General features: G+C 65.4%; 414 protein-coding genes, 2 tRNA genes, 6 pseudogenes and 1 riboswitch (2 of these 423 cut by a window edge). Of the genes and pseudogenes, 252 read left to right on the top strand and 170 right to left on the bottom strand.

Features of this window, described 5'->3' with window-relative positions:
- From J9314_RS15900 to J9314_RS15890, 3 genes are all read left to right on the top strand, one after another.
- A protein-coding gene (locus J9314_RS15900; protein ID WP_210603287.1) for a type 1 glutamine amidotransferase crosses the window boundary here: on the top strand, nt 1–348 show its end. Its footprint begins 354 nt before the window's first position; 348 of the gene's 702 nt are visible here — the last part of the coding sequence; its start codon lies off the left edge, out of view; its stop codon occupies nt 346–348.
- Nucleotides 349–507: 159 nt separating this feature from the next.
- A complete protein-coding gene (locus J9314_RS15895) occupies nt 508–1,938 on the top strand; it encodes an APC family permease (RefSeq protein WP_210603286.1) in 1,431 nt (476 codons plus the stop codon).
- 137 nt (nt 1,939–2,075) lie between these two features.
- Nucleotides 2,076–2,471 (top strand): universal stress protein, encoded by a 396-nt coding sequence (locus J9314_RS15890; protein WP_210603285.1) that lies wholly within the window; start codon nt 2,076–2,078, stop codon nt 2,469–2,471.
- Nucleotides 2,472–2,601: 130 nt separating this feature from the next.
- Here J9314_RS15890 and J9314_RS15885 read toward each other — a convergent pair whose 3' ends face one another.
- The gene (locus J9314_RS15885) at nt 2,602–3,639 is read right to left on the bottom strand and encodes an NAD(P)/FAD-dependent oxidoreductase (protein ID WP_210603284.1); all 1,038 of its coding nucleotides are present in this window, start codon (nt 3,637–3,639) and stop codon (nt 2,602–2,604) included.
- A gap of 608 nt (nt 3,640–4,247) precedes the next feature.
- Between J9314_RS15885 and J9314_RS15880 the strand changes: the two genes are divergently transcribed.
- The 3 genes from J9314_RS15880 (at nt 4,248) to J9314_RS15870 (ending at nt 9,216) form a co-directional block, all read left to right on the top strand.
- Nucleotides 4,248–6,506, top strand: coding sequence for an HNH endonuclease signature motif containing protein (locus J9314_RS15880; RefSeq protein ID WP_210603283.1), 2,259 nt, complete (start codon nt 4,248–4,250; stop codon nt 6,504–6,506).
- Between the two features lie 183 nt (nt 6,507–6,689).
- Nucleotides 6,690–7,766, top strand: coding sequence for an LLM class flavin-dependent oxidoreductase (locus J9314_RS15875; protein WP_210603282.1), 1,077 nt, complete (start codon nt 6,690–6,692; stop codon nt 7,764–7,766).
- 361 nt (nt 7,767–8,127) lie between these two features.
- Nucleotides 8,128–9,216: a C40 family peptidase gene (locus J9314_RS15870; protein WP_210603281.1), complete on the top strand. Its 1,089-nt coding sequence runs from the start codon at nt 8,128–8,130 to the stop codon at nt 9,214–9,216.
- Between the two features lie 223 nt (nt 9,217–9,439).
- On the opposite strand, the gene pepN is transcribed toward J9314_RS15870, so the two are convergent.
- On the bottom strand, nt 9,440–12,541 hold the full coding sequence (gene pepN / locus J9314_RS19240; RefSeq protein ID WP_246490437.1) for an aminopeptidase N: 3,102 nt from the start codon (nt 12,539–12,541) through the stop codon (nt 9,440–9,442).
- Nucleotides 12,542–12,626: 85 nt separating this feature from the next.
- Between pepN and J9314_RS15860 the strand changes: the two genes are divergently transcribed.
- Complete coding sequence (locus J9314_RS15860; protein WP_210603280.1) at nt 12,627–13,775, top strand: FUSC family protein; 1,149 nt, start codon at nt 12,627–12,629, stop codon at nt 13,773–13,775.
- Nucleotides 13,776–13,865: 90 nt separating this feature from the next.
- On the opposite strand, the gene J9314_RS15855 is transcribed toward J9314_RS15860, so the two are convergent.
- Nucleotides 13,866–14,561, bottom strand: a complete 696-nt coding sequence (locus J9314_RS15855) for a helix-turn-helix domain-containing protein (RefSeq protein ID WP_210603279.1) — start codon at nt 14,559–14,561, stop codon at nt 13,866–13,868.
- 66 nt (nt 14,562–14,627) lie between these two features.
- Here J9314_RS15855 and J9314_RS15850 point away from each other — a divergent pair, with 66 nt between their 5' ends.
- The 6 genes from J9314_RS15850 to J9314_RS15825 all read left to right on the top strand — a co-directional run bounded on the left by J9314_RS15850 (nt 14,628) and on the right by J9314_RS15825 (nt 19,698).
- Nucleotides 14,628–15,635, top strand: a complete 1,008-nt coding sequence (locus J9314_RS15850) for an AzlC family ABC transporter permease (protein WP_210603278.1) — start codon at nt 14,628–14,630, stop codon at nt 15,633–15,635.
- Complete coding sequence (locus tag J9314_RS15845; protein WP_210603277.1) at nt 15,632–16,180, top strand: AzlD domain-containing protein; 549 nt, start codon at nt 15,632–15,634, stop codon at nt 16,178–16,180. The genes J9314_RS15850 and J9314_RS15845 overlap by 4 nt, the downstream gene beginning before the upstream one ends.
- A 133-nt stretch (nt 16,181–16,313) precedes the next feature.
- The gene (locus J9314_RS15840) at nt 16,314–16,625 is read left to right on the top strand and encodes a DUF2516 family protein (RefSeq protein ID WP_210603276.1); all 312 of its coding nucleotides are present in this window, start codon (nt 16,314–16,316) and stop codon (nt 16,623–16,625) included.
- Between the two features lie 57 nt (nt 16,626–16,682).
- Nucleotides 16,683–17,492, top strand: a complete 810-nt coding sequence (locus tag J9314_RS15835) for an alpha/beta fold hydrolase (protein ID WP_210603275.1) — start codon at nt 16,683–16,685, stop codon at nt 17,490–17,492.
- Nucleotides 17,493–17,512: 20 nt separating this feature from the next.
- On the top strand, nt 17,513–19,015 hold the full coding sequence (locus J9314_RS15830; RefSeq protein WP_210603274.1) for a glycosyltransferase: 1,503 nt from the start codon (nt 17,513–17,515) through the stop codon (nt 19,013–19,015).
- A 110-nt stretch (nt 19,016–19,125) separates the two neighbouring features.
- Nucleotides 19,126–19,698 carry a YbjN domain-containing protein gene (locus J9314_RS15825; protein ID WP_210603273.1) on the top strand — a complete coding sequence of 191 codons (573 nt, stop codon included), beginning with the start codon at nt 19,126–19,128 and terminating at the stop codon, nt 19,696–19,698.
- Here the strand turns inward: J9314_RS15825 and J9314_RS15820 are convergent.
- Entirely contained in the window at nt 19,679–20,290 is a 612-nt protein-coding gene (locus J9314_RS15820; protein WP_210603272.1) for a GNAT family N-acetyltransferase, read from the bottom strand. The genes J9314_RS15825 and J9314_RS15820 overlap by 20 nt on opposite strands.
- Nucleotides 20,291–20,356: 66 nt before the next feature.
- Nucleotides 20,357–21,400, bottom strand: coding sequence for a bile acid:sodium symporter family protein (locus tag J9314_RS15815; protein WP_246490436.1), 1,044 nt, complete (start codon nt 21,398–21,400; stop codon nt 20,357–20,359).
- Nucleotides 21,401–21,583: 183 nt separating this feature from the next.
- On the opposite strand from J9314_RS15815, the gene J9314_RS15810 reads away from it, so the two are divergent.
- Entirely contained in the window at nt 21,584–22,327 is a 744-nt protein-coding gene (locus J9314_RS15810) for a phosphoglyceromutase (protein WP_210603271.1), read from the top strand.
- A gap of 84 nt (nt 22,328–22,411) precedes the next feature.
- Here the strand turns inward: J9314_RS15810 and J9314_RS15805 are convergent, their stop codons facing one another.
- On the bottom strand, nt 22,412–23,335 hold the full coding sequence (locus J9314_RS15805) for a LysR family transcriptional regulator (protein ID WP_210603270.1): 924 nt from the start codon (nt 23,333–23,335) through the stop codon (nt 22,412–22,414).
- Between the two features lie 71 nt (nt 23,336–23,406).
- On the opposite strand from J9314_RS15805, the gene J9314_RS15800 reads away from it, so the two are divergent.
- On the top strand, nt 23,407–24,474 hold the full coding sequence (locus J9314_RS15800; RefSeq protein ID WP_210603269.1) for an EamA family transporter: 1,068 nt from the start codon (nt 23,407–23,409) through the stop codon (nt 24,472–24,474).
- A gap of 33 nt (nt 24,475–24,507) precedes the next feature.
- Here the strand turns inward: J9314_RS15800 and phoU are convergent, their stop codons facing one another.
- Entirely contained in the window at nt 24,508–25,170 is a 663-nt protein-coding gene (gene phoU / locus J9314_RS15795) for a phosphate signaling complex protein PhoU (protein ID WP_210603268.1), read from the bottom strand.
- Between the two features lie 293 nt (nt 25,171–25,463).
- On the opposite strand from phoU, the gene J9314_RS15790 reads away from it, so the two are divergent.
- Together J9314_RS15790 and J9314_RS15785 are read left to right on the top strand one after the other, a co-directional pair.
- Complete coding sequence (locus tag J9314_RS15790; RefSeq protein ID WP_246490435.1) at nt 25,464–26,903, top strand: sensor histidine kinase; 1,440 nt, start codon at nt 25,464–25,466, stop codon at nt 26,901–26,903.
- Nucleotides 26,900–27,583, top strand: a complete 684-nt coding sequence (locus J9314_RS15785) for a response regulator transcription factor (protein ID WP_166973834.1) — start codon at nt 26,900–26,902, stop codon at nt 27,581–27,583. Before J9314_RS15790 ends, J9314_RS15785 begins: the two co-directional genes overlap by 4 nt.
- Nucleotides 27,584–27,823: 240 nt before the next feature.
- Here the strand turns inward: J9314_RS15785 and J9314_RS15780 are convergent, their stop codons facing one another.
- On the bottom strand, nt 27,824–28,426 hold the full coding sequence (locus J9314_RS15780) for a hypothetical protein (protein WP_210603267.1): 603 nt from the start codon (nt 28,424–28,426) through the stop codon (nt 27,824–27,826).
- A gap of 407 nt (nt 28,427–28,833) precedes the next feature.
- On the opposite strand from J9314_RS15780, the gene J9314_RS15775 reads away from it, so the two are divergent.
- The 4 genes from J9314_RS15775 to J9314_RS15760 are packed head-to-tail and all read left to right on the top strand — an operon-like array spanning nt 28,834 to nt 32,007.
- Nucleotides 28,834–29,316, top strand: coding sequence for a CarD family transcriptional regulator (locus J9314_RS15775; protein WP_135539215.1), 483 nt, complete (start codon nt 28,834–28,836; stop codon nt 29,314–29,316).
- Nucleotides 29,310–30,332, top strand: coding sequence for an IspD/TarI family cytidylyltransferase (locus J9314_RS15770; RefSeq protein ID WP_343207058.1), 1,023 nt, complete (start codon nt 29,310–29,312; stop codon nt 30,330–30,332). Before J9314_RS15775 ends, J9314_RS15770 begins: the two co-directional genes overlap by 7 nt.
- Nucleotides 30,329–30,814 carry a 2-C-methyl-D-erythritol 2,4-cyclodiphosphate synthase gene (gene ispF / locus J9314_RS15765; protein WP_210603266.1) on the top strand — a complete coding sequence of 162 codons (486 nt, stop codon included), beginning with the start codon at nt 30,329–30,331 and terminating at the stop codon, nt 30,812–30,814. Before J9314_RS15770 ends, ispF begins: the two co-directional genes overlap by 4 nt.
- Nucleotides 30,815–30,870: 56 nt before the next feature.
- Nucleotides 30,871–32,007, top strand: a complete 1,137-nt coding sequence (locus J9314_RS15760) for a hypothetical protein (RefSeq protein ID WP_210603265.1) — start codon at nt 30,871–30,873, stop codon at nt 32,005–32,007.
- Between the two features lie 209 nt (nt 32,008–32,216).
- Here the strand turns inward: J9314_RS15760 and J9314_RS15755 are convergent, their stop codons facing one another.
- The 3 genes from J9314_RS15755 to J9314_RS15745 all read right to left on the bottom strand — a co-directional run bounded on the left by J9314_RS15755 (nt 32,217) and on the right by J9314_RS15745 (nt 35,550).
- Entirely contained in the window at nt 32,217–33,632 is a 1,416-nt protein-coding gene (locus tag J9314_RS15755) for an amino acid permease (protein WP_343207027.1), read from the bottom strand.
- 155 nt (nt 33,633–33,787) lie between these two features.
- Nucleotides 33,788–34,459 (bottom strand): MBL fold metallo-hydrolase, encoded by a 672-nt coding sequence (locus J9314_RS15750; protein ID WP_210603264.1) that lies wholly within the window; start codon nt 34,457–34,459, stop codon nt 33,788–33,790.
- Entirely contained in the window at nt 34,459–35,550 is a 1,092-nt protein-coding gene (locus J9314_RS15745; RefSeq protein ID WP_210603263.1) for an S-(hydroxymethyl)mycothiol dehydrogenase, read from the bottom strand. The genes J9314_RS15750 and J9314_RS15745 overlap by 1 nt, the downstream gene beginning before the upstream one ends.
- Nucleotides 35,551–35,698: 148 nt before the next feature.
- On the opposite strand from J9314_RS15745, the gene J9314_RS15740 reads away from it, so the two are divergent.
- Nucleotides 35,699–35,854, top strand: coding sequence for a hypothetical protein (locus J9314_RS15740; protein ID WP_210603262.1), 156 nt, complete (start codon nt 35,699–35,701; stop codon nt 35,852–35,854).
- Here J9314_RS15740 and J9314_RS15735 read toward each other — a convergent pair whose 3' ends face one another.
- Nucleotides 35,855–35,968, bottom strand: coding sequence for a methionine/alanine import family NSS transporter small subunit (locus J9314_RS15735; RefSeq protein WP_152346846.1), 114 nt, complete (start codon nt 35,966–35,968; stop codon nt 35,855–35,857).
- Nucleotide 35,969: 1 nt separating this feature from the next.
- Nucleotides 35,970–37,529 (bottom strand): sodium-dependent transporter, encoded by a 1,560-nt coding sequence (locus J9314_RS15730; protein ID WP_210603261.1) that lies wholly within the window; start codon nt 37,527–37,529, stop codon nt 35,970–35,972.
- Nucleotides 37,530–37,777: 248 nt separating this feature from the next.
- Between J9314_RS15730 and cysS the strand changes: the two genes are divergently transcribed.
- Nucleotides 37,778–39,229, top strand: coding sequence for a cysteine--tRNA ligase (gene cysS / locus J9314_RS15725; RefSeq protein ID WP_210603260.1), 1,452 nt, complete (start codon nt 37,778–37,780; stop codon nt 39,227–39,229).
- 61 nt (nt 39,230–39,290) lie between these two features.
- A complete protein-coding gene (gene rlmB / locus J9314_RS15720) occupies nt 39,291–40,229 on the top strand; it encodes a 23S rRNA (guanosine(2251)-2'-O)-methyltransferase RlmB (RefSeq protein ID WP_210603259.1) in 939 nt (312 codons plus the stop codon).
- A 69-nt stretch (nt 40,230–40,298) separates the two neighbouring features.
- Here the strand turns inward: rlmB and J9314_RS15715 are convergent, their stop codons facing one another.
- The 4 genes from J9314_RS15715 to J9314_RS15700 all read right to left on the bottom strand — a co-directional run bounded on the left by J9314_RS15715 (nt 40,299) and on the right by J9314_RS15700 (nt 45,196).
- Nucleotides 40,299–41,855: an amino acid permease gene (locus J9314_RS15715; protein WP_246490434.1), complete on the bottom strand. Its 1,557-nt coding sequence runs from the start codon at nt 41,853–41,855 to the stop codon at nt 40,299–40,301.
- 205 nt (nt 41,856–42,060) lie between these two features.
- Nucleotides 42,061–42,882, bottom strand: coding sequence for an SDR family NAD(P)-dependent oxidoreductase (locus tag J9314_RS15710; protein ID WP_246490433.1), 822 nt, complete (start codon nt 42,880–42,882; stop codon nt 42,061–42,063).
- Nucleotides 42,883–43,129: 247 nt separating this feature from the next.
- Nucleotides 43,130–44,452, bottom strand: coding sequence for a DUF4032 domain-containing protein (locus tag J9314_RS15705; RefSeq protein ID WP_343207026.1), 1,323 nt, complete (start codon nt 44,450–44,452; stop codon nt 43,130–43,132).
- A 3-nt stretch (nt 44,453–44,455) separates the two neighbouring features.
- The gene (locus J9314_RS15700) at nt 44,456–45,196 is read right to left on the bottom strand and encodes an ABC transporter ATP-binding protein (protein WP_246490432.1); all 741 of its coding nucleotides are present in this window, start codon (nt 45,194–45,196) and stop codon (nt 44,456–44,458) included.
- Between the two features lie 183 nt (nt 45,197–45,379).
- Between J9314_RS15700 and J9314_RS15695 the strand changes: the two genes are divergently transcribed.
- Nucleotides 45,380–46,363, top strand: coding sequence for a LacI family DNA-binding transcriptional regulator (locus tag J9314_RS15695; RefSeq protein WP_210603257.1), 984 nt, complete (start codon nt 45,380–45,382; stop codon nt 46,361–46,363).
- The gene (locus tag J9314_RS15690; protein WP_210603256.1) at nt 46,360–47,457 is read left to right on the top strand and encodes a LacI family DNA-binding transcriptional regulator; all 1,098 of its coding nucleotides are present in this window, start codon (nt 46,360–46,362) and stop codon (nt 47,455–47,457) included. Before J9314_RS15695 ends, J9314_RS15690 begins: the two co-directional genes overlap by 4 nt.
- A gap of 8 nt (nt 47,458–47,465) precedes the next feature.
- Here J9314_RS15690 and J9314_RS15685 read toward each other — a convergent pair whose 3' ends face one another.
- Together J9314_RS15685 and J9314_RS15680 are read right to left on the bottom strand one after the other, a co-directional pair.
- The gene (locus J9314_RS15685) at nt 47,466–48,491 is read right to left on the bottom strand and encodes a trehalose-phosphatase (protein ID WP_210603255.1); all 1,026 of its coding nucleotides are present in this window, start codon (nt 48,489–48,491) and stop codon (nt 47,466–47,468) included.
- Nucleotides 48,492–48,501: 10 nt separating this feature from the next.
- A complete protein-coding gene (locus J9314_RS15680) occupies nt 48,502–50,091 on the bottom strand; it encodes an alpha,alpha-trehalose-phosphate synthase (UDP-forming) (protein ID WP_210603254.1) in 1,590 nt (529 codons plus the stop codon).
- Between the two features lie 65 nt (nt 50,092–50,156).
- Here J9314_RS15680 and J9314_RS15675 point away from each other — a divergent pair, with 65 nt between their 5' ends.
- Both J9314_RS15675 and J9314_RS15670 read left to right on the top strand, forming a co-directional pair.
- Nucleotides 50,157–52,316, top strand: coding sequence for a serine/threonine-protein kinase (locus J9314_RS15675; RefSeq protein WP_210603253.1), 2,160 nt, complete (start codon nt 50,157–50,159; stop codon nt 52,314–52,316).
- Nucleotides 52,317–52,583: 267 nt separating this feature from the next.
- Nucleotides 52,584–53,444, top strand: a complete 861-nt coding sequence (locus J9314_RS15670) for a DsbA family protein (RefSeq protein WP_210603252.1) — start codon at nt 52,584–52,586, stop codon at nt 53,442–53,444.
- 13 nt (nt 53,445–53,457) lie between these two features.
- On the opposite strand, the gene J9314_RS15665 is transcribed toward J9314_RS15670, so the two are convergent.
- Nucleotides 53,458–53,610, bottom strand: a complete 153-nt coding sequence (locus tag J9314_RS15665; RefSeq protein ID WP_210603251.1) for a hypothetical protein — start codon at nt 53,608–53,610, stop codon at nt 53,458–53,460.
- Nucleotides 53,611–53,651: 41 nt separating this feature from the next.
- On the opposite strand from J9314_RS15665, the gene J9314_RS15660 reads away from it, so the two are divergent.
- Nucleotides 53,652–53,727: transfer RNA gene (locus J9314_RS15660), tRNA-Thr, on the top strand.
- A 392-nt stretch (nt 53,728–54,119) separates the two neighbouring features.
- Here J9314_RS15660 and J9314_RS15655 read toward each other — a convergent pair.
- From J9314_RS15655 to J9314_RS15640, 4 genes are all read right to left on the bottom strand, one after another.
- Nucleotides 54,120–56,132: an ABC1 kinase family protein gene (locus tag J9314_RS15655; RefSeq protein WP_246490431.1), complete on the bottom strand. Its 2,013-nt coding sequence runs from the start codon at nt 56,130–56,132 to the stop codon at nt 54,120–54,122.
- 372 nt (nt 56,133–56,504) lie between these two features.
- The gene (locus J9314_RS15650; RefSeq protein WP_246490430.1) at nt 56,505–57,851 is read right to left on the bottom strand and encodes an MFS transporter; all 1,347 of its coding nucleotides are present in this window, start codon (nt 57,849–57,851) and stop codon (nt 56,505–56,507) included.
- A gap of 93 nt (nt 57,852–57,944) precedes the next feature.
- Nucleotides 57,945–59,111 (bottom strand): sensor histidine kinase, encoded by a 1,167-nt coding sequence (locus J9314_RS15645; protein ID WP_210603250.1) that lies wholly within the window; start codon nt 59,109–59,111, stop codon nt 57,945–57,947.
- Nucleotides 59,111–59,857: a response regulator transcription factor gene (locus tag J9314_RS15640; protein ID WP_210603249.1), complete on the bottom strand. Its 747-nt coding sequence runs from the start codon at nt 59,855–59,857 to the stop codon at nt 59,111–59,113. Before J9314_RS15640 ends, J9314_RS15645 begins: the two co-directional genes overlap by 1 nt.
- Nucleotides 59,858–59,979: 122 nt before the next feature.
- On the opposite strand from J9314_RS15640, the gene J9314_RS15635 reads away from it, so the two are divergent.
- Genes J9314_RS15635 through J9314_RS15625 form a run of 3 tightly spaced genes read left to right on the top strand, consistent with a single transcriptional unit; the run spans nt 59,980 to nt 62,143 of the window.
- Nucleotides 59,980–60,768, top strand: a complete 789-nt coding sequence (locus tag J9314_RS15635) for a glycosyltransferase family 2 protein (protein ID WP_210603248.1) — start codon at nt 59,980–59,982, stop codon at nt 60,766–60,768.
- On the top strand, nt 60,765–61,466 hold the full coding sequence (locus J9314_RS15630; protein ID WP_210603247.1) for a TIGR04282 family arsenosugar biosynthesis glycosyltransferase: 702 nt from the start codon (nt 60,765–60,767) through the stop codon (nt 61,464–61,466). The genes J9314_RS15635 and J9314_RS15630 overlap by 4 nt, the downstream gene beginning before the upstream one ends.
- Nucleotides 61,463–62,143, top strand: coding sequence for a methyltransferase domain-containing protein (locus J9314_RS15625; RefSeq protein WP_210603246.1), 681 nt, complete (start codon nt 61,463–61,465; stop codon nt 62,141–62,143). The genes J9314_RS15630 and J9314_RS15625 overlap by 4 nt, the downstream gene beginning before the upstream one ends.
- On the opposite strand, the gene J9314_RS15620 is transcribed toward J9314_RS15625, so the two are convergent.
- Nucleotides 62,118–62,681 carry a hypothetical protein gene (locus J9314_RS15620; RefSeq protein ID WP_210603245.1) on the bottom strand — a complete coding sequence of 188 codons (564 nt, stop codon included), beginning with the start codon at nt 62,679–62,681 and terminating at the stop codon, nt 62,118–62,120. The genes J9314_RS15625 and J9314_RS15620 overlap by 26 nt on opposite strands.
- Nucleotides 62,678–64,042, bottom strand: coding sequence for a molybdopterin-dependent oxidoreductase (locus tag J9314_RS15615; protein ID WP_210603244.1), 1,365 nt, complete (start codon nt 64,040–64,042; stop codon nt 62,678–62,680). Before J9314_RS15615 ends, J9314_RS15620 begins: the two co-directional genes overlap by 4 nt.
- A gap of 269 nt (nt 64,043–64,311) precedes the next feature.
- Here J9314_RS15615 and J9314_RS15610 point away from each other — a divergent pair, with 269 nt between their 5' ends.
- From J9314_RS15610 to J9314_RS15580, 7 genes are all read left to right on the top strand, one after another.
- Nucleotides 64,312–65,295, top strand: coding sequence for an MTAP family purine nucleoside phosphorylase (locus J9314_RS15610; protein WP_246490429.1), 984 nt, complete (start codon nt 64,312–64,314; stop codon nt 65,293–65,295).
- Nucleotides 65,292–66,521, top strand: a complete 1,230-nt coding sequence (locus J9314_RS15605; RefSeq protein ID WP_210603243.1) for an NAD-dependent epimerase/dehydratase family protein — start codon at nt 65,292–65,294, stop codon at nt 66,519–66,521. The genes J9314_RS15610 and J9314_RS15605 overlap by 4 nt, the downstream gene beginning before the upstream one ends.
- On the top strand, nt 66,518–68,107 hold the full coding sequence (locus J9314_RS15600) for a hypothetical protein (RefSeq protein WP_210603242.1): 1,590 nt from the start codon (nt 66,518–66,520) through the stop codon (nt 68,105–68,107). Before J9314_RS15605 ends, J9314_RS15600 begins: the two co-directional genes overlap by 4 nt.
- A 63-nt stretch (nt 68,108–68,170) precedes the next feature.
- On the top strand, nt 68,171–69,367 hold the full coding sequence (locus tag J9314_RS15595; protein ID WP_210603241.1) for a low temperature requirement protein A: 1,197 nt from the start codon (nt 68,171–68,173) through the stop codon (nt 69,365–69,367).
- A 159-nt stretch (nt 69,368–69,526) separates the two neighbouring features.
- On the top strand, nt 69,527–70,729 hold the full coding sequence (locus J9314_RS15590; protein WP_246490428.1) for a M4 family metallopeptidase: 1,203 nt from the start codon (nt 69,527–69,529) through the stop codon (nt 70,727–70,729).
- Entirely contained in the window at nt 70,726–71,145 is a 420-nt protein-coding gene (locus J9314_RS15585; protein ID WP_210603240.1) for a protealysin inhibitor emfourin, read from the top strand. The genes J9314_RS15590 and J9314_RS15585 overlap by 4 nt, the downstream gene beginning before the upstream one ends.
- 16 nt (nt 71,146–71,161) lie before the next feature.
- Complete coding sequence (locus J9314_RS15580; RefSeq protein ID WP_210603239.1) at nt 71,162–72,121, top strand: tryptophan 2,3-dioxygenase; 960 nt, start codon at nt 71,162–71,164, stop codon at nt 72,119–72,121.
- 32 nt (nt 72,122–72,153) lie between these two features.
- Here J9314_RS15580 and J9314_RS15575 read toward each other — a convergent pair whose 3' ends face one another.
- Together J9314_RS15575 and J9314_RS15570 are read right to left on the bottom strand one after the other, a co-directional pair.
- On the bottom strand, nt 72,154–72,966 hold the full coding sequence (locus tag J9314_RS15575) for an alpha/beta hydrolase (RefSeq protein WP_246490427.1): 813 nt from the start codon (nt 72,964–72,966) through the stop codon (nt 72,154–72,156).
- Nucleotides 72,967–72,976: 10 nt separating this feature from the next.
- Nucleotides 72,977–73,795, bottom strand: a complete 819-nt coding sequence (locus J9314_RS15570; protein ID WP_210603238.1) for an SGNH/GDSL hydrolase family protein — start codon at nt 73,793–73,795, stop codon at nt 72,977–72,979.
- A 167-nt stretch (nt 73,796–73,962) separates the two neighbouring features.
- On the opposite strand from J9314_RS15570, the gene J9314_RS15565 reads away from it, so the two are divergent.
- On the top strand, nt 73,963–75,243 hold the full coding sequence (locus tag J9314_RS15565; RefSeq protein WP_210603237.1) for an amidohydrolase: 1,281 nt from the start codon (nt 73,963–73,965) through the stop codon (nt 75,241–75,243).
- On the top strand, nt 75,240–77,054 hold the full coding sequence (locus tag J9314_RS15560; RefSeq protein ID WP_210603236.1) for a threonine/serine exporter family protein: 1,815 nt from the start codon (nt 75,240–75,242) through the stop codon (nt 77,052–77,054). The genes J9314_RS15565 and J9314_RS15560 overlap by 4 nt, the downstream gene beginning before the upstream one ends.
- Nucleotides 77,055–77,132: 78 nt before the next feature.
- On the opposite strand, the gene J9314_RS15555 is transcribed toward J9314_RS15560, so the two are convergent.
- Nucleotides 77,133–77,834 (bottom strand): uracil-DNA glycosylase, encoded by a 702-nt coding sequence (locus J9314_RS15555; protein WP_210603235.1) that lies wholly within the window; start codon nt 77,832–77,834, stop codon nt 77,133–77,135.
- A 286-nt stretch (nt 77,835–78,120) separates the two neighbouring features.
- Between J9314_RS15555 and J9314_RS15550 the strand changes: the two genes are divergently transcribed.
- The 6 genes from J9314_RS15550 to J9314_RS15525 all read left to right on the top strand — a co-directional run bounded on the left by J9314_RS15550 (nt 78,121) and on the right by J9314_RS15525 (nt 84,274).
- Nucleotides 78,121–79,587 (top strand): aldehyde dehydrogenase family protein, encoded by a 1,467-nt coding sequence (locus tag J9314_RS15550; protein WP_210603234.1) that lies wholly within the window; start codon nt 78,121–78,123, stop codon nt 79,585–79,587.
- 308 nt (nt 79,588–79,895) lie between these two features.
- Nucleotides 79,896–80,162: a DUF3263 domain-containing protein gene (locus tag J9314_RS15545; protein WP_166973719.1), complete on the top strand. Its 267-nt coding sequence runs from the start codon at nt 79,896–79,898 to the stop codon at nt 80,160–80,162.
- Nucleotides 80,163–80,164: 2 nt separating this feature from the next.
- The gene (locus J9314_RS15540; RefSeq protein WP_210603233.1) at nt 80,165–80,746 is read left to right on the top strand and encodes a LytR C-terminal domain-containing protein; all 582 of its coding nucleotides are present in this window, start codon (nt 80,165–80,167) and stop codon (nt 80,744–80,746) included.
- A 284-nt stretch (nt 80,747–81,030) separates the two neighbouring features.
- Nucleotides 81,031–81,234, top strand: coding sequence for a cold-shock protein (locus J9314_RS15535; protein WP_025780447.1), 204 nt, complete (start codon nt 81,031–81,033; stop codon nt 81,232–81,234).
- A 787-nt stretch (nt 81,235–82,021) separates the two neighbouring features.
- Nucleotides 82,022–83,665: a chaperonin GroEL gene (gene groL, locus J9314_RS15530; protein WP_166973712.1), complete on the top strand. Its 1,644-nt coding sequence runs from the start codon at nt 82,022–82,024 to the stop codon at nt 83,663–83,665.
- Nucleotides 83,666–83,890: 225 nt separating this feature from the next.
- Nucleotides 83,891–84,274 (top strand): hypothetical protein, encoded by a 384-nt coding sequence (locus tag J9314_RS15525; protein ID WP_210603232.1) that lies wholly within the window; start codon nt 83,891–83,893, stop codon nt 84,272–84,274.
- 58 nt (nt 84,275–84,332) lie between these two features.
- Here J9314_RS15525 and J9314_RS15520 read toward each other — a convergent pair whose 3' ends face one another.
- Nucleotides 84,333–85,100 carry a DUF1707 SHOCT-like domain-containing protein gene (locus J9314_RS15520; RefSeq protein ID WP_210603231.1) on the bottom strand — a complete coding sequence of 256 codons (768 nt, stop codon included), beginning with the start codon at nt 85,098–85,100 and terminating at the stop codon, nt 84,333–84,335.
- A 122-nt stretch (nt 85,101–85,222) separates the two neighbouring features.
- On the opposite strand from J9314_RS15520, the gene J9314_RS15515 reads away from it, so the two are divergent.
- From J9314_RS15515 to J9314_RS15505, 3 genes are all read left to right on the top strand, one after another.
- Complete coding sequence (locus tag J9314_RS15515; RefSeq protein WP_210603230.1) at nt 85,223–85,972, top strand: TSUP family transporter; 750 nt, start codon at nt 85,223–85,225, stop codon at nt 85,970–85,972.
- 101 nt (nt 85,973–86,073) lie between these two features.
- A complete protein-coding gene (locus tag J9314_RS15510; protein WP_210603229.1) occupies nt 86,074–86,913 on the top strand; it encodes a hypothetical protein in 840 nt (279 codons plus the stop codon).
- Nucleotides 86,913–87,131 carry an RNA-binding S4 domain-containing protein gene (locus J9314_RS15505; protein WP_210603228.1) on the top strand — a complete coding sequence of 73 codons (219 nt, stop codon included), beginning with the start codon at nt 86,913–86,915 and terminating at the stop codon, nt 87,129–87,131. The genes J9314_RS15510 and J9314_RS15505 overlap by 1 nt, the downstream gene beginning before the upstream one ends.
- A gap of 92 nt (nt 87,132–87,223) precedes the next feature.
- Here J9314_RS15505 and pspAB read toward each other — a convergent pair whose 3' ends face one another.
- The 10 genes from pspAB to J9314_RS15455 form a co-directional block, all read right to left on the bottom strand.
- On the bottom strand, nt 87,224–87,823 hold the full coding sequence (gene pspAB, locus J9314_RS15500) for a PspA-associated protein PspAB (protein WP_210603227.1): 600 nt from the start codon (nt 87,821–87,823) through the stop codon (nt 87,224–87,226).
- Nucleotides 87,824–87,904: 81 nt separating this feature from the next.
- Nucleotides 87,905–88,816: a zinc metalloprotease HtpX gene (gene htpX, locus J9314_RS15495; protein WP_210603226.1), complete on the bottom strand. Its 912-nt coding sequence runs from the start codon at nt 88,814–88,816 to the stop codon at nt 87,905–87,907.
- Between the two features lie 85 nt (nt 88,817–88,901).
- Complete coding sequence (gene pspAA, locus J9314_RS15490; RefSeq protein WP_181272872.1) at nt 88,902–89,186, bottom strand: PspA-associated protein PspAA; 285 nt, start codon at nt 89,184–89,186, stop codon at nt 88,902–88,904.
- Nucleotides 89,183–89,932 carry a PspA/IM30 family protein gene (locus tag J9314_RS15485; RefSeq protein ID WP_210603225.1) on the bottom strand — a complete coding sequence of 250 codons (750 nt, stop codon included), beginning with the start codon at nt 89,930–89,932 and terminating at the stop codon, nt 89,183–89,185. The genes pspAA and J9314_RS15485 overlap by 4 nt, the downstream gene beginning before the upstream one ends.
- Before the next feature lie 168 nt (nt 89,933–90,100).
- The gene (locus tag J9314_RS15480; protein WP_181272874.1) at nt 90,101–90,388 is read right to left on the bottom strand and encodes a WXG100 family type VII secretion target; all 288 of its coding nucleotides are present in this window, start codon (nt 90,386–90,388) and stop codon (nt 90,101–90,103) included.
- Nucleotides 90,389–90,572: 184 nt separating this feature from the next.
- Entirely contained in the window at nt 90,573–92,777 is a 2,205-nt protein-coding gene (locus J9314_RS15475; protein ID WP_210603224.1) for a S1C family serine protease, read from the bottom strand.
- Nucleotides 92,774–94,600, bottom strand: coding sequence for a sensor histidine kinase (locus tag J9314_RS15470; RefSeq protein ID WP_210603223.1), 1,827 nt, complete (start codon nt 94,598–94,600; stop codon nt 92,774–92,776). The genes J9314_RS15475 and J9314_RS15470 overlap by 4 nt, the downstream gene beginning before the upstream one ends.
- Nucleotides 94,601–94,630: 30 nt before the next feature.
- The gene (locus J9314_RS15465; RefSeq protein WP_166973672.1) at nt 94,631–95,389 is read right to left on the bottom strand and encodes a response regulator transcription factor; all 759 of its coding nucleotides are present in this window, start codon (nt 95,387–95,389) and stop codon (nt 94,631–94,633) included.
- Nucleotides 95,390–95,605: 216 nt separating this feature from the next.
- On the bottom strand, nt 95,606–96,310 hold the full coding sequence (locus J9314_RS15460) for a hypothetical protein (RefSeq protein ID WP_210603222.1): 705 nt from the start codon (nt 96,308–96,310) through the stop codon (nt 95,606–95,608).
- Nucleotides 96,311–96,322: 12 nt separating this feature from the next.
- Nucleotides 96,323–96,913: a CGNR zinc finger domain-containing protein gene (locus J9314_RS15455; protein WP_210603221.1), complete on the bottom strand. Its 591-nt coding sequence runs from the start codon at nt 96,911–96,913 to the stop codon at nt 96,323–96,325.
- Between the two features lie 206 nt (nt 96,914–97,119).
- Between J9314_RS15455 and J9314_RS15450 the strand changes: the two genes are divergently transcribed.
- Nucleotides 97,120–98,088: an EamA family transporter gene (locus tag J9314_RS15450; protein WP_210603220.1), complete on the top strand. Its 969-nt coding sequence runs from the start codon at nt 97,120–97,122 to the stop codon at nt 98,086–98,088.
- 58 nt (nt 98,089–98,146) lie between these two features.
- Here J9314_RS15450 and J9314_RS15445 read toward each other — a convergent pair whose 3' ends face one another.
- Both J9314_RS15445 and J9314_RS15440 read right to left on the bottom strand, forming a co-directional pair.
- On the bottom strand, nt 98,147–99,781 hold the full coding sequence (locus tag J9314_RS15445) for a DNA repair helicase XPB (RefSeq protein WP_210603219.1): 1,635 nt from the start codon (nt 99,779–99,781) through the stop codon (nt 98,147–98,149).
- Between the two features lie 147 nt (nt 99,782–99,928).
- Nucleotides 99,929–102,070 (bottom strand): helicase-associated domain-containing protein, encoded by a 2,142-nt coding sequence (locus J9314_RS15440; RefSeq protein WP_246490426.1) that lies wholly within the window; start codon nt 102,068–102,070, stop codon nt 99,929–99,931.
- A 76-nt stretch (nt 102,071–102,146) separates the two neighbouring features.
- On the opposite strand from J9314_RS15440, the gene J9314_RS15435 reads away from it, so the two are divergent.
- From J9314_RS15435 to J9314_RS15415, 5 genes are all read left to right on the top strand, one after another.
- Complete coding sequence (locus tag J9314_RS15435; protein ID WP_210603218.1) at nt 102,147–102,377, top strand: hypothetical protein; 231 nt, start codon at nt 102,147–102,149, stop codon at nt 102,375–102,377.
- Nucleotides 102,378–102,910: 533 nt separating this feature from the next.
- Entirely contained in the window at nt 102,911–103,291 is a 381-nt protein-coding gene (locus tag J9314_RS15430) for a cold-shock protein (protein ID WP_181272883.1), read from the top strand.
- A complete protein-coding gene (locus tag J9314_RS15425; RefSeq protein ID WP_210603217.1) occupies nt 103,291–104,265 on the top strand; it encodes a DUF3027 domain-containing protein in 975 nt (324 codons plus the stop codon). Before J9314_RS15430 ends, J9314_RS15425 begins: the two co-directional genes overlap by 1 nt.
- 8 nt (nt 104,266–104,273) lie before the next feature.
- On the top strand, nt 104,274–105,533 hold the full coding sequence (locus J9314_RS15420) for an MFS transporter (protein WP_210603216.1): 1,260 nt from the start codon (nt 104,274–104,276) through the stop codon (nt 105,531–105,533).
- Between the two features lie 122 nt (nt 105,534–105,655).
- On the top strand, nt 105,656–106,153 hold the full coding sequence (locus J9314_RS15415; protein ID WP_210603215.1) for a DUF456 domain-containing protein: 498 nt from the start codon (nt 105,656–105,658) through the stop codon (nt 106,151–106,153).
- A 252-nt stretch (nt 106,154–106,405) separates the two neighbouring features.
- On the opposite strand, the gene J9314_RS15410 is transcribed toward J9314_RS15415, so the two are convergent.
- Together J9314_RS15410 and serC are read right to left on the bottom strand one after the other, a co-directional pair.
- Nucleotides 106,406–107,572 (bottom strand): NAD(P)/FAD-dependent oxidoreductase, encoded by a 1,167-nt coding sequence (locus tag J9314_RS15410; protein WP_210603214.1) that lies wholly within the window; start codon nt 107,570–107,572, stop codon nt 106,406–106,408.
- Between the two features lie 16 nt (nt 107,573–107,588).
- Nucleotides 107,589–108,770, bottom strand: a complete 1,182-nt coding sequence (gene serC, locus J9314_RS15405) for a phosphoserine transaminase (RefSeq protein WP_210603213.1) — start codon at nt 108,768–108,770, stop codon at nt 107,589–107,591.
- Between the two features lie 176 nt (nt 108,771–108,946).
- Here serC and pdxH point away from each other — a divergent pair, with 176 nt between their 5' ends.
- From pdxH to J9314_RS15380, 5 genes are all read left to right on the top strand, one after another.
- On the top strand, nt 108,947–109,618 hold the full coding sequence (gene pdxH, locus J9314_RS15400) for a pyridoxamine 5'-phosphate oxidase (protein WP_210603212.1): 672 nt from the start codon (nt 108,947–108,949) through the stop codon (nt 109,616–109,618).
- Nucleotides 109,619–110,022: 404 nt separating this feature from the next.
- Nucleotides 110,023–110,709, top strand: coding sequence for an iron-dependent transcriptional repressor DtxR (locus tag J9314_RS15395; protein ID WP_181272891.1), 687 nt, complete (start codon nt 110,023–110,025; stop codon nt 110,707–110,709).
- A gap of 475 nt (nt 110,710–111,184) precedes the next feature.
- Nucleotides 111,185–112,003 carry a C40 family peptidase gene (locus J9314_RS15390; RefSeq protein WP_210603211.1) on the top strand — a complete coding sequence of 273 codons (819 nt, stop codon included), beginning with the start codon at nt 111,185–111,187 and terminating at the stop codon, nt 112,001–112,003.
- Between the two features lie 510 nt (nt 112,004–112,513).
- Complete coding sequence (locus J9314_RS15385) at nt 112,514–113,014, top strand: HNH endonuclease (protein ID WP_166973627.1); 501 nt, start codon at nt 112,514–112,516, stop codon at nt 113,012–113,014.
- Nucleotides 113,015–113,230: 216 nt separating this feature from the next.
- Nucleotides 113,231–114,295 (top strand): universal stress protein, encoded by a 1,065-nt coding sequence (locus J9314_RS15380; RefSeq protein WP_210603210.1) that lies wholly within the window; start codon nt 113,231–113,233, stop codon nt 114,293–114,295.
- Nucleotides 114,296–114,450: 155 nt separating this feature from the next.
- Here the strand turns inward: J9314_RS15380 and J9314_RS15375 are convergent, their stop codons facing one another.
- The gene (locus J9314_RS15375) at nt 114,451–115,593 is read right to left on the bottom strand and encodes a glycerol dehydrogenase (protein WP_281412339.1); all 1,143 of its coding nucleotides are present in this window, start codon (nt 115,591–115,593) and stop codon (nt 114,451–114,453) included.
- A 740-nt stretch (nt 115,594–116,333) separates the two neighbouring features.
- A tRNA-Arg gene (locus J9314_RS15370) sits at nt 116,334–116,406 on the bottom strand.
- 107 nt (nt 116,407–116,513) lie between these two features.
- Here J9314_RS15370 and J9314_RS19350 point away from each other — a divergent pair.
- On the top strand, nt 116,514–121,496 hold the full coding sequence (locus tag J9314_RS19350; protein ID WP_210603209.1) for a DUF4011 domain-containing protein: 4,983 nt from the start codon (nt 116,514–116,516) through the stop codon (nt 121,494–121,496).
- Nucleotides 121,489–121,818: a hypothetical protein gene (locus tag J9314_RS15360; protein WP_210603208.1), complete on the top strand. Its 330-nt coding sequence runs from the start codon at nt 121,489–121,491 to the stop codon at nt 121,816–121,818. Before J9314_RS19350 ends, J9314_RS15360 begins: the two co-directional genes overlap by 8 nt.
- Before the next feature lie 387 nt (nt 121,819–122,205).
- Here J9314_RS15360 and mscL read toward each other — a convergent pair whose 3' ends face one another.
- Nucleotides 122,206–122,667 carry a large conductance mechanosensitive channel protein MscL gene (gene mscL, locus J9314_RS15355; protein ID WP_210603207.1) on the bottom strand — a complete coding sequence of 154 codons (462 nt, stop codon included), beginning with the start codon at nt 122,665–122,667 and terminating at the stop codon, nt 122,206–122,208.
- A gap of 260 nt (nt 122,668–122,927) precedes the next feature.
- Nucleotides 122,928–123,557 (bottom strand): SAF domain-containing protein, encoded by a 630-nt coding sequence (locus tag J9314_RS15350; RefSeq protein WP_210603206.1) that lies wholly within the window; start codon nt 123,555–123,557, stop codon nt 122,928–122,930.
- A 120-nt stretch (nt 123,558–123,677) separates the two neighbouring features.
- On the opposite strand from J9314_RS15350, the gene J9314_RS19385 reads away from it, so the two are divergent.
- On the top strand, nt 123,678–123,848 hold the full coding sequence (locus J9314_RS19385) for a hypothetical protein (RefSeq protein WP_343207059.1): 171 nt from the start codon (nt 123,678–123,680) through the stop codon (nt 123,846–123,848).
- A gap of 14 nt (nt 123,849–123,862) precedes the next feature.
- Here J9314_RS19385 and J9314_RS19380 read toward each other — a convergent pair.
- Together J9314_RS19380 and J9314_RS15340 are read right to left on the bottom strand one after the other, a co-directional pair.
- Nucleotides 123,863–124,003 (bottom strand): annotated as a pseudogene (locus J9314_RS19380) (FmdB family zinc ribbon protein); the annotation flags it as partial.
- A 185-nt stretch (nt 124,004–124,188) separates the two neighbouring features.
- Entirely contained in the window at nt 124,189–124,944 is a 756-nt protein-coding gene (locus tag J9314_RS15340) for a 5-formyltetrahydrofolate cyclo-ligase (protein ID WP_246490425.1), read from the bottom strand.
- Between the two features lie 45 nt (nt 124,945–124,989).
- Here J9314_RS15340 and galU point away from each other — a divergent pair, with 45 nt between their 5' ends.
- From galU to J9314_RS15325, 3 genes are all read left to right on the top strand, one after another.
- Entirely contained in the window at nt 124,990–125,892 is a 903-nt protein-coding gene (gene galU / locus J9314_RS15335) for a UTP--glucose-1-phosphate uridylyltransferase GalU (RefSeq protein WP_181272900.1), read from the top strand.
- Nucleotides 125,893–125,905: 13 nt separating this feature from the next.
- The gene (locus tag J9314_RS15330) at nt 125,906–126,511 is read left to right on the top strand and encodes a GNAT family N-acetyltransferase (RefSeq protein WP_246490424.1); all 606 of its coding nucleotides are present in this window, start codon (nt 125,906–125,908) and stop codon (nt 126,509–126,511) included.
- Between the two features lie 147 nt (nt 126,512–126,658).
- Complete coding sequence (locus J9314_RS15325; RefSeq protein ID WP_210603203.1) at nt 126,659–128,758, top strand: hypothetical protein; 2,100 nt, start codon at nt 126,659–126,661, stop codon at nt 128,756–128,758.
- A gap of 184 nt (nt 128,759–128,942) precedes the next feature.
- Here J9314_RS15325 and J9314_RS15320 read toward each other — a convergent pair whose 3' ends face one another.
- Nucleotides 128,943–129,452 (bottom strand): putative immunity protein, encoded by a 510-nt coding sequence (locus tag J9314_RS15320; RefSeq protein WP_210603202.1) that lies wholly within the window; start codon nt 129,450–129,452, stop codon nt 128,943–128,945.
- A 216-nt stretch (nt 129,453–129,668) separates the two neighbouring features.
- Between J9314_RS15320 and shiA the strand changes: the two genes are divergently transcribed.
- The gene (shiA, locus tag J9314_RS15315; protein WP_210603201.1) at nt 129,669–131,045 is read left to right on the top strand and encodes a shikimate transporter; all 1,377 of its coding nucleotides are present in this window, start codon (nt 129,669–129,671) and stop codon (nt 131,043–131,045) included.
- 169 nt (nt 131,046–131,214) lie between these two features.
- On the opposite strand, the gene J9314_RS15310 is transcribed toward shiA, so the two are convergent.
- Together J9314_RS15310 and J9314_RS15305 are read right to left on the bottom strand one after the other, a co-directional pair.
- Complete coding sequence (locus J9314_RS15310; RefSeq protein ID WP_210603200.1) at nt 131,215–132,672, bottom strand: NAD-dependent succinate-semialdehyde dehydrogenase; 1,458 nt, start codon at nt 132,670–132,672, stop codon at nt 131,215–131,217.
- 183 nt (nt 132,673–132,855) lie between these two features.
- Complete coding sequence (locus J9314_RS15305) at nt 132,856–133,563, bottom strand: MerR family transcriptional regulator (RefSeq protein ID WP_210603199.1); 708 nt, start codon at nt 133,561–133,563, stop codon at nt 132,856–132,858.
- 88 nt (nt 133,564–133,651) lie between these two features.
- Between J9314_RS15305 and J9314_RS15300 the strand changes: the two genes are divergently transcribed.
- Nucleotides 133,652–134,194, top strand: coding sequence for a DUF2306 domain-containing protein (locus tag J9314_RS15300; protein WP_210603198.1), 543 nt, complete (start codon nt 133,652–133,654; stop codon nt 134,192–134,194).
- Nucleotides 134,195–134,302: 108 nt separating this feature from the next.
- Here the strand turns inward: J9314_RS15300 and J9314_RS15295 are convergent, their stop codons facing one another.
- On the bottom strand, nt 134,303–134,629 hold the full coding sequence (locus tag J9314_RS15295) for a GNAT family N-acetyltransferase (protein ID WP_181272908.1): 327 nt from the start codon (nt 134,627–134,629) through the stop codon (nt 134,303–134,305).
- Nucleotides 134,630–134,865: 236 nt separating this feature from the next.
- Here J9314_RS15295 and J9314_RS15290 point away from each other — a divergent pair, with 236 nt between their 5' ends.
- Complete coding sequence (locus tag J9314_RS15290) at nt 134,866–135,453, top strand: GNAT family N-acetyltransferase (protein ID WP_210603197.1); 588 nt, start codon at nt 134,866–134,868, stop codon at nt 135,451–135,453.
- A 180-nt stretch (nt 135,454–135,633) separates the two neighbouring features.
- Here the strand turns inward: J9314_RS15290 and J9314_RS15285 are convergent, their stop codons facing one another.
- Together J9314_RS15285 and J9314_RS15280 are read right to left on the bottom strand one after the other, a co-directional pair.
- Nucleotides 135,634–137,085, bottom strand: a complete 1,452-nt coding sequence (locus J9314_RS15285; protein WP_210603196.1) for an SLC13 family permease — start codon at nt 137,083–137,085, stop codon at nt 135,634–135,636.
- A 223-nt stretch (nt 137,086–137,308) separates the two neighbouring features.
- The gene (locus J9314_RS15280; protein WP_210603195.1) at nt 137,309–138,514 is read right to left on the bottom strand and encodes a YeiH family protein; all 1,206 of its coding nucleotides are present in this window, start codon (nt 138,512–138,514) and stop codon (nt 137,309–137,311) included.
- 86 nt (nt 138,515–138,600) lie between these two features.
- Between J9314_RS15280 and J9314_RS15275 the strand changes: the two genes are divergently transcribed.
- The 5 genes from J9314_RS15275 (at nt 138,601) to J9314_RS15255 (ending at nt 144,512) form a co-directional block, all read left to right on the top strand.
- The gene (locus tag J9314_RS15275; protein WP_210603194.1) at nt 138,601–139,518 is read left to right on the top strand and encodes a LysR family transcriptional regulator; all 918 of its coding nucleotides are present in this window, start codon (nt 138,601–138,603) and stop codon (nt 139,516–139,518) included.
- A 199-nt stretch (nt 139,519–139,717) separates the two neighbouring features.
- On the top strand, nt 139,718–140,956 hold the full coding sequence (locus tag J9314_RS15270; RefSeq protein WP_210603193.1) for a trans-sulfuration enzyme family protein: 1,239 nt from the start codon (nt 139,718–139,720) through the stop codon (nt 140,954–140,956).
- A gap of 59 nt (nt 140,957–141,015) precedes the next feature.
- Nucleotides 141,016–141,609 (top strand): GNAT family N-acetyltransferase, encoded by a 594-nt coding sequence (locus tag J9314_RS15265; RefSeq protein ID WP_246490423.1) that lies wholly within the window; start codon nt 141,016–141,018, stop codon nt 141,607–141,609.
- A 337-nt stretch (nt 141,610–141,946) separates the two neighbouring features.
- On the top strand, nt 141,947–142,708 hold the full coding sequence (locus J9314_RS15260) for an enoyl-CoA hydratase-related protein (RefSeq protein WP_210603191.1): 762 nt from the start codon (nt 141,947–141,949) through the stop codon (nt 142,706–142,708).
- 172 nt (nt 142,709–142,880) lie between these two features.
- Nucleotides 142,881–144,512, top strand: coding sequence for a long-chain-fatty-acid--CoA ligase (locus tag J9314_RS15255; protein ID WP_210603190.1), 1,632 nt, complete (start codon nt 142,881–142,883; stop codon nt 144,510–144,512).
- Nucleotides 144,513–144,726: 214 nt separating this feature from the next.
- On the opposite strand, the gene J9314_RS15250 is transcribed toward J9314_RS15255, so the two are convergent.
- Nucleotides 144,727–145,590, bottom strand: a complete 864-nt coding sequence (locus J9314_RS15250; protein WP_210603189.1) for a hypothetical protein — start codon at nt 145,588–145,590, stop codon at nt 144,727–144,729.
- 109 nt (nt 145,591–145,699) lie between these two features.
- Here J9314_RS15250 and J9314_RS15245 point away from each other — a divergent pair, with 109 nt between their 5' ends.
- Nucleotides 145,700–146,620, top strand: a complete 921-nt coding sequence (locus tag J9314_RS15245) for a 3-hydroxyacyl-CoA dehydrogenase NAD-binding domain-containing protein (protein WP_210603188.1) — start codon at nt 145,700–145,702, stop codon at nt 146,618–146,620.
- A gap of 90 nt (nt 146,621–146,710) precedes the next feature.
- Here the strand turns inward: J9314_RS15245 and J9314_RS15240 are convergent, their stop codons facing one another.
- Entirely contained in the window at nt 146,711–147,064 is a 354-nt protein-coding gene (locus tag J9314_RS15240) for a nuclear transport factor 2 family protein (protein ID WP_181272919.1), read from the bottom strand.
- Nucleotides 147,065–147,343: 279 nt separating this feature from the next.
- Here J9314_RS15240 and aztD point away from each other — a divergent pair, with 279 nt between their 5' ends.
- The 6 genes from aztD to J9314_RS15210 all read left to right on the top strand — a co-directional run bounded on the left by aztD (nt 147,344) and on the right by J9314_RS15210 (nt 155,153).
- Nucleotides 147,344–148,624, top strand: a complete 1,281-nt coding sequence (gene aztD / locus J9314_RS15235) for a zinc metallochaperone AztD (protein WP_210603187.1) — start codon at nt 147,344–147,346, stop codon at nt 148,622–148,624.
- Nucleotides 148,625–148,852: 228 nt separating this feature from the next.
- Complete coding sequence (locus J9314_RS15230; RefSeq protein WP_210603186.1) at nt 148,853–150,235, top strand: NAD-dependent succinate-semialdehyde dehydrogenase; 1,383 nt, start codon at nt 148,853–148,855, stop codon at nt 150,233–150,235.
- A 110-nt stretch (nt 150,236–150,345) separates the two neighbouring features.
- On the top strand, nt 150,346–151,725 hold the full coding sequence (locus J9314_RS15225) for a short-chain fatty acid transporter (RefSeq protein ID WP_210603185.1): 1,380 nt from the start codon (nt 150,346–150,348) through the stop codon (nt 151,723–151,725).
- Between the two features lie 294 nt (nt 151,726–152,019).
- Nucleotides 152,020–154,092, top strand: a complete 2,073-nt coding sequence (betT, locus tag J9314_RS15220) for a choline BCCT transporter BetT (protein WP_210603184.1) — start codon at nt 152,020–152,022, stop codon at nt 154,090–154,092.
- Nucleotides 154,093–154,713, top strand: coding sequence for a DNA-3-methyladenine glycosylase I (locus J9314_RS15215; protein ID WP_210603183.1), 621 nt, complete (start codon nt 154,093–154,095; stop codon nt 154,711–154,713). It abuts the gene before it with no gap.
- Nucleotides 154,710–155,153, top strand: a complete 444-nt coding sequence (locus J9314_RS15210) for an NUDIX hydrolase (protein ID WP_210603182.1) — start codon at nt 154,710–154,712, stop codon at nt 155,151–155,153. The genes J9314_RS15215 and J9314_RS15210 overlap by 4 nt, the downstream gene beginning before the upstream one ends.
- Before the next feature lie 50 nt (nt 155,154–155,203).
- Here the strand turns inward: J9314_RS15210 and J9314_RS15205 are convergent, their stop codons facing one another.
- Entirely contained in the window at nt 155,204–155,755 is a 552-nt protein-coding gene (locus J9314_RS15205) for a hypothetical protein (RefSeq protein ID WP_210603181.1), read from the bottom strand.
- A gap of 111 nt (nt 155,756–155,866) precedes the next feature.
- Here J9314_RS15205 and J9314_RS15200 point away from each other — a divergent pair, with 111 nt between their 5' ends.
- Nucleotides 155,867–157,096: an MFS transporter gene (locus tag J9314_RS15200; RefSeq protein ID WP_210603180.1), complete on the top strand. Its 1,230-nt coding sequence runs from the start codon at nt 155,867–155,869 to the stop codon at nt 157,094–157,096.
- 17 nt (nt 157,097–157,113) lie between these two features.
- Here J9314_RS15200 and J9314_RS15195 read toward each other — a convergent pair whose 3' ends face one another.
- Complete coding sequence (locus J9314_RS15195) at nt 157,114–157,440, bottom strand: ArsR/SmtB family transcription factor (protein WP_246490422.1); 327 nt, start codon at nt 157,438–157,440, stop codon at nt 157,114–157,116.
- A 46-nt stretch (nt 157,441–157,486) separates the two neighbouring features.
- Here J9314_RS15195 and J9314_RS15190 point away from each other — a divergent pair, with 46 nt between their 5' ends.
- A complete protein-coding gene (locus J9314_RS15190) occupies nt 157,487–157,975 on the top strand; it encodes an SRPBCC domain-containing protein (protein WP_210603178.1) in 489 nt (162 codons plus the stop codon).
- A gap of 88 nt (nt 157,976–158,063) precedes the next feature.
- On the opposite strand, the gene J9314_RS15185 is transcribed toward J9314_RS15190, so the two are convergent.
- Nucleotides 158,064–158,663: a histidine phosphatase family protein gene (locus J9314_RS15185; protein WP_246490421.1), complete on the bottom strand. Its 600-nt coding sequence runs from the start codon at nt 158,661–158,663 to the stop codon at nt 158,064–158,066.
- A gap of 276 nt (nt 158,664–158,939) precedes the next feature.
- On the opposite strand from J9314_RS15185, the gene J9314_RS15180 reads away from it, so the two are divergent.
- The 3 genes from J9314_RS15180 (at nt 158,940) to J9314_RS15170 (ending at nt 163,093) form a co-directional block, all read left to right on the top strand.
- Entirely contained in the window at nt 158,940–160,217 is a 1,278-nt protein-coding gene (locus J9314_RS15180; protein ID WP_210603177.1) for an MFS transporter, read from the top strand.
- Nucleotides 160,210–161,871 (top strand): TIGR03767 family metallophosphoesterase, encoded by a 1,662-nt coding sequence (locus tag J9314_RS15175; RefSeq protein ID WP_210603176.1) that lies wholly within the window; start codon nt 160,210–160,212, stop codon nt 161,869–161,871. Before J9314_RS15180 ends, J9314_RS15175 begins: the two co-directional genes overlap by 8 nt.
- 193 nt (nt 161,872–162,064) lie before the next feature.
- Nucleotides 162,065–163,093 carry a LacI family DNA-binding transcriptional regulator gene (locus tag J9314_RS15170; RefSeq protein ID WP_281412338.1) on the top strand — a complete coding sequence of 343 codons (1,029 nt, stop codon included), beginning with the start codon at nt 162,065–162,067 and terminating at the stop codon, nt 163,091–163,093.
- A gap of 25 nt (nt 163,094–163,118) precedes the next feature.
- On the opposite strand, the gene J9314_RS15165 is transcribed toward J9314_RS15170, so the two are convergent.
- The 6 genes from J9314_RS15165 to J9314_RS15140 form a co-directional block, all read right to left on the bottom strand.
- Entirely contained in the window at nt 163,119–164,561 is a 1,443-nt protein-coding gene (locus J9314_RS15165) for an MDR family MFS transporter (RefSeq protein WP_210603174.1), read from the bottom strand.
- Between the two features lie 440 nt (nt 164,562–165,001).
- A complete protein-coding gene (locus J9314_RS15160) occupies nt 165,002–166,012 on the bottom strand; it encodes an aldo/keto reductase family protein (protein ID WP_210603173.1) in 1,011 nt (336 codons plus the stop codon).
- A gap of 310 nt (nt 166,013–166,322) precedes the next feature.
- Nucleotides 166,323–166,958 (bottom strand): GntR family transcriptional regulator, encoded by a 636-nt coding sequence (locus tag J9314_RS15155; RefSeq protein ID WP_210603172.1) that lies wholly within the window; start codon nt 166,956–166,958, stop codon nt 166,323–166,325.
- Nucleotides 166,959–167,028: 70 nt separating this feature from the next.
- Nucleotides 167,029–168,396, bottom strand: a complete 1,368-nt coding sequence (locus J9314_RS15150) for an MFS transporter (RefSeq protein WP_246490419.1) — start codon at nt 168,394–168,396, stop codon at nt 167,029–167,031.
- A 1-nt stretch (nt 168,397) separates the two neighbouring features.
- Nucleotides 168,398–169,090, bottom strand: coding sequence for an MFS transporter (locus J9314_RS15145; protein WP_210603171.1), 693 nt, complete (start codon nt 169,088–169,090; stop codon nt 168,398–168,400).
- Between the two features lie 94 nt (nt 169,091–169,184).
- Nucleotides 169,185–169,940, bottom strand: coding sequence for an AraC family transcriptional regulator (locus J9314_RS15140; RefSeq protein ID WP_210603170.1), 756 nt, complete (start codon nt 169,938–169,940; stop codon nt 169,185–169,187).
- A gap of 84 nt (nt 169,941–170,024) precedes the next feature.
- On the opposite strand from J9314_RS15140, the gene J9314_RS15135 reads away from it, so the two are divergent.
- Entirely contained in the window at nt 170,025–170,816 is a 792-nt protein-coding gene (locus J9314_RS15135; protein WP_210603169.1) for a sulfite exporter TauE/SafE family protein, read from the top strand.
- Nucleotides 170,817–170,821: 5 nt separating this feature from the next.
- Here the strand turns inward: J9314_RS15135 and J9314_RS15130 are convergent, their stop codons facing one another.
- Nucleotides 170,822–171,364: a DUF5134 domain-containing protein gene (locus J9314_RS15130; protein WP_210603168.1), complete on the bottom strand. Its 543-nt coding sequence runs from the start codon at nt 171,362–171,364 to the stop codon at nt 170,822–170,824.
- A 215-nt stretch (nt 171,365–171,579) separates the two neighbouring features.
- Here J9314_RS15130 and J9314_RS15125 point away from each other — a divergent pair, with 215 nt between their 5' ends.
- From J9314_RS15125 to J9314_RS15105, 5 genes and pseudogenes are all read left to right on the top strand, one after another.
- Nucleotides 171,580–171,930, top strand: coding sequence for a BlaI/MecI/CopY family transcriptional regulator (locus J9314_RS15125; RefSeq protein WP_210603167.1), 351 nt, complete (start codon nt 171,580–171,582; stop codon nt 171,928–171,930).
- 11 nt (nt 171,931–171,941) lie between these two features.
- Nucleotides 171,942–172,718, top strand: coding sequence for a M56 family metallopeptidase (locus J9314_RS15120; protein ID WP_210603166.1), 777 nt, complete (start codon nt 171,942–171,944; stop codon nt 172,716–172,718).
- A gap of 50 nt (nt 172,719–172,768) precedes the next feature.
- A complete protein-coding gene (locus J9314_RS15115) occupies nt 172,769–174,886 on the top strand; it encodes a cytochrome c oxidase assembly protein (RefSeq protein ID WP_210603165.1) in 2,118 nt (705 codons plus the stop codon).
- Nucleotides 174,876–177,155, top strand: coding sequence for a heavy metal translocating P-type ATPase (locus J9314_RS15110; protein ID WP_343207023.1), 2,280 nt, complete (start codon nt 174,876–174,878; stop codon nt 177,153–177,155). Before J9314_RS15115 ends, J9314_RS15110 begins: the two co-directional genes overlap by 11 nt.
- Before the next feature lie 103 nt (nt 177,156–177,258).
- Nucleotides 177,259–177,866, top strand: a pseudogene (locus J9314_RS15105) (enoyl-CoA hydratase/isomerase family protein).
- Nucleotides 177,867–177,915: 49 nt separating this feature from the next.
- Here the strand turns inward: J9314_RS15105 and J9314_RS15100 are convergent.
- Together J9314_RS15100 and J9314_RS19225 are read right to left on the bottom strand one after the other, a co-directional pair.
- On the bottom strand, nt 177,916–178,620 hold the full coding sequence (locus tag J9314_RS15100) for a hypothetical protein (protein WP_210603164.1): 705 nt from the start codon (nt 178,618–178,620) through the stop codon (nt 177,916–177,918).
- A gap of 116 nt (nt 178,621–178,736) precedes the next feature.
- Nucleotides 178,737–178,847 (bottom strand): DUF5808 domain-containing protein, encoded by a 111-nt coding sequence (locus J9314_RS19225; protein WP_246490759.1) that lies wholly within the window; start codon nt 178,845–178,847, stop codon nt 178,737–178,739.
- Between the two features lie 355 nt (nt 178,848–179,202).
- Here J9314_RS19225 and J9314_RS15095 point away from each other — a divergent pair, with 355 nt between their 5' ends.
- The 3 genes from J9314_RS15095 to J9314_RS15085 all read left to right on the top strand — a co-directional run bounded on the left by J9314_RS15095 (nt 179,203) and on the right by J9314_RS15085 (nt 183,503).
- Nucleotides 179,203–180,279, top strand: a complete 1,077-nt coding sequence (locus J9314_RS15095; protein ID WP_210603163.1) for a GmrSD restriction endonuclease domain-containing protein — start codon at nt 179,203–179,205, stop codon at nt 180,277–180,279.
- Between the two features lie 180 nt (nt 180,280–180,459).
- Complete coding sequence (locus tag J9314_RS15090) at nt 180,460–181,737, top strand: ATP-binding protein (protein WP_210603162.1); 1,278 nt, start codon at nt 180,460–180,462, stop codon at nt 181,735–181,737.
- A 164-nt stretch (nt 181,738–181,901) separates the two neighbouring features.
- On the top strand, nt 181,902–183,503 hold the full coding sequence (locus J9314_RS15085) for an AMP-binding protein (protein ID WP_210603161.1): 1,602 nt from the start codon (nt 181,902–181,904) through the stop codon (nt 183,501–183,503).
- Between the two features lie 64 nt (nt 183,504–183,567).
- Here the strand turns inward: J9314_RS15085 and J9314_RS15080 are convergent, their stop codons facing one another.
- Both J9314_RS15080 and J9314_RS15075 read right to left on the bottom strand, forming a co-directional pair.
- On the bottom strand, nt 183,568–184,002 hold the full coding sequence (locus tag J9314_RS15080; protein WP_210603160.1) for a PaaI family thioesterase: 435 nt from the start codon (nt 184,000–184,002) through the stop codon (nt 183,568–183,570).
- Between the two features lie 68 nt (nt 184,003–184,070).
- A complete protein-coding gene (locus tag J9314_RS15075) occupies nt 184,071–185,003 on the bottom strand; it encodes an NAD-dependent epimerase/dehydratase family protein (protein WP_210603159.1) in 933 nt (310 codons plus the stop codon).
- 141 nt (nt 185,004–185,144) lie between these two features.
- Here J9314_RS15075 and J9314_RS15070 point away from each other — a divergent pair, with 141 nt between their 5' ends.
- A complete protein-coding gene (locus tag J9314_RS15070) occupies nt 185,145–185,846 on the top strand; it encodes a type 1 glutamine amidotransferase domain-containing protein (RefSeq protein ID WP_210603158.1) in 702 nt (233 codons plus the stop codon).
- Nucleotides 185,847–185,958: 112 nt separating this feature from the next.
- Here J9314_RS15070 and J9314_RS15065 read toward each other — a convergent pair whose 3' ends face one another.
- Together J9314_RS15065 and J9314_RS15060 are read right to left on the bottom strand one after the other, a co-directional pair.
- Nucleotides 185,959–187,185, bottom strand: coding sequence for a calcium:cation antiporter (locus J9314_RS15065; RefSeq protein WP_210603157.1), 1,227 nt, complete (start codon nt 187,183–187,185; stop codon nt 185,959–185,961).
- Nucleotides 187,186–187,375: 190 nt separating this feature from the next.
- Nucleotides 187,376–187,906, bottom strand: coding sequence for a hypothetical protein (locus J9314_RS15060; RefSeq protein WP_210603156.1), 531 nt, complete (start codon nt 187,904–187,906; stop codon nt 187,376–187,378).
- Nucleotides 187,907–187,985: 79 nt separating this feature from the next.
- Here J9314_RS15060 and J9314_RS15055 point away from each other — a divergent pair, with 79 nt between their 5' ends.
- The gene (locus tag J9314_RS15055; RefSeq protein ID WP_210603155.1) at nt 187,986–188,612 is read left to right on the top strand and encodes a TetR/AcrR family transcriptional regulator; all 627 of its coding nucleotides are present in this window, start codon (nt 187,986–187,988) and stop codon (nt 188,610–188,612) included.
- A gap of 143 nt (nt 188,613–188,755) precedes the next feature.
- On the opposite strand, the gene J9314_RS15050 is transcribed toward J9314_RS15055, so the two are convergent.
- From J9314_RS15050 to J9314_RS15035, 4 genes are all read right to left on the bottom strand, one after another.
- Nucleotides 188,756–189,235, bottom strand: coding sequence for a DoxX family protein (locus J9314_RS15050; protein WP_210603154.1), 480 nt, complete (start codon nt 189,233–189,235; stop codon nt 188,756–188,758).
- A gap of 325 nt (nt 189,236–189,560) precedes the next feature.
- Nucleotides 189,561–190,127, bottom strand: coding sequence for an NADPH-dependent FMN reductase (locus J9314_RS15045; protein ID WP_210603153.1), 567 nt, complete (start codon nt 190,125–190,127; stop codon nt 189,561–189,563).
- Nucleotides 190,127–191,299, bottom strand: coding sequence for an LLM class flavin-dependent oxidoreductase (locus tag J9314_RS15040; protein WP_246490418.1), 1,173 nt, complete (start codon nt 191,297–191,299; stop codon nt 190,127–190,129). Before J9314_RS15040 ends, J9314_RS15045 begins: the two co-directional genes overlap by 1 nt.
- 153 nt (nt 191,300–191,452) lie before the next feature.
- Nucleotides 191,453–191,905: a MarR family winged helix-turn-helix transcriptional regulator gene (locus J9314_RS15035; RefSeq protein WP_210603151.1), complete on the bottom strand. Its 453-nt coding sequence runs from the start codon at nt 191,903–191,905 to the stop codon at nt 191,453–191,455.
- 413 nt (nt 191,906–192,318) lie between these two features.
- On the opposite strand from J9314_RS15035, the gene J9314_RS15030 reads away from it, so the two are divergent.
- The 3 genes from J9314_RS15030 (at nt 192,319) to fdhD (ending at nt 195,221) form a co-directional block, all read left to right on the top strand.
- The gene (locus J9314_RS15030; protein ID WP_210603150.1) at nt 192,319–193,575 is read left to right on the top strand and encodes a DUF3500 domain-containing protein; all 1,257 of its coding nucleotides are present in this window, start codon (nt 192,319–192,321) and stop codon (nt 193,573–193,575) included.
- A 226-nt stretch (nt 193,576–193,801) separates the two neighbouring features.
- On the top strand, nt 193,802–194,335 hold the full coding sequence (locus tag J9314_RS15025) for a MogA/MoaB family molybdenum cofactor biosynthesis protein (protein WP_246490417.1): 534 nt from the start codon (nt 193,802–193,804) through the stop codon (nt 194,333–194,335).
- A 4-nt stretch (nt 194,336–194,339) separates the two neighbouring features.
- Complete coding sequence (gene fdhD / locus J9314_RS15020) at nt 194,340–195,221, top strand: formate dehydrogenase accessory sulfurtransferase FdhD (protein WP_210603148.1); 882 nt, start codon at nt 194,340–194,342, stop codon at nt 195,219–195,221.
- Between the two features lie 21 nt (nt 195,222–195,242).
- Here the strand turns inward: fdhD and J9314_RS15015 are convergent, their stop codons facing one another.
- On the bottom strand, nt 195,243–195,611 hold the full coding sequence (locus tag J9314_RS15015) for a MerR family transcriptional regulator (protein WP_210603147.1): 369 nt from the start codon (nt 195,609–195,611) through the stop codon (nt 195,243–195,245).
- A 158-nt stretch (nt 195,612–195,769) separates the two neighbouring features.
- Between J9314_RS15015 and J9314_RS15010 the strand changes: the two genes are divergently transcribed.
- Both J9314_RS15010 and J9314_RS15005 read left to right on the top strand, forming a co-directional pair.
- The gene (locus J9314_RS15010) at nt 195,770–196,486 is read left to right on the top strand and encodes an SDR family oxidoreductase (protein WP_210603146.1); all 717 of its coding nucleotides are present in this window, start codon (nt 195,770–195,772) and stop codon (nt 196,484–196,486) included.
- A 54-nt stretch (nt 196,487–196,540) separates the two neighbouring features.
- Complete coding sequence (locus J9314_RS15005; RefSeq protein ID WP_210603145.1) at nt 196,541–197,644, top strand: aminotransferase class V-fold PLP-dependent enzyme; 1,104 nt, start codon at nt 196,541–196,543, stop codon at nt 197,642–197,644.
- Nucleotides 197,645–197,681: 37 nt separating this feature from the next.
- On the opposite strand, the gene J9314_RS15000 is transcribed toward J9314_RS15005, so the two are convergent.
- Nucleotides 197,682–198,341, bottom strand: a complete 660-nt coding sequence (locus J9314_RS15000; protein WP_210603144.1) for a helix-turn-helix domain-containing protein — start codon at nt 198,339–198,341, stop codon at nt 197,682–197,684.
- 171 nt (nt 198,342–198,512) lie between these two features.
- Here J9314_RS15000 and J9314_RS14995 point away from each other — a divergent pair, with 171 nt between their 5' ends.
- The 11 genes and pseudogenes from J9314_RS14995 to J9314_RS14945 all read left to right on the top strand — a co-directional run bounded on the left by J9314_RS14995 (nt 198,513) and on the right by J9314_RS14945 (nt 209,102).
- Nucleotides 198,513–199,247, top strand: coding sequence for an SAM-dependent methyltransferase (locus J9314_RS14995; RefSeq protein ID WP_210603143.1), 735 nt, complete (start codon nt 198,513–198,515; stop codon nt 199,245–199,247).
- A gap of 136 nt (nt 199,248–199,383) precedes the next feature.
- Nucleotides 199,384–199,959, top strand: a pseudogene (locus J9314_RS19345) (MFS transporter); the annotation flags it as partial.
- Nucleotides 199,875–200,726, top strand: coding sequence for an MFS transporter (locus J9314_RS19340; RefSeq protein WP_281412337.1), 852 nt, complete (start codon nt 199,875–199,877; stop codon nt 200,724–200,726). The pseudogene J9314_RS19345 and the gene J9314_RS19340, both read left to right, overlap by 85 nt.
- 514 nt (nt 200,727–201,240) lie before the next feature.
- Entirely contained in the window at nt 201,241–201,645 is a 405-nt protein-coding gene (locus J9314_RS14980) for a MarR family winged helix-turn-helix transcriptional regulator (protein ID WP_210603142.1), read from the top strand.
- A gap of 139 nt (nt 201,646–201,784) precedes the next feature.
- Nucleotides 201,785–202,450, top strand: coding sequence for a PepSY domain-containing protein (locus tag J9314_RS14975; protein WP_210603141.1), 666 nt, complete (start codon nt 201,785–201,787; stop codon nt 202,448–202,450).
- A 93-nt stretch (nt 202,451–202,543) separates the two neighbouring features.
- Entirely contained in the window at nt 202,544–202,924 is a 381-nt protein-coding gene (locus J9314_RS14970) for a hypothetical protein (RefSeq protein WP_210603140.1), read from the top strand.
- 207 nt (nt 202,925–203,131) lie between these two features.
- Nucleotides 203,132–203,533 carry a general stress protein gene (locus tag J9314_RS14965; protein WP_210603139.1) on the top strand — a complete coding sequence of 134 codons (402 nt, stop codon included), beginning with the start codon at nt 203,132–203,134 and terminating at the stop codon, nt 203,531–203,533.
- A gap of 119 nt (nt 203,534–203,652) precedes the next feature.
- Nucleotides 203,653–205,026, top strand: coding sequence for an NAD-dependent succinate-semialdehyde dehydrogenase (locus tag J9314_RS14960; protein WP_210603138.1), 1,374 nt, complete (start codon nt 203,653–203,655; stop codon nt 205,024–205,026).
- Between the two features lie 41 nt (nt 205,027–205,067).
- Complete coding sequence (locus tag J9314_RS14955; RefSeq protein ID WP_210603137.1) at nt 205,068–205,868, top strand: SDR family NAD(P)-dependent oxidoreductase; 801 nt, start codon at nt 205,068–205,070, stop codon at nt 205,866–205,868.
- 66 nt (nt 205,869–205,934) lie between these two features.
- The gene (locus J9314_RS14950; protein ID WP_210603136.1) at nt 205,935–207,116 is read left to right on the top strand and encodes an NAD(P)/FAD-dependent oxidoreductase; all 1,182 of its coding nucleotides are present in this window, start codon (nt 205,935–205,937) and stop codon (nt 207,114–207,116) included.
- Nucleotides 207,117–207,260: 144 nt separating this feature from the next.
- Nucleotides 207,261–209,102, top strand: a complete 1,842-nt coding sequence (locus J9314_RS14945) for an MFS transporter (RefSeq protein ID WP_210603135.1) — start codon at nt 207,261–207,263, stop codon at nt 209,100–209,102.
- On the opposite strand, the gene J9314_RS14940 is transcribed toward J9314_RS14945, so the two are convergent.
- Nucleotides 209,097–209,405: a hypothetical protein gene (locus J9314_RS14940; RefSeq protein ID WP_210603134.1), complete on the bottom strand. Its 309-nt coding sequence runs from the start codon at nt 209,403–209,405 to the stop codon at nt 209,097–209,099. The two genes, J9314_RS14945 and J9314_RS14940, sit on opposite strands and share 6 nt — an antisense overlap.
- Nucleotides 209,406–209,723: 318 nt before the next feature.
- Between J9314_RS14940 and J9314_RS19510 the strand changes: the two are divergent.
- The 12 genes and pseudogenes from J9314_RS19510 (at nt 209,724) to J9314_RS14875 (ending at nt 219,143) form a co-directional block, all read left to right on the top strand.
- A pseudogene (locus tag J9314_RS19510) lies at nt 209,724–210,841 on the top strand (carboxylate-amine ligase).
- Between the two features lie 291 nt (nt 210,842–211,132).
- Complete coding sequence (locus J9314_RS14925) at nt 211,133–211,813, top strand: hypothetical protein (RefSeq protein WP_210603131.1); 681 nt, start codon at nt 211,133–211,135, stop codon at nt 211,811–211,813.
- Nucleotides 211,806–212,894, top strand: a complete 1,089-nt coding sequence (locus J9314_RS14920) for an SRPBCC family protein (RefSeq protein WP_210603130.1) — start codon at nt 211,806–211,808, stop codon at nt 212,892–212,894. Before J9314_RS14925 ends, J9314_RS14920 begins: the two co-directional genes overlap by 8 nt.
- 31 nt (nt 212,895–212,925) lie before the next feature.
- A complete protein-coding gene (gene gvpJ, locus J9314_RS14915; RefSeq protein WP_210603129.1) occupies nt 212,926–213,360 on the top strand; it encodes a gas vesicle protein GvpJ in 435 nt (144 codons plus the stop codon).
- Nucleotides 213,357–214,109 carry a GvpL/GvpF family gas vesicle protein gene (locus J9314_RS14910; protein WP_210603128.1) on the top strand — a complete coding sequence of 251 codons (753 nt, stop codon included), beginning with the start codon at nt 213,357–213,359 and terminating at the stop codon, nt 214,107–214,109. Before gvpJ ends, J9314_RS14910 begins: the two co-directional genes overlap by 4 nt.
- 8 nt (nt 214,110–214,117) lie before the next feature.
- Nucleotides 214,118–214,369 (top strand): gas vesicle protein GvpG, encoded by a 252-nt coding sequence (locus J9314_RS14905; protein WP_166822426.1) that lies wholly within the window; start codon nt 214,118–214,120, stop codon nt 214,367–214,369.
- On the top strand, nt 214,366–214,860 hold the full coding sequence (locus tag J9314_RS14900; RefSeq protein WP_210603127.1) for a gas vesicle protein GvpO: 495 nt from the start codon (nt 214,366–214,368) through the stop codon (nt 214,858–214,860). Before J9314_RS14905 ends, J9314_RS14900 begins: the two co-directional genes overlap by 4 nt.
- Before the next feature lie 13 nt (nt 214,861–214,873).
- Nucleotides 214,874–215,326 carry a gas vesicle protein gene (locus J9314_RS19335; protein ID WP_281412336.1) on the top strand — a complete coding sequence of 151 codons (453 nt, stop codon included), beginning with the start codon at nt 214,874–214,876 and terminating at the stop codon, nt 215,324–215,326.
- Between the two features lie 7 nt (nt 215,327–215,333).
- Nucleotides 215,334–216,335, top strand: coding sequence for a gas vesicle protein (locus tag J9314_RS14890; protein ID WP_210603126.1), 1,002 nt, complete (start codon nt 215,334–215,336; stop codon nt 216,333–216,335).
- Nucleotides 216,332–216,655: a gas vesicle protein K gene (locus J9314_RS14885; protein ID WP_167198780.1), complete on the top strand. Its 324-nt coding sequence runs from the start codon at nt 216,332–216,334 to the stop codon at nt 216,653–216,655. Before J9314_RS14890 ends, J9314_RS14885 begins: the two co-directional genes overlap by 4 nt.
- Nucleotides 216,652–217,500 carry a GvpL/GvpF family gas vesicle protein gene (locus tag J9314_RS14880; RefSeq protein WP_210603125.1) on the top strand — a complete coding sequence of 283 codons (849 nt, stop codon included), beginning with the start codon at nt 216,652–216,654 and terminating at the stop codon, nt 217,498–217,500. The genes J9314_RS14885 and J9314_RS14880 overlap by 4 nt, the downstream gene beginning before the upstream one ends.
- Nucleotides 217,497–219,143 carry an NAD-dependent epimerase/dehydratase family protein gene (locus J9314_RS14875; RefSeq protein ID WP_210603124.1) on the top strand — a complete coding sequence of 549 codons (1,647 nt, stop codon included), beginning with the start codon at nt 217,497–217,499 and terminating at the stop codon, nt 219,141–219,143. Before J9314_RS14880 ends, J9314_RS14875 begins: the two co-directional genes overlap by 4 nt.
- Before the next feature lie 34 nt (nt 219,144–219,177).
- Here J9314_RS14875 and J9314_RS14870 read toward each other — a convergent pair whose 3' ends face one another.
- From J9314_RS14870 to J9314_RS14860, 3 genes are all read right to left on the bottom strand, one after another.
- Complete coding sequence (locus J9314_RS14870) at nt 219,178–219,705, bottom strand: CinA family protein (protein ID WP_210603123.1); 528 nt, start codon at nt 219,703–219,705, stop codon at nt 219,178–219,180.
- A gap of 131 nt (nt 219,706–219,836) precedes the next feature.
- Nucleotides 219,837–221,990, bottom strand: a complete 2,154-nt coding sequence (locus J9314_RS14865) for a catalase (protein ID WP_210603122.1) — start codon at nt 221,988–221,990, stop codon at nt 219,837–219,839.
- Nucleotides 221,991–222,097: 107 nt separating this feature from the next.
- Nucleotides 222,098–223,282 (bottom strand): alcohol dehydrogenase catalytic domain-containing protein, encoded by a 1,185-nt coding sequence (locus J9314_RS14860; protein ID WP_210603121.1) that lies wholly within the window; start codon nt 223,280–223,282, stop codon nt 222,098–222,100.
- A 349-nt stretch (nt 223,283–223,631) separates the two neighbouring features.
- Between J9314_RS14860 and J9314_RS14855 the strand changes: the two genes are divergently transcribed.
- Nucleotides 223,632–224,045 carry a CBS domain-containing protein gene (locus J9314_RS14855; RefSeq protein ID WP_210603120.1) on the top strand — a complete coding sequence of 138 codons (414 nt, stop codon included), beginning with the start codon at nt 223,632–223,634 and terminating at the stop codon, nt 224,043–224,045.
- A gap of 49 nt (nt 224,046–224,094) precedes the next feature.
- Here the strand turns inward: J9314_RS14855 and J9314_RS14850 are convergent, their stop codons facing one another.
- From J9314_RS14850 to J9314_RS14840, 3 genes are all read right to left on the bottom strand, one after another.
- The gene (locus J9314_RS14850; protein ID WP_210603119.1) at nt 224,095–224,415 is read right to left on the bottom strand and encodes a hypothetical protein; all 321 of its coding nucleotides are present in this window, start codon (nt 224,413–224,415) and stop codon (nt 224,095–224,097) included.
- Between the two features lie 118 nt (nt 224,416–224,533).
- Entirely contained in the window at nt 224,534–225,313 is a 780-nt protein-coding gene (locus J9314_RS14845; RefSeq protein WP_210603118.1) for a GAF and ANTAR domain-containing protein, read from the bottom strand.
- 140 nt (nt 225,314–225,453) lie between these two features.
- Nucleotides 225,454–226,590, bottom strand: coding sequence for a hypothetical protein (locus J9314_RS14840; RefSeq protein ID WP_210603117.1), 1,137 nt, complete (start codon nt 226,588–226,590; stop codon nt 225,454–225,456).
- A 448-nt stretch (nt 226,591–227,038) separates the two neighbouring features.
- Between J9314_RS14840 and J9314_RS14835 the strand changes: the two genes are divergently transcribed.
- Complete coding sequence (locus tag J9314_RS14835; protein ID WP_210603116.1) at nt 227,039–227,404, top strand: VOC family protein; 366 nt, start codon at nt 227,039–227,041, stop codon at nt 227,402–227,404.
- Nucleotides 227,405–227,528: 124 nt separating this feature from the next.
- Here J9314_RS14835 and J9314_RS14830 read toward each other — a convergent pair whose 3' ends face one another.
- The 5 genes from J9314_RS14830 to ku all read right to left on the bottom strand — a co-directional run bounded on the left by J9314_RS14830 (nt 227,529) and on the right by ku (nt 231,565).
- Nucleotides 227,529–227,810: a DUF6480 family protein gene (locus J9314_RS14830; RefSeq protein WP_210603115.1), complete on the bottom strand. Its 282-nt coding sequence runs from the start codon at nt 227,808–227,810 to the stop codon at nt 227,529–227,531.
- Between the two features lie 51 nt (nt 227,811–227,861).
- Nucleotides 227,862–228,755, bottom strand: coding sequence for an SDR family oxidoreductase (locus tag J9314_RS14825; protein ID WP_181272972.1), 894 nt, complete (start codon nt 228,753–228,755; stop codon nt 227,862–227,864).
- A 128-nt stretch (nt 228,756–228,883) separates the two neighbouring features.
- Complete coding sequence (locus J9314_RS14820; RefSeq protein WP_210603114.1) at nt 228,884–229,300, bottom strand: ChaB family protein; 417 nt, start codon at nt 229,298–229,300, stop codon at nt 228,884–228,886.
- A gap of 104 nt (nt 229,301–229,404) precedes the next feature.
- Complete coding sequence (locus tag J9314_RS14815) at nt 229,405–230,652, bottom strand: cytochrome P450 (RefSeq protein ID WP_246490416.1); 1,248 nt, start codon at nt 230,650–230,652, stop codon at nt 229,405–229,407.
- A 22-nt stretch (nt 230,653–230,674) separates the two neighbouring features.
- Entirely contained in the window at nt 230,675–231,565 is an 891-nt protein-coding gene (gene ku, locus J9314_RS14810) for a non-homologous end joining protein Ku (protein WP_210603113.1), read from the bottom strand.
- Between the two features lie 133 nt (nt 231,566–231,698).
- Between ku and J9314_RS14805 the strand changes: the two genes are divergently transcribed.
- The 5 genes from J9314_RS14805 (at nt 231,699) to J9314_RS14785 (ending at nt 235,327) form a co-directional block, all read left to right on the top strand.
- Nucleotides 231,699–232,328 carry a LysE family translocator gene (locus tag J9314_RS14805; protein ID WP_210603112.1) on the top strand — a complete coding sequence of 210 codons (630 nt, stop codon included), beginning with the start codon at nt 231,699–231,701 and terminating at the stop codon, nt 232,326–232,328.
- Nucleotides 232,329–232,459: 131 nt separating this feature from the next.
- Complete coding sequence (locus tag J9314_RS14800; protein WP_210603111.1) at nt 232,460–233,557, top strand: hypothetical protein; 1,098 nt, start codon at nt 232,460–232,462, stop codon at nt 233,555–233,557.
- A gap of 157 nt (nt 233,558–233,714) precedes the next feature.
- Nucleotides 233,715–233,858: a GPGG-motif small membrane protein gene (locus J9314_RS14795; RefSeq protein WP_167198715.1), complete on the top strand. Its 144-nt coding sequence runs from the start codon at nt 233,715–233,717 to the stop codon at nt 233,856–233,858.
- Nucleotides 233,859–233,893: 35 nt separating this feature from the next.
- Nucleotides 233,894–235,144 carry a phospholipase D-like domain-containing protein gene (locus J9314_RS14790; protein ID WP_210603110.1) on the top strand — a complete coding sequence of 417 codons (1,251 nt, stop codon included), beginning with the start codon at nt 233,894–233,896 and terminating at the stop codon, nt 235,142–235,144.
- Nucleotides 235,145–235,165: 21 nt separating this feature from the next.
- Nucleotides 235,166–235,327, top strand: coding sequence for a hypothetical protein (locus J9314_RS14785; protein WP_210603109.1), 162 nt, complete (start codon nt 235,166–235,168; stop codon nt 235,325–235,327).
- Nucleotides 235,328–235,430: 103 nt separating this feature from the next.
- Here J9314_RS14785 and J9314_RS14780 read toward each other — a convergent pair whose 3' ends face one another.
- Both J9314_RS14780 and J9314_RS14775 read right to left on the bottom strand, forming a co-directional pair.
- Nucleotides 235,431–236,375: an SDR family oxidoreductase gene (locus tag J9314_RS14780; protein ID WP_210603108.1), complete on the bottom strand. Its 945-nt coding sequence runs from the start codon at nt 236,373–236,375 to the stop codon at nt 235,431–235,433.
- Between the two features lie 40 nt (nt 236,376–236,415).
- On the bottom strand, nt 236,416–237,171 hold the full coding sequence (locus tag J9314_RS14775; protein ID WP_210603107.1) for an SDR family oxidoreductase: 756 nt from the start codon (nt 237,169–237,171) through the stop codon (nt 236,416–236,418).
- 112 nt (nt 237,172–237,283) lie between these two features.
- Between J9314_RS14775 and J9314_RS14770 the strand changes: the two genes are divergently transcribed.
- Entirely contained in the window at nt 237,284–237,916 is a 633-nt protein-coding gene (locus J9314_RS14770; RefSeq protein ID WP_210603106.1) for a TetR/AcrR family transcriptional regulator, read from the top strand.
- Between the two features lie 87 nt (nt 237,917–238,003).
- Nucleotides 238,004–239,125 (top strand): XdhC family protein, encoded by a 1,122-nt coding sequence (locus J9314_RS14765; protein WP_210603105.1) that lies wholly within the window; start codon nt 238,004–238,006, stop codon nt 239,123–239,125.
- Here J9314_RS14765 and J9314_RS14760 read toward each other — a convergent pair.
- From J9314_RS14760 to J9314_RS14745, 4 genes are read right to left on the bottom strand one after another with little or no spacing between them, the layout of a single operon-like run.
- Nucleotides 239,109–239,774, bottom strand: coding sequence for a nucleotidyltransferase family protein (locus tag J9314_RS14760; RefSeq protein ID WP_210603104.1), 666 nt, complete (start codon nt 239,772–239,774; stop codon nt 239,109–239,111). The two genes, J9314_RS14765 and J9314_RS14760, sit on opposite strands and share 17 nt — an antisense overlap.
- On the bottom strand, nt 239,771–241,843 hold the full coding sequence (locus tag J9314_RS14755; protein ID WP_210603103.1) for a xanthine dehydrogenase family protein molybdopterin-binding subunit: 2,073 nt from the start codon (nt 241,841–241,843) through the stop codon (nt 239,771–239,773). Before J9314_RS14755 ends, J9314_RS14760 begins: the two co-directional genes overlap by 4 nt.
- Nucleotides 241,836–242,870: an FAD binding domain-containing protein gene (locus tag J9314_RS14750; protein ID WP_210603102.1), complete on the bottom strand. Its 1,035-nt coding sequence runs from the start codon at nt 242,868–242,870 to the stop codon at nt 241,836–241,838. The genes J9314_RS14755 and J9314_RS14750 overlap by 8 nt, the downstream gene beginning before the upstream one ends.
- Complete coding sequence (locus J9314_RS14745; RefSeq protein WP_210603101.1) at nt 242,867–243,379, bottom strand: (2Fe-2S)-binding protein; 513 nt, start codon at nt 243,377–243,379, stop codon at nt 242,867–242,869. The genes J9314_RS14750 and J9314_RS14745 overlap by 4 nt, the downstream gene beginning before the upstream one ends.
- 210 nt (nt 243,380–243,589) lie before the next feature.
- Between J9314_RS14745 and J9314_RS14740 the strand changes: the two genes are divergently transcribed.
- Nucleotides 243,590–246,088, top strand: a complete 2,499-nt coding sequence (locus tag J9314_RS14740) for an ATP-dependent DNA ligase (RefSeq protein WP_210603100.1) — start codon at nt 243,590–243,592, stop codon at nt 246,086–246,088.
- 25 nt (nt 246,089–246,113) lie between these two features.
- On the opposite strand, the gene J9314_RS14735 is transcribed toward J9314_RS14740, so the two are convergent.
- Both J9314_RS14735 and J9314_RS14730 read right to left on the bottom strand, forming a co-directional pair.
- On the bottom strand, nt 246,114–247,700 hold the full coding sequence (locus tag J9314_RS14735; RefSeq protein ID WP_210603099.1) for an FMN-binding glutamate synthase family protein: 1,587 nt from the start codon (nt 247,698–247,700) through the stop codon (nt 246,114–246,116).
- 101 nt (nt 247,701–247,801) lie between these two features.
- A complete protein-coding gene (locus J9314_RS14730; protein WP_246490415.1) occupies nt 247,802–249,235 on the bottom strand; it encodes an MFS transporter in 1,434 nt (477 codons plus the stop codon).
- A 161-nt stretch (nt 249,236–249,396) separates the two neighbouring features.
- Between J9314_RS14730 and J9314_RS14725 the strand changes: the two genes are divergently transcribed.
- Nucleotides 249,397–249,819, top strand: a complete 423-nt coding sequence (locus tag J9314_RS14725; protein WP_139908814.1) for an organic hydroperoxide resistance protein — start codon at nt 249,397–249,399, stop codon at nt 249,817–249,819.
- Between the two features lie 15 nt (nt 249,820–249,834).
- Here the strand turns inward: J9314_RS14725 and J9314_RS14720 are convergent, their stop codons facing one another.
- The 5 genes from J9314_RS14720 to J9314_RS14700 all read right to left on the bottom strand — a co-directional run bounded on the left by J9314_RS14720 (nt 249,835) and on the right by J9314_RS14700 (nt 254,234).
- Nucleotides 249,835–250,575 carry a potassium channel family protein gene (locus J9314_RS14720; RefSeq protein WP_181272978.1) on the bottom strand — a complete coding sequence of 247 codons (741 nt, stop codon included), beginning with the start codon at nt 250,573–250,575 and terminating at the stop codon, nt 249,835–249,837.
- A 64-nt stretch (nt 250,576–250,639) separates the two neighbouring features.
- On the bottom strand, nt 250,640–251,974 hold the full coding sequence (locus tag J9314_RS14715; RefSeq protein ID WP_425514165.1) for a TrkH family potassium uptake protein: 1,335 nt from the start codon (nt 251,972–251,974) through the stop codon (nt 250,640–250,642).
- Nucleotides 251,975–252,077: 103 nt separating this feature from the next.
- On the bottom strand, nt 252,078–252,584 hold the full coding sequence (locus tag J9314_RS14710) for a flavin reductase family protein (protein ID WP_246490414.1): 507 nt from the start codon (nt 252,582–252,584) through the stop codon (nt 252,078–252,080).
- Entirely contained in the window at nt 252,584–253,342 is a 759-nt protein-coding gene (locus J9314_RS14705) for a dihydrofolate reductase family protein (protein ID WP_210603097.1), read from the bottom strand. Before J9314_RS14705 ends, J9314_RS14710 begins: the two co-directional genes overlap by 1 nt.
- A gap of 13 nt (nt 253,343–253,355) precedes the next feature.
- Nucleotides 253,356–254,234, bottom strand: a complete 879-nt coding sequence (locus tag J9314_RS14700) for a glycerophosphodiester phosphodiesterase (RefSeq protein ID WP_210603096.1) — start codon at nt 254,232–254,234, stop codon at nt 253,356–253,358.
- Between the two features lie 254 nt (nt 254,235–254,488).
- Here J9314_RS14700 and J9314_RS14695 point away from each other — a divergent pair, with 254 nt between their 5' ends.
- Nucleotides 254,489–255,562 carry an aldo/keto reductase gene (locus tag J9314_RS14695; RefSeq protein ID WP_210603095.1) on the top strand — a complete coding sequence of 358 codons (1,074 nt, stop codon included), beginning with the start codon at nt 254,489–254,491 and terminating at the stop codon, nt 255,560–255,562.
- Between the two features lie 50 nt (nt 255,563–255,612).
- On the top strand, nt 255,613–255,996 hold the full coding sequence (locus J9314_RS14690; protein WP_210603094.1) for a DUF2267 domain-containing protein: 384 nt from the start codon (nt 255,613–255,615) through the stop codon (nt 255,994–255,996).
- A 57-nt stretch (nt 255,997–256,053) separates the two neighbouring features.
- Here the strand turns inward: J9314_RS14690 and J9314_RS14685 are convergent, their stop codons facing one another.
- Entirely contained in the window at nt 256,054–257,184 is a 1,131-nt protein-coding gene (locus J9314_RS14685) for a magnesium and cobalt transport protein CorA (protein WP_210603093.1), read from the bottom strand.
- A gap of 134 nt (nt 257,185–257,318) precedes the next feature.
- Here J9314_RS14685 and J9314_RS14680 point away from each other — a divergent pair, with 134 nt between their 5' ends.
- The 7 genes from J9314_RS14680 (at nt 257,319) to J9314_RS14650 (ending at nt 267,828) form a co-directional block, all read left to right on the top strand.
- Entirely contained in the window at nt 257,319–258,587 is a 1,269-nt protein-coding gene (locus J9314_RS14680; RefSeq protein WP_210603092.1) for a CDP-glycerol glycerophosphotransferase family protein, read from the top strand.
- A 103-nt stretch (nt 258,588–258,690) separates the two neighbouring features.
- Entirely contained in the window at nt 258,691–259,080 is a 390-nt protein-coding gene (tagD, locus tag J9314_RS14675) for a glycerol-3-phosphate cytidylyltransferase (protein ID WP_127364802.1), read from the top strand.
- A gap of 44 nt (nt 259,081–259,124) precedes the next feature.
- A complete protein-coding gene (locus J9314_RS14670; protein ID WP_210603091.1) occupies nt 259,125–259,976 on the top strand; it encodes a CDP-alcohol phosphatidyltransferase family protein in 852 nt (283 codons plus the stop codon).
- Nucleotides 259,973–260,896: a glycosyltransferase family 2 protein gene (locus J9314_RS14665; protein ID WP_210603090.1), complete on the top strand. Its 924-nt coding sequence runs from the start codon at nt 259,973–259,975 to the stop codon at nt 260,894–260,896. The genes J9314_RS14670 and J9314_RS14665 overlap by 4 nt, the downstream gene beginning before the upstream one ends.
- Nucleotides 260,897–261,000: 104 nt before the next feature.
- Nucleotides 261,001–263,121 (top strand): acyltransferase family protein, encoded by a 2,121-nt coding sequence (locus J9314_RS14660; RefSeq protein ID WP_210603089.1) that lies wholly within the window; start codon nt 261,001–261,003, stop codon nt 263,119–263,121.
- Nucleotides 263,122–263,231: 110 nt separating this feature from the next.
- Nucleotides 263,232–265,886: a glycosyltransferase family protein gene (locus J9314_RS14655; protein WP_210603088.1), complete on the top strand. Its 2,655-nt coding sequence runs from the start codon at nt 263,232–263,234 to the stop codon at nt 265,884–265,886.
- Between the two features lie 139 nt (nt 265,887–266,025).
- Nucleotides 266,026–267,828, top strand: coding sequence for a glycosyltransferase (locus tag J9314_RS14650; RefSeq protein WP_210603087.1), 1,803 nt, complete (start codon nt 266,026–266,028; stop codon nt 267,826–267,828).
- 15 nt (nt 267,829–267,843) lie between these two features.
- Here J9314_RS14650 and J9314_RS14645 read toward each other — a convergent pair whose 3' ends face one another.
- Complete coding sequence (locus tag J9314_RS14645; RefSeq protein WP_246490413.1) at nt 267,844–269,124, bottom strand: CDP-glycerol glycerophosphotransferase family protein; 1,281 nt, start codon at nt 269,122–269,124, stop codon at nt 267,844–267,846.
- 206 nt (nt 269,125–269,330) lie between these two features.
- On the opposite strand from J9314_RS14645, the gene J9314_RS14640 reads away from it, so the two are divergent.
- The 6 genes from J9314_RS14640 (at nt 269,331) to J9314_RS14615 (ending at nt 276,549) form a co-directional block, all read left to right on the top strand.
- Complete coding sequence (locus tag J9314_RS14640; protein WP_210603086.1) at nt 269,331–270,350, top strand: acyltransferase family protein; 1,020 nt, start codon at nt 269,331–269,333, stop codon at nt 270,348–270,350.
- Nucleotides 270,351–270,457: 107 nt separating this feature from the next.
- A complete protein-coding gene (locus J9314_RS14635; protein WP_210603085.1) occupies nt 270,458–272,203 on the top strand; it encodes a CDP-glycerol glycerophosphotransferase family protein in 1,746 nt (581 codons plus the stop codon).
- 16 nt (nt 272,204–272,219) lie between these two features.
- Entirely contained in the window at nt 272,220–272,942 is a 723-nt protein-coding gene (locus J9314_RS14630; protein ID WP_210603084.1) for an IspD/TarI family cytidylyltransferase, read from the top strand.
- Nucleotides 272,935–274,002 (top strand): NAD-dependent epimerase/dehydratase family protein, encoded by a 1,068-nt coding sequence (locus J9314_RS14625; protein ID WP_210603083.1) that lies wholly within the window; start codon nt 272,935–272,937, stop codon nt 274,000–274,002. The genes J9314_RS14630 and J9314_RS14625 overlap by 8 nt, the downstream gene beginning before the upstream one ends.
- Nucleotides 274,003–274,093: 91 nt before the next feature.
- Nucleotides 274,094–275,476, top strand: a complete 1,383-nt coding sequence (locus tag J9314_RS14620) for a polysaccharide pyruvyl transferase family protein (protein ID WP_210603082.1) — start codon at nt 274,094–274,096, stop codon at nt 275,474–275,476.
- Nucleotides 275,477–275,607: 131 nt separating this feature from the next.
- Complete coding sequence (locus J9314_RS14615; RefSeq protein ID WP_210603081.1) at nt 275,608–276,549, top strand: polysaccharide pyruvyl transferase family protein; 942 nt, start codon at nt 275,608–275,610, stop codon at nt 276,547–276,549.
- 146 nt (nt 276,550–276,695) lie between these two features.
- On the opposite strand, the gene J9314_RS14610 is transcribed toward J9314_RS14615, so the two are convergent.
- The 4 genes from J9314_RS14610 to J9314_RS14595 all read right to left on the bottom strand — a co-directional run bounded on the left by J9314_RS14610 (nt 276,696) and on the right by J9314_RS14595 (nt 281,769).
- On the bottom strand, nt 276,696–278,621 hold the full coding sequence (locus J9314_RS14610) for a CDP-glycerol glycerophosphotransferase family protein (RefSeq protein WP_210603080.1): 1,926 nt from the start codon (nt 278,619–278,621) through the stop codon (nt 276,696–276,698).
- A 461-nt stretch (nt 278,622–279,082) separates the two neighbouring features.
- On the bottom strand, nt 279,083–279,484 hold the full coding sequence (locus tag J9314_RS14605) for a stealth conserved region 3 domain-containing protein (RefSeq protein ID WP_281412384.1): 402 nt from the start codon (nt 279,482–279,484) through the stop codon (nt 279,083–279,085).
- 78 nt (nt 279,485–279,562) lie between these two features.
- Nucleotides 279,563–280,483: a stealth family protein gene (locus tag J9314_RS14600; RefSeq protein ID WP_210603078.1), complete on the bottom strand. Its 921-nt coding sequence runs from the start codon at nt 280,481–280,483 to the stop codon at nt 279,563–279,565.
- Between the two features lie 32 nt (nt 280,484–280,515).
- Entirely contained in the window at nt 280,516–281,769 is a 1,254-nt protein-coding gene (locus J9314_RS14595) for a stealth family protein (RefSeq protein ID WP_210603077.1), read from the bottom strand.
- 805 nt (nt 281,770–282,574) lie between these two features.
- On the opposite strand from J9314_RS14595, the gene J9314_RS14590 reads away from it, so the two are divergent.
- From J9314_RS14590 to J9314_RS14570, 5 genes are read left to right on the top strand one after another with little or no spacing between them, the layout of a single operon-like run.
- Nucleotides 282,575–283,612, top strand: a complete 1,038-nt coding sequence (locus tag J9314_RS14590) for a TetR/AcrR family transcriptional regulator (protein WP_246490412.1) — start codon at nt 282,575–282,577, stop codon at nt 283,610–283,612.
- An 11-nt stretch (nt 283,613–283,623) separates the two neighbouring features.
- Entirely contained in the window at nt 283,624–285,168 is a 1,545-nt protein-coding gene (locus J9314_RS14585) for an ABC transporter substrate-binding protein (protein ID WP_210603075.1), read from the top strand.
- Between the two features lies 1 nt (nt 285,169).
- Entirely contained in the window at nt 285,170–286,123 is a 954-nt protein-coding gene (locus J9314_RS14580; protein ID WP_210603074.1) for an ABC transporter permease, read from the top strand.
- On the top strand, nt 286,120–287,037 hold the full coding sequence (locus J9314_RS14575) for an ABC transporter permease (RefSeq protein ID WP_210603073.1): 918 nt from the start codon (nt 286,120–286,122) through the stop codon (nt 287,035–287,037). The genes J9314_RS14580 and J9314_RS14575 overlap by 4 nt, the downstream gene beginning before the upstream one ends.
- On the top strand, nt 287,037–288,851 hold the full coding sequence (locus tag J9314_RS14570) for an ABC transporter ATP-binding protein (protein WP_210603072.1): 1,815 nt from the start codon (nt 287,037–287,039) through the stop codon (nt 288,849–288,851). Before J9314_RS14575 ends, J9314_RS14570 begins: the two co-directional genes overlap by 1 nt.
- A gap of 184 nt (nt 288,852–289,035) precedes the next feature.
- Here the strand turns inward: J9314_RS14570 and J9314_RS14565 are convergent, their stop codons facing one another.
- Nucleotides 289,036–290,418: a polysaccharide pyruvyl transferase family protein gene (locus J9314_RS14565; protein ID WP_210603071.1), complete on the bottom strand. Its 1,383-nt coding sequence runs from the start codon at nt 290,416–290,418 to the stop codon at nt 289,036–289,038.
- Nucleotides 290,419–290,984: 566 nt separating this feature from the next.
- Between J9314_RS14565 and J9314_RS14560 the strand changes: the two genes are divergently transcribed.
- A complete protein-coding gene (locus J9314_RS14560; protein WP_210603070.1) occupies nt 290,985–291,392 on the top strand; it encodes a helix-turn-helix domain-containing protein in 408 nt (135 codons plus the stop codon).
- 6 nt (nt 291,393–291,398) lie between these two features.
- Complete coding sequence (locus J9314_RS14555) at nt 291,399–291,854, top strand: hypothetical protein (protein ID WP_210603069.1); 456 nt, start codon at nt 291,399–291,401, stop codon at nt 291,852–291,854.
- Nucleotides 291,855–291,939: 85 nt separating this feature from the next.
- On the opposite strand, the gene J9314_RS14550 is transcribed toward J9314_RS14555, so the two are convergent.
- Nucleotides 291,940–292,596 (bottom strand): helix-turn-helix transcriptional regulator, encoded by a 657-nt coding sequence (locus J9314_RS14550; protein WP_210603068.1) that lies wholly within the window; start codon nt 292,594–292,596, stop codon nt 291,940–291,942.
- Between the two features lie 219 nt (nt 292,597–292,815).
- On the opposite strand from J9314_RS14550, the gene J9314_RS14545 reads away from it, so the two are divergent.
- The gene (locus tag J9314_RS14545) at nt 292,816–293,817 is read left to right on the top strand and encodes an ABC transporter substrate-binding protein (protein ID WP_210603067.1); all 1,002 of its coding nucleotides are present in this window, start codon (nt 292,816–292,818) and stop codon (nt 293,815–293,817) included.
- 12 nt (nt 293,818–293,829) lie between these two features.
- Here J9314_RS14545 and J9314_RS14540 read toward each other — a convergent pair whose 3' ends face one another.
- The gene (locus tag J9314_RS14540) at nt 293,830–294,057 is read right to left on the bottom strand and encodes a hypothetical protein (RefSeq protein WP_210603066.1); all 228 of its coding nucleotides are present in this window, start codon (nt 294,055–294,057) and stop codon (nt 293,830–293,832) included.
- A 135-nt stretch (nt 294,058–294,192) separates the two neighbouring features.
- Between J9314_RS14540 and J9314_RS14535 the strand changes: the two genes are divergently transcribed.
- Nucleotides 294,193–294,366 carry a hypothetical protein gene (locus J9314_RS14535; RefSeq protein WP_210603065.1) on the top strand — a complete coding sequence of 58 codons (174 nt, stop codon included), beginning with the start codon at nt 294,193–294,195 and terminating at the stop codon, nt 294,364–294,366.
- Nucleotides 294,367–294,432: 66 nt separating this feature from the next.
- Here the strand turns inward: J9314_RS14535 and J9314_RS14530 are convergent, their stop codons facing one another.
- Both J9314_RS14530 and J9314_RS14525 read right to left on the bottom strand, forming a co-directional pair.
- A complete protein-coding gene (locus J9314_RS14530; protein ID WP_210603064.1) occupies nt 294,433–294,855 on the bottom strand; it encodes a DUF6098 family protein in 423 nt (140 codons plus the stop codon).
- Nucleotides 294,852–295,196 (bottom strand): hypothetical protein, encoded by a 345-nt coding sequence (locus tag J9314_RS14525; protein ID WP_210603063.1) that lies wholly within the window; start codon nt 295,194–295,196, stop codon nt 294,852–294,854. The genes J9314_RS14530 and J9314_RS14525 overlap by 4 nt, the downstream gene beginning before the upstream one ends.
- 259 nt (nt 295,197–295,455) lie before the next feature.
- Here J9314_RS14525 and J9314_RS14520 point away from each other — a divergent pair, with 259 nt between their 5' ends.
- The gene (locus J9314_RS14520; protein WP_210603062.1) at nt 295,456–296,022 is read left to right on the top strand and encodes a hemerythrin domain-containing protein; all 567 of its coding nucleotides are present in this window, start codon (nt 295,456–295,458) and stop codon (nt 296,020–296,022) included.
- Nucleotides 296,023–296,032: 10 nt separating this feature from the next.
- Here J9314_RS14520 and J9314_RS14515 read toward each other — a convergent pair.
- The 4 genes and pseudogenes from J9314_RS14515 to J9314_RS14500 all read right to left on the bottom strand — a co-directional run bounded on the left by J9314_RS14515 (nt 296,033) and on the right by J9314_RS14500 (nt 299,151).
- Nucleotides 296,033–296,773: pseudogene (locus J9314_RS14515) on the bottom strand (MBL fold metallo-hydrolase).
- Nucleotide 296,774: 1 nt separating this feature from the next.
- Nucleotides 296,775–297,236 carry a DUF4383 domain-containing protein gene (locus tag J9314_RS14510; protein WP_210603061.1) on the bottom strand — a complete coding sequence of 154 codons (462 nt, stop codon included), beginning with the start codon at nt 297,234–297,236 and terminating at the stop codon, nt 296,775–296,777.
- 160 nt (nt 297,237–297,396) lie between these two features.
- The gene (locus J9314_RS14505) at nt 297,397–298,350 is read right to left on the bottom strand and encodes an NADP-dependent oxidoreductase (protein WP_210603060.1); all 954 of its coding nucleotides are present in this window, start codon (nt 298,348–298,350) and stop codon (nt 297,397–297,399) included.
- 54 nt (nt 298,351–298,404) lie between these two features.
- Nucleotides 298,405–299,151: a GAF and ANTAR domain-containing protein gene (locus tag J9314_RS14500; protein ID WP_210603059.1), complete on the bottom strand. Its 747-nt coding sequence runs from the start codon at nt 299,149–299,151 to the stop codon at nt 298,405–298,407.
- Between the two features lie 364 nt (nt 299,152–299,515).
- Between J9314_RS14500 and J9314_RS14495 the strand changes: the two genes are divergently transcribed.
- Both J9314_RS14495 and J9314_RS14490 read left to right on the top strand, forming a co-directional pair.
- On the top strand, nt 299,516–300,556 hold the full coding sequence (locus J9314_RS14495) for a baeRF2 domain-containing protein (protein ID WP_210603058.1): 1,041 nt from the start codon (nt 299,516–299,518) through the stop codon (nt 300,554–300,556).
- A 189-nt stretch (nt 300,557–300,745) separates the two neighbouring features.
- On the top strand, nt 300,746–302,347 hold the full coding sequence (locus tag J9314_RS14490; protein ID WP_210603057.1) for an SDR family oxidoreductase: 1,602 nt from the start codon (nt 300,746–300,748) through the stop codon (nt 302,345–302,347).
- Here the strand turns inward: J9314_RS14490 and J9314_RS14485 are convergent.
- The 6 genes from J9314_RS14485 to J9314_RS14465 are packed head-to-tail and all read right to left on the bottom strand — an operon-like array spanning nt 302,317 to nt 308,209.
- Nucleotides 302,317–303,855 carry a cryptochrome/photolyase family protein gene (locus J9314_RS14485; RefSeq protein WP_210603056.1) on the bottom strand — a complete coding sequence of 513 codons (1,539 nt, stop codon included), beginning with the start codon at nt 303,853–303,855 and terminating at the stop codon, nt 302,317–302,319. The genes J9314_RS14490 and J9314_RS14485 overlap by 31 nt on opposite strands.
- Complete coding sequence (locus J9314_RS14480) at nt 303,852–305,534, bottom strand: FAD-dependent oxidoreductase (RefSeq protein WP_246490411.1); 1,683 nt, start codon at nt 305,532–305,534, stop codon at nt 303,852–303,854. Before J9314_RS14480 ends, J9314_RS14485 begins: the two co-directional genes overlap by 4 nt.
- Nucleotides 305,531–305,854 (bottom strand): lycopene cyclase domain-containing protein, encoded by a 324-nt coding sequence (locus tag J9314_RS19210; protein ID WP_246490410.1) that lies wholly within the window; start codon nt 305,852–305,854, stop codon nt 305,531–305,533. The genes J9314_RS14480 and J9314_RS19210 overlap by 4 nt, the downstream gene beginning before the upstream one ends.
- Entirely contained in the window at nt 305,851–306,300 is a 450-nt protein-coding gene (locus J9314_RS14475; RefSeq protein WP_210603054.1) for a lycopene cyclase domain-containing protein, read from the bottom strand. Before J9314_RS14475 ends, J9314_RS19210 begins: the two co-directional genes overlap by 4 nt.
- Nucleotides 306,297–307,616, bottom strand: coding sequence for a cytochrome P450 (locus J9314_RS14470; RefSeq protein ID WP_246490409.1), 1,320 nt, complete (start codon nt 307,614–307,616; stop codon nt 306,297–306,299). The genes J9314_RS14475 and J9314_RS14470 overlap by 4 nt, the downstream gene beginning before the upstream one ends.
- A gap of 14 nt (nt 307,617–307,630) precedes the next feature.
- Nucleotides 307,631–308,209 (bottom strand): MarR family winged helix-turn-helix transcriptional regulator, encoded by a 579-nt coding sequence (locus J9314_RS14465; protein WP_210603053.1) that lies wholly within the window; start codon nt 308,207–308,209, stop codon nt 307,631–307,633.
- Nucleotides 308,210–308,324: 115 nt separating this feature from the next.
- On the opposite strand from J9314_RS14465, the gene J9314_RS14460 reads away from it, so the two are divergent.
- The 3 genes from J9314_RS14460 to crtI are packed head-to-tail and all read left to right on the top strand — an operon-like array spanning nt 308,325 to nt 312,006.
- On the top strand, nt 308,325–309,479 hold the full coding sequence (locus J9314_RS14460; RefSeq protein ID WP_210603052.1) for a polyprenyl synthetase family protein: 1,155 nt from the start codon (nt 308,325–308,327) through the stop codon (nt 309,477–309,479).
- Complete coding sequence (locus tag J9314_RS14455; RefSeq protein ID WP_210603051.1) at nt 309,476–310,402, top strand: phytoene/squalene synthase family protein; 927 nt, start codon at nt 309,476–309,478, stop codon at nt 310,400–310,402. Before J9314_RS14460 ends, J9314_RS14455 begins: the two co-directional genes overlap by 4 nt.
- Nucleotides 310,399–312,006: a phytoene desaturase family protein gene (crtI, locus tag J9314_RS14450; RefSeq protein ID WP_210603050.1), complete on the top strand. Its 1,608-nt coding sequence runs from the start codon at nt 310,399–310,401 to the stop codon at nt 312,004–312,006. The genes J9314_RS14455 and crtI overlap by 4 nt, the downstream gene beginning before the upstream one ends.
- A gap of 24 nt (nt 312,007–312,030) precedes the next feature.
- Here the strand turns inward: crtI and J9314_RS14445 are convergent, their stop codons facing one another.
- Nucleotides 312,031–312,594 (bottom strand): type II toxin-antitoxin system RelE family toxin, encoded by a 564-nt coding sequence (locus tag J9314_RS14445; RefSeq protein ID WP_210603049.1) that lies wholly within the window; start codon nt 312,592–312,594, stop codon nt 312,031–312,033.
- Between the two features lie 9 nt (nt 312,595–312,603).
- Nucleotides 312,604–312,906: a type II toxin-antitoxin system Phd/YefM family antitoxin gene (locus tag J9314_RS14440; RefSeq protein WP_210603048.1), complete on the bottom strand. Its 303-nt coding sequence runs from the start codon at nt 312,904–312,906 to the stop codon at nt 312,604–312,606.
- A 194-nt stretch (nt 312,907–313,100) separates the two neighbouring features.
- Here J9314_RS14440 and J9314_RS14435 point away from each other — a divergent pair, with 194 nt between their 5' ends.
- Nucleotides 313,101–313,586: a hypothetical protein gene (locus tag J9314_RS14435; RefSeq protein WP_210603047.1), complete on the top strand. Its 486-nt coding sequence runs from the start codon at nt 313,101–313,103 to the stop codon at nt 313,584–313,586.
- A gap of 161 nt (nt 313,587–313,747) precedes the next feature.
- Here J9314_RS14435 and J9314_RS14430 read toward each other — a convergent pair whose 3' ends face one another.
- The 3 genes from J9314_RS14430 to J9314_RS14420 all read right to left on the bottom strand — a co-directional run bounded on the left by J9314_RS14430 (nt 313,748) and on the right by J9314_RS14420 (nt 317,196).
- Nucleotides 313,748–315,529, bottom strand: a complete 1,782-nt coding sequence (locus J9314_RS14430; RefSeq protein WP_210603046.1) for a DEAD/DEAH box helicase — start codon at nt 315,527–315,529, stop codon at nt 313,748–313,750.
- A 217-nt stretch (nt 315,530–315,746) separates the two neighbouring features.
- Nucleotides 315,747–316,469, bottom strand: a complete 723-nt coding sequence (locus tag J9314_RS14425; protein ID WP_210603045.1) for a cache domain-containing protein — start codon at nt 316,467–316,469, stop codon at nt 315,747–315,749.
- Nucleotides 316,435–317,196, bottom strand: a complete 762-nt coding sequence (locus J9314_RS14420; RefSeq protein WP_181273020.1) for a GntR family transcriptional regulator — start codon at nt 317,194–317,196, stop codon at nt 316,435–316,437. Before J9314_RS14420 ends, J9314_RS14425 begins: the two co-directional genes overlap by 35 nt.
- A gap of 97 nt (nt 317,197–317,293) precedes the next feature.
- Between J9314_RS14420 and J9314_RS14415 the strand changes: the two genes are divergently transcribed.
- The 4 genes from J9314_RS14415 to J9314_RS14400 are packed head-to-tail and all read left to right on the top strand — an operon-like array spanning nt 317,294 to nt 321,257.
- Entirely contained in the window at nt 317,294–318,322 is a 1,029-nt protein-coding gene (locus tag J9314_RS14415; protein WP_210603044.1) for an ABC transporter ATP-binding protein, read from the top strand.
- Nucleotides 318,323–318,354: 32 nt separating this feature from the next.
- Nucleotides 318,355–319,539: an ABC transporter substrate-binding protein gene (locus J9314_RS14410; protein ID WP_246490408.1), complete on the top strand. Its 1,185-nt coding sequence runs from the start codon at nt 318,355–318,357 to the stop codon at nt 319,537–319,539.
- Nucleotides 319,540–319,590: 51 nt separating this feature from the next.
- Nucleotides 319,591–320,445 carry an ABC transporter permease gene (locus J9314_RS14405; protein ID WP_210603042.1) on the top strand — a complete coding sequence of 285 codons (855 nt, stop codon included), beginning with the start codon at nt 319,591–319,593 and terminating at the stop codon, nt 320,443–320,445.
- Nucleotides 320,446–320,453: 8 nt separating this feature from the next.
- The gene (locus J9314_RS14400; RefSeq protein ID WP_210603041.1) at nt 320,454–321,257 is read left to right on the top strand and encodes an ABC transporter permease; all 804 of its coding nucleotides are present in this window, start codon (nt 320,454–320,456) and stop codon (nt 321,255–321,257) included.
- A gap of 178 nt (nt 321,258–321,435) precedes the next feature.
- On the opposite strand, the gene J9314_RS14395 is transcribed toward J9314_RS14400, so the two are convergent.
- Nucleotides 321,436–322,614 (bottom strand): phosphatase PAP2 family protein, encoded by a 1,179-nt coding sequence (locus tag J9314_RS14395; RefSeq protein ID WP_246490407.1) that lies wholly within the window; start codon nt 322,612–322,614, stop codon nt 321,436–321,438.
- A gap of 136 nt (nt 322,615–322,750) precedes the next feature.
- On the opposite strand from J9314_RS14395, the gene J9314_RS14390 reads away from it, so the two are divergent.
- Entirely contained in the window at nt 322,751–323,833 is a 1,083-nt protein-coding gene (locus tag J9314_RS14390; RefSeq protein WP_210603040.1) for an AI-2E family transporter, read from the top strand.
- On the top strand, nt 323,833–324,813 hold the full coding sequence (locus J9314_RS14385) for a YihY/virulence factor BrkB family protein (protein ID WP_210603039.1): 981 nt from the start codon (nt 323,833–323,835) through the stop codon (nt 324,811–324,813). Before J9314_RS14390 ends, J9314_RS14385 begins: the two co-directional genes overlap by 1 nt.
- Nucleotides 324,814–324,823: 10 nt before the next feature.
- Here the strand turns inward: J9314_RS14385 and J9314_RS14380 are convergent, their stop codons facing one another.
- On the bottom strand, nt 324,824–325,936 hold the full coding sequence (locus J9314_RS14380; protein WP_246490406.1) for an alpha/beta hydrolase fold domain-containing protein: 1,113 nt from the start codon (nt 325,934–325,936) through the stop codon (nt 324,824–324,826).
- Nucleotides 325,937–326,085: 149 nt separating this feature from the next.
- Between J9314_RS14380 and J9314_RS14375 the strand changes: the two genes are divergently transcribed.
- The 4 genes and pseudogenes from J9314_RS14375 to J9314_RS14360 all read left to right on the top strand — a co-directional run bounded on the left by J9314_RS14375 (nt 326,086) and on the right by J9314_RS14360 (nt 329,249).
- A complete protein-coding gene (locus tag J9314_RS14375; protein WP_210603038.1) occupies nt 326,086–326,391 on the top strand; it encodes a helix-turn-helix domain-containing protein in 306 nt (101 codons plus the stop codon).
- A 116-nt stretch (nt 326,392–326,507) separates the two neighbouring features.
- Nucleotides 326,508–327,227 carry a peptidyl-tRNA hydrolase gene (locus J9314_RS14370; protein WP_343207022.1) on the top strand — a complete coding sequence of 240 codons (720 nt, stop codon included), beginning with the start codon at nt 326,508–326,510 and terminating at the stop codon, nt 327,225–327,227.
- Nucleotides 327,228–327,446: 219 nt separating this feature from the next.
- Nucleotides 327,447–328,424: pseudogene (locus J9314_RS14365) on the top strand (thiamine pyrophosphate-binding protein); the annotation flags it as partial.
- Nucleotides 328,401–329,249 carry a thiamine pyrophosphate-dependent enzyme gene (locus tag J9314_RS14360; RefSeq protein ID WP_343207056.1) on the top strand — a complete coding sequence of 283 codons (849 nt, stop codon included), beginning with the start codon at nt 328,401–328,403 and terminating at the stop codon, nt 329,247–329,249. The pseudogene J9314_RS14365 and the gene J9314_RS14360, both read left to right, overlap by 24 nt.
- Before the next feature lie 117 nt (nt 329,250–329,366).
- On the opposite strand, the gene J9314_RS14355 is transcribed toward J9314_RS14360, so the two are convergent.
- The gene (locus tag J9314_RS14355; protein ID WP_210603035.1) at nt 329,367–329,555 is read right to left on the bottom strand and encodes a hypothetical protein; all 189 of its coding nucleotides are present in this window, start codon (nt 329,553–329,555) and stop codon (nt 329,367–329,369) included.
- 165 nt (nt 329,556–329,720) lie between these two features.
- Here J9314_RS14355 and J9314_RS14350 point away from each other — a divergent pair, with 165 nt between their 5' ends.
- On the top strand, nt 329,721–331,250 hold the full coding sequence (locus tag J9314_RS14350) for a deoxyguanosinetriphosphate triphosphohydrolase family protein (protein ID WP_210603034.1): 1,530 nt from the start codon (nt 329,721–329,723) through the stop codon (nt 331,248–331,250).
- Nucleotides 331,251–331,395: 145 nt separating this feature from the next.
- On the opposite strand, the gene J9314_RS14345 is transcribed toward J9314_RS14350, so the two are convergent.
- Nucleotides 331,396–334,692, bottom strand: a complete 3,297-nt coding sequence (locus tag J9314_RS14345) for a choice-of-anchor G family protein (protein ID WP_210603033.1) — start codon at nt 334,690–334,692, stop codon at nt 331,396–331,398.
- Between the two features lie 477 nt (nt 334,693–335,169).
- On the opposite strand from J9314_RS14345, the gene lhgO reads away from it, so the two are divergent.
- Nucleotides 335,170–336,387, top strand: a complete 1,218-nt coding sequence (lhgO, locus tag J9314_RS14340; protein ID WP_210603032.1) for an L-2-hydroxyglutarate oxidase — start codon at nt 335,170–335,172, stop codon at nt 336,385–336,387.
- Nucleotides 336,388–336,480: 93 nt separating this feature from the next.
- Here lhgO and J9314_RS14335 read toward each other — a convergent pair whose 3' ends face one another.
- Together J9314_RS14335 and J9314_RS14330 are read right to left on the bottom strand one after the other, a co-directional pair.
- The gene (locus J9314_RS14335) at nt 336,481–337,005 is read right to left on the bottom strand and encodes a Dps family protein (RefSeq protein WP_210603031.1); all 525 of its coding nucleotides are present in this window, start codon (nt 337,003–337,005) and stop codon (nt 336,481–336,483) included.
- Nucleotides 337,006–337,090: 85 nt separating this feature from the next.
- Entirely contained in the window at nt 337,091–338,146 is a 1,056-nt protein-coding gene (locus J9314_RS14330; RefSeq protein ID WP_210603030.1) for a hypothetical protein, read from the bottom strand.
- Nucleotides 338,147–338,335: 189 nt separating this feature from the next.
- Here J9314_RS14330 and galE point away from each other — a divergent pair, with 189 nt between their 5' ends.
- Both galE and J9314_RS14320 read left to right on the top strand, forming a co-directional pair.
- A complete protein-coding gene (gene galE, locus J9314_RS14325) occupies nt 338,336–339,328 on the top strand; it encodes a UDP-glucose 4-epimerase GalE (RefSeq protein WP_210603029.1) in 993 nt (330 codons plus the stop codon).
- A 24-nt stretch (nt 339,329–339,352) separates the two neighbouring features.
- Nucleotides 339,353–340,237 (top strand): DUF3626 domain-containing protein, encoded by an 885-nt coding sequence (locus tag J9314_RS14320; RefSeq protein ID WP_210603028.1) that lies wholly within the window; start codon nt 339,353–339,355, stop codon nt 340,235–340,237.
- A 10-nt stretch (nt 340,238–340,247) separates the two neighbouring features.
- Here J9314_RS14320 and J9314_RS14315 read toward each other — a convergent pair whose 3' ends face one another.
- Complete coding sequence (locus tag J9314_RS14315) at nt 340,248–340,880, bottom strand: YdhK family protein (RefSeq protein ID WP_210603027.1); 633 nt, start codon at nt 340,878–340,880, stop codon at nt 340,248–340,250.
- Nucleotides 340,881–341,208: 328 nt separating this feature from the next.
- Here J9314_RS14315 and J9314_RS14310 point away from each other — a divergent pair, with 328 nt between their 5' ends.
- From J9314_RS14310 to J9314_RS14300, 3 genes are read left to right on the top strand one after another with little or no spacing between them, the layout of a single operon-like run.
- Entirely contained in the window at nt 341,209–342,105 is an 897-nt protein-coding gene (locus J9314_RS14310; protein ID WP_210603026.1) for a LysR family transcriptional regulator, read from the top strand.
- A gap of 51 nt (nt 342,106–342,156) precedes the next feature.
- On the top strand, nt 342,157–343,509 hold the full coding sequence (locus tag J9314_RS14305) for a sodium/glutamate symporter (RefSeq protein WP_210603025.1): 1,353 nt from the start codon (nt 342,157–342,159) through the stop codon (nt 343,507–343,509).
- 51 nt (nt 343,510–343,560) lie between these two features.
- Nucleotides 343,561–344,706 carry an FAD-dependent oxidoreductase gene (locus J9314_RS14300; RefSeq protein ID WP_210603024.1) on the top strand — a complete coding sequence of 382 codons (1,146 nt, stop codon included), beginning with the start codon at nt 343,561–343,563 and terminating at the stop codon, nt 344,704–344,706.
- A 20-nt stretch (nt 344,707–344,726) separates the two neighbouring features.
- Here J9314_RS14300 and J9314_RS14295 read toward each other — a convergent pair whose 3' ends face one another.
- Complete coding sequence (locus tag J9314_RS14295) at nt 344,727–345,476, bottom strand: class I SAM-dependent methyltransferase (protein WP_210603023.1); 750 nt, start codon at nt 345,474–345,476, stop codon at nt 344,727–344,729.
- Nucleotides 345,477–345,746: 270 nt separating this feature from the next.
- On the opposite strand from J9314_RS14295, the gene J9314_RS14290 reads away from it, so the two are divergent.
- Complete coding sequence (locus J9314_RS14290; protein ID WP_210603022.1) at nt 345,747–347,465, top strand: formate--tetrahydrofolate ligase; 1,719 nt, start codon at nt 345,747–345,749, stop codon at nt 347,463–347,465.
- Nucleotides 347,466–347,541: 76 nt separating this feature from the next.
- Here J9314_RS14290 and J9314_RS14285 read toward each other — a convergent pair whose 3' ends face one another.
- The 6 genes from J9314_RS14285 to J9314_RS14260 form a co-directional block, all read right to left on the bottom strand.
- Nucleotides 347,542–348,339: an NAD(P)-binding domain-containing protein gene (locus tag J9314_RS14285; RefSeq protein WP_210603021.1), complete on the bottom strand. Its 798-nt coding sequence runs from the start codon at nt 348,337–348,339 to the stop codon at nt 347,542–347,544.
- Between the two features lie 123 nt (nt 348,340–348,462).
- Complete coding sequence (gene bla / locus J9314_RS14280; protein ID WP_210603020.1) at nt 348,463–349,347, bottom strand: class A beta-lactamase; 885 nt, start codon at nt 349,345–349,347, stop codon at nt 348,463–348,465.
- A 159-nt stretch (nt 349,348–349,506) separates the two neighbouring features.
- A complete protein-coding gene (locus tag J9314_RS14275; RefSeq protein ID WP_210603019.1) occupies nt 349,507–349,974 on the bottom strand; it encodes an SRPBCC family protein in 468 nt (155 codons plus the stop codon).
- Nucleotides 349,975–350,202: 228 nt separating this feature from the next.
- On the bottom strand, nt 350,203–351,039 hold the full coding sequence (locus tag J9314_RS14270; RefSeq protein ID WP_210603018.1) for a MetQ/NlpA family ABC transporter substrate-binding protein: 837 nt from the start codon (nt 351,037–351,039) through the stop codon (nt 350,203–350,205).
- Between the two features lie 140 nt (nt 351,040–351,179).
- Nucleotides 351,180–351,854, bottom strand: a complete 675-nt coding sequence (locus J9314_RS14265; protein ID WP_210603017.1) for a methionine ABC transporter permease — start codon at nt 351,852–351,854, stop codon at nt 351,180–351,182.
- Nucleotides 351,854–352,822, bottom strand: a complete 969-nt coding sequence (locus tag J9314_RS14260; protein WP_210603016.1) for a methionine ABC transporter ATP-binding protein — start codon at nt 352,820–352,822, stop codon at nt 351,854–351,856. The genes J9314_RS14265 and J9314_RS14260 overlap by 1 nt, the downstream gene beginning before the upstream one ends.
- Nucleotides 352,823–353,289: 467 nt before the next feature.
- Here J9314_RS14260 and J9314_RS14255 point away from each other — a divergent pair, with 467 nt between their 5' ends.
- Genes J9314_RS14255 through J9314_RS14245 form a run of 3 tightly spaced genes read left to right on the top strand, consistent with a single transcriptional unit; the run spans nt 353,290 to nt 356,516 of the window.
- Complete coding sequence (locus tag J9314_RS14255; RefSeq protein WP_210603015.1) at nt 353,290–354,324, top strand: glycosyltransferase; 1,035 nt, start codon at nt 353,290–353,292, stop codon at nt 354,322–354,324.
- Nucleotides 354,321–355,982 carry a hypothetical protein gene (locus tag J9314_RS14250; protein ID WP_210603014.1) on the top strand — a complete coding sequence of 554 codons (1,662 nt, stop codon included), beginning with the start codon at nt 354,321–354,323 and terminating at the stop codon, nt 355,980–355,982. Before J9314_RS14255 ends, J9314_RS14250 begins: the two co-directional genes overlap by 4 nt.
- Nucleotides 355,983–356,003: 21 nt before the next feature.
- Entirely contained in the window at nt 356,004–356,516 is a 513-nt protein-coding gene (locus tag J9314_RS14245) for a GtrA family protein (protein ID WP_181273058.1), read from the top strand.
- A 53-nt stretch (nt 356,517–356,569) separates the two neighbouring features.
- On the opposite strand, the gene J9314_RS14240 is transcribed toward J9314_RS14245, so the two are convergent.
- From J9314_RS14240 to J9314_RS14210, 7 genes are all read right to left on the bottom strand, one after another.
- On the bottom strand, nt 356,570–357,988 hold the full coding sequence (locus tag J9314_RS14240) for a DUF6716 putative glycosyltransferase (RefSeq protein ID WP_246490404.1): 1,419 nt from the start codon (nt 357,986–357,988) through the stop codon (nt 356,570–356,572).
- Nucleotides 357,975–358,967 carry a hypothetical protein gene (locus tag J9314_RS14235; RefSeq protein ID WP_210603013.1) on the bottom strand — a complete coding sequence of 331 codons (993 nt, stop codon included), beginning with the start codon at nt 358,965–358,967 and terminating at the stop codon, nt 357,975–357,977. Before J9314_RS14235 ends, J9314_RS14240 begins: the two co-directional genes overlap by 14 nt.
- A 5-nt stretch (nt 358,968–358,972) precedes the next feature.
- Complete coding sequence (locus J9314_RS14230) at nt 358,973–360,505, bottom strand: polysialyltransferase family glycosyltransferase (RefSeq protein ID WP_210603012.1); 1,533 nt, start codon at nt 360,503–360,505, stop codon at nt 358,973–358,975.
- Nucleotides 360,502–361,497, bottom strand: a complete 996-nt coding sequence (locus J9314_RS14225) for a glycosyltransferase family 2 protein (RefSeq protein ID WP_210603011.1) — start codon at nt 361,495–361,497, stop codon at nt 360,502–360,504. Before J9314_RS14225 ends, J9314_RS14230 begins: the two co-directional genes overlap by 4 nt.
- Before the next feature lie 115 nt (nt 361,498–361,612).
- Complete coding sequence (locus J9314_RS14220; RefSeq protein ID WP_181273062.1) at nt 361,613–362,500, bottom strand: N-acetylneuraminate synthase family protein; 888 nt, start codon at nt 362,498–362,500, stop codon at nt 361,613–361,615.
- A complete protein-coding gene (locus tag J9314_RS14215) occupies nt 362,497–363,777 on the bottom strand; it encodes an acylneuraminate cytidylyltransferase (RefSeq protein ID WP_246490758.1) in 1,281 nt (426 codons plus the stop codon). The genes J9314_RS14220 and J9314_RS14215 overlap by 4 nt, the downstream gene beginning before the upstream one ends.
- Nucleotides 363,778–363,996: 219 nt before the next feature.
- Complete coding sequence (locus tag J9314_RS14210) at nt 363,997–365,850, bottom strand: dolichyl-phosphate-mannose--protein mannosyltransferase (protein ID WP_210603010.1); 1,854 nt, start codon at nt 365,848–365,850, stop codon at nt 363,997–363,999.
- 205 nt (nt 365,851–366,055) lie between these two features.
- On the opposite strand from J9314_RS14210, the gene J9314_RS14205 reads away from it, so the two are divergent.
- From J9314_RS14205 to J9314_RS14145, 13 genes are all read left to right on the top strand, one after another.
- Nucleotides 366,056–366,862, top strand: coding sequence for a DUF4190 domain-containing protein (locus J9314_RS14205; RefSeq protein ID WP_210603009.1), 807 nt, complete (start codon nt 366,056–366,058; stop codon nt 366,860–366,862).
- Nucleotides 366,863–367,124: 262 nt separating this feature from the next.
- The gene (locus tag J9314_RS14200) at nt 367,125–367,592 is read left to right on the top strand and encodes a DUF4190 domain-containing protein (RefSeq protein ID WP_210603008.1); all 468 of its coding nucleotides are present in this window, start codon (nt 367,125–367,127) and stop codon (nt 367,590–367,592) included.
- A 145-nt stretch (nt 367,593–367,737) separates the two neighbouring features.
- Entirely contained in the window at nt 367,738–368,169 is a 432-nt protein-coding gene (locus J9314_RS14195) for a DUF4190 domain-containing protein (protein ID WP_210603007.1), read from the top strand.
- Nucleotides 368,166–369,035 carry a 16S rRNA (cytidine(1402)-2'-O)-methyltransferase gene (gene rsmI / locus J9314_RS14190; protein WP_210603006.1) on the top strand — a complete coding sequence of 290 codons (870 nt, stop codon included), beginning with the start codon at nt 368,166–368,168 and terminating at the stop codon, nt 369,033–369,035. The genes J9314_RS14195 and rsmI overlap by 4 nt, the downstream gene beginning before the upstream one ends.
- Before the next feature lie 267 nt (nt 369,036–369,302).
- Complete coding sequence (locus J9314_RS14185) at nt 369,303–370,442, top strand: PDDEXK family nuclease (RefSeq protein WP_210603005.1); 1,140 nt, start codon at nt 369,303–369,305, stop codon at nt 370,440–370,442.
- A gap of 192 nt (nt 370,443–370,634) precedes the next feature.
- Entirely contained in the window at nt 370,635–372,350 is a 1,716-nt protein-coding gene (gene metG, locus J9314_RS14180; protein WP_210603004.1) for a methionine--tRNA ligase, read from the top strand.
- Nucleotides 372,350–373,327, top strand: a complete 978-nt coding sequence (locus tag J9314_RS14175; protein WP_210603003.1) for a TatD family hydrolase — start codon at nt 372,350–372,352, stop codon at nt 373,325–373,327. The genes metG and J9314_RS14175 overlap by 1 nt, the downstream gene beginning before the upstream one ends.
- Before the next feature lie 296 nt (nt 373,328–373,623).
- Nucleotides 373,624–374,820 (top strand): resuscitation-promoting factor, encoded by a 1,197-nt coding sequence (locus tag J9314_RS14170; protein WP_210603002.1) that lies wholly within the window; start codon nt 373,624–373,626, stop codon nt 374,818–374,820.
- A 798-nt stretch (nt 374,821–375,618) separates the two neighbouring features.
- Nucleotides 375,619–375,912 carry a co-chaperone GroES gene (groES, locus tag J9314_RS14165; RefSeq protein ID WP_166973277.1) on the top strand — a complete coding sequence of 98 codons (294 nt, stop codon included), beginning with the start codon at nt 375,619–375,621 and terminating at the stop codon, nt 375,910–375,912.
- Between the two features lie 36 nt (nt 375,913–375,948).
- On the top strand, nt 375,949–377,541 hold the full coding sequence (gene groL, locus J9314_RS14160; protein WP_210603001.1) for a chaperonin GroEL: 1,593 nt from the start codon (nt 375,949–375,951) through the stop codon (nt 377,539–377,541).
- Between the two features lie 309 nt (nt 377,542–377,850).
- Entirely contained in the window at nt 377,851–379,419 is a 1,569-nt protein-coding gene (locus J9314_RS14155) for a polysaccharide pyruvyl transferase family protein (RefSeq protein ID WP_210603000.1), read from the top strand.
- Nucleotides 379,420–379,563: 144 nt separating this feature from the next.
- On the top strand, nt 379,564–380,367 hold the full coding sequence (locus tag J9314_RS14150) for an ABC transporter ATP-binding protein (protein ID WP_210602999.1): 804 nt from the start codon (nt 379,564–379,566) through the stop codon (nt 380,365–380,367).
- Nucleotides 380,364–381,785 carry an FtsX-like permease family protein gene (locus J9314_RS14145; protein WP_210602998.1) on the top strand — a complete coding sequence of 474 codons (1,422 nt, stop codon included), beginning with the start codon at nt 380,364–380,366 and terminating at the stop codon, nt 381,783–381,785. Before J9314_RS14150 ends, J9314_RS14145 begins: the two co-directional genes overlap by 4 nt.
- A 149-nt stretch (nt 381,786–381,934) precedes the next feature.
- On the opposite strand, the gene J9314_RS14140 is transcribed toward J9314_RS14145, so the two are convergent.
- Both J9314_RS14140 and J9314_RS14135 read right to left on the bottom strand, forming a co-directional pair.
- A complete protein-coding gene (locus J9314_RS14140; protein ID WP_210602997.1) occupies nt 381,935–384,610 on the bottom strand; it encodes a PEP/pyruvate-binding domain-containing protein in 2,676 nt (891 codons plus the stop codon).
- Nucleotides 384,611–384,662: 52 nt separating this feature from the next.
- A complete protein-coding gene (locus J9314_RS14135; RefSeq protein WP_210602996.1) occupies nt 384,663–385,805 on the bottom strand; it encodes a lysophospholipid acyltransferase family protein in 1,143 nt (380 codons plus the stop codon).
- Between the two features lie 104 nt (nt 385,806–385,909).
- On the opposite strand from J9314_RS14135, the gene J9314_RS14130 reads away from it, so the two are divergent.
- Nucleotides 385,910–386,116 carry a hypothetical protein gene (locus J9314_RS14130; protein ID WP_210602995.1) on the top strand — a complete coding sequence of 69 codons (207 nt, stop codon included), beginning with the start codon at nt 385,910–385,912 and terminating at the stop codon, nt 386,114–386,116.
- Between the two features lie 106 nt (nt 386,117–386,222).
- On the opposite strand, the gene J9314_RS14125 is transcribed toward J9314_RS14130, so the two are convergent.
- Nucleotides 386,223–386,753 carry a hypothetical protein gene (locus tag J9314_RS14125; RefSeq protein WP_210602994.1) on the bottom strand — a complete coding sequence of 177 codons (531 nt, stop codon included), beginning with the start codon at nt 386,751–386,753 and terminating at the stop codon, nt 386,223–386,225.
- Between the two features lie 216 nt (nt 386,754–386,969).
- Here J9314_RS14125 and J9314_RS14120 point away from each other — a divergent pair, with 216 nt between their 5' ends.
- From J9314_RS14120 to J9314_RS14050, 15 genes are all read left to right on the top strand, one after another.
- On the top strand, nt 386,970–388,157 hold the full coding sequence (locus J9314_RS14120; protein WP_210602993.1) for an ATP-binding protein: 1,188 nt from the start codon (nt 386,970–386,972) through the stop codon (nt 388,155–388,157).
- Nucleotides 388,158–388,214: 57 nt separating this feature from the next.
- A complete protein-coding gene (locus tag J9314_RS14115) occupies nt 388,215–389,285 on the top strand; it encodes a pseudouridine synthase (RefSeq protein WP_210602992.1) in 1,071 nt (356 codons plus the stop codon).
- A 69-nt stretch (nt 389,286–389,354) separates the two neighbouring features.
- On the top strand, nt 389,355–390,017 hold the full coding sequence (locus J9314_RS14110; RefSeq protein WP_181273082.1) for a GntR family transcriptional regulator: 663 nt from the start codon (nt 389,355–389,357) through the stop codon (nt 390,015–390,017).
- A 107-nt stretch (nt 390,018–390,124) separates the two neighbouring features.
- Nucleotides 390,125–391,651 carry an IMP dehydrogenase gene (guaB, locus tag J9314_RS14105; RefSeq protein WP_210602991.1) on the top strand — a complete coding sequence of 509 codons (1,527 nt, stop codon included), beginning with the start codon at nt 390,125–390,127 and terminating at the stop codon, nt 391,649–391,651.
- Nucleotides 391,652–392,557: 906 nt separating this feature from the next.
- A complete protein-coding gene (locus J9314_RS14100; RefSeq protein ID WP_210605691.1) occupies nt 392,558–394,021 on the top strand; it encodes a pyridoxal phosphate-dependent decarboxylase family protein in 1,464 nt (487 codons plus the stop codon).
- A complete protein-coding gene (locus J9314_RS14095; protein ID WP_210602990.1) occupies nt 394,018–395,469 on the top strand; it encodes a lysine N(6)-hydroxylase/L-ornithine N(5)-oxygenase family protein in 1,452 nt (483 codons plus the stop codon). The genes J9314_RS14100 and J9314_RS14095 overlap by 4 nt, the downstream gene beginning before the upstream one ends.
- On the top strand, nt 395,466–398,021 hold the full coding sequence (locus J9314_RS14090) for a GNAT family N-acetyltransferase (RefSeq protein ID WP_210602989.1): 2,556 nt from the start codon (nt 395,466–395,468) through the stop codon (nt 398,019–398,021). Before J9314_RS14095 ends, J9314_RS14090 begins: the two co-directional genes overlap by 4 nt.
- Before the next feature lie 308 nt (nt 398,022–398,329).
- Nucleotides 398,330–399,424, top strand: a complete 1,095-nt coding sequence (locus tag J9314_RS14085) for a LacI family DNA-binding transcriptional regulator (protein WP_210602988.1) — start codon at nt 398,330–398,332, stop codon at nt 399,422–399,424.
- Nucleotides 399,425–399,494: 70 nt separating this feature from the next.
- Nucleotides 399,495–400,589 carry a substrate-binding domain-containing protein gene (locus tag J9314_RS14080; RefSeq protein WP_210602987.1) on the top strand — a complete coding sequence of 365 codons (1,095 nt, stop codon included), beginning with the start codon at nt 399,495–399,497 and terminating at the stop codon, nt 400,587–400,589.
- Nucleotides 400,590–400,739: 150 nt separating this feature from the next.
- Nucleotides 400,740–401,564, top strand: a complete 825-nt coding sequence (locus J9314_RS14075; protein ID WP_210602986.1) for an ATP-binding cassette domain-containing protein — start codon at nt 400,740–400,742, stop codon at nt 401,562–401,564.
- Entirely contained in the window at nt 401,561–402,772 is a 1,212-nt protein-coding gene (locus tag J9314_RS14070) for a sugar ABC transporter permease (protein ID WP_210602985.1), read from the top strand. The genes J9314_RS14075 and J9314_RS14070 overlap by 4 nt, the downstream gene beginning before the upstream one ends.
- A 179-nt stretch (nt 402,773–402,951) precedes the next feature.
- Nucleotides 402,952–403,085, top strand: a riboswitch (TPP riboswitch).
- Nucleotides 403,073–403,987 (top strand): hydroxyethylthiazole kinase, encoded by a 915-nt coding sequence (gene thiM, locus J9314_RS14065; protein WP_210602984.1) that lies wholly within the window; start codon nt 403,073–403,075, stop codon nt 403,985–403,987. (Overlaps the previous riboswitch by 13 nt.)
- Nucleotides 403,984–404,784 carry a thiamine phosphate synthase gene (thiE, locus tag J9314_RS14060; protein ID WP_210602983.1) on the top strand — a complete coding sequence of 267 codons (801 nt, stop codon included), beginning with the start codon at nt 403,984–403,986 and terminating at the stop codon, nt 404,782–404,784. Before thiM ends, thiE begins: the two co-directional genes overlap by 4 nt.
- A complete protein-coding gene (thiD, locus tag J9314_RS14055; RefSeq protein ID WP_210602982.1) occupies nt 404,781–405,650 on the top strand; it encodes a bifunctional hydroxymethylpyrimidine kinase/phosphomethylpyrimidine kinase in 870 nt (289 codons plus the stop codon). Before thiE ends, thiD begins: the two co-directional genes overlap by 4 nt.
- 138 nt (nt 405,651–405,788) lie before the next feature.
- Nucleotides 405,789–406,529 (top strand): TenA family protein, encoded by a 741-nt coding sequence (locus tag J9314_RS14050; protein ID WP_210602981.1) that lies wholly within the window; start codon nt 405,789–405,791, stop codon nt 406,527–406,529.
- A gap of 18 nt (nt 406,530–406,547) precedes the next feature.
- Here J9314_RS14050 and J9314_RS14045 read toward each other — a convergent pair whose 3' ends face one another.
- From J9314_RS14045 to nadA, 6 genes are all read right to left on the bottom strand, one after another.
- Nucleotides 406,548–407,072, bottom strand: a complete 525-nt coding sequence (locus tag J9314_RS14045) for a DUF1648 domain-containing protein (RefSeq protein WP_210602980.1) — start codon at nt 407,070–407,072, stop codon at nt 406,548–406,550.
- A 112-nt stretch (nt 407,073–407,184) separates the two neighbouring features.
- Nucleotides 407,185–407,400 (bottom strand): hypothetical protein, encoded by a 216-nt coding sequence (locus J9314_RS14040; RefSeq protein ID WP_210602979.1) that lies wholly within the window; start codon nt 407,398–407,400, stop codon nt 407,185–407,187.
- A 125-nt stretch (nt 407,401–407,525) separates the two neighbouring features.
- Complete coding sequence (locus J9314_RS14035) at nt 407,526–408,686, bottom strand: cysteine desulfurase family protein (protein WP_210602978.1); 1,161 nt, start codon at nt 408,684–408,686, stop codon at nt 407,526–407,528.
- A 1-nt stretch (nt 408,687) separates the two neighbouring features.
- Nucleotides 408,688–409,581, bottom strand: coding sequence for a carboxylating nicotinate-nucleotide diphosphorylase (gene nadC, locus J9314_RS14030; RefSeq protein WP_210602977.1), 894 nt, complete (start codon nt 409,579–409,581; stop codon nt 408,688–408,690).
- The gene (gene nadB, locus J9314_RS14025) at nt 409,575–411,449 is read right to left on the bottom strand and encodes an L-aspartate oxidase (protein WP_210602976.1); all 1,875 of its coding nucleotides are present in this window, start codon (nt 411,447–411,449) and stop codon (nt 409,575–409,577) included. Before nadB ends, nadC begins: the two co-directional genes overlap by 7 nt.
- Nucleotides 411,449–412,732 (bottom strand): quinolinate synthase NadA, encoded by a 1,284-nt coding sequence (gene nadA, locus J9314_RS14020; protein ID WP_210602975.1) that lies wholly within the window; start codon nt 412,730–412,732, stop codon nt 411,449–411,451. Before nadA ends, nadB begins: the two co-directional genes overlap by 1 nt.
- A 341-nt stretch (nt 412,733–413,073) precedes the next feature.
- Here nadA and panB point away from each other — a divergent pair, with 341 nt between their 5' ends.
- The 3 genes from panB to J9314_RS14005 all read left to right on the top strand — a co-directional run bounded on the left by panB (nt 413,074) and on the right by J9314_RS14005 (nt 416,588).
- Nucleotides 413,074–414,012 (top strand): 3-methyl-2-oxobutanoate hydroxymethyltransferase, encoded by a 939-nt coding sequence (gene panB, locus J9314_RS14015; RefSeq protein WP_210602974.1) that lies wholly within the window; start codon nt 413,074–413,076, stop codon nt 414,010–414,012.
- On the top strand, nt 414,012–414,875 hold the full coding sequence (gene panC, locus J9314_RS14010; RefSeq protein ID WP_210602973.1) for a pantoate--beta-alanine ligase: 864 nt from the start codon (nt 414,012–414,014) through the stop codon (nt 414,873–414,875). Before panB ends, panC begins: the two co-directional genes overlap by 1 nt.
- Before the next feature lie 282 nt (nt 414,876–415,157).
- Complete coding sequence (locus J9314_RS14005; protein WP_210602972.1) at nt 415,158–416,588, top strand: mechanosensitive ion channel; 1,431 nt, start codon at nt 415,158–415,160, stop codon at nt 416,586–416,588.
- A gap of 249 nt (nt 416,589–416,837) precedes the next feature.
- Here J9314_RS14005 and J9314_RS14000 read toward each other — a convergent pair whose 3' ends face one another.
- Entirely contained in the window at nt 416,838–417,527 is a 690-nt protein-coding gene (locus tag J9314_RS14000; protein ID WP_210602971.1) for a LysE family translocator, read from the bottom strand.
- A 254-nt stretch (nt 417,528–417,781) separates the two neighbouring features.
- On the opposite strand from J9314_RS14000, the gene J9314_RS13995 reads away from it, so the two are divergent.
- The 10 genes from J9314_RS13995 to J9314_RS13950 all read left to right on the top strand — a co-directional run bounded on the left by J9314_RS13995 (nt 417,782) and on the right by J9314_RS13950 (nt 427,566).
- On the top strand, nt 417,782–418,693 hold the full coding sequence (locus J9314_RS13995; RefSeq protein ID WP_210602970.1) for a LysR family transcriptional regulator: 912 nt from the start codon (nt 417,782–417,784) through the stop codon (nt 418,691–418,693).
- 124 nt (nt 418,694–418,817) lie between these two features.
- Nucleotides 418,818–419,951 (top strand): GuaB3 family IMP dehydrogenase-related protein, encoded by a 1,134-nt coding sequence (locus J9314_RS13990; protein WP_181273109.1) that lies wholly within the window; start codon nt 418,818–418,820, stop codon nt 419,949–419,951.
- A gap of 31 nt (nt 419,952–419,982) precedes the next feature.
- The gene (locus J9314_RS13985; RefSeq protein ID WP_210602969.1) at nt 419,983–421,002 is read left to right on the top strand and encodes an SURF1 family protein; all 1,020 of its coding nucleotides are present in this window, start codon (nt 419,983–419,985) and stop codon (nt 421,000–421,002) included.
- Between the two features lie 2 nt (nt 421,003–421,004).
- Entirely contained in the window at nt 421,005–421,442 is a 438-nt protein-coding gene (locus J9314_RS13980) for a DUF3817 domain-containing protein (protein ID WP_210602968.1), read from the top strand.
- A gap of 156 nt (nt 421,443–421,598) precedes the next feature.
- Nucleotides 421,599–423,182, top strand: coding sequence for a glutamine-hydrolyzing GMP synthase (gene guaA / locus J9314_RS13975; RefSeq protein WP_210602967.1), 1,584 nt, complete (start codon nt 421,599–421,601; stop codon nt 423,180–423,182).
- A 205-nt stretch (nt 423,183–423,387) separates the two neighbouring features.
- The gene (locus J9314_RS13970) at nt 423,388–424,152 is read left to right on the top strand and encodes a biotin transporter BioY (protein ID WP_210602966.1); all 765 of its coding nucleotides are present in this window, start codon (nt 423,388–423,390) and stop codon (nt 424,150–424,152) included.
- Nucleotides 424,149–424,877, top strand: a complete 729-nt coding sequence (locus J9314_RS13965) for an energy-coupling factor ABC transporter ATP-binding protein (protein ID WP_246490403.1) — start codon at nt 424,149–424,151, stop codon at nt 424,875–424,877. The genes J9314_RS13970 and J9314_RS13965 overlap by 4 nt, the downstream gene beginning before the upstream one ends.
- Nucleotides 424,874–425,608: a CbiQ family ECF transporter T component gene (locus J9314_RS13960; RefSeq protein ID WP_246490402.1), complete on the top strand. Its 735-nt coding sequence runs from the start codon at nt 424,874–424,876 to the stop codon at nt 425,606–425,608. Before J9314_RS13965 ends, J9314_RS13960 begins: the two co-directional genes overlap by 4 nt.
- A 116-nt stretch (nt 425,609–425,724) precedes the next feature.
- Nucleotides 425,725–426,705 (top strand): hypothetical protein, encoded by a 981-nt coding sequence (locus tag J9314_RS13955; RefSeq protein WP_210602965.1) that lies wholly within the window; start codon nt 425,725–425,727, stop codon nt 426,703–426,705.
- 294 nt (nt 426,706–426,999) lie between these two features.
- Complete coding sequence (locus J9314_RS13950; protein ID WP_210602964.1) at nt 427,000–427,566, top strand: cysteine hydrolase family protein; 567 nt, start codon at nt 427,000–427,002, stop codon at nt 427,564–427,566.
- 200 nt (nt 427,567–427,766) lie between these two features.
- On the opposite strand, the gene J9314_RS13945 is transcribed toward J9314_RS13950, so the two are convergent.
- The gene (locus J9314_RS13945; protein WP_210602963.1) at nt 427,767–428,948 is read right to left on the bottom strand and encodes a glycosyltransferase family 4 protein; all 1,182 of its coding nucleotides are present in this window, start codon (nt 428,946–428,948) and stop codon (nt 427,767–427,769) included.
- Nucleotides 428,949–429,191: 243 nt separating this feature from the next.
- Here J9314_RS13945 and J9314_RS13940 point away from each other — a divergent pair, with 243 nt between their 5' ends.
- The 3 genes from J9314_RS13940 (at nt 429,192) to J9314_RS13930 (ending at nt 433,436) form a co-directional block, all read left to right on the top strand.
- Nucleotides 429,192–429,797 carry a LemA family protein gene (locus J9314_RS13940; RefSeq protein WP_210602962.1) on the top strand — a complete coding sequence of 202 codons (606 nt, stop codon included), beginning with the start codon at nt 429,192–429,194 and terminating at the stop codon, nt 429,795–429,797.
- Complete coding sequence (gene truA, locus J9314_RS13935; RefSeq protein WP_210602961.1) at nt 429,794–430,648, top strand: tRNA pseudouridine(38-40) synthase TruA; 855 nt, start codon at nt 429,794–429,796, stop codon at nt 430,646–430,648. Before J9314_RS13940 ends, truA begins: the two co-directional genes overlap by 4 nt.
- A 196-nt stretch (nt 430,649–430,844) precedes the next feature.
- On the top strand, nt 430,845–433,436 hold the full coding sequence (locus J9314_RS13930) for a bifunctional metallophosphatase/5'-nucleotidase (protein WP_210602960.1): 2,592 nt from the start codon (nt 430,845–430,847) through the stop codon (nt 433,434–433,436).
- Nucleotides 433,437–433,709: 273 nt separating this feature from the next.
- On the opposite strand, the gene J9314_RS13925 is transcribed toward J9314_RS13930, so the two are convergent.
- Together J9314_RS13925 and J9314_RS13920 are read right to left on the bottom strand one after the other, a co-directional pair.
- Nucleotides 433,710–435,938: an alkaline phosphatase family protein gene (locus tag J9314_RS13925; protein WP_246490401.1), complete on the bottom strand. Its 2,229-nt coding sequence runs from the start codon at nt 435,936–435,938 to the stop codon at nt 433,710–433,712.
- The gene (locus J9314_RS13920) at nt 435,935–438,538 is read right to left on the bottom strand and encodes a hypothetical protein (RefSeq protein WP_210602959.1); all 2,604 of its coding nucleotides are present in this window, start codon (nt 438,536–438,538) and stop codon (nt 435,935–435,937) included. Before J9314_RS13920 ends, J9314_RS13925 begins: the two co-directional genes overlap by 4 nt.
- Before the next feature lie 319 nt (nt 438,539–438,857).
- On the opposite strand from J9314_RS13920, the gene rplM reads away from it, so the two are divergent.
- The 4 genes from rplM (at nt 438,858) to J9314_RS13900 (ending at nt 442,920) form a co-directional block, all read left to right on the top strand.
- The gene (rplM, locus tag J9314_RS13915) at nt 438,858–439,301 is read left to right on the top strand and encodes a 50S ribosomal protein L13 (protein ID WP_181273122.1); all 444 of its coding nucleotides are present in this window, start codon (nt 438,858–438,860) and stop codon (nt 439,299–439,301) included.
- Nucleotides 439,302–439,333: 32 nt separating this feature from the next.
- A complete protein-coding gene (gene rpsI / locus J9314_RS13910) occupies nt 439,334–439,843 on the top strand; it encodes a 30S ribosomal protein S9 (protein ID WP_181273124.1) in 510 nt (169 codons plus the stop codon).
- 571 nt (nt 439,844–440,414) lie between these two features.
- Nucleotides 440,415–441,767 carry a phosphoglucosamine mutase gene (glmM, locus tag J9314_RS13905; RefSeq protein WP_210602958.1) on the top strand — a complete coding sequence of 451 codons (1,353 nt, stop codon included), beginning with the start codon at nt 440,415–440,417 and terminating at the stop codon, nt 441,765–441,767.
- Between the two features lie 517 nt (nt 441,768–442,284).
- Nucleotides 442,285–442,920, top strand: coding sequence for a PDDEXK family nuclease (locus tag J9314_RS13900; protein ID WP_210602957.1), 636 nt, complete (start codon nt 442,285–442,287; stop codon nt 442,918–442,920).
- A gap of 182 nt (nt 442,921–443,102) precedes the next feature.
- Here J9314_RS13900 and J9314_RS13895 read toward each other — a convergent pair whose 3' ends face one another.
- Both J9314_RS13895 and coaA read right to left on the bottom strand, forming a co-directional pair.
- On the bottom strand, nt 443,103–444,965 hold the full coding sequence (locus tag J9314_RS13895; protein WP_210602956.1) for an ABC transporter ATP-binding protein: 1,863 nt from the start codon (nt 444,963–444,965) through the stop codon (nt 443,103–443,105).
- A gap of 248 nt (nt 444,966–445,213) precedes the next feature.
- Nucleotides 445,214–446,251 (bottom strand): type I pantothenate kinase, encoded by a 1,038-nt coding sequence (gene coaA, locus J9314_RS13890; RefSeq protein ID WP_210602955.1) that lies wholly within the window; start codon nt 446,249–446,251, stop codon nt 445,214–445,216.
- Between the two features lie 242 nt (nt 446,252–446,493).
- On the opposite strand from coaA, the gene glmS reads away from it, so the two are divergent.
- The 6 genes from glmS (at nt 446,494) to J9314_RS13860 (ending at nt 453,049) form a co-directional block, all read left to right on the top strand.
- Nucleotides 446,494–448,368, top strand: a complete 1,875-nt coding sequence (gene glmS, locus J9314_RS13885; RefSeq protein WP_210602954.1) for a glutamine--fructose-6-phosphate transaminase (isomerizing) — start codon at nt 446,494–446,496, stop codon at nt 448,366–448,368.
- 86 nt (nt 448,369–448,454) lie between these two features.
- On the top strand, nt 448,455–448,913 hold the full coding sequence (locus tag J9314_RS13880; RefSeq protein WP_210602953.1) for a holo-ACP synthase: 459 nt from the start codon (nt 448,455–448,457) through the stop codon (nt 448,911–448,913).
- 87 nt (nt 448,914–449,000) lie between these two features.
- Nucleotides 449,001–449,621: a DJ-1/PfpI family protein gene (locus J9314_RS13875; protein WP_210602952.1), complete on the top strand. Its 621-nt coding sequence runs from the start codon at nt 449,001–449,003 to the stop codon at nt 449,619–449,621.
- Nucleotides 449,622–449,751: 130 nt separating this feature from the next.
- On the top strand, nt 449,752–449,940 hold the full coding sequence (locus J9314_RS19330; protein ID WP_210602951.1) for an antitoxin VbhA family protein: 189 nt from the start codon (nt 449,752–449,754) through the stop codon (nt 449,938–449,940).
- 93 nt (nt 449,941–450,033) lie between these two features.
- Nucleotides 450,034–451,338: a M20 metallopeptidase family protein gene (locus J9314_RS13865; protein ID WP_210602950.1), complete on the top strand. Its 1,305-nt coding sequence runs from the start codon at nt 450,034–450,036 to the stop codon at nt 451,336–451,338.
- An 85-nt stretch (nt 451,339–451,423) separates the two neighbouring features.
- Complete coding sequence (locus tag J9314_RS13860; RefSeq protein ID WP_210602949.1) at nt 451,424–453,049, top strand: bifunctional ADP-dependent NAD(P)H-hydrate dehydratase/NAD(P)H-hydrate epimerase; 1,626 nt, start codon at nt 451,424–451,426, stop codon at nt 453,047–453,049.
- A 15-nt stretch (nt 453,050–453,064) separates the two neighbouring features.
- Here the strand turns inward: J9314_RS13860 and J9314_RS13855 are convergent, their stop codons facing one another.
- Nucleotides 453,065–453,745: a hypothetical protein gene (locus J9314_RS13855; RefSeq protein ID WP_210602948.1), complete on the bottom strand. Its 681-nt coding sequence runs from the start codon at nt 453,743–453,745 to the stop codon at nt 453,065–453,067.
- Between the two features lie 118 nt (nt 453,746–453,863).
- Here J9314_RS13855 and alr point away from each other — a divergent pair, with 118 nt between their 5' ends.
- Genes alr through J9314_RS13835 form a run of 4 tightly spaced genes read left to right on the top strand, consistent with a single transcriptional unit; the run spans nt 453,864 to nt 457,001 of the window.
- Nucleotides 453,864–455,177 carry an alanine racemase gene (gene alr, locus J9314_RS13850; protein ID WP_210602947.1) on the top strand — a complete coding sequence of 438 codons (1,314 nt, stop codon included), beginning with the start codon at nt 453,864–453,866 and terminating at the stop codon, nt 455,175–455,177.
- A gap of 26 nt (nt 455,178–455,203) precedes the next feature.
- Nucleotides 455,204–455,728 (top strand): tRNA (adenosine(37)-N6)-threonylcarbamoyltransferase complex ATPase subunit type 1 TsaE, encoded by a 525-nt coding sequence (gene tsaE, locus J9314_RS13845; RefSeq protein WP_246490400.1) that lies wholly within the window; start codon nt 455,204–455,206, stop codon nt 455,726–455,728.
- The gene (gene tsaB, locus J9314_RS13840) at nt 455,725–456,486 is read left to right on the top strand and encodes a tRNA (adenosine(37)-N6)-threonylcarbamoyltransferase complex dimerization subunit type 1 TsaB (protein ID WP_210602945.1); all 762 of its coding nucleotides are present in this window, start codon (nt 455,725–455,727) and stop codon (nt 456,484–456,486) included. The genes tsaE and tsaB overlap by 4 nt, the downstream gene beginning before the upstream one ends.
- Nucleotides 456,483–457,001: a GNAT family N-acetyltransferase gene (locus tag J9314_RS13835; RefSeq protein ID WP_210602944.1), complete on the top strand. Its 519-nt coding sequence runs from the start codon at nt 456,483–456,485 to the stop codon at nt 456,999–457,001. Before tsaB ends, J9314_RS13835 begins: the two co-directional genes overlap by 4 nt.
- Here the strand turns inward: J9314_RS13835 and J9314_RS13830 are convergent.
- Entirely contained in the window at nt 456,998–457,636 is a 639-nt protein-coding gene (locus J9314_RS13830) for a biliverdin-producing heme oxygenase (RefSeq protein ID WP_210602943.1), read from the bottom strand. The two genes, J9314_RS13835 and J9314_RS13830, sit on opposite strands and share 4 nt — an antisense overlap.
- Nucleotides 457,637–457,799: 163 nt before the next feature.
- Here J9314_RS13830 and J9314_RS13825 point away from each other — a divergent pair, with 163 nt between their 5' ends.
- The 4 genes from J9314_RS13825 to J9314_RS13810 are packed head-to-tail and all read left to right on the top strand — an operon-like array spanning nt 457,800 to nt 460,990.
- A complete protein-coding gene (locus J9314_RS13825; RefSeq protein WP_210602942.1) occupies nt 457,800–458,747 on the top strand; it encodes an aldo/keto reductase in 948 nt (315 codons plus the stop codon).
- A complete protein-coding gene (locus tag J9314_RS13820; protein WP_210602941.1) occupies nt 458,744–459,334 on the top strand; it encodes an SRPBCC family protein in 591 nt (196 codons plus the stop codon). The genes J9314_RS13825 and J9314_RS13820 overlap by 4 nt, the downstream gene beginning before the upstream one ends.
- Nucleotides 459,331–460,410, top strand: coding sequence for a tRNA (adenosine(37)-N6)-threonylcarbamoyltransferase complex transferase subunit TsaD (gene tsaD, locus J9314_RS13815; protein ID WP_210602940.1), 1,080 nt, complete (start codon nt 459,331–459,333; stop codon nt 460,408–460,410). The genes J9314_RS13820 and tsaD overlap by 4 nt, the downstream gene beginning before the upstream one ends.
- The gene (locus J9314_RS13810) at nt 460,388–460,990 is read left to right on the top strand and encodes an NUDIX domain-containing protein (protein WP_246490399.1); all 603 of its coding nucleotides are present in this window, start codon (nt 460,388–460,390) and stop codon (nt 460,988–460,990) included. The genes tsaD and J9314_RS13810 overlap by 23 nt, the downstream gene beginning before the upstream one ends.
- Nucleotides 460,991–461,157: 167 nt before the next feature.
- Here the strand turns inward: J9314_RS13810 and J9314_RS19470 are convergent, their stop codons facing one another.
- Nucleotides 461,158–461,373 carry the 3' portion of a GNAT family N-acetyltransferase gene (locus tag J9314_RS19470; protein WP_210602939.1) on the bottom strand. It continues 9 nt past the right edge of the window, so the window shows 216 of its 225 coding nt (coding positions 10–225); its start codon lies beyond the right edge, outside the window; it ends in the stop codon at nt 461,158–461,160.

The following is a 461,373-nucleotide window of genomic DNA, read 5'->3' as shown; positions in this document are numbered from 1 at the left end:
GACACCACCGCCGAGGCGGTCGACGACCCCGTGTTCTCCGCGATCCGATCGCAGACGTCGTTCGTCGAAAGCCACGTCGATCGCATCGTCTCACTGCCGGGGGAGGCGACGCTGCTGGCCCGTAGTGAGGTCTGCGAGTTCCAGGCGTTCCGGGTCGGCCGGGCCTGGGGGACGCAGTTCCATCCGGAGTCGACGCGAGAGAACATTCTGCGATGGGATTCGGAGAAACTGCGGACACTCGGGTTCGATAAAGCTACGCTGTTGGATGAAGCGAAGGAGCTTGGGCCTGAGAGCGAACGTGATGCGAAGGCGCTGTTCACTGCGTTTCTCGATGTTGTGCGGAGCTGAGGCATACTGGGTCAGGCTCTGACCACCGTCGGAGTTGCCAGGACTGCCAAGGCTGCGGGAACTGCCAAGGCTGCGCCGGTTGCAGGGCTGCCAGGACTGCGGCGGCTGCAGGAACTGCCAGGACGGCGGCGAACCGGCCGCTGACGACACGGAGGAATCATGAGCGACAAGGGACCGACGACCACGGTCGAATCAGGTGATGGGCAGCAGCCCGAGACCCTCAAGCGGGTCATGGGGCCGAAGCTTCTGCTCCTGTTCATCGTCGGCGACATCCTCGGAACGGGCGTCTACGCGCTCACCGGCCAGGTGGCGGGGCAGGTCGGCGGTGCCGGCTGGGCACCGGTCATCCTCGCCTTCGCAATCGCCCTGATCACGGCCTTCTCCTACATGGAGCTCGTCACGAAGTACCCGGAGGCCGCGGGCGCCGCCCTGTATACGCACAAGGCGTTCGGGATCCACTTCGTCACCTTCCTCGTCGCATTCGCCGTCCTCAGCTCGGGCATCACCTCGGCGTCGACGGCCTCGAACGTGTTCGCGGCGAATATGGTCGCCGGCTTCGGCTGGGACATCTCGGGCACCGGCGTGATGTGGATTGCACTCGGATTCCTCACCCTCGTCGCTGCGATCAACCTCCGCGGGGTCGGCGAGAGCGTCTGGTTCAACGTCGTCCTCACTCTCATCGAACTGACCGGTCTGCTGCTCGTCATCGTCGTCGGATTCTTCGCCCTGGGGTCCGGCAGCGCCGACTTCTCGCGGGTGATGATCTTCGAGACCGCCGATGACAAGAGCGTCTTCCTCGCGATCACGGGTGCTACGTCGCTCGCCTTCTTCTCGATGGTCGGGTTCGAGGATTCGGTGAATATGGTCGAGGAGACGAAGGACCCGCGGATCTTCCCGAAGATCATGCTCTCGGGGCTCTCGATCACCGGTGTGATCTACGTGCTCGTGTCCATCGTCGCGGTCGCGGCGGTTCCGATCGGTCAGCTCTCCGAAAGCGAGACCCCGCTCCTCGACGTCGTCCGGGCCGGTGCGCCCGGGATTCCGATCGACGCGATCTTCCCGTTCATGACGATGTTCGCCGTCGCGAACTCCGCGCTCATCAACATGCTCATGGCCAGCCGCCTGCTCTATGGAATGGCGAAGCAGAACGTGCTCCCGCCGGTGTTCGCGAAGGTGCTGGCCGGCCGCCGATCGCCGTGGGTGTCGATCATCTTCACGACGCTCATCGCCTACGCGCTCATCATCTCGGTGACCACGATCCTGCCCGAATCGGTGACCGCATCGCTGGGCGGCACCACCTCGCTGCTGCTGCTCGCGGTCTTCGCCGTCGTCAACGTCGCCGTGCTCATCCTGCGCAGGCAGCCGGCGAAACACGAGCACTTCAAAGCACCGACGTTCCTGCCGTGGATCGGCGTATTCAGCTGCGCATTCCTCGTCGGCCCGTGGGCCCGCCTCGACGACCTCATCCAGTATCAGATCGCCGTCGCGCTCGTCGGAATCGGCGTCGTCCTGTGGGCCATCACCTGGCTGTGGAACCGTTCGACGAAGGGCACGAGCACCCGCTTCCGCAATCCCGAGGAGCTGACGTGAGGAACCCCCTCGCCGAGGTGGGGCACCGTTATCCTGGGAAGCAGGGCCACCGCGAGGTGGGGCCACCGTCCCGCCCGCTCAGTTCTGTTTCGTTTCAGCCAGCTTCTATCAGCGCTCAGATCAGCGAAGGTGAATAAATGAGCATTCTCGTCGGTTACGTCAACAATCCTGCCGGTCATGCCGCGCTCGACTCCGGAATCGCGCAGGCGAAGAAGGACGGCAAGGAGCTCGTCGTCGTCAACGCCTCCCGGTCGGCTCAGCGCAACGATTCGTACCGCCTCGGCGAGGGTGAGCTGAAGTCCGTGAAGGACTATCTGTCACGGTCAGAGGTCGAATACCGGGTGCTGACCATGGGCAGCGAATACGATCCGGCCGAGCAGATCCTCGACACCGCCGCCGAGGTGGGTGCCGAGCTCATCGTGCTCGGCACCCGGAAGCGCACCCCGGTCGGGAAGTTCCTCCTCGGCTCGACGATCCAGAAGGTCATCCTCGACGCCGAGGTTCCGGTGCTGTGCGTGAAGGCCGCACACTGAGGCTGATTGTGCGCTGACGGGGACTGTGCCCGATGCCTCGCGCACTGAGGGTGATTTTGCACTGACGGGGACCGTGCCCGATGCCTCGCGCACTGAGGGTGATTTTGCACTGAGGCCATCGTCCGGCTGATCAGCCGACCGAGCTGATGATGAGATCGGCGTTGACGTGTGCACCGGCGAGGACGCCGCTCGCGGCGCTCGCCACGACCATGGCCGACATGTCGGCGCTGTTGCCGATCGCCCACACGCCGGGCACCGCGGTCTGGCCGGCCATCTGCGTGGGTATGTAGGTTCCCATTCCGCTCGGGTGCTCGTCGACTTCGCCGCCGAGCTGGCCGAACAGCTCGGAGTTCGCGCGTGCGTAGCCGCCGACGGCGAGGGCATCGAAGGTGAGGGTTTCGACGACAGCCACGGCATCCACTGTCCGTCGCTTCAGGGATAGGACGGTGCCGGCGTCGGTGCGGTCCACCTCGGGGATGTGGGCGTCGATGTACTCGATGCCGAGCGAATCGAGCATCCTGACCTGGTCGTCATCGGGCTCGGGAGCGTTGTGTCGGATGAGGGTGACGTCGTTGCTGAGCTGGGAGAACAGCATCGCCTGATGGTAGGACATCGCGGTGGTCCCGATGATGCCGAGGCGTTGCCCGCGGACCTCGTATCCGTGGCAGTACGGACAGTGCAGGACGGTCTCGCCCCAGCCCTCGGCGAGGCCGGGGATGTCCGGCAGTTCGTCGGTCAGTCCGGTGGCGATGATGATCCGCTGGGCGCGGACGACGATCCCCGCCGAGGTGGTCAGTTCGAACCGATGCCCCGGGCCCGCCTCGGGGGAGTGGGTTGTGCGGGCTTCCGTGACAGTTGCGTCGAGGAAGGCCACTCCGTAGTCCTCCGCCTCGGCACGGCCCTTCGCGACGAGTTCGAGAGGATTGATGCCCTCGTTGCCGAGGACGTTGTGCGCATGCGCGCTCGGCGCATTGCGGGGCTGACCAGCGTCGATGACGACGACCGAGCGCAAGGATCGGGCGAGTGCCACCGAGGCTGCCAAACCGGCAACACCGCCGCCGACGATGGCCACCTCGACGGTCTGAGTGTCGTGGGCGGACGAGTGGGCGTCGGTGGGTGATCCGGGGGCGGTCGGTGCTGTGGGGTTTGCGGGCGCTGTGGTGGCCATAGTTCTCCTCAGGTGTCATTCGTGGCTGCCGTGGATCGGTCGTTGCGATGAATCCGTGGCTGCCGTGGATCGCTGTATGGACAGTCTGTGATGCGACTCCACGAATCGGCAATATTATTTGCGGAAATAGCAAAACATTCTCTGCTGCCGGTGTCGTCCGCTGGTGTGGACCGGCTTCGTGCGCGCCGGTCACTGCTGCTTCCTGTAAGACCCCGAAGTGGTGTCAGTGCCGAAATGTAGTCTGAATGCAGGTATTGGAGACCAGGCCTCCTCAGTTCTTCTCTTCCGGGATTCGCTGTGTCTTCCCTCTTCTTCCGCCCGGCGGGGAAGCCTTCTTCTGCCCGGCGGGAAAGGCATCTTCCGCCTGGCCGGGAAGTGCGATGCATGACGGCTTTATCGGCTTTGCGGTCCGACACTTCGAGCATTGCCCGATGACGATCCACTCCTTGCCGGGCCTCAGTCTCATAATGACGTCAAGGAATAGAAGAATTTCGAAGAGGGAAAAGAGAAAGGAATACAAATAGTACAGAACTATAGACAGCGTTCTAATCCTGATTTAGAATATAGGTAGCCGAAGACATCAACGATGATGAACGGACACAGAGAACATGGCTCTCATCCCCGACCGTAGGCACGACAAACAGAACGACGAATCCGACTCGGCTTCGTCGACCCCGCTTCGACCCGACACCCCGATGCCGACCCCTTCCGAAGGGCCGGAGACCGCCGCGCCGTCCTATCGGGAGCTTCTCGAACGGGCCGGCCTCGATCTCACCGGTCATCCCCTGGCTGACCGCTTCGACGGTATCGCCGACGACGCGACCGACGACGAAGACTTCGCTGCCACCCCGTCGACTCTGCAGGGAAGCGACCTGCGAGACGCAGAAGGGCTGTGGTCGCGCAAGCCCGTTCAGCCAAGCACCGAAGACGATGTCAAGGCGTATATCGCGGAGGCCGAAGCGCGCCAGGCTGCGTGGATGAAGAAGAAGCGCGAAGAGAGCGAGACACCGGAACAGCGCGAAGAGCGTAAGGCGCGTGAAGCGCGCGACGAACGCGAAGCGCAGCAGTTCCGTGAGGACTGCGAACGCGAAAGCGCCGAACTGGACGCACGGTTCGACCAGTACGAAGAGGAGAAGCAGAAGGCGCAGGAGGCGGCACGCGAGGCCGAGCTCGAGCGCGCCGAGCGCCATAGAGTCGTGGCCGAGAACGCCACGCCGACGGCGGGTGGTCACCCCCTGCTCGACGAGTATCGCTGGTCAGACCTCGAGCACATCGCGCCGGAGGTCACCGACAGCGTCGAACAGCTCCAGCGCCTGCTGGGCGAACTCCGCGACTTCGCGCGGCCCATGGGGCCTGATGACGCCGTGACGGTGCTCGACGGGCTCGAAACGCTCGACCGACTGACCGAGTCGTTGTCAGTCGTCACCCTTTCGGTCTTCGACCGGGTCGGAACGCCACGCGACTACGGGGCGAAGACGACTAAAGCGCTGGTTCAGAATCGTTTGAACCTGTCTTCTCAGGAGGCCTACCGCAGGACGCAGCTCGCCGAGCATCTGGGCAAGCGAACCGCTATGAGCGGGGAATCGATCGAACCGCAGTTCGCGACACTGTCGGCAGCCCTGCGCGACGGCATCCTGTCGTCGAACCAGGCGTCGACCATCATCAAGTGCCTGAAGAGTCTTCCGCCGACGGTCTCCGACGACGACAAGCTCATGGCCGAACGGCTGCTCGTCGACAAGGCGCCAGCCGTTCGCGTGCGAGACATTCACGCCCTCTTCGAGGAGATCTGCGGCTGGATCGACCCGGACGGGCGGGAGCCGAAAGAAGCGGCCGATCGCGATGACTTCAACGTCAACTTGCGCCAGCTCAAGGACGGCACCTGGACCCTCAAGGGCCGACTCGACGCAGAGACGGGAGGAGTCCTCAACGGACTGCTCACCTCCCGGATCAAGGCCGACAACGCATCGGACGAGGAAGCCGACGCGCCGTGTGCGGAAGGCAGCGCCGACGGTACTGCCAGTGCCGGCACGGAAGGCGCTGCGGGTTCCGAGTCCCAAGCCGGGACGCTCGCCGACAGCGCTGCTGAGGCCGCCTCCGGCGCCGCGGAGGCAGACAGCGATCAGGCCATCGTCGACACCTTCACCGAAGTTCTGCGCGGGGATCGCTCCGACTGCCTCGACCCCTCACTCGACTTCTCACAGCCCCAGGTCGGCGACAACGGCGAGATCCCGCAGGGCGCGGGCGTCAGGGAAGACGGCACTCTGGTCGCGATGGCTGCACAGCAGCCGAGCGTTCGCCGCCGGATCTACGAACGGTTCTCCAGCCTCGTCGGTGGTATCGAGATGAACCGCATCAAGGCGGGCGCCGCCTACGCCCTGGTCGTCACGGCCAAGGCCGAGGACCTCGCGACGCAGACCGGCAAAGCCGCCACCGGGGTCGAGGCACCATTCCCGATCACCTCGGCCGCTCTGGAAGGACTCAACGGATCGGTGTTCTTCCACCTGATGGGCAAGAAGACCAAGTCGTTGGCGCTCGCGACCGAACGGCGACTGGCGACCGAGAAGCAGCTGGCGATCCTCGCCAGCCGCGACCAGGGATGCTCATTCCCCGGTTGTGACACCCCTCCCGGATGGTGCGAAGCACACCACATCGTCGCTTGGGCAGAAGAAGGCGAGACCGACGTCAACAACTTGACGTTGGCGTGTTCGGCCCACCACCACCTGATCGACAAGTCCGATTGGTACTGCATCATGCTCAAGGACGGTCGCCCGGCATGGGTGCCTCCGACATCGGTCGACGCGGCTCGGACACCGATCCTGCATGCGCGGTTCATCGCGCGGGAGATCGGAGAGACCCTCTTCGGCTGACCGACCTCGGGACTGCGGACGACCGCAGCCCCGACACCGGATCGAGGCTCAACCCAGTGCCCGCATTGGCACCGGGCTGACAGTCGACCCGCCGGCCGAACCTACAACCGACCGTGCCAACCGGCTCGGCTGTACTTCCGGCCATAACCGGAATGATCCCGTCGCGCGCACTGTTGCTCGGATATGAAGCTTTCCATTCTCGACCTCGTCCCCGTCCGGACGGGACAGACCACGTCAGACTCGTTCGCTGCGTCCAAGCAGATCATCGACACCGCCGACAGGCTCGGGTTCACTCGCTACTGGGTGGCCGAACACCACAACATGCCCTCGATCGCCTCGACGATGCCAGGGCCGGAACTCATGCACCTCGGTCAGGGAACTGAACGCATTCGGCTCGGCTCCGGCGGTGTCATGCTTCCCAACCACGCGCCCTTGGCCGTTGCCGAACTCTTCGCGCTGCTCTCCGCGGTCTACGGCGATCGCATCGACCTGGGCATCGGACGTGCACCCGGTACGGACCCGATCACCTCTGCGGCTATGAGGGGCCACCTCGGCGAAGGTCGGATGGTCGATCGCGAAGGTCAGACCATCGACCCAGTCGAACAGTTCCCGCAGCATGTGATCGATACCCTCAGCCTGATGCGGCCGGAGGGTCTGCGCGTGCCTTTGCACGGTGGCCGCGAGCACGTACTCAAGGCGACACCGGACCCGGTGCCGGGCACTCAACCGCTGCCATGGCTGCTCGGGTCCTCCGGCTACTCTGCTCGATTGGCCGCAGAATTGGGCATGCCCTACGTCTTCGCGAACCACTTCGCGGCAGGGGCCACGACCGGAATGAAGATCTATCGCGACAATTTCACACCCGGAGCCTACGGCGACAAGCCACAGACCTTCGTCACGGCCAACGTCGTCGTCGCGCCCACCGCCGAGGAGGCGCAGCTGCGCTCTGAACCCTTCATGCTGCAGATGTCTCGACTGCGCACGGGTGGTCCGATGGAGAAGCTGCGCCTCGCCGGTGATGACGTCCGATCCGTCATGACCGATCAGCAGCGCATGGTCGGCGAAGAACTGTCGGCCAACTGGATCGTCGGTGATACGGAATCCGCTGCCTCGCAGCTGGAAGAGCTCGCGGCACGATTCGACGTCGACGAGATCATGATCCAGCCGGTCGCAGGTGCGATGGAAGGTGAAGATCTGCGTGAGGATCCCGGGCGGATTCAGACGCTCGAACTGCTCGCCGGAGAATTCCTCAAGGGCTGACGGCCTGGCGTTCGCTGACAGCACGGTGAATCAATACTCTGCGGCTGATTCCGCCTGTCCACAGTCACGGTCGGGAGGCTGACGACTGTTCAATAGGTTCCCTGCTGAGGTCTCAGCTCAGCATCGAATCGGGCAAGTGGACTTCAAACCTTCGACAGAGCACGCTATCCTGTCACAGTGTCATGAATGCTGCCAGTCGTTCGACAGCCAGCAGGATCGACACCGTGCACCGTCTCGGCACCAACGAGGTTCCCCATCAGGGAATCCCTGTCGGTGACGAGGCAAGTACGCCGAATGCGTTCGCGCATCTTCGGAGACTTCCCCCACGCGGGCCTGCCGCCCGCAGACCGAAAGAGAAATAATGCGTACCAAAATTGCTGTTTCGGCAGCACTTGGGGTCGGATTGGTTTTCGGCTCCGGTGCTCCCGCACTCGCGAGCAGTCTGACCTCGACCGATGCCGCAAAGTCAGCCGAGATCTCAGCCGATGTCGTCCCCGGTCAGGAACTCGAACGAATCAGTGACGGAGAGGTCGAAAAGGGCGAAACCGCCTACGTCGACGTCACCGTGGCCACCCTGTGGACCGACACAGACGCACCACGCAAGGCCGACAAACCTGCCCTCGGACACCCCGTCGACCTCGCCAAGTGGAACAAGAACCTCAAGAGCACCGAGGTCCGGCGCGGTCTGACCAGCAAGACCGAAACACAGGCCACCTACGGTTCGGAAGTCACCGTCCTCGACACCAAGGGCAAATGGTCCTACGTCAGCGTCAAGGACCAGAAGACCCCGAAGAACAAGAAGGGCTACCCCGGTTGGCTGCCGACGAAGCAGCTCGTCGAGAACGACCGCTTCACCAAGCTCCGTGACGAGCAGCCCCGCGCCGTCGTGACGAAGCCCAAGAGCGAACTCGAAGGCATCGAGTTCACCAAGGACACTGGAGCCGACGTCAGCTTCAACGTCGATCTGCCCCTCATCGCCCAGGACGTCGATGATGTTCGGGTCGCGCTCCCTGGCGGCGGTGCCGCGTGGATCGATGCCGACGACGTCGACGTCTACGATGTCGGCGAGAAGCCGGCGAAGCCCAGCGGCAAGGACCTCGTGAAGACCGCAAAGCAGTTCGACGGACTGCGCTACCTGTGGGCCGGCGTCTCCGCATACGGATTCGACTGCTCCGGCTTCACCTACAGCATCTACCGAGCACATGGCATCGACCTCCCGCGTGACTCGGGGGAGCAGGCGAAGGTCGGCAAGGCCGTGTCCTCGAAGAACCTCAAGGCCGGCGATCTGCTGTTCTTCTCCACCAGCTCAGGAACCGTCCACCACGTCGGCATGTACATCGGAGACGGCAAGATGATCCACTCGCCGAACGCGTCGAAGGACGTCTACGTCACCGATTGGAAGAAGTGGGATACGGGCAACGAATTCTCAGGAGCCCGCCGCATTCTCTGATCACGCAGCGAGCGAACTCGAAGGCCGGCACCCGACGTACGGATGCCGGCCTTTGGTGTCGGCTGTGGAGCTGCAGCCTCTCGGCGCACGTAAGTCGAAACGAGTGTCCCAATGGTGCCCGACACTACGTCAATGGCGCGCGAGTTCTGTGAAGTCAGTCGCACGACTTCTGCGACTTCGGTGTCGCAGCTTCTGTGACGTCAGTGGCACGCCTCCTGTGACGTCAGTGGCGCGAGCTCTGTGTCGACTTGAGGAAGATCGCGCGGGCCAGATCGTCCCGACGCTCGATGACCAACCGACGCAGAGCCGCTGGAGCCTCAGCATTGGCAGCCAGCCAGGCATCGGTCTTCTCGACGACAGCATCCTCATCGACCGACCACCGCGGGTAGAGACCAAGCACCAGACGGCGAGCGATCTCGATCGAATTGCTCGTCCAGAACCCCAGCAGCCCGTCGAAGTACTCGTCGACATAGTCCTCGATGAGCGGAAGCGCACTCGGTGCGATGAACCCGGAGATGATCGCCGAGAGTACATCATTGCTCAGCGCGCTCGCCTCGCGGATGGCCTCCCACGCCCGAATCTTGACGATGGGCAACGGCAGGGCAGCGCTCGCCGTCTCCGCATGGAGCCGACCCGACGAACTCGGATCCGACTGATTCTCCCGCGCGATGTCCGTCTGGTCCGCCCAACCGAGGCACACAAGTGCCGTCAGCGCGTTCCACCGCAGCGCATGGTCATTGACGAGTCCGCGGAAAGGCAGCGCCGCCGCCGAATGCTCGGCACGACCGACACCGGCTGTCCCGCTCACATCGGCAACACCGTCTGAGTCCGAACCTTCGCCGAGGACCTCCGGATACATCCGGTCGATCTCCTCACCAACCGGCACCGCGAGGATCTGCGTGGCGAAGCTGCGGCCCATCGCCACAGCCGAGCTCCCGGCCGCACACCGCGCCGTCCGCGACGTCAGCGCAAGCACGAGATTCGCCAGATTCAGCTGTGCATCGGAGCCGGACTTCGCCGCTGCCAGAGCATCGAGCGCCGCCCCGAGCAGACCACTGATCGCAGCATCGAAATTCCGATCCGCCACCCACTGATCGATACAGGTCAGCGCGGTCTGGCTGAGGCCGGCCATGATCCCCGCATGGCTCTCCTTGCCGAGGCTGCGCGCATACGCCGTGAGGTACTTCTGCACCGGCATGAGACCATCGCGAACCGCGTTGTCCAACGCCGACCACACCAGCGCCCGCGACAGCGGGTCGGCGATCCGAGACGCCGAGGTGACCGCCGCCTCGATCGAGGCAGGATCGAGCCGCACCCGCGCATAGTCGAGATCGTTGTAGTTGAGCAGCGTGATGACCCCGGCGCTGCGGCCGACGAGCTGCTCCACCTCGGCGGATTCGGTCGCGAAATCGAACCGGAACGTGTCCAAGGGGACGATCGCGCGACCGGACCTGCCGAGCGTGGCGATCTCGATGGTGTGCGGACGCAACAGCGCGGCACCTGCGGCCGAATCGGCCTGCGTGATGGTCGCACGCGTGATCGATTCGGACCCCGTCCGTCGCCGAGGCGGCTGAACCTGAGCGCCGGCATCGGCGCTCGAGGCGAAGTTCGACCCACCGCTCGAGTCGGAAGGCCGGCCCGCCACCGAGCCCACAATCGAGCCCGCACCACCGCCATCGCCGCCGTCGGCAGTGGCTCGCAGCCGTGCACCCGCGCTCGAGGAGATGCGAACACCGTTCCCGGTCCCGGATGCTCCACCCGCCCTCGCAGCGGTACCCGACGCGGTGCTCGGGACCGCGGCCGCCACGGACGCGCCGCCTGCGCCACTGGCGCCACCTGCGCCGCCTGCGCCACCCGACCCCGCAGCCGACGCGTCAGCGTCGGTCGTCAGATCCAAGGTCAGCTCGGATACACCCGAGGTGCCCAGCCATGCGCCCGCCCAGTTCGCGATGTCGCGGTCGGGAGCCGCCTCGGCGAGGCATTCGAGGAAGTCCGCGAGTTCGGTATTGCCGTATTCGAAGCGCTTGAAATACAGCCGGGACCCGGCGAAGAACGCCTCCCGGCCGACGAACGCGACGAGCTGCTTGAGCACGGACGCGCCCTTGGCATACGTGATGCCGTCGAAGTTGAGCTTCGCGGCCTCGACATCGGGGATGTCGGCGACGATCGGATGCGTCGTCGGATACAGATCCTGCGTGTACGCCCACGCCTTGCGCCGCAGTGCGAACGTCACCCAGCCGTCGGTGAACCGGGTCGCCTCGGCCAGCGCGAGCCCACCCATATAGTCGGCGAAGGACTCCTTGAGCCACAGGTCATCCCACCACTTCATCGTCACGAGATCGCCGAACCACATGTGCGCCATCTCGTGGAGGATGACATTCGCGCGCGACTCGTACTGCGCATCCGTGACCTTGTCACGGAAGATGAGCGAATCCGTGAACGTCACCAGCCCCGGATTCTCCATCGCGCCGAGGTTGTACTCCGGAACGAAGATCTGATCGTACTTGCCCCACGGGTAGGGGTAGTCGAACTCCGCGGTGAAGAAATCGAGCCCGGCCTTCGTGACGCTGAAGATGTCATCCGCATCGAGATGATCGACGAGGCTGGCCCGCGTCCACGCGCCCAACCGGACGACCTCGCCGGTGTTAGGATCCGTCCACGTCTCCGTCGCCCCCTCGTAGGGCCCGGCGGTGATGCAGGTGATGTAGCTCGACTGCTTGAGCGTCGGAGCGAAATGGTGGGTGACGGCGGCGGCACCAGCCGCAGACGATGCACCAGCACCGAGCGCCGCCGGACCCGCGGTGGCGACTGCCGGCTCCTGACCCGTCTCCTCCCGGTTCGACAGCACCTGGAAGTGCGCAGGAGCCGTGACGGAGAAGATGAACTTCGCCTTGAGGTCGGGCTGATCGAAGTTCGCGAACACTCGCCTGGCATCGGTGGGTTCGTACTGCGTGTAGAGGTAGACCTTGCCGTCGGCCGGATCGGCGAACCGGTGCAGGCCCTCACCCGAGGTCGAATAGCGGGCACGCGCCTCGATCGTGAGGGTGTTCTTCCCGTCGCGGACGGGGAAACTGACACGGGCACCGTCGAACACCTCGGCGGGGTTGAGGCTCTCACCATTGATCTCAACCAGGCTGACGGAATCCGCAATGAGGTCGATGAACGTCGAACCTGCCGAACGAGCCTTGAAATCGACGACAGTGCGGGAGAAGTAGGTCTCGTCCTCGGTCTCGGCGTTGCTGACGTCGATATGGACGGTGTAGGTCTTCACCTTGAGCAGCTGTGTGCGACTCTGCGCTTCGTTCCGGGTGAGATTCGTTGTCATTCAATAGCCTCCTCGGCGCACCGACTTTAGCATGCCACATTTCCGGTACTCTGAGTACAGCAACAGTGAGCGGCAGAGGGGACTGATGGCGGAGAATCGAGTCGGCGAACTGCCACGGCGGGCGGTCCATGTCGCCGGTCACCGCCTCCGCCTCGGGCTCAAGCGACTCTGGGCGAACTCCGGCCAGCTGATCCAGATCCCCATCGCCGCCACCGCCGCCTACGCGTTCTGCGTCTACGTCCTCGGCCATCCCTACCCGTTCCTCGCCGCCGTCGCCTCGGCGGTGGGAATCGGCCCCGTCGCCGATCGCCGCCTCCGTCGGGCACTCGAGATCGGCATCGGCGCGACGTTCGGGGTGCTCGTCGGCGAGCTGCTCGTCAATGTCTACGGCTCCGGCATCTGGCAGCTCGCCGTCACCCTCATCATCGGTCTGATCATCGGCACGATCCTCAACTCCGGCGGCATCTTCATCACCCAGATCGCCGTCCAATCCGTCTATGTCGTCGTGGTTCCGGCGACCGCGTCGAGCTCGCCGTTCCCACGCACCCTTGACGCCCTGGCCGGCTCCGTATGCGCGATCCTCCTGGCCTTCCTCATCCCGCGAGACGCCCGCAAAGCGCCCCGCCGGCTGGCCGCGGACATGCTCGAGGAGATCGATGTCGTCCTCAAGATGATGCGGCGGGCACTTCAGGACTCCGATTCCGCGCTGGCCAATCGTGCCCTCGAGCGCGCCCGCGAGACCCAGGACATCATCGACTCGTGGGGCTCATCGCTGCGGATCTCCCGGGAGGCGGCGAAGATCAACGCCCGGGCCCGTCGTCACGCCGCCGAGGTGACCCGCCTCTCCCGAGCTCACAAGTTCTCCGACCGGGCGATGCGCACCATCCGCGTGATCGCCCGCCGGGTCGTGGGCATCACCGAGCTCGACGTCGACAAGCCCGTCATCGCTGATTACGTCGGATCATTGGCCGACGGTGCGAAGAAGCTCGAGATCGCCCTGCGCAGAGGAACCGACCGATCCCTCGCCGAGGCGGCGCTGTCCGAGGCCGCGAGCACGCTGGATCCGCGGGCGAAGCCCGATTGGGACATCCACGACGAATCCCTCGTCCTGCTGCTCCGCACCGTCGCCGTCGACCTCCTCCAGGCTGCGGGCCTGACGAGGGAGGAAGCCCAGTCACGGATGCCGCCGCTGGACGGCGGCGCGGGCAGCGGCGACGGGCCGGTCGCAGAATAGGGGTCCGGCTGCTCGGCTGCTTCGGACGATTCGTGAGCTGCACGCGACCACGCGGCTGCACTCGACCACGCGGCTGCGCTCGGCTGGGCCTCAGCTGCTTTCGACGACGAAGACGGCGTTCGTGCTCGGTTTCAGCGCCGTGAAGCGATGCGGCTGGTCGCCGGGATGCGTGAGGTAGTCGCCGACGCCGAGTTCGAAGGACTGCCCGAGGACGTCGATGCGCGCCGCCCCGTTGCCGAGGATGACATGTTCGATCGTCCCCTGCGGATGCGGTTGCGACATCCGCGGCTCACCCGGTTCTGCCTGGATGAAGTAGATGTCACGTCGGGCGTTCGTCGGCGAAGGCGAGAGCAGGGTGGCCACATAGTTCGCCGTCGTCGAGGGCAGACTCGGCATGTCGCCGACATGCTGGAGGGCCACCTCGTGGGGCGGAGGGTCGAGCAGGCGCGCCAGCGGGATGTCGAGAGCGGCGGCAAGCGCCCACATCGTCTCGAGGCTGGGATTGCCGCTTCCCGTCTCGAGCCCGGACATCGTCGACTTGCCGATGCCTGCCCGTCGGGCGACCTCGGACAGGGACAGGCCCGCACGCAGCCGCTCGCGCTTGAGCGCTGCGGCGATCTGCTCGCTGGGGGACAGGGCAGAGCCGGATGTGGCGGCGGAGTCCGGATCGGAGCTGGAGTCCGGTCCGGCACTGGAGTCCGGTTCGGCACTGGAGTCCGCGCTCGGATCTGCCTGGGTATCGGCCAACGGATCGGCCTGTGAATCGGGCTGAGGTTGAGAACTCATGTGTTCAGCATACCGGCAATGTCGTTCGGGTTGACGAACGATTACGCGAGGTGCAGTGTATAGAACATGAGTTCACTATTTCGCACGGTTGGGAAGGTGCTGCCCGGTCGCCGGCGGTCGCAGGAGGGTAAGCGCCCGACCGAGCGCGTGCTTCCCAGGTCGACCTACCGTGCCATCGCCATCGTGACCGTGACGATCATTGCGGTCGCGCTGTCCTATGGTGCGATCTCGGCGGTCTCGGGCTTCGCCTGGTGGCAGACGCTGCTGCTGGCGATGTTCGCCCTCGGCGGTGCCGCCGAGTTCACCTTCGTCGGCGTCATCGCCGCCGGCGGTGCTCCGATCCTCGCGGTGCTCGCCGGGCTGCTCGTCAACTCCCGGAACTTCGCCTTCGGCGTCGCCGTCGGCCCCTTCTTCCCCCGGGACTGGCGAGCGCTCATCGCCGCCCACTGGATCAACGATGAATCCACCGCGCTCTCACGCACCGGGCACAACGACCGCGCGCGCTGGCACGCCTTCCTCCTCATGGGTGCGGCCATCGCCATCATGTGGCCCAGCGGTTCCATGCTCGGCCAATGGCTGGGCAACGTCATCGACGCCGATCTCCTCGGCCTCGACGCCGCCTTCCCGATCATCCTCTTCTGCCTCATCAGAGGCGACCTGAAGAACCGTGCCACCTTGTCGCTGACCCTCGTCGGCGTCCTCATCGCCGTGCTCCTCACCCCTGTGCTGCCGCTGGGGTTGGGTGCGGTGACCTCGCTGTCCGTGTTCGTCTTCGTCGCGGCAGGCTGGGCGGTACGCTCGCTGATCCGCCTGCGCCGAACCGCAGACCATCGCCGAGGCGGGGGTGCGGCCACAGCCGAGAACGAAGGCGCGGCCACAGCCGAGAGCGAAGGCGCCGACCCCGTCGCAAGCGGAGGCAGCGCCGAAAGCGGAGGCGGCGCCGAAAGCGGAGGTTCCGACCCCGCCGAGAGCGAAAGTGTCGACGTCTCGAGGGCCGGAACCTCACATCCACAGAAATCGGACCGTACACGGAACTCGGACCGACCCATCAACGCAGGAGAGGGGCGACGATGAGCGCCGGGAGCTTCCTCATCGCCCTCGTGGCGCAGAGCATCGGAACCTACCTCATGCGCTTCGCCGGAGTGAAGCTCGGCGGCGCCATCGCCACGAAGGGCCGGCGCCGTCAGCCGGTGACCAGCGGTTCCGCGGGTGCCACCTCGGCGGGAGCCGGCACTGTAGGCACCACCTCGGCGGGAGCCGGCGATGCAGGCATCACCTCGGCGGTGGCGACCGAATCAGGCACCTCCCCGGCGGTGGCGACCGAATCAAGCGCCACCTCGGCGACCGACGGCTCCGCCGGCGCCACCTCGGCGGGGGAGGGCGATTCGGGTGCCTCGACCGAGCGCGTGACGATGTGGATGGATCGTGCGACGGTCGTGCTCATCGGCGCCGTGTTCGCCACGACGGCGATCTTCGACGGCCAGGACCTCGCCGATCCGGCCCGCCTCATCGGCGTCGGGGTCGGGGTGCTCGCTGCGATCGTCCGCGTCCCGATGCTCCTCGCCGTGGTCATCGGCATGGGCGTGTGCGCGCTCATCCGCACGACCGGCATCCTCTGAGGGACCGCACGACGGCGTCCGCTGAGTGCCACGACGGGCATCCTCTGAGAGCGCGGTGAGTCGAGGGTGGGCAAATGCCCAGGATCAGTCGTGCGAACCTGACCGAGCGGTCGGTGCTTGCTAGGCTGGGGGAATGGAATACATTGCGGGCTTTCAGAGTCTCGTCTTTCTCGCGCTGACGGTGGCCGCCTTCGTCGTGCAGCTGTGGGCGTTCATCGACTGTCTCCGCTTCAAAGACGAGAACTACCGTGCCGTGGACAAGCAGAGCAAGAAGTTCTGGGTCATCCTCCTCGGCGTCGGACTCGCGCTCGCGCTCATCGCACTCCCGCCGATGGGAATGCGCATGATCTTCCTCAACATCATCGCCCTCGTCGCCGGCATCGTCTACCTCACCGACGTCCGCCCGAAGGTCAGGGCCGTCGACCCGCGCTACCGCAACCGCTGAGGCCCGTCACCTGATGAGCACACCCCGCACCACGTCCGCGCTGCACTCCAGCACCGCATGAGCGACGACCTCAACCTTCCCGGTCCCGATACCGGCTACGTCGCGACCTTCGGCTCCGGCCGACCGCACACCCTCTTCAGCCACGGCTTCGCCGGCGCTGTCCGCGACACCCGCCCCTTCAGCACCGGCGTCTCCGGCGCCCGCCATTTCCTTCACCTGCCCGGCCACGGAGGCCGGCCCTCACCCGGCCCCGGATGGACCTACCCGCAGATCGCCGAGGCGCTCGCCGAGGCCCTGCGCACCACCTCGGCGACGCGGGCCCTCGGGGTATCGATGTCCGCCGGCGGTCTGCTCCACCTGCTCAGCACAGCCCACCCGGCGATCGCGAATCTCGAGAAGCTCGCCCTCGTCCTTCCCGCCTCCTTCACCGGATTCCCCGCCGAGGTGACCGCCGCCAACCGCTCCTACCTCGAGCGACTGCGCCGACTGGTTGCCGATGAGGACGTCGACGGCATCGTCGATCTCATGCTCTCCCGCGAACCCGCCGAGGTGGCCGAGATGCTCCCAGCGCGAGCATGGACGAAGGCGAAGGCGGAAAACCTCGTCCACACGGACATGTCCGACGGGCTCGGCCTCGCCCTCGAGATCGCCGTCGACGACACAGCCGAAGCCGCAGAGAACCTGCGGACCTTCCCCGGCGAGGTCCTCATCCTCACCCACGAGGACGACCCGGCCCATCCCGTCCCCATCGCCGAGGCGATCCACCGAGCCATCCCGAACTCTCGCCTCGAGGTGCTCCCGGCCGGGTCGATCCTGTGGCGCGGACGCCACGAGGTGCGCCGCATCCTCGGCGAATTCTTCGCCTAGGCGTTGGCTAGACTGTCCCCGTGCGCATCTCCGTCCTCTCCCTCCACACCTCACCCGCCGCTCAACCCGGCCAGGGCGACGCCGGAGGAATGAACGTCTACGTCGATCAGTCGGTGCGCGCCCTCGCCGAGGCGGGGCACAGGGTCGACGTCTTCACCGCCGATCCCGGCGGGCTGGATGGAACCGGGCATGCTGGGAGCAATGCGGGAACCGGGGACGATCACGGCACCGGTGGTCACGACGGCTCCCGGATGGAGATCACCGAGTCCATCACCCTCCACCACTTGCCGACCGCGGCGACGACGAAGGACGAACTCGCCGACGCCATCGACGAACTCGCGCGCCTGCTCAATGACCACCCGGACTTCCGCGCCGCCGAGTTCATCTGGGCCCATTATTGGATCTCCGCCGAGGCGGCCCTGCGCGCCCGTGAGATCACCGGGGACACTCGCGGCACAGTTCCCAGTGCCGGCCCCGAATCCACGTCCGTCGCCGGGATCACATCCGGCGCCGGGATCGCGTCCGCGTCCGGGGACGTGCCCATCGCCGTGAGCATGCACACGATCGGCGCGGTGAAGAACCGCGACTCGGAGAGCAGCCACGAACGACCCCAGCGCCTGCAGGCCGAGGAGCGGATCGCCGCAGAGGCCGACCTCGTCGTCGCCGGCACCCCGGTCGAGCGGCGCGACCTCATCAGCGAAGTCGGTGCCCAACCGGAATCTGTCATCATCGCCCGACCCGGCGTCGACCACACCCTCTACCGGCCCGGCGAGAAGGCGGCCGCCCGGGGCCGACTCGGCTTCGACACCGATGAAGCGATCGTCCTCTACGTCGGGCGCATGCAGTTCATCAAGGGCACCGACGTCGCCGTCGACGCCCTGGCCGAACTTCGCGAGCGCGACCCGCACCTGGCTTCCCGAACCCGAGGAATCCTCCTCGGCGCAGCCTCCGGTGTCGACCCGAAAGCGACGGGCGGCGGTGACGTGCCCGCGACGATCTCCTCGTCGTACCTGCGCGATCTCACCTCCGCCATCGCCGCGGAACCCAGCGTCGAGGTGCGGCTGCCCGTGCCCGCGCACGTCCTCGTCGACTACTACCGTGCCGCCGATGTGCTCATCGTGCCCTCCCGCAGCGAATCCTTCGGCCTCGTCGCCGCCGAGGCCGCCGCCTCAGGACTGCCCGCGATCGCCTCGGCGGTGGGCGGACTGCCGGAGATCGTCGAACACGGCCATTCGGGACTGCTCATCGCCGACCACAATCCGCGCCACTGGGCGACGGCGATCGAGACTCTGCTGCGTGACAGCGAGCTGCGTCGCGAACTCGGCGTCCACGCTGCCGACAGAGCTGAACGCTTCGACTGGGGACGCACCGTCGCCGCCGTCCTCGATGCCCTCCCGGACTCTGACTCCGCGGCATCCGACTCTGCGGTTGCCGACTCGGCGGTTGCCGACTCGGCGGTTGCCGACGAAGCGCAAGCAGGTGCGGGAGTACGCTCGCGATCCGCGGCGCTCGGAGCGTGCTGAAGGACTTCGATACGACCTGAAGGACTTCGCCGCCTGCTGAAGGACTTCGCCGCCTGCTGAAGGACTAGAGTCGGCGGTGAGCACGAGAGTCGAACGAAAGGCGTGAGACCATGAGCACCGACACCGAGGCGATCCTCACCGGCGTGCGCACGTGGGCCGAGAGCAACGACGTGCCCGTCGACTCCGTCGAGGACTCCGAGATCGTCGTCACCCTGCCGGGCGAGAAGAAGCTGAAGACGAACGTCGCCATCAGCGTCTTCGCGCGCACCGCCCACCTGCAGGCCTTCGTCATCCGCCACCCCGACGAGAATACGGCCGAGTTCAATAGGTGGCTGCTGCAGAAGAATCTCAAGCCCGGGCCCGTCGCGTTCGCGATCGACAGCCTCGGCGATGTCTATCTGCGCGCCAGCGTGCCCAGGGAGCACCTGCTCGCCGAGCTCGACGGGCTGCTCGGAGCCATGCTCCAGGCTGCCGATTCCTCGTTCAACGAACTCCTCCTCATCGGATTCCTCACCGGAATGAAGCGGGAATGGGCCTGGCGCGTCAGCCGCGGAGAATCGACGCGCAACCTCGCCGCGTTCGAGAAGGAACTCAGCGGTGATGACAACGAATTCCTCGGCACCTTCACCGAAGGTGAGAAGGTCGGTGAGGGGAGCCCACCGCTCAGCCAAGACGGAGTTTGAGACCCTCGTGGCTGGCGACATAGCCGAGGCGAGCGTAGAAGCGCTGCGCATCGGCGCGTGACTTGTCGGTCGTCAGCTGCGCGAGTCCGGCTCCGAAGCGACGACCGCAGTCATGCGCCCATTCGAAGACCGCGGTGCCGAGGCCGTTCCCCTGTGCGGCGGCACCGATCCGCACCGCCTCGATCTGCAGGCGCACAGTCCCGCGGCGCGACAGGCTCGGCACGAGGCTGAGCTGAAGGGTGCCGACGATACGGCCGTCCGCATCGGGTGCGTCTGTGGTGTGCTCGTCGGCAGCACTGCCTTCGACGACGGAGACGAGCAGCTGATTCGGGTCGTCCGCGATGAGCGCGAACGCCTCGGCGTAGGCAGTCGAATCGTCAGCGACGGACGCGGCTGACGGATCGCCGGCTGTGTTGCCGGCATCGGCGCTGCCCTCGCGGGCGGCACCGAGCACATCATCACGTAGCAGCGCGACGAGGGCGGGCAGATCGGATCCGACCGCGCGGCGGATCGTGAAGCGTCGTCGCTTCACTTCGATCGATTCGCCGGTGAAGGACTCGAATCCTCTGCCCGGAGCCGCCTCGGCGCTCATCGGTCTGTCATCATCGGTTGGTGCTCAACGGCCTGTGATGATCGGTCAGTGCCCAACGTTCGGTGCTCAACGGTCCGCACCGCCGTCAGCGGAACCGGATGCGCCCACGGAGACGCGCTCGGGCGCATCGACCGGAGGCTTGCCGTACGGGCGCCGAGCGAAGACCGAGGCGAGCAGTGCACCGGAGACGTTGTGCCACACACTGAAGACCGCACCCGGCAGAGCAGCCAGCGGCGAGAAGTACGTAGTCGCCAGGGTCGAGGCCAGCCCGGAGTTCTGGAGGCCGACCTCGAAGGACAGGGCCCTGCGCGTCGGAGTATCGAGGCGACAGGCCGTCGCCACTCCGTAGCCGACTGCCAGTCCGAGCACATTGTGAGTGACGACGGCCAGCAGCACGAGCACACCGGCCGTGGCGATGGACCCGGCCGAACCGGCCACGACGATCGAGACGATGTAGGCGATGGCGATCGACGCCAGCCACGGCAGCACCGGGGCGATCGCATCGACGACCTTGGAGGCGAAGACGCGGACGAGGACTCCGACGATGACAGGCACGAGCACCGTCTGGCAGATCGAGATGAACATCGACCCGAACGGCACATCCATGTACGAACCGGCCAGCCACAGGGTCAGCAGCGGGGTGAGCACAGGAGCGAGCAGCGTCGACAGGGTGGTGATCGACACCGACAGCGCCGTGTCGCCCTTGGCCAGATAGGTGACCACGTTCGACGCGGTGCCCCCGGGAGCACAGCCGACGAGGATGACGCCGACGGCGATCTCGGCGGGCAGGCCGTACACAGTGACGACGAGGAGGCCGAGCAGCGGCATCGCGACGAACTGGGTGACGACGCCGAGCACGGCGACCCAGGGGCGTTTGGCGATGCGTGCAAAGTCCGGAAGCGTCAGCGTCAGCCCCATGAAGAACATGACCACACCGAGAGCCCATGTGATCGTCGGGGCCAGAGGGGTGAAGGCATCGGGGAGGAGCAACCCCAGCACGCCGGCGATGACGACGAGCACGGGCAGGGCCGTGACGGCGATGATCGAACTGCGGTCGGCAGTGGGAGCGTCTGCGCTCGCGGATCTTGGAGGCGTCGGTGTGTCTGACATGAGGTCAGACTACTCCGCTTGTATTGCGATGCGAGACATTCTGTCGAATATTGAGATTTCGGACGGTGGCGACCGAAGAGCGAATCTGGCGCCCCACTTGTCACCGGGCTGGACGACTGCTTCCGTCTCACTCAGATGGCGGTCGCGAGAGACCGCCCGGACCGGTCGTGCAAAAATGGTGCCATGACGTATAACCTCATCCTGCTGCGCCACGGCGAGAGCGAATGGAACCAGAAGAATCTGTTCACCGGGTGGGTCGACGTGCCCCTCACCGACAAGGGCCGCGCCGAGGGCCAGCGCGCCGGAGAGCTGCTGCGCGAGAGGGACCTCATCCCCGACGTTGTGCACACCTCCCGTCTCAAGCGAGCGATCCTCACCGCGAACATCGCCCTCGAGGCCGCCGACCTCTCCTGGCTCGACGTCCACCGCAGCTGGCGGCTCAATGAGCGCCACTACGGCGCTCTGCAGGGCAAGAACAAGAAGGAGATCCGCGAGGAGTTCGGCGAAGAGCAGTTCATGACGTGGCGCCGGTCCTTCGACACCCCGCCGCCGGCGCTGGCCGACAGCTCCGAGTTCTCGCAGGCCGGTGAGGCACGGTACGCCAACCTCGGCGATTCGCTGCCCCGCACCGAATGCCTCGCCGACGTCATCGACCGCCTCCTGCCCTACTGGTACGACGTCCTCGTTCCCGAGCTCACCGTCGGCAAGACCGTGCTCGTCGCCGCCCACGGCAACTCGCTGCGCGCACTGGTCAAGCACCTCGACGGCATCTCCGACGCCGACATCACGGGACTGAACATTCCCACCGGCATCCCGCTGCACTACGAGCTGACCGAGGACTTCACCCCGGTCAAGCCCGGAGGCACCTACCTCGACCCCGACGCCGCCGCCGACGCGATCGGCCAGGTCGCAAACCAGGGGCGCTGAGCCTCACCCGAACAGAATGACGTCACGGCCCGGTCGCTCGGTGATCGACCGGGCCGTGATGCTTCCGGGCCGTGATGCTTCCGTTCACCCTTGGATGCTGGCCGGGGACAGCTCGCCGGCGATCTCCGACATCTCAGCAAGCAGGTGGGCGATCGCCGGAGAGTTCGTCATCGACTGCCGCCACACGAGGTAGATCGTCCGCGCGATCGCGTGATCATCGAGCGGGACGGCGACGACGTCGTCGGGCAGATGCGGCCGTCCGAGGCGGGGCACGAGCGCGAGGGCGCCGACCGCACGGGTGAACTCGACCTGAGTGTCGTATTCGATCGCCCAGTATCCGATCTGCGGTTGGGCCCCGACGTCGTCGAACAGCGCGGTCAGCCAGCGGTGGCAGACCGCCCCTCGCGGAGCCGAGACGAATTCCTCGCCGACGAGGTCTGCCCGGGTCACCTCGGCGCGCGATGCGAGAGGGTGGTCGCGATTCATCACGATGTCGGCCCGGTCGACCGTGATGAGCTGGGAGGTCAATGTCGACGGCAGATAAGGCCCCGCATCCGACCAGTCGAAGATCAGCGAGGCGTCGATCCTCCCTGCCGCGACCATCTCGAGGAGTTCATCGGGCTCCTCCTCGATGTTCGTCACCGTCAGCTCCGGCGCCGAGCGGCGCAGCCGCGGCAGCGTCGGCACGAGCAGCCCGCGGATGCCGGTCGAGAACCCTCCGACGGTGATCCTCCCGCGCGGCACACCCGAGCGGGCGCGCGCATCGGTCTCGAGGCTCTCGATGTCAGCGAGGATCTGGGCACCTCGACTGCTCAGTTCCCTTCCCATCGGAGTCAGCGAGATTCCTCGCCCCGTCCGCTCCGTGACGGGAGCGCCAAGGTGACGGGAGAGCTTCTGCAGCTGATGACTCACGGCCGCCGGGGTGTAGCCGAGCGACTCGGCCGTGACGGTGACCGAGCCGATCGTGTCGAGGGCGACGAGGGTGCGCAGCGCGACGATATCAATCATCAAAAAATTTTAAACGAATCATGGACTAGTCTTCAATGGATATTTGATCGGTTGGCTGAAATGCTGGTGACATGCGCCCGATTCATCAGATGCTCGCCCTCCTCGTGGTCCTCCTGTGGGGCGTCAACTTCATCTTCATCGATCTCGGCCTCCGCGACTGGCCCCCACTCCTGCTGGTCGCCGCCCGCTTCACCTTCGTCGTCCTCCCGGCGATCTTCTTCGTCCGCTTCCCGCGGGGGAACTTCCGTCGCGTCCTCCTCATCGGCGTCTTCATGTCCGCGGGCCAGTTCGGCCTCCTCTACACAGCGCTGTTCCTCGGACTCCCGGTGGGGCTGACCTCGATCGTCATTCAGATCCAGGCCGCGTTCACCGTCCTCGTGGCCGCGCTCGTCCTCCGCGAGATCCCGAACCGCAGGCAGACGATCGGCGTGCTCGTCGGCCTGTCCGGCCTCGCCCTCATCGGGGTCAGTCTGCAGGCGGACGTGCCCGTTCTCGCATTCGTCGTCGCGCTCGGTGCGGCTCTGTCCTGGGCGATCGGCAACGTCATCGCCCGCGGCGTCAAGGAGGGGACCAACGGCGTGCAGATGACGGTGTGGTCGGCGATCGTCGTCCCGCTTCCGCTGTTCGCACTCTCGTTCGTCATCGACGGTCCCGCCGAGGTCACACGGGCCCTGTCCCATCCGACCTGGGGCGTCGTCGCATCGGTCGTCTACACCACCGGACTGGCCTCACTCGTCGGCTACGTCATCTGGAACTCGCTGCTCGCCCGTTTCCCCGCCTCTCAGGTGGCGCCGTTCTCACTGCTCGTCCCCCTCGTCGGTGTCGTCGCGGCATGGCTCGCACTCGGCGACCGGCCGACCCCGGCCGAACTCGCCGGCGGGGTCCTCCTGCTCCTCGGCGTCGCGGTGACGACGGGAGTGCTGCGGACGATCGCCCGCGGCCTCACGGGAGGTGTCCGCCGAGGCGTCGGCCGGCGCCATCGGGTCGTGGTCTCGACGACCTCGCCCGAAGAGGTGAACTCGCAGGACGAGGCGACCTCGCAGGACGAGACGACCTCGGCGGAGGAGATGACCTCGCCGGACGAGGCGACCGCGTCGAATGAAACGGCGAAGGGCGCGGTCTCAGCGAGATCGCGCTGAGACCGCGCCCTTGCCCGGTGGCGGGCGGTCCGCTCACTTCTTCGACAGGTACGGCTCCCAGTTGCCGGTGAGCAGGTATTCGACCTTCTGCGAGACCGAGACCGCGTGGTCGCCGAAGCGCTCGTAGTAGCGCGAGAGCAGGGTGACGTCGGCGATGTGGCGTGGGGCCAGCGATCCTGCGGGCGCCTCGGCGAGCTTCGCGAAGACGCTGAGGTGGAGCTCATCGAGCTCCTCATCGATCGCGTTGATCGTGGGCACATCGGACAGGCCGGGATTCGACAACAGCCGCTGCGTCGCCTCGGCGATCTTCTCTCCGGACTCACCCATGCGGGCGAAGGTCGACTCGAAGGTCTCGGGAATCGCCGACTCGGGGTAGCGGATGCGCACCTGCTGGGCGATGTGACGGGCGAGGTCGCCCATCCGCTCGAGAGAGGCGGACATCCGCAGCGAACCGATCACGGCGCGCAGGTCGGCGGCGACGGGAGCCTGCAGGGCGAGCATCTCCGCGGCCTGCTGATCGAGGGTGAACTGCATGTTGTCGATTACAGCGTCGGCCTCGATGACCTGTTCGGCCAGTTCGAGGTCATTGGACCGCAGCGCCTGATTCGCCAGCCGAATCGCTTCGAGCGCCTTGGTGGACATGCCGACCAGCTGGGTGGCCAGATCGTCCAGTTCGTTCTTGAAGACTTCGCGCATTGACGGCTCTTCCTTACTCTCGATCGTGCGAGGGGGTTCATCGGGGTGACTGCTGGTGCGCGCATCCGGTCCTCGGCCGTTCATGGACCGGAAGTCCGTTCATGGACAGGCAATCCGGTCACGGACCGGTGAACCGGTCAGCGGCCGAGGGCGGGGGAGCGCAGGCACACAGACGTCAGCTTCGCACGGACGGATGAACGTCGCCTGTCGGGAAGGTGAATTCCTCGGCAAATGGGCCCATGCAAGGTGAATTCGGTGCGCCGGGACGGTGGAGTGCACCTAAGCTTGAGGTTGTGGATCTCTTGGTAGTGGCGGTCCTGACCGGCGTCGTCGGCCTGGGCCTCGGCATAGCGGGCATTCTGGCGTTCCGATTCAGCGAACGCTCCCGCGATGCTGCCGATCTGCATTCCGAGGACGACCTTCCCGAAGGCATCGCCGAGGTGCTCGCCGTCCTCTCGTCGGCCGCGATCGTCATCGACGCCGGCGACGATGTCGTCAAAGCCTCCCCGGCCGCGTATACGTTCGGCCTGGTCAGAGGCCATTCGCTCGCCTCACCCGAGATGCTGCGCGTCGTCGGCCGAGTGCGCGCCCGAGGTCTCATCGAGGAGATCGACCTCGAACAGAAGCGCGAGAACTCCGATTCCGTGCTCCGCTTCCTCCACTCCCGCGTCGCACCGCTGGGCACCTCCTTCGTCCTCGTCCTCTGCGACGACCAGACCGAATCCAAGCGCGTCGACGCCGTCCGCCGCGATTTCGTCGCCAACGTCTCCCACGAGCTCAAGACCCCGATCGGAGCGATGGCCCTCCTCGCCGAGGCGGTCACCGACTTCGCCGACGATCCCGCCGCGGTCGAACGCTTCGGCGGACGCATGCAGCGTGAGTCGAAGCGACTGACCCAGCTCGTCCAGGAGATCATCGACCTCTCCCGCGTCCAGGATCACGCCGCCCCCGCGACCACGGAGAAGATCTCCGCGGCCGAGGTGGTCGACGATGCCGCCGACCGTGCACGCACGCGCGCCGAAGGCAAGAACATCCACATCGAGATCTCCCCGCCGTCGGATCTGCTCATCGAGGGCAACTACGAGCTCCTCGTCAATGCGGTGCGCAATCTCATCGACAATGCCATCAACTACTCACCCGACGGCACCCGCGTCGGCGTCGGCGTCGATCTCGTCGACGAACGCGTCGAGATCGCCGTCACCGACCAGGGCATCGGCATGTCCGCCCAGGACACCGAGCGGGTCTTCGAACGCTTCTACCGCGTCGACCCGGCGCGGTCGAGGATCACCGGCGGCACAGGCCTGGGCCTGAGCATCGTCAAGCACATCATCGCCACCCACGGCGGTGAGGTCCGCGTCTGGAGTCAGCTCGGCAAGGGATCGACCTTCACGATCGTGCTGCCCCTGGCAGGCACTGCCCCCGACCACGCCGCCAGCGATTCGGCCCCCGACGGGGTGCTCATCGAGCACTCCGCAGACCCGGCACCGGCAGCGGTCGCGACCGGGGAACCTGAGGAGGGCGCGGATTCGATCGGCGTTGCAGACTCGGCGGGCGCCGCCTCGGCGAGTGAGAACGACGTCGACGATGACGGTGCAGACGTCGACGATGACGGTGCAGAGGACAACGCGCCTTCCGCCGGTGATAATGGAGACGGCGACGTCGCCCGGGCCGACCGTGACGGCTCGACTGATGAACTGACCGATGAAAGCGAACAAAGGAAGCTCACAACGTGACTCGTATTCTGCTTGTCGAGGATGAGGATTCGTTCTCGGACCCGCTGTCGTACCTGCTCGGGAAGGAAGGATACGAGGTGACGGTCGCCGATGACGGGCTGAAGGCTCTCGCGGAATTCGACCGCAGCGGCGCCGACCTGGTCCTCCTCGATCTCATGCTGCCCGGCGTCTCCGGCACCGAGGTGTGCCGTGAGCTGCGGGCGAAGTCGAACGTGCCGATCATCATGCTCACGGCCAAGGACTCGGAGATCGACAAGGTCGTGGGGCTCGAACTCGGCGCCGACGACTACGTGACGAAGCCCTACTCCTCACGTGAGCTGCTCGCTCGGGTGCGTGCGGTGCTGCGGCGCAACGTCGAATCCGACGGATTCGAGGACGAGTCCGTGCTCGAGGCCGGGGGAGTGCGCATAGACGTCGAACGCCACGTCGTGTCCGTGCGCGGCGAAGAGCTGTCCATGCCGCTCAAGGAGTTCGAACTGCTCGAGATTCTGGTGCGCAACTCGGGGCGTGTGATGACCCGCGGTCAGCTCATCGACCGCATCTGGGGCGAGGACTACGTTGGTGACACGAAGACCCTCGACGTCCACGTCAAGCGCCTGCGCGCGAAGGTCGAGGAGAACCCTTCGGAGCCGCGACTGCTCACGACCGTCCGCGGGCTCGGATACAAGTTCGAAGCCTGAGGTCCTCTCTCCATTGCAGGAGGTTCGGGGTTCGGGGCCGGTCTGCAGGGCAGGAGGTTCGGGGTCCCGGGCCGGTCTGCAGGGCCGAACCCATGGACCGGCCGCGGCTCGCGGGCGCGGTCTCGCGGCCGCGGTCGGCCCGGAACGGCAGTGAATGCGAAAGGAGCCGCTCACATCATGTGAGCGGCTCCTTTCGTCTGGTTCGCCTGAGTCGCCTGCTTCGGCAGGCGGTCGGGCAGATCAGCCGTTGGCCGTTGCGCCTTCGGTCGCGGTGCCCTCATCGGAGGACGTCGCCTCGTCGGATGACGCGGCACCTTCGGATGAGGTGGCATCGTCGCTGGGCACGCTCGACGGCGACTCGGTTGGCACGTACTCCTCGTAGTAGGGCAGGGAATCCGAGAGCACCTGGGTGCGGATCGTCTTCTCTTCGCCGCCGACCGTGACGGTGATGTCGACGAGGTCGCCGGGCTGAGCGTCGAGCTTGTCGACCGTGACGACGTCCTTGGACGTGGTCTCGGGACTCTTCGGATCCTGGACGAAGGTCTCGCCGGCCTTGACGGATTCGTCCACGGTGGTGCCAGAGGCCTCGATCGTCACATCGGCGGTGGAGTCGCCCTTGTTGAGGAGGGTGAAGAACAGCTGCGCCGGGCCTTCGCCCTTCTCATCCATAATGAGCATCAGTCCGCGGACCTCGACGTCACCGACCGTGCCAGAGGCGCCGTCGCCGCCGTTGTAGTGGTATTCCGCGGTCTGGTGGGGAGACAGCAGGCTTGCACATCCGCTGACGGGGATAACGAGAGCGAGTGCGGCAACGGCGAGGGCCGCGCGGTTGTGCCGTTTCATTATGCTCCTTGAAGTGGCAATACAAGATCAGTCTGTATACTACCCGGTTTTTGACCTGCTGTAGAACCGGGCCCGATCCGCAGGTGAAGTCCGCGACCGGTCGCCATGGGCGGGGCGTGGCCGGTGGCACTCGAGAGGTTCGGGGTGTCGCTCGGGAGGTTCTGCAGGTTCGCGCGTGTCGTGAGTTCATACGAAGTTCATTCCTCGTCGCAGGCGGGGAAATCGTCGGCGAATCCCGCAGGTGCGACAGGACAACCGATGCCGACGTCCCCGCTGGCGAGGCGGTTGAGCGGCCCCTCGGTCGAGGATGAGGGGCGGAGCCTAGCATGAAGAATCATTACCCTGAGCGATTTCTGTGGCGCGCCTCATGGTAAACTGGGATTCCGCGAAAGGGGTTTGAAGAGAATATGAGTTTCCAGGTCGGCGACACTGTTGTCTATCCACATCACGGTGCAGCGACAATCCAAGAAATCAAGAAGCGATCCATCAAGGGTGAGGAGAAACTGTATCTCAAGCTCCAGGTTGCCCACGGCGACCTAGTGATCGAGGTGCCGGCCGAGAACTGCGACCTCGTCGGTGTGCGAGACGTCGTCGGTGAGGAAGGCGTGGAAAAGGTCTTCAACGTCCTCCGCGCGGAATTCGTCGAGGAGCCCGCCAACTGGTCCCGCCGCTACAAGGCGAATCTTGAGAAGCTGCAGTCCGGCGATGTCATCAAGGTCGCCGAGGTCGTTCGTGACCTCTGGCGTCGCGAGCAGGATCGCGGCCTGTCGACCGGCGAGAAGCGCATGCTCTCCAAGGCACGTCAGATCCTCGTCTCCGAACTCGCCCTGGCCGAGAAGAAGGAAGAGTCCGAGGCAGAGGCCCTGCTGGACGAAGTGCTCGCATCCTGAGCACCTGTGTCATCATCCCGGCCGCGGGGTCGGGATCTCGTCTGGGCGGCGGAGAGCCGAAGGCCTTCGCCCATATCCACGGGCGGAGCCTTCTGGCTCGCAGCCTCGAGACGATCATCTCCTCGGGAGTCGCCACCACAGTCGTGGTGGCCGCTCCCGAGGATTTTCTTTTGCGTGCACGTGAGGAAATCGACTCGGTAACCGAGCGCATGAATACCTCTATTCCAATCACAGCCGTAGCAGGTGGAAAAGACCGCACTGCTTCGGTGCAAATCGCCTTGAAACATGTCAGCAATGCTGAGGTCGTGCTCGTCCATGACGCGGCGAGGTGCCTGACCCCGCCCGATGTGTTCCGTCGCGTGCATGCCGCGGTGCTCTCCGGCGCCGAGGCTGTCGTCCCCGTTCTGCCCATGATCGATTCCGTCCGGCGGGCAGTTGTTCACCCCGCGACGGGATCGAGCACGACCGCCGGCGATGACACGGGTGTGGATCGCACTTCCGACGGCATTGTTCGGTCGATCCGCCGCGATTCTGTCGCCGAAACCACGGTGGATCGACCAAACAATTCTGATCCGGCAGCGGTTGTGGGAACCGCCGGGTCCTACGCCGTGGTGCGCGGAGATCTCGATCGGGCACACCTGCGACGGGTCCAGACCCCGCAGGGATTCCGCGCCGAGACTCTGCTGCGCGCTTACGACCATCACGTGACCGACGATGTTGTGACTGCCGAGGGCGACGTATCGGGCGAGGACCTCGACGCGGTGCGCGCGGCCGTCCCCACCGACGATGCCGGCCTCGTTGAGCGTCTGGGAGTCGAGGTCGTCGCCGTCGCCGGTGACGAAGAGGCACTGAAGATCACTTATCCGCTCGACCGCATCCTCGGCGAACACCTTGCACGATTGAGAGACGCAGACACTGACTCTGGGCGTTCTGGAGGCTCTGGGAGTTCCGAAAGCAGTGGAACCTCGAGGAACGGTGAGACCTCGGGGAGCGGGACAGAAGGAGATCCACGATGAGCACGATGATTCCGCGCACCGGCATCGGTGTCGACGTCCACGCGTTCTCCGTCGATGCCGAGCGCGAGCTGTGGGTTGCGGGTCTGCTGTGGCCGGGAGAACGCGGACTCGAGGGGCATTCGGATTCCGACGTGGCGGTCCACGCCTGCTGCGATGCGCTGTTCTCCGCTGCCGGCCTCGGTGACCTCGGTGAGCACTTCGGGGTGGATCGTCCGGAGCTCGCCGGTGCCTCGGGTGCCGACCTCCTCAGCGAGGCGGCCCGCATCGTCCGCGACCACGGCTTCGAGGTCGGCAACATCGCGGTCCAAGTCATCGGCAACCGGCCGAAGATCGGCTCCCACCGCGCAGAAGCCGAGCAGATCCTCTCCGCCTCCGCAGGCGCCCCGGTCTCGGTGTCGGGGACGACGGCCGACGGACTCGGGCTGACCGGGCGAGGCGAGGGGGTCGCTGCCATCGCCTCTGCACTTGTGTACGAGAACTGAGACACGAGAACTGAGACACGAGCCGTGAGAGATCCGAACAGAGAGGCAGGCGCACGATGAGAATCCTCTTTCAAGGAGCCGGAGCCATCGGCCTCGCCGGAGCCGCGCTGTTCACCGACGCTCACGAGGTTGCGGTCGTGTCTCGTAGGCCGGCCCCGTGGCCGCGAGCGGCCTATCCGCGTCGAGTGAGTGTCATCGATCCGAGCGGTGATCAGCGCCCGGTCGGACCCGGCAACGGCGGTTCAGGGGACGGCGGACCCATTGACCGCGGTTCAGGCGAAGGCGTGCCCGGCAGCGGCCGTTCAGGCGACGGCAGGCCCGGCGACAGCGGGCCCGTCAACGACAGGTCCGGTGCGCAGCTCCGTGCACATGCGGATGGCGACACCTCTGCCGAGGCTGCACCCGGATGGTCGGTGACGCGGGTGGCGGCGACGAGGCGGGTGACGATCACCGATTGGGACCGGGCGCGGGAAGCCGGTCCGTGGGACCTCACCGTCCTCTCCACCCGTCCGTGCGACCTCGACCCGACGGTCGCCTCGGCGATTCGTCAGATCTCCGCCCCCGTCATTGCGATCACCAGCCAGGTCGATGGGGACCTGGACCGGGCGCGGACGCAGTTTCCCGACGCCGAGGTGGTCGTCTTCGGTCCTGCGTTCGTGTCCGAACGCGTCGCCGACGGCGACGCCGCGACCGGGCATGAGGTGCGCTATTGGGCCCCGCCAGCCGCGCCGAGGTTCCTCGTCAGCGGGCGGCGCGAGACAGTGAAGCGACTGGTCCGTGAGCTCGGCCGACTCGTCATGCCGGTGCCGCCCTCCGCGATCGCGCTGCCGCCGACAGTGTTCATCCCCTACGTCGCGGAACTGAGCATCCGCGGCGGCTCCTGGGTTCAGCTGAAGTCGCACCTGAATCGTCCGGCGAGGGCCGCCGCCGAGGCAGTGCGGGCACGCAGCGGACTGCCCCTTCCCCTGTCTGCATCGGTCGCGAAGGCCGTATCGGCGCCGGTCGCTCGAGCCGTGCTCGAGACGATGGAGGCGGTGCTTCCCATCGACGTCACCATCTACGCCGGTCGGCACTTCGGCCGTCACGTCGGGCAGACTCGGGACATGCTCACCGGGTGGGCGACACGTGCCTCGGCAACGACGGCTCTGCGGGAGCAGATCGCCGCGCTCGACGCCGCGGTTGCTGTCGACTGAGCCTGTGGCTGAGCCTGGTCGGATTCGGTCTGACTCGGCTCTGCCAGGTCCAACTCAGTCTGACTCAACCCAGTCTGAACCAGCTCGGCTCAACCCATTCTGGCCGGGCCCAGTCTGACTCGGCCCAGTCTGACTCAGCCGGGTTCAGGCCAGCCCGGCAGGATTCAGGCCAGCCCAGCACGGCCCGGTCGGCTTCAGCCCAGCCCGGCTCAGGCCCTCGCAGCGGGTCGGCGTTTGGTGACGATGAGGCCGACGAGGTAGAGCGCGACGACGAAGACGAGCGTCCCGATGATCTGGAAGCGCACGGACGCGACGGTGAGACCGAGGCCGATGATCACGGCGATGCCGGCGAGCGTGACATACGACAGCCACGGGTAGCCCCACATCCGCAGCGGCAGGGGGTCCCCGGCCGCCTCGGCGCGGCGACGCAGCACGATCTGCGAGACCAACGTCGCGACCCAGGTGACGATGAGCGTGGAGCCGACGATGTTGAGCAGGACTCCGAGCACCTCGGCGGCCCAGAAGTAATTGAGCGCCACAGCCACGAAGCCGAACGCCGAGGTTGCGAGCACGGCTGGAACGGGCACGCCGCGACGGGTCGTGCGACCGAGCCCGCGGGGCAGCATGGACCGCTGCGACATCGAGAACGCCATCCGGGAGGCACCGTAGATGTTCGCGTTCATCGATGACAGCAGGGCGATGACGATGACGGCGGCGAGCAGGGAGGCGACGAACGGCAGGCCCGCCGTCTGCAGGACAGCGACGAAGGGGGACTCGCCGAGGCGGTCGTCCGTCCACGGCAGAACGAGGACGATGATCGCCACCGAACCGATGTAGAGGAACAGGATGCGCCACACGATGGTCTTGATCGCCTGGCTCACGCTGCGCTCGGGGTTCGCGGTCTCGGCGGCGGCGACCGCAACGATCTCGATGCCGCCGAAGGCGAAAGCGACGACGAGCAGTCCGGCTGCGATGCCCGAGATCCCGGTGGGCATGAACCCGTCTGAGAAGATCTGCGCGGGCGGTTCGGCCGGAGTCCAGCCGAGGAGGTAGGCGATTCCGAGGACGAGGAAGAGCACGACGAAGGCGACCTTGAGCAGTGAGAACCAGAACTCGAACTCACCGAAGCTGCCTGAAGTGGTGAGGTTGATGGCCGTGAAGACGAGCATGATCGCCAGGGCGATGACCCACTGTGGGACCGCGGGAACGTAGGAGGCGGCGATCTGCGCGGCGGCGGTGGCCTCGGCGGCGACGACGAGGCACAGCTGCACCCACCACAGGGCGCCGACGGCGAACGCGGCGGCAGGCCCCATCGCCTTGCCCGCGTAGTGGGAGAACGCTCCGGGATTCGGATCCGCGGCGACGAGTTCGCCGAGGGCGCGCATAACGAAGATGACGATGAGGCCGGCGACGACATAGGACACGAGGACCGCTGGGCCGGCCGCCTGCACGCCGGCACCGGAACCGACGAAGAGGCCGGCGCCGATCGCCGAGCCGAGGCTCATCATCACCAGGTGGCGGGGCTTCATCCCCACCTTGAGGCCGGTGGCGTTTGCGGAGGTGTCGGAGCCGCGAGCCGAGGCGGATGACGCGTCGGAGGGCTGTTGTGAGAGTGAATCGGGCACCCGTCGAGTGTAGCCGTCGGCAGTGCAGAAGATGCATGCTGGGTGCTCTTGAAAGGGAGGTCAGCGGCCGCCGCAACTCCACCGAAAACGACGCGGCCCCCGGATCGCTATGAACCGGGGGCCGCGAGTCGGGTGGAGATGTTCAGGCAGGACGATCAGTGCCCACGCTTGATCCACTCCTCGAGGCTCGGACGCTCGGCCCCGATCGAGGTCGCATCGCCGTGCCCGGTGAGCACGACAGTCGCCTCGGGGAGTTCGAAGAGCACGTCGCGGATCGACTCGATGATCGTCTCGAAGCTCGAGTACGACCGACCGGTCGCGCCGGGACCGCCGTTGAACAGCGTGTCACCGGAGAACAGCACCGGACCGACCGCGCGACCGGCACCGGCCGTGGCTGGTGCGGGCAGGCCGGTCTCGACGAAGAAGCACGTCGAACCGGGGGAGTGGCCCGGAGTGTGCAGCGCCTTGAGTCGGATACCGCCGACGGTCCAGGTATCGCCGTCGGCGATCTGACCGTCGGGGCGGTAGCTGTCATAGGTCATGTCCCACAGGACGTAGTCATCGGGATTGAGGTAGACGGTGGGATTGCCCACTCGCTGCGCGAAGTCGCGGACGACTCCCACATGGTCATCGTGACCGTGCGTGAGCAGAACGGCCTTGACCTCTCTCGATCCGACCGCCTCGGCGATGGCATCGATGTCGTGGGCGGGATCGATGACGATGACCTCGGAATCGTCGCCGATGATCCACACATTGTTGTCCACGTTGTGGGTCTCCCCGTCGAGGGAGAACGTCCCGGAGGTGACGAGATGGTCGATGGCCGTCATCAGAGTTCCACCACCGATCGCAGGACCTTGCCCTGGCCCATCTTCTCGAACGCCGCCTCGACGTCGCCGAGTCCGATGCGTTCGGTGACGAACTTCTCCAGCGGGAATCGTCCCTGCTGGTAGAGGTCGACGAGCATCGGGAAGTCCCGGTCGGGCAGGCAGTCGCCGTACCACGAGGACTTCAGCTTGCCGCCGCGGCCGAACACGTCCAGCAGCGGAACGGTCAGCTCCATCTCCGGGGTGGGCACGCCGACGAGGACGACGGTGCCGGCGAGGTCGCGGCCGTAGAAGGCCTGCCGCCAGGTGGCGGGAAGTCCGACGGCGTCGATGACGACATCGGCGCCGAATCCGCCCGTGCGCTCCTGGATCGCGGCGACGACCTCGTCCTCGCTCATGCCCTTGGTGCTCACGGTGTCAGTGGCGCCGAGGTCCTTCGCCCATTCGAGCTTCTTCTCATCGATGTCGAGTGCAATGATCGTCCCCGCCCCGGCCAGAGCCGAACCGGCGATCGCCGCGCAGCCGACGCCGCCGGCGCCGATGACCGCCACGGACTTGCCGCGGGTGACCTCACCGGTGTTGATGGCGGCGCCGATGCCGGCCATCATTCCGCAGCCGAGCAGGCCGACGACGGCCGGATCGGATTCGGGGACCTTCGTGCACTGGCCGGCGGCGACGAGGGTCTTCTCGGCGAAGGAGCCGATGCCGAGCGCGGCCTCGAGCTCGGTGCCGTCGGGCAGGGTCATCTTCTGTGAGGCATTGTGCGTGGCGAAGCAGTACCAGGGCTCTCCGCGCTTGCACGCGCGGCATTCGCCGCAGATGGCACGCCAGTTGAGGATGACGAAGTCTCCGACCTCGACGTTGGTCACACCCTCACCGATCTCAGAGACGACTCCGGCGGATTCGTGGCCGAGGAGGAATGGGTAGTCGTCGCTGATGCCGCCTTCGCGGTAGTGGAAATCGGTGTGGCAGACGCCGCACGACTTCACATCGACGATGACTTCGCCCGGTCCCGGATCCGGGATGACGATGTCGGTGAGTTCGACCGGGGCTCCCTTGCTGCGGGAGATGACGCCCTTGACAGTCTGTGGCATTGCGTCTCCTTTGTGTCTCCGGCGACGGGCCTCCGAGGCACTCGGTGCCTGATGGGGCCGCGCTCGGTGTCAGAAGTGGAACAGAGACACCCCGGGTCGGGGTGTCCTCAGCCCCCACCCTAACCAAGCGGGCTGACGTGGACCAGTGGTGACCCGGTGGCGAGACGGTGCGCTCGGCATGGCCGGGGTGAGGGTGGAACGACGGAGGCGGCCCGATGCTTCGGATGCATCGGGCCGCCTCGGTGAGGGTGAGCCGTTCCACGTCGCCGAGGCGGCGCTGCGGATCCGGCTCGACCGGACGTGATCAGTCGGCGACGTCCTCGTCGGGGTGCTTGCGCAGATGCAGCATGGCTGCGATCAGGCCGCCCCAGACGGTGACCATTGCGATGACCATCATGACGATTGCTGAAGTGCCCATGTCAGGCTCCCTTGGTTTCGTTGCGGACGTTCTCTTCGGCGACGGAATCGGCGATCGCCGATTCCATCTCATCGATGGTCTCCTTGGGCCATCTGATGAGGGTGAGGACGATCGAACCGACGATGAGCAGTCCGATCATGCCCCAGCCGTAGACGCCGGTGATGAGCGGCGGGTAGCCCTCATAGCCGTCGGAGATGAATGTGATGATCTGCGTGATGAGCATGTAGACGAGCACCACGCCGGTGATCGAGATGAGCGTCATCCAGATCGGACCGAGCTTGAAGCTCGAGACCGCGTTGAGGTGACGGCTGAAGACCGGCAGCTTCCGCATGGCCCAGCCGACGACCACGATCGACATGATGGCCGAACCGACGATGCCGACGTTGTTCGCGAACGCATCCATCGTATCCAGCGCATACAGGCCGGTGACGGTGGGCATGAGCAGAATGGACACGACGCCCATTCCTCCGACGATCCATGCTGTCGAGGCCTTGTTGCCGACGCGGAACTTATCCCGCAGCGCCTGGATGGGCACCTGGATGATCGAGATCAGCGAAGTCAGGCCCGCGAAGACGAGGCAGGCGAAGAAGACGAATCCGAAGATCGCGCCTCCCGGCATCTCCGAGATCAGCGTCGGGAAGCCGACGAAGGCCAGGCCGATGCCCGAGGATGCGACATCGGCGACCTCGACCCCCTGAGCGGTGGCCATGAAGCCCAGTGCCGCGAAGATGCCGATGCCGGCGAGGATCTCGAACGCGGAGTTCGAGAAGCCGACGACGAGGCCGGCGCCGGTGAGGTTCGTCTTCTTCTTCAGGTACGAGGCGTAGGTGATCATGATGCCGAAGGCGATCGACAGAGAGAAGAAGATCTGGCCATAGGCCGCGATCCAGACCTTGTGATCGGCCAGCGCCTTGAAGTCCGGAGTGAACAGCGCATTGAGTCCCTCAGCGGCACCGGGCAGGAACAGAGACCGGACGACGAGTGCGAGGAAGAGGACGATGAGCAGCGGGATGAAGATCTTCGAGAAGTTCGCGATGCCGTTCTGGACACCCATGAGCAGGATGATGAGGACAACCGCCCAGACGAGGATGACCGGGATGAGCACACCGGGAACGAAGTCGAGCGAGATTCCGGGATCACCCATCTTGAGATACTCGCCGAAGAAGAATCCCTCCGCGTCGTCGCCCCACGCCTCTTTGAGCGAGAAGAACATATAGGAGCCGGCCCAGCCGATGATCGCGGCGTAGTAGATGCCGATGACGATCGCGACACCGGTGGCGAACCAGCCGATGGGCTCTGCACCCTTGTGGGCCATTCGGTGGGCCAGCGGTGCCGAACCGCGCGAACGGTGACCCATCGCGTAGTAGAAGAACAGCAGCGGGATGCCCGCTGTCAGCAGTGCGACCAGATAGGGGATGATGAAGGCGCCGCCACCGTTCTCATAAGTGATATACGGGAAGCGCCAGATGTTGCCGAGGCCGACTGCCGAACCGATGGCCGCGAAGATGAACGCGCCGCGGGAGACGAAGACCTCCCTCTGGGGTGATGACTTGGGTGACATGATGTCCTTTCTTGGCCGGTCGCGGATCTGCGCGACCGAGATTGGCCCCCGCAGTCTCTTCTGTGAGACGGAGGGGCGCGGCTGAGGTCCGAAACGCGAGAAAGCCGCTCACGTCGAACATTATTGCTTGCCTCCACTTTACTGGGAATCACCTGTGCGGTGTGCCGTAAGTCACGTGAGGTGCGTAACAGTCGTGCATCGAATCCGGGGAAACGGTGAATCCGGTGCGGGCCGGTAGACTTGATGGCGTGACTATCTCCCTCTACAACACCGCCAGCCGCACGACGGAAGAACTGCGCCCCGTCACCGACGGACACGTGGGGATCTACGTCTGTGGCGCCACGGTGCAGGGCGAACCCCACATCGGTCATCTGCGTTCGGCCTCGGTCTTCGACACCCTGCGCCGATGGCTGCTCTACAGCGGCTTTTCGGTGACAATGGTCCGCAACGTCACCGACATCGACGACAAGATCCTGTCGAAGTCCGTCGAAGAGGGCCGAGAGTGGTTCGCTCACGCCTATAAGTACGAGCGGGCCTTCACCGACGCCTACGACGCACTCGACGTGCTCCCTCCGAGCAGCGAACCTCGCGCGACCGGCCACATCACCGAGATGATCGAACTCATCTCCCGCCTGATCGAGGCAGGCCATGCCTATCCCGCTCTCGACGGCAGTGCCGATGTCTACTTCGACGCCGCCTCGTGGGCCGATTACGGTGAGCTGACGAATCAGAGGCTCGAGGACATGGAGTTGGCCGAGGGCACCGAGCTGCGCGGGAAGAAGGACGCCCGCGACTTCGCGCTGTGGAAGGCCCACAAGGAGTCCGAACCCATCACCGCGTCCTGGCCTTCCCCCTGGGGACGCGGTCGTCCGGGCTGGCACATCGAATGCTCGGCGATGTCGACGAAGTACCTGCGGTCGAACTTCGACATCCACGGCGGCGGACTCGACCTGCGCTTCCCGCACCATGAGAACGAACTCGCCCAGTCACGGGCCGCCGGCGACCGGTTCGCGAACATCTGGATGCACTCCGGACTGCTCAACGTCGGCGGGGACAAGATGTCGAAGTCGCTCGGCAACTCGGTCTTCGCCTCCGACCTGTTCGAGTCCTTCAGCCCGTTGGCCCTGCGCTACTTCCTCACCGGAGCGAGCTACCGGTCGGTCCTCGACTTCTCGCCGACGGCGATGGAACGCTCAGCAGCCTCGCTCGAGCGGCTGTCGAACTTCCTCCAGCGGGCCAGGCAGTCCCTCGGCGCTCAGGCCCCGTCTCTGCCGGATGTCAGCGACGGATATGCGACTCGCACGCTCGATGTTCCCGTCGAATTCGCTGCCGCCCTCGACGACGATCTCGGCATCCCGCGGGCCCTGTCCGTAGTCTTCGCCCAGGTGACCGAGGGAGCGAAGCTCCTCGATGCGGGAAGCGACCCGGAGGGTCTGGCGAGAATCGTCGCCGAGGTCGAGCTCATGCTCGACATCCTCGGCGTCAACCCCAGCGCTGCGGTCTGGGCCGGTTCGGCCACCGACGCGAAGGCGGAATCGGCACTCGATTCCCTCGTCGCCGCCCAGGCGAACAAGCGTGCCGAGGCCAAGCGGAACAAGGACTACGCGACCGCGGATGCGATCCGCGACGAACTCGCGGCGGCCGGCGTCATCATCGAGGACACGGCCGACGGATACCGCTACCACCTCGGCGAAGGCTGAGGACCACGAACATCGGCCACGGGCACATGCTCGCGGCCTCCACGCACCCGATAGGAATCACATGGCTTCCACTCCCCGCTCCGGCGGTTCGAAGAAGGGCCCGACCAAGGGGTCGGGCGGTAAGAACAAGCGCGGACTGCGCGGCAAGGGCCCGACGCCCAAGGCCGAGGACCGCGTCTACCACAAGGCGCACAAGGCCGCGCAGAACCGCAAGACCTCCAATGCCTCGGCGCAGGCGAAGCGGAAGAAGAGGGAACTCGGGCCGAATATGGTCGCCGGGCGCAATTCGGTGCTCGAGGCGCTGCGCGAGGGAGTGCCGGCGACCGCGATGTACGTCTCCGGTCGCATCGACTCCGACGATCGTGTCCGCGAGTCGATCACCCTGGCCACGCAGCGCGGCATCTCGATGCTCGAGGCGAGCAAGCCCGACCTCGACCGACTCACCGACGACGCGATCCACCAGGGCATCGCCCTGCAGGTTCCGCCGTACGAATACGCCGACCCCTCCGATCTGCTCGAATTCGCTGCCGACCGGGCCGAGACCCCGCTCCTCGTGGCCCTCGACGGGATCACGGATCCGCGCAACCTCGGCGCGATCGTGCGTTCGACCGCGGCCTTCGGCGGTCACGGGGTGATCATCCCCGAACGGCGCGCCGCCTCGATGACGGCCGCCGCGTGGAAGACCTCGGCCGGGGCCGCCTCGCGGATCCGCGTCGCCCAGGTGGTCAACCTGGCGCGGGCGATCGACGAGCTGAAGAAACAGAACGTCTTCGTCGTCGGCCTCGACATGGACGGAGACGTAGAGCTGCCCGAACTGAGCTTCACCCGCGACCCGCTGTGCATCGTCGTCGGCTCCGAGGGCAAGGGACTGTCCCGACTGATCGCGGAGAAGTGCGACCAGATCGTGTCGATCCCGATCGCCGCGACGACCGAATCGCTCAACGCCGGCATCGCCGCGGCCGTCTCTCTCTACGAGGTGGCCCGAGCCCGCCGAACATAAACCCCTTTTACTACCCGACGGCGGCCCAGCAACCTCGCGCAAGGTTGCTGGGCCGCCGCCACGTAGCAATTAGGGGGTGAGGGTGGTGCGGTAGGTCGCTTCGTCCATCGCGCCGACGACCGAGTGACGGCGGCTGTAGGTGAAGTAGACGAGCGCGCCGACGGCCATCCACACACCGAAGACGGCCCAGGTCCGCCCGCCGAGGTTGAGCATGAGGAACGCGCACGCGAGCGCGCCGAGGGCCGGGATGACCGGGCCGAAGGGCACCGTGAACGACCGCTCGAGGTCGGGACGCTTCACCCGCAGGTAGATGACGGCGAGGTTGACGAGGAAGAACGCGAAGAGCGTGCCGATGCTCGTGGCGTCGGCCAGCTCGCCCAGCGGGATCAGCGCCGCCGTGATCGCGACGAGCCCGCCGACGATGAGGGTGCCGGCCACAGGAGTGCCGGTGCGCCGGGAGACGACGCCGAAGATCTTCGGCACCATGCCGTCGCGCGCCATCGTCAGCAGGATTCGCGACTGCCCGTAGAGGACGGTGATGACGACGGAGAAGATCGCGAGCACCGCGGCGACGGCGAAGAGGAGGACGGCGAGGTTCGAACCCGTGAGCTGTTCGACGATCTGGACGAGCGGGGCCTGGGCTCCTGCGAACCACTGCCACTGCCGGGCCCCGATCGCGGCCACCGCCACGAGCACGTACATGGCGGTGACGATGAGCATCGAGAGGATGATCGCCCGCGGCAGGTCGCGGCGGGGGTTCTTCGCCTCTTCACCGGCCGTCGAGGCTGCGTCGAAGCCGATGTAGGAGAAGAACACGCTCGAGGCGGCCGCAGTGACACCGGCGGCGCCCATCGGCAGCATCGGCGCGAAGTTTCCGGCCTTGAACGCGGTGAATGCGACGATCGCGAAGAACACGAGGATCCCGAGCTTGACGAACACGAGGATCGTGTTGACGATGCCGGATTCCTTGGCCCCGCGCATGAGCAGCACCGTCGCCAGCGCCACGACGACGAGTGCCGAGACGTTGATGACCCCTCCGGGATTGTCCGCAACCCCCGGCCCGGTGGTCAGAGCGCCGGGCAGCTCGAGCCCGAACACCCGCAGGGTCTCATTGACATAGTCGGCGGCACCGACGGCGACAGCGGCGACCGAAACCGCATATTCGAGAACTAGGCACCAGCCGCAGATCCAGGCCACACCCTCCCCGAGGGTCGCGTACGAGTACGAATAGCTCGACCCCGACACCGGCACCATGCCCGCCATCTCGGCATAGCTGACCGCCGAGAGCAGCGCAGTGACGCCGGCGAGGACGAACGCCAGCCACACCGCGGGACCCGCGACGGGAACGGCCTCGCCGAGGATGACGAGGATTCCCGTGCCCAAGGTGGCCCCGACGCTGATCATCGTCAGCTGGAAGACGCCGAACGTCCGACGCAGCCGCCCCGAACCCTCGGTGTTGCCATCGACCCGTGCGCCGTCGTCGATCTGTGCAGAGCCATCGACCCGTACGTCGTCGATCCGTGCGTCGGTGACCATCGAGCCGATCGATTTGCGCCGTCCCAGTTGGCGCAGCACCCCCGCCGAGGTGGCTGTCGGGTGTGTGGAGGGCGTGTCAGAATCGGTCATATGAATATTCTTGCATAATGATGCATATCTTCTCGGCTGGGTTCCCCGCGATCACGGGGAACGATCGACCGCCGCGTCGCCGATCTCACACGAGCCACGTCGCCGGGCAGTCTCCGAGCCGCACCCATCCACGCCGCCCGGCAGGCGGCGGGGCCGCACCCAACCGCGCTGAAACACCCGCCGGACGGGTCCCGACTCACCCGCATCACACGTCGGGGGTGAACCGTCCGTCCTGGGCCATCCATCCGCCGTCGACGAGCTGCGAATGCCCGGTGATGTAGCTCGATGCGTCGGAGGCGAGGAAGAGGACGGGCCCGGCGATCTCGTGCAGACGACCCCAGCGGCCCAGGGCGGTTTTGTCGGCGTACGCGTTCCACCACGTCTCGTCGGCCTTGATCTGCTGCGTCAGCGGAGTGTCGAAGGGTCCGGGCAGGATCGCATTGACCCGCACGCCGTGCCCGCCGAGCTCGCTGGCGAGTGTCTTCGTCAGTTGCACGACCCCGGCTTTGGCCGCCGCGTACAGGCCCTGACCCGGTTCGATGGCCAGCGCCCTGAACGACGCGTAGGTGACGATGGAGCCGCGACCCCGAGCTGCCATCTCCCGGCCGAAGCCGCGCATCAGCCGGTAGGTGCCCTTGAGGTTGATGTCGATAACCCGGTCGAAATCGTCATCGGTCGTCGCGGTCAGCCGCTTGCGCACGTTCGCACCGGGGGTGACGACGAGGACCTGCGCATCGGCCCGGGCCGCGACGAGGGCGTCGACGGAGTCTGTGTCGGTGATGTCGACAGCGACGGCCTCGGCGGATCCGGCCCCGCGGTCGGCGATGAGCGCGGCGGTCGCTTCGGCCCCGGCGAGGTTGAGGTCGGCGGCGACGACGTGGGCTCCCGCGTCGGCGAGACCGATCGCGCTGGCCTGGCCGAGGCCCGAGCCCGCGCCGACGACGACCGCGGTGCGACCGGTCAGCTCGAACAGGCCCGGGATCGACGGATTGTTCTCGTTCGTAGGCATCGGCTCGGTGGTGGTCATCAGGGATCCTTCCGTGGGGTTTCGGCCGGGAGGGACGACATCGTCCCTCCTTCACGATCAAAGCTATGCCCGCCGAGGCGGCTCCACCGTTGTCGTTTCACCCTGTGGAACATCGGTGGGGGAGATTTCCACGTCCCACTGCGGGAGCTGCCGATTTCGGTGGGGCCTCCCATCTGCGCTGCCTCCCACCGGCGGGGCCGTGCAGTGGGGCGGGCCGTGCGGTCGGGTGACTCCGCCTCGGCGAGGGTCAGAACTTCTCGCTGTCGACGTAGCGGATCTCATCGGGGAGGTTCGCCAGGTAGTCGACGATGAAGTAGGCGATGGCCTCCATGGTCGGGATGTCGCGCTGTCGGGCGCGGGCCATCGTCCGCCGATGCTCGGCGAATTCGTAGAAGATCTGTCCCGGCTCGAGCTTGCGGGTGAGGTTCTCCGGGATCGCCTGGATGAGGGGTTTGTAGACCTCGTCGAGCCAGCGTCGGGCGGCCTCGGATTCGTCGAGTTCGTCGACCTCGGCGATCTCCGGGGCGGAGCGGAACGAGTCGAGGTCGTTGAGCATCGCCCGTGCCTGGTTCTCGTTCGCCCCGATCCCGGTCAGGCGCAGCAGACGCCGGGAATGGTGATTGGGTTCGACGACCTTCGGTTCGACGAGCAGGCTGATGCCGTCGAGGTCGGTCGTCACGGTCACCTCGCCGAGGTCGAAGCCGAGATCGTTGAGGCGGCGGATGCGTTCGTCGATGCGCCAGCGTTCGTTGACGCTGAACTCCTCGACCCGGGTCAGCTCCGTCCACAGCCCCTGATACGACTCGCACAGCCGCTGCCCGGCGGCCATCGGATCGGTCTCGGGATCGACGAGACCTGCGGCCTGCAGGTCGAGGAAGTCCCCGGCGATGTTCATCCGCGCGATCCGCAGGTCCATGTTCCGCTGCCCGTCGGAGAGCTGGTCGTGCAGTTCCCCGGTCTCCGCGTCGACGACGTACGCGGCGTAGGCGTCGGCGTCACGGCGGAAGAGGGTGTTCGACAGTGACACGTCGCCCCAGTAGAACCCGACGAGGTGGAGCCGGGCGAGCAGCACAGCCAGAGCATCGACGAGGCGGCCCCCGGTGTCCGAGGCGAGATCCCGGGAGAACAGCGCCCGGTAGGGAAGGGAGAATTCGAGGTAGGCGGTGATGAGTGCGCCGTTGAGCCTCTGCCCGTCTGCGGTGGTCCGGCCGCTGACGACGGCACGCGGTTCGACCAGCGGCACGTCGAGGTTGCCCAGTGCCCCGAGGATGTCGAACTCCCGCATCGCCTGCTTGTCCTCGGTCTCCTTGATCGCGAGGACTTCGTCGCCGATCTCGACATAGCGCACCACATGGCGGGAGATGCCGCGGGGGAGTCCGCCGAGGAGCTTCTCCGGCCACTGTGCCAGCGGCAGATGCCACGGCAGTTCGGCGAGGGCGGTGCGATCGGCGTGGCGGACCGTGTGGATCTCGGGCGCCGTGCCGGGCTCCGATGCTGAACCCGGCTCGGGCGTCGTGCCGGGCGCGCCCGCTGTGCCCGCGGACGAAGGCTGGGACGGGATGCCCGGCACGGGTTACTCGTCCGGGGTCGAGGCCGGGTCGGTGTGTGAGACCGAGTCCGGGTCGGTGGAGGACACGAGCGCCTCGGCGAGTTCGGGCTTCTCCACTCCGATGAGCCTGCCGCGGTCGAGGAAGGCGATCCGGTCGCCGAGGACCTTCGCATCGGCGAGGTCGGAGGTCGCATAGATGGTGGTCAGCTCGAACTCCTGCTGGAGCTCCTTGATCAGCGACAGGGTTTCGGCCTGCTGCTCGGGGACGAGGTTGACCACGGGCTCGTCCATGATGAGCACCTTGGGCCGGCGGACGACGGCACGTGCCAGCGCGACGGTCTGGCGCTGCAGCTGGGTGAGGTCGCCGGGAACGGAGTCGAGGATGTCGGTGAGCCCGATCGTCTCCATCACGGATTCGACGCGGTCGGTGATCTCCTCGACGGGCAGGCCGTCGACGCGCAGCGCGAAGCCGAGGTTGTCGCGCACGCTCATGTGCGGGTAGAGGGCGTAGCTCTCGAGCGCGAGGGTGACGTCGCGGTCGTTGACTGCGGTGTGGGTGATGTCGACGCCATCGATGAGGATGGTCCCGGTCTTCGGGGTCTCGAGCCCGTGGAGCATCCTCAGGATCGTCGATTTGCCGGACCCGGACGGGCCGTAGAGGACGAGGAATTCGCCTGTGTCGACGAAGAGGTTGAAAGGATGCACGGACTCGGACGTCGTGTTCTCGTAGACATGACTGAGGCCATTCAACGACACCGTTGACATAAGTCCTCCTCTAAGTAACTCGGTGAGCAGCTGGTCGTCGGTGACCTGGCGGGGATGCTCAGTCCCTCTCATCCTACGGGGTGGATCGGGCGGGTGCTCAGTCTATTCGACAAAGCGTAGAGTGATTCTCAGCACGATGGCTCTGCGCCGACGCACACAACAGCCGAAAGTAGACTGGCACGCATGAAGGTCACGCTCGACGAGGTCGCCGCCCGGGCCGGAGTGTCCCTGGCCACGGTCTCCCGCGTCCTCGGCCGGCGCGGTGCCGTTGCTGAGACGACGCGGGCCAAGGTCTTCGAGGCGATGAATGAGCTCGGCTATTCGCGTTCGACGCTGCTCCATGATGCGCCGAGGCGGCTGGTGGCCGTCAGTGCCCCCGGCAACCCCGAATACTGGCAGGTCCAGGTGTGCACCCGTGTGGCCCAGGCTCTGCAGGAGCACGATCTGCTCGTCACCCGCCCCCTGGTGGAGACCGATCCCGAACCGCTGCAGGTCGCGATCGACGCCGGGGCCGTGGCCCTGGTGACGCCGACGCTGACGAGCCTGCACACCGAGATCCCCTGTATCCGCGTCGACGAGCAGTCCGCCAGCGACGGTGAGGACCTCGGCGGCTCCGACCTCATCGCCGCTCGGCTCGACCTCGGCGGCGGAATGACCACCGCGTTCGAACATCTGCGTGCGATCGGTCACCGGCGGATCGGTCTGATCTGCAACGACAGCGGCGAACTCGCCGTCCAGCTGATCCGCCGCTTCCTCGCCGAACACCCCGCACGGAATCTCGGACTCGACCTCGAGGACTGGATCGCACGGGTGCCGAAGTCGTTCTCCGGCGGCTCGCGAGCGGTGCTTGAGCTCAAGGACGCGACCTGCACCGCGGTCATCGTGCAGTCGGCGCTGCAGCTGCACGGCGCCCTCTACGGACTGCGCAACCGGCACCTGCAGGTGCCTCGCGACATGTCGATCGTCGGCTTCGGCGACTCCCCGACGATGAAGTTCACCGGTCCGCCGGCCACGGTCCTCGGCCTCGACATCGAGGGCCTGTCGAACGCGCTGGTCGCGGCGACTCTCAACACTCTGCGGATCTCGACGACAGGGGTGCCGACGGTGCCGCCGGTGTTCCGGCCCCGCCTCATCGCCCGCACCTCGACGACGGCGGCCCGGCAGTGAGCGAACAGAACAGCGCCGGGCAGGCTCTCACGCCCGAGCACCGGCACGTCCGCCTCGCCGAGATCGCGGGCACGGCCGGGGTCTCGAAGGCCACGGCCTCCCGTGCCCTGCGCGATCCCGATTCGGTCTCGGCTGCCTCGAGGCAGAAGGTGCAGCAGGCCCTGGCCATCCTCGGCGCGGCCGGTCACGGTCCCGAGCAGCAGGCCCCCGGGCAGTCGCGCACCGGCGGCGCCGGAGGCGGGGAACCGCTCATCGCACTCATCAAACCGGCTGTGTCCGCGGGCAATGTCGACCCCTATTCGCGGCTGGCCGAGATCCTCACGAACCGGATGTACGGGCTGCGCGTCGCCGTCGTCCATATCGAGGCCGTCGCTGAACACAACGAGTCGCTCGCAGAGACGATCCTCGACGACGCACGCGGCGGCCCCCGGGTCTCCGGGGCCATCGTCGTCGGCGGCGGTGCCGCCGGAGTGCTCGCGGGGATGCTCGCCCAGCGCGGGCTGCCGCTCATCCGCATCTCGAACGCCCGTCACGACGACGGGATCTCGCGCATCTACCTCGACGCGACCGGAGGCATCGATACTGCTGTGGCCCACCTCGTCCACCTCGGACACCGTCGGATCGGACTCGCGGTGCTGCGCGATTCCGCGGCACCGGCCCGGATCGCCGGGTTCCGCCGGTCGATGGCCGGCATCCTCCACATTCCCGCCACCCGCGATCAGGCCCCCGTCGTCGAGGCCGCAGGAGGGGCGATGGCCGGAGTCGCCGCCGCTGACGAACTCATCGATCTGCGGTGCACTGCGGTCATCGCGTGCGCCCCGTCACTGTCCTTCGGCCTGCTCGAGGCCGCCCAGCGTCTGCGCCTCGACGTACCCCGCGACCTGTCCGTGCTCACGGTCGGCGACGTGCCCGATGCCGATGTCATCGAACCCCCGCTCTCGCAGGTCGTCTATGACTGGGCGACCGTCGCACAGTCCGCGATCGACGAGATCCGCGGAATGATCGCCGCCGGTGAGGACCGTGTCCATGTCGACTACACCGTCAACCCCGATCTCGTGCTGCGCGCCAGCGCGGTACCCCCGCAGCGCCGCTGAGCGGCGGTTCAGCCGCGCTCGGCGCCGAGGTGGTCCGCACGTTCGGCTGCGAGTCGGCCGAGGAGATCGGCCACGGCATCGGGCCCGGTGATCCGCCACCTCGCCTGAGTCGGAGCGGTGCCGACCTTGACGGTCAGGCCGGCTTCGAGAGTCGGGCCGGCTTCGTCAGGCAGACCGGTTCTGTCAGGCAGACCGGTTTTGTCAGTCTGGCCGGTTTTGTCAGTCGGGCCGGAATCGAGAGTCTGGTCGGCTGACAGATCGTGCAGGGCGGCGAAAGCATCCTCATCGGTGACGTCGTCGCCGAGATAAGCCATCGCCGTCGGCGCTCCCGCGCGGGCCAGGAGCCGCAGGCCGTCGCCCTTCGTCGCCTGCTTGACCGCGAGCTCGGTGATGTCGTGGCCCTCGATGACCCGGATGTCGGGGAACTCCTCGGCGACCTGCATGGCGTGCTCGTGCAGGGCAGCGGCGACCTCGGGGTCGAAGCCGCGGGTGTGCACGGTCCGCGAATAGGGTTTGAGCTCGACGAGCAGGTCCGTCAGCATCTCCGATGCGGTCGGCGGAAGAGCGTCTTCGAAGGCCTCGATGTGTGCATCGATGGCCGTGAGCCTCTCCTGCTCGGCCGCGGTGAGCTCGGGGGAGTGCGAGGCCCCGGTGCCGTGTGCGAGGTCCGCGCCGTCGCGTCCGACAGGGGCGATTCCGGCACGGTCACTCTCGATGCCCGAGCCGAGCGCCGCCTCGGCGCCGTGGGAGCCGATCATCCACACCGACTCCGGTGTCTCGGTCAGCCGTGACAGGGTCGCGATGTCACGGCCGGAGACCAACGCCACCCGGGTGTGCGGCAGCCTGGCCAGGGCAGCGATCGCCGCGGCCGATCCCGCGGTCATCTGCGAGGTCTCGGGATCGTCCTGCAGGGGTGCGAGCACCCCATCGAAATCAAGAGCAACCAGCAGGGAATCGGCGGTGGCGAGCTCACGCAGGTCCACCTCGGCGGGGGTCGACAGGGCAGGGACGAGCACGGTCGGCTTCGATGTCACTCGGCGCCTCCTAGCGGGCGGTGGAGATGTCGTCTGTCCACTCGGCATCATCGGGTCGGTCGGCGCGATCGGAGGGGGCGGCCGGCACATCCGGTGGCGGTGCGGTCCGGTTCTTCTGCACCACGGGCCCATCGGGGACGATGACCTCGGGATTGTGCTTGATGTGCTCGAGCTCGGCGAGGAAGTTCTGCGACCACCGGCTCACGGTGTCCGTGGCGACCCGCTTGCGCATCTGCTTCATCCGACGGGAGCGGGTCTTCTCGTCCATCTGCACGGCCTCGAGGATGCCCGCCTTGAGGTCGGCGATGTCATGGGGATTGACCATCACCGCGCCCTTGAGCTGTTCGGCCGCCCCGGTGAACTCGGAGAGCACGAGGGATCCGTCGTCTCGCCTGCGGCAGGCCACATACTCCTTGGCCACGAGGTTCATTCCGTCGCGCAGAGCGGTGACCAACATGACGTCGGCGGCGAGGAAGAACGCCGTCATCTCATCGCGCGGGTAGGAGTGGTGGAGGTAGCGCACGGGGATCGAGCCCACGTCGACCTGTTCGCCGTTGATCCGACCGACGGCGAGTTCGACGTCGTGGCGGATGATCTTGTACTGCTCGAGCCGCTCGCGCGAAGGCGTGGCGATCTGGATGAGCACGACGTCCTCGACATCGAGGCGGCCCTCGGCGAGCAGCTCCCCGAACGCCTTGAGCCGGTGTCGGATGCCCTTCGTGTAGTCCATGCGATCGACGCCGAGCATGACCACCCGCGGATTGCCGACCTCCTCGCGGATCTGCTTCGCCCGCTCGAGGATCTTCGGATCGCGAGCGAGCTCCTCGAGGTAGGGGGTGTCGATCGAGATCGGGAACGACTCGGCGCGGACGAGGTGGGCGGGGAGGAAGTCACCCGGCGGGACCGAGACCGTCGACCCCTTCGTCGAATATCCCAGTCGCCCGCGCACGGCGCGACGGAAGTTCGCCGCGTCCGCCGGCCGTTGGAACCCGATGAGGTCGGCGCCGAGGAGGCCGCGGAGGATCTCATCGCGCCAGGGCAGCTGGGCGAAGAGCTCATAGGGAGGGAACGGGATGTGGTTGAAGAAGCCGATCGCGAGGTCGGGGCGCAGCCGCCGCACCATCTGCGGAACCAACTGGAGCTGATAATCATGGACCCACACGGTCGCGCACTGCGCGGCCACCTCGGCGACCTTGGCCGCGAAGCGCTCATTCACCCGCACATACGCGTCCCACCATGTGCGGTGGTACTCGGGCGGAACGATGACATCGTGGTAGAGCGGCCACAGTGTGGCGTTGGAGAACCCTTCGTAATACCTGAGGACATCCTCACTCGTCAGGGTCACCGGGGTCAGGTGCATGCCGTCGATCGTGAAGGGTTCGAACTCCTCATCGGGCACCCCCGTCCACCCGATCCACGCGCCCTCCTGGGACTTCATCACCGGAGCCACCGCTGTGACCAAACCCCCAGGTGAGGTGCGCCATTGCGCGTTCTGATCATCGGGGTCGCGGTCGACGGGAAGACGGTTGGCCACGACGACGAAATCGCTTCCGCCGGTGGGGATCTCGGTGCTCGGCTCGGCAGAGTCGACGGTGCTCATCTGCGCCTCCTCCTGTGTCGGTCCTTGGAATGAACTGTACCCGCTCGACTAGGCTTGGCCAGGTGATGGTTCAGGAACTGGGGGGCTACCGCCTCATCGAGGAGCTCGGCTCGGGCGGCATGGGTGTCGTCTACCTCGGTGTCGACGGCGGAAACAACCCGGTCGCCGTCAAGGTCCTCCACCCCCACATCGCCAATGACGAGACTGCGCGCAAGCGTCTGGCCAGGGAGACACGGACCCTGCGGCGCATCCGCCACCCCCGCATCGCCGAGGTGCTCGATGCCGAACTCGACTCCGCGCAGCCGTTCATCATCACCGAATTCGTCGACGGGCAGACGCTGTCCGATGACGTCCGCGACAACGGCCCCTTCGCCGAGGACGAACTCGTCCACTTCGGGCATGCGCTGCTGGACTCCCTCAACGCCGTCCATGACGCCGGTGTCATCCACCGCGACCTCAAACCCGCGAACGTGATGATCATGGACGGAGAGCCCATGGTCATCGACTTCGGCATCGCCCAGGTCGCCGACGAGGTGCGGGTGACCGCGACCGGACTCGTCATGGGCACGCCCGGCTACCTGTCGCCGGAGATCGCCGATGGGAAGGCCTCGAGCGAGAAGACCGACTGGTGGGGGTGGGCCGCGACGATGGCCTTCGCCGCGACCGGTCGCAATCCCTACGGTTCCGGACCGCTCGAGGCGGTGCTCGGACGAGTCGCCATGGGCAAGTTCGATCTCGATGGGGCGCCGAAGAACTTCGTGCCCCTCATCGCCGCCTGCCTTGACTCGAAGCCCGAACGTCGCCCCTCAGGGCAGATGATCCTTGACGCCCTCGTCGACATCGAGTCCGGACGGATGCCGCAGCTCGGCTCCGGGCCCAGCGGAGGATCCGGTGCCGGGCCCGGTGGCGGCATCAATCGTTCCCCGAGCGGAACCGCGGTCATGCCTGCCGTGGATGACGGCGGAGCCGGCGGCGGTGGCCTCGGGGCCGGCGCTCTCGGCGCTGCCGGTGGTGCGCTGGCCGGGGGAGTGGCCGGCGGCGCTGCCGGCTACGGTGCGGCCGGGCCCGGGGGAGCCGGATCCGGAGCGGCCGACGGGCGCGGCGGAGTGCGCGGGGACTACGCAGGATCGGGGTATCCGGGCTCGGGGTATTCGGGAACAGGCTACCCGGGAGCCGCTGACGGCCGTCCCGGTGTCGGCGGGCCCGGTGTCGGCGGGCCGGGCCATGCCGGACAGCCGCAGTACCCGGGCTCCAGTCGTCCGACGAATCATGGAGGTTCCGGCCACCTCGGCGGCTCGGGGTACGGACCCGGGCAGATGCCCGATCCGACGCGGCAGGGCACGGCGCCGCCGGTCGGCAATCCGAACGGCAGCATCCAGGCCGCTCCGGGATCTCGGATGGCCGGCGCCGACCTCGGCCGGGCAGGATTCGTCCAGTCCGGCAACGGGCAGGGGTCATGGTCCGGTCAGAGCGGTCCCGATGCCGGAGGCCATGGCGCGGGCAATCAGGGTGCCGGTGGTCAGATCATGCAGCCCGGAGGTCCGGGCGGGCAGATCGGCCAGCCCGGCGGACCGGACGGTCAGCCCATGCAGCCGGGTGGGCCAGGCGGATATCCGTGGGCTCCGATGACCTACCGGCGGGTGCGCAGCGGCGGATGGGTCGTCTTCGGTCTCATCGTCCTCGCCGTGGCCGTCATGCCGCTGAGTCCGCTGGTCATCTGTGTCGTGGCGCTGCTCTGGTCGGTGCTCGCACGCACGGGCACGCGTCTGGACCGGAAGGTCCAGCGGTACCGGTTCGAACGCGGAATGGAATCGGGCGGATTCGGGCGGGCGCTCGCCTCGGCGCCGGGGGCGGTGCTGGCATCGGTCCTGACATCGATCGCCTCGTTCATCCTGCCGGCGATCGCGGCCGTCGCCATGCTCGTGCTCACGCGACTCGACATCGCGGGCATCGTGCCCAGCGGCGATTCCGAACAGTGGTCGGTGTGGGCCGCTGGGGCCGCGGGGTCGCTGGTGCTGTGGGTCGGTCCGGGAGCGTCGAGCCTGCGCTACGGCTCCAGGGCGGTCGTCTCGGGCGCAACGCGGAACCACCTGGGGCGGCTCATCGCGCTGGCGGTGACGGCACTGCTCGTAGTGCTCGCGGTCATGGTCATCCAGTCGGGAGCGGCCATGTCCTGGTGGCCGCTGCCGATCAATCCCTTCGACTACCTGCCGGGGCCGGTGTAAGCGATTGGACACCTTGCCAGGGAAGCCTGCCGGGCGTGCCCGAGACGTGGGGACTCTCGGGCGGGTTCGGTCTGGGCGGCGGGGGACTCTCGGTCGGGTTCGGTCTGGGCAGCGCAGCCGGTGACGGGCTCTAGTTGAACCTTGAATATTTCTGGGAGCCGGTGCGGAGACAGTTTCGGTACAGTGGTGCCGTCGGGTCGCCACAGCCGCCCCGCACGCTTCGGGCCGCAGGCCGCACCGATGTCAGACGATCCAACGTGAGGAACAATGGCGAAGAACAGCTCCGGAGACGACAAGCGCAAAAAGGCGCGTGAGAACGCCCGCCAGATCGCAGCGAATCAGGCGAAGAAGGAGAAGACCGCCAAGACGATTCTGTACGTCGGCATCGGTGTCGTCATCGTCGCAGTCCTGGCCGTGGTCGGTGTGCTCATCTTCCAGCAGAACAAGCCGGCGGTGAATCCCGAGAACTACGTCTCCGAGGGCATCACGGTTTCCAAGGACAACGCTCTCGTCCAGCCGTTGAAGATGCCGGAAGGTGAGAAGACCGACCTTCCCGCCGCGACCGACGCCGGCGCGAAGAAGGACGCTGCCACGGTCACGGTCTACCTCGACTTCCAGTGCCCGGGCTGCAAGGCCTTCGAAGACTCGAACTCCGGCATGCTGAAGAAGCTCGCCAATGAGGGAACGATCGTCATCAACTACAAGCCCGTGTCGTTCCTCGACCGCATGTCCAGCGGCAACGAGTACTCGACCCGTTCGGCCAACCTCGCCGCCTGCGTCGTCGACAGCCAGCCGGACAAGGCCATCGACCTCTTCGATGCGCTCTACGCCCAGCAGCCCGAAGAGGGCTCCGAGGGGCGCTCCGACGACGAGCTGCTCAAGGTGGCCAAGGATGCCGGAATCGACACTTCGGCGAAGCTCAAGGCCGATCCCGAGCAGACCGTGGAGTCCTGCGTCACCGACCAGACGTTCAAGAAGTTCGTCGAGCAGTCGAGCCAGAGCGCCCTGGACGACAAGGTCGAGGCCACCCCGTGGGTGCTCATCAACGGCAAGCACACCGAGAACACCAGTGACCCGCAGGCGCTCGCCACCGAGATCCTCAAGGCCACCGGAGAAGTCAAGGGCTGATCGCCGAGGCGCTTCAGCTGAGCGCATCGCTTGCGAAGACCGGTTCCCGCCGAGGTGGGGGCCGGCCTTCGTCATCCCCGCCGAGGTGGGGCTGGCCTTCGTCGTCCCCGCCGAGGTGGGCGTCAGCTTCCGTCGTCCCCGCAGTTTTGTGGCGGGCACGGGCCATGGACTACTATCGTGTAGGCGCAGACGCTCGGTCTGCACCACGCCTCCTTAGCTCAGTTGGTAGAGCACCGCTCTTGTAAAGCGAAGGTCGTCAGTTCGAGTCTGACAGGGGGCTCCATCTGGGAAGGCCCCGCGATCCGCTAGAACTAGCGGAACGCGGGGCCTCTTCTATGCCCCGTTGTAGCAGCGTGCCCACACTTTGCCCACACTTCATATCGCCTCGGTCCTCGCTCGGTCCAGACTCGACGCCACGGTATCGATGTCGTCGTGCCGCTGGACGCATTTGCGAGGGGGCGGTTTCGCAACTGTAGGTCGGATGTGCACACGTACTGCATAAAATCAGTACGTACACACTTCCGATGTACAGTCACGCAACGGAACGGGGCGGAACGGGGCGGGGTGCGAGAAGTTCGAGCGCACCACGTGCTGAGTTCGGCGCAGGCGCCAGCGAGCCGTCCGTGAGGCAGCGCCGACGCCGCTGCCCGCCGACGCCGCTGCCCGCCGACGCCCCTAGCCGCCGCCGTCGCGTCTGAACACGAGCATGAGCGAACGCATGCTTAAGACGAAGCCGCCGAAGAGCAGCACGAAGCCGAAGAATGAGTACAGGTTGATGTCCTTCGTCAGCAGCGGTCCCTCATCGCTGGTGATGAGCATGATCGCACCGACAACGGCGGCCCCGGCGAGGACGGCGACGATGAGCTGCTGGAACAGACTGGTGAGGAAGCTGCGGTCGGAGGGATTCTCGAGCACACGCATGTTCATCGAGAACCGGCCCTGCTCGAGGTCTTCGGTGATCTTGTTGATGCGCCGGGGCATCCGATCGATCATCGGCATCAGCTGCAGCGCCCGACGCTGCAGCTCATCGGTGATCTTCGTGCCCTTGAGCTTCGACCGCACGAGTCTGTTGCCCTCTCGCCTGGACACGGCGACGACGTCGAAGCTCGGATCGATCGTCAGCAGCGCACCCTCGACAGAGGCCATCGCCCGGAAGGCGGCGCTGATCGGTGCCGGCACGGAGAACCGATGCGCGAGCACGAGATTGAACAGGTCGTCGAAGAGCTTCTGCCCCTGTGACGCGCGGGTGCCGCCGCCGTAGCGCAGCAGGAGTTCGCCGACGGCACGTTCGACCTCGCGGTCATCGAGACCGTCGGGCCGACCGAGCAGTTCGATGAGGGCGTCGGTGGCCCCGGCACTGTCGTTCTGATCGATCGAATAGAGCATGAGCCCCAGCGACGTCTGCGTGCCCGGATCGAGGCGACCGACCGCACCGAAGTCGAGCAGACCCAGCTTTCCGTCGGGCGTGATGAAGATATTGCCGGCGTGCAGATCGGCGTGGAAGATCCCGTCGCCGATGATCTGTTCGAGTGTGGCACCCAGCAGCGTGGTCGCCAAGCGTGAGCGTTCGGCATCACTGAGCTCGGTCAGCAGCGCCCCCGCCCGCGACACCGGCTTGCCGGGCAGTCGATCCATGACCAGCAGCCGTTCGCCGCTGAGCTCGGGATAGCCGTGGGGTACGGTGACGTCGAACTTCCCCGAACGCCGCAGAGAAGACTCGATGCTGGCCATGTTGTCGAGTTCGATCCGGTAGTCGAGCTCCTCCTCGAGCGTGGTGGCGAATCCGGCGGCCAGCGACCGTACGCCCAGGTCCCTGCCCCATGACGTGGTCTTGTTCAGCCACGACGCCAGCCGCAGGATGATGTCGAGGTCCTGGGTCACCTGGTTGAGGGCCTTCGGCCGCTGCACCTTGACGATGACCTCCGTGCCGTCGAGCAGCGTCGCCTCATGCACCTGCGCCACCGAGGCGGCCGCCAGCGGGGTGGAGCCGATCCGTGCGAAGACGTCGCCGATGGGTCGCCCGAGACGTTCGGAGATGGCGGGTTCGATGACCGACCAGGGTTCGGGCGTGACCTCGGTCTGGAGGGTCTCGAGTTCACGGACGAAGACGGGAGGGAGGACGTCTCGGCGGGTCGAGAGCATCTGTCCGAGCTTGACGAAGGTCACCCCCGCCTCGGCGAGGGATTCCTTGAGGGCCCGCGCGGTTTTGACCTCGCGGCCGGGCGAGTCTCCGCCGAATCCGCGCAGCTGGGAACCGAGGCCGTGCCGGACCGCGATGGACACGACCTGGGCGTAGCGGCGGGCGCGGCGCCGGCGGGACTTCCACCCGAAGAACAGCGACTGCGGGCTCGGCAGGGATCCGGTGGGAAAGGCCGCTTCGAGCATGACGAGGGCACCGACGCCGAGGGCGAAGATCCACCCGAGGGCGAGCACCGTGAACAGCACCGCCACTCCGGGCGAGACGTCGAGGCCGGTGGAATTCTGCCCGGTGCCGGCCCGGTAGAGGTACTGCACGGTCACGGCCACGACGGCGCTCATCACGAGGCCGACGGCGAGCGTGCGCGGCCAGCCGGTGGGAACACCGACGACGCGGCGGACCACGGTGGCGGCGAACCACGACTGGAGGAAGAGGAAGACGAGCGCGGCCAGGCTGACCAGCACGTATCCGCCGACGTCCAGGGCTTCCATCGATGACTCTCCTGATCCTGATCGGGCCGGCAGCTTCGGACGCTCGGCCGAACCTCGTCGAAACGGTCACCACCAGCCTAGTCCGTCGGTGCGGACCTGCGAGCGGGCGTGGTGCAGGGGTTCGGGTCCATGGCAGACGACAGCCTCCGGAGCCGGGAGCGGCGACAGCGCTGGAGTCAGGTACGGCACCGGAGCCGGATCCGTCGCCGGTCAGACCCGACGCTCAGACCCGACGGTCAGACCCGACGGTCAGACCCGACGGTCAGACCCGACGGTCAGACCCGACGGTCAGACCCGCCGACGCTCGGGCCCGACGCTCAGACCCGACGTTCAGACCCGCCGACGCTCGGGCCCGACGCTCAGACCCGCCGGTCAGACCCGGCGTCGCCGACCGGGCAGTCCGATCTGTCGTGCCCAGACGAGCACCCAGACCGCGCCGAGGAGGGCGAAGAGTCCCGGAAAGAGCACACCGAATCTCAGCGTGGTCAGGGTGATGATGAGGGAGAGCAGGCTCGGTCCGCCGAGTTTGCCGCCGTTGTTGAAGATCGCCCAGATGCCGAGGAAGCGGGGGCGACCGACTGCGGGGGACAGGTCCGCCCCGATCGTCATGTTCACTCCCGCGCCGAGGCCGTTGCCGAAGGCCATGACGGCCGCGGCGATGACCATTCCCGACAGATCGGGAAGGACGACCATGATGATGAATCCGGCCCCGAAGATGCTCAGGCACCCCACGAGGGTGGCGATCCGTCCGAGGTGGTCCTTGATGTAGGCGCCGAGGAACATGACGATGAGTTCGAGGCCCGCCCCGAAGGCGATGATGAGCGAGATCGAGGACTCGTGCAGGCCGATCTCCACGCCCCACAGCTGAATGACCACCGGCTGTGCGGCGCGTGCGGCCGAGAGCGTGATGATGGTGATGCCGACGAGCACGACGGACTTCCACCGCACATCCAAGGGCGGGCGGCGCTCCCGCTTCTTCCTGCGCTCGCCCCGGGCCGCCTCGGCGGAGGAATGCTCACCGAGGGGGCCCTCACCCGCGGAGTGCCGGCCGGGGTCGGTCGGACCGGTCGACGGCTGGCCGAGGGCCGCCTCGGTGTCGGTGCCTGTGCCGGAATCCTCCGCCGAGGCGGGACTCGGGTGATCGTCGAAGCCGGGGATCCGGGCGATCGGCAGCGCCATGATGACGATCGCGGCGACGGCGGTGATGCCGGAGAAGACGAACACCGACCAGATCGGCATGAACAGCATGAGTCCGGCGCCGACCATCGGGCCGACGAGGTTGCCCACCCGCTGGGTGCCGCCGAGCGCGGTCATCGCCTTGGCCAGGTCGGCCGCGGGCATGACCTCGGCGACGACGGCCTGCCGGGCGAGACTCCACACGTCGGAGACCGGGGCGAAGAGCATGAGCGCGATCGTGTAGATCAGCAGCGAATACGGGGAGTCCCACACGAAGGCCGCGACGACGGCGGTGAGGACGACGACGGCGGCGAGCGTGGCCACGAGCATCGCCCGGAAATCGCCGAGGCGGTCGATCAGTATTCCCGCCGGGACCGTGGCCGCCAGCGACACGGCCCCCATGATGCCGACGATCGCGGCGGCGAACGATGCGGTCGAACCCAAGGTGAGCGCGCCGAGGACGAGGATCGGCATGATCGCACCCAGCCCGACGGCAAAGAGCAGAGACGGCGCGAGGACCGGCCACAGGATGGGTTTGAGCACCGGTTCAGTCTAGTTCGTCACCGCGCCGAGCCTGACCGGCCCCAGCGGGGCTGACTCATCCCACCGGGGCTGACTTACCGCGGAGGCACTGACTCACCCCAGCGGAGCAGCCGCCGGCAGCCGCACCTCGAAGCAGGCCCCCACGCGTGTGTTCGTCACGCCGACGGTGCCGGCATGGGCCTCGACGATCCCGCGCACGATCGCCAGCCCGAGCCCCGCACCGCTGGTGAGCACGTCGTGGTCCCCGGAAGTGTCGTCGGGGGTCCGCGATGGGGTCCCGCGCCACCCGGTCGTGAAGATCTCGGTGAGTGCCTCGGCGGGGATGCCCCCGCCGGTGTCGGAGACCGTGAGCACGGCGTGACCGTCGCTGTGACGGCTCGTCTCGAGGACCACCTCGGCGCGGTCGGGGGAGTGCTGCAGGGCATTCATCAGCAGATTCTCGACGACGCGGGTCAGCTCCTTGGGATCGCCCGTGACGGTGAGGTCCGTGAGCCCGCGCGCCTCGACGGTGATCTGCTTCGACGCGGCCACGGGACGCAGGTCGGCCACGGCATCGGAGACGAGATCGTAGAGACCGACCTCGACGGATTCGAGTTCGAGGCTGCCCGACTGGATCCGCGACAGGGCGAAGAGGTCATCGACCATGCGGGAGAGCCGGTCGACCTGGACCCGCATGTTCGCGTAGTAGCGCTGGGGATCGTCGACCATGCCGTCCTCGAGGGCCTCGGCCATCGCCTTGAGGCCGGCCATCGGCGTGCGCAGATCGTGGGCGATCCACGCGATGAGCTCGCGTCGCGAGCGATCGAGCGCGGCCGCCTCGTCGCGGGCATCGGCCAACCGGTTGCTCATGGCCACGAGCTCGGCTCGCAGCCGCGCGGTCTCCGAGGCATCCTTCGCGTCGGGGGTCGCGCTGAGTCGGCGGCCCTGACCCACCTCGGTGGTCAGCGCCCGCAGGTCCCGGTGCTCCCTGGCGACGACGCGGCCGAGGACCAGCGTGACGACGGCCGTCGAGACGAGTGAGGCGGCGGCCACGGTGAGGAAGACGAAGAGGTCGTGTTCGGACAGGTACATCGCCGAGGCGATCGCGACCATTCCCGCGAGCACGGAGCACAGCGTCGTGGCCACGATGATGGCCAGGCGCATGGTCAGGGTGCGGCGCCGAGCCAGCCACAGGGCGAGGAGCCCGAGCGCACCGACGATGCCGGAGCAGCCGAACGCGACGACGAAGATCGTCGCCGAGTCGGGCAGAGGCAGCAGCATCAGCGCACTCCCTCGGCAGCGGATTCGGCGTCGGCACCATCGACGTCGAAGCGGTACCCGGCGCCCCAGACCGTGGTGAGGAAGGTGGCGTGTGAGGGATCGTCCTCGATCTTCTCTCGCAGGCGGCGGACCGTGACGGTGATCGTCGACAGGTCACCGACCTCCCAGCCCCACACCGACCGCAGCAGCGTCTCCCGGTCGAAGACCTGATTCGGATGCTTGAGGAAGAAGGCGAGGAGGTCGAACTCCCGGGCGGAGAGCTCGAGCGGATCGCCTCCTCGGCTGACCTTCCTCGCCGAGGCGTCGAGACGGAAGGGCCCGAGCGCGAACGGTGCCTCAGGGGTGGATTCGTCGACGGTGCGCTTGAGGATCGAACGGACCCGGAGGACGAGTTCGCGCGGGGAGAAGGGCTTCGTGAGGTAGTCATCGGCCCCGGACTCGAGCCCGTCGATGCGATCCTCCGTGGCCGAGAGCGCCGTGAGCATGAGCACCGGAACGTCGGTGAACGTGCGCAGACGGCGGCACACCTCGGTGCCGTCGATGCCCGGCAGCTTTCGGTCAAGGACGACGAGGTCGGGCCGGACCGCGGTCACCGAATCGATGGCCTGGAAGCCGTCGGTGACCTCGTCGACGAGGAATCCCGCGCTGCGCAGGTAGTTGCGGGCCACCTCGGCGACGGTGGGATCATCCTCGACGAGGAGGATCCGCCGATCGCGCAGGGCGGAGTCGGGCGGGGGTTGCGTCATGGTTCCAGTGTAGGAAGCGCGGCGGTCTGCGGCCGACGAAAACCGTCCGCATGCCCGCTTTGTCTGCGTTTCGTAAGGATTCGACCGGTCTCGGGCGGCACCGTCGTCCCTAGTCTCGGACCATGCCGACATCACCTCCGCACCAGGCTCTGCCGAACAGTGCTGACCCGAATAGTGCTGACCCGAACAGTGCCGATACGAACCGTGCCGATACGAACCGTGCCGATACACACAGCGCCGATACGAACCGTGCCCGCATCGACCTGATCCTCCCGTGCCTCGACGAGGCGGCCGCCCTGCCCGGGGTGCTTGCGGGCCTGCCGGACGGGATCAGGGCCATCGTCGTCGACAACGGCTCGACCGATGCCTCCGCCGAGGTGGCCCGCGCCCACGGTGCCCACGTGGTCGTCGAACCCCGGCGCGGTTTCGGGTCCGCCGTGCACGCCGGGGTGCGTGCCGCCACCGCCGAGGTGGTCGCGATCTGTGACGGGGACGGATCCTTCGATCTCGGCGAACTCGACCGGGTGACCGGTCCCGTCCTCGCGGGCCGAGCCGACCTCGTCCTGGGTCGGAGGCGAGCCGTGAGCCCGCGCGCCTGGCCGTTGCACGCCCGGTTGGCCAACCGTGCGCTCGCCGGACTCATCAGGCTGCGCGCCGGCATCGTTCTCCGCGACCTCGGACCGATGCGGGCGATGCGCCGGCACGATCTGCTCGCCCTCGACCTCACCGACCGGCGCAGCGGCTATCCGCTCGAAATGGTGCTCCGCGCTCGAACTGCGGGCCTGCGCATCCGCGAAGTCCCGGTCACCTACCGGCCGCGGGTGGGTCGATCGAAGGTCACCGGCACCCTGCGCGGCACCCTCACCGCGATCACCGACATGTCCCGCCTGATCAGAGAGGAGACACGATGACCACGCTCATCATGCTCGCCAAGGAATGCGTGCCGGGAAAGGTGAAGACCCGCCTCAGTCCTCCGCTGACCCTCACCGCCGCCGCCGAGGTGGCCGCCGCCTGCATCGACATCACCGCCGCCGCCGTCGACCGATTCGACTGGACCCGGAAGGTCCTCTGCCTCGACGGGACACGGCTGCCGAGGGACTTCACCGGGTGGGACATCGTTGCCCAGTCAGACGGTGACCTCGACGAGCGGATCGCCGCCGTGCTCGACGCCTGTGCGGGCCCGACCGTGCTCATCGGCATGGACTCACCACAGCTCGACCGCGGTGTGCTCAATCTGTTGAGCACCGAGTGGCCGGATGACTGCGACGCCTGGTTCGGCCCGGCCGCGGACGGCGGGTTCTGGGCGCTCGGCCTGCGCGAACCCGTTGGTGACCTGGTCAGAGGGGTGCCGATGTCCCGAGCGGACACGGGCGCGATCCAACTCGAGCGGCTGCGCGCAGCCGGACTGAGGACGACGCTGCTGCCGGTCCTGCGTGACATCGACACGGTCGCTGACCTCGACGCCGCCTCCCAGCTGCTGCCCGGCACGCTGCTCGCTGAGTTCGCTGATCGGGCGGGCGCTGCCGTCCGCGCGGGCGTCACCACCGGTGACGTTGTCGCAGACTTCGCCGACTGCGCAAGCCTTGCTGACCGCGCGGAGGCATCATGAGTGTGAGTGCGGCGCCCGTGGGTTTCGGCCACGGCGGAGCCCGCCCGTATGATCGGGCGCTGGTGATGGGTGGCGCCCTCTACCTCCACGGGATCGGCGACGATCGTGCGCCGACGCTCATGGATGTCGACCGGTATGCCGCCGAGGCCGACGCCGCCGATCTCACAGCCATCGGCCGAGCCGCGGGTGCCGTCATCGACCTCGGCTGCGGGCCGGGGCGGATGGTGCGGGCAGCGATCGCCTCCGGTCACTTCGCACTCGGAATCGACGTGTCCCCGACGGCCGTGGCCATCGCTCAGGACGCCGGTCTGCCGGTGCTGTGCCGCGACATCGATGCCGTCCTGCCGCTCGAAGGTCGGTGGGGGACGGCACTGCTCATCGACGGCAACATCGGCATCGGCGGAGATCCGGCGCGGCTGCTCGACCGTGTGCGAGCACTCCTCGACCCTCGCGGTCGCATCATCGTCGAGACCTCCGCGGGCCCGGACGAGGCGCGATCGTTCCTCGCCGAGGTCCGTGACCGGTGCGGCCGCACGAGTGCCGCGTTCCCTTGGGCACAGATCGGCAGCACGGCCCTCGCTCGCACCGCCGCCGAGGTGGGACTGCGCGTCGAGGAGACGTGGAGTCATCAGGCTCGCACATTCCTCGCCCTCACCGGCGTCGACGGGCGGCGATGAGGCCGATCGTGAGCACGATGGCCGTGGCCGCCACGACCACGCCCCAGAGCACCAGCAGATTGTCGGCGTAATCACCGGGCAGGATGGTCGGGTTCGCGACCCCGCGGCCCTGTGCCCAGATCTCTGGAACGACGACAGCAGAGACGAGACTCGCGGCCACCAACAGTGCCCGGGTCACTGCGAGGGCGCGGTGACCGAAGAGCGCAGTTCGGATAGAGAGCGCAGTTCGGACAGGCGGAGGACGGTGCGCGGCGAGGATGCGGTGGCCACGAGCATGTTCCGCCGACTCCGACGTCATTGCGGAGTCCGGCTCGGGGGTGGTTCGGGGTCCGAAGAGTATGCGCCCGAGCACGGTGACGACGGGGACGAGGACGCCGTCGTGGACGATGACAGCGGCGGCCAGCCAGAGGCCGAGCCCGATGATGCTTGCTCTCCCCACGGTCGTGAGCACGAGGAACGCGCCGTAGGCGACGAATCCGATTCCGGCGATGACGAGCGCCGTGCGGGTGATGTCGCGTGAGCGCAGCGGGGGCCTCATCCGATCACCTCGATCGTGCTGATCCATTTCGTCTGCAGCACTCCGGGGCGTCCGGGCGCGATGATGCGGGCCGGATATCCGTGATCGAGGTCGAGGGGTTCTCCGTTGAGCCCGAGGGCGATGAGGGTGAGTTCGTCGGCGGCGAACTCGGGGCCCATCTCGCTGACTGCGTAGCCCCCGCGGGTCTGCAGGCTCGTGACCCGCAATCGTGAGTGCGGGTCGATTCCCGACCGCGTCAGGACATCGCGGACGCGGACTCCCGTCCACCTCGCCGCGGTCGACCAGCCCTCGACGCACGCGATCGGAATGTCTTCGGTCGACTGGTCCATCGCCTCGAGCTGGGATCGGCTGAAGCCGTGGACGATGCCGTTGCCCCTCACCTCGAGCGTCCAGGCAGGATCGGCGGCAGTGGTGAGGACATCGGCGGCCGCGGCGGTGCGGTTGACCGGCAGTCCCTGCGGGCCGTCCCCGTAGCGGCGGGGACCGAAGAGGTTGAATGCGGAGAGGAACCTCGTCGACTGACCGGCGGTGAAGCCGACGACGGCGACGGTCGCCGCGGCCACCGAGGCGAGGAACGCCCGACGATCGGACCCTGCCGTGCGCACATGGTCAGCCGGCACACGGTCGGCCTGCACATGGTCAGTCTGCACGCGGTCAATCGGTGCGGGGTCCGTGTCCACTTCGCCGACGTCCACGGCTGCGTCGCCCCGCCTCGGCGAGGGTCGGGACCTCCAATGTTCGCGGATCGTCGGCAGCTGGAAGGCGATGTGGGCGAGGAGTGAGCCGACGATGACCCAGGCGAGGGCGTAATGGACGGTGCGGAAGGAGAACGGCCACGCATACCAGTGGTAGATGTTCATCACGCCGATCGTCAGCTCGAGCAGACTCGAGGCGACGAGGACGCCGATGAGGCCGCGTTCGAGCGCATGGATCGCCGAGGTGATCGGCGGCCACGTGAACAGGCGCGGGTAGACGGTCCACAGCTTCGCGAGGAGCAGCGGGACCGAGGCGAGTCCCGCAGCCACATGCACCCCCTGGGTGACCTGGTAGAGCACGGCCGGGCGGGTGGGGAACCGCATCCACGGCAGCGGGTCCTGCAGGTAGTGACTCCAGATCCCGGTGGCGAAGCAGAGCACGAACGTGAGGCCGAGCAGCCTGCCGATGACGACGGCCGTGCGCGGGCCGCGCACCGAGTCGTGGGTCTGCTTCTGCGCGGAGTCTGTCGTCTGCTCGTGCGTTGAGTCGGGCGTGTGTTCGTGTACGGATTGCCGCCTCGGCGCGCCCAGGCGCTCGCGCACCGAGGAACGGAGCTCGGTGAGACGGTCGTTCGGCAGATGGCCGGGGGTGTGTCGTCGCGGCATGATTCGACCGTAGGGATCCGGCGCCGGTGATGTGCCCCGATTTCCTTACGGTCCGAAGACAGCGGGCACGAGACACCGCCTCTGTCGACTCGGCCCGGTCGCCTCGGCTCAGGCATCGACGCTCCACCTCTGTCATCGTCTCGTAAGCAAATCGCACGGTCCTCGGGCAGGTGGTCACGACACAATGGCGAGACAGCAGCGACTGCAGAGACGACAGCGACAGCAGACACGACCACGGCCGAGCGGCAGCCTCGGCAGAGGGAGCACACATGGACGACACCGCGCGATCGATGAGCACCGGCCCCCACCTCGACGAGGGACCCCACCTCGGCGAACGGTCCGAGGCGAACGAGCCACCACGGATCGCCGTCATCGGCGGCTCCGGCCTCTACGACCTCCTCGACGAGGACTCGCGCACCGAACTCGATGTGTCGACTCCCTACGGCCCGCCCTCGGGCACGGTCACGGTGGGAGATTTCGGCGGTCGACGGATCGCGTTTCTCACCCGGCACGGCGCCGGACATACGCTCGCTCCGCACGAGATCAACTATCGGGCGAACATGTGGGCGCTCGCCTCCCTCGGGGTGCGCGCGGTCGTGAGTTCGAGCGCGGTCGGCGGCATCAGCCCCGACATGCCCGTGGGGTCCTTCGTCATTCCCGATCAGATGCTCGACCGGACCGTGCAGCGGACCGCGACGTACTCCGGTGACGGTATGCTCATCCACCTTCCCTTCTCCGATCCGTTCACCCCCGTACTCGTCAACGTTGCACGCGCAGCCGTCCGCAGCCTCGGCGAGGACGTTCCCGCCTGCGGCACCACCGCAGTGATCGAAGGCCCACGGTTCTCCACCCGCGCCGAGTCCCGCCTGCTGCGCGAATCCGGCGCCCACATCGTCAACATGACCCAGTATCCGGAGGCCGCGCTCGCCCAGGAGTTGGGAATGGGCATTGTCAACCTCTCCTTCGTCACCGATTCCGATGCCGGGGCCACCAGCGCCGAGGCGGTCGATGCGGACACGGTCCTCCACCGGCTCGCAGCCGCCCGACCGAGGATCCTCGCGGCGTTGTCTGCGATCGTCACCGCGATCGGATCCGATTTCGCGCCGCCGAGGCTCGTGCCCGACGCAGTGGTGCGTCGGATCCTCGCCCTCCCGGTCGCTGACAGGCCGGTCGCTGGGGATCCCGTCGCCGACAGGCCGGTCGCCGGAGACCCCGTCGCTGACGGATCCTTCGCCGAGGTGGTCCGCCCGTGACCGCGTCCCGTCCACACCTGCTCGTCACCGGGGGCGCCGGGTTCATCGGCGCCGAGGTGGTCGCCGCGGCCCTACGCGAGGGCTGGAAGGTCACTGTGCTCGACAGCTTCCGCTCCGACGTCCACGCCGGAGCGGTGGATGCCGCCGAGCTGCTCGGACGCTTCGGCGAGGAATTCACCGGCCCTGGACTCGGCGCGCCCGCGTCCGCCGACCTGCGCATCGTCGGCGGTGACGTCGCCGATCCGCAGGTTCTCGACCAGGTGCTGCCGGGAATCGACGCCGTCAGTCACCAGGCGGCGAAGGTCGGATTGGGCGTCGACTTCGCAGACAGTCCCGACTACGTCGCCAGCAACGAACTGGCGACGTCGATCCTCCTCGCCGCGATGGCCCGGCATGGTGTGAGGGATCTCGTCCTCGCGTCCTCGATGGTCGTCTACGGCGAGGGCGCCTACCGTGACGAACAGGGTCCCATCGACGCCGGTCCACGGACCATCGCCGATCTCGAAGCGGGACGATTCGACCCCGTCTCTCCGCGCACGAATACCCCGCTGACCCCGGAGCTGATCAGCGAGGACGCCACACCCGACCCCCGCAATGTCTACGCCGTGACGAAACTCGGCCAAGAGATGCTCGCCGCCGCCTGGGCGCGGGCGACGGGCGGCCGCGCCGTCTTCCTGCGCTATCACAACGTCTACGGACCCCATATGCCGCAGGGGACTCCCTACGCCGGAATCGCCTCGATCTTCCGCTCGGTGCTGCAGGCGGGAGGCCGACCGCGCGTCTTCGAAGACGGTGCACAGCGTCGTGACTTCATCCATGTCAGCGACGTCGCTTCCGCGAACATCGCCGGCCTCGACTTCGCTCGCACCCAGGGGCCGGGCACGGTGCGGGCCTTCAACGTCGCCAGCGGTGATGTCACCACCATCGGTCAGATGGCCGAAGCCCTGTCCTCGGCCCTCGGCGGACCCGAACCGGTCATCACGGGGGAGTACCGCCTCGGCGACGTCCGCCACATCACCGCCTCGGCACAGCGAATCCGCACCGAGCTGGGCTGGCGACCTCGGATCGGTTTCGCCGAAGGGATGGCCGAGTTCGCCCGCGCTCCGATGCGCGAACCGGTCGGCAGCAGCGCTCGCCCGCCTGCCGGCAACAGTGCTGGCCCGTCCGCCGAAGACAGCGCCCGCCCGCCTAACGGAAGCTCAACTGAACCGACTGGCTGGCCGTGATCGACGAAGACCCGACCCCGTCGGCCGGAGACGCGGCCCTACCGACCGGAGACTCGACCTCACCGACCGGGGATTCCGCCACGTGGACAGGTGCCAGCAGGGCGCGGGCACGCTCGGGCAGGGGCAGTCTCATCGGCGTCCTCGCCGCGCTCATCCTCATCGTCGTCGCGATCATCGTGCCGCCGAGCACCGGCTGGGACGTCAAGGCGCTGTCAGCTGCGCCGCTGTTCGCCGAACTCCGGCCGCGGATCGGCCCCGGGAGTGCCATCGCCCTCGTCATCGCCGCAGTCGTGCTCGTCTGGGGCCCTCGCCTCACCGGCCGTCTGCGCTGGTGGCCCCTGCTGTCATGGACGACCCTCGTGTCCGCGGCGTGGATGCTCGCCCTGGATGCGGTCGACGGGTTCGACCACCTCGGCGGGATCCTCAACAGCGCGGAGGAGTATCTGCCCACCGCCCGGGCGCTCGCAGACGTAGGCCTGCCCTCGGCGATCCCCGACCTGCTGTCCGGGTATGTCGCGCGCATCCCGCTCGCGGCAGCGGACAATCTTCCGGTCCACCTCGCCGGGCATCCGCCGGGGGCCGTGCTGTTCTTCGCACTCCTCGTCGCCGTCGGGGTGCGATCGGCGTGGGGGATCGGCCTCGTCATCACCGTCCTTGCCGCGACGATTCCCGCCGCGGTGATGTGGACCCTGCGCAGCCTCGGCGCCGAGGCTGGGGCGCGCAGTCTCGCGCCGTTCCTGGCCAGCGCTCCCGCAGCGATCTGGCTCGCGGTCTCCGCCGATGCCGTCTTCGCGAGCACGGGAGCGTGGGCGATTGCGGTCCTCGCCTGGTCGACGATGCGGTCCGAGTCGGGATCGAACCGACCGCGAACAGTCGTCGGCGGACTCGCCGCCGGTGTGCTCCTCGGTCTCGGGGCGTATTCGAGCTACGGGTTTCCGCTGCTCGGCCTCGTCGTCCTCGCGGTGTTCGCCGCTGCCCGCACCCTGCGCCCCTTGTCGTGGCTGATCGTCGGAGGGCTGGCCGTCGTCGCCCTCTTCACAGCCGGAGGCTTCTTCTGGTGGGAGGCCTATCCGGTGCTGCGCGAGAGGTACTGGGACGGATTCGCCGCGAGTCGGCCGGCAGGCTACTGGCTGTGGGCGAACCTCGCGGCACTTCTGTGCGCAACCGGTCCCGCACTCGGTGCCGGCCTGACCGCGGTTGTGCCCGCACTGCGATCCCGCCTCGTCGCAATATGGAACGGGTCACTGCGATCCCTTCCCGCCGCAGGACGGAAAGGAACGCTGCGCACCGATGCGACCGATGCGACCGATGGGGCCGGTGGGACCGATGGGGCCGGTGGGGCCGGTGGGACCGGTGAGGACGGCCGATGGACCATCGGCATCCTCTCCGCCGCCGCAGTGGGAATGGTGATCGCCGCAGACCTGTCGAGCATGAGCCGCGCCGAGGTGGAGCGGATCTGGCTGTTCATGGTGCCGTGGCTGCTCGTCTCTCTGGCCGCGGTCCCGGTGCGGGCCCGATCGTGGCTGCTGTCGACGCAGCTCGTCTTCGCCCTCGTCCTTGCCCATCTCGTGCACAGCTCATGGTGAAACGGCTCCGTTCGTCCTAGGCTGTCCACAGACCTGACGAACCACACCGCGAAAGCACCTGACATGACCTCGACGACCTCCGCACGCTTCCGCCTCGTCCCCATGCGCCCTCGCGATCCGGGGGAGGCGGGCCGGGCGGCCAGCACGCTCGAGCTCTTCTTCGACCTCGTCTTCGTCATCGCCGTGTCCATCGCGTCCTCGCACTTGCATGACACGGTCACTGACGGCCGCCTCGGTGAGGGGGTGACGAACTATCTGCTCGTGTTCTTCGGGATCTGGTGGGCGTGGATGAACTTCACCTGGTTCGCCACCTCGTTCGACACCGATGATTGGCTCTACCGGGTGCTCACGATCGTGCAGATGGGCGGGGTGCTCATCCTCGCCGCCGGCATCGGGCCGGTCTTCTCCGACGGGGACTTCCGGCTCCTCATCGGCGGCTACGTCCTCATGCGCGTCATCATGATCTCCCAATGGCTGCGCGCGGCCCGCGGCGCCGGGCCCGCGCGGTGGACGACGATCGTCTACGCCTGTGGGATCGGGATCGCGCAGGTCCTGTGGGTGGCCTGGCTGGCCATCGACGACCCCGTCATGCGCGCGGCCGGCCTCGGGCTGCTCATCCTCGCCGAGGTGGCGGTGCCGGTCATCGCCGAGACCCGCGGCACGACCCCGTGGCATCCGCACCACATCACCGAACGCTACGGCTGCTTCACCATCATCGTGCTCGGCGAGAGCCTGCTGGCCTCGGCGGACACGATCTTCGACGCCCTCGCCGAGGTCGCCGACATCGTCCCGCTCATCTCACTCGGCGTCCTCAGCCTCATCGTCACCGCCGCGATGTGGTGGATCTACTTCTGGCCGCCGCACCACCGGGCGATCGGCAGCCTCGGCGGATCATTGAGATACGGATACGGCCATTACTTCATCTTCGCCGCCGCCGGCGCGTTCTCTGCCGGAGTCGGAATCGAAGCCGATTCCCAGCTCGGCGACAGCGCTCTCGATCCGGTGCTGGCGACGTTCACGGTCTCGGTGCCCATCGCCGTGTTCGTGCTCGGCGTGTGGCTGCTCGCAATCCGCGCGAACGCGAACGGCATCGTCAACACCGTCGTCCCGGTCTGCGCGCTCCTCGTCCTCCTCGACCCGATCATCCCGATCCCCACGTTCCTCACGACGTTCTTCATGATCATCATCGTCATCACCCTCATCGTCATCCCGCCGAAGGGCGGAGGCTCGGAGTACGACGCCGAGGTGGTCGCCGGGTGACGTGCAGGACCGGGCACTCCTTCGCCGAGGTGGGAGAGACCCTCGCCGAGGTGGCCGCCGGGTGAGCGCGGCCGCAGGCGAGTCGGCCGCTGGGTCAGCGACACAGTCGCCCGCCCTCGTGACCTACCGATGCGTGGACGAACGTGGGACGCTGGAGGCATGAACATCCACAGTGTCGTCCCGCCCTACCTCCTCGATGCCATCGCCGAGCGCGGTCCCGAGAAGTTCCCCCGCGCCGCAGCGGCCGCTGCCAGCTGTCGGATGTCCGACGAGTCCTGCCGCAGCCTCCGCCTGACCGGCCTGCGCTACACCCCGCCGGCCGACCTCGAGCAGACGGAGACCCTCGACCAGGCTGAGACCCTCGAGACCGGCGACCTCGCGAACCGGACCTCGACCTCGGGCGACGTAGGCAGTGAAGGGGCGAGCGGCCGAGCGGCCACGGCCGGCAGGCCCAGAAGCGCCGGACTGCAGCGCCTCATCCACGACGCCCAGGGCAAGGAGGTGCTGCCCGGTGTGCTCGTGCGCAGCGAAGGCGAAGACCCTGTCCCCGATGAGGCGGTCAACGAGGCCTTCGACGGTCTCGGCGCCGCGTACTCGCTGTTCTCCGAGGTCTTCGACCGCAATTCGCTCGACGGAAATGGGATGCCGCTGCTGGCCAGCGTCCACTACGGCCAGGACTACGACAACGCGTTCTTCGACGGCCGCCTCATGGTCTTCGGCGACGGCGATGCCGAGGTGTTCACCGGCTTCACCGGGTCGCTGTCGATCATCGGACACGAACTCTCCCACGGCGTCATCAGCCACACCGCCGATCTTGAGTACTCCGGGCAGCCGGGAGCGCTCAACGAACACTGCGCCGATGTCTTCGGGGCGCTGACCGACCAGCACGACAACAGCCAGAACGCCGAGGACGCCGACTGGCTCATCGGGGCCGGCATCTTCACCCCCGAGGTCACCGGGCGTGCGCTGCGCTCGATGATCGAACCCGGCACCGCCTACGACGACGATGTGCTCGGCAAGGATCCGCAGCCGGGCCACATGGACGACTTCGTCACCACGGATTCGGACAACGGCGGCGTCCACCTCAACTCGGGCATCCCCAACCGGGCGTTCGCGCTCGCCGCCGTCAGCGTCGGCGGTCCGGCCTGGGAGAGCGTCGGGCAGGTCTGGTACGGGGTGCTCACTGGCGACGAGATCACGAAGCAGACCGATTTCGTCGGCTTCGCAGAGCTGACCATCGCCGAGGCGGCCGAGCAGTTCGGACCCGGATCCGACGTTCACGATGCGGTCGTGACCGGGTGGGAAGCCGTGGGCATCTCCCATGCCGGTTCGGCGCGCGGGAATGAAGGGAGCAGCTGGTGAGCGAGGAGCCTGCCGGTGCCGCAGGCGCCGCAGGCGCCGCCGACAGCGGCGCTGAGGGGTTCGGCCGATTGGTCGTCGAGCGCTCGGGCGGGATCGGCGGAATGCTGGTCGTCTGGGAGGTCGACATCGACACGAGCTCCCGTCGCGACGATCTCGGCCGCAGGGTGACCGAACTGCCCTGGTCCGATCGCTCCACCGCCGATCCGGCTTCGACCAGCTCAGCCTCGACCAGCTCAGCCTCGACCAGCTCAGCCTCGGCCGGCTCAGCCTCGGCCGGTGCCGACCGCTTCGACTACCTCATCGAGAGCCGGTTCGGCCGGGTGCGTTTCGGCGAGGGACAGATGCCCCAGGAGTGGCGGCGCCTGGTCGACGAGGTCCGCGAGGTCGCCGAACCGCAGAGGCGCCGACCTGACTGACCCTATGCTGGAGAGCATGACCGACGAGAAACCGACTCCGACCACTGACGCTCGGACGACCGCAGAGCAGAACGTCCGCGACCTCGAATCCGGGATCCATACGGATCTGAAAGAGACGATGACCTACGGGTCCTATCTCGACCTCGACCGACTGCTCGGCGCCCAGCACCCCGTCAGCAGCCCCGAACACCACGACGAGATGCTCTTCATCATCCAGCACCAGACCACCGAACTGTGGTTCCGCCTCGTCATCCACGAACTCCTCGACGCCCGCCGACTCATCGCCGCTGATGAACTGCAGACCGCGCTCAAACGCATCGCCCGCGTCAAGCACATCCAGAAGACCCTGACCGAACAGTGGTCAGTCCTCGCCACGCTCACCCCGAGCGAATACGTGGGCTTCCGCGACCAGCTCGGCCGCGCCTCGGGATTCCAGTCCTGGCAGTACCGGGCGGTGGAATTCCTGCTCGGGAACAAGAATCGCGGCATGCTCCAGGTCTTCGACGGTGAGCCCGAGGCCCGCGCCGCACTCGAGCAGTACCTGAACGAGCCGAGCATCTACGACGAATTCCTCGCCTGCCTCTCCCGTCGCGGACTCCCGGTGCCCAGGCGCCTGCTCGACCGTGACAAGTCCGAGGCCCACACCTTCGACGAGGAACTGTTGGAGACCTTCCGCATCATCTACGAGAATCCCGATGACTACTGGCTGGAGTACGAAAGCTGCGAAGAGCTCGTCGACCTCGAGGAGAACTTCCAGCTCTGGCGCTACCGGCACATGCGCACGGTGCTGCGGATCATCGGCATGAAGCGCGGCACGGGCGGTTCGAGCGGGGTCGGTTTCCTCCAGAAGGCACTCGACCTCACGTTCTTCCCCGAACTGTTCGACATCCGCACCGGCATTGAGAACGGCCCCGGCACGCGGACGGATTCCCCTGATGCCTCGTTCCAGCCGCCACACCCCCGCGCGGATGCGTAAGGAGCACCTCGACTAACCGAGCAGCACCTCGGCTAACCGAGCAGCAGCTCGCTGACCTGCGGGAAGTACGGCGACTCGGGGTCGATGACATCGGCATGATTCGCCCCCGCCAGCTCCGTGCGGACGGCCGGGAAGACACGTGAGAATTCGACATTCACGATCCCGTCGGCATCCCCGTGGATCGCATGCACGTCGACGCGTTCCGGGATGAGCGCGACGCGCGAACGCGGATCGTGGCGCAGATAGGCGGCGAGGTCCTCCTCAGGGCGCAGACCCATATAGTCGAGCACCGCACCGTCGCCGAGGTGTCCCTCGACCTCACGGAGCAGGTCCGTCACCGGCGCCAGCGGCCGCAATCGGATCCGCGGTCCCTCGGCCGGCAGATGCGAAGCCCACGCGAGGACCAGGCAGCCGCCGGCCGAATGACCGGAGACGATGAGGTTCTCCCGTGCCGCAGCACTGACACCCCAACCGGGCAGTTCGGCACAGATCGAGTCGATGGCCGCGGTGACATCGTCGAGCAGGTGCGGCTGTCCCCCGACCCGCCGGTATTCGACGAGCGCGACGAGCACCCCGGACGACGCCAGCGCCCGAGCCAAGGGGCGAGCATGGCCGAGATCCGTACGAGGTCGGAAGTATCCGCCGTGGACGAAGATCACCGTCGCCGAGGCGGCCGCCGGGTCGCCGTAGACCTCGACGAACTGCTCGGGGGCGTCCCCGTACACGTGCCGGAATCCCGGCACCGCGTCGGACCCGCGGCCGATTTCGCCGAAGGCTGCGGTCGGACCACCGAGGTCCGCACCGGTCTCGGCGAGTTCGACGATGCGCGCACTCTCGTCGCTCACCTCTCTGCCCTCATTCGGCCGCCCCTTCAGCGCGCTCGACGAGGTCGCGGACGCGGGTGAGTTCGGGCAGCTTCGGATCGAGTCTGTCCCCGGAGGACTCGCCGCGCAGGCGCCGGCCGACCCACGGGCCCAGGTACTGCTTGGCCCACCGGGACTCCTCGCTCATCACCTCGCGGATCGCCCGCGTCGGTCGGGCGGGGATGCCGAAGCCCTCGACCGGCAGCGAGTGGCCGGATTCGAGGGTGGCCAGAGCCTGTTCGGCGACGAGGTGGTGGCCCTTGGGGGAGAGGTGGATGCGGTCATCGGCCCACATCTCCGCAGCATAGAGCGAACGCAGCCCCCAGACATCGATCATGTGGCAGCCGTGACGCTGCGCGATCGACCACAGGTGCGCATTGTAGACACCCACGCGCGGGCGCACCGCCCGGATGAGCGGAGTGCTGAACTCGGTGTCGAAGCCGTTGCACATGAGCACCTCGATGCCGGCCTCTCGCAGCGCGACGACGGCGCGTTCGAACTTCGCGGCCAGGGTGTCGATATCCGCTTTGGGCCGCAGACAGTCGTTGCCGCCGGCGCACAGGCTCACGAGGTCCGGCTTCAGCTCCAGGGCACGAGGCACCTGTTCGTCGATGATGCGGTCGAGGAGACGGCCGCGGATCGCGAGGTTGGCGTACGACACGTCCGGGCTGCCCACGGAGGATTCGGTGAGCATGAGTGCCAGACGGTCGGCCCACCCGCGGAAACGGTCGTCGGCTCGGGGATCGGGATCCATCAGTCCTTCGCTGAACGAGTCTCCGACAGCCACGTATGAGGTGATGGTCTTGAGCATCAGGGATCCTTCTCTCGTCGTTCTCCCATCCAGACTATACGCACGCCCTGACGCGGCGTCCGTCCGGGGACGCCACGACGGTGCGGGGTGCCTCGGTCGAAACGGGATGTGGCGTAGACTCGACACCGCATCCAGACGTCGCCGCCGACCCCTTCGCAAGGAGCACAATGTACCGTTCGGTTCCGGTCCCCGCCCCCACAGATCTCGTCATCACGAACGCACGGATCGTACCCGTGGCCGACGAGCGCGGAAACCGTGCCGAACCCCTCGAATCGGGCACGCTGACCATCTCGAACGGCCGCATCGCCGAGGTGGCCGACGGGTCCGTCGACACCTCCGCGCTGCCCGCCGGAACCGAGGTCATCGATGCCGGCGGACGCTGGGTCCTGCCCGGTTTCATCGAAGCTCACGGCCACCTCGGCGTGCATGAGGACGGGGAGGGCTGGTCCGGTGACGATACGAACGAGATGACCGATCCCAACGGGGCGGGCCTGCGCGCGCTCGACGGCATCGACCCCACCGATCTCGGCTTCAAGGATGCGCTGCGCGGAGGAGTCACCTCGGCGCTCATCAAACCCGGTTCCGGCAACCCCATCGGCGGGCGCACCGCGTTCGTGAAGACCTGGGGTCGGATCGTCGACGAAATGCTCGTCACCGAGGATCTGTCGGTGAAGTCCGCCCTCGGCGAGAACCCGAAGCGCGTCTACGGGGAGAAGAAGGTCACCCCCTCGACGAGGATGGGCACCGCGAAGATCATCCGCGACGCCTTCGTCGACGCCCGGAACTACCAGGCCAAACGTGCCCACGCCGAGGCCGAGGGCACGCCGTTCGACCGTGACCTGGTCAAGGAGACTCTCGCCGACGTCCTCGACGGCAAGCTCGCATGGGACCAGCACTGCCACCGCGCCGACGACATCGCCACGGCCATCCGCCTGTCCGAGGAATTCGGCTACCGCCTGGTCATCAACCACGGCACCGAAGGCCACAAGATCGCCGACTACATCGCCGACAAGGGCATCGACGTCATCCTCGGCCCCCTGATGACCAGCCGGTCGAAGGTCGAGCTGCGCGACCGCACGCTGGCCACCGCGGCGGCCCTGGCCAAGGCGGGCGTGCGCATCGCCCTGACCACCGACCATCCGGTCATCCCGATCAACTTCCTCATCCACGAGGCCTCGCTGGCCGTGAAGGAAGGACTCGACCCGGTCGTGGCCATCGAAGCGCTGACGATCAACCCCGCCGCGATCTTCGGCCTCGAGGACCGCTTGGGCTCCCTGTCCGTCGGCCGCGACGCCGACGTCGTCATCTGGTCCGGTGACCCGCTCGACCTCGACTCCCGAGCAGAGCAGGTCTTCGTCTCCGGACGCCGGGTCTTCGAATTCGACGCGCAGACGGGAACCGCGAACATCGCCGACCCACACGGCCCAACTCTCATCAGCGAGCCGTGAGCGACGAGGATCTCGAAGACGCCACCACCGCCGAGGTGCGGGTCGATCCCCCGACCGCGCCCGGTCCCGTCCGCGGATCGACTCCGGCCACGGGCGCCAACGGCAATCCCGAGGCCGGATCCCAGGCCCTGCGGGAGCTGCTCGAACGCACCCGCCTGCAGCGCCTGGCCGAGCTGCGGGAGCCCCCGACCGGAACCCAGCCGGACGATGTCGCCAAGGCCGCGGCCGCGAAGGCGGCGAAACCGAGCCGGAGCGGGGGACGGGCGAAGCCCCGGACCGACCACCTCGGCGCCTCTCAGCGGATAGCGCAGAAGGTCGCCCGACGCACCGTCGGCAAACTCGTCTCGGGCACCACCACGACGAACACCCAGCCGGTGCCGATCGTCACCGCGCTCAGGGGCACTCCGTACCAGGCGCCGGTGCAGGCGACCGAGCCGAGCGAAGACGAGGCGCGGATGATCCTCGACCTCGCCGCGGACATCGCGGCGATGATGATGCGCGCCGGTGCCGGCACCAGCGATGTCGAGGTCTCGGTCATCGCCGCATGCACCGCGTGCGGTCTCGCCACGGTCGAGGTGGACCTGACCTCGAACACCCTCGTCGTGCACTACTCGACCTCCGACGGTCGTCTGCTGACGGTGATGCGGGTCAACCGCGGCGAATCCACGCACTATGCGAAGCTCGCCTCGGTGCACAAGCTGGTGACCGACCTCGTCGACGGTCGACTCGAATTCAACGAGGCACGCAACCGCCTCGACGCGATCCGCTCCCAGCGCCGGCCGTTCCCGCAGTGGTTCACCACCGGCGCGTGGGGAATGATGGTCGGTGCGCTGGTTCTCCTCCTCGGGGGAGGGCCGGTCGCGGTTCCTCTGGGCATCGCCATGGCGATCCTCATCTTCCAGGTCGGCAAGTGGATCGGCCGGACGCACCTGCCGTCGTTCTTCATCACGGCGCTCCAGGCCGCCGCGGCGACGCTCATCGCCACGATCGCCGGTGACCTCGGGCTCATCGCCTCACCGCAGTACCTCGTGGCCGCCGGCATCGTTCTGCTGCTGCCGACGCAGTCGCTCTATTCGGCCGTGCAGGACGCGTTGACGAACTTCCCGCTCACCGCGGCCGGACGCGTGGTCGGGGTGTTCATGACCCTGGCGGGCATCGTCTCCGGCATCGCCTTGGGCGTCGTGTGCGGGCAGGCGATCGGGCTGAGCCATATCGAGGTGCTCGTGCCGAAGACGAGCCCGCATGTGGTCACCGCCATCCTGTCGATGTTCGCGGCCGTCGTGGTCTCGATGTCCGGTGCCGTGGCGATGTCGGCCAGGCGGCGGTTCATCCTGCCTGCGGCTCTGGTCGGGCTCGCTTCGCACATCACCATGATGTCGCTGACCCTGCTGCACATCGACAATGTGCTCGCCAGCCTGCTCGCGGCCACCGTCACCGGGTTCCTTTCGAGGCCGTTGGCGCTGCGGCTGGGAGCACCGGCGATCGTGCTCATGATCCCCGGCATCTACACCCTGCTGCAGGGACTGTCGATCTTCACCGCCGTCTACCAGATCGCCTCGGACTCGGAGAACGTCTCGTTCGCCGTCGGCCTGTCCTCGCTGTTCACCGCGATCCTGGCGAATGCTGCCCTGGCCGTCGGCGCGGTGTTCGGCAGCTATCTGGCACTGCCGCTGAAGAACCTCAAGAGCCGCAGCTCGGCCGAGGAGAAGGTCGAGTCGGTTCGCAGCGGAGAGCCGGTGACCGCGGTCGTCGACACCGTCCAGACCGGCGGGACGAAGACGCAGACGGGGTCGGCGCCGACCGAGTCGTGAGGGTTCAGTCGGAGCGGTCAGGCTCTGAGGCGGCAGCGCCCAGTTGTGAGGGCTCAGCCCTGAGGCGGCAGCGCCCGCTCAGCCCTGAGGCGGCAGCGCCCAGTCGATGGGCGCGATACCCTTCTGCCCGAGCAGCTCGTTGACCCGTGAGAACGGGCGGGAGCCGAAGAATCCGCGGCTGGCCGACAACGGCGACGGGTGCGGGGATTCGATGATGGCCACCTCGGCGGTGCCCGACGTCAGCAGGGGTGCGAGATTGCGGGCATCCCTGCCCCAGAGGATCGCGACGAGAGGCTGATCGCGTTCGGTCAGCGCGGCGATCGCACGTTCGGTGATCTCCTCCCAGCCTTTGCCCCGGTGGGAGGCAGGCTGTCCCGGGGCGACGGTCAGCGCCCGGTTGAGCAGCATCACGCCCTGCCGTGACCACGCACGCAGATCTCCATGGGCGGCCGGTGATATCCCGAGATCGGCCTCGAGCTCCTTGTAGATGTTGCCCAGCGACCGGGGGAGGGGGCGCACCTCGGGGTCGACGGCGAACGACAGGCCGATCGGATGCCCCGGCGTCGGGTAGGGATCCTGACCGACGATGAGGACCTTCACCTCGGCGAGCGGTTCGGCGAAGGCACGGAACACGTTCGATCCGGTGGGAAGGTACTCGCGCCCGGCGGCGAGTTCGGCGCGGAGGAAATCGCCCATCGCGTGGATGCGGTCCTCGACATCGGCGAGGGCCTCGGCCCAATCGGGGGACATGATCTCGGTCATCGGAGGCGTCGACGTCATGGGCACGAGTGTAGCGAGGCCGAGTCGGCGTGACACATCAACGGTTACCCAGGAGTGTTTGGTCGATCCGCGGTGATTTCCTTGATGAAATCGCCGCGGATCGACCAAACAACGATGTGCGGCAGGCGTGAGGTGCGCGCACCCGTGCACGTGTTTCGGTCGCCGTGCACGTGTGCACGTGCCGCAGACCGGGTGTGCGTGATCGCGTATCGATCGGGAGTATTGCCGTTCAACGCCACACGTTATGCTCGGCCTAAGGAGTTCATCGTTGAACGAAAGGACGAGAATGTCGGATTTCCCCGAGGCCAAGAACTGGAAGATGCTCATCGGCGGCGAGTGGGTCGATGCCGCTGACGGCGACACCACCGATGTCATCACCCCGATCGACCGCAACGTCGTCATCGCGAAGGTGCCCAACGGCAAGGAGGCCGACGCCGATCGTGCCGTCAAGGCCGCGCGGAAGGCCTTCCCCGAGTGGGCGGCCGTGCCGTTCAAGGAACGCCAGAAGAAGCTGCTGGCCTGCGCCGATGCGCTCGAAGCCGCCTCTGAGGAGCTGGCCCAGCTGACCGCGATCGACACCGGAAACGCGATCCGCACGCAGGCCCGCCCGGAGACCATCACCCTGGCCGACCTGTTCCGTTACATGGGCGGAGTCGCCGGAGAGGTCAAGGGCAACACCCTGCCCGCCGGTGACGGACAGCTCCAGTACACCAAGCGTGTGCCGCTGGGCGTCGTCGCGGGCATCCTGCCCTGGAACTCCCCGCTGATGATCGCGGCCTTCAAGACCCCTGCCGCGCTCGCCGCCGGCAACACGATCGTCCTCAAGTGCGCCGAGGATGCGCCGCTGACGATCCTCAAGATGGCCGAGATCATCGCCGACATCCTCCCCGCGGGTGTGCTCAACGTCGTCACCGGCAAGGGCTCGGTCATCGGTGAGGCCCTCAACGTCCACCCCGACGTCGACAAGGTCTCGTTCACCGGTTCGACGAGCGTCGGCCGTCACGTCGCCGAGGTGGCCGGTGGCCGTCTCGCGCATTCGTCGATGGAGCTCGGCGGCAAGTCCCCGAACATCATCTTCCCGGACTCGAACGACGACGACACCCTCCAGCAGGTGCTGCTGTCGACTCGCTTCGCCCGCCAGGGACAGTCCTGCACGATGGGCTCGCGCCTCTTCCTCCACGAAGACATCTACGATGACTTCCTCGCCAAGCTCGTCGATGCCGTGTCGAAGATGAAGGTCGGCGACCCTCGCGATGAGGACTCCGACATCGGCTGCATCATCAACCAGAAGCAGTACGACCAGGTCGCTTCCTACATCGAGATGGGCAAGTCGATGGACGGCGTCGAGATCGCCTACGACGGCTCCGATTCGCTCGAAGTCGGCGAGCCCGGCTTCTACCATGCACCCGTGATCTTCTCGAAGGCCAAGAACGACTGGCAGACCAGCCGCGAAGAGATCTTCGGTCCCGTCCTCTCGGTCATTCCGTGGAAGGACATCGACGAGGTCATCGAGATGGCCAATGATTCCGACTTCGGTCTCGCGGCCTTCGTCTTCACGAAGAACGTCGACGCGGCGTTGACCATGGCCAACCGCATCGAGTCCGGCTGGGTCCAGGTCAACCAGGGCGGCGGCCAGCTGGCCGGCCAGTCCTACGGCGGCATGAAGACCTCCGGCTTCGGTCGCGAAGCCTCGCTCGAAGGCATGCTCGAGGGCTTCACCCAGATCAAACAGGTCAACATCCGCATCCGCTGAGCGGATACGCTCGCCGAGGTGGGGCATCCTCGCCGAGGTGGCCCGCCTTCCCCGAGGTGGCCAGCCCGGCCGGGACCGGACCCCGAGTCCGGGGATGGGCCCCCCTGAGGCGGGGCCGCCTCGGCGAATGACCCCGTCACTCACCCCGTCTCAGCGCACAACAATCAGGTGTGCTGCGGCGGGGTGGTGCGGTTCTCGACGGGCGTCGCGAGGGACCTCACAGCTTCGGCGGCGCGCCGAAAATTTCGGTCCCGTCGATCGGGCGATAATATAGAAGCACAGTCACCTCTCGAAGGAGCACATCCCCTATGCCGCCGAACAACGACACCTCAGAACTGAGCGAGCTCGAGGTGGCCGTTCTCGAATTCGAGCGGCGGTGGTGGAAATACGGTGGAGCCAAGGATCACGCGATCCGTGAGCGATTCGACATGTCGGCCACCAGCTACTTCCAGATACTGAACTCGCTTCTGGACAACCCTGCCGCTCTGGCCAGCGATCCGATGCTGGTCAAGCGCCTTCGCCGGATCCGCACCACGCGGCAGAGCGAGCGCGCCCAAGCCCGCGTCTCGAGGTAGATATGACCGACGAATTCGACGAGATCGAGCCCGGCCGGCGCAGCGGCGCCCATCGACAGGAATCCGCAGCGTCGTCGAACATCGGTGCCATCTCTCTGGTCATCGTGCTCGCGCTCGTCGCGGTCCTGCTCGTCGTGGCCGCCATCAACATCATCTTCTCCTCGATGGGCAATCCCGAGTCGAAGATCGCCGACCCGCCGGCCTCGGAGTCCGCCTCGTCCGAGCCCTCGCCGAGCGAGAGCGAAGTCAACGTCGCCGACGATTCGATCACCGTCGACGTCCTCAACGGCTCCGGCGTCTCCGGCGCCGCGAAGAAGTTCTCCGAAGCAGTCGAAGACAAGGGCTGGAAGCTCGGCCAGGTCGGCAACTATTCGACGAACCTCACCGACTCGACCGTGTACTACAACGGCGAGGACAACGCGTCGCAGGCCAAGCTCGTCGCGAAGTCGCTGGGCATCTCGGCCACAGAGGCCTCCTCGGACTTCGATGCCGACGTCACCGTGGTCATCTGCTCGGACATCGCCGACCGTGGGCCCGAATCGGGTGGAGAGAGCACAGAGGGCGCCGACTCCTCCGACGGCTGATGACTGCCGCGTTCCCCACGTGAACAGGGCGAAAAGCCTAAGGTAACGAATCTATAACAGTGTTGAGCGACCCCGGGTGGGGTGCGCGGCTGCGGTAGAGTGGCACCAGCTAGGCAAGCACAGCACCTTGTGTTCTATTCGTGCTTCACCGAGATTATTCTCCCGAGGTCAATGAGAGAAGTCGCGGGGTCGGTTGAGTTTTACTAGCTTCCGCAGCTCGATGCGGTCGCCCGATCGCGGCTGATCTGCGGGATTTCAATGGCACTGCACTGTATGGAGAAGTAATGGCACAAGGTACCGTCAAGTGGTTCAACGCTGAAAAGGGCTATGGATTCATCACCCTCGAAGGCGACAACCAGGACGTGTTCGTTCACTGGAGCGCAATCCAGATGGACGGCTACCGCTCTCTCGAAGAGGGCCAGCAGGTTCAGTTCGAAGTTGGAGAAGGACAAAAGGGTCCTCAGGCGGAGTCCGTCACCCTCCTCTGAGACTGGCTGCTGATAAGCACAGTTTTCTGATCCGCTGTACGGCGAGGCCCGAACGACCATGTGGTCGACCGGACTGACCGTGCGCGGGGAGAGCGCCGATCAGGCAACTGCTCGGCGCTTTTCAGCGCCCGGACTCAGTGGTGCTATTGGAGGCCGTGGGTTGCGCGGAATGAGGCACTCCGAATAGCCGAGGGTGCGGGCGACGACTATAGATGCGAACAGGCACACTTTACGCCGAGTAGCCCAAGGCCGAACTTGAGCTATTCGGCGTAAGTTGTGCCGATTCGTCGTTTGCGCGTGTAGGGCGCGTGGATCGCAAGGCGGCGGTACTCGGTGTGTGCGGTCGTGAGGTGGCGAAGCAGCGCGGCAGCGTGGCAGAGGCGCTGGGCCAGTGGCTGTTTCGCGCTGGGCCGAACCGCCTCGGCGATGGTTGAGTACTAGCCCTGAAAGCGGTTGCCGCGACGCTCAGGACGGCCGCTCGGGCGCCCGCAGGCCCCGAGAATCCGCGGATGAGGACCGTGATCCTGCTCGGTCAGCTCGCGAACGTGCGACGACATGACCGCGATCGCCTGCCTGCCTCCACTGTGACGACAGACGACGAATATTTGCACTCGCATAGTGAGAGTGCTAAATCTAGTACTGGTGAAAACCGATGGGTTCCCACCAGTCGTCTCGAGAGCGTGGTCCTTATGTGGAATGGAACATGCGGACACACTCTCTGCCGTCGCGGGCGCTGATGACTGCTCTGGATTCCCACTCCACTCCATCAGGGAGGATCTAAGCCACTATGGCAAAGATGATTGCATTCGACGAAGAAGCTCGTCGGGGACTTGAAGCTGGCCTCAACCAGCTCGCGGACGCGGTCAAGGTGACCCTTGGACCCCGCGGTCGCAATGTCGTGCTCGAAAAGCAGTGGGGCGCACCGACCATCACCAACGATGGCGTCTCCATTGCCAAGGAGATCGAACTCGAGGACCCCTACGAGAAGATCGGCGCCGAACTCGTCAAGGAAGTCGCCAAGAAGACTGACGACGTCGCAGGCGACGGAACCACCACCGCTACCGTGCTCGCTCAGGCTCTCGTCCGCGAAGGCCTGCGCAACGTGGCAGCCGGTGCTGATCCGCTCAGCCTCAAGCGCGGCATCGAGAAGGCAGTGGAAGCTGTCACCGGTGTCCTGCTGAACAACGCCATCGACATCGAGACCAAGGAACAGATCGCCGCCACCGCAGGCATCTCCGCTGGAGATCCCGCCATCGGTGAACTGATCGCCGAGGCCATCGACAAGGTCGGCAAGGAAGGCGTCGTCACCGTCGAGGAGTCCAACACCTTCGGACTCGAACTCGAACTGACCGAGGGTATGCGCTTCGACAAGGGCTACATCTCCGGTTACTTCGTCACCGACACCGATCGCCAGGAAGCTGTCCTTGAGGATCCCTACATCCTCATCGTCAACTCCAAGATCTCGAACGTGAAGGACCTGCTGCCCGTCCTCGAGAAGGTCCAGCAGTCCAACAAGCCGCTGTTCATCATCGCCGAAGACGTCGAGGGCGAAGCCCTGGCCGTCCTGGTGCTCAACAAGCTCAAGGGCACCTTCAAGTCCGTCGCCGTCAAGGCTCCGGGCTTCGGCGACCGCCGTAAGGCGCAGCTGGCCGACATCGCCATCCTCACCGGTGGACAGGTCGTGTCCGAGGAGGTCGGGCTCAAGCTCGACAGCGTGACCACCGATCTGCTGGGCACCGCCCGCAAGGTCGTCATCACCAAGGACGAGACCACCATCGTCGAGGGCGCAGGAGACGCCGAGGAGATCGCCGGACGGGTCGCTCAGATCCGCGCCGAGATCGAGAACTCGGACTCCGACTACGACCGTGAGAAGCTGCAGGAGCGCCTGGCCAAGCTGGCCGGCGGTGTCGCAGTCATCAAGGCCGGAGCCGCCACCGAGGTTGAGCTCAAGGAAACCAAGCACCGCATCGAAGATGCTGTGCGCAACGCCAAGGCTGCTGTGGAAGAGGGAATCGTCGCCGGTGGCGGCGTCGCCCTGATCCAGGCGGGCAAGGCTGCCTTCGGAGACCTCGCACTCGAGGGAGACGAAGCAACCGGTGCGAACATCGTCAAGGTCGCCATCGAAGCCCCGCTCAAGCAGATCGCCACGAACGCCGGCCTCGAAGCCGGTGTGGTCGCCGACAAGGTCGCGAACCTCGAGCCCGGATTCGGCCTCAACGCCGCAACCGGTGACTACGAGGATCTGCTGGCCGCCGGCATCAACGACCCGGTCAAGGTGACCCGCTCGGCCCTGCAGAACGCCGCCTCGATCGCCGGTCTGTTCCTCACCACCGAGTCGGTCGTCGCCGACAAGCCCGAAAAGGCCGCCGCAGGTGCAGACGCAGCTGCCGGCATGGACGGCATGGGTGGAATGGGCGGCATGGGCTTCTGATCTGACCTCACCGTCAGATCAGCCCCGCTGTTCGATCGGCCGTGCCGGTATCCGCAAGGGTGCCGGCACGGCCGTTTTCATACCCGGTTCACAGGCGCCATGCGCGATTCCGCGGGTGCCATGGTCCCCGACGAGGAGGCGCCGAGGGTGCCCGGCGTCGGGCGATTCGCTTCAGCAGTGCCCTCGGCTATTGTCCGCGCGGATGCCCCCGCATAGGCTGGGCGCATGACTTTCACCGGCACCGATGCCTGCGGAAACAGCCCGAAGAACGTCTTCGTCGCCGAGTTCGAAGAGAACCTCTTCAATGGAGTCAGCGATTCTCTCGCCGAGTCGGTCGCTGAGGACTGCGTGCTCCAGATCGTCCGGACCGAGGGAGTCCGGACCGCCACCGGCCGTGACGAAGTCGTCGACGCGCTGCTGGAGCTCTCGGCGCATTCGCCCGAGGTCGGCCACCTCGAAGCCGCGATCACCCACGGCAAGGCCGCGGCCGCCTGGGGCTATTGGCAGGCCGAATCAGACAGCGATGACCTCAGGCACTTCTCCCACACGATGTGGTTCACCACGCACAAGGCGCAGGACTTCGGACAGATCAGGGTCTTCCAGGCCTGAGGAGCCGATCGGGATGGCCGGCTACCGGCAACAGTCGGCTCAGCAGCGACGACCCGCGTCAGTCCCAGGGGTTGTCGCGGTGAGCGCGCCGCCCTTCGCGGCGCCGGCGCCGCTCATCCCGGCGGGCGATCTGTCCGGGCGAATACGGCGGGTGGGACGGGTGCGGCGGCTGCAGTCCTCTGCCGAACTCGGATTCGTAGTCATCTGCCGACTGCTCACCCTTCTCGAGTTCGCGTTTGGCCTCCGCATCGCCGAGGTGGGCCCGCGCCCTGCGCGTGAGTTCCCGCTTGCGCTCGCGGATCGTATCCTCCTTGTGACCGACTCGGGAGAAGAATCCCAGGAGCATCGGGATGATGGCGAAGATCGGCCAGAAGAAGATGAACTCCCCACGCGCGATCGACGTGAACGCCCAGATGGCCAAAGTGATTCCGCCGGGGCCGGCGATGAGGCCGAGCGCTGCCCGGCGCACTCGATCCCGGTAGTACTGCTGCGCCGCGACGTCGATCTGCTCGGGCGTGATCGGAACCCGGTCGGCCTCGAGTCGGGCCAGAGCCTGCGCGCGGCCGGCATCATCGAGCTTGTCCGGTTCGACCTCGGACGGATCGGCGAGGACGAGGTCCTCGATCAGCGCTGGGACCTCACCGAGAGTCTTGACCTTCGCGGCCGCCTCGGTGCGTTCGTCGAATTCCTCCACGTCGAGCTGACCGAGCGCATACGCCTCCGAGAGCACATCGGAGACGACCGCACGGTCGGCGTCGGAGGCACGGACCTGTCCGTGTGATCGCGGATCGGCGCTGAATCGCGACCAGAGGGGACGAGCGTTCATGATGAATACTGTAACCCCGCTCCAGCCCTTCAGCCTCGGTCGCGGCAGGGAAGTGCGCTGCATGCAGGCCGGGAGACGCACTGCATGCAGTCAGGGAAGGGTACTGCACTAGACTCGACCGGGTGGAACCCGTCGTCGTGCTCATCCTCTTCGCCGTGTTCCTCGGGGCGCTGTCCCAACGCGTCACCGGGATGGGATTCGGCCTGGTCAGCGGCCCCTTCCTCGTCCTCCTCCTCGACCCGTACAGCGGGATCATCCTCGTCAACATCTGCGGGATCGTCGCCTCGGCCTCCGTCTTCGCCCGCACCTTCGCCGAGGTGGAATGGCCGTCGTTCCGCCACCTGGCCCTGGGCGCGGTGATCGGAACGATCCCCGGTGCCCTTCTCGCCTCCGCGCTGCCGACCGCGCCGCTGCAGATCCTCATCGGACTGCTCATCATCGTCTCGCTCATCAGCTCACTGACCCTCGGTCGCCTCGGTCGCAGGATGCCGGCGAACCTCGGCACGCGATTCGGGGCCGGCACGCTCTCCGGGGCCATGTCGGCGGCAGCGGGAGCCGGGGGACCAGCCGTCAGCGCCTACGCGGTGCTCACGGACTGGGAACAGCGGTCCTTCGCGGCCACCCTGCAGCCGTTCCTCGTCGTGGGGACCGCCTCGGCGGTGGTGGCGAAGGTGATCGTCCACGGCGGGGTGTGGCCCGCCCTGCCGATCGGCACGTGGATCGGTCTGGGCCTCGTCCTCGTGGCGGGACTGATCGGCGGGGACTGGCTGTCCCGACGCATCGACGCTGCGATCGCACGGATCGGGATGCTCGTCCTCGCCTTCGGCGGGGGAGCCGCGGCACTCGTCAAGGGGGCTGCGGCGCTGCTGTGAAGCGCTCGAGAACTGAGCGGATGTGGGGGACGGGTTCAGTCGTCTGTCAGTTTCGTCGGGCATACTGTTCGAGGACGCAGATAGCCGGGGAGGCATAGATCGTGACTGAAGTATTTCTGCTGCTGCTCGTTGTTCTCGGAGCCGTATTCTTCATCGGCCACCGTAAAGAGAAGCGACGTCAGCGCGAAATCCACGCCGCCGAACTCCAGCAGGTGAAGAAGACCGCCGAGGAGGATGTCACATCGTTCGGCGAAGAAGTCGCCGAACTCGACATCATCACATCAGGTGTGGATCTCGACACCGGTGGAGCGCAGGACTACAAGCAGGCGCTGGACTCCTACGACATCGCCAAGGAGACTCTTGAGAAGGTCTCCGAACCCGCTGACATCCGTCACGTCACCGAGGCGCTCGAAGACGGGCGCTACGCCGCGAAGTGCGTGCGCGCCCGCGTCGAAGGCAAGCCGCTTCCCGTGCGCCGTCCGCCCTGCTTCTTCAACCCGCAGCACGGACCCTCGGTCGAGGACATCGACTGGGCCCCTGCCGGCGGTCAGCTGCGCCCCGTACCCGTGTGCGCTGCCGATGCCGAACGCGTGGCCGTCGGCGCCGATCCCATGGTGCGCAAGGTCGTCACGGCTGACGGACACACGCGTCGTGCCTATTGGGAGGCCGGCCCTGCCTACGCCGAGTACAACCGCGGCTACTTCAACTCCTACGCCGGCTCCGGCCTGCTTCCCGGCGTCCTCATGGGTGCCATGATGTTCGGCGGGATGGGCGGCGGCTGGGACGGTGCCTACGGCGGTGACATGGGCGATGCTGGCGGCGGAGACGCCGGTGGCGACATGGGTGGCGACGGCGGCTTCTTCGGCGGCGACGGAGGAGACGGCGGCGGACTCTTCGGCGGCGGCGACGGCGGCGGATTCGACCTCGGAGACCTCTTCTGATGGAGACGATCGAGATCCGCGGCGAGTCGATCAAGCTCGGTCAGCTGCTCAAACTCCACGGTGTGGCCGAACACGGTGCCATGGCCAAGGACATGATCGCCGACGGTGAAGTCACCGTCAACGGGGAAGTCGAAACCCGCCGAGGTGCGACGATCCGTCCCGGCGACCGCATCGAAGCTCTCGGCGAAGCCTTCGAAGTGGGCGCCGAACAGGACTGAGAGCTGAGAGCAACAACAAGGAGGGTGTCCCCGCGGGGGGGGGGACACCCTCCACTGTTTTGGTTCGGCTTGCCGTGTGTGTTCTCGGCCGCTTAACGGAGTTCGGACGCTCCCGGGGTGTCGTTCATACCCGGAGCATCCCACAGGGCCGACCAGTTCGACGTGTCTTCTTCGAACGGCAACTCACCGGAGAGGACGCCCTTGACCTGGATCTCGAGCGGATTGTCCCGCTGCTTCGGGCCGGACTGTACGAACGGGTAGAAGGTGCCGCGCTTGTACTGGTAGACCAGTGCCATGCGCCGACCGTCGGGGTGGACGAAGTACACGGTGGTGCACAGCAGCATCGTGTCGAAGCCCTGGTTGACCAGCGCCGAGTTCACGGCGTGGATGTTCGTGACGAGGTTGACCACCTCGGCGTCCGCATCGGCGACGACCTGCCAGGTGAATCCGTAGCCGTCGTTCTCCTGCCGCACCGAGGCGGACGGGTCGGAGCTGATGAGGGCGACACTCTCGGACTCGGCCGACTGAAAGGCGGCCCCTTCGACCTGGCGGAAGGCGACGGCGCCGACTCCGGTCGGGGTGAAGCCGGTGGCCGCCTGCAGGGTCAGTGCGGCGGGCGGCAGGGCGAAGAGGTCGTCGAGGTTGGCCCGCTTCGGTTTGGTGCGGCCGAGCAGTGCGTCGAAGAAACCCATGGAACTCCTAGTCAGGTGGTGCTGTGGGGTGAGCGGGGGCAGACAGCGGCGCGTTCTCGAGTGCGCTGCGACCGTGACCGGTCACTCGGGGCGTGAGAGCTGGGCGGAGATCTTCGCCAGCTGATCCAGCCGCTTCTCGAGCGAGGGGTGGGTGGAGAAGAGCTGACCGAAGGCGGCCTTGCCGCTGATGGCCGGGATGAGGGCCAGATGGTTCGCCGAGGCGGATGAGCGCAGATCCTTCTCCGGGATCTTGCTCATGTCCCCGCTGAGCTTCGTCAGCGCCGAGGCCAGCGTCGAGGGTGCACCGGTGAGGATCGCTGCGGCACGGTCGGCGGCGAGCTCACGATACCGTGACAGTGCTCGGATGAGGACGAATGACAGCCCGTAGACGACGGCTCCGACGAGGATGAACAGCAGCTGGATCGGGATGCCGTTGTTATTGTTGTTCGACCGCCCGAAGCTCATGTAGTAGCCGGCGCGCATCATCAAAGCAGCGACCACACCGGTGACTCCGGCGACAGTCATCACGGTCACGTCGCGGTGCGCGACGTGGGAGAGTTCGTGAGCGAGGACGACCTCGACCTCGTCACGATCGAGCTTTTCGAGCAGACCGCGGGTCACGCACACCACCGAGCGTTCGGGGGAGCGGCCGGTGGCGAAGGCGTTGGGGATCGAGGAATTCGACACCGCTACACGCGGCTTCGTCGAGTCGGCCAGCTGGCAGAGGCGGTCGACGATCGTGTGCAGCTCCGGTGCCTCCTCGGGTGACACCTCACGACCGCCCATGGCCCGCATGGCGATCTTGTCGGAGAAGTACCACTGGAAGAAGAACGCACCGGCACTGACGACGACGGCGAAGATCACGCCGGGGATGTTCTGACCGAAGATCCACCAGATCGCGAGGATGAGGATGACGTAGATGAGCCCGTTGAGGAAGATCGTCCATCCCATCCGCATGGTCAGTCCGTTGTCTTTGACGAAGCGATTCTTCATCGTCGTTCCTCTCTGGGTATGGCAGAACCGGCCCACCGTCTCAAGCGAAGACAATGGGCCGGGTTGATCATTGCGGTATTCGGTTTCAGGCCGGGTCCGGGATGAAGCCCTCGCCCGTGAGCAGCTCGGCGATCTCGGCCAAGGTGGCATCGACGAACGGGATGACCACATCGGAGGAACCGAGGTAATCGTCGGCGACCGGCTGGCCATTGGCCGTGACGTAGTCGTGCAGCGCATTGAGCGCGGTGCGGGCGGCTTCTTCGTTCCCGGCGTTCACGGCATCCTCGACCTGATTGTCGTACTTCTGCAGCAGGTCCTGGTCGACGTGGGCGACGTCGAACTGTCCTTCGCCCATGATGCGGATGATCATTGCTGATCCTCACCTTCGAGCGACTTCTGATCCTGCTTCTCGGAGCCGACCGGCAGGGACTCACGCATCCGCTGCAGTTCCATCTCCACGTCGTTGTCGCTGGAGAGAGAATCGAGCTGTGCGGTGATGTCGTCCTTCTGGGTGCCCGTGACATCGTCGAGGGCACCGGAGGCGAGCAGTTCGTCGACAGCGCCGGCACGTGCCTGCAGAGACGCGGTCTTGTCCTCGGCACGCTGGACGGCCATTCCGACATCGCCGAGCTCTTCGGAGATACCCGAGAACGCTTCGCCGATCTTGGTCTGTGCGTCAGCAGCGTTGTAGGTGGCCTTGAGGGTCTCCTTCTTCGTGCGGAAGGCGTCGACCTTGGCCTGCAGGCGCTGCGATGCGAGGGTGAGCTTCTGCTCTTCGCCCTGCAGGCCCTCGTGCTGGCTCTGGAGATCGGTGATCTGCTGGGTGAGCCCGGACTTGCGCGTCAGTGCTTCGCGAGCGAGGTCCTCACGGCCGATCTCCATGGCCTTCTGCGCCTGACCGGACAGCTTGTTCTGTTGCTGTTCGAGCTGGTTGATCTGCAGCTCGAGACGCTTGCGACTGGTGGCGACATCGGCAACACCGCGGCGGACCTTCTGCAGCAGCTCGAGCTGCTTCTGGTACGAATAGTCAAGGGTTTCGTTGGGGTTCTCGGCCTTGTCCAGAGCCTTGTTGGCCTTGGCACCGAAGATCGTCGCGATCCGTTGGAAGATACTCATCCGTAGTCGACTCCTGCATTGGTTTGACCCGACGCTGCCAACCCGATCCACTCCGGTCCGGAGATTCTCGGCCAACACCGCCGCGAACTATCGCTCTTCAGTCTACTGAGAAAGGCTGATAGTTTGCCAGACGCCGGGTACGAGAACGAAGAGATCGACGATTGCCCGTCAGGGTGCGAAGAGACGCGAGTTCGCGGTTTCGACCTCGGTGTACTGACGGGCCGCGGTCGTCAGTGCTCCGTGGACCGAGTCGAGGGATTCGATGAGCTGCTTCTGCGCATCCTTCCACTGGTTGATCACGGCCTGGAAGTTCTGTGCTGCGGCTCCGCGCCAGCATTCCTGCAGTGCCAGCAGGTTGCGCATCATCGTGTCGGACTCGGAGACGAGATTGCGTGATGTTCCGGCTGCGGTGCTGGCGGCGGACTGGACGCGTTCGGCGTCGACTTCGAAACTCATGATCACTCCTGTTCGTCGGAAACCTCCCGCCGCGGTCGGGTGGGATGGCACCAGTCTCGGAGTCTGCACGGAATCGACACAAGGGCAGAGAAAAAGGGTGTGGACAGCGTTCGGCTGTCCACACCCTCTGTGCGTTCGAGTCAAGGCTGCGTCCCCAGGCTCGAACGTTCGAGTCACCGCGTGCCTATTTCAGCACGAGCGTGACGTCGACCTTCTGCTCCTGTCCGCCGCGCACCACGGTGACCTCGACGGGTTTGTTCACCGGCTGAGCCCGGACGAGGGCGCGCAGCGCAATTGCGTTGTTCACCTTGGTCCCACCCACGGCGACGATGTCATCGCCGTCCTTGATGCCGGCCTTGGCGGCAGGCGAACCGCCCTGGACCGACTGCACTTTCGCGCTGCCCTGGCTGATGCCCCCGTTGTTGATGTGCCCGTCCGTGAGCGTGATGCCGAGGAACGGGTGCAGGGCCTTGCCGTTGGCGATGAGCTGATCGGCGATCATCACTGCTTGGTTGGCAGGTATCGCGAAGCCGATGCCGATCGAGCCGGACTGTTCGCCCTCTCCGGCCTGGCTGAGCGAGGCGGCGGCCGAGTTGACGCCGATGAACTCGCCGTTGCCGTTGACGAGCGGGCCACCGGAGTTGCCCGGATTGATCGCCGCATCGGTCTGGATGGCGTTCGTGATCGTCAGCTCCTTCTCCTGTGAGCTCGCGTCCTCGCCGATGTTCTCCGTGGACACCGGCCGGTCGAGTGCGGAGACGATGCCCGTGGTCACGGAGTCGGCCAGTCCCAGCGGGTTGCCCAATGCCATCACCGGGTCGCCCACCGTGAGCTTCTTCGAATCGCCCACGGTCAGCGGCTTGACCTCGTCGGGGACCTGCTCGATCTTGATGATGGCGATGTCCGTGGACGGGTCGCGGCCGACGATCTCGGCCTTCGTCGTCTCGCCGTTCTTCATGGTCACGGAGATCTCACCGCCGGGAGTGTCAGCGGGTGCGACGACGTGGTTGTTCGTGATGACGTGGCCCTGATCGTCATAGAGAGCACCCGAGCCCAGGCCCTGGACCTGGCCGTTGGTGCCGACCTGGATCGACATCACACTCCCCGAGGTGTTCTTCGCGACCTGAGTCCAGTCCGGAGTCTCGATCGTCTGCTCGGCGACCTTGCGCGGCTCTTCGCCCTGCAGCGCCGACATCGCATAGTTCCCGCCGAAGGCGAGCCCACCGCCGAGGAGGGCGGCAATGGCCGCGATCGCAATCGTCGCTCCCCAGCCGGGGCCCTTCTTCCCCCGCCGAGGCGGCTGTTCGGATCCGTAGGGACCGTAACCCGGTGCGCCGAAGGTCCCCGGTTCTCCGGGAACGCCCGGGCCGCCGAGTGCTCCGGAACCGCCGGGACCTGTCTGGGATCCCACTGCAGTGGGCTGCGAGCCGATGCCCGAAGGAGAGGAGCCAGTGGCGTACATCTGCTGAGAGCCGGGGCCAGGCTGCTGAACACTCGGCTGCTGAGTACCAGGCTGCTGAGTGCCAGCTTGTTGGGCACCCGGTGAGGCATAGGACGAATTCGCGTAGCCGTATCCGGCTCCCGCTCCTGCAGCGCCTGCTGCTCCGGCGGCACCAGCGCTCGCGGCGGTGTGGGACTGCGAACCACCGGGCTGCTGTGCTGCTCCGGGGTACTGTGAACCGCCGGCATAAGGAGAAGCGGCGGATTGGGCGTCTCTCTGCTGACCACTCGACTGATACGGCGAGGGCTGCTGCGGCTGACCCTGCTGCGGCTGACCCTGCTGCGACTGGCGCTCTCGAGTTCCGCCCGCCTGCGACTGTGCCTGCTGCGGTTGCGTCTGCTGCTGCCCAGGCCAACCCGGCTGCTGGCTGACCGGCTGCTGGCCGCTCGGCTGATTTGGCTGACCGGTCTGACCCGACTGATTCGGTTGACCCTGATGACTGAACTGACCCTGCTGACCGCCGGGTCGGGCGGAACCGTCCACAGGGTTCTGTGCCCGAGTGGGCTGTCCGGAGGCGGACTGGCTCTCCTGGCGCGGGTATCCGTACTGCGCCGACGAGGCGGCGTCGGGACGTCGTTCTGGTGGTGCGACAGGCGGGCTGACGCGAGCCGGCCCGTTCGACTGCGGACGTGAGGCGGTGGGGAAGGTGCGCGGAACCTCCGGGGATTGGCTGCGATAGCCCCCGCCCGTCGGACCGCGACGACCCGCGGTCGAGGAGTCGCGGCCCTCAGCCGAGGAATCGCGGCCCTCGTCAGACGAACCAGAGCCCGTCGCCGAGGCGTCTCGGCCGTCCTCCTGATTCGGGAACGTGCGGTGGTCGTCGTCTCCGTGCCGTCCTCGACCGCGGGACGTCTCACCCGGGTCCTGGGGGTTGCTGTTGTCGCTCATCGCTCGTCCTTTCGTGTGTCCGCAGCGGTCTCGGCGGTTTCGGAGATGGGCAGATCGATGCGGAACGTCGCACCGCCGCCCTCGGTTTCGTGTACGGAGATCGCGCCGTGGTGATTCTCCACGATCGCCTTGACGATCGACAGACCCAGCCCGGATCCGCCGGTATCCCTGGTCCGGGAGACATCGAGACGGTAGAAGCGCTCGAAGATCCGCGGCACCACCTCGGGGTCGATGCCGTCGCCGTGGTCCCTGACCTCGAAACGGACACGACCATTGGGGAACCCGCGCAGGGAATCATCGACCGTGATCGAACCTGCCGCGGTCACGTCGGGGACGATGCCGGCCGGCTCCTGAGCGTCGGCCTGATCGTTCCCGGCGGAGTCACCTCGGCGGAAGATGCGGACGCCACCGGTGACGAAACCGCGCTCACGGCTCTTCTCCTTCGCGCCGTTCTTCGCTCCGCTGCGCCCGTTCTGCCCCTTCGCTTGAGGATCGCTGCCCTCACCGGAGTCCGCGGAATCGGCACCAGGATTCTCGGGCACTCCGACGACGCCGACGGCGAATTCGATCGCCGTGTTCTCGGGGGTGTGGCGCACGGCGTTGCCGGCGAGGTTGACGATGACTTGGCGGATCTTCGATTCGGATCCGCGGATCATCGGCACCGGCGCGGCGTCCTCGCCGTCGAGCCCGATGAAGCTGATGTCGCGATCAGGGGCCTGAGCCGCAGCATCGGCGGCGGCATCGCGGACGACCTTGTGCAGGTCGATCGGGCCGATCTCGGCGGGACGCTGTTCGTCGAGTCGGGCGAGCACGACGAGGTCGTCGACGAGTACCCCCATGCGCTTGGCCTCGGACTCCATCCGCTCCATGGCGTTGCCGATATCCGCTTCCTTCGTGATCGCACCCTGCCGGTAGAGCTCGGCATAGCCGCGGATCGTCACCAGCGGGGTGCGCAGCTCGTGCGAGGCGTCGGAGACGAACTGGCGGATGCGCTTCTCCGACCTCGTCTGACCGTCGAAGGAGTCCTCGATGCGTCCGAGCATGGTGTTCAGAGCCGCCGACAGCCGCCCGAGTTCGGTGTTGCGCGGATAGCTGGGTACGCGTTGGGACAGGTCGCCGGCGGCGATCCGGGAGGCAGTCTTCTCAATGTCGCGCAGGGGCCTGAAAGTGTTGTTGATCGCCCAGTAGCCGACGCCCGCGACCATCGCCAGGGCCAGCAGGCCGATGCCGATCATCGTGTTGCGGGCGCGTTCGTTGATGTTGTCGACCTCGCGGTCGAAGGGCACCGCAATGGACACGAGTACGTCGGTGTTCTTCACCTTCATCGCCCGGGCACGCCACTGGGAGCTCGTGCCGGCTACGGTGAAGGGTTCGCCGCCGCGGGCATAGACTTCCTTCTCATCGACCTTCGGCAGGATCGGTTGGTTCTCCGGCTCCGGGGCGACGGGGTCGCGGATCGGTTCCCCGTCGGTGTTGTAGAACTGCACATAGAAGCCCCCGGGCAGCAGGCTCTTGAGCTGGTCCCAGGAATTCGAATCGATCGTCGTCGACGACGGAGCATCCTCGGCGTCGGAATCGTCCCCGGACTGGAGCTCGGCGGGCTGGAACACATCACGGTAGGCCTGCTTGGCCAAGGTCTCGGACGCACTGATGAGGCGCTCATCGGTGCGTTGGACGAGACTGTCGCGAAGGTTCTCCAACACCCATGCGCTCGTCCCCGTGAGGACGAGCAGCATGAGGAGCATCATGATGGCCAGCAACTTGGTGGTCAGTGACCATTCTTCCCAGAAGCCGGGGCGGGAGGGACGGGATTCTTTTGCCACGTAGGTAATCTATCGCCCTTGCTTGGACGACTACTTGGATTCCGGTGTGCGCAGCATGTAGCCGACCCCGCGCTTGGTCTGGATCATCGGAGTCCACTCCATCTCGACGGGGTGGCCGGCGGCGTCCGTCTCCGGGGTGACGTCGATCTTGCGACGCAGGTAGGAGATATAGGACTCGACGATGCCGGTGTCGCCGCCGAAATCGTATTCCCACACGTGGTCGAGGATCTGCGACTTCGACAGCACCCGGTTGGTGTTGAGCATGAGGTAGCGCAGCAGCTTGAACTCGGTGGGGGAGAGGTCGATGAGGATGCCGGAGCGGCGGACCTCGTGCGTGTCGTCGTCGAGTTCGAGGTCGCCCGCCACGATGACGGCGTTCTCCTCGTCCTCGAGGCTGTGCGTGCGGCGGAGGACGGCGCGGATGCGGGCGACGACCTCTTCGAGGCTGAAGGGCTTCGTCACATAGTCATCGCCGCCGACGGTCAGTCCGGTGATCTTGTCCGAGGTATCATCCCGGGCAGTGAGGAACACGACCGGAGCGTTCATGCCGATCTGACGCAGACGGCGGGTGACGGTGAAGCCGTCCATGTCGGGCAGCATGACGTCGAGGACGAGGAGGTCGACGTCGGTCTGTTCGGCCAGACGCAGCGCCTCGGCGCCGTTCGCGGCCGAGACGACGTCGAAGCCGGCGAAGCGGAGGCTGGTGGACAGGAGTTCGCGGATGTTGGGCTCATCATCGACAACGAGCAGGGTGGCTTCGATGTCGGAGTCGTTCTGTGCTGTAGTCATGGCTCCAGTCTGGGCGCCATTTCTGGGAGTGGACTGCAAGTCAGCTGAATGCCAATGTGAGCTGCATCACTGTAAAACTCTCAGGAAAGTCGTTTGGGGTCCGATTCGGCGCATTCGCTCTCAGGAACGGAGGGCTGATTTCAGGGAAAAATGCGCTTGCGGTCAGGTTGGGTTCAGGAATAGTCGCCGAGGTGGCCGTGCGTGGGCGAGTTCCGCTCAGAGGCGCTGGGGTGGGCGACGGTCGAGGAGTTGGTGTGTCACGGCGAAGCGCAGGACCCGATCGGGCCGGTGTCGGTCGTAGGTGACTTGGCCGATCGTGCCCTGCATCGACGGGCTCTGCTGGACGAGGTGGCGGACCCAGCGATCGCGGCCCCGGGTATCGACGAAATGAATCACGGCCAGACTCGGTGCCCGGGCGGAGGTTCCCGACCAATAGTCGACGACGCTGCCTTCCGCCAGACCGATGATGGGATGCGGCGGGTGGTCGAGGATCGGGTAGCGGGCCTTGCGGAAGGCGAGCAGACAGACGGCGATGAGTCCGACTCCGGCCGCAATTGAAACCAGCCACCAGGCAGGTGCTGCTTCGGTCATCGCGGGAAGGAAGCCGAGGGCAAGACCGCCGCCGCAGCCGAGGGCTGCCAGCTGATAGCGGAAGAAGCGCGTGAGGCTGCCGCCGGTGCGACGGCGGCCGAGCGCTGCGCGCATGAGCAGGTGGCAGACGACGACGGAGATGATGGCTGCAAGCACGGCGAGGGCGATGAAGAAGAGCTTCTCGCTCGTCGGTTCTCCGGGGTCGCCGGAGATGAGGGTGAGGCTGGTGATGAGGAAGCCGACCGTCAGCGTGACCGACATGGTGAAGATGCCGGCTAGTCCGGCGGCGAACTTGCGACCAGGGGATATGCGCAGGGGCTGCAGGGACATGACCGGGATTCCTCAGTCGGTCTCGGAATGGCGGGCGCGGAAAGCCGCGACATGGGTGCGGTTGGCGCAGCCGCCGGTATCGCAGAAGCGCTTCGAGCGATTGCGACTGAAGTCGGCGAGGTAGGCCCGGCAGTCGTCGGCCGCGCACCGGCCGAGACGGTCGAGGTCGCCGGAACGGATGAGGTCGATGAGGACGAGTGCGACATCCGCGGCCACGCGATCGGCGAGGCTCGCCTGGGCGCCCGTGGCGTGCAGGTGCCAGTCCCAATGGTCGTGTTTGACCAATTGCGGCACAGAACCGGAGTCGCTGAGTGTGAGATTGATCTCGTCGACGACCGCCGAGGTGGCCGTTTCGACCTCGTCTGCGGTCTCGGCGAGGATGCTCGCATCGAGCGCAGTGGCGAATCGTTCGCGTAGTCGCAGGGTCTCTGCGACGTCGCTTTTCGTGGCCGTCAGCGGGCCGGAGAAGTCGTGCCGGGCCGCGAACTCGCGGAGTTTTGCGGCCGTCGTCAGTTCATCACCATCGGTCGCGACGTCCTCGGAGGTGTTGAGGAGGTCGACGAGCATCGTCAGGTTTGCGCGAATGTCGTAGATGAAGGCCATGGCGGGAACCATTCTGCCACACGAATGTAAGCACCAAAATGCACTTGACTCATTTCAAATCCAGAGTCGATACTGAAACTGCTCGGCCAGGGGAATCACCTGCGTCGGGCCGCCTCGGCGAGGGGATCACCTCTGCCGGCAACCACCTCGGCGGGGATCATCCGCCGGCCAATCCACCCGCGTTTCACCACTTCAGGAGGTCAGTCATGAGTCGCACCGTCGTTTTGGGGTTCCTGCTCACTCTTGCCTCCGCGTTCTTCTTCGCGGTGTCGGGGCCGATCGCGAAGACGATGTACGCGATCGGGTGGACGCCGGGCGCGGTCGTGCTCATCCGACTGGCCGGGTCGGCGGTGCTCCTGCTCATCCCCACGCTCATCGCACTGCACGGACGCTGGGGCGAGGTCCTCACGCATTGGCGCACCGTCGTCACCTACGGGCTGGTCTCGATGGCCGGCGTGCAGGGGTTCTACTTCGTCGCCGTCGAACACCTCACCGTGGCCGTGGCACTGCTGCTCGAGATGACCGCACCGATGCTCATCGTGTTCTGGATCTGGGCGCGCACGCGGACCCGACCGGCGACGGTGACCTTCATCGGGGTCGTGGTCTCGATGATCGGACTCATGCTCGTGCTCAACCTGCGCGGATCGTCGATCAGCATCTTCGGCGCGGTCATGGCGATGGCCGCAGCGGTGTGCCTGGCCAGCTACTTCCTCGTCTCGGCGAAGGACACGATCACGATCCCGCCGGTCGCGCTGACCGGCCTGGGAATGGGCATCGGGGCGCTGGCGATGTCGCTCATCGTGCTCGTCGGCGTCATGCCGTGGGGTGCGGTGGCCTCTGATGTGGACTTCGGCGGAGTGTCGATGTCGTGGATCGTGCCGATGGCGATGATCGTCGTCTTCACCGTCGGCGCCTACATCACCGGCATCCTCGGTCTGCGCTATGTCGGGGCGACCGTCGGGTCCTTCGTCAACCTCATCGAGGTCCCGTTCTCGGTCATCGTCGCCTGGCTCGTGCTCTTCGAGATGCCCGCACCGATCCAGCTCTTCGGCGGAGTGTTCATCCTCGGCGGCGTCGGCTTCATCAAGTGGGGCGAGGCCCGCCTGGCCGCCCGAGTCGCCCGCCGCGAGGTCGTCGTAAGCTCCGACGCCAAACCCTCCCTCATTACTACCTGACGGCGGCCCAGCAACCTGGCGCGAGGTATCTGGGTGCCCGTCGGGTAGCAGGGAGGGGTCAGCGGACCTCGATGTTGTAGCTGTAGCCCTGCTCGGTGAGGAAGCGGCGGCGCTGCGCGGCGAAGTGCTCGTCGACGGTGTCGGCGGCGACCACAGTGTAGAACGTCGCGGAACCCTTGTCCTCCTTCGGGCGCAGGATCCGTCCGAGCCGCTGGGCTTCCTCCTGCCGTGACCCGAACGCCCCGGAGACCTGGATCGCCACCGAGGCGGCCGGTAGGTCCACAGAGAAGTTCGCGACCTTCGAGACCACGAGCACAGGGATCTCACCGGAGCGGAATTCGCGGAAGAGCTCTTGGCGCACCGACTCCGGGGTCTGACCGGTCAGCACCGGGGCGCCGAGTTCGGCTCCGATCTCTTCGAGCTGGTCGAGGTACTGACCGATGACGAGGATCTGCGCATCCGGATGGTCGGCGACGAGCTCGGAGACGATCGGCAGCTTCGCATCCGAGGTCGCGGCCAGGCGGTATCGGTCCTCGCCGTCGGCTCGGGCGTAGGCTGTGCGGGTTCCGCCGTCGAGGCGCACCCGCACCTCGTGGCAACTCGCCGAGGCGATGTAACCGAGCCGTTCGAGTTCCTTCCAGGGCGCTTCGTACTGCTTGGGTCCGATGAGGGAGAAGACCTCGTCCTCACGGCCGTCCTCACGCACCAGCGTCGCGGTCAGACCCAACCGGCGCCTGGCCTGCAGGCTTGCGGTGAGTCGGAAGATCGGAGCCGGCAGCAGGTGCACCTCGTCATAGATGACCAGCCCCCAATCCTTGGCGTCGAGGAGTTCGAGGTGCAGGTAGGAGCCCTTCCGGCGAGTCGTCAGCACCTGGTAGGTGGCGATGGTGATCGGCCGGATCTCCTTCGTCGACCCTGAGTATTCACCGATCTCGTCCTCGGTCAGGGTGGTCCGACGCAGGATCTCGTCCTTCCACTGCCTCGCCGAGACCGAGTTCGTCACGAGGATGAGCGTCGTCGTCTGCACCCGCGACATCGTCGCCACCCCGACGACGGTCTTGCCCGCCCCGCAGGGCAGCACGACGACTCCGGACTCACCGGACAGGGACTGGTCGATGGCCTGCTTCTGGTAATCGCGCAGATGCCACTGACCGCCGTGGGCGTCATCGGACAGGGCGATCTCATGCGCCTCGCCGTCGACATAGCCGGCATGGTCGGAGACCGGATGGCCCAGCTGCAGCAGCGCATGCTTGAGCTCGCCGCGTTCGGACGGATGGACGAGGACGGATTCGTCGTCGATGCGCTTGCCGAACTTGCCGACGAGGTCGGGCTGACCGACCAGCTCATCGAGCAGTCCTGTCTCCGTGGAGGTCAGGGTGAGTCCGTGGATCGGGTGGTCGATGAGGGTGAGGACGCCGAAGCGGTCCATGATGTCGACGATGTCGACGAGCAGTTCGTGCGGGACCGGGTACTTCGCGAATTCGAGGAGCACATCGACGACGGATTCGGCGTCGTGACCGCTGGCCCGGGCGTTCCACAGTCCCAGCGGAGTGATCGTATAGGTGTGGATGTACTCGGGGGTCCGCGACAGCTGAGCGAACGGGGCGATCGCCACGGCCGCCTCGACGGCCAGGGGATGCCCTGACTCCAGCAGCACAGTCCGATCGGACTGCACGATCAGCGGACCATTCATACAGACTCCCATTTCACGAGTGCACTTCACAGGTGCTTCGACACCAGAGGGGACAACACGTCCCCGGCCCCAATTGTTCCCTCCCGTGCTACCCGACGGCGGCCCAGCAACCTGGCGCGAGGTTGCTGGGCCGCCGTCGGGTAGTAATTAGGAGGGGTCGACGCTGACGATGCGGGCGATCGACAGGGATGCTTCGGCTCCCGTGGATGTGACCGTGCCGCGCACCCGACCGGCGTTGAGCGTGGCCGGCAGCATCTCGATGGTGCGCTCGCGGCCCTGCGAGTCGGCGATCCGGATGACCACCCGCCGCTTCGCCTCGGCGGCCTCGCGTAGCCGATCCATATGCCCCAGCGGCTCATCGGTGCTCGTCATCGCCTGCGCCCCGGTCGGGGCCGAGCGGAGGATGCGGATGTATTCGCCGAGGTGGCCGTCACTGACGCGCGGACGCCGACGCACATTGACCTCGGGTTCGGACTGCGTGATCACTTTCCGCCGGCGCACCGTTCCGGTCGCCGAATGCAGCAGCGCATGATGGTCACCGGCCTCGAGAAGGTGCATCGTCCGCTCGGGCCCGAGCTGGGCGATCGCCACCGTCGGCGCCAGGCGCTCGAGCCCGGCCGGCAGCATCGCCTGATCGGAGAGGATGACATCGAGGTCGACGGGGTCGTCGACGACGAGCACGGCTCGGGCACCGGCGACGCGGACCCGCCGCAGCTTCGAGGCAGTGTTCTTCACGAGGAAGTCCAAGGTCGACGGCAGCTCTTCGGCGCTGATCTCGGCGAGTTCGGCCAAGGCGTCCTCGGCGCTGACGCCCGACTGCATGGTGTCCTCGATCGTCTCGGCGTCGATGCGGTAGACGGTGCCCTGTCCGCGGGCCTCGACGACGGCGTACATGCGCAGGATGTGGTGGACCCGCGGTTCGATCGGACCCGTCGCCACCGCCGTGAGATCGGACTGGATGAGCACCGTGTCGACCTCGTCGCCGAGGCCGTCGGACACCGCGACGATGACGTCACCGGGGACTGCGAGGGCGTCGACGGCCACTCCCAACGGTGCGATCGAGGGGTCCTCCTTCCCGTGCTCGACCAGTGCCGCGTCCAGTCCTGCTGCGAGGCTGACCCCGAAGCGGCTCGGCCCGAAATGGTCGGGCTGCTGCAGGGGAGTGGTCGCCAGACCCAGACTCACGCACGCATGGAGCACCGCATCGGTCATCGCGGACTCGTGCGCCTGGATCATGGGGTGGCGGCGCAGCACTTCGGCATGGATCCACCCTGCCGCACGGGCCGAACCGAGACCGATGTCGTGAAGGATGTCGAGGACGGTCAGGCGCAGCAGCGGCATCGCCGGCACCGACTGTCCGTGCCCCTTGAACAGGGACTTCTTCGGTGCGGCGAGCACCGTCAGCCGTTCGTTCTCACTCGCCCCGGCCGCCAGCTGCGTGACGTCGAGGGACTCGCGCAGCCATGCGCCGACCAGCGCCGCCCAGAGTTCGGCTCGATCGGCCGAGAGCGCGGACTCGGCATCGTCGGCGGCCGTCCACTGCGGGTCGAGGGCATCGTCGAGCACTCCGATGAGGTGGAGTGACTTCGCGGCCAGCAGCAGAGTGATCGTCTGCTCGAGTCCGAGATCGAGGGTGCGGGCGAGCCGGGAGACATCCCGCTTCGAGATCCCGCCGCTGGTCAGCCGTGAGATCGGGGTTGCGGAGAGTTCGTCGACGAGCCCGCGCAGGGACGAGATCACCTCGGCGACGGCAGCCTGTTCGGAATTGTGGATGAGCGCCTGACCGATCGTCGCGGTGCTCGCATCGACGGTGGCCGGATCGACCTGCCACGGGCGGGTGCGTGCGGAATCGGCCGCCGAGGTGGGCAGGAGCGTGATGGCCTCGGACTGGATCCGCCAGACCGGCTGCGCGGTGAGCAGGGCAGCATGATCGCCCGACCCCGACCCCGACCCCGACGCAGCCCCTGACCCGGACGTCGGCCAGGCCAGGCCGAGGTCGCGCAGGCGGGGGAGGGTCGCCTCGGCGCGGGCGGGATCGATATGAGCATTGTCACCGACCGCGATCTCCGGGCTCGTGCGGGCGGCCACGGCCAGCGCAATGTAGACGTCGAGCTCGCCAGCCTGAAGCGCCTCGATGCCGCGGGCGACCCCGACGCGCGAGGACGCGGCCGCCGCCAGGGATCCGATCGTCGGTGACTCGGGTTGGAGGAGGTCGCGTCGCGTCCGGACGAAGGACTCGAACTCGGCATCTGAACTGTGGGACAGCCACTGGCTGAAGGTCATGGACATCGTCGCTCAGTCTATCGCGAGGGGTACACTGGAGGGGCAGAGAGACAGGAACTGCGAACTTCAGGAAGGACGCGCATTGTCAGCCAATCGAGTCGACACGGTCATAGTCGTCGCAGCGGTTGCCGCCGCAGCCATCGGGGCGCTCGGCCTCATCGGCGTGCTCGGCCAGGCCCGGATGGGAATGACGCCCAGCCCGTTCCTCACCTATCTGCCCATGATCCTCGTCCCCATCGCCGTCGCCCTGGCCTGTGTGGCCATGGTCCGCGCGGCGCTCAGACGCAGACAGACCGAGGTGGGACCCAGCTGATTCCATTGCTTCTCCCGCCGAATCGGCAGGCTCGGCGAGCGGAATGATCCCCGGGATCACCGCCCGATCCGAGTGATCGGTACGGTTGAACCGAGCAGACCGCCCACAGTGATCGGGACGCTCAGAGCGATCCCCTCGCCGAGGCAGCCGCCCACTCCCGCAGCATCGCCGAGTCGGTGACGCGCCACCCGGTGATCGGGTGCGGATCACCGGTTCGCAGGGGTTCGGAGGCCCGAACCAGACGGCACTGGGGGCCTGAAAGGGTGCCGGGCTCGGACGGGCCGCACGCTCCAGCAGATCGGCTCACTCCCTCACCATCGGTCCCGATGCCTCACGGGAAACCCGGGAACCGGCCTCCCGCCCGCCCAGGCGCGAACATGCACCACCCGCTGACGAGGCGCAGACACGCACTACCCGCCCACAGTGGCGCACACAGACACATCCGCCCCAGCGGCGGATACCAGCACGGCCGCCCACCGAGGCGGACACAGACACGGTCCGCCCCAGCGGCGGGCGCCAGAAGAAAGGACATCATGCCCACCGGACGCGTGAAATGGTTCGATGCCGACAAGGGATTCGGCTTCGTCGTCGCCGAGGACGGCTCCCAGGCCTTCCTCCACTCCTCAGTGCTGCCCGAGGGACTCGAGGTCACCAAGGGCACCCGACTCGAATACGATGTCGTCGATTCCCGCCGCGGAGCACAGGTGCTCAAGGCCCGCCCGCTGAGCGCCCCGGGCAAAGTCTCCAAGGCCCGGCGACGCCCCGCCGAGGACATGGCGGTTATGGTTGAGGATGTCATCAAAGTACTGGATGACCTCAACAACGGACTGCAGCACGGCCGCTACCCGGATCCCACACACGGGAACAAGGTGGCCAGCCTGCTGCGGGCGATAGCCGACGATTTGGAGTCCTGATGTCATCGCTGTTCAGTGAGTGGCTGGCCCAGCAGACCACAGCGTCCGCGGTCGAGAGCGAAGCTGCGGGTGCGGTCGAGAACGATGCCGCAGCCGCCGTCGACAACGACGCAGCGTCCGCCGCTGGAAGTGCCGCATCGACCGACGCCGAGGCGGCCGCCTCGGCGAAGGCGACGAAGTCCTCACGCGGACGTGCGGGCTCGGAAAAGCGTGCGGGCACCGAGAAGATCGTGCTCGACACCCAGCTGGCCGCGGCGATCGACATCGCCCGTTCCGCCATCGCCGAGGTGGCCGGCAGTGCCGTGATCGGCGAGCACCTGGGAACGGTGGCCGAAGGCACCCGTCTGGTCACGCACTACTTCGTGTGCACCGATCCGACCTACCGCGGCTGGCGCTGGGTGGCCGTGCTCGCCCGCGCCCCGCGGGCGAAGAAGGTCACCGTCTGCGAGACGGCGCTGCTGCCCGGACCCGATGCGCTGACCGCGCCCGAATGGGTGCCGTGGGAAGAACGCCTCGAACCCGGGGACATGACACCCAAGGACACCCTGCCCAAGCTGGATAGGGATCCGAACCTGCAGCCGGGCTTCCAGCAGACCGAGGACAACTCGGCGGACAACATCGACCAGATCCAGAACTTCGAGTTCGGTCTCGGGCGTGAACGCGTCCTGTCCTCGGACGGTCTCTCCGCCGCCGCCAGTCGGTGGGCGGACTCGGACGCCGGGCCCGACGGCGAGTTCGCCTCACGCGCTTCGGCCCACTGCGGATCCTGCGGCTACCTCATGCCGATCGCCGGATCTCTGCGGCAGAAGTTCGGAGTCTGCGCCAACGCCTGGTCGCCGTTCGACGGACGCGTCGTCGGACTCGAATCCGGGTGCGGAGCCCATTCGGAGACCGACGTGCACAAGCCCAATCATGAACCGGCCGAGGCCGTCGTCGACGACTACTCCGGCGAACTCGAACTCCAGGAGGGCTGACCTCCTCGATGTCCCAGACGTTCCGGTCGCTGTCGGAGCCGAACTACCGGCACTGGTTCGCCGGTGCCCTGATCTCCAACACCGGAACGTGGATGCAGCGCACGGCTCAGGACTGGATCGTCCTGACCATGCTCACGAACAACAACGCTTCGGCGCTGGGCATCACGATGGCCCTCCAGCTGGGACCCCAGCTGATCATGTTCCCGTTCGCGGGCAGCCTCGTCGACAAGTTCGACAAACGTCGCCTGCTCATGGTCACTCAGGCCCTGCTGGGAACCATCGGACTCATCCTCTTCGCCCTCGTCATCACCGATGCCATCGTGCTCTGGCACGTCTACGTGCTCGCGTTCACCCTCGGCATGCTCACGACCTTGGACAATCCGGCCCGGCAGGCCTTCGTCTCCGAACTCGTGGGGGAGAAGCTGCTGCCGAACGCGGTCAGCCTCAACTCGGCGTCGTTCAACGGCGCCCGCATGATCGGCCCCGCCGTGGCCGGTGTGCTCACCGCCCTCATCGGCGCCGGTCCGGTGTTCCTCATCAGCGGCCTCGGATTCGCCGCGACGCTGACCGTGCTGCTCCGCCTCGACAAGTCCCGGCTGCACCCCTCGGGACGACGGGGCAAGGGCGGGGTGCTCGGAGGTCTGCGGTACCTGCGCGAGCGACCGGACATCACGATCGTCCTGATCGTGCTCTTCATCGTCGCGACCTTCGGCTTCAACTTCAACATCTACACCGCGACCATGGCGAAGATCGAGTTCGGCCGCGACGCCAGCGGATTCGGCCTGCTCAACTCGGTGATGGCGATCGGCTCGGTCACGGGTGCACTGGCCTCGGCGAGGCGGGAGAAGCCGCGGCTGCGGTTCATCTTCGGTGCCGCCGGGGGCTTCGGCCTGGCCGTCGGGGTGGCGTCGCTGATGCCCAACTACTATCTCTTCGCCGGCTCACTGGTGTTCGTCGGATTCGCGTCGCTGACGATGATGACCTCGGCGAACGCCTATGTGCAGACGACGACGGCACCGAACTACCGCGGTCGAGTGATGGCCATCTATGCCGCCGTCGTCATGGGCGGCACCCCGATCGGTGCGCCGCTGGCCGGCTGGGTCGCCGATACCTTCGGCCCGCGCATGGCGCTGACGGTGGGAGCCGCCTCGGGGATCATCGCCTTCGGCGTCGGGCTGGCCTGGATGATCCTGGCCAAGGACCTGCGCGTCCACCGCGACCCGAAGTCGCGGATCCGGCTGCACGTCAGCTATCAGGGTCGGCCCTGAGAATAGCGCGTTACGGTGGAAGGCGGCCGGCCCCGGACACGGTCGTCCCTGAACTCGGCCGACCTTGAGGTTCGTCGAATAGAATTCGGGGGACCACCTCGGCGACGGAATTGGAACTGCCTGTGACTACTGACATCATCACCTCGGCGCTGGTCGGCGTGGCGATCCTCGTCGGCTGCGTGGGCATCATCGTGCCCGTCCTGCCGGGGTCGATCCTCATCGGCATCGCGGTGCTCATCTGGGCCATCGTCATCGGCGGGCCCGCCGCCTGGATCATCTTCGCCATCGTGGCCGTCTTCGTCGCGGCCGGGATGAGTTCGTCACTCGTGCTCACCGGTCGGAAGCTCAAATCCATGCAGGTGCCCAACTCTTCGGTGCTGCTGGGCGGGGGGCTCGGAATCGTCGGCTTCTTCGTCATCCCCGTGCTCGGACTGCCGATCGGGTTCGTTGCCGGGCTGTTCCTCGCGGAATACTCTCGACTCAAGGACGCCTCGACCGCCTGGACCTCGAGCTGGGAGTCGATCAAGGCGATCGGCCTGGGCGCCGGCATCGAATTCTGCCTCGCGCTGCTCGCCGCGCTCACCTACGGCATCGGGCTGCTCGTCCACTTCCTCGGGTAGGGGGCTGCACTTGCTCCGGTGGGGCTGGGCGGGCGCCTTTTCCGATTGGATGTGGCCCGCTCCCTCCGGCGGGGCGGAACGGACCATCCCTCACCGTTCGCGCCGCTTCGCACCAACAGCGTCAACGCATACGGTCAGCGCCATAACGCCCCGGTGCAACGGGAGGTTATGGCGCTGACGGTGCGAGTCGCGTGATGCCTCGGCTGGTATCGCGCCCTGCGGCAGGGTCGGCAGCTGCCTCAGGCCCGCGGCTCACAGCGCCAGGTGGGCGATCTCCGGTGCCCCTTCGCCGAGTATCAGCCTGGCCAGCCCGTCGCCGATGAGCGGACCCATCGTGAGTCCACCGGCACCGAACCCCGAAGCCAGCCACAGTCCGTCCGCGCCCGGAACGGCTCCCGCGTAGGGCAGCGCCCCCTCGCGCGTCGACATGGGGCGCACGCCGACTCGGGTCTCGAGGACGGTCGCCTCGGCGAGCCCCGGGGCGATCCGCAGCGCGTCGTCGAGGACCTGTTTCGTGCCGGCCGCCGTCGCGCGGACGTCGAAGCCGACGCCCTCCTCCCTGGTGGCTCCCGCGACGATGCGGCCTCCGTCGAATGGCGTGATGTAGTGGTGGTCGAGCGGATGAATCGTCGGCCACGGCGATGTGTTGACACCGCGCAGCCCCAGATGGAGCAGCTGGCCACGCTGAGGAGCGATCCCCACCGGGTGACCGAGCCGGTCAAAAATGTCAGCACTCCGCGCCCCACCTGCGATGACGAGGGCATCGAAGTCCTCCACCGCCGAGGTGATGCGCACCGACCATGTTCCCCTGCCCTCAGTTCCCCTGCCCGGTGCGGTGATGGCCTGCGCAGAGTCGGCGACGAACCTGGCGCCATGCTGCCTGGCTCCGGTGAGGATCGCATCTCGCAGAACCCGCCCGTCGACACGTCCGCCTCCGGTGATGAGCAATCCGGTCATGTCCGGAGCGATCGGAGGAAAGAGCTCGGCCAGTTCCGCCGCATCGACGTCATGGATCTCGCCCGCGACGGACCCGGCGGCCGCGACGCGCTCACGGATGGTCGCAGCCGCCTCGGCGAGGGTATCCGGGTCGTTGTTGACGACGAGGGCGCCGGATCGGCGGTAGCCGAGATCCGGGATGCCCAGCGCGCTCAGCCGTTCGAGGAACGCCGGATAGAAGTTCCCGCCGGCTGCGTACGTCTCGTAGTAGGCACCCGTGCTCGTTGACACCCACGGTGCGATGATCCCCGCGCTGGCCGCTGTCGCCTGCCCGGCCATGGCATCGTCGACGATGGTGACGTCGACGCCGCGGGAGGCGAGAGCGAAAGCGGTGCTGGCCCCGGCGATGCCGCTGCCGATGACGCCGACGCGGGCGCAACTGTCGACGGTGCGTGCTGGTGCGTCGGTCGCGGTGCTGGTCACGGTGCGCCTCCGAAGCCTACTTCAGGGCGTCGACGACGAAGTCGATGCAGGCAAGCAGCGCCCGAACGTCGGCCGGGTCGACCGAGACGAAGGTCGCGATGCGCAGCTGATTGCGTCCGAGCTTGCGGTAGGGCTCGACGTCGACGACGCCGTTCGCCCGCAGTACCGTGGCCACGGCCGCAGCATCGACGGAATCGTCGAAGTCGATGGTCGCCACGACCGACGAACGATCCGCGGGGTCCGTGACATAGGGGAGGGCCGCCTCGGCGGCATTCGCCCAGTCGTAGACGAGGCCGGAGGACTCACGGGTCCGCTCGCTCGCCCAGTCCAGGCCGCCGTTGTCGTTGATCCATTCGATCTGCTCGGCCAGCAGCAGCAGGGTCGCCACGGCCGGGGTGTTGTAGGTCTGGTCCTTCCGCGAATTCTCGATCGCGGTGACCAGGTCGAGCGAGGTCGGGATCCAGCGTCCGGAGTCCTTGATCTCCTGCGCGCGGGCGATGGCGCGCGGGGACAGGATGGCCACCCACAGTCCGCCGTCGGAGCCCATGTTCTTCTGCGGCGCGAAGTAGTAGACGTCGGTCTCGGCGATGTCGACGGTCAGGCCGCCGGCTCCGGAGGTCGCGTCGATGACGACGAGGGCGTCGTCGTCGATCCCCGCCGGGCGGGTGATCGTCGTGGCCACACCGGTGGAGGTCTCATTGTGGGGCCATGCGAAGACGTCGGCGGCTGATTCGCCGGTGGCCGCCTCGGCGGGGGAGGAGACGAGGCCGGCCTCGGCCAGTGCCTCGGGCGTCGGGATCGCCGAGGTGCCCGGTTCGGCGCTCAGGATGAGCGAGGATTCGAGGTGCGGGACGGTGTCGGTGGCCTTGGCGAATTTCTGTCCGAATTCGCCGAAGGTCGCATGCGCGGCACGATTGCGCACGAGGCCGAAGGCGGCGACGTCCCAGAACACGGTGGATCCGCCGTTGCCGAGCACCACCTCGTAGCCCTCGGGCAGGCTGAACAGGTCGGTCAGTCCGGAGCGGATGCGTCCGACGAGGTTCTTCACCGGTGCCTGGCGGTGGCTGGTGCCGAGCACCTCGGTCGCGGCAGCGTTCAGCGCCTCGATCTGTGCGGGGCGGATGCGGGCCGGGCCGGACCCGAAGCGTCCGTCGGCGGGCAGGAGGTTCTCTGGGATCGTAATATTCGTCGCAGTCACGGTCGACATTCTACGGTGGGCCGTGCCCGCGCCCGCCGCCGGTCCGTCATGTGACGCGGCGACTGCGTGGGCAGGGATCGGCACGGCAGCAGGTCCGGGGACGCCGGGCGCACGGCGACGGGTGCCCGGGCCATCGCCGATATCCCAGTGTCAGACCCGCGTCGTAGAGTGAAGGTATGAGTGAGCCCGTCGATCGCCTCCCGCAGACCAGGAAGTCCTACGACTCCAGCATCTTCGATCATCCGGACACCGCGCCGCTGACCCTGTTCCGACAGTGGTACGACGAGGCGGCCGACCATGTCCGCGAACCGAATGCGATGACCGTGTCGAGCCTCGACGAATGGGGCCCGAGCTCGCGCATCGTCCTGCTCAAGGGACTCGATGAGCGCGGGTTCCTCTTCTTCACCGACTACGACTCCGCGAAGGGCCGGCAGCTGCGCGCCGATCCCCGCATCGCCGTGAACTTCCCCTGGCAGGACATGGAGCGACAGGTCCGCATCCGCGGCCTCGCCGAGGTGGCCGCTCCCGAGGAGTCGGACGCGTACTTCGCCGTCCGCCCCCGCGGTTCGCAGATCGGCGCGAACGTATCCAAGCAGTCTCAGCCGGTGGTCGGCCGAGAGCAGATGCAGGCCGAATACGATGCCGCCGTGGCCGAGTTCGACGGCAGGGACGTGCCGCGTCCTGACCACTGGGGCGGATTCCGCGTCCGTGTCTTCGAGATCGAATTCTGGCAGGGCCAGCAGAACCGGTTCCACGACCGGTGGGTCTTCCGCCGCTCCGATGGCAGTCACGAGGTCGCGAACCTCGACGACGTGACTGCGTGGACCGCCACCCGCCTCTACCCGTGAGAGCCGCTTCTGCCCCTGTGCAGCGCCGGGTGAGCGATGCCGGGTGAGCGGTGCCGGACCGCGGCAGCAGACATCGCCGCCGTGGTGGTGAAATACTTGACCCGCTTCAAGCGTTACGGCATGGTCGACCGCCTCGACAGCCGGTGTCGATGATCTGTCGTTCGGCGATTGGGAGAGGGCTGAGGCGCGGAGACGGAAGGCCTGGGAGAACGGCTCTGCGCAGCTGCGTTCTCTCGACTCACGGGAAACGCTGAACGCACGATAGGATTGGGACAGAGATCGCAACGGCCGCGACCAGGAGCGCCTGGGCGGCGGTCGGCGCAGGGTCGCAACGGCCCGAATGGTGACAACGCCTGAAATGGTCCGAACGACCTGAAGACGAAGAGTGGAGTGGCTGGTCAGAAGTGAACGACCTCATTGATACAACCGAGATGTACCTCAAATCGATCATCGAGCTCGAAGAACAGTCGATCGTGCCATTGCGTGCCCGGATCGCCGAGCGTCTGGATCACTCCGGCCCCACCGTGTCGCAGACCGTGGCCCGGATGGAACGCGACGGGCTCCTTCATGTCAGCAACGACCGTCACCTCGAGCTCACCCCCGAAGGTCGCCGGATCGCCACCGATGTGATGCGCAAGCACCGTCTGGCCGAGCGTCTGCTCTCCGACGTCGTCGGGCTCGAATGGGAGCTCGTCCACGACGAGGCCTGCCGCTGGGAGCACGTGATGAGCGAGCAGGTCGAGCGCAAGCTCGTCACCCTCCTGCCCGACACCTCCTCGGGCCCCTACGGCAACCCGATCCCCGGACTCGACGTCATCGGGGGAGAGGCCTCGAAGACCACCGAGGTGGTCGACCTCGCCACCGCCGTCGGACGCGACGGGGCGAAGAAGCTGACGATCGCCTGGCTGGCCGAACCGCTGCAGGTCGACATCCACCTGCTCCAGCAGTTCCAGGTCGCCGGAGTCCTGCCGGACAGCGAAGTCGAGATCTCACGCAACGGCGAATACATCACCGTGCAGGTGCCGGGCGCTCAGGACGTGCTCGACCTGCCGTTGGAGACGGCCTCGCACGTCTTCGCCTACCGCAGCTGAGCAAGACACCGCTGAGCAGACACCGCTGAGCGAGCCGCGGAGGGCCGCCCACAAGACCGGAACTGCGTGTGACTTCGACCGGAACTGCCTCCGGCTGACCCAGCGTGTGCAGCCATGGGCCCGCCCTCGGTAACGAAGGAGCGGGCACATGAGTCTCGATTCGTTACAAATATCTGTGATCTATGACCCAGGGAGTGGTTCTCCACCCCCTGGGTCGAGTCGTATAACGGGAAAATGTTACGAAATCTTGAAGAGGTTTGATGCCTCTGACCTGGGCTTTTATGGAAAACATCACGGGTTCCCTCCGGCCCTTGTGACAGAAACGTGACAATTGGTCACCGATTGGTTACAGTTGTGGAGGTCGTTCACGCAATGACGACTTCGCAGCGAGAGCCGCACGCCACGCTCGCTGTGAGTTACCAAGGACCGATAGTGGCGGTTGGCCCGGAAAGCCAATAGGTACGAGAGGGAAAACGTGGCAACTAAGCAGCATGGCCGCCGCGCCGCAGATGCCAAGGTCAAGACTCCACTGACCGAGCTCACTGAACTTCTGAATGCCAACTCTGGTGTCTTCGGACGTCGCGCAGCCGTTGTTGCTGCCAGCGGTGGTCTGCTCACCGCCGCGGTGATGCCCGCCGCAGGCCAGGGTGCAGACGACCAGAACGAGGTCTCCGCTCAGGCCGAGACCACTCAGCAGGTCGACTTCAAGAACCAGACCGTCACCATCGGTGACGACTCCAAGGACAAGAAGAGCGAGAAGAAGAAGGCCGACTCCTTCACCGCCGCTGACCAGACCATCACCGCCGAGGCTGCTCCGAAGCCCAAGCCCACCCCCACTCAGACCTCCACCGCTGACTCCGATGAGTCCGCCGGCACCTCCGACGAGGATGCCAACAGCGGCTCGTCCGACTCGGGCGAGAGCGATTCCGGCTCAGACGCCGGCTCCATCGACGGATCGAAGGCCGAGCAGGTCCTCGGCTGGGCCGCCAAGGGCGTCGGAACCCCCTACGTCATGGGCGGAACCAGCCAGAGCGGCTGGGACTGCTCCGGTTACACCTCGTGGGTCTACAGCCACGTCGGCGTGAACCTGCCCCGCACCTCCGGTGCCCAGAAGGGCGCAGGCCAGATCGTCTCGCAGTCCGAGGCCAAGCCGGGCGACCTCATCTGGCACCCCGGCCACGTCGGCATCTACGCCGGTGGCGGACAGATGTACGACGCAGGTTCGCCGAGCTCGGGAACCTCGAAGCGCAGCTACAGCTGGATGGGCAACGTCACCTTCATCCGCGTTCTCTGATCAGCTTCACCGAAAGCTCCCCGTTCGACTCGACGGTCCTCGAGTCGGGCGGGGAGCTTTCGTGTACCCGGAATTCCCTCGCCGAGGCGGGGCGCCCGCTTTCGCCCGCGACCTCGGGCTCGGATCCTGAAGAGGTGGGCCCCGCAGCCGCACGTGCGTTGGCGCTCCCGCGCCCGCTCGCGTGCGCGCCCGCGCGAAGTGAATGGAGGCCGAAGATTCCGTGACGCGAAGTGTATGAATTGGGTCACAGCCGTCCGCGGCGTTACTCTGGAGAGGATTGAGTTCCATGAACGGTGTCGACCCGAATGGATCGACACCGCCGAGCTGAAGGAAAGCAGATGGGGCAGAGTCGAATACATCGAATAGCCGCTCCAGTCTCTGGTGCGGAGTACATACGTGTCTCCGTGCCCTCTTTCCAGGCGTCGTGCCCATGAGCACGGCGCCTTTTGTGTTCCCTGGGGCCGAGGCAGCCGGTTTCGGCCCGGAAGAGAAGAAGATGAGGGGCGAGATATGAAGACTCTCGTGCTGAATGCCGGTTACGAACCGCTGTCGATCGTGCCGTTCACACGCGCCGTGGTGCTCGTGCTGACGGGCAAGGCGACAGTGCTGGCCGCAGAGGACATCCCGGTGAGATCCGAGCACATGAGTCTCGATCAGCCCTCCGTCATCCTGCTCACCCGCTACGTCCGCCCGCCGAGCAATCGTCGCGTCTCCCTGTCCCGTCGCGGCGTTCTTCGCCGGGACAATCACCGCTGTGCCTACTGCAGCAGGGCCGCCTCGACAGTCGACCACGTCGTGCCGCGTTCCCGCGGGGGAGTCAACAGCTGGGAGAACCTCGTCGCCTGCTGCCGCGAATGCAACAACCGCAAGGGCAATCGCACATTGAGCGAGATCGGGTGGAAGCTCAACGTGCACCCGCAGGAACCCCGCCTCGGGCAGCTGTGGATGCGCGGCATCGACAAGCCCGTGGAGAAGTGGCGACCGTTCCTCGAACTCTCCCGCGCCGCCTGAGGGCCCAGCCGTTCGATGCGCCCGGATCACCCGGGTGCGCGGGCTGGGCGCTGATGTCCTGTGAGGTTCGAAGGCTCAGCATCGTCCCAGATAGGGAACGGTGCTGTCCGTATTGCGGTGGAATTCGGATAACGATGTGACATACGCGAAGTTCGCGGGCGCATTGTGTTCTAGGGTGGACGAAAGAGAAGAGTTCTCCGACCTGAGGAGCTTGCCATGAGTGAGCAGGACCGAACCCAGAACCCCGACTCGGCTCCGGCCGGTGAGCCGGAAGCCGTCATCGTCGGCATCGACGGATCCCCGCCGAGCCGCAATGCCCTGGCCTGGGCGATCCAGGAGGCTCGCTCCCTGGATCGACCGATCCGCCTCGTCGGTGCCTACACGATCCCGAGCGTCGCCGCGGCCGCGATCGATGTCTCCTATGTGCCCATCGACGACTCATCGATCCGTCAGGCCGTGACGAACACACTCAAGGAAGCCGCCGCCGAGGTCAAGGCCGCCGGCGTCCCCGTCGAAGCAGTCATCGAGATCGGTGATGCTGCGGGCGTGCTCATCGACGAATCGAAGACCGGCTGCCTCACCGTCGTCGGCTCCCGCGGCCGGGGCGGCTTCGCCGGACGGCTGCTCGGCACGGTCTCGAGCGCGCTGCCCGCGCACTCGGCCTGCCCGACCGTCGTCGTCCCCTCCTGCTGGGACAGCCAGGCCGACCGCCCGGCCCACCCGACATCGTCCCGCCCGATCCGCCAGGACGGCGTCGAAGTCGAGGAGCACGATCCCGACGCCGAGGCGATCGAAGGACTGCGCTTCGACGGCAAGGTCGTCGTCGGCGTCGACTCGCTCGGCGCCGAATCCCCGGCGCTGTGGAAGGCCGCCAGACTCGCCGTGCGCCGCGGATCTCCGCTGCACATCGTCGCCGTCATCACGACGACGGTCATCGGCCCCGAATGGCTGCCGAGCACCGCCGACCTCGAACGTCTCGTCAACGAAGGGGCGGACAAGCTCGTCGTCGCCAAGCAGCGCCTGGCCGAGGAGTTCCCCGACCTCGACGTCACCTGGACACTCTTCGACGGCCAGCCCGCCGAGGTGCTCGTGCGCGCCTCCGACACGGCCGAGGTGCTCGTCATCGGCTCTCGCGGGCGCGGAGGATTCGCCGGCCTCCTGCTCGGTTCGACCTCGCAGTCGGTGCTGCCGTACTCGCAGTGCCCGACGATGGTCGTGCGCGTGGCCCGCGACCACAACAAGCGCCGGAAGGACGGGGAGATCCCAGAACCTGGCCTGTGATCCGGCGGAACTGCCGGAAGACAATCGCCGAGGCGGCCGATCCCGTGCTTCGACTGGGAGAGACTCGAGCGGCGGCTCCGACGTTCACGTCGGAGCCGCCGCGCGTGACTTGAGGTCCATTTCATGTGCGCTGCTCAGAGCCGCACATTCGTGTCTCAGTGAGCGCGGTAGAACTCCGGCTCGGTCAGATCGTGCTCTGCCCTGATGCTGCGAGACAGTCCCTCGAGGGCTACGAGCGCGTCGACGACAAGTTCCGGAGTGACGGGGAAAGGCATGTTGTGGATGGTCTCACCCTCGACCGTTGCTGCTTCGGCAACCGCTCGGAGGTCCTTGACGTCAGTGGGGCTCAGTCCAATCTCGGTCAGGGTGTTCGGCAGACCGACCTTCGTGGTGAACACCACGAAGTCCTCGATCTCCTCGGCGGCGGCTCCCTCGAGGACGAGCTGTGCGAGCGTGCCGATGTTGACTTTCTGACCGTGTGAGAGCCCGTGCGTCTGGGGTGCGGCAGTGAGGGCGTTGTGGATGGCGTGAGCGGCGGCGAGTCCGCCGGATTCGAAGCCGAGCCCGGACAGCAGTGTGTTCGCTTCGACGACCTTTTCCAAAGCTGGGGTCACCACTTTGGATTTCACCGCCTCGATGGCCTGGAGAGCATTCTCATGGAGAATGTCCCAGGACAGCCGTGCGAGTGCGACGCTTGTCTCCGTCTGGAGCCCGCCGGCCATGGTGGTTGCGTGTGCCCGGCGTGCCGCGCGTGCCTCGACCCACGTGGCCAGGGCGTCGCCGATCCCGGCGATGAGGAACTGCACCGGGGCATGGGCAATCAGTTCGGTGTCGATGAGCACCAGATCGGGGTTGTGGGGGAAGAAGCGGTATTCGAGGAACTCACCCCCGTCGGTGTAGATGACCGCCAGGGCAGACGTCGGTGCGTCTGTGCTGGCAGCGGTGGGCACGCTGGCCCAGCGTACACCGGCGAGATGTCCGGCGGCTTTAGCCGCATCGATCGCGGAACCGCCGCCGAGTCCGACGATGATATCCGAGCCGGTCTCCTTGATCGTGGCGGCGAGTGAGTCGACCGCATCAGGGGTGGCGAAGCCGCCGAAGCCGACGCGCTCGATCGGAAGTTCGGCATCGCCGAAACTTGCTTCGACCGAACCTCGCACGATGTCCCAGACGACATCGTCGACGACAACGAGGGGGCGTGAGCCGATCGTGGCGATGAAGTCTCCGATGCGGGAGATTGCGCCCTTGCCTTGGACATAGCGCGAAGGGCTGATGACTGTGCTGATTGGAGCGACCATGGGATGGATCCGTTTCCTCGGGCCCTGCGCGGGGGCGATGCGTACAGTTCCCTCAGCGATGTCGTATCGTCGCCGAGCACTTGCACACTAGCAATGCACCGAGATCGGACACCGTGAACTCGACAGCGCCGAGTCCGGCACCGTTCGTGCGTACCTCGGGGCGGACTGCGGAGGCCTTGCCGAGATCTCCTTCCCCTGGGCGCTACGACAGAGTTCATTGATCCACGGTGGCGTCGATGACGATATTGTCGACCGACCGGAGGAGCGCCGCAAGCAGGTGAGGATGACGAGTCGATCCGGTTCGTCCGCCCACACTCGGCCATCGCCGGAGACGTCTGTCCTCGGCACTAGGAGTCGGTCACGATGTAGTCGCGATCCTGGAGGGTGATCGTCTGACCCGCTCGGACGCGCGGCTCACCGGAACCGGCATCGGTGGGCTTGGTCCAAGGCAGTTCGGTGCCGTGCACAGAGTGGAGGGAAACGTAAGCGGTGCCGCGTTCGCGAAGGTCGGGCGTGCTGTGATTGCACACCACGCAGCCGCAGAGACAACACCCTGACTCGCTCCCGCCAAGGCAACATAGTGGAAGCAAGTACTATTGTCTTGCTGGATGGACGGCGAAGTGAATTGCCGAAAGAAGTGTTGGCAGCTCCACCAGCACCGATGTTCCGTCCCTTTGGGTGAAATCACAAGTTCCCCTGGTGGGAGAGTGGACGTCGCCGGGCGCGATCACACAGAACTGCGCCCCCGGGCAGATTCGAACTGCCGACACCGGCTTTAGGAGAGCCGTGCTCTATCCCCTGAGCTACGGGGGCCAGGTGGTCGACCTCAACCACGATCACCCAGTGTAGCGTAGAAGAAACCTCAATGTTCCACGGTGTGCCAGCACCTATTATGAGCAGATTCTCGTTAGGGTCGAATTGTGTCGGATTCCGTTGCAGACGAACAGTTCCCAGAACTCGGAGAGGTCTTTGCCGAGTGGAAGAAGCAGGCCGCCCATCTGGGCGGTCGCGACACCATGCTTCATTTCCGGGACTCGCGCGATGGCAGCATCGACCTCTCCGGTGCCCACCCGTCCGGGCTGGCGCAGCTGCTCGCCGGTCGGGCCACCCGCCTGTCGAGCCTGATCCGCGATCATGACATCCTCGCCGACGCCAGGCGTCGCGCGAAGTCCATCCGCTCAAAGGCCGAGCAGCTCGACAATGAGCGCGGCATCCGCACCGCTCATCTCGCGATCGGCTTCGCCTCGTGGACGGAGAAGGATGCGAAGTTCAAGTTCAACGCGCCCGTGGTCATGCGCCACATCACGCTGGTCCCGCGGGGTTCGCGCGTCGAGGATTTCGAGATCGTGCTCGGCAACGAGATCACGATCAACCCCGCCCTCGTCCACCACCTCAGCGAGGAATACGACCTCGAGGTGCCCGTCGACGACTGGATCGAGGCAACCGGGGGCCCGCACGGGTTCGACCCGAGCCCGGCCCTCGACCGACTCCGCGACCTCGCACAGGACGTGCCCGGCCTGCGGATCAACCATCGTCTGATCATCTCGACGTTCGCGAACATCGCGAATCCGTTCTCCACCGACTATCTACCGACCCAGCACCCTGTGCTCCGCGCCCTGGCCGGAGACGAGGATGTGCGGGCGGCACTCGGCGGGCCCTCGTACGTGCCGCAGCCGGCAGGGTCGCGTGATGCGAAGGCAGAAGGCACTCGCGAGGAGAAGGCCGCTGCGGCCGGCACCGCGAAAGAAGAGAACGAGGCGAAGGCAGCGAAGTCGCCCGTCGATGAGGGCAAGCTCGCGCGAACCAAGGCCTCCGACAAGGCCTCCGATGCGGAGCCGACGCCCAGCACTGCGGCGGAAGCCGGCGTGGATGCGAAGACTGACTCAGACGCTGAGAAGACTGCGGAAGCGGCCGGCGACGGCACGCTCAGTGAGGGTGCGCGTGGCGAAGGCGCCACCGGGGACAAAGCCGACAAGGATGCATCCGCACCGAACGAGAAGTCTTCGAGCACTGGGTCCTCGGCTCACGGCGATGATGAAGAGGAATACGGTCAGCCGACTGTTCCCATCACCGATGAACCGCTGACAGATGAACCGCTGACCGGATCGGCATCAGAGGCCGCTACCGCTGAGGCGAAGGCCGATACCTCCGCGGGTACCGAAGTTGCCACCGAGGCCGACGCCGAACCCGAAGCACCCGGTGCGTTCGAGTCATCCGATGAGTCCGAGTCTGAGGCCGCCGGCGAAGACGTCGTCCCCGCCGCGCTCAAGGAACCCATCACTCCGCTTCCCGATCGGAAGCCGCAGGAGGAGTTCCTCGTCATCGACGTCGACGGCGACCAGCAGGCCGTCGTCGACGCCGCCGTCTCCGGCCATTCCGTCGTCGTCGACACTCCGCCCGGAACCGGGGCCACCCAGGTCGCCGTCGCGGTCGCGACCACCCTGGCCCACACCGGCAAGAGCGTGCTCTTCCTCGCCCAGACCTCCGACGCGCTCGATGACTTCTCCTCCCGCCTCGGCGAGGTGGGGCTGGGCGACTTCGCCGTCGACACCCGCGAGGGCTCGGAGCACATCCGCAAGCAGCTCATCGGCCTCATCGCCTCGGCGGAGAAGTCCGAACGCCCGGAACTGTCGACGCTGCTGTCCGATCTCAACGAGCAGCGGGCGACGCTGGCCGACCACGTCTCGTCCCTTCACCGTCGCCGCGAACCCTGGGACGTCTCCGTCTACGAGACCATGCAGCACCTCGCGGAACTGACCTCGGGCGATGACTCTCCGCAGACCCCGGTCCGCTTCGACGACGACATCCTCGGCGCCAGCGACGACCGCCGCAGCGTCCTGCGCGGCAAGCTCGGCGAACTCGCCTCCCTCGGTGCCTTCACCCTCGACGTCGAAGACACCGTCTGGTTCGGCGCCGACCTCAAATCCGTCGAAGAGGCCGAAGCCGCACGCACCGTCGCCGAACGCATCGGCCGGACGATCCCGGACCTCGTCGCCGCGACCGAACCCGTGCTGCAGAAGGCGAAGCTCAACCCGCGCCGCAACGTCGACGACTGGGCGCGCGCCATCCGCGTGCTGATGCGCGTGCGCAAGACCCTCGACAGCTTTGCTCCCGACATCTACGACCACCGCCTCGACGACCTCATCGCCGCCACCGGCACCGCCGAGTACCGTGCCGATGCCGGCGTCGAGATGGGCATGATGCAGCGTCGCCGGCTGAAGAAGTCCGCCCAGGAATTCCTCCGTCCCGGCGCCGAGGTCGATGACCTCCATGCCTCCCTCATCGATGTCCGCGCCCAGCGCGTGATACTGACCGACCTCGCCGGTCACGACGGCCGCCCGCAGATCCCGCGCGGCGTGCTCGAAGCCGACGAGATCCTCCAGAGCGTCGAAGCCGACGTGGCCAAGCTCAGCCCGATCCTCGAGAGCACTCCTGACGGCGGTGACCTCGGTTCGATGCTCATCGAGGAGCTCCAGGCCCGCGCCGAGGCGATGGGCAGCGACTCGGAGAACCTCGCCGAACTGCCCGAACGCTCCCGCCTGCAGCGCGAACTCGACGCCGAGGGTCTCGGCGACCTCATAACCGATCTGCGTCGTCGCAAGGTCGACGACAGCCTCGTCGGCCCTGAGTTCGACCTCGCCTACTGGGCGTCGGTGCTGCAGACCATGGCAGGCGAAGATCCCGCGATCGGCCGCCACGACGGCGCCGCTCTCCACCAGGTGGCCGAGGACTTCCGCGAGAACGATCGGGCCTTCGTCGCCGCCGGTGCCTCTCGTCTGCGCTTCAACCATGCTCAGGCGTGGAAGCGCGGCATCGACGCCGACCCGATCTCCGCCGGAGTCATCAAGCAGGAGCTGCTGTCGAAGCACACCTCGGTGCAGCGGATCTCCACGCAGGCACCCGAACTGCTCACCACCCTGGCCCCGGTGTGGATGGGCAGCCCGTACACGGTGCCCGAACTGTTCTCCGCCCTGCCGCTCTTCGACGCCGTGGTCATCGCCGACGCCGGCCGCCTCTCGGTCGCCGACGTCGTCCCCGGGATCACGCGCGCCCGCCAGGTCATCTCCCTCGGCGACTCCCGGCTGCTGGGCCCGCGCCCGTTCTCGATCGCGGTCGATCGGTTCGGGATGGACGACGGGAATCATCCGGACTCGGTGCAGGACCGCCTCGGCGAGTTCCTGCCGCGGATGCGGCTGTCGAACTCCTACCGGCTCTCACCGGTGGGACTGATCGACCTGGCCAATCGGCACTTCTACGATTCGACGATCTCGACGCTGCCGACGGCGCACACGGGCGAGGGCAGCGGCCTCGAATTCTCCTACGTCGCCGACGGCCGCGGCCCCACCGACATCGGAACCGGCCGGGTCGAGAGTCCCGACGCCGAGGTCAAGCGCGTCGTCGAACTCGTGCTCAAGCATGCGCGGAACCGGTCTCGCGAGTCCCTGGCCGTCGTCGCGCTCACCCCGCACCACGCTCAGCGGGTGGCCACCGCGATCTCGCGGGCGATGAAGGACCTGCCCTATGTCGCGGCGTTCTTCAGCGACTCGTCGAAGGAGCCCTTCGTCGTCACCGACGCCGAACGCGTTCAGGGGATGTCCCGCGATGCCGTGATCTTCACGCTCGGCTACGGGCGCACCGTCCACGGCCGGGTCATCCACGACTTCGGTCCGCTCTCGGGACCTGACGGGCGGAGGATCCTCGCGGCGACGATGACGCGTGCCCGGAAGCGGCTGACCGTGGTCTCGAGCATCGAGGCCGAGGACTTCGATCAGCACAAGCTCAGTGGGGGAGCGGTCCTGCTGCCGCGGCTGCTCGAAGAGGTCGCCGCCGGCGGCGTCAGCCAGCCCGGACCACACGGAGAGATCTACGATCCGCTGATGGGCGATATCGCCGATCGGCTGCTCCAGCTCGGCGTCGTCGCCCACGAACACTACAACGGCATCGATCTGGCCGTGGCGAACTCGACCGAGGACGAGCACGGGATGATCATCGCCGTCGCTGGTGACGGGCCCGAATATGCCTCGATGCGCAGCCTGCGCCAGCGCGATCGAGTGCTGCCCGAGCAGCTGACCCGCCGCGGTTGGAAGTTCATGCGAGTGTGGTCGACGGATGCGTTCGTCGACCCGCAGTCGGAGACCGAGAAGATCTTCGAAGCCTGGCGCTCCACCGTCGAGACGATGAGTCCCCAGGCCGTGCTCAATGCCGCACGCGCCGCCTCGGTGGTCGTCGGACGCACGGGCAGCCGCCCTAAGCTCGTGCCCGGACTGCCGATGCACAAGTACACCGCCGACGGCCTCGACCAGATGACCGACTGGATCCAGTCCGATGCTGTCGTGCGCGGCGATGGGGAGATCAAGGACCTCCTGCGTACGGCGCTGGCCCAGAAGGGCAGCTCGACGCGCGGAGACTCGCAGCTGCAGGCCGCGGTCGATCGCTATCGTGAGCGTCACGCTCAGGCGAAGAAGGTCACCGGCTCCGAGGTGTTCATCCCGCGGTCCGGTTCGGCCGGTCCCGTCGAGGACGAGATCCTGCCGACCTTCGACACCGGCAAGATCCGTGCCGATGAGCTCCGATCCGCCGGGCTCGTCCGAACTGCGAGCAACGACCAAGTCGCCGAGGCGGCCGATGAGTCGGACCCGGGTGCTGAGGCGGCTGGGTCGGACTCGCAGTCTGCACCCGTTGCCGGCGCGGAACCGACTTCGGGTGACGCCGCACAGGCGGCCCGGACGGACGTGACGGACGCAGAATCGGCAACCGACGTGACGGCTGATGCGAAGGCAGCAGAGGCGAAGACCAACGCGACGTCTGAGGTGAAGCCGACGGCGCCGGCGAAGTCGGATGCCGACGAGGCGGAGAAGCGCAGTTCCGAATCGGCCACGGAGTCGAAGAACGACGATGCCTGAACAGCCGGACGAGACTGTTCCCTGTGATGGGGGCCGGTCGTCCGAGGTCGAGCAGAATCGTGAGCCCGAGGTCGAGCGGAACCGTGAGTCCGAGGCGGAACCGGCAGCCGAGGCCGCCGGTTCCGCGGATCCCGGCGAGCCGAAAGCTCACGTCGACGCGACCGAAACCGACTCCGACGCGAGCGCTGACGCGGAGCGTCGAGCACGGCTCGAAGCAGCCAAACGACGCTATCGGGCCACTCTGCGCAACGAGGCCGAGTCCGGCGGCGGAGGATTCAGCGAGGATTACTACCGCTCGCAGAAGCCTCCGCACTGGTCCTAGGGTCCTCTGATCGTACGGTCCACTGACCGTCAGGTCCACTGACCGTCAGGTCCACGGATCGTCAGTTTCACGGGTCGTCAGTTTCACGAGTCGTCAGTTTCACGGGTCGTCAGACCAGGTCGGAAGCACCAAGCCTCGGCGGAATCGTCGTTCAAGCCGGCGCGCACATGTCGAAAGGCGCACCGTTCGACATGTGCGCTCAGCCTTGAACGAGCGTGAACAGCCGCCGACATTGCGCCGGATGGGCCGGGTTTCGGCCCGGACAGTGTGCCGAATAGGGCCGGGTTTCGGCCCGGACAGTGTGCCGAATAGGCCCGGTAGTCGGTCCGGACATGAAGAAGGCCCGCTCCTTGCAGGGAGCGGGCCTTCGCCGTGGGCGACTGGAGATCAGTGACGCGGCGGCTCGTTCGGGTCGACCGGTCCGCTGCTTGCAGGACCCTCGGCGGGTCCGGCGGTGGCAGCGGTCTGGTTGCGCAGGATCTCGCGGATGTCGCCGAGCAGATCCTCGGTGGTCGGAGGAACTTCTTCCTCGGGGGCTCCGCGCTTACGCAGCTCGTTGAGCTTGTTCATCGGGACGATGATGATGAAGTAGACGATGGCGGCAACGATGAGGAAGTTGATGGCCGCGGTGATGACCGCACCCAGGTCGATGGTCGTCTCGGGGACGTCCGGCTTGATCTGGAACGAAAGGGCCGGGCCCTCCGCACCGCCGACAGCGGCGATGAGCGGGTTGATGATCTTGTCGGAGAAGGCGGTGACGATCGCGGTGAAAGCACCGCCGATGATGACCGCGGTGGCGAGTTCGACGACATTCCCCTGGAGAATGAAGTCTCTGAATCCCTTAAGCATTAGAGAGACCCTTTCGGTGTGCTTGTTCACTGAAATGCGCTTGAGAATTACCCAATTACGTTCCAATGGTACACAGGAGTAACACAATCTCGACAGATTTCTCCGCGATTCTCGTCACGGTTCGATCATCATCGAGCGTCTCAGGTATGTGATCAGCGGGGACACTCGCACGGCGAGCAGGGATGCAGGCCGGTCAGCTCGGACACACGCACCGTCGCTGAGGTTCGGGCGCGAGCCCTTCGGAGCCGATATCGGCTCGGTCAACGAGGCAGTATTGCGAAGCTGATCGGCAGTCCGGCGAATTCCGCGACCCGTCCGGCGTCCTCGGCAGAGAGGATGACCGATACAAGCTGACCTGATTCGGCGGCCATTCCCTCCGGTTTATCGACGAGGCGGGCGATCGTCACCTTTTCGACGACGACTTCGGACCCGCCGTCCGGAAGAGAGGAGAACAGGCGGATTTTCTGCCCCGGTTGCAAGAGGGCGGCCGAGGCGTCGTCGGCGAGGCGGATCGGCATGAGCAGGTCCCGGCTGCCCTCGGGCAGAGCCTGCTGGTCGAGCACGATTGATGCCGTCAGAGCCGACCCCTGCGACAGCCCCGCCGAGGTGTGTCGACCCTTCGCCTCGGCGATGGAGGTGAACGCCTTGTCGGGCACCAGGTCGGGTGGGAAGTCCTTGAGGGCAAGGTCCTGTGAGGTGAGTTCGGCGCCGGGGGCGAGATCCGTTTTCGCTACGACCACGGCGGTTCCGGATTCGCTCGGAGTGAGCACCCAGACGATCAGGGCGCACGCACAGGCGAGGCAGACGGCGGCGAGGATGCGCTGCGGGCGGATGCGAGACGATCGCGCCCACGTGGTCGACGTGCTTCGGAAACGCTGCAGGATGCCCATGGGACGACCCTGGTGTGGCCGGGCCGGTCGGGCAAGGGAGCGGATTGGGCCTGTGGATGCTGATCGCTGTCCACAGGCGATCGACGCTCAAGTGGCGGCGGCTCTCAGCCTGCTGCGGGGGTGCTCGCCGCCGAGGTGCCGGACGACGAACTGGATGCGGAGGAGTCCTTCGCTGAGGAGGAGCTGGCGGCGTCCTTCGACGATGAGTCGGAACTCGAGGAACTCGAGGAACTCGAGGAACTCGAGGAGCCGACGGTGCTCGAGGTCGACGACCGGGAGTCGGTTGCGTAGAAGCCCGAACCCTTGAAGCTGATGCCCACAGTGCCGAAGACCTTCTTCAGGCGACCCTGGCATTCGGGGCAGACGGTGAGCGAGTCGTCGCTGAAGTCCTGATGAATATCAAAGGCGTGACCACAGCTCTTGCAGGCATAGGAGTAAACGGGCATTCGAGACCTTTCTTCGACGAGAAGATTATAGTGCACGCCGAGCCGTCGCCGCCGCACCGGTCCGCGATGTGCACAGGGTTATCCACATGTCAACACGTTGGAGTGGGTGCTGATTCCCCATTCTCAGTCACCATATGAGGGTCAAGAATGCGCGGGTGGACGCGAAGGAGAGTAGGCGTCGACCGTCAGGCGGGATCGAAGGTGTGCAGGCCGGCCTCGGTGATGGCCGCGGGTATGCGGAGGTCCCAGTCCTCGGCGATGAGCCCGGTCAGCCCGAGCTCGGAGGCGAAGCAGACCCCGACAACCCGCGGCGCGGATAGGGTCGGGGCCGATTCCCTTTCCACGCTCGGGCTCCTTTCCGCTTCTGCGTGGTTCCCGCGGTCGAGCGGTGCCACACCGTGGGGCCCGAAGGTGCGGTCGTAGAAGCCGCCGCCGTTGCCCAAACGGGCGCCGTCGGAGCCGAACCCGAGGGCCGGGACGAAGATGAGATCGAGGCCGAGCTCGGCCGTCAGCAGCTCTTCCGCAGAGAGGAGCTGCGCATCGCGCCGAGGTTCTCGGATGCCCCATTTGCCCTGCGGTTCGACAGTGGCCATCGACCCCGTGACTTCGCCGAACGCGAGCGGCTCTCCGACCTCCGTGACGACCGGCAGGAACACTGTTCCCCCGGAGGCAAGGAAACGGTCGATGGCGGGGTCGAGATCCGGCTCCCCGGAAAGAGACGCATAGGCGAGCAGGGAACGCACCGGGCGGGAGGAAATGACCACCCACGCAGCGTCGGACACGGACCCGGTGGAACCGGGCGCCACCTCGGCGGTGGAGACGCTGGGCCGACCATCGGTCGCGGTCGCGATCGAACCGGGCGCCACCTCGGCGCGGGCACGGTCTGCGCGAGCGGAACGGACATGAGAACGCAGCTGCGCCTTGGAAGTCGATGAGTTCACGTCAGTCAGAGTATCGGGGTGGGGCCGATTGGTTAAGATGACTTCATGAGTGATGAAGTGCAGCGCACCGTTCGCAAGGCCGTGATCCCCGTCGCCGGCCTCGGAACTCGGTTCCTCCCCGCCACGAAGGCCACCCCCAAAGAGATGCTCCCCGTCGTCGACAAACCCGCGATCCAGTACGTCGTCGAAGAAGCCGTCGATGCCGGACTCCAGGACGTCCTCATGATCACCGGGCGGAACAAACGACCGCTCGAGGACCACTTCGACCGGGTCGACGGACTCGAGGCCGCGCTCGCACAGAAGGGCGACGACAAGAAGCTCGCCGCCGTGCGCCACCCCTCCGAACTCGCCGACATCCACTACGTCCGGCAGGGCGATCCGAAGGGCCTCGGCCACGCCGTTCTCAAGGGTCGCCAGCACGTCGGTGCCGAACCCTTCGCAGTCCTCCTCGGCGATGACCTCATCGACGAACGCAGCCCCATCCTGCCGAAGATGATCGAGGTCGCCGAGAAGACCGGCGGCAGCGTCGTCGCCCTCATGGAGGTCCCGCCCGAGGCCATCCACCTCTACGGCTGCGCCGCCGTCGAAACCACTCCCGATGACGAGGTCGTCAAGGTCACCGGCCTGGTCGAGAAGCCCGCCACCGAGGATGCGCCCTCGAACCTCGCCGTCATCGGCCGCTATGTGCTCGCCCCAGAGATCTTCGACGTCCTCGAGACCACCGAACCCGGTCGCGGCAACGAAATCCAGCTCACCGACGCTCTTCAGGAACTCGCCGGCGATGCCGACGGTCACGGCGTCTACGGGGTCGTGTTCAAGGGTGCCCGCTATGACACCGGCGACAAGCTCGACTACCTCAAGGCCGTCGTGCAGATCGCGTGCGACCGTGACGACCTCGGCGAGGATCTCAAGGGATGGCTGCGCGACTTCGTCCCCACACTGGACTGAGCAGGGACGCCTGGTGTGGCCCGTCATCCTGACTGATCGACAGTCCGATATCGTGCTGCGACCGCTGCGCCGACGCGATGAGCAGGCGTGGCGTGAGGTCCGCCGCTTCAACCGCGACTGGCTGCGACCGTGGGATGCGACCCTGCCGGCACCCGGCCAGGAGCTGCCGGGATTCCGCACCATGGTGCGCATGCAGGACCGGCAGGCCAAACGCGGCCAGACCGTGCCCTTCGCCATCGAGGTCGGCGGGGACTTCCGCGGCCAGATCACCGTATCCGGACTGAGCTGGGGATCCATCCTGTCCGGGCAGATCGGCTACTGGATCGACTCCCGCGTGGCCGGCCGCGGCATCACCCCGATCGCGGTGGCGATGGCCGCCGACCACTGCTTCTTCGCCCTCGGCCTCCACCGCGTCGAGATCAACATCCGCCCCGAGAATACGGCCAGCCTGCGGGTGGTCGACAAGCTCGGCTTCCGCGACGAAGGGCTGCGCACCCGATACATGCACATCGACGGACAGTGGTGCGACCACCGCACCTTCGCGCTGCTGTCCGAAGACGTCCCGCAGGGCCTGCTCGGGGCGTATCGGCACGGCACCTCCGGAGGAGCAGCGAGCTGAGCTGAGCGTGCGGCGAGCTGAGCCGGTGTGCGCGGCGGCGCGGCACGTGCCCGCACCACCTGGGAATTCTGTGAACTTCGCACCTGTTTGACCGACACACCACCTGCGCTCACGTCTTCGCCGATGCCTGCAACTTAGGGTGGCATTGTGGACACCAGCATCATCGTCGTCATCGCCATCGTCGTGGTCTTCGCCGTTGCTGTGCCCGCAATGATTCGGAAGTCCGCGACGGAGCTCTCGCGCGCCGAAATCGACACGGTCCCCGACAACGCGGCCGTCGTCTCCGCGACAACCCCGATTCCCGGGCACGACCATTCGGTGCGCACCCAGGTCTTCCACGACAAACCTCGCAAGACCCCGTCCGTGCCGCTGCCGGATGTCTCCCGCACTGAAGCCGCACCGCAGCTGAGCCTGTCGTCGACGCCCGATTTCTCCGTCATCGACGGTCAGGCGGAAGCGACGACCATCGCCGAGGCGGCCGATGAGTCCCAGCTCCACGTCATGCCGATCGCGGTCGGTGAGTCCCACTCGGCCTACCCGACCGAGCATCCAGCCGGCAGCTATGGCGCGGTCGCCGGTCATGGTGGAGTCACCGGGCAGAACGGGGTCGGCAACCACAGCGGAGTCGGCAATGTGCGGACGCTCCACCCTGCCGTCCACGCTGTGTTCAATGACTCCGCCCGCGGATCCGGCTCATCGGGTGGCCGGCAGAGTGATCCGCAGGCCGGGCAGGGTCGAACTGCACAGCAGCATCCGCCGCATGCGCAGTCGCCTGCGGCAGGCGCCCTATCGACGATCGGGCCGGCCGACCGAGGCGGCGCACCAGGCGCCGGCGGATCGGGCACGGGCCGGGGCGGCCACCTCGGCGACGGTGTCCCGAAGGCAGACGAACCACAGATTTCCAATCCGAACGTCGGAGACGATGAGGAACACGCGATGACTGAGCAAGCAACGACCCTGCGGGAGTCCCTGAAGTCGCTGAACACGATGGTCAGGGGATTCGCCCTGGTGTTCCTCGCATCGGTGCTCGGCATCCTCGTCACGAGCGTGCTCGCACTCTTCTCGGTCGTCCACATCGCGTTGGCCGGTGTCTTCCTCGGCCTCGCGGTCGTCTCCCTGTTCCTCGTGCGCACCCTCAACCTGCGCAAGGCCGATGTGAAGAAGAAGCTGCGCCGGCTCGACCGGTCGCCGCGGCGATCCGCGCAGACGGTGCCGGTGAAGAAGCAGCAGAGCCACGCGGCCGCTGGTGCCCAGGCGTCGGCGCCCGCGCCGGTCGACGAGCAACCCGCCCCGGTTGCCAAGCAGTCGGCACCGTCCGCCCGGCAGGCGGCCCCGTCCACCCAGCAGCCTGCCCCGGATCGGACGACGGCACGCACCCGCACCGCGGCACGGTCGGCCGCCTCGGCGTCGACCTCGAGCGGAACTGCCGCCCGGATCGCGGCCGCAGCGCAGGCGAAGAACGGATCGACGAAGGCCGCACAGGCCCGGGCCGCGATGGCCCACAGCACCGAAGCCAAGGCCCGCGAGGAAGCCGACACCGGTGAGATCCCCCTCGTGCGCGTCCGCAAGGAAGCCAGCGAGGGACACACAACCCGCCAAGTCCTGCTCACCGGGCCGATCCCGGTCGTCAAGGAGGAAGCCTCCGCCGAGGCGGCCGCCGACGCCGCTGAACCGTCCACTGACGCTGCCGACTCTTCGATCGTTCCTTCCGCTGAGGATGACCCGTCCGAGACGGCGACGACCTCCGCCGAGACCCGGACTTCCGAGGCCCGGGCCTCCGAGACCCGGGCCGCTGAGAAGGACGCGACAGAGGCTCCGGTCTCGCTCGGGTCCGACCTCGACGCCGATGCCCCCGCGGCGGAGAGCGGCCGGGCCAGCGTCGACGCGGACGTGCATGCGGCACTGAATGCGGCTGCCCCGAAGGTCGACGACCCGTTCATGCAGCGACTGAAGTCCCGTGACGGATGGTCGCCGACGCCCCTGCCGGTCCCCAGCTACGTCGGCGCTCCCGAGGCCGAGCACCAGGCGCCCTCGGCGACGGCGGCCGACGCCAGTTCGTATGAGACCGAGGCGCGCAGCCGTGAGGACATCGCCGCTCAGTTCGCCGCCGAACTCGGGTACCGTCCGGAGCTCAGCGACTCCGCCCGCGAAGAAGGGCCGCTCGGACACGGACGCAAGGCGATCCGCACGAACAACGCCGCCGACCTCGGCGCCGTCAACGACGTGCTGGCCCGCCGACGGGCCTGACGCACTTCGGCGTGGGCGGGGGCTGACGGCCCTCGCCGCGGTCGGGACTGACCCACATCGGTGTGGTCGCGGCGCACTCGACTCGCAGCCCGGGCAGGCGTCGTATCATCGACCACTGAAGCTGCACACCTTGTTCTCAACGACTCACGTTCTTCGGTGAGTATTTCGGGGCAGGGTGTGCCGATCAGTCGGTGAAGACCGACCAGCAGATGGCGTTCCGGCGGCGCTGATCCTCGAGGACGAGCTCACGGACCTCGCCCGGGAGCCGTTGTCGCTGCCACCGAAGTTCTGACCGTCCCGCTGCGAAGTCGGACTGCTTCGGACCGCGGGCGGCCTTGATCGCATACGCGGCAGCACCGAGGTCGTGCTCGGCGACGTGGCCGACGCAGGCCGCCTGCCCTGCCGCATACGCGGCGAAGCGGGCCGGACCCGTGAGCGGCCTGGCCGCGCCCATCGCATGCCCGCCTGCGGCGCGAGCGGTTATCATCGGCATCTCACCGGCCGTCCAGGCTCGAGCCGCGGCGATGGCCTGCTCGGGCCGAGTATCCTCCGGGCAGACGGCTGTGAAGAACGGGAGGACCTGCTCGGCGCAGTCGGCGGCCCACAGGGCGAGAAGTCGATGGTGGTCATCGGTGAGGGAGCCGCCTCGGCGAATGGTGATCATCCGCGGATCACGGACCTCGGGGAGGATCATACGGAGCCCCTCCTGTCTCTGCGCGATGGGCCGGTGTCTCTGCGCGGTGGGCCGGGACACCTCGGCGCGGTGCGGTCGCGGCATACGGTGCGGCCGCGGCCGACGGCGGACACCGATCAGGCGCCCTGGGTTCCCCATGCTACTGTTCTCAGCGATGATTCCGGCTGTCAACCCGCGATGGTGCGCCGACCACTCAAGCCCTGCAAGGAGGCACGCATGTCCGCAGCCGAGAGCCACAATGCCGGTGACCAGGCAGGAGCCAGAAGGGCACGTCGCGCCGCAGTGGGATCGTTCATCGGCGCCGTGGTGGAGTGGTACGACTTCCTCCTCTACGGGATCGTCGCCGCCCTCGTCTTCGGTGAGCTCTTCTTCCCCGGCTACAGCGCACACGCGGGAACGCTCGCGGCCTTCGCGACCTTCGGCGTCGGCTTCGTCTTCCGTCCGCTCGGCGGCATCATCTTCGGCCATTTCGGCGACCGCCTCGGTCGGAAGTCCATGCTCATCTGGACGATGACGATCATGGGCGTCGCCACCGCCCTCATCGGTGTGCTGCCCACCTATCAGTCCGTCGGGTGGGTGGCTCCGGCCCTGCTTGTGACGCTGCGCTGCATCCAGGGTGTCGCCGTCGGCGGCGAGTGGGGAGGCGCGGCCCTCATGGCCGTCGAGAGCGCTCCGTCGAAGCTGCGGGCGTTCTTCTCCAGTGGCGTGCAGATGGGGTACTCGTTCGGTCTGCTCCTGGCCACCGGCTTCGTCGCTCTGCTGAGCGGCAACTTCTCCCAGGAGGCCTTCCTCGCATGGGGATGGCGCATCCCCTTCATCTTCAGCGCTGTGCTCGTCCTCATCGGACTCTGGATCCGGGCCGGTGTCGAAGAGTCCGAGGAGTACCTCGAACGGGTGAAGAACGCCGAAGAGGACAAGGTCGCCACAGTGCCGCTGTTCGAGGCGTTCAAACGCTTCCCCGCTCAGATCGCCCAGATCGTCGGGCTGCGGTTCATCGAGCTGCTGACGATGTACATCGTCACGACGTTCGCGCTGTCGTATTCGACCGAGGAACTCGGCCTCGACAGGCAGGTCATGCTCAACATCACCCTCCTCGTCGGCGGTCTCGGCATCGTCACCATCCCGGCCTTCGCCTACCTCTCCGACAGATTCGGACGGTTGCGCGTCTACCTGACCGGCGGCTTCGTCGGGCTGCTCAGCGCAGTGCCCTTCTTCTTCGCACTCGAATCCGGCAGCATCGTCGCCATCGTCATCTTCGCGGTCCTGCTGGTCAACATCGCCCACGACGCCGTCGTCAGCGTGCAGCAGCCGCTCTTCGCCGAGATGTTCAGCCCGGAGTTCCGCTACAGCGGTGCGGGTGTCGGCTACCAGCTCGCCAGCGCGATCGCCGGGGGCTTCACGCCGTTCATTGCGACCTTCCTCGTCGGCGTCGGTGACGGATCGTGGTACCTCGTAGCGGCGTACCTCGGTGGTGGCTGCCTCATCTCGATCGCCGTCGCCCTCTACCTCGTCCGCCAGTGGCACGTGGCGCAGAGCGATGCGCAAGCGTCGGCGACACCGGGCACCGACAGATCGGCGCGTTCACTGGGCTGACGGCCCATTTCAGGTTCACGGGGCTGACAGTACATTCGAGACTGAGGCGACAGTAGGAGAGCCGCCGGTCGTGGACATGTCCACGACCGGCGGCTCTCCTGGTGACTCGAGTCAGCGGCGCTCACGCTCGACGAGGTTCCGTAGCGGCTGGCTCAGGGGCCGCGTCTGATCAGGCGCGGGGTGTGGCCACGTACTTGATCTCGAGGAACTCGTCGATGCCGACGCGTCCGCCCTCGCGGCCGAGTCCGGACATCTTCACTCCGCCGAACGGTGCCGCCGGGTTCGAGACGAGACCGGTGTTGAGGCCGACCATGCCGACCTCGAGCTTCTCGGCGAGGCTGAGTGCCCGCTCGATGTTCTCGCTGAACAGGTAGCCGGCCAGACCGTACTCGGTCTCGTTCGCCAGGGCCATGGCCTCCTCGTCGGTGTCGAAGGTGACGATCGGGGCGACGGGGCCGAAGATCTCGGTGGTCCGGATCGCGGAGTCGGCGGGCACCTCGGTGATGACGGTCGGGTCGAAGAAGTAGCCCTTGCCTTCGATCCTCTTGCCGCCGGTGAGGACCTTCGCGCCCTTGGCCACGGCGTCGTCGACGAGTTCGGCGACCTTGTCCAGGGAATCCTGATCGACGAGCGGCCCCACCTCGGTGCCTTCATCGAGGCCGTTGCCCACCTGCATCGATCCGAGGCGCTCGGCGAGCTTGGTCGAGAACTCCTCGGCCACGGCCGAGTGGACGAACAGGCGGTTGGCCGCGGTGCAGGCCTCGCCGCCGTTGCGCATCTTCGCGAGCACGGCACCGGTGACGGCCTTGTCGAGATCGGCATCCTCGCAGACGACGAACGGGGCATTGCCGCCCAGCTCCATCGAGGTCTTCATGACATTGTCGGCGGCCTGCTTGAGCAGGCTGACGCCGACCTCGGTCGAGCCGGTGAACGTGATCTTGCGGGCGATGCCCGCCTCCATCCACGGGGTGACGACGCGGCGAGCCGACTCCGAAGTGACGATGTTGAGCACACCTGCGGGCAGCCCCGCCTCGTCCAGCACGTCGACGAGCATGAGCGAGGTCAGCGGGGTCAGCTTCGCGGGCTTGAAGACCATGGTGCAGCCGGCGGCGATGGCCGGCCCGATCTTGCGGGTCCCCATCGCCAGCGGGAAGTTCCACGGGGTGACGAGGATGCAGGGCCCGACCGGTTCGCGGGAGACCATGAGGCGGTTCTTGCCGTCGGTCGACTGCATGAAGTCGCCGGAGACGCGCACGGCCTCCTCGGAGAACCAGCGGAAGAACTCGGCACCATAGGTGACCTCGCCCTTCGACTCGGCGAAGGGCTTGCCCATCTCCGCGGTCATCACCGCGGCGATGTCGTCGGCGCGTTCGATGAGGAGTTCGAAGGCGCGGCGGAGGATCTCGGCGCGCTCGCGCGGTGGGGTTGCCGCCCATGAGGCCTGGGCGTCACCGGCAGCCTTGATGGCGGCTTCGGCGTCGGCGGCCGAGCCGTCGGCCACGGTGGTGATGACCTCGCCGGTGGCGGGATTGAGAACTTCGAGGGTCTTGCCGCCTTCGGCCTCGCGCCACTGTCCGTCGATGAACAGTCCGGTGTTGAGAGTGTCGATGATCGGGGTGATGTCCACGACGGGATCTCCTTGGTTGTCGTCAGAGCGGAACCGCGTCGTCGTTGGGCGCGAAGGACGAACCGTTTCGGGCGGCCCTCGGCGGCGATCGAGCGTGCGGCCCTCTCAGTGTAGGGGCCTGAGCCCCGCGCGTGTAGGGGGCATGAGGCCCGCGCACACTGCGGAATTCGTCGCTCGGGAACCTCAGTCGCGCGGCTGACGTGCCAGGATCGACAGGGAGGCGTGGGTGAGTGCGCTGGTGGCGATCAGTTGGCGATTGTGCATCGTGATTCCGCGGATCACGCGGAGGCAGACCTCGTCCCGACTGAGTTCGGGGCCGATGGGGCGGATGTTGTCCCGGGCGACCGAGGCGATGGCCTGGCACTGAGCGACGACCGAATCGACGTCGACGCGGTAGCCGGCGGCATCTGTCATCGCGAGGACTCGGGTCAGCGCAGTCCTGGCGGCCGATTCCTCGTCCGGCCAGCCGAGGCGGTCGAGGGCCTCGTCGACGATCTCGTCGAAGCGGTCCGGCGGCGTCGCGGCGCCGCCTGTGATGTCATCGCCCGTGGTCGACTTGAGGGCATAAGGTGCGGATCCCGGAGCACGCAGCGCCGAGGCGGGAAGCCCGGAGTTTCCGCGTAGGGCGAGTTCCTGACAGATGCCCATCAGCTCGATCGTCGACAGTGAGTCATCGTCAATGGCCCGGGTGAGTTCGGCGATGCCGGTGATCGGGATGGACAGCTCATCGCGCAGCCACCTGATGAGCGTGAGCCGGTGGAGATGCGAGTCGTCGTAGACGGCCGTGGTCGCATTCTTCTTCCGGCCGGGCGGCAGGAGTCCCTCATGGATGTAGTACTTGATGCTCGCGGTGGAGACCCCCGTGGCTGCAGCCAGAGCGCTGAGTTTCATCACAGACCTCTCTTCGCCGCATCGGATAGTGAGTACAGCCCGAACTATCTACGTTGCCGCTATTGGTTAGCGACACTATCTTAACTGTATGTCCACATTGTTCGTAGCCATCCACGCCATTGCCGCCTCGGGTGTCGTTCTGCTGGGCCCGATTCAGATCCTCCGCCGCACCAAGGACCGCAAGCACCGCTTCATCGGCCGGTCCTGGGTCATCCTCATGTACTTCGTGTGCGTCAGCGGAATGTTCATCTACTCTCTGACCGGATCGTTCACCGCCTTCCACGCGTTGGCGATCTGGACCTTCATCTCCACGACCCTCGGCGTCATCGCCATTCGCCGCGGCAAGGTCCGCCGCCACATCTTCATGATGGTCGGCTCGTACCTGGGTGCGCTGACCGCGGGCATCTTCGCCGCGATCATCCCCGGCCGTGATATCCCGCGGCTGGCCGTCAGTGATCCGGGACTGCTGTGGTCGCTCGTGGCCCTGGTGATCGTGCTGGTCACGGCCTGGGCGGTCTACGTTCTGCGCTTCGTCTCCGGGCAGGATCGTGTGTCGGCAGTCATCGGCGTTGCAGTGCCGACGGATCCGACGCCTGCTCCTTCCGGTGCAGCTGCAGCGCCGGCGGTATGACGCCGGCACCTGCCGGTCGGCTGTGACACAGCCGCGCGTCGAAGATGACCGCGCGTCGAAGATGACCGCGCGTCGAAGACGACGTTCGGAGCGAAAGCGATACCGCCCTCAGGCGACGTTCGCGTCGAACTCCGTGTTCTTCTGCAGGAAATTGTGCACATAGGAGCACGTCGTCCGGAACTTCAGCCCCGCCTCGGCGCTGGTCTCAAGCGCGAAGCGCACGAGCTTCGCGGCGAGCCCGCGCCCGCCCCATTCGGGGGAGACCTCGGTGTGGGTGAAGGTGCGGACCGTGCCCTCGGCAGTGTCGTCGGGGCCGGCCTCGCGGTCGATGTAGTCCGCGACGCCGATGACCGCGCCGTCATGGGAGACGGTGAAGCGGTGGGCGGCGGCATCCTCGGCGACGGTGAAGGTCTCTCCGTTGACCTCGAAGTCCATGTCATTCCTCTCGAATGTCCGTGCCCGGCGGCACTGTGGCGGCGTCCGCGGCGCTGGGACGGTACCCGGCGGCGCAGCGATGGTCGGTACTGCGGCGGACGATCGGTGTCGATCTGTCCTGACCTCTGACACTATAGTTCTGCAGTCGGGAAACCGACTAGCCTGATGAACAAAGACGCAATGGTCGGGTTCGCCCGGCGGCAACCCAGTCGAACGCTCGCGAAGGAGTCGGTCACATGTCCTCACCCACCCCGGTCACCATGGTCGATGCGCACGAAATGATCCTCCATGAGGCCGGGTACGAGGTCACCGAGCTTACCGAGGCCGACATCGCCGACTATGTCGAACTGGTGTCCTCGGCCTACCGCGGGGAGGGCTCGAAGCAGGGCTGGACCACCGAGGCGGACATCCTCGGCGGGCAGCGCCTCGACGTCCCGATGGCCGAGGAGATGCACGCCGAGACCGACTCCGTGATCCTGCTCGTCCGCGACGGACAGGGGCGGGCCGTGGCCAGCGTGTACCTGCGCGAACCCGAGAACGGGGAGGCCTACCTCGGCGTGCTCGCGGTCTCGCCGCTGGGCCAGGGCAAGGGCGTGGGGTCGGCGCTGATGAACCTCGCCGAGGCGTGGGTGTCCGAACGCTGGGGCGCGCACGCGATGCGGATGAGCGTGATCAACAAGCGCGAAGAACTCATCGCCTACTACGAGCGCCGAGGCTACGAGCGCACCGGTGGGGTCGAACCCTTCCCCTACGGCGACGAGCGCTTCGGTGTCCCGAAGGTCGACGATTTGGAGTTCGTGCTGCTGCTCAAGCCGCTGAGCTGAGGGGCAGGCTGACGGTGCCGGAGCCTGCGCTGGGCTCGCGCCGGTGCCGGCCTCATAGGTGGGCGTTTTGGTCGGATTCTGTTGCTCTGGACCCGACCAAAACGCCCACTCAGTGGTCTTCGCGAAGCGCTCAACGCTGCGAAATCCCGCGGGCATCGCCCGCAAGGCGGACAGTCAACCTCAGAACAGCATTGCGGGCACGACGAGGCCGCCGACCAGGGCGACGGGCCCGATGACGACCATCGACATGCCGAACTTCACGAGGATGCGCGTCAGACGCGGCTTGTCCTCGGTCGGGGCGGTGGCGACGACGGTGGCACCGAGGGTGGAGAACGGTGAGACGTCGACGACGGCCGAGCACACGCCCAGTGCCGCGATGAGCGCCCAACCGGGCACTCCACCTGCGGCGATGAGCGGTAGGGCCAGTGGCACGAGGGCCGCGAGAATGCCTGTGGTGGAGGCGAACGCGGACACGAGCCCGCCGACGATGCAGAGGACGAAGGCCGCGATGAGCGGCGAACCGATCGACTCGGCACCTTCGCCAAGGAGGTCGACGGCTCCCATGTTCTGCAGCACCCCGACGAAGGTGATGATGCCGCCGACGAGCAGCACCGTCGACCAGTCGATCTTCGGCAGCGCCGCCTTGCCGGTCTTCGGGTCGACGAGGGAGAGGATCGCGCCGAAGAGGAAGCACAGCAGGCCGATGTCGGGATCATTGCCGAGAGCGGCGAGGACCACGACGCTGCCGACGAGGCCGATCATGAAGATGACGGTGAGGATCTGCACGAACGTGAAGGGTGCGGAGTCGCCGGTGTGCTCCGAGCTCGAGGAGTCGAAGAGCGCTTCGTCCTCGTCGTCCTCACCGAAGGCCACCTTCGTCGCCGAGGCGGAGCCGCGGGAGATGCGTGAGCTCGCACCCGCTGTGGTGCCGCTGGTATCGGCGGCGGCTCCCGCACCGGCACCATCCGAACCGGCACCGTCGCCGTCCGAACCGGCGGACCCTGCGCCGGTCGCGACAGCAACGGCGGACTTCCGGCCGAACAGCGACCGACCGTACATGAAGTAGGCGACGACGAGCATGATGAGATACGTGACCACGGCGATGCCGAAGAGCACATAGGGGGAGAGGTCGATGCCGGCCCCGCGTGCGGTGCTGTAGGTGACGATGCCGTAGAGACTGGTCGGGGCGAAGCCGCCGGCGCCGATGGCGAAGCAGATCGCCAGTCCCATGAGCGCGTAGTCGACCTCGTACTTGCGGGCGACCTGCATGCCCACAGGCATCATGACGAGGCCCGCAAGCGGTGCGCCCATCGCGGCGATGCAGCCGGTGATGACGAAGAAGACCGCGGGCAGGAGCACTGCTGAGGAGCCGACGCGTTCGAGGGCCCAGTCGATGATCCGATCGACGGTGCCGTTCTCCTGGGCGATGGCGAAGAAGTAGGTCACTCCCGCGAGGAGGACCATGATGTCGAGCGGGAACTCGGCGATGATGTCATCGACGACCATGTCGGTGAACAGCAGTCCGGTGCCGGCGGCGCCGACGAGCATGAGCACGCCGATCTGGACGCCGCGGACTGCGCCGACGGCGAAGAGTGCCACGAAGATGAGCAGGGCGATGATCTGGGTGAGCATGATGTCCTCGAGAAGGCTGAAGCGACACTGTGCATCGCTGGCTGATTCGCTGTGAGACACTACCAGCCCTACTCGCCGGTACGCGGCAGGCGTGCCCGACCCGTCGCAGAATCCCGATAAACGGCACACCCTCGCCGAGGTGGCCCCAGAACTACCTGACGGCGGCTCAGCAACTTCGCGCCAGGTTGCTGAGCCGTCGTCAGGTAGTAGTTTGGGGGCGGTCTCAGGTGAGGAGGAGTGCTCCGCCGAGGCCGATGATCCCGACGATGATCGTGACCGCTGCGGCCAGGGCGAGGGGGCGTGCGCCGAGGTTCTTCAGCGCCCGCCACTGCACGCCGCGGCCGAGGGCGAACATCGCCATGGCCAGGCACACCGTCTGGATCCAGCCGAGCCCGGTGACCGCGAACTCCGGCAGCAGACCGAAGGTGCGCAGCGCCGCCATGGCGAGGAAGCCGAGAACGAACAGGGGCACGATCGGCGGCCGTGCAGTCTTCGCAGGTGCCGCAGCGGTGCGAGCCGCACCCGAGTCGGTGCCGGCTGAACAGGCCGTGCCGGACCCGGCTCCATCTGAGCCGGCCGTACCATTCGAGCCCGACCGGGCACCCGGCTCGGGGTCGAAGCTCGACCGGGCACCTGCCTCGGGGTCGAAGCTCGACCCGGCCCCCGCCTCGGCGAGGGTGGACTGTGCATTCGAATCCGACTGCGCATTCGCGTGCGCCTTGGCCTCGCTGCGGCGCACCGCGTAGCTGAACACGGCGACGGTGGGGGCGAGCATGATGACGCGGGCGAGCTTGACGAGGACGGCGACCTCGAGGGCGGCGGGGCCGATGATGCCGCCGATCGCCACGACCTGGGCCACCTCGTGGGTCGACGCCCCGCCCCACATGCCAGCGGTGGCCGGGGCGAGCCCGAAGGCGGTCGCCAAGGACGGGATGATCGCGATCATCAGGGTGCCGAAGAGGACGACGAGCCCGATTGCGGCGGCGACGTCCTCCTTCTTCGAGCGCAGGGTCGATTCGACGCCGGCCACGGCTGCAGCCCCGCAGATGCCGAAGCCGCAGCCGATGAGCACGGCAAGGTCACGGTCGACTCGCAACGGGCGCGCGAGCGCCAGCGCCGAGCAGATTCCGGCGGCGACGATGACGGCGGCGAGCACGAGGACGAGCCAGCCGAGGTCGAGGATGTCACCGAGCACGACCTGCGCGCCGAGGGCGACGATGCCCACGCGCAGCAGCGGTTTCGCCGCGAAATTCAATCCGGACAGGAACCTCTCGGGCAGGTCGGGCACGAGGTTGCCCAGTGCGATGCCGAGCACGATCGCCACGAGCAGAGGGGAGAGGACCGGCAGCAGCATGGAGATCGGCCACGCGATCGCCGTCGCGATGGCTGCGACGGCGAGTCCGGGAAGGAGAGAGATGATGCGGTGCATGTCCCCAGTCTGACAACCCCTGCGATGGGGCGGTAGACGGCAATTCCGCGTCAACCCATACTCATCTGATATGCCATGATGGGCATATGCACGACCTCACGGACATGAAGGAGTGGCCGGAGCTGCAGGCGTTGGGGCTGCTCGTGGCCCTCAGCGGCAATGCGCGCTCGATCGGCCAGGCCGCGGCGAAGCTCGACCTCGCCCAGCCGAATGCCTCGCGCAGCCTGCGCAATCTCGAACGTGACCTCAAGGTGCCGCTGCTCAGACGCTCACCGCGCGGAACCGAGCTCACCGTCGAAGGCCAGGCCGTGGCCGAATGGGGGTCGAAGGTCATCGAAGCCTATGACACCCTCAACGCCGGCATCCGCGCGATCCAGGACGCCCGCGCCGGCACCGTCAAGGTCAGCGCCTCGCTCACCGTCGCCGAATACCTCATGCCCCGCCACCTCACGACCTTCCGCGCCGCCCACCCGGAGATCGGGATCGGCCTGTCCGTGGAGAACTCCGCCACCGTCATCGACCGGGTGCGCCGGCAGAGCGTCGACCTCGGGCTCATCGAATCCGTGTCCGTGCCCTCCGACCTCACCGCCGAGGTGGTCGGTCGCGACCGACTCATGATCGCCTGTGCCCCGAGCTTCGCCGAGGCGTGGTCGAAGCCCATCACCGCCGAGGCGCTCGCCGAAGTTCCGCTGCTGGTCAGGGAAGTCGGTTCGGGCACTCGGGAGGCCATCGACTCCGCCCTGGCGAGCGTCGGGGGAGTGCGCGTGGCCGGAGAGTACGGATCGAACTCCGCTTTGCGCATCGCCGCAGCCACCGCCGTCGCCCCCGTGGTGCTCTCCGAACTCGCGCTGCGCGATGACTTCCGGGCCGGACGGCTGCTGCCGCTGCCCGTCGACGACTCCGTCGATCTCGCCCGCGAACTCCACGCCGTCTGGTCGCCCGGCCGCCGCCGGTCCGCCGGGGCCCGCCTGCTGCTCGAGCACATGGTCCGCAGCCTCGGGTGACGTGGCGTCGGTGAGGGGTGGCGGGGCAGGATTGCGCCGGCCGGCATGTACCGCGCGGCGTGCACTGCCTGGGCCGCGCCGCTGCGGGAACAGGGCCCGCGTCGAGGCTGTGCCGGCAGCTCATCTCGTACGGCGGGCACCGACGATGCGGAATGGACCGCCTCTGCACGTGAGGGCATGCACCTCTATATTGGGGACCATGACAACGCCTGAGTCCACATCCACCAGCCGCACCGAACTCGCTCCGGACACCATCGTCGTCGAAACCGGACGACCGGTTCGCGTCGACGGCGCCTCGGTGAACCCGCCGATCGACCTGTCCTCGACGTTCATCAGCGCCGGCGACATCGAGAACTCGCCCTACGCCTACGCCCGCTTCGACACCCCCGCGTGGTCACCCTTCGAAGAGGCACTCGCCCAGCTCGAACATGCGAGCCTGCCCGGGCTGGTCTTCGGCTCCGGTCTGGCGGCGATCTCCGCAGCGATCAGTCTCGTCCCCGCCGGCGGCACGCTCATCATCCCGAAGCACAGCTATCAGGGAGCGCTCGCCTCGGCGGAGCAGATCGCGCAGCGGCAGGGCTTCGACCTCGTCACCGTCGACATCGCCGACACCGAAGCGGTCATCGCCGCACTCGATCACGCAGGTTCGACAAGGTCGGCTGGGCCCGAGGTAACGGGGGCAGCCGACGGCACCACCACCTCGGCGGGGGACGGCACATCCGCTTCCGGGACGGGCATGCTGTGGATCGAATCGCCGACGAACCCGATGCTCGAGGTAGCCGACGTTCCCGCGCTGATCGCGGCCGCGAAGGACCGCGGGTTCCTCGTCGCCGTCGACAACACCTTCGCCACGCCGCTGCTGCAGACGCCGCTCGACCTCGGCGCCGATGTCGTCGTCCATTCGGTGACGAAGTACCTCGCCGGACACTCCGACGTCGTACTCGGGGCGGTGCTGACCAGCAGCCCTGAACTGCGGGAGCAGCTGCACACCGAACGCTCGATGCGCGGCGGAATCGCCGGACCCTTCGAGGTGTGGCTGGCCCTGCGCGGGCTGCGCACCCTGGCCGTGCGCCTCGACCGCGCGCAGACCAACGCCCAGGCCATCGCCGAACGCCTCGCCGCCCATCCGGCCGTCGTCGAGACCCGCTACCCGGGCCTGCCGAACGACCCCGGCCATGCCCGCGCGAGCGCACAGATGAATGGGTTCGGCGCGATCATCGCCTTCACCGTCGACACGGCGGAGAAGGCCACCGCCATCGCCGAGGCGGTCCGACTGTGGACCCCGGCGACCTCCCTGGGCGGGGTGGAATCCCTCATCGAACGCCGGCGTCGGCACGCCGCCGAACCGGAGACGGTGCCCGAGGGACTGATCCGGTTGAGCGTGGGGATCGAGAATCTCGAAGACCTGTGGGCCGACCTCGAGGCGGCGTTGGGCTGATGGAGCACACTCCGGGGGATCGGGGCCGCTCGGGTCACGGTGAACGTTCGGGTCACCGCGTGCCTTCCGGTCACCGTGAGCGTCCGGATGCCCGGGGTTACGTGCTCGACCGACCGAGCGCGGAGGATGTCGAGGAGTTCTTCGCTATTGATTCCGACCCGCGCGTGTGGACCCATCTGCCCAGCGGTCGGATGACGGGCAAGGGCGAGGCGAAGGCGATCCTCGCGCGGCTGACTCAGCAATGGGAGCTCGACGGTCTCGGGCCGTGGATGGTCAGGGACGTCTCCCGTGGCGACCTCCTCGGCCACTGCGGCTGCTCGCTGCGCGGGTTACCCGAGCCCGGCGCCTCACGCAATGTGCCCGGGGCATTCTGGAACCTCGGCTACCGGTTCCGCCCCGAGACTCAGGGGAGGGGACTGGCGACCGCGGTCTCCCGCGACGCGATCGACGCGGCGGCAGCCATCGACGCCGAACTGCCGGTCGTGGCGTATCTGCTCGAGCACAACACCGCCTCGGCGCAGGTCGCTCGCAAGCTCGGCTTCGAACTCGTCCACCGGGCGCCGGACGCCGGCAACCCGGACCCTGCTGCCATCCGACTCGTCTTCGCCGACCGCGAGCTCACTCCCGCTCAACTGGACGCGACCCTGCGCTGAGGGCGGTGCCGCATTTCTCCTGGAGGTGGGTCCACCGCGAAATGCCGACGCGAATCACGGTGGATCCACCTCCAGGAGACGCGCCCGAGCATCGCGCGACGCAGGGTCGCCGGTCGGGTGACGCGAACTCGTCGCTCCGGCGCTTAGGCGTGTCGCTGCCGGGCGCCTAGGCGTGTCATTGTCCGGCGCTTAGGCGTGTGACGCAGATCAACTTAACGTACGTTAAAGTGGCGGTGGAAGCACGTGTGCCTCTTGGGGTGCACGGAAGCAGAAGTGCCAACAGCTGCCCGGATCGCCCGCCCGCACGGGTCACCGGGATCGCACGTAAGGAGTCGCATTGTCCGACAGCGTTCTCGTCAACGTCAGTGGTGACGTCACCACCGTCACGATCAACCGGCCCGAGAGTCTCAATGCGCTGACTCAGGAGGCGGTGCTGGCCATCGGTGAGGCCGTCACCGAGGCGGAGGCGAAGTCGCGAGCGATCGTCCTCACCGGCAACGACCGGGCCTTCAGCTCCGGGGCCGACCTGCAGGGCGGAGTCTCCGAACGCCAGGGCATCGAACTTGACCAGGCGAATGCGATCATCCGCAGCCTCATCGACGCCTCGGTGCCCACGATCGCCGCGGTGTCGGGACCGGCCGCCGGAATCGGCTGCTCGTTCGCTCTGGCCTGCGACTACCTCGTCATGAGTGAGAAGTCCTACCTCATGCTCCCCTTCACGAAGATCGGCCTCATGCCCGACGGCGGTGCCACTGCCCTCGTCGCCGCCTCGGCCGGTCGGCACCGTGCCCTGCGCCTGGCCCTGACCGGGGAGAAACTGCCCGCCGCCGACGCCTTCGACTGGGGTCTGGCCAGCGAGGTCGTCCCCGCCGGGGAGCACCTCATGCGCGCGTCCGAGCTCGCTGCGGCGTGGGCCAAAGGCGCACCGCAGGCGATGGCCGCGGCGAAGGCGGCGATCAATGACGCCACGCTCACCGAACTCGACGGCGCCTTCTCGCGGGAGGTCGAGGGGCAGGGGCAGCTGCGGGCCTCGCAGGACTTCGTCGAGGGAGTCGCCGCCTTCCTCGAAAAGCGGACCCCGACGTTCACCGGCGACTGACCCCACCTCGGCGAAATCCCCGGCCCCACCTCGGCGTCGGGTCTCTGATTGATAACACCTGCCGCTTCGGATGTGATCGGCCTCACCTGAGCCGATAGTCTGACGGCAACGACCACCCGCTGCAGACGAACCAAGCGGTTCGCCCGCAGCCAAGCACGAACGAAGGAGTCTCATGCTCACTGGCATCCCATCCACCCTCGGCGACAGCTACCAGCTCAACACCACCACCCTCATCAGGCATGCGGCCACCGTGTTCGGCCAGTCCGAAGTCGTCTACCGCCGCTCCGACGGATCGTGGGGCAGGTCGAACTACGCCGAGGAATTCAAGCGCATGGCGCAGCTGGCACACGGCCTCGATGAACTCGGCGTCGGTGCCGGCTCCATGGTCGGCGTCATCGACTGGAACTCCCGCCGCCACCTCGAACTCTACTTCTCCGTCCCCGGCGTCGCCGCCACCATGCTCCAGCTCAACCTGCGCCTGGCGCCCGAGGATCTCGCCTACGTCGTCAGCCATTCGAAGTCCGACTGGATCTTCGTCGACGAATCGCTCCTCCACGTCGCCGAGGCGCTCGCCCCGAAGCTCGACGTCAAGGGCTGGGTCGTCATGACCGACAAACCCTCGTCCGAGATCGAGACGAGCCTGAACAACGTCGTCTTCTACGAAGACCTCATCGCCGACAAGCCTGAGACATACGACTGGCCCGTCGTCGAGGAGAAGACCGCCGCCTACGCCGGCTACACCACCGGCACCACGGGCCGGCCGAAGGGTGTCTACTACTCGCACCGCTCGATCTACCTGCACACCATGGGCGGGCTCGCGGCACTCCACGCCGACTTCGACGACTGCGTCATGCCCATCACCCCGATGTTCCACGTCCTGTCGTGGGGCTTCCCGCAGAACGCGGTGGCCGCCGGTGCCAAGCTCGTGCTGCCGGGCAAGTTCGCGGCCGAGGAATTCGGCGCGATCGGTCAGGCCTTCATCGAAGAGGGCGTCACCCTGGCCAACGGTGCACCGGCGATCTTCGCCCCGATGCTGGCGATGATGAAGAACATGCCGCAGCCGCCCGACCTCAGCGGGGTTCGTCTCGTGTCCGGGTCCTCGGAGCCGCCGCTGTCGATGATGCGCGGGTTCAAGGAGATCACCGGCGCCGAGGTGATCCATGGCTACGGTGCCACCGAGACGACCCCGTTGGCCACGACGAACTGGAAGCTCAAGCCGGGCATGGACCTGGACGAGGAGGAGCGTTGGGACCTCAAGCGTTCGCAGGGTCTGCCGATCATCGGAGTCGAGCTCAAGATCGTCGATCCCACCGGCGAGGAGCTGCCGCGCGACGGGAAGTCGATGGGCGAGATCCTCATGCGCGGACCCTGGATCACCGAGTCGTATTACCAGCTGCCGGACAACTCCGAGCGGTTCCTCGACGGCTGGTGGCGGTCGGGCGACGTCGGCGTCATCGATGAGTTCGGCTACCTCAAGATCACCGACCGTCTCAAGGACGTCATCAAGTCCGGCGGCGAGTGGATCTCCTCGATCGACATGGAGAACGGCATCCTCGACAACCCGAACGTCAAAGAGGCGGCCGTCATCGGCGTTCCCGACGCGAAATGGGACGAGCGCCCCGTGGCCTACGTCGTGGCCAATGACGGCGCCGAGGTGACCCGCGAAGACATCATCGAAACGCTTGGTGAGCGGTTCGCGAAGTGGCAGATGCCCGATGAGGTCAACGTCGTCGACGAGCTGCCGCGCACCTCGGTGGGCAAACTGGACAAGAAGCTGCTGCGCAAGGAGTGGGACGAGAAGTGAGCTGAGCTCGTCTGATTGGGCTGGGCTGATTAGGGCCGATTGGGTTGGGCTGGGCTGATTGAGCCGGCTGGTGAGTTGGCTTAGCTGGGCTGATGAGCTCATTCAGCCGAGACAACGATAGAGCGCCGAGACAACGCTGTGTGTGCACAGTGGTCTCGGCGCTCCAGCGTTGTCTCGAGGAAGAGGCTGGTGGAATAAGTGCCAGCTGCCCTGCTCAGGGATGGTGGAGCAGGTAGGTGCCGCCCTTGAGGCAGGTGTCGACGACCCAACCGTCGCCGACCAGGCCGGTCAGCGAGGTCCGCAGCGCCATGCGCCAGCGACCGGCCAGCTCAGCATCCTGACCGCGCAGGTCCTCGATGTCGGAGGGGAAGTCGAGCGAGACGACCTCGGTCTCCTTCGGCACTTCGCTGAGCAGGGGCTCGCCGTCGTCATCGGCGCGAAGGCAGGGGAAGGCCGAACCGGCATCGGCGATCGCCGCACGCGCCGGACGGTCGAGCGGCCAGGACACCATCATCCGGTCGCTGGCCTGCCCGGAGTTCACCCCATCGCGCATCTGGCCATAGAAGTCCTCGAGGTATTCGACCATGCCGACGCCGAGGCGCTGGAAGTTGAAGTAGGCATTGCGGGCGACCAGCGGATCGAAGGTCCAGGTCATCTCCGTGATGCCGAGGTTGAGACACCACAGGCGCTGGTGCAGTTTCATCGCCGAACCGGCTCCGCGGCCGATGACCTGGTGACGCACGCCGGCGATGTGCGAATGCATGACGGTACCCAGGGGCTGGCCGAAGAAGCCGATGGTCACGCCGATCATCTCGCCCGGGTCATCGACGCTGTAGGCGGCGGAGACGTAGTTGCCGGCGTGGGCGAAGGCGATGATGAGGCTGGGTTCGAACACGGTCGAACCGGTCTCGTCGACGCTCCAGACCTCGTCAAGCAGCAGCGAGGCCCGAGCCGCCTCCTCGGCGGTGTGGATCTCGCGCACCTCGATTCCTGCGGTCTCGGCCGCGGCGGCGAATTCGTCTTCCGCCAGGGCGATGATCTCCGAGTCCACTGTTCTCAGTTCTGCATTCGCGCTCATGGTGACATTGTGCCACCGAAGCGAAGCCGCGACCGGGCGCACACGGCAACGTTTCGGGCACAGGTCGACAGGCGTCCCGCGGCCTCGCGCCCAGGTATAGCCTGGACGCATGAGTTCTTCTGTCGCTGTCATCGGGGCCGGAACCATCGGCCGCTCGTTCGCCTTCCTCTTCGCCCGCAGCGGGTACACCGTACGGGTCTTCGATCCTCGCGATGACCTCGCCGAGGTGGTCTCCTCACTCCAGGCCGAAGTCACGTCCGCCGCATCGTCGCAGAATGAGTCGGCCGCGCAGATCGGCAGCATCGAGGCTGCCGATTCGGCCGCGTCGGCCGTCGCCGGGGTGTCCTTCGTGCAGGAGTCCGGGCCGGAGGATCCGGATGCGAAGCCGGAGCTGTTCGCCCAGATCGCCGAGGCGGCCCCTGCCGATGCCGTGTTCGCGACGTCTTCGTCGACGATCCCGGCCTCGTTCATCGCCGAGCACCTCGACGCGGCTGCTGCGGCACGGGTGATCGTCGGACACCCGTTCAATCCGCCGCATCTCATGCCGCTCGTCGAGGTGGTTCCCGCACCGGCGACCTCACGCGCGGCCATCGACGCGGCGGTCGCGTTCTACCGCAGCTGCGGGCGCGAGCCGGTGGTGCTGAAGCAGGAGATCCGCGGGTTCGTCGGCAATCGGCTGCAGAATGCGCTGATGAAGGAGGCGATCGCGCTCGTGCAGAACGGCGTGATCTCGGCCCCGGATCTTGACACGGTGATGAAGAATTCGCTGGGTCTGCGCTGGTCGGCTGTCGGGCAGTTCGAAGGCATGCACTTCGGCGGGGGACGGGCAGGCATCCGCGGCTTCATGGACCACATCGGTCCGGCCTTCGCCGCGATCGAGGACCTGCCCGTCGACGTCGACCCATCAGCCATGGGCGAGGTCTTCGATCAGGTCGAACAGGCTTATGGGCCGACCCCGACACCGCAGGCCGCCGAGGTCCGCGATCGGATCCAGCGCGCGGTGCTCGAAGCCCGCGGCCAAGACGTCTGAGGCGCAGCGGACCCAAATATAGGTCACTATCGGATACTTTCCGGGCTCAGAAATGTCCGTTTGTGACCCACATTCAGAACGTGCTGAGCCTCAGACCGCTGCCTGGTAGAAGTACGTCGTCCGTTCGGCAATGAGGCCCTCGGTGTCGAAGAGGAAGAAGTCGGCGAAGCCCACCGAGGTCTCCGATCCGTCCTTGAGCCGACCGTTGAACACGCCTCGACTGGAGGCGCGGTCGCCTTCGACGAGGATCTCCTGCAGTGAGTGCGCACCGGATTCGATGACGCGCTCGCCGTGGTAAAAATCGGTGATCTGCTGCCCGAGCATCGTCGGGTATCCGGGGCGGTCATAGCTGGCGTCGGCTGAGAACAGCGCCGAGGTGGCGTCCGCATCCCCGGCATCGACGGTGGTGTAGTAGCGCTTCACGAGTTCAGTCACACTGGCCATGGTCTTACCGTAGCAGTGACCCGTGACACACACTCACCGCAGTGAAGAGTATCGCCGAGGCGGCCCGCCGCTCCGTCATTGCCGTCCCCGTGCCCGCCGTCCCCATGCCACCGGCGCAGTGTCACCGCCCCCGCGCCACCGACGCAGTGCCACTAACGCCGTGCCGCCAACGCCGTGCCGTCGCCGCCGTGCCGTCGGCGCTGGTTTCGCATCTCACCACCGCATCGGGTTAATATCGATCTGCTAAAGATAATGATTCTCACTAGAAAGAGAACCGGAATGATGAAACCACACCAGGCGATGCTCGGATCGGCGGTGGTCGCCTCGGCGCTGCTGCTCGGCGGCTGCCAGCCCGGCGACGATGACACCGACTACGATGCCGTCGGGCAGGAGGAGAAGACCGCGGAGGCCGGAAGCGAAGGCAAGGACGGGGAGAAGTCCGGCGACGGTCATGCTCAGGAAGTCGCCGGCTCCCAGCCGCGACTCGTGACCACCTATGACGGTGGGATCATGACGCTCGACGCGACGACCCTCGAGGTCATCGACGATACGAAGCTCGACGGCTTCAACCGCCTCAACCCGGTCGGCGATGACCGTCATCTCATGGTCTCCGTGGCCGACGGATTCCGCCTCTTCGACGCCGGTGTCTGGACGCAGCCGCACGGCGATCACACCCACAGCTATGCGGCCGACCCCGTCCTCACCGACACCGTCTTCGACACCGAGCTGCCCGGACACGTGGTCACCCACGGCGGATCGACTGTGCTCTTCGGCGACGGGGACGGCAAGATCCAGACCTTCGACACCGACGACTTCGCCGACGCCCCGAAACCCGAGGTCACCGAGGCCGACGAGCCCCATCACGGAGTCGCCGTCCGCCTCGACGACGGATCCACCTTGCACACAGTCGGCACCGAGGACGAGCGGTCCGGGGCGAAGGTCGTGGACAAGGACGGCAAGGAGATCGCCCACAGCGAGGACTGCCCCGGCGTCCACGGAGAAGCAGCGGCCAAGGACGAAACGATTGCACTCGGCTGCGAAGACGGGATCCTGCTCTACAAGGACGGTAAGTTCGACAAGGTCGACGCTCCCGATGACTACGGGCGCATCGGCAACCAGGCCGGCAGCGACGACTCCCGCTACGTCCTCGGCGACTACAAGGTCGACAAGGACGCCGAACTCGAACGTCCCGAGAAGGTGAGCGTGACCGACACGAAGGACGGCACGCTCTCGCTCGTCGACCTCGGCGCCTCCTACAGCTTCCGCTCGCTCGGCCGCGGCCCCGAAGGGGAGGGAATCGTGCTGACCACGGACGGGACGCTGACAATCATCGACCCCGAAAGCGCCGAGGTGACCGATGAGTACCCCGTCATCGACAAGTGGAAGGAGCCGGTCGAATGGCAGAAGGCCCGGCCGACGCTCTTCGTCCAAGGTGAGGTCGCGTACGTCAGCGACCCGGCGAAGCAGAGCATCCACATCGTCGACCTCGACGACGGCGAGGTGATGGCCAGCAAGAAGCTGCCGCACGCGACGAACGAACTCACCGGAGTCGCCGGCTGAATGACCGCCTCGGCAGGTGATCGGTCCCGCCGGTACTCACCCCGGCGGGCCCGAAGCCGGCTGAAGCACCACGTCGGTGTCGGCGGGCGTCGGGAGCACCACCTCGGCGCCCGCTGACAAGATGCTCAAGAACTCGCCCGGGAGGTGAGATGTGCATTGCCGACGCCGGGATTCGGTCATAGGTTGGAGGTGACCGAGGCACAACCCCGATTCGAAACGAGGACAGCCATGACCACCACCGCATACCGTGTGACCAACCCGGCGACCGGCGAAGTCGCCGAAGAATTCGCCACCGCCACCGATTCCGAGATCCTCGCCGCCCTCGACCGTTCGGCGACGACCTTCACCGAGTGGAGCCGGACCACCGTGGCCGAACGGGCGAAGGTCCTCGCCCGCGTCGCCGAGATCTACTCCGAACGCGCCGAAGAGCTCGCCGAGGTCATCAGGCTCGAAATGGGCAAGGCCGTGCCCGAAGGCAAGGGCGAGGTCGGCCTGTGCAGCCTCATCTACAAGTACTTCGCCGACAACGCCGAGTCGTTCATGGCCGATGAGCCGCTGCGCGGACCGAAGGACGCCACCGCCATGATCCGCCGCAAGCCCGTCGGCTCGCTGCTGGGCATCATGCCGTGGAACTTCCCCTACTACCAGGTCGCCCGCTTCGCCGCCCCGAACCTGGCTCTCGGCAACACGATCCTGCTCAAGCACGCACCGCAGTGCCCCCGCTCGGCCCAGATCATGGAGGAGATCTTCATCGACGCCGGCCTGCCCGAGGGCGCGTACATCAACATCTACGCGAGCAACGAACAGGTCGCCGACATCATCCTGCCCGACCCGCGCAACCACGGAGTCTCGCTGACCGGTTCCGAACGTGCCGGGGCCGCCGTGGCTGCCGAGGCGGGCAAGAACCTCAAGAAGGTCGTGCTCGAACTCGGCGGATCCGACCCCTACATCCTCCTCGACTCCGCCGACGTCAAGGAGTCCGCGAAGACCTTCTTCGACACCCGCATGGGCAACACCGGCCAGGCCTGCAACTCGCCCAAGCGGATGATCGTCATGGACGACCTCTACGACGACTTCGTCTCCTCCATCACCGAGGAGGCCAAGAAGCGCACCCCCGCAACGCCGGGTGAGGACGGCGCCCGCCTGTCCCCGCTGTCGTCGGTGGCCGCAGCTGACCGCTTCATCGAGCAGGTCCAGGACACCGTCAGCCAGGGTGCGACCCTGCTGGCCGGCGGCAAGAAGTACGACGGCGGCGGCGCCTACGTCGAACCCGTCGTGCTCACCGGAGTCGAAAAGGGCATGCGCGGCTACTACGAGGAGCTCTTCGGCCCCGCCGTCATCGTCTACAAGGTCGGCACCGAGGAAGAGGCCGTCGAACTGGCCAACGACACCCCGTTCGGCCTCGGCGCCGCCGTGTTCTCCGGCGACATCGAACGGGCCGAACGCGTCGGATCGCAGATCGATTCGGGCATGGTCTTCCTCAACGCCCCCGAGGGAACGCGGGAGTTCCTGCCCTTCGGCGGCGTCAAGCGCTCAGGCGTCGGACGCGAGCTCGGACCGCTGGCCATGGACGAGTTCGTCAACAAGCAGCTCGTCTACAAGCAGGACTGAGACCACCACCGCGCGTCCGCGCACCGCTCAGGGCGCTGCTCTCTACCGAGGGCAGCGCCCTGATTGTATGCTGAGATCGCACACAGCGAACTCTCAGCGGGAGGTCTCCCATGTCGGCACCGAAGCCGTCGACCCAGGTCAATGCCGCAGCCTCAAAAGGGATCATGCGTCCGATCAACCGATTCCTCGAGCAATGGATACCGTCGGCACTGACCTTCGCCATCGTGCTCACCCTCATCGTCGCGGTCCTCGCGCTCATCCTCACCGATGCCGGTCCCGCCGAGGTGGTCACCGGCTGGGGCGAGGGACTGGCCGGGCTGCTCGAGTTCATGACACAGATGTGCCTCATCCTCCTGCTCGGGCACATCCTCGCCAATACCGGCCCTGTGCGGAAGCTCCTGGCGTGGCTCGCCCGAGTGCCCGGCAACGCGACCTTCGCCTACGTCTTCGTCTTCGTCGTCGCCGCAATCGCCAGCCTCATCACCTGGGGCCTCGGTCTCGTCGTCGGCGCCCTGCTCGCCCGCGAGATCGCCGTGCAGTCACGCGAGCGCGGAATCAAGGTCCACTTCCCACTGCTCGTGGCCGCGGGCTATTCGGGGTTCGTCGTCTGGCACATGGGCTATTCGGGGTCGGGTCCGCTGACCGCGGCCACGCCGGACTCCTTCCTCGCCGACTCCCTCGGTGGGAAGACGCTGCCGGTGTCCGAGACGATCTTCGCCGGCTGGAACCTGCTCGCGATCCTCGGCGTCATCGTCGTCTGCGGTCTCCTCTTCCTCCTCCTCGCACCCAAACCCGGCGCACCGGTCTACGAACTCCCCGCCTCGGTGACGTCGGAGAAGCAGTCCCACGTCGACGAGGAGGTCGTCACTCCCGCCGACCGCATCGACGCCTCACGCATCCTCACCCTCGTCGTCGGTCTCGCGCTCGTGATCTACCTGGTCATGCACTTCGCCCAGGGTGGGGGACTGACCCTGGACATCGTCAACTGGTCGTTCCTCGCCCTCATCCTCCTGCTCGTGCGCAATCCCTTCGAACTCATTCACCTGACGAAGGAAGCCGCCTCGAACGTCGGCGAGATCCTGCTGCAGTTCCCGCTCTATGCCGGCATCCTCGGCATCATGTCGTCCACCGGGCTCATCGCCGTGTTCTCCGACGCCTTCGTCTCGATCGCCAACCCTGCCTCGTTCGGTGTGCTGGCGCTGCTCTCAGCCGGCCTCGTCAACTTCTTCGTACCCTCCGGCGGCGGACAGTTCGCCGTTCAGGGGCCGATCATGCTCGATGCGGCCAACCAGCTCGGCGTCGACCCGTCGATTGCGATCATGGCCGTGTCCTACGGCGACCAGTGGACGAACATGCTGCAGCCGTTCTGGGCCCTGCCGGTGCTCGCGATCGCAGGGCTGAAGATGCGCGACATCCTCGGCTACACATTCATCACCTTCCTCGCCTCCGGGGTGGTGATGGCGCTGGCACTCTTCCTTGTGTCGCTGTGAACCATCCGCACCTCCCTCCGCACTGCCACGGTCGGCAACCGCCTCGCCCGCGAGCCGCTCCGGTGGCAAGTTGTCCTGTTCCCTTCCGAGATCCTCGCCGTCCTTCCCCTGGGAGGTTACCCGCGGCTACGATATGGTAGCCTGCATGGTTGGCCCCCCGCCCCATGACCGGGACGTTGGGAGTGTGCCACTCGACGCACCGCAGATATGCGGTCAGCCAGGCTCGACAGTGTGCAGACACCTGATCGAGCGCAGATGCCAGGACGCAACCTCGTCCGACGAAGGAGCGATCAGATGACAGCTACAGCGGACATCTCCTCAGAGCCGCCGAAGAAGAAAAAGGAGAAGCCTGTTCTCCCTCCCGTCAACAAGCCGGTATTCATCGCTGCGGCCTTGGGGACGCTTGCAATCACGGTGTGGGCCCTGATCGCTCCCACCAACGCCGAGGCGGTCCTCGGTGCCGTCGTCGGATGGACCTCCGACTGGTTCGGCTGGTTCTACGTCCTCCTCGTCGCGGTCGTCCTCGTCTTCGTCATCTATCTGGCCGCGTCGAAATATGGAACGATCAAGCTGGGCCCCGAACATTCGAAGCCCGAATTCGGTCTCATGGCATGGGCCTCGATGCTCTTCGCCGCCGGCATCAGCACGGACCTCATGTTCTTCGCCGTCTCCGAGCCCGTCACCCAATACCTTGCACCGCCCTCCACCGAAGCCGAGACCGTCGACGCCGCCCGTGAAGCCACAGCGTGGACGCTGTTCCACTACGGCCTCAGCGGTTGGGGCCTCTACGCACTGATGGGGATGGCCCTGGCGTACTTCGCCTACCGGATGAACATGCCCCTGGCGATCCGTTCGGCACTGGCGCCGATCTTCGGCAAGCGCGTCAAGGGCGGGTTGGGAGACACTGTCGACTTCGCCGCGCTCCTCGGCACCGTCTTCGGCGTTGCCACCTCATTGGGCATCGGCGTCGTCATGGTCAACACCGGCCTCAGCACCGTCCTCGGTCTGCCGATCTCGACGGGCGCGCAGATCGGCATCGTCGTCATCGGTGTGGCCGTGGCCACCCTGTCCGCAGTCTCCGGCGTCGACAAAGGCATCAAGTTCCTGTCTCTGCTCAATGTGTTCCTCGCTGTCGCCCTGAGCCTCTGGGTTCTCATCGCGGGCAACACGCAGTTCCTGCTCAACGCCTTCGTACTCAACATCGTCGATGTCGTCCGACTGTTCCCGAACATGGTCGGCCAGACCTTCGCCTTCGAGGACACCGGAACATGGATGACGGATTGGACCCTGTTCTTCTGGGCCTGGTGGATCGCCTTCGCCTCGTTCGTCGGCCTGTTCCTCGCCCGCATCTCCCGCGGTCGGACGATCCGGCAGTTCGTCCTGGGCACCCTGACGATCCCGTTCCTCTACATCATCATGTGGATCTCGATCTACGGAAACTCAGCGCTCGACCTCATCCGCAGCGGAGACAAAGACTTCGGCGAGCGGACCATGCTCAACCCGGAGGGCGGCTTCTACGAGCTGCTGTCGAACTATCCCGGGTTCTTCGTCATCGCCGCACTGGCCACGGTGACAGCGCTGCTCTTCTACGTCACGACTGCTGACTCCGCGGCTCTGGTCATGGCCAACCTGTCTTCGCGTCTGCCGACCCCGCAGGATGACGGTCGTCCGGGTCTGCGGATCTTCTGGGCCGTTGCCACCGGAGCTCTGACGATCGCCATGCTCATCGTCGGCGGTGTCGGTGCGCTGCAGAACGCCACTGTCATCATGGGGCTGCCGTTCGCCTTCGTCGTCATTCTCGTGATGATCGGCTTGTACAAGGCTCTGCGGGTCGAGGCGCATCGAGTCGAAAGCGTTGACACGAGCCTACCTGCCTCCCTGGCCCGCCGCTCCCGCGGTCCCGGCAACGAGACCTGGCAGCGGCAGCTCGGCCGGGTGCTGTCCTTCCCGAACAAATCCCGTGCGAAGGCCTTCTCCGACGATGTCCTCATCCCCACCCTCACCGAGGTGGCCGAAGAGATGGAAGGCAGAGGCATCGGGTCCCGCTGTGGTCGGGTGGACAACGAAGGTGTGTTCGTCGAGGACGGCGAACTCATCGAGTTCGAGGTCGACGGGGAAGGCGAGTTCCCGTTCCGGTACCAGGTGTGGCCGCACAAGGTCAGCGTGCCCTCGTTCGGCGGCATCGTCCCGCGCGGCACCGGTCAGGACTACTACCGGATGGAGGTCTACCTCGACGGCGGCACCGGTCAGGGCTACGACATCATGGGCTACTCGAAAGAGCAGATCATCGACGACGTGCTCGATAAGTACGAACGTCACGTCGAGTTCCTGCAGCTGCAGGAGAACATCGCCCACGGCGAGGACTGAATGGACGAAGAATCGGATTCGCTCGGGGGCGGCGGGGCGGTCGTCGGAGACGATGGGCTGTCCCGCACGCCCTGGGCCTACGGTGACCCGGCACTCCTGAGCTACTACGACACAGAATGGGGCCTGCCCATCCACGATGAGGCGGGATTGTTCGAACGCATGAGCCTCGAAGGGTTCCAGGCCGGACTGTCGTGGCTGACGATCCTGAAGAAACGGGATCGCTTCCGTGAGGTCTTCGCCGGCTTCGACCCTGAGGCCGTTGCCCGGTTCGGCGAGCCCGAGATCGAGGAACTGCTCCGCGACGCCGGAATCATCCGTCACCGCGGCAAGATCGAGGCCTGCATCAACAACGCCGCGCGTGTGATCGAGCTGCGCGAGGACGGTGGGCTCGACGAGTTCCTCTGGTCGTTCCAGCCGGCCGAGACGCCTCGGCCACGAACCCTGGTCGAGATTCCGACGACGGGTCCCGAATCCGTGGCGCTGTCGAAAGCACTGAAGAAGCGAGGGTTCCGCTTCGTCGGACCCACCACGATGTACGCACTCATGGAGGCGATCGGAATGGTCGATACCCACTTGCTCGACTCCCACCGCCGAGGTGCCTCCGGAGTGTGGCCGGCATGAACGACATCTGCGTCTCCGCTCTGGTCCTCCTCCACCCGCACCGGGGCGATCTGCTCATGGTCCGCAAGGCGGGCACCACCTCGTTCATGCTCCCCGGCGGAAAACCCGAAGCGGAGGAGACCGCCGAGGAGACCATCATCAGAGAGATCGCCGAAGAGCTCGGGCTCGGGCTCAGTGCGGACCGGCTCCGGGCCCTGGGTACGTTCACGGCCGAGGCGGCCAACGAAGCCGACCATCGCGTCATCGGCGATGTGTTCTGCTACGACGGTCTGCCCGAGGAACTCGACATCGAGGACATCGCCCATCTCGCCGAGATCGCCGAGGCCGGATGGTTCCCCATCGACCCACTGCCCGAGGACACTGAGCAACGTCAGTTCGCGCCGCTGACCCGCAACGAGGTTATCCCCGCACTGCAGGCGACCGGGCGGCTCGCCGGGTGAGAGCGCGTCCTGTGAGACTGAGGACTGGAAGCGCTGCTGTCGTTCGGGCGTCAGTCCTCTGACTGTCGCGAATAGGCGATGAGAGCTCGGTAGAGGTCGATCGGGGCGCAGTTCGCGCCCTTGGCCAGGGACTTCATGAGCTTGCGGTAGGTCTGATAGTCCATGCTCGTCGGGTTGTCCGTGGGTACGAGGTCGTAGTCGTACAGCACGGACAGGGAACGGGTGTCCATGATGGAGAACTTCTTCGGATTGAACACGGTCAGCAATGTGCTGGCCAGCGGAACACCCACCCCGGGCAGGATCTGCAGCAGCGGCAGCCGCAGGTGGTTGGGAGTGCCGTCGTCGAGAGCGGCGCCGGTGACGAAGTCGATATCCCCGGAATCGATGGACTCCAGCCGCGGCAGAACGCCGACTGCCTTCCACTCGGCGACCTTGAGGAAGTGTTTGCGCTTGTAGGACTCCCGAGTCACCACCTTCGGTCCGATCGAGCTGAAGAGGTCCGATTCGACGTCGGTGAGGACGTAGAGGGGTTCGTACTTGAGGACGAATGCCGTGTCGACGGTGCCGCTGGGAGCAGTGCGGTTCAGCTTCGCAGAGTTCATGAGCCGATGGTAGGCGGTGAGTCTGACCTGCAGGTGAACACTGCCTTGCTCGCAGGCGTGGAACCGATGGGCGCGTCAGCCGGGTCGGTTGCGATGTCGTAACCTCGGATTATGAGCACCGAACCACACGACCGACGGACCTACACGCCTGCGTTGTTGGGGCTGGTCTGGACGGGGATGTTCGGGTTCTCCGCTTTCTTCTTCAGCTATTCCACGATGGTCTCCATCGCCGCGGCGGGCGGGCTCTCGACCGTCACCGGCGGCTCCGTGCTCACGACGATGATGATCGGAGTCATCGCCGCTCAGCCGTTCGCGCCCTGGGCAGGTCGTGCCTTCGGCTTCAAGGGAGCGCTGCTCTTCGCCATCGTCCTGCAGCTGCTCGGCCAGCTCCTCGGACTCTTCGTCACTCCCGTCCTGGTGGGGCTCGTCCTCGCGGGCCTGTCCGGAGGCATCGGCTTCGGGCTCTTCGTGGTCCTGGCCAATGCGGCAGTGCCCGGGACCACCGCGCCGGGACGTATCGGCAAAGCACTGGGATTCTTCGGCGGAATCACCTCTCTGGCATCTGCGGTCGGAGCCCCGCTGGGGCTGTGGCTGGTCGAGACGATTCCCCTCTGGACCTTCCGCATCATCGTCTGTGCGTGCCTCCTGCTCGCCGTGCCCACGGCCATCAGGTTCGTACCCGGTCGGCAGCCTCGGCGGAGGAAGGGCGAGGCCGGCAGGTCTGACGTCGATATCGATGTCGACATCCGCTCCGGACGGAACGAACGACAGCGGCTGCGGCGGGTCCGTCGGCGGGCCGGGGAGGCGCTCGGGCTCGTCCTCATGCTCTCGCCGTTCCTCGTCGGCATGATCGTCTTCGGTCTCATCATCGGATTCGGGCCGGGCGAGGAGGTCGCCGGTGCGGCCCTGTTCATCGCGGCCATGCAGGTGTCGGCGGTGATCGGACGCTTCGTGGCCGGAGCCGTCGCCGACCGCTTCCCGCCCTTCGCTCTCAACGTCCTCGGTCTCGCTGTGGCCGCGATCGGCCTGGTCTGCGCCGTCGTCCTCTACGGCGGGTCCCTGTTCGCGGCGATGATCATCATCGGTCTGGGATTGGGCACGATGCAGTCGGCGAGCCTGGTGATGGCCTTCGCCTCGGTGAGCACGCCCAGCCGGGCCAGTGTCGCCTGGAACATGAACTTCGACGTCGGACTGGCCGTCGCCGGCGTGCTCGGCGGACTCGGCTTCACCTACCTCGGGTCGTCCTCGACATTCCTGCTCTGTGCGCTGCTCCTGCTGCTGGCCGGTGCGCTGTCATGGATCGCGCGGACGCTGCAGAGCCGGCGGAGCGGCGCGGGCTGAAGGCTCCGAGGCATCGCTCAGGTCTCGTCGTCCAATCGGGCCAGTAGGCCGACGGCTGCGCGCGTGTAGTCATCGATCCAGCGGTCGTGGATGCGTTTGATCGGCAGGGGAGCAAGGGCCAGCTGGCGGGTTCTGCCTTCCTTGCGGCCGGTGAGGAGCTCGGCGCCTTCGAGGACGCGGATGTGTTGGAGGACGGTCGTGCGATCGAGGTCCGGGAATGCCTCGCAGACCTCGCCTGTCGAGAGCGGGCCCGTGCGGACGAGGTCAAGAATGCGTCGGCGGGTGGGATTCGCCAAGGCCTTGAATACGGCATCGTCGCGCTCATCCGCATCTGCATTCGGCATAGGCTGATCTGTTCCTTCCTGACCCGACATGTGGTAAAAATATCACATGAATGATGAGAAGAACGCTGAGAGACGACCACTCGAGGAGCTGTCCTTCACGGTGACCGGGTATGTGTCGAAGGCTCCGCACGAGACCTATGAGGCTGTCGCCGATCCCGCGCAGCTCTCGCACTACTTCACCACCGGCGGTGCGCGCGGCCGGCTGGAGACCGGTGCCGAGGTCAGCTGGGACTTCGCGGACTTCCCGGGTCGCTTTCCCGTCGAGGTCGTCGAGGCCGTGCAGGATGAGAAGATCGTCATCCGGTGGGAGGGATCCGATCAGTCGGTCGAGCCGAGCACGACGACGACCTTCGAGTTCACCCCCGTCGACGAGGGTGCGCGCACTCTCGTGACGATCACCGAGAAGTCGTGGAAGCTCACCCGCGGGGGATCCGAGGGTGCCTTCGGCAACTGCATGGGCTGGACCGGGATGCTCGCGGCCCTCAAAGTGTGGGTCGAGCACGGCATCAATCTGCGCGAGGGCTTCTACAAGTGAGCTGATTCGCCTTCATGCCGAATCACTGAACGCGATGAGGGCGAATCTGCGACCTTGAGCCCAAGGGTCATCGCCGAGTTCTTCGAACTTATGCCCTGTTCGGAGTGAGTAGGCGAAGCTCGGCGTTGAGGAGGTGAGGGAGCGAACGATGCTGTGACGGATCGAGGCCCCTCAGCCAAGCTTCGGCGATCTGCAATACGTCCCCATGTGCCACGAGGACAATTTCAGATGCATCGCCTTCGGGGTCGTCGATCAGTGACTCAACGAGCGCGCGAATCCGCGCGGCAACGTGTTGCGGAGTCTCCACCCCGTCAGGCCAACCTCCGTTTTTGAAATCTGCTGTCCACACCTCGTCATATCGAGCTGCCGGGCCGTCTTCCAGGGAGCCGAAATCTCTCTCGCGCAGACGCGAGTCGATACGTGGAAGATGGGCTCCCCAAGCCTCAGCTGCTATCTGAGCAGTTTCGTAGGCGCGCGCAAAATCACTGGTGATCAGAAGCGTGTCCGAGGGTAAATGATTGACACGGGAGGTCTCTTCTACTTGTTGCCTGCCTAGATCCGTCAGTGACGCCCAGTCGAAAGCGCGAGGGCCCGGGCGGCTGACAACGATCTGCTCGACGTTTGCTCGACTTTCTCCGTGGCGGAGTCCCCACAGTCGTGTGTGGTGGTTGTTGAGGATGTCGGTCACAGCAGCCTGCGGTCCTTTCGTGACTGATACGTGAACATTCTGCGGCCACATATGACTCCCAAATGAAGGTCAGGAGTCGATTGGATCTGAGACACCGATTCTATTGTGTGGCGCGCAACAGCCAGTGTAGCGTTTAAATCGATTTAAACCCCGAGATTCCAAGACTTCTGACGAACACCTATTTGGCGGTCTTCCACCACCGAGAGAGGGCGGATCATGAACTTCGACGGCTTCGAGAGTCCGCAGACGAAACGGTTTCAACGGAAGGTGACCGTCTTGTCTGCAGGCGGCACTTTCCTTGACGGATTCGACCTGACGGTCATTGCTGTGGCCCTGCCGATGATTGCAAACGAATGGGATGTCAGTGCGGGCGAGAAGTCCCTCATCACCAGTTCGGCGATCATCGGCTCTTTCATCGGTGCTGCCGTACTCGGCAATCTCACTGATCGTTTCGGCCGCAAGGCGATGTACGTCATCGACTTGCTCGCCTTCGTAGTGTTTGCGGCGCTGACTGCATTCTCCCAAGATGTCTGGCAGCTCATCATCTTCCGATTCCTGCTCGGCATCGGAATCGGTGCCGACTATCCCATATCTGCGACCATAGTGTCCGAATTCGCCTCCAAGAAGGGACGCGGGAAACTCTCCACGTCGCTCGGTGCAATGTGGTTCGTCGGAGCCGTCGCCGCATATCTGGTCGGCTTGGCTGTGCTGCCACTGGGGGACAACGCTTGGCGCGCCCTCTTGCTGGTGGGGGCGTTCTTCGCGCTCATCGTCTTCATCTTCCGCGTGCAGCTACCCGAGTCGCCTCGCTGGCTCCTTGCTCACGGCCGAACTGAGGACGCGAAGAATGTCGTCGAAAAGGTCACCGGCGTACGACCGACCGAGGCTGAGCTCACCGAAAGCGACCAGCCTAAGCCGGGTGAATCGTCCAAGCTCTTCGTCGGTGTCCAGCGCCGGCGGACCCTGTTCGTCTGCGGATTCTGGTTCTGCTACGCCACCGCTTATTACGGCATCTCGATGTACACGCCGACGATTTTGGAACCGTTCACCAACGGTTCCCACGTCAGCGTGATCATCGGATCCGGAGTGGTTGCACTTCTCGGACTCGCCGGTTCCATCATCGGTATGAACCTCGTCGACAACTGGGGTCGGCGTCCTCTCATCATCACCTCTTTCGCCGGTCTCACTGTGGCGCTCATCGTGTTGGCCTCTGTCATCGGACCGAGTTTCGGGTTCCTCGTCGTCCTCTTCAGCATCGCTGTACTCTTCGCCAACTCCGGCGGAGGCATCCTCAACTTCGTCTACCCCACTGAACTGTTCCCCACGTCACTGCGAGCAACAGGCTCCGGACTGGCGACCTCGGTGAGCCGCATCGGATCGATCCTGGGCGTGCTGGCCTTCCCCAACCTCGTGGCCGCGTGGGGGAACAACGCGGCACTCTGGGTGTTTGCCGCTGTCGGCGCCGCGGGCTTGCTGATCTGCCTGTTCATGGCACCGGAGACGAAGAACCGCAGCCTGGAGGAGATCAACTTCGAGGTGCCTGCCAATGCCTGAACGTCGTGACTCCAAGGTGATGACCACAGTCGAAACGACGCTGGTTCCCGACAGCGCCGAAACGTATCGTCGACTCCGCCGGAGTGCCGGTGAGCAGCACATCGTGCGCACCGATCTGGTGCCTGCGATGCCAGACGAAGATCCTGCCGACGAAGAAGTCCGGCTTGCAGGGCTGGTGCACTTCACTGATTTCCAGATCGCGGACCTTGCCTCGCCAAGTCGAGTGGAGTTCCTCCAACGGCGTGAAGGGCAACCGGAATGGGCGCGCATGCTTCCCGCATACCGGCCGCAGGAGTTTCTCCTGGCCCATGCGATCGAAATGACAGTGCGCAGCATCAACGGACTCGTCTCTGGGGATCCGGGACGATGGGACATCGCTCTGACAACAGGGGACAACACGGATTCGGCGCAGTCGAACGAGCTCGACGCGTTCCTCTCCTATCTGGCAGGCGGCACGATCGAGCCGGCAGCTGGCACACGTGGCTTCAGCGATGCGCCGGTGGGCCTGGGCGATGAGAACTACTACAACCCCGAGCCTTCGTCACATGATCAGTGGAAGAGGACGAAGGGGCTGCCGACACATGCTGGAGCGTTGGCGGCGTCTGCCGAACCGTTCGACGGTGAGGGCCTGAGTCTTCCCTGGCTGAGCTGTTTCGGCAACCACGACTGCCTGGTGCAGGGACGTTCTGCCGAGCCGAGCGGATACGATGAGTTCCTCACCGGTCAGGCTAAGCCCGTGGGTGTGGCAGAGAATGCCGCTCCGCCTGGAGACAAACTCTCTGCATACGTCGAGGACCCGACATGGATCTCCCAAGGGGCGAGTCATCCCATAGAGCGTGATTCTGAGCGACGGATGGTGTCGAAAGCCGAGTATGTCGACAGGCATCTCTGCGCCGCCGGTTCTCCCCAGGGACACGGATTCACCGAGGACAACAGATCAACCGGTCGCGCATACTACGTCTACGACGAACTTCCCGGAGTGAGAATGATCGTTCTGGACACTACCAATATCGCCGGGCACGTCGACGGGTGTGTGGATCAGCGACAGTTCGAATGGCTGGAAGAGCGGCTCGTCGAGGTCCATACCTCGTATCATTCGGAGAGCGGCGAGATGGTCAAAGGACGCGGGGGCGACCGGTTGGTCGTCATTGCGTCGCATCACGGGCTCTCCACGATGACCAACGACTACGGAGCAGACTCGGAGACAGGCGAAGACCGACGCGGAAAGCTGTACCTCGCCGACGAGGTCGAAAGGCTCCTGCATCGTTTCGACAATGTGGCCCTGTGGCTGTCGGGACATACCCACGTGAACAGCATCACCCCTCGGCCGGGTATCAGCGGCGGATTCTGGGAAGTCTCGACGGGCTCCATCGCAGAATGGCCGGTGCAATTCCGCGGCATCGAGATCTCGGCAGGTGCGTCGGCGGTCCGGCTGCGGGCGACGATGGTCGATTCCCAAGCGCCGGCGACGCCGGACGGAACCCTGAGCCTCGAGGATCTCGCGTCCCTGCATCGGGAGATCGCTGCCAACGACGATGGTTCTGTCGGTGGGCTGTACGCCGAAGGCACCGTTGCCGATCGCAATCAAGATCTCCTGGTCTCGGTCTCGAGTGAGCTTCTCACCAATCTGAGATCTTTTGGGGCGGAGCGCTGAGGCCAGCGCCTGGAGCGAACCGGTCGAAGGCGGCTTAAGGCTCGAGTGATCCGGTCAAGTCAGCACCTGCCAGCTGGCTGAGAAGCTCGCAGTCAAGATTCCGGGACAATGGGAATCGTCGGCAGTCGGCGAATTGAACCAGAGCCGTGGACGAACTGCGAGAGACCGACAGATTGAGCGAGGCAGGTGACGGATGGACCCATACAACGACAGCGGAATTCCGAACCGTCGACCCACGGTCCGGACAGTCGCCGAGGCCGCAGGAGTGTCACCATCTCTCGTCAGTTTCGTCTTCAACGAACGTCCGGGAGTCTCCGAGTCGACGAGGAAGCACATCCGCAGCGTTGCCGCAGACCTCGGTTATCAGCCGGATCCCCGCGCCCGCGAACTGCGGACAGGCAAGGCGGCGATGATGGGTCTAGTGGTGAGAAACGTCGCCAACCCGTTCTTCAACGAAATCCTCATGGGCATGCAGGAGAATGCAGAAGGCGACGGGGTCTCGATCCTCGCTATGGACTCGCAATTCGACGCAGAGCGCGAAGAAGCACACGTTCGTTCGCTGGCTTCTCGACGCACCGCCGGATTGGCCATCGTTCCAGTCGGCGACGCGTCCACGGTCCGACTGTGGCGGCAGCTGCAGCCGTCAGCACCGTTGGCCATCGTCAATGCGCGGCTTGCAGCCGCACCAGACGTCCCCCATGTGACTCCGGACGATGAGACAGCGGTGGACCTCGCTTTCAACCACCTCCGCGAACTGGGGCACACCCGGATTGCACTGTTGTCCGCACCGCCGCAGCTCATGCCAGACGGCGATCGGACCGCACGCTACCTGCAACTGTGCTCTGAGCATCACGTCAGGCCCCACCCCATCTACGCCTCATTGCGAGGAGACGGACTCACCGAACATCTGTCCGACGTCTTCGCGTTACCGGCTGCCGAGCGTCCGACGGCAATCATCACCAATTCAGATCACACGGCGGCCCACGTCTACCATGCGATTCATCGTCAGGGTCTGTCGGTCGGTCGCGACATCTCAGTGGTCGGCCACGACGATCTGGCGACCTCGGCCCTGCTGTCCCCGGCGCTGACGACGATTCGGGTGGACCTTCGCGAGATGGGACGGCAGGCCTATCGACGACTCACCGAACCCGGACTCGGAAACCATCGAGAGCACGTCGAACTCATCGTGCGAGGCTCGACCGGACCTCCGATCGAATCGTGAGTACGGTGCCGGCCCACAGAAGGCCTCAGTGAGTCGCCTTCTTCGGCTCGAGCCCATGGGAGTTCTTGATGAAGAACGCTCCGATGATGCCGAGGACGCCGACACAGGCGGCGACGAAGAATGCGACGTTCGCGCCGTGGACAAGCCCGGCCACTCCGTAGGTCTGCGGATCCCGTGCGGCGGAGACCATGACTGTCACCAGGGCCGCAGTGCCGACGGAGGCGGCGATCTGTCGCATCGTGTTGTTCAGGGCCGTGCCGTGAGGGATGAGGTGTGAGGGCAGCTGGTTGAGCGCCGCCGTGGTCACCGGCATCATCACCATTGCCACACCGAACATGCGGACGGTGTTGACGACGGCGAGGTACACGAATGAGGTGTCCGGATCCAGACGGGCGAACATGAAGGTCGTGCCCGTGAGCAGTGTGAAGCCGGCGACGGCCAGCCACTTCGCACCGATCGCATCGAAGACTCGTCCGGTCACCGGTGACATCAGGCCCATCACCGCAGCGCCCGGCAGCAGAGCCAGTCCGGATTCCATGGCGGAGAAGGTGTTCATGTTCTGCATGTACAGCGGCAGGACCATCATGCCGCCGACCATGACGATGAACACGCACATGCCCAGCAGGGTGTTGAGGGTGAACATGCGGTAGCGGAGGATGCGGAACTCGAGGATCGGCTGCTCGAGCTTGAACTGGCGCAGGATGAAGAACGTCAGCGACACTGCGCCGACGACGAGGGGGATGAGCACCTCGGCGCTGACCCACCCGGCATCGCCGGCGGTGCCGAAGCCGAAGAGCAGGCCGCCGAAGCCGAGCGTGGAGAGGATGATCGAGAGCACGTCGAGACGGGGGAAGGTCCGCTCGGTGACGTTCTTGAGCAGGAAGTAGGCGATGGCGAGGTCGATGATCGCGATGGGCAGCATCATGTAGAACAGGACCTGCCACGGCATGTGGTCGACGATCCAGCCCGACAGGCTCGGCCCGATCGCCGGGGCGAACGCGATGACGAGCCCGAAGGTGCCCATCGCCGATCCGCGCTTCTCGACGGGGAAGATCGCGAACAGGATCGTCTGCATCAGCGGCATGATGATGCCGCCGGCCGAGGCCTGGATGACGCGTCCGATGAGCATCACGGGATAGACAGGTGCGATCGCGCAGATGAGTGTGCCGATGATGAACAGGCCCATCGCAGTGAAGAACAGTCCGCGGGTGGTGAACTTCTGGATGAGGAACGCGGTCACCGGGATCATGATGCCGTTGACGAGCATGAAGCTCGTCGTCACCCACTGGGCGGCGCCAGAGGTGATGTCGAAGTAGCTCATGAAGTGCGGCAGCGCGGTATTGAGCAGCGTCTGATTGAGGATGATGACGAAGGCGCCGGACACGAGCACGGCGAGGACGAGATTCCGGTTGATCGGGGCGCCCTCTGGCGATTCCTGCCGGCTGGTGTCTGCGTTCGTCAATGCCATCCCTTCACCCGTTCGTCTGCTGAGAACCGCTATTCAGCGGCAATCCGCCTCGGGCAGTGCGCTGTTTCAGCACGCCGTTGCGCCGAGAATTTCGATTCCCAAGTTATATAACTTCTTCATGCAGTTTAACGCACGCACCCGACCGAGGTCGCTCCGGGGGAGTGTGATTTCATCAACGCGACCGCGCGCAGACACCGGTCGTCCATGCGGGCGTCTATCAGTCGACCGGTGAGACGATCACCGAACAGCGGGAGTACTCGCGGGGCCACGCTCGACTGGAATTTGCAGGTCGATCCGCGGTGTTTTCAGCGCTGATAGCACCTTGGATCGACCGAGAAATGCCCCTCCACTACTGGGAAGCAATCAGCGGGCGAGGGATAGGTCTTTCAGGCGGAGCCGTCCCTCGAGCACCGCTGAACGGCGACGCGGTCGAGGAATCGTCAGGTCAGGCGGGTCTCCGGGGAGCGGGTCTTCGACGGGTCCGTCTCGGGCAGGTCGCCGAGGACGTCGTCGATGCGGGCGAGCACCTCGGCGTCGAGGGTGACCCCGGCGGCTTCGGCGTTCGAGGTGATCTGTTCGGGGCGCGAAGCGCCGACCAATGCGGTGGCGACGTTGTCATTGGCGAGCACCCAGGCGACAGCGAGCTGCGCCATTGTCAGTCCGAGGTCGGCGGTGATGGGTTCGAGCTTCGCGACCGCAGTCAGCGTGGTGTCGTTGAGATAGCGGTTCTTGATGATGTCAGCGCCGCCGCCCTCCTCGTCGGTGGCACGCGAACCTTCGGGCAGCGGCTGTCCGACCTTGTACTTGCCGGTCAGCACACCCTGGGCGATCGGTGACCAGACGATCTGGGAGATGCCGAGTTCCTTCGACGTGGGCACAACCCGGGACTCGATGACTCGCCAGAGCATGTTGTACTGCGGCTGATTCGAAATCAGCTGGATGCCGAGGTCCTGTGCCAGGTGGTGGGCGGCACGGAGCTGGTCGGCGTTCCACTCGCTGACGCCGATGTAGAGGGCCTTGCCGGCACGGACAATGTCCGCGAACGCCTGCATCGTCTCCTCGAGTGGAGTCTCGTAGTCATATCGGTGCGCTTGGTAGAGGTCGACGTAGTCGGTGCCGAGTCGCTTGAGCGAGCCGTTGATCGACTCCATCATGTGCTTGCGGGACAGGCCGGTGTCGTTGTGACCCTTCGGGCCGGTGGGGAAGTAGACCTTCGTGAAGATCTCGAGCGACTCACGCCGCTGACCTTTCAAAGCATCGCCGAGGACCTGTTCGGCCACGGTGTTCGCGTAGACGTCGGCGGTGTCGAAGGTCGAGATGCCGGCGTCGAGTGCGGCATGGACGCATTTCGTCGCCGTGTCGTTTTCGACCTGGGAACCGTGCGTGAGCCAGTTTCCGTAGGTGATTTCGGAGATCTTCAGGCCGCTGTTTCCCAGATATCTGTGCTCCATGTCTCCAGCCTACGTCTGCTGGTCAAGAGGTGGGAAGGAGTTATGATGTACTCACCGAAGCGAGGGCGTACACAGGCCGCATGCCCGAGGACCCAGGGGAGTCCGAGCTTGAGGAGATTTCTCAACAGTGTGGTGCGGAAGCGCGGTGGCCGACTGTTCGACGAGTCGCAGCCGCAAGATTCGTTTGCCTGGTGTCGCGGCTGACGATCGTGATTCGCAGACCGCCGCCGCGAGGACGACAGGTCCGACCATAACGAAGGCCCCGATGAGATTGGCCGTCACCATTCCAAGCCGAGGTGGCTTGGACAGACTACGGCGCGGCCACCTCGGCGATGTGACCCCGCAGGACCTGAGAGAAGGCCTCCGTGTTGCCGCTGCGCAGGTGGTCGGTCAGCGCCACATGCTCGGCGATGATCTCCTCCCACCGGGCCAGCAGCCGGTCGCGGGAAGTGAAGAGGATGAAGCGGTGCCGGTCGGACAGCTGCCCGTAGAGTTCGATGAGCACAGAATTGCCGCTGGATTCGACGAAGCCGCGATGGAACTCGAGCGTGAGGTCGATGAAGGTCGCGATGTCTCCGGCATCGAACGCCTCGCGCTGCTTCTCGATAAGCGCGTCGAGTCGGTCGGCCAGCTGCTGCCGCAGGGCCTCGGGTGCGCGGTCGACGCCGGTGGTCTCGAGGACGAAGCGGGCATCGGCGAGTTCGGCAATCGTCCGTTCGTCCACGCCTTGCACGATCGCCCCGCGCTTGGGATAGATGTGGATCCACCCCTCATCCTGCAGCCGTGCCAGTGCCACGCGCACCGGCGTCCGACTGACCTCGAGTTCGGCGGCCAGTGCTGCCTCGCCGAGCATGGTTCCCGGCACATGCGTACCGTTGAGGATCTGCCGACGGATCTGCTGGTAGGCGTGCTCGGCCGCGCTGGTGCCGCCTTCACGTGTGCTCATATCCTCATCCTCCCTGTCGCGCTCGCCGGCGTTCCATTCGACGGTCGCACGGCGTCATGACGGGGCGTGCTCAGTTCGACGGTGATGACGACTCCCCGGCGGCCGCCTCGGCGAGGGCTTTGTCGGGCTCTGCCGACCGGCGGCCGGGCCAGGACATGAGCGGGACGGCCTTGATCGCGAAGGTGAGGGTGATGAGCAGGACGAACGTTGCCATGAGGTTGATCCAGAGGAATCCGCCGGCCTCGAGAACGGTGCCGGCCATGGCCGCCATGAGCGCCCCACCGAGGTTCATCGCAGAATCCGAGATGCCCTGCAGGGGCACCTTCGCGTGAGCCGGCACCGAGGCGGTCAGCAGCGCCGAACCGCCGATGAGGAACATCGACCAGCCCACCCCGAGCAGGGACAGCGCGGTGCTCAGCAGCACCATCGACGACACCGGGGCGAGGGCATCGATGACGCCGAGGGTGATCGTGGCGGCGAAGATGATAACGCCGCCGGCGATGACGACGCCCGCACCCCACCGGTCGGCCATCCACCCGAAGATGGGGGAGAGGGCGTACATTCCGGCGATGTGGATGCTCACGACGATGCCGATCGCGCCGAGGCTGAACTCCTGATGGTCCATGTGCACCGGGGTCATGACCATGACGTTGGTCATCATCATCTGCCCGGTGATGATCGTGATCATCGCGAACAGCGGCACCGGTCGCGCGAGCGCGAACCGCAGCGCCTGTCCGAGCCTCATCTTGGCCGGTGGTGAGTCCGTCTCGGCGTCGAGGTCAGAATCCGTGGGCGGCTGCTCCGTGCCAGCGGTGATCGACCGGGACAGCGTCGAGGCGAACAGAGTGGCCAGGGCAAACGCGCACATCGAGATGAGGTAGGGGCCGGCCAGGCCGTTCATGCCCAGGGCCTTGCCGAGGTGGGCACCGGGATCCGTGAAATTCGGTCCGAGGACGGAGCCGACCGTCGTCGCCCACACGACGAGCGACATCGCTCTGCCCGCGGCGGCAGGATCGGCGAGATCGACAGCGGCATAGCGGGCCTGCAGACCCGAGGCGGTCGAGGAGCCGCACATCATCATCCCGAGCATGAACACCGGCAGCAACTGAAAGGCGACGCCGATGAGCACGACCACCGCACCGAGCGTGCCGACGCCGAAGCCCAAGGTCAACGCCTTGCGCCGGCCAGAACGTCCGGCGAGCACTGCGAGGGGGTAGGCGATGAGACCGGCGCCGAGGATGACGCTCATCTGTGCGAGCCCGGCCATCGAGGTCCTGCCGGTGATCTCCTCGGCGAGCAGACCGCCGACGGCATACCCGGAGGCGATGCCCGCTCCGGAGAGCAGCTGGGCCGTGATGAGTTTGGCCTGTTCGCGAGCGCGACTCGTCATCGGGGTCTCGCCTTCCTGTGCTGTGTCGCTGTCGAGGTACTCGCTCAATTTATCTTGGATCCATCTTGGATACAAGATGCTGATGCGTGGAATCGTGCGTGTGTGTTGCGGTCCGGAGTTGTGATTCAGAGTCGCGAGGTGCGCAGGCCGATGGCCGACTGTGATGCGCCGACGAGTGCGAGGCCGAGCAGCGGAGCCGCCGCCGACCCGGCGGTCTCGAGGCCGAGGCCGAAGGCGAAGGGGCCGAGAGCGGCGCCAAAGCGAGTGCCGGACCGAGGCTCAGCGACATCGAATAGACGCCGGTGAGACCGGAGCGGACTGCGGAACGTTCGGCGGAGATGATCGAGGGGGAGAGCACCGTGACGATCGCGATCGAGAAGCCGAGGAGTCCGGTACCGATGAGCAGCGGAGCATCGCCGGGCGCCGAGCGGATGATCATCCCGACCACAATCGCGATCAGGGAGAGCCCGACGGTTCGACTTCGGCCGAGACGATTCGCCAACATCGGGGCCACCGGCGCAGCCGCCAGCGTCAGAGCCAGAGGAACGCTGGTGAGTAAGGAGACGAAAGTTTCCCCGTGTCCGGTGTCGTCCATCATGCTCGGCAGGAGTGGGGACAGTGAGATCATCGGAATCCGCAGACTCAGTCCCACAAGCAGAATCGCCGCCATGGCGAGGGCGAGGGCCGCGAGCGGGCGGGGAGGCGGCCCCTGCGACGATGGGGAATCGGGTGCGTCTGACATCCCAGACAACCTTAACCGTGGCAGGTCCCGGGGCGATGGGTGGTCTGAATCTGAGATGACGCCTGCGGGGGCGGTCCAGCGACGGGGCAGGTTCTCACTGGAACGAGGACGGCGCTCGGCCGATCTCACGGGAGAACGCGGCCGAGAACGCCGCCGGTGAGGAGTAGCCGAGGCTCTCGGAGACCTGCGTGATCGTCTGCGACCTCAGCTGCTGCAACCCGACGAGTACACGAGCACGGGTCCGCCACGCGGCCGGACTCATCCCCGTCTCTGCGCGGAAGACGCGGTCGAGACTGCGCTCGCTCATCTGCAGCTGCTTCGCCCAGTCGCGATTGCTCAGCCCGAGCTCGGGGCCGTCGAGGTAGTCGATGCAGACCTGCCGCAGGCGGGCCTCGCGGGGGAGCGGAACCTCAAGCGGCACCGCCGAGGCGCGCTGGAGTTCGAGGAGGATGAGCGCGAACACGTGATGCTGGTAGGCGGTCATCTCCTCGGCGATCTCGAACGAATCCGCGGTCCGCAGGAGCTCGCGCAGCAGAGGAGTGACCGTGATGACCGTGCACGTCTCCGGCCACCACGGCACGCTGGTCGGTTCGATGTAAAGGCTCCACGTCGTGACGTCGAGGAACCGGACGAGGTGCTCCACCTCGGCGGGGATGAGCACGGCCTGATGGGTCGGGACCGTCCACGAACCGTCCTGAGTCTCGACGAGCATGACCCCGGTCGAGCCGTAGAGCAGCTGCGCTCGTCGGTGGCGGTGATAGGGCAGGGCCGTGTCCGGCGGGTACTGCGTGCCGACGGACAGCACGTCCCACGGGTGGGAGTCGACGTCGTCGATGGCGAGAGTGGGCACGATTCGAGTGTAGTGGCGAATTCTCACAGATCAGCGGCAGACTATCGATTGCCTGCCTGGCGTTGGGTGCGCTGAGATAGGTGAGTGGAATTCATCGGACTCATCCTCATCGGCTGCCTCGTCGGCCTGACGACCGTGCTCTTCGGCTTCGGCGGCGGCTTCGTCACCGTCCCGATCATCACGCTCGTCGATGCGGATCTCGGGCACGACACGGCACGGGTGGCGGCGGCCACCTCGGCGCTGGTGATGCTCGTCAACGCCATCGTCGCCACGGTCTCGACGAAGCGCGAGACCCTTGCCCACCTCAAAGGGCGGTGGTGGCTGCTCGGACTGCTCGCCCTCGGCGGCGGGCTCGGGGCGTTCGCCGGCGGCTTCGCCCCGGACGCGCTGCTGCAGTGGGGATTCGTCCTCTACATCGCAGTGACCGCCGTCGACCTCCTGCTGCGCCCGGGATTCTTCCGCCCCGGTGACCGAGCCAGGGTGGAGACAGGTGAGGGTGGTCGCGGGATCTCCGCGATCTGGGGTGTGCCGATCGGCGGGCTGGCGTCCTTCCTCGGAGTCGGAGGGTCCGTGATGACGGTTCCGATGATGCGCCGGTCTGGGGCGACGATGACCGTGGCCACGACCCTGGCCAACCCGCTGACCTTGGTGATCATGAGCCCGGCCGTGCTCGTGACGATCCTCGACCCCGCCGCGATCGACGCCCCGGGCATCGTCGGAGCCCTCGACCTGGTGTCTGCAGCCGCCCTGCTCATCGGCGGTCTGCCGATCATCGTACTCCTGCGCAGGCGGGTGCCGAAGATCTCCGAGATCCTCCATGCTTGGGGGTATTTCGTGCTGCTCATATCTGCCGGAGTCGTCGTTGCCGTGGCCTGAGGTGCTCACATGAGCGCGAGCATGCCCGTCATGCCGAGACCCATGACAGCATGGCAGAGTGTGTGGATGCCGATCCGGCGCGAGCGCACAAGCAGGAAGAGCCACCAGACTGCGGCGAGGACGGACAGGACGATCGCGACCCAGTTGACGGCCGTCGCCCAGTCGGGGGTCTGAGCCATCAGGAGCGGCATTGCCAGGAGCATCCACACCATTGCGGCATTGAGCACGATATGTGAGACGAGGCTGATCCTCGGTGTCCGTCCCCCGAGTCCGATCGCTCCGATGATCATAACCACGGTGAGCGCGGCGAAGAATGCGACCTGCCCCCATGTGGCGATCGTCCCCGTGCTGACCCAGACCATGGCGATCATGCCGATGCTCATCACGAGGTGGTTGGAATGCACGACCAGATCCATTCTGGCCGCGCCGACGTCCGGACAGGTGGGGCTGCGAGTCTCGTTCCAGTGTCTGAGGACGTGGATGAGGCAGACGAATCCGGTGAACGCGAAGGCCGCTGTCAGAATGAGGGACCAAGGAAGCGAAATCATCCCGAAATACTACACGTTGTAGTAGTGTGCTGCGCAACCGCAGCTCCTGGTGTGCGTCGTATGGGCCCCGCCGGTGCGTCGCGGTGTCGCGGCGGCTCGCGCGGCACGTCTGAGCGGTTCAGTGCTGCGAAACCAGTCCCGGTGGCAAGTGTGCCCATCGCGAGGCCGACGGGGTATCCTCGGTGATACGACAAGCTGACGAGCGAGAGCGGAAGATGAAGCGCAGGAACAACGGCGAACTGGAGAACGCGGTGCTCACGGCGCTGTGGGGGCAGGATGAGCCGATGTCGGTCGCCGAACTGCAGTCAGCTGTGCCTGCGCCGAAGCCTGCGTACACGACGATGATGACGGTCCTGACCAGGCTGGAAGACAAGGGCCTGATCACTCGGGAGCGGGTGTCCCGATCGCTGATGATCACCCCCGTCCATTCCCAGGCCGCGACCGCAGCCTCTGAGATGTCGCGGACGCTGCGTGACTCGACCGATTCCCGTGAAGTGCTGATGTCGTTCATCGGTTCGCTGGATGATGACGAGATCGAAGTCCTGCGCTCCTTCGTCCGCGACTGATCCGATCCGGCATGCCCGTCACGGTGATCGCTCTCCTCGTCGCGGCTGCCGCTGTCTTCTTCCTCTCGCCGGTCGTCCTCTCCTTCGGGCGCTGGCAGTCCCGGCGGCCGAGCCTGGCGCTCAAGGCCTGGCTGGCAGCGCTGATCGGCGGCCTGCTGCTCAGTGCCGCCGCCGTCATCGCGCTCATCGTCGGCGCTCTCGACGCTGAGATCGGAGGTGCCGGCTCACAGGCTCTGGTTCCGTGGATCGCCGGCTGGATGGCTCTTTCCGCGGCCGGGATCGTGCTCGCTCTTGTGCTCAGTGCATCGGATGACTTCGGGCGTCGGCTCAAGGCCGAGGCTCAGGTCCTGCGCTCGAGGTGGACGGACTGGTACATCGATGCCCCGTTTCGCATCGTCACCGTCGAAGATGATGCCCCCTGCGCATGGTCGCTGGCGGGTCGGCCGCCCGAGATCTACCTGAGTACGGGCATGCGCCGTGTCCTCAGCGGCGGTGAGTGCGCGGCGATCATCGCCCATGAGAAATCGCATGTGCTGCGACGGCACAATCTTGTCCTCCGGGTCGCTGCGGTCAACTCCGCCTGTCTGCCTCGGCGACTGCCGGTGTCTCGGCGGTTCCGAGCCAGTGTGCTCACGCTGGTCGAGATGATCGCTGATGACGATGCGGTGCAAGCGACATCGGCGGCGGCGGTTAGGAGCGCGCTCGATGTCACCGGCGGTTTCAACGGCGATGCCTCGCTGCGCCTCCGGTCGCTGCGGCTGCGGCGCATCCACTTGGGGGCCGGCTGAATCCCACTCGAATCACATCTACTACACTGTTACGTAATATGGTGGGCAGGATGACAACAGCCCGCGGCGGATCTGCCGGCGGGACAGGAACAGGCAGAGCACCTGTAGCCGCAGCAGTGCTCACGATCACTGTTATCGCCGTGACTGCCGCGATCATCACCGGAATCCTTTCCGGCTCCGAGGTCTACACCTCGATCGCGCGGGAGTTTCCCGGCACGGCGGTCGTCGTCCTCGTCGCGGTGCTGCGGTCCGTGCACGTGGTCTTCTCCATGTTGTCCTTGGGCATGCTCGCCGTCGTGCTCATGTTCACCTCCCGCACCACCCGACCGGGGTGGTCCCGGACCAGTGTGACGGCGCATGGACTGCTGCGGGCCTTCAGCGCGATCTGGGTCACTGCGGCGGTGATGCTCATCGTCGTCGACGGACTCAATACCAATGGGCTGTCACTGACGGCGCTCAACGACCCGAACCAGTTGGGCTTCGCCCTGACCGGGACCTTTTATCCGACCGCCTGGCTCATCGTCGCCGTCGCGGCGTTCATCGTCTTCGCCGTGGCGCTCCTCGCGGAGTCCTGGGCGGCCCACGCGGTGAGCCTGTGGGTCGGCATGGTCGCTATCCTCGCCCCGGTCGTCATCTCGCAGGTTCTCGTCGGGCCCGACCACGATCTGGGCGAAGACGCAGCGATCATCCAGACTCCGCTGGCGGCAGTGGTGCTCGGTCTCCTGACCGCCGGGGTGGTTCTCGAACTCGTCCACCCGCATTGCGGCGCCCTCGGTCGGATGGCCCGGTCCAAGCTGATGTGGGTGGGAATCATCGTCATCGCGTGCGCCGATGTGGTGATCTCGGTGTTCAAACTCGCCGGGACTCCGCTGCTCGACTCGACGACCGGCTGGCAGCTGCTCACCCGTTGGGCGGCCTTGGCCGTCATCATCATCGCCCTGGTGACGGCAGCCTCGGCGAAAGCACGAAACGGTGCGCGTCACGCGGATGGAAGCCCCGTCTCGGCGCGGTCGGGTGCGGCACGGACCGGTGCGGCACGGGCAGGCATACTCCTCGGGGTCACAGCATGGGCGGCGATGACGGCGTCCATGGTGCTCGTGCCCTCACCGAACTACTTCGCGCCCAACAGCACCGTCGCCGTGTTCCTCGGCTACACCGTCGAGGCAGCACCCGATCCGATCGTCCTGCTCACGCACTGGCGGATCAACCTCCTGCTCACCTCGGTCGCGGTCGCCGCCATGGTCACTTACGGCTTCGGTGTGCTCAGGCTCCGCCGCCGAGGAGACTCCTGGCCGGTGGTCCGGACGATCTGCTGGGTGACGGGGTGGATCATCACCATCGTGCTGATGAGCTCGGGCCTGGGCAAGTACTCCCCGGCCGACTTCGGCATCCACATGATCGTGCATATGACGCTGAACATGCTCATCCCCGCTTTTCTCGTCGGAGGCGGGCCGATCACACTTCTGCTGCGAGCGACCACCGGCACCGGCCGCCTCGGCCGGCAGATCCATGCTCGGATCAACCAGCTCATCGGCTGGAAGGGGCTGCGTTTGCTGCTCCACCCGCTGTTCGTGTTCGTCGTCTACATCGGCTCGTACTACGCCCTCTATCTCACGCCGCTTTTCGCCGAACTCATCCAGTACCACTGGGGCCACCAGCTGATGAATGTGCACTTCCTCATCGTCGGCTACATGTTCTTTTCGCTGGTCATCGGCGTTGACAAGCTGCCGATCGAACTGCCGCACATCGGCAGGCTCGGCTACGTCATCGCCGCGATGCCCTTCCACGCGTTCTTCGGCATCGTTCTGATGATGACGAACACTCCGGTGGCGCAGAACTTCTACCGCACCCTCGATCTGCCCTGGCTCGACATCCCTGCCGAGCAGTACTTCGCCGGCGGCATCGCCTGGGCCGGAGGCGAATTGCCGCTGCTGGGCGTGGTCATCGTCCTGGCCGTGCAATGGACCAGGCAGGACAAACGCGACGCGCGACGTTTCGACCGCCACGAGGACGCGGGCCTGAGCAATGAGTTCTCGGCGTACAACGAGATGCTGCGCAAGCTGGCCGAACGAGACGGGGTCGTCGCTGCCGACAACGAGCCGGACGCGCCCGCGAACTCGGCCGCGAGCAGCGCGGCGCAGGAAGGAACGAACGAACGTGAGCAGTGACAGCACGGTCCGCGAGGACAGGTCGGCACAGTCGATGGGACTGACCGGCGGAATCGATATCGACATCACCGGGATGACGTGCACTGCCTGCGCCCGCCGGGTCGAGAAGTCGTTGAACCGCATCGACGGAGCCACCGCGTGGGTGAACTTCGCGACCGAGCGCGCACGCGTGACCGGACTGGACGACCCCGAGGCGGCGCTGGCCGCGGTGAAGAAGGCCGGATACGGAGCTCAGCTCCATAAGCCCGGTGACGACGCCTGGTCCCAACGCGCCGCCGAGGTGCGTCTGAGCTCCCTGCGTCGACGTCTCATCCTCGCCACAGTCCTCACCGTGCCGCTCATGGATGCCACCATCGCGCTGGCGCTGGTTGAGGCGTGGCGCTTCCCCGGCTGGGAATGGGTCTGTGTCCTCGTGGCCCTGCCGATTGTGACCTGGGCGGCTTGGCCGTTCCATCGCTCGGCGTGGAAGAACCTGGTCAACCGGACGACGAACATGGACACCCTGGTGTCCCTGGGCATCACCGCAGCCTTCGGCTGGGCGGTGGTGACCGCAGCCTTCGGCTTCAGCGGACCCGACGCCTGGCTGGGATTCGGACTCGTTCCCGACGGCGCCGATGCCCTCTACCTCGACGTGGCCGCCGGGGTGACGACGTTCCAACTGGCCGGTCGGTACTTCGAGACCCGGTCGCGGCGCAAAGCCGGGGACCTGCTGGCCGCGTTGAGCGATCTGGCACCGAAGACCGCGCACGTCCGCGCTGAGAACGGAACCTTCGTCGACACGCCCATCGAATCGGTCCGGCCCGGCGACGTCGTCCTCGTCCGCCCCGGCGAGACCGTGCCCGTCGACGGCACGATCGTAGACGGCACCGCCGAACTCGACACCAGCAGCCTCACCGGCGAGCCGGTGCCCGTGCTCGTGACCGCCGGCGATCGCGCCGTCAGCGGTTCGTTCACGACCAACGGGCAGATCGCAATCGCCGCCGAGGCCGTCGGCGCCGACACCCAGCTGGCGCAGATCGCGACGATGGCGGAGAAGGCGCAGTCGCAGAAGGCTCTGGTCGAAAGCCTCGTCGATCGGATCACCGCGGTCTTCGTCCCCGTCGTCCTCGTCCTCGCCCTCGTCACGCTGCTTATCTGGCTGCTGCCGCTGGGGCACTCGCCGTCGCGGGCGATCGGGGTGGGCATCTCCGTGCTCATCATCGCCTGCCCCTGTGCGCTCGGTCTGGCCACACCGACCGCGCTCATGGTCGGCATCGGCCGGGGTGCCCGCTCGGGCATCCTCGTCAAGGGCCACACCGCCCTCGAGGCCAGCGGCCGGATCGATACGGTGCTGCTCGACAAGACCGGCACCGTGACCACAGGTTCCCTGCAGGTCGCGGGGTCGTGGCTGCCCGAGATGGACCGCAGTCGGCTGCTGGAGAGGATCGCCGCCCTCGAGACACGGTCGGAGCATCCGGTCGCCCGCGGCATCCTCGATCACCTCCGATCGCTCGCCGAGGCGGGGGCCGGCACCGCCGCCACGGTCACGGACGTGACCGTGCTGCCCGGGGTCGGGATCGAAGGCCGGGTCGATGGGCACTCGCTGAAGGTCATCAGCGCGTCCGCTGCTGTCGAGGAGGCCGATCTGGGCCCGGAACTCGCCGACTGGACCAGCGCCCAGGCGCAGGCGCAGCGCACCGTCGTGGTCGTCGTCGACGATGGGACCCCGCTCGCCGGATTCGCCCTCAGCGACGACATCAAACCCGACGGCATCGCCAGTGTGGAGCGACTGCGGGCCCTGGGTCTGCGCACCGTGCTGCTGACCGGCGACAGCTCGGCTCCCGCCGGTGTCATCGCTGAGCGGATCGGCACCGACGAGGTCATCGCCGAGGTTCTTCCGGGTGACAAAGCAGCGGTCGTGGCCTCCCTGCAGGAGGTCGGCCACCGAGTGGCGATGGTCGGAGACGGCATCAACGACGCCTCGGCACTGGCTGCAGCAGATCTCGGCATCGCCGTGGTCACCGGTTCGGACATCGCGATGAAGTCCGCCGACATCATCACCGTCCGCGACGACCTCGGTGCCATCGCCGAATCGATCATGCTTTCCCGCAAGACGCTGGGCACCATCCGCGGCAACCTCGTGTGGGCGTTCGGCTACAACGTCTTGGCGATCCCGATCGCGATGTTCGGCCTGCTCAACCCGCTGATCTCGGCCGCGGCGATGGCGATGTCCTCGGTGTTCGTCGTCTACAACAGTCTGCGGCTGCAGCGGGTGAAGCTGCACGTCTGACCCTCTCCGGGCCAGGCGACGATGGGACGGTCGACAGCCTGGCCCGCGTCAGACACATGCATGGGCCTGGCTGACAGAGGCCGGGCGGAGCGGTGATGCGAAGATGGCTTCCGGGTCACATCATCGTCACACCGAGGGAGCTCTCATGATTCGCCAGTCCATTGCCAGCGGAATCCTCACTATCACCATCGATAACTCCTCTCATGCCAATTCGCTGACCGATCAGGCCCTGGCCGATCTGCGTGATGCATTCGACTCGACCTCGAGGAATGGGGATCTGGGCGGAGTGCTCGTCAACGCTGCCGGGAGCAGGGGATTCTGTGCGGGGATGGATACTTCGCAGTTCGAGCATCGGAATTCCAATCGAGTTGGTATTCGATGCCCGAGGTTCGGATCGGCATTCCCTCGGTGCTCGAATCGGTCAACCTCCACCGCCTCACTGGATGGACGAGGGCCACCGAGATGATCGTCACCGGCAACCGCTATACAGCCGAACAGATGGAGTGCTGCGGGTTCCTCAACACAGCGGTCGACGACGCTGTGGTCGACGAGGTCGCAGTGGGCCTCCTGCGCGACACTATGGAGTCCGACCAAGCCGTCATTGCCCAGCAGAAGCGACTGTTCCATACGTCGAAGAATTCCTTTGAGACTGAGGCGATCGCGGATTCGCGCAGAGAATTCGCACTGGCCTTCGTACGGAAGAACGACTGAGGGAGGGCATCCTCGGCGGAGTGGAATGCCCGGGCGCCGAAGCAGGGGATCAGGATTCCCAGCGGCGCTTGCGCAGAATCGGCGGCAGGCCGAAGTAGATTGGCGGGCGTGCCGAGGCGGCCGATGGTGAAGGTCCCGAAACGGCAGCGCTGCCTGCTTCGTTCGTTCTGCCCGCGTCGTTCGCACTGCCCGTGCCGGTGCCGGCACCGCCCTCGTCACGTCCACTCGTCCCCAGGGCCCACGCGCTCTCCCAGCTGATGAGCTCGCCCGCGTGGCAGACGGGGTCGCCACCGCTCGACGGCGGCTCGGCCCACATCCACAAGTTGATCCCAAATTCCATGAGGACGAGTTTGCTGCCGGTCTCCCGCGTCGAGTTCTCCTTGACCAAGGTTGTCCGCAGCTTCGCCGAGGCCTCCTCGAGTTCCGTCCACCCGTCCTGTCGGTGCGGCAGGCAGACCCACGTCCCCGCGGGTACGTCGGAGGCAACGAGGTCGTCGAGCGTGGTGATCGTGATGCGAGGCTCGCCAGGTGAACCCGGCTCGACCGTCGCGAGCATCTCCCCGAAACACGCGTGGGCCACCTCGGGGGAGGGGGCGACGATGAGTTGGTGGGCCGCCTCGGTGCGCACCTCATCAGGGGAAAGATGCGTGAACGGATTCGCTCGCATCGACCCGAGCACCTGCGTCCAGTGCCCTGGTATCGTCCCGTCGGCCAGAAATCCGCTGGTGCGCGGACGCTCCGCATCGTGTCGCATCGAAAATCCTCCTCGCCGAGGCTGCTCACCGTCTCTCTCCATCATGCACCCACCCGTCGGTGGAGTCAGGGGCGGCGGTCGGTGTACGAAACTGGAGACAGGAGATGGAGTGCGCTTTAGAAGAACACACCCCAGACGATCACGATTGCGAGAATAATCCCGCCTAACCACGTCCAAGGACTGCCGAAATTGATGGTCCAGCCCCAGCCATAGCGTTTGGGAATCATCGGGGCGCGGTCTCGCATCGACGCGTAGAAGAGGCCCAGTTTCCAGTTGGAATCGTCTTGGCGGAGCGCCTCGACGTTGGGTCCTCGCTCATTGAGTGTCACAGCCTTCCGGCGATCGAGATTATGTGTGTAGTCGTCAGCCTACGCCCGGAATCCGCTCGTTCGGCAGCGCTCTGTAGAGAAAATCGACAGCGATCTAACGAATAGGAAACGTTCCTACCGGGTCCATGCCATCGATGTTCCGTCAGCTCTACACTGTTCGAAGTGGATCGAGCAACGGCATACGTGTCGGCTCGGTCCACGACCACGTCTCAACGATCTCGCCCGCCGGCGAGCCCGCTCCTTGTGAAAGCCCATGCCCTTGCTCTCTTCCTCACGCCGCGCGCTTGCGGCACTCGCGGCAGTCCTCACTCTCGGTCTCCTCACCGGATGCGCCGAGGCGACCGAACCGACCATCGACACCGCCGCCTCCAGCAAGTCTGACCCCAAACCGAGCCAGCAAGCTCTGGAACCGAGCAGCGATTCCGAGGCACTGACGACGGCCGATGACGCCGATGCTGGCCGGGATGGGGACGAGGGCCGTGCGGGCAGTTCGGCCACGGGCACCGCCCTGGCCATGCTCGAGGAACTGCCGGTCAAGGGCCGGGCGCCGAAGACCGGTTACGACGGCGACCTGTTCAAGTGGCGTTCGGACACCGACCACAACGGCTGCGACACCCGCAACGATGTGCTCCGCCGCGACCTGACAGACATCACGCTCAAGGCCGGCACGCAGGGCTGCATCGTCCTGGCCGGCACGATCGCAGACCCGTACAAGGGTGAGACCTACGACTTCGACCGCAACGCCAATACCGTTGACATTGACCACATCGTCGCTCGGTCGAACGCCTGGCAGACCGGTGCGGCGAAGTTCGACGAGGAGACGCTCAAGGAGTTCGGCAACGATCCGCTCAACCTGCTCGCCGTGAGCTCGAGCCTCAACCGGCAGAAGAGCGACGGCGACGCCGCGACCTGGCTGCCGCCGAACAAGTCCTACCGCTGCGAGTACGTCGCCCGCCAGATCGCGGTGAAGCACAAATACGACCTGTGGGTGGTTCCGGCAGAGAAGGCCGCCATGGAGCGCATCCTCGGTGGGTGCGAAGGTCAGCCCGCCTTCACCGAGGATGCCGGCTGGCCCGACCCAGGCGACGGCGACAACGTCACCACGAAGGAAGAGGCCCGCCCGGCGAAGCAGGAATCCTCGAGCTCCGGGTCGGGCTCGTCGTCGGGAAGCGGAGGTTCGGGCTCGTCATCGAGCGGTTCTGCGAACTCGTCGACCTACTTCGAGAACTGCACCGCCGCCCGCGAGGCCGGGGCCGCACCCGTCCACCGCGGCGACCCCGGATACGGGTCGCACCTCGATCGTGACGGTGACGGGGTCGCCTGCGAATAGCCGCCTCGGCGGGTCGGGTGTGTAACTTTTGGAGTTGCGCTCAAGGCATCTCGGCACTGTGCACGCCGGACTTGAGGTTCTGCAAGGATCCGAATTTAGAGTCTGCAATCATCCGAATAGAAGACCTGCATTCATCCGAATAGAAGACCTGCATTCATCCGCCTAGGCTAAACTCGGCACATGGACACACTCAAAGTGCTTGGGCGGGAGTACCGGCCGCGCGTCATGGATTCCGTATTGCGGGAAGCGTTGGAGACTGCCGGTGCGGTTGTCATTGAAGGAGCCCGTGCGAGCGGTAAGACCATGACAGCTATGAACGCTGCCGAATCTTTTGCATTTGTTGATGACCCGGAGACGCAGGCTCTGCTTGATATTGCTCCGCGTTCCTTGCTGGTTGGGGATACGCCCAGACTGCTTGACGAATGGCAGGGTGCTCCCGACCTCTGGAATCTCGTCCGTCGCGCGGTTGATTCTGCAACGGACCTCGGGCAATTCATTCTGACGGGCTCTGCCCTACCACCAGATGACATCACTCGCCATACCGGTGCGGGGCGGTTCCTTCGACTGCGGCAACGAACGATGTCGTGGTGGGAAAAGATGGACTGGCGCTCGGGCGAGGTCAGTTTGAGTGCGCTTTTCGACGGTGAGGCTCCTGACGTTGATCTTGAAGCGGGCCCAGATATCGACTCAGTTATCGATGGCCTACTTCGTCCTGGCTTTCCAGCTATGACTGGCATGTCCATGAAGCAGTCGGCAGCGCGTCTTCGTGGCTACATAGATGACCTAGCTCGGACCGATCTTCAGCGGATTGCGGTGGTTCGCCATGATCCTGCCGTTATAAAACATCTCATCTCAGCTTTAGCTAGGTCAGTCGCATCAGAAGTTACATTTGCAACCCTGACATCTGATCTCCGATCGATCGCACCTCGGATCGATGAAGAGACAGTAAGCAATTATGTCTCTTTGCTCCAGCGCCTCTTCATTGTAGAGGCGCAACCGCCGTGGAGTCCTACGTTGCGGTCGCGTGCGCGAGTCCGCACCTCCCCAAAGTTGCATCTCGTGGACCCAGCTTTAGCTGCTGCTGCACTCGGCGCGAGCCAGCAAAGTCTTCGAAACGATCTAAATACCTTAGGTGTGTTGTTTGAAAGTGCAGTGACGCATGACCTTACTGTTCTTGCCTCTCCGCTAAGCGGGGAGGTCCGGCACTATCGAGACTCGAACAACAAAGAGATAGACGTGATCATCACTTTGCCTGACGGTCGCTGGGCTGCGATCGAGACCAAGTTGGGTGGACGTCAGCTCTCTGCGGGTGCGGAGTCTCTCAACTCAGTGGTCTCCCAAATCGACACCTCGAAAATGGGTTTTCCAGCATTCCGCCTAGTCGTTACTGGAACAGGACCGATTGTTGTCACGGAAGACGGCACGATATCAGTTCCACTCTCCGCGCTTGCGCCCTGAGCATCGCAATTTCAGCGGCACGACTGTCGGCGAATAGCCACCTCGGCGGGGTGGGTGTGCTGGTTCACAAAACGGGTGGGTAATCTAAGCGCAGACCCGATGTTCGACCACGGCGAGTCCACCGCGTACACCGACCCTGGTCACCGACGATGAGGAGCCCCACCATGTCCGGATTGGACACCGCACTGACCCCGCTGCGCTTCCTCGAGCGTTCCCTCGAAGCCCACCCCGATCGCGAGGCGATCGTCGACGGGCCCCGCCGTTTCACCTACCGGGACATGGCCGAGACCGTCCAGCGCCTCGCCGAAGGACTCACCCGTCGCGGTCTGAAAGAGGGCGACACGGTGGCCGTCCTCGCGCCCAACAGCGCCGAGGCACTCATTGCCCACTACGCGGTCCCGCTGGCCGGTGGGGTACTCGTCATGCTCAACACCCGACTGGCACCGCCGGAGGTCGAATACATCCTCGGCCACTGCGAGGCGAAGTTCCTCTTCGGCGACGCCGGCCTCCTGCAGCCCATCGTCGAGGCGGGTGCAGCAAAGTCTGTGGAGGCCATCGTCCTCCATCCCGAAGCCGACGGCACTCGCGGTGAACTCAGCGCCACGGACACCGAGGTCGAACACTATGAGGATTGGGCCGCCTCGGCGCCGGAGACCCCACGGATGTGGGAGGTAGCCGACGAGACTGCGACGATCACGGTCAACTACACCTCGGGCACCACCGGTCGGCCGAAGGGCGTGATGTACACGCACCGCGGCGCGTATCTCAACTCGCTCGGCGAGGTCGTCACGCAGGGCTTCGAACCGCTGACCCGCTACCTGTGGACCCTGCCGATGTTCCACTGCAACGGCTGGTGCACGACCTGGGCGCTGACCGCGGTGGCCGGCACGCACGTGTGTCTGCGGGCCGTGCGCGGAACCGATGCGTGGGCGCTCATCGACGCCGAATCGATCACCCGCATGGCCGGCGCTCCGGTCGTGCTCAACACCATCGCCGGGGCCAAGGAAGCCCACGATATGGGCGGCGAGCTGTCGATCACCACGGCGGGCGCCCCGCCATCGCCGACGACGATCGCCCTGCTCGAACAGCTCGGCATTCAGATCATCCACGTCTACGGGCTCACTGAGACATACGGGCCATACTCCTCGTGCGAACCGCAACCCGAATGGTCGGAGCTGCCGGTCGAGGAGCGTGCGGCTCTGAAGTCACGGCAGGGGATCGGCATGATCAGCGCCGAACGCGTCCGCGTCGTCGAACTGCGGGACGATGCAGAGCTGAACGACGTGCCCGCCGACGGGGAGACGATGGGCGAGATCGTCATGCGCGGCAACAACGTGATGAAGGGCTATCTCAATTCCCCGGAGGACACCGAGGTGGCCTTCCGCGGCGGATGGTTCCACTCCGGTGACCTCGCGGTGATGCACCCCGACGGCTACGTGCAGATCCTCGACCGGGCGAAGGACATCGTCATCTCCGGTGGTGAGAACATCTCGACGATCGAGGTCGAGCAGGCGATCGTCGCCCACGAATCCGTCGCCGAGGCGGCTGTGGTCGGGATGCCCGATGAGAAGTGGGGTCAGCGACCGTTGGCCTATGTGGTGCTCAAGGACGGCGCCGAGGTGACCGCGGACGAGCTCATCGCCTTCGTCAAGACCCGCATCGCCGGGTACAAGGCACCGGGCGGAGTCGAATTCGTCGACGCGCTGCCGACGACCTCGACGGGCAAGATCCGCAAGAACGCCCTGCGGGAGATGGCGGGGCACTGAGGGGGTCTGGGGCGGCTGACTGCGCGTCAAGGGAACCGGCAGCGAGGTTCCGGTTCCCTTCCCGTCAGCCCTGTCGCTTCGGCAGCGGCACGTTCTGCAGGCGCAGCTGTCCGCGCGAAAGCTGCTTGTCCGTCGCCGAATCGGTGATGATGACCTCCCACAGCTGCTGCGTCCGACCCTGGTAGAGGGCCGTGGCCTTGACGGCGACACGGGCGCCCTGGCTCGGGCGCAGGAAATCGGTGGCGTTGTGGACGCCGACGGCGAATTCACCGCGGTCGGCCACGGCATGGCTCGCCCCGATGCTGCCGGCGCTTTCGACGAGGGTGGTGTACACGCCGCCGTGGACGACGCCCCACGGAGTGTGGTGATTCTCGTCGAGCTCGGCATATCCCCGCACCGAGGTGGCCGTGACCTCCTCGACGATCAGTCCGGCGGCCGCGACGAATCGGCTCGCACCCTCCAACGAAACATGGGGTGTGGGTGTCGAATCGGTGGTCATCGATGTTCCTCCTGTGGGGCTGAAATGCTGTGGGGCTGAACTGGCTGGCTGGACAGTGTGCGGACTGTCTACCTGACAGTCGGTCCGCCCACGATCTCTCGGATCCCCTCGACCGCCGAGGTGACCGCGAAGTCGGGGAACCGAGTCGTGAACTTCTCGGTGTCGAAGATGTTATCCCCGCGGTATCGGGGGAGAAGCTCATCCACCTCGGCGAGGGCGGGAACGAACCGTCCGCCGAGGCGGAAGACCGCATTCGGCAGCACCGTGTAGCTGATCCGTCGGTCGAGGACGGTCGCGGCGATGCCGATCATCTCGGAATAGCTCGGCCTCGACCGGTCGATCGGCAGATGCCAGGTCTGGCCGAAGGCATCGTCGGTGTTGCCGATGAGCGCCATCGCCCGCGAGGCATCCGGAGTCCAGATGAGTGAGCGACGCGTCGCGGCGCTGATCGGGACGAAGGGTCGCTTGCCGTCCCTGATCCGGTTGAAGACGAGCGAATTCGACAGGCTCTTCGTCGACCCGGGTCCGTAGAACTCCGGGGCCCGGCAGATCACGGCTTCGACCCGGCCTGATCCCATCGCCTCGAGCAGCATCGTCGCGATCTGCGCGCGGACGCGTCCCTTGCGGCCGTTGGGGACGAAGGGCGTCGATTCGGTCTGCGGTTCCGGCGTCCCCGGATACATGTAGGTGTTGTCGAAGAACACGAGCTTGACCCCGTGCTCGGCGCACGCGTCGATCGTGTTGGCCATCATCGTCGGGAACTTCGCCTCCCACAAGGCGGAGTCCATGGGCAGCCCGACCGTGAGGAAGGCGATGTCGCTGCCGGCAACGGCTCGGCTCGTCGCGGCGGCATCGGTGAGATCGGCGGAAACGAGTTTGTCGTCGGGATGCACGGCCTTCGGATGCCGGCTGACCAGCCGGATGTCGCTGGTGAAGTTCCGGCGCAGCTCACGGGCGAGCTCATCGGCGATCGGTCCGCCGGATCCGAGAATCGTCTGCATACGTCCTCCTGTCCACTGACACCCGCGCGCTTCGCTGGCACCTGCGCGATTCGCTGGCAACTGCGCGATGCATTGACACCCGCACGGCCGTGGCCTAACTTCGCTGGTGCAGGCCCGACTCTACCAAGGCAGGAGAAGCCGATGGTCGATGTGCTCTTCGTCGTCACCGCCGCAACCGGGTGGACACTCAAGGACGGCTCCGTCCACCCCACCGGCTACTGGGCCGAGGAGTTGGCCGAACCGCACCGTCTCTTCACCGAGGCCGGGTGGTCGATCACCGTGGCCACCCCCGGAGGGGCGCCGCCGACCCTCGACGAACTCAGCCTCGGTGTGGCCGGTGGTCTGCCGAAGAAGCGCGCGGAGATCCGCCGCTACCTCGAATCGATCAGCGATGACCTCGACCATCCCCGCACCCTCGCCGAGGTGGACGAGGCCGATTTCGGTCTCGTGTTCTATCCCGGTGGCCACGGTCCGATGGAGGACCTCGCCGTCGACGAGGACTCCGGGCGGCTGCTGCAGCGCAGGCTCGAGTCCGGTCGGCCGCTCGCGCTGCTCTGCCACGCTCCGGCCGCGATCCTCGCCGCGACGAACTCGGATGGGACGAATGCCTTCGCCGGCCGGACGATGACCGGCCTGTCGAACGCCGAGGAGAGGCTCAATCCGTTCGCGTGGAAGGCGAAGTGGCTGCTCCAGGACGCGATGATCAAGGCCGGAGTCGACTACGACAAAGGGATGATCCCGCTGCGCCCGCATGTCGTCGTCGACGGTGCGCTCTACTCGGGTCAGAATCCGCAGTCCGCCGAGGCGCTGGCGGAGAGGATCATCGCCGACCTCGGGGACTGATAGACCTCGGTGACTGAGCTCTGGGACAGTGAGCCGAGCCGATCACGCCGGACCGGCTCCTACTCAGGTAGCGGCACTTATGTGACTTTGGGCGACGCGACCGAGCCCCGGCTCACGAGAACACAGAGATCCCGAAGGCCGCGAACACCACGAGATGCGCGGCCCCGTGCACGGCCGTGACCCGCTTCGCTGCGAACGTCGCCACCGAGAGCAGAAGCATGAGGCCGAGCAGCAGCTGATTCACCGGAGATTCGGCGAGTACGACGGGCTGATCGGTCAGCAGCCCGATGACGAGGACGGTCGGGATCGTCAGCCCCACCGTCGACACCTGCGCCCCGTGGCAGAGGTTGCTCACCCGCTGAATCTCGCCGGCCCACGCCGCCCTGAGCGAGGTGATCGACTCGGGCAGGAAGACGATCATCGCGATGACGATGCCCGACAGTGCCACCGGAGCACCGAGGCGACCCAACCCGTCATCGAGCAGTGTGGCCATGTCGTGGGAGAGGAGGACGATCGGCGTCACCGTGGCGATGAGCAGGGCCAGCCGAATGAGGATCTCGACCCGATGAGTCGACAGGATTTCCCGGATGCCCGGCGCCGTATCAGCATCCGGTGCCGTATCAACATCCGATGCCGTATCAACGTCGGGAGCCGCCTCGGTGACGGAGCCCGTGTCCACGGCGGGATCGGCCGCCTCGGCGAGGGTGCGTGTCAGCCGGGGATCGACCTCGACGAAATCGGCGGCCTGGGCGCCCATCTGCCGGGTGAGGAAGAAAGCGTAGATGCCGATGGTGAGCACGATGATCGGGATCTCCTGCCACGGCAGGTAGCTGCCGCCTGAACCGATGACGGCGGGCAGCGCGAACGCGAGCGCGGCGAGGACGACGATCATCGACAGGTACGTCGAGACGCCGGTGCGGTTGTGCACGAGGTCCTCGTGCCGGAGCCCGCCGATGAGCAGGCAGAGCCCGACCACGGCACCGAGGATGATCATCGTCACCGCCATCACCGAATCACGGGCGATCGTTGCGTGGTCGCCGGGGCCGAGCAGGACCGCGGCGATGAGCACGACCTCGATGAGCACGATCGACAGGGTGAGGACGAGTGATCCATAGGGGTCGCCGAGGCGGCCGGCCAGGTGCTCGGCCTCGTGCACGACGCCGAACGCGCAGATGAGGATGACCGCGACGATGACGATGAGCGCGGTGATGAGCAGGGGAGCCGGCACCGGCGGTTCGAGGAGGGGGCCTGCTGAGAGGAGTGCGACGTAGGCGCCCCAACCGAGGAGAAGTCTGATGATCGCGGTGGGAGTGATGATGCTGCGCAGTGCGGCGGTCATGACGGTCTGTTCCAGTTCTTAGAGGCCGTCCTCATCGCGTTGGGAAGCGAACGGGTCGTCCCGTTCGTCACTGTGTTTTCAGGGTACCCAATCCCGCCGAGGCGGGCCAACTGGCTGGAAGCTTCCAGCTGGCTTCGCCGACCGCTCACTCCAGCGTCGAGCGCACGAGGTGTGACGCGTGCGCTCGACGCTAACCTGAACGGTCGAATATGCGCGACAGCCGGTCGCCGATGTCATCGCCGCGGCGACCTGAGTCCTTCACTGCGAACGGGATCCCCGTCTGCTGTCCGCGCCACCCGCAGGTGATCGCCTCACCGAGCAGGCTGAGACCGATGCTCAGGGTGATGGGACGCACCGCCTCCTCGGCGCCGATGGCCTGGGCGCCGAAGTGCAGTCCGGCGCTGGCGGCCAGGCTGAGGCCCCAGACGATGAGCGTCTTGACGGTGTATCTCTGATGAAGGGTGCCGTCCTTCTCGAAGAGCACGGTCGAGCCCCCGCGCAGCATGCCGAAGCCGATGCCGACGGTAACAGAGACGGCGAGGAAGGCGATGTTCGCCGCGCTCCAGTGGTCGAAACCCCACAGGTCCTTGATCGAGATGCCCAGCAGAATGAGCGGTGGCACGGCTAGGTCCTTCGCGTCCACGGGCTCTCCGCGGAAGCGGCGAACGATGACGAACACGATGATGGCGATGACTGCGATGGCGATGAGTGCCGGATGCATGAGAAGCCCCCCTCGGCTTAGTAGCATGAATGTGCTAAAACGATAGCATGATGTGGCACGGTTATGCTATAAAAGAGTCATGCCGAAGATCGTCGATCCTGTCCAGCGTCGTGAAGCCATCGCCGATGCCGTCTTCGCGATCGTCCTCAAGCAGGGCTTCGCCAAGGTCTCGCTGCGCGCGATCGCCGAGGAGGCCGGTCTGGCGATCGGTTCGATCCGGCACTACTTCACCACGGCTGAAGGCATTGTGCGCTTTGCGCTCGAAACGCTCGTCGCGCGGATCGGCGCTCGCCTCGAGGATCGCCTTGCTTCGCTGCTGCCGCAGCTCGACGCGGGTTCGCTCAGCGGAGATGCGGCCAAGGAAGCGACCGTCGACCTCCTGGCCGAGCTGCTGCCGCTCGATGAGGTGAGGCGACAGGAGTCAGTCGTGTGGTTGGCCTTCGAGGAGACCGCGCGGACGGATCCTGCGCTCGCCGATGTCTTCGAGACCTCGGTGCGCGGTTCGCGACAGCTGATGGTTCGGACGCTTGAGAGTATGTCGCGTAGGGAAGTGCTGCGGCGCGATCTCGATATCGATCTTGAGGTCGATGCCCTCGCGGCGCTCGTCGACGGGCTCACTCTCCGTGCGACGCTGCATCCCGAGGTGGTTCCTCCAGAGCGTGCCCGCGAAGTGCTCTCCGCTCACTTGGAAGGGCTGCGGGGGTAAGGCGCTGCGTGTCGCCCGAGGGGGCGTGAATGAGTACCGGGCTCGCACCATGATGAAGTCATCTAGTGCAGTTCGGACCCGGAATGAGTCCTGCGGGTCGAGTTGCATGCAGGGAGGCCCTACCCGCCGAGGCGGTTGTGCCTTCAGGCTTCGGCCGCGACCGACCGTGCCCCCGAAGTCCGCGTACGACCCCTGCCCTTCTTTCCGGAGAAGAGGAAGCGGTCGATGCTGAACCGGCCCGGTCCCATGGCGGCGATGAGCAGCGCACCGGCGGCCAGCGCGGCGACGAGTTCCCAGCCGCCCTGATCGACGAACGGGGTTGGCGTGAGGTGGACGATCACCAGCGCCCCAATGACGTTTGCGGCCAGGAGGGCGCCGACGATGGGAGTCAGCGCGCCGAGGATGAGCAGTGCGCCGCCGATGAGCTCGACGAAGGTGGCGAAGGGCGCGGCGATCTCGGGCAGCGGCACTCCCATCTGCGAGAACGAGTCCGTGGTTCCGGCGACAGTCCACTCGTTGAACTTCTGCCAGCCGTGGGCGATGAAGATGACGCCGAGGGCGATTCGGGTGATAGCGGTGATGATGTCGCGGGCAATGGTCGGAAATCCGGTCGTTGCGTACACGCTGCGCTCCAGGGTTGATTGAAAGTACAACCACACGCTATTGGGTGAACATGGCAAGAGTCTGATTGCGCTTCCGCCCGCGAAGGGGTAGGGGTGAGTGACTCGACGATCCGGGGTCGGAATCGAGTGGGGGACCGGGGTGACTGCGGGAAATCCCGTGGGTGTCCGTGGCCACGACCGCTGACGCGGCAACAAGTGGGTACAGATTGCCATTCTGAGCCCGGAAATTGGCAATCTGTACCCACTTGTTGCGAGAGAGCGGAGGGGCGTCCGCCGGCACTGCCGACACCGCCCGCACCCGCGCAGCCGGCAACTGCCTCACCGCTTAGAACCCGTAGGCGGCTTCCTTCTCCTCACGGATGGCGGCGTAGGTCTTCGTCAGCACGATCGTGTCCTCGACGAGGCGGTCGAGGCGGGCGACGACATCCTCGCTGACGATCTGGCCGCGGTGCAGATCGCGCTCCTCGACGAACACGTACGGCGAGACGACCTGCGCCTTCATGTACGTCAGTATCGGCAGGAGGTGCTGCTGCGGGATGAGATAGTGCTTCGCCGAGCCGGCCGTGGCGACCGCGGCCACGACCTTGTCGCGGAACGCGCCCACCGGCAGCAGATCGAAGACGTTCTTCAGGCTCGCGGGAATCGAGGCCTGGAAGATCGGCGTGCCGATGATGATCGCATCAGCGTCCATGATCGCCGCGGTCACCCGCCCGGTGTCACCGGAGTATTCGGTGAAGTTCCGGCCGTCGGAGAAGACCATGTCCGCCTCGGCGAGGTCGATGAGCGTGACCTCGATGTCGGGATCCTGCCCCATCACCGTCTGCGCGACATAGTCCATCACGGTGCGCGTCTTCGTTCCGACGTTCGAGCCGGAGAGAACGACGATCTTCATCAGACATGCTCCTCTGCTGCCGTGGCTGCGGCCCCAGCCGGAGTGCCAGCCGTCCCAGCCGGAGCGCCAGCCGTCTCGGCGCTCGCCGACGTGCCCGCTGCTGCGGTGTACTTCTTCACCGCCGGGATGATCTCCGAGCCGATGGTCTCGATCTGCATCAGCACCCGGTCATACGGCATCCCGCCGAAGTCGATCTGGCCGAGGTAGCGCTGATGTCCGAAGACCTCGTGCTGGTGGAGGATCTTCTCGACGATCTGCTGCGGGCTGCCGATGTTGACGATGCTCGCCGGATCGACGCTCTGGGCGAAGAGCTGCTTGGGCATGCCCTGCCCGTTCGTGCGCTTCATCCCCTCATTGATGTGCGGGTAGAGCCCTTGCAGCGCCTCCTGCGAAGTCGGTGCCGTGTAGAGGAACCCGGCCGTGGCGATCGGAAGAGCGGCAGGATCGAAGCCGGCATGACGTGCCGCCTGACGGTAGGCGTCGACGGTGGGCTTGAATGACGAGGTGGTCCCGCCGAGGTGGGCCATCACCATGGGCACGCCCGCCAGTCCCGCCTTGACCGCGCTCGCCGGTGCGCCGCCGACCGCGCGCCAGATCGGCAGCGGGGTCTGCTCGGGGCGGGGGAGGACCTCGGCATTGTTGAGCGGGGCCCTGAACTGCCCGGACCACGTCACCGATTCTTCGCGGCGAATCTTGAGGAGCAGGTCGAACTTCTCCTCGAAGAGTTCCTCGTAGTCGCGCAGATCGTAGCCGAGGAGTTCGAACAGTCCGATCCGTGAGGCGCGACCGGCGACGAGCTCGGCCCGACCTTCGGAGAGGTGATCGATCGTCGCGAAGTTCTCGAACACGCGCACCGGGTCCGAGGTGCTCAAGATCGTCGAGGTGCTGCCGATCCGGATCGACGAGGTCGCCTGCGCGATCGCGCCGAGGATGACCGCGTGCGCCTGCGAGGCGAAGAACTGCTGGTGGCTCTCGCCGACGCTGAAGAAGTCGAACCCGGCATCCTCGGCGGCCTGTGCGTAGCCGACGAATTCGCGGATGCGCTCGCCCGCACTCCCACGTGTACCGTCGGCAGGGTTCGGCAGATGATCGCCGAGGCTGTACATCCCGAACTGCAGCCCCTGAGTGGGGTCGAAGCCGACAGGATCCAGGGTGGTCGTGTTCTCGCTCAAGGTCTCTCCCATGCGTCTGAGACCGTCCCGCAGGGCCGATCTCGATTGATCATTTGCCCTGTCAACTGATACGTGCGGAGATTTATTCCGCACCCCGCCGAGGTGGTGCACAGGTCCCCGCCGAGGTGGCTCAGAAGCCCCTCGCCGAGGTGGTCAGTCGTTCTCTTCTGCAGCAGCCCGTTCGGCGAGGCTGTGGTCGTAGAGCTTCTTCATCAGCGCGTGCAATGTCCGCTGCTCGTCCTCGTCGAGGACGTCGTCGAAGAGCGCGGACTGCTGATGCAGCTGGGAAGGGAAGGCGCGTTCGAGGGTCTCAAGCCCCGCCTCGGTGAGGGAGATGTGCTTGGTCTTCCACGTCTGCTCGCGCGTGATGAGGCCCTCGCGTTCGAGGCGGGCGAGCATCCGGGAGATGCCGCCACCGCTGACTGTGAGCCCCTTGGCGAGGTCGGTCTGGGTGACGGGTTGGAAGTTGCGGATGTGGGCGAGGGCCTCGAACTGGGCGACGGTGAGGCCGAACTGGCGCAGGTGATCGTTCGAGAGCTGGTTGCTGTTCTGGACGAAGCGGACCATCCGCAGCCAGATGAGCGTGCTCAGTGACAGATCCTCCACCGCGCCTCCTCCCGCCGACTTTGTGTTCGAGTTTCGTCCTCAGAGTACCCGCCCACAGCGGTAGGCATAGTGCTGCTGACCCGCCCCGGGTGCCGCGAAACAGCGGGCCGATCGCTTAGGTGGGAAAAATGGTCCACTCAGCTTCCGCGGAAGAACCCGACCATTTCGCCCACCCACGGCCACGCGACCCGGCCAATTCGCCCACCTAAGGCAGCGTCTCGTGAGGCTGTGGCCTCTGAGCACACGGGAGAGTCTCCCTTCTCACCTCGCAGGGCTGCGGGGGGGGTGAACCGTCACGTCGGCATCATCGATGGGTCTGCAACTCACAGCTTGCGCCCAGGTTGCTCATAAGCGCGGCAAAAGAGCCGACATTTTCATTGAGATGACACCAAAGCGCCAGAGAGAGAAGAAACATGCTGACATCACGTTCGAAGAGATGGGCCCTCAAAGCCTCTGCACTTGTCCTCGCATCCGGATTGGCCCTCTCCGGCTGTGCGGCGGGAACCGGCAGTTCGGCCGGTTCGTCCTCAAACAGCAGCGAGACGACTTCGCTGTCCTCCTACGCAGCTGACACCGAAGACGCATCGACTACCGAAGAGACGATCTCGGACACCTCCGCAGCCATCGAGGACTTCCTCGATACCTTGAGCGACGAGGAGCGCGAGTCAGTGCTCTACGACTACGACGACGACACGAAGACGACGTCCTGGTCGAACTTCCCAGTGACCTTCGTCGACCGTGCCGGTCTCAACCTGTCGGACCTCACTGAGGAGCAGCAGGCGGCGGCCATGAAAGTCCTCGAGGCTCTTCTCAGTGAGGAAGGGTACGACACGGTCACCGGAATCATGGGCGGCGACGAGTACCTTTCGGAGAACTCAAGCAGCACTGAGTCCTCACTGGGGCAGTATTACATCGCCTTCTTCGGCGATCCCTCGGACGATGACGCCTATGAGGTTCAGTTCGGAGGACATCACCTGGGAATCAACGCCACTCTGGAGGCTTCGTCGAACGAGGTCACGTTCGCTCCGACCCACCTCGGTGTGCAGCCGGCCGTATACAAGGACGACGAGGGCAATGAGGTGCAACCGTTCGACGGCATCTACACCGACGCCTTCGCCTTCTTCGACAGCCTCAGTGATGAACAGCAGAAGACTCTCACTTCGGGTGATGTGAGTATGTGCGCCCCGGGCGACACCTGCGATTTCGCCACCGGCGACGGCCTCACAGGCGCAGACCTCACGGACGAGCAGAAGGATCTGCTTCTGGAGCTGGTGGCCAACTGGGCAGGCATGGCAGACGAGGAGACCACAGAGACCACTCTGTCGCAGATCGAATCCACTTTGGACGATACGGTGATCGCCTGGTCGGGTGAAACCACCTATGACATGAGTTCAGGAGACGGGATCTCGTTCTCGATCTCCGGCCCCGACGTGTACGTCGCGCTCCAAGCCCAGCAGGGATCGGCTGGTGCCGATGTCGATGGAGTGAGCACCTCCGGGTGGGGGCACGTCCACTCGATCTATCGTGACCCGAGCAATGACTATGCCGGCAGCGTGACGCAGCGGGAATCCAGCGGGATGTCCGGTGGCCCCGGCGGAGATGCCTCCGGAGGTCCCGGAGGTGATGAGGACGGGGCGCCGTCTGGAGCACCCGGTCCCGCCGAAGACTGACTCTGACGTCGCCTGGCACGGCCGCAGAGAATCCGAGTCGGATTCCCTGCGGCCGGAGTCTCGGGCCGTCAACTCAGCGTGCAGAGGCAGTGTCTCGCAAGGTGCTGGTGCCTCACGCACGGCGTGGGAGAATGGGGCTGACGACGCGGCCGGCGATCACCCGATCGGCCGCGGCACTTGACGAAACGCACGATCCACAGGGCTGACATGGGAAGAGGGAATGCAGGTGAGTGAGACGAACACCGGCCTCCTCGGCGCCGGACGCAAGGCGGCGGTCATCATCGCCTCCACCTCGGCGGCCAGGGGAGAGGCCGCGGATACGACGGGCCCGATCCTCGTCGACTGGCTGCGCGGCCGCGGCTATGAAACACCTGAGGCGATCGTCGTCCGCGACGGCGAACCCGTTGGCCAGGCCCTGCGCGAACTCCTCGTCGACACTCCTGAGGACAAGCGTCCGCGCATCATCGTCACCAGCGGCGGCACCGGGCTCGCCCCCGATGATAGGACACCCGAGTTCACCGCCGAACTCCTCGAACGCCAGTCCCCGGGCCTCGTCTATGCGATGTGGCGCAAGGGGCTCGAATCGACCACCTCGGCGGTGATGAGTCGCGGAGTCGCCGGCGTGCGGGGCCGGAGTTTCGTCATCAACTTCCCCGGTTCGAAGGGCGGGGTCAAGGATGGCATCAGCGTCATCGACGACCTCCTCGAGCACATCCAGACCTCGGTCGAGGACACCACCGACCACGGACCCCGGGTCTGAGCCGATGGCACAGCGCAAGGCCGTCCGTGCCCGGGTCCACAAGTTCGACGCCGCCGGCGAGATCTCCGCGGGCCCGGATTCCCTGGCCGGGGAGGAGCCGCTCGAGATCAACCTCGACGGCGAGCAGTTCTCCGTGACCATGCGCACCCCCGGCAACGACGTCGAGCTCGTCGCCGGGTACCTCCTCTCCGAGGCGGTCGTGACCTCGATGGACGACATCGTCGAGATCGACTTCTCCGCCGGGCTCGCCCCCGACGGGTCCCGCAACTACAACGTCGCGAAGGTGCGGCTGCGACCCGGAACCTGGAGCGCCGAGGCGGCCCCCGCCCGATCCGTCTACACCTCGTCCTCGTGTGGGATCTGTGGGACGGCGGCCATCGACGCGGTGACGAAGACCTCGGCCTATCCGCTCATCCCCGCCACTTGCCACGTCGACGAGGACGGGGAGTACGAGTTCCCGCCCCTGCTCTCGGCCGCGCGTATCGGTGAGCTGCCGGACCGTCTGCGCTCGCAGCAGGCCGTCTTCGACAAGACAGGGGGAGTCCATGCCGCGGCACTCTTCGCCGTCGGCGACGACCCGACCGCCGAACCCGAACTGCTCGTCGGCCGTGAGGACGTCGGTCGGCACAACGCCGTGGACAAGGTCATCGGCTGGGCCATGGCCAACCATGGACTGCCGCTCAGCCGCACCGTCCTGCAGGTCTCGGCCCGGGCGTCGTTCGAGCTCGTCCAGAAGTCCGCGATGGCCGGCATCCCGATGATGTCGGCGGTCAGCGCGCCCTCGGCGATGGCTGCCGAGCACGGCCGCAGTGTCGGCGTCACCGTCATCGGCTTCAACCGCCGCGGCCGGTTCAATGCCTACTCGTACCCTGAGCGCGTGGCCTAGCGCAGGTGAGCACCGATCGACTCACAGCGACGTGAGGATGCTCTTGAGTCTGCTCGCGGTCTCCTCGAGTTCACGGGCCTGGTCGATCAGCCTCGCGTGCTCGCGCTCGAGCGTGGCCACGGTATCCGCGCTCGCGGCTCCGTTCATGCACGGCAGGAGCTCACGAATCACCTCGGTCCCGAGGCCGGCATCGATGAGTCGTCTGTAGAGCAGTACCCGCTCCACATCATCGGCCCGGTAGCGGCGTTGGCCGCCGGAGGTTCGCACCGGGGCGAGCAGACTCTGTTCCTCGTAGTAGCGCAGGGCACGCGGGGTGCAGCCGGCCCGTCGCGCCATTTCTCCGATGGAGAGGAGGGGCAGACGCGTTGCCGGATGTGAATTCTGTGACATTCGCCTCATCCTCTTGAAGTTGACGCCGACGTCAGACTCTAGCATCGAATCACCCGCCGCACCTGGTGGGCGAACCGGTAACCACTGCGATCAGTGGCCACGAAGAGAGTGCGAAGTCGGAGACCGACGCCGCGCAGAGCAGAAAGAGGAAAGCAGACATGAACATCGACAAGAGCATTGCCATCGTCACAGGAGCCAACCGCGGTCTGGGCCGACAGTTCGCCGCCCAACTGCTCGAGCGAGGCGCATCGAAGGTCTACGCGGCCGCCCGTCGACCGGAGACCGTCGATCTGCCGGGAGTCGAGGCGATCCGTTTGGACGTCACAGACCAGGATCAGGTCGACGCCGTCGCCCGCAGGGTCGGTGAAGCGGACATCGTCGTCAACAATGCCGGCTTTTCATCCTTCGCCCGACTCGTTGACGGAGATATGGACGACATCCGCCAGGAGATCGAAGTCAACTACTTCGGTGCCCTGCACATGGTCAGAGCGTTCGCGCCGATCATGCGGAAACGCGGCCACGGCGGCTTCCTCAACGTCTCATCTGTCATGGCATGGCTGGGCTACGAGCATTCGAACTCCTATGGAGCATCCAAAGCCGCCAACTGGGCGATGTCGAATGGACTGCGAGAGGAGCTGGCCGGAACAGGGATCCAGATCAGCTCCCTCTTTCTCGGAAGCACCGACACAGACATGATGGCAGGCATCGATGTCCCGAAGAACCGCCCCGAGGAACTTGTCGCCACCGCCCTCGACCAGTTCGAAAATGGGGTGAACGAGATCCTCGCCGACGACGCTGCCATAGCGCTCAAGGCGGGACTGTCGGAGGATCGCGGCCGGTTCACCGCCTCCTCGTATCCCGAGCACGTGGCGTAGCCTGGATGAGCATGGTCGGCCGCGGCCGACCATGAGTCCGGAAAGGCAGAACCGATGACATCACGACCATCGCTGACCGTCGATGAAGCCCGCACCGAATGGGACATCGACCGCACCTTCCTCGACTCCTGCTCATACGGTCCGCCGCCTCGGCGCGGGTGGGACGCCCTCCAGTCTTCCCTCGACGAATATCGGCGTGGAGCCCGACCGTGGCAGGGCTGGGCCGGGTCCGTCCAGACCTCCCGCGAGCTCTTCGCCGAGCTCGTCGGCCTCCCCGCCGAATGGGTGGCCACCGGTGCCGCCGTGTCCCAGCTGCTCGCCCCGATCGCCGCCGCCCTGCCCGACGGCGCCGAGGTCCTCGTCCCCGACATCGAGTTCACCTCCGGGGTCTACCCATTCGCCGTCCACACCCACCGCGGCGTGCGCGTGCGCACCGCCCCGCTCGAATCCCTCGCCGAGGCGGTCGACGACTCGACAGCGCTCGTGTCCTTCTCCGCCGCCCAGTCCGCGACGGGTGAGGTCGCCGACACCCCCGCGATCATCGACCGCGCCGCCGAGGTGGGTGCGCTCACCGTCCTCGACGGCACTCAGGCCGCCGGCTGGCTTCCACTCGACGGTGCCGGCGTCGACTTCCTCGCCGTCGCCGGATACAAATGGCTCTGCGCTCCACGCGGTACCGCGCTGCTGACGATGCGGCCGCTGACCAGCACATTCACACCCGAATCGGTGCGCAGCCGGCAGTCCGAGTTCACTTCCCGTCTCACCCCGGTCGCGGCAGGATGGTTCGCCGCCGGAGGTGCCGCAAGCTACGGCATGCCCCTGCAGCTCGCAGACTCCGCTCGGGCCTTCGACATCTCTCCGGCGTGGCATTCGTGGGTGGGGATGGCTCCGGCCCTCGAACTCCTCCTCGACGTCGGCGTCGACGCGATCCATGACCATGACATCGGTCTGGCCAACGCGTTCCGCACGGGCCTCGGGTTGGACGAATCGAACTCGGCGATCGTCTCCGTCGACGTGCCGGACGCCGGGTTGGCGCGACTCGACGATGCCGGCGTCCGGTTCTCCGTCGCCGACGGGCGAGCACGCTTCGGCTTCCACCTCTACAACGATGGCGACGACGTCGCGGCGGCCCTCACCGCCCTCCGCGGGACGCTGTGAGGCGAGCCGTCCTCGAGGCGGTCATTCCACCTCGGCGTCATTCCTCCTGTGCCTCGGCGTCACCCTCCGCACCATCGGCATCGACCACCATGTCGCTCTCCGCGAGATCGGCGCTGTCGCCCTCAGCGCCATCCTCACCGTCACCGGCGGCCGTGTGGGTGTGCATGCGCATGCCCTCGGCGTTGAAGATGCTCAGCACCTGCGCAGACTTAGCGCCCGTGGCGGAGATGCTGTGCGGAACGCGCGTGTCGAACTCGGCGGCCTCACCGCGGGTGAGAATGAGGTCCTGATCGCCGAGGTGGAGTCGGACCTTGCCTGAGAGCACGTAGAACCATTCGAAGCCGTCATGGATCCGCGGCTCCGGTGCCTCGGCGACCGGCGGGTAGATGATCTTGAACGTCGCGACAGGCGATCCCTCCGGGGCGAGCGGGGTGATGACCATCCCGTTCCTGCGGACGGAGCGGCGACGGACGCGGGGATCCGGCGGATTCGGTGTGACGAGTTCGTCGAGCCCGACGCCGAGGTGGCGGGTGAGCGGGATGAGCAGCTCGAGGCTCGCCTGCCGCTTGCCCGACTCGAGGCGCGACAGGGTGCTCGTCGACATCTCGGCACGCGAGGCCAACTGGTCGAGGGTCCACCCCTTGCTGGTGCGCAGTGCCCGCAGTCGAGGCCCGATCTGCTTGAGCTCGTCGGTCATGTCCGTCCCTCCGTCGTCCCTTCGCCCCGAAGCCGCGATGCAGTACCCGCGCCGGCCAGACACCGATTGCGCGTCGGCCGAGCGCCGAACCCGCTCCCCGCCCAAGGCAATGTCTTGCTGATTCTGCAAGATCGTTTGCAATAGCGCAAGTTCTGCGGTGAAATTGAAAGCATGAACGACACCGAGCACGTCAGCCACAACGAGCACGACAGCCACGCAGGCCACGAATCCTCACCCGAGGAGTACTGGGAGGGCGAATACTCCGGCAGTCCCGCGCGCTGGTCGGGCAACGTCAACGGCACAATGGCCGCGGTGGTCTCCGAGCTGCCCTCTGCGCCGGGGCACTCCGCTCTCGATCTCGGATGCGGCGAGGGCGGTGACGCCGTGTGGCTCGCCTCCCAAGGCTGGCAGGTGACCGCGGTCGACATCTCCGCGACCGCCACGGCACGCGGCGCTGAACTCGCCCGGACGGCGGGTGTGAGCGAAGCGATCACCTGGGTCACCCAGGATCTGGCGACGTGGGAGACGACGGAGACCTTCGATCTCGTCACCGCCTCGTTCTTCCACTCCACCGTCGAACTGCCCCGCGAGCAGATTCTCCGCCGGGCAGCCGGACAGATCCGTCCCGGCGGTCACCTGCTCCTCGTCACCCACGTCTTCGAAGGCCCCGACGACATCCCCGAGTGGTCGCTGCGCTTCCACGGCACCGACGACCCGAACGACCCAGAGCTGCAGAAGCACTTCAGCGTGCTCAAGACCCCCAGCGAGGAAGTGGCCGCGCTCGACCTCGACGATGCCGACTGGACTCTCGAGAAGCAGGAGATCCGCCTCCGCGAGGCGACCAGCCCCGACGGCGTCGAAACAGCAACGGTCAAAGACGGGGTTATCCTGCTGCGACGCAGCTGAGCAGACAGTAGCCTTGTCCAGCCCCTGACCTCCCTCACCTGCGCTCCCGCCATCCAGCTACGATGCTGACCTGAAGCCAGGGCGCACGAGCTCCGGCACGACAGCAGAGCTCAGAACACCAGAGGGGGAGCGGCGGATGACCGGCACTGAGCAGAAGGCTCCGGGAATCGGACTGATCACCGTCCTCCTCGGCGCGGTCGCGGCCGGTCCGATCCTGCTCTACGGCCTCAGCGCCACCAGCGACTCCATCATCGCCGAACTCGGCATCTCCGAGGGCCACTTCGGCCTGCTCGCGACCGCCTGCTTCGGCGCCGCGGCCATCGGCAACGCCACGATGGGCAGGCTGGCCGACCGGCATTCCGACCTGGCCCTCATGGCCTTCATCTTCATCCTCAGCACGCTCGCCCTCCTCCTGGTCGCCGTGCCCGACGGATTCTGGATGCTGCTGCTCGCCGCGGCCCTGGCCGGGGTCGCCCAGTCCTTCCCCAACGGCGTGACCAACCGGATCCTCCTCGAGCGCGTCCCCACCGCCAAAAGGATCGGCTGGGTCGGCATCAAACAGTCCGGTGTCCAGGTCAGCCAGCTCGTTGCGAGCCTGGCCTTCCCTGTCCTGGCGATCGGGCTCGGTTGGCGCGGCGCGGCCGTGGCCGTGGCGATCATCCCCATCATCCTGCTCGTCATGACCTGGCGATCCCTGCGCGCCACCCCGCTGCTTCCCACTCCGACCACCGGCACCCCCGCCGAGGCGGCCGAGCCGAGGCGGCCGAGCCGACCGCGGACGCTGAGCCCGAATCCGGGACAGCTGACATCGCCGAGGGAGCCGACCCGCCCGCATCGCTCGACCGCACCGCGAACGATCAGTCCGGATCCGGCCCAGCCGACACCACCCCCGCGCCGCGGACGAAACACCCGGGAGTGGTCTGGGCTCTGGCGGCCTTCGGCCTGCTCAACGGCATCGGCGTGCAGGCGACGAACGTGTACATGCCGCTGTTCGCCGTGCGCGAGCTCGACTTCTCCCTCGTCCTCGGCGGCGCGACTGCTGCCCTGGCCGGAATCGTCGGCGTCATCGCCCGAGTCAGCTGGGCCAGACGCATGGCCAAGGGCGCCTCGGGTCCGCACCTGCTGCTCGTGCTCGCCCTCATCGCCCTGGCTGGAGCGGCACTGTTCTTCACCGCGGGGGCGACCGGATGGTCGGCGCTCATGTGGGTGGCGGTGGCCCTGCACGGCATCTCCGCGCTCGGGGTCTCGGTGGTGCTCATGTCCGCACTGATGCGCGTCATCCCCGCGCCATCGATGGTCTCGGCCAGCGGCATGGTCACTGCCGGAATGTTCTTCGGCTTCGCACTCGGGCCGCTCGGCATGGGACTGCTCGTCAGCTCGGCGGGAGGCTTCCTGCTCGGGTGGATCGTCGTCGGTGCCGTCTACCTGCTGTGTGCGCTGCTCGCCCTCGTGCTCATCCGCCAGCGCACCCGCGGCTGACAGACGTCGCTCCGCGCCTCAAGATCTCGCGATGGCCAGTCGCAGCGACGGTCAAACCCGCGTCGCTGCGAAAGGCACCCTCGCACACGTGAAAATCAGTCGAACCCGCAGGGCGGCGCACTGCGAGGTGGGGTTCGCAGTACGCCGCCGCGAGAGAGCGAGGGGATCGCTCGGCCGGGCCTCGAGGGGAGTGGCTGACCGCTCGGATCATCGCCGGCGACTCTCGTCGACGACGTTCATCCGTCCGGCCTCGCCATATTCGTTAGCCTGGCTAATGATGAATCTAGCACATGCCGAGTAAGCTGTCAGCGTGACATCGGCAGACGGCAGTGCGCCCTCGAGCTCAGGGCTCAGATATTTCTCGGATGAGTCGGAATTCTCCGACCGTTCCCGGCTGACCGCCGCCGAAATCCGCGAAAGCACCGCCGTGATGGAAGCGCTGCACCAATGGCGCGAAGCTGATCGCCTGCTCGCTGAGGCAGCTCGACGCTACATGGAACTGAATGAGTCGGACATGCGCGCCATTCGTATGCTCATCCACGCTCAGAAGCAGGGGATCCTCGTCACCCCGAAGGACATTGCCGCCTGGGTCGGGATCTCGGGGGCATCGACGACGAAACTCATCGTCCGCCTCGTCGACGGTGGGCACCTGGTGCGCGTGCCGCACCCGCGGGACAAGCGGACCCTGTGCATCGAGGTCACCGAGTCGACGGCGTTGGCTGCTCGCGGGGCGATCGGTCGTCAGCATGCTCGCCGCTTCGATGCCGCGGCGGCGATGAGCAGTGAGGAGAGGCAGGCCGTGATCCGCTTCCTCGAAGCACTCACCGAGGCGGACCTGCCCCGAGGCGTGCTCGCGGCGGCTGCGAATACCGACGAGGAAGCCCCAAACAGGGATGTCCCGCGCAAGGGCGAACCCTGAGGTGAGCAGGGAGGCGCCTGCGCCCCCGAAGGCGGACAGGCGAGTGCCCCCAAAGGCGGGAGGAGGCCCGGCGGCCGATGATTCTGCATGGGTGATCGGGTCGCTGGCCAGACTGATGATCGAGTGTTAGCTTGGCCGCATGAACGCCAAGCGACTGACACGGATCACGACAATCTGCACGCTCAGCGCCGGACTCGCCCTGGCCGGGTGTTCGAGTTCCGGAGGCGACAGCTCCTCCGACTCCCCGGCGCCGGACGAGACCCGGAGCGAGTCCCAGGGTGAGAGTCAAGAGGCCGGCGACAGCGGCTCCGCGGACGGCTCGAAGAGCGCCGACGAATCAGCCTCGGCGTCGACGACACCCGAGGATGCCGACCTGAGCAAGACGATGCCGTCCACCTCCGCCGAGGATGCGGTGAAGACCGCCGAAGACAAGGTCAAGGCGAAGGACGGAATCCTCCACGCCGTCGAACTCGACTACGACAGTGACGACGGCAAGTGGGAATACGACGTCAAGATCAAGGACGGCGACACCGACCACAAGGTCGTCATCGACGCGGATTCGGGCAAGGTCATCCGAGACGAGTCCGAAAGCAGCGACGATCCCGAGAAGGCCATCGACCTGAAGTCCCCGATGACCTATGACGAGGCCTTCGACCTCGCGAAGAAGAAGGCCTCGGGAAGTCTCACCGGCTGGAAGCTCGAATACGACGACGGCCAGCGCGAATACCAGTTCGACTTCGACGATAACGGAGACGAGGTCGAGGTCACCGTCGACGTGAAATCGAAGAAGGTCATGACCGACTGACTGGCCGACCGCCGACTGGCAGGCTGACCGCACTCTGGGGAGCTGGCCGACTGAAGGGGTGACCGTCCGCCGGCCGGCGCTACAATAGAACTCATGTACGAATATGAGGCTCCGGCGCAGGATTCCGAGACGCCGGCGTGGATCACCCGCTATCGGAACTTCAAGACGCTGTGTTCCTTCGTCTGCGGGGAGTACATCCGCTTCTACCTCACCACCGGCTGCGATCAGATCACCTACACGCATTCGCAGATCACCGAGGGGTTGCCGAACTACTCGTGCCGCCTGACCTCTGTCGACGGTGCGGTGCTCCTGCTGCCGCTCGACGACTGGCTGGAGTCTCTGGATGAGGTCCAGCTGCTGGTGCGGAACTGGTTGGGCGAAAACTCCGACCTCAAGGGGTGCAAGCCGGAGAAGTCGCACTATCAGGGTGACCGATACTGGTTCACCCGGTGGCAGGACGCCAACCCCTGGTGAAGGCCGCGGTGAAGGCCCTGGTGAGCGCGGCCTGCGAATCGCAGCGTCGACACCGGCCGGGGAGGCCACAGTAGAATCGGGTCATGGGCAAACGTGTGATCATCATCGTCTTAGCCGCCCTGGCCGTGCTCGGACTGGTCGCCGGCATGCTCGGCGGCACACCCACCTGAGCTGGCGGCGCAACTTCGCAATGCTATGTTGAGCGGCATGGGAAGCAACGACGATCTCAACTCACAGCAGCCGGACATGACGAGTCAGAAGCCGATCGTGAAGACCTTTCACGACGACATCGGTGTGCTCAACCATGTGCAGAAGCTCGCTTCGGAGGGCGTGCCGAAGACGGCCCTGCACATCTTCGCCCATGACGCCGAAGGTGCCGATGAAGTGGTCGGCACCGGTGCCGGCGGAACTCTGAAAGGCGTCAGGGAACTCGTGGCCGAACGGTACAACGAAAGAGACGACGAACTCAGGGAACGCTTTCAGCAGTACGGCTTCGATTCCGATGAAATAGAGAAGTTCGAATGCGAGCTCGACAACGGAGCGATTCTGCTTGTGATCGACGAACCCGATCGCTGTGCGGATTATAAAGGCAAACGCCGGACTCCGTAAGGGGCTGGTCGCGGTCATCGAGATTTGGGACGGTGGAGTCTCGGTTCGGCTGAGGTCGCGGAGCAGACGTGATCCCTGCTTCGCTGAGTACCTTCCGAACTTCGAGGAAAGGAGAAGCCGTGACCGCGAAATTCAACACGACGAACCCGGCAACCGGAGAGGTCCTCAAGGAGTTCCCCACTGCCAGCGACGAGGAGATCTCCACCGTCATCGACGCCTCCGACGCTGCCTTCCAGGCATGGCGGACGACCGATGTCCGCGATCGCACCGCTCCGCTCGCCCGAGCGGCGGACCTCATGGACGAGCGCAGGTGGGACCTCGCTGAGCTCCTCACACTCGAAATGGGCAAACTGCGCGCTGAGGCTGAGGCCGAGGTCGAACTGGCGGCGAGGATCCTGCGCTACTACGCCGAAGAGGGACCGCTGCTGCTCTCCGACGAACGGCTCGAACCCGCCAGCGGAGGCAGCGCCGTGATGAAGTGCGAACCCATCGGCCCGATCCTCGGCGTGATGCCGTGGAACTTCCCCTACTATCAGGTCGCCCGGCTCGCCGCACCGAACCTCGTGGCGGGCAACACCATCATCCTCAAACACGCATCGAACTGCCCGCAGTCGGCTCTGGCGTTCGAGAAGGTCATGAACGATGCGCGTCTGCCGTCCGGCTGCTATCAGAACGTCTTCGCCGACAACGATCAGATCCAGACGATCATCGCCGACGAGCGTGTTCGAGGCGCTTCGCTGACCGGCTCCGAAGGCGCCGGTGCGGCAGTGGCGAGCGGCGCGGGAGACAATCTCAAGAAATCGATCCTCGAACTCGGCGGAAGCGATCCGTTCGTCGTCCTCGATTCAGCGGATCTGGACGCAACCGTCAACGCCGCTGTGAAAGGGCGGATGACGAACTCCGGCCAGAGCTGCATCGCCTCCAAGCGTCTCATCGTGGTCGAAGATCTCTACGACGAGTTCGTGGATCTGCTGACGGCGAAGATGTCGCAGTTCGTCGCCGGCGACCCGGCCGACTCTGTGACGACGATGGCACCTCTGTCCTCCGAACAGGCCGCCCGAGACCTCATGGAACAGGTCGAGGACGCGGTCGACCACGGTGCGAAGGTCCACACCGGCGGGCACCGAGTCGATCGACCGGGTGCCTTCGTCGAACCCACGGTGCTGACCGGGGTGACCGAACAGATGCGCGCCTACTCGGAGGAGCTGTTCGGTCCCGTCGCGGTCGTCTACTCGGTCGCAGACGAGGATGAAGCCGTCGCACTCGCCAATGACTCCTCCTTCGGCCTCGGCGGCACGGTCGTCAGCGATGACATCGAGAAGGCCCAACGCGTCGCCGACCGCATCGACACCGGAATGGTGTGGATCAACCAGGCCACCTGGACCGAACCCGACCTGCCCTTCGGGGGCACGAAGCGCTCGGGCGTCGGTCGGGAGCTCGGTGCCGAGGGCATCCGCGAATTCGTCAACAGGAAGCTCATCCGCACCCCCTGATCGGGCAGCTGAGAACGAAACCGAAACCTGGAAGGAAACAGATGGATCTCAACATCCGCGACCGCAAGGCCCTGGTGACGGGGGCGAGTTCGGGCATCGGACTGGAGACGACCCGCCAGCTCCTCGCCGAAGGATCCGTCGTCGTGATGACCGGCCCCGATCCTGATGAACTCAAAGCCGCCGTCGACGAACTCGCCGAGTTCAAGGAGCGAATCTACGCCCACGACGCGGACATCGCCGATGACGAGTCTGTTGACGCTCTCGCCGCGACCGTCGCCGCCGAGGTCGGTGACCTCGACATCCTCGTCAATGTCGCCGGCATTCACGGGGCCGGCGGCCTGTTCCACGAGATCAGCCAGGAGGGCTGGGACCGAACCATCGACGTCGACCTCATGGGACCGGTCCGTGTCACGCGGGCGTTCCTTCCAGGGCTTCGCCGAGGTGGCTGGGGCCGCATCGTGTTCGTGTCCTCCGAAGACGCGGTGCAGCCCTATGACGATGAGTTGCCGTACTGTGCGGCCAAAGCCGGCATGCTCTCCCTGGCCAAGGGACTCTCACGCACGTACGCCTCCGAAGGACTGCTGGTCAATACCGTCTCTCCGGCGTTCATCGCCACCGCCATGACCGACGAGATGATGAATGAGCGAGCACAGCAGAAGGGAACGAGCTTCGACGAGGCCATCGCCTCGTTCCTGCGCGAGGAGCGTCCGTTCATGGAGCTCGGTCGCCGCGGCCGACCGGAGGAGGTGGCCAAGGTCATCGCATTCCTGTGCTCCGACGCCGCGAGCTTCGTCAACGGTTCGAACTATCGCGTGGACGCCGGATCGGTTGCCACGATCTAGTGCGCCACAGCGCGCCGAACACCGAATACAGGCACAGCAGAGACGACAGGAAGAGGAGCATCCGACATGGCTGAGTTCCGATATGTGATCATCGGCGGCGGCATGGCCGCTGACTCCGCGGCCCGGGGGATCAGGGAGATCGACGAGGAGGGTTCGATCGCCATCATCAGCGATGACGTCGACGAGCCCTATACGCGTCCCGCGCTGAGCAAGCGACTGTGGACCGACGAGAGCTTCGATGAGAGCGACAACTACTTCGACACCGCCGAGGCGACCGGAGCCCGGATCAGCCTGCGCACGGAAGCGACCGAGGTCGACGTCGACGCGAAATCCGTGAGGACGACCCTCGGCGACTTCACCTATGACAAGCTGCTCTTCGCCACTGGCGGGCACCCGAAGGGCATCGATCTGGACGAAGGCGAGCGGGTCATCCGCTTCCGCGAATTCGCCGACTACCGCCGTCTGCGGGACCTGTCGGGCCAGAACCTGAGCATCGCAGTCATCGGCGGCGGTTTCATCGGCACCGAACTCGCCGCTGCTCTGGTGCAGAACACGACCCGAACGACTCTGATCTTCGACGACGACACCCTCGGCGGCTCCATCTTTCCGCCGGACCTCGCCAAGCAGTTCCACGAACTCTATCGCAGCCACGGAGTGACTCTCGTGCCGGGCACGAAGGCTTCGGGTGGGCACGTCGACGGCGATCGAGTGGTGCTCGACTGGGACGGCGAGTCGCATGAGTTCGACGCAGTGGTCGTCGGCCTCGGCATCGCACCGGCGACCCGGCTCGCAGAGGATGCGGGACTGGAGACCGATGACGGGATCATCGTCGACGAATCGCTGCGGACCTCGAAACCGGACGTCTTCGCGGCTGGTGACGTTGCTCGCTATCCGGACAGGCTCCTCGGCCGGCAGCGTGTCGAACACGTCGACAACGCCACCCAGATGGGCAGGGCCGTCGGGCGGATCATGGCCGGCGCGAACGAGTCCTACACCCACACGCCGTACTTCTACACGAATGTCTTCGACTTCGGCTACCAGGCGGTCGGCGAGCTCGATCCCGCTCTGCGCACCGTCGAAGACTGGCAGAAGCCCCATACGGACGGCGTGGTGTACTACCTCGGCGAGGACGGACGCGTCCGCGGGGTTCTCATGGTGAATATGGAGGGCCGACTCGATGACGCTCGGGAGGTCCTGGGCGAAGACTGGGAACACGTACCGGGCGATCTCGTGAACAGGATCTCGTGAACTGATTCTCCGAGGACGGACCCGCGGGAGCCGTAGACTACTCGCCTTCGGGCATTCCCACCATGCCTTGTCGGCCCCGCAGAGTGTGCTTAGACTTCCTGGCAATCAGGGGACTCTGTCCCGGAAGTGTCCAGGAGGCGTGAGATGAGCGAGAAGATCGAACTCGGGACGATCAAGACCGATGTGCCGGCCCGGTTGGACCGGCTGCCGTGGGCCCGCTTCCACTGGATGGTCGTCGTCGGACTCGGCAGTGTGTGGATCCTCGACGGACTCGAGGTCACGATGGTCGGCAACGTCGCTGCTCGGATGACCGAAGAGGGCAGCGGCATCGACATGACCGCAGGGCAGATCGGCACCGCCGGAGCCATCTACGTCCTCGGTGCCTGTGTCGGCGCAATCGTCTTCGGCCAGCTCACCGACCGCTTCGGTCGCCGTAAGCTCTTCCTCATCACTCTCGTGCTCTATCTCGTCGCCACGGTCGCCACCGCGTTCTCCTTCTCTCCGTGGTACTTCTTCCTCGTCCGTTTCCTCACCGGTGCCGGCATCGGCGGCGAGTACGCGGCTGTGAACTCTGCCATCGACGAACTCATCCCGGCCCGTGTCCGCGGTCGCATCGACCTCATCATCAACGGCTCCTACTGGCTCGGTGCCGCAGGCGGGGCGGCGACGACCCTGCTCCTGCTCAACACCGATATCCTGCCGAAGATGATCGGCTGGCGTCTGGCCTTCGCCGTCGGGATGCTGCTGGCGATCTTCGTCTTCGTCGTGCGGAAGAACGTGCCCGAAAGCCCGAGGTGGCTGTTCATCCACGGTCAGAACGACGAGGCCGAACGCATCGTCGGAGAGATCGAAGACGGCGTCGAGTCGGAGACCTCACAGACCCTGCCGCCGCCGAAGAAGACCATCACCGTCCGGCAGCGGAAGACGATCTCCTTCGTCGAGATCATGAAGGTCGCCTTCACGATCTACCCGAAGCGAGCGTTCCTCTGCCTCCTCCTCTTCGTCGGGCAAGCCTTCCTCTACAACGGGATCACCTTCAACCTGGGCACGCTGTTCAACGGCTTCTACGGAGTGGCCGAGGCCAGCGTGCCGATCTTCATCATCCTGTGGTCGCTGAGCAACTTCGCCGGCCCCGTCGTCCTCGGCAGACTCTTCGACACGATCGGTCGGAAACCGATGATCTCGTTCAGCTACCTCGGATCGGCGGTCGTCGCAGTCGTCCTCGCGCTCGTCTTCAACGCCGAGGTCGGCGGAGAATGGCTCTTCCTCATCATCCTCATCGTCTGCTTCTTCCTCGCCTCGTCCGGAGCCAGTGCGGCCTACCTCACCGTCAGCGAGATCTTCCCGATGGAGACCCGAGCTCTGGCCATCGCGTTCTTCTACGCCATCGGCACCGCCGCCGGAGGCATCGCCGGACCGCTGCTCTTCGGCGGCATGATCGAGTCCGGCGACCGCTCCCAGGTGGCCTGGGCGTTCTGCATCGGGGCGGCTGTCATGGCGCTCGGCGGCGTGGCCGAACTGATCTTCGGAGTCAAGGCGGAAGGTGCCGACCTCGAAGACATCGCCCGACCCCTGACGGCCGAGGACGCTGAGAGTGCCGAAGGCGCCGCGGAGAGCGGTGCCGAACCGACCGAGCGCAGCGAGCGGGCAGACTCCGCCGGCACGGCCGAATCGTCGGCGGGGCCCGAGGCTCGAAGCCGTGGAGATCGCCTGCGTCCGGGCCCGGGATCGGTCGGCGTCTATGCCCCGTGGCCTTCGGTGTCCTCACGCGACGTCCCGCCCGAGGTCTCGGCCAACGAGGTCAACGGCATCATCGATTTCGTCCGCGACATGGAACCTGTCGGAGAGGTGGAGCTCTACCGTGCGATCGGCGCTCGCCGGTGGGGCCCCGGACGCTTCCATGCGGCGGTGCGGGAAGCGATTCGACAGGGAGCAGTCCATCGCAATCGCCGAGGCAGGCTCGAGTACCGAGGCGATCGGTCATAGACCGGTTTCGTCGGTCAGCGGGGCTCGCGGAGGCGGCGGAAGCATATCGATGAGTTCATTGACGGCCTCGGCCAGAATGTCGTGCTGATAGGGGGTGAGGAAGTAGGCCTCGTGGAGGTAGGCGTCGAGTTCGTATTCGGTGAGATCACCGCCGAGGCTGACATAGTGCAGCCACACTCCGAAAACCGACATGTTCCAGAATTCGGCAACCTCTTTGAGCTTCCTCCGTCTTCTGATTGCTCGCTCGTCTGAGAACTCGGTGCCGGATCGGGGATCGATGCGCTTCGGGTTCTGATCGTCCATTCGTCTGCTGATTCGGCTCGTGGATCGGCAACAGGAAGTCTGTCCTGCCGGGTGTGTCGGCGATCCGGAACCCAGCGACCCTCGATCGTGCTCGGGTCACCCGTCTCGGATCTTCCGGAAAGTGTATGTTCTGTTTCTCGATCGAGGCTAGGGGTGATCGACGATCCGGCTGCCGCGTCTGAATCGCCGCGAGCCCCCACTGCGCGCGCCCTCCTTCCGGACCTCTACGCAGGTATTTCCGTGAGGCCCCGTCGCCTCTGTCGCATCTGCCGCCCGTCCAATAGCGTGAGCGGGTCAGAAGCGGAATGAGGTGACGAGATGAGCGGTTTCGGCATCGAGGAGGAATTCCTCCTCGTCGATCGACGTTCTCTGCTGCCTGCTCGATCGGAGAGCGGCCTGCAGGAGATCCAGCGCGCGGTGAGTCCGCGCAGCGGATCAGCCTGCGCCGAATGGCTGCCCGGCCAGATCGAGTTCGCAACTCCCGTCCTGACCACGGCTGCCGAGGCGTTGGAATCGCTGCACACGTTTCGCCGCGGCCTCTCGGCAGCGGCTGGGCAGCGCGGGCTGCTCGCTGTCGGCCTCGGCACAGCGCCTCAGATTCCGGAGACTCCGGCGGGAGTCAGCGAGGGCGGCCGGTACCGTGAATTCGCACAGCTCGCCCCCGGGATCGCCGCCGACCAGTACGTCAACGGCATGCATGTCCATGTCGACATCCCCACCAGGGAAGCAGGCCTGAGGGCTGTCAACGGCCTGCGTAACTGGATTCCCGTGCTCACTGCCTTGAGCGCGAATTCTCCCCTCTGGCGCGGAGCCGACAGCGGGTTCGCCAGCTGGCGTTCCATCCATTACCGGCGGTGGGTCGTCTTCGGCATTCCGCCTCACTTCCACGACCTCGACGACTACGACGCGCAGACCGATGCTGCGCTGCGGTCCGACGTGGTGATCGATGAGGCGACTCTGGGGTGGCTGGTCAGGCTCTCGCCCGGCACAGGACCGTCGAAGTCCGGACCTGTGACGTGCAGCTGGACACCGAGACCACCGTGACCCTCGCGCTGCTCATCCGTGCGCTCGCAGACGTCGCTATGAACGACCGGGTGAGCGACCCGGTCATTGCGAATCTGCTGAACATCGCTCATTGGCAGGCTGCGCGTTTCGGCCTCACGGGAGCGCTGTTCGACCCGGAGACGCTGACCACCACACCGGCTGCAGAAGCCGTCCGAAAAGCCTTCGACCATGCACGGCCGGCCCTGTTGCGCACAGGGGACGCCGACCGAGTTCACCAGGGGCTCTGTCGTCTTCTCAAGTGGGGTACCGGGTCCGAAGAACAGCGTCGGGAGGTGGCGATAAAGGGGACAGGGGGCCTGCTGGAATTCGCATCACACAGATTGACAGACATTTCTCACGATGAGTCCAGACACTATGCTGCGACACTCTGAACCGTTTCTGACCCCCCTTGACGGATTCGGGGTGGCTGAACAGACGATTGTGAAAAGGGCAGATTGCTCTTGGCTTCCACGAAAGCCCGCAGACGCGTTCAGGACTCTGCGACGGTCTCGGACGACAGGCGGAGACGAATTCTCACCGCACTCGTCACGAGGCGATATACCGCGAAACAGCGATCAGCACAGAGGGGCGCCAACCCATCGCATGGCAATCCCAGCCCTGGGCCCCTGGCTTCCATCCTTCAATCTCGGTCCGTGCCCATCAGCGCGGAGACGGAGGCAATCATGAACAACAAGATGAAGATCACCGGCCTGATACTGGCGGGCTACATGCTCGGCAGAACCAAGAAGCTCGGCCTGGCACTCACGGTCGCTTCAGCCGTAGCCGGGACGACTGCAGCGAAGAATCGCGATCAGCTTCTGGACGGACTCAAGGAATTCGCTGATTCTTCGCCCGAGCTCAAGAGTCTTCAGGAGAAGATCACCGGTCGCCTGGCCGAATCCGGCAAGAGCGCGGTGAAAGCCGTGGCAGCGAAGGGAGTCGATCAGCTCAGCGTCAAGCTTCAGGATCAGACCGAGAAGATGAAGTCGACGCTCGATGACGCCGCCGACTCGATCGACCCCAATGTCGATGACAGTGAGGGCGCGGACGACGAAGAGGACGCACCCGAGGCAGAGGACGAGAACGCTCCCGAGAACGCGGAGGAGTCTGAAGCCGAGGAGGCGGAGCAGACCGACGATGAGCAGGAGGGCGACGAAGAGCCGCAGGCAGAGGAGCAAGCTCCGAAGAAGCCGGCAGCCAAGCGCTCCACGACGTCGAACCGCTCTGCGAGGGGCACGCGTTCGTCGAAGTCTTCGACCGCTTCGCGCGGCTCGCGCACGAAGTCGGGCTCCAAGCGCTCGACGACTGCGAAGAAGACATCGACCCGCGCCACCGCCAAGCCCGAGGAGGCCGAAGATGAGTGATGATTCGATCTTCAGCGGCCTCAAACAGCAGGCCGGAGAATTTGCCAAGACCGTCGGACGCAAGGCGGTGAACTCCGTCGGCGACAGAGTCGAGAAGATCGCCGATCGTCTCGATGGTGTGGGCGAGGGTCCGGCACCCGCAGCCCAGGCCGGCGCAGAGGAGATCGCCGAGGGCAAGTCACCGGCGAAAGCGGCGTTGTCCGCAGCGACGACCGGTGTCAAGGAGAAGGTCAAGGGTCTGTTCGGCGGCGGCTCGAGCGGTTCGGGCGGCTCCGGTGATTTCAAGTTCTCCAACATCGTGGAGACCGCCGAGGTCGGTGTCCCTCTGAACGTGGCCTACAACGCGTTCACGACGTTCGAGGACTGGCCCGACTTCATGAAGAAGGTCGAGAACGTCGAACGCACCGACGATGTCACCCTCAGCATCAAGGGACAGGCCGTCTGGTCGCATCGGACCTGGGAAGCCACGATCACCGAGCAGGTTCCCGACTCCCACATCGTCTGGGAATCGACCGGCGAGAAGGGCTATATCAGCGGCAGCATCTCCTTCCACGAGGTCGCGCCCAGGCTGACTCGGATCATTGCAGTGGGCGAGTATCACAAACAGGGCTTCATGGAAGGCGTCGGTGCCCTGTGGTTCACCGTGCCCCGTCGTTTCCGCCTCGAATTGAAGTTCTTCGTCCGTCATGTGATGAGACAGATCATGCTCGACCCCGACAGCGTCGAAGGATGGCGCGGAGAGATCCGCGACGGGGAACTCGTCACCTCCCACGAGGACGGCCTCGAGCAGGAGTCAGAGGCCGAGTCCGCCGAGGGCGACGCCGATGAGGACTACGAGGAGGAGCCCGCCGAGGGCGACGCCGATGAGGACTACGAGGAGGAACCGGCAGAGGAATACGAGGAGGAACCGGTCGAGGCAGATGACGCGGAGCCGGCAGAGGGATACGAGGACGAGGAACCGGCCGAGGCAGACGACGCGGAGCCCGCAGAGGACTTCGAGGAGGAGCCGGAGGCCGCTGAGTCCGAGGAGCCCGTGGAATACGAGGAATCCGAAGAACCAGACGATGAGGGGCGCGGCTGAGCGCCCTCCGATTGGGAAGTAGGCAAGGACAATGAGCACCAGCACAGTTGAACGTTCACGCGGCAGCTACGTCGACCGTCCGTCATCGAGCTCGCTCGCGGACGTCATCGAGATCATCCTCGACAAGGGCCTGGTCATCGATGCATACGTACGCGTCTCACTGGTGGGGATCGAGATTCTCACGATCGACGCGCGCATCGTCATCGCCAGCGTGGACACCTATCTGCGCTTCGCCGAAGCGACGAACCGCCTCGATCTGACCCAGCAGGGCGGACGCGATCTGCCGGAGATGATGGGCGGAATGATGGAGAACGGCTCCAAGGGCAAGACCCAAGGAGCTGTGGAAGGCATCAAGGATGCCCTCACCTCGGATGACTCCGATGACGACTCCGATGAGAGTTCGAACCAGGAGAAGTCGCGTCGCCGGACCAAACGCCCGGCGCGCAGCTCCTCGGAGTCCGAATGAGTGAAGAAGGCGCACCCTTGGCAGATCGGTATCTGTACGGGATCGTACGCGCCGGTGCCGAGCTGCCGACCGGGCCCGACGGGATGCAGGGCAATGCCCTTGCTCTCGTCGAGTCCGGGGCAGTTGCGGCCGTGGTCACGGAACTCGCGGACAGTGGGATGCTGGGCACTCCCGAAGCTCTGCAGAACCACAGCGTCGTCCTCGACGAGCTGGCCGAGAAGCAGCCGGTGCTGCCGCTTGCATTCGGAACCGTCGTCCCCGGAGGGGCCGATATCGCCGAGGAGGTTCTCGCTCCGCAGGCGGAGGTCTTCGCCGAGGCGCTCGAACAGCTGTCCGGATGCACGCAGTTCACCCTGAGGATCACCTTCGATCGAGACGCGATACTGCGGGAGATCGTCAGCGGCAACCCTGAGGTGGCCGAGCTGAGGGAGAGGATCAGCGGCACGAGCGAAGACGAGACGCGGAACGAACGCATCCGGCTCGGAGAGATCGTCGTCACGACGATGGAGAGCTGGAGAAGGACCGAAGCTCCTCCGATCCTCGAGCAGATCCGCTCCGCGACCGTCGAGACGGCGATGCGAGAAGTCGGCCAGGCCGAGGACGTCGCCGAGGTGGCGGTGCTGGTCCGCAGGGACGCCCTCGACGAGTTCGACGCCGTCATCGAGGAGTTGGCCGAGGCGAACCAGGAGCGGATGAGATTCCGGCTGATCGGACCGCAGGCACCCTACGACTTCGTCCCCGAGGCATAGGTGACGTCATGGGACTCCTGTCAGCAGTATTCGGTGCTCCCTTGGCACCGCTCAAGGGAACCGTATGGGTCGCCGAGCAGGTCAGAGGAGAAGCCGAGAAGCGCTATTTCGATCCCGGTGCCATCCGGCGCCAGCTGGAAGAGGTTGCCGAGGCACGCGAGCGCGGATCGATCAGTGATGACGAAGCCGATGCCCTCGAGCGTGAGCTCGTCGGACGACTGCTCGAGGGCCGTCGGCGCAGAACCGAGGAGGACCGATGAGCGAAGAGTCGAGAGCGAACGAAGAGTCGAGAGCAGAGGGCAACTCTGCAGACGATGGGGGCACCACCACGAAGCGCGCCCGGAAGCCGGCTGAGAAGGAGCGCACGACAGCCGGGACGCCCCGCCGGTCGTCCGCATCCGCGTCGTCTTCACGCGAGAAGGCGACGTCCTCGTCATCTGAGAAGGCGAAGTCGTCCTCACGCTCGGAGAGTCGGTCCCACAGCGCGACCGGTCAGAGGATCTCTGCGGTCAGCGCGGTGAAGAAGGCGATCGAGCAGTTCAGCACCCTCACCGGCAGACCTCCGGAGTCCGTGGTCGGCACGAGGTGGAAGGACGACCGCTGGTCCGTGCGTCTGGAGGTCGTGGAATCGCGACGCATTCCCGACAGCGCGGATCTGCTGGCCGAGTACGAGGTCGAGCTCGATGCGGACGGTGAGCTCATGGCCTATGACAGGAAGGATCGCTACGTTCGCGGCCGGCCGAGCGAGTGATCGAAAGGGCGATATGAGCATCATGAATCAGTCGAACGACGCGATGCAGCCGCAGCGCAGCCAGGAAGGCACGCTCCTGCACGTCGTGGAGACGCTGCTGGACAAAGGCCTGGTCCTCAACGCGGACATCATGGTCTCCGTGGCCGGTGTCGAGCTGCTGGGAATCCGGATCAGGGCCGCCCTGGCCTCCTTCGAGACCGCGGCCCGCTACGGACTGGACTTCCCCGCGGGCACGGACCGGGAGACCGTCGCATGGAAGGAAGCAGTCGAGCAGAAGGACACCTGCCCCGAATGCGGGAAGCGCTCCGCACTCGCGCAGCTGATGAACGACTACTGCCCCTGGTGCGGGTGGCAGAGTGCGCGTTCGAAGCGGATCGAGGCCGGGGAGCAGGCCCAGCTGAACTCCGCGGACGACGCTGACACCTCCTCGGAACAAGCCGCCGGCTCTTCCGGCGACGACCGCTGAGGCGACCATGCCCGCAGACGCAATCATGCAGCCCACACGCGACCCGCGGGCGACTCTGCCCGATCTCATCGAGGTGCTTCTCAACAAGGGCGTCCATCTCAACCTCGACCTCATCATCTCGGTGTCGGACATCCCGCTCATCGGAATCAATCTGCGCGCCACGATCGCGGGGATCGAGACGATGATCGAGTACGGGATGATGCAGCAGTGGGACCGAGACACCCGGGAGTGGGTGCAGAGAGCGGTCCGCACACATCTGCCGCTGGCCGCCGACGAGGAGATCCTCGCCAAGATGGCAGGAGGGCACTATCAGGACAACTTCTATCGGACGTGGCGGCCCGGCAGCGCCTATCTCACCACCCAGCGTCTCATCATCCATCGACGGGACCCTGCAGAGACACTGTGGCAGACGCGCCTGGACGCGATCGCCTCGGTCTCCGCGCTGCGCGAGCCCTCCATCGGAGGTGAAGAGCGCACGCGCATCCTCGTCGGGCTCAACGACGGCACCGAGGCGATCCTTTCGGCCCTCGAGCCCGATCGCCTCATCTCCCTGGTCCAGGCTCGGCTCGACCGGGCCGACGGCGGCTCATCCTCGGCGCCGGAGGCGACGACGGCGGAGGACCGACCTCTGCGAGAGGGACGGATGTGGTTTCTCGAGACCCTGTCGTCCGGGAGCACGTGGCGCGGCGGGCAGGCGCAGCTTTCGAACACGGAACTGACCTGGAGGTCGCCGATGGACGGCCGCGCCCGAGTGCGGATCTCCCCTGAACAGCTGAAGGCCATGCACCGGGAAGAGCACAGCAACCCCACCGACGACGGACAGGCCCTCATTCTCGAGACCGGGGACTCGACCATCACACTGGCCGCAGACGATGCCGGTGCATGGTCCAGGATGCTCGATGACTGGCGAACAGGAGCACTCGATGACGGGGCTCGCGTGCCGCTCGAGGAGCCCACGCGACCTGACAGCAACCGCGCCGACCGCGCCGAAGAAGGAGCAGCATCATGACGCTCAATGTCAACGAGGAGAGCCTCAAACACGGGGTTCTCACCCTCGTCGTCACCCTCGTCGAGGTGATTCAGGAAGCCCTCGAGACCCAAGCGGTGCGCCGGATGGAAGGCGGGGACCTCACCGAGGACGAACAGAACCGCCTCGGCGAGGCCCTCCTCGAACTCGATGAGGCGATGGACCAGATCAAGGACCAGCACGGGATCACCGGCTCCGTCGACGATCTGCACCGAGGCCTCGATGACGTCGTCGATGAAGTCGTCGACAAGCTCATCAATCCGGCCAGATGGGCCGAGGAGAACGGAAAGGGCGTCGAATGAACGCCGATGGTGACATGCTCTACGTCTACGCCATCGTCGCCGGCGATGACTACACTCCTGCCGTCACGGGCATCGACGGTTCCGCGCTCCACATGGTCGGACGCGACACCGGCCCGAGGGCCGTGGTCCACCGCCACACCCGAGGTCCCTTCGACGGGCCGGACGATTCCGTGCGTCGGTGGGTGCTCGAACACAGCGAAGTCATCGATGATGCCTGGCAGAACTCACCGGCCCTCCTCCCGGTCTCCTTCAACGTCATCGTCCGCTCGGACCCGGAGACCGAGGCGACGGCGACGAAGCAGCTCGAACAGTGGCTCGACGACTCCGCGGAGACGCTGTCGAGACGACTCGAGGAGCTGCACGACACCTCCGAGCTGCGCGTCGAACTGTCCCTGGACGGAAGCCTGCTCGAGGAGGTCGACGCAGAGGTCGGCGACATGAGGACGGAGGTGGAGAACCGTCCTGCAGGAGTGCGCCGACTGCTCGAGAAGCGACTGGAGAAGACGGAGAAGGAGATCGTCGATCAAGCGGCCGACAGGATCTATCCGGAGATCAGGGCCAGGATCGCCGCCCACTGTCTCGACATCGAGGAACACCGCTCCACGAGCCGCGAGAGTGGATTGACACCGGTGATCATGGCCTCGTGCCTGGTGAGAAGCACAGAGATCACGGCGCTGGGAGCCGAGCTCACCGCGCTGCAGAAACAGCAGCCGGCTCTGTCCATCCGCTTCCTCGGCCCGTGGCCGCCGTATTCCTTCGCCGACGTCTCCATCAGCGAGGAGGGGAACCCGAGCAGCTCTGCACCAGACGCGCCGACGCCGAACCCGCAGGGGGAGACAACATGAGAGTCGCAGTCGTCGGAGCGACCGGCAACGTCGGCACAGCGGTCCTCGACGTGCTCGGGCGCACGCCCGAAGTCACCTCGGTGCTGGGGATATCCAGACGGATGCCCGACACCGAGGCCGAACCGTATTCCGGATGCGAATGGAGAGCGATCGACATCGCCGCCGCGAGCAACCAGAACACGGCGCACCGCGATCTCACAGAAGCGCTGACCGGTGCCGACTCCGTCATCCACCTGGCCTGGCTGATCCAGCCCAACAGCGACCGGGACCTGCTCCGACGCGTCAACGTCGACGGCACGTCCCGTGTGGCCGCAGCCGTCGCGGCGGCCGGCGTCCCGCATCTCGTCGTGGCGTCCTCGGTCGGCGCCTACTCTCCCGATGACAGCATGGACAGGCGCGATGAGGAATGGCCGACCGAGGGGATCCGCTCCTCCCACTACAGTGTGGACAAAGCCGCCCAGGAACGCGTACTCGACGACTTCTGCGCCGAGCATCCCGAGATCACGGTGACCCGGCTGCGCCCCGCACTCATCTTCTCAGCCCCTGCCGCCTCGGAGATACAGCGGTACTTCCTCAGCACCTGGATGCCCGTCCAGCTGCTGCGCGCGGGTCGGCTGCCGTTCCTGCCGCTGCCCGCGGGACTGCGCGGCGTTCAGGCGGTGCACTCGACCGACGTCGCCCGTGCCTATGTCGCCAGTGTCCTCCATCGCCGTCCGGGTGCCTTCAACATCTGCGCCGATGATGTGCTCCATCCCAAGGATCTGGCCGAACTGCTCGACCACGGCAGGCACGTCCAGGTTCCGGACGGCGCAGTACGCGCGGCTCTGAGCGTGGGCCACAGCAGCTCACTGGTCGCCGCCGATGCCGGATGGCTCGACATGGGCCTGCACGTGCCGCTGATGGACAATGCGCGTGCACGGCGGGAACTCGACTGGGAGCCGGAGTACAGTGCCATGGACGCCGCGCGCGAACTGCTCAAAGGCATGGCCGACGGCGAGGGCACCGCCTCCGTCCCGCTGCGTCCACGCGATGTCGAACATACGCAGCTGCGGGCAACCGACGATACGAGCAGCGGGCACGAAGCATCGGGTGCGGACGAGCAGCACAATGAGATCGACATGGACCTCCTGGGCCTCTATCTCAGCGACCATCTCACCGGGGCCACCGCCGGAGCGGAGAGGATCGAACGGATGGCGGCCGACTTCGCCGACACTCCCGTCTTCGCGGCCCTGTCCGAGCTGGCCGCGGAGATCCGCGGCGAACATCTCTACGTCCGGCACCTCATCAGCCAGATGGGCCTCCGACGCCGTCCTCTCGCCGAGGCGGTCTCCTGGGTGGGAGAGAGGATCGGACGGCTGAAGAGCAACGGCTCGCTGCTCAAGCGTTCGCCCATGACTCTCGTGCTCGAAGCCGAGCTCATGCGCAGCGCGGTCATCGGCAAACTGGGGATGTGGCAGACGCTTGAGGACAACGCCGAGGCACTCGGCCTGGATGCCGAACAGTTCCGTGAGTCCGCGCAGAAGGCAGAACACCAACGCGAAGTGCTCGACACAGTGCACAGCTATGCTCGGAGCCGAGCGTTCCGCCGGGATCGGGCTGTCTACGATCGGGCCTCGGGAGTCAGCCCTGTGCGCAGCGACTGAGACACCGTGCCGCGCGGGGCGCCCCGGAAATATGCTAGGGCGCTGCGGTGCCGAAGCGGACCGAGACCGTTCGCAGAAGCGCCCGCAGCGCCTGTTCCTGCGTCTGCGTGAGCACCTCGATGGGTTCGCCCGAGAAGTGGTGGAGTTCGGCGGTCACCTCGTCCGCAACGAGGACCGCGATCCATGTCGTGCCCGGTTCCTCACCGTCCTGGCCATGCGGACCGCCCGCCCCGGTCGCGGCCAGAGCCACGTCGGCGCCCAGAAGCCGAGCGACGGATCGCGCCATCGCCTCGGCTGAGGTCCGCGAGATCACCGACCCGCGCGGGACCTCGAGGAGCGTGTGTTTGACCTCGCTGGAGTAAGCCACGATGCCGCCGACGAACCAGTCCCCGGAGCCGGTGACGGCAGCCAGCTGAGAGGCGATCCGGCCGCCGGTGAGCGATTCCGCGACGGCGACATGCAGACCGTGGTCCGTGCAGAGTTCGGACAGTTTCTCGGCCGACCGGGCGGCGTCTCTCTCATGTCCGTCTCTGCTGCTCCCTGCCGCGGCGGCTTCAGTCATGGGTAAACCGTCCTTTCGTGGTCCTTCCCGCGACGGGAAGTTCGACCGTCGGCTGCAGACAGACGTCGGTGCCGTGCGTGCACTTCCGCTGCCGGCGACGCCACCCTTCTTCAGCGTTGGCAGGCAGTGTCTCAGGACCCGACCCGGGCCCACGCCCGGTGCTCGCTCAGGCCCTCCTGCAGCTGCGAGAGCGCTGTTTCGAGGTCATCTCTGCAGTAGACTCCGGGGTCGTCGGCCTTGATGCCGTACTTCTCCATCATGGTGCAGGAGCCTCCGCTGGCGGCGATGAACTTGAGATGACGCCATGCTTCCGTGATCAGGAGCTCGATCTCGGTGGTCAGCTCGGCACCATCGGCGAAGAAGAAGGCGTCGAATTCGCTCGAGGCCACGGTCAGGTATGTCCGCTCGACCGCGATGCTCCGCTCGCCGGAGGTGATGCGTCCACCCACCGGAGCGATCGTGATGGGCACCATTCCCGCCTCGGCGATGCGATCGTAGGCACGGATGACCTGCTCGGCGTCGGTCTCGCTGCCGGTGACGATGCCGATCTTGCGCCCGTCGACCGGCCAGTGCTTCCCCACCTGGGACAGTGCCGGGCTCGGTTCGATATCGCTGCGCGGCGGCGTCTGCGCTGCAGGGGCCTCGAGCCCCAGCCCCTCGGCGACCATGCGGGCAAGCTCCGAGTCGATGCAGGCGAGCACAGCGACCTCGCGCGCCCGGATCGTCTCCTCGCCGCATTTGCCGAGCTCGAAGGTGAAGGCATCGGCGAGGTGCTGCTGTTCGACGGGGGTGAGGCTGAGCCAGAACATGCGCGGCTGCGAATAGTGGTCGTCGAAGGACTCCGGCGAACGGCGTTCCTTCTTCGACGCCGGAATCTCGTGCGCGATTTCGACGAACGTATGCGCGTCGGCCTGCTCGGCGGGGAAGGGGTTGCCGCCGTCGAGCGAATTCGGTTTGTACGGTGCGGCGCCGCGGTGGTCGGCAGTCTGGTGCATTCCGTCACGGAACATGTCATTGACCGGGCAGTGCGGACGGTTGATGGGGATCTGGGAGAAGTTCGGTCCGCCGAGGCGGGTGATCTGAGTGTCGAGATAGGAGAACAGCCGGCCCTGCAGCAGCGGGTCGTCGGTGACGTCGATGCCGGGCACGAGGTGTCCGGGGTGGAACGCCACCTGCTCGGTCTCGGCGAAGAAGTTGCTGGGGTTGCGATCGAGTGTGAGCATTCCCAGTGGCTGCACGGGTGCGAGTTCCTCGGGCACGATCTTCGTCGGGTCGAGCAGATCGATTCCTTCGAAGGTCTCACTGGGGTCGTCGGGGAAGACCTGGACGCCGAGTTCCCACTGCGGGCATGCTCCGGCTTCGATGGCGTCGGCGAGGTCCCGACGGTGGAAGTCGGGGTCGACGCCGTTGACCATCTGCGCCTCTTCCCAGATGAGCGAGTGGACTCCGGCCTTCGGCTTCCAGTGGAACTTCACGAGGGAGGTCTCACCGGCGGTGTTCTCGACTCGGAAGGTGTGGATGCCGAAGCCCTCCATCATGCGGAAGGAGCGGGGGATGCCGCGATCGGACATCTGCCACATCGTATGATGGGTCGCCTCGGTGTGCAGGGACACGAAGTCCCAGAACGTGTCATGGGCGCTCTGCGCCTGGGGGATCTCACGGTCCGGATGCGGTTTGGCCGCGTGGACGATGTCGGGGAACTTGATCGCATCCTGGATGAAGAAGACCGGGATGTTGTTGCCGACGAGGTCGAACACCCCGTCCGTCGTATAGAACTTCGTGGCGAAGCCTCTGGTGTCGCGAACGGAATCTGCAGACCCTCGCGAGCCGACAACGGAGGAGAAGCGTGTGAATACCTCCGTCTCGACGTCGGGGCCGAGGAAGGCCGCCTTCGTGATCCCCGAGGCGGAGCCGTAGGAGACGAAGGTTCCGTGGGCGGCGGAACCACGGGCGTGGACCACACGTTCGGGGATGCGCTCATGGTCGAAGTGTGTGATCTTATCCCGCAGGTGGTGGTCCTGCAGCAGGGTCGGCCCGCGGGAACCCGCCTTGAGCGAATGATCCGTGTCATAGAGGCGGGCGCCCTGGGCAGTGGTCAGCCAGCTGCCCTGCTGGGCCTGGTCCGCCTGGGTGTCGCGGCTGGGGACCCCGGTCGGCGTCGTCGGATGCGGTCCGCTCTGGTCCTGCTTCGGCGGAAGCGGCACTCGCGGTGCCGTCGGCTCTTCGAAGTCCGGAGTGTGGGAACCGGGCTTTCCTGGAACGGTCGGACGGTCTTCTGAACTCACGATGTCTCCTCATTGATGACAGGGTTCTCACTCCTGCGTTGGCGTGTTCCGACAGTAGAGGCGATCCGCGAACGTGTGGAGCCTCTTGTGCCGAAGCGGGAAGAGGTTTATGCTTCCGCGTTCGGATCGAGGACGACCTTGATGCAGCCGTCGGTCTTCTGCTGGAACATCTCGTAGGCTGCGGAAGCTGATTCGAGGGGGAGCCTGTGGGTGACGAGGTCATCGACGCCCAGCGGGTCCGCGGAATCCTCGACCAGGGGCAGTAGGTCATCGGTCCAGCTGCGGACATTGCACTGTCCCATCCGCAGTTGGATCTGCTTGTCGAAGAGGGTGAGCAGCGGCATGGGAGACAGCGCTCCTCCGTAGACTCCGCTGAGCGAGAGGGTGCCGCCGCGACGGACCAGATCGGTCCCTGCATGGAGGACCGCGGTTCTGTCGATGCCGCTGGTCTCCATGAGCTTCCGTGCGGCAGGCGGCGGAAGCAGACCGGTCACCTGCTGTGCGGCTGAGGCCAGCGGGGATCCGTGAGCTTCCATTCCCACGGCGTCGACGACCGCGTCGGGCCCGCGCCCGGAGGTGGCTTCTCGGATGGCCGAATGCGCGTCCTCATCGAAGTCGAAGACCTCGATCCCGTGCCGAGCGGCCATGTCACGCCGTTCGGGGACCGGGTCGAGAGCGAAGACCTGCGCACCGAGGTGTCTGCCGATACGGGCGGCGAACTGGCCGACGGGCCCCAGGCCGTAGACGCCGAGCGAGTCGCCTTCCCGGATCCCGGCGTATTTCACTGCCTGCCATGCCGTGGGGAGGATGTCGCTGAGAAAGAGGTAGCGGTGGTCGGGAAGGTCGGCACCGACCTTGATCGGTCCGACGTCGGCATAGGGGACACGGAGGTATTGCGCCTGCCCGCCGGGTACGGACCCGTAGAGGCGAGAGTACCCGAACAGCTGTGCACCGGACCCGTACTGCCTCACCTGTGTGGTCTCGCATTGGGTGTACAGCCCTTGCTCGCACATCCAGCAGCGGCCGCAGGAGATGGGAAACGGCACGACCACGCGGTCATCGGTCGACAAGCCGGAATCGGGGCCGGCCTCGATCACTCGCCCCATCGTCTCGTGTCCGATGATGTCTCCGCGGTCCATGAACGGTCCCAGCACTTCGTAGAGATGGAGGTCGGACCCGCAGATGGCGGTGGAGGTGACTTCGATGATCGCGTCATTGGACTTGTGGCGGATCGGATCGGCGACCGTCTCCACCGAGATGTCTCGTTTCCCCTGCCAGGTGACTGCGCGCATTGCTTTCTCTCCTTCTCGATCGAGAGTCTGTGTCTTCCGCTGCTTCCCCGTCGACGGCGGTGGATGAACTGACAGCGTGGCAAAGTGCAGCGGCGGTGTCAGCGGCGGTACGAGACTCATACTTCATCGCCGCTGAGACGTTGCGCAGCCGCGCAACCAGGAATTCGGCTCCGTCTGCGGTCCGGAACGGCAGCGGTGTCTGAGGCACCCGGCGGGCGCGAGCACCCCCTGGACACTCCTCGAGGCCAGTGAACATGATGAGTGTCCCGCACTCGGAGACTCGGTCAGCCGGCCGTTCCCGCTGTGGGAGAGCAACCGGCACTCACACCGACACAAGGAGACGATGACGATGACGACAGCACGTGAACTGATGACTCCGGGCGCGAGGTGCGTCGGCGAGAACGAGACAATCGAAAAAGCTGCACAGCACATGCGCGAGGACGGTTTCGGGTCCCTTCCGATCTGTGGGGAGGACAACCGGCTCAAAGGGATGATCACCGATCGTGACATCGTCGTGAAGTGCATCGCCGAGGGCGGAGACCCGAAGTCGGCGACAGTCGGTGATCTCGCCCAGGGCAAGCCGGTGACCATCGGTGCCGATGACAACGTCGGCGAGGCGCTGCAGACGATGAAGGACCATCAGGTCCGCAGGCTCCCCGTCATCGACGGGCACGAACTCGTGGGCATGCTCGCTCAGGCCGATGTGGCTCGCAGCGAGTGGGACACCCGCATCGGAGACCTTGTGGAGAAGATGTCCGAGTGAGATCGTCGGCAGGTGCGGCGAAAGAGTATCGACAGATGCGGTCGATGCCCTATTCGACGGAGTTCTCGTGCTTATGCCCCACGCTCTTCGGCAGAGTCTGCATCTGGGCGGCGATGACCGGATCGCTGTCGATGTGCTTGCGTGCGATCGGGCACGAGACGGTGATGGGGATCCGCCGATTGAGTGAGTCGTCGAGAGCCAGGCGCAGAAGTTCGCGGCAGTGGCGTTCGGAATCGAGTGGCTCAATGGCTTCGCAGTAGACGAACATGATCTCGTCCGGTGTGATCGTGTAGTGAAGCGAGGCGACGAGCTTCCCGGGAAGGTAGAGATCGAATTTGGAAGCTTCGCTGTTGTTGAGCAACGTGTACACAGTGGTCCCCTTGAGTTCAGGAAGGTGGCCATCTGCTTGACCGACTCTCAGCTTAGTCCAGCGGCGCACCGGACAACAAGCGGCAGGTCGATGAGATTGAGAAGCCCTGCGTGCCCGATCAGTCGGTGACCATGCCCGGCAGCGCACCGGTGCGGACGAACTCCTCGGCGACCTCCCGCAGCTTCATGTTCGTCTTCGAGCTCACCTTCGTGAGCAGCAGGAACGCCTCGTGCTCACTGATCTTGTGCCGTTCCATGAGGATCCCCTTGGCCTGGCCGATGAGATCCCGCGAGGCCACTGCCTCATAGAGTTGTCCCTGCTTCTGCGCATTGGCCAGAGCGAGGGAGGCATGGGCGGCCACCCCGCTTCCGATGTCCTCAGCCGCCTGGTCGAAGGCGCGGGGCGTCTTCGAGTAGAGATTGAGAGCGCCGAGGCTGTCGACCTCGACGAAGAGCTGGAAGGCGAGCATGCTCCGCACTCCTTCCGCGACTGCGCTGGAGGCGAACCGTGGCCAGGGAGTGGCATCGGTGAGATCCGGGACCCGGACGATGCGATGCTCGCGGATGGAATCGAAGCACGGTCCTTCGTGCAGCTCCGACTGCAGAGCATCCAGTCGTTCGGGGACCAAGTCCGAGGGAGCTCGGGACCGGATGAGGTCACCACGGGTGACGATCGAGAGCGACGCGTAATCCGCCCCCGGAATGATTCGCAGCGCTTCGTCCACCATCGCCTTGAGGACGAGGTCATCGGGTTCGAGCACGAGTGAGCGTGCCCATTCGCCGATCTGCGCCGTCAGTCGATGCCGTTCGGCATCGGTATCCGTGGGCGCCGGATTCGCAGCTGCCTCGCGGTGTGTCTCAAGATCGTCGTCGGTCGATTCTGCTGAGGTCTCGTGCATCAGAGATCGCACTCCAATCGTGATTCAGATGTCGACCCTGGGATCGCTGTCTCCAGTATTCGTCCACGTCGGTCCCTCGTCAATGGCCTCCGACGGTGGTTTTCCGTCGCAGTCCCCGGACCCTGCGGTGAAGTGTCCCTTCATCGCAGAGTCGACTTCAGCTCCTCGACGCGTGTGGTGAGTCCGGCGATGTCGAGCCCCTGACTCTTCTCGTGCAGTTCCCGAGTCTGTTCGGGACAGAGGATGCCGGACGCGATGAGTCGGGAGACCGGTGTGTCCGGCCGGTCGTATTCGCGTCGGCGCTCTCCCGCGGGAGTGAGACGCCAACCCACCGGGTTCTTCACGGGCATGAAATAGTTGAGGCGATCGGCCAGGGCCGACCACAGCTCGTTGACTCTCGCGATCGCGGCATCGAGGTGGTGCGGCGTGCCGAGCGGGAGGTCAAGTCCGCTGAACGTCCGATCGGGCACGCGAGACCCGTGTCGGAGATCGCTCATGCAGTGGAATTCGATGAGGTTGTCCTTCGCCCACGTCTCGATGGCGCTGTCCGGAACCGCAGGCGGCAGCAGAACTCCGGTGACGATGAAAGGCACCGCACGGACCATTCGCGCGAGCATGTCGACGACTTGAGTGCCGGGGGCGAAGGTGGTCGTGCACACCCACCCGATCTCGACGTCGGTGAATGTCACTGTGACGCAGTCCTCGCCGGCCGGTGTCGTGATCGTCAGCAGTTCGACGAGGAAGTAACCGGGTTCGGGCTCAAGGAGCGAACGTATGCGCTGCCGCGGAAGCGAGGTGCGCATCCCCGCCCCGGTGCCGGTCAACCACGAATCGTCGTGGTCGCCGGCCTTGGCACTGCGCAGGTACCGATCGATCGTCGCCGCGGAGATATCGAGGAGTTCCCTTCGCACCGACGGCGAATAGCCGTGCCGTCCCTCACGGAGGTGGCCGTGCCTCTCCAAAGAGTCCAGACAGTCGGACATCCCCGCCTCGAGGTACTTGCCGCAGGGGCGGCCGGAGGCCTTCCACACCAGTTCGAGAGCCCGCTGGGCACGGGGCGAGAACTTCTTCGGCTTGAGGCGGCGGCGGTCGACGACGGAGGCGAGGGAGACTCCGGCCCTGATCTGGTGGAACTGGCTGCGCAGCTGGTGGCGCGCGTGATCGCGAGTCCAACCGGTCGCCTCGGTGAGCGTGTCGAGAATCGTGCCTTTGTCCTTGCGCGACGACGCCTCATAGGATCGAGCGTAGGTGCGGGCCAGCTGGATTGGTGAAGTCATGATGGCATCCTCCGAATCGGATCGAGGAGCCGCTGGCGGCTCCCGTGGTGCCAATGACGCTATTGAGGGAGAAGTTCGTGCGGAAGGGTCTTTACAGATCCGCAGGTTTCGTCTAAACGGCCCGGGTGGCCTCTGGGGTGCTCAATCTCACCCACCGCAACGGCCAGTCGGGAGTTTACCTGGGCACCGCAGCGTCTTGTCGCTGCCGAGACCGGGGACCTAGCGTGAACACATGGATAACGTACTCACAGCCACAGCACTCGTCTGCACTCTCAAGCCTTCGCCGTCCGCCTCGAGCAGCGCTGTCATCGCCGTTGCCCATCAGGGGCTCAACGAAGACACTCGCAGCCAATGCCGCACATCTCAGCTCGCTCCTGGCCGGGCGGCAGTACACTGTTGTCTGAGCCGCCACCACTGCCCGCACTCCAGTGAGGATAGAAGGACCACGATGATCGGACGTCTCAACACCACCGCTATGGACTGCCCTGTCCCGATCGACACGGCGCGGTTCTACCGTGCGCTGCTCGGCGGAACAGTGGCGCCGAACGAGGACGCGGACTGGGTCAACCTCTATGAGCCGTCCGGGCGGGAGATCCTCTCCTTCCAGCGAGCCGAGGACTTCGTCGCCCCGACCTGGCCGGACAACTCCGTTCCGCTGCAGGTCCACGTCGACATCCTCGTATCCTCCTATGAGGAGGCCGAACCCACGGTCTTCGAGGCCGGCGGCAGGTTGCTCGACGACTCAGCCGAGCATCCGAGCTTCCGCGTCTACGCCGATCCGATCGGGCGACCCTTCTGCCTCGTCCTCGAATGACGTCACCACGCCCTCGACTGAAGTCGCCACGCCCTTAAGTGACGTCACCGCGACGATGAACAGCGGAGATTCGAACGAGTCGGCGGCGGTCTTGTCTCCGGCCCATGAGTCAGCAGCCGGCGTATCAGCCGAAGATGCCGACGATGTAGGCGACGAAGAAGAACACGATGATCGCCAGCACGCAACCGATTCCGACGATCGCCCATTTCGTCTTCGGCGGCCGCGACGCCGGAGGGTGGGGCGGCGATGCGGTCGCCGAATGCGACTCCGGAGGAGTGGCGCCGGGCCGGACACTGCCGCCCTCCTCGAGGTCGGGATCGCCGTCCGGCCCCGGATCGAGGTTGGGATTGCCGGTGCCGTGCGGGTCGGTGTTCGGCCTCGGCTGTTCGTCATCGTGTGAACTCATCATGGTCTCCTTCCGATCCCACAACCTCGATGATCGTCCTGGAGCGGACGGTCAGGGTGTGGGCTGGCCGCCGTTGACGTTGAGGGTCTCACCGATGACGTAGCTCGACTCCGACGAGGTGAGGAAGACGTAAGCGGGAGCCAGCTCCGTCGGCTGTCCGGCCCGGCCCAGCGGAGTGTTCTTCCCGAAGTGCGGCAGAGCGTCCTTCGGCTGTCCGTCCGAGACCTGCAGCGGGGTCCAGATCGGCCCCGGTGCCACGGAATTCACCCGGATACCCTTCGGAGCGAGCTGAGTGGCCAGCCCCTTCGTGAAGTTGTTGATCGCGGCCTTCGTCGACGCATAGTCGATGAGGTGGGCGGAGGGCGAATACGCCTGAACGGAAGTGCTGTTGACGATCGTCGATCCGGGCTCGAGGTGCTCGAGCGCGGCCTGGGAGACCCGGAACATCGCGTGGATGTTCGTCCGGAAAGTGTCCTCCCACTGCTCGTCCGTGAGATCGGCGATGTCTTCGACGGCGATCTGTCGACCGGCATTGTTGACCAGCGCATCGAGTCCGCCCAGTTCGGCGGCCGCCCGCCGGACGACCTCGCGGCAGTAGTCGGGGTCGGACAGGTCCCCCGGCAGCGGCACGGCCTTGCGGCCGGCCTGGCGGATGACCTCGCAGACGTGCTGGGCGTCTTCTTCCTCAGCGGGCAGATAGGACAGGGCGACATCGGCTCCCTCGCGGGCGAAGGCGATCGCGACGGCGGATCCGATGCCGGAGTCCGAGCCGGTGATCAGCGCACGGCGGCCGCGGAGCCTGCCTGTGCCGGTGTAGCTGTCCTCACCGCGGTCCGTGCCGGGAATGAGTTCGGCGTCGAGTCCCGGTTCGGGCTGATCCTGCTTGGGCGGTGAGATGTCGGGGAATCGGTTGACTGGGTCTTGGAAGGTCAGCTGGTCGCTCATCGTCTTCCTCCTCGATTGTGGTTGTGCGTCTGTTGGGGCAGCGGGGCGGAGACCCTCACGCTCGTCCCGGCGTTCGGATGCCGGAAGATCTCTCCGTGCGGCTTCGTTTTCGCCGCGTGAGCCGCTCATCAGGAATTCTGCTTCGTCTTCCGCTTGCTCTCCTTCTCGAGTGCATCGACGAGCTCCTTCTTCGTCATCGACGAACGTCCCGAGATCTTCAGCCTCTTCGCCTGCTCGTAGAGGTGCTCTTTCGAGGCTTTCGCGTCGACTCCGCCGGCGGTCCTGCGGTCGGTGTTCTTGCCGCCGGCGCTCTGTGCGTCCGACGGGCCGGAGGAGCCCTTCTCCTTCCATTTGTCGCCGACCTTCTCATAGCTGTGTTTGAGCGCGTCGTAGGCGACCTGGTGAGCGCGCTTCTCGTCTCCGTATTGGTCGATGGCCGAGTCGTAGGCTTTGGCGAAGGTCCGCTGAGCCTTCTTGCTCGACTTCTCCAGCGTCGAGGGCAGCTCGCTTTCCTTCGGCTTTCCTGTCTTCGTCGTCTTCGGCATGGTGGAACAGCTCCTTCGTGGTGGGTTCGAGGTTTCGGTCAGTTGGGTGAGCGGTGCGCTCAGGCCGGCGCGGCTCGGCTCGGATGCATCGGGTCTCCTCCTTCTCAGCTGTCGGCTCCGATAGTTCCGGTGTGGAAGACGAAACCGCTGCGAGGCAGCGTCGGAAAGCGGTTGAGCGGAATGGACAGATCCTGGGTGGGCGTCTCTGTTGCGTCACGCGCCAGGAGCCGGGTGGCCCGCTTGAGGAGTTCGACGGTGCTCCATTCGCCCGGACAGCGGTGGTCGCTGCCGTGCCGGCCTGCTCCTTGGGCGATGAGCGTGTTGGGGTCTTCGGCCCAGCTGAAACCGCGGAAGCGTGCGGGCTCGAATGCTCCAGGATCTGCCCACAGACGCCTGTCGTGGCAGGTGCCGTAGAGGTCGAGGATGACGCGGTCGTGGACGTCGAACCGGTGGCCGCGCCATTCGAAAGGTGTGCGGACTCGTCCCGGGACCGCAGGGAAGAAGGGATAGAAGCGCCGCACCTCTTGGACGAATGGTTCGAGGTCGGACTCATCGTCGGCGGCGAAAGCCTCGCGCCACCGGGGGTGTTCGGTGAGTGCGACGGCGGCGAAGACGATGAACCGGGCCACGGCGACCGTGGGACGGAGGATGTTGATGAGCTCGACTGCCGCGACCTCCGGCGACAGGAGCTGCCCATCGGCATCCGTGTGGTGGGCGAAGACGGCCAGAGCGGTGTCGGCAGACGGCGATGAGTCGCCTCGGCGCACTTTCTCGATCTGCCGAATTCCCCAGTTCTCCGTGCTGCGTCTGCGCCGTCGGGCATTCCAGTTGCTCGGTCCCGCCGTTCCCGCCCGGTCGACCATGAGGCCCAGCTCGTGGGTCAGGCGAGGCACATCGGTGTCCTCGATGTCGATGCCCGCCCACCGGCAGGCCGTGCGCGTGAGCACTGCGCGGGCGAAGTCGTGCAGGACGATCCGTCGCGGCCCGGGCCGAGCATCGCGGGCCAGCACCCATTCCTCCTCGAAGATCTCGCCGAGGCGGTCGATCGATCCGCTGTCCATGAGCGAGAGGAAGGCCGCCTTCCTCCGGTGATGAGCCGGTGGGTCGAGGGCTTGGACGGAGCCTTCGTCCTGGAGCAGGTGCTGGACGCTCGTGGGCATCGCACCCGCTCGGGTGAGGTGCTCGCCGTCGTAGAAGATCCCCGCCGCCTCCTCACCGAGGATGAAGGTGGTCGGTTTGAGGAACAGACGTGTGGTGAAGAGGTCGGTGCCCTCGGTCTCGCAGCGGCGGGACGCGAAGGCATAGCCGTCTCTGAGAAAAGCGGCCGTGCTGTCGATGGGCGCTCTCGTCATGCCGATTCCCCTCCGCAGCTTCTCATCCCGTGCGTTTCTTCGCGGCGGACGACTTCGTCGTCCCCGATTTCTTCGACGAGGTCTTCTTCGCGGTCGACTTCTTGCCCGACGTCCCCTTCTTCGATGACCGAGAACTGTCCACGGACTTCCGCAGCGCCTCCATGAGGTCGATGACATCGCCGCCGGTGTCCTCCTCGGAGTCTTCCTCGTCGAAGGTCTTCTCGACATCGAAGCTCTCGCCCGATTCGATCTTCGCGTCGATGAGTCTGCGCAGTTCGACCTGGTAGTCGTCGTTGAACTCCTCGGGGGTGAAGTCCTCGGAGTAGGACTCGACGAGCTTCTCCGACATCTCGAGCTCCTTGTCCGAGATCTTCGCCTTCGAGTTCACGCCCTTGAAGTCGACGTCGCGGATCTCATCGGCCCAGCGCAGGGTCTGGATCATGAGGACCTTGCCGCACACCCGGAGCACGGCCAGACGCGTGCGCGTGCGCAGAGTGAGCTTGACGATCGCGGTCCGCTCGGTGTCCTCGAGCGTCTGCCGCAGCAGGAGGTAGGCCTTCGGCGTCTTCGACGTCGGTTCGAGGAAGTAGGACTTCTCGAGCATGATGGGGTCGATCTCATCGCTGGGCACGAACTGGAGGACATCGATGTCGTCGTTGTCCTCTGCGGGAAGTGCCTCGAAGTCCTCGTCCGTGAGGACGACCCGGTGCTCGCCGTCGTCATAGGCTTTGTCGATGTCGTCGTACTCGACGGTCTTTCCGCATTTCTCGCAGCGGTGCTGGTTGTGGATCCGTCCGCCGTCCTTCGCATGAACCTGGTGCATTCGCACGTCGTGGTTCTCCGTGGCCGAGTACAGCTTCACGGGCACATTCACGAGGCCGAAGGCGATGGAACCGGTCCAGATAGCTCTCATGCCCCCATTGAAACGCAGGTTTCGGGCACTGGCTAGCCCCCTTCGTGTTGCGGCAACCGTCCCGGATGGTTCCCACGGAGATGACGATAGGCTTGCATGGTTGACTACGATCAGTTTCGCTCGGAAGAGGACAATGGAAGCACAGCAGCTAATAGCCTGGGCACTCGTGGCAGTCATCGGCGCGGCCACACCTGGAGTCGACCTCATGATCGTCCTCCGGTCGACGCTCTTCCACGGACGACGCTCAGGGTTCGCCGCCGTTGTCGGTGTCGAAGTCGGACATGCCATATGGGCAGTTGCCAGCCTCGTCGGCCTGACGGCATTGCTCGCCGCTTCGACGATCGCATACGACGTGGTGCGGATTGCTGGAGCGTGTTATCTCGTGTGGTTGGGGTGTATGGCGATCTGGAAGTCTCTTCCGCGGAACCGGTCAACCGACACCGAGACGGCGGCACCGGCTCCTCAGAACCCCATCGATGCTGCTCGCAGCGGACTGATCAGCAATATGCTCAACCCCAAAGTCGGAGTCTTCTACATCAGCATCCTTCCCCAGTTCCTCCCGACAGAAGCGACAGCAGGCGGCTGGGGATTGCTTCTGGTCTCCATCGCCCTGGCAGTCGGCATCATTTGGCACTCGGCCATCGTCCTCGCCGCCACCCGAGCCCGAAGCGTGCTTACACGTGAACGTGTCAGAATCTGGCTCGATCGCACGAGCGCTGCCGTGATGATCGCTCTTGGAGTGCGCTTGGCAACCGACCATTGACGCAGCGCGGAACCTAAGAGCAGACGTGCGCTGGAGGAGACAGACGGGTTGATGGGGCTGTTCAAAAGGGCAGCGGGTGCCCGTGCTGCAGGGGGGTAGACGGAGGGCGCCCTGTAACTCAGGATAAGAGAATGGGTTCAGTATCGAAGGTCGTCGGACTGATGGCCGATCCCGGGGTGCCGCAGAAGATCGCTGAGACGGTTGCAGCTTCTCTGCAGCGAGAACTGGCCGATCGTATCGAGGAGGTCGAGTGGCGCGTCGATGTCAGCAAGGAATCGTTCTCGCTCACCCCTGACGGTGACATCCCCTTCATGGACAGAGCCGAAGACCTGAGAAGTCGGTATGAGTGGGACTACATCGTGTACCTGACCGAACTGCCCCGCCACCATGACACCGAGCCGATGCTGTGCGAAGTCAGCACCGCCAATCGAGCCCTGCTGATCTCGGTTCCGGCGTTGGGCGCTCATCGTCTCCTTGCACAGACACGGAATCTGGTGGTCGCGCTCATCTCCTCGACGCAGGAAGGCACAGGGCAGAACTCGTTGGAGGACTCCGTGCGATCGATCGCGAACCTCAGAAGCGCGCGCGGGGGCCGCGGGGACCCCGGTCCGGGACGGGATGACACCGCCTACATCGTGATGCCCGGATGGCACAACCGCCTGCGGCTGCTGTCGGGAATGGTGCGCAGCAATCGGCCCGGGCGGATGCTTCCCGCACTGACCACCTCCATCGCCGCAGCGGCGGCCGTGGGCACATTCGGTGTCTTCTACAGTTCGATGTGGACACTGGCCGATTCCCTGCATCCGGCGCGTCTGCTACTGATCGGTCTGCTCGTCATCGCGGCGCTGACCTTCTGGCTGATCTTCCGCAATCGCCTCTGGACCAAGCGGCGCGATGCGGTGTACGCATGGCAGGGCGGGCTGGACAACACCACCACGGTCATCATGGTGGGTACGAGCGTGGCCCTGATGTTCCTGGTCCTGTTCGCCTTCCTGTTCGCACTGGGACTGGTCGTCGTCGACGATGGTCAGCTCGGTTCCGAACTCATGCATCCCGTGAGCTTCTTCAACTATCCGAGGCTTGCGTGGTTGGCGGCTTGTCTGGGCACATTGGCCGGAGCACTCGGCTCCAATTTCGACAGCGACGATGAGATTCGGCGAGCAACATACAGCAAGCGTGAAAACGAACGTCGCGAACGACGCGACAGCGACAACGAGGCAGAGGCCTGAGTCCTTCTGGGTCACGCTCGCACGGGTCTCTTGCGGGCACACTGCTGAGGCACCGTCGCCGCCCTGCACGATCGGCGAAGCGATGTTAGATTGGCGATTCGAAGGCGAACCGGCTGCCGGACGGCGGCCTTCGCAATCATCGGATGAAGGAGTACCCATGGCTGTCATTCTCTGGATCATCGCAGCGCTGCTCGTCGTCTCAGGGATCGCTGCCCTCTTCAGGAAGCAGATTCTCTGGGGCGTCGTGCTCATCGTCGTGGGCTGCCTCGTCGGGCCCGGGGGAGTGAGCATCTTCACCTGAGACTGCGGACGGGACGGAAGGGATAAGGTGAGCAGATGTCTCGTCTGAGAATCGAATCCCTCCGCGACATCGTCCGTCGTTTCGTGCCCTGGGCGGTCGCCGGCCTCGCCAGTGCGGTGCCGGCGACCGTCGCCGTCTCGATGGCCGTCGACCTCATCCAGAAACGAGGGCGGAAGTCACGTCCCGCGCCGCGACCAGGAACGTTCAGTTCGACGGTCGAACAGTCAGAACTCGACATCTACACCGACGGTTCCACTCTCTACGACGCCATGCTCGATGCAATCGGCTCCGCCCGCGAGTCGATCCTCATGGAGACGTTCATCTGGAAGAACGACGAGGTGGGGCAGCGATTCATCGACGCATTCAACGCGGCGGCGGCCCGCGGTGTGGAGATCCACCTCATCTACGACGGCTTCGCCAACCTGTCGGTGCCCAGCTCCTTCTACCGTCAGCTCTCCGAACAGGTCCGTGTCCTGCGCCTGCCGACAGTCGCACGGCAGTTCTGGCGAGGTCCGCTGCGCCATTCGGGATTCAACCATTCGAAGATCCTCGTCATCGATGACGATGTGGCCTTCGTCGGCGGGTTCAACATCGGTTCCCTCTACGCCCGGCACTGGCGCGATACCCACCTGCGCTCGATCGGGCCCGGAGCATGGGCGCTGCGACAGTCCGTCGCGGAAGTGTGGAATGCATTCCATGCCGCAGACGACCAGATCTCCTGGGTCCCGCCGGCGGCGTGGGAGTCGCAGCTGCGCGTCTCGGCGAATCTCCCGGTCCATCTCGTCTATCCGATCCGCAACATGTACCTCAATGCCTTCGCCCGAGCGCGGAAACGGATCTGGCTGACGACTCCCTATTTCATTCCCGACCAACAGCTGCTGCGCTCTCTCCTCGAGGCGGCGGAGCGTGGCGTGGACGTGCGGGTCATGGTTCCGCAGGAGTCGAACCACATCCTCGGCGATTGGCTCTCCCGCGGTTTCTTCGAGCAGATGATCAACTCGAAGGTCACGGTTCTGCTCTACACCGCGAGCATGATCCATTCGAAGGTCGCCACGGTCGACGGCGAATGGTCGACGGTGGGCACGGCGAACATCGATCGGCTGTCACTGTCATACAACTACGAGACGAATGTCGAAGTCATCGACCGCGCATTCGCCGCTGAGATGGAGAAGGTGTTCGACAGCGACGCCACGCACTGCGTCGAACTCGGCGTGGGCTGGCTCAACCGCCACCGGCTGACCAAACTCGCCGAACGCGCACTCGTGCCGATGCGTCCCTGGCTGTGACCCGGATGAGAGAGTGGAGTCATGGCCACGGCCAGCGGCATTGGGCTGGCCGCGGTGAAGGCCTTCCTCGACGAGGGCGCGAACGTCGTCACCGATGAAACCCAGGGTGACCCGGGGCAGCGGGCCGAGGCGGAGCTGGGCGCTGGGGTAACACCTCCTACACCATCAGCAAGCACGCCGTGACCGGGGCAGTCGCGGCGGCAGTGGCCGAGCTGGCGCCGCTGGGCATCCGTTCCAATGCGAACGCCCCGGGGATCATCATGGACGGCGTACGATCCGCCAGCCTTCAGGACGGCGTTATGGATGTTCGAGTCAGTCGTTCGGAGACGCTCCAGACACGAGCGGCCTCTTCAGGGCTGCGGAGACGGCTGTAGAGCGACTGTCGTCCGGGAGGGCCTCCGAGATGGCGGAATCCGGTCGGCCCGTAGAACGTGCCGCCTGCGGCTTCGGGAGACGTCGCTGCCATCAGGGCGGGCAGCTGGGCGGTCTCGACCGTGCCGAAGAGGATGCCTCGCGCGGACAGTGTTGTGATGACTCTCCGCAACGGGGTCTGTCGTGTCCGGCCCACTTCTGGTCGGGCGGCGAGGAGGTTCGTCGGTGCGACTCCTGGGTGCGAGAGGTTGCTGGTGATGCCCCACCCGGCTTCCCTGCTGCGGCGGTCGAGTTCGAGCCCGAAGAGTCCGAGTGCGATCTTCGACTGACTGTATGCGCCTTGACCGTGGTATGACCGTTCCCAGTTGAGGTCATCCCAGTTGATGGAGTGCTGGTTGGCGGCGATGCTGACCTGCGACGTCACGCGGGCGCGTCCCGCGCGCAGGAGCGGCAAGAGGTGAGCTGTCAGGGCGAAATGGCCGAGGTGGTTGGTGCCGAACTGGAGTTCGAACCCGTCAGCGGTGGTCTGCCTGTCCGGGGGAGTCATGACACCGGCGTTGTTGATGAGGATGTTGATCGGGTCCCCGTGCTGCACCATCGCCTGTCCGAACGCGGCGACCGAGTCCAGTGACGACAGGTCGAGCGACTGCAGCGTCAGATCCGCATCGGGGGTCTGTTCGCGGATCTTCGTCACGGCTGCTTCCCCCTTGCGGGGGTTGCGCACCGGCAGGACAACGCGGGCTCCGGCCGCCGCGAGACGGGCTGAGATGCCAAGCCCCATACCGTCGCTCGCTCCTGTGACGACGGCGAGCTGATCGTGCAGGTCTGGAATTGTGATATCGGGGTGCTGGCGAGTCATGGCCGTCCGTTCGTCGGGGTCTGAGGATCTGTCGATTTGGTCATGCCGGAGCGCCGCCGCTGACGAGGAGATGCTGGCCGCTGATCCACCGGGCAAGAGGCCCGGCGAAGTACTCCGCGGCGTCAGCCACATCATCGACGGTGCCGAACCGGCCTTCGATCGGACGGCTCTGCTTGAGAAGGGCCCGCATCGGATGTTCGTCGGCCACGGTGGTGAATACGCCTGCCCCTTCGATGGCGGTGGGGATGATCGAGTTCACGGTGACGCCGCGTGCGCCTACTTCCATGGCGAGTACTTCGACGGCATAGCGGGCCGCCATCTTGCTTGCGCCGTAGAGTCCGACTCCCGGTTGCACCATCGCCGTCGTGCTGGAGCCGATGTTGATGATCCGCCCGTAGTCGGCGACATGACGAGCGGCCTTCTGCAGCGTGAAGAAGCTGCCTTTTGCGTTGATTGCGAACAGTCGATCGAACTGCTCTTCGGTTGCTTCGAGAATCGGCTGGTCGACGATCTCCACGCCGGCGTTGGCAACCACGATATCGAGTGCGCCGAATGCGGAGATGGATTGGGAGAACATGCTGTCCAGGGCGTTCGGATCAGAAACGTCGGCCTGGAGCGCGATCGCCTCTCCTCCACCTGCCTCGATCTGCTTGACGAGGGAATGCGCCTCATCCTCGCTGCTCGAGTAATTGATGACGACTCTTGCGCCGAGTGATGCGTACCGTGTGGCGATTGCGCGTCCGATGCCTCGCGCAGAACCAGTGATGAGTGCAGTCTTACCGTGAAGATCAGTCATAGATCGGCTCTCTCTTATCCGATTGTGCAGCTGAAAGTGCTGTCGATGTCCAATATAATCAGACAGGTGCCGGATTAAAAGCCCCGGCGCAGTTCATTCGGAGAGGAGGGACATGAACCACGTGGCACGCAGCGGTCCTGGGCGTCCGGGAAAGGATGAGGCGAGGCTCGAGCCGCCCACCGTCCTGGAGCGGGCACTGGCGGCGTTCGCAGTGCAGGGGTACGACGCCGTCTCCCTGCGCCGGCTCAGCGCGGACCTCGGCATGGGCCATACGTTCGTCTCCGACCGCTATGGTTCGAAGGAAGAACTGTGGAAGTCCGTCGTCGACTACGCGATGGAAAGGTGGCTCGCCGTCGTCAACGTCGAACTGGCAGACGGTGACAGAGACGATTTCGAACGACTGGTCGGTTCCGTCCGGGCTCTGCATCGGGCAGCGGTCGGATCGCCCCACTTCGCTCGTCTCATCGATCAGGAAGCACGGACCGAGTCTGCGCGGTTGGGTTATCTGCACGAGGTGCTGCAGCCGGTGAACGAGACCCTCAGATCGCTCTTCGATCGACTGGTCGCCCACGGCAGTCTGCGTCCGATGCCGTGGTATCTGTTCTACTTTCTCACCACTTCCCCGACCAGCTTGTACAGTCAGCCGCCTCTGGCACGGCTGATGGGTCGGCCCGATGATGCCGATGATCACGACCTCGTGACCGATCTCATCCTCGGTGGGCTGCTGGAGCTCGACCACGACTGACTCAGCCGATACCTCGTTCTTCGTGGACGGGCGGCGGTGCCGCGGGACCCCCTATTCGCGGCTCTTGAGTGGAGGTAGGCTCGGCCCATGCTGGATGTCCTGCCCGCCGCGCAGAAGCTGCTCTTCGACCAGCGGCAGCCGCGTGATGTCGCCATCGCGACGATCATCGCGACCGAGGGTTCGGTTCCGCGCCCGGCGGGAACATCGATGCGTGTCGATGCCACCGGGGCCATCATCGGCTCCCTCACCGGCGGATGCGTCGAAGGAGCCGTGCTCGAGGCGTGTCAGGACGCGCTCGCCACTGGACACGCTTCGGTGCAGGGTTTCGGCTACAGCGACGAGGACGCCTTTGCCGTCGGCCTCATGTGCGGTGGCCGCATCCACGTGCTCATCCAGCCCTTCCGCTCAGGCTGCCCCAGCCTGCGATCGGACAGCGAACCGGTCGCCGTGGTGCTGCGGCTGCCCTCCGCCGACGATGCCTGTGCCCCGATGGCAGCTGTCTTCGCCGCCGCTGTGGACGAGAGCACGGGGCCGAGCACCGACGCCTTGGCCGTCAGTCTGGAACCTCTGGTGCCCGACGCCGTGGTCGAGACCGCTGCGCAGCGCGTCGGTGCCTTCATCCGCAACGGTCGCACCGGCAGCATTCGTCTCGCCCCGCCGGAGGGCGGCAGCGAGCCGATCGAACTGTTCGTCGAGACCCGCATCGAACCGGCCCATCTGCTCGTCGTCGGAGCCAACGCCTTCAGTCGTGCCCTCGTCGAGGCGGCCAGGCCCTTGGGACTGCGCATCACCGTGTGCGATCCCCGTCCGGCCTTCGCCGATCCGGCATCGTTTCCCGGCGCCGAGGTGGTCCGGGCATGGCCGCACCGATTCCTCACCGAAGCCGCAGCCACCGATGAGCTCGACGATCGGAGCATGATCTGCGTCCTCAGCCACGACCCGAAGGTCGACATCCCCACCCTGACCGTCGCACTCGACCTCGACGTGGCCTATGTCGGCGCGATGGGCTCGCGTCGCAGTGACCGCGACCGCCGCGCGGCCCTGCGCGAAGCGGGAGTGGAGAGCCCGGCGCTGGCACGTCTGCACTCGCCGATCGGTCTCGATCTGGAGACGTTCACCCCCGCCGAGGTGGCTGTGTCGATCCTCGCGGAGATCCTTGCCGTCCGCGGCGGCCGTCGACAGGTCGGTCCTCTCAGCGACGATGCCTGACTGCAGCCCTCAGCCGGTGCAGGTCCTCAGGTACGTCGACATCGGCACCGTCATCGAGATCGGAGCAGTCGATGAGATCGACGACGTATCTGTGCGCTGCGAGCAGATCACGGGCACCGATGTCGCCGTGTGCGGCAGCCGCCGCATGGCTCGTCCAGCTCGCGTCGAAGAGCACCGGGTGACCGCGCCGAAGCTGCCCCTCTGAGTCCCGGTGCGCCGCAGCGGTGATCGCACCGGGACGGTGGGCGGCGGTGAGACGCGCGACTTCCGCCGCACAGATTCCGGGACGGTCCACGGGCGTGACCATGACGTCCGGTCCGGGCCCGATCGCCTGCAGGCCGCGGCGCAGCGAGGACCCCATTCCCGAAGACCAATCAGGATTGACGGCGATGACCACACGGTCACATCCGGCAAGCGCACGCGCGACCTCCTCGCGGCAGGCTCCGGTGACGACTGTGACGTTCTGGCAGCCACCGTCGAGCAGGGCGAGCACGACGGATTCGACCAGGGTGAGCCCGTCCTCCCTCATCAGCAGTGCCTTCGGCCCCCGGCCGAGGCGTTGCCCCGCTCCGGCGGCGAGGACGAGACCCGTCGGGCGTCGGCCGGCGAAGGGCTGCCAGGGACGTGTCGCCTCGGCCTCGCTGCTCATTTCGGCAGGAACGCGTCGCCGAAGACCGGCAGATCGCGGACGCGCACCCCGGTGGCGTTGAAAGCGGCATTCGCGATCGCGGCTGCGGCACCGACGATGCCGATCTCGCCGATGCCGCGAGCACCGAGCGGTCCGGCGTGCGGGTCCTCCTCGTCGAGCCATTCCGCCTCGATGTCGGTGATGTCGGCATTGACGGGAATGTGATACTCGGCGAGGTCGTGGTTGACGACGTGACCGAAGCGGGGGTCGAGTTCGCCCTTCTCATGCAGTGCCATCCCGACGCCCATGGTCATGCCGCCGATGAACTGTGAGCGGGCGGTGCTCGGGTTGACGATCCGACCGGCGGAGAACATGCCGAACATGCGCCTCAGTCGGATCTCACCGGTGCTCGGCTGGATGCGGACCTCGGCGAATTGGGCGCCGAAGGAGTGCAGGGCGAACTTCTCCGCCGCGGGATTGGCCTCGGCCTCTCCCTTGGCCTCGGCGCCGAGGGCAGGATCGGCTCCGTGCTCGGAACGGAGCGCCTGGGCTGCGGCGACGATCGCCGTGCTCCAACTCGCCAGGCCCGTGGATCCGCCGGCCACGGTCGCGTTCGGCAGCGTGGTGTCGCCGATTCGCAGCTCCACCTGCCCGATGGGAACGCCGAGGGCGTCCGCGGCGGCCTGGGACAGAGCGGTCCATGTCCCGGTGCCCAGGTCGGCGGCACCGATCGAGACCTCGAAGCCTTCGGGAGTGCGGCGGATCCGCGCGACGGAGCCCGGCTGCCTGCCTGCCGGGTAGGTCGAAGAGGCCACGCCCATGCCGATGAGCCAGCCGTTCTCCTGACGGTTGCGCGGCTGCGGATTCCGCCTCTCCCAACCGAAGCGGTCCGCACCTTCTCGCAGGCAGTCGATGAGCCGGCGTTGGTTGAATGGCAGCCCGGTGTCCGGGTCGGTGGTCGGTTCATTGCGCACTCGCAGCTCGATGGGGTCGAGCCTGGCGGCCACGGCGAGTTCGTCCATGGCGATCTCGAGTCCGACCATGCCCGGGGCCTCACCGGGAGCACGCATCCAGGAGGGCACCGGCACGTCGAGCGGAACCACTCGCTGGGTGAGGCGGCGGTTGTCGCCTGCGTACATCATGCGGCCCGGCTTCGTCGCCTCCTCGGGGAACTCCTTGGTCTGCGAGGACATGGAGACCGCATCATAGGCGAAGGCCGTGAGCGTGCCGTCGGCTCGAGCGCCCAAACGGATGTGCTGCAGAGTCGGAGCCCGATAGCCGGTGATCGAGAACATCTGCTGCCGGGTCACGGCATACTTCACGGGTCGACCCGGCACCGCCTGCGCGGCGAGGGCAGCAAGCATCATATCCGCGTGGGGGACGCCCTTGGAGCCGAAGCCCCCGCCGACATGCGGGGAGATGATGCGGATCTTCTCCTGCTCCACCCCGAGGATCGGCGCCAACGTCGCACGTGCGGGGTGCACCCCCTGCGTCGAGGTCCACAGGGTCAGCTCATCTCCGTCCCAGCGGGCGACGGTCGTGTGCGGTTCCATGGGGTTGTTGTGTTCCATGGGAGTGCTGTAGCGCGCATCGATGCTCACGTCCGCCTCGGCGAGGGCCGCGTCGACATCGCCCGCGCGCACATCTCCTCCGCCCGACTCCGGTTCCCGGGACTCAGGATGGTCCTCCCGCAGCTCGACGTCGTGATCGTCCTGCACATAGGTGATCTCGACGAGGCCCGCCGCATGGCGGGCCTGCTCGGGGGTGGTGGCGATGACGGCACCGAGGTACTGGCCGCGGAAGCCGATCTCGGCAGAGCGCAGGATCGCGAGCTCACCGTCGTCCGTGTCCGCCGGCTCGGGGGCGCTGTCATGGGTGAGCACGTGTACCACCCCCTCTGCAGCTTCGGCTGCGGAGACGTCGATGTGCGCGGCACGCCCGCGGGCGATCGCCGCCTGCAGCGGGTAGAGGAAGAGCGGATCGTCGAGGGGGTGCTCATAGGCGTAGGGGGCGAGGCCGCGGACCTTGTCGGGGCCGTCGAGGCGCACCTGATGGGTGCCGACGGACGTGGTCGTGAGCAGGTCACTCATGAGTGTCCTCCGTGGTCGATTCCGGCAGAGCTTCCGGGACTCCGGTGAGCTCGGCGAGCACGGTGCTGATCGCTCCGCGTGTCATCCGGACCTTGAAGCGGTTGCCGTCGAGGGGCTCGGCCGCCTCGAGCTCGGCGTCGGCTGCTGCCAGGAACGTCTCCTGATTCGGTTCCGCGCCACGCAGCACCGCCTCGGCGGCGCGGGCTCTCCAGGGTCTGTGGGCGACGCCGCCGAGGGCGATCGCGGCCTCACGGATGATCGGTGCGGGCCCTGCGGTGTCGACGTCGACCCGGGCCGCGACGGAGACGAGAGCGAAGGCGTAGGAGGCACGGTCGCGGATCTTCCGGTACGTCGAAGCGCCGGGCTTCGGGGGAGGGAGCTCGAGGGCGGTGATGAGCTCGCCGTGGTCGAGGACCGTGTCCTGGTCGGGGCGATCCCCGGGCAGCCGGTGGAACTCGGTCACCGGGATCCGGCGCTCACCGCTTGCACCGAGGACGACGACCGTGGCATCGAGTGCGGCCAGAGCCACGGCCATATCCGAGGGGTGGGTGGCCACGCAGTCCGCTGAGGCACCGAGGATCGCGTGGTAGCGGGTGTAGCCGCCGATGGCCGAGCAGCCGGAGCCGGGATCGCGTTTGTTGCAGGGGGTGGTCGTGTCCTGGAAATACACGCACCGGGTGCGCTGCAGCAGATTCCCGCCCATCGTGGCCGCGTTGCGCAGCTGACCGGAGGCACCTGAGAGCAGGGCACGTGAGAGCATCGGGTAGTCGCGTCGGATGCGCGGGTCGGCGGCGGCGTCGCTGTTGCGCACCATCGCACCGATCCGCAGGCCTCCATCGCCGAGTGCCTCGACCTCCGTGAGCTCGAGGCGGTTGATGTCGACGACGAGGTCCGGTTCTGCGACTCCGAGTTTGAGATGATCGACGAGATTCGTGCCTCCGGCCAGGAACACCGCATGGGGACGGTCGGTGACAGTCGCGACGGCTCCGGCGGCATCGGCGGCGCGTTCGTAGTCGAAGGGATTCATCGTGACTCCTCTGCGGCTCGGCTCACGGCCGCGACGATGTTGACATAGGCTCCGCAGCGGCAGAGGTTTCCGCTCATCCGCTCGCGGATCTCCTCGTCGGACAGCTCGACCGGTCCCTCGAGGTCATCGGTGACCACGCTCGGTGCGTCTTCGGCGGCTTCGGCCAGCATGCCCGCGGCCGAGCAGACCTGGCCCGGCGTGCAGTACCCGCACTGGAACGCGTCGTGGGCGAGGAATGCCCGATGCAGAGTGGAGAGCTCACCCTCGGGGGCCAGACCGTCGGCGGTCGTGACTTCGGCGTCGTCGTGGGTAAGCGCGAGTGCCAGGCAGGAGTTGAGCCGACGACCGTCGATCAGGACGGTGCAGGCCCCGCATTGGCCGTGGTCGCAGCCCTTCTTCGCGGACATCACCCCCAACCGGTCCCGCAGCGCATCGAGAAGAGTGGTTCGAGGATCCACGACCAGAGTGTGCTCCTGGCCGTCGACGGTGAGGTGCAGCGAATGTCCCATGTGGGAGCCTCCAGACAGCATTGTCGACGTCCGGCCAATCTAACCCCGTTCGGACACCCCGACAAGAGGGGTCAGCTTTCCTCCTCGGGAAGGCCGGAGTCCTACAGCGGGGAGGTTCGGGCGGCCCCGCACCCCCTGTTGCACTTGATCGGCGCCGAGTACGGTGAAAGGACCATCCGGCACGAACGGTTGCGAACGAGGAGGTGCCCAATGGCACGCCGCGAGCAGAAGGTCACGGTCGAGGGCCATCGACTGACATTGAGCAATCTGGACAAGGTCCTCTACCCGGAGACCGGCACGACGAAGGGGGAGATCCTCGACTACTGTGCCCGGATCGCCCCGCACCTCATCCGCCATGCCCGGGACCGGATCGCCACGCGCAAACGCTGGGTCGACGGGGTCGGCACTCCCGATGACCCCGGAGATGTGTTCTTCGAGAAGAACCTCCCGGACTCTGCCCCGTCGTGGATCCGAACACGGGCGATCCGGCACTCCACCGGCACCAAACGCTATCCCCTGGTCAACGATCTCGCGACCCTGACCTACCTCACGCAGATGGCCGCGCTCGAGATCCATGTGCCCCAGTGGAGGGTGCGCGCGGGGGCGAAGGACCCCGGCACGATCGACTCGGAGACCCGTTTCCCCGACCGGATGGTCTTCGACCTCGACCCCGGTCCCGGGCGCGGTCTGGCTGACTGCATCGAGGTGGCCGAGCTCGTGCGCGAACTGCTCGAGGGCATGGACCTGGAGGTCTACCCGGTGACCAGCGGATCGAAAGGCGTCCACCTGTATGCGCCGCTGGACGGTTCGGTGAGCTCGCAGCACGTCTCCGACGTCGCCCATGAACTCGCCCGCAGCCTGGAAGCCGACCACACGAAGCTCATCGTCTCGGCGATGAAGAAGACGCTGCGGGAGAACAAGGTCCTCATCGACTGGTCGCAGAACTCGGCGTCGAAGACCACGGTGGCTCCGTATTCTCTGCGCGGCCGCTTCACCCCCATGGTCGCCGCACCGCGCAGGTGGGACGAATTCGACGACCCAGCCGCCGTCGAGCAGGTGCGCTTCGAGGAGGTCCTCGACCGGATCGACGATGTCGGGGACCTCCTCGAACCTCTCGCCGAGGCGGTCGGAGGAACCGCCTCGGCGCCGGAGTCCGGAGACGGGGCAGAGTCCCGAGCCGATTCGGAGTCCCAAACCGACCCGAAGTCGGACGAGGACCCGGAAGCCGAGCGCGACCGACTGGAGGTCTACCGGTCCAAACGGGACCCGAAGCGCACGAGCGAACCCGTGCCGGCGAAACAGGGAACGAGCGGGGACGAACTGAGCTTCGTCATCCAGGAACACCATGCGAGGAGCCTCCACTGGGACTTCCGACTCGAACACGATGGTGTGCTGGTCTCCTGGGCGCTGCCGAAGGGACCGCCGACCGACCCGGGGAAGAACCACCTGGCGGTCCAGACCGAGGACCACCCCCTCGAATACGGCAGCTTCGAAGGCACGATCCCGAAAGGGGAGTACGGTGCCGGTGACGTCGAGATCTGGGACGCCGGCACCGTCGAACTCGAGAAGTGGCATGAGGGCAAGGAGATCATCGCGGTCCTCCACGGAAGTGAGGACGGCGGCCTCGGGGGAGTCCGGCGATTCGCCCTGTTCAACACCGGGAGCCACGGTCCGAACAAGGACCCGGAGAAGAACTGGATGATCCACCTCATGGAGGACGAGCCGAAGAAAGAGGCTCTGCCGGCGGATCTGTCCCCGATGCTCGCGAGCATCGGAGACATCGATGCCGTGCGCAGGGAAGCCGAGGACTGGGCCTTCGAGATGAAGTGGGACGGCATCCGTGCCCTGGCGAGTGTGCAGCCGGGTGACGGGGACCGCAGCGGCAGCATCGAGCTGACCAGCCGCAACGGCCGTGACATGACGAGCACCTATCCGGAGCTTCGCGAACTGACCGATTGTGTCGAGGCCGACTGTGTCCTCGACGGGGAGATCGTCGCCCTCGGGCAGGGCAGCAGACCGGATTTCGGGAGGCTCCAGCGCAGAATGGGACTGAGTCGGGAGAGCGACGTCGAACGGGAGCGGCAACGCACCCCCGTCTACCTCATGGTCTTCGACGTCCTCTACGCCGACGGAACCTCGCTGCTGCGCACCCCCTATACGGAACGGCGCGAACGTCTGTTCGAACTCGTGGCCGAGAGCGAGCACATCCATGTGCCCCAGGCCTTCGAAGGAAGCGTCGACGCCGCCTTCGAGTCCAGCCGGAAGCTTCGACTCGAAGGGGTGATGGCGAAGCGGACCGACAGCGTCTATCTCCCCGGAAAACGCACCCGCACCTGGGCCAAGCTCAAGCACGCCTCGACGCGCGATGTCATCATCGTCGGCTGGCGGACCGGTGAAGGCGAACGCTCGGGCAGCTTCGCCTCACTGCTGGTCGCCGCCCATGACGATGACGGGCTTCACTACCTCGGTCGCGTGGGCACCGGATTCGACGAGGCGGCCCTGCGGAGTCTGCGCTCGAACCTCGATCGCCGGTCTCGGAAGACGCCGGCGCTCACCGTGCCGGCCGCCGAGTCGCGGGATGCTCACTGGGTGCGACCGGACCTCGTCGGAGAGGTCCGGTTCTCTGGCCCGACCGAGGCCGGACGCCTGCGGCACCCGGTCTGGCGCGGCCTGCGCGCCGACATCGACGCAGAGGACGTCCGAGTCTGAGCTGCCTCGGCTGACAGGCGGTCGCTCAGAGCGAACGGAACGTTCCCGCATCGGCCCGCGCCCAGTCGCGGCTCCAGGACTCGGGCGGCTGTGCCAGCAGCTCTCCTGGTTCGAGCCAGTCGTAGAGATCGGCGTACGAAAGGTGTTCGTTGCGTCCGATGTTGCGGTGGAGCTGCTGTGGGGAGAGCTCGGTGGGATCGCTGACGCCCATCGAGGCCATGATCTCCACGGCCTGCTGCACGGTCGCCTCCTGGTAGTTCCGCACCCGTTCACTCTTATCACCCACGTGCAAAGCCCTCTGCCGTTTGGGGTCCTGGGTGGTGACACCGACCGGGCACTGCCCGGTATGGCAGATCTGAGCCTGAATGCAGCCGACTGCCATCATCATGGCGCGGGCCGAGTTCGTATAGTCTGCCCCCTGGATGAGGCGCTTGACGATGTCGTTTCCGGCGGCGACCTTCCCGCTGGCGCCGATGCGGATCCGATCCCGCAGGCCGGTCCCGACCAGCGCGTTGTGGACGGTGAGGAGGCCGTCGGTGAGCGGGGTGCCCACGTGATCCTCGTACTCGAGGGGAGCGGCACCCGTGCCGCCCTCGGAACCGTCGACGATGATGAAGTCGGGTGCGGTCCCCACCTCGAGCATCGCCTTGCAGATCGCGAGCACATCCGTGCGGGATCCCACACAGAGTTTGAACCCCGTGGGCTTGCCGCCCGAGAGCTCGCGCATCCGTGCGATGAACTCGATGAGTTCGACCGGGGTGTGAAAGACGCTGTGGGCGGCCGGGCTCACGCACTTCTCACCTTGCGGAACGCCTCGCGTCCGGGCGATCTCAGCGTTGACCTTCGCCGCGGGCAGGACGCCTCCGATTCCGGGTTTCGCACCCTGGCTCAGTTTGAGTGAGACGCACTTGACCTGGTCGCGGGAGCTTTGGTCGGCGAACTGGGCGGGGTCGAAGCCTCCGCTGTCGGTCCGGGCACCGAAATAGCCCGACCCGATCTCCCAGACGAGGTCGCCGCCGTTCTCGAGGTGGTAGTCGGAGATCCCTCCCTCACCGGTGTCATGGGCGAAGCCGCCGAGGTCGGCACCGCGGTTGAGCGCCCTGACGGCGTTGGGCGACAGGGAGCCGAAGCTCATGGCCGAGACGTTGAGCAGCGCCATGCTGTAGGGCTTCGCACAGTCGGGCCCGCCCACCTGCACGCGAGGCGTCTGGTCCGGAACCGCGACGGGCGCGGTGGAGTGGATGAGGAACTCATAGCCGACGGAGTTGACGTCCCGTTCGGTGCCGAAGGCCAGCTCTCCGTGGATTCCCTTCGCGCGTTCGTAGACGAGGGAGCGGATGTCTCGGTCGAAGGGCCGTCCGTCCCAGTTGCGTTCGATGAAGTACTGCTGGAGTTCGGGTCGGAGCGTCTCCAACAGGAATCGCAGATGACCGACGACGGGGTAGTTGCGCAGAATCGAGTGCTTGCGCTGCAGCAGGTCGTACACGGCCACGCCGACGACGGCGAGCACCACCGCACCGAGGACCCACCACGCCCACGGTCCGACGGCTGCAGCCCAGGCCACCGCCACCAGTCCGATCAGCGCTGACGTGATCGCCAGGAAACGCCCCATGGAAGACTCCTCACTCCGAGTACCGAGGCGAGGTCGAGACGACCTCGCCTCCCTCACTCCATCGTGGACCTTCGGCCGACGCTTGGGAAGCGGCAGCGACATCAGTGGGAAGTCTGCTTGTCCTCTGAGGCGTCGGTGCCGTTGTCGTTGAAGCCGATGAGGTCATAGCCCATCTCGGCGAGTTCTTCGTCCTCGGAGCCGGGTGGTGTCGAGCCGTCGATGGGCCGACCGGCTGTCTCATTGAAGAAGTGGATGCCGATGAGCCCGATGATTCCGGCGGCGACGAGGTAGACGGCAGGGAAGAGCTCGAAGCCGGTCTTCTGGATGACGAAGGTGTTGACCGCCGCGGTCGTTCCGCCGAAGATCGCCGTGGAGATGTTGTAGCCGATGGCGAAACCGGAGAAGCGCACCTGCGTGGGGAAGATCGCCGGCAGCGTCGCCGAGACGCAGGACTGGAGCATGACCTGGAGCAGGGCGATGATGCCCAATCCCAGGATCTGCAGGCCGGTCCCTTCGGCCTGTATGAGCAGGAACGCGGGGACGGAGAGGACGATGAACCCGATCGCCGAGGTGTAGAGGGCCGGTTTGCGCCCGATGGTGTCGGTCAGCCGGCCCAGGGGAGTGATGACGACCATCATCGCAGCGAGCACAATGACGAGCGTGACGTTGCTCTCGACCTCCGAATGGCCCAATGTGCTGCTGAGGTAGGTGGGCATGTACGTGAGCACCATGTACTGGCCGATGTTGAGCAGTACCACGAAGGCCATGAGCATGGTGATCTGCTTCGAGTAACCGCGGAAGAGTTCGCGGAAGGGCTTCTTCGTCGTCTGCTGCCGGCTCGTCGCCGCGGAGAAGGCCTCGGGCTCATCGAGCTTCATCCGCAGCCACAGCGCGATCCCGCCGAGCGGGAGTGTGAGCAGGAACGGCAGCCGCCACCAGCCGGCATCCATGCCGTCGCTGCCGACGAAGACGAGCAGAACGGTGCAGACCAGGGCCGCCGAGGCGGTTCCGGCCAAGGTGCCGAGTTCGAGGAACGAACCGCAGAAGCCTCGGCGTCTGTCCGGTGCCGACTCTGCCATGTAGACGGCCGCACCACCGTACTCTCCGCCCGTGGAGAAGCCCTGGACCATCCGGCACAGCAGCAGGAGCACGGGAGCGAACGCACCCAGGGTCGCATAGGTCGGCAGGATGCCGATCAGCGTCGTCGGGATGGTCATCATGATGATGGTCAGGACCATGATGTGCTGTCGCCCCACCTTGTCGCCGAGGGGGCCGAGGACGAAGCCGCCCAAGGGTCGGAAGACGAACGAGAGGGCGAGGAAGGCGAAGGTGAGTGCCACACCCCACTGGCCGGGGAAGAACGCATTGGCGATGTAGACCGAGACGTAGGAATAGACACCGTAGTCGAACCATTCGACGGCATTGCCGAGGGCGGACCCGCTGATGGCTCGTCTGAGTGTGCGTCTGTCTTCGGTCGGCATCGTCTTCATGTCGATGCCGTCGGGCGTGGGGATCTTCTCAGCGGAGTCGCTCACAGCGTCTGCCCTCCCTCTGCGGTCGTCTGTTCCGTGGTTTCTCAACGGTTTCTGGCCGGCAGGTTAACACTGCGATCAGGACGTCTGCGCCCCCTTACGGGAACGCGGTGACTGCGTTAGTCTCGGGAGACCTGTGACAAATCGAAAGTGAGGAGCAGACAATGAATACACCTGAGAACATCGCCTACACCGCTCGCGCGGAGATCACCGGCGGTCGGGACGGACATGGCGCCACCGACGACAAGATGGTCGACGTCGACCTGCGCACACCGAAGGAACAGGGCGGACCCGGCGGCGGCACCAACCCCGAACAGCTCTTCGCCGTCGGCTACGGGGCCTGTTTCCAGGGCGCACTCGGGCTGGCGGGCAAGGAACAGGGCGTCGACACCTCGAAGTCCGTCGTCAACTCCCAAGTCGGAATCGGCAAGGAGGGTGAGAGCTTCGGCCTGTCGGTGAGACTCGAGGTCAGCATCCCCGACGTGGACCTCGAGACAGCGCAGAAGCTCGTCGACCGCACCCACGAGCTCTGCCCCTATTCCAAGGCCACCCGTGGCAACATCCCCGTCGAGGTCGTCGCGGTCTGAGACCGGTCGAGGACTTCAGCCCTCCTCGTCATCCTCTTCGTCGAGGGTGCTGAAGTCCTCCACCTCGCGGGGCGCGCCCGCGACGAGGATCTCGTCGTTGGCGTAGAGAGTGACATCCTGATCAGCGATGTTCCAGCTGTCCTCACCGTCACGCCTGAACGCGACGACACTGATCCCGTACTCGCGTCTGATGTCGAACGACGCCAGCGGTGAATCCGAGATGCGCACCGGCGGGGCCGTGCGGGCCAGTACGAAGTCTTCGCTGACGGGCATGAAGTCGGACATGTGCCCGCGGATGAGATGCGCTGTCCGGCGCCCCATATCGTTCTCCGGACGGATCACATTGTCGATGCCCAACTGTCCGAGGATGTCCGCATGCGTCTGACTGACCGCCTTGGCCCAGATATGCTGATTCCCGATTTTGAGGACCTTCGAAGCGACGAGGATGCCGGCTTCGAGGTCATTGCCGATGGCGATCACCACTCGACTGACCTCCTCGATGCCGAGCTGACGCAGCACGGTCTCATCCGTTGCATCCGTTCGGGAGACGAAGGCGAGCTTGTCGGAGTACTGGGCCACGACCGCCTCGTCGATGTCGATGCCGATGACGTCGACGCCGTAGGCGGCCAGTTCCGTGGCCAGTGATCCGCCGAAGCGACCCAGCCCGATGACGGCCACCGCACCGTCCCTGGCCAGGGGGTGGGGGTTGCCCAAGAAGAACGCCGCAGGTCGCGTGCGCCACTTTCTGCTCTTCATCTCCGGTCTCCTTTCCTGAAGTGCGTGGGTGCTGACTGTGAGGCAGTGATGCCGGTCGGGCTGCTCAGCCGATGAGCGGCCGTTCGACCGGGAGCTCGTAGCGGATGGCCCGTGCCCGCAGCGCCAGTCCCGAAGCGACGGTCACCGGGCCCAGCCGACCGAGGATCATCACTGCGATGAGGACGGCCTGACTCGTTCCGGGCAGCCCCGCGGTGATGCCGGTCGACAGGCCGACGTTGCCGAAGCCGGAGACGACCTCGAAGAGGAGGCGATCGAGGCCGGGACGCGGGTCATCGAGCATGAGGACGATGGTGGCCGTGGCGATGAGCGCGAGAGCGAGGACGATCACCGTCGTCGCCTGTCGGTACGCTGATCGTGCCACTCGGGATCCGAAGAGGTTCGTCGCCGTGCCTCCGGAGATCTCGGCCCAGGTCATCGCCAGCAGCACGAGAACAGTGGTGATCTTGACCCCGCCCGCGGTTCCCGCCGGGCCTCCGCCGACGAACATGAGGATGTCCATCACGAACCAGGTCGCGGGATGCAGCTGAGAGATGTCGACGGTGCTGAAACCCGCGGTGCGTGTGGTCGTCGATTGGAATGCGGCCGCCTGCAGCTTGTCCCACAGGTCGAATCGTCCCAGAGTTCCGGGGTTGTTCCATTCGACTGCGGCGATGAACACCGTGCCGACCAGGAGCAGAACCGGAGTGGCGACGACCACCGCACGCGTCGTCATGCTCCACGCCAGCGGGGCCCGAAAGCGTCGGACGATCTCGATGAACACCGGATAGCCGAGTCCGCCGAGGATGATCGCCGCGGCCACGGGTGCGCAGACGAAGGGATCGGTGGCGTAGCCGGCGAGGCTGTCGGATCTGAGACCGAAGCCGGCGTTGTTGAACGCCGAGACCGCATGGAAGATCGCGTCCCACGCCGCGTCTCCGGGTTCTTCACCGTAGTGGACGGCGAAGCGAAGGAACAGCGTCGTCGCAACGACCGCCTCGGTGGCGAGGGTGAGACCGATGATCCGCAGCACCATGGGTCGGACGCCTCCGATATCGGAGCTCTTGGCCTCGGCGGCGGCCGACTCCCGGAGCCTGAGCCCGACCTTTCCCGCGACGAGCATGGCCAGAAGAGTCGTGAACAGCAGGACGCCGAGGCCGCCGAGCTGGATGAGCCCGAGGATCACTGCCTGACCGAAGAACGTGTAGTCGCTTCCGGTCGAGAGCACCTCCAGGCCCGTGACGCTGATTGCGGAGGTGGCGGTGAAGAGCGCAGACAGCACTGAGATGCCGCCGGGAGTCGACGTCGCTGCGGGCAGCATCAGCAGGCCCGTGCCGAGGAGCAGAGCCGCAAGGTAGGTCACGACCACGCGGTCGATGGCATTGCGATTAGGATGATGCACGGTCGGCATGCTATCGACCCTGAATCAGCTCTGCCGTAGACGTCATAGGCTCAACAGTACCGATGTTCCCCCAGGCCACAAGGGGGTCTGTTCGGCACTCGGCTTACGGCCGGATCGCTCGTTCCTCGCTGCCGTGTCCGGGAGTGAGATCTCCCAGTTGGGAAGGTCGCAGGGGAGTGAAGTGACCCGCGGACTCGGTCGCAAGCACGCGTGCTGTGAGGCAGACGTGGTCGCCTCCGTCGTCGAGCATCGCGACCCGTTCGACGAGGAGGCGGTTCGGCAGGTCGGCGAGCAGCGGCACCCCATCCTCGGTGATGGTGAAGTCCAGGCCGGAGAATTTGTCCGTGTCCGATCCGGAGACCGACCCGAAGTGCCGGGCCGGTTCACGGTCGGAGGTGGTGAGGAAATGCACGGCGAAGCGGTCCGCACGCAGCGCGACCCGGTAGGTGTGGTTGGCTTTCGACAGCCAGAGGCAGTACCGCTGAGGCCAGATGCTCGCCTGGGAATGGAAGCCGACCAGACAGCCGGCCCGTTCGCCCTCCGCCGAGGTGGTGACGACGATGAGCGGGGAATCGACGGAGCCCATGAGGTCGTCGAGAGAAGTGCTCATCAGACTCTCCCGTCCGGTGGCTTCGCCTCGTAGCGGAGGAAGAGGGTGTCATCGGCGACCATCGTCGACTTCAGAGAGAACTGAGCGATGCCCGCTCCGGGAGGAGTGACGCTCACGGGAAGCTGATCGCCGCCCATCATCGGTGAGACCGACAGACACAGCTCGTCGAGGCGGCCGGCGGCGACGAGCTCTCCGAGCCACCGCGGTCCGCCTTCGCAGAGCACGACCCGATGGCCGAGACCGGCAAGGGCCTGCAGAGCGGCGGCTGGTTCGACCCGCTCCTCACCGGCGATGATGACTGTCGCCGCCTGTTCCGCGGCCGCCAGCAGATCGGGGTCCGCTTGTGCGCACGTGATGACGATGGTGCGCGCATGCTCGGGGGCCGCGGCGAAGACCTGGGATGACCAGTCGAGGTCGAGACTGCGACTGACCACCGCCACCGGCGGCATCTCGGACTGTCCCCGAGCCCGCCGCTGCGATCGAGCCGATTCGCTCAGACGCATCGGCGCATAGCCTTCGCTGCGCACCGTCTGCGCGCCGACCATGACGACATCGGCGATCTGTCGCATCCTCCGGAACAGAGCCTGATCCGGTTCTGTCGACAGAGCGCCGACGCGCCCGTGGATGGCGGCGGTCCCGTCGAGACCGGCGACCATGTGGCCGGTCACCCAGCATTCGTGTCGCGGCTGGGAGCGGTCGACCTCGAGATAGGGCGTCAGTGGGTCCGGAATCGGTGCGCTGCGTTCGAGAGGCTCCATCCGTGCAGTCTACTCAGCCTTGCCAGGCGTTGTCGGTGAAGAAGCCGTCGATCCAGCCGGGCAGGCGGTGCCCGTCCTTCGCGGTCTCGAGGGTGTAGGGGGCGACGTGGAAGCCGGCCTTGTCGAGCGCGTGCATGTCCTTCTTCGGCAGCTTCGTGCTGGGCCCGACCCATTCGATGCCGGCGTCCTCGATCTCGTCGAGGGACTCGTCGGGCAAGGTCGCCCCGGTGAGGTAGAGCGAGGTGTACCCGCGTTCGGCGATCGTCTTCGCTGCTTCGAAGTCGAAGGACTGGACGATGAGTGAGTCGGCCAGTCCGCGTTCGTCGAATTCGTCAAGCACCTGATCGACTTCCGCCGAGGTGGCTCCGGGCTTGATCTCGGGCACGAGGACGACGTCGCCGCCCATCTCGTCGAGGAGTTCATCGAGGGTGACGGTGGCGGCGTCTTCTCCGCCGGCCGGGTGCTTGATGGTGGCTGCATCCCATTCTTCGCGGCTGAGATCCCGGATGGGTCCGCTGACTCCGTTGAGAGTGCGGTCGGCGGTGTCGTCGTGGTTGAGGACCGGGGTGCCGTCTGCGAGGAACTGGATGTCCATCTCGGGCAGGAAGCCGTCTTTCGCCGAGGCGGTGAACCCTTCCATGGATTCTTCGGGGTAGACGTCGGCGCCGCCTCGGTGGGAGATCGTGGTGGGGAATGTCAGGTCGGTGACTTTGTCGGGTGCGGTGTAGTCGCTGGGGGAGCCGAGTCCCGGAGCGTCATTCCCTGCTGAACCGAGGCTCGCGGCTGTCGCGGGGGAGATGCCGGCACCGAAGGTGGCCGATACCGCGAGTGCTGCAGTGGCGATGATCGTGAGTGGGCGGGTGGGCGTGGATGTCGCATTCTGTGTTCTCACGCCAGCGACGCTAGGAGCGGCAGGCGACCGTGCGGCGAAGACGCCGTGAACGCCTCCGGCAGGTCAGAAGAACGTGCGGGAAATGGCCGGGCCACTCTGCGCAGCGGACATCACTCCGGACCGTCAGAGTGACCGAATTCTAGTGCTTTCAGCAGTTTCACGGGAGGGGTAGCGTCGATCGAGCGGCTTTGGAATCGTGGGTGCACAGTTCGCATTCGTACCCATTCCGACGATATGGCGAGGAGGAGCTGCCCATGGACTACACCCGACTCGGGAACTCAGGCCTGCACGTCTCACGGCTGGCGCTGGGCACCATTCCATTCGGATCCGGCGGAGGATTCGAGAAGATTGCAGGCATCCGCGGCGACGACGCTCGACGCCAGTTCCGCGAGGCCCTGGACCGTGGAGTGAACTTCATCGATACTGCAAATCTCTACTCCGCCGGTGATGCGGAGAGGGTGCTCGGCGAAATCATGGGCGACAGACGTGATGATGTCATCCTCACCTCCAAGGCTCGGATGCCCACAGGTGAGGGGCCCAACGATTCGGGTGCGAGCAGACAGCATCTGGTGCGAGCAGTCGATGACAGCCTCGAACGGTTGCGCACCGATCATCTCGATCTGCTCTACATCCACCAGTGGGACGGGCAGACGCCGATCACGGAGACCATCTCCACTGTCAATGACATGATCCGAGCCGGGAAGATCCGTTACTGGGGAGTCTCGAACTTCAGCGCCTGGCAGCTGACTAAGACGGTCTATGAAGCGCAGCTGGCGGGACTCGAAGGACCGATCGCCCAGCAGGTGTACTACACGCCCGAGGCCCGCGAGATCGAATACGAGATCATCCCGGCCGCGCGTGACCTGGGAGTGGCGACGTTCGGCTGGAGTCCGCTGGGAGAGGGGCTCCTCAACGGGAAAGTCAGGCGCGGTCAGGAGACGCCCTCCGATACTCGACAGGGAACCGGCTGGCCGGAACCTCACGTCACCGACTGGGAACGAGCCTATGACCTCATCGACCTCTTCGCTCAGATCGCGGATGAACTGGGTTGGTCGATCCCGCAGGTTGTGATCTCCTGGATCCTCGATCGCCCGGGTGTGGACGGCACGGTGATTGCGGCTCGGAAGTTCGAACATCTCACCGACGATCTCGATGCCGCGGAACTGACGCTTCCGGCGGAGGCCCGGGATCGGATCACTGCGGCTTCGCAGCTGCCCGCCTACTACCCGCATTGGCACAGGATGATGACAGCCCAGGACCGGCCCGAGCCCGCCGAAGTCGAATTCCACGCCGAACAGCGCCGACATGTCTTCGGTGACGACACATAGAGTCACAGACCACGCACAGAGACACATATATGGGAAGAAGGTGTTTGACCATGCGCAGCGATGAGTTCCTTAAGAACGTCACTGAAATCGGCGGTCCGAGCGATCCTGAAAGCGCTGCCGTCGTGACCCGGACGGTGCTGGACAATCTCGGAAAGCAGCTCAAAGGCGGAGAAGCAGCAGATCTGGCCGCACAGCTCCCTGCCGAATTGCAGGAGCCGCTTCAACGGCACGGCGAGGAAGACCCGTTGACCGACGACGCTGATGAGTTCCTCCGTCGTCTGGCTGATCAGCTGGGCGAGGGGATCGATCCCGAAACCGCAAGGGCCTATGCCCGCGCAGTGCTCTCGACAGTGGATGCAGCAGTGTCCGAAGGCGAGATCGAAGACCTCCGCTCACAGCTGCCCGCTGGCTTCGCCCCACTCTTCGAGGACTGACACGGCCGACCGTCTACGACGCGGGTCTCTCACGGGAACCGTCGACAGTTCCGGCGATCACATCCATTTCTTGACGCGGAAGACGACGTAGAGGACGACGCCCAGCCCGAGCATGAGGCCCAATGCCATCGGGTAGCCGAAGACCCAGTGGAGTTCGGGCATGTCATCGAAGTTCATGCCGTAGATCGCACCGACGAGAGTGGGTGCGAAAAGGATCGCCGCCCATCCGGAGATCTTCTTCATGTCCTCGTTCTGTCGCTGAGCGACGAGGGTCGAGTTGACGTTGAGGATCTGGGACAGGGCCTCCCTCAGCTCGCCGGCTTCGGCGAGGACGCGGGTGAGGTGGTCGGTGACGTCGTCGAGGTAGGCGCGCAGCTCGTCCGGTATTGCGTACTTGCTGGCCCCGTTGCCCAACGCCTGCGTCAGACGGTTGAGATGCGTGGAGTTGTGGAGGACGTCGATGACTTCCTGGCTCAGGAGATAGATGCGCTCGGCTGCGGCAGTGTCACCGCTGAAGACCTGCCGCTCGATCCCGTCCTTGTCGATCTGCAGCCCGTCAAGGACCGGGAAATAGCCGTCGACAGCCGTGTCGAGGAGTCGATAGACGAGTGCTTCGGGCCCTAGAGAGAGCAGTTCGCGGTCCTTCGTCCACGCGCGCTTCTCGTTCGTGAAGTACTCCCGAATCCCGCCGAGGCTGCCCGGGATGGGCGTGCCGTCGATGAACCGATCACCCTGACAGATGATGACGAGCACATCGTCTTTCATCAGCAGATGGAACTCGTTGAACTCGACTTCCTCCTTCGCATCGATGTACACCGCCGACTGGAGGACGACGAAGAGCACCTCACCGTAGCGTTCGATCTTGGCACGCTGATTCGCGTGGTAGAGATCATCGACGAGGACGGGGTGCAGGTCCCACGCCGAGGCGATCTCAGCCAGAAGCTCGGGAGTGGAGGCGGGGATGATCACCTGGGTGATCGCCCCTGATTCCGTGGAAGCATCGCTGCCCGAGTCGGGCACCGTCAGGGCGTCGGCGAAGGAGTCGGAGACGATGAGGTCCTGAGGTTCGCTGTCGACGATGCGGCGGCTGAACAGAGACGCAGCCTCGGGCGTGGGCGTCGCTGGAGCGGCCGCTGGGCGCTTCCGCAGAGACGGTCGTTCGAATCGGTGTCGGCTGACAGGTGACATGGTGCTCTCCTCGCTGGATCACACTTAAACTAGCCGATCTCGGCCGCTTGCGTCGATTGCCGGTCGGCAGACCGTTCACCTGGAGAGGAGGGCGAGTTCAGTGGGAACACAGACAGGCATGCACAATAGATGCCATGACCTTTCACCCGGCAGATCTGCCGCACACTGCGGTTCGTGGTGCCAATTTCGCACAGTCGGTTGCCAAGCTCGTGGCGCAGAGACTTCGCGAACGTGTCCGCGAATCGCGGCTGCCGGACGAATTCTCTCCCCAGGACGACGACGCCTTCGTCGCGGCCGGCTACTTCGCAGGAGACCTCACCTCGGTCTACCAGCTGGAGCAGTGGCTGTGGCCCTTCAAGCAATTGGAAGCACGGCTCAAGGACGACGGCCATGGAGATCAGCCCTTCGGCATCATTGTCCGCAACGCTCCAGTGGCGGAGTACCTCAAGGGCATCACCTCGTTCCCGGTGCGTTTCTCACGCCTGACCCACGGTCTCGACAAGTTCATGCAGTCCCCGAGCCTCCGTGCCGTCTTCTATGTCAACCAGGGAACCAGCAATTTCCAAGCGCTGCGCTACCCCGAGCCCGCACACGTGCACCTCAGTCACGGTGAGAGCGAGAAGATCTCGATGATCTCCAATCAGCTCAAGGGGTACGACTACGTCTTCACAGCCGGTCAAGCCGCCAGGGAGCGGATCGAACAGACGCTCTACGGAATGAGCGACGATCGGATGTTCGATGTCGGACGTCCCCAACTGGACTGTCCTCGCTCTGTCCCCCGGGAGTGGATCGAGTTCAAGAAGGCTCACCCTGACGGGAAAGCGGTGTTCTATGCGCCGACATGGGAGGGCGATTCTCCGTCGATGGCCTACGGAACAATCGCCTACAACGGCGAAGCCATCGTCACCTCGCTGCTGGAAGCCGGTTATCGAGTGATCTTCCGCCCTCATCCGCGTACCGGAGTCATGAGTCATGACTTCGAGAAAGCGGTGGAGGACGTGGCGGAGATCGTCGAGTCCGATCCGCGTGGGTTCCTCGACAAGAGTCCGGATGTGTCCTGGCAGCTCGACGAGGCCGATCTCGCTGTAGTCGAGATGACCTCGGTCGCTTTCGACTGGCTCGCCTCCGGGAAACCGCTGGTGATGGTCAAACCCCATGAACCGGACGCGGAAGTACTCGAAGGAGGGCTTCTGGACCGCTGTCCGTCAGTGGACCCCGACGGCCGGGAAAGCGTCGTCGACGTCATCGCCGAAGCCGTAGCCCGAAGCGAGTCGGTTCCCGCATTGGCGAAGTTCTACCTCGGCGACACCGAGGCGGGTGAACAGACCGCACGATTCATCCACGCGAGCGAGCGAGTCATCGAGCTGCGTTCTGAAGAACGCGGGCTCAAACACGGCGGGTGAGCCATACGACAATTTCTTAACTTGAAGTTACAGAATGGTAAAATAACGCCGGACCAATTCCGCGGCCCACCACCTGGGCTCCGATCACTGGACGGAAACAGCAATGCGACGAGTCATCACCTACGGAACCTTCGACCTGCTCCATTACGGGCATATTCGCCTGCTCCAGCGGTGCAAGGAACAGGGCGACTACTTGGTGGTGGCCCTCTCGAGTGACGAGTTCAATGCCGGCAAGGGCAAGAAGTCGTACTTCTCGTATGAAGAGCGCAAGCACATGCTCGAGGCGATTCGCTACGTCGATCTCGTCATTCCCGAAGACAATTGGGAGCAGAAGTCGACCGACGTCGACAAGTACCACATCGACACCTTCGTCATGGGCGATGACTGGGAAGGCGAGTTCGACTTCCTCAAGGACAAGTGCGAGGTCGTCTACCTTCCTCGTACTCCCGAGATCTCGACGACGCGAATCAAGAGCGAGCTGGGTAAGTCCTGACCGAAGGGGCGCGGACTTCGCGCTATCGTGGCTGGAGACCAACCATGGACCAGAGAGGAACGGACGTGCCCGAACAGTCTCCGGCGAACCATCCGACGCTGGCGGAGCTTCGGGCCAAGGCCCAGCCGATAGAAGTCCGCAGTCGAAAGAACGCGGAGCACTGGACCGCGCAGCTCTACCTCCGGCACATCTCGATCTACTTCACCATGTTGCTCGTTCGGACCAGGATCAGCGCCAACGGTGTCACCGGACTGATGATCCTGGCAGGTTGGTGCATCGCCGGAAGCCTGCTGATCCCCGGAATCTGGGGCGCCGTACTTGCCGTGTTCTTCTCCCAAGTGCAGATGTACATCGACTGCTGCGACGGTGAAGTCGCCCGCTGGCGAGGCACGAGCGGAGCCAAAGGCGTCTTCCTCGACAAGGTCGGCCACTACACCACAGAGGGCTTGGTCGCGGTTGCCCTCGGAACTCGGGCCGTGGGGGAGTGGAACAACCTCGTCGATGACCCGGCCGGTTCATACCCGCTTCTCCTCGCAGGCACCGCCTTAGCCGCACTGGTCCTGCTCAACAAGGCGCTCAATGACATGGTGCATGTCTCCCGCGCGTTCAACGGACTCGACAAACTCGCCGACTCGAAGGAAGCCACCGCGGTCAATCCGGGTCTCGTCGCCACGCTCAAACGCATCGCCCGCTTCGTGCCCTTCCATCGGATCTTCCATTCGGTGGAGATGTCTCTGATGGCGCTGCTCTCAAGCATCGTGACTGCGATTGCTGTGACGGCAGCGGCCGAACCGCTGTTCGGAGAACGGTGGCTCGTTCTCATCATGGCACCCCTGTGCCTCTTGTCGGTCATCGGGCATTTCCTGTCGATCATGGCATCGAAGAGGCTGTCATGAGCGAAGAATCGAGGATCCTCTCCCAGCGGTTCGAAGAGAACCGACGCTACACGTTCGGCGTCGTCGTGCTGAGCCAGGGAAAACGACTCGACGACCTCAATCGCGGTTTCGAATCACTTCTCGCGCAGAAGGGCGTCGACCTCGACATCGTCTGCGTCGGCAACGGATGGGATCCCGAAGGCATCCCGGACCAGGTCAAGAAGCTCGGCCTGCCGGAGAACCTCGGCATCCCGGCCGGACGCAATGCCGGAGTGCCGCACGTGTCCGGTGAGTTCCTGTTCTTCCTCGATGACGATGCCTGGCTGCCGGATGACACCTCGCTCATGCGCATGGCACAGCTGATGCGCACCAAACCGCGAATCGGACTGATCCAGCCTCGAGTCGAGGAACCCGGAGGACCGGACGCACCGAAACGATGGATCCCCCGGCTCAAGAAAGGGACGGCGGATCACTCGTCGAACGTGTTCTCGGTCTGGGAAGGCGCAGTCTGCATGCAGCGTCGAGCCTTCGACGAATGCGGCGGCTGGCCCGCACCTTTCTGGTACGCCCACGAAGGCATCGAACTCGCCTGGCGAGTCTGGGACGCCGGGTACATCGTCTGGTACATGGGCGACCTCGCGGTGGCACACCCGGTGATCGACCCCAGACGACATGACGAATACTTCTACATGAACGCCAGGAACCGCGTCTGGTTGGCCAGGCGAAATCTTCCCTGGCCGTTCAGCTGGGCATACGTCGGTTCGTGGACCCTGATGCAATGCATCAAGTGGGCGAACAAGCCGCACCAGCTCAAGGCCTGGATGGAAGGGTGGCGAGCCGGCTGGCGGCTTGACCCATGGGGCAAGGACGAAGACCGCCGAAAGCTGTCCGGACGCGGCGTGCTGCGAATGTCACGGCACGGGCGACCTCCGATCGTGTGAACGCGGGTGTTGTGCGCCCAGTGCGCGAACTTTCGCGCCGAGAACTGACAGGGACCGCGGTCGGGTCCGATCTAGCCGACTGAGAAACCGAGTGGAGCCGATACATGTCGTCATCAGCCCCAGTTGCTGAAAACTCTTCTCACGCGAACAGTGCTCCTCAGACCTCCGGCTTCCGGTCCGACATCCAGGGACTGCGCGCACTGGCCGTGGGAATCGTGCTGCTGTACCACCTGTGGCCGACCACATTCGACGGCGGATTCGTCGGTGTCGATATCTTCTTCGTCATCTCCGGCTTCCTCATCACCAGCCACCTCATCAAGAAGCCCCCGCGCAGTTGGGGGGATATCGCGAACTTCTGGGCCAGACGGATCAAGAGGCTGCTTCCCGCGTCGCTGCTCGTCCTCTTCGTCGTCGGCGTCGCTACCTTCCTCGTCGCGCCCCAGTCGATCTGGGCAGACACCGGCCGACAGATCGTCTCCGCAGCGCTGTACGTCGTCAATTGGGACTTCGCGATCTCCAGCGTCGACTATCTGGCAGCCGACAATGCACCTTCCCCGGTGCAGCACTTCTGGTCGCTGTCGGTCGAAGAGCAGTTCTACTTCCTCTGGCCGATGATCCTCGGCCTGGCATTCCTCCTCGGTGCGAAGTTCGGGCGGTCCCGACGACTCGTCGGGTTCACCGTCCTCGGGGTCTTCGTCGCGTCGTTCGTCTTCTCCGCCTGGTACACGTTCGCAGAACCGGCAATGGCGTACTTCATCACGCCGACGCGGATGTGGGAACTGGCATCCGGCGGTCTCATCGCCGTCTTCGTGACGTTCATCCGACCCGAGCGCCTGCCGTTCAGCTCGCTGCTCGGGTGGATCGGGCTGGCGGGCATCGTTGTGGGCACGTTCGTCATCCGTTCCGACATGCCGTTCCCCGGATTCGTGGCTCTCGTGCCGGTGGTGTCGACGGCACTCGTCATCTTCGCCGACTCACGCGGGCCCAGATCCGTGCTCCCTCTGCTGTCGCTGCGGCCGATCCGCTTCCTCGGCGACATCTCTTACTCCGTCTACCTCTGGCATTGGCCGCTCATCGTCCTCGTGCCGTACCTGTCGGTGAAACTCGGAGGTTCGGAGGCCCTTGGGTTCACCTCAAAGATCGTCATCATCATCGTCTCGATCCTCGCCGCCTGGGCGTCGACGACCTGGGTGGAGAATCGCTTCCGGAAGACCGCGGTCCTCAGCGGTTCGGCGAAGGCGTTCGGCTTCGCTGTCATCGCCATGGCCATCGTCAGCGCCCTCGGGGTGAGTCAGGTGACCATCGCCAATCGGATCGTCGAACAGAACGAGGACAGCCTCCAATCGAAGCTGGCTGATCCGGACTCCTGCCTCGGCGCCGGGATCCTCCTGCCCGGAGCGAAGGACAATCCGAACTGCGAGAACATGAACACTCTGCAGATGGAACCCGCAGCGGCGAAAAAGGACAAGTCGAAGGCCTACGCAGACGGGTGCTGGGCGAGTGCACCGTATTCCAGCAAACCCGAATGCACCTACGGTGACGGTTCGAAGCACATCGCCCTCGTCGGCAACTCCCATGCCGGGCACTGGCTGCCGACCTTGGAGAGACTGGCGGAGAAGAACGACTGGACGATCACCACGTTCCTGGCGTCGAACTGCAGTATCTCGACCCTGCCCCAGGAACTGTCGACTCCGGACGAGACCAAGGGCTGTCAGGACTACGCGGACTGGGTGGTCGACCGCACCACCGCGGGCGGATTCGATGCAGTGATCACGTCGGAACGCCAATCCACACCGCTGCAGGGCATGGACTGGGACGAAACCGAACAGAAGGCCCCAGAGGGGCATCGGTCCATCCTGCAGAGCTGGGTGGACGCGAAGCTCGACGTCATGGTCGTCAGGGACACGCCCTACCCGGGCGGCGAAGACATCAACGTGCCCGACTGCGTCTCGAAGCATGAGGACGACCTCGACGCATGCTCGGGCACCCCCGAGTCCTGGCACTGGATGGATCCCCTGGCCGCCTCGGCGAGGACAATGGACTCGAAGCACATCTCCGTGATGTACCCGCAGGACTGGTTCTGCCCGGACGGCACCTGTGAACCCGTCATCGGCGGAGTCATCACGTACTTCGACACCGCTCACATCACTGCCACCTATGCGCAGACCCTGGCGCCGCAGTTCGACGCGAGCCTGCGCCGGTCGGGGCTGCACACCTTCGACTGACTGATCGGGCTCGTCGGTTCACCGAACTGACAGCGAAGTCCGATACTGTGTGACCCTGATCGGTCCCGACCACCGACTGTTCACTGAACCCTCTGCAAAGGACGACACGAGTGACCACTGGACGCAACTCAGCAGATCGATACATCAGCAAGGGACGCGAGCTGATCAAGCCCGTGGTCCACGGAGTTGCTCGACGGGCACTTCCCGTGGTCGAGAGGGCGTCCGGCACAAAATACGTGCGCGAACGTGCTGCCGGAGGCAAAGGCAGCAAGAAGTCGGCCGCCGCGGCGCAGAAGAACGCAGCCGCCACCGCCCGGGCGTATCGGAAGCTTGCCGTCGGGCTCAGGGGTGGAACCGCCGAAGACATCGATGGCTGGAACGTCGCACCGTCGTCGCGCGAGGTCGCGTCCAAGGAACGGCAGCTGGCACGGCTGAAAGCACATTCGACGCTGTCCGAGTCGCTGGCCAAGGGGGAGTCCTTCGGCCCCTCGAACGTCCACGCGGCCAGAGCACTCATCGCCGCCGGCTTCCAGTCCGAGGTCGTGTCCATCGGACTCGGCCTGTGCGCTCAGCCCCACCACGAGGAGGTCGGCAGAGCACTTCTGGGAATGGCGTATCAGCGTTCCTCGGAGCCGGCCGTGGCGTGGGCGGAATTCGCACAGGTCGATGATCGGGATCTCATCGTCGCGGCCGCCGAAGAGTACTACCCCACTGCCATCGACTCCCTCGGGCGTGAAGCTCTGCCTCTGCTGGAACGATCGAACGAGTCCGGAGAGACGGAGCGGTGGAGCGCGAAAGCCGTGCTGCGCACCGCCGAATCTGCCTTCTGCATCGATGCCTTCGATCACGTCCGCACCCTCGTCGAATCACGCCTGAAACAGGACGACCACCTCGACGAGGCGGTGCGCTATGAACTCACCCGCATGCTCGACTGGCTGCCCGGCGGCAAACACCTCGAACCAATTCCCACGACATCGGGGACACGCAATTTCGGTGTGCTCAGTTACGATCAGCCGGGCATCCGCTCCCGCAACATCGGCGACTACATCCAGACGATCGCCTCGATCGGTCACCTCCTCCGCTATGAGAACCTTACGTTCTCCGGTGACAAAGGGCTGACTACGCTCTTCGCGAAGCTCCGCGAGTCCGTCAAAGAAGAACGGAAGTACCCAGGTCCCGAAGCCGAGCTCAACCTCGTGGAGGTCTACCGCGACGGCAACGTCTACCAGGAGATCCCCGAAGACACCTGGTACATCGCCTTCGGCTGGTACATGCACGACATCTTCGGAAAATCATTCAACATTCCGTTCCATCCGAACCTTCGACCTATCCTGCTGTCGGTCTTCGTCCGCTATCCCGAGATGCTCACTCCTGAGGCCATCGCCTACCTGAAGAAATACGGCCCGGTCGGATGCCGCGACTGGCAGTCAGTGGCGGTACTCCGCGCCGTCGGCGTCCCCGCCTTCTTCTCCGGATGCCTGACGACGACCGTCGATACGCTCTTCCCCGCACCGTCTGCCGACCACCGGAAGGGAACCCTGCGAGTCGATTGGACGAAGGGCGGCAAGGGCCCGCAGAAGAAGCAGACAGTCACCGCCATCCGCGACAAGTCGTTCCCGGAGAACCTCGAACTGGCCCGCAACTGGGTCGCCGACTATGCGTTTAAGTACAAGCAGGTTCTCACCTCTCGTCTGCACGCCAATCTTCCCGCACGCTCTGTGGGCGCGGACGTCGAGTTCGAGCCCAAGAACAAGTCCGACTCTCGATTCGGCGGACTGATCGGCATCAACGACGACGAATTCGACGCGATTCGCAACGGAATCCTCGACAAGCTCTCCGTGCTGATTCCCCTCATCGCCACGGGAGCATCCGAAGACGAGATCTACAGCAAGTGGGTCGAGATCACGGCAGACGATATGGCTGTCGCCGATGAATACCTCGCCACTGCGCAGCTGCCCGAGGCGGACGGGGCCGCAGTTGCGGCATCGCTTCAAGCGGCTGAGAAGCCGGCGCCGGAGAGCAACGTCACGGACATCGTCATGACCGTCGACAAGGGCGAACAGCCGCTGGTTGCAAATGCGGTCAAGGCCATCGACGACCACGCATCGGAGCGCTTTCGAGTGTGGCTGCCTGCGGGCGCCCTCGACCCGGTTGAGTCCGACGACATCGGGGCGCACCTGTCCAACGGCACGATTCACCTTCTTCCCCCGATGACGTTCCCCGGTGTCGAGAACACCAGCGACCTGGTGCAGGCTCTGCTGCCGGAACTGTTCCCCGACCATGAGCGGCTCGTCGTCGTTCCCGCGGCGGCGGAGGTCAGGGCCGACATCGCCGAACTTGCGGCCACCGACCTCGGCGACGCGTTCATCGCGGCGAAGCACGACGTGAGGAAGAACCGATCCAGCGGGCTCACCCTGATGCGGCGGACAGCCAGCTCATTCGGCGACGACCACGTCGGTGCGCTCAAGTACGTCTTCGCCAGCCACTCGGGAATGAACGAGGACTTCGCTCCCTTCGACCCTCAGATCGCTGTGCTCAATCCGAGCGCACTGCGCAGAGAAGGAATTGCAGATCGTGTCCTCGGTCTGCTGTCCGAGGTCACCATCGGCTATGTCGATGCTCTGCAGACGGCGGTCCGTGGACGCTATGCGGATCTCGACGGCGACTGGAACGTCCGCGCGCAATGGGAGACCTCGGCGGATCCCAAGATCGTCAACTGGCGCGGCCAGACCCGCCACTACGGTCACATGGCGTTGAGTCGGTGAAGCACCACCTTCAGCGCCCTTCTCGCCCTTGAACTGAAGAAAGGCATCAGCAGTGAGCCTGAATGCTCGACCATTCCCTGAGACCAACGGCAACCATGCTGACCCGGTCGACACTGCCCGTCCTCTCGGCACAGACGCAGTGCATGACTATAACCTCCTCTGGGGAATCCCCGAATCCATGGGCGGGATGACGACCGCCGCTCTCCGACGGATTCGCAGCTTTCAGAAGTTCGGTCATCCGCTGTCGCAGACCATCCTCACGTTCAGCCCGCGGATGGATACTGATGAGACGAGGGCCCGTCTGATCGCTCAGGGAAAGATCAGCGACGACGTGGAGCTGGTGAACATCTGGCCGGAACTGCGCGCCAGAACCGAATCAGGTCTGACTGCGCTCAAGGGCGAATCGCTGCGGGCCCCGGTACCGCCGGAGGGCGGCGAGGTCGAGAACATCACCGCCTTCTACGATGTGTTCCGCAACACGCGGACCGGAGCAGTCATCCGACGCAACTATCGGCGAGCGGACGGAAGCCTCCTGGTCGCTGACATCGAGGATCCGAAGCTCGGCAGACGGTTCATCCTGCATTCGCCGGACGGACGGTCGATGACGGAATGGCGGCGACCTCGAGATTTCTACAATGCTTGGATCTCGGCGGTGGTGACGAAGGAGCCTGCCGTCGTCATTGTCGATGAGAAGAAGGTCAGCGAGTTCATCCACGAGATCTCGGACCGGGCCTTCCCACTCATTCTGTTCCTCCACGGGACCCACCTTCGCCATCCGTGGAACGGGAACCATGGTCAGATCCTGCCGCGCAGGCTGGACACGATCCGCAACCTCGACCGTTTCGATCTCGTCGGAGTGCAGACGGAACAGCAGGCCGAGGCGGTGAGAGCCTTGGGATTCACTGAGGCGAACATCCGACTGCTGACGGGAGAGCTGCCTGAATCGGCAGTGCTGGAGGAAGCTCCGCGGCCGCGAGCACTGAACTCGGCTGTCATGATAGCCAACCTCATCGCGCTTAAACGCATCGATCATCCGATCCGTGCGGTGGCAGAACTGCGAAACCGCGGAATCGACGTCTCCTTGACCGTCCTCGGTGAGGGCAGCGAGCGAGGCAGGCTCGAGAAACTCATCGACGACCTCGACCTCGGCGATCGCGTCGAACTGCCCGGCTATGTCACCGATGTGACAGAACGACTGCAATCAGCGTCGTTCTCGATGCTCACGAGCACGAGTGAGGGGCTGCCGCTGTCGATGATGGAATCCATGGGGGCCGGATGCATCCCCATCGTCTATGACATCACCTACGGCCCGCGGGACCTGATCGAGCACGGTCGCAACGGCTTCATCACACCGTGGAGCGACATCGGCGCGCTGGCCGACCAGATCGAGACCTTCCTCTCATCGGATGAGAACCGCGTGGACGACATGCGCCGGGAGGCAAGGAGAACTGTCGAACGATACTTGCCTGAAGCCGGATACCAGCGTTGGCGGGACGCGCTGGAGGAAGTGACGGTAGTGAACCTGCCCGATGACCGGGTCGACGAACCGGCACCACCGCTCGACGCCAAAAAGCTCACTTGCGAGGCGACGCCTCGAGGCTGCCGGTTCGAGATCGAACTCGACCAGATCCATCCGGCGATCGCCGAGAGCCTGGAGCTGGTCGTTGCGGGCCGGACGCTCAGCACCTTCTTCGTCAGCAGCAGTACGCAGATCTCAACCCGCAGATTCGGCAACAGAGTCGTTCTTAGCTTCGACGTCGACTACGCGGGCTTCTCGGAGTCTCCCGACGAGACTTTCGACGTGTTCCTGCGCAGAGCCCATGACATGTGGACAGCGAAGCGGAGGATTCAGACGCCGAAACGGTTCCGCGCCGTGCAGGCAGGGGACAGGGACTGGTATTCGACGAAGCACGGGAACCTGTCGGTCCGACCACGTTCGTAAGACAGACGCGATACCTCAGTCGTCGCTGGACTCGGCGTTGGTGCTCTCTGAATGGAACTTCCTCAGTTCGACGGTGCGATCGACGATGAGATCTGAGACGGCATCGGTGAACAGTGCCGTCGACGTCCCTTTGTCTCCTTCTCCGAAGTAGTGCTGCCTGAGTTCCTGCCTGGCAGCGGCGGCCGTATCCTCGGAGAGCATCTCCAGCAGCATCGATTCCACTCTGTCGACCGTCGTTTCGTCGATGATCGGGGTGGCTCGACTGATGGGAGCTTCGGCATTGAGCTTGGTCGTATCGGTGCGGCGATCCGTCAGTGCCAAGGGCTTGTGCGGTTCGAGGTAGAGGTAATCGAGGCCGACACTGGAGATGTCGGTGACAAGCAGGTCGACCTCGTCGAACATGGCGAGGATGTCTCCCTGCATGAGCACCTGGTGCTGCTGCATCGGGTCGTCGATCGCTTCGTTCGCGTGGTCGATGAGCGCGAGGATGCGCGTGCTCGCCTCGGTCATTGCAGGGTCGTTGGAAGCTTCGACCCGGGGATGAGGCTTATAGATGAGTCGAGTATTCGGGATCCTCAATGCGGCCTCAACGATCTGAGGGCCGTAGAGGTCGACCGAGGTGTAATTGTTCGACTCGTTCTCACCTTCCCACGTCGGCGCGTACATGATCGTCCGTGCTGACGAAGGCTCGAGCTCGGCCGGCCTGTCGATGTCCAGCTGCGGGCGACCGACTTTGACCAGCGCCGATTCGTCGAAATCGATGAGCGCTCTGCGGTGTCGTTCGATCGCAGCATCACCAGCGACGAACACCTTGTCATAGGACTTCGCCTGGTTGGACACCATACTCAGCTTGTCCGACTCACCATGATTGACGTGAACGTGAACCATCGGGGCGAAGGCCAGGGACTGGAAGTTCGTCACACCGTTGTTCACATAGAGCGCGAGCTTGAACTCGTTGGCATGGTAGAAGGTGTGAAGAGGGTCGAAGCGTCGTTTGAAAACCACCGGCAGGTGGGTGGATTCCAGTGCTTGAAGCAGTGCCGATCCCTTGCGCAGGACAAGAACGACCCGGTGCTTCTTATGCAGTTCCTCGAGGACGGGGAGCCACTGTTCGAGCTGATAGAACTTGGAGCTGCGATCACCGAAGTAGACGACGACTTCACCAGTGGCGTAGCTGCCATCGAATTCGTCTTCGAGCCGGTTCCACCGCTCGGTTCCTCTGATCCACTTGCTCGTGTTCTTCCAAGCAGGCGATCGCACCGCCCAGAGGGCGGTCTTGCGGAGCAGGCTCTTCAAAGTGTCCCTTTCGACGTGGACTCAGATGCTTCTACCTGTTGAGAAGCAGTTCGGAGTTCAATTTTACGGGCAACCAGGTTGGCGGTCACTGAAAGCCTCAAAGCGCTATTCATCGAACGTAGGAAACTGACACGCCAGCTGGTAGGTAATCCTGAATTTGGTGCTTTTGCGACCGAAACGGTCATCTGTAGGTAATATCTCCTCCGATGCAGACACGTGATTACAGGCTGGATAAAGCCAAAGGACTCCTCATCTTCGTCGTGGTGATGGGGCACTTGCTGGAAGCGATCTCGGGCTGGGACATGGGATACAGCCGTGGTCTGCTGACGGCGATCTATTCCTTCCATATGCCGGCATTCGTTCTCCTGGCGGGTATCACGGCGAAGTCGAATCGCCTCGGAGAACGTGTCCTTACGTTCGCTGTGCTGGCCGTATCTGCGCAACCTGTCTACTTCTACTGGTCGGTGTTGTTCGGCAGCCGCCCCGACTTGGAATTCGCCGAGCCGTATTGGATCACCTGGTTTCTTCTCGCGATGGTCTGGTGGATGCTCGCTCTGCCGCTGGTTGAGCGGTTCCCCACTCCGATGCTGTGTCTGTCGATCCTGATCGGAATCTTCGGAGGATTCCTGCCACTTCTCGACTACGAACTGTCGGTCGGTCGAACTATGACATTCTTTCCATTCTTCGTTGCCGGGAAGCTCTATGGAACGCGACTGCTCAACTGGGCCGCGCAACTGAACGTCTGTGGCAAAGCGGGGCTGACTGTTCTGGCGGCCCTTCCTATAGCTGCGCTGTTCATCAATGACGTTGACAAGAAATGGTTCTATGGTGCGCGAGGATTCGAGTTCCTGGACGTAGCGATACCGTTCGGCGTCGGTATGAAAGTCTGCATCGCGACCAGTGCGATGTTGACGATCATCGTAGTGTTCGCTTGGTCCGAACGTCTACCAGGATTTCTCGTCAGCGTGGGCCAACGAAGCCTGGCAATCTACATTCTGCATGGACTGCTCGTTCGAGCGTCTGAGGGCAGCCTCGAATCGATGCTCGACAGAACTTCGGGTTCCGTCACCATAGCTCTGTGCATACTCGTCGCCGCGGCGTTCACACTGTTGCTCTCGTGGGCTCCGCTCAATCGAGCGATCCGTTGGTACAGTTCCACCCTCGCAGGACTGATCGTCAGTGCTTCGTCCATCGTTATACCGAAGAACAGTTCTGCCCGACATTGATACGCAAAGTAACGGCCTCGAACCTTGAGGCTGTTAGGCTATTGGGGTTACGAACGGTTGAATCTGAAGTGTCGTGAAGACGAAGCCCGCAGGGGTAAGGGGAGCGTGTGTCCGAAGAAGTTACGATAGTCGACATCACTTGGGAGCGAGTGAATCTGAGGTTCATCGTCGACTTCCCCGGGACGGCGGTCGACGCTTTCTACCTCACTTCGAATGCGAACCCCGGTCGGACGTTGTTGCCGGTGCAGTTCCGGCCGGTCGAAGCGGACCGATACGAATTGACGATCAACGTTACGCAGTTCAATCGGCGCGCTCAGGTGCCCAACGGTACGTATTTCCTGGTGGCCCACCGTCGTGGGCAGCTTCACCCGGCGAATTTCCCTCTCGGGCGTGTGAATGAATTGGACGATTGCTCGCGCGCATTCGTCTATAACAAGAATCGCTCGGCCTACACCGTCACATTCGGTGTCTCTGACGACGAAGATGCCCCGTTCTTCCTGATGCGAACTTATGCCTTCGGGCGGTCGGCAGGAAAGCCTTCCTCCCAGGTCGCCAAAATGAAGTCCAAACTTCGCAAAAAGTGGACCAACTCGAAGCGCAAGGCACTGCGCGGAGTCTACAAGGTTGCGTCCAAGAGACGACCTGCTGAAGGCAACAACATCCTGTTCGCCTCGGAGGCACGACCGAACATGCAGGGCAACCTCAAAGCGGTCCACGACCGAATGATTGAGCGTGGTCTCGATCAGGACTACAACTTCGGTTACTCGTTCCGCACGGGTCGGACCAGTTCTCGCCAGAACGCGCTCAACCTTGCGTGGCAGATGGGTAAGGCCAACACCATTCTGATCGACGACTATTTTGCTGTGCTCAATGATCTGGGCGATCGCAACCAGCAGAAGATCATTCAGCTGTGGCACGCTGGCAGCGGCTTCAAATCGGTAGGGTACAGCCGCTTCGGTCAATATGGCTCACCGAATCTGCGAAACGCTCATCGTCTGTATTCTTACGCGATCTGCGGATCACAGCATCTACGTGACGTTTACAGTGAAGCATTCGGCATCGAACGAGAGTCCGTGTTCGCCACCGGTCTGCCTCGAATCGACGGATTCCTCAGGGAGGGCCGTGCCGAAGAGGTCATGACCGAGTTTGAATCTCAGTTCCCCATGACCAAGGGGAAACGCAAGATCCTCTGGGCCCCGACTTTCCGGGGCCGCGGCTCGGGCGATGCCCATTACGACTACGACATCATCGACTTCCAGAAACTCTACGAAGCCTGTGGTGACGACACTGTCGTGCTGTTCCGCCAGCATCATTTCATCCCGGATCCCGCACCCATTCCAACGGAACTTGGCGATCGCCTTGTCGACGTCGCATCGTGTCCAGACACGAATGATCTGCTGCTGATCTCGGACATATTGATCACCGACTATTCATCAGTGATCTACGAATACGCTTTGCTCGAGCGGCCGATGATCTTCTTTGCCTATGACCTCGAGACCTATTCGGCTACTCGGGGCATGCACCGAGAATACGAGGAAGCCGCGCCAGGAAGCATCGCGACGAATTTCGATGAGCTGGTCGCATTGCTGCGTGCGCCAAAACTGAGTGTCGCGAAGACAAAAGAATTTGTCAGTGAGAATTTCGACTACGTTGACACCCACAATTCCGATCGGGTCATCGACACATTGGTTCTGTCCGATCCGATAATCGAAACGATCTCTGCAACCCCCGCACCCGATGTAGAGCTCACATTTGCAGGCAAGGCCAGCGAAATGTCGGATTCCGGTGAGGACGGAAATGATTCCACTGACGCCACCGAAGATTCGGCACTAATGTCGACGTCGACGCGCTAACGAACTAGGAGTACCAATGGCAAACATCGCAGTAGTCTTCGCCGGAGGCGTCGGAGCCAGGATGGCTCACAGTTCGCGTCCGAAGCAATTCTTGGAGATCCACGGACGGCCCGTGATCGTGCACACGTTGGATGTATTCCAGCAACACCCGGATATCGATTCCATTGCTGTGGCGATTCTTCCCGAGTTCCGGGACTATCTGGAGAGTCTGGTCAAGCGATATGAGCTGACTAAGGTCAAGTGGGTCGTCGACGGCGGGTCGACCGGACAAGAGTCTCGCCACAATGCGCTGAAGGTCGTGGCCCAAAACAACGGTCCGGACAGTCTCGTACTCGTTCATGATGGAGTGCGTCCGCTCATCGACGCCGACCTTGTCTCGAGGAACATTGAAACCGCACTTGAGTTCGGATCCGCTGTGACCTGCACGAAGATGACTGAGACTGTCGTTGTAGAAGAAGGTGCCGGGATCAAGGACGTCATTCCTCGCGATCCGCTGTGGACTGCGCAAGCCCCTCAGACATTCCGCCTCGGCGACGCGCTCGAAGGGTATGACCGTGCAGTGGCTGAAGGTGAGAACGACTCGATCGACACATGCACTCTCATGCACAGCTTCGGCTATGACGTTCATCGGGTCGAAGGTCCGCGTACCAATATCAAGATCACGACTGCCTCTGATTACTACGTATGTCGCACCTTCCTGACTTTGATCGAGGACCGGGAGGCATTCGGCGGTGAATGACGTCGTACTGTTCGACTCTCCGGTCTTCAATGAGGATGTCAGCCAGATAACAGAGTCAAACCTGCCGTGGGAAACTTATCGCGGTCAGCGAATTCTCGTTACGGGTGCCTCAGGCATGATCCCGATGTACATCGTCGGCACGCTTCTCGCCGCGAATGAAAAGTACGATCTCGACCTGATGGTCACTGGGTTGGTTCGCAGCCCGGAGAAGGCAAAGGCGAGGTTCGGAAGTGCCCTCGGAAGGAAAGATTTCACCCTTGTCGAAGGCGATGTGACAAAGCCCGAATCCATCAATGGGGCCCACGAAACCATTTTCCACGGAGCTTCGCCGGCCCGTCCGACGTTGCACAAGGCCTCGCCCGTGACAACGCTGAAGGCAAACACGCTGGGAACTCTCTACCTATTGGACGCCCAAGTGGCTGGCGGTGGCGGTTCGTTCGTATTGTTGTCGTCGTCGGAGGTTTACGGGGCCGTCAAGGGCGGTCAACTCATTACAGAGGATTCGGTCGGTGAGCTTCAGCACTTTGTATCACGAGCAGGTTACTCCGAAGGCAAACGCATCGCAGAAACTGCCCTGGCCGCCTACGCCGATGAGTTCGGCATCAACTCACTGAGCGTTCGGTTCGGACACATCTATGGTCCCGGTATGGCTCTTGATGACGGGCGCGTGCAGGCCGACTTTCTCGCTGACGTCGTGAATGGCCGAGACGTTCGTATGATGAGCGCTGGTGCTGCCACGCGTACATATACTTATGTCGCTGATGCCGCCAGAGGGCTCTTCTTTGCACACCTGCGAGGACAGGAAGCCGTCTACAACGTGGCGGACCCTGCCGGCAATATCAGTATCCGTCAACTTGCCGAGACTTTCGCCAATGCGCGACCGGAGAAGGCGCTGCGGTTGGCATTCGACAATCAGGAAGACGTGGCACACTTCTCTCCAGTGGCATCTTTGGGACTCGCTTCGGAGAGAATTGAGCAACTGGGGTGGACTTCGCTGCACGGACTCGATGAGGGAGTATCTAGAACGATACGAGCGTTCGAAGACGGTCCGCTGATCTGAGACCGAGCGAATTCGGTGCAACACTGATGCTGCCGCCGCTGGCCTGTGCGTAATCGGGCGCAATGTAGTCCTTCTCGAGAACTGAGCTGACGTGAAGAAGACCCGTGTCCTTTTGTTGACCAACCGTGACTCCGACAACGTCGGCGACCAAATCATCGAGGCGTCGGTCATCAGCCTTCTGAAGGTCGTGGCTCGTAATCTGAACATCGATGACGACTCGTTCGTAGTGTCGAGTCGAGCGGCGGGGATCATCTCGAAGAAGTATCTGAAGACCAGTGACGAAAGCCTGCTGACAGGGGCGCGTAAAGCGATTTCGAAAGCGGACCTACTCATATTCGGTGGTGCGCCACTCTTCAACTATAAATACCAATCGTTCTACCGCCGTACCATCCGGACCATTGAGCTCGCGAACGAGTATGGGGTTCCTGTCGTGTTTTCGAGCATCGGAGTCGAACCGTATTCGGACTCCGACCCTAGATCGCAGGCGCTGAAGAGGGCACTCAATCTGCCTGTCGTCCGGCAGATCACTACACGAGACGATCTGCAGTCGGTGAACAGATACGTCTCGAGACGGTCCACAGCTACCGCTCTCGTTTCTGACCCTGCGGTCGTGGCAGATAGGGTGTTCGAGCAGGTGCCGGACGTTTCTCTTCCTCGGACTGAGTCGGGCGGCCGAACCATCGGACTGGTCGTTACCCGTGCGGGAATCTTCGCCGACAATGACATCAGGTTCTCGGAACAGGACCAGCGTCGGCTCTGGCTGGATACGATCGCCCTGTTAGAAGAAAGAGGGGATGACTATCGTCTATTCACGACCGGTCATTTTACCGACGAGATATTCCTCGATTCCTTGGTTCGACATCACGGAGTGCCGCCGAAGAAGGTCGCATTCACTGTGAACTCGCCAGACGAACTCATTCGGGAGCTTCGCAGGTGTGAGGGGGTCATCGCTTTCCGGCTTCATGCCAGCATCACTGCATTCGCACTTGGGATTCCGTCAATCGGTCTGTCGTGGAACTTCAAGGTGCCCGAATTCTATAAGGGGATAGGGTATTCAGAACGCGCAGTTGGTCCAGCGGAATGGAACGCGCGTAGCATCGTATCGACGCTCGACTCCGCAATCCAAGAGGGAGTAGCGAAGGACGAAGACTACCTGTACAGCGTCTATCGCACCCTATTCGAAGGGGTCAAAGCTGTTCTGGCTCCAGGCGAGGCAGCTGAGCCATTCCAAATGGAGAAGGTATTCGAAACGCTTCCCCGGTATTCAGGCACGTCGGAGAAGGAGTACCGGGCGAAAGTCCAACGTAAGTTGAGGCGGTCCTACGAGCACTACTACTTCCAACAGAATCAAGCTGCGAGGAAAAGTCGATCCAAGCGCTTCAAAATGCGCAAGTCTGTGAGCAAAGCGCGGCGAGCGATGAGGAGGCTTGGTCAGCGTTCGCTCGAAGTATTTCGGAGAGTCGGGAACTCATAACCAGTTCATCCACATGCTCGAATTCGACCGGCTGACTGCAGGCAAGTAGAATGACGGCTTAAATAACCTCGCAGCGGTTGCGAGGTAACGATGCGTGATCATAGGTATTGCGACACAGCGGAGCGGTAGGTATGGGTACTACAGATATTGGTCAGAGAGCAACCGCGTTTGTCAAGAATACGGTGAAGTCGAGACTGGGGCGGAGGTTCCCAGACACCATCGGCATGAAGCGCCACCAAAAGATCCTTGATCGCTACGAGGTCAATGACAATATCGTAACCAAAGATGGCTCAATCCCGGTGTTTTGGTGGACCGACGCTCCGAATTTCGGAGATCTGCTCTCGCCTTGGCTTGTGCAGAAGATGACTGGGTTAAATGTCGAATTCGCTGACAGGGATGAGCCGCATTATGTAACGATCGGCTCCATTGTTGGCAGGGCCTCGGACAACTCTCTGATATGGGGTACTGGATCATTCGGCACTGAGACCAAAGCGAGACTGTCCCCGAAGGCGAAATACCATGCAGTTCGAGGTCCGCTGACCCGGCAGATCCTCAAGAACGCGAAGATCAACGCTCCGCAGATCTACGGTGACCCCGCTCTTCTGATGCCGCTTTATTACTACCCCGAGGTGCCGATTACGCATGAGATCGGCGTCGTGGTTAGGTGGAGTGAGAAAGAGTGGAAGAGCGTTGATATCGATCCTCGGATCAAGATCATCAACTTGAAGACATCAGATGTTGAAGAGACGATTGACGCCTTTATGTCTTGCCGCAGGATCATCTCTTCCTCGTTGCACGGTCTGATCATTGCCGACGCTTACGGTATACCGAACTCATGGCGACAGTCCGAGACAGGAAAGGGAGGCATCTTCAAATACTTCGACTACTTTGCCTCAGTCAACAAGTACCGTGCACCTCATCAGTATTCGATAGGGAAGGAAGGACTCCAGGTTGAACACCTGTTGAAGAGTTTCTCCTTCAACTCCCAACCGATCGAGTTCAAATACTACAAGCTTCTGGACGCTTCTCCCTTCCTTCAGCGTAAAGGGAAGAAGGGGAACGCAAGTAGGTAGAAGCAGGTAACTGGGCTGGCTTCCTCCGAACAGCTGAAGGGTCTTGGCTCGACAGTTCAGGAGGTCGCGAAGGAACCGGCGCGATCACATTTGTCAGTCACCGGGGTCTCTTGGAGGTCGTTTCATCGATCTCCAAGAGACCCCGACTACCTTGTCCCGAGGCGGACGAGCTTCTTTCCGCTTCTTCGAAACGTGCGATACGAGCGACTAAGCAGCTGTCGGCGAGCCGAACCTCGTGGTAATAAGAGTTCTTCTACACGATCGAAGGTGGATTGACCAGGGGCACTGGGGAGTACACGCTGCCCGGACGGGAGCCGGACGCCTTTCTGGGCGAGTACCGACAGCCCAACTTCATGATTCGTCAGGCCAGGACCCTGGACTACCCGGTCGAATTGGGCGTCGTCCAATCGCCGTCGATACTCGTGGGCGAAGAGGCCCTTGAGAACGCGGCTCTTAGCGATATGGGATTTAGCCGATTCGCTGCTCAAATTCTCGATGGCGGTAAAGGAATCATATTCCTCGGCCTCGGAGGATAAGACACTCAAGCCCTCTGGAACGTACGAGATCGTAGAAATCCTGTCCCCGAGTGTCTTGATCTCCTTGAGCAACGGCTTATCCACTGGTGCCGTTCTGTCGATCACTAACACGGTCTGCTCTGCTGATGACTGTCCCGACTCGATCAACTTTCGCAGGAAGCCGTCTGCTTCGGGACCTTTGGCAATACTGCCAGCCCAGAACGCGGCGGTCGGGCGTCCATCCCGAGGTCTCCGTGTGGGAACGTTCGCAGCTTCGTTATTTATGAAGAAATCTACCGCGCGTTTTGAAGAGTGACCGTCCTCGCGGGGACAGAATCGATTCTGTGCCCGCTTGTATCGTTCGCCTTGCAACGGATCGTGCACGTGATCGGCGTCGGGTCCAGCTTCTGTTATTGCCGTCGCAAGCGATTCCACCGAAGACAAGAGTTCCTGTCTGGTTTGGGCAACGTCACCCGGCAGATCGTCGAGTTCCAGGTTGAGCCCTCTGCTGCGACCGTAGTCGTCCAGATCGTAGAGATACTGCACTATCGGTCTGCCTGTGGGCAGGAAGTCGAAGAAGATGCTCGAATAGTCGGTGATGAGGATGTCGACGACAGTCATCAGGTCGTTTGAGCTGATGTCGTGGGGAGGGATGACTACGTCGCCGATGAAGTCGCTAACCGATGAGTCTTTGATCAGGCGATTCATTCGGTGGTGACCTCGATACATCAGTTGGATATCGAGGCCCGCCAGCGCTTTCAGATCATCGACGAGCTGGCCTGTGTCGACTACGTCCTCATCATTATCTGCCCGCCAAGTCGGCGCATAGAGAACACGCGGTCGCAGATCGCCGAGTACTTTTGGATCCTCGGTGCCGTAGACGTGGCTGAGACGTGACAGATCTCTACGAGCCGGGTTCAACGTGAGGTCGACTCTCGGGTAGCCAGTTTCCGCAATAGTCGAGTTCGAGACACCTGACATTGAGTACGCGGAGACCACTGCGTCGGTCATGAACTCGCAGGGCGTTAGGACGTGGGTGGCCTTGTTGAATGTCGCCGTTCCCGCAGGGTTGCCAAAGCGCGCTTTTGGCGTATTGCGCCCAAGAGCCTTGTACGGAATTCCATGCCAAGTGTTCAGATACTGCTGCTCTGGTCGACGCGTGAAGAAGCCCGGGAGGTTGGCGTTTCCGACGATTCGACCGGCTGTGGCCAAGAAGTAGGCATAGGACGCGGAACCGCGGCGCGCGAATACGACATCGGGAAGGTGTCTGTACCTGTCGGGGATTGATTCGCTTCCATCGAATGACCACACATGTACGAACTCGCCATACGACGGGTGTGAGCGAAGGTATTCGAAGATGCCATATGGGTTATCGCCCATGCGTGCGCCGGACATAGTCTCATAGAAGATGACCCTGCGATTGACCGGCGCGGAGGACCTGTACTTGATAAATTCCCTGCGAACGGCTTCAGCCTTTCCCAGCGGTTTGACCCAGAAATCACCAGTCACCTGCGCGTACTTGAGTGCCCTATGCAGCGGAGACTTTCCACGGCTCATCCCTCTACGTCCTTTCGACTGGCGCAACCATCGCCGATCAACCAGATTCTACCGGCAGGTGACAGTTGGAGTTACCAGTAAGAGCCTACTTGACTCACGGTGTATCCAGAGGTTTGCAACTGAAGTCGTCAACGCACTCTTTCAAGAACGCCTGACCTTGTCGATGAACTATCTAAGAAGGTCGTTCGACGCCGACCTCGGTATGCTCTCAACCTGTGCCCACACGGCCACGAAGACCGCCGGCATCTACCCCGACTGGAGTGGCCAACTTCGGGACCTTATGCGAGCCAATGTCGGCTCCATTTATCGATACGGTGAGCCGGTCTGCGGCGAGGTATGGCAGTTCCGTCATATGCATCGGAGTCATGAATGAGACGAGTCCGGCGGATATCCGTTGCGGTGTTCATCGATCTGTGTTTGAAGGAGGTCGGTGAGAACTGTGAAACTATGCTGCCTGCGATTCACCACCAGCGGATGGTGTTGTAGTCGACGGTCTGATTCGCCTCAAATGAGCTCGCGACCGGGAAGTACGCGTTGAGGAACTCCATGACTTCTTCATCGCTGAGTGGTTCGACCTCTTCCGCCGGTGCGTCATTGAGACACAGCGTGGAACGGTTGCGCTGGCGAAGCGTCTCCCGCAACACCCAGCGGTAATTGTCGGCGCGAATATTGATGTAACGGTACGTGATCGACGTCGCGACGGGCTTTCCCACTATCTGCGAGTAGTAGTGGAACAGCTGGTCGGCGACGATATCGTCATGGTGACGGAACCGGCTCGCCCAAGTCCGCTCATAGTCGCTCCGGAACTTCCTCTCCATTTCGAAATGCACGCTCTTGAGCATTGGATACGGTGTGTGCTTGATAGCTCTGGTGACAGTGACCCCGAACTCTTCGCGCAGGATCTGTCGAATATTTCTTGTCAGATTGAAATGAGGACCGTCCTACGCCGTTGGAGCACCAAACGGTCGATGGTTGCGAGAAGGGAAGACCTTGACTGCACCGCCGGGCAGGAAGAAATCCTGCGGTCGGACAGGCTTTCCGAACATGACATCGTCATTGAGATAGATAAAGTGTTCGCTCAACCCGGGAATGTGATGGTGCCTAGAGATGATCGAATTGCTGTTGAACGTCGGTAGGTGGTTGGGATCATCGTAAATGTCGCCGTGATCGATCATGACAATCTTCGGATGGTCTACATTGAGCCAGGAAGGTACCTGCCCGGCCGTGACGATGTAAACCTTATTGAACCACGGTGCGAAGTACTCCAGCGATCGGAGCGAGTACTTCAGCTCGTCCTTGGACTCGAACCTGGCCTCATGATTCGCTTCGGGATGGTACTCGTGGCCCGCCAGCTGTGCTTCGAGCCGTCGTTTCGACGCGACCCATTCAGGATCGGCGCGGTCGACCCAGGTGTAGACGGCATCAACAGGGAAGGTGGTGTCCTCGAGCATGTTCTCTGTCAGCACGTCAGGAAGCAGACACTCGCGGCCTGGCGCAGCCACCGTGATGACATTCAGTTCAGGGTCGGCGGCGAGTTCCACCACCGAAGACAGGGCGACTGGACCCGAGCGGCCAGACCGGGCGTAGATCGGCGTTGCCAACTGCCTTCTCACGAGGGCAGCTGCCACTCGCCGTTTGTCGTCGAAGTGGACACCGATCCGATACCCGTGACCCGAATAGTCTTCGACCAGCCACCACGTGATCCCGTGTGAGTCGAGGGCATCGACGGTGAAGTCGAAGTTCGCCTTCGCGGCGGCCGCCGGTGTCATCTCTTCGACGAGCTCGGTGAGCAGCCCGCCATGATGAGTCACCTCACGATCTAACGAAAAGCCGCGCTTCTCTGATCTAAAACGATCGGCCACCTCACGTCGACGGTTGAAGCTCCGCAGTCGTTTCAGCCCATATCGACGAAGCTTGAGGTACCTTCGCTCTCCCGCGACGTCGATGACAAACGGTTTGGCGATCCCTGCCGCCTTTGTGATGAGTCCTCGCTCCACGGCGTTCCCTTCTTAGGTTGCAGCTCGAAACTTGATGGGACCGGAAACCGGTCGTTGAGGAATCTGTCTACTTTGCTGTCGATGGTCTCGCGCGATTCCTCGCACAGCGCCGTCTCGTTGAGGCAGAACGCGTCCAGATCATCGGCTCTGGCAACTCTTGCCAATTGCAGATCCAGGTCGGGACGGCCGAGGTCGATGAATCGGTAGCCGATCTGTCCCTCTACAGACTGTCTTCTTTCGAAAGCGTCGAAATGGTGCAGAGGCGACGCAATCAAGTAGTCGCTGGGCGACCGGAACGCTGAAGCGGCCACCTGGGCGAACAGATCGGGGTGTTCGCGCTCCATGACTTCGAGCACAGGTCTGATCTGAGGGTGCGGAGTGTGCTTGAGCCGGTGGGTGACCGTGCGTCCGTATACGTCGAGCAGGTAGTCCCTGCCCTGCTTTGCAGCAGAGATGATCGGCAAGTCACGGGGCGACCAGCCGCCTATATCGATGGGGACGGCAGAAGGGAAGTGTCGGGCCACCCCGTTGCCCGAATAGAACAACTCCGGGTCGGTCGGGCGGAGAAAGAAGCAATCGTCGTTGAGATAGACATAGCGATCGCAGAGCCCTTCGATGTGATGCAGCTGCGACTCGATCGCATGAGAGTTGAACGCCGGAAGCACCGATGGGTCGGTGAAGATATCGCGATGGTCGACGATGGTGACCTTCGGATGCTCGGTGTCCAGCCAGTTCGGTACCTGATCGTCAGTGACGATATAGATGTGGTTGGCCCACGATGCGTAGTATTCGAGCGATCGCAGCGAATACTTCAGCTCGTCCCGAGTGGTGAACCGCGATTCCGCCAGGGCGCTGGGCTCAGTCGCGCGTAGATCGGCGGCATCCTTAGCCTCACGCATTCGGGCCCGCCATTTCGGACCCGCACCGTCGACCCAGGTATAGACGATATCGACAGGCTCTTGGAGTGTGTAGAGGTGAGGCGCAGGCAGTTTGAGGCGATGCTCATCGCGTACCGCATGGAACCATGCGGTCGGTTCGATGTAGTCGACAGCCAGTTCATGGTCAGATTTCCTGCGATGACGAGTTCCTCCGATGTGCGAAGCCCCATCGGCACGGGGCCTGTCCTGCCCCAGCCTGTCCCACAGCTCCACTGTCACCGTGAGCGCCGAGGTCGACAGGTCTCTGTCGTTGGCGGCGATGTGATGCCTCAGGCACGTGATCGAAGCGATCCTGGCGCGATGCTTTTCCGCCTTTCTGGCAGCGACTTCCGACCCGTCGGCGGTGAAGTATCGTACTGTCCAGGAGCTCTTCCTGCTGCCACTTTCGGGATCGGAATCATGAATTTCCGCGATTGGCTGGATCGCTTGAGAAGAGAATTCTTAGTCGATGACCAACGTCGATGCGAGGACGCTCAACCGCGGAAGTTCGACGAACTCGACCTCGGCGTAGCAAAGCACGTCACGGATGGCAGAAAGGCTCTGGGTCTGGGCTCTGCGCGGGTCGAATGAGTCGGCTGGTGTACTCGCCCTAGGCCGAGCCGCAATGTGCGTCTCTGCCACTGATGTTCGCCGTGCCGCAGTTTCGAGATCCACGCTTTTCGCTGAGGCGTCAGTTTACGAGCGACATACGATCGCGCCGAAAACGGTGAACTCCACAAATCAGAACGCCTCCTTGCGCCTGTCTTCGCCGACACCCAGGCCCTGATCGGGCCACCGGTGTCGAAAAGACTCTACTCATTTCTCAACGGATGTGGTGTCAAAATCGCCGGGGATGCTTGATTGTGATATCCGTGGGCTCGGCTGCAACCAAACCGATTCACAACTGCCGAATTCACGAGGGGTGGAGCACGGATTCGGTTACAGGTGGATGTCTAGCTCGGTATTCGTCGGCGACAAGAAACTAATCGGTGACTCAGTAACTCTTGCCAAAATCGCAACTTCTGTGCAGACTGTATGGGTGGCCACGACAGACGAAGGTGCTGACAGCACGCAGAAGTCGCTCGTGATCCGTGTCCGCGACGCCATCAAGAACGCGGGAATCAACCACAGCGAGGTCGCCCGCCGGATCGAGCTCGACGCCAGCAAACTCTCGAAATCCCTGGCCGGAACACGGAAGTTCCGAGTCGAGGAGATCTCACGCATCGCCGAGCTCACCGAGGTCAGCACTGACTGGCTCACGACCGGGAGAACGGCAGGGCCACCTCGGCGGGGGAGGGCCGCACCGATACCGGGTATTGATCCCCCCAAAGCATCGCCCGACGGCGACGATATCCCGACGATTCCCCGGCAGGGCGACACCACAGAATCACCCGCGGCCGACCCCACGCAGGAGTGGATGTCGAAAGGCACCCGCAGCCGGGTGACGATCATCGCTGCTGCCTGGGAGCTCTACGCCGACCTCGGCATCGCCAAAGTGCGCACCGAAGACGTCGCCCGCGCGGCCGGTATGACCACCTCGGCGGTGAACTACCACTTCCGGACGAAGGACCAGCTGCTGCAGGCGGCCCTGCGGCACTCACTGGACATCATCGCCCAGACCCGCCACCTCAACGACCCCGCCGACCCCGCCGCCGTCCTCCGCCACTTCGCCCGACTCCACGCCGGCATCGATCTGAAGATCCGCCGCGTGTGGTCGATCTGGCTCCAATGCTGGGCCCGCGCAGCCACAGACGAAGGCGCCCGCGCGAACCTCACCGCTGTCTACGGCGAATGGCTCGACATGATCACCGCGGTCGTCGAGTCCGGACAGCGATCGGGCGCGATCCGCACCGGTGACACCTCCCTCATGGTCAAGGCGCTGGCGATCTTCATCGACGGCCTCGGCGTCGCCCGCACCACCGAACACATGCCCATCACCGATGACGAGGCGCTGGCCATGCTCGAGAACTACCTCGCCGCCCACGTCCTCGCCGACGATGACACCTCCACACCAGACACCCGAACCCCGAAGTCAGAGAGAGTCGCCGCAGCCGGCGGGCCCGATTCGACGTCCTAGGAAGAAGGCACATGAGAACACCGAACCGAAGACAAGCGCTGGGAGCCGGACTCGCGGTATCCGCGGTCGCCGGACTCAGCGCATGCGGGGGAGGGACCGTCGGTGCCGCCGACGCCGGTGACCCCGCCAAGGGCGGAACCCTGCGGGTGGGAGTGACCGGCGGCAACTCGGCCGACACCGTCGACGCCCACATCCCCGTCAACAGCGGCGACATCGCCCGCACCGTCAACCTCTACAACTGCCTGCTGACGAGGACTGACGACTACAAGATCCAGCCTGAGCTTGCCGAATCCTTCGAACCAAACTCGGACTCGACCGTGTGGACGGCAACTCTGCGCGAAGGCGTGAAGTTCTCCGACGGACGCGACATCACTCCCGACGATGTGGTCTTCACCTTCGAACGAATCAATGACCCTGACGACCCCAAGACGGCATCGTCGAGCTTCACCATGCTCGACAAGGTGATTGCCACAGGCGACCGGACCGTCGAATTCCGCCTCTCAGAGCCCAACGGCCTGCTCAACGACTCGGTGTCCGAGTACACGTGCGGCATCGTTCCCACCGACTACGACCCGAAGAAGCCCGTGTCCTCAGGGCCGTTCAAACTCAAGTCCCACACCCCTGGCCAATCGACGGTGATGGAGCGCAACGAGCACTACTGGCGCAACTCGACCTACCTCGATGAGGTGGACGTGCTCAACTTCAATGACTCGGATGCCCTCATCAACGCGCTCCTGTCCTCACAGGTCGACGCGATCGCACAGATCCCACTGGCTCTCGTCGAAGTCATCGACGCCGATGAGCGCATGGCCATTCTCAACTCGAAGACGGGCATGTGGCTGCCCTTCACCATGCGCGTGGACAAGAAGCCCTTCGATGATGTGCGGGTCCGTCAGGCCTTCCGCCTCGTCGTCGATCGCGAGCAGATGATCGAACAGGTGCTCTCCGGCTACGGAACCATCGGCAACGACATGTTCGGTCCGCTGAGCGAGAACTACCCGGACTTCCCGCAGCGCAAGCAGGACATTCCGAAGGCGAAGAAGCTCCTCGCCGAGGCCGGCTACCCCGATGGGCTCGAGGTCGAACTCGTCACCGCGCCCATCCAGTCCGGAACTGTCGAAGCGGCTCAGGTCTTCGCCCAACAGGCCGCCGACGCGGGAATCACGGTGAAAATCCGCAAGGTGGATGCCACAACCTTCTTCGGCGACGAATACCTCAAATGGGATTTCGCGCAGGACTTCTGGTACACCCGAGACTTCCTCCCGCAGTGCGTCTCCTGCGTCATGGACGTCTCTCCATTCAACGAAACCCACTGGAGCGATAAGAAGTTCTCGTCCATCGTGCAGGACGCACGTGAGATCCCCGAGAGCAGCAAACGGAAGAACCTCGAGCATGAAGCCCAGAAGATGCTCTACGACGAAGGCGGATACATCATCTGGGGATTCGCCAACCAAGTCGACGCCTACCAGAAGTACGTCGGCGGTCTGAAGGAGAATGCCACAGGCAGACCCCTCGGCGGGTGGAGATTCGACCGCGTGTGGATCGGAGAGGTGTGACATGTTCGGAAAAGTGATCGGCAAGCGGCTTATCTTCTCCGCCTTCATCCTCATCGCCGTCTCCCTCCTCGTCTTCGGCGCCACCCTCCTGCTGCCCGGCGACGCGGCCCGGGCCATCCTCGGCCAGCAGGCCACCCCCGAGCGCATCGCGGCACTCAACGAACAGCTGGGACTCAACGATCCCGCCTGGCTGCGCTACCTCCATTGGCTGGGAGGGCTCTTCGTCGGTGACTTCGGGACCTCCTCGGCGTCCGGGGGACCTGTCTCCGAACTCCTCGCCGACCGGATCGGGGCCTCCTTCGTCCTCATGGGCCTGGCCGCGGTCATCTCCGTGCCGCTGGGCATCGGCCTCGGCGTCTACCAGGCCCTGCACCGCGGCAAGCGACGCGACCAGACCATGACCGGGCTCAGCCTCGTGCTCGCGGCCATGCCCGAGTTCGTCATCGGCATCGGCCTCATCGCGATCTTCGCCACCTCGGTATTCCAGATCCTGCCCGCCGTGACCCTCGCCCCGCCGGGCGAACCCGTGTGGAACCGACCCGAACAGCTCATCCTGCCGACCCTGACCCTCATCCTCGTCGTCACCCCCTACATCGTGCGGATGATGCGAGCGACGATGATCGAGGTCCTCGACTCCGGCTTCGTCGAGATGGCCCGCCTCAAAGGCGTGCCCGAGACCCGAGTGATCATGCGTCACGCCGTCCCGCACGCACTCGGCCCGGTCGCACAGGTCGTCGCGATCCAGCTGGCCTGGCTGGCCGGCGGCGTGGTCGTCGTCGAGTTCCTCTTCCGCTACCCGGGACTCGGCCAAGCACTCATCGACGCGGTGACCTACCGTGACGTGCAGGTCGTCCAGGCGATCTCCATGCTCGTCGCCGCCGTCTACGTCGTGGTGAACCTGGCGGCCGATGTCGTCGGCATCCTCACCAACCCGAAACTGAGGAGCGCAGCATGAGCACCGACGCCAACAGCCTCGACGACCTCAAATCCGCGGCCACCGACGCCGCCGAGGTTCCCAAGGAATCCCAGACCACCTACGTTCCCTTCTACAAGCGGGTGCTCGCGCAGAGGCAGGGCAAGATCGGTCTGACGATCACGCTGATCATCGTCATCCTCGCCCTGTGCGGGCCGCTGCTGCTGCCGTGGGCGACGGGCAACACCGCCACCCAGTTCGTCACGAAGCCCTTCAGCCCCTATGGGCTGTTCGGATCGGACAACCTCGGCCGCGATGTGTTCTCCCGCTTCCTCGCCGGCGGGCTGACCCTCATCATCTACGGTGTGCTCGCCACAGTGCTCGGCATGGTCGTCGGCGCGATCATCGGCATGCTCGCCGCCTACGTCGGCGGCCGATTCGATGCCGTCATCATGCGCCTCAACGACGTCATCCTCGCCGTCCCGCAGCTCGTGTTCGCACTCCTGGCGATCACAGTGCTCGGCCCACAGGGGTGGGTACTCGTCACCGTCATCGGGCTGACCCACGCACCGCGCATCGCCCGCGTGGCGAGGTCGGCGACATTGGGCGTCATCACCGAGGACTACATCAAGGCCGCGGAGATGTACGCGATGCCGAGGTGGAAGGTGCTCCTGCGTGAGCTGCTGCCCAACATCACCGGGCCCTTGAGCGTGGAGGCCGGACTCCGCCTGACCTACTCGATCGGCTACATCGCCTCGCTGTCCTTCCTCGGGCTCGGCCTGCAGCCGCCGGCCGCCGACTGGGGCCTGATGATCAACGAGAACCGCATCGCCCTGTCCATCCAACCCTGGGGCGTGCTGCTGCCGGTCATCGCCATCGCACTGCTGACCATCGGCACCAACCTGCTCGCGGACTCCTTCGCCCGAGCCACCGCATCGACATCAGTGGAGGCCTGATGAGCACGAAGACGCAGACCGTTCGCCACGACGATGCGAACGAACCGAACGAGAAGATCGTCCTGCGGGTGTCCGACCTGCGGGTGCTCACGAACGCCGGCGACGAGATCCTCCACGGCGTGGACTTCGCACTCTCCCGCGGTGAGATCCTCGGACTCGTCGGCGAATCCGGTTCCGGCAAGACCACCGCGGGCCTGGCCTGCATGGGCCATTTCCGGGAAGGGCTGAAGTTCGGGTCCGGTTCCGTGAGCATCTGGCCCCGCGGTGAGGCCTCCCATGTGGAGGTCGGCGACCTCGACGAGGTGGCCGTGCGTGAGCTGCGCGGCTCCCGGATCGCCTATATCCCTCAGGATCCCGCGCTCTCGCTCAATCCGGCCATGCGCGTCGGTGAGCAGATCCGGGAGGTCCTCGACATCCACGGGTTCGGGTCGTCCGAGAAGGAACGGACCGACCGGGTCGCCGAGGTGCTCGTCGACGTCGGTCTGCCCGGGGACAAGGCGTATCAGAAGCGCTGGCCGCATCAGCTCTCCGGCGGTCAGCAGCAGCGCATCGGCATCGCCATGGCCTTCGCGATGTTCCCCGATGTGCTCATTCTTGATGAGCCGACCACCGGCCTCGACGTGTCCACGCAGTCGGTCGTGCTCGACACGATCCGACAGATGACGGTGGCCAACAACGTCGCCGGCCTCTACATCACCCACGACCTCGCGGTGATCAAGGACATCTCCGACCGAGTGGCCGTGATGCTGCGCGGCAACCTCGTCGAAGAAGGACCGGTGTCGGCCGTCCTCGAGGACCCGCAGCACGAGTACACGCAGATGCTCATGGCCGCGGTACCGGACCTCGCCGGTCGCAAGACCATCGGGGATGGTGCCGCCGAGGAGAAGAAGCCCTCGGAAACGGACGGGGCGACGCACATTCTCGTCTCGTCGGGGGAGCCTGGTGGGCCCGCGGATTCGGGCGGGCACGGATCCGACGGTGACGCACGGGACGGGGCGGCCGCCTCGGCGGGGGATTCTGTTACCTCGGCGGAGGAGCGGGACGGTGGAGCCGCCTCGGCGAATGCACCCCTGCTCGAGGCCAAAGACATCGCGCTCGCCTACGGGAAGGCGCAGATCCTCGACGGGATCAACCTCGTCCTCGAACCGGGGGAGTGCACGATGCTGCTCGGCGAATCGGGGTCGGGCAAGACGACGCTGTCGCAGTGTGTGGCCGGGCTCAACGATGACTATTCGGGGTCGGTGCGGCTGCGGGGTACGGAGCTGGCGCGGTCGACGCGCAAGCGCACGAACGAGCAGCGGGTGGGCATCCAGTACGTGTTCCAGTCGCCGTTCTCCTCGCTCAATCCGCGGCGGTCGATCGGGCAGTCGCTGACGGTGCCGTTGGAGATGAGCGGGGAGGGCACGGCCGCGAGCCGGAAGGCCGCTGTCGAGGAGGCACTCGATTCGGTGCGGCTGGGGCGGTCGTTCTATCACCGGCGTCCAGGGGATCTCTCCGGCGGTGAGCGGCAGCGGGCGGCGATCGCCCGGGCCCTGGTCAACGCGCCGTCGGTGATGGTCTGTGACGAGATCACCTCGGCGTTGGACGTGAGTGTGCAGGCCTCGATCGTGGGGCTGCTGCGCACCCTGCGGGAGGAGCGGCAGCTGGCGATGCTCTTCGTTACGCACAACATCGCGCTGTCGAGGCACATCGCGGACAACCTCGCCGTGCTGAATAAGGGCAAGATCGTCGACTATGGACCGACCGCCTCGGTGCTGGAGAACCCCTCGCACGAGTACACGCAGGCACTGATCTCGGACGTGCCGAAGTTCTGAGGGGCGTGTCACCGTCTGCGGACGGCCTATTGGCTTTGTAGCCGAGTCTCAGTCGGAGATAGTTCATGTGTGGATGAGGACAGCCCCTCTCCAGCTAGGCCGGGCTACCGGTGTGCCGTACTCGGCTCGGTTAACCGAGCCGAGTACCTGTCGGGTCCGATCAGCGGCCGGTGCGGTGCTGGAACTACCGACGCGTTACCCGTCGTACGTACCCCGCGAGTCGAGTCGAGAAGCGTCGATTGATCTCTGCCTGGAGTTCTGCGTTCCGCTGAGAGAGTGACTCCACTTCTGATGAGAGTGACTTCACTTCCGACGAGAGGGAGTCAACCTTCTTTGTGAGCGTGCCCAACTTCGTGCGATTCTTGCGCCCTGATGTGAATTGCTTGAGGTAGGCTCTCTCGGCTTTCCCCAGTTTATGGCGAAGGTCGAACTCATCCGTATCAATGATCTGCGACCTCGCCTCCAGAGAATCCGCGACTGACTGGAAGTCATACCTTTGTGCACCGGCGTCCGAATTGAGCACATGGGCGCCTAACGCCTCGTGTATGTAGGTGTACGTGGACATCAGATAGGCGGTGTAATCGGGGTCATCTTCGGGCGCCGGGCGTGCCTGATCGAGGAGCTGGAATGAGTGTTCAGCATCCCACTTATCGAACGGAAGCACGCGTTCCGGGTGTCCTATCGCCTCGTAGAAATGGGGAAGCTTGTCATTCCACTCCAGAGCGACAGTAGGAATGCCAAACGAGTAGGAGATGATTGAGGAGTGCATACGTATGGATGCAATTTTTGATCGGGTCGCGATCGCCTTGACAACCTCTCGGGTCGTTTGCGGGAGGATGATCTGCTCATCTGAGAGACCGTGTTTCTCGGCGAAGAATCGCAAAGTATTGTTGTCTCCCAGGCTCCCATTCGTGTACAGCTTGGGAATCATGCCGTGGGATTCTGCGAGAGTGACAAGGTCGGCCAGGTATGACATTTCCTGCGAGAGTCCCCAGTCGCGTTGGTTAGCTTTGAACAATCCGCCGCGGACTACGTTGATCCCGATCGTGCCGTCTGGAACGACGTCAGTCATTCCATAGACAAACTTGGTCCAAGTTGCCGGATCCGCAACCTGTCGCACCTCGAATGGTGCATCCTTGGCGACTTCCTGGAAAAGAGGAAGATTCTCGCGAACAGACAGAGCGCGGACACAGCGCTTATTCACGATCTGGGCTATAGCGTCGACTCGACCGTCGTCGGCACCCATATTGTTCAAGCCCATCGAGGAGAACACCACGGGAATGCCACGCTCGTCGGCTGCAGCGGTGATCCGGTCCATATGTTCGTAGAATCCAAGATACGACTGACCGAAGAGCCCGCCGCCGCCAAAGAAGATGGCATCACAGTGTTCGAGTTGAGATTTGTCGAAGCCCTTCAGTGACAGCGGAGCGAGTTCGTAGTCGTCGGAGCTAAGGCCATAGTTCTCGAGAGCAACTTCGAGCAACGCGAGAAAACTGGTGCCAATGAGGTTGTCGCCGAAGTTGTCGTCGACATAGGACACTGTTGCAATTCGTAGTGACGAGGCCATGCGTTGGACACCTTCAAGAGATCTGCTGGTCAGAAGTGAGGGATTCTAGATGAGCTGCGAGCGAGTCTAGCTGATCAGTGGACCAGATCGTATGAACAGGGAACTGGCAATAGACCCAATCCAAATCAAGACACACCTACCTCATCGAACCGCTTCGACGAGCGGGCTCATTCCGCTCAGAGCAACGAACGAGGGCTAACACCAATACCCTTATGTTCGTGGAATGATGGTCGATTCTGCAGTCGGTAGTGCCCGAATAGCGCCGAGCAGCTTCGATGTTACCCCCCGGCTTGCAGCAGATGGAGATCATCGATCGAGCCTGCTCCTGCCAGCATTCCCACGATCAGTTTTAACATGCCGAATCAACCAATTCCCCGCGAGTACTTGTGGCGTTGCATCGACATAGCAAAAGTGAATCTCCAAGCCAGCAGCACGAGATCAACTTCGCAGTGAGGCGCTACCGCGAGGGCGCGTCGACAAATTGGCAGTCGGTACCATAAATGTTTAAACAACCTGGAGGTTGTTTCGGTATCATTGGCTCTATGGCGATCCCCTAGGAGGAAGTTATGTCGACGCTCGAACCTGAGTTCGTGAAGGCACGGGCGAAAGTGCTGGCCCGTGAGGATCGCGAGCTCAAGGCCGCGCTGATCCGAATCCGACAGGAGTCTGATCTGACTCAAAAGGATGTCGCTGAGATCATGGGAGTCTCGCAACAGGCGATCCACAAGCTCGAGCGCTACGACTCTGATCCGAAAGCATCGACTCTGCGTCGATATGCGAATGCTCTCGGAGCGATGTATGAGCATCGGGTTCAAAAGGACCACGGGCAATCAGCATGGTTGGCGGCTCACAGTAGGTGGGCGACGGCGAGGAAGCTGTCCCTGCCTATGGGGCCGCTGGCCCCTGTTGGTTCTCTTTCGGCGGCACGGGACTGGCGGACAGCGAAAACGTCAGATATCGGACTGGCAGGCTGATCGGCGATGGAAGGTGCGGAATCAGAGCTGAGCGGTCTACGGGAATTCATCGATCGAGTTCGACTCGAGTCGGTGCAGTTCCACGAAGTCTCCGCTCGTCGTTTCGAGTCAGGCCCGGACGAGGCTGACAGTGACATCACCATCGAAGTGCAGATCAAGGAAGATTCTGACAGATTCGGTGTTCGTCTCAGGGGCGCGACCCAAGTTCCTGCTGGTGAAGCTGTGGTCAGCGTCGCAGGTCAATATGTCATCGAAAACGGAAACGCGCCCAGCAGCCGCATCATCAAAGAGTTCGTCAACGAAGTAGCTGTGATGACTGTGCTTCCCTACCTGCGTGAAGGAATAACCACCATCACTGCAAAGGTGTTCGGCGCTCCACTGAATATCCCGATCATTGCGCAGGGTGACATTGCGGTGGAACCGGACGACCAGGACGCTGTGAAAGGCGTCGCTCAGGTGTAGTCGGCTAAGCCGAACGTCGATCCACCCGATTCTGGTCATTGCGGTGATGTGGGCTGGGATGCCCGCTGTTCGCCGAGAGCCCCGGTCACCGTCGGCGGGACGCCCTGACTGCACCTGCCAGATCGCCCGAGAGCTCTTGCCGGGTGAGCTGGGTGAGCCGGCCGATCGCCCTGATCAGCCCGTCGGACCCGCGGTAGCCGACCGTTCGGGCTGCGGAGGCGACACTCGATCCCGCGCGGATCCTGCGCAGGGCCAGGTTGAGTCGCTTCCGCGTCCTCCACTGCACGAACGACAGGCCGAGATCGTCCTTGACGATCCGTTCGACGTGGCGTGTGCTCATCGAGTGGCGCGCGGCGACGGCGCTCAGCGGCAAAAGCAGCGTCAGGGGATCGTCGACGATCGCTCTCACTGCGCGGTGCTGAGACTCGGGAATAGGGAAATCATCGACGGCGAACGCGCTCAGCTCTGCGTCGAGGGCGTGCCTGAGCGGTACCCGCTCGGCCTCGCAGTTCGGGGACGAGGCGAGGATGAGCAGAGCCGTCTCGCGCAGGGCGGGTGAGTGGCGGATGTGCAGGAATCCCTCGGGCGGCTCTGTCTGCGGTGACAGTCGGGGGCCGAGCATGATGGAGCCTGACTGTGCCGTGACCGAGTGGTCGATGCCTGCTCCCAACCACAGGCTGGCACCGGCAGAGAGACTGAGGTGTGTCGCTTCGAATCCGTGTCCGCGCAGACGCGCGTCCACGGAACCGCTGATGACATGGATAAGCAGCGGATACGAATGACTGTGCCAATCATGCCCAGCGAAGTGCACCGGTCGTTCCGTCTCGGTGCCGGTGCGTCGGCGAAGAACATGTCGTGCTGGTCGTGTGATGATGTCGCCTTTGTCGTAAGTAATTCGAAGAGTTTGGTTAGGCTGGGCTATGTTCTCTGATTCTAGTTCCTCACCCGACAGAGGTAGTCAATGTCCTTGCTCCGTCGAACCTGTGCGCTCTTTCTGGGCGCCGGTCTCCTGCTCATCAGTGCCTGTGCCGGCACGTCGAATGCGTCTGATGACGGCACCTCGGCGAGTGGAGCCGAGACGCGTGCCGTCGAGACCGAACAGGGGGAGGTTGAGGTTCCAGCCGATCCGCAGAGGGTGGTTGTGCTCAACTACGCCCTCGCCGGCTATCTCTTCGATCTCGACGTGCCGGTCGTCGCCACGACACCCGAGGTCACGGACTCCGATGGGGAATTCTCGCGTTTCTGGTCCGAGAAGGCCAAGGCGCAGGGAACCGAGTTCCTCCCGTGGAGCAACGACGGTTTCGACCTCGAGTCCATCATCGCGGCCGATCCTGACCTCATCATCGCCGGAGGAATCGGGTTCCCGCTCAAACACGCGACCGATGCCTATGACAGACTGCAGGAGGTGGCGCCCACTGTCCTCGTATCCGGCGACAAGCAGACATGGCAGGACCAGTTCTCGTTCATCGCCTCCGACGTGCTCGGTCGGAAGGATGCCTATGAGAGGTTCGAATCCGCTTACGACGATCGAGTCGCCGAGGTGAAGGACAACATCACGGTCCCCGAGGGCGAGATCTCCATCCTCACGCTCGACAGCAAGGACACTCCCTATATCCTCATCGAGGACAAGAGCCTGTCAGCTGCGCTCGAACCGCTCGGGTTCAGAACCGCACCACTGTTCGAGGAGAACGACATCGAACCCTACATTGCGGGCGGGGATATGTTCGGGCCCTCGCTCGAGGTGCTGCCTGACATACTCCGCTCAGAGACGGTCTTCGTCGTCGGCTTCAACAACGCGAGCATCGGCGTCGACGACCTCAAGGGCGAAGCACCGTACGATCGCGTCCCTGCCTTCCAGTCCGGTCAGGTCTATGACCTCCCGTCCTGGTCGATGCGCGGCGACTATGACGAGGCGATGGCCCTGCTCGACACTGTCGAGGACATGTTCCCCGCGACGCAGTGACGACGAAGCCGATCAGGGAGCTGACGACGGCGGATCGCTCGACACGTCCTGGTCATCGGCGTTCTCATCTTCATCACGGTTCTCATTATCAACGGTTTCGTCGGAGCGACCGAAATCGTCGGTGTCCACCCTGTCGAGATACTCCGACGAAGGGGCGGCACCGGCACTGTGGTCGAGATTCTCCGTGGCCTTGCGCATGCTGTCGGCGGTGCTGCCTTCGGTGTTGTCTTCGGTCGACATTCTGGTCACCTTTCGCTGGAGAGCGCGGATGGGTGATCAGTCTACGCGGGGCCCCAGCCGAGCGGCACCCCTTTCGAGTCGCTTGAAACAGTGTCAGCATGGGTACATACACCCGATGAAGAAGGGATGATCGTGATGAGCAATTCCAGCGAAGACGAGAAGGAGCCGACACAGGTCCCCGAGGAAGCCAAGGATGATGTTGCGGAAAAGCCCGGCACGGATTCCGCGTCGAAGCAGCACGAGGATGACCTGGTCGATGAATGGGAGGAAGAGTCGTTCCCCGCGAGTGATCCGCCAGCACATTACTGACTCCCGCGATCGTAGGGGCCCGGCACCATACAGGTGCCGGGCCCTGTGCCGCCGCGTGGGCTCGTCCTAGGCGGGCTGTGAGTTCTCGGGGCCCTTCTCTGCGTCGAACTTCTCCCGGTAGCGCTGTTGTGCTTCATTGAGGAGCTTCGGCGATAGGCGGGCGATCGGTTCGACGTCAACGAGCAGCGGTTCGCAGTCGGGGCCGCGTCCCACCTGTCGGCCGGTGAGTATCCAAGCAAAACGGTCGGGGTTCTTTTCTTGGAGGTGCTTGTACTGGCAGAGTTGTCGAGCCAGCCAATCGCCCAGAGGGCGAGTCCACCAGTCCTCCGGTGTCAGAGGGTTGACGGACAGACCGGGAAGTTCGAGACCCGACTCGGTGTCGATGCTCCCGCCTCGGGTGTCGCTGTCGAAGCCCTCTGAATAGCGGACATAGAGCCCGCTTTCAGTGGACGCGAGCTCTTCGAGTGCGGCCAGTGTCTCCACCATCATGTGATGAACTCCCTGACACTCAGCGCCACCGGGCAGGTCACAGCAACCGTCATCCCTCGATCTTCAACGACTCGCGTCGCCAGTCTCAAGAGCACCTTGCAGTGCTGAGCGGCGGCCAAGGTCTCGGCGATCTCACAGGAGACGAAAGCAGCCTCATGGGTGACCCCGTCGAGCCTGTAGTGCAGGGCGGCGACCACCTCACCGGCGAGACGGAGCTCGAAGACGGCTGCTTCCCGGTCGTCGACGAGCGAATACTCGCCCTCGCTCGTCCAGATCGCACGGGCGGAGAATCGACCGGGGTCAAGAGGTGTTTCGCCGTCATCGCCAAGAGTCATGAACATACCGATCCCTCAGAAAGGAGAGGGCCGACTTCTTGACCTGTTCAGACTATACGTACCGTGCTGTGGTACGGCAATAGGTCGACGCTCGGCCGTATCCCGGTCGGTCTCACGGGACCGCCCGCGGCGGCCGAATGGTGCTCGCGAATGAGAATCTGATGCACCGCAGCAACCGTCTTTCGTGATGCGGTCTCTGGACGGTCGACGGTTCAGTCCATAGTGTCGAAACACCAATCGGGAGACCTGCAGGGAAGAAGGCACAATGACTCTCATCGACACCAGCGGCACGGACGTCGTCGACATGCTCACCGCTGATCACAGGGAGATGCTCGAGCTGCTTCGCCGGATCGAGAGGACCGAGGACCTGGACGAGCGACGCGACATCGCCGATACCGTCATCGCCGAGGTGATGCGGCATTCGGTGGCCGAAGAGATGATCGTCTATCCGTCGATCGAAGAGCACGTTCCGGGCGGGACGGACGAGGTCGAGCACGACAAAGAAGAGCACGAAGAGCTTGTCCGAGTCATGAAGGAACTCGAGGGCCTCGACGTGACCGAGGGTGCTTTCCTCGAAAAGGTCATCGAGTTCGAGCAGCTGCTCGACCATCACGCTCGGGACGAAGAGGACGAACAGTTCCCGAAGCTCAGGGAACACATTCCGCAGGACCAACTCATCGATATGGCCAAACGGGTCGTTTCAGCGAAGAAGGTGGCTCCGACTCGGCCCCATCCCAACGCTCCGCACTCGGAACTCTTCCACAAGAGTGTCGGCCCCGGTGTCGGAATGGTCGATCGTCTGCGCGATAAGCTCACCGGACGCGAATCCTGACGCTCGGCGGTCACGAAGGGCCGTTGGCCTTGGCGGTTCTCACGAGGCGTTCGACTCCGCCGGCCCAAGGTTCTCCATGCCCGACGAGCACGGTGCGCGCGCCGGTCTCGGCAAGGGCATCGAGCGACTCCAGAGCCCTGGCGGGGTCAGCGGTGGCAGCGCTGGAGACGATCTGTGCCCCCGTCGTGCCGCGATACGGGTTGAGTGTGACGAGCGCGTCGCCGGCGATGACCGCGTCCCTCTCGGGGAAATGAAACGCGCAATGGCCCAGCGTGTGGCCCGGTGTGAAGACGACCCGTGGCCGACCGGGCACGTCCGGCTCTGCAGTGCGAATGCGTGTGACCTCTTCGATGGGCTGCGGCCACCACGCACGATTCTTGACAAAGGCTGCGACCATGGGCATTGCCTTGAACTGTGTGAGCAGGTATCACGTCAGTGGCCGGTCCCGGCCGTACTGGCGCGGGTGGCGGGTCAGCGGCACATCGTTGTCGTGGACGTAGACGGGGACGGCGGCTTCCGAGCGCAGCCGCTCGGCGAAGCCGATGTGGTCGAAGTGCCCGTGCGTGAGCAGCAGAGCCCGGATGTCGCCCAGCCCATGACCGAGCCGATCAAGAGCGTCAGCCAGCGAACGCCACGAGGTGGGGACGCCGGCATCGACGACAGTCAGACCGTCCTCGCCTTCGACGATGTACCAGTTGACGTACGAATCGTCGATGCGATGGATCCCTTCGGCAACCTCGGCGATGGGCATATCAGCGGTCCGTGAAGCGTCGACGATTGAGGACGAGGGCGCTGACGATCATCACGACCGCCAGCCCGAAATGCAGCCAGTTGTCCGGGGTGTTGAGGGGGACGAAGTTCGCCCCGGACTCCGCGTTGATGAAGAGACCGTAGAGCCACAGAGCGGCATAGACGATTCCGCCCCACAGCAGGTAGTGGAAGCACCCGGCGGGGGAGCGGCGGACGAGCGCTCCGGCGATGCCGAACAGCAGGTGGACGATGTTGTGCAGGATCGAGACTTGGAACAGGCCCAGCAGCAGCGCGGTCGAGTGGTGGCCGGCGAATCGCATCGACATGTAATTCGACGTCGCTCCCGGGATGAACCCGAGAACACCGGCCGCCAGGAAGAGTATGGTGACGATGAGAGCGGCCCATTGGACGGGCCGACCGCGCTCAGCGGGAACGTCTCGCACGACGGGCTCATCGGTGGACATCGCGCCTCCTCGATTGGCGAACCGATCAGATTGCGCTTCCACGCTAGGGCGCAGTGCCTCACCCCTCAATAGGCAGGGGTGACTCACAGACAGCCGACGCGGACGTCTCGCTCGAAGCCGCGACCCTCGCGCTGCCAGCTCAGTGAGGGCTGCGTTTCGTCTACTCGGTCATCGTGAGTACGAGTTTGCCTGTGGTGCGATTGGTCTCGCCCTCTCGGTGGGCTTCTGCCGCCTCCGTGAGAGGGAACGTCCCGGCAATTGTGGCACGCAGCGCACCGTCGTCGACGAGTCCTGAAATGATTTCCAGGGTGCTGCGCGAGGAGTCCACGAGCATCCGGAGAGCTCGAACTCCGAGCTGATCTGCTTCGCGAAGGAGATCGTCGGAGCCGACAGGGATGAGCGACACGAGAGAGCCGCCCTTGTGAAGGGTGTGCAGCGAACGCATCGCCGTGTCACCGCCGATCGTGTCGAGCACCGCGTCGACGTCTCGCACTCGCTCGGTGAAGTCCTCCGTACGGTAGTCGATGACCTCATCGGCGCCGAGCTCCCGCAGGAAGCCGTGTTTCTCCGCGCTCGCGGTACCGATCACGTATGCGCCCCGCGCCTTCGCGATCTGCACAGCTATGTGCCCGACGCCGCCTGCGGCCGCGTGGATCAGCACACGCTGTCCCGACTGCAGGTCGGCGTTGTCGACGAGCGCTTGCCACGCGGTCAGAGAGACGAGGGGGAGTGCCCCGGCCTGCACATGGTCGACCGATCGGGGCTTCGCTGCGAAGAATCTGGCCGGGGCGGCAACGTACTCGGCATGGGAGCCGAGCCCGAACGGGTACGACAGCATGCCGAACACCTCGTCTCCGGGCTTGAACGTCGCGACGCCGATGCCGACGGCTTCGACCACGCCGGAGACGTCCCACCCGAGCACCAATGGCAGTTCGTCGACGAAGCCGTGGCCGGCGCGGTGCTTCCAATCGGTGGGATTGAGACCTGCCGCCTGAACTCTGACGAGGATTTCGTTGGGGCGGGGCTTCGGGCGCGGCAGCTCGGTGATTTCGAGAACGTCGGGACTGCCGAAGGTCTGCTGGCTGACGGCGCTCATCGTCGTTTCGGTGTTCATGGCTCCATTGTGTCACTGCAGGGCCGGGTCTGCGGAGGGTCCCGGCGGGGTCAGTCAGTCAGCGAAAGGCGTGGTCGGCTCGGGCTGGTCGAGGGAAGCGACGATGTCACCGGCAAGCGTGCGGAGTTTGATGTTGCGATGAGATGAAGCCTCCTTGAGAATGGCGACAGCTTCCCCCTGGCTGCACGCTGCCTGGGCCATCGTGATCCCGACGGCGACGTCGATGACGGTGCGTGATTCCATCGCCCGCTGTCGGTGTTCGGCCGCCTCGGCGAAGCGGGCGGTCCGGACTGCCACGCGGAGTGACCTCTCCACCAGCTTTCCGAGCCTCTGCACGGCCAAGAGCGTCTGCTCCCCGAAACGGTAAGGCTGCACGGCGTAGAAGCTCATGGTCGCGTCCGCGGTGTCGTCGATGTCGAGCGGGACCGCCACCATGCTTCGCAGGCCGTGGAGCACAGCGATGTCTACGTAGCCTCGCCAGCGCTTCTCGTCCTCAGCGTCATCGATGCGGATGAGCGAGCGGGTCTTCTGCGCCTCCATGCGCGGTCCCGCGTCGAGGTCGGTGTGGATCTCGTCGAATCGCCCCGTAGCCTCGTCGCTGACGCCGACGATGGTGGCGCGTCTGTTCCGCACCAGAGTGATCGCGCATGAGACCGAAGAATCTTGTCCGATCTCCGCGGCAGCCAGGGCAGCGAGTTCATCGGCAAGTCTGCCGAGCTCGTGTTCGGAGGCCAGAAGCCTGATGAGGAGTTCTGCGGCCGATTCGCGGTGAGGGTCGGACGCATCAACGATGTCCTTCAACGTCTGCGGTTCAGTCTGGGACCGCTGGTGTGGATGATCCGCGTGAGAAACTGCGGGTGAAGGGGAAGGCGATACACAATTCAGGGGTCCTCACATCTGGAGGCCGCCTGCTTGACCTTGCAATATCCTACGCAAGGCTGGTGCCGCTCCCAAAATCGACTCTTCGGCGCCTGCTCGAACGATGACGGCCCGGCCCTCGTCGGGAGCACCGGCAGACGACGTCTCGCATAAAGGCGTCGGCCTGGTTTGTCAAGGTTGTTTACAGGGACCCTGCGGCGATGCCAGGCTGAACTCATCGCGCAGAGCGCGGCGGGATCCTGCGAGGTTCCGACAGATGTACATAGATGCTGAGGAGGAACAAGGGATGAACCACAGTCACTTGCGCACGATCTACGAGAGCGGCGGTCCCTACGCCACGGTCTACCTTGAGGGTCGCGCTCCTTCAGCCGATGCCGACACGCAACTCCGCCTGCGCTGGTCGGAACTGCGCGACCGACTGTCCGAAAGCGGGGCAGGGGAGCCGCTGCTCGAGTCCATCGAAGGGATCATCCTCGTCGATGAGCCCACCGAGGTGCACACCGACGGTCGGATCATCGTGGCGAACTCCGGAGGAGTTCTGCTGGACGAGCACTGGGACGCGGCGCTGGGAGAAGGCGACGATGCGCACTACGGGGACGTGCCCGAACTCGGTGCCTACCTCCGCCAGGAGTGCAGACAGTTCGACGTCGTCCTCGTCATCGCCGGTCAGGACGGGGCGGCCGTCCGCGAACTGAGCGTGACTCCGGATCGCGAACGCAGCGAGAACGCGCCGGTTCACGTGGCCGGCGACAACGACGAAGACATCAATAAGCCACGGCGAGGAGCGTACTCACACAACCAGATCCGGCGCCGAGTCGACGAGATCATCAAAGACCATGCGCGCAGTGTCGCTGACTTCGTCGACCGACTCACGACGGACCACGCACCAGACGCGGTCGTTTTGGCCGGAGAAGTCCAGGGCAGAACGGCGGTCAAGGCCGAGCTGTCTGTGAAGGCCGAAGAGCTGCTTCACGAAATCTCGGAAGGCGGCGACGACGATGAGGGCGCCGAAGAGGCGATCGATGTGGCGGTGCGAACGCTCATCACGAAGCTCGCCGGCGAGCGCGAAGCCACGAACTCGGAGCGACTGGCCGAGAGCAAGGCACACGACCGTGCGGTTGAAGGCCGCGCGGAAGTCGAGAAAGCTGTCGGACGCGGAGCAGTGGCAACCCTGCTGCTCGACGACGCCGAGGCAACCGAGGGAGAAGCCGCCATCGTGGCCCAGGCCGTCCTGTCCTCGGCAGAGATCGGACTCAGCCATGACCCGATGGCCGACGGGATCGCCGCGGTCCTCCGCTACGACGTCGCTTCTGCATTGGCGGATTGAACAGGTGGTCCTCGCCGACGAGCACAGGACCGATAGCTGACCGATTAGTCGAGCAGATCCGGACGGGGCGTCGCTGCCATGCGACGCCCCGTCCTTTATGGTCTCAAGGTAGATAGTATCCCAGGGGTTAGTAAAGTGTGTAGACTCGTGTCCTGACAGCCGATCACGGCAGTCTGGAAGGACACACCGATGAACCGACCGACGACCCATCGACCGACGACCAAGAGGCCGAACCCCGAGCACTCGAGGACACCGGATGACGAGATCATCCGCAAGACTCACACCCCACGCCGCACCCTTGTGCTCGGCGCGACCGGCTACATCGGCGGCCGCCTCGTGCCCCGCCTGCTCCAGGCCGGTCACAAGGTCCGCGTCGGAGTCCGTCGACCCGAGAAGCTCAAGCAGGTGCCGTGGGCAGCCGACGTCGACGTGCGCACCGTCGACCTCGATAGCGGTCGCGGGCTGAGCGAGAGTCTCGACGACATCGACACTGTCTACTATCTCGTGCACTCCATGGGATCCGGCGGTGACTTCGAAGCACACGAGGCCGAGGCGGCCACACGATTCGCCGAGGCGGCCGCGTCCGCCGGTGTCACCCGCGTCGTCTACCTCGGCGGACTCCACCCCGAAGGCCGAGAACTGTCGAAGCACATGCGCTCACGCGCGAACGTCGGCCGCATCCTCCTCGACTCCGCGGTCGACGCCATCGTCTTCAACGCCGGCATCATCATCGGCTCCGGATCGGCGTCGTTCGAGATGATCCGCCACCTCGCCACGACCCTGCGTTGGATGCCGGCACCGGACTGGGTGTCCAACCGCGTCGAACCGCTGTCGGTGCGCGATGCCCTCTACTACCTCGTCGCCGCCGACGACGTCGACGAGACGATCAACCGCTCCTTCGACATCGGGTCACGTCAGATCCTCACCTATGCGCAGGTGATGCGGACCTTCGCCGAGGTGGCCGGGCTCAAGCCCCGTCACGTCATCGCGCTGCCCCTTCCCGCTCCGACGCTGTCAGGCATCTGGGTCGGGTTGGTCACCCCGCTGCCGTTCAGCCTCACCCTTCCGCTCGTCCAATCCCTGCAGGAAGACGCGGTGGCCTCGGACCAGGAAATCGACGCGGTCATCCCGCCGCCCGAGTCCGGGCTCATCGGGTTCGCCGACGCCGTCCGCCTCGCTCTGCGCCGCGAGGTCGAAGGTGCCGTGGACACGAACTGGGACGCCGATTCCGGGGGCCTCGACGAGGCGGCCCTGCCCTTACCGAACGATCCGCAGTGGGCGGGCCGACGCATCTACTGCGATGAGCGTTCGGCGACGATCACCGGCGTCACGGCAGCCGAGGTGTGGCCCGTGATCGAGGGGATCGGCGGCGCGAACGGATGGTACTCGTGGCCGCTGGCGTGGAAGATCCGCGGCGTCTGGGACAAAGCCGTCGGGGGAGCGGGCCTCAACCGTGGCCGCCGTCTGCCTGACACCCTGCGCATCGGTGACCCCGTCGACTGGTGGAGAGTCGATGAGCTGGAACCGAACTCGCGACTGCTGCTGCGCGCCGAGATGAAGGTCTCCGGTTACGCCTGGCTCGAATTCGAGGTGACGGATTCCGATGGGGCGTCGGGCGGGGGCTGCGACTACCACCAGACGGCGACCTTCATCCCCTCCGGCGTGCGCGGGCGCCTCTATTGGGCCCTCGTCGCTCCCTTCCACCGGTTCATCTTCCCCGCCATGGCGAAGAACATCGCCGCCGAGGCGCGGCGTCGGGCTCAGTCCGACTCGGCCTTCATCCGGTCATAGGCCGCCAGCGCCGCCTGGCGTGAGGCCTTGAGGTCGACGATCGGCTCGCAGTCCCCGCCGGTCCGCTCGGCTCGGGTGAGCCCGCCCGGACCCTGTCCCAGCCACCGGCTGACGTATTCGCCGTGCGGGTCGAAGCGCTCCCGCTGGCGTTCGGGGTTGAAGATCCGGAAGTACGGGGCGGCGTCGGCCCCGCACCCGGCCACCCACTGCCAGGACACCGGGTTGTTGGCCTCATCGGCATCGACGAGCGTGTCCCAGAACCACTGCTCACCGTGCCACCAGCCGATGAGCAGATTCTTCGTCAGGAAGCTCGCCGTGGCCATCCGCACTCGGTTGTGCATCCACCCGGTCTGCCACAGCTGAGCCATGCCCGCATCGACGAGCGGGATCCCGGTCGTCCCGTTCTGCCAATGCTCCAGCGCTTCGGGATCGTCCTCGTAGGGGAAGCGTGCGAACTCCGGACGCATCGGCTCGGACTCGACGTGGGGCAGGTGGTAGGCCAGGTGCCAGGAGAACTCCCGCCAGTAGAGCTGCCGGATCCACGCATACCGGTCATCATCGCTGACATCCGGCAGGTCGAGTGCCGCCGCCAGGGCCTGCCTGGGGGAGAGCTCACCGAACCGCAGTCGCGGTGACAGTGCCGAGGTGCTGTCGGGATCACCTGGGACATCATGCGAGTCGCCGTAGCCGTCGATGCTCTCGCGAAGGCCTGTCAGATGCCGCTGGGCCTCCCGACAGCCAGGAGACCAATGCTGCGCGACGGTTGACTTCCACCATTGCGGAACCGTCGCCGAGGTGGTGCCGTCGGGGCCTGGACCGCTGGGATCGGTGCCGGTGCCGCCTGAGTCGGTTCGGCTTCCGTTGAGAGGGTGTGACCCGTCGCGGAGGCCGAGACCGTCGAGATCTTTCGCCCAGTCGTGGCCGTTCATCGCTGCCAGGCGATCTTCAGGCAGCGGCGACTGCTTGGCCGGGGCTGAGAGAACATCTCCGACCGAACGATCCCGCACGGCGGTGAAGTACGGAGTGAAGACCTTGTAGAAGTCCCCGCCCTGTGGGCTGACCGTCCACGGTTCCACGAGCAGCGCTCCTGGATGGGAATGCGCGGGAACACCGTCATCGGTCAGCAGGGTCTTGATCTTTGCGTCGAGGTCGCGGGAGGCCGGCGCATAGCGACGTGACCAGCGGACGGCATCGACGCTCAGGTCTGCAGCGGCTTGCGGGATGATGTCGGCAGCCGGCCCGGAAGCGAAGAGCAGCGGGATCCCGAGCTCGTCGAGTTCGGACGCCAGGGCGCGCAGGGATTCGTGCGCCCACCAGCGGGCCGCCGCTCCCAGCGGACGGGGGCCGAGGCCGTCGCTGTCACGCTGCTCTCTGATCCAGATGCCGATCACCTGGCCGTCGGCGCGTGCCGCCGTCAGTGCTTCGTGATCGGTCGACCGCAGGTCGTCGCGAAACCAGACGAGGGTCAGCTGGCCATGGTCAGGTGTGCGGTCCTGGCTGTCGCTCATCGGTTCGACTCCTTCTTTGATCGGTGCGCGCTGCCAAGCGGGTCACGCCGCATCGGGCCCTCAGGGCGGCGATCCCGTCGCAGACGCCCCAGCAGTCCCCGTCGCAGCAGGCCCTGTCGGGGCGGCGACCAGATCGGAGTGCCCTCGACCCGCCAGCCGGCGAGCAGTTCATTGGCGGCGAGGTAGCCGGTGGTGGCCGCCCGCTCCATGAGCGCCACGGGCAGTTCGCACCGAATGTGGTCACCGGCGAGGACGAAGCCGGGCAGCGGAGTGGTCACTCCGGGGCGCTCGCCCCACGGGCGTGTGTCGGTGAGTCCGCAGTCGGATTCGATGAGGAGTTCGCGGTGGAGGATCTCGTTCTGCTGGGTCTCCGGATACACCTCGTGCAGGTCCGCGAGCAGGCGTCCGATCAGCTCCTCCTCGGACTCCTGGCCGGTCAGTGCGTAGGCGTGCAGTTCGACCACGGAGCCGGAATGCTCGTTCGTCCACCGCGCGGCACCGTCCTCGAATCGTTCGAGCACGGAGACGTTGTCGAGCAGCGCGAAGCCGCTCGTGCCCAGGAACGCCGGCCGCTCGGCCAAGACCGCCTCGGCGAACCAGAGCCGCAGCACGGCGAACGCCGGTGCGTTGCGCTGCCCGCCGACTCGGGCGAACCAGTCCTGCGTTCGCGCACCTTCGGCTCCCGAACTGCTCGGGGCGTATTCGTGCGCGGGCCCCGAGCCCTGCGCGTCGCGGCCCGCATCGGTGCTGTCGTCATCGATACCGTCGGCATGCTCCTCGATCGTGGCGATCAGCCGCCGTGTCCCAGCCGGATCGGCGGCGAGGACGAGGGCATCGGAGTCGATGTCACCAGCACTCGTTGTCTCGACTCTCCAGCCGCGTGGGGTGCGGGAGATCGTGCGAGCCTCGGTGCCGGTCTCGATCTGCACGCCCAGACTCTGCAGGTATCGCCCCAGCGGCGCCCAGAGGGCGGTGTCGTAGTCGTCATCGGGGACGTCGAAGAGCAGGCCTTCGGCCGACCCGGCGAAGTAGGTGTGGAACATCGCGACGAGCTCACCGGCGGAGAACTCGTTCGGATCGGCGAAGAAGGATCGGGCGAAGACCTCGAGGGCGAGGTCGCGCGCCTGCTCGGGGAAACGGAGGCGATCGAGGAACGCCGCCGCCGACTCCCCGTCATACCGGGAAAACGAGTTCGGGAAGTCGACATCGATGAGTTCGAGGGCCGTGCGCAGGTCGACATCGGCCAGCCCGCGCAGGGGGAACGTGGGACTCGCGAGGACGAACCCGAGCAGATTGAACGGGGGAGTCCGCGGAATCGAGGCGAAGGAATCGGTGGGGCCGCCTCGGCGGGTGAGGGGATAGTCGGGGATCGGTCGGAGACGATCGAGGCCAGGGTCGGCGCGGGACAGCAGGTCGCGCAGGTTGTAGTACTGCCGGAAGAACGCGTGGAATCCGCGGCTCATCGTCCGACCCTCGTCCAGCGGCCACGCACTGACTCGCCCGCCGAGGCGGGGCCCGGATTCGATGATCGTGACCTCGGCTCCCCGTTCGGCCAGGATCGTCGCCGCCGACAGGCCAGCGATGCCGCCGCCGATGACGCTCACGGTCTTCGGCCGGAACAGACGGTCACGTCCGGGGACGGCGGGGATGCGGACGGCGTGGGGGTCGCGGGGGTTCACGGGGCCTCCTCGGTGCGGTGGTTGAGGGCGCGCTGCCAGAGCATGAGCACCGCGGTGATCATGGCGAAGCCGAACCCGAAGTCCTCGATGGGGATGTCGAAGGGGAAGCGGATGCCGAGGAATTCTTGCGGGTTGTAGATGACGATCGGGTCGGACAGCTTTGTCAGCCATCCGTCGACGAGGCATTGGAAGGCCAGGCAGATGGCCAGCGCGCACCAGTACTGTGCGCGGCGGAAGATGCCGCTGCGGACGACGAAGAGCTCGAGCCCGATGACGACGAGCATGCCGATGACGGTCCACACGGTGTACTCAGGGATCATGGCGTCTTGCCTTCGTCCGGCGGGCGGGGATCGGCGTGGGTCGGGCGGGTGGCGTTCGTCGGGTGATCGGCGGTCATCCGGCGGGTGGTGCGCCGCTTGGTCCAGCCGATCACGGTGCCGACCGCCTCGTAGCTGAGCAGCGCGCAGACCGGGATGACGAGGAAGAACACGAGTTCCTCGAGCGGCAGGATGCCGAGGTCGATGCCGGTGACGAACCGCGGATCGTAGGTCCAGTGATCTCGGACGATGGCGACGATGTCCCAGACGGCGAAGACGACGACCACAGGCAGCAGAGACTTGAGCAGCAGCGGCAGCCGGCGGTACACCCGCGCCGAGAACACGAACTCGAGCGGCAGCGTGATGAGCACGCAGGCGCCCATGAGCGCGAGATATTCCCAATGGCTGAAGCCGTGCCAACCGGCGAGGCCGTCCCACGCGGCGATCATGGATTCGCCTCTTCACTGGGCGATGTGGCCCGCGCGACCCGGGGCGTGCGGGGTTCGTGCGATGCACGTGCGGGGCGAGCGGGCACGACGAAGCCGAGGTCGATGGTGCGGATCCGATAGCCCTCGATGAGGTCGTCCCATTCGATGGTGGGCTCGGTCAGCAGCCGAGGCTCGCAGGCGAGGAGCCGGTGGAGCAGCACATCGGTCTCGAACAGGGCCAACGGCATGCCGGGGCAAGCGTGGGCGCCGTCGCCGAAGCTCAGGCCCGCGGCAGGGGCAGTTCCGCTCCGGTGCGGGCAGACCGCCTCGGCGTTCGCACCGTAGACGTCGGGATCGACGTTGGCCTCACGCACGCAGACATCGATGAGGTCGCCGGCCGGAATGGTGGCGTGATCGTGTTCGTCGCCGGCTGAGGTCGTGCTGTGGCCGTCGCCGATGTCGATCGCCGAGGTCGCGCGACGATAGAGATGCCCGACGACGGGTTCGACACGGATGATCTCTTCGAGGATGGACAGCCGCCGAGGCTGGTCGGCCGCGAGGTATTCACTGCGGAGTTCGTCGTTCTCGAGCAGATGCCAGCAGGCCATCGCAATGAACTCGCGGGTCGTGACCATCCCCGCGGTGCCGTAGGTGAGGCATTCGACGAGGATGTCACCGGTGCTGTGCCCGGAATCGAGCAGATGAGAGATGACATCGCCGCGGTGCTCGCGCCGGTGAGCCCGGATGGCCGGGCGCACATCGTGGGCGAAGAAGCGCAGAAGCGGCACGATGCCGTTGACCGCGGCCTGCATCCATTGGCGTTTCGTCCGTCCCCAATTCTCTGCGGCGAGGTCGACCGGCGGCTGACGGAAGAAGGAGACGAGCCGTGCGGCCATGCTGTCGGTATCGGACTCGGTGAGGCCGACCACCTGCGAGGTCACGTCGACGGTGAAGTGCAGGGCCGCCTCGTCGAGTCGGCACCGGCCGGTGACCACGGCCTCGTCGACGATGGACTGCGCGGCTTGGACGATCTGCTCGCCGTAGCGGTCGGCGATGACGGCGGGGGCGAAGAACCGGGCGACCTCCCGGCGCTGCCGGTCGTGGGCCGGGCCGTCGGAGATGAGGATCGGGTGGGCGCGGAAGAGTCCGCGGGGGATCTTCTCCGCGGTGAAGCCCGCCTGTGTCGAGCGTCCGCGGGCGCGCAACACCCGGCGGGCCGGTGCGAACGCACGAAGCCGCCACATGCTGCGGGTGGAGGAGGCAGCCTCGGCGGGAGGAGCTGCCGGCTCGTCGTCGCGCAGGGCCTTGCGCTCGCTCGCTCCCGAGCGGCGTTGCACCCGAGGAGCCGACGTCACGGTTGGGTCGCCCAGTCGGCGTTGCTCAGGGACAGCTCTTCTGACATTCCGTCGAGAAAGCGGATGACGGCGTCGCGTTCGCCGCTGGTCAGGCGGGCGGCGGCGTAGATGCGTCGGGCCTGTGAGCGGCCCACTGTCTCTCGTGCCGAGCGCGCCGTCTTTTCGGTGACGGTGATGGCATAGGCCCGTCGGTCGCTGGGGTGGAGTGCCCTGATCACGTGGCCGTCGCGCTCCAGACGGTTGATCAGCTTCGTCACCGAGGCGGCGGACATGTTCATGTGCACCGAGAGCATCTTCGGGGTCACCACCTCACCTTGGCGCTTCGCGGCGATGAGATAGTGCAGTGCGCGCATGTCCTGTTCGCTCAAGTGCATGAACTTCCGCGATGCGTCGGAGAGGGCGCGCTCGGCCTCGCGGAGTCGGGCCAGGGAGTTCATGAGGTGAGCGATCTGCTCTCGGTCAGTGGTCGAGAGGCCCGAGGAATCGACGATGTCACCGGGGAAGCCGTGCTCTGAGCCGGTGTACATGTTCGCTGTGATCGGGTCGTGACTGTCCGCGACCTCCGGTGATTCCATAGCGCCATCTTACTGATCGTTTCCCCTCGAACGCAGAAGAATATCTGTCTGTTTATATTACACCAAAGTGTAGTATATCGTTGAGGCTACTGACCCTCGAACGAAGGACTCATCGATGACCACAGCCGCGGGCGTCGCGTTCGGCCCCTCCATCACCTCAGGCATCGAGTCCGAGATCAGGCGCGAAATGGACGCTCGAGCGCAGCAGCTCGCGGCCCTGGGTTCTGCGGCGACTCACGCGTGGGATCTTGCCTCGCGCTGCGTTCTCGGCGGCAAGCTGGTGCGACCGCGGCTGCTCGTCGGCGCGGTCGACGCGCTGGGCGCTTCGCGGCTTTCGGACGGTGTGGACGTCTCTGTCCGGTCGGGCACCGAGGTCGGAAGTCAGCGGAACGCCGGGGCGAGGGAGCGGTCGGTGCGCATCGCTGCCGCAGTCGAGCTGCTCCATTTCGCCTTTCTCCTCCATGACGATGTCATCGACGGTGACCTCATGCGGCGGGGGCGTCCGAACTTCATCGGGCTCCTGCTCGAGGAGTGGGATGAATCCGGTGAGGTTGCGGGCACTGCCACCTCGCGGCTGCGTGCCGCACGCAGCACCGCGATGTTGGTCGGCGACCTGCTGCTGTCGACCGCTCACCGAATCGTCTTCCGCGAAGCGGCCCCGGGGCAGACGGGGCAGCGGCTTCTCGAGGCGCTCGATCAGGCGGTGCTGGAATCGGTGTCGGGAGAGCTGACCGATGTCGCCCTCAGCTCCGGTCGTATTCGTCCGGAGCTGGCCGAGGTGGTGGAGATGAGCCGTCAGAAGACGGCGACGTACTCCTTCGAACTTCCTCTGCGATCGGCCGCCATCCTCACTGGACTCGAACCCGAAGCCGAGGCGCTCCTCGGACAGGTCGGTGCCCTCCTGGGCCTGGCCTATCAGCTGCAGGACGATCTGCTGTCGGTCTTCGGCCATTCCGACGACCATGGCAAGGACCCCTATTCAGACCTGCGCGAGGGTAAGGAGACCGCGATCATCGCCCTCGCCCGACGCAGCGCCGCCTGGCCGCTCATCGAACCGCACTTCGGTGTCGGCAGCCTCGGTGCTGGTGAAGGTGCGCAGATGCGCTCGCTGCTCTCCGACTGTGGGGCGGAGGCCGAGGTTCGTGCTCTCGTCGACGAGCTGTCGGCGAATGCGCGCGAGCTCTTTGCGACCGAAGCGGACCTCCTCGGTCCGGACATGGTGCTGCTCCTCGACGACCTCATCGGTGCCCTCGACGGGAGACGATCATGAGCCGCGGCGTGGACCGCTTGGGTCCCCTCGGGCGCTATTCCTCAGTGTCGGACAGGATCGCGAAATCGGTCATCGGGGCCTATTCGACGTCCTTCGGACTCGCGACGCGACTGCTCGGGTCCCGTCACCGGGACCATGTGCGCAACATCTACGCACTGGTGCGGGTCGCGGACGAACTCGTCGACGGGGTGGCCGCCGAGGCGGGTGTTTCCGCCGCCGACCAGCGACGGATGCTCGACCGGCTCGAAGCCGAGACCGAAAGCGGAATGCGCCTGGGATACAGCAGCAACCCGATCATCCACGCCTTCGCGCGCACCGCACGAGCATCAGGCTTCGGTGCCGAACTGACCCGACCGTTCTTCGCCTCGATGCGCACCGACCTGCAGCTGACGCCCTCGGATCCGCAGATCGCCGAGGCTGCCGAGCAGGTGGGCTTCGGCCCCGACGACCACGCCGACTACGTCTACGGGTCTGCGGAGGTCGTGGGGCTGATGTGCCTGCGGATCTTCATCCGTGACGAGGACTGCTCGTCTGATACGGAACGGCGGCTGGTCCACGGTGCGCGCAGCCTCGGCGCCGCATTCCAGAACGTCAACTTCCTGCGCGACCTCGGCGATGACACGCAGCGCCTGGGGCGCAGCTACCTCAGCGAGACGGGTACGGTCAGTGCCCGGGCAAAGGAGCGGTGGATCGACTCGATCCGCGATCAGCTCGATGCTGCCGCGCAGACGATTCCGCTTCTGCCCGGCGATGCCCGACTGGCGGTCCTCTGTGCGTTGCGACTGTTCTCGGCACTGACCGACAGGCTGGCCGTGGTGCCGGCCGCCGAGCTCCCGCGTCGACGCATCCGCGTGGCCGGCCCACACAAGGCTGCACTCGTCCTCCGGTCGCTGTATGAAGTGCGGCAGGGGGTGAAACGATGAGCCGGGTGATCGTCATCGGCGGAGGAATCGCAGGGCTCGCCACCTCGGCGCTCTTGGCCCGCGACGGTCAAGAGGTGACCGTCCTCGAACGTGGGGATCACCTCGGCGGGAGGGCCGGCAGTATTGAGGAGCAGGGGTTCCGATTCGACACGGGGCCCTCGTGGTTCCTCATGCGGGAGGTCTACGACCATTTCTTCGCGCTGTTAGGAACGAACACGGACGCGCAGCTGGATCTGCGACTCCTCGACCCGGGATATCGGGTCTTCTCCGAACCCGATGACGTGTCCGGACTGCGCAGTGTGACCGTACCGCACGGCGTCGAGGCGGTGGCCGAGCTCTTTGAGAGCATCGAACCCGGCGCAGGCAGCGCGGTGCGGAAATATCTTCGGTCGGCGGGCATGACCGCCGACGTCGCCCGCCTACGCTTCCTCTACAACCCCTTCACGCGGCTGACATCGATGCTCGGGCTGGACGTTCTCCGGTCAGTGCCGGAGCTGACCAGACTGCTGTTGCGGCCGCTGGCTGGATTCGTGGAGCGGCGGTTCAGGGAACCGATTCTGCGGCGGATCCTGACGTATCCTGCGGTGTTCCTCGGCACCGATCCGAATCGGGCGCCGGCGATCTATCACCTCTTGAGTGCGTTCGATCTGGACCAGGGTGTCTTCTATCCGATGGGCGGGTTCAGGGCTCTCGTCGAACGTATGGAAGCGCTGGCTCGCGAGGTCGGGGTCACGGTGATCACCTCGGCGGAGGTGACCGAAGTGATGACGCGGGAGACGAACGGTCGAGCGGCTGTCGGCAGCGGTCGATCAGGTGTCGGCGGCGGTCGAGCGGCTGTCAGCGGAGTCCGCTGGACCGATGCCGAGGGGCGGTCGCATATCGAACCGGCCGACCTCGTCGTCTCTGCGGCCGATCTGCACCACACGGAGACCGAACTGCTGCCATCGAGGCTGCGCACCTATCCCGAGTCGGCGTGGTCAAAGGTCGAGAGCGGACCCGGGGCGATCATCGCGATGCTCGGAGTCGACGGCGATCTGCCCGAACTCGGGCATCACTCGCTGTTCTTCACCGATGAGTGGGAGGAGAACCTGCAGGCGATCTTCGGCACCGACCAGCGGATTCCCGATCCGGCGTCGTTCTATGTCTGCAGACCCAGCGCCACGGATCCCGCGGTCGCACCGGACGGGTGCGAGAATCTCTTCGTTCTCATTCCGGTCCCTGCCGACGTGGAGATCGGCAGCGGGGGAGCGGACGGCGACGGGTCTCCCAGCGTCGAGGCTGCGGTCGATGCCGCGATCGAGCGCATCGGGCTGTGGGCGGGAGTCGGGGATCTGCGCAGTCGGATCAGAGTCCGCAGGACCGTCGGCCCGGCCGATTTTGCCCGAGATTTCCACTCGTGGAAGGGTGGAATGCTCGGGCCGGCACACACGCTTCGCCAGAGCGCCTTCCTGCGGATGCAGAACCAGTCGCGGCGCGTCGATGGGCTCTATTACGCCGGGGCGACGACCGCGCCGGGCATCGGTGTGCCGATGTGCCTCATCAGCGCCGAGGTCGTCGCCAAGCGCATCCGCGGGGATCACTCGGCAGGGCCGATGCCCTTGTGAAGCTTGCTTGGAAGTGCCCGGTGGCTACTCCCCGGTCCCGGACCAATGGTCGATCATCATCTGATGAGCCTGCTCCTGAGTGAGCTCGGAGAGTTCTTCCTCTGACAAGTGGAGCTCTGCTCGAAGACCCTCGGCGAGCCATCTGGGCAATTCCTGCGGAGGCGTGGGTTCCGGATGCGCCGGAACCTTCGAATACCGCTCACCCAGCGCTTCAAGCACGTCGACCAGTGGCTTCACTTCTGGTCTCGCCTGCTTCTTGAGCTTGTCGACTCGGGTCTTCATCTCGATATAGATCTCGTCGTCACTCCGAGCTCCAACCGCCCAGACCTCCGCGATCTCGAGAACAGGCCGATGATTTTCATCTGTCGTCTGACGCCAGATGATCCGCCAGTGCCGGTTTCCAACCACCAGTTTCCGGAAAGGCACCAATTCACCCAAAAGCGGTTCACCGGCGAGAGGAGATCTCTCCAAAAGAATCATCTTGGCGAAGACATCCCGAAGTATTTGGGGGTCCTTCTTCTGCAGGCGATGCAGATCTGCGATCGCATCCTCGGTCAACCGGACGCGAGCGGGGGACTGGTCAATCACAACGACCCCTCAGAGGTCGTGAAGGCCGGCGTCGATTTCATCCTCAAGTTCGGTCCTGCTGATCCCGAAATGATCCATCGCCTGATCGAGATCTGTGCGGACGCCACTGTCTGTGGCCATACGAGCCATGACCAGGGCAACGTCTCTCAAGGATTCGCTGTCACGTTTGAGCTCCTCGAGCTCATGGGTGGCGACGACGGAAGCGACCGGCCGACCATGGCGAGAAAGGGTGATCTCTTCACCGGACTCAGCTGAGGAGACGAGCCCCGAGATGCCCGTCTGATTGGCTTGAGAGATAGTCAGATTCGTCATGTCATCATTCTACCTAGTTTTCTAGGTAGTCTGCAATATACAACTCAGCTGTTGGTCGAATAGGCCTGCACACTTTCTTCGATGGGCAAGTAGCGATATCACAGGAAAGCTTGTTTATCTATGGCCGGCAGGCGGTAGGGTGGAACCGGCGACCGTTGGTTACGAACCATGTAACGGGGAAGGCGATTGCAGGCATGAGCAGAACAGAAGTTTCCGCCGGAAACAGCTTCGCTCTGTCGCGGCCTGCCGTGAACATCACCGTCGCTTTGATGGTGCTGATTGCCGGAGCGATCTACTGCTCGTTCTACCTCGTGGGGCACATTGCGGAGAATACGGTTTTCACCTTGAGCAATGTGCACGATCTGTCCGATGCCATGTTGGCTCCGATTCTCACATCGATGATCATGCTCCTCTTCACGCATAAGACGCTCGGCCGGTTCCTCGGCTATACCTACCTCGTGCTTTTGAGCCTTGGGATCGCCGCGTCGTGCGCTAATGCCATGATCTTCGATCGTTTTGATTTTACGCAGTACGAGATACTCCCGAGAGTGCTCGTCACCGTTCCGATGGAGATCGTGCTCTTCACGGTTCTCACCGCCCTTTTCATCAGCGGCGAGGCCATCGTGCGCGAACTGAGGGGCCGAACGCGACGCCGAACTGCTGCGCGACTGACGGCTTGAGGCAGCCGGGACTTCGTCGCGGCACACTTGACGCCGGTTAGCCCAGTTTCGAAACTGGGCTAACCGGCGTCAAGTGTGGTGAAAAGGCGGGGTCGCCGCCGAAAAGCTTGGGATGCACACCGAGACCCCCAGTGAGGAGCCGGTGTGGAGTTCCCGCGAGCTCAGCTGCTGGTCGAGTAGACCTGCTGTGAGCCTCCGGCGCGGGTGCGGTTGCGGCGACGGGTCTCGGGGCTGGTGCCACGAGAGTCGGAGGCGCGGCGGCTGCTCGGCTGACGGCTCGAGTCACCCGAGCGCTGTCCGCCCGACCGGCCACTGCCGGAACGGCCGCCGCGGGAGTTATCGCGGCGACTATTGCCCTCGCCGTTGTGTCCGGTACCCCGACCACGCCCGCTGCTCTCGCCACGACGGGATTCGCTGCTGCGACCGCCACCGGCGGCACCTGAGTTCTCGCGGCTGCGATCGGTGCCGCTGTTGCCGGCGCCATCGCGTCCTGAGCTTCCGCCGCGTCCGCCACGGCCACCTCGGCGACGGCGGGATGAACGACCATTCGACGTTGCCGGTTCGGTCTTCTTCCGCGGCTGTGCTGGTTCCTTCGGCTGCGGTTCGACATACTCGGCGATCTCACCGACGAGCTCGGTCACCTCGGGGGAGTCGGCGGTGACCTTCTTCGGGGTCGCTTTGATGGCGGCCTTGCGGAGCAGGACTTGGGTGTCCTTGCGCTCATCGGGCGTCATCACGGTGACGACGTCGCCCGCGCTGCCGGCGCGAGCGGTGCGACCGGAACGGTGCAGGTACGCCTTGTGTTCGGTCGGGGGATCGACGTGGACGACGAGCTCGACGGAGTCGACGTGGACGCCGCGGGCGGCGATGTCCGTGGCCACGAGCACCTTCGCGTCACCATTGGTGAATGCGGCGAGGTTGCGGTCGCGGGCGCCCTGGGACAGGTTGCCGTGGAGGTCGACAGCGGGGATACCGGCGGCGGTGAGCTGGCGGGCGAAGCGCTTGGCCCGGTGCTTCGTGCGGGTGAAGAGGATGCGGCGGCCCGTGCCCGACGCGAGCTTGTGGACGAGCGCGTTCTTATCGTCGACCGAGACCTCGAACACGTGGTGGGTCATGGCCGAGACGTGCGAGGTCGCCTCGTCGACGGAGTGGAGGACCTCATTGTGCAGGAAGCGACGCACGAGCTTGTCGACGTCGTTGTCCAGGGTGGCGGAGAAGAACATCCGCTGGCCCTCGGTCGGAGTCTGCTTGAGGATGCGGGTGACGCCGGGCAGGAAGCCGAGGTCGGCCATGTGGTCGGCCTCGTCGAGGATGGTGACCTCGATCTGCTCGAGCGTGAGGACATCCTGGTTGAGCAGGTCCTCGAGGCGGCCGGGGCAGGCGACGACGATGTCGACGCCGGAGCGCAGTGCATCCTCCTGGCGGCGCTGTTTGACTCCGCCGAAGATCGTCGTCGTCTTCAGGCCGACGGCCTTGGCCAGCGGGTCGATGACGTCGGTGATCTGGGTGGCGAGCTCACGGGTGGGGGCGAGGACCAGTCCGCGGGGCTGGCGGGTGCGGTTGGACCGGCCGCCGGCAGCCTGCGATTCGGCGAGGCGGGCGACCAGCGGAATGGAGAAGGCCAGGGTCTTGCCGGACCCGGTCTTGCCGCGGCCGAGCACATCGCGACCGGACAGGGTGTCCGGAAGGGTGTCCTGCTGGATAGGGAAGGCGGACGTCTTGCCCTCACGGTCGAGGGTGGCGACGAGTTTCTGGGGGACACCGAGTTCGGCGAACGAGGTCGGTGCCGCGGTCTTCTTGGTGCGGGTGGTGGTGCCGCTGCGACCGTTGGAGGAGCTGCGGTTGGTGGTGCGTGTCTGTGACGTAGTGATGGGATGGCCCTTCGACGTGCCGGAGGGCGTGCCGGTGCCGTGGTTGGGTGGCAGGCAGCCGCTTCCGGTCATGGAATGAGCGCTGTCGGCGCTCTCGATCGCCGAGAGAAAACGGCTTCGGAATATGCGCGGGTGATCTCACCCAGCTGCAGAGACGAGGCGTCCTGACGACGCAGGGAACCCGAGAACGGGTTCGCAAGTGTTACCAGTATAGCGGGGGAGCGGCCAGGAGCAGAATTCGCGGAGCTGCTGTCGGTCGGTTCGTGCCGGAACGTCCGGTCTCACCGGGTCAGTGAGGAACGGCGATGGACAACGCGGCGCCGGGCACCTCGATGATGGAGTAGGTCTCCAAGTCCCTGGGCTTGAGTCTGCTGCCAGTGGCAAAACGAGGGTCGAGACTGATGGCCACAAGATTGTGATTGGCCAGGAGAATGGCGTTGTCGCTGAGTGCCTCGAGGAGGGTTTCGATCTCGTTCTCCAGGCTGCGAACCGTCATATCGATCCCTGCCACGCCATAGAACTCACCCGAGATCTCCACGGGAGCAGTGAATGTGAACGCAAATTGGTCGGTGCACATGTAGTCGACGAACGGGCCGGTCATGTGCCCCTGACGGGTCGCAGCCGGGACGCGGTACCACTCGATCTCTTCGAGTCCTGACTGGTAGGTTCCGAGTTCGGTGAGATCGGCATCCAGCGGAATGGGTTCGGACCGTCCCGCGGCGGGTTGAGCGACCCACCACATCAGTGATCTCGCTCGAGCCGTCACAGTGGGATGAATACTCACGATTCCGGCGCCGGCGAAGCGGTCGGTCGACGTAAGGACATCGAAGGCGACCTTTTCGACCTGACGTTCGACGGTGCGCGGATCGGAAGAGATCGCCTCGATCGCCGCTTCGGCGAGGCGATCGATCGTCTCGGGTACGTCGTTCTGCCAAGCGGTGATCGACTGGATCACTCTGGCCAGGGCAGATTTCTGATCAATTGTTTTCACGTTCTTGCCTATGTGCGTCATTGCGTCGGGACAACAGCCACCTCAGTGAGATGTTAACAGCCGCCTCGCGGGCCTCTATCGCGGATGCAGTGTCCCCGGAGATCATCTCGTCGAGCATCGATTCATGGGAGCTGAAGATCGACTCGCGAAGATCGGGGTCATCCAGTCCCATCCACAGCAGTGCACCGAACTCGTTCTGAATGCGGATCTGCTCGTGGACGAGGCGGACCGACTGAGCCTCTCCCGCCAAGCGCAGATCCAATCCGCCCTGCACGGATCGAGCCGCCGCACCGTCTTGCGGCACTGCTCGAAGAAACGACTCTCTGACTCCCACGAGGTTCTGCTCGAGTCCCATCTGCGCGATCGTATTGAGAACAGCGTCCGTGATGGCTCGGTAGTAGACAGCGAAGTCATTGATCTCGGCACGGGAGAGAGCCCGAATGCGGCTCTCGAGCAGGCCGCGAATCTGGACGGAGTCGGCGGCCACGAAGCTGCCGCCGCCGCGCCCTTGTCTCGTATGCAGAAGATCGGTGGCCCGAAGCTGCTGGAGGGCCTCCCTGACGGTGACGAGAGAGACGCGGAAACGCGATGCCAGAGTTGATTCTCCAGGGAGGCGATCACCGGGGGCGAGGACGCCGGTAGCGATTGCGTCCTCGAGTCGCTGCCGGATTCGGGGAACAAGCGCTTTGTCCCCGATCGGCGCATAGATGGCTGCGGTGACTGGCGAGTCGGAGCGGCGATCATCCATATCTCCATTGTCCGAATACAGGCTGAGAAATCCTTGAAACATATGGTTTCATGTGTTTGTATGATCTGCAACACATCAAGAGTTCAAGGAGAGTGTGATGACAGAGTCCTCCGGTATGGCGATCTCGCTCCGCGGGGTCGAGCGCAGGTTCGGTGAGGTCGCCGCGGTCGATGGCGTCGATCTGGACATTGCCGAGGGGGAGTTCTTCTCCATGCTCGGCCCGTCGGGGTCGGGGAAGACCACTGTCCTCCGGTTGATCGCGGGCTTCGATGAACCCACTGCGGGAACGATCGAGCTGGCCGGCAAGCCGGTGCATCACTTGGCGTCGTACGATCGTGACGTCAACACGGTCTTTCAGGACTACGCTCTCTTCCCCCACCTGAACGTGATTGAAAACGTCGAGTTCGGATTGCGCGTGCGCCGCATCGCCAAGGCCAAGCGACGTCAGTTGGCCCGGGAAGCACTGGAGCGGATGCGGCTGGGAGCCTTAGAAACCCGCCGTCCGGGCGAACTCTCCGGTGGACAGCGGCAACGTGTGGCACTTGCGCGCGCCTTCGTCGTCGACCCGAAGGTGCTCCTGCTCGATGAACCCCTGGGTGCACTGGACAAGAAGCTGCGCGAGCAGATGCAGATCGAGCTCAAAGATCTACAGCGGAACCTCGGGATCACCTTCGTCTTCGTCACTCACGATCAGGAGGAGGCGCTGACGTTGTCGGATCGGATCGCGGTATTCAACGACGGAAAGATCCAGCAGGTCGACACTCCCGAGAATCTCTACAGCGCCCCCGCGACCGAATTCGTGGCGTCCTTCGTGGGTACGTCGAACCTGTTCGATGAACAAGCCGCTCACAGGCTTCTGGGGCTGTCGGGGACCTACACCATCCGTCCGGAGAACCTCCGCTTCATCGCGGCGGAATCGGGCCGTCCCGGCAGGCTGTCCGGAACCGTGCGCAATCGGATGTTCATCGGCTCGAGCCACCGGACGATCGTCGATGTCGAGGAACTCGAGATCTCTGTGCTCGAACCGGCAGGATCGCCGAACCGTGAAATCGGAGACGCGGTGGCGATTGATTTCAACGATGCGGACGTTCGGAAACTCCGGACAGACGGTCTCTCAGCGGCCTGAACCGCCAGTGAAGGATGAAGGAGAAAAGTGAGATGAAACTGAGAAGACGCGCCGGAGTCGGCGTAGCTGCCGCCACGGCCCTGGCATTGTCGCTGGGGCTCAGCGCCTGCGGTACGGCATCGGGAGGCAGTTCAGACGCCGACACCGAAGAGCTCAAAGAACTCGGTGACCCCGAAGGGGAGGTCTCGATTCTGGCCTGGCCGGGTTATGTCGAAGACGGCTCGAACGATCCCGGCGCCGACTGGGTGACGCCATTCGAGAAAGACACCGGGTGCAAGGTCAATGCTCAGACCTATGGCACCAGCGATGAAGCCTTCAATCTGATGAAGCAGGGCGGCATCGACGTGGTCGCCGCCTCGGGGGACCTCTCGCTGCGCCTCATCGCCGCAGGCGATGTCCAGCCCATCAACAACGACCTCGTTCCCAACTACGAGAACGTCTACGACTTCCTCAAGGATCGGGATTGGAACTCCCGGGACGGAAAGAACTATGGAGTTCCACACGGCTATGGCGCCAATCTGCTGATGTACAACAAGAAGGAATTCGACAAGGCGCCGACCTCGTGGGATGTCGTCTTCGACAAGGCCGACGAGCACAAAGGCAAGATCACCGCTTATGACTCGCCCATCTATATCGCCGACGCAGCGGTCTATCTGATGGAGCATCAGCCTGATCTGGGGATCAAGAACCCGTATTCGCTCGACGAGAAGCAGTTGGACGCCGCAGTCGAACTGCTCAAGAAACAGAAGCCCAATGTGGCTGAGTACTGGTCCGACTATCTGAAGTCTCTGCAAGGGTTCGAGAACGGCTCGGTCGTCGCTGGCACCGGCTGGCAGGTGACGATGAACGAACTCGATCCGAAGAAGTTCGGCTCGGTCGTTCCCGATGAGGGGACGACGGGGTGGAGCGACACCTGGATGATCTCGTCGAAGACGGAGCATCCGACGTGTTCGTACAAGTGGCTCGACTACATGACCAGCGCAAAGGGCTCGGCCGCTGCCACCGAATACTTCGGTGAGGCGCCGAACAATCCAGGAGCCTGCGAGGAGGCCAAAGATCCGAACTTCTGCGACAACTACCATGCCGGCGACAAGAAGTACGCGGAAGGCATCTGGTACTGGACGACACCGGTGACGGAGTGCCTGGACGGACGCACCGACGTCAAATGCACCGACTACTCCGCCTGGACCAAAGCCTGGCAGCAGATCAAGGGGTGATTGACAATGAGTCAGACCAGCAGAGCTGAAGGGCGGCTCCCCGCTCCGCCCATGACAGCGTCACGTCGACTTTCGAGCTTCTTCGCAACACATCGAAAGCTGTCTCTGACTGCCCTGCTTGCGGCACCGCTGGCCTGGCTCGTCCTCATCTACATCGTCTCCCTGCTATTGCTGCTGGTGACCGCTTTCTGGTCGACGGACAGCTTCACCGGGCAGGTCGTCCAGGACTGGACCCTGGGCAATTTCACGGCGGTCTTCACCGAAGCGCTCTATCGGGCAGTGACGGTGAGGACGCTCATCATTGCAGTATCCGTCACGATCATCGATGTGGTCATCGCCCTGCCGGTCGGATACTTCATGTCCAAGGTAGCCGGCCCACGGCTGCGCGGAGCGCTCGTCGTCGCGTTCCTCATGCCGCTGTGGGCCGCCTATCTGGTCAAGGCTTATGCCTGGCGAACCATCGTCTCGCCGCACGGGCTCCTTGACTCATTGGGGATCTCGCCCGGCCTGGGGCTGATCGCAACGATCATCACGATGTCCTATATCTGGTTGCCATACGTCGTGATGCCCGTCTATACCGGGTTCGAGCGGATTCCCGACAACCTCATCGAGGCGGCAGGCGACCTCGGGGCAAAGGGCTGGAAGACGTTCACCGCGGTCATCGTCCCTCTGGTATGGCCCTCTGTCATCGCCGGTTCGATCTTCTCGTTCTCGTTGACCCTGGGTGACTATATCGCCGTGCAGATCGTCGGCGGCTCCCAGCAGCTGCTGGGAACCCTGATCTATGCCAACGTCGGAACCGGAGGGAATATGCCGCTGGCTGCTGCAACCGCATTCATTCCGATCGTCGTCATCGTCATCTACCTCACTGCAGTTCGCCGAACCGGCGCCCTGAAGAATCTGTAGGAGATCCCATGCGTATTCCCACACCGGTCAAAGCCGTACTCAGTGTGATCGTCTGCGCCGTCTTGGCGTTCGTCTACATTCCTCTGATCATCGTCGTCATCAACTCATTCAACGCCAGTCAGTCACTGGGGTGGCCCCCGCAGTCCTTCACCTTCGAGTGGTGGATCAGAGCATTCAGCGACAAGGGGGCTCTGTCAGCGTTGGGTACCAGCCTGGTGGTCGCGGCATGCGCCACCGTCATTGCTCTCGTCCTGGGGACGCTCGCCTCCTTGGCGCTCGACCGGTTCGAATTCTTCGGAAAAGAAGGAGTCAACCTCCTCATCGTCCTGCCAATCGCGCTGCCCGGAATCATCACCGGTATCGCATTGAACAACGCCTTCACCACGATGTTGGGCATGCGATTGGGGCTGATGACGGTGATCGTGGCTCACGCGACCTTCTGCATCGTCACGATCTACAACAACGTATTCGCGCGCATGCGCAGGATGTCCGGCAACCTCAGGGATGCGGCCATGGACCTGGGTGCCGACGCCTTCACCACGTTCAGGCTGGTCACCTTCCCTCAGCTGAGAAGCGCACTGCTGGCCGGCGGTCTGCTGGCATTCGGGCTCTCTTTCGACGAAATCATCGTCACTCAGTTCACTGCCGGTACCGGGGTGCAGACTCTGCCGATCTGGATCTTCGACAATATGTTCCGACCGAATCAGGCCCCGATCGTCAACGTCATCGCGACTTTCCTCGTCATCGTGTCGATCATCCCGATCACGTTGGCGAACCGTATCGGCGGAAAGGCGGCGACGGGCGTGGCCTGACGGTCGAATGACCGGTCAAGAGCTACCTCGGTAAAGAGGGCGGCCGCGGACTTCGGCATCGCCACCAGTGCACAGTCCATCGGAACTGCGGCTGCGGATCGCGCGGGGAGCTTCGAACCTTGGCGCTGAATTCGTGTTGAGATGCGACGGGGTCGTGCTCGGATAGGGCTTCTCAACGCTATCGGGGAGTGGTGTCGGTCGTTTCGAGCACAGGTTCGGCCGTTTCGGGATCGGGATCGGTTGCTTCGAGTGCCTGGTTAGTGACCCCACGGACGGGGACCGGAACGGTCACCTCACGATCGGGCTCGGCGACCGGGTCGGTCACCGCACGATGGGGATCGGCGGCGAGGCCGACCGGCCGCTGACGTGCTCGGCGATGACCGGTGACCCACCCCGCCAGCGTCACCGAGGCCCACCCGATGACCACGCCGGCGATGTCGTCGAGGAGGTAGTGCCAGCCGAAGTAGAGAGTGGCGATGATCGTGACGCCGAAGAAGATCCAGGTCATCGCTCTGATCGCCGGCTTCTGCTGTGTCCGTGTCATGAACAGTGCGGCGGCGAAGGTGACCGAGACGTGCAGCGATGCGAATGCGGCCACCCCTTGGATGGAGTCGCTGCCGAAGGGGTTGCTGAGGTAGTCGAGGCGAGTGGAGAACAGAGAGTCCTGGAGCTGACTGACCCCGGTGTCGGGCAGCGCCCGATAGGCTTCGGGATTGCTGAAGGCAGGCCCGACCGACGGCAGGAGGTAGTAGCTGATGACACCGAAGACCCAATTGAGGCACAGAGTCGTGGCATACCACGCGCCGATTGCATGGTTGCGACTGAGGACGAGGACCGCGCCGAGGCTGATCGGGATGAGCGGAAGATACGCGAGGTAGGCGATCGAGAGCAGGCTCGCCGCGATATCGGTGCCGAGCAGATCGTGGAGCACCACTGCCGGATTGTGGCCGCCGGCGAGCCAGTAGTCAAGGTGCAGCAGCTGCCGGTCGTAGAGCGTGCCGTCACGGACGACGGGCAGCACGCTCTTGAGATTGCGGTAGGCGACGTAGCAGACGTAGAAGCTCAGCAGTCCGGCACCGATGCACAGCACGCGATGGGAGTTCCACTCCTTCTTGGCCACATCGACGAGGGTGGCAGGCAGGTTCCGCCACCCGCTCTGTCTCACCGCCTCGACGATGACCCCGCCGCCGATGAACCCGAGAACCAGCAGGGGCAACCGGATGTAGGAGGGTCCGAGGAACCCGTCGGGGTCACGCAGCGGGAGATCGAGACAGAGGGATGAGATCACGGCGGCCGCTCCGACGAGCAGGGACAGCGCCATGGCAAAGGTGTAGGGCCAACGTCGCATTCTGGTCATCGGCACACTGTAGTGATTCTGTTTCAGTGCTTCGTCGGATTTCCCTCGGAGTCGGCTGACCGGAATCGGCTGACCGGATTCGGACCAGAACAGAACGGTCCACCCACTGTGTGCCTCGCGGCATTAGTGTTGGTGCATGACAGAAGGTTCGTCGAACGCGACTCCGCCTCGCGATGACCCGATTCCCGAGGGCCTCAAACTCGGTGCCCGCTTCACCGGATACCTGTTGGTGATCATCGCGGGGATCACGGTCGCGGTCTTCGTCGCTCTGCAGGTCGCCCAGATAGTCGTCCCGTTTCTGGCCGGACTCGTCCTTTCTGCGCTTCTGGTCCCCATGTCGACGTTCCTGCAACGACACCGGTGGCCGAAATGGCTGGCGGTGGTGACCGTCTGGGTCGTCGTCCTCGGCCTATTGGCCGGACTCGTCCTGCTCATCACCTTCCAAGTCAGAAGTGAGATACCTGAGATCCAAAAGCAGGTCGCGACGACGCTGGACGCGGCGAAGCAGCTCTTGGCCACGCAGCCGTTCGGACTCACCGAAGCCAAACTCAACGAAACCATCGACTCCTCGGGGAAGTGGCTGCAGGACAACGCGGCCGGTCTCGGCTCCGGTGCCGCCGAAGTGGGCACGACGGCGGCCCATGTCGTCGAAGGCGTCATCATCATCCTGTTCGTCACCCTCTTCGCGCTCATCGACGGACGGGGCATCTGGGCCTGGGTCGTCAACGTCTGGCCGAAGAAGGCACATGCGCGGATCTCCGCGGCCGGCGAGGCCGGGTGGAAGACGCTGTCGAACTTCATTCGGATCCAGCTCGTGGTCGCGGCCAGCGACGCTGTCGGGATCGGCGTGGGCGCGCTGATCCTCGGCGTCCCCTTGGCGGTGCCGATCGCCATGGTTGTCTTCCTCGGCGCTTTCGTGCCGTTCGTCGGTGCGATCGTGGGCGGCGCAGTCGCGGTGGGCTTGGCGCTGCTCTTCAACGGCTGGGTGCACGGCCTCATCATGCTCGGGATCGTCATTGTCGTTCAGCAGCTCGAAAGCCACGTCCTGCAGCCGTGGCTGACAGGCCCCACAGTGAAGATCCACCCTCTGGCGGTGATCCTCGGAGTGACAGCGGGAGCCGCGGTCGCAGGCATCGCCGGGGCCTTCTTCTCAGTGCCGGTCATCGCGACTCTCAATGCGATGATCCACGCGGCCAAAGATTACAGAGTGGGAACGTGATGAGACGGGTCTCGCCACGGCTGAATCGAGTGCGGATCGTCAAGGGCGCTCTTCGCCGTCTGCTCGAAGACGAATGCCTCGACAGAGCAGCTGGCTTGAGCTTCTACGCTCTGCTCTCTGCCGCACCGGCCATTCTCGCCATGGTGTCGCTGCTCGGCGTGGTCGGGGAAGCCGAGTCGACCACGAAGGCGGTGCTCTCCTTGGTCCACGATGTTTCGGCCGAGGCAGCCACGTCGATCCGTCCATTCATCGTCGAACTCACCAAGGCGTCCTCGGCCGGAGCCACCCTCATCGGCAGCTTGCTGCTGGCGATCTGGTCGTCGTCGAAATACATCGGCGCATTCGGCCGTGCCTTGAATGCTGTCTACAGGGTCGAGGAGAGTCGGCCGTATTGGAAGCTCAAGCCGCTCATGCTTCTGATGACCCTGGTCACGCTCATCGTTCTGGCCACTCTGGGGCTGCTTCTCGTGCTGTCCGGTTCCATCGCCGAAACGCTCGGCGAATTCATCGGTATGGGCCCCACGGCACTGCTGATCTGGAACGTGGTCAGATGGCCGGTCTTCGTCTTCTTCGTCATGCTGCTCATCGCCCTGCTCTACTACGTGACCCCGAACGTCAGGCAGCCGAAGTTCCGGTGGGCCAGCCTCGGTGCGTTCATCGCTCTGCTCGTGCTGCTTGCCGTGTCGGCCTGCTTCGTGCTCTACATCAACAACTTCAGCAGCTACAACGTCACCTATGGATCGATCGGGGGTGTGATCGTGGGGCTCGCCTGGGTGTGGATCGTCAACCTCTCGCTGCTCCTCGGCGCTGAGTTCGATGCCGAGATCGAACGTGAGCGTCAACGACAGTCCGACAGGCCCGCTGACGGGATGTTCCGACTTCCGGCGAGTGCCGGCGATTCGAGCGGAGACAGCCGCCGGCGCACTGCTGAAAGCAGCCACAGCGGCCCTGGGCCGGAGAGTCAGTTTCCGGGCCGCTGACCGTGCCCTCTCAGCCCTGTCCGCGTTGATCGAGGAGTTTCGACGCGAACGCGGCGGCATTGTGCAGCACCGTGTTCGTGTCGTCGAGGATGCGCCCGAAGTGGAGGAACGAGTGGAGCACATGCGTGTACTCCTCGAACTCGACATCGTTGCCCGCTCGCTCCAAAGTCCTGGCCAGGGCGCGGCTGTCGTCGCGCAGCGGGTCGAGTCCGGCGGCCACGACGAACACCGGAGGCAGACCGGACAGATCGGCGGTGAGGTGTGCGACGTAGGGAGACTCCGCCTCGTCGGGTTCGGCGAAGTATTCGCCCATGAGGTTGTTGAGGTCGTTGGCTCCCATTCCGTCCCAGTCGCCGCCGAAGAGCCTGCGGCTGGCGGAATCGATGAGCCCGTGGCCGCCGTAGATCGAGATGAGGGCGCGCAGAGCCGCAAAGCTCTCAGGGTCTGCCGCCACGACTTCGGGTTCGTCGCGCAGCAGCAGTGCCGCACCCAAGGTGAGACCGGCCCCGGCCGAATCGCCTGCCACGGCCAGCCGTGTACCGTCGATGCCGTACTCGTGACCGTGGCGGGCCAGGTGGTCGATGATCGCTGCGCATTCGTGGAGGGCCTGCGGGTAGGTCGCCTCGGGGGAGAGGGAATAGTCGACGCCGATGACGGCGCAGCCGGCCGCCTCGGCGAGGACCCGCATGATCCGATCATGCGTATCGAGGTCGCCGACGCTGTACCCGCCGCCGTGGAGGAACACGATGCCGGGCAGGACCGCCTCGGCGGTGGGGCGGTGGATGCGGATGGGAACGTTGACGCCGGCGGCACGGATGTGTCGATCGTCGGTGCGGGCCATGATCGGCCCGCCCTCGTTCCACACGGACCGTTCGGCACGGTATTCGGCGCGCTTGGCCAGGGTGTCGCGGTCGGCTGGGATGTCGCTTTCGGCTGAGCCATTGCAGTCGGCCGGGCGCTGGCAATCGGCGGCCTGCGCGGCCTCTTCGCCGATCGCCCGACATTTTTCGGCCCGCGCAGCCTGGATGGACAGGACTTCGCGCATCTGCGGCGACATCGCCTCGACAATGTCGGCGGGAATCGTGGCGAGCAGCTCTTCGGTGAGCTCGGAGTCGACGGTCACGCCCGGAATCATCGGCCTCTTTCCTGGTCAGCGGCTGTTTCACCCAGTCTAGCGACCTTCCATTTAGAACCTACAGGTTCTATGATCGATGTGGGGCGTGGAAGACGGACTGCCTCATGACCTACGCGCAATGAAAGGAAGTGAGCACCATGGCTATGAGTCTCGAAGACTTTCTCGCTGAGCATCCCGTGAACCGGGCGTCGGTTGAAGCACATAAGGACCGAATGCTCGCTGAGGTTCGGGCGTACCGACTGCGCGAACTACGAGAGGACGCGGGCCTGACTCAACAGGAGCTCGCAGATCGGATCGGGGTGTCCCAGCGGCAGGTCTCGAAGATCGAACACGGCGAACTCGACAATGCCAAGGTAGGCACGGTCCGGAGATACCTCGAAGCCGTCGGTGGTGGTCTTGCGCTCGAATATGTGATCGGTGACGAACGCGTACAGGTTGCCTGATTTATCCGGCGGCTGCCCGCGGAATATCCCGTGCCCAAGGCTGTTAATACTGTGGACGTGCGTGGCCATCTGGCCGCGCCGTCTGAGGAAGCGACGGACACACCAGGAGCGAGCCCTTGACCGAATCGATGCACGCAGAACACTTGCGCACCGAACACATGCGCCGACACGAGACCGACCACGAGGTTCCCTGGTCCCTGCCCATCGTCGTGCGCCGGTCGAAGACCGCCATCGCCCGCCACATCGACGTCCTCGAAGCCACCTCCCGAGCCGTCGTGACCTTCCTCGACGATCCGCGCACCCAGCCCGGCGGGGAGTGGCACGACGCCGTCGCCTACTGGCGCGACGGAGCCATCCGCAAGGTCGTGCGCCGCGGTGACGGGAAGAAGCTCGAAGATGCACGGGCGCTGGGCAGCGTGAGCGTGACCTTCGGCGGCACGGATGACTTCGCCCCCGCCGAGGCGTCCGTGTTCGTGCCCGGACCCGTCGAACCGCTGCCGCATGAGCTCAAGAAGCTTCAGGTCGGCGGCACCGAATTCCCCGATGAGGGAGAATCGTCGATCCCCGCCGCCGAGGCGGTCGTGACCATCGAACTCTCACCCGAGCTGACGCTGACGACGGGCAAGGCCGCCGCCCAATGCGGTCACGCCGCACAGCTCGCGTATGAGCAGATGCCCGACAGGGTGCGTGAGCGTTGGCGCGCTTCGGGCTTCAACCTGCGTGTGCAGACCGCAACGAAAGAAGCATGGGCGGCGAATGAACAGCAGGTTAGCGTCGTCGACGCCGGGTTCACCGAGGTCGACGGACCCACGGAGACCGTGCGCGCCAAGTGGTGAGGCTGCAGCTGTCGAAGAGATGATCTCGCGACGTGCTGTCGTCGGCACGACTCCCATGCCTCCTGACGCCGCGGCGATGGTTGGTGAGGCCTGGAAGCCGGCAGGTCAAGGTCTTGACAGGTGGAATGGCGAGGACAAGCCTGGAGGGCCAGGTCCGGTCACCTGACATCAGGTCGGCTACGGCACATTCGACATCGAGACTTCCTGAGGAGAACCCCCATGGCGACGTCCGTCAGCGACTTCATCATCGATCGACTCATCGCCTGGGATCTGCACCAGTGGTACGGATACCCGGGCGATGGCATCGGCGGCTTCGATGGAGCCATGGGCCGAGCACAGGATGAGGGCAAGGACTTCGCCTATGTGCGTCCCACCCATGAGGAGGAGGCCGCGTTCATGGCCACCGCCCACGCGAAATTCACCGGGAACGTGGGCGTGTGCGTCTCGACTTCGGGTCCCGGAGCCATCCATCTCATGAACGGCCTCTATGATGCCAAAGGCGACAACGCGCCCGTCGTCGCCATCGTCGGCCAGCAGGCGCGGGTGTCGCTGAACTCCGAATTCCAACAGGAGATCAACCTCGAACGACTCTTCGCCGACGCGGCGGTGTTCGTGCAGACCGTGACCACACCGATGCACGCCCAGCTCGTCGTCGACAAGGCCGTGCGCATGGCCAAGGCCTACCGCGGACCTGCCGTGGTCATCCTCCCCGCCGACGTGCAGACCATGGATATGGAAGAACCTTCGGTCGAGCATTTCGTCTCCCGCACGGGTATCGGCTACGCCGAGGACCGCCTGCGACCAGACGACGACGCGCTCGCCCGCGCGGCCGAAGTCCTCAACAGCGGCCAGAAGGTCGCCATGCTCGTCGGGCAGGGCGCGATAGGGGCGACCGATGAGGTCATCAGCGCCGCCGAACGTCTCGGTGCCGGTGTCATCACCACGCTCCTGGGCAAACAGGTGGTGCCGGGAGACGTCGGATACCACACCCAGCAGCTGGGACTGCTGGGATCGCGTCCGAGCTACGACATGATGTAGAAATGCGACACCCTGCTCATGGTCGGCACGAACTACCCCTACGGCGAGTTCATGCCGCCGACCGGGCAGGCCCGGGCCGTGCAGGTCGATCTCTCACCGCGTCACCTGGGCATCCGCTATCCCACCGAAGTCAACCTGTGGGGAGATGCGAAGACCACCCTGGCGGCCCTGCAGCCGCACCTGACCCAGCATCAGACCGAATGGCAGGAGAAGATCGCCGAGGAGAACCGGGACTGGACGAAGGAGAACACGTGGGTCGCGCAGACCGAAGCCGATCCGATCAACCCCCGCCGCGTCTTCGTCTCCCTCAACGAACGTCTGCCCGAGAACGCGATCATCACCTGTGACGCCGGGAGCACCGCCGACTGGTACGGCTTCCACATCGAATTGGGACCGAACCAGATGGGCAACCTCTCGGGTCGGATGGCCTCGATGCTCGCCGCGATGCCCTATGCGCTGGCCGGCAAGTTCGCGCATCCCGACCGTCCGGTGGTGTGCACCATCGGCGACGGAGCCTTCCAGATGATGGGCATGAACGGGCTGCTCAACGTCAAGCGCCACTGGCAGGAATGGTCGAACTCCACCTTCGTCGTCCTCGTCATCAACAACGGGGACCTCAACCAGGTGTCCTGGGAGATGCGGGAGGCCGGTGACCCCAGGTGGGATACGGCCCAACTGGTCGAGTCGATGGACTACGCGGGCTACGCGGAGCTGCTCGGACTCAGAGGCATCGCCGTCGACGACCCGGAGGACATCGACGCGGCCTTCGACCAAGCATTCGCCGCCGACCGGCCGGTCGTCCTCGACGTCCGCTGCGACCGCAACACGCCGCCGCTGCCGGCCCACATCGCGTTTGCACAGGCCAAAGGCCTCGCGGAATCGCTGCTGGGCGGGGACCCAGAGCTCGGGCAGGTGGTCAAACAGAGTTCTCGCGCCACCGCCGCACGGCTGTTTGCGCGCATGGGTCTGACCTCGGACGACTGAGTCGGCTGGTCGAGCTGCCGCGTCAAGCGGTGCGGCAGGTCTCGTGAACCATTACCGCGGACACCGGTGATCCGGTGTCCGCGGTGGTCGCTGTGTCGGGGAAGCGCTGGTTCGGATTCAGCTCTCGGGGGCGTTGTCGAGGTCGTCGAGTTCCTCGTCGGTCAGCGGCCGCGTCTTCGTGCCGTTGCCGAATTCGTCGAGGTAGATGATGTGTTTGACCATCTCGCCGGTCTCTTCGTCCTTGACTTCGACGATGTCGCCGGGTTGGGTCGCCGGCTGGTAGAAATCCTCATTGACTCCGGTCATCGTGACCACCTCCTATAGGTCTTCTGACCATACGCCAGTGTGACAAGAGTCTCAATGATCCCCTTTGCTACCTGACGGCGGCCCAGCAACCTCGCGCAAGGTTGCTGGGCCGCCGTCAGGTAGCAATAGAGGGTCTGGCGGGACCAGAATCGGTAGTCTGGGTGGATGGAACGTCTCAAATGGCACACCGACGGCGGACGCGATCGCAATGTCGCCGAGGAGGCTCGTCCTGGAGAGGACGAGTTCCGCGTCGACATCGAACGGATCCGGTTCTCCCCGTTCTTCTCTCGGCTGGCCTCGGTCACCCAGGTGATCCCGCAGGCCGGATCCGGCACGGTCATCCACAACCGGCTGACCCATTCGCTCAAGGTCTCCGCGGTGGCTCGGTCGATCGCGATCACGCTCAACAACGCCGATGAGCGGACACGGGAAGTCGTGGGCCGCCTCGGCGGGTGTGATCCGGTGGTCGTGCAGGCGGCAGCGGCCGCCCACGATCTGGGGCACCCGCCGTTCGGCCACCTCGGCGAGAAGGAGCTCGACCGGGTGTCGCGGCAGGTGCTGCGCCTTGATGATGGATTCGAGGGCAATGCGCAGACGTTTCGGATCCTCACCGCGCTCGACAGCTGTGAGGCTACGGCTCGGGGGCTCAACCTCACGCGGGCGGTCAGGGCGGCGGTGCTGAAGTATCCGTGGGAGCGCGGGGAGTGGAGCGGTGATCGGGCGGACTCGGCGGCGCGGATGCCGCGCGGGGTCGGCGACGAAGTGACCGAGGGCGCGATGAAATATTCCGCCTATGTCACCGAGGTCGACGAGATGGCGGAGGTGCTCTCCGCGTTCCCGGCGATCGGTCGGTATCAGCAGACGCTCGAGTGTGCGGTGATGGATGTCGCCGACGATATCGCGTATGCGGTGCACGACCTCGACGATTTCTACCGGTCGAACGTGCTGCAGTACACGGCGGTGTCGGCTGAACTGGGGCGATGGCTGCGTGACTGTCGGGACTTGGCGACGTTGGATGATGCCGACCTGGACAGGCGCCGGCCGGGGCATGCGCTCGAGGCTATCCGGCGGCACATCGGGGAGAAAGACCCGTGGATCGCGTCCGAGGAGGCGTTTCGGGATTCGGTCGAACGGATCAATCGGGACCTCGTCGAGGGGCTGCTCGCGGTTCCCTACGATGGGGGACTCGAGGCGGATCGGGCGGTCACCGGGTTCACGCGGCGGTGGATCGATCGGCTGCAGGCCTCGATCGTCGTCGATCCGGATCCGCACATCCGCAGCGGGCATGTGCGGCTGAGCCAGGAGGCGTGGCATGACGTCGTGGTGCTGAAGTTCGTGCATGCGAAGTTCGTGCTCGAGCGGTCTGACTTGGCGGTCTATCAGCGCGGGCAGACGCGGATCATCGCGTCGCTGGTTGAGGGGTTCCACGAATGGCTGCTCGACCCGGATGAGGCGACGCGGATTCCCCGGCGTCTCGTCGATTCCGTCGAGGCGTCGACGCAGGAGTACCAGGACCTCTACGCGCGCAATCCTGCCGCACTGGGCGAGGAGGGTGCGGCGGCGATCGTCCGGCGGGGCCGGGCGCGAGCGGTCGTGGACTACATCGCCTCGTTCACCGATGCGCAGGCGATGTCTGTCAATGCGCTCATCACTGGAGCCTCCGAGGAGCCGTGGGAGGCCGGGCGCGGGTTGTAGGGGTTTTGCTTGGCATACGAACGGCGGGACCGAAGATCTCTCTTCGATCCCGCCGTTCGTTCTGTTCAGCGTTCGCTGCTCAGCTGGTGGGCCGAGCCGGACTCAGCGTTCGGGTGATGGGCCCGAACGCTGAGTCCGGTTAACCTCAGTGCTTGCCTGCCGAGGCGCGGTAGCGGCGGGTTGCCCACACCGCTGCGGCGCCACCGGCGAGGAGCAGTGCGGCGAATCCGATCATGGCCGGGACGCCGTCGGCGCCCGTCCGCGGAAGGTCTCCGCCGGCGCTGCTGCCGGAGGCGTTGGTGCTCGAACCGGCCGAGGCGTTGGCACCGGATCCGGCATTGGCGTTCGCCGAGGTTCCGGCGTTGGCCGATGCGGCCTGATCCGAATCAGCCGATGCCGAGGAGTTCGCCGAGGCGGCCTTCTCAGAATCGGCCGAAGCGCTGGCTTCGTCACCGTCGGCCGAAGCGTTCGCTTCGTCACCGTCGGCCGAGGCATTGGCCTCGTCGCCGTCGGTGGAGGCATTCGCCTCTGCGCCTTCAGCGGCAGCGTCAGCCTCGTCGCCGTCTGCGGCAGCGGTAGCGGAAGCCTCGGATGAGGAATCCGCTGTCGATGCTGCCGAAGCGGCGGCACCGGCGTCGGCGTTGGCTGCGGCCGAAGCCTGAGCGTTTTTGTCATCCTCATTGTCGGCGTTTGCAGCGGCGTTGGCTGCCTGCTGTGCCGAGGCGTTCGGATCCGATGTTGCGTCCGCCGAGGTCTCCGAGGAGGCCTCTTCGTTGGCTGCTGCCTGAGCGGCCGCTTCGGCATTCACGTCAGCTGCTGCCGATGCCGTGTTGTCGGCATCGTTGTCGGCTGCCGCCTGAGCGGCTGCCTCGGCGACTGCGTTGCTGTTGTCATCGGCGTTGGCAGAAGCCGAGGCCGATGCGGCAGCGTTCACATTGGCATTCGCATCCGAATCGTCCGAATCGGTGGCCGTGGCTTCGTCCCCGCCGTCGGCGTCAGCCGCTGCGTTGGCTGAAGCTTCCGAGGAAGAGTCCGCGGTCGAGGCTGCGGATGCAGCTGCTGCCGGATCGGCATCAGCAGCGGCCGAAGCATCAGCGTTCGTCGAGTCCGAGTTGTCGGCGTTCGCGGCGGCGTTGGCCGCCTGCTGCGCCGAGGCGTTCGGATCCGAGGTCGCGTCCGCCGAGGTCTCCGAGGAGGCCTCTTCGTTGGCGGCCGATTCTGCGGCTGCTTCGGCGTTCTCGTCGGCTGCTGCCGATGCCGTGTTGTTGGCATCGTTATCGGCGGCTGCCACTGCTGCTGCCTCGGCTGCCGCGTTGTTGTCGTCATCGGCGTTGGCCGAAGCCGAGGCCGAAGCGGCTGCGTTCACGTTGGCATTCGCGTCTGCGTCATTGGCAGCATCGGGGTCCGCAGCTGCGCTTGCGTCAGACTCGGCTGCTGCCTCTGCAGATGCCTCGTTCGAGGAATCAGCGGTGGAAGCGGCTTCCGAAGCGGCTGCGGAGTTGGCATCCGAGGCCGTCGACGCTTCGGCATTCGTGTCATCGGTGTTGTCTGCCTGTGCAGCGGCCTGTGAGGCTGCCGTCGACGAAGCATTCTCATCCGTTGTCGAATCGGCCGAGGCCTCCGATGAGGCGTCCTCGGTCGCTGCCGACTCTGCGGCTGCTTCAGCATTCTCGTCAGCTGCTGCCGATGCCGTGTTGTCGGCATTGTTGTCGGCAGCTGCCTCGGATGCAGCCTGGGCGGCCGGGTTGTTGTCACCATCGGCGTCGGCCGAAGCCGATGCCGCAGCCGCTGCGTTCGCGTTCACATCGTCATCGCCCGGTTCTTCCGGTGCTTCGTCAGTCGCACGGACCGAAGACGAGGCCAGGTTGATGTCGATGGCATCGGCGGCCGGGAGCAGTTCCAGGCTCACCGCACTGACGGTGAAGCCGGGTCCATTGGAGCCCTTGACCTGGCTCTCTTCTGCCGGATCCTTTGCAGTCGGCTGCTCGTTGATCGTGAGATCGACGACCTGGTTGAGTGCCTTGAAGACCGGGTCGAGCGAGTCGAGCAGCGGGTTGACGATACCTGTGACGCCGCCGGCGACCTGCTCGGCCGTGGAATCAAGGATTCCGCCGATGAGGGGCTTGGTGATGCCCAGCAGGGAGCTGATCAGTGGATCGGTGATCGCATTGAGCACGGAGCCGACCGGAATGCCAAGCAGATCGAGGTCGGTCGTGATTGTCGGTTCAGAATCGTCCGTGCCTGCCAGCTGTCCAAGAGTGGCGTCCACGTTGATCGCTCCGCTTGCCGCGCTGCCGCCCAACAGCGAGATGTTCGCCGGCAGATCGATGACAAGGTGCACGTCGTTGAGCGCATCGGACACGGTGTCATTAACCTTGCCGGACAATGCGCCAAGCGCATCGGCCACGGCATCGGTGATCTTCGAGATCGTGTCAGAGGTGAGCACCTGGGTGTTCGGGTCGAGGCCGTTGAGGTCAGAGGCGTCGCCGCCCTTGACGATCTTCGCGAGGTCGATCTTGATGTCGCCGTTGGCGAGATCGATCGAGACGATGCCTGCATCGTCCGCGAGCTTCTCCTTGATGACATTCTCGACAACGCTATTCAGTGCATCGCGAACCTCGACGGACACCTGAGCATCGTCGCCACCGACCGTGATTGATGCGAGTCCGACATTGACGTCCACGCCGACACCGGTGAGGGCGCTGACCAGACCCTCGTCGCCGATGACCTCTTCGAGCGTGCCGCCTGCACCGTCAACGACCTCTTCGAGAGCGCCCGAGAGGTCGCTCACAGCGGGGCTGGAGACCGTGAGGATGCCATCGGCGACGGCGTACTCGGAGTCATCGGCTTCGCCGTTGCTGTTGGCGGTCGACGCGATCGCGCCGAGTTCGAGGCTGAGTTCATCGACGATCTGATCGGTGACGCCGTCGAGGTTGAGCTGGCCGAGCACCGAGGTCAGGTCGACCTTGGCGTTGCCGTAATCACCGTTGTTGATGTCATCGAGGTTGAGTCCGCCGTCTGCCCCGACGGCACCGGCACTGGCCGTGGCGTCGTTGTAGGCAGGAGCGTGCCCATAGGCATTGAGCGCTCCGCCCTCACCGAGCTCAAGGAGACCGTCGCCGCCCTCGTTGCTGATCAGCGGGATGCCGATTCCGGGGAGTTCGACTCCGATGGCCTGGAGCACCTCGGCGTTGATCGGCGTGCTGTCCGCATCCGTGCTGGCCGGAGAGCTGCTGTACGCCGACAGGGCGTCGAGCGCGTCGGCGCCCAGGATGTCGGCGTCGATCAGCTGTCCGTAGGCTTCTGAATCTTCATTCGGATTCTGCTCGTCGGCAGCACCTGGCGACGTTGTCAGCAGTGTCAGACCCACTGCCGTCGCCGCGGCGACAGACCCCACCGCGATCTTCCGACCGGTTCCGGGCCGGCCTCTCAGTTTTCTCATGATTCTCCACATCGTTCGGATTCTGATCACTTCCAAGCACGGCCTGGACGGAAACGGGCAGTTTCCTGGCAGATCGCTCACAACATTACGGAGTAATCAAAAAGTAATCAGTAAATCACAGGAAAAGTTACCTCGTCGTTATAGTTACGCCCAGGTAGATTCAAGTGCTCGTTGCGGGTAGTGGAAGTGGCGGAGCTCCTGTCTGCCGTAGTCATTAAAACCCAAGGTGGTCGACTTGTGGTCTCAGAGTGGTGCCCCCGACTCGGAAAGTGTCACAGTCATAGTCGAGTCACTGAGACAGCACCTTATTGTCACGGGTTGGGACACAGAAGTCTGGCCTCGATGTCGGTCCGTGACCAAGCGGTGACCCGCAAGGTCACGCTTCCGCGGTGTGGACGAGCGACTCCTGCCGCCTTGCCAACATCTACAGTCGACTCAACCGGCAGGAACGACGAGGATCAGCGAAGGAGTTGAGGCATGGCGAAGACACCACGGTGGGCCGTCATCGGAGCTGGCATCATCGGAGCCGCGGTCGCCCGCGAGATCCTCACTCGCCACGACCGAGCCGACGTCACCCTCTTCGAAAAGGAGGACCGTCCGGCAGCCCACCAGACCGGCCACAACTCCGGAGTGGTCCACGCCGGTCTCTATTACGAACCCGGCAGCCTCAAGGCCACCCTGTGCCGCCGCGGCGTCGACATCATCCGCGACTTCGCCCAGGAGCACGGAGTCGCCTATGACGAATGCGGCAAGGTCGTCGTCGCCACCGACGATGTCGAAGTCGATCGCCTCCACGCCATCCACGACCGCGCCCGGGCCAACGGTGTGCCCGACATCGCTCTGCTCGAGCGCGATGGCCTGCGCGAAATCGAACCGAACGCCGAAGGCCTCGCAGCACTTCACTCACCCCACACCGCAATCATCGACTACTCCGGACTCACCGACGCTCTCGTCGCCGACTTCCGCGCCCACGGCGGCCGCGTGCGCTTCTCCACCCCGGTGAAGTCCGTCGATCACCGAGGCGGCTCCACCGCCCGTGACACTGCCATCGTCCGCACGCCGGTCGATGCCCAGGAATACGACCACGTCATCGTCTGCGCCGGGCTCCAATCCGACCGCCTCGCCGCCCGCTCCGGACAGGCCCGCACACCGACCGTGGTGCCCTTCTTCGGCCAATACTTCATCCTCGATGCCGCACACAGCGATGCCGTCAAGGGACTCATCTACCCCGTACCCGACCCGAAGTATCCCTTCCTCGGCGTCCACGTGACCCGGCGCATCGACGGCGGACTGATGATCGGGCCCAACGCCTTCCTCTCTTTCTCCCGCGAAGGCTACCGAGGCCTCGGCCTCAACATCCCCGATTCCCTGGGCGTGGCCGCCGACCCCGGATTCTGGCGCTTCGCCGCCGGCAATATGGCCACCGCTGTACGTGAACTCCCAGGCGTGCTCTCCATCGAGAGATTCGTCGCCGAGGCGGCTCGCTACGTCCCCTCCCTCGCCGGGGCCGACGGTCACCGCGCCACCCGCGGAATCCGCGCCCAGGCGATGAATCGGGACGGAACACTCGTCGATGATTTCGTCATCGACCGGGCGGGAGCCACGATGTTCGTCAGGAACGCGCCCTCCCCGGGAGCCACCTCGGCGCTGGCCATTGCCGAACACCTCGTGGGCATCGTCGACGGCCAGCGATGACGGTGCCGGGCGTCGACGACGAAGGGCCGCCTACCCGACCGTGAGGACGGGGAGGCGGCCCGAAGATCAGAGTGGCTGCTCAGCCGCAGCGACTCACTTGGGTGTGCGGGTCTCTGCGCTGATGAACCAGGCCTGCTGCTCAAGCTGAGCGATATAGCTGTGGAAGATGTCGGCGGTCGTCGGATCCGCCGAGTCGACCTCGTCATGGCAGTCGCGCATCGAAGCCACGGTCGCTTCGATCGACGCGACCATGTGATCGATGGCGTCGTGGGTGCTGATCTCTCCGTTCGGGAACTCCGGCAGACCGGTCTGTTCGGCGATCACTGCAGGGCGACCGTCAGGGGAGGCGTGGAGAGCCCTCATACGCTCGGCGATCTCATCGCTGCCGGCACGGGCCACGTCTGTGACCTCGTCGAGGTTGAGGTGGAGGTCACGGAAGTTCGTGCCCACGATATTCCAATGGGCCTGCTTGGCCGTGAGGCTGAGCGCGATGAAGTCGACAAGAACCGTCTGGAGGTTCTTGGTCAGGGCATCAGAGGCGATGAAACCCTTCTCGGCGTTCTCGCGAGCGGTCTTCTCTGAGCCGTGGGGATCGGGAACGGTCACTGACTGTGTCATGATTCTTGCTCCAATCTCTCCGGTTACGGGTGAATCCGGAGTCTGTTGCCACCATAACGCCGCCCGGGGTGGGACGTAACCCCCGTCAGGCCGTGCCGGTCTCCTCGTCCTGGGCGGTGTAGACGCGGGAGCGCAGCCGTTGGGCGTGAGTGAGGTTCTTGAGGTCGATGTCGCTGTCGAAGCTCGACCCGAGTGCGCCGGCTACGACGCCCATCGCGGCGCTCAGCCACGCGATGTCGAGGTAGTTCGTCAAGCGGGCTTCGGGCCGGTGGATCGTCTGCGCCATGAAATCGGGGTCGATGACGATGAGTCCACCGGCGAGGATGCCGATGACCAGCAAGGCATAGAGCCCGGTGACACAGATGATGAGTGTGAGCACGGTGGAGAGGTTGTAGTAGAAGACGACTTGAGCCAGGCGCTCATTGACAGGACGGTCCCAGAGCCGATTGATCGTGATCAGCCAACCGACCATGACAGCGATGGCGATGGCACCGATCGAGATGAGACGGGCGGTCGAGAGGTGATGGGACATCTGCCAGATGGAGCTGTAGAAGATGCCGAACGCACCCGTCGCTGCCGCTGCGGCCATGGCCCGGGAGAGTTTGCGCGACATCCGCAGCGGCTCGTTGGCCATGGTCATGCCCAGCACGAGGCGAGTCCCGCCGGTGAAGGTGTGAGCGTGGAGGGTGCGGCGGCCCGATTCGGCCCGACTCGACCACTGGCCCCAACGAGGAAGGCGACGTGACTTCGCGGGCAGATGGCCGTCGGGCAGGAGCTGATTGACGCAGCTCATATAGATCTTCAGCAGGCGGCGCTTCGTCGTCACAGCGCCGAGGGTGGGGCAGGAGATCACAGCGATGTTGCGGTCCGGCAGGACCTCGGCGATGAGCGGTTTGCCCTGGGTATGGCGCGGGATGTCCGTGAGCATGATGACGAGGTCCGCTGCGGGAAAGCGGTCGACGATCGCATCGAGGGTCGACAACTCCAGCCGATGGTCGGCCTGGACACGCAGCGCCTCAGTGCACACGTCGACGGTCACCTCTGACTCGAAATCCTGTCGGAGGAGTTCGGCGAACTCGTCCTTGAGCGAGGCCACTCGCCGGCTCGGCGGACCGGGATCGCAGATGAGGAGGGCATGCATTTTCCCACTGTGGCAGGGCCGGTTCGGTCTGGCCAGGGCGACGGCGAATTCCGACGCTTTCCACACGGCTCATTCAGGTCGTCGGGTCGATGGCAGTGTGGCGAACACGTATTCTGATATCGCAGATGTTCTGATGTCGAGGATTCGACGGATGAGCTCGAGTCGACGAGATGAAGGAGGACGCGGTCAATGGCAGTTCTGGTGACCGGAGGAGCAGGCTACATCGGTTCGCACGTGGTGCGGCTGCTCACCGAACGCGGTGACGATGTGTTCGTCGTCGACGACTACTCCACAGGCATCGCGGCCCGAGTCGATGGTCTGCCCGTCGTTGACCTCGACCTGGCCGCAGCCGATGCGACCGACCGCCTCGCCGCCGCCATCGAGGAGCACCAGGTCGATTCGATCATCCACTTCGCCGCGAAGAAGCAGGTCGGCGAATCCGTCGAAGAACCGGTCATGTACTACCGGCAGAACATCGGCGGCCTGACGAACATCCTCGCCGCCGTAGAGCGCTCCGGCATCGAGTCGCTCGTCTTCTCCTCCTCGGCCGCGACCTACGGCATGCCCGATGTCGACATGGTGCCTGAGGATCTCACCTGCCGTCCGATCAACCCCTACGGCCAGACCAAGCTCATCGGCGAGTGGATGATCGACAACCAGATCACCGCCTCGCAGATGCGGGGAACGACGTTCAATGCCGTGAAGCTGCGCTACTTCAATGTCGCTGGTGCAGGTTGGCCCGAACTCGCCGACACCGCGGTCATGAACCTCATCCCGATCGTGCTCGGCCGACTCGCCGACGGCAAGGCGCCGATCATCTTCGGGGACGACTACGCCACCCCGGATGGCACCTGCATCCGCGACTACGTCCACGTCAAAGACCTCGCCGAAGCCCATATCGCGGCGCTGGACTACATGAAGGCCGGCGGCACCACGGAGACCGTGTTCAACGTCGGCACCGGAACCGGGGCGTCGGTGAAGGAAGTCATCGACACCATCGCCGAGGTGACCGGCCGTGACATCGTCCCCGACATGGGCGAGCGTCGCGCCGGAGACCCGCCGGCCCTCGTCGCCGACGTCTCCCGGATCCAGGCCCTGCTGAGTTGGAAAGCCGAATTCGGTCTGGAGGAGATCGTCCGCAGTGCCGTCGAAGCCGCGGGGATGCTGCCTGGGCAGAAGTAGACGGCGCGTAGAAGGGCAGGACTGATGGTTCCGGACCCGGTCTCAGCAGCGCTTGACTGGGTCCGAGCACGTTCCGCGGCAGGGCAGGATCTGCCATCCCGTGCGCGTGTGGCACTGCATTTCCATCCCGGTGATGCTGTCTCGGAGACCGGAGTGCTCGCGTCGATTCTCGCTCAGGGGCGGTATGTGTCCCAGTTCGTCACGGGAACGAGCAACGGCGGTCTGACTGCCTTTCCCGGCGGTGACCGGTGGCACTGGGAGCAGAGGATATTCGGCGGAGCCTATGACCATGTGGAAGTGCAGCATCGACCGGTCTATGGAGCTCTTGACCTCGACGGCGATCCCTATGGCCCGGCACCTCGATTTGGGTCGGCCCACCTGCGTCTTCGCCCGGAGACTCTTGCTCGGGCGACCTTTGCCTATCCGGACAGCACATTCGGCCCGGAAATCTTCGGCGTCGCTGACCGGATGGGACTCATTGCCGACTTTCGTCGCGACGATTCGGCCGGCGGCCCGGCTGTTACTCAAGGACGCGGTATGTCCCGCGACCGTCTCGATCACTACATCGAGGCTCATATCCACGGAGAGGTGAAGGTGCCCGAAGACGTCGAAGCGCTGGTGATCGATCCCAGCTTCGACGATCATGCGGTGCTGGAGACGGCGGACCGCTGCGGTCTCGCCGTCGAGACTCATCCGGGTTATGTCGCCGAGGTCTCCCAAATCGCCGCGCATCCGGAGTATCGGGGCCAGGACGTGGTCGAGCTTGCGCAGCGGATCGCCGAGGGTGTGGGGAGCTCAGCGCAGCTGAGACCCATCCACGTCGCGCGCGCCCGACGGGCGTGGGATCTCGACGGGCAGCAGATCAAGAAGGTCTGGCACTGCCTCGCGCGATTCGGCCGGACCTGGTGAGACCACGCTGTCACTCAGCGGATTTCATCTCGCTTTCGACGACCCATTTGTGGTTCGTCATCTCCATCTCATCTGTCTTCAGGTCGACCATGTAGACGGTCTCGTCGGTCGCTGAGTCGATGGTCGCCTCGGCGCCCTTCATACCGGGCATATGGTCGGCATTGACGGTGACCTTCGCGCCCGTCTTCAGCGGCGCTTTGTTCGGGTCCTCAAGCTCTTCGTGGACGACCCACTTGTGGTCCTTGACCGGACCTCCACCGTCGGTCGGCGTGTAGCTGATCGAATAGGTTGTCGTGTCGAACGCGCCGGAGACGGTTGCCTCGGCGTCCTTCATCCCCGGCATGTGATCGGCAGAGAGAACGACTGTGTCGCCGACGTCGAATTTGGGGTCGGCGGCCTTCGTGATTCCCTCGGGCGGGTCGCCGCCATCGGCTGCGTGTCCTTCGTGACCGCCTGATTCGTGTCCTGAATCGTCTTCGTGATCGGATCCGCTGGATTCGTTCGATGCGGACTCGTGACTTCCGTGGGAGCCTTCGCCGTCGGATCCCTGAGTGCCATCATTCACGGTCGAACAGCCTGCCAATGCCAGCCCGAGTGCTGCGACGACTGCCGCAAATCGGATGGTCGGTGAGAGCTTCTTCATAAGTGGTCTCCTGGTTCTGTGAGACGGCCGCGTCGGAGATCGCCCGGCGGAAGATGGGACAATTTCACGGCATCCCAGCTCGCGGACCCGCCACGCACACCCTATACCCCTGACGGGTATGATCGCCAAGACGACAGAGGTGCTCTGCACCCGTAGTGACATGGGGATATATATGAGAACGACGCGATTCGTGCTAGACGGTTTTCGTCTAGCACTTTCGTAAATTGATCTGATTTGCATCTTGCCTTGACCGGATCGCATTCATAGACTCGGCTGTCATGAACACAACCACAGTTGCTTGTGTCACGTGTAGTCCGGGAGTGCGCCGATGAGCGAAGTCAGTCTCAAGCAGTTGCGCTGTTTCCTCGCTGTGTACTCCGAAGGAAGCTTCACGAAAGCTGCCAAGTCCTTGCACATGGCACAGTCGCCGGTCAGCCAGTCTGTTGCCTCCTTGGAGCGGCACTTGGGAGAGAAACTCTTCGAGAGGAGGCCGCGTGAAGTCATCCCCACTGCCGCGGCTCGCGGGCTCTATCCCGAAGTGCTCGAGCTGCGACGCCGTGCCGATTCGCTCCCACAGCTTGCAGCCGATATGCGTGACGGGAAGAAGACTCAGCGGATCCGCCTCGGCGGTGTCAGCTCCACTTTCCCGGCCATCATCACCGGAGTGCTCGCGGCTCTCGACGACTACTCGATCGTCGTCTCCGACGGCGCCAGTTCCGACCTCACACTTGCTGTCGACAACGGGGACATCGATGCATGCCTGGTGAGGGAGTTCAGCAGCCACCGGCCCGATGAGAAGATTGCGTTCCGGGAGAAGCTGTGCGTGGCATTTCCAAATTGCCATCGGCTGGCCGGCCGCAGCGAAGTGCATGTCGGCGAGATCAGCGACGAGCCGGTCGTGTTGTTCCACCGTTCCTCTGCTCCCGTCGCATTCGACCTCGTCGCCAGCATCTTCATTGAGCACGGACGAACGATGCGCACGGTCGCACATGTGTCGAACGAGCAGGCCATCCTCGGGCTGGTCGCCGCCGGGGCGGGCATCAGCCTCGTGCCGGCATCGGTTGCCATCCAATCGTGGAGCGGTGTCGCATTCGCCTCCCTCGCCGAGGCACGGCACACGTATCCGCTGACGATCCGCACCGCGCCTGGAGACCCGTTGAAACTGTTGGACCCGCTGACCGAAGTGCTCGGCAGATGGGCGGCAGAAAACGACCTTACGCCCTGACCTTTTATCCGACCTCTCATCCACGAACCGCTTTCACAGGAGACTGCTCTCATGGAACCCACGGAATTCAGCCCCTCAGCGCTGCTCGTCGATGCCGGACTCATCGGCGGCCTGCTCGTCGTCGGCACGATCCTGCGGGCAAAGATTCCGGCGATCCAAACGATGATGATTCCTGCCGGAGTCATTGCCGGTGTGCTCGGTCTGGTGTTCGGCCCCAATGTTCTCGGCTGGCTGCCGTTTTCGGACCAGCTCGGCGAATACACCTCACTGCTCATCGTCCTGGTCTTCGCCTGCCTGGCAATGACCAGCGACTTCAACATCCTCAAAATCGGGCGATCGGTCGCCGGTTTCGCGAGCTACGGTGTCCTCATCTACGCCGCGCAGACGGCCATCGGCATGGGGCTGGTCCTGCTGGTCCTCGGTCCGCTGTTCGGGGCACCTGATCATGTCGGGCTGCTGCTGTTCGCCGGCTGGGCCGGTGGCTTCGGTTCAGCAGCGGCGATCGGTACGGTATTCGCTGATTCCGGAGACCCTGCCGTGCAGTCCCTCGCGTTCACCGCAGCGACAGTCGGTCTGCTCGTCGGAGTCGTCGGCGGTATCATCCAGGCGAAGTACGGTGCAGTGAAGGGATACGCCCGTGAGTTCTCCGGCCTCGACACGGTGCCCGCCGAGTTGCGGACCGGAATCCTCGACGACAACGTCGAGCAGCCTGCGATCGGTACGCACAAATTCTCCGGCAGCGCCATCGAATCGTTGACGTTCCAAGCCGGAATCGTCGCCGGGATGTCTGCGGCGGCCTACGGAATCAACGTCACCCTCGGCGAACTCATTCCTTCTGTGGCATTCCCACTGTTCTCAATCGCGTTCCTTGTCGGCCTCGTGCTCCGGGCTTTGCTGTCCGCGACGTCGACGACGAAGTTCATCGACAAGGACACCCAGAGTTCCATCTCCGGATCTGCGACTGACGTCCTCATGGTGTGCGGGATCGCCTCAGTAGTGCCGAGCTTCGTCGTCGACCAATGGCTCTCACTTCTCATTCTCTTCGTCGTCGGTCTGGCCCTGTGCCTGTTCCTGGGCCTGTGGGTCGCCCCGCGGGTAATGGAAGACGGGTGGTTTGAACGGCAGCTCTTCACCTGGGGCTGGGCGACAGGGGCGGTCGCCACGGGCATCGCTTTGTTGCGCATCGTCGATCCGAAACTCAAATCTCGCACCCTTGAGGACTTCTCGCTGGCGTATCTCCCGGTCATCCCGGTAGAAGTCACCGCCGTGACGTTCGCTCCATTGCTGGTCATCGCCGGCGCCTCGTGGGCAGTTGTGGGAATCTGGGGTGCGATCACCGTCGTCGCTGTCGCCGCAGCGCTCGTCGTTGTCGCAGGCAACAGACGCAGCCGGATCCAGGTGTGATGCGCCCGCGAGAGTGACCAATCACCCAACCACTTCTTGAGGAGAACAGCTTTGACTCACCACATCGTCATCGGAGCAGGGCTGGCCGGTGCCGCAGCCGCGTATTCGCTGACCGCGCGCGGCGAGGACGTCACTGTGCTCGAACGGCATACCCCGGCCAACGACCGTGGCAGCTCCCATGGTTCGGCCCGCATCTTCCGCTACGCCTACCCCGACCGGCTCTACACCGAACTGGTCGTGAGATCCCGGGAACTCTGGTCCCAGGTCGAAGCCGAAGCCGGCACCGAGCTCATCTCCGTCACCGGTGCGATCGACCACGGCGACGTCCGGCACACCGCCGAACTCGCCGAGATCTTCGACGCCGTCGGAGTCGCTCACGAAATCCTCGACCCCGCAGAGGCCGCCGAACGCTGGCCGCAGTTCGCGTTCGATACCGAGGTTCTCTTCCACCCCGACGCCGGCGTCATCGACGCCGAAACCACCGTGAACACCCTGCTCGACCTGGCGTCGGCCACCGGGCACGCACGGGTCCGCACGGATTGGACAGTCGCCGAGGTGACCCGACGTTCCGCGGGAGGGTTCAGAGTCACCTCGGCGACGGGGGAATCCGTCGAAGGGGGCCGCGTCATCGTCGCTGCCGGCGGATGGCTGCCCGCCCTCCTCGGCGATCTTGGCCTTCCTGAGGGATTCCTCTCTGCGCTGCCGCGTTTCGAAGTGCGGCAGGAACAGGCCTTCCACATGCCCTACCGCGACGCCGACGAATCGGGACTGCCGCGCACATCCTGGCCGACGTTCATCCACAAGTCCTCCGAGATCTTCACCTACGGCCTGCCGGGCGGCAGGGATGCCGGATCCACCGGCCAGAAACTCGCCCAATTCAACGGTGGGAAGGTGATCGGTTCGGCTCTTGACCAGGACGGACAGATCACCGAGGAGATGCGGACCCGGATGATCGACTATGCGAAGCGGAACCTGCCGGGACTCATTCCGGAACCGTATGCGGAGACCACGTGCCTGTTCACGAACACCCCGAACGAGGATTTCGTCATCGACGAGGTCGACGGGCTCGTCATCGTCTCCGCGTGTTCGGGGCACGGGGCGAAGTTCGCGCCGCTCCTCGGCGAATTTGCGGCCGACCTCGCCACGGGCGCCGACGATGTTCCGGATCGGTTCCGGTCGGGCGGCGCTACCAGGTGATCTGCCGGCGACGGGGTGGGTCAGCGCTTTGACGCGATGATGAGATGCCGCGTCGAATGGGCGACGAAGGGGTCGCCTCGGCGCATCCGGGCATCGAGCTCACGCAGCTGCGGCTCATAGCTTTCGACGCTGAAGTCGGGAACCCACCACGGGCACTTGCGCAGGATCCACACGACGGCCCCGACGTCGTAGAACTCCATGCGGCAGCGTGCGGTCCGCAGCTTGTCGATAGCGAGTCCGGCCGCCTCGGCGGCTGTGGTCTCGGCTTCGGGATCGCGGGCCTTCCGGTTCTCCGGCAGCGGCCCGAGGAAGAACTCGCTGAGGTCGAACGCCGAGGCGGGGCCGACGTGCTGGGCGAGGTAGGTGCCGCCGGGCACGAGCACGCGGGCGATCTCCGACCACACGGGCGTGACCGGATGACGCGAACTGACGAGGTCGAAGCTGCCGTTGGCGAAGGGCAGGCTGTGCGGGCCCGCCTCGACGACATCGACCCCGCGCGGACCGAGCCGGTGCCGGGCGATGGCGACGTTCGGGGCGTAGGACTCGGTGACGGCCATGCGGGCAGGCAGGACCGGTGCCTCGTCGATGACCTCTCCGCCGCCGGTGTCGATGTCGAGGGCCGCGGTCGCCGTCGACAGGCGGCGGGCGAGCAGTGTCGCGTAGCCCCACGGCGGACGCTCTTCGGTGGCGCGCCAGTCGAGCCAATCGAAACCCCACCCGGAGATATCGGCGGACCGGGCTTCGGCGACGAGTTCGTCGAATGTGCGCATGAGGCCATCCTGCCGCATTGGATTGTCGGGTGTACAGGTGATGCCGGTCTGCGGACACCCGCACGCAATCAGGTTTCGGGCACCGCGTCGGCAGTCGGGATCGGCGCTCGCGAAATGATCAATGGAACCTTCGCGTTATGTTCAGTCGGACACTCAGCGGAGGGCCACCTCGGCGAGGGAATGCTTCGGTGTACGGACCCCGGCTGACATTGCGCGAATTCTCGGTTCGGAGGTGGTCACAAAACGGACCATAAGCGGCATGATGGCCTTATGACCACAGATATGGATATTGCGCTCAGCGCCGAGCTCGATCCCATCGTCGACATCGCCGCTGGGCTGGGTCTCGACGCGCAGGACATCATTCCCCACGGATGGACGAAGGCGAAGGTGCCGATCGACGTCCTCGACGAGGCTTCGGCCGGCGCCGAGGATGGACGACTCATCCTCGTCACGGCCATGAGTCCGACCCCGGCCGGGGAGGGCAAGACGACGACGAGCATCGGCCTGGCCGACGGGCTCAACGAACTCGCACGGTCGAAACCAGAGGTCGGCAAGGCCGTGCTTGCGCTGCGGGAGCCGAGCATGGGCCCGGTCTTCGGAATGAAGGGCGGGGCGGCCGGCGGCGGATACGCCCAGGTCGTGCCGATGGAGGACATCAACCTCCACTTCACCGGGGACTTCGCGGCCATCGCAGCGGCGAACAACCTCGCCGCGACGATGCTCGACAACCACATCCACTTCGGCAACGAGCTCGACGTCGACCCGCGGCGCATCCACATCCGCCGGGTCGTCGACCTCAACGATCGCGCGCTGCGCGGAGTCGTCGTCGGACTCGGGGGACTTAACGGGGGAGTGCCCCGCGAGGACGCCTTCGACATCGTGGTCGCCAGCGAGGTCATGGCCGTGTTCTGCCTGGCCACCTCGTTGGCGGACCTCAAGGAGCGGCTGGGTCGGATCGTGCTCGCGCACAGTCGCGGCCGCGAACCGATCACAGTCGTGGACATCGGGGCGGCCGGGGCGATGACGGCACTGCTGCGCAATGCTTTGGCGCCGAACCTCGTGCAGACGCTCGAGCACTCGCCGGCGTTCATCCACGGCGGCCCGTTCGCCAACATCGCGCACGGCTGCAACAGTCTGCTCGCGACGAAGGCCGGGCTGGCGCTGGGCGACTGGGTCGTCACGGAGGCCGGATTCGGTGCCGACCTCGGGGCCGAGAAGTTCCTCGACATCAAGTGTCGGACCGCGGGCATCTGGCCGTCCGCCGTGGTCGTCGTCGCGACGCTGCGGGCATTGAAGTACCACGGCGGGGTCGACGTTGCCGACGTCAACTCTTCTGATGTGACAGCGGTGATCGAGGGGATGAGCAATCTCGAGCTGCACTGTCGGAACCTCCGCGAGATCTACGGTCTGACCCCGGTCGTGTGCTTCAACCGATTCCCCACGGACACCGATGAAGAGATGGCCGCGGCGATTGCCCATTTGGATGGGGTCGGCGTCGCGGCCGTCGAGTCGACTCACTGGGCCGACGGTGGCAAGGGTGCATTGGCGCTCGCCGAGGCAGTCGTCGAGGCTGCTGGGGGCGCGGGGGCCGATGATGGTGCGGATCGGGCCACCTCGGCGAAATTCAGCTACGACCTCGACCAGCCGCTGGAAGACAAGATCCGCACCATCGCACAGCGGATCTATCAGGCGGGCGACGTCGACCTGCCGCCCGCGGTCAAGCGGAAGCTGCGTCAGTTCACCGACGAGGGGTACGGGGACGCGCCAGTGTGCATCGCGAAGACGCAGTATTCGCTGTCGACGGATGCGAGCCTGCGCGGGGCTCCGACCGGCCACATCATCGAGGTCAAAGACGTGCGGCTCTCCGCAGGAGCCGGCTTCGTCGTCGTCATCGCCGGTGACATCATGACGATGCCGGGCCTGCCGAAGGAGCCCTCGGCACTGAAGATCGACGTCACCGAAGACGGCAACATCACCGGCCTCTTCTGACCCTCAATTGCTACCCGACGGCGGCCCAGCAACCTGGCGCGAGGTTGCTGGGCCGCCGTCACGTAGCAAATAGGGGTCAGTCGGTTTTGGTTACTCGCTCGAACACTGCGTCGAGCGTTGCCGCGAGGTTCGCGCGGTTCGTCTCGTCCATCCAGTCCCGGTTGACCATTTCGTTGAGTCCGCCCGTGGTTTCGTGCGCGGCGACGAGGTCGGCGATCGGGGCTTCCGACTGGTCAAGGGTGGTGCCGAGACCGACGAATTGGCCGCGGATGAAGTGGTCGGCATCGGCCTTCTCCCAACCCTTGTCGATCAGCCACGCGGTGATCGTCTGGAGGAACGCGAAATGCGCCGACATCGTCGCGGTCACTGCGGATAGCGTGCTGAACTTCGTCTCGTCCTCGGCGGTGACCGATCCGCCGAGGACGTCGAGCAGCGCCTCGACATCGTGATCGGCGGGGAACATCGCCGTCACTCCCTTTCGCTCACGGACGGCCGGGAGCGGGATGATCCGAACGATGGTCGAGCCGTGGGGGAGGAGTGCTGCGATTTCGTCCGTCGGCACTCCGGCAACCGCGCTGACCACGGTCTTCTCTGCCGGGATGTCGAGGTCACCGAGGACGTCGGCGGCCTGCTGAGGGAGGACGGCGAGGACAATGAGGTCGCTGCGATCGACGACGTCCTGATTGCTCTCGGCCACCTCGGCGGTCTCAATTGTGTCGGCCAGGTGCCGTGCGCGCTCGGCATTGCGCGGGGAGAGCACGAACTGCAGGCCGTGCTCCGGCCGGCCGCCGTCTTCAGCGGCGGTGCCCGCGCTCAGCCCTTCGACCATCGCCGAGGCGATCTCTCCGACTCCGATGAATCCGATCGTGCTCATATGGTCCTCCTGCAGGTGACGTAGCTTCCGTCTCGCATTGTTCCATCAGGAACGGAACGCCACCAGTCTGTCCGCTCCCGACCGAGAGCGGGAGCCGCCTCGGCGGGGGATCGGGCGTGTACATCACTCGAAACTGTGCAGGACAACCTCGGCGACGGCTTCGACCAGGGCCGCACCCTCATCGGAATCCGGGTCATCGGACTCCGTGAGCACGGACATGACGATCGGGTCCTTCCCGGGAGGTGTCACGACGGCGACGTCGTTCTGGATGCCGTCGGAGTGGCCGGACTTGTCTCTGACCGTCCACCCGTCGGGAGCCCCGGCGCGGATGAGGGGGTCTCCGGTCGCGTTGTCCGACATCCACTCCAGCAGCAGTTCTCTGTCATCGGTCGACAGTCGTGCGGGATCGAGCAGCCCTGCAAGATTCGCGGTGAAGGCGTCCGGCGTCGTCGTGTTGTCGGAACTGTCCGGCTCGACGACGTTGAGTTCCGGCTCCTCGTCGACGACCTCGGTGATCGGGTCGCCGGCGTCCTCCAGTGCCGCATCGAGTCCTTCGGGGCCGTCGATCTCGTCGAGCACGATGTTCATCGCGGCATTGTCGCTGACGCGCAGTGCGCTTTCGGCTACGTCGGCAAGGGGCAGACCATCGTCGACATGCTTCTCGGTCACGGGGGTCCAACCAGCCCGGTCGACGTCAGCCTGTGACCAGGTCACTCGTCTGTCGAGTTCTTCGGGCGTGGTGCGGTCGAGCAGCTCGGCGACAGCGAAGACCTTGAGCGACGAGGCGAAGCCGAAGCGCTCGCCTGCTCGATGGTCGACCGTGGTGCCGTCGGCGGTATCGATGGCGCTCACCCCGACTCTTGCGGCGAATTCCTCTTCGAGGGATTCGAGTTCCGCGGTGAGCTCGTGATGTTCGGACTGGTCGGGACTCGGAGTCTGTGCGGCACCGGCCTCCGCCGAATCGGCGCTGGGAGTGCAGCCGGCGGCAACGGCGACTGCCAGAGTCATTACGGACAGCGGTTTCCATGCTGGAGTGTGCATCGGATCGGTCCATTCACTCGTCGGGACACGTCTTTGATCGGGACATGTCATCGGGTCGGTGCTGCCGCCTCGTCAGGTCTGATCGGCGACAACTCATCTGGGCGAGCAGGCGGGCGCGAAGCTGCTCTAGTGCTGTTCGATGACCTTCTTGATGGCGCGGAGAGTCTCGGGGATACCCGTCCGCGCAGCCGAGGTTCTCTCGGCGATCTCCTCGGCGGCGTGGTCTCCGTACTTCTCGACGAAGAATTCCTGCCCCTCGGGAAGGAATTCCCAGGATTCGGTGAGCAGTGTGCCGCCTGCCGCTTCCTCCACGCTATACGTCCAGTGGACTCGACCAGGTCCCACGCTCCATCCGAACGCGCGGCCCTCATCAGCGACGACGACCTGGCTGCGGGTCTGCCACTCGCGATCCGCAGTGACGTTGCGACCGGTGAACCAGGCGCCGACATGCGGGCTGTCGCCTTCATCCCACCAGCACTCTCGGCAGATCGGCGACCATTCGCCGGTTCGGGTGACGTCGGCAACTGTCGCATAGACGGTGGCAGGATCAGCGTCGATGCGGATGGAATCGGCGAAGGTGAGAGATTCGGTCATGTCGGCCAGTCTAACGACTTGGTCGTACGCCACCGCCCTGAGAACTTTCACCGGTCAGCGCCGTGCGTGAACCGCTGCCGGCGGACGCTCGTCCTACACGCGGTGGTGTAACCGCCCGCAGGAACGGGGTGATGCAGTGCTGACGGCGGAAACTTGATGGCTGCAACCCGACGGCGGCCCAGCAACCTGGCGCGAGGTTGCTGGGCCGCCGTCAGGTAGTAAGAGGGGTCAGAAGCTGGGGAGGACCGAGCCGTCGGACCACTTGTCCTCGATGAACTTCTTCACCTCGGGGGAGTGGAGGAGGTCGTCGAGCTTCTTGATGTTCTCGTCGTCCTTGTTCGCGGTGCGAGCGGCGAGGAAGTTGCCGTACGGGTTGTCCTCGGCCTTCTCCAGCAGGATGCCGTCCTTGGCCGGGGACAGGCCTGCCTCAAGGGCGTTGTTGCCGTTGATCACCGAGGCGTCGACGTCCTCGAGGGTGCGAGCCAGCTGGGCGGCGTCAGCCTCGACGAACTTCACATTCTTCGGGTTGTCCTCGACATCGGAGAGTTTCGCATCGACCGCGTCGACTCCGTCCTTGAGGGTGATGAGCTTCGCCTCCTCGAGCATCTTCAGCGCCCGGCCCTGGTTGGACGGGTCGTTGTTGATGCCGATCTTCGCGTTCTTCGGGATGTCCTTGACGTCTTTGATGTCCTTCGAGAACAGCGCGAAGGGCTCGAGGTTGATGGGTTCGAAGCCGGTGATCTCGTAGCCCTGGCCCTCGACCTCGGAATCGAGGTACGGCTTGTGCTGGAAGTAGTTCGCGTCGATGTCACCGTCGTTGAGCGCCTTGTTCGGCAGCGTGTAGTCGGTGTACTCCTTGACCTCGATGTCGAGGCCGGCATCCTCGGCGAGGTTCTCCTGCACGAAGTTGAGGATGTCGCCCTGCGGGACCGGGGTCGCACCCACGGTGAGCTTCGTGAGGTCGCCGTCCTTCTCGCCGACGGAATCGGTGCCGCCGCCGACGAGTCCGCAGCCCGAGAGCAGCAGGGTCGCGCTGGCTGCGATCGCGATGAGCTTGGTCTTCATGGTTCTCCTTGATGTGTTGTGTGTGTCGTGGAGTGGTGCGGTGCGAGGTCAAGTGGGTTGAGATTGTCGAATTCGTAGCCGATCCGAGCAATCTGTACCCACTTAACGCGGAAGATTGCCGGATAACCCGCCGAGGCGGCTCATCGGTGGTCGACCGCGCGGGCCAGCCGATCGCCGATGAACTGGATGAGCGTGACGATGAGGACGAGGACGATGATGCAGGCGATCATCGTGTCCGCCTGGTAGCGCTGGTAGCCGTACGAGATCGCCAATGCGCCCAGGCCGCCGCCGCCGACGGCGCCGGCCATCGCGGTGTAGGACACCAACGTCACCGAGGTGACCGTGGCGGCCCCGATGAGACCGGGCTTGGCCTCGGGGACGTAGACCTGACGGATGACCTGACCGTTCGAGGCACCCATCATCAGGGCCGCTTCGACCTTGCCCTCGGAGACCTCACGCAGGGAGTTCTCGACCAGACGGGCGTAGAACGGGATCGCCCCGATCGTCAGAGAGACCACGGTCGCCTGCCAGCCGAGTGCGGATCCGACGACGAACCGGGCGAAGGGGATGAGGGCGATGATGAGGATGATGAAGGGGATCGAACGGGTGACGTCGACGATGAAGGACAGCACCCGGTAGACGAACTGGTTCGAGTTCAGTCCGCCCTTCGACGCGGTGAACAGCCAGATGCCCAACGGCAGTCCGAAGAGCACGGCGAGCCCGGTCGACCACGCCGTCATGAGCAGGGTTTCGACGGCAGCAGGCCACATCTGATCGGTGATCGCGGGGTTGTCGAACCATGTGGGATCGTTCATCAGGCTGCCTCCTCCGCATAGATGCCATCGGCTTTCAGGGCGCTGATCAGCCCGTTCGACTGGTCGGCCGAGCTCACGGTGAAGCGCAGCCGGCCGATCTGACGACCCTCGACCGTCTCCACGGCCCCGGCGAGGATCGCCTCGGCGCTCACTCCGGCCTTCTGTGCCGCGGTGAGCACGGTGGGCAGGTCGGTGCCGGCCAGGGACACCTCGACGAGGCGGCCCTCCGAATCGTCGATGCCGACCGGAGGCAGCGGAACGAGGTCCTTCGCCAGTGCCGATCCGGGTTCGGAGAGCACCTCGGCGAGCTTCCCCGTCTTGGCCACGCGGCCGTCGGCGAGCAGCGTCACGGAATCGCAGATCTCGCGGACGACGGACATCTCGTGGGTGATGATGAGGACGGTGATGCCCAAGCGGTCGCGCAGGGAGCGGATGAGGCCGAGGATCTGATCCGTCGTCGAGGCATCCAGCGCCGAGGTGGGCTCATCGCACAGCAGCACCTTCGGCTCCGCGGCCAGCGCTCGAGCGATGCCTACGCGCTGCTTCTGTCCGCCGGAGAGCTGAGCGGGATAGTTGTCGACGCGGTCACCGAGGCCGACGAAGTCGAGGAGTTCCCGAGCCTTGGCCAGGCGTTCGGCTTTGCCGATGCCGGCGATCTTGAGCGGCTGGGCGACGTTGTGCAGCGCGGTGCGCGAATCGAGGAGGTTGACGTGCTGGAAGACCATGCCGATGTTGCGGCGGGCCTCGCGCAGACCGGCGCCGGACCGGTTGGTCAGGTCGACGCCGTCGATGGAGACCGCTCCCGAAGTGGGGGAGTCGAGTCCGGTCAGGCAGCGGATGAGCGTGGACTTGCCTGCGCCCGAGCGGCCGACGATGCCGTGGATCTCTCCGGCCGGGACCGAGAGGTCGATCTCCTCCAGGGCGACGGTGTCTCCGAACACCTTCCGCAGTGCGCGCAGCTCGATCACAGGCGCCTCCTCGTGTGGTTGGTCAGCGCCGCGCACGGTGGTGGGCGGCGGATGAAGGGGGATGAGTCGGCCTACGATCCAGTAATGCCGACGATTCAGGATGCCAAGGAATTCCAGGATGCTCACAGGCGGATGTCATAAATCGACGCACAACCGAACGATCGTGATGAACGACTCACCCGAATCGCCTGACCGGAGGGTGCCAACTCGTCCACGCGAAGTGCGCCAATCGTCCGCACGAAGGGTGTTGCCGTCCCCGCGCGATGGGAACATACTCACCGTCCCCGCGACCTCACCGCGCCCGCGACGAGCACTCACACGAACCCTGCGCAAGATGGCCGACAGATGAACACGACGGGAAGTGCCCGCCAACGCGGACGACAGTTCTCCTTGTCGTAACCCTGCGGCAACCTCGGCGGCGTATCCCTGAATGATCAGATTCGGGAACAGGCGACGTTGGGATATGCATGTACGAAGAACGGGCGAGGATCGCGGCGATCGTTCCCTGCCACAATGAAGAGATCACCGTCGCGAAGGTCGTCGGCGACCTCAAGGCCGCCGTCCCCGGAATCACTGTCTACGTCTATGACAACTGCTCGAGCGATCGCACCTCGCAGCGTGCCGCCGAGGCGGGCGCGATCGTGCGCAAGGAGAACGTGCCGGGCAAGGGCAACGTCGTCCGCCGCGCCTTCGCCGACATCGACGCTGACATCTACGTGATGATCGACGGCGACGACACCTACGAGGCCGCGCACCTGCCCGAGATGATCGACACGCTGATCTCGGGCCCGTACGACCACGTGCTCGGGGTGCGTCAGGACAACCAGGAGACCACGTCGTACCGCCCCGGCCACGAGGCGGGGAACCGGATGTTCAACCGGCTGACCGGGGCGCTCTTTGGCTCCGAGGTCTCGGACATGCTCTCGGGCTACCGGGTGTTCTCCCGGCGCTTCGTCAAGTCGTTCCCCGCGATCAGCCGCCGGTTCGAGATCGAAACCGAGCTGACCGTGCACACGATGTCCCTGCGCCTTCCCACCACCGAGGTGGCCGTGGACTTCCGCGACCGACCCGATGGAAGCGAGTCGAAACTCTCGACGTTCAAGGACGGGTTCCGCATCCTCGGGCTCATCTCCGCACTCGTGAGGCACGAACGACCGCGCCTGTTCTACGGCAGCCTCACTCTGCTGCTTGCGGCCCTGTCGCTGGTCTTCGGCATTCCCGTGGTCTGGGAGTTCTGGCAGACCGGACTCGTGCCGAGGTTCCCGACCGCGATCCTCGCCGCAGCACTCATGGGGCTGGCGTTCCTGCTCGGCAGCGTGGGACTGACCTTGGACGGTCTGCGGCGTGCCCGCCGTGAGACGTCCCGGCTGGTCTACCTCGGCCTGCCTGCCGTCCAGGCCGGAACCGCCATACAGCGGCAGGCTCCGGAACAGACTGCTGACCGGCTGTATGCCGGCCGACGGCGAGCCGATGAGCAGGTGCAGGCGCGACTGGCTTCATGACGCAATCTGACTCCGACGACGCGGACGCATCGGGCAGCTCATTCGCACCAGCCGCCGCGGGCACTCCGGCCACTCCGGCCGCTCCCGCTACTCCGGCCTTCGGGGCGAATGTTCGCGAGGTGGTGTCTCAGCCATGGGTCTGGGATCTGCTTCTTGCGGCGATCACCTTCGCCTGGTCGTACATCTTCATCCGCCTGTTTGCGCCCGGGCGCATCAACGTCGACATCGGCAATCAGTGGCAGCAGGCGATCGGGAAAGCACCCGTGAGCGATTGGCATCCGCCGGTGATGAGCGCCGTGTGGAAGGTGCTCATCGATCTCACCGGTGATCCGGGCAGTCTCCTTGTCCTGCAGGTGGTTCTGTTGGCCGTGGCCGTGTGGGTGACGGGAGTGCTCATCCATCGCCGAGGCGGCCCCCGCTGGGTGTCCCTGCTCGGGCCTGCGGTGATGGCCGCTCCGTGGGTGCTGTCGCAGATGACGACCCTGTGGAAGGACTCGCAGATGGCAGTGGCCCTGCTGCTGGCAGTGGTCCTCATCGCCGTCATCCGACTGAGCCGGCGGTCGCTGACATCGTGGGCGTCGTGGGTCATCGTGCTGTGGATTCCCGCGGTGATGCTGCTCGTCTATGCGGTGGCGCTGCGGAAGAACGCCGTGTTCGCTCTCGTGCCGATCGCCGTCTACGCCGCCTTCTGCCTGCTCGAGGCCCGGCCGACGAGGTGGCGCCGGGCTGCACAGTCGCATGACCTTCCCGAGCAGCGCCCTGCCCCGAGATCCAAGCCGCGCACCATCCTCGCCCTGACGGGGCTGTCGGTGCTCTTCCTCGGCATCATCGGCGCGGGCACCGTGGCCACGGATGCGGCGATCGGGTCGCGCGTCGAGGTCGAGCACACCGGACAGATCTCGCAGATCTTCCTCGATGATGTGATGTTCTCTGTGCCCGAAGCTCAGCTGCAGGCCTCAGACGCCCCGGCCGAACTCAAGGACCACATCAGCTCCGCCCGGGACACATGTCTGGCGAAGGGCGAGATCTGGGACGCGTACTGGAACTGCTACGGCCGCGGTGTCAGCGGTCGCGCCTTCAGTCCTTTGGCTGATCAGGATGAGCTCAGGGACCTGTGGCTGAACGAAGTGATCACCCACCCGGTGCGGTACGTCGAATACCGGGCCTCGGTCTATTCGATGTACTTCTTCTCGTCGAAGCTCGAGTACTGGGAGTCCGACTGGGACGCAGAGGCGAAGAAGATCGGCTATCCGACCGGCAACACGAAGGCTGACTTCATCTTCGAGCCCTTCGTCAATGACTTCGCTCTCGCAACGTTCCCGATGCTGTTCAAACCGTGGTTCTGGACGCTCATCGCCGTCTTGCTGCTGGCAGCGGTCGTGCACACGCGCCGGAAGGCTTCGCGGTCCCCGGCGCACCAGCCAGCACCGAGGCGGCCCTCGCCACGCTTCGGGCCCGAGATCACGGTCCTGGCCACCTCGGCGCTGTGCTACATCGCGGGATACTTCCCGATCGTGCCGGCCAACCATTTCCGATACACCTTCTGGCCGGCCTTGGCCGTGACCGTCGCCTGCGTGCTTGCGCTCTCGACCTGGAGGCGAGGCAGCCCGGACACAGCCACACTGCCGAGCGCGGCATCCAGCGAGTCCGAAACCTAGGGTCATAGACTGTTTTCAGTTATGAAAGAGTCATTCTCGGTCCGTCTCCGGCGCCTCGCGGTGGAAGCCTTCAAGTTCCTCACCGTCGGCGGGCTCGGCTATATCGTCGACGTCGGGCTGTCGAATGTCCTCGCCTACGGGCTCGGCCCGATCCCCGCTCTGCTCGACGGCAGCCCGATCAAGTCGAAGATCATCTCCACGATCCTGTCGATGATCGTCGTGTGGCTGGGCAACAGACTCTGGACCTACGGGGACCGGACCACCCAGTCGAACCTGCGCGGCGTCGTCCTGTTCGTCATCGTCAACCTCGTCGGCATGATCATCTCGGTCGTCCCTCTCGGCGTGACCTGGTACCTGCTCGATATGCGTGACCAGCTCACCTACAACCTCTCGACGAACGTCATCGGCATCGGGCTGGCGATGATCTTCCGCTTCTACGCGTACCGGACGTGGGTGTTCAAGGACCACACCCCCGACGCCGAGGTGGTCGTGCCCTTGGAAGAGCCGAGCCGAGTCCCCGACGACCGGAGCTGAGCACAGTCGGCCAGTTCAGCCACTTGATGCTGAGCGCTCTGCGGCAATCCGCGTCAGCGGGCGTAGCGGAGCCTGCGGTAGGCGCTGATGATCGGCGCCGGTGTGACTGTGCGCAGTTCCGCGCGCAGGAGCAGGCGCTTCTGCTTGAGGAAGGCCGATCGACGGTTCGGCAATTGACCGGCCTTCGCCCGAGTGGCCAACAGTCCGAGGTCGCGACGAAGCTGCCCGTCGTCGGAGTGGAAGTAGTTCTCGGCCAGCCACTCAGGGTCAGGAAATCCGATGTTTCCGGCGACCACGTCGGCCAGTGTTCCGGTGGCACCGGACTCGGCGAAGACCTCGTTGAGCAGCTCCCGGTCGATACCGAAGTCCGAGATGAGCAGGGTCGGCACGCCCCGGTCGATGGACTCGAGTGCCGCCGTCGATGACACGGTGACCAAGGCCGATTCCGAATCCAGGAAGTCGCTGAGAGGGCCGTAACCCAGCTCGATGCGATCGGCGCCGGAAACGCGGCGAGTCCGGAAGTCGGCGAGGATCTCGAAGTAGGAGTGCTGCTCGTGATGGGTTTCGAACTCGCCTGGACGCGAACGCATCTTGATCACGGCCGTCGACTTCGGATGCCGGTCGGCGAACTCGGCGAGTGCTGCAATGATCGCTTCGCGGTCAGCACGCTCGGCGGGGACTTTCGCCTGCGGGGTGAACACGAGGGTACGCGGAACCGCGAGAGTGTTCGAGGCATCCAGAGAGCGCGGGCTGGCAGGGGGTGTGGTGTGTGAGTCACGGTCCGAAGTGGGACCCGGCGCGGGTGGGGCCGCCTCGGTGATGGTGGATGTCCGAAGCCGCGGGATACCCTCCGAACGGAGCATCGGCAGGCGAGCCAACAGCACCTCGCACGGCACCTGAGCTGCGGTGCTGGCCTCGGTGTAGGCGGCCACCTCGGCGAAGGAATGTGCGATGAACGCATCCATCAGCCGGCGATAGTTCATCCCCTTGCCGCTGGCCGGCAGGCCCATGCCGGGCAGACCCGAGACCAGAGCGGGACGGTCGGCCCGGCTGTGTGCGGTGAGGAAGACCTGGGCGACGATCGGCCCGGTGGCGGCACCGAGGACGATGTCGGGGGAATGGTCGGCGATGACCTGAGCGAGGTCGGAGCGCGCGATGACGGGGATCTCGCGGTGCTGCCAATCGGTGCCGGCCACGGCGCTGGCGATCTGCTCGTCGGTCGGCAGGATCGGGTTGTCGATGAGGAAGACGCGGCCCTCGACATCCGGCAGGCTGGACAGCAGCTGGGCCGCCCATTTGAGGTAGGACTCGCTGTCGGAGACCGAGAGGATGCGGATGGGGTCGAGGCCAGCCGATCGGCGCGGTGCGGTGGCCGACAGCCACGGTGCGGTGGCCGAGCGTGACGGTCCGGCGGCTGACGGCGGCATCAGAGGACCGCTGCTGTACGGGTCGGAGGGATCAGGTGTCGTCATCTGCCTTGACCGATTGGGAGTTGAGGGTCTTTCGCAGACTATCGGGCGCGGCCCCGGTCCACCACTTGGCCGGGACTTCGGTGACGTCGATGGTGACGTCCGGATTGAGCACCGCCAGTGACACCGCCGCAGTCGACGGCAGGCTGCGGATCGTCGAATCAGGCGGAAGGTTGATCAGGCGCAGCTCGATCGGCAGACCGACGTGTTTGATGCGCACCCGTTCGTCGCGGGCGAGGTCGGCGAGGAACTCGTCGGCCTCCCGGCGGTGCGGATAGTAGGTGATCGATCCGTGGGCGTCGACGATGCTGTCGACCCACGCCCGATAGTCCTTCTCCGCGATGAGTCCGTCGGCGGCGAGGGACGAGCCGATGACCGGGTTGTCCCGCGGGTGGCTGCCGCCGGTCGGCAGGGTCTGGAGGTGTTCGAAGCGGTGGCGGGTGATCTCGCCGCCGGATTTGAGGAACGCCTTGCGCAGCGGCTTGGCCACCGGCAGCGCGGTGTGCCACCGCAGTCTGCCCACCGTCGCCTGGCCGCGCAACCGGTCGGCGACATGGGCGGCCATGATCGTGCGCGAGGCCTTGAGCTTCTGCCGCGGACGCACCAGGGGGCCGCGCTTGGCGGTGAGGATCTCGATCGTCGAATACGTGGCCAGGCCGTCGTCGAGGATGACGATTTCAGGCATGCGACGCTCGAGGTACGCCAACGCCAGGGCCTTGTGCACCTGCCCTGAGCAGGCATCACCGAGGTAGATCCGGTCGAAGGCCGACTTCCGCAGCACTCCCGGCTTCGCACCGTCGCGTTCGAGACGCACGTTCTTCGGCAGCCAGGCGGGATCGAAAGCATCGAGGAACGAGGTCATGCCCTTCGCGCTCGCCCGGGCACGGATGAGCAGATCCTCATTCGGCTCGTGGGATTCGAGCGCGGAGAGGAACTGGAGCGGGGATTCGACGAAGGCGACGGCGGTGCGGTTCTTGCTCACGGGTGTCACCGGCTGTGGATCCGATTCATGATGCGCTTCTGCTTCCTCACGATAGCCTTGATGGCTAGGGTTCCTGTGCGTTTGACGACCCTTCTGGGGGCGAAGGCCTTGGACAGGCTTCCCGGCAGGTCGAGAGCGGTCAGCCGCTTGCGTTTGAAATAGCGACGGTAGCTCTGGGCAGCCGCGGGATTTCCGCGGCCGTCCTCGTCGAAGACCTCGGACAGGAACGCACTTGCCTGACCTCGGAGGTCGTGAGACAGGCCCGGTGCCATGCAGTATGTGACCGCGGCGAGCAGTCGTTCCAGCTGCACAGTGTCGAGCGCATCGTCCAGCGCAGGGATGCTGCCGTCGCAGATCTCGGCGATGACCGTCAGCGGGATCCGATTGCTGTTCTGGTACGGGGTGATCGCATCGAGCAGCAGGTCGGCGCCGACCGAGAGCGCCGGAATCCGATAGATCTCTCGAGCCGTCATCAACGCGGTGGAGAACCCGCCGACGATGAGGTCGGGACGGAGCCGGTCGATGATCACCTCCGCCATCACGGGCAGCGTGAGGATGTGCAGCTCGACGCCCAGGCGCTCAGCCGCCTCGAACAGGGGACCTGTCTGCGAGGGCGGAGCGGCCGGGTGCGGTTTGAACACCACCGACCTCAGTCCGCGGGCCGCAGCGCCTTCGATCATCTCGACATGCAGCTGCGTCTCCTCTTCGCTGCTGATGAGGCCGAGCGCCGACAGGTACTGACCGACGACGAGGGCCCACGGCAGGGTCTCGCCGGCCGAGGACGAGGTCCTCGACCCAGAGCCGCCCGACCCAGACTCACCCGACGCAGAGCCACCCGACTCACCAGCCTTCAGCACGCCGCCCAGCTCGGATTCGAGCGCTTCGGCCGAATGCTCTCCGACCTCTCTGACGACCGCGGTGAACGCCTCGAAGGTCAGGGGACGGTGAACGATGTCGAATTCGCTGAGGAGCCGCGGAGAGATTCCCGGCACCAGCGGGAGATAGTGGAGCACAGACATCCGCTGCCCATTCGTCAGCGGAATCTGGTTCCGGGTGGGTCCGAAGCTCATCAGACCGTCGGCGTGCACACGGATCGTGGCACGTGAGAACACCCGCCCGAGAGCGATCGCGGGATTGACCTGCGGTGATTCGAGGATGAGTTCGACGTCCTCGTTCTCCAGTCCCCACAGGCGACGCAGATAGTCTTCGACGATCGGCAGATCCGCATGGTCGGGCCGCCATGACGACGGATGCACATGCAGCGGTGCCAGCGCCTGATTGAGGTCGACGACTCGGTCGAATCTGCGCACCAGGGAGTCGGCCCCTGGTGTCTCGACGAATGAGTCTGAGAGCTCCATGACGACCGCGTTGTTGCTCACGAGCAGGATCCGTTCGGATGCCGGTGGCACATCCTCGGCGGCTTCACCGCCGGTTTCCATGAGGGCCGGTTCAGCAGGCCGGTCGTATTCGCCGCTGTCGATGCCGGCAGCCAGGCACACGAGCTCGAACAGCGTCGAAGCCAGGAATACCTGTTTCATTTCACCATCTCCAACACGAACGAGGAAGCATCGTTGAGGTAGCTGCTGACGTTGAGCTGACGAGCATGCTTCTGAAGCACGAACTCCTCCCTGAGCAGTTCGGCGGGGATCTTCGCCGAGATCGTCCGCGAACCCTGCCGCAGCTGAGACCGCAGCGGTGCAGGGGAGGCGCCGAACCGATTGATCTGGTGATCGAGGATGGCCAGCCAGTTCCGGATGGCCTTCGGCCAGAAATGCTCCGCCTGCGGGTCCGCGTCGACGAGGTCGAAGATCTGACCGAAGGCGCGGATGAAGTCGAGCTGCCTGGCGTCGACGATGCGTGAGAGCGAATTCGTCATTCCCCTCCGGTAGAGGATCCCGGGAGCGTCGACGACGGCGAAGGAATCGGCCTGCAGGTGCAGGCGCCAGATCCACGACCGGTCCTCGGCGGTCATGAAGTTCTCCGGGAAATGGAGGATCCCCTGGTCGAGCACCCGACGATGGAACAGTCCCGCCCACGCATACGGATAGTCGACCATCGTCGACTCGTAGACGGGCAGGATGCCCACCCGCGGGTCGAGCGGCACGTTGCGCACGGACATCGGTGCCGATTTCCGGACTCGCTTCGTCCCCTCCACCGTCGTGTGATCGCAGCGGAGGAAATCCACGCCGAGGCGGTGCGCCGCGTCGAGGAGCGCCGACAGGTGCCCCGGTGCGAGCCAATCGTCACCGTCGAGGAAGGCGATGTGCTCGCCTTCGGCGGCGGCCAGTCCCTTGTTGCGGGCATTGGCGAGGCCGGTGGCCTCGGGGTTGGTCAGCACCTCGAAATGGGGGAACCAGGTGCTGAATTCCTCGAGCAGTTCGGGGGTCTCGTCGCTCGATCCGTCGTTGACGAAGATCAGCTGGGTGCGGTCCCAGACGTCCCCCTGCTTCAGCAGCGAACGGAAGAGCGTGCCCAGGTAAGCGGCGCCGTCCTTGGCGGGGATGATGATGCTCAGGTCGAAATCGGTCACAGGCGTTCTCCGAGGATTGCGGTCATTCCGGCGTCGGCCCGGCGGTCGTTGGGGCGGGCAGAGAAGAGCCACCTCGGCGCAGGAATCCCTCGCCGAGGTGGCTTCCGACGAATGCTCAGACGGTGACCTTGCGCAGCGAATCGATCTTCGATTCCTCGCCCGGCATGATGCGCTTCTCGCCGTCGCCGAAAGCGGTCTCGAGGACGCGGACGCCCTTGACGAGAGAAGCGAACTCGCGGGGCTCCATCGAGGCCGACTGGTCCGAACCCCACATCGAGGAGTCGAGCGTGATGTGGCGTTCGATGGTCACAGCACCCAGAGCCGCGGCGGCGAAGGAGATCTCGAGGCCGAGCTCGTGACCGGAGTAGCCGACCGGCACGCCGTAGCGCTCACGCATGGCCGGGATCGCCTTGAGGTTGACCTCTTCGGGCGGCAGCGGATAGGTCGAGGTGGCGTGCATGAGGACGAGCTTGTCCCGGTCGAAGACCTCGACGGCCCGATCCAGGGTCTCCCAGTCGGACATGCCCGAGGAGCACAGGACGGGCTTGCCGGTGGCGGCGATCGCGCGCAGCAGTTCGAAGTCCGTCAGCGAGGCCGAGGCCACCTTGTAGGTGAGCGCATCGAACTCGTTCTCAAGGAAGTCGACGGAATCGGTGTCCCACGGGGAGGCGAACCACTGCAGTCCGACTTCCTTCGCGTAGCGGTCGATCTCGGTGTACTCATCGATGCCGAACTCGACGCGGTGCTTGTAGTCGATGTAGGTCATCTCGCCCCACGGGGTCGAGCGGATCTTCGACTTCTGGTGTTCGGGGACGGCGACCTCGGGGTTGCGCTTCTGGAACTTCACGGCGTTCGCGCCGGCGGTGACGGCGACATCCATGAGCTGCTTGGCGATCTCGACGTCGCCGTTGTGGTTGATGCCGATCTCACCGATCATGTACACGGGCTGATTCGGGCCGACGAGCTGATTGCCGATGGCCACGGGGGCGAGTTGATCAGTCATGAAACCTGCTTTCGGTTGGCACGCGGCGTGGCTGCGTGGGTGGTGAGCAGCGGCTGCTGCCCGGTTGACGGTTGATGGTCGGTGAAGGTGGCGGATACGGAGGTCAGCGTCGGTCCGGGGAGGTGCCCGGCCGCCTCGGCGGGGATCGGGATGAGGTCGCAGGCCTCACGCACGGCACCCCTGCCGCCGGGTCGGTCGAGGACCACGCGGGCCGCGGCGATGACCTTGGGGTGGGCGTCGGCGACCGCGATGGGCCAGCCGACGACGTCGAAGGCCTCGAGGTCGTTGATGTCGTTGCCGACGTAGGCCACGCGGGCCGGGTCGAGGTCGTTCGTCTCCATCCATGCGATGAGGATGTGGGCCTTGTTGTCGATGCCTTGGGCGACGTCGACGTGCAGCTTCTCCGCGCGGCGGGTGACGACCGGGTTGCGTTCCTTCGACAGGATCATCACCGGCACTCCGGCCTTGACCAGGCGGGAGACCCCCATGCCGTCGCCGCGGTGGATGCGGACCTGTTCGTTGCCGTCCTCGTCGACGTAGGCGCCGTCGTCGGTGTGGACGCCGTCGAAGTCGGTGACCAGGGCGTCGACGTCGATGACCTGCGCGGTCTCCTGTGTGGAGGCGATGGCGCGGACGAGACTGAGGTCGGACATGTCGTCGATCTCGCGGGCGTGCTCGGGCGGGACCTCTTCGATGCCGATGCGGCCGAAGAAACGGTGCTCGTGCTCGATGAGGCCGGCGGTGCGCATGACGTAGAACGCGCCGGTCTCGTTGAAGTGCTTGGCTCGGTCCTGACGGCGGGGGCGGTAGCTGGCCTCATGGCCGACGGCCACGGCGGTGTCCTCGTCGTCGAGGCGCCACAGGAAGGAGTGGTCCTCGACCGCGGAGAACACGACGTCGGCTGCGTCGTCGCGGACGGTGCGCACCGCGTTCTCTATGGACGCGGAGTCGATGAAGGGGGAGGTGCACTGCATGAACACCGTGATGTCGACGTCCTCATCGAGGGTCGACAGGGTGTGGATGAGTGCGGATTCGCTGGTCGCGGTGTCCCCGGCGATGGCCGCGGGTCGGCGGGATACCTCGGCGCCGGCGCGCTGGGCTTCGGCGGCGATGCCGTCGTGGTCGGTCGAGACGATGACGCGGTCGATGCTCGGGCTCGCCTGCGCGGCGTGGACGGCGCGGGCCAGGAGCGAGACTCCCGCGACCTTCTGCAGGTTCTTCAGCGGGATCCCCTTGGAGCCGCCGCGAGCGGGGATGATGGCGACGGTCCGGTGCAGGTTGGCCGGCGTCGCGAGGGCCGCGGTGGTGCCTGCTCCCGGCGTCGGCTCGGGGGCATTCTGTTGAGGGGTCGTCGAAAGGTCATTCACAATGATTCGACGCTAACGATGCGGTGTTACCTCAAGGTGAACACGCCATGTCGCCGAGGCGACCCTTCGATGGCGAAGCCGTGACGAAAGTGCTGGTGGGGTGGTGCGAGGCAGCGAGCTGCACGCCGGTCAGCGCCAGGTGATGTTCCACATCCGGTTGTTCCAGGCGGAGAAAGGGATGACCTCGCCGGTGTAGATCGGCCAGAAGTAGGCGAACGCGAGGACAGCAGCGGCAAGGACGGCACCGACGACCATCCGGCGGGAGAACAGTGCGATGGAGACGCGCGCGAAGAGCCGCTTGGTCGCGGATCCGGACCTGGCCCCGGTGCCCGACGTGGTCACGATGCCGGGCTTCGTGGAGCTGTCTGCCCCACGATCCGGCGCTCGACCCCACAGCAGGGTGAGGCAGTAGGTCACGGCGAGCACGACGAAGGGCACCATGACGATCGTGTAGAACGTGAAGATCGTCCGCTCCTGGTAGGCGAACCACGGCAACCAGGTCGCGGCGAGGCCGGCGAGGATGACGGCGGGGCGGACGTCTCGGCGGATGATCCACACCACGAGGCAGATGAGCACGGCGAACGGTGCAAGTCCCCAGATCACCGGGTTGCCCACCGAGGTGATCGCCGAGGAGCACTTGTCGACCATGCATCCCATCGAACCGTGATCGTAGGACTCGTAGTAGAACGACGTCGGCCGCCACTGCACGATCCAGCCCCACGGATTCGACATGTACGGATGTTCGGAATCGAGGCCGACGTGGAACGAATACGCCGTGTAGTGATAGTGCGCCAGGGACGGCAGCCACTGCAGCCAGTCCGGCAGCGACTGCCACCAGCCGAAGTTCTCGGCAGCCCAGTGCCGATCCCATGCATTGTCGGAGCGGATCCACCCGGTCCAGCACACCAGATAGGTGATGAACGCGACCGGGACCAATTTGAGGAACGACGGGACGGCATCGCGAAGAAGCATGCCCAGCCACGGATGGACGACCCCGGCCCTGTACCGAGAATGCACGTCCCACGCGACCAGGAGGATCCCGAACACGGCGGCCGCATAGAGACCCGACCACTTCACACCCATGGCCAGGCCGATGCTGATTCCCGCGGCGATCACCCAGGGACGCACGCCGAGGCGGGGCCCGAAATTCACGGTGCCCCCGGACGTGGCCCGACGCCTCCGTCGGGTGCGGGTCTCGGAGTGGGCCGCCTCGGCGAGGGTGGAACCGGGTCGATGGGAATCAGCGGGTGCGGAGTCGGTGTGCTGGCCATCGGTCTGCGGGGGAGCCGCGGTCGCATTCGTCCAGCGGGCGAGGCGCTTGGTCACCTGTTCGCGATCGAGCACGATGAAGAAGAAGGCGAGGAGCACGAAAGCCATGAGGACGATGTCGAGCAGGCTCGTGCGGGAGTGGACGAAGTGCTCGCCGTCGACGGCGAGGAGGCCGGCGGCGACGCAGGCGAAAAACGCCGAGCGGAAGAGCTTCCAGGCGATGACGCCGAGGAGGAAGATCGTCAGGGTGCCGATGATCGCCACCGAGAAGCGCCAGCCGAAGGAGTCGTCGACGCCGAAGAGGTGGATGCCGATGCCGATGAGCCATTTGCCCAGCGGCGGGTGGACGACGTATTCGGGGGTGGGCTCGATGACGCTGGGGTCGCCGGCGTTGAAGGAGTCGTCGGCGTTCTCGGGCCAGGAGCGCTCGTAGCCGAAGTTGAAGACCGAGTACCCGTCCTTGACGTAGTACGTCTCGTCGAAGATCAGGCGGTGGGGGAAGTCGAGGCGGAACAGGCGCAGGGCCGCGCCGATGCCGGTGATGATGAGCAGGGTCGGCCACATCCACAGCGGTGCGCGGGTGGCCCACATGCCGGCGTGGAAGGTCCGCCGCCGCATGGCCGCGGCTCCGGCGCGCACCTTCTCGCGTCGCTTCGCCAGGCGTTCGCGGGCGATGCGCCGGGTGGGGGCCGGGGAGTCTGCGGTGTGTGTCATCGTCATCCAGTTTAGAGAGCGGGCGCGGTCGGACTCTCATGCGACCCGCAGGGAGTAGTCGGGTGGAAAGTGCTCGGGGAAGTCGAGTCGGCGGGAACATGGAAGATGAGGTTCGGCACGGACAGCGGTATCGGCGAGCATTCGTCGGCGCGGACCACTAGGGTAGTGGAAGACAGCCAGAGTCCGAGCCAGAACGGTGAAGCACGTGTCTAACAACCCCGATTACCGACCGAACCCGCCTCAGGTCGGCTCGCAGCAATTCAACAACTACGGGTCCCAGCCGCAGAACGGTTCGGGACAGTACTCGCAGGGCCAGGCTTATGGGCAGGATCAGCAGTACTCGCAAGGCCAGCAGTACGGCCAGAGTCAGTCGTACGGTCAGAGTCAGCCATATGGGCAGGGCGGCTACAGCCAGTCCGACCCGTATAGCCAGCAGAATGGCTACGGTCAGGGAGGCTACAGCCAGCCCGGTGGCTACAGCCAGTCCGACCCGTACAGCCAACAGGGTGCCTACAGCCAACCAGGTGCCTATGGTTCGTACAGTCAGCCGGGTGCTTACAGCCAACAGGGTGCCTACAGCCAACCAGGTGCCTATGGTTCGTACAGTCAGCCGGGTGCTTACAGCCAACAGGGTGCCTACAGCCAGCCGATGACTTATGGTGCGCAGCCGATGATCGTCCGGCCCGTGGCGAACAAGATGGCCGTGTGGTCGATGTGGATGGGCATCGGCGGCATCGGCGGAGGGTTCGTCTGCGGCGTGCTCTCGCTGATTCCGTTCATCGGATACCTGTTCAGCTTCATCGCGATGTTCCTGTGGATCGCACCCGTGCTCGCCATCATCTTCGGACACATCGGCCTGAGCCAGATCAAGCGCACCGGTGAAGAAGGGCGCGGTCAGGGGCTGGCCGGACTGATCATCGGCTATGTCAGCATCGGTCTCGGACTCCTGAGCATGCTCATTGTGATCGGTATCTTCGGGATCGGCTTCCTGGCCATGATGGGCGGCTCCTGAACCGTCGGGACTGACTCGCCGGCTGAGCGGCCTCAATTGACTCACCACTCTCCACGCACGGCAACCCTGTGCGTCGGGACAGTTCGCGACAATCGATGAGCCGCCTCGGCGAGGTCGGATTCCGGCCCTGCAATCCCTGGTGCAGGACTGCAACACGATTCGGAGTCCGGGTGCGTCGGACCTCGATAGCGTAGGTGTCAGACAAGGGGAACCGTGGAATCCGGGCCCCACGACCGGCCAGAGCCATCGGAGAGCAACTGACATGTACACGCGCCAACTGCCCATCGGCAGCACCTACACCGGATCGAACCGATCGTCGGCGATGAACGGTTCGGTGTCGGCCGCCTCGGCGCCGCAAGCTGTGCCGGCTGAAGCTGCGGTGGTTCCGGCCTCGGTGCACACACCTGTCACCTACGGCAATGCGGCTCCGGTCGTCATCTACCAGCAGGTCGCGCCGACGAACTCCGCGGCGATCGTGTCGCTGGTGCTCACGCTCATCTCGTTCACCTCATCGATCTTCCTCTTCGGCATCGTCGGGATCATCTTCGGTCACGTCGCCCGTTCACAGATCAAGAAGCGCGGTGAACGTGGCAATGGAATGGCAGTGGCCGGACTGTGGCTGGGCTACCTCAGCGTTCTCTTCTGGATCGGCTTCTGGCTCGTCTACTTCGGCATCATCGCCCTGGTCATCGGCGTCGGCATCGCCGCAGGAGGTGGCACTGTCAGCTGACGATTCGCGGGGTCGGGGACCGAGCCGCCGTGCTGTCCTGACGAGCCTTGATCGCTCCGCAACTGTGACAGACCTGTAACCGCCCCACCTTTTGCCGGAATCGACGACTCTGTACCGTTGAAGGCAGACACAAGGAGACTTCACCATGAGCAGCCAGAACAACTGGAACAATCCGGACATGTACTACCAGCAGCCGCAGTCGAATGCGGGCAGCGGCTACGGGGCACAGTCCTACGGCTCGAATGGGGCATACGCTGCCAACACGCAGTATGCCGGCGGCCCGGGCTACGTCTACCAGCCGCTGCCGCCGACGAACACGCTCTCCGTCGTCGCGCTCGTCTGCTCCGTCGCCGGATTCATGATGTTTCCGATCATCGGCGGCATCGCTGGGGTGATCATGGGCCACATCTCCAAGAAGCAGATCAGCGTCAGCGGTGAACGTGGCGAAGGCATGGCGGTCGGCGCACTGTGGGTCGGGTATGTCGGCACCGCACTGTGGGTCCTCGGCTTCCTGGCCATCATCTTCCTCTATCTCGGCATGTTCGCCCTCATCCTCGGCACAGCCGGAGCCTCGTGACGCAGCCGAGTGATTCAGAGTCGCCCGGTCCCGACCCCACCGGCGGACGACTCATCCTGGTCGGGACTCCGATCGGCAACCTCGGCGATGCGAGCCCGCGGATGCGGCATGCCATCGAAACCGCCGATGTCATCGCCGCCGAGGACACGCGGCGGTTCCTCTCCCTGGCGCAGCGGCTCAACCTCACCCACACGAACCGCGTCGTCAGCGTCTTCGACCACAACGAAGGGCATCGCGCGCCCGAGCTCGTCGACCTCATCGCCGCAGGTGAGACCGTGGTTCTGCTCTCCGATGCGGGAATGCCCGCCGTCTCCGACCCCGGCTATCGCGTGGTCAGGGCCTGCGCCGAGGCGGGGCTGGCCATCTCGTCGACCCCGGGCCCGTCCGCGGTGCTCATGGCCTTGGCGGTCTCAGGACTGCCGAGCGATCGCTTCAGCTTCGAAGGGTTCCTGCCCCGGAAGTCCGGACAGCGAAAGTCTCTGCTCGAGGAACTCAAGGCCGAGAAGCGGACGATGGTCTTCTTCGAAAGCCCCCACCGCATCGTCGATGCGATGGACGACTTCGCCGAGGTGATCGGCGACGACCGGCCCATGAGCATCAGTCGCGAACTCACGAAGACTTACGAGGAGACCCTGCGCGGGACGGTCGGATCCCTGCGGGAACTCGCCGCCGAAGGGCTGCGAGGGGAACTGACCCTGGTGCTCGCCGGCGCCGCCGAGGTCGAAACGGCTCCGGAGGACCACCTCGGCGAGGTCAGTGCTCTGGTCGATGCCGGGGTGCGCGCGAAGGAAGCCGCCGGACAGGTGGCGAAGAGATTCGGGCTGTCGAAACGAGACGTCTACGAGGCCTGGCTCCACCGGGAGTGAGGGCCGTGCTGGTGCTTTGCCATCCCCGGGGCCACCTACCTCATTTCTCGCCGCCTAATCGCGGACTCGACTTCGGCGTACTCAGGTGTGGACAGCAATCGGCACAACTCAGGCTGAGCAGCCCAGTTCGGAACTTGGGCTACTCAGCCTCAGGTGAGTCGGAAAAGTGACCGACCCATACTCTGGGGCCACATGCTGCGACCACTTGCTGCGATCACTTGCGCTGTGACCACTGTGGACAGGGCCACCACTTGCACACCTATCGCTGTGGACCGAATCGGCGAATCCACAGGCGATTCTTCTGCCCTTGTCGCGCCAGGGCACGGCAGTGACGATGCCGACATGAAGAGCAATGTTGTGTACTTCCAGGATCTGCGAATTGCAGGGGCGACCAACTCGGACATCAGCAATGCGTTGAAATGCTGCCTGATGAAACTGTCGCGCGGCGTCTATTCGGTCATCCGCAGATGTGAGACTCGCGCCCACCGTCGGTTCCAGGATTTCGCCGATGACATCGCCTGGTTGAACTATCACGAGACAGGGCGCCACCAAGATCGTGAGCAGGCACGGTCGTACCAGGACCACCTCAAGATCTTACGGATACGTCACTACCCGCACTATCGGCCCGGCGACATCGTGTGCGGCATATCAGCCGCTCGACTGCATAAGTTAGGGATGTTCAACGAGCCGGAACAAGCGGTGTCGGTGTTCCATCCGGTCTCGAGTACGTCCTCTTCCGAACTCATCAGGCGGCGCAGGCCGATCTCGGACGACGATGTCTGCCTGGTCGATGGGCTTCGAGTGACCTCGGCGGCACGAACCGCATTGGACTTGAGGGCAGAGCTCGGCGCGGGAGCCTGCTTCGCCGCAATGGAACAGACACTTCGTCGGCACATGGTCGGCGACGACGAAGACGAAATCTTCAGAATCGGGTATGCGCCGTTTCTCATGGATGACGTGCCAGAGGCCGTCGAGGAAGTGTTCAGCTCACCGATTTCACGATTGTCCAGGGGGCGGAAAATCGCTTCGGCTCTCGCGACGTACGTATCGCCGCTGTCGGAAAGCTATGCGGAGAGCCGTGCTTCTCTCAGCCTGCATCTGCTGGGACTGCACGAGTTCATCCAGCAAGTCGAGATCCGCGATGGCGGTCGGCTGCTGACACGACTCGATTTCCTGTTCCGGGAGGACAGAGTCGCGATCTATGTGGACGGGACGCAGAAATACGTCGACGGCGGATTCGACGTGATGAACAAGGAGAGCCGTCAGCACAACCGGCTGTTGGCGATGGGTTACAAGGTCGTGCGATTCAAGTTCAATGAGGTACTCGAGGCGAAGAAGTTCGGCCAGAAGCTCTTCCAACAAGTGCCTGAGCTGAAGAGCCGGTGTCGCGAGCGGCTGATTCTGTGACTCCGCTTGTCGCGCTCGCTTGGTTCAGGACGCGATCGCCTGGTTCAGCACAACTTAGGCTGGGCAGCCCAGTTCCGAACCTGGGCTACTCAGCGCACACTGTGCCGGAAGCCTCGGGACCTCGCGCACACCACCGCACTCCCGCGGACCCGTGCACGCCCGCAACGCCGCGTCCCTTAGACTGAGTGACCTATGGGTTACTACTTGACGACAGCGATTGCCTACCCCAATGGGGCCATTCACATCGGGCATGCCTATGAGTACATTGCGGCCGACACGATCGCCCGGTTCAAGCGACTGGACAATCACGAGGTCTTCTTCGCCACCGGCACCGACGAGCACGGGCTGAAGATGCTGCAGGCCGCGAACAAGCTCGGCATCACACCCAAGGAACTCGCCGACGACAACGCGAAGAACTTCCGCGACACCCAGCTCGCCCTCGGTTCGACCTTCGACCGGTTCATCCGCACCACCGACGAAGACCACTACGAGGCGTCGAAGGCCATCTGGCGCAGGCTCGAAGAGGCCGGCGACATCTACCTCGACACCTACGCCGGCTGGTACTCCGTGCGCGACGAGGCCTACTACACAGAAGACGAAACCGAGGTCGTCGACGGTGTGCGCCTGTCCAAGGAGACCCGCACCGAGGTGACCTGGACCGAAGAGGAGTCCTACTTCTTCCGCCTGTCGAAGTACCAGGACAAGCTGCTCGAGCTGTACAAGACCCATCCCGAGTTCATCGGCCCCGATTCCCGCCGCAACGAGATTGCCTCCTTCGTCGCCTCCGGCCTCAAGGACCTCTCGGTCTCCCGCACCACCTTCGACTGGGGCGTGCCCGTCCCCGGCAACGAGAAGCACGTGATGTACGTGTGGATCGACGCTCTGACGAACTACCTCACCGCCGCCGGTTACCCCGATGACCAGGAACGTCTGAACAAATGGTGGCCCGCCGACGTCCACATCATCGGCAAGGACATCATCCGCTTCCACAGCGTCTACTGGCCCGCGTTCCTCATGAGCGCCGGCATCGAGCTGCCGAAGCGCGTCCACGCCCACGGCTTCCTCTTCAATTCCGGAGAGAAGATGTCGAAGTCCGTCGGCAACGTCGTCGACCCGCTCGACCTCGTCGACGCCTTCGGCCTGGACACGCTGCGCTTCTTCCTCTTCCGCGAGTTCTCCTACGGTCAGGACGGGTCCTACACGAAGGACTCGATCATCACCCGGAAGAACTCGGATCTGGCTAACGAGTACGGCAACCTCGCCCAGCGCTCCCTGTCGATGATCGCGAAGAACTGCGACGCGCAGGTGCCGCAGCCCGGCGTTCTCACCGAGGCGGACGAGGCCCTGCTCGCGCTCGCCCGGGCCGTACCCGACACCGCCCGCCGGCACGTCGACACCCAGGCCCTCCACCTCTACGTCGAGGCCTGCTGGAAGGTGCTGACCGAGGCCAACCGCTACTTCTCCGCACAGGAGCCGTGGAAGCTGAAGAAGACCGATCCGGACCGCATGGCCACCGTGCTGTGGGTGACGATCGAGGTCGTGCGCATCATCTCGATCCTCATCCAGCCCGTTATGCCCGATTCGGCCGGCAAGATCCTCGACCTCCTCGGTGTCCCCGAAGGTGCCGGCGAGGCCGGAGCGAAGGTCCTGCCGACTGCGGCCGAATCCGGGTCCGGTGCCGAGGCGATGGAGACCGTGACCGCAGGTGCGGGCATCGGTGTCGCCGCTGGTGCGGCGTATGCCTCGGCCGGCCTGGCACCGAATGTCGCCGAGGCGGCCGCCGGTGGGATCGCCGCCGCCGAGGTGGATCCCCGGTCCTTCGCCGCAGTCGAGTTCCCGCTCGAGCCGGGCACCCCGCTGCCGAAGCCCGAGCCCGTTTTCCCGAAGTTCGTGGAGGAGTCCGAGTAATGGCCTCGCGCGCCGCCGGAACCTATCCACCGGTGCCCGAACCGCTCGCCCACCCCGTCGTCGACACCCACACTCACCTCGACATCTGCACCGGTGTGCGGCTGCCGCTGGGGGCCGGTGAACCCGAACCCGAGGTAACCCCGAACGAGGACGAGGAGTTCCCCTCGCTCGACTTCTTCCACGACACCGCCGCCGAGGCGGGAGTCCGTCGCATCATCCAGATCGGCTGCGACCTCCCGGCAGCACGGTGGACGACCGAGCTTGTTGCCGCCCAGTACGCAGGTACCGCCGAGGCGGCCCGAGTCACCGACTCTGCCACCGTTCCCGCGCCGCCGGCCGACGGCCGGACATGGATGCTCGGGGGAGCGGCACTCCATCCGAACGAGGCGCCGCGGCTGGCCGAGCGCGGTCTGCTCGACGATGCTCTCACCGAGATCGAGACGCTCGTGGCCTCGCACGACCGCATGCGTGTGGTGGGGGAGACCGGCCTCGATTACTTCCGCACCGGAGAAGAGGGAGTGGCCGAACAGCACCGCTCCTTCCGCGCCCACATCGAGATCGCCAAGCGCACCGGACGTGCCCTGCAGATCCACGACCGCGAAGCACATGCCGATGTGCTGCGCATCCTCAAAGAGGAAGGCGCTCCCGAGGTCACGATCTTCCACTGCTTCTCCGGTGACGAAGCGATGGCTCGCGAGTGCGCAGCCGCAGGCTATTACATGTCCTTCGCCGGAAACCTCACGTTCAAGAACGCCGACGAACTGCGCCGTGCCGCGGCCGCCGCTCCGCTCGAGCTTCTGCTCACCGAGACCGACGCCCCGTTCCTCACCCCGCACCCGCACCGAGGGAAGCCCGGCGGGCCGTACCTCACCGCGATCACCGCGCGGAAGCTCGCCGAAGTGCGCGACATGAGCGAAGCGGATCTCTGCGCGGCCGTATGGGCCAACGCCGAGAGAGCCATCGGCAGCTGGGACTGAGAACCCAGGCGGTTGGGACGGGAGCTCGCGACGTGTTTCGTCACTGGGGGCGAAGGCGTGTGCGGAAGCGCCGTGCGCTGCTCAAGCCAGCCCCTGATCTGTGAGCAGGATAACGGAATGCAGGGCCGCCTCGGCGAGGGTTTGTCACGGACCTGAGAGCCCCGGAATCACAGGGAATTCCAGGTCAGGCGGGCTCTCAGCAAACTCTCACCGTTACATTTCCGTGATATTTTGCGAGCGGTGTAACGAATCGGTTACAGTGGTCAGGTCGATAAACTCTGCTCAGGGATATTTTTGTGATTGATTTTCTGAAGAACCGCAAGGTTCAGATCGCTGCTCAGGCGGTCGTGATCACCGGACTCGTCGGTGGCACGGGTGCCGTCGTGACGATGAACAAGCCTGTGACCTTGGACGTCAACGGTCAGGCCGAGGAGATTCGCACCTTCGGCGGAACCGTCGGTGACATCCTCGACAGCCATGACGTCGACGTCGACAAGCGCGACCAGGTCAAGCCCGGCGTCGGCACGAAGGTCGACCGGGACATGACGATCACGGTCAATACCGCGAAGAAGGTCTCGCTGTCGGTCGACGGTAAGAAGTCGAGCGAATGGACCAACGCGAACACCGTGGGTCAGGCACTCGCCGACCTCGGCGTCGACGCGAAGGGCGCCGACCTCAACGCCGATGCCAAGCAGCGGCTGAAGGAAGACGACAACGACATCGACGTGACCACGTCGAAGGATCTCACCGTCGTCGCCGACGGCAAGGACCACAAGGTCTCGGCTGCCGTGGGCACCGCGAAGGAAGCGCTGAAGGAATCGGGCGTCGAGCTCAAGAAGGACGACTTCCTGTCCGTGCCGATGTCCGCCGAACTCTCCGACGGACAGGTGCTCACAGTCAACCGCGTCGAGAACAAGACCGTCAAGGACAAGCAGGCCATCAAGGCCAAGGTCGAGACCAAGAAGTCCGACTCCCTCTACCAGGGTGAGACCAAGGTCGAGTCCGAGGGTAAGGACGGCGAGAAGCAGGTCGTCTACAAGGTCAAGACCATCAACGGTGAAGAGGTGAAGAAGGAGAAGAAGGACGAGAAGGTCCTCTCCGAGCCCAAGACCAAGGTCGTCATCCAGGGAACCAAGAAGAAGGAGACCCCGGCCGACACCGGCGGCTCCGACTCCGGTGGCTCCGACTCCGGCGATTCCGGTGACTCGAGCACCGGCGGCTCCGGCTCGGGCGGCGGCTCCATGAGCACCGCTGAGATCAAGGCGATGCTCGGTGGACCCGGCTCCAAGTGGTACTCGGTCGTCGAGTGCGAGTCGAACTTCGACCCCAAGGCCTCGAACGGCACCCACTTCGGTCTGTTCCAGTTCCTGCCCCAGACCTGGCACTCCATGGGAGGCAGCGGCAACCCGTCTGATGCCAGCCCGCAGGAGCAGTTCCAGCGTGCGAAGAAGCTCCAGGCCGAAGCCGGCTGGGGACAGTGGCAGTGCGCCTGATCTGAAACACTGGTCTGGGAACGCCCACAGACCGTCGGCCGCTGTTGACAACAGATATCGACAACTGAGCTGAGGTGGCCGACGCAGCGCGGGCCCCGGGAGAGATCCCGGGGCCCGCGCCTTTTGGCAAATGGATGCCTGCCTTGCTGTCAGGCTGTGCTTACTAGTCCCGGCCTGCCTACTAGTGCCGGCCTTGCTTACTACTCCCGGCCTTGCTTGCTGCTGCCAGCTTTGCTTACCGCTGCAGGCCCATGGGATGGTTGACCCAGGCTTTTGTGGGCCGGCTGCTCCGGGTGCAGCCCTCGCACCGTCCGCCGAGCAGCTCCCAGCTGCGGAATTGACCGCGGCGCCCCCGGAGATGCGTGGCGGCCCGGCGAGTTCCGGACGTTTCGTGCGGGAACCGAGTGCCGAATCCCGCACGAGACGTCCGGAACTCGGCAGGTGAGGCCGGATCGCGCCCGGGAACTCGGGAGTGGAAGTTCGGCCCGCACCGAAACTCGAAAGCTGGGGCCTGACCGCGCCGCACGAACGGACGCCGCCCCTCCTTGCCACTCGGGCGTCGGCCCATCCGCCCTTGTAGGCTCAATCTGAACTTTCGCCCAGAGCATGACGAATTGTTGGCACTCAAGTTGACCGAGTGCTAAGAGCGTTCTAGAGTCGAATTAGCACTAGCACTCAGTGAGTGCCAGTTTCATGAGACGGTCGAATCGCTCGGCACCCGCGACGACGAGAGGTTCATGGCAGCAGCCGCCGTCTGACTCAATGAAGAATGAACCCAGCGAAGGGAGAGGGCCCGATATGTCGGTCTCCATCAAGCCACTCGAAGATCGGATTGTCATCCGTCAGGTCGAAGCAGAGCAGACTACCGCCAGTGGTCTGGTCATTCCCGAAACCGCCAAGGAAAAGCCTCAGGAAGGCGAAGTTGTCGCAGTGGGCCCGGGTCGCGTTGCCGACAACGGAAACCGCGTGCCGGTCGACGTCGCCATCGGCGATAAGGTCATCTACTCCAAGTACGGAGGAACCGAAGTCAAGTACGCCGGCGAAGAGTTCCTCGTGCTCTCGGCTCGCGACGTGCTCGCCGTCATCGGCTGAATCCCCTGAACAACTAACCCACAGACAGGAGGACGAATGCCTAAGACACTGGAATTCAACGACGAAGCTCGTCGTGCGCTCGAAAAGGGCGTCAACACCCTGGCCGACACCGTCAAGGTGACGCTGGGACCCAAGGGCCGCAACGTCGTGCTCGACAAGAAGTGGGGCGCTCCCACGATCACGAACGACGGTGTGACCATCGCCCGTGAGGTCGAGGTCGACGACCCGTACGAGAACCTCGGCGCTCAGCTGGCCAAGGAAGTCGCCACCAAGACCAACGACATCGCCGGTGACGGAACCACGACTGCGACGGTGCTCGCTCAGGCCTTCGTCAACGAAGGACTGCGCAACGTCGCCGCAGGTGCCGCACCCGGTGCCCTCAAGCGCGGTATCGAGACCGCCGTCGAGGCAGTCTCCGGACAGCTCGGCACCATCGCCCGCGACGTCGCCGACTCCTCGGAGATCGCGCACGTCGCCGGTCTGTCCGCCCAGTCCGAAGAGATCGGCAAGCTCATCGCCGATGCCTTCGACAAGGTCGGCAAGGACGGCGTCATCACCATCGACGAGTCGCAGGCCGCGTCCGTCGAACTCGAAGTCACCGAGGGTATGCAGTTCGACAAGGGCTACCTCTCGCCGCACTTCGTGACCGATGCCGATCGTCAGGAGGCTGTGCTCTCCGACGCTCTCATCCTCATCAACCAGGGCAAGATCTCCAACATCCAGGAGCTCCTGCCTGTCCTGGAGAAGGTGCAGCAGGCCGGCAAGCCGCTGTTCATCATCGCCGAGGACATCGAGGGCGAGGCACTGTCGACGCTGGTCGTCAACAAGCTGCGCGGCATCATCAACGTCGCCGCCGTCAAGGCTCCCGGCTTCGGTGACCGCCGCAAGGCCATCCTCGAGGACCTCGCCGTCCTCACCGGTGGCCAGGTCGTCACCCCGGACATGGGCATGAAGCTCGACCAGATCACTCTGGAGGAGCTCGGCAACGCCCGTACCATCACCGTCACCAAGGACAACACCACGATCATCGATGGTGCAGGTTCGGACGAGGGTGTGGCCGGTCGTGTCGCTCAGATCCGCGCCGAGGTCGAGAACACCGACTCCGACTGGGACCGCGAGAAGCTGCAGGAGCGCTTGGCCAAGCTCTCCGGCGGTGTCGCCGTCATCAAGGTCGGCGCCGCCACCGAGGTGGAGCTCAAGGAGCGCAAGCACCGCGTCGAAGACGCCGTGTCCGCAACTCGTGCAGCCATCGAAGAGGGCATCGTCGCCGGCGGCGGATCGGCTCTGATCCACGCCGCGAAGGTTCTCGAAGGCAACGACCTCGGGCTGTCCGGGGACGCCGCGACGGGTGCCGACATCGTCAAGCGCGGTGTCGTCCAGCCGCTGCGGTGGATCGCCGAGAACGCCGGCCAGGACGGATACGTCGTCGTCGCCAAGGTCCAGGACCTCGAGTCCGGCCAGGGCTACAACGCCGCAATCAATGAATACGGCGACCTCATCGGCGCCGGCATCATCGACCCCGTCAAGGTCACCCGTTCGGCTCTGCGCAACGCCGCTTCGATCGCCGCCCTGGTTCTCACCACCGAGACCCTGGTCGTCGAGAAGAAGGAAGACGAGGACGAGGACTGAGCATCACCCTCGATCCGCGTCAGCTCTGACTGACCCCGGTGGCTCGGAACATCACGTTCCGGGCCACCGGCGCATTCACCCCGCACCGAGGTGGCGCTGTCCCGGACGCGTGAGATGGCGCCACACTCTGCGCTGGGCAGCCCAGTTTCCGAACTGGGCTGCCCAGCGCAGAGTGTGGCGAACCCGAGTCGCGGCCGCCCGAGGGGCTGTTCACTCGGGCGTCGTGCGCGGTTCACCTTCTGGCGACGTCTCCCCAATAAGTTGTCGCGGAGGCCCAACGCACGGGCGATACGCGGACTCTAGGGAGACATGAAACGTATTACGATGATCGGCGATGTCGGTTGGAGCCGGTTCTACCACCTCGGCGACGAGGCCATGACCGAACTCGCCATCGATGCGCTGCGCGATCGCACCGACATCGAGATCACCCTCATCGCCGGTGAACCGGAATACGCGGGACGGATGTACGGCGTCGATGCCATCCCGCGTATCGGCTTCAAACGCGATAGGAAGCCGAACATCGCACGGATGAAGAAGGTGCTCGCCCACGTCGAGGGCGAAAGCGCGGGGAGTACATTGGCCCCAGACGATCCTGCCGTCAGAATCATCGAAGCGGTCCGGAACTCCGACGCCGTGCTCGTCGCCGGAGGTGGGAACCTCAATTCGATGTTCGCTCACCACATCTACGAACGGGCGACCCTGGCAAAGATCGCACGCGCCCTCGGCAAACCGTACGCGCTGACAAGCCAGACGCTGGGACCGCTGATCTACGAGGAAGATCGGGGACTCGTCCATGATCTTCTTGCAGAAGCGCAGTTCATCGGCACACGTGAAAGCTATACCACCGACATCGCCGAAGAACTCAGCTCTGGTGAGGCGACGGTCCGTCGACAGGTGGACGACGCGTTTTCTCTCACAGCCAGTGACGACGACCGGGCAGCCGTGTCCGACCTGGCTGCCGAGCCCTTCATCCTGGCGAGCTTCGCCGAGAAGGCTTCCACCCCGATGATCAGCGACACCGATTACCACGCAAGACTGGCCGAACTGACCCGGCGTGTGGCGGATGACACCGGTCTGAGAGTGCTGCTTGTGCCGCACGGAGGAGCTCTCCCGCCTGCCGATCAGACGCGAGACCAGCTCACCGACATCACGATCGCCGAAGCGAGCGGAAACGACAATGTGGTGCCCACCCGCATGCTCACCGCCCGACAGCTCGTGGCCCTGACCGAGCAGGCGGCTGCGGTCATCGGCACCCGATACCACGCAGCGATCTTCGCGGGTGCAGCCGCCGTGCCGTTCATCTCGCTCGCTCCGAATCTCTACTCCTCGATACGCATGCGCGGTGCCGCAGAGAACGTCGGCATGGAGAACTATGTCCTTCCCCTCGATTCCGTCGACGACATCGTGGCGACCGCCGTGGGCGTCATCAGCGACAGGGACTCCCTTGCCGCGGCGCTGCGCGGACAGTCCACGAGGCGGCGGGAAGAGCACCAGGAATGGTGGAACTTCCTTGTCGCCAAGACCCTCGGTGAGACAGCGTCCACTGCCGAGGCTCCAGGCTTCTTCCACGCTGCTGAGATTCCGAATCCGTACGTCGCCGATATCGACGTTGTTCGTGAGAGACTCAATGCTGTTCAGGACTACGGGCTGGTCATGGCATTGAAGGATCGGAAGCTGGCGCAGGCCAAAGCCGAAGTCACTGACGCGAAGGCAGAGCTCAAGCGCCTGCAGTCAGAGCTCGATCGAGCCCGCCAGAGCCGCGAGCAGACAGAGTCCGAACCGGCAGTCCGGGCCGCGCGGCGTGTGGAGGATACCGGACGCAGGGCAGCGGCCCTCGCGCGCAAATCCTACAGACACTTGGCTTCTCTGCGGAGATAGCACTGATTCCGAGTCACGCGCATGCAGGCGGCTCTCAACTACTGATCAGTCAGTTTTCATGTTCCCGGCCGCCGATGATCGTTAGTCTGGAGCAGACAGACCGACAGACTGACTGACACACAGCACCGACGCTTGAGGGACACCATGACAACCGGCGCAACGATGCCCATCGCCCGACTCCGTGAGGTCTCGAAGATCTTCGATCCCACTGGTGCCGCGGTCACCGCACTCAACAGGGTCAGCCTCGACATCGCACCGGCGCGCCTGACCGCCGTGATGGGCCCCTCCGGGTCGGGAAAATCGACCCTCATGCACGTTCTCGCCGGACTCGACCGCCCCACCGAAGGCGCCGTCCACCTCGGCGAACAGGAGATCACCGATCTGCGCGACCACGAGCTCACCGCCCTGCGCAGGCGGCGGATCGGGTTCGTCTTCCAAGCGTTCAACCTCGTGCCCACGCTCAGCGTCAAGGAGAACATCCGGCTGCCCTTCGACCTCGACGACCGGAAGCCGAACGCCGAGGAACGCGAGTGGATCTTCACCGTCGTCGCCCGCCTCGGGCTCGGCGACCGGCTGAAGCACCGACCGGGCGAACTCTCCGGAGGCCAACAGCAGCGCACCGCGATCGCCCGCGCGCTGGCCACCCGTCCCGACATCCTCTTCGCCGACGAACCGACCGGCAACCTCGACGGCCGATCCGGTCGCGAAGTCATGGCGATCCTCTCTGACGCCGTTGCAGACTTCGGGCAGTCGATCGTGCTCGTCACCCATGACCCGCTCGTCGCCGCCCACGCTGACCGCGTCATCTTCATCGCCGACGGCACCCCCGTCACGGAGCTGAACGAGACGATCAGCGCCGAGGCGATCTCACAGACGATGCTCGAACTCGACGAACGCGCCGAGGCGGCCGATCGTGAACGCGCCGAGGCGGCCGGGAGCCGCCGATGAGTCCGCTGCGAGAGATCCGGGCCAATCCGGGGCAGTTCTTCCCCAGCGTCCTCGTCGTCTTCATCGCATCCCTCTTCGGCACCACCATCATGCAGGGCATCGCGATCCTCACCGCCTGGCTGACCTCGGCGAAGATCATCGCCGAATCGACCAACGCCCAGAACCTGCTGACCGTCGTCGGATACGTCTTCTTCCTCATCGCCCTCTTCGTCTCCGCCATCGTCATCGCCAACACGTTCTCGATCATCGTCGCCGGTCGCAGCCGACAGCTGGCGCTGCTGCGCCTCATCGGGGCGTCGGCGAAACGGCTGCGACGGGCCGCCTCGGTGGAGGGTCTGCTCATCTCCGTGCCCAGCGCGATCCTCGCATTCGCCGCCTCGACGGCACTGTCGTGGGCGACGTTGAGCTACCTCGGCGAACGGGTCACGACACACGTCGGCCTGCTCGACCCGGTGATGGTCGTGCCCGCGCTCGCGACCATCGTCGTCACCTGGGGTTCGGCGTATCTGGGTGCCTTTCGGATCACGCGGATCTCCCCGATCGAGGCCACCTCGCAGGCCGTCGACCGCCGCCTTGAGGATGCGCGGGCCTCGCTCGGGGCGCTGACGGCCACCCTCCTTCTGCTGACCATGGGGCTGACGTTCCTCATCAGCGCCGTCGTCGGGGCCGGGTCGCAGCGGCTGTCCATCATGGGCGTCCTCCTCGTCGCCCTCGGCGCGGTGCTCACCTTCCTCGGCGTCATCGTCGGCCACCCCTGGATCCTGCCGCCGCTGCAGGCTCTCATCGGTCGGCTGCTCGGCCGGACCGCGGTGTCCCGGCTCGCGGCGAAGACGATCGCCCGCCATCCGACGCGGAATGCCCGCACGGTCATCGGCCTCGTCATCGGCATCACGCTCATCGTCATGTTCGCCACCGCCATGACCACCTTCCGTGACCAGATGGTCGCCTATGCCCGTTCGCTCGGCGAGGGCGGGTGGAACGGCCTCGAGGACGCCCTGGCCGACGTCGTCGACAAGACGATGCTGTTCTTCCTCGGCCTCATCCTCTTCTCCGTCATCATCGCCGTCATCGGGGTCGCCAACGCCCTCATGCTCTCCGTGCGGCAGCGCACCCAGGAGATCGGCCTGCTCAGGGCGCTCGGGCAGACACCGAAGCGCGTGCGCCGGATGATCGCGGCCGAAGGTCTGCAGCTGAGCCTGACCGCATGCGTGATCGCCGTGCCCTTGGGCATCGCCTACGGCTGGATCGGGGCGCTGACCCTGCTCTCGCCGCTGCTGGGGATCTTCGCCCCGTCCGTGCCGTGGTGGGTCATCATCGCCGTCGCCGGAGGCAGCCTCGTCGCCGTCCTCGCCGCCAGCCGTGGACCGGCCCGAGCGGCGACGTCGATCAGCCCGGTCGACGCGCTCGAAGCCGTGTGACGTCGGGTCAGGGGTCGATGCTCGCCGAGGTGGCGCTCAGTCGGCGGTGTCCGACGGGGTCCGGGTCCGGTAACGGTCCGGTGTCGGGCCGGGCAGCCCCTCGCCGGGGCGGCGCTCAGCCGGCCGCGCCCACCGGGCCGAGGTCGGACTCAGCCGGCCGCGACAGCTGAGTCGAGGTCGGTCACCGTTCCGGTGGAGCCGTCGACGCGGACTCGCTGACCGGAGGTGAATCGGCTGGTCGCGTCCCTGATTGCCATGACGGCGGGCAGTCCGAGTTCGCGGGCGGTGACCGCACCGTGCGAGAGTGCTCCGCCGCTTTCGGTGATCACGCCGCTGGCCTGGTAGAACAGTGCCGTCCAGGCGGGATTCGTGGTTCGGGCGACGAGGATCGCGCCATCGGGGAATGACGAGAAGTCGGCGGGGGAGTGGACGACGAAGACCTCTCCTTCGACAGTTCCCGGGCTGCCAGCGGTGCCCGTGATGTGGTCGCCGTCAGTGTCGTAGGCGGGAGTCGACGCGCCGTACTCCCACTCGGGTGTGCGGTCGACCGCAGCCTGGTAGGCGGTCTTGTTCTTCGCTGCGATCTCCGTGAGACCGGACAGTGCAGCCGCACGGTCCGAGGTTCCTGCTGCGCTGGCGCCCGCACCGCCATCGGCATTGGCTGCTCCTGCCTCAGCAGCGCCGGTATCGGCCGCGCGGATCGCTTCATCGAGGTGCTCGAAGTCGATGAAGTACACGTCCGAAGCCTCGGGCAGGACTCCGGCATCGACGAGGCGGCTGCCGAGTTCCTTCAGGGCCCGACGCATCGGCAGAGTCAGCCGAGTCGTCTGATAGTGCTCGAGATCGTCGAGGGCGGTGTAGGACCGCGCCAGGCGGATGACCTCCTGGACGAGGTAACGCAGCTGCTCCGGCGCGGCATTGACGACGGCGCGCTCGGTTTCGGCCTGCACGATCTTGCGCTCCATGCCCGATGAGGCCGGCGACTGGGCAGGCTGACCTGTGACACCGGCATCGTCCGCTCCACCCGCGGAGGACTCGGTCGACGGCTCACCCCGACCGCTTGCAGCAGCTCGTTCTTTCACGGTCCGTGCGGCGAGCAGCCGGATCTGGTCGAGCACGATGTGTGGGGCTTCCACCCAGGTCGGGTGGTAGGCATCGAAATCGAGCTCACGGTGTCCGTGCTGGGCCAGGAACTTCTCGAACTCGCCCGCGAACTCCGGGAACTGCTCGATCACCGCCACTCCGGCCTCACCGTGGTTGTCCTCGAGCGCGGCCAACAGCTCCGGATCGTCAGCCACGACGTCTGCGAGGACCCTCAGTTCGGAATTGACCTGCGAGGTCTTCGTCTCGGTCGAGGCCATGAGACGTTCGAACACGACCTGAGCCTGCTCCTCGTCGAGGGCGAGTGAGAGCATGCGCTGCAGTGCGGCATACAGCGTGCCCTGCGTCAGAGAGATCGCGATGTTCGGCCGGAAGTACTCGGTGCCGAGGTCGCTGATCGCGATCACGTGCTCCCACACCTCGAGCAGCGACTTGTCCTCGAGTGGTTCGTTCGACAGCCGTCCGATCCCGATGAGATACGTGTCGAGGTCGCGCATCCACTGCACCGGCAGCTCCTGGACCCACCCGAACTGCCGAGCGATCTGCGGCAGCGATTCCGTGATCGCCTCGACGCTGGAGAGCATGTTCGTCGGCAGCCGTCCGGCGTAGAGGTCGACGGCGGTCTGGTTGCCGTAGATGTAGAAGTCGCGCATGACGAACCACTTGTCATCGAACGGCGGGAGTCCCATGAGATCGAAGCTGTGATTGAGCGAATGGTGGAACCCAGCCTCCACGAGGTCCCAAGTCAAAGGGGTCACCGGGGTCGGGAAGCGTTCCGCGGATTCGTCTCGGGTCCACCTCGGCGCGACCCGGGTGATCGGCCGCGACTGCAGCAGGTAGAGGTGCCCGTCGTGGATCGCCCACTCGATGTCCTGCGCGAACCCGAAGTGGTTCTCCGCCTCCACCGCGAGTTCGGCCACGGCTCGAGTCTGCTCCTGCGTCAGCGCCGGACGCGTCCGCTGACCCTCGCCGAGGTGGGTGCTGGCGGTCCCATCACCGCGTAGAACCAGCGCAGTCGGCTTCTCAGCGATCTCGGCCGCGACCTGTTCCCCGTTATCCCTGCGGACCCGGAACTCGTCGACGGGTTCCTCTCCGCCGACGACCGTCTCCCCGAGGCCGAAGGCCGCATTGATGAGCACCTCGTCGGTGTTGCCGCGCACCGGGTCGACGGAGAACGCGACCCCGGCGGCCTCCTCGGCGCCGACAGCGACCATGAGCTGGACGACCACGGCCATCCTCGCCTCGAGTTGATCGACGCCGAGCTGCCTGCGGTAACGGAAGGCGTGCTCGTTCCACAGGGAGGCATAGCAGTCGCGCACCGCCTCGGCGATGGCCGGGATTCCGCGTACGCCGAGGTAGGTGTCGTGCTGCCCGGCGAACGCGGCACCCGGCAGGTCCTCCATCGTCCCCGAGGAACGCACGGCCACGGCCTCACCGTCGAGACCGGCGGAGGTGGCCGCCTCGGCGAATTCGGTCAGCCACGCCTCGGGGATCGCGGTGGTGCGGATGAGCTCGGCGATCGCCTCGGCGGGGGAGTCGGTGCCGATGAGCTCGGTGATGCGGGTCTGCAGGGGTGCGATGAAATGGGTGTAGGCATCGGCGGTGACGATGAATCCGCCGGGAACGGGCAGGTTCTGCGCGGCCTTGGCCAGGCTCGCGCCCTTGCCGCCGCTGCGGGCCAGGTCGGTGGCGAGGGGATCGGTGAAGCTGAGGGTGAGACTCATCGGTGCTCCTTCGGGTCTGCGGCTGATGCACATCTGCGGTTGACGAGGCGGTTCACAGCCGGATGCGGCGCATCCCCAGCAGCAGCCAGCCGATGATGCCGCTGAGGACGCCGGCGCCGATGACCGCGGGCCAGAAGACGGCCGCGACGATCAGCGCCGGTACCCAGACCATAACCGCTGCGAAGCCCGCGAGGAGGCGGAAGAATGTGACAGTATTGCGACCGTCCGCCCGCGACCCGGCGAAACCCGCGGCGACGAGGACGGGTGCGAAGAGCCACATGAGTGCGAACCCGAGAGCGCGGATAAGTGGGTAGGTGCGGGGCGGTGAGCCGGTGTTCGCCGAGGTGGGGCGGCTGTTCTCAGCGCCGTCTGAGTCGGCGCAGCGCCCAGCGCCGGTCTGAGCGCCGGCGTCGTCCTTACCGCTGGTTGCGTTGCCCGCCCGCTGGAGGTCGAGGAATGCCTGCGCGTAGCTTGCCCCTCGGCCTGGGGTGCGCCGTGCCCGTTCGAGCGCCTCGGTTTCGATGCGGGCGAACGTGGCCTCGTCCGGGCAGTTGACCGAGACCGCGTCCAGGGCCGATTCCATCGCCGAGGCGATCGCCGCCTCCCACTCCCGCCGGTCTCGGCCGTTACGCGAGGGGAGCGTGACGGCGGGTCCGCGGACCACCTCGGCGCGGGAGCGGAATCGATCCGGGGTCGAGTAGAACAGGCCCACGGGGATGACCTCGACCTCGGTGCCTTCGTCGATGAGGGTGCACATGATGCGGGCGGCACCGGACTTGTACGGCTGCGGGCGGTGGCCCCATTCGCTGCTGGCTTCGGGGAAGATGCCGAGGTCACCGCCTCGGCGCAGGTGGGTGAGGCCGGCGTCGACGGGGCTGGCCACCGAGGCCGGATCGAGACCGTAGCGGTCGACGTCCTTGGGTCGGACGACGGGGATGCCGGCGATGAAGAGGCGAAGGAACCAGTGGTGAAGGAGTTGGATCGAGACGAGGAACTGGGCACGGGGGAATGCCGCAAGCACCTGATGGCCGTCGATCGCGCCGTTGCGATGGCTGGCGATGATGAGGCGGGGATGCCGGGTGGGGGAGGAATTCGACTCCTGGCTGAGGTCGAGCACGCGCACGCGACCGAAGTACACGGTGCGCATGGCCGCGTTGATGATCCGGTGCCGCAATCCCAGTGAGGCGTCGCTCATGACACCAGTCCACCACAGGTTCGGGTGAGATCGCTGGTTGATTGTGGACTCTCAGCAGGCAGTTAACCTGTAATATGCAAGGTAACTTGCACAATAGTTGTCGAATGATTGGAGAGGCGGCAATGGCGATGATGGGAATGATGAGCGTCGTGTCGATGGTCGTCTACGCGTGCATCCTGCTGCTGGTCCTGGCAGTGCTGACCGTGGGACTGATGGTGCTGCTCAAGGTGAATCGTCGTCTTGCCGAGGACAGTCGCTACCGAGCCCGCGCACGGAGCGCGGCGGAGGCTGCTGACTCGACGGGCGCTTGAGGATTCGGCACACTTTCGGCCGAGCAGCCCACGTTGCGAACTGGGCTGTTCAGCGGAGATTGGGCCGAAACTGCGTGGGCCCGGCCTCAGCTGCGTCGGCCCGGCCTCAGCCGCGGCGGTGGGTGGAGAGGCAGCGCCGGCGATCGATGCGCAGGACTCGTCCGGCGTTCCGTCGGCAACGCTGCTTGCACTCTTCCCGCGCGAGGAAGTTCGGACGGGGAGTGCGGATCACCCCAGCCGGACGGCGATCATCGTTGTACTCGTCCGCAGTCCAGTCGTCGGTCCGACGAGCACCGAACTCAGAGGACGCGATGAATGCTTTGAGCTCGTCGATGAGCCGCATCTGCATCTCATTGATGTTCTCATCATTGCCCGGGAAGTCGAGGAGGACGTTCACGGCTTCGTCTTCGCAGACGACGACTCGGACGAAGAGCTGTCGTGGGTCCTCGGGGTCACGGATAGTCGCCATGCTGTCCCATTCGTCGTTGGCGAACAGGCCGAGCACGATCGGCGTGACGACCTTCGAATAGAGGAATTGTTCCGTCAGCTCGATGCAGTCCGTGTCATCCGCCGCAGTGTCTGTGCTTTCCGCCATGCCTTCCGCCACAGAGTCCATGTCCTCCACGATAGGGTCCATGTCTTCCACCATAGAACCTGATTGCCCGAGATTCGGCAGGCGGGTCGGACAATTGCGGGATTATCTCAAAAAGTGCGGGATGCAGGGGCGTCGGTGCCAGCGACAGAAGCCTCGCGCAGGCATTGCCTGAAAATGCGCCACTATAAGCTTCCATAAAGAATATAAACTCTATAAACTCGTATAAATGGCGTTTTTGGTTTGGGAAAGTGATTACCGATGAGTCTACCGTTTGAGATTCCTCCGGTCCCTGACGAGTCTGCCAGGCAGTCGCCGTTCACGCCCACTTTCGGGGCGATTCCGCCATTGCTGGCTGACCGGCAGAATCTGATCAATGATTTCGCCTATGCCCTTGACAGCGGGCCCGGTGCACGGGGGAGAGCAACCCTGGTGACCGGGACTCGTGGTGTGGGGAAGTCGGTCATGCTGCGAGTCTTTCGCGATGTTGCGGAATCCCGGCAGTGGCTGACAGTCAGTGCAAGAGCCACGGGTGGCTTTGTTGATCGGTTGACGACTGCGCGTCTGCCGGAGGCTCTGTCGAAGTTGGACACTGCGAACACGACTCGCACGCGCCTCAAAGGAGGCAGTCTGTCTGCGCTGGGTTTCGGCGGCAGCGTCAACACCGAGTCAGAGAACACGGCTCCCGTGACTCCGGATTTCCACCACCAGCTCATGCGGACGCTCGAAATTCTCGATGACCATGGGACAGGTCTGTTGCTGACTTTGGATGAGGTGCATCGGTCGCATCTGGAGGAGCTTCAGGAGGTGGCTGACGCGCTTTCGACGGCAGTGGCCGATGGTGCGCCGTTCGCGTTTGCCGCTGCAGGTCTGCCGGAGACGATCAATGGCTTGGTCAATGACGATGTCTCAACGTTCCTCAGGCGTGCCGAGAGGGTGAACCTCGGCAACCTGTCGTCTGCGGGTGCCGCTGTGGGTCTGCGTGTTCCGATTGAAGCAGCCGATAAGCGCATCGGCGATGAAGCCCTGTCGGCGGCTGTGGAGTCGTCGTCGAACTATCCCTATCTGGTGCAGCTGATCGGTGACAATGCATGGCGTGCGGCAGGGTCCGCTGAAGAGATCGCTCTTGACCACGTGCAGGAAGCGGCACAGGACGCGAAGGAGACGATGTTTCGTCAGATCCATGAGCCGACGTTGGCAAGTCTGCCGGAGCGGGAGCGGCAGTACGTGGCGACGGTGGGTGCCAGCGGTGGAACTGCGAGGACCGGGGCGGTGGCTGACCGCATGGGTCTGTCGGCATCTCACGCAGGTGTGTTCCGAGACCGCTTGATCAATCGAGGCGTCATCACCTCACCGCGTCGAGGCGAAGTCGAGTTCAGCATCCCCTACACCGCGGACTTCTTGCGCTCCGAGCAGGCGAAAGCCGGGAAGACCTCCACCCGCGGGTGATTTCCTCCACGATGCTGAAGTATCCGTGAGCATGGGACGCCCGCATAGACTGGACCAATGCCCCGCAGCCCGCTCCCGCCCCGCGAAGGGATCTCCGCGACCGCTCTGCGCGCCCCCGGCGGGAGGGCCACGCACGCGAAGAATCACCTGCCCGTGCCCGAGTCGATCGGTGACTGGCTCGAATCCGAATTCCCCGAGGCTGCCCCCGCTTCGCGTCACAGACTCCTGACCGAAGGGGATATGCGCGCCGAGGATGGGCGACCGGTGAAATGGGACGATCCCGTCATCCCTGGCGGGTTCTACTTCTTCCACCGACCGGTCCCACCGGAGGACCGGATCCCCTTCGAAGTCGGCATCGTCTTCGAAGACGAAGACCTCCTCGTCGTCGACAAACCGCACTTCCTCGCGAGCACTCCGAACGGCCGCTTCGTCCGCGAATGTGTCGTCACCCGGCTGCGCGTCGATCTCGACCTGCCCGATCTCGTCGCCATCCACCGCCTCGACCGCATCACCGCCGGCCTGCTCGTGCTGTCCAAGCGCCCCGAGACCCGCGGTCGCTACCAGCGCCTGTTCCAGGACCGCCGGGTGACGAAGACCTACCGTGCGCTCGCACCCGCCCCTCCCCAGGAGCTCGAATTCCCGCTGGTGAGGGAGTCCCGACTGGTCAAACCCGTCGGCGGACGGCAGGTCCTCGAGGTCGAAGGGGAGCCGAACACGATCAGTCGGATCAGCCTCGCCCGCACCATCAGCGGAACCGGGCGGTCCACGGCCATCGCAGAGCCACCTCGGCGAAGGGAATCCGGCAGTGCCGACAGGGAGCGTGCCGACTGGGAGTGTGTCGGGGAATCCGACGGCGCGCCGCCTCTGCGAGGGGATGAGATCGCGGAATACGAGCTCGAGCCGTTCACCGGCAAGACCCACCAGCTGCGGGTGCACATGAACGCGCTCGGGGTGCCCATCCTCGGGGACCCGGTCTATCCGGTCGATGTGGCACCGGACCCGTACGATTTCTCATCACCGCTCCAGCTGCTGGCCGCGGAGCTTGCCTTCGACGATCCGCTCACGGGGAACCCTCGTCATTTCAGCACCCGGATGAGCCTCGGCCAGGCACCCGTGACAGCGTCCTGAGCGATCCGCCTCGGCCGGTCCGGCGGTGGAGTTCGCCCACCTTCGGCAGGGACACGGTAGCCTGGTGCCATGAGTCCACATGCCCCCGGATGCACCTCAGAGGCCATCGTCGCCCTTGTCCGCACCCGCATCACCAACGGCGAATACCCGGCCGGAAGCCCGGTTCGCGATGGTGCGCTGGCCAAGGAATTCAACGTCTCACGCAACACCGCCCGCGAATCGCTGAGCCTCCTGCGCCACGCCGGACTGCTCACGCAGGAGCCCAACCGCGGGTTCTTCGTCTCGACGTTCGGCATCGACGAACTCAAGGACCTCTACCGGGCGCGTCGGGTCTTCGAGATCCGGGCCGTCCAGGAATCGCAGGACGCCACCGACGAGGCGATGGCCGCCGTCGAAGCCTCCGTCATCCGAGCCGAGACCGCACCGAAGAACGAAACCTGGGCCGATGCGCAGGAGCACTCGGCCTCGTTCCACCGGGCGCTCGTCGGCCTGCTCGGCTCCCCGCTGCTCGACGAGTTCTACCTCAACCTCATGGCGCGCCTGTCGACGACGTTCTCGCGCTCGCCGGAACCGGGGAAGTACCACTCGCATTGGGCTAATCCGCATCGGGAGATCCTTGAGAAGATGAAGTCAGGGGACCGGCAGGGTGCCGAGGGCCTGCTGCGCATCCACCTCGACGACTCCGAGGCCTCGACGCTCGACCTCGCGCGGTCGGTGGGCGAGGGACGCTAGAGGCGTGTAGCCAGTCTCACAGTGTTCGGTACTTGAAACCATAGCGGTCGACTGTCGCGCTCCGATAGAGTTGACCCACCGTATCTTCGCGTCGAAAGGCTGTTTTCATGGGAAACCCTGAGCAGGAATCACAGGCCGCAAACGATCCGTTCTCCCTCACGGGCCTGACGTATGACGATGTCCTCCTCCTGCCAGGCGACACCGATGTCATCCCCTCCGAAGCCTCCACCACATCTCGGCTGACCAAGGAGATCGAGCTCAACATCCCGCTCGTCTCCGCGGCCATGGACACCGTGACCGAATCCCGGATGGCCATCGCCATGGCCCGTATCGGCGGACTCGGCATCATCCACCGCAACCTCTCCGCCGAAGACCAGGCCGACCAGGTCGACTACGTCAAGCGCTCCGAATCGGGCATGATCAACGACCCGTTGACCATCACTGCGGACAAGACGCTCGAAGAGCTCGACGAGATCTGCGGCAAGTACCGCATCTCCGGCCTGCCCGTCGTCGACGAGAACAACGTCCTCGTCGGCATCGTGACCAACCGCGACCTGCGCTTCGTCACCCGCAGCGAATTCCCCACCCGCACCGTCGCCGAGACGATGACGAAGATGCCCCTGGTCACCGCGCCCGTCGGCGTCGCAGCCGAGAAGGCCTTCGAACTGCTCGCCGAACACAAGGTCGAGAAGCTGCCCTTGGTCGACGACAACAACGTCATCAAGGGCCTCATCACCGTCAAGGACTTCGTCAAGACCGAGGAATACCCGCTGGCGACGAAGGACGACGAAGGTCGCCTGCGCGTGGGCGCCGCCGTCGGCTTCTACGGCGATGCCTATGAGCGTGCCGGAATGCTCGCCGAGGCGGGCGTCGACGTCCTCGTCGTCGACACGGCCAACGGTCACGCCAGGGGAGTCACGGACATGATCCGCAAGATCAAGTCCGATCCCGCGTTCGCGAACGTCCAGATCATCGGCGGCAACGTCGCCACGAAGGAAGGCGCTCAGGCGCTCGTCGATGCCGGAGTCGATGCCGTCAAGGTCGGCGTGGGCCCCGGCTCGATCTGCACCACCCGCGTCGTCGCCGGCGTCGGTGTCCCGCAGGTCACTGCCGTCCACCTCGCCGCCCAGGCCGCCCGCGCGGCCGGTGTTCCGGTCATCGCCGACGGCGGCCTCCAGTACTCCGGCGACATCGGCAAGGCCCTGGTCGCCGGTGCCGACACCGTCATGCTCGGCTCCCTGCTGGCCGGCTGCAATGAGTCACCGGGTGAGCTCATCTTCGTCAACGGCAAGCAGTACAAGGCCTACCGCGGCATGGGTTCGCTCGGCGCGATGGCCCCGCGCAAGGGCAAGTCGTACTCGAAGGACCGCTACTTCCAGGCCGACATCGCCACCGACACCGACCTCATCCCCGAGGGCATCGAAGGCCGCGTCGCCTACCGCGGTCACCTCAAGCAGGTCGCCCACCAGCTCACCGGCGGTCTGCGCCAGACGATGTTCTACGTCGGCGCGCGCACCATCGACGACCTCAAGGCCAAGGGCAAGTTCGTCCGTCTGACCACCGCGGGGCTGAAGGAAAGCCACCCGCACGACATCCAGATGACCGTGGAGGCCCCGAACTACGTCGTGAAGTGATGTAGGGAGGCCACTGACTTCGGTCGAGAGGCCCTGATCGGTGAGAAGCTGCGGTCCCCGCTTGCATGCGGGGGCTGCGGCTTTTTGCATGTGGGCTCTTTGCGCGTGGACCCGGGCGTGGGCTGGCAGCAGCGAGCTGTGGGCCGGAGGAGGCTGTTGCTGCTGGTGTTGCTGCCGGGAAACGACTGGCGTGACGAAAATAGGTCGCTTCCGGATACTCTCCGGTGACGAAAGTATCCGGATGCGACCTATATTCGGGCAGGCAACTATTCGTTCAGGCAACGTACACCGGGGTTGGTCAGCGGGTCGGATCGCGCGCTGAGCGGCGAGTTCCGGACGATCCGTGCGGAGCTACGGCCGAAAATCCATCACGGATCGTCCGGAACTCGGCGATGGCGCTCAGACGACCGCAGTCGCCACCGACCAACTGTGGCTGCGCGTAGGTGAACGGCTGCGGCACAGGCGAACAGCGATGACTGCGGCCGTCGTCGCTGTCTCACGATGCCAGACGAGCGGAGCTCGTGTGAGGAAGACCACGAGATGAATTTCTGAGGCGATGCACCCGTAGTAGGCGGGGCCTCCTTGCCCTGGGAGCACTGGGGAAGACAGCATCGCCCCATGTCAGAATGCTACTCCCGTAGTCGGTGAACTCCGGCGAACGCCCTTCGAAAAGTGCTGCACTTAGGGTAGGTTTCCCTAATGCCAACCGCGCTCCGCGGTTCGCTCATCGAAGGAGGAAACCTCACAGTGACGACTTCTCTGCTCTCTGACACCGAAGCGGCACCACCCGCTGCACCCCTCCGCACCCCCGAAACTCCCCACGCCGATTCGAGTCCTCAGGGTTCGAACGACTCTCGCACCGACGCTCTGCTCGGTGCCCACAGCGCCGACGAGTATACGGCGCTCATGCATGACGTCGTCGACTCGCTCGGCCGACGTTTCCACGCCACCGACGCGGCCACCTCGGCGAATGACCGCAGCCAGCTCCAGGCCGCTGTCGACGCCGTCGATCTCGACACCCCCGGCGTCGGCAACGCCGAGGCCCTGCGCGAGGTCGACGCCCTCTACGCTGACAACGCGGTGTGGTTCCACCACCCCAGCTACGTCGCTCACCTCAACTGCCCCGTGGCCGTCCCTGCCGTCGCCGCCGAAGCGATGCTCGCAGCCATCAACACCTCGGTCGACACCTACGACCAGTCCGAGGTCGCCACGCTCATGGAGCGCCGCCTCATCGACTGGACGTGCGGACACCTCGGATTCGACGGCGGCGACGGAATCTTCACCTCCGGCGGAACCCAGTCGAACCTGCAGGCGCTCTTCCTCGCCCGTGAGAACGTCATGGCCGGGCTGGTGGGCGATGGTGGCTCGGATCCCGCCACCCGCCCGGGTGCCACGACCCGCCCCGATCTCCTGTCCCGGCTGCGGATCCTCGCCACCGACCAGGCCCACTTCTCCGTCTCCCGCGCAGCCTTCCTCCTCGGCCTCGACGCCGAGGCGGTTGTCACCGTCCCGACCGACACCAGCGGCCGCATGAACGCTGAGGCCCTCAACGCCACCCTGCTGGCGATCGAGGCCAACGACCAGATCCCCATGGCCGTCGTCGCCACCGCCGGGACCACCGACCTCGGCGTCATCGACCCGCTCGAGCCCATCGGCGAGGCGTGCGCAGCGGCGAACGTGTGGCTGCACGTCGACGCGGCCTACGGGGGAGGCCTGCTCTGGGCCCCGGCTCGTGCCCACCTGCTCGACGGGATCGGCCGGGCCACCTCGGTGACCATCGACTTCCACAAAACCTTCTTCCAGCCGGTGTCGTCCTCGGCCCTGCTGATCAGGGACGCGTGCCTCTTCGCGCCGACGATCCACCACCACGACTACCTCAACCCCGAAGCCGAGGCGCAGTCGCATGAGGCCGAACCCAACCAGGTCGACAAGTCTCTGCAGACCACCCGCCGCTTCGACGCACTGAAGCTGTGGACGACGCTGCGGGCCCGCGGGGCGAATGAGATCGGGTCGATGCTCGACACCGTCTGCGACCTCGCCGCCGACGTCCGGCAACTGCTCGAGGGCCAGGCCGACTTCGAAGTCCTCGGCGCCTCGGATCTGTCGACTGTGCTCTTCCGCTTCACCCCGGCGACCGCCGGCGTCGAGGCGTGTGACGAACTCGTGCCGATGATCCGCCGGGTCCTCTTCCGCTCCGGCCGCGCCGCCGTCGCCCGCACCACCATCGACGGCAGACCGTGGCTCAAACTCACCCTGCTCAACCCTGACACCAGCATCGACGACATTACAGCAGTGCTCGACCTCGTCCGCGCCACCGGGCACGGAATCCTCGCCGGCCGGCACATCACCACCGAAGGAGGCGCAGCTTGAGCGCACATTCCACCCACGTCCACGACCTCCTCGGCGTCGGCATCGGCCCCTTCGGACTCGGCCTGGCCGCACTCTCGGATCCGCTCAATGATGTCGATGCGGTCTTCCTCGACCAGCGGCCCGAATTCCACTGGCACCCGGGCATGATGATCGAGGGGTCGACCATCCAGGTGCCGTTCCTCGCCGACCTCGTCACCATGGCCGACCCCACCTCGCCGTACTCGTTCCTCAACTTCCTCAAGGAACGCCGGCGCCTCTACCCCTTCTACATCCGCGAGTCGTTCTACCCGCTGCGCGCCGAATTCGACGAATACTGCCGGTGGGTCGCCGCCCAGCTGGATTCGCTGCGGTGGAACCGTCGCGTCGTGTCCGTGACCAGGGAGGACGGCATCTTCACCGCCATCGCCGAGGTGACCGACGACTCCGATGCGGTCGTGACGACCGAGACCTACCGCGCCCGACACCTCGTGCTCGGCGTGGGCACACAGCCGGTGCTGCCGCCCGCTCTGCAGGGTCTGGAGGGAGAGCGGGCCGAGGGTCGTGCCGCCGGCTCGACCGGCGGATCCGGCCAGCCGGCTGGCGTGTCGGGCGCGGCCGGTGCCGGGCCGCTCATCCACACCGCGGACTACGTCGACAACCGTGAAGCGCTGCTCGATTCCGGTGCGGTGACGATCGTCGGCAGCGGCCAGTCCGCCGCCGAGATCTATCGCGACCTCATCGAGGACGCCGAAGACCGCGGAGTGCGTGTGGACTGGGTGACCCGCTCGCCGAGGTTCTTCCCGATGGAGTACACGAAGCTCACCCTCGAGATGACCTCCCCGGAGTACACCGATCACTTCCGCGCTCTGCCCGATGAGCTGCGCGAACACGTCGGCCGCGAGCAGCGCACCCTGTACAAGGGCATCTCCGGCGACCTCGTCGACGACATCCACGACACCCTCTACCGGCTCAGCCGCGGCGGACGGACACTGCTGACGAACCTCGTCTCCGAGGCCGAACTCGAAACCGCCGAGGTCGACCCGATCAGCGGCGAATACCTGCTCGGCTTCCGCAACACGGCGCTGAACGAGACCTTCACCCGGAGGTCCGGCTCGGTCATCGCCGCCACCGGCTACAAGTCACGGGTGCCGGACTTCCTGGCCCCGCTCGGCGACGAGGTGCGCCTCGACTCACGCGGCCGACTCGACGTCAGCCGCCACTACTCGATCAACGACGAGGGCACGATCCACGTCCTCAACGGCGAAGAGCACACCCACGGCGTCACCGCACCCGACCTCGGCTTCGGTCCGTGGCGGGCCTCGGTGGTGCTCGCCGAGGTGACCGGCAGGGAACCGTATCCTCTCGAGCACCGCATCGCCTTCCAGACCTTCGGCGTACCGACCGACGAATCCGATGCCGTGCCCGCCGCCTTCGCACTCGACGACTCCAAGGAGATGTCACACGCATGACCACAGAACTCATCACCGACCCGAGATCCACCACCACAGGCGAGTCCGCCGCGGCCCGCGCGAGGGAGGATCCCAACGGTGCGGAACCGGCCGCGGACTCAGCCGCGCCGCCGGCTGCGGAACCGTCCGCGGATCCGACCGCGCCCCCGGCGACTCAGCGCCCGGCCGCCAAGCTCACGGCCGCCTCGGCGAGGGTGACCATCCGACCGCTCGACGTCGACCGGGACACCGCGGCGCTCCACGCCTGGCTCACCCACCCGCGGGCACGCTACTGGATGATGACCGACCTCGACGAGGCCGGAGTGCGGGCCTACCTCGAGGGCATCCGCGACTCCGCGGACGATGCCGGCTGGGTCGGCTCCGTCGACGGCCGCGAGAGCTTCTACGTCGAGACCTACACCCCGGACAGCCTCATCCCGCAGAGCGTCCTGGCCACCGGGCCCGGGGACATCGGGATGCACCTGCTCGTCGCACCCCCGGCCGGCCCGGCCGTGCACGGGCTGACCGACCGCATCATGGCCGAGGTCATCGACTTCTGCCTGAGGCCCACTGACCAGGGCGGACGCGGAGCTCAGCGCGTCGTCGTCGAACCCGACGCCCGGAACGACGCGATCATCGAGAAGAACCGGGCCGCCGGCTTCACCCCGATTACCGAGGCGACCATCATGATGGGCGAGATCGAGAAGCAGGCGCTCGTGAGCGTGTGCACGCGTGCCGACTTCGCCGGCAGCGCACTCGCCCCGCTCATCGGATCCGACGATCACCGAGGCGGTGCGACGCCCGACGCCTACGCCCACCTCAATGCCGACGCCTTCGCCGTCGTGCAGCGCCACCTCGTGGCCAAGGCTCTGTCCGAATTCGCCCACGAACGACTCATCACCCCGGTGCGGGTCGGCGCCGATGGGGGTGCCTGGGAGCTGAGCATCGACGGTGCCACGCTGTACACGTTCGCCGCCCGCGTCCTGCCACTCGAGCACTGGCTCATCGACGAAGCGAGCATCACCCGTCGGCAGGGCGAGACCGAGGTTCCGCTCGACGCGCAGGAACTCGTCGTCGAACTCCAGGACGCACTGGCCATTCCCGAGGATCTCATCTCGACGTACCTCGAGGAACTCGCCTCGACCCTGGCCGGAGCCGCGTTTAAACTCGAGGACGCGCGGGCCGGACGCCGACCGAACTCTCACGAGCTCGTCGACGCAGACTTCCAGACCACCGAGGCGGCCATGACCGAAGGCCACCCCGGGTTCCTCGCGAACAACGGCCGCATCGGATTCGGGCTGTCCGATTTCCGCCAGTGGGCGCCCGAGAACGGACAACTCAACCGTCTCGAATGGGTGGCCGTCAGACGCGACCACAGCCACCTCTCCCTAGGTGAGGGGCTCGACGAGCCCGGCCACCTCGACGAGGCTCTCAGCGACGGCGAACGGGAGCTGTTCGATTCCCGAATTCGGGCGGCAGGGCAGGATCCGGCTGACTTCCACCTCATGCCGATCCACCCGTGGCAGGCCGATCACCGGCTGGCGATCACTTTCGCCGCGGACATCGCCCGCGGGGACCTGCTGCCGCTGGGGGCCGGACTCGACAAGCATCAGGCACAGCAGTCGCTGCGCACATTCTTCAACCATTCGCGGACCGGTGCTCCGTATGTCAAGGTTGCGCTCGCCGTGCAGAACATGGGGTTCCTGCGCGGCCTGTCACCGAAGTACATGCGCGACACTCCGGCCATCAACGACTGGGTCGCAAACCTCATCGGCTCCGATGACACCTTCGCCGGCGCCGGGTTCCGGGTGCTGCGGGAACGTGCCGCGCTCGGCTACACAGGAGATGTCTACCACCGGACGAAGGAGACGAACCCGCACCGGAAGATGCTCGCGTCCCTGTGGAGAGAGAACCCTCTCGACAAGATCGAGCCAGGTCAGAAGCTCATCACGATGGCCGCGCTGCTGCATCGCGACCACGAGGGAGTCTCCTTCGCCGGTGAGCTCATCCGCGCCTCGGGGCAGGATTCTGCGGCCTGGGTGCGGTCCTACCTGCGGGCGTACCTGTACCCGCTGGTGCACGCGCTGCTCGCACACGACCTTGTGTTCATGCCGCATGGGGAGAACCTCATCCTCGTCCTCGACGAGCACACGGTGACCGGGGCGTTCATGAAGGACATCGGCGAAGAGGTCGCCGTGCTCGGCCACCGCGAACTGCCCGCCGACGTCGAGCGCATCCGCGCCGTCGTGCCGGGGGAGGAGAAGGCGCTGTCGGTGTTCACCGACATGTTCGACGGCGTTCTGCGACACCTCTCGGGCATCCTCGACGCCGACGGGCTGCTGCCGGCCGAGCAGTTCTGGACCGTCGTCGCCGAGGTGCTCGACGAGTACGAAGCCGCGCACCCGGAGGCGGCAGGAGGGGTGAACGGCGACGTCGACCTGCGTGCCGAGTCCTTCGCCCACTCGTGCCTCAACCGCCTGCAGCTGAAGAACACGAAGCAGATGGTCGACATCGGCAATCAGGCCGAATCCCTGCTCTACGCCGGCTCCATGGACAACCCCGTGGCCCGCTGAACCTGTGGGCGATTCCCCCGCCGAGGTGGGGCACCGGTACAGTGCCCCACCTCGGCGATTGCCGTCAGTAGTTCGACGAGTGATCAGTTGCCGCGCCATGCTGCTGGGTACGTCTCCGGACGATCAGCAAGGCAAGTGACCATGCCAATGGGATGGGTATCAACGGCCCGCAGATCAGCCAGGCGAGAATCATCGCGACACCGGCCACGCGGTCCGTTCGGTCCGCCAGCGGTTAGTATCATTCCTATGCTCGACCGCGCGGCGCTGCGCGGCGGCTCGAACCAGCCCCCAGACTCGAAGGCGTGCTCATGGCGAAGCAGAACGATCGGCCGACCCTGGCCACCGTCGCTGCCCGCGCCGGAGTGAGCATCAAGACCGCCTCCCGCGTCCTCAACGGGGAGAAGCACGTCGCCCAAGCCACCGCCGAGAAGGTCGAAGACGCCGCGGCCGAACTCGGCTTCCGCCTCAACCCCACGGCCAAAAGGCTGCGCGCCGGCGGGCGATCGCCCTATATCGGCATCGTCCTCACCGACGCCGATGACGCCTTCCAGGCTCGAGTGTTCTCCGCCCTCGAGGCAGAACTTGCGACCGTCGAGCTGCGCCCGGTGGTCACGGTGGCAGGCGACGACCCCGAGCGTGAACAGGCCTTCGTCGACGAATGTCTCGCCAACGACCTGTCCGGAATCATCGTCGTCCGTTCCCACCCCGACGCCGGCGACATCTACGCCCGCGCCGCAGCCGCCTCGGGGATCCGTATTGTGTCGTTCGACCCTGCGGTCAGCGGGGACGGAATCAGCATCCTCGCAGGTGACGAGGTCGACGCCGGCCGCCTGGCCGCCAAGCAGCTGCTCGACCACGGACACATCGCCCTCGGCGTCATCGGCGACCACTCGACCTCGCTCATCACGACCCGACGGCTCGAAGGCATCCAATCCGCCTTCACCGGCCGCCACGATGTCGGGTGGCGTGCCTATATGCGCGAAGACGCCCACGACGAAGCCAGCGCGAAGAACGTCGTCGCCGCCTGGCTCGGCTCCCGGAGCGCCCCGAGCGCACTCATCACTCTGTCGGCCACGCTCACTCAGGGCGCGATCGACGCCTGTCGCCGTCTCGACGAATGGCCCGCGCTGGTGGGCATCGACGATTTCCCCACCGCCGAACTCCTCGACGTCACCGTCATCGATCGCGACGTCGAGACCATGGTCGCCGAGGCGGTCCGCCGTCTCCAGGTCACGACCGGGGAGGGGGACGGCCGCCTCGGTGGGGGTGCCGGTGAAGGGGAGGGCCGCCTCGGTGACGGTGCATCACTGGGACAAGACGTCTTTCCGGTTCGCGTCATCGCCCGGGGCAGCGGAGAGGAATTGCCCGAGCAGGCGCGAAGACTTTCGTCGCGAAACAGTTGACACCGGGGGCCGATGGGCGAATCATATTCAACAGCCTGACAACGTTGTCAGAATGATTGAAAGGTTCACAATGAGGCACAACCTTAAGTCCCACAGGAAGCTGGCCCTCTTCGGTGCCTCGGTCGCGATCGGCGCTCTCGCGCTCAGCGGCTGCGGCAATCAGAAGGGCCAGGGCAACGACGAAGCCGACAGCGGCTCCGGCGGCGACGGAGACGTCACCATCGCGCTGCTGCTGCCCGAGTCGAAGACCACTCGGTACGAGTCGCTCGACAAGCCGAACTTCGAGAAGTACGTCGCCGAGGCCAACCCCGATGCGAAGATCGAATACCGCAACGCCAACCAGGACGCGACGCAGCAGCAACAGCAGTTCGAAGCCGCAGTGACCGAAGGCGTCGACGCCATCGTGCTCGACCCGGTCGATGCCTCAGCGGTGTCCTCGGCGCTGTCGAAGGCCGAAGCGAAGAAGATCCCGGTCATCTCCTACGACCGCTTCTTCAAGGGCGCGGACTACTACACCTCATTCGACAACAAGAAGATCGGCAACCTGCAGGGCCAGGCCGTCCTCGACGGACTCAAGGATGCCGGCGTCGACCCGAAGTCAGGTCCGGTGTGGATGGTCAACGGCGACCCGAAAGACCCGAACGCCGCGGACTTCAAGGCCGGTGCCGAAGAGACCCTCAAGGATGCCGGCGTCGACATCGCCGCCAGCCACGACACCCTCGACTGGAACCCCGACGACGCTCGTCAATGGGTCGAAGGTCAGCTGCAGGGCAACGGTGAGAAGCCGATCGCGATCTACTCGGCCAACGACGGCACGGCCGGCGGTGTCATCGCCGCGACGAAGAAGGCCAAGGTCGAACCCGTCGTGACCGGTCAGGACGCCGAGGTCGACGGACTGCAGAACATCCTCAAGGGTGATCAGTTCGCCACGATCTACAAGTCGATCCCGCCGCAGGCCGAGTTCGCGGCGAAGGCCGCAGTCGCTCTCGCAGGCGGAGAGGACGTCGATGCGGGAACGACTTACAAGGACACCCCGACGGACTTCGTCGAGGCCAAGGTCGTGACCAAGGACAACATCAAGGACATCGTCGGCGATCAGATCAAGGCCGACGACATCTGCTCCGGAAGCGTCGAGAAGCTCTGCAAGGACGCCGGAGTGAAATGATCCGGCGCTGCAGCTGAGCCCGTTCTGCATCTGAACAGGCTCAGCAGCGCTGCAGAGACGACATGACCGTCCCGGCGGCCGGCACCCGTCAAGGTGCCGGCAGCCGGAACCACCCAGAGTCGGACCATCGACAGTGACAAGTAGGAACAGATGACATCTGAGACACCCGACCCCGCACCCGCTGCTTCGCGGGCACCGGGCGGCGGCAATGACACCGTGCTCGAACTGCGCGGAATCAACAAACGCTTCGGGGCTGTGCAGGCCCTCACCGACATCAATCTCACCGTCGGCCGCGGCGAGGTCGTCGGCCTCGTCGGCGACAACGGCGCCGGCAAATCAACGCTGATCAAGGTCATCGCCGGAGTCCACGCCGCCGACGAAGGCGAACTTCAGATCAATGGTGCGGCACAGAGATTCTCCTCACCGAAGGACGCGCAGAAGGCCGGAGTGGCCACCGTGTTCCAGGACCTCTCCCTGTGCGAGAACCTCGACGTCGTCGCCAACCTCTTCCTCGGGCACGAGAAGACCCGCGGAGGCGTGCTCGACGAGGTGGACATGGAAGCCAAATCCTGGGAGCTGCTGCGCAGCCTGTCGGCAAAGATCCCGAGTGTGCGGGTCCCGATCGCGGCGCTGTCGGGCGGACAACGCCAGACGGTCGCGATCGCTCGCTCGCTGCTGGGCGAACCCTCCCTGGTCATGCTCGACGAGCCGACTGCCGCCCTCGGTGTGGCACAGACGGCCGAGGTGCTCAACCTCATCGAGAGGCTGAAGGAACGCGACCTGGGAGTGCTGCTCGTCAGCCACAACATGGCCGACGTGCAGGCCGTGTGCGATCGGGTGCACGTGCTGCGCCTGGGCAAGGACGCCGGTGACTTCCCTGGTGACGAACGCACAGATGTGCTCGTGGCCGCGATCACGGGAGCCAGTGACAACGTCGTGACCAAGCGCGCGGCACGGAGGGGTGAACGTCGATGACCCGCAATTCCTTCATCACTGACGAGAGGATCTCTTCCGAAGGACTCGTCGGTACGTTCGTCCGCCGCGTCAAAGAGGGCCAGCTCGGGTCGTTCCCGGTCATCCTCGCTCTTGTCGTCATCGTCATCGTCTTCCAATCGGCCGATTCCAACTTCATCTCTCCGGCCAACCTCGTCAACCTCTCCACCCAGGTGGCGTTCCTCGCGATCCTGGCGCTGGGCATCAACCTCATCCTGCTGCTCGGTGAGATCGACCTGTCGCTGGCGCAGCTGGGTGGATTGGCCGCCTCGCTGCTCGGTGTGCTCGTCGTCCGGCAAGGTGTGCCGCCGGCGCTTGCTCTGATCATCATGCTGCTGCTCGGGCTGGTCGTCGGTGCGATCCAGGGCTGGTTCTTCGCCGTCGTCGGCATTCCGGCGTTCGTCGTCACCTTGGCCGGTCTCCTCGCGTTCACCGGTCTGACGCTGACGACCCTGGGCACGCAGAAGAACCTGTCGATGTCCGACACCTTCGCTTTCGATTTCGCCAGCTTCTACTTCCCGGCTATCTGGGCGTACGTGTTCGGTGCGATCGCGATCATCGGCTTCGGCGCCGGCATCATCTATTCGAAGCTGCGTCGGCACCGCGAAGGGCTGGATGCACCGAGCTGGACCTCGGTGATCGTGCGCATCGTGCTGCTGGCTGCGATCGTGTTCGGGTTCCTCATCCTCGTCAACCAGGACTTCGGGCTGGCGATGCCGTTCTTCCTCATGATCGTCATCGCCATCGTCATCGACCTCGTGCTGCGTAAGACCCGCTACGGCCGCTCGATCTACGCCGTCGGCGGCAAGGTCGAGGCGGCCCGGCGAGCAGGCATCCGTGTGACCTGGGTGCGCATCAGCGTGTTCATGGCCGCCGGAGTCCTGGCCGCACTGTTCGGTTTCATCAAGACCGGCGTGACGACGAATGCGGGATCGACGCTGGTGAGCACGCAGGACCTGCTCAATGCGATCGCCGCGGCCGTCATCGGCGGCACCTCACTCTTCGGAGGTCGTGGAACCGCGTGGGCGGCAGTGCTCGGTGCACTGGTCGTCGGTGCCATCAACAACGGTCTCTACCTCATCGGCTTCAACTCCGATGCGCAGCAGATCATCACCGCGCTCGTCCTGCTCACCGCCGTCGTCATCGACGCGCTCAGCCGCCGCGGCCAGAGGTACGTCGGCCGGGGATAGGTGGTCACTGTCGTCTGCCGTTTGCCGACCGCTCAAGTTGCCGCCGACCGCTCACCGCATAGCGCGGTACAGCGTCGCTGACTTGAGCGGTCGGCGAAGTGGCCTCAGGACAATAGGTCAACTGGGAGGAAGCGCGAGGCGCGTGGTCGCCGTGCCTCGGCCGGGCTGATACAGTCGGAGCCAATGACATGGGGTGCCTCATGAGGATCCGTTCGCGCCGAAGAGCTGCGCATGGAGGACACCGAGGCTGAGAGAACACCCATCGAACCTGATCTGGGCCATACTAGCGAAGGGATCGTCATGGTTGACTTCGACCTGCGTTCTGCCAACGCACGACTGCGTGCGTCCAACCCGCTCATCCAATGCATCACGAATACTGTCGTGCAGCAATTCAGCGCGAACGTGCTCCTGGCCGTGGGTGCCTCCCCGGCGATGCTCGACCACGAGGCCGACGCCGGACAATTTGCCGGCATCGCGAGCGGAATCCTCATCAACTTCGGCACCGCCTCGAACCATCAGCTGCTTGCCGCCGACGCCGCCATCGACGTCGCGAACGCCGCCGGCAAACCCTGGGTCCTCGACCCCGTCAGCGTCGGCGCCGTCGACTTCCGCACCTCGCGCATCCGCCGCGCCGCCGCCGACCACCCGACAGCCATCCGCGGCAACGCCTCCGAGATCGCCGCACTGGCCGGAGTCGGCCTCGGCGGACGCGGAGTCGACTCCACCGACGAGGTCGACGCCGTCCTTCCCGCCGCGGCTCAACTGTCGCGAAAGACCGGCGCGATCGTCGCGGTCTCCGGACCCACCGACGCCGTCGTCGCCCACATCGACGGCACCGACCACGTCGCCCGCATCGACGGAGGCTGCGAGTTCATGCCGCTGGTCATCGGCACCGGCTGCTCCCTCGGTGCCGTCACCGGCGCCTACCTCGCCGCCGCCCGCAGCGGACTGGCCGATCCTGATGCCGACGCCTCGGCCGTCGACGCAGGCGAGCACACCGCCGACGGTGGAGCCGCCTCGGCGAGGTTCGAAGCCGTGGTCGCCGCGCACGCCCACTTCGCGGTCGCCGGGGAACTCGCCGCCGACGGGGCGAAGGGGCCGGGCAGCTACTCGGTGAACTTCCTCGACGCGCTCCATGCGGTCACCGGCGACCAGCTCGCGCAGGCGCGGGTGAGCCTCAGCGTGCTCGATGCCGGCGAAAGCGTCCAAGCATGACCGCCGGATCCGCGCACATCGCCGACAGCGTGCACGCCACCGACCGCTTCGCCGGCATCGACACCCGCCTCTACCTCGTCACGGACTCCGCCCAGTGCAAAGCGGCCGGCCGCACCGTCGCCGAGACCGTGCAGGCCGCCGTCGCCGGGGGAGTCGGCATCGTCCAGGTCCGCGACAAGGACATCGACGACGGGGACTTCTACTCGCTCACCCGCCAGGTCATCGCCGCCGTCGACACCGCCACCCGCGGCACCGACCGCACCGTGCCGGTCGTCCTCAACGACCGCGTCGAGGTGGCCCGCCGCCTCATCGACGAAGGCGAGGACATCCACATCCACGTCGGCCAAACTGATGCCACCGTCGCCGAGGTGCGCGCCGCCTTGGGCGAGGCACCGCTCATCGGTCTCTCGGCCGCGAACAGCACCGAATTCGCCGCGGCCCGCGACTCCGGCGTCGTCGACCTCGTCGGCATCGGACCGGTCTTCGACACCACCACGAAGGCCGACGCACCCGAGGGAATCGGACCCGACCGCCTCGGCGAACTCGTCACCGAGGCCGGGATCCCGGCGGTCGCGATCGGCGGGATCAGCCTCGATCGAGCCCCTGAGCTGCGCGGACGCGGACTCATCGGGATCTGCGTGGTCTCGGCGATCTGCACGGCCGACGATCCGACCGCCGCGGCCGAAGCGCTGCTCGCAGCCTTCGCCGACGGTGATGAGTCGGCCACGGGAAGTGACGCATCCTCATGGACTGACGCATCCTCATGGACTGACGGATCGGGCGGGCACCAAGCATGAGCACGCGCCCGCCGATCACCCTGTCCATCGCCGGCACCGACCCCAGCGGCGGCGCCGGCATCCACGCCGACCTCAAGACCTTCACCGCCCGGAAGACCCTGGCCACGACCGTGATCACCGCCCTCGTCGCGCAGAACACGCACGGGGTGTCCCGGGTCTACCCGATCGACGATGACTTCGTCGCCGACCAGTTCGACTCGGTGCTGACCGACATGCCTATCGACGCCACGAAGTCCGGGATGCTCGGCACTCGGTCCCTCGTCGAGCTCGTCGTCGCCCGCGCCGCCGAGGGCAGGCTCGGATTCTACACCGTCGATCCGGTGATGGTCGCGACCTCCGGACACCGTCTCCTCGAGGCCGACGCCGTCGACGCGGTCCGTACCCACCTGCTGCCCGTGGCCGACCTCATCACCCCCAACCTCCCCGAGGCGGCACTGCTCCTCTCCGACGACGAACCCGAGGCGCAGACCTCCGAACAGATGCGTGACCAGGCGCTTCGCCTCCTCGAGCGTGGTCCGGGTGCCGTCCTGCTCAAGGGCGGGCACGGCAGCGACGGGGACGTGCTCGACATCCTCGCCACCCGCGACGGACAGATCCGCGAGTTCACCCACCCCCGCGTGGCGACTGCGAACACACACGGAACCGGGTGCACCCTCTCGGCCGCGATCACCGCCGAGGTGGCCGTCCTCGGCCGCGAACGTACAGCGATCGGGCCGGACCTCCTCGGCGAGGCCGTCGGCAATGCCCTCGACTACCTCGCCAGGGCCCTGAAATCGGCCGCTGACTGGCAGGTCAGCCTCGATCCCGAGGGAGCGCACGGACCCGTCGACCACCAGGTCGACATCGTCCGCGGCCGACCCGCCTGACCTGTCCAGACCTGACCAGTCCAGACCTGACCAAATCAGCCCAGAGCAGCACTCACCTCGCTGCGAATCACCGTCCCACGTCACACGAACACACAGCACACGAACACACCCACGTCGCACGAGTACAAAGGAGTTCCCATGACCGTCAACTTCTCCGCCGGACCACTGACTGCCCAGCTCTGGGACCGTGTCCGCCCGATCGTCGAGGAGATCGAGGCTTTGCCGTTCCTCGCTCAGCTCGCCGACGGCAGCCTCGACGCGCGCGCCTTCGTCAACTACATCTCCCAGGACAGCCTCTACCTCAACGGCTACGCGAAGGCCATGTCGTTCCTCGCCGCGAAGACCGTCGACCGTGACGAGTCCCGATTCTGGGCGGGTTCGGCCGCCGAAGCGATCACCGTGGAAGAGGGAATGCACGAAGAGCTGCTCGCCGATTCGCGGCTGGCGACCGCCCTGACCGAACTCAACGAGGCAGGTTCCCGTTTCAAGGCTTCACCGACGACGCTCGGGTATGTGTCCTTCCTCATCGCCACGGCTGCCAGTCGCTCCTACGGCGAAGGCGTGGCCGGTGTGCTGCCGTGCTTCTGGGTTTATGCCCACATGGGCAAGGTGCTCGTCGAACAAGCCGGACAGATGACCGAGGACCATCCGTACCGCACCTGGGTGCAGACCTACGACTCGCCTGACTTCGACGAATCGACCCGCCACGCGGTGCAGATCCTCGAACAGGAACTCGCGAAGGCCCCGAGCGAGGAGGCTTCCCGGATGCGCGCGGCCTTCGAACAGGCCTGCGTGTACGAACTGCACTTCTGGGCCTCGGCGCATGCGATGCAGAACTGGGACGTCTCCGTCTTCCTGCCGCAGGACGCGACCGTCTGACGCGATCGGCTCCATCGGTCATCTCGGCGGGCGGAGCCTGTGGAGGAGTCGCCACACGGCGAAGACCGTTGCGATGAGGAAGACCGCGGTCGGGACGAACGTCATCCACTCTGGCACCGTCGAGCTGCGCGCCTCGTGCATGATAATGACGAGCACCGAGGCGAACAGCAGTGCGACGAGGCCCGCGGTGATGCGCATGAACTCCATGAGGCAGTCGAAGAGGTAACCGCGATTGCCCGCTTCGAGCCAGTAGTCTCTGTGCGGGATGTTGAGGAATGCCGCCGGCACTCGCTCCCAGATCCACCGGATCGAGAAGACCGTCGAGATGCCGAGGCCCAGCGGAAGCAGAATTCCCAAGGTTCCTGCCTTCGACGACCAGTCATCGGCCCGACCCGCGGCATCGAAATGACTGGGCACCGGTTCGGGCGCAACAATCCAGAACCACACCGCCGCACCGGTGAGTACGAGCATCGAACCGACGGCGAAGACGAGCGCGGCGACCTCTCCGGGCGAGTTCCGGCGTGGCTGAGAAGAGGAAGGCATCCTGCCACTCTAACAACGGGGGAAGTCGGCGGCTCAGTGCCTCACTGGCGCGGATCTGGGCACCGAGCACGTAGCTCAGGGCCTTACGCGCGTGGCTCAGTGGCTCAGGACCTCACGCGCGAGCGGTGCCTGCCGGGTCGTCCGGGTAGTGCGTCATCGGACCGAAAGACCCGAGAGCGTGCCAGCCGCGGCGCAGCGTCGTCCACAGCAGCACGTGGTCGACCTCGATCAGGGGGACGCGGTCATGTTTCGGACAGGCGAACCGACCGATGAAGAACACAACGGTCGTGAACATCACAGCGATCATGAACAGTATCAGCAGATCCATGGCGGCCCCCTCACACCCGGTTCGATTCGACATTCTCAGTCTCGCCCCAAATCACGGAGAAAGATAGGGGCTATCCCACTTGCTGAGCGCACCGTGGTCAAAGTCACCCGTCGGTGAGGTCGCAATCACGCGAACGACGATGCCAGACTCTCTGCTGCCGAGACGACGGCGCGGGCGGCGGCGCGACCCTGTTCGGCCGTGATCGAGGACGGGAAGGTGAAGCGCACACTCGTCTGCGCGACCTCCGCTGCGATCCCCAGTGCCGTGAGCACATGCGAGGGTTCATCGTCGCCGACCGCGCACGCCGATCCGCTCGACGCGGTGACGCCGAGGCGTTCGAGTTCGAGGAGCACCGCCTCACCGCTGGTGCGAGAGAAGCAGAACGACGCATGGTTCGGTGAGCGCGATTCGGCGCTGCCGATGAGGAACGCACCGGGGACGGCGCCAACCACCTCGGCGATGAAATCATCGCGAATGGCTCGGACACGTTCGGCGGCTTCGGTCCGCTCCGCCTCGGCGAGTTCGAGGGCCGTGGCGAGGGCGACGGCCATGGCCACGTTCTCCGTGCCCGAGCGGCGCCCCGCCTCCTGACCGCCGCCGTGGATGAGAGGTTCGACGGGGATGCGGGCACGGATCGCGGCGACCCCGATGCCCTTCGGCGCCCCCACCTTGTGCCCGGCCAGGCTGAGCGCGTCGACGCCGAGCCCGGCCAGCGGCAGCCAGCCGGCGGCCTGCACCGCATCCGTGTGAAACAGCGCCCCCGCCTCGTGGGCGATGCCGGCGAGGCTCGTGACGTCGGCGACCGTGCCGATCTCATTGTTCGCATAACCGAGGCTCACGAGCACGGTGTCAGGGCGGACCGCCCGGGCCAGGGCCTCGGGCGTGATCGTGCCATCGGAGTCCGGAGCCACCTCGGTGACGGTGAATCCGTGGATCCGGTGGAGGAATTCCACCGAGGCGAGCACCGCTTCGTGCTCTATGGGGGAGGTGACGATGTGCCGCCGAGGTGGGGCCGCCGTCCGTGCACCGAGGGCCATGCCGATGATCGCGAGATTGTCCGCCTCGGTGCCGCCGCTGGTGAAGGTGATGTCGGTGGTCCGCATGCCGAGCACCCGCGCCACCCGCGTGCGCGCATCGGTCAGGGCCTCGGAGGAGAGGCGCCCGATCTCGTGGTGGCTCGACGGGTTGCCGAAGGCACCGACCAGATACGGCCACGCCGCCTCGATGGCCTCCCTGCGCACGGGGGCCGCCGAGGCGGTGTCGAGGTAGAGGCGGGCACCGTCCATGTCAGTTCTCCCGTGCTGCGGCGAGGTCGGCGGGCATTGGGTTGGTGTTGTCCAGTACGAGGTCGAGGCCGAGGTCGATCGCGCGCACGCTGTGGGTCAGGGCTCCCGAGGAGATGACGTCGACACCCGTGTCAGCGATCTGCGGGATCGTGTCCAGGGTGACGTTGCCGCTGGCCTCGACGATCGCGCGGCCGGCGATGAGGTCGACGCCTTCGCGCAGCTCGTCGGTGGTGAAGTTGTCGAGCATGATGATGTCGGCCCCACCGTCGAGGACGTCCGGAATCTGATCGAGGCGGTCGACCTCGACCTCGATCGTCGTCGTGTGCGGCAGGCGGGCTCGGGCGTCGCGGATCGCATCGGCGATGCTGCGGTCCTCACCAGCAAGGACAGCGAGGTGGTTGTCCTTGGCCATGACCGCATCCGAGAGTCCGAACCGGTGGTTGTGTCCGCCGCCGCACACGACCGCGTGCTTCTCGAAGGCGCGCAGACCCGGTGTGGTCTTGCGGGTGTCTGCGATGCGGGCACGGCCGACGGCCGCATCGACATACGCCCTGGTCTGGGTGGCGATGCCGCTCATGCGCTGGCAGAAGTTCAGCGCGATCCGCTCGGCCCGCAGCACCGCTCGGGCGGGCCCGGTGACGGTGGCGAGAAGCCGGCCGGCTGAGAAATCGTCGCCGTCGGCTGCGGCGAGGTCGACCGTGACCGAGGGGTCGATCAGGGTGAACGCGCGGGCGAAGACCTCGATGCCGGCGAGCACTCCATCTTCCCGTGCGCGCAGCTCGGCCCTCGCCGAGGCGGTCGCCGGGATGAAGGTCTCCCCGGTGATGTCGCCCCAGGGGGCATCCTCGTCGAGGGCGAGCCGGAGCGCGGCGTCGATGGTCGCGGTGGTCAGCATGCGGCGGCCTCCTGAAGTGCGGGGTGAGTCGGAACAATGTCGGTGGGGTGCGCGGGGTCGGTGCGGTGCGCAGTGTCGGTGCGTTCGGCGCGTGGGTCGACGGTGCCCGGCCGTGTGCCGTCGGCGTCTGTCCGTGAGCCGTCGGCTGCGGGGAGGGAATCGGTGCGGGCATGTGCGCCGAGGCTGTCCTCCCGTGCCAGCGCATGCCGAGCCATATGTTCGGCGATGAGTGCGAGATTCGCGGTCTCGTATGCCTCGATGAGCGACTCGTGAGGGAGGTGTCGGTGCGGGAGTTCTTCGTGCGGGAGGTCTGCGTGGGAGAGGCGGTCGAGCAGGGTCCGCAGGCCCGTGGCCGTGCGTTCGACACCGAGGTTGTCCCAAGTGAGAGCCTGCAGCTGGGTTCGTGTCAGTGCCGTCTGGTGCAATTCGTGAATGGAACGGTGCGAAGCACGGATCGGGGAGCGCAAGGGATCGTGGTCGCGGTGCATCAACGGTGAGTCATCGTCAGCGAGGTCGCCTCCGGACGAGTGCGACCCGGTGCTGCCGAGCTGGGAGGTGATGGCAGCGGCCGCGCGGCCGGCGAATACTGCTCCTTCGAGCAGCGAGTTCGAGGCCAACCGGTTCGCGCCGTGGACTCCGGTGCACGCGACCTCACCGACGGCGAAGAGACCGTCGATGCTCGTGCGACCGTCGAGATCCGTGGCCACCCCGCCCATGAAGTAGTGGGCGGCGGGAGTGACGGGAATGAGGTCGGTTGATGGGTCCAGGCCGTTAGTGGCCAGGCCTGCGGTGATGCTGGGGAATCTCGCGGCCACGTCGGGCACGTTTCGGGCGTCGAGGAAGCAGGGGCGACCGTCCTGAGCCGCCGAGGTCCGGTGCAGGGCCAGCGCCACCACATCGCGCGGGGCGAGTTCGGTGCGCGCGTCGACCTCGGGCATGAACCGGCGGCCGTGCTCATCGAGCAGAAGTGCGCCGGCCCCGCGCAGCGCCTCGGAGAGGAGGAACCCGGGCCCGGTCAGCGCGGTCGGGTGGAACTGGAAGAACTCGAGGTCACGCACCTGTGCGCCGGCTCGGATGGCCGCGGCCAGTCCGTCGCCGGTCGCCGCAGCCGGATTCGTCGTATGGGCGAAGACCTGCCCGGCACCTCCGGTGGCGAGCACGACCGCCTCGGCGTCCAGCCGTTCGAGGCGACCCTCGCGCAGGACGGTGACACCAGTGGCGCGGCCGGATTCGGGCGTGCCCGCCTCGGTGGTCACACCGGACGTGGTCACACTTGAGGTGGTGGTGCCTTCTTCGGCGGTCACGCCGGATGCGGTGGCGTCGTGTTCGGTTGGGATGTCGATGAGCATCGTATGCTCAAGCAGCCGCACCCGGTCGGCGACCACCTCGGTGCGCAACCGTGTCGTCAGGGCCGCGGTGATGGCTTGTCCGGTCGCGTCACCTCCAGCGTGGAAGATCCGGGGATGCGAATGTGCTCCCTCCATCCCGCGCGACCATGCCCCGGTCGGATCCGTGTCGAAGTCGACCCCCGCCTCGGCGAGGGAGACGATCGCCTCCCCACCGGCCTCGCACAGGGTGCGCACGGCATCGACGTCACAGTGTCCGGCTCCGGCGGACAGGGTGTCGGCGATGTGCGAGTCGACAGTGTCGTCGGTGCCGATGACACCGGCGATCCCGCCCTGCGCCCACGCGGTGTTCGACTCACCGAGGCTGCCCTTCGTCACCACGGTGACCTCGTGGCGACCGGCCAGAGACAGGGCCGCGCTCAGCCCGGCGATCCCAGTCCCGACGATGACGACCCGGCCCGTCGCTTGGAAGGTCGGGTGGTCGGAACTCAACGGAATCGGCCGCTGCGGTTTCGTGCTCATCAGATCCGAGGCTTCGCTGCGAGCATCCGTTCGAGGGAGACGCGGGCAGGCTCGGCCACCTCGGCGTCGACGGAGATCTGATTGACGACCTCGCCGGCGAGGAGCGATTCGAGCACCCAGGCGATGTAGCCGGGGTGGATGCGGTACATCGTCGAGCACGGGCAGATGACGGGGTCGAGGCAGAAGATCTCGTGCTGGGGATATTCGGCGGCGAGCCGCTGGACGAGGTTGATCTCGGTACCGACGGCGAACGTGGTCGGCTCGGTCGCCTCGGCGATGGCCTTGGTGATGTACGCGGTGGAACCGGACTCGTCGGCGGCCTCGACGGTCTCGCGCGGGCATTCGGGGTGGACGATGACGCGGACATCGGGGTGCTCGGTCCGGGCCTTGGCGATCTGGGCGGGGGTGAAGCGTTTGTGCACGGAGCAGAATCCCTGCCACAGGATGACGCGGGCATCGGTGAGTTCCTGTGCGGTGTTGTTGCCCAGTGGGCGTGTGGGGTTCCACAGCGGCATCTGATCGAGTCCGATGCCCATGTTCACCGCGGTGTTGCGGCCGAGGTGCTGGTCGGGGAAGAACAGGACCCGCTGCCCGCGTTCGAAGGCCCACTCGAGGACCACCTCGGCGTTGGACGAGGTGCACACGATGCCGCCGTTGCGGCCGCAGAAGCCCTTGATCGCGGCGGAGGAGTTCATATACGTGACGGGGATGATCGGCACGCGGCCGTCAGCGTCCGGGGCAGTGCCGAAGACCTCGGCCAACTGCTCCCAGCAGTCCTCGACCTGGTCGATCGAGGCCATATCGGCCATCGAGCAGCCGGCGGCGAGGTTGGGCAGGATGACCGACTGTTCAGGCTTCGAGAGCAGGTCGGCAGTCTCGGCCATGAAGTGCACGCCGCAGAAGACGATGGCCTCGGCTTCCGGGTGATGCTGGGCGGCCTGGGCAAGCATGAACGAGTCGCCGATGTAGTCGGCGTGTAAGACGACCTCGACGCGCTGATAATGGTGGCCGAGCATGACGACCCGATCACCGAGGGCGGCCTTGGCGCTGCGAATGCGGGCGTCGAGCTCCTCAGGCGACGCTTGCTTGTACTCCTCCGGGATCTCGCCCTGCCGCGGGGCGAGGGCCGGGATCGGGTCGGACAGCGAGGCGCCGGGACCGTAGCCGGGACGTTCGTCGACGTCCCACGGGGCATCGAGCAGCTCCGTCGAACACATGTCGTCGCCCTTGCGGCCGGCAGAGATGTCCTTGAGGGTGAGTTCGATCGAAGCTGTCGTGGTCATCATCGTCCTTCGTTCCAAGTTTTGCTCAAAGTTGATTTAATGCTTTGCGCAGATTTGAGCTTAATCCTGCGGCCGTGGAATGTACAACTCCGGGTTCCGCATCGGCGCGGCGAAGGTGCTGGTGGGCGCGGCGCCGACGATCACGGCGACGATCGCGCCGACGGGCGCTGGGGAGATGGCCGGGGAGGCGGCGGATGCTCTAGGCTGTGGTCTGGCTCGCAAACCGAGTCGATGCGCACTGCGGTGGGCGCCCCGTGAGAGGACTTGTCGCTTCCGACCGGAGCACAGGCCTCACCCCGCCCGCGCCGACACTGACGACATCGCACCTCCGAAGGATCCTCATGCCCGAAGCGGCACATTCGAACCAGACAGCATCCACCACCTCGGCCGAAGAGCCGTCCCCGTACGGCGGGGCAGCGACCGCGCCCTCCGGGACCGCTGCCCGCGGCGCAGGCGACGCGGGCAGCGCGCCGGCGGCCCCACCTCGGCGAATCCGCACCCTCGACCTCATCAAGGCCAAGGCCGAAGGTCGACGCTGGGCGATGCTGACCAGCTATGACCAGTACACGGCCGCGCTGTTCGAGCAGGCCGGCGTCGAGGCCCTGCTCATCGGCGATTCGGCGGCGAACAACGTCTATGGCCACGACACGACCCTGCCGGTCACCGTCGACGAGCTCATTCCCTTGGCCCGCGCGGTCGCCTCGGCGACGTCACGGGCCCTCATCGTCGCCGACCTGCCCTTCGGCAGCTACGAGGTCTCCGACGAACAGGCCGTGGCCACGGCCGTGCGGTTCATGAAGGAAGCCGGCGTCCACGCGATCAAGCTCGAAGGCGGGGTGCGGATGGCCTCGCGGATCCGCGCGCTCACGAACGCGGGAATCCCCGTCATGGCGCACATCGGCTTCACCCCGCAGGCCGAGCACAACCTCGGCGGGTACAAGGTCCAGGGTCGCGGCGGAGCCGGTGATGCGCTGCTCGAGGATGCTCGGGCCGTCGCCGAGGCGGGTGCGTTCTCCGTGGTCATGGAGATGGTGCCATCCGGTCTGGCCGGACAGGTCACGGCCGAGCTGGACATTCCGACCGTGGGCATCGGTGCCGGCGCCGACTGTGATGCGCAGGTACTCGTGTGGCAGGACATGGCCGGGCTGCGCACGGGACGCGCGCCGAGGTTCGTCAAGCGCTACGCCGATCTCCATTCCGTGCTCACCGAGGCGGTCGGGACCTATGTCGACGAGGTGAAGTCCGGAGTCTTCCCCGAACCCGAGAGGAGCTTCGACTGATGGAGGTCGGCGGCATCCAGGCGCTGCGAGCCTGGCGGGCGCGGCAGGCCGGTCGGGTCGGACTCGTGCCGACGATGGGCGCGCTGCACTCGGGTCACCAGGCGCTGATGACCCGGGCCCGCGCCGAGGCCGACCTCGTCGTGACGTCGATCTTCGTCAACCCTCTGCAGTTCGGTCGGGACGAGGACTTCGTGCAGTACCCGCGCCCGTTCGCCGCAGACCTCGAGAAGTGCGAGGAGGCCGGGGTCGACTTCGTCTTCGCTCCCGCGTTGGGTGAGATGTACCCATCGGCACCGGAGGTCCGGGTCGTCTCCGGGCGGATGGGTGCGGTGTTCGAGGGTGAGGCACGGCCCGGTCACTTCGACGGCGTGCTCACCGTGGTGGCGAAGCTGTTCACCCTCGTCGACCCGGATCTCACTGTGTTCGGGCTCAAGGACATCCAGCAGTTCTGCCTGGTCAGGCGTATGGTCGGCGATCTCAACTTCGATATCGAACTCATCGGTCTGCCCGTCGTCCGCGACGCCGACGGGCTGGCGATGTCGAGCCGCAACGAGTACCTCTCACCGTCCGATCGGGCTCGTGCGCTCGCGATTCCGCGCGCCCTCGATGCCGCGGCCGAGGTGGCTCGAGGGGCGGGCGCGGAAGCTTCCGGCGGGGGCCTGCCGGGAGAAGTCGAAGACGCGGCCCGGGCGGTGATCGACGATGCGGTTCGGCGCGGGGATCTCGAACTCATCTATCTCAGTCTCGTGGAGGAAGCGACGCTGCAGCCGTGCGGTCCGGACTTCCGGGGATCTGCGCTGCTGCTCGTCTCCGCAACCGTCGGCGGCACCCACCTCATCGACAATCTTCCGCTCGAATTCTGACGGCGCGTCGGTGCCGGTCGGCAGGCGGGTCGAGCGATTGCCGGCGGCCCGTCGACCGGTTGTATCGGCGCTTCGATATGCAATCGTGATCGGTTTATGAACATTCTGTTAACGCGTTGAAATGTTCGTCTGTGACAGCGGTGCGATGCGTTCACATGTGTGGTTTCGTGAATCGGATATCGGTCAGAAAACCTTGTTCTGAAAGTTCGCTAAGAATAGACTCCAAAACAGCAAGCGAAAAAACGCCTTGTCAATTCGCTGTAGCCGAAGGAGAAAAGCGACATGCAAAGCCAAGACATATGGTCGGTCTTGACGAAGGTCGGACTGGCAATCGTCATTCTCATCGTCACCTGGATCCTTGCCGCCATCGTCAAATGGGCGATCGGCAAACTCGTCACGAAGGTGCCCGCTCTTCAGAAGGACGGAAGCAACGGACAGCAGATCGGAAAATCGGTCGGACAGATATCCGGACTGGTCATCTGGCTGCTCGGACTCATCGCTGTCCTCCAGCTCTTCGAACTCGATCAGGTCCTCACACCGCTGCAGGGTCTGCTCGATGGAATATTCGGATTCCTGCCCAATATCATCGGCGCGGGATTCATCTTCTTCATCGGCTACGTCTTCGCGAAGATCGCCAAGCAGCTCGTTCAGACGGCACTCAATGCCGTCGATCTGACGAAGCTGACGTCGAAGTTCCGCTCACTTGGCGACAAGGCCACCGGCGTGGTCGACGGTTCGGCGAACTCCGGACGGCCTCAGCACGATGTCACTCAGCAGGTTCCCCAGGGTCAGCAGGGGATGCCGCCCCAGGGTCAGCCTCCCCAGGGCCAGCAGGGAATGCCGCCGCAGGGTCACCCGCAGCAGCCCGGCTACGCTCCGAACCCGAACGCCGAGGCGAACGCGAAGATCTCGAACCTCATCGGCAACCTGGTCTTCGGGATCATCATCATCGTCGTCGCGATCTCCGCGCTGCAGGTGCTCGGCATCGAAGCGATCTCGGGTCCGGCCGAGCAGATGCTGCAGATCTTCCTCAATGCGGTACCGCTCATCATCGCCGCCGGCATCCTGCTGGCGATCGGCTTCGTCATCGCGAAGTTCCTCGGCAATCTGCTCGAGCAGATCCTCGAGGGCATCGGCACCGACAAAGCCATCAATGAGATCGGCATCGTTCCCGAAGGAACCAGCGCCTCGAACGTGATCACCCGCATCGTCCAGGTCGCCATCATGATCTTCTTCGCGATCATGGCCACCCGGATGCTCGGCTTCGAAGAGATCACGAACATCCTCAACGAGATCCTCGACCTCGGCGGCAGCGTCCTCTTCGGCGCCGCGATCATCGCCGCCGGCTTCCTCATCGCCGCGATCATCGGGAAGTTCATCACGAACAATCTCGCGTCGAAGGTCCTGCGGTACTCGGCCATCGCACTGTTCATCGCGATGGGTCTGCGCTACATGGGACTGGCCGATTCGATCATCAACCTCGCCTTCGGCGCGGTCGTCATCGGCGGTGCCGCGGCAGCGGCCCTGGCCTTCGGCCTCGGCGGTCGTGATGCAGCCGCGAGGATGCTTAACAAGGTCGACCTCGACGAGGTGGCCGACGGCAAGGGCGCCGGCGCAGCGTCGAACACCGGCACGGTCGGAAACGGCGGGACCGGCAATGGTGGGCCTGGTGCGAACGGGGGAGCCGCCTCGGCGGGGGACCCTCAGCACTGACGCACTGAACCGCTCAGCGACCGCCACCTGAGGCCGGACGCGACAAGGGGTGGGGGAGTCGAGACAGAATCTCGACGCCCCCACCCCTTCGTCGTGCCTTACGCACGAAGCTCGGGCCCGCCTCCGCGCGATTCGTCACGCTTGCTGGGTGGGCGAAATGGTCCACTCCGGCCCTCGTGGGGACTCGACCATTTCGCCCACCCAAGAAGCTACGCGAAGTGCCGACGAGCGATACCCGCAGCCACTGGTTCAGATCGGGATGACGATGACGGCGATGCCGATGACGAGCAGGATGACCGAGGAGGCCGCCTCGATGACGAAATCGGCGCTGCGATGAGCCATCGCCGAGGCCGCGAGGCTCGCCATGCACGCGAGGATCAGCTGATACGACAGCAGGACGCCGAGCACGAGGGCGATGAGGACCGCGTAGTCGACTCCGCTCGGCGAGGCGGGCACGAGCGTGGGCAGGATGGCGAGGAAGAACAGGCCGACCTTCGGGTTGCTCAGCGAGGAGATGATCCCGCGGCGGTAGGACACGACCGAACGCAGGTGCCCCTTCGTGCTCGACTCCATGACGGTCGCGATCTCGCTGACCGGGCCCTCGGACTCATTCGCCGAGGTTGCCTGACGTTGGTGCCGGAGTCGCCGACGGAGCCGGATGGCCTGGCGGGCGGCGAGGATCCCGAGGAAGCAGAGGTAGAGGCCGCCGACGATCTTGAGCACCTGCACGGCCGCGGGGTGGACGGTCAGCAGTGCGGATACGCCGGTGAGTGCGAGGACCATCCAGATGACGGTGCCGGTGGCCGTGCCCAGTGCGTAGACGAGTCCGGCCTTCCGGCGCAGGGAGGAGAGACGGATCGTGAGGATCGTCTCGGGGCCGGGTGTGACGGCGAGGGCGGCGGCGGCGCCGGTGATGGTGATGATCTCGGGACCGGTCACGACTCTCCTTCGGAAGATGGTTGATCAGCGCGGGGCGATGCGTGGAGCAGGTGAATGGTGCAGGTGCATGGGGCGGGCGGTTGGTCCGGCTGGGACCGGCCGGTGCGGGTGGGGCAGCCGGAGGGTGCCCCGTGGACACGACACGTATCCCACGGGGCACATGACCATTCTGACGGCACCGATCGATCATGAAAAGCAATTGATAATGAACAACCATCAGGTGCAGCCGAATAGTGGTCAGCTAAGCTGTCACCATGTGGGATCTCAATCGTCTGCGGGTCTGGCGAGCCGTCGTCGCCACCGGCTCCGTCGTGGCCGCGGCGAAGAGCCTCAACTACACACCGGCGACGATCAGCCAGCACATCACCACGCTGCAGAAGTCCGTCGGCGCCACGCTGTACCGCCGGTCGGGCCGCGGCATCGAGATCACCGAGTTCGGCAAACGTCTGGCCGAGGACTCCGGTGAGGTCTTCGCCTCGGTGGCCAAGCTCGACGACCTCGTCGAGAGCTTCCGCAACGTCAGCCGTCCCCGTATGCGCATCGCCGCCTTCACCTCCTTCAACGCCCGCCTGCTGCCGGGCATCATCGAAGCTGTCGCCGCGGAGCACCCGGATCTGCGTTTCGACATCCAGCTCAACGAGCCGGCGAAGGGCCGGCGCAGCCCCTGCCTCATCGAGGTCCGCGCCGAAGTGCCGCAGGAGGGGGAGGTCCATCTGCCCGGGATGACGCGCATCCCGCTCTTCGATGACGACTATCGGGTCGTCGTCTCCGAGCGCCACGAGCTCGCAGGACGTGAGTCCGTGCCGTTCATCGACCTCGCCGAGCAGCATTGGGTCGATCACGACCTGTGGTCGGGACCGACGAGCACGGTCGTCGACCTCGCATGTGCGGCCGCGGGGTTCGAGCCGCGGAACTTCGCGGCCTCCGAGGACGACTTCGCGGCACTGGCGCTGGTCGCCTCGAATCTCGCGATCACCGTGCTGCCGCGACTGTCGACACTGCAGCTGCCCCCGGGTCTCGTCGCTGTCGATTTCACCGATCCGGTGCCGGTCAGGCGGATCGTCATGCACGTGCGGGAGAAGGAGGCGCACCTGCCGCATGTGCGCGCCTTCACTGCCGCCGCCGAGGCCGCCGTCGCCACCCACCTCACCTCTCTTGCTACCTGACGGCGGCCCAGCAACCTGGCGCGAGGGTGCTGGGCCGCCGTCAGGTAGTTCTGGGAGGGGAGACGCCCTGTTCCTCATAGTGGGCTGAGACCTCGCGCAGAGGGTCGTGGGATAGGCTGTTGGCGTGAGTTCTGAAATCGAAATCGGCAAAGGCAAGCGCGGCCGTCGCGCCTATTCGCTCGACGACATCGCCATCGTCCCCGCTCGGCGCACCCGCGACCCCGAAGACGTGTCCCTGAGCTGGCAGATCGACGCCTACCAGTTCGAGCTGCCGTTCATCGGCGCCCCGATGGACTCGGCCATGTCGCCGGAGACCGTCATCGCCCTCGGCCGCTTCGGCGGACTCGGCGTGCTCGACCTCGAGGGCCTGTGGACCCGGTACGAGGACCCCACCCCGCTGCTGGCCGAGATCGCCCAGCTGCCGGCCGAGATGGCGACCTCACGGATGCAGGAACTCTACTCCGCACCCATCCAGGCCGAACTCATCACCGCCCGTCTCGAGCAGATCCGTGAAGCCGGCGTCACCGTCGCCGGCGCCCTGACCCCGCAGCGGACCCAGCAGTTCTACAAGACCGTCATCGATGCCGGCGTCGACATCTTCGTCATCCGCGGCACCACCGTTTCGGCCGAACACGTCTCGACTCACACAGAACCGCTCAACCTCAAGCAGTTCATCTACGAACTCGATGTGCCCGTCATCGTCGGCGGCGCCGCCACCTACACCGCGGCCCTGCACCTCATGCGCACCGGCGCCGCCGGCGTCCTCGTCGGCTTCGGCGGGGGAGCGGCGGCCACCACCCGCAAGACCCTGGGCATCCACGCCCCGATGGCCACCGCCGTCGCTGACATCCATGCCGCCCGGCGGGACTACATGGACGAATCCGGCGGCCGCTACGTCCACGTCATCGCCGACGGCGGACTGGGCACCAGCGGTGACATCGTCAAGGCCTTCGGCGTCGGCGCCGACGCCGTCATGCTCGGCACCGCACTGGCCCGGTCGACCGAGGCCCCGGGCCGCGGCATGCACTGGGGCGCCGAGGCCCACCACCCGGAGCTGCCGCGCGGCCACCGCGTGGAACTCGGCACTGTCGGCAGCCTCGAGCAGGTGCTCTTCGGACCCGGCCGCACAGCGATCGGCGAACTCAACCTCGCCGGTGCCCTGCGCCGCGCCCTGGCCACCACCGGCTACCTCGACCTCAAGGAATTCCAGCGCGTCGACGTCACCGTCTCGCCCTACCAGACCGGATCGGTGGTCTGATCTGTTCCGTCTGGCGCTGACCCCCAAATGGTTGGGGTCCCTGCTCCTCGTCCTGGTGCTCGTCACCTGCTTCGTCGGCCTCTCGGCGTGGCAGGTCAACCGAGCCCAGCACAAGAACGACGTCACCGAATCCGCCGGAGTCGAGAAGCTCAAGGACTTCAACGACGTCATGGACGCGCAGGCCCCGATGCCCGGCATCCTCGCCGATCAGCGGGTCAGCCTGTCCGGGCGCTGGCTGCCCGACGACCAGGTCGTCGTCCCCGGCCGCGTCCAGGACGGTGACGACGGGTACTGGGTGGTCACGATGTTCGCCCCCGACGGGGCCCACCTCGGTGACGGTGTCGAAGCGGCGAATGCTGATGAGAAGACGATCGCGATCCCCGTCGTGCGCGGGTTCACCACCGACGCCGAGGCGGCCGCGCAGTCCCGCGCGAAGACGGGCAAGGTCGATCTGACCGCCCGCATCGGACCGATCGAGGGTCCGGAACCGGGCAATGATCTGCCCGATGGTCAGGTGCGCACCGTGTCGACCTCGCAGCTGATCAACATGTTCCCTGACCTGCTCACGTATTCGGGGTTCCTCATCCCCGAGACCGAGACCGGAGCCGCCGCCTCGGTCGGCACCGACGGCCTGGCTCAGGTCCCGCCGACGACGACCCGCGACGAAGGCGGATTCGATCTGCAGTCGGCGGTCTATGCCGTCGAATGGCTGATCTTCGCCGCGATGGCCCTCTACATGTGGTTCCAGCTGCTGCGCGATGACTTCCTCAGGCGCCGCCTCGGCGAGGATTCCCAGGATCCGGAGAACCCGGTCGAGTATGTTGTCGTCAAGGCCGCAGGTCGATCGACCATCGACCCCGAGGTGATGTCGGGATTGACCGGGCTGCCGGCCCACCGCCACGGTGGGAAGAAACCTGCCAAGTCGCCCACACGCGCCGACCGACCCACACGCGCCGACGGCACCACCAACGCAGACACAGGCACCACCAGCACCACCACCGACACAGACACTGACAGCACCACCGACAACCGCACGCCCGGAGGAAACTGATCGTGAGCGACGACCGCGAGTCCTTGGACTCCCGCCCCGACTTCGACGAGACCAACGTGTGGAGCGTCAAACGCTTCACCTCGGCACGCAATGCGCTGAAGTTCTACCGTGTGATGGCGCTCATCACCGGCACCATGCTGCTCATCCTCACGGTCGAGATGATCTACAAATACCTCATCGCCGCCGACTCCGAGACCGCTCTGAACTTCGGCGGCTTCAACCTCGCCGCGGCCATCGCGATCTGCCACGGCTGGTGCTACGTCGTCTACCTCATCGGCTGTTTCTGGCTCAATCAGCAGATGCGCTGGAGCCTCGGCCGCTACCTCATCCTCGCGCTCGCCGGCGTCGTGCCGGTGATGTCGTTCATCCTCGAACGCCGCATCCACCGCCAGGTCGACGCCGAGCTCGAAGCCGCCGTCGTCGTCGCCCCCAAGAGCTGAGGGCCCGCGGTCCGCAGACGATTCACCTCGCCGAGGCGGCCCTGACCTCCCGTCCCTACCCTCGCCGAGGCGGCCCTGACCAGGCCGCAGACGTGCCCTGACCGTGGGGTGTGCCCCGAATTCGGGCGGCGCGTGACTGGCGCATAGAATTGGATCATGACGCAATCCCAGTCCACGCAGGTGCCCCCTGTCCTCGTCGTCGATTTCGGCGCCCAGTACGCCCAGCTCATCGCTCGCCGCATCCGCGAGGCCGGCCTGTACTCGGAGATCATCGCCCATGATGCCCCGGCCGCCGAGTTCGCAGCGAAGAAGCCGGTGGCCATCGTGCTCTCCGGCGGACCCTCGAGCGTCAACGACGAGGGAGCACCGAGCTTCGACACGTCCGTGTTCGACCTCGGCATCCCGACCATGGGCATCTGCTACGGCTTCCAGCTCATGTCGACCAGCCTCGGCGGACGCGTGGCGAAGACGAACAAGCGCGAATACGGATCGACCCCGCTGGCGGTGACCGAGCAGGGATCGCTGCTGGCCGAGACCCCCTCCGCCTACAAGGTGTGGATGTCCCACGGTGACTCCGTCGCCGAGGCGCCCGCCGGCTTCGACGTCCTCGCCTCCACCCCCGATACCCCGGTGGCCGCCTTCGAATGCCCGGCGAAGAAGTTCGCCGGCGTGCAGTGGCACCCCGAGGTCCTCCACTCGGAGAACGGGCAGAAGATCCTCGAGAACTTCCTCTTCAACGTCGCCGACCTCACCGCCGACTGGACGAACGAATCCGTCATTGACGAGCAGGTCGACCTCATCCGTGCCCAGGTCGGGGACAAGAAGGTCATCTGCGGCCTGTCCGGCGGAGTCGATTCCTCCGTGGCCGCAGCCCTCGTCCACAAGGCCATCGGTGACCAGCTCACCTGCGTCTTCGTCGACCACGGGCTGCTGCGCCAGGATGAACGGAAACAGGTCGAGAACGACTACGTCGATTCGATCGGCGTTCGACTCGTCACCGTCGACGCTCAGGAGCAGTTCCTCGGTGAGCTTGCCGGCGTCACCGACCCGGAGGAGAAGCGGAAGATCATCGGCCGCGAGTTCATCCGCACCTTCGAGACTGCTGCCGCCGATCTCGTGCTCGAGGCTCAGGAAGGCGACGGTGAAGAGATCGCCTTCCTCGTCCAGGGCACCCTCTACCCCGACGTCGTCGAATCCGGCGGCGGATCGGGCACCGCGAACATCAAGAGCCACCACAATGTCGGCGGACTGCCCGATGACATCCAGTTCGAACTCATCGAACCCCTGCGTGCCCTGTTCAAGGACGAGGTCCGCGCCATCGGTCGTGAACTCGGCGTGCCCGAGGTCATCGTCTCCCGCCAGCCCTTCCCCGGGCCGGGCCTGGGCATCCGCATCATCGGCGAGGTCACCGAGGAGCGCCTCGACATCCTGCGCAAGGCCGACGCCATCGCCCGCGAAGAGCTGACGAAGGCCGGCCTCGACGGCGAGATCTGGCAGTGCCCGGTCGTCCTCCTCGCCGATGTCCGCTCGGTCGGCGTCCAAGGTGACGGCCGCACCTACGGCCACCCGGTCGTGCTGCGCCCGGTCTCGAGCGAGGACGCGATGACCGCGGACTGGACCCGCGTTCCCTACGACGTGCTCTCCATGATCTCGAACCGCATCACCAACGAGGTCGACGACATCAACCGCGTCGTCCTCGACGTCACCTCGAAGCCCCCGGGCACCATCGAATGGGAATGATCGTCTGCCTGCCGATCAGCTGAACCGTGCCCCTCGCACGGGGCAGCGGATGATCGGCTCAGGCAGCGCCGAGGCGGCCACCGGACCCCCGAATACCGTTCCTGAACAGTGTTCAGTTACAGTGGTGGGGTGCCCGGGGCCGCCTCGGGCGCATCCGGACGCCGATGGCCGGTGGATCGGGTGGATCACGAACAACGGAGTACACATGTCTCAGGCACCAAGCACCGCCTCGGCGGGCCTCACTCGCCCCCGCTCTGCCGGCCGCGCCGGTGATATCGCGCTCATCGCGGTCTTCGCCGCCCTGCTCGCAGCGTTTGCCATGATGCCCCCGGTTCCCGTCGGCCCGGCCGGCGTGCCGATCACCCTGCAGACCTTCGCGATCGCCCTGTGCGGCATGGTGCTCGGACCCTGGCGGGGCGCAGCCGCAACCCTGCTCTACGTGGTGCTCGGTCTGCTCGGACTGCCGATCTTCTCGGGCATGAACGGCGGCATCGGCGTGCTCGCCGGCCCCAGCGCCGGCTACATCCTCTCCTTCACCCTCTACGCCCTGGTCGCCGGACTCATCGCCCGCTGGGCCGTGCGCCGCTTCCGCGGAGCGAAGCTCGGGGTGACCCTGTTCATCGGCGGATTCGCCGCGAGCCTGCTGCTCAACCACCCGCTGGGCATCCTCGGCATGTCGATCAACGCCGATCTGCCGCTGCGGGTCGCTGCCGTCGCCGATCTCGCCTACTGGCCCGGCGACATCATCAAGAACATCCTCGCCGCCTCGGTGGCCGTGCTCATCCATCGTGCGTTCCCTGACGTGCTGCGTCGCCGCGGGGTGAGCGTGACCTCTGTGGGCCGCTCCGGTGCTGTCGCCGCGGGGCAAGCGGACACGGCTTCCGCCGGACCTGGCGGGACGGCTGCTGCAGGACCTGCCGTCGACGGTCCGGCCGCCTCGGCGACGGAGAAGGAATCAGACGCCAAGTGACCCGTGAGATTCGCTTCACCGACGTCGGCGTCGGAGTCCTCGACGAGGGACCCGACGGCGAGGTCGTCCGGCCGATCCTCCAGGACGTCGGCTTCACCCTGACCGAGGACATCGTCGCCGTCATCGGCGCCAACGGCTCTGGCAAGTCGACCCTGCTGCAGCTGGTCAACGGCCTGGTCACGGCGAACGCGGGGCAGGTCCTCATCGATGGCCTCGACCCGTATCGGGAACCTGCGAAGGTCCGCTCCCGCGTCGGTTTCGTCTTCACTGATCCGGCCGCACAGCTGGTCATGCCCACCCCGATCGAGGACATCGAACTGTCCCTGCGCAAGTCAGTGCCGAAGGGCAGAAGGCGGGCGGCTGCCCTGGTCGTGCTCGACGAGCTCGGCATCGCTGACCTCGCCGAACGCAGCGTCTATGAACTCTCCGGCGGGCAGCGGCAGCTCGTCGCCCTGGCCGCCGTGCTCGCCGTTGATCCGCAGATCCTCGTTCTCGATGAACCGACGACGCTGCTCGATCTGCGGAACCGAGAGCGGCTGCGGGTGCACCTGCGCGAGCTCGTCGCCCGGCGGGGGATGCGGATCGTGCTGACCACTCATGACCTCGACTTCGCGCAGATCGCCCAGCGCGCCCTCGTCGTCGAGGACGGCCGCATCGTCGCCGATGCCACCCCCGCCGAGGCGGTCGAGACCTACCGCGAGATGATCATGAGCGATACGCCATGAGCGGGGATTCCCGCCGTTCCGATGGAAGCACGGGTGTCTGCGGGACCGGCGAAACCGGCAGGGCCGCCAGCGGCGGCGGAGGCCCCGCCTCCGCGACGTGGCGGAGGAACGCGGGTATCAGACCGCGCCCGCAGCTCTTCGGCAAGGTTGCTCCCACCCGCGGATGGCTGCACGCTGTCCCGACCGGGGTGAAGCTCGCGCTCATCGCGGCGATCGGCATCGTCGCGCTCATCTTCCGCGATCCCGTGATCAATTGGTCGATGTTCGTCGTCCTCGTCGTCATCGGTTTCACGGCGCGGCTGCGCGTCACGTACCTCCTGCGCACGTGGCTCTATGTCGCCGTCTTGGTGGCCATCGTCATGACCCTGCAGTTCTTCTTCGGGTCCCTGCAGTCGGGTCTGGCCGTCGGCGGGACCGTGTTCGCCTGTGTGCAGGCGGCGCTGCTGCTGACGTTGACGACGACGGTCGCGCAGCTGCTCGATACCTTCACCGTGATCGTGTCTCCGCTGCGCTTCTTCGGTGCCAACACCGAGGCGATCGCTCTGACGGCGAGCCTCATGGTGCGGGCGATCTCTCACATCTCGGGGCTGTTGGGGGAGGCCGAGCGGGCTGCTCGCGCCCGGGGTCTCGATTCGAGCATCAAGGCCAGGGTGGTGCCGGCGATCCTGCGTTCGGTGAAGTACGCGCAGGATACGGGGCGTGCGCTCGATGCCCGCGGCATCGTGGACTGAACGCATTCACGCAGTCCGTCGCTTACGTTCCCGCCTTATTACTGACTGATGAGCAGCAGTTCCGTTCCGTGTCATGGGTGACCCGTAGAGTGCTGGCACGTCATCGGATCAAAGCAATGTTGCTGGATGACAGCCCGGATGAAAGCGGAGAGATGTCGAGCCCAAGCCTGCGGTCGCCCGTATTGGAGAGGTTCTACCTCGCCGCTGCCCCGAATCCGATCGCGTTCATCGATGAGTCGATGCGGCAGCCGACCAGTGTGGGGGAGGGTCCGGCTGGTGAGGAGGTTGCTTTCTATCAGATGGCCGCTGTCATCTTCTCTTACGCTCGCTTGGATGCTGTTCGCGAGCGACTGGTGGATGTCGCCGGAGGGTCCTATTGGCATACGAGTCAGAAATTCCGCGGATCCGATTTCGACCGCGGAGACATCATCGAGATGATCGAGACGGTCACCGAGGAATCGGTGTGGAACGTGATTGCCGTGAAGCTGCCGTTGGCGGGCAACTCTCGCCGGGATCTCGCTCGGGCGAGAGCCCTGTGTCTGGACCGGCTCGTCAGAAACCTCACTAGCGGCACCGGAGACGAGGCTGTTCGAGGGATCGTCGCTGACAATAATAAGGATCAGAAGCTCAACGGGCTGGACGAACAGGTACTCGACAAGCTGCGTAGTTCAGGCGCTATTCACTCCGACGTGGCCTTCACTCACAGCCGAATGGGAGACGAGCCGCTGTTGTGGTCGGCTGACACAGTGTCGTGGGCGGTGCAGCGCAATATTCTCCGAGACGATATGAGGTTCATCGAGCCGACTCTGCGGGAGGGCAAACTGACGATGATCGATGCCGTCGACGGAAAGCTCTTGAATATGAAGCACCCCCTGGGTGCTTGCGCAAAAACCAGGGGGCCGTCTTCCCAAAGGCCGGGATTATCCGGTAGCCCGGGGCATGACGTTGCTTCATCGTCTATCATACCAGCGCGCTACGCCGTCGACCAAGGAAAGTCGTCTGCGCCCGGGCAGTCGGTGGCTCGGGATCTCCTGCGCCAGATTCGTGATCGGCGGGAGAAGTCTCGGCAGGGGCGGGTGAGGAGAAGCAGTCTGTGAATAAGAAGCACCCCCTGGGTGCTTCCGCAAAAACCAGGGAGCCGTCTACCCAAGGGCCGGGATTATCCGGTAGCCCGGGGCCTGACGTTGCTTCACTTTCATGGTATCAGCGCTGATTTCGGCCGACGATGAACTGCATTTCCCCGTGGTCTTGATCTGCGGCACTTCGGCACGCGGACTGCGATGCTCAGTCGGTCTCAGCGGGCCTTGACCCCTGACTCAGGTGACTATTCGGTGTAAGGAGTAGCCTCGTCGGAAGAGGGTCCGAGCCCCTCGCGAACCGAAGGAGACATGATGACTGACGTCGATCGAACCGTCCTGCTGGCTATGGATTTCCAGAATGGCATCGCCGGAGACGAGGCCTTCACCTCCACCGGAGTCCTCGAACGCGCACGCGACGCTGTGGCCGCCGCACGCGAGCACGACATCCCGGTCGTGTGGGTGCGGGTGGCGCTGCGCGAGGGCCAGCCGGAGCTGGCGGCGACCGCATCCTTCGCGCAGATCGCCGCGCACGGGGATCTTGATGAGGCCCATGCATCGACGAGCATTCATGAGACCCTCGACCGGCACCAGGGTGAGCCGATCGTGACGAAGCGGCGCATCAGCGCGTTCACCGGCAGTGACCTCGAGGTGCTGCTGCGCGGGTACGGAGCCTCGTCCCTCGTGTTGACGGGTGTTGCCACGAGCGGCGTCGTACTCTCAACGGTGCGCCAGGCCGCGGACCTCGACTTCGAACTCACCGTGCTTGCCGACGCCTGCGCCGACCGCGACCCCGAGGTTCATCAGCTTCTCACCGAGAAAGTGTTCCCGAAGCAGGCGACTGTGACAACTGTCCAGGACTGGTCCGCCGGCCTCGCCTGACGCACGTTCTCGCCCGAGTCGCGGTATCGCCTGACGGACCTGTTGCGTGCATGGCCGACGTCCCCTGACCAACACGCCCACATGCGTACTGCGCCGACCGCTCATGTTAGCGACGTTGTGCCAAGTTATGCGGCGAGCGGTTGTCGCTGACGTGAGCGGTCGGCGGAAGGGAGAGAGGTGGCGGGGGGAGCAGGGCAACCTCAGAAGGGCAGGGTGTCCTCGAGGCGAGAGTTGACCATCGACGCGAACCCGCGACCGAGCACCTGCGGCGCGGGGTTCTCGATCGCCCTCGAGTAGTGGCCCACCAGCTGAGAGCACACGCTCTTCCAGCTCCGGGACTGCACCTGTTCACGACCGGCGACGCCGAAGGCTCGGCGCTTCGCCTCGTCGCCGAGTAAGTCGACGGCATGTCCGCGCATGGCACCGAGGTCCTTCGGGGCATAGAGCCAGCCGGCGCGGGAAGAGTCGACGAGGTCGAGCGGACCCCCGCGAGCCGGGGCGATGACGGGAACCTCGGAGGCCATGGCCTCCTGGATCGTCTGGCAGAAGGTCTCGAGTTCGCCGGGGGCGACCATGACATCGAAGCTGGCGACCGCCTGCGCCAAAGCGTCCCCGCCGAGGAACCCGGTGAAGTGAGCGTTCGGCATCGACCGTTCCAGACGCGTCCGCCACGGCCCGTCGCCGACGATGACGACCTTGGCACCGGGCAGGTCAGTGAGTACTGCGAGGTCGTCGACCTGCTTCTCCGCCGCCAACCTGCCGACGAACCCGATGATCTTCTCACCGTTCGGCGCCACGGATCGGCGCCACGCCTCGGACCGATGACTGGGGTCGAATCGGGACGAATCGACCCCACGGGCCCACAGGGCCACCTCGGCGACACCGAGTCCCTCCAACTGATCGATCGTGTAACTCGACGGTGCGAGCGTGAGCGAGGAATGCTGGTGGATGTTGCGGACATGGTTCCACAGCATGGCCTCGATGCCGTGCATGCCGTACCGGGCGGCATAGGCGGGCACCTCGGTCTGGTAGATCGCGACGGTCGGGAGGTTGAGCGTCTGCGCGGCGAGCACCCCGCGCCAGCCGAGCACGAACGGGCTGGCGAGGTGGACGACGTCGGGAGCAAACCGCTGAAGGAGCCGACGGATTCGGGTCACGCCTCCGGGTGCGACGCGGATGCGACGATACTTCGGCAAGGCGATCGAGGGAACCCGGACGATGCGGGCTCCGACGACCCCCTTCGGACCGTCCCTGCGGGTGCCCGGGGCGATGACGAGAACTTCGTCGCCGCGGTCGGCCAGGTGGTCGATGACCCGCAGGAGTGAGTGGGTGACCCCATTCATGTTGGGGAGGAAGGATTCTGCAATGATCGCTACTCTCACGTTTCCCAGCCAAGACCTCTTCGGTGACCAATGCGTGACTCGAAGGCGACGCGGCGGCGACATCTGGCCGAAATCGCTCGCGGCGAGTACGACAGCCAGTGCGCCAGAGCGAACGACCCGCAGTCATTGTGTCCGCATGGTGGCCTTGTCGCGACGAATCTCAACCCTGCGTAAACTGAGGTGTCGGAAAAGCCCGGGGCGCGAATGCGCAATCCGGGATGAGCACAGGCGAGGGGAGTGGCCGTGGGCTGGTACATCGTCGGCGGGTGCGTCCTCGCCGCTTTGGTCGTCCTGTTCGTCATCCTCACGGTGCTGCGCTTCAACCAGCTGTCGATGGCGCGGTCGCTGTGTGACGAAGCCAAGCGCCAGCTCATCGGCGAGATCCGCGCCCGCCACGCCCTCGTGCCCGCCTACATCGGCACCCTCCAGCAGATCGCGGGACAGGATCTCTCCCGGCTCGAACTCGCGCTCGCCTCCGCCGAACGCGCACCCTTCGATCATCGCGGTGCCGCCGCCGAGAACGCTCTGACCGCCGCCGTCAACGATGCCGCGCTCATCCCGTCGGCGCGGGCGGAGCGGTCCCTGTCCTCGGACTTCGCCCGTTCACAGACGGCCGCGGTCGACGAGGAGATCGACACGACGATCGGCCTCCTGCACGGTCAGCTGCAGGTGCTCACCGAGCGGATCCTCGCCGGCGCCCGCTTCTACAACACGAACGTCGAACGCTATCACCGCCAGCGGATGCGTCCGATCTCTCGCCTGTTCCAAGGCGTCTTCCAAGCCCGCGAACCGTTCACCGAGGTGGCCGACGACGAGGGCAGCCCCGCCTCGGCGAGGGTCGTATCGTGACTCGGTTCCGCATCGATCTGGGCTACCGCGGCACGGATTTCCACGGCTGGGCGAAGCAGCCGGGCCTGCGCACCGTGCAGGACGCCGTCGAATCCGGGCTCGTACGCATCACCGGCACCGAGGTGGCCACCGTCGTCGCCGGCCGCACCGACGCCGGCGTCCACGCCCGCCGCCAGGTCGTCCACATCGACCTGGGCGAGGACGCTGTCGCCAAGCTCGTCGGCCGGTCGAATCGGTTCGCCGAGGTGGCCCTGCTCTCGCGTCTGCGCGGAGTCCTCGCCGCCGGCGACTGCCCCGACATCGTCGTCCATGCCGTGGCCGAGGTGCCCGAGACCTTCGACGCCCGGTTCTCCGCGCTGTGGCGGTCCTACCGGTACCGACTCGCCGATCACCGGTCGTTCATCGACCCTCTGCTCACAGCCGTGACTCCCCGGCACATGGGCGAACTCGACGCCGAGGCCATGGCCGAAGCCGCGGCCGAGGTCCAGGGTCTGCACGACTTCCTGCCCTTCTGCAAGCCGCGTGAGGGGGCCACGACGATCCGCACCCTCTATGAGCTGAGCGTCGAACGCGATCAGGACGCGGTCATCGTCATCGACCTGCGAGCCGACGCGTTCTGCCATCACATGGTCCGCGCCCTGGTCGGAGGCCTGATCAAGGTCGGATCCGGTAGCTGGCCGGTCACCCGACCGGCCGAACTCATCGCCGAGGCGGACGCCGGGATCACTCCGGACGTGCCCATGTTCGTCACGTCTGCCGAAGGACTCGTCCTCACCGAAGTCGGGTACCCCGCACCCGAGGACTACGCCGCCCGCGCGGCCCAGACGATGGCCCGTCGCGACCAGGAGTGAGCGGAGAGTGATTGTCCGACTCGGATGATTGATGTCAGCAATATGGGAGGATCCCTCTTCCCAGTTGTGAGAATCCTGTGTAGATTCACATTGAGGTAACTCACAGTTCGCATTGGCACTGCAGGATGGAATCCGGCTTCATCCCCACAAGCACGGTTGATGTGCGCCTGACTCGATGATCGAAGGAACCGAATACATGTCGAAACTTGTGACCAAAGTGCTGGCCACGGGTGCCGCAGTGTCGATGCTGACACTGCCGGGACTCGCGCCGGTCGTCGCGGCGCCCAGCTTGGGCAACGGAAACTCTGCTGAAGACAGTGCTGTGCCGAGCACACCCGCTGAAACCGGTACCGAGAAGACCGCTGATTCCGCGAACGGAACTGACACGGCAAAGCGTACGAACTCCGGCGGGGGCGCCGTTCATCACGCTGACGGTGCGGAGGATTCCGAATCCGACGCCCAGGCGGCAGAGGCAGGCACTCAGGTCCAGCTCCTCAACCTCACTGATTTTCACGGACGCATCTCCGAGACCGGCACCCAGGTCGCCTCCGTCATCGAAGAGCAGCGCGCAGGATTCGACGGTGCCGGGACCGCGGTTCTCTCGACCGGTGACAACATCGGCGCCTCGACCTATACCTCGTCGTCGCAGAACGATACGCCCACTCTCGACGTCCTCAACGCGATCGGCGTGCAGGCCTCGGCCGTGGGCAATCACGAATTCGACAGGGGCATCGACGACCTCACCGGGCGCGTCACTGACGAAGCCGACTTCCCGTACTCGGCGGCCAATGTCTATGACAAGGGAACAGAGAACGTCGTCGACGGCCTCGACGAGTACTCCGTCGTCGACGTCGGCGGGGTGAAGATCGCCGTCATCGGCGTCGTCACGAAAGACACCGCATCCTTGGTCTCTCCCGACGGGATCGCCGGTCTCGACTTCGGCGATCCGACCGATGCGGTCAACCGCGTCGTCGATGACATCGACAAGCTGCCTGAAGACGAACAGCCGGATATGACCGTCGTCGAGGCCCACCTCGGCGCGGCCACAACCGAGAGTCTCGAAGAGGCGGAGGCTTCGAACGCCGAGTTCAAGAAGCTCGTCACCGAAACCGACGCGTCGGTCGACGTCCTCTTCACCGGACATACACACCTGCCGTACAAGTTCGAAGCTCCGGTGCCCGGAGACCCTGATCGCACCCGGCCCGTACTCGAAGCGGCGAACTACGGTGAGATCGTCGGCCAGGTTCAGCTCACGGCTGACGGCGACGGCAATTGGGATGCGGATGCGGTCGAGCTGCTCGACACCGCGGACAAGAGCTACGACTCGCCGGTCGTCGACGAGGTCGCGGGCATCGTCAGCGACGCGGAGGAGAAAGCGAAGGAACTCGGCTCGGAGGTCACCGGCACGATCAGTGAGGACATCACCCGGGCGAAGAAGGGTGACGACGAGGACCGCGGTGCCGAGTCCACGCTGGGCAACCTCGTCGCGGATGCACTGAAGGAAGGCGTCGAGGAGACACAGCTGGAGGAGGCCGACTTCGGGATCACGAACCCCGGCGGTCTGCGCACCGACCTGCTCTGCGACGATATCTACAACGACGAGGACGAATGCGAGGTCACTGTCGCCGAGCTCAACAGCGTGCTGCCTTTCGCGAACGACCACGGCGTGGTGACGATGAAGGGTGAAGACGTCATCGGTCTGTTCGAGGAACAGTGGCAGCCGGACGGGTCATCGCGTCCGTTCCTGCACCTGGGCATTTCAGATGACCTCGACGTCGTCTATGATTCGAATGCCGACAAGGGCGAACACGTGAAGTCGGTCAAAGTCGACGGCAAGGAGATCGACCCGAAGAACGACTACCGGGTCGCGACGCTGAGCTTCCTCGCAGCCGGCGGCGACAACTTCACTTCGTTCGCCAAGGGCGACTTCGAACAGTCCGGTCTGACTGACTTCGAGACCTGGGAGAACTACTTCAACAAGCACCAGGACGAGGGCAAGGACGTCACCCCCGACAAGAACGAACGCCAGGCCGATGCGGCCAAGGACGTCATCAGCAGCGGTGACCTCGAGGCCGAACTGACCGGACCGAAGTCCATCAAGCCCGGTGAGAGCGCCGACTTCGTCCTCACGACCGACGCGAAGTCGAAGGTGGCAGGTCCGGTCGACGTGACCGTCGATCTGCCGGACGGATACACCGCCGAGGCGGCCGGGAAGTCCTCGACCCAGTCGACGTCCGCTGACGCCCCCGAGGTCAGCGCCGAGGACGAAGCCGCGAAGACGATCACGCTCGATTCGATTCCGGCAGGGAAGTCCGAGACTCCCGTGACCGTGACCGCGCCGAAGGATGCCTCCGGTGACGTGACCGTCAAGGTCAGCCTGCAGGCGAACGCCGACGGCCCATGGTGGGACGACAACCCGCTCCCGCTGGCTCATGAGTTCAAAGCCACCGCCACGGTCGGCGACGACGCGAATGCCTCGGCCGGAGACGACGGTTCGGCCGACGGCGGTGCTGACGGCGGCAACGCCGACGGTAGTGACAGTGCGGCAGGTGGTGCGGACGGTTCGTCCGCGGCCGGCGGGGCGAGCGCCGACGCTGATGGCGCGAACGCCTCCGCCGACGGCGGTTCCGCCGACGGTTCGGGCTCGGATGCGAACGGTTCGAAGGACGGCGGCGACCTGCCTCGCACCGGTTTCGAGACCTTCAATATCGTCGCTGCGGCTCTGGCGCTTATCGTCGCCGGCGGCACTGCGGTCACACTCGTCCGTCGCCGGAAGATCAACAGCTGACACGACGCCGATACTGTTATCGGCACAGACTGCGGGGCCGGAGAGTTCACCTCTCCGGCCCCGCAGTTCTGTACGCGCAGGCCCCTGCCCGCAGTTCTGTACGCGCAGGCCCCTGCCCGCAGTCCTCTACCCGGTGCCTGCCGAATCACCAACACACGGCCGGGCATCCACCACCGGTAGCGGCACACCCTCCTCGGAGCGGCTTGTCGCACAGGTGTTTCGGTAGGTTCTGTCGCTGCCGCGCTGAGGTGTCGTCGGGTGTAGGCGCTGCGGCTACTGGGCTGAAATGTCGTGGGGTGTCGACTTTGCCTCGCCAGCACCGTCGAGCACTGGCGGCAGGCTGGCGCGGAACGTCTCGAGGTGCGCGAGGATCGGGACGAGGAAGAGGATGCCGACGGCCGGCACGACGATGCCCGAGTCGTTGATGACGGTGCCGACTCCTAGCAGGATCGCGAGGCTGATGACTGCCGCGCGCAGCAGCGGAATCCGCCGGTACGTGTCGTCGAGTCCGCGCAGGCCGAAACGCTGCGGATCGAGGGCGAGCCAGAAGACGCCGATGATGAAAAGCGGCAGCACCAGCGTCATCCACGACTGTGTGAGGATGTCGATGTTCATCCCGATCTTGCGGGCGAGCACGCCCAGCGCCTGACCATTGATGATCGAATCGAAGAACCGCCCGAAGTGCGTGCGCTGGTCCGCCGGTCGCAGCCAGTCGAGGAACAGCACCGTGAGCATGACGAATCCTGCGATGCCGACCGTCAGGCCCAGACGCTTGAGGGAGAAGCGGACACTCGCCGCGGCCAGCACCAGGTAGGCCACTCCGACGATGAGCGTCGGCACCGACCCGAACTTCGTACCCAGACCCGGTGCGGCGAGGATGACGCAGGAGACGACCACAGGCAGCGTGACGATGAGGACGCGGTGCAGCGGCTTCGTCACCAGGGATGCGAACCCGGCCACGGCCAGCAGCAGCGCACAGCAGTACAGCGCCAGCGCTGAGTTGCCGATCCCGTAGAACCGGGAGGCGATGAGCAGCGGCTCACCCAGCAGCGTCGACATCTGCAGCTGCGAACCGGTCATCACGTCATAGGCGAGCACGCAGACGGTGACGACCGAGACGAAGAGCACCGGCCCGAACTTGTGCCTGCGCCACGGTCCGAGCAGAGCCAAGACTCCCAGCAGCAGCGACCATCCGACCAGGGCGCCGAGCATCGCGATGTCCGGATTCGTCGCCCGCTCCCACGGCACCGTGTTGACCAGATACGTCGAGATCGGCATCGCCGCGAACACGACGCCGAGGCGGTAGGTGCCGGAATGGATGAGTTCGCGATGGTTCTTCCGCAGGAACCACGCCAGAGCCAGCAGCCCGAGCATGAGCGTGGCGACGACCGGGAAGAACCATGTCGACAGGTCATTCTGCGTCTTCACCGCCACCTGACGGTCGAGCACCGCCTGATAGCGGGCCTTCCAATCGGTCCCGTCCGACCCGGCGGTCATCGGTGCGCCGGCGGCATTGTCCATCTCCTCGGCCCCGGAGAGCTGAACGAGGGTCGGAGCGAGGTCCGGCACCTGCACAAGCCCCGGCTGCCTCGTCGACGACGACGTCAGCAGCCCCGCCGACTGGCCGGGCCGCAGCATCATCGTCGCCTGCATCGACGACCCCTTGTGCGCACCATCGGCGATCGAGGAGAACACGATCGGCGTGCGCCCCTCACCCATCCGATTCGGCCGATCGGCATCTATCCACCCGGTCGCCTCGAGGATGTCCCCGACCTGAGCGTCGAGCTTCTTGAGCGAATACCCGTCGGCGGCGGTATTGCCGAGATCAACAAGCGTGAGCTCCCCATTCCCGGCCGACTTCGCCACGTCCGATCCCAGTTGAGAGCTCACCGGCGACCAGTTCTTCACATGCCCGGTGGGGGTGGCGGCGGCGATCGCAGCACCGTTGCCGAAGGAACGGATATCGGGGACCGCCTCGGCGAGGGAGCCGAGTGCAGCATCGTAGTTGTCACCGCGCGCGACCTGCGCATACACATCCCAATCGGCGACCCAGCCGTTCATCGGCGCGGCCGGTTCGCGGCACTGATCGCGGGGTTCGTCGGCGGCTCGTCGGCCCGATCCCAGCCCCAGCCAACCGTCGACCGGGCAGCTCGTCGACCGTACGCTGCGGGGCGTGATCGTTCCGATCTGCGCGTTCTTCATCATCACCCACAGGTGCGGGGTCGTGCGCGGGTCGAGGTCCTCGAACCTGAATCCGGAGACGCTGACCGACACGGCTCCTTGTCCCTTCGCCGAGGTGGTCCTGCCCGAATCCTCGTCCGTGCCCTGAGCGTCGGCGGCCGATCCGGCACTCACCGAGGTGGCCCTGCCAGCCGATGATGGCCGATCCGACGCGTGGACCTGGGCCGCGGTCGCAGCCTGCGGGAGACCGAGGATGACGAGGACGACGGCGAGCACTCCGAGGAGAACCCGAGCCGCGGTTGAGGGAACGCGCATGGTCATCGGCTCACCTCCTCGGCGCCGGTGACAGTGTCACTATCACTGTCACTGTCGGTGTCGGTGGAAGTACTGCCATCGCCCGAGCTCGGCCGGGTGCGCGGCCCGGCGACGACGTCCTCGGCGTGGTCGGCGCTGAGTGCGAGCAGGAAGGGCAGGAGCACCATCGCTCCGGTCGAGGGCACAGCGACACCGGAATCGGTGAGCACGAGACCGACGCCGAGGCCGGTGACCGCGGCGAGGAACCCGAAGTGGAGATCGGAGTCGGCGAAGACCTGCGGCAGCTTGCCCCGCCACTTGTTCGCCAGTCGCCCGGCGCGACTGCCGCCTTGCCCGCTGCCGCCATGCCCGCTGCCGCTGAAACCATTCGCTGCGAACCGGGGGAAGACCACGAGGTAGCGGAGGAAGAAGAGGACTGCGATGACCGCGAGCGGGGTGACGATCGCCAGCGCCGGATTGATCTGGATGATGTGGAGGTTCGCGCCGAGTTTGCGTCCGATGACCTGCAGCGCCTCACCCGTGACGATCTGGTCGAAGAAGGTGCCGAAGTGCGACCGCGAACCGGCCGGACGCAGCCAGTCGAGGAACGCGATGCCGATGAGCACCGCCAGCGACGCCAGACCGATGAGCCCCAGACGCAGCAGGGACAGGCGGATCTTCGACAGCAGCGCCAGCAGCACCATGAGACCGGCGAGGATCGCGATCGTCCCGCCGAACTTCGCCCCCCACGAGGGATTGCCGGAGACGAACACGGCGGCGAGGCCGATGATGAGAGGAACGACGATGACGGCCTTGCGATGGCCGCGAGCCCGCAGCCAGGAGACGAGCAGCCCGAGGAAGACGAAGAGGCTGACGATGAAGATCGCGGCCCCCTGGTTGCCGAGGCCGTAGTAGCGGCCGCCGACGATCGGGTTGTAGCCGAGCAGGGAGTTCGCCTGCAGGTGCGATCCGGTCGCCAGGTCGGCCGAGAGGATGACGATGTTCGCCGCGGACAGGGCGCCGACCCGACCGCGCCACGACCGTCCCCACGGTGGGATGAGCGAGACCGCGAAGAGCGCGGCGGCGGTGCCGAGCACCGAGAGCAGCAGGCCCAGATCCGGCTGGTTCATCCGCGACCAGGGGATGAGTCCGGCGAGGAAGGCTCCCATCGGCAGGGCGGCGATGCCGAGAGATATCCAGCCCAATGATCGGTGGACGAGCGGTGCCAGGGTAGCCCCGCCTCGGCGGCCGAGGATCGACCGGCTCAGCAGCAGCCCGCAGGCGATGAAGAGGCAGTAGAAGACGATATCGAGGGTGATCGAGAACGTCGACAGGTGCGCATAGATCGACGTCGACTTCTGCGCATCCGCGACGAGGTCATCGATGCGGGTCTGCGGATCGTCATCGGTCGGGGTCTGGGTGAAGCTGATCCCGCTCGATGACGGCACGTCGAGGAGGTCGAGGATGCCCGGGGCCAGGTCCGTGATCTGCAGCAGACCCGGTGTCCGGGTCGTCGGTGAGGACAGAGACGAGGGTTCGACGCCGGGACCGGAGGCGATGAAGGCGCGCAGCTGCGGCAGCCCCGAACTGTCGCCGAGGCCGGCGACGATGACCGTCGGATCGGCCGCCCCGTCCTTCGCGTTCTCCCGCACCTCTTTGAGCCTGACCCCGAGGCGACGGTCCGCCTCGGCGACGCGGTCCTCCCGGTCGACGTTCGGCGGCACCGTGTAGGAGTAGTTCGGGATCGGGTCGTACAGCCACGACCGGATGCCGATCGCGCCGAGGTCGACGACGTCGAGCCGGCAGTCTGTGGCGTTGGCGTCCTCCGCATAGTTGGTCACCACGCCGTCCTCGTCGGCGGCGGCGTAGGCGGCGCCCGGGCCTTCGGCGGCGACGCAGGGTTCGAGGATCGAGTCCTCGGCTTCGGCGGCGGTGCCTTCGGGCACGACCTTGCCGCGGTCGGCCACGGCACGGGCGAGCATCCCGTAGTCGACGGAGTAGCCGGATCCGATGTTCGGCTCTTTGACGGAGTCGAAGTCGTCGATTCTCGCCGTGGTCGCCCCGGCTACGGACTTCCTCGCATGAGTTTCGTCACTTCCGGCCGCGGAATCAGCTCCGGTCGCACCCTCGTGGATCGGCTCGGAGGCGCCCTCGTCGGAATCGATCGAGTCGGAGTCGACGTCGGTGGTCGGGGCGATCATTGCCGGGCAGCGGGCCGAATCGGACTCGTCGGCCGCCTCGGCGTCGGGGGTGGGGCCGGCCTGCGCGCGGGACCCGGCGCCGAAGGACAGCCATCCCGATGCCGGGCAGGTGGCCGAGCCGATCGTGCGCACATTGAGGTTGGCCGCGGCCCCCTCGGAGAGCAGGCGGTAGAGGTTCGGTGTGCGCTCAGCATCGATATCGTTGATGGTCAGGCCGGGTATGCCGAAGACGATGGTCTTCCCCGCCGGGTCCGTCGAGGCGCTCGCCGAGGTGGCCCCTGCCGTGCCGTCCGATCCTTGAGCGGCGCGCGATTCCTCCGCCGAGGCGGTCGTGGGCTCCGAGGACGACTGCGTCGTCGCTGTATCCGCCGAAGCAGGGGAGAGCCCGAGTCCCATCGTCACGAGCCCGACCAGGAGGCCCAGCATCAGGATTCTGAATGCGGGAAGTCGTGGGAGCAGGCTGGAGTGAGTCGGCACAGATCAATACTATCGGCTTGGGTTTCCGCCCGTCCTGAGACCGCTCTGGGCGTTTGCTCCCCGGGTGAGGGGCCGTGTATATTTGATTGTCGTTGTGTGTGCTTGTCGCACTCCCTTACATAGCCTCATGCGTTGCAGGCCCGTAGGTGAGGGGAATGCGTCGATAGGTTCACCCGATTGAAGACAACCAGCGCTTGAGACCCAGCGGACTCACGACTCGATGAGGATCGAGCGCTGCACTGAACAAGATACGAAAAGAAGGCTACTTTTGCGTACGTACACACCCAAGCCCGGTGACATCGAGCGCCAGTGGCACGTCGTTGACGCCACTGACCAGGTGCTCGGTCGCCTTGCTTCGCAGGTTGCACGCCTCCTGCGCGGCAAGCACAAGACCACCTTTGCTCCGAATGTCGACACCGGTGACTTCGTCATCATCATCAACGCCGACAAGGTCGCGCTGACCGGTGCGAAGCTCGAGAAGAAGCGCGCTTACCGCCACTCCGGTTACCCCGGTGGCCTCAAGAGCGTCAACTACGCCGAGCTGCTCGCCACCCACCCCGAACGTGCAGTCGAGAAGGCTGTCGCCGGTATGGTCCCGAAGAATCGTCTCGGACGTGCCCAGATGCAGAAGCTGAAGGTCTACGCAGGTGCCGAGCACCCGCACGCCGCTCAGAATCCGCAGCCGTACGAACTCAGCCAGGTCGCGCAGTAAGCGCCTGAGCTCTAGACATCCCGAGGAGAACCGTGGCTGATACCACCAACGCGACAGAAACTGTCGAAGAAGAGATCACCGAATACACTTCCGAGACTCCCGCATCTGCCGGCCTGGGCGAAAGCACCGCTGGCGGACGCGGACAGTCCCTGACCGCTCCCGGCAACGGGGTGGGCCGCCGCAAGCAGGCAATTGCTCGCGTGCGTCTCGTTCCCGGCACCGGTGAGTGGACGATCAACGGACGTACTCTCGAAGAGTACTTCCCGAACAAGCTGCACCAGCAGCTCGTCAACGAGCCCTTCACCCTGCTGGACCTCGGTGGACGTTTCGACGTCATCGTGCGCATCTCCGGCGGCGGACCTTCCGGCCAGGCCGGAGCCGTCCGACTGGGCGTGGCTCGCTCGCTCAACCAGATCGACGCGGAGTCCAACCGCGCCGAGCTGAAGAAGGCCGGCTACCTGCGTCGCGACGCTCGCGTCCCCGAGCGCAAGAAGGCCGGACTCAAGAAGGCCCGTAAGGCACCTCAGTTCTCGAAGCGCTGATCGACCTGTTCGAGAAGCTGCGGCTGGTCTGCCACTGAGTCGCAGTCATCGACAGTTCAGTTCGACGAACGTAAGAATGCGGCCCCGAACCTCGTTCGGGGCCGCATTCTCATATCCGGGTGCGGCGGTGCAGTTCCTGTGGCGCGGGTGCGGTGCTACGGCCGCTCTGGTCCGGCAGTGTGGCGCACGACCGTCGACGCCGGTCACCTGTCGCCTGTCGCCTGTCGCCTGTCGCCCAAGCTCAAGCTCAAGCTCAAGCTCATCGTTCAAGTCTGTCGTTCAAGCCGACGCGCATCTTACGAACGTTCCACGGTCCGAATCCGTCGTTCAAGCCGAAGCGCATCTATCGAAAGCGCCCACGCGCCCAAACTTGTCGGTCAAGCCGAAGCGCATTCATCGAACGGTCCGCCGGTCGATATGTGCGCTCTGCCTTGAACGAGTCCGTACCAAGTCGCAAGCACCGCAACAAGTCGCAACCGCTGCGCTGACTGCCGGGGCCTCGGCTGCGATCAGCCGCCTCGGCGAAGGAATCGACTAAGATCGACTCCGACATTGACGAAAGGATCCCCACATGTCTCGACTCTTCGGCACCGATGGTGTGCGCGGACTGGCCAATCGCGATATCTCGGCCAAGCTCGCACTCCAACTCTCGGTCGCAGGTTCTCGCGTGCTCAGCCGCGGCTGGGCCGGGGAGAAGCGCCCCTTCGCCGTCGTCGGACGTGACACCCGAGTGTCCGGCGAATTCCTCTCCGCCGCGCTGAGCGCGGGCATCGCCTCGACCGGGGTCGATGTGCTCGATGCCGGAATGCTGCCGACTCCCGGCATCGCGCAGGTGGTCAAGGACACCGGTGCCGCCTTCGGCGTCGTCATCTCCGCCTCGCATAACCCCATGCCCGATAACGGCATCAAGTTCTTCGCCGCCGGCGGGAAGAAGCTCGACGACGCGGTCGAGGACGATATCCTCGCGATCTTCGATGAGGACTGGGACCGGCCGACCGGCGCGGACGTCGGACGCATCTCCCGTTACCCGGCCGCCGCCGACGAATACACCGAGCACCTCGTGGCATGCCTCGATGCCGAGGGTGTGCGCCCCTTGTCCGGTCTCAAGGTCGTCGTCGACTGCGCCAACGGCGCCGCATCGATCGTCGGGCCCGCCGCGTTGCGTCAAGCCGGCGCCGAGGTGATCGTCTCCGCCGCCGAACCCGACGGCTTCAACATCAACGACGGAGTCGGTTCCACCCATCTCGGTCCGCTGCAGCGTCTCGTCGTCGAGACGCAGTCCGACCTCGGTGTGGCCTTCGACGGGGACGCCGATCGCTGTCTGGCCGTGGACGCGCTCGGTCGCGTCGTCAACGGTGATCAGGTCATGGGCATCCTTGCGATCGCGCTCAAGGAGCTCGGTGAGCTGCGGGGCAATACGCTCGTCACCACTGTGATGTCGAACTTGGGACTCAAGCAGGCGATGGACAAGTACGACATCAGCACCGTCCAGACCGCTGTGGGCGACCGGTACGTGCTCGAGCGGATGCTCGCCGACGGGTATGCGCTCGGCGGGGAGCAGTCGGGACATGTCCTCATGCTCGACCACGGCACCACCGGTGACGGCGTGCAGACCGCTCTGCACCTGATGAAGCGGATGGCCGATGCCAAGCGCACTCTGGCCGACCTCGCCGCGGAGATCCCGCAGCTGCCGCAGGCACTTGTCAACGTCAAGGGCGTGGACAAGAACAATGTCGATCACCCGCAGGTCGCCGCCGAAGTCGCCGCCGTCGAGGCCGAACTCGCCGACACCGGACGCGTGCTGCTGCGCGCCTCGGGTACGGAGCAGCTCATCCGCGTGATGGTCGAGGCCGCCACCGAAGACACAGCCACCGAACAGGCCGAACGCCTCGCCGCCTCGGTCAAGGAGCACCTGGCGCTGTAGCCGTCCGTGGCGCTCCGCTGCCCTCAGGTAACGCGAAACTCGAAAAAGTCGTCGCCAGTGACGACTTTTTCGAGTTTCGCGTTACCTGAGCCTGTGTGTTTGAGTACGCAGTTTTCCACAGGCCATTCTCTCGCCCTTGCGCACGGGTCTCCCGCACCGCGATGGTGGGTGCATGTTCGCGTGTCTGACGTCGGCAGAGCTCAGCGCCGCTGGATTGAGCTCCCACCAGCTTCGGTTGGCTGAGCGCTGTTGCCTGAGGAGAGTCCGTCGCGGTGTCTACGTGGTGACGGCGGTCTGCGACGATCCGGCGCATCGAGTCATCTCGACTGTCGGGTCGGCACCTGGAACCACCTTGCCGCAGGAGTCGGGAGGGGCAATGAAGCGGAACGAAGATCTGCGCATCCTCGTGCGATCCTATGTCGACGATCTGCCGGATGGAGCGGCCTTCTCTCACCGAAGCGCTCTGATCGTCCACGGCCTCTCGATCCCGTACTCCGAGAAGGGTCCACCAACCCGTGTGGAATTCGCCCACCCGGAGGTCGGGGCGCAGCGTTCCTTCGTGCACGTCTGGAAGAGGCCTCTGGAGGGGAGCATCGAAGTCGTCGACAGGTGCAGGGTCACCACCTTGCTTCGGACGTTGCGCGACGTTGCCCGTGACTGCCCTCTGGCATTCGCCGTCGCCGTCGTGGACGAGGCGATCCGTCGGAATCTCACCTCTGCGCGAGAATTCGCAGACTACTGTGCTCGCAACCTTGTGAGAACCCGCCAGCGACGCATCGACGCAGTTCTCACGAATGTCGATGGTCGGCGGGAATCTGTGGCCGAATCGATCACCGCGGTTCGGTTCGTCGAATATTCAATACCGGGCTTTTCGCCGCAGGTGGTGATCTGTGACGAGAACGGCGACTTCGTCGCCCGGACCGACTTCGCCAATCGGAAGGCGCATGTCATCGCTGAGTTCGATGGTGCAGGGAAGTATTACCTCGACGGAGCCGATCCGAAGCGGGCGTTCGAGCATGAACGCCGCAGGGAGTATTCGCTGCGCAATCTGGGCTACCAGGTCTTCAGGATCACCTGGAAGGATCTTTTCAGCGGCGACCTCTTCCTGCGAATCAAGGAGAGCGTCAAGAGGCGCAGTGCGCAGACGGCGTAGTCGGCGAACTCTGCGCGGGAACGTGCAAAGGGGACACACGCCGATCGCGCGAAAACCAGTGCCTTTCAGGGTGCCGCACCGCAGCGAGTTCCGCTCAGGTCGCGCGAATCTCGAAAATATCGTCACTGGCGACGAGCTTTTCGAGATTCGCGTGACCTGAGGCCGGAGGGGCCGCCGGCCCGTCAGCTCGAGGCGAACTGGGTGGCGTAGAGCTCGGCGTATCGGCCGCCGCGGCCGACCAGTTCCTCATGCGTACCTGATTCGACGATGCGACCGGCCTCGACGACGAGGATCGTATCGGCCTGCCGCACCGTGGAGAGCCGGTGCGCGATGACCAGTGCCGTACGCCCGTGCATCGCCTGGGCCAGGGCCTGTTGGATCGCGGCTTCGTTCGTCGAATCCAGCGCCGAGGTGGCTTCGTCGAGGACGACGATCTCCGGGCTCGCCAGCAGCATGCGGGCGATCGTCAGTCGCTGACGCTCACCGCCGGAGAGACGGTACCCGCGCTCACCGACGACCGTGTCGAGACCATCGGGCAGCGCGTCGATGACGCCTCGCAGCTGCGCGCGTGTGAGTGCATCCCACATCTGCTCCTCGGTGGCGTCGGGATTGACGAGCTGAAGGTTCGCGCGGATCGACTCATGGAAGACGTGACCGTCCTGGGTGACCACGCCGACAGCCTCGCGCAGATCGGCGAACGACAGATCCCGCACATCGACTCCGCCGATGCTGATCGTGCCGCCGGTGACATCGTAGAGGCGGGGCAGCAGGGATGCGATCGTCGACTTGCCGGCACCGGAGGACCCGACGAGGGCGACCGTGTGTCCGGCCGGAATCGTGAAACTGAGGTCATGGATGACCTCGTCGCCGCTGCGGGAGTCGAGCACGGAGACGTCCTCGAGACTGGCCAGGCTGACCTGTTCGGCACTCGGGTAGGCGAAGTCGACATGATCGAAGGACACGTCCAGACCGCCGGCCGGCAGCGCACGCGGCTTCTCGGGTTCCTTGAAGTACGGCACAAGATCGAGGATCTCGAACACGCGCTGGAATGACACGACAGCGCTCTGGATGTCCAGACGAGCATTGGCGAGCATCGTCAGCGGAGTGTAGAGCCGGGTCAGCAGCAGCGCCAAGGTGACGACCTGACCGGCATTGAGGTTGCCGAGCACGGCTTGAGCACCGCCGACGCCGTAGACCAAGGCGAGAGCGAGGGCGGAGACCAGCGTCAGTGAGGACACGAACGTCGACTGCAGCATCGCGACCTTCACCCCGATGTCGCGGACCTGTCCGGCGCGGTCGGCGAACTCCTCATTCTCCTTGCGGGGATTGCCGAAGAGCTTGATCAGCGTGGCGCCGGCCGCGGAGAACCGCTCGGTCATCCGCGTCGACATGTCCGCGGAGTTGTTCGCGGCTTCGAACTGCAGGGAGGCGAGTCTGCCCGACAGCATGCGGGTGGGGATGATGAACAGCGGCAGCAGCAGGATCGACATCACGGTCACCTGCCACGAGATCGTGACCATGACACCGACCGTCAGGGCCAAGGAGACGAAGTTGGACACGATGCCCGACAGCGTGTTGGAAAACGCCCGCTGGGCACCGATGACGTCGGTGTTGAGCCTGGAGACCAGGGCGCCGGTGCGAGTGCGGTTGAAGAAGGCGATCGGCATCGCCTGGACGTGGTCGTATACGGCCGTGCGCAGATCGAAGATGAGTCCCTCACCGATGCGCGAGGACAGATAGCGGTTGGTGATCGAGATGGCGGCGTCCGCGATGGCGAGTCCGCCGATCGCGACGGCCAGCCACACCACAGTGGCCACCGGACCGCCGCCGGTGATCGCGTTGACGACGTCGCCGGCGAGCACTGGATTGAGCACGCCGATTCCCGCAGTGAGCACGGAGAGGATGAGGAAGACGATGAGTTTGCGCTTGTGCCGGGAGGCGTATCCGGCGATTCGCCGGTAGATGCCCGGCTGGATGGACGTCTGCGGGGTCTTCTGGGTCTTGACCGAGGAGTACATGACGCGGTGAGGGGAGGGCATACTCATGGCGGGCCCCTTTCTGCTGCCGATGCGACCGGAGGCCGACGGGGATCACCGGCGGTGATGAACGGGAATGCCCGTGGCGATACGAGGATCGCCCGTATCCGGTCGCCGCCGCGGGCAGGTGACCCGCTGGCGAAGAATAGAACAGTGCACACAGTGCAACTGCGTACGAGCCGAAACTATTTCCTCACTCGTAAGCGAAGTCGGTCACAGCACGCGCGCACGGCACGCCCACCCGGCATGACCGCGCCTCACAGCTTCCGCAGCTGGACCTTCCGGATGGTGTGGTCGGCGGACTTGTGGAGCACGAGGTCGGCGCGACCACGGCTGGGTTGGACGTTCTCCCGCAGGTTCGGGAAGTTGATCGAGTCCCAGATCTCCGTGGCCAGGGTGATCGCCTCGTCGTCGCCGAGCTTCGAATACCGGTGGAAGTAGGATTCCTCGTCCTGGAAGGCGCCGTGCTTGAGTTTGAGGAAGCGGGAGACGTACCACTCGCGGATGTCCCTCGAGCGGGCGTCGACGTAGACGGAGAAGTCGAAGTAGTCGCTGATCGACAGGCCCAGCGTGCCGTCGCTGCGCGGGCGGGCGGGCTGGAGGACGTTGAGGCCCTCGACGATGAGCACGTCAGGGGACCGGACGACCACCTCGGCGCCGGGGACGATGTCGTAGGTGTGGTGGGAGTACACGGGCGCGCGGACCTCGGGGGATCCGGCCTTGACCGCGGCGATGAACTGCAGCAGCTTGCGCCGGTCGTAGGATTCGGGGAATCCCTTGCGCCCGTTGAGGCGGCGTCGTTCGAGTTCGGCGTTGGGGTAGAGGAACCCGTCGGTGGTGATGAGCTCGACCCGCGGGGTGTCGGGCCACCGCGCGAGCAGTTCGCGCAGCACACGGGCCGTCGTCGACTTGCCGACGGCGACGGATCCGGCGACGCCGATGACGAACGGGGTGCGTTTGGCCTCCTGCGGTTCCAAGCCCCGATCGTGCAGCGGGGAGAAGAACTCCCTGGTCATGTCGTGTTTGGCCCGCCGGGCGGAGACGTAGAGGTTGAGCAGCCGCGACAGCGGCAGGTACACCTGGGCCACCTCGTCGAGGTTGATCCGATCGCCGAGGCCGCGCAGTCTCTCGATGTCACGCTGCTTCAGCGGCAGGGGAGTGGCCTGGGCGAGCGTGCCCCACACATCCCGGTCGAACTCCCAGAACGGGGACACCGATTCGGACTCGAGGCGGCGTCCGGTATTCAGACCAGCGAGGCGGCGCGCACGGTCCAACTGAGGGTCGACATGGCTCATTCGACCATTGTGTCATGCGTCATGTTCGCCCCGTCACCGAGGTCCGACCCGGCGCCGTACCCGCCCCATCGCCGAGGTTGCTGTCGGGCCCCTTACCAACCCTCGCTGAGGCGGCGGTCGACCTCCATCACCGATGTGGTCATCGGTGCCCGTGACCGCCCCCGCGTGCGGTTCGTCACGTTGACCCGATCGTGACTCGCCGGAATGAGCGAGATTCGCCGGGAGTGCGTAAAATCTCCCTCATGTGTGGAATCGTTGGCTATGTATCCAAGGCCCCCGTTGACAATGCCGATCATCTGGCGCTCGACGTCGTTCTCGGCGGGCTGAAGAGGCTCGAATACCGCGGCTACGACTCCGCCGGTGTCGCGCTCGTGACGCCCGAGGGCGAACTCGCCTCGGCGAAGAAGGCAGGCAAGTTCTCTGCCCTGACCGAGGAGATCGACGCCCATCCTCTGCCGGCCGCGCAGACCGGCATCGGCCACACCCGCTGGGCCACCCACGGTGGGCCCACCGACCTCAACGCGCACCCGCACCTGGCCGACGGCGGCAAGCTCGCGCTCATCCACAACGGCATCATCGAGAACTTCGCGCAGCTGAAGAAGGACCTCGTCGCCGAGGGCGTCGAATTCCTCTCCGAGACCGACACCGAGGTGGCCGCCGCCCAGCTGGCCAAGAACTACCGCGCCACCGGTGACCTCACAGCCGCGATGCGTGCGACCGCGGGCCAACTCGAGGGTGCGTTCACCCTGCTCGCCGTCCACGCCGACCTGCCCGGCCAGGTCGTGGCCGCCCGTCGGAACTCGCCGCTGGTCATCGGCCTCGGCGAGGGAGAGAACTTCCTCGGCTCCGACGTCGCCGCGTTCATCGACTACACCCGCACGGCCGTGGAGATCGGTCAGGACGAAGTCGTGACGATCACCCCCGATGAGGTCACGATCACGGATATCGAGGGCAACCTCGTCGAAGGTGAGCAGTTCGAGGTCGACTGGGACACCGCCGCCGCGGAGAAGGGCGGCTTCGCGTCCTTCATGGACAAGGAGATCCACGACCAGCCGCAGGCCGTGGCCGATACGCTGCTCGGCCGCCTCGACACCGAGGGTCATCTGACCCTCGATGAGATGCACATCGACGAGAACGTGCTCAAGACCGTCGACAAGATCGTCGTCATCGCCTGCGGCACCGCCGCGTATGCCGGCCAGGTCGCGAAGTACGCGATCGAGCACTGGTGCCGCATCCCCACCGAGGTGGAGCTCGCCCACGAATTCCGCTACCGGGATCCGGTGGTGACGGAGAAGACCCTCGTCGTGGCGATCTCGCAGTCGGGGGAGACCATGGACACGATCATGGCCGTCCGCCACGCGCGTCAGCAGGGCGCGAAGGTCATCGCTATCTGCAACACCTTCGGCTCGACGATTCCGCGCGAATCCGACGCTGCGCTCTACACCCACGCCGGCCCGGAGATCGCAGTCGCCTCGACGAAGGCGTTCCTGTCCCAGGTCGTCGCCTGCTACCTCCTCGGCCTCTACCTCGCCCAGCTGCGGGGAAACAAGTTCCGCGACGAGATCGCCACGATCCTGGGCGAACTGCAGACGATCCCGGCGAAGGTCCAGCGCATCCTCGATGAGACGAAGGCGCAGGTCCTCGCCCTGGCCGACCGGAACAAGGACGTCGGCTCGGTGCTGTTCCTCGGCCGTCACGTCGGCTACCCGGTGGCGATGGAGGGGGCGCTCAAGCTCAAGGAGCTCGCCTACATCCACGCCGAGGGCTTCGCCGCCGGTGAGCTCAAGCACGGACCGATCGCGCTCATCGACGACGGTCAGCTCGTCATCATCGTCGTACCCTCGAAGCGCGGCCGCGATTCGCTGCACGCGAAGGTCATCTCGAACATCCAGGAGGTCCGCGCCCGCGGTGCGAACACCGTCGTCATCGCCGAGGAGGGGGACGAAGAGGTCGACCAGTTCGCCTCCGAAGTCATCGCCGTCCCCGAGACGACGACGCTCATGGCTCCGCTGCTGACGACCGTTCCGCTGCAGATCTTCGCGATGGAACTCGCCACGGCCAAGGGCCTCGACGTCGACCAGCCGCGCAACCTCGCGAAGTCGGTCACGGTCGAGTGACCCGCCTCGGTGCCGGACGGGATATGGTCGGTCCGGCACCGTGGACCGATGATTGTCGCTGCCGAGGAGTCTGAGGAGGAGCGAATATGGCGATTCTAGGGATCGGCACTGACATCGCCGATGTGCCGCGTTTCGCCGAGCACATCGAACGCGTGCCCGAACTCCTCGACCGGCTGCTCACCCCCGGCGAGCAGCTCAAACGCAACGGAAAACGCCGTACCGATGCGTCCTTGGCGGCCCGGTTCTCCGCGAAGGAGGCACTGAAGAAGGCGATCGGCTTCCCCGGGTGGCTGCCCTGGCAGTCCGCCGAGGTGGTCCCCGCCCGCTCCGGTGCGCCAAGTTTCCGTCTGCGTGGGCTCGTCCTCGAGCACTTCAAACGCATCGGCGGCCAGAACATCCACCTCTCGATCACCCATGATGCGAACCTCACGATGACGTTCGTCATCGCCGAGGGGGAGGGGCCGTCCCTGAGCCCCGGCATCGAGGGGGTCGCCGAGCACTTCACCCATTCGATGTACGGACGGAATCCTCGGCCCCAGGACTGATGCCGGAGGTTCTAGGACTGATGCCAGGGGCCTGACGCCGGAGGACTGACGCCGGACGACTGACACTGCAGCTGAGACAATGAGTCCATGGATTCACGGACTCGCAATGTTGCAGTGGTGCTCTTCGACGGCTTCGAGGTGCTCGACGTCTTCGGCCCCGTCGAACTCTTCAGCCGACTCCCCGATGCCTTCGCCCTGACCTATGTCACGGCGCAGCCGGGACGTGTGCGCAGCGCCCAGGGCATCGAGGTCATTGCCACCGAGTCCTTCGACACCGCGAACACCCCGGACATCGTCATGGTCCCCGGCGGAATGGGCACCCGGCAGTTGGTCGACGACCGAAGCTTCCTCGGCAGCTTCGTGAACTGGTCGGCCGGTGCCGAGCTCATCACCTCAGTGTGCACCGGTTCGGCGGTCCTCGCGGCCGCGGGTCTGCTCGACGGGTACCGGGCGACGTCGAATAAGAAGGCGTTCACCTGGGCGGCCGAACACGGTGAGGGCATCACCTGGGTGCCGCAGGCGCGTTGGGTCGAGGACCGGGACCGGTGGACCTCATCGGGTGTGGCCGCGGGCATGGACATGACCGCCGCGCTCATCGCCCATTTCCACGGCGCCGAGGCGGCCGCGACCGCCGCGAACGAGATCGAACTCGACATCCACACCGATCCCGACTGGGATCCATTCGCTGCCCACCACGGACTGGTGTGACAACGGCGATTATGGGCAAGGCAGGGGCGCTGCGGGACCGTAGCGGAACCGTTGCGAAGACTGCTGACCATTCATTGCTCCCGGTAGAATTGAGGGTATCGAGCGGAATGCTAGGGAGGCCGATCGAGCGATGCAAGCAACCGCGAACGATAACCGGTCGATTCGGGCCGCTCACGTAGCCGAAAGTGCTCACAGCGGCGAGATGGAAGGTCTCTCGGTCAGTGCGGAGACCGAGGCGGATGCCGAGTGCTATATCAGTGGAGACATCGACGCCGCCGAGGTTGTGGCCCGGACTCGCTTGCGTTATGGACTTTCGTGACCCGATGCCGGACCCTGCGACAGTTATCCGGCCCAACAAGACCAACGCTCAGTCTCAATCCGTCTGCGCCTGGTGGGTAATAGACTCAGCACCATGAGCTCACTTCCCAACGATGCCGACGTCACTCCCACCGCGAACGACGCCAACGCCGCTGCGGCTACCCCCACACCCACCATCCACCTGCCCACCGCCGAGGACGCCGCGGACATCGCACCCGGCCTCGTCACTCTTCGCCGCGCACTCCACGAGAACGTCGAGGTCGGCCTCGACCTGCCGGTGACGCAGAAGCTTGTCCTCGACGCCATCGAAGGCCTCGACGTGGAAGTCAGCACGGGCGAGAACCTGTCCTCGATCACCGTCGTCCTCCGCGGCGGAGCCCGCACGGAAGACTCGACCGGCGTGGTGCCCGCTGTCCTCCTGCGCGGGGACATGGACGGACTGCCCGTGAACGAGGCGACCGGATTCGACTTCGCGTCCACCTCGGGGAGGATGCACGCCTGCGGCCACGACCTCCACACCGCCGGCCTCGTCGGTGCACTCAAACTCCTCCACCGCGACCGTGACTCCCTGCCCGGCGACGTCGTGTTCATGTTCCAACCCGGCGAAGAAGGCTACGACGGGGCGGGGAAGATGATCGACGAAGGCGTCCTCGACTCCGCCGGACCCCGGGTCAAGGCCGCCTTCGGCATCCATGCCTCCGCCGACGCCGACCTCGGAGTCGCCAGCTCCCGCCCCGGGTCCTATATGGCGGCGTTCTCGAAGATGACGATCACCGTCCACGGCAAAGGCACGCACGCCTCCCGCCCCGCCACCGGCAAAGACCCCATCCAGGTCGGCGCCATGCTCGTCGGCCAGCTGCAGGAATACGTCACCCGCCGCTTCGACATCTTCGACCCGCTCGTCGTCACCGTCGGCCAGTTCAACGGCGGCACCGCCCCGAACGTCATCCCCGACAGTGCCCGCCTCGTCGTCAGCGTCCGCACCTTCTCCGAAGCCGTGACCTCCCGCGCCGAGGTGGAGCTGCCGAACCTCGTCCGTGACCTCGTCGCCGCCCACGGTTTCACCGCCGAAGTGGACTACGAGCAGATCCTTCCCCCGACGATCAACAACGACGCTGAAGCCGAATTCTTCCTGGCCACGTTCACCGACCTCTTCGGTGAGGAGAGGACCGTGCGCAAGGCCAACCCGCTGCCCGGCTCCGAAGACTTCTCCCGCGTCCTCGACGCCGTCCCCGGGGCCTACGGACACTTCGGAGTGGCGCTGCCGAACCTCCCTGTCGACGAACGCGAAGCCAACCATTCGCCACGCGCTCGCCACAGCGACGACGGTCTGGCCGACCAGGCACTGTTCCTCGCCCATCTTGCCGGCCGCCGGCTCGCCCAGCTGGCCGAGGACTGAGAGCACCGGCCCCTCACCACGGTCGGCTCTGGCCCCGAAGGGTGGAAACGGCATACGGTGCAGGGATGGACGTGAAGGAGCAGCGATGAGTGTGTTTGCCTATCCCAGTCAGGTCATCCGCGACACCGAGGAGCCCCTCCTCGACGCCGGTGTCCCGCTCATGGCCCGTGCCGCCCGTGCCCTGGCCAACATCTGTCTTGAGACACTCAGGGCCGACCACGGCCGAGTGACCGGGACCCGCGTGAGCGTGTTGGCAGGACCCGGCAACAACGCCGGGGACGCCCTCTTCGCCGCAGCCACGCTCGCCCGGCGCGGTGCGGCCGTCACGGTCATCACCCTCTTCGACCGCACCCACGCCGAGGGACTCGCCGCGGCCCGCAGTGCCGGAGCCCAGGTCATCGCGTTCACGCCGACCGAGGACGGCTCCTCCTCCACCGCCACCGAGGCGGCCGACCCTCCCGAGTCCCGCACCGGCGCTGCCTCCACCGGCACCCCCCGCACCGACGTCCTGCGTGAACTGACCCGGGCCGACCTCGTCCTCGATGGGATACTCGGCACCGGGGGCAGGCGCGGACTGCCCGACCACATCGCCGCACTCATCGCCGACTGGGCCCCGCACCGAACCGGCCGCCTCATCGCCGTCGACGTCCCCTCCGACCTCGATCCCGGCCCCGAGGATGCAGGCTCGGACGGTGCACACTCTGTCGACACCGACCAGCGGCTCCACGCCGATCGGACCGTGACCTTCGGCGGGCTCAAATCCGAACTCGTCGACCCCCGCGTCGCCGCGTTCACCGGCTCCATCGACGTCATCGACATTGGACTCGACCTCGACCCGGAGCTCGCCGACGCCGAACTCCTCGACTCAGCCGACCTCGCTGCTGACTTCCCCCGCCCCGATCCGACCGGGCACAAATACTCCCGCGGCATCACCGGGGTCCTCGCCGGTTCCGAAGACTATCCGGGGGCCGGCGTGCTCACGACCACCTCGGCGGTGAATTCCGGAGCCGGAATGGTCCGCTATCTCGGATCCCCGCTCGTCGCCGAATTCCTCATCGGCCTCCACCCCGAAGTGGTCAGCGCCTCCGGTCGGGTCGACGCGGTCGTGCTGGGGCCCGGCGACCCCGAATCCGACTACGTCCAAGCCGTCGTCGACGGACTGAGCGACACGAACACCCCGGTCGTCATCGACGCCGGGGGACTGGATATGGTCGGCCGCGCCGAGGCGATGGCCGGCACCTGGCTGGCGCACCGCTCTCTCATCATCACCCCGCACGCCGGTGAGCTGGCACGGCTGCTCAGCCGCCTCCTCGGCGAGATCATCACCGCAGGCAGGATCGGTCAGAACCCGGCCGGGTGGGCCAGGCAGGCGGCGGAGCTGACCGGGACGATCGTCCTGCTCAAGGGCCACCACACGGTCATCGCCGCGCCCGACGGCTTCGTCGTCCTCCCCGAACCCGGACCGGCGAGCCTTGCCACGGCCGGGGCCGGGGACGTGCTCGCCGGGGTCCTCGGGACGCTGTGCGCGATCGCCTCGGCGCGCGCTCGCTACGGCGGTGACGAGGCAACGCTGCCGCCGCGGCAGTGGGCTCGCCTGGCCGGACTCGCGGTGCTGCTGCACAACGAGGCCGGCCGGCGGGCGATCACCGCGGCCGGTTTCGCCGATGCCCTCGCCGAGGTGGTGGACGAGCTCATCCGCGCCACCGACTGAACCGAGCACCTCCACTCAGTGAATGACGATCTGCGTCTTCGTCGACCCCTCCCACTTCATCGCCTTGACGAGGCTCGCTTCGTACATCGACACGCATCCGGCGGTCTTCATCGACTCGGTGTTCGCGTGGAGGAAGATCGCCGATCCCTTGCCCGGGGTGCGGGCCTCGTTGTAACCGATGACCTGGGCGTACTTGTACGGCTTCGGCTGGTAGAGCGATTCGCCCTTGTAGCCCTTCGACTTCAGCTGCATCGTGTTGTACCCCTCGGCCTTCGTCGCGTCTCCGTCGACCCAGACGTGATCGCGGGTGACCTTCGTCCACGTCTTCTTCAGGCCCGGGTTTGCCGAGGTGCCGAAGCCGTCGCGCATCCAGAACACGCCCTTCGGCGTCTTCCCGTCACCCTCGCGCTTGCTCGCCGTCGTCCCGTTGTAGCCCAGCCGCGCCTTGTACGGACCGCTGTCGCGGACGTAGCGTGACCCGGACTTCGAGCACAGGTAGATGTCGGCGGTGATCGTCGTACGCTGTTTGACCTCGATGGCCTTGCCGGCAGTGACCTTCGAGTTCGATTCGATGCCGGTGCAGTACTTCGACGCCGCCGAGGCTGCCCCGGCACCCGAGGCAAGGGTGAGGACCGCGGCGAACAGCGCGGTCACGAGCACCATGGTCAGGGTGCGGGCGGATGTGGTGGTGTGCATGACTTCTCCTTTGTCATCGGTTGGGTCCGCGCGCCTCGGCAGGGTCGCCGAGACGTGCGGGGGTTCATCCTAACCACCGGTGAGGTGGGCAACATGGTGTCGGCGGTAGTCTTATCCAGTGACATCTTTCGACATTCCCGAGGCTCTCGTGCGAGCAGAGATCGACGAGGCGGCCCTGCACGACAATGCCTCCGTCCTTGCCGAGCGGCTCGCCCCCGCCCGCCTCAAATGCGTCGTCAAGGCCAATGCGTACGGCCACGGCGTCGACCTCGTCGCCCCGGCACTGTTCACAGCAGGATGGCGCGAGTTCTGCGTGGCCACCATCCCCGAAGCACTGCAGCTGCGCGAGCTGCTCGGTCCCGAGGCGCAGATCCTCGCCTGGCTCTACGGACCCACCACCGACCTCGATGCGGCGCTGCAGGCCGAAATCGCTCTCGGCGTCTCCACCGTCGGCAGCCTCGACCGTCTCGCCGAGGCGGCCCTGCGCACCGGTACCACCGCCAGGTTGCATCTGAAGATCGACACCGGACTCGGCCGCAACGGGCTGGCCCCGGACGACCTCGTCCGCGCCTTCGACTGGCTGCGCCGCCATGACGAGGAACGTCGTCAGAGCGCAGATGCCGGCGACGCTCGACCCGAAGATCCGAGCCAGACCTCTGCCGCACCGGGGATCCGCATCGTCGGCATCATGAGTCACTTCGCCGTCGCCGATGAACCCGAACGTCCCGAGACCGCCGCCCAGAGTGCGGTCTTCTCCTCCGCCCACGGGCAGCTGCGGGCCGTGCTCGACGCCGCGGACGGCCGCCTCGGCGAATCGGAGGCACTCGATGTGCACATCGCGAACTCACCGGGCGCGCTCACCCTCGGCCCGTGCCCGGGAACCTCGGCCAGGGTGGGGCTCGCGCTCTACGGTCTCTCCCCGCTCGCGGATGGGGACGCTGCGGCCCTCGGGTTGCGCCCGGCGCTGCGGCTGCTCTCGACGGTCATCAACCTCAAAGACATTCCCGCAGGTCACGGCGCCTCCTACGGGCTGACGTTCACGGCCGCGAGCGACACACGCTTCGCGCTCGTGCCCGGCGGGTACGGGGACGGGCTTCCCCGTGCGGCGTCCAACCGCGCCGAGGTGGCCATCCGCGGGCGCCGATACCCCGTCGTCGGGCGCATCGCCATGGACCAGATGATCATCGACATCGGAACCGGGAATGACGACGTGGCCATCGGCGACGAGGTCGTCATCTTCGGCCCCGGCGGACCCAGCGCCGCCGAGTGGGGGACCTGGGCGGACACGATCAACTACGAGATCGTCACCCAGCTCAGCGCCCGCGTGCAGCGGTTCGCCCGCGCGGACAGCGCAGAATCGGCTGGTGCGGAGTCGGCCAGCGCAGAATCGGCCGGCCGGCAGCCGGCCTCGGCGGACGGTGTCGAGCGATGAGGGCGCACCTCGGATCGCTTGCGGACATGCGCACTTTCGCCGAGGAACTCGCCGGGCACCTGCGCGCCGGTGACCTGCTCATCCTCACGGGCAACCTCGGTGCCGGAAAGACGACGTTCACTCAGTCATTGGGCCGGGCGCTCGACGTGACGGGGCGGATCACCTCGCCGACGTTCATCATCGCCCGCGAACACCCCTCGCGCTCCGGCGGGCCGGCCCTCGTCCACGTCGATGCCTACCGGCTGGCCGACGGGGAGGAGCTCGAAGACCTCGACCTCGACTCCGAACTCGACGAGTCGATCACCGTCGTCGAATGGGGTGCCGGACTCGCCGAGCAGCTGAGCACCGACTACCTCGAGATCACCATCGCACCGGTCTGGGGCGCAGGCGACGTGGCCGACACCGGCACCGCCGCTGACGACGAGATCGAGGATGAACGGCGCACCGTCGACCTCACCGGCCACGGCGACTCATGGTCGGGAAGAATGGTCCGCGTGCACGCCGCGATCTCAGCGCTTGAGGGCATCACAACCGAGGGAGACGCCTCATGATCATTCTCAGCATCGACACCTCGCAGTCGGCGTCCGTAGCCCTCGTCGACACCGACACTGACACGGTCATCGCCGCCGAACAGGCCGATGACCAGCGTCGACACGTCGAGTTCATCGGGCCAGCGCTCGCCCGTGTGCTCAAGGCGGACGTGTTGCCCGAACTCGTCGTCGTCGGCATCGGCCCGGGCCCGTTCACGGGGCTGCGGGTCGGCATCGCGGCCGGCATCGCCGTCGGCCAGGCCCGCGGCATCCCCGTCAGGGGACTGCTGTCGCAGGCGGCGATCGCCGAAGAACTCGTGCGCAGCACCTCTGACGGGCCGACAGGCACTGACGGTGCGACCGGCACCGAGCGCCCCGTGCTCATCGCCTCCGACGCCCGCCGCAAAGAGGTCTACTTCAGCGTCTACGATTCGGCCGATGCGTCCCTGAGTGCGGGACCGTTCGTCGCCAGGCCCGCCGAGGTCGCCGCCGTCCTCGCCGAGCACAACTATGTGTTCGACCCTGCCGGTGACGCACACGAGCTGACGGACGCTGCTGCCGATCGGATCGGTCAGCGGCTCGGTCGCGGCTTCCTTCTCTACCCCGAAACCCTCGGCGCTCCGTCGCTCGAGGACCTCACGGATCCGCGTGCCGACTTCCTCGCGTTCGCGGTTGCGCGGGAGCTCGCCGCCGGTCGGGAGTTGAGCGAGCCGATCCCCGAATACCTGCGTGATCCCGATGCGAAACCGACCCCGGTGCGTGAGAGCTCCCTGAGATGACCGCAGCGACGACCATCGCCGAGCTGCCCTGGTGGGATCTCGCCGAGGTGGCCGATCATGATGCGGCCGTCTTCGGTCCCACCGCGTGGACACCCGGGTACTACTGGTCGGTCAAGGCACAGAACGGTACGATCATGCTCGCGGCCAGGACCGCCTCGGCGGGGGAGCCTGACCCGGACGGGGCCGTCGACGGTTCGACCGCAACGCAGGGCACCGCCTCGGCGGGGGAGTTGGCCGGGTGGATCGTTATGTCCTTATCCGGTGCGGAAGCCGATGTCATGACCATCGCCACCACCGAGGCTGCACGCGGGCGGGGCGTCGGTCGGGCCCTGCTCGACGCGGGGATCGACTGGGCGAAGGACCGCGGGGCGGAGGTCGTCCATCTCGAGGTCGACGAACGCAACACCTCGGCGCTGGGCCTCTACGCCTCCCGCGGATTCGTTGAATGGGGACGGCGCCCGGATTACTATCCGGGCGCCGCGGCCGTTCTCATGCGTCTGCGGATCAGTGACTAGGCGACCGGGACCGCCCGCAGTTCCGTCGCCTCGGTGAGGTCGACGAGGAGGGCGCCGTTGAGGCGGAAGGCCTCCATCGTCTCGTCGATGACGATCTGCTCATCGCCGCCGGTCGCTGCCACCTCGTCGAGGAGGCAGCGGTAGGAATCCTTGTACGGCTTCGTCTTGCCCAGCGCCGTGAAGTCCCACATCGTCAGGGTGGTCGCGGGCAGGCTGTAGTGCCGACCCATGAGGGTGCCGATCGCCTGGCCGCCGGAGAGGTCCCCGAGGTAGCGCGTGTAATGGTGAGCGATGACCTGCTCGGGACGCTCCAGCCCCGCGAGGTGGTCGGCGTAGGCGGTGGCACTGGGCATCACGGGCAGATCCTCACCGCCCAGCGCGGCCAGGTCAGCTGCGATGCGTTCGGAGCGGAAGAGGTTCACGTCGTGGAAGGGCGCGAAGACCGGGTCGTCGGCGAACGTCCGCGACTGGGACTCGAGCACAGCATAGATGACCTCGTACTGCTTGAGAAGGAGGGCATACGCCCGCGAGTCCAGTCGTCCTTCCATGAGGTCGACCATGAAGGTGGTGTGCTCGACCTCGTCGTGGATGGTGGCGGTGCTGGCCCTGAGGCGAGCTGAGAACGGTTCAGACATGATGACTCCTCGGGGATCACTCGGGGATTGCGGCGATCAGAACCTCAGTCACCGCGACAATGATGTGATCGGCATCATTGTCTGATAATAGTTTAGCCTAACCTGCTTTCTGGGTGGTGATCCGAGCCGATGGGGGCTGAGGTCGAACAGGTAGGCTGGAGGCATGACACGTGTGCAATTGGCAGATACCGATCTCTCCGTCCATCCTCTTCAGCTGGGTGGCAATCCCTTCGGCTGGGGTGCGGATCGGGACCAGAGCTTCGCGGTCCTCGACGCCTACGCTGCGGCAGGCGGAAACTTCATCGACACCGCCGACGCCTACTCGGTCTGGGTCGACGGCAACTCCGGTGGAGAATCAGAGACGATCATCGGCGAATGGATGAAGTCCCGCGGCAACCGTGACGAGATGGTCATCGCGACGAAGGTCGGCATGCTCCCGAAGCACAAAGGTCTCGACCCGGCGAACATCCGCGACTGCGTCGATGACTCGCTGCGCCGACTGGGCACCGACCACATCGATGTCTACTACGCCCATGTCGACGATGACGAGGTCGACCAGGTCGCCGTCGCCGAGACCTTCGACGCTCTCGTCCGCTCCGGCAAGGTCAGCTACCTCGGCGCCTCGAATTTCAGCCTCGAGAGGCTGCAGTCGGCGAGGAAGATCTCCACGAAGTTCTCCCTGGCCTGCTACCGCGTCGTCCAGGACCGGTTCAACCTCGTCTCCCGCGCCGCCGTCGACGAACAGAAGCAGGCGTACCTGCGCTCCGAAGGGATCGCCGAACTGCCGTTCCACTCCCTGGCCTCCGGGTTCCTCACCGGCAAGCACACCGGCGGTGATGCCACCGGCAGCGTCCGCGGCGAACGAGTCTCAGGATTCGTCGAGGATCAGAAGGCACTCGGCGCCCTCGAGGCCCTCCACGACGTCGCCTCGGCCCACGACGCGACGATGACGGCGACGGCCATCGCCTGGCAGCTCAGCCACGACTTCATTCCCTCGACCATCGCCTCGGCCCGGGTGCCCGAACAGCTCACCGAGCTGCTTGCCGGCACGCAGATGCAGCTGAGCGACGAGGAGATCGCGGCACTGAACGATTCGTGGGTGGAGGAATGAGCACACCCTCCCCACGCCTCGTCAGCTGGGAGAACGGCACCGACCTCGTCATCGAGCTGCTCCTGGCACGCGATGTCGGGACCGTCTGGGACGCCCTGACCGACAGCGGCACCGCGGCGGCATGGTTCGCGCCGTTCCGCCTCGGCGAGGAATCGGAGGATGCAGGGGATGACGCCGACGTGCCCGCGTCCCGTCCGATCACCTTCGAACTCGAGGACATCGACCTGAGCGGGTCGGTGCTCAGCTGCGAAGAGTATGACCACGTGCTGCTCGATCTCGACGACTTCGGGGTGCTCGGCATCCGGCTTCTGCCGCTCGAAGGTGATACGGGTGAGGGGACTCTGCTCGTGTTCACCCAGACCGCGGCCGATGTCGACACCGCTCGTGCGCAGGCGAGCGAATTCGGGCCCATGTGGGACACCCACCTGCGCCTGTTCACCCGCAGCCTCGGCGTCAACATCGCCGAGGCGACCGAACCCGAACTCGACGCCGCATACTCCGACCTCGCGCTCGAAGCCGGGGATGCGGGAGACGGTCCTGATTCGGTCGACGCGAGTTCGGCCACCGCTGATAGGGCCGAATCGTGAGCGAACCCCTCGTCCTCGGCATCGAATCCTCCTGCGATGAGACCGGAGTCGGCATCGTCCGCGGGCGCACACTGCTGACGAACACGGTGTCCTCATCGATGGACGAACACGTCCGCTTCGGCGGAGTCGTGCCCGAGGTCGCCTCCCGGGCCCACGTGCAGGCCATCGGCCCGGCCATCGCCTCCGCGTGTGAGACCGCCGAGGTGGAGCTGTCCGACATCGACGCCCTGGCCGTGACAGCCGGGCCGGGACTGTCCGGGGCGCTCATGGTCGGTGTCGGTGCGGCCAAAGGACTCGCCGCGGCACTGAACAGACCGCTCTACGGAGTCAACCACCTCGCCGCACACGTCGCCGTCGACCTCGTCGCCGAGGACGTCGACGGGCTGACCACGCCGACGATCGCGCTCCTCGTCTCCGGAGGACACACGGAGATCCTGCGTATCGGCGATGTCGTCACCGACATCGAACTCCTCGGCGCCACGATCGATGATGCCGCAGGTGAGGCCTTCGACAAGACCGCACGTCTGTTGGGACTGAACTACCCGGGCGGACCGAACATCTCGAAGGCCGCTCTCGGACTGCTCGACGGCACCGGCGTCCCGGGCGACCGGAAAGCCGTGACGTTCCCACGCGGACTGGCGAAGAAGCAGGATCTTCGTGATCCGGAGCGCCGGTACAACTTCTCGTTCTCCGGGCTCAAGACCGCGGCCCTGCGCGAGGTGACGAAGGCCGAAACGCTCGGCGCCGACCTGCGCGTGGCCGATATTGCGGCCGGTTTCGAAGACGCCGTCGTCGACGTGCTCGTGACCAAGACCGTGCTGGCCGCGGCCGACACCGGCATCGACCATGTCGTCCTCGGCGGGGGAGTGGCCGCGAACTCGCACTTGCGTGAGGTGCTCGCTGAACGCTGCGCTGAGGCTGGGGTGACCCTGCGAGTGCCGCCCTTGAAACTGTGCACCGACAACGGAGCCATGGTCGCGGCCCTCGGCGCCGAGCTCGTCTCCCGCGGAATCGGGCCGAGCGATCTGTCCTTCGCAGCCGTCTCATCATTGGATGTCGATCATGTCCTCGTCTGAGAACGACCCGAAAGCTGCCGCAGGAGCTGCCCCCGAAAGCGCAGCTTCCGACAGCGCAGCAGAACAGAACGCACAGGCGGCGAAGTCCACGCGACTGCCCGACGGTCGGCCGCCTCGGCGATCGGGTGACGGATGGACGTACGGATCGGACGGGAAGAAGCACTGGGGGCTCAACGGGGCCGCCGGACTCATGCTCGTCGATCCGGAGCGCGGGGTGCTCATGCAGCATCGGGCGCTGTGGTCGGTCGAAGGCGGAACCTGGGGCTTCCCCGGTGGGGCCCGGGACATGGGGGAGTCGGCGGTCGAGGCCGCGATCCGCGAGTCCTGGGAAGAGGCCGGCGTGCCTGACCAGGACGGATCCGGCATCGAGATCGTCGAGACGCATGTCCTCGATCTCGACACCTGGTCATACACGACGGTGATCGCGAAGACCCTGCGCCGTTTCGACGCCGTCATCAACGACCCCGAGAGCATCCAACTGTCGTGGGTGCCGCTCGACGAACTCGACGATTACGAGCTGCACCCGGGAGTCGCCGCCGCACTGCCGACGCTGCTGGAGCTGCTGCGCCCCCACCTGTGAGTGGTGCATGTGAGGGTGAGGCTTGTCGGGTCGGCGCGGTCCCGCCAAATAGTGGTCAATAACGGACACTTTTGGCGCTCAGAAATGTCCGATTGTGACCTAAGCATCGTACCGGGATGCGGAATCACGACCCAGTCGTTCTCACGGATTGATGCCGCGGCGCCCGCTCAATCGAAGGAACCGGGCTGGCTTCTGACCATGCGGGTCATGGTGACACCTGTGTTCGCAAGGCGATGCTGGCCATCTGTATTGAAACCAGCCCGTTCGTAGAAGGAATGGTTGCGCGGATTCGTGGTTTCGAGCCAGGAGCCCTGCGCTCCGAAATCGTCGAGGCCCACCTCAAGCAGCTGGCCGCCGACTCCCGAGTCCCGATGTTCCTCATC

This window comes from Brevibacterium oceani, from assembly GCF_017948325.1.
GTDB classification, from domain to species: domain Bacteria; phylum Actinomycetota; class Actinomycetes; order Actinomycetales; family Brevibacteriaceae; genus Brevibacterium; species Brevibacterium oceani.
Note: the sequence above shows the minus strand (reverse complement) of the source record. Positions and strands in the feature narration are given on the sequence as shown.

Bases quoted from the DNA above. Each gene is read 5' to 3' on its own strand.
- J9314_RS15895 (WP_210603286.1), top strand. From the start codon at position 508: ATGAGCGACAAGGGACCGACGACCACGGTCGAATCAGGTGATGGGCAG.
- J9314_RS15890 (WP_210603285.1), top strand. From the start codon at position 2,076: ATGAGCATTCTCGTCGGTTACGTCAACAATCCTGCCGGTCATGCCGCG.
- J9314_RS15885 (WP_210603284.1), bottom strand. From the start codon at position 3,639: ATGGCCACCACAGCGCCCGCAAACCCCACAGCACCGACCGCCCCCGGA.
- J9314_RS15880 (WP_210603283.1), top strand. From the start codon at position 4,248: ATGGCTCTCATCCCCGACCGTAGGCACGACAAACAGAACGACGAATCC.
- J9314_RS15875 (WP_210603282.1), top strand. From the start codon at position 6,690: ATGAAGCTTTCCATTCTCGACCTCGTCCCCGTCCGGACGGGACAGACC.
- J9314_RS15870 (WP_210603281.1), top strand. From the start codon at position 8,128: ATGCGTACCAAAATTGCTGTTTCGGCAGCACTTGGGGTCGGATTGGTT.
- pepN (WP_246490437.1), bottom strand. From the start codon at position 12,541: ATGACAACGAATCTCACCCGGAACGAAGCGCAGAGTCGCACACAGCTG.
- J9314_RS15860 (WP_210603280.1), top strand. From the start codon at position 12,627: ATGGCGGAGAATCGAGTCGGCGAACTGCCACGGCGGGCGGTCCATGTC.
- J9314_RS15855 (WP_210603279.1), bottom strand. From the start codon at position 14,561: ATGAGTTCTCAACCTCAGCCCGATTCACAGGCCGATCCGTTGGCCGAT.
- J9314_RS15850 (WP_210603278.1), top strand. From the start codon at position 14,628: ATGAGTTCACTATTTCGCACGGTTGGGAAGGTGCTGCCCGGTCGCCGG.
- J9314_RS15845 (WP_210603277.1), top strand. From the start codon at position 15,632: ATGAGCGCCGGGAGCTTCCTCATCGCCCTCGTGGCGCAGAGCATCGGA.
- J9314_RS15840 (WP_210603276.1), top strand. From the start codon at position 16,314: ATGGAATACATTGCGGGCTTTCAGAGTCTCGTCTTTCTCGCGCTGACG.
- J9314_RS15835 (WP_210603275.1), top strand. From the start codon at position 16,683: ATGAGCGACGACCTCAACCTTCCCGGTCCCGATACCGGCTACGTCGCG.
- J9314_RS15825 (WP_210603273.1), top strand. From the start codon at position 19,126: ATGAGCACCGACACCGAGGCGATCCTCACCGGCGTGCGCACGTGGGCC.
- J9314_RS15820 (WP_210603272.1), bottom strand. From the start codon at position 20,290: ATGAGCGCCGAGGCGGCTCCGGGCAGAGGATTCGAGTCCTTCACCGGC.
- J9314_RS15815 (WP_246490436.1), bottom strand. From the start codon at position 21,400: ATGTCAGACACACCGACGCCTCCAAGATCCGCGAGCGCAGACGCTCCC.
- J9314_RS15810 (WP_210603271.1), top strand. From the start codon at position 21,584: ATGACGTATAACCTCATCCTGCTGCGCCACGGCGAGAGCGAATGGAAC.
- J9314_RS15805 (WP_210603270.1), bottom strand. From the start codon at position 23,335: ATGATTGATATCGTCGCGCTGCGCACCCTCGTCGCCCTCGACACGATC.
- J9314_RS15800 (WP_210603269.1), top strand. From the start codon at position 23,407: ATGCGCCCGATTCATCAGATGCTCGCCCTCCTCGTGGTCCTCCTGTGG.
- phoU (WP_210603268.1), bottom strand. From the start codon at position 25,170: ATGCGCGAAGTCTTCAAGAACGAACTGGACGATCTGGCCACCCAGCTG.
- J9314_RS15780 (WP_210603267.1), bottom strand. From the start codon at position 28,426: ATGAAACGGCACAACCGCGCGGCCCTCGCCGTTGCCGCACTCGCTCTC.
- J9314_RS15775 (WP_135539215.1), top strand. From the start codon at position 28,834: ATGAGTTTCCAGGTCGGCGACACTGTTGTCTATCCACATCACGGTGCA.
- ispF (WP_210603266.1), top strand. From the start codon at position 30,329: ATGAGCACGATGATTCCGCGCACCGGCATCGGTGTCGACGTCCACGCG.
- J9314_RS15760 (WP_210603265.1), top strand. From the start codon at position 30,871: ATGAGAATCCTCTTTCAAGGAGCCGGAGCCATCGGCCTCGCCGGAGCC.
- J9314_RS15750 (WP_210603264.1), bottom strand. From the start codon at position 34,459: ATGACGGCCATCGACCATCTCGTCACCTCCGGGACGTTCTCCCTCGAC.
- J9314_RS15745 (WP_210603263.1), bottom strand. From the start codon at position 35,550: ATGCCACAGACTGTCAAGGGCGTCATCTCCCGCAGCAAGGGAGCCCCG.
- J9314_RS15735 (WP_152346846.1), bottom strand. From the start codon at position 35,968: ATGGGCACTTCAGCAATCGTCATGATGGTCATCGCAATGGTCACCGTC.
- J9314_RS15730 (WP_210603261.1), bottom strand. From the start codon at position 37,529: ATGTCACCCAAGTCATCACCCCAGAGGGAGGTCTTCGTCTCCCGCGGC.
- rlmB (WP_210603259.1), top strand. From the start codon at position 39,291: ATGGCTTCCACTCCCCGCTCCGGCGGTTCGAAGAAGGGCCCGACCAAG.
- J9314_RS15715 (WP_246490434.1), bottom strand. From the start codon at position 41,855: ATGACCGATTCTGACACGCCCTCCACACACCCGACAGCCACCTCGGCG.
- J9314_RS15710 (WP_246490433.1), bottom strand. From the start codon at position 42,882: ATGACCACCACCGAGCCGATGCCTACGAACGAGAACAATCCGTCGATC.
- J9314_RS15700 (WP_246490432.1), bottom strand. From the start codon at position 45,196: ATGTCAACGGTGTCGTTGAATGGCCTCAGTCATGTCTACGAGAACACG.
- J9314_RS15695 (WP_210603257.1), top strand. From the start codon at position 45,380: ATGAAGGTCACGCTCGACGAGGTCGCCGCCCGGGCCGGAGTGTCCCTG.
- J9314_RS15680 (WP_210603254.1), bottom strand. From the start codon at position 50,091: ATGAGCACCGTCGACTCTGCCGAGCCGAGCACCGAGATCCCCACCGGC.
- J9314_RS15675 (WP_210603253.1), top strand. From the start codon at position 50,157: ATGGTTCAGGAACTGGGGGGCTACCGCCTCATCGAGGAGCTCGGCTCG.
- J9314_RS15670 (WP_210603252.1), top strand. From the start codon at position 52,584: ATGGCGAAGAACAGCTCCGGAGACGACAAGCGCAAAAAGGCGCGTGAG.
- J9314_RS15665 (WP_210603251.1), bottom strand. From the start codon at position 53,610: ATGGCCCGTGCCCGCCACAAAACTGCGGGGACGACGGAAGCTGACGCC.
- J9314_RS15655 (WP_246490431.1), bottom strand. From the start codon at position 56,132: ATGGAAGCCCTGGACGTCGGCGGATACGTGCTGGTCAGCCTGGCCGCG.
- J9314_RS15645 (WP_210603250.1), bottom strand. From the start codon at position 59,111: ATGCTGCTGCCTCTGCCCGACTCGGCGACGATCTTCGTCGTCGCGTTC.
- J9314_RS15640 (WP_210603249.1), bottom strand. From the start codon at position 59,857: ATGACGCAACCCCCGCCCGACTCCGCCCTGCGCGATCGGCGGATCCTC.
- J9314_RS15635 (WP_210603248.1), top strand. From the start codon at position 59,980: ATGCCGACATCACCTCCGCACCAGGCTCTGCCGAACAGTGCTGACCCG.
- J9314_RS15630 (WP_210603247.1), top strand. From the start codon at position 60,765: ATGACCACGCTCATCATGCTCGCCAAGGAATGCGTGCCGGGAAAGGTG.
- J9314_RS15625 (WP_210603246.1), top strand. From the start codon at position 61,463: ATGAGTGTGAGTGCGGCGCCCGTGGGTTTCGGCCACGGCGGAGCCCGC.
- J9314_RS15620 (WP_210603245.1), bottom strand. From the start codon at position 62,681: ATGAGGCCCCCGCTGCGCTCACGCGACATCACCCGCACGGCGCTCGTC.
- J9314_RS15615 (WP_210603244.1), bottom strand. From the start codon at position 64,042: ATGCCGCGACGACACACCCCCGGCCATCTGCCGAACGACCGTCTCACC.
- J9314_RS15610 (WP_246490429.1), top strand. From the start codon at position 64,312: ATGGACGACACCGCGCGATCGATGAGCACCGGCCCCCACCTCGACGAG.
- J9314_RS15595 (WP_210603241.1), top strand. From the start codon at position 68,171: ATGACCTCGACGACCTCCGCACGCTTCCGCCTCGTCCCCATGCGCCCT.
- J9314_RS15590 (WP_246490428.1), top strand. From the start codon at position 69,527: ATGAACATCCACAGTGTCGTCCCGCCCTACCTCCTCGATGCCATCGCC.
- J9314_RS15580 (WP_210603239.1), top strand. From the start codon at position 71,162: ATGACCGACGAGAAACCGACTCCGACCACTGACGCTCGGACGACCGCA.
- J9314_RS15570 (WP_210603238.1), bottom strand. From the start codon at position 73,795: ATGCTCAAGACCATCACCTCATACGTGGCTGTCGGAGACTCGTTCAGC.
- J9314_RS15565 (WP_210603237.1), top strand. From the start codon at position 73,963: ATGTACCGTTCGGTTCCGGTCCCCGCCCCCACAGATCTCGTCATCACG.
- J9314_RS15555 (WP_210603235.1), bottom strand. From the start codon at position 77,834: ATGACGTCGACGCCTCCGATGACCGAGATCATGTCCCCCGATTGGGCC.
- J9314_RS15550 (WP_210603234.1), top strand. From the start codon at position 78,121: ATGTCGGATTTCCCCGAGGCCAAGAACTGGAAGATGCTCATCGGCGGC.
- J9314_RS15545 (WP_166973719.1), top strand. From the start codon at position 79,896: ATGCCGCCGAACAACGACACCTCAGAACTGAGCGAGCTCGAGGTGGCC.
- J9314_RS15540 (WP_210603233.1), top strand. From the start codon at position 80,165: ATGACCGACGAATTCGACGAGATCGAGCCCGGCCGGCGCAGCGGCGCC.
- J9314_RS15535 (WP_025780447.1), top strand. From the start codon at position 81,031: ATGGCACAAGGTACCGTCAAGTGGTTCAACGCTGAAAAGGGCTATGGA.
- groL (WP_166973712.1), top strand. From the start codon at position 82,022: ATGGCAAAGATGATTGCATTCGACGAAGAAGCTCGTCGGGGACTTGAA.
- J9314_RS15525 (WP_210603232.1), top strand. From the start codon at position 83,891: ATGACTTTCACCGGCACCGATGCCTGCGGAAACAGCCCGAAGAACGTC.
- J9314_RS15520 (WP_210603231.1), bottom strand. From the start codon at position 85,100: ATGAACGCTCGTCCCCTCTGGTCGCGATTCAGCGCCGATCCGCGATCA.
- J9314_RS15505 (WP_210603228.1), top strand. From the start codon at position 86,913: ATGGAGACGATCGAGATCCGCGGCGAGTCGATCAAGCTCGGTCAGCTG.
- pspAB (WP_210603227.1), bottom strand. From the start codon at position 87,823: ATGGGTTTCTTCGACGCACTGCTCGGCCGCACCAAACCGAAGCGGGCC.
- htpX (WP_210603226.1), bottom strand. From the start codon at position 88,816: ATGAAGAATCGCTTCGTCAAAGACAACGGACTGACCATGCGGATGGGA.
- pspAA (WP_181272872.1), bottom strand. From the start codon at position 89,186: ATGATCATCCGCATCATGGGCGAAGGACAGTTCGACGTCGCCCACGTC.
- J9314_RS15485 (WP_210603225.1), bottom strand. From the start codon at position 89,932: ATGAGTATCTTCCAACGGATCGCGACGATCTTCGGTGCCAAGGCCAAC.
- J9314_RS15480 (WP_181272874.1), bottom strand. From the start codon at position 90,388: ATGAGTTTCGAAGTCGACGCCGAACGCGTCCAGTCCGCCGCCAGCACC.
- J9314_RS15475 (WP_210603224.1), bottom strand. From the start codon at position 92,777: ATGAGCGACAACAGCAACCCCCAGGACCCGGGTGAGACGTCCCGCGGT.
- J9314_RS15465 (WP_166973672.1), bottom strand. From the start codon at position 95,389: ATGACTACAGCACAGAACGACTCCGACATCGAAGCCACCCTGCTCGTT.
- J9314_RS15460 (WP_210603222.1), bottom strand. From the start codon at position 96,310: ATGTCCCTGCAGCCCCTGCGCATATCCCCTGGTCGCAAGTTCGCCGCC.
- J9314_RS15455 (WP_210603221.1), bottom strand. From the start codon at position 96,913: ATGGCCTTCATCTACGACATTCGCGCAAACCTGACGATGCTCGTCGAC.
- J9314_RS15450 (WP_210603220.1), top strand. From the start codon at position 97,120: ATGAGTCGCACCGTCGTTTTGGGGTTCCTGCTCACTCTTGCCTCCGCG.
- J9314_RS15445 (WP_210603219.1), bottom strand. From the start codon at position 99,781: ATGAATGGTCCGCTGATCGTGCAGTCCGATCGGACTGTGCTGCTGGAG.
- J9314_RS15440 (WP_246490426.1), bottom strand. From the start codon at position 102,070: ATGTCCATGACCTTCAGCCAGTGGCTGTCCCACAGTTCAGATGCCGAG.
- J9314_RS15430 (WP_181272883.1), top strand. From the start codon at position 102,911: ATGCCCACCGGACGCGTGAAATGGTTCGATGCCGACAAGGGATTCGGC.
- J9314_RS15425 (WP_210603217.1), top strand. From the start codon at position 103,291: ATGTCATCGCTGTTCAGTGAGTGGCTGGCCCAGCAGACCACAGCGTCC.
- J9314_RS15420 (WP_210603216.1), top strand. From the start codon at position 104,274: ATGTCCCAGACGTTCCGGTCGCTGTCGGAGCCGAACTACCGGCACTGG.
- pdxH (WP_210603212.1), top strand. From the start codon at position 108,947: ATGAGTGAGCCCGTCGATCGCCTCCCGCAGACCAGGAAGTCCTACGAC.
- J9314_RS15385 (WP_166973627.1), top strand. From the start codon at position 112,514: ATGAAGACTCTCGTGCTGAATGCCGGTTACGAACCGCTGTCGATCGTG.
- J9314_RS15380 (WP_210603210.1), top strand. From the start codon at position 113,231: ATGAGTGAGCAGGACCGAACCCAGAACCCCGACTCGGCTCCGGCCGGT.
- J9314_RS15375 (WP_281412339.1), bottom strand. From the start codon at position 115,593: ATGGTCGCTCCAATCAGCACAGTCATCAGCCCTTCGCGCTATGTCCAA.
- J9314_RS15360 (WP_210603208.1), top strand. From the start codon at position 121,489: ATGCCTGAACAGCCGGACGAGACTGTTCCCTGTGATGGGGGCCGGTCG.
- mscL (WP_210603207.1), bottom strand. From the start codon at position 122,667: ATGCTTAAGGGATTCAGAGACTTCATTCTCCAGGGGAATGTCGTCGAA.
- J9314_RS15350 (WP_210603206.1), bottom strand. From the start codon at position 123,557: ATGGGCATCCTGCAGCGTTTCCGAAGCACGTCGACCACGTGGGCGCGA.
- galU (WP_181272900.1), top strand. From the start codon at position 124,990: ATGAGTGATGAAGTGCAGCGCACCGTTCGCAAGGCCGTGATCCCCGTC.
- J9314_RS15320 (WP_210603202.1), bottom strand. From the start codon at position 129,452: ATGATCCTCCCCGAGGTCCGTGATCCGCGGATGATCACCATTCGCCGA.
- shiA (WP_210603201.1), top strand. From the start codon at position 129,669: ATGTCCGCAGCCGAGAGCCACAATGCCGGTGACCAGGCAGGAGCCAGA.
- J9314_RS15305 (WP_210603199.1), bottom strand. From the start codon at position 133,563: ATGAAACTCAGCGCTCTGGCTGCAGCCACGGGGGTCTCCACCGCGAGC.
- J9314_RS15300 (WP_210603198.1), top strand. From the start codon at position 133,652: ATGTCCACATTGTTCGTAGCCATCCACGCCATTGCCGCCTCGGGTGTC.
- J9314_RS15295 (WP_181272908.1), bottom strand. From the start codon at position 134,629: ATGGACTTCGAGGTCAACGGAGAGACCTTCACCGTCGCCGAGGATGCC.
- J9314_RS15290 (WP_210603197.1), top strand. From the start codon at position 134,866: ATGTCCTCACCCACCCCGGTCACCATGGTCGATGCGCACGAAATGATC.
- J9314_RS15285 (WP_210603196.1), bottom strand. From the start codon at position 137,085: ATGCTCACCCAGATCATCGCCCTGCTCATCTTCGTGGCACTCTTCGCC.
- J9314_RS15280 (WP_210603195.1), bottom strand. From the start codon at position 138,514: ATGCACCGCATCATCTCTCTCCTTCCCGGACTCGCCGTCGCAGCCATC.
- J9314_RS15275 (WP_210603194.1), top strand. From the start codon at position 138,601: ATGCACGACCTCACGGACATGAAGGAGTGGCCGGAGCTGCAGGCGTTG.
- J9314_RS15270 (WP_210603193.1), top strand. From the start codon at position 139,718: ATGACAACGCCTGAGTCCACATCCACCAGCCGCACCGAACTCGCTCCG.
- J9314_RS15255 (WP_210603190.1), top strand. From the start codon at position 142,881: ATGCTCACTGGCATCCCATCCACCCTCGGCGACAGCTACCAGCTCAAC.
- J9314_RS15250 (WP_210603189.1), bottom strand. From the start codon at position 145,590: ATGAGCGCGAATGCAGAACTGAGAACAGTGGACTCGGAGATCATCGCC.
- J9314_RS15245 (WP_210603188.1), top strand. From the start codon at position 145,700: ATGAGTTCTTCTGTCGCTGTCATCGGGGCCGGAACCATCGGCCGCTCG.
- J9314_RS15240 (WP_181272919.1), bottom strand. From the start codon at position 147,064: ATGGCCAGTGTGACTGAACTCGTGAAGCGCTACTACACCACCGTCGAT.
- aztD (WP_210603187.1), top strand. From the start codon at position 147,344: ATGATGAAACCACACCAGGCGATGCTCGGATCGGCGGTGGTCGCCTCG.
- J9314_RS15230 (WP_210603186.1), top strand. From the start codon at position 148,853: ATGACCACCACCGCATACCGTGTGACCAACCCGGCGACCGGCGAAGTC.
- J9314_RS15225 (WP_210603185.1), top strand. From the start codon at position 150,346: ATGTCGGCACCGAAGCCGTCGACCCAGGTCAATGCCGCAGCCTCAAAA.
- betT (WP_210603184.1), top strand. From the start codon at position 152,020: ATGACAGCTACAGCGGACATCTCCTCAGAGCCGCCGAAGAAGAAAAAG.
- J9314_RS15215 (WP_210603183.1), top strand. From the start codon at position 154,093: ATGGACGAAGAATCGGATTCGCTCGGGGGCGGCGGGGCGGTCGTCGGA.
- J9314_RS15210 (WP_210603182.1), top strand. From the start codon at position 154,710: ATGAACGACATCTGCGTCTCCGCTCTGGTCCTCCTCCACCCGCACCGG.
- J9314_RS15205 (WP_210603181.1), bottom strand. From the start codon at position 155,755: ATGAACTCTGCGAAGCTGAACCGCACTGCTCCCAGCGGCACCGTCGAC.
- J9314_RS15200 (WP_210603180.1), top strand. From the start codon at position 155,867: ATGAGCACCGAACCACACGACCGACGGACCTACACGCCTGCGTTGTTG.
- J9314_RS15195 (WP_246490422.1), bottom strand. From the start codon at position 157,440: ATGCCGAATGCAGATGCGGATGAGCGCGACGATGCCGTATTCAAGGCC.
- J9314_RS15190 (WP_210603178.1), top strand. From the start codon at position 157,487: ATGAATGATGAGAAGAACGCTGAGAGACGACCACTCGAGGAGCTGTCC.
- J9314_RS15175 (WP_210603176.1), top strand. From the start codon at position 160,210: ATGCCTGAACGTCGTGACTCCAAGGTGATGACCACAGTCGAAACGACG.
- J9314_RS15170 (WP_281412338.1), top strand. From the start codon at position 162,065: ATGGACCCATACAACGACAGCGGAATTCCGAACCGTCGACCCACGGTC.
- J9314_RS15165 (WP_210603174.1), bottom strand. From the start codon at position 164,561: ATGGCATTGACGAACGCAGACACCAGCCGGCAGGAATCGCCAGAGGGC.
- J9314_RS15160 (WP_210603173.1), bottom strand. From the start codon at position 166,012: ATGGAGCACAGATATCTGGGAAACAGCGGCCTGAAGATCTCCGAAATC.
- J9314_RS15155 (WP_210603172.1), bottom strand. From the start codon at position 166,958: ATGAGCACACGTGAAGGCGGCACCAGCGCGGCCGAGCACGCCTACCAG.
- J9314_RS15145 (WP_210603171.1), bottom strand. From the start codon at position 169,090: ATGTCAGACGCACCCGATTCCCCATCGTCGCAGGGGCCGCCTCCCCGC.
- J9314_RS15130 (WP_210603168.1), bottom strand. From the start codon at position 171,364: ATGATTTCGCTTCCTTGGTCCCTCATTCTGACAGCGGCCTTCGCGTTC.
- J9314_RS15125 (WP_210603167.1), top strand. From the start codon at position 171,580: ATGAAGCGCAGGAACAACGGCGAACTGGAGAACGCGGTGCTCACGGCG.
- J9314_RS15120 (WP_210603166.1), top strand. From the start codon at position 171,942: ATGCCCGTCACGGTGATCGCTCTCCTCGTCGCGGCTGCCGCTGTCTTC.
- J9314_RS15115 (WP_210603165.1), top strand. From the start codon at position 172,769: ATGACAACAGCCCGCGGCGGATCTGCCGGCGGGACAGGAACAGGCAGA.
- J9314_RS15100 (WP_210603164.1), bottom strand. From the start codon at position 178,620: ATGCGACACGATGCGGAGCGTCCGCGCACCAGCGGATTTCTGGCCGAC.
- J9314_RS19225 (WP_246490759.1), bottom strand. From the start codon at position 178,847: ATGATTCCCAAACGCTATGGCTGGGGCTGGACCATCAATTTCGGCAGT.
- J9314_RS15095 (WP_210603163.1), top strand. From the start codon at position 179,203: ATGCCCTTGCTCTCTTCCTCACGCCGCGCGCTTGCGGCACTCGCGGCA.
- J9314_RS15090 (WP_210603162.1), top strand. From the start codon at position 180,460: ATGGACACACTCAAAGTGCTTGGGCGGGAGTACCGGCCGCGCGTCATG.
- J9314_RS15085 (WP_210603161.1), top strand. From the start codon at position 181,902: ATGTCCGGATTGGACACCGCACTGACCCCGCTGCGCTTCCTCGAGCGT.
- J9314_RS15080 (WP_210603160.1), bottom strand. From the start codon at position 184,002: ATGACCACCGATTCGACACCCACACCCCATGTTTCGTTGGAGGGTGCG.
- J9314_RS15075 (WP_210603159.1), bottom strand. From the start codon at position 185,003: ATGCAGACGATTCTCGGATCCGGCGGACCGATCGCCGATGAGCTCGCC.
- J9314_RS15070 (WP_210603158.1), top strand. From the start codon at position 185,145: ATGGTCGATGTGCTCTTCGTCGTCACCGCCGCAACCGGGTGGACACTC.
- J9314_RS15065 (WP_210603157.1), bottom strand. From the start codon at position 187,185: ATGACCGCCGCACTGCGCAGCATCATCACTCCCACCGCGATCATCAGA.
- J9314_RS15060 (WP_210603156.1), bottom strand. From the start codon at position 187,906: ATGCATCCGGCACTCATCGCCATCGCAGTCATCGCCATCATCGTGTTC.
- J9314_RS15055 (WP_210603155.1), top strand. From the start codon at position 187,986: ATGCCGAAGATCGTCGATCCTGTCCAGCGTCGTGAAGCCATCGCCGAT.
- J9314_RS15045 (WP_210603153.1), bottom strand. From the start codon at position 190,127: ATGAAGATCGTCGTTCTCTCCGGCTCGAACGTCGGAACGAAGACGCGC.
- J9314_RS15030 (WP_210603150.1), top strand. From the start codon at position 192,319: ATGCTGACATCACGTTCGAAGAGATGGGCCCTCAAAGCCTCTGCACTT.
- fdhD (WP_210603148.1), top strand. From the start codon at position 194,340: ATGGCACAGCGCAAGGCCGTCCGTGCCCGGGTCCACAAGTTCGACGCC.
- J9314_RS15015 (WP_210603147.1), bottom strand. From the start codon at position 195,611: ATGTCACAGAATTCACATCCGGCAACGCGTCTGCCCCTCCTCTCCATC.
- J9314_RS15010 (WP_210603146.1), top strand. From the start codon at position 195,770: ATGAACATCGACAAGAGCATTGCCATCGTCACAGGAGCCAACCGCGGT.
- J9314_RS15005 (WP_210603145.1), top strand. From the start codon at position 196,541: ATGACATCACGACCATCGCTGACCGTCGATGAAGCCCGCACCGAATGG.
- J9314_RS15000 (WP_210603144.1), bottom strand. From the start codon at position 198,341: ATGACCGACGAGCTCAAGCAGATCGGGCCTCGACTGCGGGCACTGCGC.
- J9314_RS14995 (WP_210603143.1), top strand. From the start codon at position 198,513: ATGAACGACACCGAGCACGTCAGCCACAACGAGCACGACAGCCACGCA.
- J9314_RS14980 (WP_210603142.1), top strand. From the start codon at position 201,241: ATGCGCGCCATTCGTATGCTCATCCACGCTCAGAAGCAGGGGATCCTC.
- J9314_RS14975 (WP_210603141.1), top strand. From the start codon at position 201,785: ATGAACGCCAAGCGACTGACACGGATCACGACAATCTGCACGCTCAGC.
- J9314_RS14970 (WP_210603140.1), top strand. From the start codon at position 202,544: ATGTACGAATATGAGGCTCCGGCGCAGGATTCCGAGACGCCGGCGTGG.
- J9314_RS14965 (WP_210603139.1), top strand. From the start codon at position 203,132: ATGGGAAGCAACGACGATCTCAACTCACAGCAGCCGGACATGACGAGT.
- J9314_RS14955 (WP_210603137.1), top strand. From the start codon at position 205,068: ATGGATCTCAACATCCGCGACCGCAAGGCCCTGGTGACGGGGGCGAGT.
- J9314_RS14950 (WP_210603136.1), top strand. From the start codon at position 205,935: ATGGCTGAGTTCCGATATGTGATCATCGGCGGCGGCATGGCCGCTGAC.
- J9314_RS14945 (WP_210603135.1), top strand. From the start codon at position 207,261: ATGAGCGAGAAGATCGAACTCGGGACGATCAAGACCGATGTGCCGGCC.
- J9314_RS14940 (WP_210603134.1), bottom strand. From the start codon at position 209,405: ATGGACGATCAGAACCCGAAGCGCATCGATCCCCGATCCGGCACCGAG.
- J9314_RS14925 (WP_210603131.1), top strand. From the start codon at position 211,133: ATGAACAACAAGATGAAGATCACCGGCCTGATACTGGCGGGCTACATG.
- J9314_RS14920 (WP_210603130.1), top strand. From the start codon at position 211,806: ATGAGTGATGATTCGATCTTCAGCGGCCTCAAACAGCAGGCCGGAGAA.
- gvpJ (WP_210603129.1), top strand. From the start codon at position 212,926: ATGAGCACCAGCACAGTTGAACGTTCACGCGGCAGCTACGTCGACCGT.
- J9314_RS14910 (WP_210603128.1), top strand. From the start codon at position 213,357: ATGAGTGAAGAAGGCGCACCCTTGGCAGATCGGTATCTGTACGGGATC.
- J9314_RS14905 (WP_166822426.1), top strand. From the start codon at position 214,118: ATGGGACTCCTGTCAGCAGTATTCGGTGCTCCCTTGGCACCGCTCAAG.
- J9314_RS14900 (WP_210603127.1), top strand. From the start codon at position 214,366: ATGAGCGAAGAGTCGAGAGCGAACGAAGAGTCGAGAGCAGAGGGCAAC.
- J9314_RS19335 (WP_281412336.1), top strand. From the start codon at position 214,874: ATGAGCATCATGAATCAGTCGAACGACGCGATGCAGCCGCAGCGCAGC.
- J9314_RS14890 (WP_210603126.1), top strand. From the start codon at position 215,334: ATGCCCGCAGACGCAATCATGCAGCCCACACGCGACCCGCGGGCGACT.
- J9314_RS14885 (WP_167198780.1), top strand. From the start codon at position 216,332: ATGACGCTCAATGTCAACGAGGAGAGCCTCAAACACGGGGTTCTCACC.
- J9314_RS14880 (WP_210603125.1), top strand. From the start codon at position 216,652: ATGAACGCCGATGGTGACATGCTCTACGTCTACGCCATCGTCGCCGGC.
- J9314_RS14875 (WP_210603124.1), top strand. From the start codon at position 217,497: ATGAGAGTCGCAGTCGTCGGAGCGACCGGCAACGTCGGCACAGCGGTC.
- J9314_RS14870 (WP_210603123.1), bottom strand. From the start codon at position 219,705: ATGACTGAAGCCGCCGCGGCAGGGAGCAGCAGAGACGGACATGAGAGA.
- J9314_RS14860 (WP_210603121.1), bottom strand. From the start codon at position 223,282: ATGCGCGCAGTCACCTGGCAGGGGAAACGAGACATCTCGGTGGAGACG.
- J9314_RS14855 (WP_210603120.1), top strand. From the start codon at position 223,632: ATGACGACAGCACGTGAACTGATGACTCCGGGCGCGAGGTGCGTCGGC.
- J9314_RS14845 (WP_210603118.1), bottom strand. From the start codon at position 225,313: ATGCACGAGACCTCAGCAGAATCGACCGACGACGATCTTGAGACACAC.
- J9314_RS14840 (WP_210603117.1), bottom strand. From the start codon at position 226,590: ATGACTTCACCAATCCAGCTGGCCCGCACCTACGCTCGATCCTATGAG.
- J9314_RS14835 (WP_210603116.1), top strand. From the start codon at position 227,039: ATGATCGGACGTCTCAACACCACCGCTATGGACTGCCCTGTCCCGATC.
- J9314_RS14830 (WP_210603115.1), bottom strand. From the start codon at position 227,810: ATGAGTTCACACGATGACGAACAGCCGAGGCCGAACACCGACCCGCAC.
- J9314_RS14825 (WP_181272972.1), bottom strand. From the start codon at position 228,755: ATGAGCGACCAGCTGACCTTCCAAGACCCAGTCAACCGATTCCCCGAC.
- J9314_RS14820 (WP_210603114.1), bottom strand. From the start codon at position 229,300: ATGCCGAAGACGACGAAGACAGGAAAGCCGAAGGAAAGCGAGCTGCCC.
- J9314_RS14815 (WP_246490416.1), bottom strand. From the start codon at position 230,652: ATGACGAGAGCGCCCATCGACAGCACGGCCGCTTTTCTCAGAGACGGC.
- ku (WP_210603113.1), bottom strand. From the start codon at position 231,565: ATGAGAGCTATCTGGACCGGTTCCATCGCCTTCGGCCTCGTGAATGTG.
- J9314_RS14805 (WP_210603112.1), top strand. From the start codon at position 231,699: ATGGAAGCACAGCAGCTAATAGCCTGGGCACTCGTGGCAGTCATCGGC.
- J9314_RS14800 (WP_210603111.1), top strand. From the start codon at position 232,460: ATGGGTTCAGTATCGAAGGTCGTCGGACTGATGGCCGATCCCGGGGTG.
- J9314_RS14795 (WP_167198715.1), top strand. From the start codon at position 233,715: ATGGCTGTCATTCTCTGGATCATCGCAGCGCTGCTCGTCGTCTCAGGG.
- J9314_RS14790 (WP_210603110.1), top strand. From the start codon at position 233,894: ATGTCTCGTCTGAGAATCGAATCCCTCCGCGACATCGTCCGTCGTTTC.
- J9314_RS14785 (WP_210603109.1), top strand. From the start codon at position 235,166: ATGGCCACGGCCAGCGGCATTGGGCTGGCCGCGGTGAAGGCCTTCCTC.
- J9314_RS14780 (WP_210603108.1), bottom strand. From the start codon at position 236,375: ATGACTCGCCAGCACCCCGATATCACAATTCCAGACCTGCACGATCAG.
- J9314_RS14775 (WP_210603107.1), bottom strand. From the start codon at position 237,171: ATGACTGATCTTCACGGTAAGACTGCACTCATCACTGGTTCTGCGCGA.
- J9314_RS14770 (WP_210603106.1), top strand. From the start codon at position 237,284: ATGAACCACGTGGCACGCAGCGGTCCTGGGCGTCCGGGAAAGGATGAG.
- J9314_RS14765 (WP_210603105.1), top strand. From the start codon at position 238,004: ATGCTGGATGTCCTGCCCGCCGCGCAGAAGCTGCTCTTCGACCAGCGG.
- J9314_RS14760 (WP_210603104.1), bottom strand. From the start codon at position 239,774: ATGAGCAGCGAGGCCGAGGCGACACGTCCCTGGCAGCCCTTCGCCGGC.
- J9314_RS14755 (WP_210603103.1), bottom strand. From the start codon at position 241,843: ATGAGTGACCTGCTCACGACCACGTCCGTCGGCACCCATCAGGTGCGC.
- J9314_RS14750 (WP_210603102.1), bottom strand. From the start codon at position 242,870: ATGAATCCCTTCGACTACGAACGCGCCGCCGATGCCGCCGGAGCCGTC.
- J9314_RS14745 (WP_210603101.1), bottom strand. From the start codon at position 243,379: ATGGGACATTCGCTGCACCTCACCGTCGACGGCCAGGAGCACACTCTG.
- J9314_RS14740 (WP_210603100.1), top strand. From the start codon at position 243,590: ATGGCACGCCGCGAGCAGAAGGTCACGGTCGAGGGCCATCGACTGACA.
- J9314_RS14735 (WP_210603099.1), bottom strand. From the start codon at position 247,700: ATGGGGCGTTTCCTGGCGATCACGTCAGCGCTGATCGGACTGGTGGCG.
- J9314_RS14725 (WP_139908814.1), top strand. From the start codon at position 249,397: ATGAATACACCTGAGAACATCGCCTACACCGCTCGCGCGGAGATCACC.
- J9314_RS14720 (WP_181272978.1), bottom strand. From the start codon at position 250,575: ATGAAGAGCAGAAAGTGGCGCACGCGACCTGCGGCGTTCTTCTTGGGC.
- J9314_RS14710 (WP_246490414.1), bottom strand. From the start codon at position 252,584: ATGAGCACTTCTCTCGACGACCTCATGGGCTCCGTCGATTCCCCGCTC.
- J9314_RS14705 (WP_210603097.1), bottom strand. From the start codon at position 253,342: ATGGAGCCTCTCGAACGCAGCGCACCGATTCCGGACCCACTGACGCCC.
- J9314_RS14695 (WP_210603095.1), top strand. From the start codon at position 254,489: ATGGACTACACCCGACTCGGGAACTCAGGCCTGCACGTCTCACGGCTG.
- J9314_RS14690 (WP_210603094.1), top strand. From the start codon at position 255,613: ATGCGCAGCGATGAGTTCCTTAAGAACGTCACTGAAATCGGCGGTCCG.
- J9314_RS14685 (WP_210603093.1), bottom strand. From the start codon at position 257,184: ATGTCACCTGTCAGCCGACACCGATTCGAACGACCGTCTCTGCGGAAG.
- J9314_RS14680 (WP_210603092.1), top strand. From the start codon at position 257,319: ATGACCTTTCACCCGGCAGATCTGCCGCACACTGCGGTTCGTGGTGCC.
- tagD (WP_127364802.1), top strand. From the start codon at position 258,691: ATGCGACGAGTCATCACCTACGGAACCTTCGACCTGCTCCATTACGGG.
- J9314_RS14670 (WP_210603091.1), top strand. From the start codon at position 259,125: ATGGACCAGAGAGGAACGGACGTGCCCGAACAGTCTCCGGCGAACCAT.
- J9314_RS14665 (WP_210603090.1), top strand. From the start codon at position 259,973: ATGAGCGAAGAATCGAGGATCCTCTCCCAGCGGTTCGAAGAGAACCGA.
- J9314_RS14660 (WP_210603089.1), top strand. From the start codon at position 261,001: ATGTCGTCATCAGCCCCAGTTGCTGAAAACTCTTCTCACGCGAACAGT.
- J9314_RS14640 (WP_210603086.1), top strand. From the start codon at position 269,331: ATGCAGACACGTGATTACAGGCTGGATAAAGCCAAAGGACTCCTCATC.
- J9314_RS14630 (WP_210603084.1), top strand. From the start codon at position 272,220: ATGGCAAACATCGCAGTAGTCTTCGCCGGAGGCGTCGGAGCCAGGATG.
- J9314_RS14615 (WP_210603081.1), top strand. From the start codon at position 275,608: ATGGGTACTACAGATATTGGTCAGAGAGCAACCGCGTTTGTCAAGAAT.
- J9314_RS14610 (WP_210603080.1), bottom strand. From the start codon at position 278,621: ATGAGCCGTGGAAAGTCTCCGCTGCATAGGGCACTCAAGTACGCGCAG.
- J9314_RS14585 (WP_210603075.1), top strand. From the start codon at position 283,624: ATGAGAACACCGAACCGAAGACAAGCGCTGGGAGCCGGACTCGCGGTA.
- J9314_RS14580 (WP_210603074.1), top strand. From the start codon at position 285,170: ATGTTCGGAAAAGTGATCGGCAAGCGGCTTATCTTCTCCGCCTTCATC.
- J9314_RS14575 (WP_210603073.1), top strand. From the start codon at position 286,120: ATGAGCACCGACGCCAACAGCCTCGACGACCTCAAATCCGCGGCCACC.
- J9314_RS14570 (WP_210603072.1), top strand. From the start codon at position 287,037: ATGAGCACGAAGACGCAGACCGTTCGCCACGACGATGCGAACGAACCG.
- J9314_RS14565 (WP_210603071.1), bottom strand. From the start codon at position 290,418: ATGGCCTCGTCACTACGAATTGCAACAGTGTCCTATGTCGACGACAAC.
- J9314_RS14560 (WP_210603070.1), top strand. From the start codon at position 290,985: ATGTCGACGCTCGAACCTGAGTTCGTGAAGGCACGGGCGAAAGTGCTG.
- J9314_RS14555 (WP_210603069.1), top strand. From the start codon at position 291,399: ATGGAAGGTGCGGAATCAGAGCTGAGCGGTCTACGGGAATTCATCGAT.
- J9314_RS14545 (WP_210603067.1), top strand. From the start codon at position 292,816: ATGTCCTTGCTCCGTCGAACCTGTGCGCTCTTTCTGGGCGCCGGTCTC.
- J9314_RS14540 (WP_210603066.1), bottom strand. From the start codon at position 294,057: ATGTCGACCGAAGACAACACCGAAGGCAGCACCGCCGACAGCATGCGC.
- J9314_RS14535 (WP_210603065.1), top strand. From the start codon at position 294,193: ATGAGCAATTCCAGCGAAGACGAGAAGGAGCCGACACAGGTCCCCGAG.
- J9314_RS14530 (WP_210603064.1), bottom strand. From the start codon at position 294,855: ATGATGGTGGAGACACTGGCCGCACTCGAAGAGCTCGCGTCCACTGAA.
- J9314_RS14525 (WP_210603063.1), bottom strand. From the start codon at position 295,196: ATGTTCATGACTCTTGGCGATGACGGCGAAACACCTCTTGACCCCGGT.
- J9314_RS14520 (WP_210603062.1), top strand. From the start codon at position 295,456: ATGACTCTCATCGACACCAGCGGCACGGACGTCGTCGACATGCTCACC.
- J9314_RS14510 (WP_210603061.1), bottom strand. From the start codon at position 297,236: ATGTCCACCGATGAGCCCGTCGTGCGAGACGTTCCCGCTGAGCGCGGT.
- J9314_RS14505 (WP_210603060.1), bottom strand. From the start codon at position 298,350: ATGAACACCGAAACGACGATGAGCGCCGTCAGCCAGCAGACCTTCGGC.
- J9314_RS14495 (WP_210603058.1), top strand. From the start codon at position 299,516: ATGAACCACAGTCACTTGCGCACGATCTACGAGAGCGGCGGTCCCTAC.
- J9314_RS14490 (WP_210603057.1), top strand. From the start codon at position 300,746: ATGAACCGACCGACGACCCATCGACCGACGACCAAGAGGCCGAACCCC.
- J9314_RS14485 (WP_210603056.1), bottom strand. From the start codon at position 303,855: ATGAGCGACAGCCAGGACCGCACACCTGACCATGGCCAGCTGACCCTC.
- J9314_RS19210 (WP_246490410.1), bottom strand. From the start codon at position 305,854: ATGATCCCTGAGTACACCGTGTGGACCGTCATCGGCATGCTCGTCGTC.
- J9314_RS14475 (WP_210603054.1), bottom strand. From the start codon at position 306,300: ATGATCGCCGCGTGGGACGGCCTCGCCGGTTGGCACGGCTTCAGCCAT.
- J9314_RS14465 (WP_210603053.1), bottom strand. From the start codon at position 308,209: ATGGAATCACCGGAGGTCGCGGACAGTCACGACCCGATCACAGCGAAC.
- J9314_RS14460 (WP_210603052.1), top strand. From the start codon at position 308,325: ATGACCACAGCCGCGGGCGTCGCGTTCGGCCCCTCCATCACCTCAGGC.
- J9314_RS14455 (WP_210603051.1), top strand. From the start codon at position 309,476: ATGAGCCGCGGCGTGGACCGCTTGGGTCCCCTCGGGCGCTATTCCTCA.
- crtI (WP_210603050.1), top strand. From the start codon at position 310,399: ATGAGCCGGGTGATCGTCATCGGCGGAGGAATCGCAGGGCTCGCCACC.
- J9314_RS14440 (WP_210603048.1), bottom strand. From the start codon at position 312,906: ATGACGAATCTGACTATCTCTCAAGCCAATCAGACGGGCATCTCGGGG.
- J9314_RS14435 (WP_210603047.1), top strand. From the start codon at position 313,101: ATGAGCAGAACAGAAGTTTCCGCCGGAAACAGCTTCGCTCTGTCGCGG.
- J9314_RS14430 (WP_210603046.1), bottom strand. From the start codon at position 315,529: ATGACCGGAAGCGGCTGCCTGCCACCCAACCACGGCACCGGCACGCCC.
- J9314_RS14425 (WP_210603045.1), bottom strand. From the start codon at position 316,469: ATGACGCACATAGGCAAGAACGTGAAAACAATTGATCAGAAATCTGCC.
- J9314_RS14420 (WP_181273020.1), bottom strand. From the start codon at position 317,196: ATGGATGATCGCCGCTCCGACTCGCCAGTCACCGCAGCCATCTATGCG.
- J9314_RS14415 (WP_210603044.1), top strand. From the start codon at position 317,294: ATGACAGAGTCCTCCGGTATGGCGATCTCGCTCCGCGGGGTCGAGCGC.
- J9314_RS14410 (WP_246490408.1), top strand. From the start codon at position 318,355: ATGAAACTGAGAAGACGCGCCGGAGTCGGCGTAGCTGCCGCCACGGCC.
- J9314_RS14405 (WP_210603042.1), top strand. From the start codon at position 319,591: ATGACAGCGTCACGTCGACTTTCGAGCTTCTTCGCAACACATCGAAAG.
- J9314_RS14400 (WP_210603041.1), top strand. From the start codon at position 320,454: ATGCGTATTCCCACACCGGTCAAAGCCGTACTCAGTGTGATCGTCTGC.
- J9314_RS14395 (WP_246490407.1), bottom strand. From the start codon at position 322,614: ATGACCAGAATGCGACGTTGGCCCTACACCTTTGCCATGGCGCTGTCC.
- J9314_RS14390 (WP_210603040.1), top strand. From the start codon at position 322,751: ATGACAGAAGGTTCGTCGAACGCGACTCCGCCTCGCGATGACCCGATT.
- J9314_RS14385 (WP_210603039.1), top strand. From the start codon at position 323,833: ATGAGACGGGTCTCGCCACGGCTGAATCGAGTGCGGATCGTCAAGGGC.
- J9314_RS14375 (WP_210603038.1), top strand. From the start codon at position 326,086: ATGGCTATGAGTCTCGAAGACTTTCTCGCTGAGCATCCCGTGAACCGG.
- J9314_RS14355 (WP_210603035.1), bottom strand. From the start codon at position 329,555: ATGACCGGAGTCAATGAGGATTTCTACCAGCCGGCGACCCAACCCGGC.
- J9314_RS14350 (WP_210603034.1), top strand. From the start codon at position 329,721: ATGGAACGTCTCAAATGGCACACCGACGGCGGACGCGATCGCAATGTC.
- J9314_RS14345 (WP_210603033.1), bottom strand. From the start codon at position 334,692: ATGAGAAAACTGAGAGGCCGGCCCGGAACCGGTCGGAAGATCGCGGTG.
- lhgO (WP_210603032.1), top strand. From the start codon at position 335,170: ATGGCGAAGACACCACGGTGGGCCGTCATCGGAGCTGGCATCATCGGA.
- J9314_RS14335 (WP_210603031.1), bottom strand. From the start codon at position 337,005: ATGACACAGTCAGTGACCGTTCCCGATCCCCACGGCTCAGAGAAGACC.
- J9314_RS14330 (WP_210603030.1), bottom strand. From the start codon at position 338,146: ATGCATGCCCTCCTCATCTGCGATCCCGGTCCGCCGAGCCGGCGAGTG.
- galE (WP_210603029.1), top strand. From the start codon at position 338,336: ATGGCAGTTCTGGTGACCGGAGGAGCAGGCTACATCGGTTCGCACGTG.
- J9314_RS14320 (WP_210603028.1), top strand. From the start codon at position 339,353: ATGGTTCCGGACCCGGTCTCAGCAGCGCTTGACTGGGTCCGAGCACGT.
- J9314_RS14315 (WP_210603027.1), bottom strand. From the start codon at position 340,880: ATGAAGAAGCTCTCACCGACCATCCGATTTGCGGCAGTCGTCGCAGCA.
- J9314_RS14310 (WP_210603026.1), top strand. From the start codon at position 341,209: ATGAGCGAAGTCAGTCTCAAGCAGTTGCGCTGTTTCCTCGCTGTGTAC.
- J9314_RS14305 (WP_210603025.1), top strand. From the start codon at position 342,157: ATGGAACCCACGGAATTCAGCCCCTCAGCGCTGCTCGTCGATGCCGGA.
- J9314_RS14295 (WP_210603023.1), bottom strand. From the start codon at position 345,476: ATGCGCACATTCGACGAACTCGTCGCCGAAGCCCGGTCCGCCGATATC.
- J9314_RS14290 (WP_210603022.1), top strand. From the start codon at position 345,747: ATGACCACAGATATGGATATTGCGCTCAGCGCCGAGCTCGATCCCATC.
- J9314_RS14285 (WP_210603021.1), bottom strand. From the start codon at position 348,339: ATGAGCACGATCGGATTCATCGGAGTCGGAGAGATCGCCTCGGCGATG.
- bla (WP_210603020.1), bottom strand. From the start codon at position 349,347: ATGACTCTGGCAGTCGCCGTTGCCGCCGGCTGCACTCCCAGCGCCGAT.
- J9314_RS14275 (WP_210603019.1), bottom strand. From the start codon at position 349,974: ATGACCGAATCTCTCACCTTCGCCGATTCCATCCGCATCGACGCTGAT.
- J9314_RS14270 (WP_210603018.1), bottom strand. From the start codon at position 351,039: ATGAAGACCAAGCTCATCGCGATCGCAGCCAGCGCGACCCTGCTGCTC.
- J9314_RS14265 (WP_210603017.1), bottom strand. From the start codon at position 351,854: ATGAACGATCCCACATGGTTCGACAACCCCGCGATCACCGATCAGATG.
- J9314_RS14255 (WP_210603015.1), top strand. From the start codon at position 353,290: ATGTACGAAGAACGGGCGAGGATCGCGGCGATCGTTCCCTGCCACAAT.
- J9314_RS14250 (WP_210603014.1), top strand. From the start codon at position 354,321: ATGACGCAATCTGACTCCGACGACGCGGACGCATCGGGCAGCTCATTC.
- J9314_RS14245 (WP_181273058.1), top strand. From the start codon at position 356,004: ATGAAAGAGTCATTCTCGGTCCGTCTCCGGCGCCTCGCGGTGGAAGCC.
- J9314_RS14240 (WP_246490404.1), bottom strand. From the start codon at position 357,988: ATGACGACACCTGATCCCTCCGACCCGTACAGCAGCGGTCCTCTGATG.
- J9314_RS14230 (WP_210603012.1), bottom strand. From the start codon at position 360,505: ATGAAACAGGTATTCCTGGCTTCGACGCTGTTCGAGCTCGTGTGCCTG.
- J9314_RS14220 (WP_181273062.1), bottom strand. From the start codon at position 362,500: ATGACTGATCAACTCGCCCCCGTGGCCATCGGCAATCAGCTCGTCGGC.
- J9314_RS14210 (WP_210603010.1), bottom strand. From the start codon at position 365,850: ATGACACACACCGCAGACTCCCCGGCCCCCACCCGGCGCATCGCCCGC.
- J9314_RS14200 (WP_210603008.1), top strand. From the start codon at position 367,125: ATGTACACGCGCCAACTGCCCATCGGCAGCACCTACACCGGATCGAAC.
- J9314_RS14195 (WP_210603007.1), top strand. From the start codon at position 367,738: ATGAGCAGCCAGAACAACTGGAACAATCCGGACATGTACTACCAGCAG.
- metG (WP_210603004.1), top strand. From the start codon at position 370,635: ATGGGTTACTACTTGACGACAGCGATTGCCTACCCCAATGGGGCCATT.
- J9314_RS14175 (WP_210603003.1), top strand. From the start codon at position 372,350: ATGGCCTCGCGCGCCGCCGGAACCTATCCACCGGTGCCCGAACCGCTC.
- groES (WP_166973277.1), top strand. From the start codon at position 375,619: ATGTCGGTCTCCATCAAGCCACTCGAAGATCGGATTGTCATCCGTCAG.
- groL (WP_210603001.1), top strand. From the start codon at position 375,949: ATGCCTAAGACACTGGAATTCAACGACGAAGCTCGTCGTGCGCTCGAA.
- J9314_RS14155 (WP_210603000.1), top strand. From the start codon at position 377,851: ATGAAACGTATTACGATGATCGGCGATGTCGGTTGGAGCCGGTTCTAC.
- J9314_RS14150 (WP_210602999.1), top strand. From the start codon at position 379,564: ATGACAACCGGCGCAACGATGCCCATCGCCCGACTCCGTGAGGTCTCG.
- J9314_RS14145 (WP_210602998.1), top strand. From the start codon at position 380,364: ATGAGTCCGCTGCGAGAGATCCGGGCCAATCCGGGGCAGTTCTTCCCC.
- J9314_RS14140 (WP_210602997.1), bottom strand. From the start codon at position 384,610: ATGAGTCTCACCCTCAGCTTCACCGATCCCCTCGCCACCGACCTGGCC.
- J9314_RS14135 (WP_210602996.1), bottom strand. From the start codon at position 385,805: ATGAGCGACGCCTCACTGGGATTGCGGCACCGGATCATCAACGCGGCC.
- J9314_RS14130 (WP_210602995.1), top strand. From the start codon at position 385,910: ATGATTGGAGAGGCGGCAATGGCGATGATGGGAATGATGAGCGTCGTG.
- J9314_RS14125 (WP_210602994.1), bottom strand. From the start codon at position 386,753: ATGGACCCTATCGTGGAGGACATGGACTCTGTGGCGGAAGGCATGGCG.
- J9314_RS14120 (WP_210602993.1), top strand. From the start codon at position 386,970: ATGAGTCTACCGTTTGAGATTCCTCCGGTCCCTGACGAGTCTGCCAGG.
- J9314_RS14115 (WP_210602992.1), top strand. From the start codon at position 388,215: ATGCCCCGCAGCCCGCTCCCGCCCCGCGAAGGGATCTCCGCGACCGCT.
- J9314_RS14110 (WP_181273082.1), top strand. From the start codon at position 389,355: ATGAGTCCACATGCCCCCGGATGCACCTCAGAGGCCATCGTCGCCCTT.
- guaB (WP_210602991.1), top strand. From the start codon at position 390,125: ATGGGAAACCCTGAGCAGGAATCACAGGCCGCAAACGATCCGTTCTCC.
- J9314_RS14100 (WP_210605691.1), top strand. From the start codon at position 392,558: ATGCATGACGTCGTCGACTCGCTCGGCCGACGTTTCCACGCCACCGAC.
- J9314_RS14090 (WP_210602989.1), top strand. From the start codon at position 395,466: ATGACCACAGAACTCATCACCGACCCGAGATCCACCACCACAGGCGAG.
- J9314_RS14085 (WP_210602988.1), top strand. From the start codon at position 398,330: ATGGCGAAGCAGAACGATCGGCCGACCCTGGCCACCGTCGCTGCCCGC.
- J9314_RS14080 (WP_210602987.1), top strand. From the start codon at position 399,495: ATGAGGCACAACCTTAAGTCCCACAGGAAGCTGGCCCTCTTCGGTGCC.
- J9314_RS14075 (WP_210602986.1), top strand. From the start codon at position 400,740: ATGACATCTGAGACACCCGACCCCGCACCCGCTGCTTCGCGGGCACCG.
- J9314_RS14070 (WP_210602985.1), top strand. From the start codon at position 401,561: ATGACCCGCAATTCCTTCATCACTGACGAGAGGATCTCTTCCGAAGGA.
- thiM (WP_210602984.1), top strand. From the start codon at position 403,073: ATGGTTGACTTCGACCTGCGTTCTGCCAACGCACGACTGCGTGCGTCC.
- thiE (WP_210602983.1), top strand. From the start codon at position 403,984: ATGACCGCCGGATCCGCGCACATCGCCGACAGCGTGCACGCCACCGAC.
- thiD (WP_210602982.1), top strand. From the start codon at position 404,781: ATGAGCACGCGCCCGCCGATCACCCTGTCCATCGCCGGCACCGACCCC.
- J9314_RS14050 (WP_210602981.1), top strand. From the start codon at position 405,789: ATGACCGTCAACTTCTCCGCCGGACCACTGACTGCCCAGCTCTGGGAC.
- J9314_RS14045 (WP_210602980.1), bottom strand. From the start codon at position 407,072: ATGCCTTCCTCTTCTCAGCCACGCCGGAACTCGCCCGGAGAGGTCGCC.
- J9314_RS14040 (WP_210602979.1), bottom strand. From the start codon at position 407,400: ATGGATCTGCTGATACTGTTCATGATCGCTGTGATGTTCACGACCGTT.
- J9314_RS14035 (WP_210602978.1), bottom strand. From the start codon at position 408,686: ATGGACGGTGCCCGCCTCTACCTCGACACCGCCTCGGCGGCCCCCGTG.
- nadC (WP_210602977.1), bottom strand. From the start codon at position 409,581: ATGCTGACCACCGCGACCATCGACGCCGCGCTCCGGCTCGCCCTCGAC.
- nadB (WP_210602976.1), bottom strand. From the start codon at position 411,449: ATGAGCACGAAACCGCAGCGGCCGATTCCGTTGAGTTCCGACCACCCG.
- nadA (WP_210602975.1), bottom strand. From the start codon at position 412,732: ATGACCACGACAGCTTCGATCGAACTCACCCTCAAGGACATCTCTGCC.
- panB (WP_210602974.1), top strand. From the start codon at position 413,074: ATGCCCGAAGCGGCACATTCGAACCAGACAGCATCCACCACCTCGGCC.
- panC (WP_210602973.1), top strand. From the start codon at position 414,012: ATGGAGGTCGGCGGCATCCAGGCGCTGCGAGCCTGGCGGGCGCGGCAG.
- J9314_RS14005 (WP_210602972.1), top strand. From the start codon at position 415,158: ATGCAAAGCCAAGACATATGGTCGGTCTTGACGAAGGTCGGACTGGCA.
- J9314_RS13995 (WP_210602970.1), top strand. From the start codon at position 417,782: ATGTGGGATCTCAATCGTCTGCGGGTCTGGCGAGCCGTCGTCGCCACC.
- guaA (WP_210602967.1), top strand. From the start codon at position 421,599: ATGACGCAATCCCAGTCCACGCAGGTGCCCCCTGTCCTCGTCGTCGAT.
- J9314_RS13970 (WP_210602966.1), top strand. From the start codon at position 423,388: ATGTCTCAGGCACCAAGCACCGCCTCGGCGGGCCTCACTCGCCCCCGC.
- J9314_RS13960 (WP_246490402.1), top strand. From the start codon at position 424,874: ATGAGCGGGGATTCCCGCCGTTCCGATGGAAGCACGGGTGTCTGCGGG.
- J9314_RS13955 (WP_210602965.1), top strand. From the start codon at position 425,725: ATGTTGCTGGATGACAGCCCGGATGAAAGCGGAGAGATGTCGAGCCCA.
- J9314_RS13950 (WP_210602964.1), top strand. From the start codon at position 427,000: ATGACTGACGTCGATCGAACCGTCCTGCTGGCTATGGATTTCCAGAAT.
- J9314_RS13930 (WP_210602960.1), top strand. From the start codon at position 430,845: ATGTCGAAACTTGTGACCAAAGTGCTGGCCACGGGTGCCGCAGTGTCG.
- J9314_RS13925 (WP_246490401.1), bottom strand. From the start codon at position 435,938: ATGACCATGCGCGTTCCCTCAACCGCGGCTCGGGTTCTCCTCGGAGTG.
- J9314_RS13920 (WP_210602959.1), bottom strand. From the start codon at position 438,538: ATGCTGGGCCTCCTGGTCGGGCTCGTGACGATGGGACTCGGGCTCTCC.
- glmM (WP_210602958.1), top strand. From the start codon at position 440,415: ATGTCTCGACTCTTCGGCACCGATGGTGTGCGCGGACTGGCCAATCGC.
- J9314_RS13895 (WP_210602956.1), bottom strand. From the start codon at position 444,965: ATGAGTATGCCCTCCCCTCACCGCGTCATGTACTCCTCGGTCAAGACC.
- coaA (WP_210602955.1), bottom strand. From the start codon at position 446,251: ATGAGCCATGTCGACCCTCAGTTGGACCGTGCGCGCCGCCTCGCTGGT.
- glmS (WP_210602954.1), top strand. From the start codon at position 446,494: ATGTGTGGAATCGTTGGCTATGTATCCAAGGCCCCCGTTGACAATGCC.
- J9314_RS13880 (WP_210602953.1), top strand. From the start codon at position 448,455: ATGGCGATTCTAGGGATCGGCACTGACATCGCCGATGTGCCGCGTTTC.
- J9314_RS13875 (WP_210602952.1), top strand. From the start codon at position 449,001: ATGGATTCACGGACTCGCAATGTTGCAGTGGTGCTCTTCGACGGCTTC.
- J9314_RS19330 (WP_210602951.1), top strand. From the start codon at position 449,752: ATGCAAGCAACCGCGAACGATAACCGGTCGATTCGGGCCGCTCACGTA.
- J9314_RS13865 (WP_210602950.1), top strand. From the start codon at position 450,034: ATGAGCTCACTTCCCAACGATGCCGACGTCACTCCCACCGCGAACGAC.
- J9314_RS13860 (WP_210602949.1), top strand. From the start codon at position 451,424: ATGAGTGTGTTTGCCTATCCCAGTCAGGTCATCCGCGACACCGAGGAG.
- J9314_RS13855 (WP_210602948.1), bottom strand. From the start codon at position 453,745: ATGCACACCACCACATCCGCCCGCACCCTGACCATGGTGCTCGTGACC.
- tsaE (WP_246490400.1), top strand. From the start codon at position 455,204: ATGCGCACTTTCGCCGAGGAACTCGCCGGGCACCTGCGCGCCGGTGAC.
- tsaB (WP_210602945.1), top strand. From the start codon at position 455,725: ATGATCATTCTCAGCATCGACACCTCGCAGTCGGCGTCCGTAGCCCTC.
- J9314_RS13835 (WP_210602944.1), top strand. From the start codon at position 456,483: ATGACCGCAGCGACGACCATCGCCGAGCTGCCCTGGTGGGATCTCGCC.
- J9314_RS13830 (WP_210602943.1), bottom strand. From the start codon at position 457,636: ATGTCTGAACCGTTCTCAGCTCGCCTCAGGGCCAGCACCGCCACCATC.
- J9314_RS13825 (WP_210602942.1), top strand. From the start codon at position 457,800: ATGACACGTGTGCAATTGGCAGATACCGATCTCTCCGTCCATCCTCTT.
- J9314_RS13820 (WP_210602941.1), top strand. From the start codon at position 458,744: ATGAGCACACCCTCCCCACGCCTCGTCAGCTGGGAGAACGGCACCGAC.
- J9314_RS13810 (WP_246490399.1), top strand. From the start codon at position 460,388: ATGTCGATCATGTCCTCGTCTGAGAACGACCCGAAAGCTGCCGCAGGA.